Source organism: Marinicella sediminis (assembly GCF_002000055.1).
GTDB classification, from domain to species: domain Bacteria; phylum Pseudomonadota; class Gammaproteobacteria; order Xanthomonadales; family Marinicellaceae; genus Marinicella; species Marinicella sediminis.
The window spans coordinates 1-342,317 of record NZ_MVBD01000004.1 but is presented as its reverse complement, the minus strand read 5'-3'; the positions used below and the strand labels follow the sequence as shown (position 1 = coordinate 342,317).

The following is a 342,317-nucleotide window of genomic DNA, read 5'->3' as shown; positions in this document are numbered from 1 at the left end:
ATCATGAAAATCACCGGCCAGGGTTTCGTTGTTGAAGCCGTTTTCATGGTAAATGTCCAGATGACCATCATTGTTAAAATCAGCCAGGCAGGCACCCCAGCCCCAGTAGCCCTGACGGACGCCAGCGGCATCAGTGACATCGATGAAGTTGCCACTACCGGTGTTTTCATAGAGCCGGTTGCCGGTGATGCCCCAATTGCCTTCAGGGATGCCGTCGGGATCCCAGATGCTGGTGACAAACCAATCGAGGTCGCCGTCGTTGTCATAGTCAGCAACGGCACTGCCCATACCGTTTTCATCGGTAATGAACGGCGGTTGGCTGGCCAGGAAAGAAGGTTCTCCGGCAGGAAAGCCCTGATGGTAAAAAATGCGGGTGCGGCCAAAGTCTGATGCCACCAGGACATCTGGAAAGCCATCCTCATTGATGTCGGTGATGTGTGGCGTGAAGGTGAATTTGTCCAGGTTGATGTTTTGTGTGGTGCCCAGGTAATCCACGGTGACGTCGGTGAATTGTCCGGTCCCATCATTTTCCCAAAACAGTTGTTTACTGAACGTATCGTCCGAATTCCAGTGGGTCATGAATAAGTCGAGGTCACCATCCAGGTCCAGATCACCAAATGATCCGGCATAAGAGGGCATGCCGGAGGTGAATCCTGAGCTCTGTGCATTTTCGGTGAAGCTGCCGTCACCCTGGTTGATGAACAAGCGGGGTCGGTTTTCCAGCAGGTCAGGATCACTGCCCACTGGCTGTGCCCAGGATTGCAATGAAAACACCACCAGGTCAAGGTCGGTATCACCGTCTACATCGGCAAACACCGGACCGCTGCCGAGGATATCAAATAAATCAACCCCAGCCTGTTGGGCCACGTTGCTGAAGGTGCCATCGCCATTGTTTCTGAACAGGCCGTTGTGGTTCTGGCTGCCGCCGATGAGGTAAAAATCAGGAAATCCATCAAAGTCATAATCGCCTGTGGCGCCACCGGAAGCCACAAAAGTGGATTCCCTTAATTGTGGTGGGTTATTCACATGGCTGAAAATCAATTGGCTTTCAGTGGTGACTTCAGTGAACGATTGCGACAGGAGTTGGGCTGACCACAATGTCAGCAACGCGAACAATGAGGCTTTGATGATGTGACGGTTCATATCGGGTGGTTGATTCAGTGACTTTGGTCATTGTACCAAGCCACCCTTTTATTACCAGTGTTAAGCTTCGTTGTTTGTTTCGATGGTGCATTCGATGGCTGGTTGACGCAGGTTGTATTGAGAAGCCATCACTGCTCCATAAGCGCCGGTATTGGCGATCAGCACCACATCCCCCACCTGGGTTTTGGGCATCTTGCGGTCAATCCCCAGTACATCTCCGGTTTCACACATCGGCCCCACAATGTTGGCGGTGTATTCTGTGGGTGCATCCAGCTGGCTTAAATTGACAATGTTGTGCCAGGCACCGTACAGGGCCGGACGGATCAGCGAATTCATGCCGGTTTCAATGCCGATGTAGCCCTGATTGCCTTTCCATTTGGTTTGCGTTACCCGGGCCAGCAGTACGCCGCAATGAGCCACCAGATAACGACCGGGTTCCATCCACAGGCTGATGCCCGGATGACGCTTCTTAAACGCCCGTAATGCGTCATTGAGGGCGTTCATATCCAGCCCGGCGTCACCGGGGTTTTCGCGAATGCCCAGACCACCACCAATGTTGATGATGCGGGTGTCAGGGAAATGCTCCAGGCAGGCACCCAGATAATCCGCAATCCGCGCCCAGTTGTTGTGGTCAAGGATGCCACTGCCAGAATGGGCATGCAGCCCGGCGACCGTAACCTGGTGTTGTTGGCACCAGTTGGCAACGCGTTCAATGTCGCCTACCGGGATGCCGAATTTAGAATGTTCGCCGGCGGTCCTGACGTACCTGTGGTGGCCACTGCCGTGGCCTGGATCCAATCGCAGGATAACCCGTTGTCCGCTGAACACCTCAGGGTTATCAAACAACAGGGATGGGTTATCAATGGTGACGTGCACCCCGGCATCAAGGGCTTGCTGGTATTCTGCAACCGGGGCAAAGTTCGGTGTGAACAGGATCCGTTCAGCCGGAATATCCGGACAGCTTTGGCGAACCCGTTCAATTTCTGCCGGTGAAACGGTTTCCAGATTGATGCCGGCTGCATACAGGTGGCTGATCACTGCCGGGTGTGAATTGGCTTTGCTGGCATAAAAAATCTGATCCACGGCGGTGAGTGCCTGCAATGAGTTCACCTGGTGACTGATGGTCGGCAAGTGATAGACATAGCAAGGTGATTGTTCAGCCGCCATGGTGATGAGGTCAGCTGCGTGGTTTTGCCACCAGGCCCGGGAGATCTCAGGGACTTCGCTTTGATCTGCAATCAGCTCAGTCCAGGTGGGACCAAAATCATCAATTTCTTTGTCTTCAATGATCAGCACTTCATGCAGGGCCCTGACCAGTTTATCGGCCTGGTCTTCGTCGACCACGAAGGTTTGGTTTAAATCGTTGCTTGATTGGGTGGTGATGTACACCCGTTGATCAGCAAAAGTAGACATGACCGGGGCGATTTTATCAGACAGGGCACGGATCCGGTATCCAACCAAGGTCACCGCCGAGCAATTTTCAATGATCTCAACTTCGCAATAATCAGCCAGGGCTGTCTTCAGCTGTTCCAGGATGTTGTCGGTCAGGACGTTGTCCATGTTGTCCAGTGAAATGGTGATGTTGGTTTGGGCGGTGGATACCAAATCGATGGACAATCCCAGTTTTTTATAGATCCCAAACACATCACCCATGAAGCCAGCCTGATGCCACATGTTGATCGATTCCATGGATACCAGGGTCACCTGGTGGCGACTGTTGATGGCCGACACCCGGGGTTTTTTGGCGGCGTGTTCAGTGGCCAGTACCGTACCGGCGGCATCCGGGTGATTGGTGTTCTTGATCAGCAGTGGGATGTTGTGTTGTTCGACCGGCAGGATGCACCTGGGGTGGAGCACCTTGCCGCCACTGGCGGCAATTTCCCTGGCTTCCTGATACCCCAGGGATAACAGCAATCTGGCATTGGGAATGACATGCGGATTGGCACTGAAAATGCCGTGCACATCGGTCCATATTTCTAATTGTATGGCCTGCAGAATGACCGCCATGTAGGCAGCTGTGGTGTCTGACCCGCCGCGACCCAATAATACGGTGTTACCCTGGTGATCAGCGGCGTAAAAACCTGGCATCACACAGCAGTCAGACTGCAGTGTTTGGCTTTTTTCAGGGTTTGGTCTGACCAGACATTTGGCAGACAAAATCTGTGATTCGGCACTGCGCTGGTCTTCAGTGGTGCTGATTAACCAGGCTTTGGGATCTGCGCTTTCGGCTTTTGTGTGGCGAGACAGAAAAGCCATGATCAACTGGTGGGTGCTGCGCTCTCCCAGGGCAAGCCATTCGGCCTGCTGCCAGTTGTTCAGCTCGGGGTGTTGATGGAGCTCTTCCAATAAAGCCAGTTGTTTTGCGGCCAACTGAACATCTACCGACAATTCTGTAGCCAGTTCGGTCAGGCGACTGATGAAATCACTTCTGATGTCACGGCCCTGATGGATGCGCTCTGTCAGCAGGTTGGTCAGTCCGCTGGCGGCTGAATGGACCAATAAGACCCGGTGTCCCTGTTTGTTCTTGTGTTTAACGATGCCAACAATTTTTTGCCATTTCGCCAAACTGGAAACCGATGTTCCGCCAAACTTTAAGACCACCCATGAATTCAAGGTTTCACCTTTGTGTTGTGTTAAAAACAGCAAACTTTAGGGAAAAAAAATAATTCATGCAAGTAATATCGTTTAATATGTTTCTTTCTTATAAGTAACCCGGATTGGACGAGTTTAATGAGTGAGCAGACAAAACTGAATTGGCAACAGGTCAGGTGGCAATGTAAGGCCGGTGATCTGGGATTTGAAACCACTGATGACATCGAACCAATGGATGTCATTGTAGGCCAGGAGAATGCCCTGGAAGCCCTGCAGTTTGCCATTGAATGTGATGCCTATGGTCAAAATGTATATGTCAGAGGGCTCAGTGGTACCGGCCGGATGAGCATGGTGTCGAGGATCCTCAGAGATGTCAAACCAGCGGCCAATAACCGCAAAGAACACAGTTATGTGGCTAATTTTGATCAGCCTGACCGGCCGCGATTGATCAGCTTGCCGGCTGGCCAAGGCATTAAGTTCAAAGACATGATGGAGCAATTAAGCTCATTCATTGCCGATGATTTGCAAAAGTCCATGGAGTCAGAGCAGTTACTTAAGGCCCGTGATAAGGCGCAGAAAGCCCATCAGGATAAAGCTGAAAAGCTGACCAAGCCTTTTGAAAAGGATTTGGCTTCAGCTGGATTCGCCATGTTGAATGTCAATGGTCCACAAGGCCAGCAAACCATCATTGCTCCGGTGCTTGATGAACAAGTGATTGATCCGCCTACCTGGCAACAAAAAGTACAAGCCGGTGAGTTGGATGAAGCCCGGCAAAAGGAGATCATGGATCAGCAGCAGGCTTACAGCAAAAAACTGGAAGAGTTGGGGCGGAAAATTGCTGAGATCAATGAAGCAGGTTCGCAAGCCATCAAAGCCATCTATGAGTCTCATGTGTCGTCCAAAATTGACCAGAAGCTGGCGCAATTTGGTAAACAGTTTTCAGATGAGCAGGTGGCTGATTTTCTTGTGGATGTCAAAGGTGATGTTTTGGATCAGTACTTTTATCAGAATCAAAAAGGCTACGATCCACATGAACGCTATGCAGTCAATTTATTGGTGCATCATGAAGACCACAAAGAAACACCGGTGTTGGTTGAGCGGGTGCCATCCATGCAGAACCTGCTGGGCAGTATCGAAAGCAAATGGGGCGACAACGGTCCGGTCATGGCTGACCACATGAGTATAGTCGGTGGTTCTCTGTTGCGTGCTGATGGTGGGTTTTTGGTGCTGGATGCCAGGGATTTGCTGGCCGAGCCCGGCGCCTGGAAAACCCTGATCAGAACCATTAAAAACGAATTGCTGGAAATTGTTCCTGCTGAAATGAGCTGGCCTTTTGGTCAGCCGGCACTCAAACCTGAACCCATTCCTGTGAGTATTCGGGTGATTTTATTGGGTGACTCCGGGGTGTATTACTTTCTGGATAACCAGGATCCTGATTTCCCGGAATTATTTAAAGTGCTGGCTGATTTTGATTCGGTCATAGAGCGAAACAAACGGGGTTTTGCCAATTATGCTGGCATCATTGCCAAAATCATCAAAGAGGATGGCTTGTTGCCCTTTGATGCGGCTGGTGTGGCGCGATTGATTGAACATGGTGCCCGGGTCTGTTCACAGGGCGATAAGCTCACCGCCAAGTTTTCCAGGGTGGCAGACCTGGCCAGAGAGGCCAGTTACCTGGCTCATAAGGCAGGGAAAAAACTGGCGATTGGCAGCGATGTTAAGTCAGCGGTGATGCGGACCAAAAAACGAGCCGGATTATCATCCCGGAAATTTCAGGAGCGGCTGAATGATGGTACCATCAACCTGGATACCAGCGGTCACACGGTTGGTCAGATCAATGGTTTGGCGGTGATACATGCCGGTCCGATTGTTTATGGCTTCCCATCCAGAATAACCACCACCATAGGCCCGGGTCGTGCCGGAGTCATTGACATTGAAGGCATGGCTGGAAAATCAGGTTCCATTCACACCAAAGGCTTCCAGATTTTGGGTGGCTTGCTGCGGCACATGTTACCGCTTGATCATCCATTGACCTTTTCGGCCTCCATCGCTTTTGAACAAAGCTACGGAGGCATTGATGGTGATTCAGCTTCTGGCGCAGAATTTTGTTGTCTGATTTCTGCACTGACCAATTTACCCATTAATCAGGGTTTTTCCATGACCGGCGCCATTGATCAGCATGGCAGAGTGCAGGCCATTGGCGGGGTGAATGAGAAAATCGAAGGATTTTTTGATACCTGTCATCAACGCGGTCTGACTGGAGAGCAGGGCGTGATTATTCCCCAGGCCAATGCAGCAGAGCTCATGCTTCGCGATGATGTACAACTGGCCTGCAAAGAAGGGCTGTTTTCGATCCATGCAGTCAGTCACATCACGGAAGCCATGGAAGTGCTGATGGGGCAGCCTGCCGGGGTGTTGATTGATGGGGTTTATGCGGAAAATACCATCATGGATAAGGCCATGAGAATGGCTAAAAAATACTGGAAAAACACACAAGCCAAAGTGTAGAATTGTGACCGGGTTCACACTGGTTAACAATCATTTTAAGAAAAGTTCATATCTTTATGATATTGCTTGAATATTTTAAATGCCTTTGTTATAGTGATTATGGTACGAAACTATTTATAGAACCGGTTGTCTTAGTCAGTAACTTATTTCATCAGGAGCGGTTGTGAAACACAACACTTACAACATCACAAAAATATGTGCCCTTCTGGCATTTTGTGGCTTGGTGAATGCGCAACAGGACAAGTCCTTTCAGCCCTTTGAGATTGCCGTTGGTAAAATGGCAGTGAATACCATCGACCCGATCCAGATGCCTTCATCTGACTCCCCATTGACTTACCAGGGTTCGGTGCTTAATGGCACCAGTCAATTTGATTTTTTACAGGACCGAGACCGTGGTTACCAGGTCAGTAAGAATCAGCAGGGTTTGTTTGGTGAAGAATTGGTTATGGGCATGAAGTTTGCCGATTGGCTGACATTGCGATTGAGTGTGATTGATGAAGACCAGCCATTTAATCTGTTCAATGGACAGCCAGTGAATGCCAACCCTTCATCGGATGACTTGATGGGTTATCAGTTTGGGGTGAGTTCGGTTTTGAACCTCAGTCAGAACTGGCGATTTGGGATCGATCTTGGCATGGGTAAAGTCGGCGGAGATATCCTGGGTCTTTATGAAGATCAGGTAGAGACCACCCGATTGGGATTTGGAGTCAGAAATCAAAAATTCGGTGCCACCTTCCAGTCAGATTTCATGAACAGCAAATCATCCAATCAGATTGATCAGTCAACCATCGATCTGCAAGTTGATTGGCATTTCACCAAAGATGGCACCTTGTCATTTGGCGCCAGACGTAACATCACTGATTCGGCTACCAATGGAGCCAGCATTGATGAACTGACCGGTACCGTTCCTTACATTAAATTCAAACACAACCTCTGATCAGTATCCCCCGCGGCAGTTTATTCATGACTCGCATTGGCCATTTGTATCAAATTCGTACCGGCTTAATTGGTTTGGTGTTTTTGATGTTGGTCGCTTGTGTTAACAACCCTAAAATCCATACCGGAACTAAAAACTGGCAACCCCTGGCTGCTGGCACGTCATTTGTTTTGACTGGCAAAATGGCTTTTTCAGATGGTGATCAGGGTGGCAGTGGACAATTGGAGTGGGTCCAGAAGCAGGATTCATTACAAGTCACCCTGAAAGCACCTTTAAGCAAACGCAGCTGGCAGCTGACTGAACAATCTGATTATTCAATGATTCGCCAGGATGACGGCCAGACCAGTTATGCCGACAATACCGATGAATTGGTGGATGCTCAACTGGGTTGGGATGTCCCCTGGCAGGCACTCAGGCAATGGGTCAGGGGAGAGCACACGGCAAATGGCAGCAGATCAACTGATGAGCAGGGTGATGTAATGATCAACGACCAGGGATGGCAAATCGTGTATACCCGGTTTAAAGCCACGCCGGATGGTCAGTCCTACCCGTCACGGATTACCGCACGAAATGGATCCCATTCGATCAAATTGGTGATCAAATCATGGCAATGGTAACCAGCCACTGTTTGAGTCCTGCGAAAATCAACCTGATGTTGAGGATTCTGGGTCAGCGGGAAGATGGTTATCACAATCTACAGACCTTGTTTCAGATTCTGGACTGGGGTGATGACATGACCTTCCAACAGGTCAATCAGAATGGACAATGTCAAATCCGGATTACAGGTTTTAATGATGTCCCCGAAGAGCAAAATCTGATTCATCAGGCAGCCCAATTGCTCAGGCCGATGGCCCGTAAACAGTCGGATTGGCTGATCGATGTCAACAAAAGAATCCCTCAGGGAGCTGGTCTTGGTGGTGGCAGTTCCAATGCCGCCATGACCTTATTAATGATGAATGGGTATTGGGACTGTGGTTTGTGTCAGGAACGGTTATTGCAACTGGGTAATCAATTGGGGGCTGATGTGCCGCTGTTCATTCATGGCCGTGCGGCCTTGGCTGGTGGTACGGGTAATGAGTTGATCAGCTGTCAGTTTGATACCCCCTGGGTGTTGTTGCTTTTACCCGATATTCACATCAGCACCGCTAGACTGTTTCAACACAATGACCTGAGACGCAATCAGCAATGCATTGACACTGCATTGCTGCATCATCAGGATCTATGGATCAACGACTTTTTTCCCTTGCTGTTGTCCATTGATCAGTCATTGCGACAACTTTATCAGCAACTGCACCACCTGAATCCCGTCAGGTTGTCGGGTACCGGTTCTGCGATGTTTGTTTTGTGCAAATCGAGAGCAGAAGCGGAAGCTGCGCAAAGCCAGTTACCACAGGGCTTACGCAGTGTTGTGGTGCAAGCCAAAGCGGCACACAGCACAGGAGTTGAAAAAAACCAGTAATTTTTGAAAAATGGGCTTTGCATTCAAATTTTATCTGGTTATAATATGCCGCCTTTGAGACGCATTGTTGTGTTTCACAGAAAGAGTTAAACTCGCGAATTGGGATGTCGCCAAGTGGCTAAGGCACCAGGTTTTGATCCTGGCATTCGCAGGTTCGAGTCCTGCCATCCCAGCCATATTTATGATGCCTGCGCCCAGCGCGGGCATACTTATATCTGAGGCTAGAAAATGTTCGATCGTGGAATCAGGTTGTTTTCCGGCAATGCCAATCCGGCATTGGGACAAAAGATTGCCGACAATTTAGGCGTTCCACTGGGCCGTGCCAAGGTGGGTCGTTTCAGTGACGGTGAAGTCTCAGTAGAAATCAGGGATAATGTCCGCGGACAGGATATCTTTCTGATCCAACCGACATGTCGCCCGACAGCAGATAATTTCATGGAATTGGTGGTTATGGTGGATGCTTTAAAACGCGCTTCTGCCAAAACAGTTACGGCTGTGATTCCTTATTTTGGTTATGCCAGGCAAGACCGCAGACCCAGATCCTCAAGGGTGCCGATCACCGCCAAAGTGGCTGCTAAAATGATTGCTGCAGTGGGTGTGGACCGGGTGTTAACGGTTGATTTACACGCGGATCAGATTCAAGGGTTTTTTGACATACCCGTTGATAACGTGTATGCCTCGCCATTGACTTTGGCAGACATGTGGCAGCGTTTTGACAGCAAAGACGTGACCATCGTATCTCCTGACATTGGAGGTGTGGTCAGGGCGAGGGCCATCGCCAAAAGACTGGGTTGTGAACTGGCGATCATTGATAAGCGACGCCCCAAACCCAACATGGCCAAAGTCATGAACATCATTGGTGATGTCAAAGATCAGATTTGTATTCTGGTCGATGACATGATCGATACCGCAGGAACTTTATGTGCCGCTTCCACCGCATTAAAAGAATGGGGTGCTAAAGAAGTTCATGCTTATTGTGTGCATCCGGTATTGTCCGGTGATGCCATCAACAACATCGAAGCATCCGGACTGACTGAATTGGTGGTCACTGACACCATACCCCTTCGTCAGGAAGCCCTGGATTGCAAAAAAATTCGCCAGTTGTCTGTCGCAGAAATGCTGGGAGAGACCATCAGGCGTATAGCCAACAGAGAATCTGTTAGCTCAATGTACATCGATTGATTGATCGGTGATTAAGCCCTGGTCGCAAGGGCATTATTATTTTATAGGAATTTATTATGGCTATTTTTAAAGTAGACGCAGAAGTCCGTGAAGATGTAGGGAAAGGTGCGAGCCGCCGCTTACGTCATGCAGGATTGGTTCCAGTTGTGTTGTACGGTGGTGGCAGAGATCCACGTAACCTGACCCTTAATCACAACAAGGTTTTGCGTTTAATCGAAGACGAAGCATTCTTTTCAAGCATCATTGAATTTTCTGCTGATGGTGGTAAAAAACAAAAAGTTGTTTTGAAGGACGTGCAAAGACATCCTGCCAAACCTGTGATCATGCACATGGACTTCATGCGTGTTGATGACAAACATGAAATTGTGATGAACGTGCCTTTACATTTTGAAGGTGGCGAAGATTCACCAGCCGGTAAATCTTCACGGGTAATGATTGATTATCAAATGAATGAAGTTGAAATCACTTGTTTCCCTAAAGACTTACCAGAATTTATTTCTGTGGATGTTTCTGCATTCACAGCAGGTGACAACCTGCACCTGAGTGATCTGAAACTGCCTGAAGGTGTTACCCTGGTGGCATTTACCCATGGTGAAAATGAAACTCATGATGCGGTTGTGGTCTCTACATCTGCCATTGGACAGGCTGAAACTGAAGAAACTGCTGAATCTGAAGCAGCTACTGAAGAAGATTCCAAAGAATCAGAAGACTGATTTGTCTCAGGAGGGGTGAGTAGTTCACCCCTCCACACAGATTTTATGAAAGTGATCTTTGGCCTGGGGAATCCAGGCGAAAAATATCAACATACCCGCCACAATGCCGGATTCTGGTACGCCGATTTGTTGGCAGACAAATACCACGGTGTCTTCAAAACTGAAAAAAAATTCAAAGCTGAAGTTGCCACCATTGACATCCTCAACCACAAAGTTTTCCTGGTTAAACCACAAACCTTTATGAATTGCTCGGGTCAAAGTGTGATCCCCTTTGTCAATTTTTACCGCATCAAACCAGAAAACGTATTGGTGGCCTATGACGAATTGGACATTGCAGCCGGTACAGCCAAATTAAAAAAATCTGGTGGTCATGGAGGGCACAATGGACTGCGGGATATCATTCCTGGACTGGGTCCTGATTTTCGTCGCTTGCGCATTGGTATTGGTCACCCCGGAGACAAATCCAAAGTAACTCCATGGGTATTAGGCAGACCTTCATTGGATGACATTATCATGATTGAACGTTGTCTGGATCGTTGTGTGGCCATCACAGATGATCTGGTCACTGGTGCCTGGGACCGGGCGATGAAAAGCCTTCACACAGCAGACGCTGATAAATAATCACCCACCAATTGAGAGAACGTTTGTTGGTCAACCAGGAAGGCGTCATGCCCCTGGATTGAATCAGTGACGATGAGTTCACTGTCGACACCACTGTCCAGCAATAAATGATGTAACTCCCTTTGTAAATCCACCGGGAATAACAAATCAGTTTCTGCTCCAACCACCAATGCTGAGTGTAAACTGATGTCATTCAACGGATTGGCGCCCCGTGGAGTTCCGTACTGATGTCCGTTAAACCAATCCATGGCCCGTGACAGGTACAGGTAACTGATGGGGTCAAATTTGTGAATGAATTGGTTGGCGTGGTGTTCCAGATAGCTTTCAACCGGGAATTCAATCCCAAAGGGGTGCTGTGGTACTTTTTTCAGGCTGCGGGGAAACCGATCGTTCCATTCTTTGGCTGATCGGTAGCTGAGCATACCAATTTTTCTGGCAAACTTCATGCCTTCTTCAGGCCAGTTGGTGGCTGAGTAATAACCCTGATTGAAATTTTCGTCTTTAAGAATGGCTTCTCTTTGTAATGAGCGGATGGCCGTACTGAATGGTGGTGAAGCCATGCCGGATGCAATGTGCACCAGGTGCCTGGTGTAGTTTTTGTGGTTGAGTATCAGGGCCAAAGCTGACATGCCACCCATTGATGGGCCGATCACTGCCTGTAATTGTTCAATACCCAAAGACTGGCAAAGCAGTACTGAAGTGTTGGCAATGTCTTCAAGACACAGATCAGGAAAGTCAAAACGATAGGGTTGTCCCGTTTTCGGATTTGGGGAACAAGGCCCGGTTGATCCTTTGCAGCTGCCCAGAGAGCTGGCGCAAATAACAAACCATTGATCGGTATCAATGGCTTTGCCCGGTCCAATCATATAGTCCCACCAACCAGCGGTGTCATGCTCGCCGTGTCTGGCCGCATGTGAATCAGCGGATAAGCCAGTCAGGATCAGCAATGCATTGGATTGATCCTCATTGAGGGTGCCCCAGGTTTCATAAGCCAGCAAACCCTGGCTGATCTGACCGCCACGATGAAACCGGTAATCTTCAGGTATTGGATAGAGTTTTAAATAATTGGCCATAGTGTCCCCGAAAAACAAACGGCCCGGGATTTGTACCAGGCCGTTGTGTCGTGCACTTATTGTACCAAAGAGGCTTCACAAGAAGAAGCCTCTTTTTAAACCACCCATCAAGTGGTGTTTCTGAATCTCCTGACATAAACCGCCAGGGCAATGACCACTGCGGCAAACAACAGGCCGTAATAGATATTGCTGCTGGTCAAACCATTGAGCATGGTTCTGATCAGTTCCAGATTGGTTTGTTGCGTGGGATCAAAATCTACGTTTTCGAAGTCAAAGCCCAGTCCTGAGGTAAATGGAGTGGTGGCTTTAGCCATCAGAACCCCGATGGTTTTCAAGACCCCAATCTTTAACACATTGAATTCTACGATCGCGTTGTACCAGTACCAGACAAATCCAGCCAGTAAGGGGGCAAACACGGCCAACAGAAAGGGTCTTCGTTTTGAAAATGAAGAAGCAAAAAGTAACCAGCCATAAATTGGTAAGGCCCAGGCCGCCTGTGCCAGACAACCGATCAGAAAGGCACCCCAGTTATTGATGTAATCGATATTGGCCCACAGCAAGGTGAATGGGTTGACGCCATTGAATAACAGCAACACACTCAGCACCAGATAAAACGCCAGGTGACTGATGATCAGGCAGGCCGTGAACATCAGTGGCACCACTATGATTGCTGTGACCAGCTTCGACATCACGGTTTGCAGATCAGAGACTGGCAGGGATTTCCAGAACAGGATGCTGCCGTCTTTGCGGTCATCATACAAACTACCAAGCAAAAAGAAAAAGATCACTATGAACAACACAAAATGATACAAGGATCCGGTGGACAACATAAAGATATCCAGTGCTGAGGTGATTTTTTCAGGATCAATGTTTTCCAGTTGTTTGGCACCCAGTTCAATGGCTTGTCCGCTGTTGATCTTCAGATCAAATCGTTCAGTGGTGAAGTATGCCAATAACAAGATCACAATGGTGATGGCGCCGATGATCAAGGGTGTTTTCAGAAACGCACCCCGGTGTTCCCAATACTCGCGCATCAATAAAGCTTTGAATGTATTCATGCTGACTCCTCCTGCATCAAGGCCACAAATAAGTCAGAAACAGAAGGCCTCTGAACTTCTCCCAATAACTCGATTTCTTCCCGTGAATGGGCATGAAACAGCATGATGTGTTTACCAAACACTTTGCGCATGGTCAGTGGTTTGTGTGCCAACGCTGCTTCATAATTGTCCTGATTGACCATCACTTCAAAGTATGAACTGGTCAATTCATCCATGTTGGCATCGAGGACGATTTCACCCTCGCGGATGAACACCACATCGGTGAGGATGTGTTCGATTTCTTCCACCTGGTGGGTGGTGATGATGATGGTGCGTTCATTGTCAAAATAGTCATTGAGCAGGTTGTCATAGAATTGTTTTCTGAACAGGATGTCCAGTCCCAGGGTTGGTTCATCCAGTACCAGCAATTTGGCATTGATGGACATCACAATCGCCAAATGCAATTGTGCGGTCATGCCTTTGGATAATTCCTTGACTTTGTGGGTCATCTTGATTTTTGTCTTTGCCAGAAATTGTTTGGCCTGTTCCACGGAAAAATTAGGGTGGGTTTGTTCGGTGAAATGTAATAACTGCTCCACTTTGATCCATTTGGGTAACACAGCCACATCTGCAATGAAGCAGATTTCCTTCATCAGATCAGCCCTTTTCTTGAATGGGTCAATACCCAGAACTTTGAGGTCTCCTTCACATGAGTCCAGTCCCAGGACAGATTTCAACAGCGTGGTTTTGCCTGCGCCATTGGGACCGATCAAGCCCACAATTTTACCTTTATCAATATTGAGATTGACTGACTTTAAGGCCTGAAAGCTGCCAAATTTTTTATTGACGTTTTGCGCCGATAAGATATGACTCATTGATTTCTCCCGATCTCTTTTAGCGAGTTGATTAAGTAATTGGTATCTAAGTTTAAATGTTGAATCTTGGTCAGAATTCTTGGCCAGTCTTCATTGATGAATTGTTCATTTTCATTGACTTGCAATTTGTTCATTGCCCCGTCCTGAACAAACATTCCCAGGCCGCGTTTCTTTTCGACCAGTTGTTCATCGACCAGTATCTGGTAAGATTTTGATACGGTGATGGGGTTCACTTTGTATTCAATGGCAACTTGCCTGACTGAAGGCAATGCTTCACCTTCAGTGATGTCACCTGAGAGGATCATTTCTTTGATTTTATCCTTTAACTGCAGGTAAATGGGTTCTTTGTCGTTCCACTGGAAACTCATATCAGCTTACACCTTTGGAATTAATAAATTTAAAGAATCATTAAAATGGTTGCTGGTTTTTTTTTTGCTTATTTTCAACTTGGCTTCAATCTGTACCGGCTTGTTAACTGCTGGCTCTCCTGGTGAGATGGCATAACTCAATGCCACTGAAGTGATCATCGCGCCAAATAAGATGGCTGCTGCGATTAAATTTTTAATGAATTGATACATGATCTTACCCGCTTTGTCTTAGGTGTTATACTTTACTACAACACTACTAAAATAGTCAAGTATGCCAATGGTCATGCATCACAGTCATATGTTATCTATGTGTATGATATATATGATAATAAGTGATTTTTAGCAGTTGGAAAACGGTCGCTTATCAACGATAAGTACCATTATTTCCAGGTACAGGGTACAAACTGGCCCGGGTAATGACCTGTTCTTTTCTGAAGTTGCTGGAAAACAAAAAACAATCCAGCACGTAAGGTAACTCGTTGCCATCATCGTGATCCATGTTCAATGATGACAAGGGCAGTTGTGTGGTGATGGTTTCTGTGGCATAAGTGGTCAGATCAGGCAGGGTCATCGAATTGATTTGAATGGCCTGTTGGTCTTTGATGGCCAGTTGACAGCTGAGTTGGTTATCCATTCGGGTGGCCCGATTGCGGTGGGAAACCCGCAGACGAACTTCATTCTGCCGGAAGTCCAAGCTGATGATTTGAATCAGGCTGGGTAAGTTTGAAAGGTCTTTGCGCGGAGCCCTTTGTCCGCAAGCGGCCAACACAAGTGAGGTGGTGATGATGAGGGTTAAGATTTTTTTCATGATTTTCCAATTGATTTAGGGTCCAGGGCGTCCTGTAATGCGTCGGACAACAGATTAAAGCCCATCACCAGCAAGAATAATAAACCTGAAGCGGTGATGAAATTGGCAAAATGGCCAGCCTGAATGTCCTGGGTTGATTCGGCTATCATCAATCCCCAGCTGATTCCTTCTTTGATACCTAATCCGAGGAAGCTGAGGATGACTTCAGTTTTAATGGCTGAGACGAAGATCAATGTACCTTGGACCAGTAACAGATGTGTGGTGTTAGGGATGATGTGGTTGAGGACAATTTTGAAATGAGATAAGCCAATGGCTTCACCGGCTTCAACGTACTCCATGTTCTTGATGCGTATCACTTCACTGCGAATGACCCTCGCAATACTGGTCCAGAATACGGCAATCATAGCCAGGTGCATGGCAAACAGATGTTGTTTCAGCGCATAGGCAACTGCGGCAACAAATAAATAAAATGGGATTGAATCCAGGACACCCATGACCCATAAAATCAGGCTGTCGGTTTTGCTGTTGGCTTTAAAGCCAGATAAAGTGCCGGCGATCAGGCCCAGTAACAATGAGGCCAGGGTAACCAACAGACCCACTTCAAAAGCCACTTTGGTGGCATAGATACCTCGTGCTGCGATGTCCTGTCCGATGGCATTGGTACCAAACCAGTGGGATGTTGACGGGTGGGCATTGAATTGGGCGCTGGTATCACTCCAGCCATTGCCCCATAAACCAAGCCAGACCCCTGTCGAGATGAATAAAAATAACATCACAATCACCAGACCTGCTATGCCGGCGCGGTCTTTTTTTAATTGATGCCAGGCCATCGCCCATAAGCTGTTGGTTGAAGATGAATAGGACAGCATGTTCACGTGCCTGAGCCTCCATTGATTCTTGGGTCAGCCAGTTGGTACAGTATTTCAGCCACCATCAGCACCACCACAAATAACACCGCTGTCAGCCCGACAACGGCTTTGAGTACTGGTTGATCACCAGCCATGATCGCTTCGTAGGTGATCAAACCGATTCCGGGAATGCCGAAATAACTTTCAATCAACAAAGACCCACTGATGACAATCATTGGTATGGAGAACATGACCCTGGTGATGATGGGTATCAGTGCGTTCTTGAGCATGTATTTGTACATGATGGTGACAGGCTTGTGACCATAAGCTGTGGCGGTGGTGATGTGATCTTTGTGTAACTCCTCGACCAGCACAGCACGGTAGAATCGAGTGTTGTAACCCAATGAGACAAACACAGTGGCCAGGGTAGGAACTGTGACGTGGTTCAGATAGGCCATCGTGTTGAATTGACCTTGGGCATCCTGAACCTGCCAGCCGCGAACCGGAAACCAGTTGAGTCCGTAACTGGAAGCAAAAATTACCTGAAAGGCGATGATGATCACCAGAAAAGAAATACTCATGCCCAGAACGGCACCACTCATGATGGCCCGGTCTTGCCAAGCTCCGCGGTGTCTGGCGGCTGCCATGGCAAGCATCACTGCCAACAAATTTCCCAGCACAAATCCTGGCAACATCAACGCCAGTGATACCGGTATGGCCCGGCTTAACATGTCTGCCACAGGTTGGTCTTTAACCATTGACAAACCGAAATCAAAAGTCAGCAATTCCTGCAGATAAGCCAGATACCGCCACCAGAATGGTTGGTCGTAACCCAGCATCTGCCTTACTTCAATGATGTCACTTTCAGAGGGATTTTTGCCCAGTAATTCATAGGTCAGATCAGGACCAAAATAAACCATCAAAACAAAGGAAACCAGGGTGACGCCAAGAATCAGCGGTATGCCCTCAATCAGTTTGTGCAACACAAATCTGAGATAATGATTCATTTCACATCAACATACTTCAAATGATATCCACCCACAATTTCCCGGTCCGGATAGGTGATGACATTTTTGTGCCACAGGTTGATTTTTTTGCGGGACAAGCCTGAAATTACCACACAATCATCGATCACCATTTGATTCATTTGTTGATAAAGTGCGGTTCGCTCAGGTGAGGGCAGCATCACGCTGCTGGCTTCATAGAGTTGGTCAAACTCAGGGTTTTGGTAATTGAAGTTATTGGATCCAGGGGTTTGGTTTGGTCCGTAAAACAGCTGAAGGGTGTTCTCCGCATCCGGGTAATCCAATGTCCAGGCCATGAAAAAGAAAGGAGCCTGACGGTTTTTGACGGCTTTGTTGAAGTTACCAAAGCTGGGATACGGCTGGTATTTGATTTTATTGGTTGGGTAATTGATTTTATTGAGGAAGCCGCGCATTTGCTCAAAAAATTGTTTTTGTAGGACACTGCCGGTGACGTGGTATTCAAAATCAGGCAGGTTTTGATCATTCCAGTTATGTTCGGCCAATAAATCAAGGGCACCAGGAATGTCAAGTGAGACTGATTCCATTGATAATTCTGCATTAAATTCAGGGACGCTTGGGGGTATGATGCCAGGAAATACTGAACCCAGACCAAAGTAAAAGGCCCGGTTTTTTTGATCCCAGTTGTGGGCTTTTCTGATGGCGCAACGCAAAGCCTTACTGCGGGCATCATGTTGAGGATCACCGGTTTGTCCAAACACTGGATCAAGCATGTTAAATCCATGATAAACAAAGCCGGCTTCCATGCCATAACTGCTGTGGTAATTGTCTTCAATCAAAGGGTGTAGGGTGATCGGATCGGCACTGACCAGTACGGTGTTTTGTTTATCCTTGGGCACCGTGGTGTATTGGATTTCATTTCCTTTGGTGAATGAATTCCAGCGAGAGGCATTTTCTTTGATGAAATGAACCTCCAGCTGATCAATGAACGGTGGGGTTTTACCATGCAGGGATTCCAGGCCCAGGCCGGCATGCCGTTCGGGCAGGTAACCCTCGGCGTAAATATCCAGGGTTTCCTGGCGATATCCAGGATTTTTGCTGAGATAGGCCACATCGGCGTCAAAGGAGTCAAGCACGAATGGTCCTGAGCCAATTGGGCGTGAACCAAATTCTTGACCCAAAGTTTCAACCACTTCCCTGGGGGTGATACCTGAGAAGCCCATGGCCAGGGTATACACCAATTGCGGGTAGGGCTGTGTGAGGGTTATTCTGATGGTCAGATCATCAACAGCAAGCAGGCCGGATGGCGGTTGATCATAATTGGCACCATTGGTTTTCCATTCATCAATCCCAACGATTTTTCCTTGCCATAACCAGGCGCCTGTGCCGCCATTGAGGGGGTCAAAGGACCGCAGAATAGAATAAACAAAGTCACTGGCCGTTACATTTCTGCCTATGCCATCTTTGAAAGCCGGGTGGTCGGTAAAGCTGTTACCGGGTTTGAGTTGGATCGTGTATACCAATCCATCATCACTGACTTGTGGAAAATCAGCAGCCAGGTTGGGTTTTAATTCGTAAGGACGTTGCAGGTATTTATATGCATACAGTGTATCAAAGATGTTCACCGCCATCATGTTGCTGTAAACGGTGGACGCCTTGATGGGGTCCAGACTGGTGGGTTTGCCATCTTCGGAATGGCGGTAGATTTTTCGCCCATCAATGATCGAAGAAGTGGTTTCTCCAAGGGAATTGTCCTGTTGTTGACAGCCAGCCAGCATACCCAGGAAAAGCACCGGCCACAATAATTTAGATAACATCTGACGATACTGAACTGATTGTGTGGGTCAATAATTATAACCCCTGGCTCAGGTATGGTAAACTGAAGAGATGAATGAGCCACAACAATCTTTCCAAAGTTTCCGGGAGTTTTATCCTTATTACCTGTCTGAACACCGTCATCGAACCAGCCGTCGATTGCATGTGATCGGTTCTTTTCTGGTGTTGGTGGTACTGGTGGCAAGCATCTTCTCAGGTCGATGGGTCTTGTTGTGGTCTTTACCGGTGATTGGTTATGGATTTGCCTGGGTGGGTCATTTCTTTTTTGAGAAGAACAAGCCGGCAACATTCAAATACCCTTTATACAGTCTGGCAGGCGATTGGGTGATGTTCTGGCAGGTGCTGACCGGGAAACTTAAATTCTGATTACCCGGGCCAGCGGCCCATGGTGACGCGCAGATGCCCCTGAATATCAGCTGTGGAACTGATCTCTGTAAAGCCAGCCTGTTGTAATAATCCAGCCACCTGCTGATGTTGTTGCCAGCCATGCTCAAAGAACAGCCAGCCCATTTTCTGCAAATACCTGCCCGCATGCTGACAAATGTCCCGGTAGGCGTCCAGTCCGTCTTTCCCTGCCACCAGAGCGGTGATGGGTTCATGGATCAAGTCATTCAGGTGTGGATCATCGGCAGCGATGTAGGGGGGATTACTTACAATCAGGTCAAACAGCTGATTCGGAATGGCTTCAAACCAGTTTGATTGCTGCAATTCCAGGTTGCTTACTTGCAAAATATCACGGTTTTGCGCGGCCACTTCCAGTGCATGTGCTGAAACATCAGTGGCCAACACACTGGCTTTGGTAAACAATCGGGCCAAAACGATGGCCAGCGCACCGCTGCCGGTACCCAGATCGAGTATGTTGTCTGGCATGAGGTGTTTGTCCAAAATGGCTTCAATCAGTGTTTCCGTGTCCGGACGAGGTACTAGGGTGTGTTCATTGACTTTAAGCTCCACATCCCAAAAGGCCCTGGTTCCAGTCAGGTAGTTCAGGGGCCGGCCTTCACAGAGCTGGCTGGCAAGTTCTTCAAGACGGGTCAGTTCTGTTGGCGCCAGGCTGGTGTCCTGGTGGCCCATCAACCAGGCTGTATTGACAGACAGCACATGGCACAGCAGCTGATTCAGGTCGCTGGTGTTGATCGATTCATTGAATTTGGACTGGTGTTCAATCCAGTCAGATATGCGCATTCGGCCAGTTTCAGTGTTCAGCCAAACGAATGTTGAGATACCCGGTCTTTGGAGGATCTGTCAACCGGCTCAAAACCACCTGAATTCAACTGATCAGAAACTGGTGCATCGAAATGACCGCTGTTGATCATGTCATTGGCGACATTCTGATCTGTCAGGGGCAAACTTTGTTCAACAGATTGATTGAGTTGTGGTACTGCTACCATGGCCACAAATGCGAATGCAGCAGCAGTCATTCCCCATTTCATGGCAGAGCCATTCAGCAGGCGAATTACCCAGGACTGTTGTCTGTGCTGTACATCACTGGCCACGGCCTGTGCCCAGGGTTTGGCGGCCAAAGCGGCTTTCATGGCCTGCGCGGTGGTGTGGTTATCCAGTAGTTTTTCAGCCTGTCTGAGGCGTTCTGAAGAAGCAGGGCTGGCATCCAGACAATCACTGGCCTGTACCGCCTGCTGGTTGTTTTGAGTGCTTTTCTGGCTCATCAGCTGAGCCAATTGTTGTTCAGTTAATTTCATAATCTACGCCTGACTTTTTCAGTTGATCCCGCAGTGCCTTCATTGACCTTTTGGATAAGTTTTCCGCTTTGTAATACGGCCATCCGGTTAATTCAGACATTTCTGCGATGGTATAACCCTGTAATCTCATTTTGACCGCAATTCTGCGGCTTTCCGGTAATGATTCGATGGCTGCGGAAATGGTTTTATGTAATTCCTCTCCAGCCAGCTCATCAGCCGGGTTCTGGTCATCAAGTTGCCATTCGGAATGATCTTCCGTTGCATCAACAATCCACTCATGTTCCTGGTGCTTGTTGTTCTTTCTGGCCAGATCTACAATGACATTTGCCACCGTTCTGTATATATATGACGACATGTTATCGATTTGTCGGTCACTTTTTATGACATTAAATATTCTGATGGACGTTTCCTGAATCACATCATCGGCGGTGACCCCGGATATGCGGATGTTCTTGCTATTCACCGCCTGCTCAATGAGGTGTCGGTGTTGCAAAAAAATGGCTTGTAGCTGATGACGGTTCATCGGATTACCAGGCGTCAAGGACAGACAAAATCACTCCCTTGGTGTTCAGTAATCGATGCTTTTTGGCGTATTGCAGAGCAGTGAAACCCTGGTGATTGGTGGCTTTCGGGTTGGCTCCCAGTTTCAGTGCTTCATGAACAATGTTGGCCAGGTGGCTGTCATCATCCAAGTGATAACTGGTTTTATGTGCGCCACACAAAACATGCAGGCAGGTGTTGCCTTGTTGGTTTATTTGATTGATGTCCAGTTGGTTCTGGGCCAACAATCGCATTGTGCCTTTGGCTCGTGCAGTTTGTACATAATACTCTGCGGCAATGGCCACATGATGAAACAAGGACATGCCGTGGGCATCTGTGGTGTTGATTGAGGCTCCCGACTGCAGCAGTAAGCTGAGGCAATCTTCATTCCACTGTGCGGCTGCCAAGGAGGCATATGGGTAGCCCCCGGGTCCGGTTTTGCAGGGATCTGCACCATGATTCAATAGCAAACCGACCACTGCCCGAGAGTTACTGATGATGGCACTGGACAAAGCGGTGCTGCCATTTTTAGATCGGTGTTCGGGGCTCGCCCCGTTCTGTAATAAATATGAGGCCACAGCCCGCAAGCCTTTGCCGGCTGCATGAATCAGGGCGGTACACCCTTTGTCATCGGTGACATCGATTGGTGTCCCTTTCATGCGCAGTTGATTTAATTTGCCTAGGTTACCACCTGATACCGCAGAGAACCAGGCCTCTGTGGGGAATGCGCTGGCTTTGGGGGTGTTTTTGTCCTGAGGTACTGCTTTGGTGGGGCGGGGGTTTTCATCGATGGATTGTTTTTCACCGGTGTCAAACAACGGCAATTCCAGCTGTTTATCGGCCTCCAGTTTGGTGACAAATAATTTTTGAATGTGTGGGTGTTTTCTGGCAGCCACATCAAATGCCGTGCGGCCATGCTGGTTTTTATGGCAGCAGTCCACATCTTCTTCCAGCAACCGTTTGATGACTTTGATGTTGGGTGTCGGGGTCTGAATGGCAATCATCAGGGCATTGTCCCCTTCAAGATTGGTTTCGTGAACATCAACGCCTCGGGCAATGAGGGTCTCAACAATGCTGGGAGATTGGCTGATGATGGCATCAAGGAATGCACTCATACCCATTTCATCCCTGGCCTGAATGTTGTCGGTGTCCTGTAACAGAAACTTGACTTTCTTTTCATGTCCCAGCAGACAGGCCGTCATCAATGCCGTGCGGCCGTTTTTGTCGGTTACATCCAGGTTGCCAGTGTGTCTGAAGATCAATTCAATCCCGGTGGTCATGTCTTTGGGATACTGGGTGGCCGCGATCAGCGCGGGTTGGTCGGCATGTCCGGGTACGGCATTTTGTTGTAACAAATAACGGGCAATTTTCCAGCGGCCATGTTTCAGAGCTGTGTTCAATGGCACGAAATCGCCATGACTGACGTCATTGATGTCCACCCCGCTGTTGAGCAGTTTTTGTAACTGATCAACATCTCCCTGGCGGCAGCACTGTATGATTTTTCTGGCTGATTCAGAAAGTCTTTGGTTCACTTGATTCGTCCGTATAAGTCGTGTCTGCTGCATGCAATGGGCTAATCACCATGGCCAGGCCATACTGCCATTCAACGGAATGTGAGTTTGGCTGATAAACCAGTCGTGTTGTTGCGTTTGATTTCAATGTCCCAATTATACAGGTCGCATAACCTTTTGACGATAGCTAATCCAAGGCCCGATCCTTTGCTGTTGGACTTGCCGACCCGGTAATGCCGATCAAAAAGCTTGGGCAGCTCAGATTCATTGACCCCAATCCCCTCATCTTCCACAATGATGTGGTCTTTGTTCAAAATGATGTGCACAGTCCCTTCGGTGGTGTATTTGATGGCATTGCCGATCAGGTTGCTCAGCACAACAGAAACCACCGATTCTGGCGCCTTGACCTGTAACCAGTCATTCTCAGTGATTTTGGTTTTTACCGGTTTCAGTTTCAATGTGGGCTCAAACCCCTCCAGGATGCTACGGATGATCAGTCCCGGCTGGGTTCGTTCGTGCCCAGGATGTTCCTTGCGTTCCTCCCTGGCCAGTAGCAGCAGGGTTTCGGTCAGTTCAGATGATTGTTTGGCAGCCCGTTCAATGCGGTTGATGCGATCCAGTTCTTTGGTGGTGATTTTGGGGTTGGATTTGATCAATTCAACGGTACTGCGAATGACAGTCAGCGGGGTCCTCAGTTCATGACTGACGTCGGCATTGAATTCTTTGTCGCGAATAACGTAATCAGTGAGTTTCTGTGCATAGGCATCCAGTGCTTTGGCAATCTGACCGACTTCATCTTCATGAAAGTGGGGTGCCAATGGTTCAATGTGGATGTCATTGGACAGGTTTTCCAGTTTCGCGGCCAGTTTGCTCAAAGGTTTGAGCGCTTTTTTTGACACATAAATGGCGAGTAAATAAGCCAACAACAGAAACACCAGAAACATCAGCGCAAAAGCCATCAACAGTGGTTGGTTGTTCTGTCCCATGTGGCTGATGTCGTATTTGATGTAACCCCAGACTGGCTGGTCATCCACCTGGTGTCGTTTGTTCACCGCCACAATATAGGTTTTACTGTCTTCCTGAAGGACATGTGTCCCTTCATCCAGGTCGGCATAATGCAGTGGCAGGTCCAGGTGAAAATTATCCGGCGTGGTGATGATGCCCACCACATTGTTGGAAACCGGTTCTTCACTGATGACCTGTGGGTTGCCACTGACCCGCAGCATATATGCATCCAGGTCTTCCTGGATGGTTTGTGCAATCAGGTCAGTCTGCAAGCTTTGCCGGATGGTGATGGAACTGATGGCAAAGACCGTGGTGAGTAATGTACTGAAAGCCAGAAAACCAATGATGATCCGGCTTTTGATGCTACTCCGAAAGTTCATCCGGGTCCGATACGTGGTATCCAATGCCATGTCTGGTATGGATCAGGTTTTTGTCAAAAGGTTTGTCGATGGTGGTTCGCAAGCCGTGGATGTGTACCCGAAGTGAGTCAGAGTCAGGCATCTCTTCGCCCCAGACCTTAACCTCCAGTTCTTCACGGGGAACCACATATGGACTGGCCTCCATGAGGATTTGTAATAATTTCAATCCCGTGGGGTTCATTTTCAGCTGTTTGCCATCCCGTTTCACGGTGAGGCTGTTGAGGTTGTATTCCAGGTCTGCGACGGTGAGGATTCTGTTGAGGTTTTGTTTTTTCCTGTTGCCCAGTACGGTGACCCGAGCTTCGAGTTCCTGCAAAGCAAAGGGTTTGACCATATAATCATCGGCACCAAATTCAAAGCCTTCCAGTTTTTGTTCGAGGGTATCGCGGGCTGTCAGCATGATGATAGGGGTGTTTTTCTTGGCATCTTTGCGCAGTTTTTTGCACAAATCAAGGCCATCCATACCTGGTAACATCAGGTCCAGGATGATGACATCAAAATCATTGGTGATGGCCAGGTGCAGGCCAGTGATGCCATCACCAGCGTAATCAACGATGTGATCGCGGTCTTCAAAGTAATCAACGATGTTCGCTGCGATGTCCGTGTTGTCTTCAACTACCAGTATTTTCATAACATTTAGGTCTCATTTTTGGGTTGGGTTTTCTGTTGGGTTGGCAAAAAAAAACCCAAGGTGTTTGCTCAAACGCCTTGGGTATTCAAATGATGCCCAGATAAAGTCAAAATTATTTGGAGAACTCTGACGTTAAAAATAATTCTACTAACATTTCTGTTAAGAAGTCGTTAATTAAGGATTAATTGATTGTAAATCGCTGGCTCATATAATCTAGCCTGATGAAAGTTTTCAGGTTTTTGGTACAATGCTTTTTTTTGACCACTTTAACTGCCCATGCTGAGATTTTCATTGCTGTTCATGACCCTCATTGTCAGTCTGTTTATGCTGGAGATTTATGAGCCTGTCAGGCAGGCAGTGGTGTTACCATTTACCTCTTTGATTGCCACTTTTTGTAGTTGGCTGATTCAATTGTTTGACCCCAATGTGATTGCCGAAGGTGATGTGATCAGGGACGCAGTGACCAATCAAGGTATTCAAATTGCCCCCGGGTGTAATGGTGTTGAAGCCATGATCATCCTGTTTGCGGCTGTGGTCGCTTTCCCTTCCTCATTTTTCTACAAACTCAAAGGGTTGTTTTGGGGCTTTATTGCCATTCAGGCTTTGAATTCAGTGCGCATCATTTCATTGTTTTATCTGCTGCAATGGGATCGGGTGTGGTTTGACTGGTTTCACCTGTATTTGTGGCAGGCGCTGATCATTCTGGATGCGCTGGTGGTGTGGCTTATCTGGTTGCGTTATCTGCCCAAAAAGGATCAACCCAATCAATCCGATCCGGCTGATGACATGGAACAACAACCCGCCTGATTGCGGCTAATCAGTAGCAGGGTCGTCTGAGCGCTGGTTTGATTCATTGTTGCTTTCTGACAAGGTCTTTTGACAGCGTCCACAGGTGTGATATCAACTGTTCGTATGAGCAGTTTGTCCGGCAGTTTGTAATACCAGTCAATAAGTTGAAGCATGCATTCAGTTCAGCAAGATGCTCATCACGGGTTGTGAAAAGCATCTGCCTGGGTTGTTGAGTAACGGTATAGATGGGTTCCAATCGGATTTGATTGACTGCTGCATCAGCGGTTGATGCCTGTAACTGCTATCTGCGGAGGGTGTTCAGCCGGCGGTATCAACGTTTTTACTGCACAACTCTTTCATCATGGTAAGCAATGGTTCAAACAGTTCAACAAGCTGGTCATCATTGCAGTCATCAGACATCAACATCTCTTCGATCTGAGTGCAACGTGCTGATAAGGTTTCATAGCCATAGCTGCCACTGGAACCGGCCAATTGATGAACCTTTTGGATCAACACTTGCCGGTCATGACCGGCAAGTGCTTGTTCCATGAGTTCGATTTTGTCATTGAATGAAGCCAGGTATTTTTGTTGTAATGCTTCGTTCATTTGGTCAGTCCAGTACCTCCACAGTAACGGTGGCTGTGACCTGAACCCGGCCATCAGTGACGGTGTAAGTGAAGCTGTCCAGTCCACACCAGTCTGCTGGCGGTACATAGGTGATGGTGCCATCGGCATTGATATCAATCACTGAACCCAGAGCGCCATCGGTGTTGACTGAAACCAGTGTCAGCAGATCACCATCGGCATCAGTGTCATTGTCCAGCGGGTTGATGGTCAGTGAGATGTTCATGGGGGTGAAGTAGGCATCATCGTTGGCCACTGGTGCCGTATTGGGTGACAACACCGTAACATTGACCGTCGCCGTGGATTCACCGCCATCACCATCACTGATGGTGTAAGTGAAGCTGTCGCTGCCTTCAAAGCCAGTAGCTGAGAGGTAAGTGATGCTGCCATCATTGTTGATGGTAACCTGTCCATTGGCAGGTTGGGTAACACCCACCACACTGAGCACGCCTCCATCCTGGTCCACATCGTTGTCAAGTACGGTGATGTTCACGGCTTGACCGGATTCTGCATTGATGCTGTCATCAGCAGCGACCGGGGCAATGTTGATCACGGTGATGTTAACGGTGGCAGTGGCTGATCCACCTTCTCCGTCAACCACAGTGTAACTGAATGAGTCAGAACCAATGAAGCCATTGTTGGGCACGTATGTCAGTACGCTGCCGTTGTTAACCACGGTGCCGTTGCTGGCCTGAGTGGTAGATTCAATGGTCAGTACATCGCCTTCATCGCTGTCAGAGTCATTGGCCAGGACATCTATGATCACACCTGAGGAATTACGTTCAATGGTCAGCCCATCGTCATTGGCAACCGGGTCAGCGTTTAAAAAGATGACCTCACCAAGGGTGGTGTTGGTTTCTGTTTCCTGGTATTTATAAACATCCACAGTGCGTTTGTGTTGAGCTGGGTTACGCAATGCGCGGTTGATCCAGGCAGCAGGAGCATCAACTTTACGTTTAACCCATTTCATGGGCATGTCTTCATCAGCGATGTCAACCTCAATGTAATCGTTTTCAATGGTCAGGAAAGTGATTTCAACGCGACGGTTTTTGGGTTTATCAGGGCCATCGTTATCAAAAGCGGGTTGTGATTCGCCCATGCCGTTGGTCTGGATGATGTCAGCACTGATGCCATGTTCGACAAAAAAGTCTTTGGCGCTGTTGGCACGGCGTTTGGAAAGTTTAAGGTTGTAACTTTCTGACGCGATGTCACAGGTATGTCCAACGATGTTGATGCTGCTGGCCAGTTCGGTTTGCTTGATTTGCTCAACCAGGGACTTGAGTTCAGCGGCTGCATCACCTCGTATCACCGATTTATCCAGATCGAAAAAGGCCATGGATGATAAATCAACTTTGTTTTGTACCAGCTGACGATTGTCCAGCTGTAATTGTTTCAAGCGATCTTCATCAACCACCTGAACTTCTTCGTCCACAGTGGTCGGCAAGTAAGACTGGCCAAAATCATAGCGGTAAAGTAGGTTGGCGCGGGTATCGGATTTGTTGGTTTCAAAGTCTCCGGATTTTTCAATTTGTTCCACTGACAGTGCCAGGCTGTGTCCGGTGTTTTTGAAGTATTTTTCCAGGCTCAGGCTGCCGGTGAATTGATCTGAATCAAAGTCACCCTGTTCATAATCAAGTCCACCGGTTAAGCGAACCAGCGAGCCTTCAAAGAATTTGCCGAGCCGGCCACCCAGTCCCCAGTCATAGGGGTGCTCATAATTTCTGATGATGGTCTCAATGGTTTGTGCCTGGACAAAGTCCCGGCCGTCCAGTTGACCAAAAATATCTGTGGTCACTGAATTGCTTGATTGGTTAACCAAACGAGAACCGGTCACTGCTGAACTGAAATTGACGTTCCAAAACCGATCTTTGACTTCGGAACCAAAACCAATGGTGAATTTTTGGTCATCAAAGGTATTCTGGTCGATGGCTGCAAAGTACTTCCAGATGCGGATGTTGTCTTCATTGTTAATCAGGTCGCCTTTTTCATTGGCACCTGCGATGCGATGGTAGTCCAGCTTCAGGCCGCCGGCACCATCAGACAGCCAGATCTCTCCCATCCAGTTGCTTTGCCAGCTGGTGTTGAATGACTTGAGGAATTCACCAATGATTTCACCTTCATTGTCAATGCCAATTCCCAGACGGGTGTCGTCACCGGCATAGGCAAAATTGATCTGATCCTCTGATCCAGAAACGGTTGCTGGCTGTTGAGCGCCAGCCGAACAGGCCGCCATCATGGCAGCCACCAACAATGTGGTTTTGTGGTTTTTCATGGGTATCCCCTGTCGAAAAAAATGTACTGACAGCGATTTTAACAACGGGGGAATTCAAAGTCATGGCTTATTTGACTGATTTAACAAAAAGGCACAAAGCGTGGTTGAACCGCGGGATGGCTGAGGCGGGGATTCACAGACCGCGATGGAAACGGTCTGTGGTGGTTCAGTTGATCAATGGTTTAAGGCTATTGGTGAGACTGGCTTCAATTTGTGCAGTGTTTTCATGAGGTCTGGCAATGATGGCTGCAGACCCTTGTTCTAATGCGACAATTTTACCTTTGAAACCTGCCATCTCCATGTTGATGGCCTCTTCAACAGGAGAGTTGGGCATGTACAGCACGGTGATGGGCTGGTTCAGTTCGTTCATAACCACCATGCGGGCACCTTTTCCATTGAGGGTTGGGCACAACTTCATGAAATGGACTTCGCCGAGATCGCCATCCAGTGCTGTGTTGATGCTGGCAAACAGCGGAGCCAATTCAGCTTGGGGTATTTGTTGATCGGACATGTACACCGCAGGCTCCATCAGTAAGGCATCCTGGATAAATTGTTCCAACTCCGATGAGCGGTCATTGCTCAGATAAAACAGACTGGCGCCAAAAACCATGGTGACTGAGGCTGCCATGGCCAGCAACCGGGTTCTGAATTGGCGTTGTCTGTGTTCTGACTGGCGGAAGCGAATCTGTTCTATGTTGTGTTCTGGCACCGGAATCTTCAGTGCCTGATTGATCACTGCTTCCTGTTCCATGGCTTGCTGATAGGCTTTGCGGCATCTCAGGTCGCTGTTTTTGGCTGCCAGGAAATCCGGATTTTGTGAATATGGGTCGGCATCCAGTATTTTTTTAAATTCAAAATAATTCATCATGCTTTGTTTCCTATTTTACTCTCCCTGCTTAAATGTGCGGTCAGTTGTTTTCTGGCACGAAACAGTTGGGTCATCACTGCGCTGGAACTGATGTCCAGTTGTTCAGCGATTTCATCACAGCTGAATCCTCCGATGACTTGTAAGATCAACGGCTCGGCATATTTTGGCTCAAGGTTCATCATCGCCTGACGGGTGATGTTGATGTCCATTAATTCATCCGGTTGGGTGTGGTTTTTATCCTCCACATCAACGACCATGTCATCCAGGGAGTTGATCGGCGGAATCTTTTTTTCAAACTGACGGGCGAATTCTCTTCTGAGGATGGTAAAGATCCAGCTTTTCGCTGCTTTTTCATCTTTCAGTGAATCAATTGCCCGCCAGGCCCTCAGGTAAGCTTCCTGAACCAGGTCTCTGGCCATTTGCTCATCTTTACCGAGCCAATAAGCAAACCGATAAAGGTCCTCATAGTAAATGCCCAGCAGGGCGTCGAATTTTCGTTCTTTCGCACTCATGGCAATAAAGACCCTGGTTTTGTTTTTTCATTACAAAAAGTCATTACTTTAGTCATGTTTTTCATTCCGGCACCTGTATTCGGGGTTTAATCATTGTATGCTATGGCGATTTACCCAGAGAATAACATGAAAAAACCACTGCTTTGTCTGGCCGTTTTCAGCCTGCTGTCCTGTCAGCAGCAACCCGCCGAAGAGACCGACACGGCTGCAGAACAAGCTGCACCCACCACCAACCAGGAAACAGAAACTGTCATGAATTCACCGCAACCACCAATGGCCGAAAAAAGACCCCATGTGTTTGAAATCCATGGAGACCAACGCACAGATAATTACCACTGGCTCAGAGATGACACCCGGGAAGATCCGGATGTACTGGCCTACCTGAATGCCGAAAATGCGTATGCCGAAGGGCAGATGGCTGACTCAGAAGCGTTCACTGACCGGATATACAACGAAATTGTTAACCGCATTGTGCAGAATGATGAGTCGGTTCCTTATCAAATCGATGATTTTTGGTATTACCGTAAATACACCGAAGGTCAGGAATACCCCATCTATGCCCGTAAAAAAGGCAGCATGGATGCTGATGAGGAAATCCTCATTGATGTGAATAAATTGGCTGAAGGCCATGCTTACTATGCTTCTAACAGCCAAAGTGTCAGTCACGATCATAAAATCTATGCGTTTTCCGAAGACACCGTCAGTCGCCGGCAATATGACTTGCGGTTTAAAGATCTGGAAACCGGAGAAATGCTTGATGATGTGATCAAAAACACCACCGGATCGATCGCCTGGGCGAAAGACAACAAGACTGTGTTCTATACCCGAAAACACCCAACCACTTTGTTACCATACCAGGTGTTCCGCCATGAACTGGGCACAGCGACTGACGACGATGTGCTGGTGTATGAAGAACCAGATAACACCTTCTATATCGCTGCGTATACCTCTCGTTCCAAAGATTACATCATGATCTATGCCGGAGCGACCACCCTCACTGAAATTTTTTATCTTGCTGCAGATGATCCGCAAGGTGAATTTCAATCTGTTTTACCCAGAGAGCCAAAACATGAGTACACGGTTGAAGACTTTAATGGCCAGTGGGTCATTAAAACCAACTGGCAGGCATTGAATTCGCGGGTCATGAAAGCGCCCATTGGCGAGTCTGGTAACAAAGACCAATGGCAGGAAGTGGTGCCTCATGATGATGAGACCCTGATTTATGACCTGGAAACATTCAAGGACTGGCTGGTGGTTGAACAACGTAAAAACGGTATCAGACACCTCAAAGCGATGAATTGGGAAACCGGCGAGAGCAAACTGATTCAGTCTGAGGAGCCGGCCTATACCATGAGTGTGGCATACAACCCGCAGCAGGATCACAACACCATGCGGTACAACTATGACTCACTGACACAGCTGGGCAGTGTGCTGGAAATTGACCTCGACAGTGATGAGAAAACGTTGTTGAAGCAGGATAAAATCAATGGCGCATACGATCCCGAAGACTATCAGTCCAAACGACTGGAAATAGAAGCCCGTGATGGCGCCATGGTCCCGGTTTCCATGGTGTATAAAAAAGGCATGGGTGAACTGGATAAAAGGCCGTTGCTGGTTTATGCCTATGGCTCATACGGGTCTTCCATAGACCCACGGTTTTCACTCAGCCGCTTGTCATTGCTGGATCGTGGTTTCATCTATGCCATTCCCCACATCAGGGGTTCTCAGGCCAAAGGCCGCCAATGGTATGAAGACGGTAAGATGTTCAATAAAATGAATACCTTCACTGACTACATTGATGCCACCAAAGCACTGCTGGCACAAAACATTGGAGATGCCAAACGGGTTTATGCCTGGGGTGGCAGTGCCGGTGGCTTATTGATGGGTGTGGTGGCCAATCTGGATGGTATGTTGTATGACGGTATGATTGCTGCCGTTCCCTTTGTCGATGTGGTTACCACCATGCTGGATGAAGACATTCCTTTGACCACCGGTGAATTTGATGAATGGGGCAACCCAAAGAACAAAGATTCTTATGATTATATGTTGTCTTACTCGCCATATGATCAGGTCAAAGCACAGGATTATCCGAACATCCTGATCACCACTGGTTTACATGATTCCCAGGTACAATATTGGGAGCCGGCCAAATGGGCGGCCAAGCTCAGAGAAATGAAAACCAATGACAAGCTGGTCTTGCTCCGCACCAACATGGACACCGGTCATGGTGGTGCTTCAGGTCGATTCTCATATTTCAAAGAAACGGCCCAGGATTATACCTTTCTGCTGAAATTGGCAGGCATCAAGGAATAACTGCGGTTTCACTGTAAACCACAAACCCACCTGAATCATCTTCAGGTGGGTTTTTTTGTAGATTTATCTGGGCCGGGTGGCTGCGCTGGAGATTCTCACCAGTTCGGTCTGATCCAACAACCAGCTGCCCGGAATGGGATCAGGCCAGGTGATGTCGCTGTCCCAGTATGCCTGGTCTGATAAATCCAGCCCCATGGTTCCGGACAAGGTGATTTCAGGTGGCGTGTTGCCGGTACAGGAAGGACATAAACTGTCACTGAAGGATGTGCCCATGTTGAACACAAAAGGTTGTTTACCAGTGGCCACATCACTGATCGCCCAGCGGGGCTGACCATTGTCATCAAACACAAATGGAATGCTGACGGTTTTGTCACCATTGGTGGTCACTGCCAATCCCCAGCCAGGGGTGTCAGGGCGGCTCCACATGCCGGTCAGGTATTCCAGTTCGGGTTCCAGACTGAACTGAAACCACTCGAGGGGTTCTGAATCACTGAATGCCCCGATTTGCCAATCCACAGTGGCTTGTCGTTCATTGATAAATTCAATCTCAAGCTGGCCAACGATTTCAAATTCTGGTGTGCCATTGATCAGTTCAGACCTGAGCAATTCGGCACTGTAGTTGTGGCCGTCAAGCAGGCCTGCAGAAGTGTACCATACAGGTAAACCGTCTTCGTCAAAAGTGAACCACAGAACTTGTAAGCGGTTATTGAAAATGCCAATGTTGAAGCCACGCCCTGCAGTGGCGGGGTTGTACCAGTTGCCGGCGTTGGGTCTGAGGACTTTATCAGCGTCTTTATGAAACCGGTCCTTCAGTTGCGGAACTACCAGTAATTTATGGGGTTGGTTCAGACCAAAGCCTGCAACCAGTGTGCCGAGGAATTCACCGGTGTCCAGATCAAAAGACAAAATCGCATTTTGATCAGTGGCGGTGACCAGCACCCGACCATCGTTGGTCAGATCAATGCCTGTTGGGTTGGAATAGCCGAGGGGAACGAGGTCAGCAAAAATGCCGCCAAAACTGACATCACTGAGGTCGGTGATGACCACTTTGTTACGGCCCTGATCGGTGTGTAATAAACGATCATCATCAGTTATAACGAAGTCATAGGGGTCGACCAGCCAGGTTTTATCGGCAACGCCCAGTGAAGCGAATGTTCCACCGTTGACCTGACCCCGGTAAATTTCAGTTTCAAGACCCAGTAAATAGATGTGCTCTTGGTGTTGTTTGATGGCGATGATGTTTTCGCTGTTCACGCCATTCAAACCAGCATAAAAGAATTGGCTTGGCTTGTCGATGTTACTGTACGAGTATGCATCCAGTGAGGTGCCCCGCAACTTGGCGGTGATCAGGTTGCGGTCGTTGCTGACATGCAAAGCAGTCGGAAATCCGGTGCCCAGTTGAGCGCCTGTGTTGGCGTAGGGTGGGATCAAAACGCTGGGCGAACCATAAGGGTCTTGCAAGTCCATCAGTTGCACCGAACTGGCACTGGTGAAAAATAACTGGTTGGTGAAATCATCATAAGTCAGGTCTGACTGAAAGGTGAACAAGCCATCTTCAGGTAACACTTCAAGACCCTTTGAGAGCCCTGTTTGGGCGTCGAATCTGAGGATGCGGTTATTTCCCACACTGATCACCAGGATGTCCTGACCGACCAGGTCCAGGTCAGCCACACCATCATTGTCATCATCAATGTCATCGTTGTTACCGATGTTGTCGTTATCAGAATCAAGGTGTTCTGATGCTTCAAACACAAAGGCATCACTGATGTCTCCATAGCCGTCCTGGTCACTGTCGCTGACTTCATTGGGATTCAGCGGGAAGGCGTCATCGACATCCAGAATGCCATCGCCATCGTCGTCAAAATCACTGTTGTTGCCGATGCCATCACTGTCGGTGTCAATCTGTTCGCTTGCCAGGGCCGGGAAGACATCACTGATGTCACCCACACCGTCTCCATCGCTGTCGATGGATTCATTGGCATCAAAAGGGAATTCATCATCCCTGTCCAGCACACCATCTCCATCCTGGTCAATCAGCGCAGTGGTGAAATCTGGTGGCAGTGGTGCCGGTGAAACAGCAGCCTGATAAGCAGACACAGGTCCCTTCAGTTGATTGATGACGTTGACGTTGTTGAACTGACCTTCGATACCACAGGGGCCGCCACCACATTGTACTGCGGGATTAGAAAAGTAGTCCAGTTCCAAAAAACGATCAGGTTGGCCGGTACCAAATGAACCCATCACGGTACCGAATTGACCCAATTTGGCAAACCCTGCCGCATCTGGAATGTACCTGTTTTGTTGGCTCTCATTGTGGTGCCCGGCGCCAAGATTATGACCAATTTCATGAACCATCAACTGATCGGTGCAAACCGACCAACTGCTCATGCCATCGGCCATGATGTTGACTCCATAGCTGGGGTCAAAATTACTTTGGGCTGTTGAAACGGGAAAAAAAGCAATGCCACAATTGCCGCGGGTTTCGATGTTGTGGGTCCGCAAAAAGATCACCAGGTCGGCGCCACTGTCGGCATACAGTTGCGGCACATTTTGTAACCCATGAGATCCCACTCCCAGTGACAATGCGCTTTGCAACAGGTTTAAGAGGTTGATGTTGGCATCATCCAGGTCATAACCCACTTGTTCAAGACCAACCTGCCGAACCGCCAGGTCAAGCCCTGAATTGGCATAGGCTTGATTTGAGATGAAGAAATACTGGTCAACCCGGGCTTGCAGCAATGCGCCTGGATAACGATCAGCAATGGCCTGATCATAAAGCATCAGTACATCAATGATGGTGCCGGCGGCTTTGCTGTTGGTTGACTCAGCAGCGGCTGTCAGGTTGGTGTGCTCAGCCTGATGATCCAGACCACAGTCATTGTATTGGACACCATGATCAGGCAGTTCCACGGCCCAAATGCCAGATTGATTGGTGGTCAGGATGTAATGTGTGTTGTCCACATGCATGTCACCAAACAAGCTGTTGGTGCCTGCGGTGGCTTTGATCACACCACCTTTGATGTTTTGGATGAAGCTTTGATTCGCTGAGGTGGCCGATTTATTGAGTTGTGCTTCAGGTACTTCAATGAGGGTATTTTGCCACTGATAGCTGAGCCCACCTGTCTTATTGGCCACCAGAGTGATGGGGTGATATGCCTGTGGGTTAAGCCCGGCGTAGGCCTCAGGGTACACCACTTTGGCTGACGCCATAGGGCTGAGTACAGTCAGTAAAAACAGGGATAAAATGAATGTCAGGTTGGTTGCTTGCATGGTTCATTGGTCAGTATGAAGTCCAATTATTCTAACCAATAAAGTGGTGAGGGTTAAGTGAAATCAACAGTGATAGTGGATTGCAGGCGTATTCAATGGTACTGCAATTGGCAAAAGACTTGTCTGCAGTGGTTTGGTTTATATGCCGATGAACGCTGTCTTCAGGGGCTGCCTGGCAGCCCCTGATAACACGGTTTTATCGTGCTGTTATTTTTTCAGCGGTCGGTATTTGATCCGTTCTGGCTGCAGGGTTTTGCCATGGCGGTTTTTGTAATCCTGCTCATATTCAGTGTAATTGCCTTCAAAAAATTCCACATGTGAATTGTTCTCATAGGCCAGAATGTGGGTGGCGATGCGGTCAAGGAACCAACGGTCATGGGAAATTACCATCACCGATCCGGCATAATTCAGCAGCGCTTCTTCCAGTGCCCGCAGCGTTTCCACATCCAGGTCATTGGTTGGTTCATCCAGTAACAACACATTACCGCCCAGTTTCAACACTTTGGCCAGTTGTAACCGATTGCGTTCACCACCTGAGAGGTGTTTGACTTGTTTTTGTTGATCGGCACCGCGGAAATTGAAGCGGCTGAGCCAGGCCCTGGCGGGCAGGGTATAGTTCCCCACTTTGATCACTTCTTCGCCATCAGCGACTTCTTCCCAGAGGGGTTTGTCATGACCCAGGTCCTCCCGGCTTTGTGACACATAAGCCAATTCCACAGTCGGGCCGATGGCAATGCTGCCTTCATCCGGCTGTTCGGTTCCGGCGATCATGTTGAACAGGGTGGATTTACCTGCCCCATTGGGGCCGATGATCCCAACGATGGCACCTTGTGGCACTTTGAAAGACAAATCATCGATCAGGTATTTGTCACCAAATGCTTTGGAGACATGATCAAACTCGATCACACTTTCACCCAGTCTGGGTCCCGGCGGGATATAGATCTGTGATGTTTCGTTGCGTTTCTGGAACTCTTTGGATTGTAACTCTTCAAATTGTTTGAGTCGGGCCTTGGATTTTGTGCGGCGGCCTTTGGCATTCGAACGGACCCATTCCAGCTCATGCCTGATGGTTTTCATGTGAGCCTGTTCTTGCTTGGCTTCCTGTTCCAGGCGTTTTTCCTTCTGTTCCAGCCAGGACGAATAATTACCTTTCCAGGGGATTCCATGACCGCGGTCAAGTTCAAGAATCCATTCGGCGGCATTGTCCAGGAAATACCGATCATGCGTGACCGCCACAATGGTGCCGGTGAAGTCATGCAGGTAGCGTTCCAGCCAGGCCACGGTTTCGGCATCCAGGTGGTTGGTTGGTTCATCGAGCAGTAACATGTCTGGCGAAGATAACAACAGCTTGCACAAAGCCACGCGACGTTTTTCACCACCAGAGAGGTTTTTCACTTCGGCATCCCAGGGAGGCAGGCGCAGTGCTTCAGCAGCCATGTTCATCGTGCGGTCCATGTCCCAGCCGTTGGCGGTATCGATTTGTTCCTGAAGTTCAGCCTGCCTGGCCAACAGTTCATTCATCTCATCGTCGCTCATGGGTTCGGCAAATTTCATGTTGATCTCATCAAAATCTGCCAATAATTGTTTGACATCACCCATGCCAGCTTCGACGTTTTCACGCACTGACTGGTCATCATCCAATTGTGGTTCCTGAGGCAGGTAGCCAATTTTGATGCCTGGTTGGGGTCTGGCTTCACCACTGAATTCTTTGTCTATACCTGCCATGATTCGCAGTACGGTGGATTTACCGGCCCCGTTCAGGCCCAGCACACCGATTTTAGCGCCTGGAAAGAACGAAAGAGAAATGTCTTTGATGATTTCACGGTTGGGCGGCACGGTTTTGCTCACGCCCATCATGGTGTAGATGTATTCAGCCATATGACTCGTCTGGTAATTGAGATAACGGCATGATACTTGATGACCCCACCACTGTCTACATCAGCGTGCGGGTTCCTGCCAACTGCTATTGGCCAACCATTCGGCGTAATGATTGTCACCATGCAGCATGTCATACTGAAACAATTGAAAGTCATCGACCAGTTCCCTGAGCTGATCCGGGACATTCATTTGAAAAAGGCCAGCGTGGTTAACCACGATCGAAAATTCAGGCATTTGATTAAATAATTGGTGATTGAGCTGTTGAAATGGGCTTCTTTGTGCTGGTACAGCTTGGAGGATTCTCTGATGTAACAGGTTCATGCTGACATCAAGCTGCTCGGCATCATTGCTGAAGTTGGTCCACATCACATAAGGTACTTTGTGCAATGCGACATGAAACACTTCAGGATGGTGGGTTCTCATGTATTTATAGAAGTCCAGGTCGTTTAAATCATCAGGAACCTGTAATGGTCCATTGAGGTTTTTTTGGTGTTTCAGGTTATTGCTCAGGTATGGAATGATGTTTGGGTAATGGTCTCCAAGAATCAGCACGATGGTTTCACGATCAACCTGTGCGTAGTGGGTGATCAGCTTATGAATGGCCAGATCTGCTTTTTGCAGGGCGTTGATGTAGGTTTTGACGGCATCCCTGGCATGACCAAAATTGGGATCGATGACATCGAGATCAGATTCAAGGTATTGAGGGTAGTCCCAAAAACCGTGGGTTGAATTGGGGAATGCAAAGATGAAATGTGGTCCATTGTGTTGCTCGGTGGTGGCAATGATTCTGTTTACCAGAGAGTCCTCATCAGGAAACCTGCGAGCCACATCTAATTGACTGTCGGGATGATTTCTGATGGTTGAAATAAACTCAAAGCCAAGATTAGGATAGGCTGTCAGGTAATTAAAAAATGCCAGGCTGGCAACATGAATGGCATGTGTCTGGTAGCCCAGCCTACGAAACATTTGGGGTAAACCATCGATCGGGCGATTCAGGTGATCAATGTATGGAATTGAGAACCGATTGAGGAATCGCATACTCATGCCACTGAGTAACTCAAATTCTGAATTGGCTGAACGTCCGCCAATCACTGGTGCCAGGGTATGGCCTGATGCATGCATTGTGCTCAGGTGTCTGAAATGAGGAATTGGATCTTGGGTGGTTTTTAAGCCGGATTGAAGCGGGTCAGTGAAGGCTTCAATAAAAAATATGATCACATCAGGTTTGTTACCGTTGGTGGATTTAGAATGCCCGGAAGTGTATTTTTCGATCAGCGCATTCATGGTGCTGGCTGAATAACCGGGTGGCTCGATGGCCTTTTCGGGCAACAGCACATTCAGTACAAATACACTGAGAAAACCATTTTTCATGGCATGTCTGATCATGTGAGAATCGGTTTCCTTGAACTGATAAGAGCGCAGCTTCTTCTTGAGCTCATCGTCAAACACCCTGACTGTTACCAGCAACACACAACACATCGCCAGTAAAACCCAGCGGTGTTTGTTGCTGACTGAGAGCACAGATATTTTGGCGCAAAAATAGATCCACACAACCAGCAGCGTTGTAACGGCTGTCAATGGCAGCCAATATGACTTGAGGGCATCCCAGGCCAGAATGGCTTCAGTCATGTAAATGAAGTCAGCTGGCATGAATATGGTTTCGAAGACCATGACCTTTTCATTGTTGATCATGAGAAACAGACACAACAACAACAAACTGTATAACCAGGCTTTGAGCAAATTTCCGGTCAAAATCACCAGGCTGATAAAAACCAATGTCAGGGCCAGGGTTTCATGCACCCAGAATCTGGGAGCCAAGAAGCCCCTCGCATGGTCAAAAACATTGCCCATGAGTAACTCGTAAGATATGGCCACAAGCAAGGCCAGCGAGATCAAAGCCAGTATGCCGGTGACACTCAGTTGTCTGATTGTGAGTTTCATGATTCTTGGGTGGGTTATGTCAATAAAATCGGCTCAAGGTAATTGGTTATGGCGGTCCTTCGGAAGCCGATTCTTCAACCGCTTGTTTCGATACACCCGCGGTCATGGCAAAGCGCATGGCTTCCTCAAAAGTCATGTTGATCGGACGAACCAGATCACGCCTGATCAGAATGGTGTAGCCACCCACCATATAACTCATTGGCAGATACACCGCCACCAGGGGTGGCTCCTCACTGTTGACTGGTTTGAGGTCATTAAAAGCAGCCGGTAAATCATCGTTGGTGACCATACCCACCAAATGGCCCAGGCCGCTGTTGCTCATGTCCACCAGTACCACTTGCTGGCCTTTTTGCTGACTGTTGTCAAACATACCGGCCAGGTCCTTGACCGCAGAATAAACGGTTTTGACCAGGGGGAACTGCAGCAAAGACCCTTCAACCCGGCGGAACACCCAATTGATGAAGTTGAATTGAAACAACAGGCCCACCATCACCAGCAAAACCACCATGATCAACAGTCCACTGCCGGGAAACAACAGGTGATCCAACAGTATCGGTTCCAGGGCTTTTTTGCCCAGGCCATCAATCCATTTGACCAGGCTCCATATCACCCAAATGGTGACCAATACTGGAATGGTCACCAAGGCGCCCTTAAGCAATGGTTTTAAAAACCAGTTTTTCATTGTTCTTGCCCAGTTTGAAAACAATGATTGTGACACACATTGGCCCTTGAAACGAACCCCAGAGGTCATTTTTTTAATGGCCTGTCTCATGCTAAGATGCCTCATTCACTCACGGGCAAAGAGGTTTCGGTTATGAAGAAAATCTATTTATTGCTGATGGTATTGATTGGTCAGGCACAGGCGGACAAAGATGGACTGGTATCCCTGCATGTATTGGGCGTCGCTCAAGATGCCGGTTACCCGCAAATGAATTGCTACCAGCAACATTGCATGCCTGGCTGGCAAGAACCCAGACAACGCAAATTTGCCACTTCACTGGCGCTGGTCGATCATCAACACCGGCAAAAATTCCTGTTTGAAGCCACTCCCGATATCCGCGAACAAATGTATGCCCTGCACACCCTGGCACCTGATGGTGATTATGCGCTGACAGGGGTGTTGCTGACCCACGGTCACATGGGGCACTACACAGGCCTGATGCATTTCGGCCGTGAAGCAGCGGGTACCCGGGAAACACCTGTCTACGTCATGCCGCGCTTCAAACAATACCTGCAAAGCAATGGCCCATGGAGCCAGTTGGTCAATCTGAAAAACATCACCCTGAAAGACCTGACCGCCAATCAGCCAATTCATCTGACACCCAACATCACCGTCAGACCCCTGTTGGTCCCGCACCGGGATGAATTCACTGAGACCGTGGGGTTTGTCATCAGCGGGCCGAACCAGAAGGTGTTGTTCATCCCCGACATTGATAAATGGCATTTATGGGAACGTGAGATCACGGCTGAAATCAAGGCGGTAGATGTGGCTTTTCTGGATGCGACGTTTTATGCCAATGGTGAAATCCCTAACCGGGACATGAGTGAAATCCCACATCCGTTTGTCACCGAAAGCATGGCTTTGTTCAAAGACTTGCCTGCAGCGGAAAAAAGCAAGGTGTTCTTCATTCACTTTAATCACAGTAACCCCCTGATCAACCCACAGAGCGAGGCTGCTGAGCAGGTCAGGGCGGCAGGTTTCAAAGTGGCAGAGAAGGGGATAAAAATCCCGTTATGACGTTGTGATCATGGCATGCTAAAATGCCCGGCTTTTTCAAATCAAACAAAAGAGATCTGATTGTGGCCAACAGCAAACATGTGAACATCATTGCGGCAGAAATCAATGCCAAAACCCAGCAAATAGCCAGCGCCGTCGAGTTATTGGATGGTGGCGATACAGTCCCATTCATTGCCCGTTACCGCAAAGAAGTGACCGGTGGTCTGGATGACACCCAACTGCGACAGCTGGAAGAGCGATTGGGTTATTTGCGCGAGTTGGATGACCGTCGGGAGTCCATCATCAAAGCGATTGATGAGCAAGGTAAGCTGACCGAGGGATTGAAACAATCAATCATGGCAGCAGAGACCAAAACGCGCCTGGAGGACCTGTACCTGCCTTACAAGAAAAAACGTCAGACCAAGGCGCAAAAAGCCAGACAGGCCGGACTGGAACCTTTACTGGCTGCCATCATCGCAGACACCAAAGCCGATGAACAGCAGCTGGCCACAGATTATGTTGATGCTGAGAAAGAGGTGGCCGATGTGGCCGCTGCATTAGAAGGTGCCCGGCACATTGCCCTGGAAGATTTGGCAGAAGACGCCGATCTGATACAGGAGTTGCGGGAATGGTTATGGGAGCAGGGGGTGGTGATTGCTCAAGTGATCAAGGGGCAGGAAACAGAGAAAAAAGCCAGTCGCTTTACCGATTATTTTGACTTTTCAGAAGCGGTGAGCAAGATACCTTCGCATCGCATGCTGGCTTTGTTGCGTGGTCGCAATGAAGGCGTGCTCAGTGTCAACATTGATCATCGTGATGTATTGAACGAACACACAACCATTCATCCGGCCATCGGCCGATTGGTTAAACGCACCGGCTGGGACATTGAGTCTTCTGATTGGTTGAAGCGAACCACTGAGCTGGCCTGGAAAGCCAAATTGTTGCTCAAGTTGAATCTGCAATTGTTTAATGTGTTGCGCGAACAATCGGATGAAGCCGCCATTCAGATTTTTAACCGCAACCTCAAAGACCTGTTGTTGGCGGCTCCGGCCGGTGGGCAGGTGACTTTGGGACTGGATCCTGGATTCCGTACCGGGGTTAAAACCGTGGTGGTGGATGACAACGGCAAATTGCTGGATACCGCAGTGATTTATCCTCATGCACCTCAAAAACAATGGGAACAAGCCAAGCAAACCCTGATTAAAATGTGTGTAAAGCACGGGGTTAAACTGATCGCTATTGGCAATGGCACGGCCTCCAGAGAGACCGACCAGTTGGCTGCAGAATTGCTCAAACAAAACAGCGATATCAGGGCCCAGAAAATCATGGTTTCTGAAGCCGGTGCATCGGTGTATTCAGCCTCGGCATTGGCGGCTGCTGAGTTTCCTGATCTGGACGTATCCTATCGTGGGGCGGTGTCAATTGCCCGAAGGTTACAGGATCCTCTGGCAGAGTTGGTGAAAATTGATCCCAAGGCCATTGGAGTTGGTCAATACCAGCATGATGTTAACCAGGCCCAATTGAGCAAAGCGTTGGGAGATTGTGTCGAGGACTGTGTGAATAAAGTCGGGGTGGATGTCAACACCGCTTCCGCACCACTGTTGAAATACGTGGCTGGTGTCAGCGATTCTGTGGCTCAGGAAATCGTCAATTACCGCAATGCCAATGGCAGTTTCACCAACCGCAAACAGTTGCTGAAAGTCAGTCGCCTGGGCGAAAAAATGTTCGAGCAATGCGCGGGTTTTTTGCGCATTCGGGGTGGCGACCAACCACTGGATCAATCAGCCGTGCACCCGGAAGCCTATCCTTTGGTGAAGAGCATGCTGGAGCACATGGACAGCCAGATTGAACAAGTCATCGGGCAAATGGGGCCATTGAGTCAGCTCAATCCCCGTGATTTTGCCAATGACCAGTTTGGCGTGGCCACCATCAAAGACGTCATCGAGGAATTGAAAAAGCCGGGACGTGATCCGCGAGGTGAATTCAAAACTGCCCGGTTTGACGAACAGGTTCATGAGATCAAAGACCTGGCAGTGGGCATGCGCCTGGAAGGGGTGGTCACCAATGTCACCGCCTTTGGCGCCTTTGTGGATATTGGTGTTCACCAGGATGGTCTGGTACACATATCAGAACTGGCTGATCAGTACGTCAAAGATCCGGCAGATGTGGTCAAAGCCGGTCAGGTCATCAAGGTGCGGGTATTGGAGGTGGATGCGAACAGAAAGCGCATTTCCCTCAGTGCCAAATCAGGTGATGGTAAGGCAGCCAGGGGCGGTGACCGCAAGTCCACAGGCAAGCCTGCGAAGAATCATCGCCAACAACGGTCACCCCGGCGGCAAAGCAGTGCACCCCAGGGTGCCTTCGCAGGTGCCTTGGCCGATGCCTTTAAAAAAGCCAAAAAATGATCAGGTACAACCCAAAACAAGTGGAATGTGAACAAAATTTTAATGCGATAAATGCTATGTTATGAACTGTCACCCTGTGCAAAACATGGGTGACTTTGGTCGCAGGTCTTTGGGTCTGCTGACTTTGCATATCCATTGATTCAAACCAGTTTTGGTTTGCAGTTGACTCGATCAGTCAAGACAGGGAGTATCGTAATGAATAAAAACCTTTTAACAGTTGTTTTGTTGTTGTTGTCACTGCGGGTGATGGCTGTACATGTGAATGACCGGGGACTCGGTGAGGTCCTGATCTACCCATACTACACCGTGAACAACTACCTGAACACCATGTATACAGTGGTTAATACCACCGAACAGGCCAAAGCCATCAAAGTCAGTTTTCATGAGGGTGATGCGGGTTTGCATGTGCTGACATTTCATGTCTATCTGTCACCCTATGATGTATGGAGCGGTGCCCTCGTTCCCACTGAATCGACCATTGTCGGCCATTTGGATGAACCCACAGCTGTTCATGTCACACCGGATACTTCTTGTGCCCCATACCTGAACAAAGCTGGCCAGGAGTTTTTGCCTTATGTGATCGATGAGGATCTGAACCCGGCCAACCGCAGCCTGGCCAGGGCCACTGAAGGTTATATGCAAGTCATGGAACTGGGTGAATTGACCGGCAATGCTGTTGCTTTTGTGGATCATGGCGGCGTTGGCGTACCGGCAAACTGTACGGCCATCCAAGCTGCCTGGGACACCCTTGATTGGGCCCTGGAGGAACCAACTGAACCGCAGGGTGGCTTGCTTGGCAGTGCCTTTATCATCAATGTCGCTGAAGGGCTGTCGATGTCCTATGACGCCATTGCACTGAATGATTTCTGGGATGGTCAGGGGGTATTTACTGATCCAGGTAGTTTGTTGCCTGATTTATCCAGTGGCACCGCTGAATCAAAAGTATTATTGGCAGACGGCACCTTAGCGGTCAGCCAGTGGTCCAGCGGCATTGAGGCGGTATCGGCGGTGTTGATGAAAGCGGAGTTGTACAATGAATATGCGTACGATGCTTTCGTCAATGGTAAATCCGAATGGGTGGTGAGTTTTCCTACCAAAACGTTACACACCAACACCGAAGGTCCTGCTCTGGCACCATTCAGCCAGGCCTGGGATGGGGTGCAGTCCTGTGATGAATATACAGCAATGTTGTATGACCGGGAGACTGCAACATCACACCAATATCAATGTTGTGCTGATCCACCACCGCCACCGCCAGAGGATCCGCAACTGTGCCTGACCACTAATGTGATTGAGATGCTGCCGCCCTATACGGCAGCCAATGAAGTATCGGCCATTCTGGGATCTGATAATCTGTCTGAACCAGCCACATACTTTGATTCAAGGGTTACAGAAAATGGCTGGGGCGTGCTGAGTTTTCCGGCATCGCCAGGCATGGTGCCAGTCAATGGGACAGGCTTCAGGGGATTGCCTGCCACCGGATTTATGGTGCAACAATTCAGTAATGGAGGTGCTGGTGAGGGTTTGCTCGCTCAATATGCCAATCTGTTTATCCACAAAGGCCGGGTGGCTGTGATGGAGGCAGAGTAATGAAACAATTATTACAAGGTTCCCGTATTGGGAAAAGGCAGCACATTTACTGCCGTTCACTGATGGCTTGGATGCTGCTGTGGTCGATGGTTACTTCAGCCGTACAAATCAACCCAGAAGGTGAAGGAGAGGTATTGATTTATCCGTATTACACGGTGAACAATAACCTCAATACAGCATATTCGCTGGTCAACACCACCGCGCGTCCCAAAGTGGTGAAAGTGAGCTTCCGTGAGGGTCAGGCAGGTCTGATGATGCTGTCTTTTAATGTCTATTTGGCTGCCTATGATGTGTGGACCGGGGCCCTGGGCCCAACGGTTTCTTTCTTGCCAGGTCACAACGGTGAACCCAGTGTCATTCATGTATCGGGTGACTCCAGTTGCGTGCCGCGTGTGGATAAGACAGGAGAAAAGTTTGTGCCTTCTGCGCTCGATGGTGACCGCGTTGCCAGCAACAAAAGTCTGGAGCGGGCGCGGACTGGATATTTTGAAGCGCTCGAACTGGGCGAACTGACTGGGGAGGCCGCTGCACACATCAGCCACAATCAATCTGGTATACCCAACAATTGTAATGCCATCGGCGCGTCCTGGAATACCGGCAGCTGGCAGTTTGATGCGTTGAACCCACCCACTGGCGGGCTGATTGGTTCGGCTTTTATCGTAAACGTGGCCGAAGGGGTTTCGGTGTCATATGATGCCATCGCCCTACAGAATTTCTGGGAACAGGATGGCCAGCATACCGAGCCTGGATCTGCTTTACCGGACCTCAGTTCAGGGACCACGCAATCCCGGGTGTTATTGACAGACGGTACCCTGGCGGTTTCAGATTGGGGCACTGGCTACGAAGCGGTTTCTGCGTTGTTCATGAATACTGAAGTCATCAATGAATATGCCCTTGATACCATTGTCAACGGTCAAACCGAATGGTTGTTGTCGTTTCCCACCAAGCACCATCATGTGGTCACAAATTCAGGGCAGCCGAAACCACCGTTTACCCATCGCTGGAATGGTTTGACGTCCTGTGACGAATATACCCTGGACATGTTTGACAGGGAAGCCCAGCAAGAAACAGTCTCTACAGGTGGCGTTGGCATTCGCCCACCAGCGCCTCCGAATCCACAATTGTGTTTGGTCACCAATGTGTTGTCTTTCATTTTACCGGGAAGCGCTGCACAAGCCGGTTCCAGTCGGTTGCTGGGGGCAGATCCTTTTTATACTCTCATCACCCCATCAATAGCTCATGCCACAGAAAATGGCTGGGCAAGGCTGGACTTTATGGAAAGCAATCTGATGATTCCTGAATCTGGCATGGGCTTCAGAGGCCTGCCGGTGACAGGTTTTGCGATGCACCAATACACCAATGGCGGAGCCGGTGAAGGTTTGCTTGCCCAATATGGCAGCTTATTCATGCACAAAGGCCGGGTTGATGCCATTGCGACCCAAAACTGAATGTGTACGGCATGACGGTTGTATCGATACAGCCGTCATAGTCGGGACTGGACCGGAGGCCGAGGTTCCCAGATGATTCCCTCATTGAAGAGGAATCTGAACAAGTTTTTAATTGGGTTGGCCATAAAGTCAGCAAATGACAATCGTTGGATGGTGGGACTGAACGTCATTCCGGATGTCCGTAAAAACAGGGCTGGCCAGAGTTGGCAGGTGTTTACTTCTGGTGGTCCTGCCATCAATTTTATGAAAAGGAGTGTTGTTAATGAATAAACGAATCCCGATAATGACTGCGCTGATGCTGGCATGGTCACACCCTTCGACTGCTGTTCAGTTGAACCCCAATGGCCTGGGAGAGGTGTTGATTTTTCCGTATTACACAGTGAACAATGGCCTGAATACCCTGTACTCTGTGGTCAACACCACAGACCAGCCCAAAGCCATCAAAATCAGTTTTCATGAAGCAGATGTGGGTCTGGATGTGCTCACTTACCAGGTGTATTTGTCATCCTATGATGTGTGGAGTGCAGCCCTGGTTCCTTATGTATCAAGCATTCCCGGTCATGTGAATGAGCCCAGTGCCATTCATGTGTCAGCCGATACTTCATGTGCGCCATTCCTGAACAAAGCGGGCCAGGAATTTTTACCTTATGTGATTGATGAAGACCTGAACCCGGCCAACCGCAGCCTGGCCAGGGCCAGAGAGGGCTATTTTCTGGCCATAGAAATGGCAACGCTCACTGGTGATGCAGCGGGCTTTGTTGACCATGGACCGATCGGCGTCCCAGCCAATTGTGCGGCCATTCAAAACACCTGGAATGTTGGTGAATGGTTATTGGACCCATGGGCTGCTCCGGGTGGCGGTTTAACCGGGTCTGCTTTTCTGGTTAATGTGGGTGAGGGTTTGTCCTTGTCATACGATGCCCTGGCATTGCAGAACTTCTGGGCGCAGGCTGGTGATTTGACAGAACCCGGCTTGTTGACGCCGGATCTGAATAGTGGCTCAACCGAATCACGGGTGTTGCTGTCCGACGGTACCCTGGCGATTTCTGAGTGGGCCAATGGTTATGAGGCAGTCTCAGCGGTGTTGATGAAAGCTGAATTGGTCAATGAGTATTCCCGTGATGCCATCATTGATGGCAAAACCGACTGGGTGGTGAGCTTTCCGACCAAGTCATTTCATGTGAATCAGGTTGGTGAAGCAGTGGCTCCTTTTGGGACCATCTGGGATGGTGCACAGTCATGTGACGTTTATCAGGCCATGCTTTACGATCGTGCGGAGATGGCTTTTGTGAACAATTCCTGTTGTTTGGATCCACCGCCACCCAGACCGGCAGTACCTGAGTTTTGTTATTCAGGTAATGTGATTGAACTTTTATTACCCGGTGAACAGCCGGGTCCCACAACTCCGGTGTTGCAATCCGATAACTTGTCACTGGTGTTGGGTTATGACGATTTTCGCAAGACTGAAAATGGCTGGGGTAAGTTATCTTTCTATGGTGAGGGGATGCTTATGACGCCCTTGTCAGGAGTCGGATTCAGGGGCTTGCCTGCCACCGGATTTGCAGTGCAACAATTCACCAATGGCAGTGCTGCACAGGGATTATTGGCTCAGTATGGTAATTTATTTAAACACCAGGGACAGGTTGTGGTCACGGAGGAATTATGATGAAGAAATATTTAATCAATTGTGATGTTGTGTTATCAACAGGTCAATCAATATTTAGTCAGTCACTGCAGAGCCGTTTGAGCTTCAGGTATCTGCCTGCATTGTTATTTCTGCTGATGCTGTCTTCCCTGGTGTCTGCTGTCCAACTGAGCACCAATGACCGGGGTCAGGTGTTGATTTTTCCGTATTACACCGTGAACAATAACCTCAATACGGCTTATACTGTGGTTAACACCACGGACCAGCCGAAGGCCATCAAGCTGACTTTCAGGGAAGGGGACGCGGGTCTTCGGGTGTTGTCATTTGATGTCTATCTGTCAGCTTTTGACGTGTGGACCGGTATCATGGGGCCAACCACATCGACATTTCAGGGACATGTGGGAGAAGACAGCGGACTTCATGCGTCAGCTGATGCCAGTTGCGCACCTTATTTGCACAAATTCAGTCAGGAGTTTCTGCCTTTTGAAATCGAACAGGATCTGGTGTTCAGTAACAAATCAATGAGCCGGGCCCGTCACGGTTATTTTGAAGTGATCGAAATGGGTGTTTTAACCGGAGAGGCAGCAGCCCATGCAACACACAACAGTACGGGAGAACCAGCCGCTTGTTTTGCCCTGCAAGCCAGTTGGGATGATGATGAATGGGATTTTGATCCGCTCAGTGAACCCACCGGAGGCTTACAGGGTACGGCCTTTATTGTCAATGTGGCTGAAGGCTTGTCCATGTCCTATGATGCGATTGCCATTGATCATTTCTGGGATCAGCAGGGCATTCACTCATCACCTGGATCTGCACTACCGGACTTGGGTTCAGGCTCAACGGAATCCAGGGTCCTTTTGGACGACGGCCGATTGGCCATTTCTGAATGGGACTCTGGTTTTCAGGCCGTTTCGGCGGTGTTGATGCACACTGAAGTCATCAATGAATATGCCCTGGACAGTATTGTCGCAGGTAAGACTGAATGGGTGGTCACTTTTCCGACCAAGCACCACCACGTGAATGTCAATAATTCACAGAATCCGACACCCTTTACCCAGCGCTGGAACGGCTTGCAGTCCTGCGATGAATTCGAGCTTGGTATCTGGGACCGAGAAGCACAAAAAGATCCGCCGTTTACTTGTGGCGGAGTCACTTGTCCACCCCGGCCTCCCGCACCTGAATTGTGTTATGCCACCAACGTCTTGACCTTCAGGTTGCCACAACCAGGTACACCCAGTAGCATCAGTGACATTCTGGGGGCGGAAAAAAACATCCTGATGGGTGGTCCGTCATTGAGTCATGCCACTGAAAACGGCTGGGCCAGATTGACCTTTGATGTTGGGCATCATGTATTGAATCCCAGTTCTGGGACCGGGTACCTGGGCTTACCGGTCACCGGGTTTTCAGCACAGCAGTTCACCAATGCAGCCGCAGGAGAGGGATTACTTGCTCAGTATGGCAACATTCACAGACACAAAGGCCGGGTGACTTTGGCGGGTCAGAACTGAATAAATGGATATGAGATGGTTTCTGTTTTCATAGCAACTTACTTTTAAGTGTTAAATAATGTCCAGTTGAGCAAATTTCACTGCCAGCACTTTGGGGCCAACGTCGTTGAACTGTACCAGCACTTGCAGGTAATCGCCTTTGCCACTCATGTCAGTGATCACGCCTTCGCCAAAACTTTTGTGACGGACATTCATACCCAGTTGATAGGGTGAGTCACTTTGGGTGGTTTGTCGCTGATATGGGGTGGTGACCGATTGGCCAGATGAGTAGGCGGTACTGGGGTGGATGTTCCCACGCAGCTGACTGATCAGTTCTTTGGGTATTTCTCTGAGAAACTGTGAAGGTTGACAGGCATTGATTTTACCGCGCATGCGCCTGGAGGTGGCATAACTGAGGAACAGTTGTTTTTCTGCCCGGGTGATGCCCACATAGGCCAGGCGCCGTTCTTCCTGAAGTTTGTTGAAATCCTCCATGGAGTTCTGATGGGGAAACAAACCTTGTTCCAGACCCACAATGAAAACCACTGGGAACTCAAGGCCTTTGGCCGCATGCAAGGTCATCAGCTGCACATGTGGTTCATTGACCTGTGTGGTGTCGCCGGCATCCAGACTGACTTGTGCCAGAAAGGCCGCCAGTGGCGTCAATCCCAGGGCCAGGTCTTCATCGCTGATTTCAAACATTTCTGCCGCATTGATCAATTCATCAAGATTTTCCAGTCGGGTCTGGGCTTTTTCCGGTGGCTCTTTGAGGTAGTGGTCTTTCAGTGCGGTGCGTTCGATGATGTCAGCAAACAACTGGGCCAGTGACTGGTCCTGGTTGTTGCTTTCCAATTCGTCGATCAGATTGACAAATGAAGCCAATGATGTGGCTGCCCGGGTACTGAGCTTGTTGTCTTTGATCAATTGTTGACCCGCTTCCCACAGACTGGTTTGTTGCATTTGTGCATAGTTGCGAATCAGGTTGACTGTTTGCAGGCCAATGCCACGGGTCGGGGTATTGATCACCCGTTCAAAGCCAATGTCATCATGGCGGTTGTTGACCAGCCTGGAATATGCCAGTACGTCTTTGATCTCCAGTCGTTCAAAAAACCGCAGCCCACCATAGATCTGATATGGGATACTGCGTTTAAGCAAGGCTTCTTCAAGTAACCTGGACTGGGCATTGGAGCGATAGAGGATGGCAATGTCATCGGCACTGGTGGTTTCAGCCAACAGGCTGTCGATTTTTTCACCAACAAAAAAGGCTTCATCGAACTCTGAATGTGCGCCATACACACCCAGGGGTTCTCCCTTTTCCTGAGCTGACCACAGGTTTTTACCCAGGCGCTTTTTGTTGTTCGCAATTACCCCATTGGCGGCATCGAGGATGTTTTGCGTTGACCGGTAGTTTTGTTCCAGCTTATACATGGCGGTGTTGGCATACAAACTTTGGAAATCAAGGATGTGATCCACTTTGGCGCCGCGCCAGGCATAAATCGACTGGTCATCATCACCCACCACCAGCACTTTGTTGTGCTGTCCGGCCAACAATTGAATGAATGCAGACTGTATGGCATTGGTGTCCTGGAACTCATCAACCAGGATGTGGGAGAAGCGTTGCCGGTATTTTTTTAAAACATCCTCGTCGTTGAGTAACAATTCATGCGCCCGTAACAGCATTTCAGAAAAGTCCACCAGACCTGCACGTTGGCAATGATCGTCGTAATGGGCAAACACTTTAATCAGCGTCTGATTGTTGTAATCGCCGTAATCTTCAACTTCATGTGCCCGCAAACCATCATTTTTCTGGTCATTGATGAATGCCTGTACCGTGCGCGGTGGCCATTGTTTTTCATCCAGCTCCAAATCGCTGAGGCAACGGCGGATCAGGCGGTATTGATCGTCAGAGTCAATAATCTGAAAGTTTTTTGGCAAGCCGGCCGCTTCGGTGTTGATCTGCAACAACTTCAGAGCGATGCCATGAAAGGTACCAATCCACATGTCCCTGATTTCACGTTTGAGCATGAAGGCGATGCGGTTGCGCATTTCGGCAGCGGCTTTGTTGGTAAATGTGACCGCGAGGATGCTGTAAGGAGAAACAAATTCAGCGGAAATCAGCCAGGCGATCCGATGCACCAGAACCCGGGTTTTGCCGCTGCCGGCACCGGCCAGCACCAACGCATGCTGAGCGTCTGTGGTGACTGCTGCTGCTTGATTTTCATTGAGGTTTTTCAGGATGTCTTCGGTATTCAGTGTCATGCTATCCAGGATGCGCTGTGGCCCCAGTCACTGTTTTCAGTGGCCATTTTCCGGGCGGTTTGATTCGATAAATGAGCTTCAATGGCCTTGATGCCCAATGGTTTGATGGGGTAATAAACCCGTACAGTTTGTGGCTCGATCTGATGACTGATGGCCACCACGCCAGCTTGTGGATGTTGGTGGTAAACCACTGCAGCAGGGTGAGTGTCTTGTGTCGGCAGATCTTCAAACCACCAACTGTCACGGATGTGGCTTTGTTCGAAAGAGCCCAGGCAGATTTTTTGTGAGCTGATCGGCCATTGGCTGGCTTTGAACGGTCTGACGTCCAGGCCGTGGCTGGAAAATGCACCGATTGAGAGGCGTTGTGCCATCAACCAATTGATGTAAGATTCAGGGTCGCTTTCAGGTTTCAGTTGGTGCCATTGAGACCAGGAAAAGCTGGGAGTGAATAACAAATGATCAATCAGATAGAAGTGATTGCCAGTATCTGTGCTCACCGCGGTTTTGGGTTCGTTGTTGACCAGACTCATCTCAATGATTTCCCACAGGTGGCTCAATCCCAGTTGTTGAAAATGATTGTGCATCATGGCCACCAAATCAAGGTAGGTCATGTAGTTGGCATGACTGATCACCACCCCCGTTTGTCCACAAAGTAATTCATAAGTGGGCGGTGAAACCATGCCTTTGTGCATCAGCTGTTGTTCGAAAGTGGTGGCCAGTTGCTCATCATCGGTATACAGACAAAATGGCAGGTGATACAACTGCTGTTCGGCTGGTATGGGTTGCAAACCAGCTGGCATGTTGTCATCACTGGCGCCAACAGATAACACCTGATCGACCTGTGACTCGCCCTGAAAAGCCGCGCTGGCATAGCGGGTGAGGTTTTGTTGAATGGGAAAGCCCGGTTGTAACAATTGTTCTGAGGTGAAGGCGGCACCCAGAAAAACCAAAGCAGTCTGTCCTTTGATGCCCAACACCGCATGCAGGTCACGGGCCACCTGATGGGTCAGTTCACTGCTGTTATGTTTATTCCAGGTTTGTTTGATCGGGCTTTGGCATTCAAGGGTCAGCATGCCGTCACAACGGTGTTGGTAATTCATGACTGTTCTGTGAACCAGGGTGTGATGATGCCGGAGAGCTCTGCGGCACCGGTTTTACGTAAGGCTGAAAAGACCTGGCAGGTGGTTGAGGCGCTGATCTTGCTGATGGCTGCAGAGACTTTCATCAGGGTTTTTTTGGTGTCATTGTTGTTGAGTTTGTCGGCTTTATTCAACAACACGTGGGAATGCAGCCCGGACTCATGAGCCCAATGCAGCATTTGTTCATCAAACTGTTTCATCGGGTGCCTGATATCCATGATGATGACCACACCAATCAGGCTTTCGCGTTTCATCAGGTATTGGTCAATTTCTTTTTCCCAGTGTTTTTTCATTTTCACCGGTACTTTGGCATATCCATACCCCGGTAAATCGACCAACCGCTTATTCGGCATGAATTCAAAGCAGTTAAACAATTGAGTACGCCCTGGCGTTTTGCTGACTTTGGCCAGTCCTTTGTGGTTGGTTAAGGCATTGATGGTGGTTGATTTGCCAGCGTTTGAACGGCCGGCAAATGCAATTTCCATGCCTTCATCTGGAGGTAATTGATCGATTTTGTAAGCACTGATTAAAAACTCACAATGTTTGAACAGGTTTGACATGCAACAGTGGCCGGATAAAAAGCCTGTATTTTAAATGAGATGAGCAAAATTTGATATGTTAGACACAGGTGATTACGCTATAATACTGCGTTTTTGAAGAAACCAAACCATTAGGGGTTTTTATGAAACGAAATATGCTCAGAGTTCTTATTCCAGCCATGTTGCTGTTATCAGTCCAGGTTATCGCTGGAGACGCTGAAAAAGGCAAGGCTTTGTCTGGTACCTGCACCGCTTGCCATGGTGCTGATGGTAACAGCGTCAATCCCATCTGGCCATCACTGGCAGGTCAGCATGAAGATTACCTCGTGCGTCAATTACAATTATTCAAAAGTGGTGCCAGAGAAAATGCCTTGATGGCACCCATGTCTGCCAACCTGTCTGAGCAGGATATGGCCGATTTGGCAGCTTATTTTGCCAGTCAACCCCTGACCATGAAAGCTGCTGATCCAGCATTGGTGGAATTGGGTAAATCAATTTATCAGGGCGGCAATCAGGATCGTGCTATTCCTGCCTGCATGTCATGTCATGGTCCCACAGGTCAGGGCAATCCGGTTTCAGGTTATCCGGTTCTGGCTAATCAACATGCGGCTTACACAGCATTGCAACTGCGGGCCTATAAGGCCGGTCGCGTACTGGAAAATAAAGACGATGTCAACGGCCAGGTGATGGCAGGTGTGGCACAATACATGACTGAAGAGGAAATCGACGCTGTTTCCAGTTACATACAGGGTCTGAAAGGCTCTCAATAAGCAGAAACTTTTGAGTTCTTAATCAGTCCAATTACCCACGTTTACGAGGAGATATTATGAATAAAGTTTTATTGATTCTGTCAGTAGTACTGTTCTGGGGTTGTTCTCAGGCCAATGACCATGCAGATGTCAAAGAAGCCGTTAAGAAAGAAGCAGCCGCAGAAGTAGAGGCGGTTGTTGAGCAAGCAAGTGAAGTTGCAGAAGCCGTTGAGTCTTCAGTAGAATCAGTGGTTGAAGAAGTTGCTGAAGCTGTGGACTTTCAGCCAGGCATACATTACTCAGTGATTAATCCTGCCTGGGACACCAAAAGTGAAGATGAAGTACTGGTGTATGAGTTTTTCAGCTACATGTGTCAACATTGTGCCTCTTTTGAGCCATATATGAAGAAGCTGGAACATGACATGCCTGAACATGGCAAAGTGGTGCGAATTCCTGTGGTATTTTATCCGCAATGGAAACCGTTCGCTCAGGCCTATTACACTTTCGAAGCCATGGATTTGGTTGACCAGGCTCATGCAGCACTGTTTGCAGCCATTCATCAGCACCGCAAACAATTGCGCAGCATTGAAGACATTGCCAACTGGGTTTCCAGTTCGTTTGGCGTTGATAAAGATGAGTTTCTTTCTACAGCCAACTCTTTCATGATTGATGGACAGATCCGTAAAGGCATGCAAATGATGCAGGCGATGGGTGTCTCATCAACCCCAACCCTGGTAACTCACGGTAAATACAAACCCAACAATAAAGTATTCCGCACCCGTGACGAAGTGCTTGATGTGACTTTGTATCTGGTTGACATGGAAGCTGAGAACATGGGCATCAGGAAGTAAATTTGGCCCCAAGCGTTATCAAAAGCCGGGAATTCCCCGGCTTTTTTTTATCTATTTGTTGGCAACTTTTATGGCCGCCACAGGTCTATGTCTTTTTTGTACGGAGGAACACACTTATGAAATCATGGTCAATGGCTTTACTTATGATCACCGCAATGGGCTCTGTCATGGCGCAAGAGAACAGCAGCGCGCCAGCCAGCAAGTATCAGGCAGGCATTCATTATCAGATCATCAACCCAGCCTGGGAAACCGATCAGGATGAACCGGTGGTGTATGAATTCTTCAGTTACATGTGTCCGGGTTGTTTTGGTTTTGAGCCGGTGATGAATGAGTTGAAATCTGCACTCAATGAAGGTCAGAAGATCGTCCGTGTTCCAGTGGCGTTCTACCCGCAATGGGAGCCTCATGTGAAAACATTTTTTGCCCTGCAGGCGATGGGCAAAAGGGAGCAGGTTCATCAGTCATTGTTCAATGCCATTCATCAGCAAAAGAAACCGCTGCGTGATCTGCAGGCCATAGGCCAATGGCTGGCAGCTGCTCACGGCATTGATCAGCAGGTATTCCTGCAACAAGCCAATTCATTTCAAGTGGATACCCAAATCAGAAAAGCCAGGCAAATGATGACAGCCATGGGTGTGAGCCGGATACCCGCATTGGTGGTTAATGGTCAATACAAACCCAACTTTCAGCAGGTGGGTGAGGCCAATGAAATCATTGATTTGACGGTTGAGTTAAGTATGAAGTGACCGTTTGGTACAACCCAAAATACCGGCTTAGGCCGGTTTTTTTTGGTTAATTCATCGTGAAGAGCGGCTCCTTACCGACTCATTATTATCGTATTATGATTTACCTTTGAAACCAGATGGTGTGCCAGAACATGTCTGACAAACCTGGCCTGTGACAAATTGTCGCAGCGATTGGGTGGCGTCAACAAACAGGTTATACTGGCAGTTTTTAAACAGCCACATCTCCGGCATCCAATGTTCCAGTTCAGACTGATCATCCAATTTGCCCAGCTCATGGTGCTGATGATTAATCAATGGCAGGCATTCTGGCCCCAGGGTCATTTTATTCTGTGGTTGGTCTGTGCCACTTATTTGTTGCTCCAGCCTGTCATTTTGCTGATCAATGCCAGCTGGCAGCGCAGCCCCTGGTTATTGGTTACCGATTTATTGGTATGGGGATTGTTTTTCGCTGTGTTGGGGGGAGTTTCTAATCCGCTTATCTGGTGCTTGTTATTGCCTTCGGTGCTTTCTGCATTGAGCCAGACGCCTGGGTTTACCTGGTGCCTGACCGTGCTTGCCAATCTGGTGTATGGTGGATTGTGGAAGCTGGCAGCTCATCATTCAGTGAATCATCATCACGATACCATGATGGCCGAACACATCACTGGTATGTGGCTTGGTTTTGTGGGTGTTTCATTGTTGATGACATGGGTGACCACCACCCTGATGAGGCGGATCCATGAGAAAAATGCCGCTTTACTTGCTCTGGAAAAGCGGCAGCAAGCGGATGAAAATTTACTGAAAATGGCCACCCTTGCCACCGGTCTGGCGCATGAATTGGGCACCCCATTATCCAGCATCAGATTATTGGTAGAAACGATCCGCCAGGAAGGCGCTGCTTCAGGATTGGACAAAGACATGGCTTTGCTGGATACTCAGGTCAAACGTTGTAAGCAGGTATTGGAGCGGCTCACCTCAGTGGCGGATAAAACCGCTTTGGTTTCTGCTGAACAGGTGGCCGTTAAACCCTGGTTGGAAGACATGCTGGCTGAACAGCCCATGTCATCCCTGGATGTGATCATTGAAGTGGACAACAATGAGCCCATGTGGATCAAGGGTGATGATTTGCTGCAACTGGCCCTGAAGAACATCATACAAAATTCGGTGGCTGCGCATGCCCGTCATTTGAGTGTTGTTGTCAAACGTGGAGTGACTGACGTGACATTGACGTTCACTGATGATGGAGATGGACAGTCCTATCACAATACCGATGGCCTGGGCATGGGCCTGAAGTTATCTTCGAGAATCATCAGCGGAGTGGGTGGTTCCCTTGATTTTCAGGCCATGGATCAGGGAGCCTGTACTGTTGTTGTACTGCCATTGAGTGATGAATAAGTCTGTATTGATCATTGATGACGATGAGGTGATGCGCTATGCGCTGAACCGCTCACTCACGGGTATGGGATACCAGGTTGCAGAGGCCGCAAATTTGGAAGAAACCCAGGATCAGTTGGCCGCAAATGCGATTGATTGGGTGGTGCTTGATCTGCGCCTGGGTCATGAATCGGGGCTTGAGGTGGCCCGTTCTATTCTGGCCCATGATCCTGGCCTGATCGTTATCATCATCACAGGTTATGCCTCGGTCAGCACGGCAGTCGAAGCCATCAGACTGGGAGTGAAGGATTATTTAATAAAACCGGTCAGCGCAGAAGAAATTGTGCAGGCATTGAAAATGGACAGAGGGCTTGAGCAGGTACCAGTCAATACCACACCCATGTCGCCAAAACGGCTTGAATGGGAACACATTCAACGGGTGCTGCTGGATCATAATGGCAACATCACCCAGGCGGCCAAAGCACTGAAAATGCACCGCAGAACATTGCAAAGGAAATTAAACAAAAAGCCTGTCAGGGAATGATCAGGATGTGATGTTGCGTTGGATGTTGTTGATGTGTTCGAGTGCTGACAGCCTGCTCATGACCTCACTGAGGTGATCAAAATCTCTGATCTGGATGGATATGTTGATGTGTACCAGTCCGGCTTCATCATCTGGTTCGGCATGCAACGCCATGATGTCTACTTTCAGGTGCGCTAACAAGGCGCTGATGTCTTTGATCACGTGCTTGCGGTTATTGGCTGTGATCAACAGCGAAGTGATGGTGTATTCATCCAGGTCATCGCTCCAGCGTACATTGACCAAGCGGTTAGGCTCTTCTGAAATCATGTGCAGGTAATTGTCGCAATTGGCCTGATGCACGCTGATTCCCCGGGTGCGGGTGATGAAACCGCCCAGGGCGTCCCCTTGCACCGGATTACAGCAACTGGCAATGGTGGTTTTGATCGAATCAACACCTTCAACAATCAACCGCGCGGTGGATGTGGGCAGTCCCTGTAACTTTTTAGGCAACGGCTTGGGTGCAAACTTTTTCACCGGATGCAATTGTGCATCGGCACGACGAAGTACCTGATTAACGGTGATGTCGCCGGTGGCTATCATGGCGTAGAGCTTATCGGTGTGTTGCAGGTTAAAAGAGTCCAGTAACTTTTGCATATCTGCATCTTGCAGGGCGAACTTGCTTAACTCACTTTCCAGTAATTCCCTGCCGATTTGCAGGTTTTTGTCGAAATCATTCTCCCGGAACCAATGTCTGACCTTGGCCCTGGCGCGGGCGGTTTGCAGGTATCCAGACTGCTCATGAAGCCAGTCCCTGGACGGTTTGGGGTATTTGGCTGTCAGGATTTCTACCTGATCCCCGGTTGACAGTGGCCGGCTTAATGGCACAATTGAACCGTTCACCTTGGCACCACGACAGCGGTGCCCGACTTCGGTGTGCACCTGATAAGCAAAATCGACCGCGGTGGAGCCATGTGGCAAATCCACCACATCACCACTGGGGGTAAAGACATAAACGCGTTCTTCCTGGGTGTCGGCTTGAAAAGCCTGTAACAAATCATCAGAGCTGGGGTGCTCGGATAACAACTGTCGCATCCAGTTGACTTTGTTGTCATAACTCTGATCCTGTTTTGAACCATCTTTATAGCGCCAGTGAGCCGCTACGCCAAGTTCCGCATGTTCGTGCATTTGATGGGTGCGAATCTGCACTTCAAGGGTTTTACCATTGACCACCACCACGGTATGCAGTGATTGATACATGTTGCCTTTGGGTTGGGCAATGTAATCATCAAATTCTTTGGGAATGTGTTTCCAGGTGGCGTGCACAATTCCAAGGGTGGCATAACAATCAGCTACGCTGTCCACCAATACGCGGATGGCACGGATGTCAAACAAGCCCTCAAATTCGAGGTTTTTCTTTTGCATCTTTTTATAAATGCTGTAAATGTGTTTGGGTCGGCCAGCGATGTTGGCGGTGATGTTATTGCTGGCCAGCGCCGCAGTCAATTCAGCCGAACAGCGGCTGATGAACTGTTCGCGGTCATTGCGCTTTTCAGCCAGTTTTTGGGCAATGGTTTTGTATTGTGCCGGCTGTAAAAACCGGAATGACAAGTCTTCCAGTTCCCATTTGATTTGCCACACACCCAGACGGTTCGCCAGGGCGGCGTGATAGGTCATGGTCGACGTCGCCAGTTGCTGTTGCATCTGTGAACTGAATTTGACAGCTGCCCGCATCAGTACCACCTGCTCGGCCAGTAGGATCAACACCAAACGGACATCATTGATCATCGCAAACAACAGTCTGCGCAGTCCTTCTGCATTGTTGGATTTGGGTTTTAACAACCAGTCAGCCTGATGAATTCTGAGCAACTCTTTCAGCAGGGTTTGTTGCTTGGCAGTGACTTCATCAGGCAGGTCGCCGAACTCAAGTGAGCCATGGCGAAGTTCATGAAACCAAGCATAAATCTGCATGATTTCTTCATCGGCATGCAGTTTGTTTAAAACATCTTTGGTTTTTGTCCGGTGTGCTTCAGAACAGTGATTGTCATCCAACCACAAGTCGTTTGCTGCTGACTGTTCTGAGTGTTTCATGGTGTCATTCATTGTAAGGTAAATGAGTTGGTCTGTAAGCCGGGTTCTGTACGTGTTAACACGTGGCAATCATTCATCTGGATCTGACATTGCTGCCAGTCTCAAGCAATCTACCCGAAAACAGTGTGGGCCACACCTATGGTTTTCCTATTTGATCTTGCTCCAGGTGGGGTTTACCATGCCGTCTTTGTTACCAAAGCCGCGGTGCGCTCTTACCGCACCATTTCACCCTTACCATCGTCAGATGGCGGTATCTTTCTGTTGCACTGGCCGTAGGCTCGCGCCCCCCGGACGTTATCCGGCACCTTGCCCTGTGGAGCCCGGACTTTCCTCGAACTGCAAATGCATTCCGCGATTGCCCGACCAACTCAAGGGCGTATTATTGGGTGAGCTGCGGTGAAATTCAACTTGAAAGTGTGAATTAGGTGTTAATTACAACAATTTAATCCTGATATAATCAGATTACCTGAAGACTTGCAGCCAGAAGAGTGCTGTACCGACTTTAATAAACCGTAACATTTGATTGCCGCTGAATTGAATATTGACCCACAGAGACAAGACCCATGAATCCATCAAAAATCGCAGTCTGTAGCCTGCTTCTCATTTTCTCCTTCTCACTTCAGGCCACAGAGTCCTGGCTGAGAATCACCAATCCTGGTCCACAATTACGTGATTCACTGCCACCACAAGGCATTGAATACGAGCACTTCTTATGGGTGCCGGCTGAACAGAATGCTGAGTGGTCAGCCTTGTTAACGGCAGCTCAAACCACCACCATTGACCGACCATTTCATTTCCGGATTGACCAGCAGTGGCTGGACTTGAAAACGGCCCAATTGCCCGGCGATGCATGGTTTGCATCATCCCTGACCGAAGAGGCTGATTTTCATTTGTTGCAATTTGCCGGTCCGGTGAGGTCCGAATGGCTGGCGGCAGCCACAGCCGAAGGCATCGAATTGGTCAGGCCATTGGCACCATTTTCCTGGATAGTCTGGGCCCGACCTCAACAATTGAATGTCATTGAACAACAGTCATTTGTCAGGCAAACAGCGCATTTGCTTCCTGTATTCAGGGTACAGGCTGACAACAGAAACCTCAATGGCACGGCCTTGTACAGCATGGGTCTGGTTTATCAGGAGCGGCAAAATGCGGTGATGACGCAACTTGAAGCACAAGGTGCATCTGTACTGAGCGTCTTACCGTTCAATGATCATCTGGTGGTACTGAACTTCAGACTTGATGGCGACCAATACCTGAATGCCGCCAACATCCCCGGATTATTGACCATACAAAGGATTGATCCTTCAGCTGGCCCCCGGGGCGAAATGAGTCAGCAAACCATCGTCAACAATTACACTGGACAAAATCCGGCGACTCCCGGTTGGAGTAGCTGGTTATCCGCCACCGGACTTGATGGCAATGGTGTGACTGTGAGTGTGGTTGATGGTGGTATTTATCAGAATCATCCGGATCTGACCAATGTGATCCCATGTTCGGGTACCGGTGCCAGTTGTAATGACAGCTCGGATTCTCACGGCACCCACGTAGCAGGAGCGATTGGTGGCACTGGAATCAATGGCACCACCGATGGCAATGGCTTCAACCGGGGTCTTGGTGTGGCACCAGGAGTGCAAATCGTGGAGCAGCTTTATTCGCCGTTACTCGGTGGTGGTCCTGGTGGTATGGTGGCTGGTGGTATGTTGTCAATTTACAAGGATGCCCAAACCAGCGGTGCCTTGCTCAGTAATAATTCCTGGGGGCCAACCGGTAGCCCACAAGGTTATGACATTCCAACCATGGAAATTGACATGATCAGTCGAGATGCCAATCCTGACTTGCCAGGCAATCAGCCGGTATTGGCTGTGTGGTCTATCATGAATGGTGGTGGTGATGGTTTTGGCAGCTGTTCGCCCTCTTCATTGGGCTCACCTGATGAGGCCAAAAACCTGTTTGCGGTCGGTTCTACCAGTTTACAGTCCGGTAACCTGAACCAAGTGGCCAATGTCTTTAATGTTTCCTCCAACAGTGCCCATGGTCCGGCCTGTGACGGCAGGCAAGTCCCACATATTGTGGCCCCTGGATGTAACACCGACGCCCCTGACAGTCCATCCGGTTATGGTTTGAAGTGTGGGACTTCTATGGCATCACCGGTTATTTCTGGTGCGGTGTCATTGTTTTGGGAACAATATCGCAATAATAACGAGGGTGCAGACCCCAGTCCGGCACTGGTCAAATCAGTCTTCACCGCGGTGGCAGATGATTTGGAAGGTAACAATGATGCCGACGGTCAGACCATGGGGCATGCCCCGGACAGAAAGCAGGGTTGGGGCAGAGTTAATCTTGAAAAGGTGATTAATCCGGTCAACGATGTCTACCTGTTTGATCAGGCACATGTGTTTGATCAGACCGGACAACAATGGCAATTACAGCTGCGGCCGGATGATCCGCAACAACCCATGCGGCTGATGCTGGTATGGACCGATGCTCCGGGCTCCGGTCTGGGTGGAACCAACCCTGCCTGGGTCAATGATTTGGATTTGTCAGTCACTGCGGACCAGTTATACCTGGGTAACCAATTTGGTGCCGATGCTTTTTCGTCACCTGGTGGCAGTCCGGATGGTATCAACAACATGGAAGCGGTGTTTTTACGCGCTGACCAACACAATGGAAATCCAATCACAGTAAGCGTGCTGGCTGCCAACATCGTTGGGGATGCATTGAACCCTTATGTCAGCGGAACCCCGCAGCAGGATTTTGCGTTGGCCTGTTACAACTGTCGCGAGCAGGCTTTGCCTGATTTGATTTTTGCAGATGACTTTGGCCCCTTGCCAGGAGATCTGATCTTTTATAACGGATTTAATAACCCCTGATCTGCGGGTGTAGATTGAAAATAAAACGGCCCAAAGTGGGCCGTTTTTTGTTTTTATGATTCTGGTTTATTTGTTTTTGACGTATTTTTCCAGCCATTCATGTTGTTCCCAAATCACATGAAGGATGGATTCTTTGGCGCGGTAACCATGACTTTCTTTGGGTAACATCACCATTCTGGCAGTCGCACCAAGGCCTTTGAGTGCATTGAAATAACGTTCAGTCTGTAAGGGGTAGGTACCAGAATTGTTATCGGCTTCGCCATGAATCAGCAGCAGCGGATGCTTCATGCTGTCAGCATGCATGAACGGTGACATGCTGTAATAGATTTCCGGGGCTTCCCAGTATGTTCTTTCTTCGGCCTGAAAACCAAAGGGTGTCAGGGTCCGGTTGTAGGCGCCACTGCGGGCAATACCCGCCGCATAATCATCCGAATGGCTGAGTAGGTTGGCGGTCATGAAAGCGCCATAGGAATGCCCGGCGACTGCGACCCGCTGACGATCGATGTAACCCATGTCGTCCAGGGCGTCTATGGCTGCCCGTCCATTGGCCACCAGTTGTTTGATGAAGCTGTCGTTGGGTTCTTCGTCTCCTTCTCCGACAATCGGAAAAGAGGCGTCATCCAGAACAGCATACCCCTGAGTGACCCAGTAAATCATTGACCCATAATAAGGATAGGTGAATTCATTGGGATTGTTGGTGTTCTGAGAGGCGCTGTTTTTGTCTTTGAACTCAGTTGGGTATGCCCACATGATCATTGGCAATCTGGGCTTGGTGTCAAAATCATAATCGGCTGGCAAGTACAAAGTGCCGGACAATTCAAGGCCGTCTTCCCTGGGGTATTTAATGACCTCCTTATGGATGTCGGCGATGCTGGCAAAAGGGTTGGTAAAGTCAGTGATTTGTGTCAGGGTACCATTTTTGATGTCGCGGATGTAATAGTTGGGATATTCAGTTGGTGACTCAATCCTGACCAGTACTTGTCCATTTTGCAGGTCAATGGCGTCATTCAGATCTTCAATTCGGTCGGTGTATGCTGACTGGTATAAACGACTGGTTTCACCGCTGGATAAGTGATATTGGTCAATGAATGGAAACTGGCCTTCAGCGGTGTAACCATCGCCCATCAGATAAACTTGATTGTCATCTATCAGTAAGATGTCCTCCCCCCATTTATTTTGGGTGGTCACGTAGTTGCCAGGATCATTGTAGACATCCTGGTAATTGCGCTCATTGAGCACCTTGGGCGGTTGATCAAGATTTGATGGATCGAATAAACTGGTTCTTACCTGGCGGGTGTTCCACCAGTAATCATAAAAAATGGCATGTGATTCATCACCCCAGGTTACCTGAATAAACCGATCCACGGTTTTAAACAGTGATTCAGGTTGGCCATCAAATGGCGCCGGCAGTTGAAATACCTCATCACGATGTGACACCTGGTTCTCCGGATCTCCACCATCCAGTGCTTCAGCCCAGATCATGGTCGCTGGCTGGTCAGCCCGCCATTGCAAGTTGCGTTTGCCGGTTCTGACAGCCATAAAGCCTTTGGGGATTTCTTCAGTCAATGGCACTTGGTTGATGGTTGATACACGTTGACCATTGGCTTTGAACAAGTCGGTCTGTTGTGGGAAACGACGGTATGGCACCAGGTATGAAAAAGGCCTTTTGACTTGGGTAACCGCCACAAATTTACCATTCGGTGAGAAATCAATGCTGCTGTACATGGCTGTGGGTTGCCAGTCTTTGATTTTACCTTTCAGGCTGACTTCTTTCAGTTCTGAATGCGCCAGCTGTTCGAAATTAAATTCATCATTGGGGTTTTTGAGGAGGTCCTGATACGTCCGGTTCTGAGCTTTGGAACCATCGCTGTTGGAGACTGTGGGGCCAACCGGAACCGCATTGTCGGCATCAATCAGGGGTTTGCGGTTATCTGGCAGGAATTTAACCAGCAATGATTTGTCATTTTTGAACCAGCGGGCAACAGAGCCCATATTGGCATTGAGTACCGGATCAGTTAATCGGTGTGCCATCAATGAATCCAGGTTTGCATACCACAGTTCAACACCGCTGGATGTGGTGTGGGTGAAGGCCACTTTGCGTTCATCATTAGACCAGCGGAGGTTTGCAATTCTGGGGTTTTCGGGCAATCCTTTGATGTCAGACACCTGTTGGTCGGCAATGGTCAGCAGTCGGATGTTGTTGTAATAAGTGGTGCGGCTGCCGATGTTGGTTTTTGGGTTGATTCGCAATCCTGCCAGGCGCAATTCCTGCTCACTCAGTTCGGCGATTGATTTGTACTGATCCCGGTAGATCAGCAGCATATTTTGTTTTTTTGAGTCGGCAATCACCGATGGTGCCCGCTCGATATCAATCAATTCAAGGATCTCCTGAGGTGGCTTTTGGTAAGTGATCGGCTCCTGAGCCATTAACAGTTGGCTGAAAAACAGCCCGATGAGCATTGATTTTATGACATGCATGTGCATTCTCCCGATTCAAAAACAGAACATTCTATCAACTCAGCTGTGAAAAAGAATTGGGTCATCAGTCATTATTACTGGTGGTTTGTGGGCAAATTTGAAAATGTTCAGTTGACTGACGGTGAATCTGCAGAAAGTTCAGGGTTTGTTTCCTGTAGGGCTGGTGACTTGATTGAAGCGTGCTGGCGAATCAGTGCGTCGAGCACTTGATCACTCGACATGACCGTCGGGGCCGCTTTGACTTTTGTCAGCAACAAAAGTGAATGAAGTCCCAACATCATTCCTATATAATGCAGGGTTTTGCTACATCAACGAAACGTGCTATGCAAACGAATAACAATGGATGCCTGACTTTTCAGGAATTGATTCTGAAATTACAGTCATTTTGGGCAGCACATGGCTGTGTGATCATTCAGCCACTGGATCTGGAAGTGGGTGCGGGCACCTTTCATCCGGCAACGTTCCTCAGATCCATCGGCCCTGAGCCATGGAACAGTGCTTATGTACAACCTTGTCGCCGGCCAACCGACGGTCGTTATGGCGAGAATCCCAATCGTCTGCAGCATTATTACCAGTTTCAGGTGGTGCTTAAGCCTTCGCCAAAAAACATCCAGGAGCTGTATCTGAAATCGCTGGAAGCGATTGGCATTGATACCCTGGAGCATGACGTCAGATTCATTGAAGACAACTGGGAATCACCCACCTTGGGAGCTTGGGGTCTGGGCTGGGAAGTTTGGCTCAATGGCATGGAAGTAACACAATTTACTTATTTTCAACAAGTGGGTGGTCTGGAGTGCAAGCCGGTCATGGGTGAAATCACATATGGACTTGAGCGATTGGCCATGTACTTGCAAAACAAAGACAGCATCTTTGATCTGGTGTGGGCTGAAACCCCAAATGGGACCGTCACTTATGGTGATGTTTATCATCAAAATGAAGTCGAACAGTCGGCTTACAACTTTGAATGTGCCGATGTATCTGAGTTGTTCAGGTCGTTTACAGAGGCGGAAAAGGCTTGCCTCGAGTTGATTGAACGGGCATTGCCGTTGCCGGCTTATGAAAAGGCCCTGAAGGCCTCACACTTATTCAATTTGCTGGATGCCAGAAAGGCCATCAGTGTCACTGAGCGCCAGCAGTTTATTCTGAAGGTCAGAAACATGTCCAAAAAAGTGGCCGAAATGTATTATCAATCACGCGAAGCGCTGGGTTTCCCAGGTTGCAAAACCAGTAACCAACAGGAGGGACACTGATCATGGCAGATATATTATTTGAATTGGGTTGTGAAGAATTACCACCCAAAGCCTTGTATGGTTTGGCAGAAGCCCTGTATCAGGGAGTATGTCGGCAGATGGATGAAGCAGGCTTCAGCTATGCAGGTGATTCGAGGTGGTTTGCCTCGCCCCGTAGATTGGCTTTTCTGCTCAAAGGCGTGACTGAACAATTGGCTGACCAGCACATCGAAAAAAGGGGACCTGCGGTGGCTGCTGCTTTTGATGAAGACGGCAACCCCAAGCCCGCAGCCATGGGTTTTGCCCGTTCGCTGGGTGTGGATATTGCCGATCTGAGCCGGGTGGAAACCGAGAAAGGTGACTACTTGACTTACCAGGTAACCGAAGCTGGTCAGCACATCGCTGCAGTGATGCCGCAATACATCGCCAAAGCGATCAAACAATTACCGATACCCAAACCGATGCGTTGGGGTGACCATGAGTACAGTTTCATCAGGCCAGTTCACTGGATGGTGTTACTTAAAGATCAGGACGTCATACCAATGGAATTGTTTGGCGTCACCACTGGTCAGCAAAGCCTTGGACATCGTTTCCACCACAATGAATTTGTCAGTATAGATAAACCTGCTGATTATGTTTCGGTGATGCAACAAGCCGGAATCATGGTAGACCAGCAGCAGCGTGAACAATTAATTGCTGAGCAGGTGAAGGCTGCAGCGCACAGTGTAAATGGGGTGGCCCGTATTGAAGCCGGATTATTGTCCGAGGTGGCGAGCATCACAGAGAAACCATCGGCGGTACTTGGCGAGTTCAACAAAGATTTCCTTTCAGTGCCCAAGGAAGCACTGATATCTTCCATGGAAAAGCACCAGAAATATTTTCCGGTTGAAGATCAACAAGGTCAGTTGATGCCTTATTTTGTGGCCTTGGCCAACATCGATTCAAGTAACCCTGAAGCGGTGAAAAAAGGCTTTGAGAAAGTCATCACCCCCAGACTGGCGGATGCCCGTTTTTTCTGGGAAAAAGACAAGGCCCGTCCACTGGAAGACAACATCCCCTTGTTGGAGAAAATGGTTTTCGAACAATCGCTGGGCACCCTGGCTGATAAAACCAACCGCATCAGTCAATTATTGGTTTGGATGTCACCACAGCTTGGCTTTGAAGAAACCGATGCCAAACAGGTTGCCCGGTTAATGAAATGTGACCTGATGTCCGATATGGTTGATGAGTTTCCTGATTTACAAGGCCTGATGGGTGGATATTACGCTGCAGAACAACAAGAGTCTGAGGCTGTGTCAATGGCCATCAGGGATCAGTATTTACCACGATTTGTGGGTGATGACTTACCGGCGACCCGATTGGGACAGGCTGTTTCAATGGCCGATAAAATGGATACATTGTGTGGTATTTTTGCAGTAGGTAAAAAGCCCACTGGTTCAAAAGATCCATTTGCCCTCAGAAGAGCGACGTTGAGCATCATAAACATCCTGATCGAGCAACAGCTTACCATCAATCCAAGGGAATTGATGTGGACGGCTTTCGCCGCTTTACCGGTTACAGTTGATGAGGCCGTCAAACAGGAAGTGCTGGACTTTTTCAATGAGCGATTGCGCCATCAGTACCAGGGGCAAGGCATCAGTCATGATGTGGTTAATGCGGTACTGGCCAAACACCCGGATAATCTGGTGGACTTTGATCAGCGGGTAAGGGCAACGGAATTGTTTAAACAACAACCTTTTGCCAAATCCCTGATTGAGGCCAATAAACGAGCTTTGAATATCACCAAAAAATCCAATGTTGATTTGCCGGTTGATATCCATGCCCATCGAGTAGACGCCACATTATTTACCCAGGAGCAAGAACAACAGGTTTATGAACAGTTGGCAGCGATTGAGCCTCAGTTGGGTGAACTGGTCACCCGTTTTGCTTATGATCAGGCTTTTGAGGTGCTCAGTTCGCTGGCACAACCATTGGATGACTATTTTGAGCATGTCATGGTCAATGCCGATGATCAGCAAGTGAAGATCAACCGCCTGACTCAACTGGTTCAGGTCAGCCGGTTGACTGGTTCCATTGCTGACCTGTCTAAATTGGTAAAGAGCTGAATACCGTATTCAGCTGGAGCATACAACGGTGCTCTGGCGCCGTTTTTTTTTCTGAATGTGACTCAATGAACCAGTTGCCCAGCCACGATCTGAGTGGACTCCGTTGAGCAAAGATTGATAAATGCCGGTTAATCGGCTTACAATGCGCTGATGAGTTTTTTCCAGGAATTAAAACGACGAAATGTGTTTCGGGTCACTGCCGCTTATGTGGTGATTGGCTGGTTGTTGTTACAAGTTGGTGATGTGGTGTTTGAAGCCCTGGAACTGGAAGCCAGTGCCAATCGCTTACTGATGGCTTTGGTGTTGCTTGGATTAATTCCCACCATTCTGTTTGCCTGGGCCTTTGAAATGACCCCCGATGGCATCAAACGCGACCGGGATGTCATCAAAGATGAAGCCCATGAACAACGGACGGCGAAAAAACTCGATTATGTGACGCTTGGGGTGTTGGTCGTGGTTGGGGTGATGAGCCTTTGGCAGCATTGGAGTGATGACCCTCAAGATCAGGAAGTTGTGATTGATGAGCCGGTGACCGAAGAACCGTTGTCATTCATCGCCAATACCGACATCGATGAAAAATCCCTCGCTGTATTACCCTTTACCAATGTGGCCAACACCGCAGACAATGAACCATTCACGGTTGGCATTCATGATGACCTGATCACCTCATTGTCGAAAATATCTGCGTTGAAAGTGATTTCCAGAACTTCGGTGTTGAATTACCACAGCACAGACATGCCAATCGTTGACATAGCCGGGAGGCTTGGTGTGGCCCACATTGTTGAAGGCGGGGTCCAGCGGGTTGGCAATCAAGTGCGACTGAATGTCAAACTGGTTGATGCAATGACTGAAGAACCGTTGTGGGCTGAAACCTACAACCGGGAGCTGACCGCAAGTAATATTTTTCAGATTCAAACCGAAGTCTCACAGGAAATCGCAAATGCCCTCAAAGCTCGTCTGACAGACGCAGAAGTGCAGTCGTTGGGTAAGCAACAAACTGACAATCTCGATGCGTACAATGCCTATTTGGCAGGTCGGCAACGATTGCTGACCCGCAACAGTCAATCACTATATCAGGCATTGAGCCTGTTTCAAAAAGCCACAGAACTGGATGCTGAATATGCCCTGGCGTATGTGGGACAGGCAGACGCCTGGAGTTTGTTGAATGACTACAGTGATGTCACTCGGGCCGAAATGTTGGCCAATGCAGAACCTTTGATTGATCAGGCCCTGCAGCTTGATCCATCATTGGCTGAGGCACACACCAGTCGAGCCAATTACCTGGCTGAGCAAGGTGATCTTGAAGGAGCACAAAATGCCTTCCAACATGCCCTGGAACTCAATCCGAATTATCCAACTGCCTATCATTGGTATGGCAACTTGCTCAGTCGTCTTGGGAACAAAGAACAAGCCCTGGATATGTATCGTCAAGCGGTTAATCTGGACCCCATTTCGCCGGTGATACAATCAAACATTGCATCGATTCTGTCCGAACAGGGGCGGCATAAAGATGCCCTTGCACAGTATGACCGGATCATTGAGCTGGTGCCTGACTACCCCGGAGCTGCTGGCGGCAAAGCCGCGGTTTATTCCAATCAGGGGGAGTTGGATGAAGCCATCAGGTGGCAAAGAATCGCCATCAAAAAGGACCCCGGTAATGTTTCCAGGAAAGCCGAACTGGCTTCGATGTATGTGGACCTGGGGCTGACCGAACAGGCGCAATCCACCATCGATGAGATCAGGTTGCAATCACCAGGTTATGAGAAATTGATTTATGTTCAGGCCTCTCTTGATATGTACCAGGGACAATATCAAAACGCGGTGGATCGCTTTGCTGCGGCCTGGCAGCGAAACCCGGATAACAAAAACTACCTGGGGAACCTGGCTTTTAACCAGATGCTTCTGGGCCATAATGAGCAGGCCATCGAAAATTACCTGAAACTGTTTGCTGCCGGAGACCCAGACGACTTTCAGGTGAACAGGGATAATTTTGACAGCGCCATCAACATGGTTTGGTTGTGGCAGGTCACCGAGCAAGCTGAGGTGGCAGCCCGGGTATTGAATGAACTCAAAGCCATGATGGCTGAATTTCCCGATTTGAACAGCAACTTCAATCGCGCCATGGTAGCAGCAGCGGAAGGTCAATACATCGAATCTGCTCAGTTATTCTATAATGAATACAAGAAAGGAGGCAGTCGTGGGTATTGGCAGGGCAGTCATTTGCCGATGCTTAAAGAAGTCATCAATACCCCCTTTACTCAGGAGTTTGTGGGTCTTTATGAATATGAGCTGCAACAACAACGCCAGCGGGTGCTGGCGTTTAATTAATGACAGCTGATCAATCAGGATAACAGGTATTATCTGAACGCCTGAACAGCACTGATGTGGGCTTCTTTGACAGACTCAGGCAGGAAGCTGGCTCTGAAAGAGTTCTCCACCAGGGTAATGATTTCATCATTGTCTAACCCAACCGCAGCAGCCAGTTGCTGAAAATTGTCATTCACATAGCCGCCAAAGTAAGCCGGATCATCTGAATTCAGGGTGGCGATCAGGCCTTTGGCGAGCATGTCTTTGATGGGATGTTCTTGCAGGTCGCTGACCACTTTAAGCTTCAGATTTGATAATGGACAGACCGTTAATGCCAGTCCGCTTTCAGCAATCTGTCTGGTCAGCTCTCCGTCATCAAGACAACGGTTGCCATGGTCAATGCGGTCAACTTTCAGCAACTCAATGGCTTGTCTGACATAATCTGCAGGGCCCTCTTCACCGGCATGAGCCACCACTTTGAAACCATCTTTCTTTGCCTGAGAAAAGACCTGTTGGTATTTTTCGGGTGGGTGTCCCAGTTCTGAAGAATCCAGTCCTATGCCGATGATTTTATCTCGGTGTTTGACTATCTCAGGATACAGATCAAGCGCATCCTGCTCAGGCAGATGGCGCAGGAAACAGGCAATGACATGAAAACTGATTCCCAGCTCCTGCTGAGCGTCACTGAATGCCTGATGCAAACCATTGATCACCACATCAAAAGCAATGCCACGGTCGGTGTGTGACTGGGGGTCAAAGAAAATTTCGGTGTGCACCACATGATCGGCTTTGGCCCTTTCCAGATAGGCCCAGGCCAGGTCATAAAAATCCTGTTCGGTTTGCAACACACTGACACCAGCATAATAAATGTCGAGAAATTCCTGCAGGTTGTTAAAGTCGTATAAGGCTTTGAGGGCATCCACTGATTCATAGGGCAGGGTGATGCCATTGCGTTCGGCCAGGGCAAACATCAACTCAGGTTCGAGACTGCCTTCAATGTGCATGTGCAATTCGGCTTTGGGTAATTGATTGATCAAGGTTGTTTTCATGGTGGTTTCTGTACTCAATGAAGGGTATCAATGAAAAAAGGCACCCGAAGGTGCCTTTTGTATTCAGTTGTTATGGACTGAATCAGTTGTTTTTCAGGAATCTGCGGCCAAAGAAGCCCATTCCCAATAACAACAGTGCCATACCGTACCAATTGGCTGCAGGTACAGGCAATGCTGGTGTAGGAGCCAGGACCGATCCTGATACAGAGAACAGGAAGTCAGTGGTGCCACCGCCGCCTACGCCACAAACACTACCAGCTGGTTGGAATGTGGTACAACCTGAACCAAAACCGTCACCTGGGTTGATCCAATGGCCTTCAGCACCGGTTACAGTTTGGGTGTTTGAAAAGAAATGTTGTCCACCGGCACCGCCAGCAAAGTCCAAATCAGTTTGTTGTGCCATCCAGAAAGTACCTGCAGGCAGGTCGCAACCAGCTCCGAGATCAATCACAAAAGAACCTGTGGTGTCAGTTGTGGGAACCACACTTGGAAAACTACAACCTGCAACCGGAGTTGGGTCAGGTGAACCGCCAAGATCAGCATGGAAAGAAATACTCACGCCTGCGGCAGGACCAGCTACTGAATAAGTTCCCACAGAAGAAACCTGAGTAATGTTCCAGCCGTTGGGGTCAGTGACTACAAAATCATCTGCAACAATGGCGTCATAGGCGTCAAAGGCCGCTTCGAAATTTTGATCAGGGGCACCATTTCCAGATGGTGGTTGACCGGTTTGATCATAAAGTACGACAGGCCCGCCAAATGGTACATCAGCTGGGCTACCGCTAACGCCGGCCTGATCAACAAGCTGAGCTCCAGCCACTGCAGAAGCAGTTAACAGGAAAGGCGCCATGGCTTTTCTTAATTGATTGATTTTCATTTTTCCTCCAAACAGGGTTTTTATAATTTAAGGGTAGTATGACTACTCATTAAAGCATTGTATTTATCTAAACTGTGACATCAAGCATAATTTAACAATTTTTCAAGTTCTTTCATTGATTTTCCGTATTTTTTGTATCTTTGTACGCCCTCACGGTTGATTTTTTGTTTAACCTGAGTAGCACTGGCCGTTTTGATCATGCGTTCAGTTTGATGGAATTGCAAACAGGCATCCTCCCAATCAAGCCCCAGATAGCTCAGTAAAATTTCTATTTGTTTACGGGTATCTGCGACCACTTCTTCGTATCTGACCGTCAGAATTTGTGAAGGGTACAATTTTTTCCAATGCGCCATGATCTGCTCGTGATGACGGTGATAGGCGGCCAGTTCAGTCAGGTCATAACTGTATTCCTGTCCTGATGCAAACAACTGCTTGTAACAACTGAGGCAAACGTCCATGGGGTGTCTGACGCAATGGATGATTTTGCTCTTTGGCAGTACTTCAAGGATGCTGCCAACGTAATTAAAATTAATCAGGCTTTTATCTGTGACATAGGCATGCTCCAAACCGTAAGCATTGATTTTTTGTTGGTATGCCATGGCCACTTTATTCATGTCATCAGCACTGCATTGTTTCCATACCGCCGGATAATCGGTTTGGTGTTGTTGTTCCAGGCGTTTGATAAGGTCAGGAAAAGTGGTCAGTTCCGAGGCACCAAAAACCCGTGAGTGAGAAGCGAGGATTTGTTCTATCAGGGTTGACCCGGATCGTGGCAGTGAAACCACAAATAAAGGATTGGGTTCTGTGGCCGGACGAGTTGTGTCCTGTGCATGTGCAGATGGCGTGGAGAACGTACTGATGACCTGTTGAGTATAGCCTGGCCAGTCGAATGGGACCCTGTTCAGTGATTGGTATTTGGCTTGATTGGCTCTTTGCAACATGGCAAATGCCTCTTCGTAACGGCGTTGGTGTTCCAGGTTTTGTGCCTGTGCAAACAACAATTCTATGACCTCCGAATCCTGGTGTTGATCAATGATCTGGCTGATCATCCCGGCTTCGTTTGCTGAAAACTGATATTTTTTCAGGTTGGCCAGTGCCAGGTAAGACTGTTGATGGAAAGGATCAATGTTCAGTGCACGGTGCAGGTAATCAATGGACTGCTCAATATGCCCCAGGTTTTTGCTCATCACGCCCAGGGAATAGAGTGCATTGAGGTGATTGGGTTGACGATCAATGACCTGCTGATATGCAGAGGCGGCTTGATCCCATTGTTCAGATTCCCGGTAAACATTGGCCAGGTTGAACCAGGCTGAAACGTGATTGGGACTGATGTTGAGGGCCTCTTGCAGGCAGGATTCTGCCTGGGCAAACTGTTTGTTTAATTTATACAAACTGCCCAGGTTGATCCATACCGCCGCATTGCCTGGTGCCAACCGACGGGCTTTCAATAAATGCTTTTCCGCCAACGCCATATGGTTCAGCTGGATGTGCACCACACCCTGCAGGCGTTCCAGTTCTGCATTGGCTGGCATTTTACGAACCAGTGACTTGAGTTTTTTCAGCGCAACCGCTGGCTTGCCCTGGTTGATCAGGTCGGTGATTTTTTGGTGACTGTTTTGCATGCTGTGATCAGATCAGTGCGCTATTCAGATCATCGCACTGGCGAATGCCCAGACATTGGCAATGGCCAGAACAAGCAAACACAACCAGGTCAGTGCAGTGCCATAAAAACGACCAAAGCTGACGCCTTTTTTATTGACAAAGCCCGATGGATGCATCAATCGGGCAATCACCATGGCAATGCCAATGCCGTGTAACAGATAACTGTTGCCCTGGTTCATTTCGTAGGTAGCCATGAGTAACACCACGATGGGAATGTATTCAACGGCATTTTGTTGGGCGCGGATGTGGCGGATGCCTTTATCGTCACCGCCATCGCCGATCTCTATTTTCTTGACTCTTCTGAATACCACCACCCGGTAACATAACCACAGGATGATCAGGGCAAGCAGGGCGGCGTAAAAGCCGGTAATCAGTAACATATTTATAACTCCTCAGACAATTGTCTGGCTGGATGGGTGATTGAGTATCGGCCATCAGTACATTGCACCCCGGCCACCGGGAATTCTGGATCATGGGTAAAAAACAATCGTTGATCATGCTTCACTGCATTGCTCAGGAATATGGCTTTTTCATCGATCAATTGTTCTGGAAAACGGTCATAACCCATGGAAATGGGTACATGCACCCAGGCAGCACCAGGAATCAGGTCAGCGGCAAACACCAAATCTGCCACCTGGGCATGCATCAGCCCCGGCGTATGACCTTCGGTGAACGTGAACTTCACTGCTGTGCCCAGCGATTCATGATGTGGGCCGTGGACGAGCTGCAATCTGCCTGATGCTTGCAGCAGTTCATGCAACTCTGGTATGAATGAGGCGCGGTCTCTTGGGTGTGGTTTGAGCGCGCGCTGCCAATGTTCAGCGCCCACCAGGTATTCTGCCTGATCAAAAACCAGCTGGTAAGGCTGGTCTTCCTGCCACTCACTTAACATGCCACCGGCATGATCAAAGTGCAGATGGCTCAGTACCACGACATCGATGTCAGCAGGTTGTAAGCCCAAAGCAGCCAGTGATTTCAGCAAGACATGACCGGATTCATAAACCCCGAAACGGGCTTTCATTTTTGGGGGAAAAAAATTGCCAATGCCGGTTTCAAACAGCACATTCTTGCCATTGAGGCCGATGGCCAGCAATCCGCGACAAGCCAGTTCCATGCGGTTGTGTTCATCCACTTCAACCCAGCGGGACCACAGGGCTTTCGGAGCATTTCCAAACATCGCCCCGGCATCCAGTTTCTGACGGTTGCCTTCTACAGAATATAGTTTCATGCTGAGATTTTAACTCAATCAATATCAATGTGTTTAAATGAATCCACTGTACAAGCAAGTGAACACAATTGAGTGATCATGATGCATGAATGGCGGCACATCAGCGCGATGGGCATAACCGAATGCGGGTATGACGGTCTTGGCATTCAACCGGCTGGTGATTCAGTCATCAATTCTTTCAGAGCAAACCTGTTCAGTGGTTTTATTTCACCACAGCCGAGCCGGTGGTGGTCCTGGGGTCACTGGATGCAGTCACTTCACCGGTTTGTCTATTCCAGTAAGCGGCATGCATGTTGCCCCAGGTGCCTTTGGATGCCCGCACCTCGTGACCCTTGGCTTCCAACTGGCTGATCAGTTCAGGACTGAAGGCGTCTTTTTCTGTGTACAACCGATCTGGCAGGTATTGATGATGATACCTGGGTTTGCTGACCCATGAATCCACCGGATGGCCGTCGAAGAAATCCAGCAGGCCAAGCAGCACCATGGTGATGATGCGGCTGCCACCCGGGGTGCCCAGTACGGCCACCTGGTCATCAGAAAACACGAAAGTCGGTGACATGCTCGACAGCGGGCGTTTTTTGGGTTCAATTTTGTTCGCCTGATCACCGATCAGGCCAAAGGCATTGGGTTCGCCAGGCTTGGCTGAAAAGTCATCCATTTCATTGTTCAGCAGCACCCCGGTACCCGCTGCAATGAAGCCTGAGGCGAGGCCAGTGTTGACCGTCAATGTGGCAGACACCAGATTGCCCTCGGTGTCAATGATGGAAAAATGTGTGGTGTCTTCCCCCTTGGGGACATCACCGATACCTGGTAATAAGTCTGATGGTGTGGCTTTGTCCGGATTGATGCCGGCCCTCAGTCCTTCGGCATAATAAGGATGGGTCAACAATTGTGTGGGAATCTCCACAAAATCAGGGTCACCCAGATAGATGCTGCGGTCCCGGTAGGCACGACGCATGGCTTCAGTGACCAGGTGTATGCGCTGGGCACGGTCCATGTCTGTCAGGTCCCAGGCGGACAAGATGTTCAAGATGGTGGCGATGGCTATGCCTCCAGATGAGGGAGGGGCCGCAGTAATCAGTGTGTGGCCATGGTAGGTGGTGGTGATCGGCTGACGTTCTTTAACGGTATAGGATTTGAGGTCATCCAGAGTCCAGATGCCACCACTTTGTTGTACCGCATCAACCATCAGGCGGGCGATTTCTCCATCATAGAATCCGGCCTTGCCATGTTCGGCCACCGCACGAAGGGTTTTGGCCAGATCAGGCTGTACGATCAGGTCGCCAACTTCAGGGACTGTTCCCTGAGGTAGGTATACGGCCATGGAAGCCGGATAACGGCGCAGGATGTTTTGCTTGCGTTCGATGTGCCGAATCAGTCTGGGATAGGCTTTGAAACCTTGTTCAGCGGCTTCAATGGCTGGCTGCAAAGAAGCAGACAATGGCAACCGTCCGTAGTGGATGGCCAGGTGCTCGAAGCCGGCTATTTCGCCCGGTATGCCAGCTGCCAGTGGACCATTCAGAGCCAGATCCCGGTTGACTTCACCTGCTTCATTCAGGTACATGTCGGCATGGGCTTTGGCCGGGGCTTCCTCGCGACCATCGATCATCACGTTTTTACCGTCTTTGGCACGGTGCAGCAGCCAAAAGGCTCCTCCGCCGATGCCTGAGCTTTGTTGTTCAACCACCGCCAGGGTGGCGCTGACAGCGATCGCTGCGTCAAAGGCGTTGCCGCCCTGAGCCAGAATCCGGTGCCCGGCCTCAGTGGCCAATGGGTGGGCGCTGGCAATGGCAGCTTGTTCAGGGGTTTTGGCAAAACTGATCTGAGTGATCAGCAGAAGCAGGATGATGTGTTTCATAGTTGTTCCGTCAGTTTTTTGTATTTGAGCATCAGCTCATCGTGGGTTTCTTCGTTGTCGGGATCTTTCGGTATACATTCAACCGGACAAATTTCTGCACATTGCGGTTCATCAAAATGGCCCACACACTCGGTGCACAAGTCTGGATTGATTTCGAAAATTTCCGGTCCCATGTAGATCGCCTCATTGGGGCACACCGGTTCACACACATCACAATTGATGCATTCTTCAGTGATGATCAATGACATGGTCAGCTGCGCTCCGCAAACTTCTGGTTCAGGGCTTCCTGAACCAACGGGTGAGCAAACTTGGACACATCGCCTTCAAGCATGGCAATTTCTTTGATCAGTGACGAAGAAATGAAGCTGTACTGTTCGGTGGGTGTGAGGAACATGGTTTCGATCTTGGGTATCAGGTGGCGATTCATGCTGGCCAGCTGAAACTCATATTCAAAGTCAGATACCGCGCGCAGTCCACGGAGGATCACATTGGCACCGATTTCAGTGGCAAAGTCTGCCAGCAAGGTATCAAAACCCACCACCCTGACATTGGGAATGTGGGCCAGGATTTCAGATGACATGGCGATGCGTTCTTCCAGGCTGAATAGGGGGCCTTTGCGCCGGGAGTCGGCGATGGCCACCACCAGTTCATCAAATATGTTGGCGCCACGTTTTACCAGGTCAGCGTGGCCATTGGTGATGGGATCAAAGGTGCCCGGGTAAATGGCGATGTTGTGTTGGTGATTTGTGGTGTGTTGTGTCATTTTCTTTGCCAAAGTTCTGTTTTTACCTGACCCAACTGTTTCGACTTGATCAGGTTCCAGTGTGTCTCATCCATCGCTTCGGGATTCTGCGTGGTACCAAACTCGCGGTAGAGTAAAGTTCCTGCTTGAGTCAGCGGGTCAATTATAACACTGATTTGGCTCATTTCATCGCTGTCAAAAGGTGGATCAAGAAAGATCAGGTTGTATGTTTTGCCACTGTTGCGGACAAAGTTTCCTGCCGTGGTCTGATGAATGTCCACAGCGTCGAGGTTTAACAAAGCCACATGGTCAGTCAGGCGGCCGATGACCTGCCGGTTGTTGTCAACCAGAGTCACAGTAGCTGCGCCACGGGAAGCAGCCTCAAAACCCAGGATGCCTGATCCGGCATACAGGTCGAGCACCTGCCAGCCGGTCAGGTCATGTCCCAACCAATTGAACAGGACTTCACGCAAACGATCAGATGTGGGGCGCAGCCCGGGTTGATCGTCTACGGCTATTTTTCTCGAACGGTGAATGCCACCAGTGATGCGTACATGTCCCATGGTCAGATATGATTTATCAGTGTGCCTTGTATTTGGTAGAATATGCGCCATATTTTAACGGAATTCCTCATCAGATAACCCATGATTAAGTTTTTTAAGAAAAAAAACCAGCCCGAAAAACAACCTGCAGACACCGCATCGGTTGATTCAACGGCAGCAGAACAAGCCCATGACCAGTCAGCCGAAACAATGGCTGGGAGCCAGCCAGCACAGGACACAGAACAATTGAACGAAAAACTGGGTAAAACCCAGGCCAATTTTGGTCAGAAAATGAAACAGTTGTTTGCGTTGAAGAAGAAAATTGATGAAGACTTGTTTGAGGAACTGGAAACCACCTTGCTGATGGCTGACGTGGGCGCTGCTGCCACCATGGATGTGCTGGAAAAAGTCCGCAAATCGCTCAAGCGGCGCAACCTTTCAGACTCTGATGCAGTCCTGGCAGCGTTGCGTGAACAGCTCACCAATCTGGCACAGGTGGTTGAACAACCGTTGGTGATTGATGAGGCCAAAAAACCGTTTGTGATTCTGGTGGTTGGAGTCAATGGAGTGGGTAAGACCACCACCATTGCGAAACTGGCCAGGCAGTTTAAGTCACAAGGCAAGAAAGTCATGCTGGCCGCCGGAGACACTTTCCGGGCAGCGGCTGTTGAGCAATTGAAAACCTGGGGTGAGCGTGAAGGCATTCCAGTGATGGCACAAAACACCGGTGCTGATGCCGCTTCGGTGATATTCGATGCCATGAATTCAGCCACTGCCAGACAGATGGATGTACTGATTGCTGATACCGCTGGTCGTTTGCATACCCAGGCCAATCTGATGCAGGAATTGGAAAAGATTTCCCGCGTCATTCGTAAAAGTGATGAATCAGCGCCGCACGAAACCCTGATTGTGATTGATGGAGGAACCGGGCAAAATGCCATATCCCAGGTTCGTGAATTCAACAACGCCAATCAACTCACTGGTGTGGTGATCACCAAATTGGACGGAACCCCCAAAGGCGGGGTTTTGTTTAACCTGGCTCAGGAATTTGGTATTCCGGTTCGTTACATCGGCGTGGGGGAGAAATCCTCTGACCTGAAACCCTATCGTGCTGCAGAGTTTGTTGATGCGATCATTGAATAAGTCGTGTCATTGAAGGTTCACCTTTGAGCTCGTCATTCAGCCAGTCTGTGGTCAGCTGGTATGATCTGCACGGCCGCAAAAACCTGCCCTGGCAAGGTGGCAACCCATATCATGTTTGGTTGTCTGAAATCATGTTGCAACAAACCCAGGTGGTCAAAGTGCTGGATTATTTTCAGCGTTTTATCAAGTCCATCCCAAACCTGAAGGAGCTGGCCGCAGCGGATGAACAACAGGTGATGGCCTTGTGGTCAGGGCTGGGCTATTACAACCGGGCCCGGAACCTGCACCGCACTGCACAGATATGTGTCGAACAGCATCAGGGAGAATTACCTGCTGACCTGACAGCCTTGATGGCATTACCCGGGATTGGTCGATCTACCGCAGCAGCCATTCTCTCACTGGCCTATGAACAAGCTGAGCCAATCATGGATGGCAATGTCAAAAGGGTCTTCGCCAGACATTTTTTGGTGGCTGGTGAACCCAATAAAAGTGCCACCCTGAAACGGTTTTGGCAACTGGCCGAACAACACCGTGAAACCGCACGACCTGCTGCTTACACACAAGGTTTGATGGACCTGGGTGCCACGTTGTGTACCAAACACAAACCACAATGTGACCGTTGCCCGGTCAGCAATTCCTGTCAGGCACTGGCCAGTGATGTGGTGGCGGCCTATCCGCAAAAGAAAAAACCGGTCAGGGCCAGGGAGGTTGAGTTGCATTGTTTATTGTTTGAGCGAGGTGGACAATTGGCTTTGCTGCAAAGAACAAGCAAAGGGATCTGGGCCAGCATGTGGTTTTTACCAACTTTTGACTCACAACAGGCATTGAGTGAAGTAACCACTTCGGCTCGTAAAATATTCACCCTGACCCATCGGTTGACGCACCGGTTATTGCAAATCCACGTTTATTTGGCCAATGACTGGGAAGTTGATGAACCGGTTGATTGGGTTTCTCGTCAACAATTGGTAAAATGGCCTCACCCCAAAGCACTCAATCACATACTGGAACAACATGACAACCATTAATTGCCTGAAATATGGCGCAGATCAGGAACCCATTCCCTACACTCCGTATCCCGGAGAACTGGGACAACGCATCCAGCAACAGGTCAGTCTGAAGTTCTGGCAGGAATGGCTGGCATTGCAAACCATGATCATCAATGAAAATCACTTTTCGCCAATTGACCCTGATCATCGGAGCATCATTGAGGAGAAAATGGTGGCCTTCCTGTTTGATAATCAGGATGTCAGACCGCAAGGCTATGCACCCGAAGATGATGACTGAAGATTGGAAATTTAATAATCTTTGAATAAAGGTTTGACACATACAGAACGCGTTATTATAATTCGCGTTCTTTCTGAGACGACCCGTCTCAATCTGGTAAGCCCGGATAGCTCAGTCGGTAGAGCAGGGGATTGAAAATCCCCGTGTCGGTGGTTCGATTCCGCCTCCGGGCACCATTTTAAAGCCTTTAATATCAATCTCATCTGTCTTGATGACTCTGGCTTAATGTTGTCATTTTGTTGATTTGAGACTGTGATTAGCAACAGTCAACACCCCTTTCATATATCAATCCCGTTTCCTCACCGACAAACATCAGCCAAATTTTTTCGAACTGACCTCGCTCAAATCCGCCTTGGTCCAATAACTCATGTTTTGCGCCTGAAAAATTTAGATAAGATAATTGATCGGAGTATACAAGTAACTCGATTGGTAAATCAGGTGTATAAGTTTTACTCAGTTTTTGGGCAACAATTCTTTTTATATTGCCTGTCCCGCCGCCGGAAGGTATATCCTCACTGGAATAGGAATGCTTTTCAAGGTCATGCCTTGCGTTTTGATCCATACATTCTGTCAGCTCAAATCCTCTTATGGAACCGTCAGCAAATTCGCAGATAATATCTAGTTCGGATTTTAATGCTTCACCATTCTTAATGGATTTACATTGGGTACTTTGGCCCAGTTCTTTTAAAAATAACTTAAAGTATTTTTTTTCATTAAATTTCTTAATTTCTTCATTGTTCATGGCTGTTTATTCGAGTGGTTTTTGTGTCATTTTGAACATGCGATCTTCAGGGTATAAAGCAAAAAATAATGATTAACTGGTAAGGCCTGAGTTTCCTGGACACTCTTTTGGTTTTCAAAAAAATCTGTTCATAAACCGTTGTTGCAACTCGATCATTATTGGTGTGAAGGCGTTTTGGGTTATAGAACATTTCTATGTAGTTAAACACATCTGCCCGTGCCTGAGCACGGCTTTTGTACTTCTTTCTTCAGGTTGCTGAAGAAACTCTCAGCCACTGCATTGTCATGACAGTTACCTCGGCGTGACATGCTGGGCTCAATGTTCAAAATGTCAGTGCACATTCTGCTGCTGTATTGTGAGCCCTGGTCAGAATGGAGCATCACTTTGTCTTCCGGTTTCAGCTCTAATACGCCATGGTTAAAGCATCATGAACCAAGTCTGAAGTCATCCATGGAGCCCATGGCCCAGCCAACGAAGTTCCTGGCAAACAAATCCTTCATCAAAGCCAAAAAATAAAAAGTTTTCACGGGTGAATGTTTGTCATGTTACTGACCCACCATTGGTTTGGTTGGTCGACTGAGAACCGTCAATCCAGGTTGTTCAGCTCGTTTGAGTTCTCGCTTGAGTGTGGCAACTTGGGCCTTAAAATCTGCTTCTTGCTCCCTACTTTCTTGGGTTTACTTGAATTTCATGATCCAATCATAAAGACTCTTGGTTGAAATGCCAAGACGGCCACTGACATCGATCTCACTGTAGCCGTAGTTGGCCACTTGGTTGACTGCTTCTTGTTTGAATTCATCGGTATATCGGATACCTCTGATCATTGATTAAACTCGTATGGTTAAGTTACTATTTTTACCATAAAAAGTGTCTACAATTCTCAGGCCTTACCAGACATCATCAACCAATCAGCGGATCAGGTCGGTGGGTATGACTACAATCACGATCCAGGTTCGCCTGGACGGTCACTTGAATTGGGCTACGGCAGGATCAATGCGCCGGCTGCCTTGCAGTTGGCTGAGTCAGTCAGTCCGATTGCAGGGGTCATCTTCGAGAACGGTTTTGAATCAGATGTGATTTTTGCCCACGGGTTTGAATAATTCAGCTCAATGAGGAAGAAAAAAAGCGCCAGGAGGCGCTTTTTTTTGGTTCAATTTTATGGAGTGCTTACTGTCGCAGTTTCTTCCTGGACATGAAGACCACCAGTAACAACAAGGCCAGTAAACCAAAGATGCCCAATGTTGGTACAGGGATACTTGGTTGCGGAGGGCTGCCTGCAGCAATGACGTCGATGTCATCGATGAAAAAGTTCACATTGGCATCACCCTGGGTGATGGAATGAAACTCCAGATCTACGGTTTGCCCCTGGTAGGCTGTGAGGTCAACATTGATGGTTTGATAACCCAAAACACCGCAGGAAGGATCGGTCTGGTCAATGAAAAACACCTGGTCTGATGAGTTGATCAGTACTTCCATGAAACCTGTGCCGTCACAACTGGCAGATTCAAAAGCAAAACTCAGGGTCACTGTTCCGGCAGGGGGTATGGTGATGGATTGCGAAACGCTGCCTTCCTCAACCGCACCAGTGAGGCCCCCAAACCAGGTCCAGAAAGTTCCTGTGTTGGCTCCGGTACCGCCGCCAACGCCGCAACCGCCGGCATCACAAATAGGGGTGCCAAAATTTGAAGAAAACTCATTCCAAAAAGCGTTTGGCGTGCCAGCTTCGAAACTTGGGTCAGCCACAAGTCCGCCGCCACGGACACTCGGTCCCTGACCAACTTGTCCACCCGCTTTTTCGTTTTGTGCGCTGACAATGAATGAGCATGTAATAAGTAATATCAAAAAGAATGATTTGTTCATTTATATTTCACCGTATAAAGTTAAAGTTAACATTTCCCCATTACACAGTAATTAAAAACAACTGCGTTGGCAAGCTATACTTTAGTGGTGTCTGATGTTTTGACAGGTTAAAGCAGTTTTTTCTTCTCTGAAACCGGCTAAGGTAGCCCATTTATGGGTATTGTGGCCAAACTTGTCGCAGGTTTGGTTGTTTTAGTGCAGGTCGAGAGTGACTTGCTTCGGGCGAGGGCTTATGTCCGTTGGCTAATTGGTCTGGATTCGGGTTGCTCATTTGCTTGTTACTGCATTCTTACAGTCAGAGGCAGTTGTATTTCATTCAGAAGCTGTTGATTCATCCCCAATTGTTGGATGGTTAACACCGAGGATGGCCAGTCTACAAAAAGCACGCTGTAGGATTCGTCGGTGATCAACCTGCCCACTCGGTGGCTATTTTCTTCCCAGTTTCCGGAAAAAGAATGGGTTAACCCGCTTGAAGTGACATCGGTGATCAATTGGCCCTGCCATTTGATCTGAGATACCTCGGACAGGTGGCGATCACCACTGAGGATCAGGGGGGTATTGGCCTGGCTGCTCACCAATAAGTTGAGCAATCGTTTGCGTTCATTGGGAAAATTAGCCCACATTTCATACTTATGGTCTTCTGCAACGACTTGCAGGCTGGAAGCAACCACATTGATTTGTGCGCTTGATTGACGCAGTTCTTTTTCAAGCCATTGCCATTGTTCGTCACCCAATAAAGAACCGGAATGATTGGTCACATAGTTTCGCTGACTGCCTTTAGGCGTTTTGGCCAGCGGATCCTGGAATGTTCTGGTGTCCAGCAGAATGACTTTGATTTGATGGGGAGGCTGACCATACAAGCGACTGTGGTAAATACCGTCCCTGGCTGCCATGGGGTGATTGGAGGGGATGTTCATGAAATCCATGAAATGGGCTTTGGCAGCTGTTTTTTTCGCATAATCACGGTTGCCATCATTCATTCCGTAATCATGGTCATCCCAGGTGCCGATCACCGGTACTTCAGAAACGAATTGCTGGTAGTCAGGGTTGTTGCGCTGTTGTTGATATTTGTCTTGCATGACCTGCATGTCATGGGTGTCAGCATAAATGTTGTCACCCAACCAGATCCACAGGTCTGGATGGTGTGATTGAATGTGTTGCCAGTAGGTTTGTGCATGGTCTTGTTTGTTGCAGGAACCAAAGGCGATCACATCAAGTGGCTCACTGACAGGTTTGGTTTGGTAGCCACAACTGGCGAGCGTGCTCAACAAAAAGCCGCTGAAAAGAAGGGTTTTGTTCATGGGTTCAATGGATCATAATATGCCTCATATCCTACCATGCGATGGCGTCAAATTGATGACAATCGGTTACAATCATTGGGTCATAGCAAGCGAATAAAGAACGGAGAGACGCCATGAAATTACCCAACTCAGCCAGATTGACTTATGAATTGATGGGGCCGCAGGATGCTGAACTGTTGTATGAACTGGACCAGGACAAGGAGGTGATGCGCTACATCAATGGCGGCCACATGACCAGTCGGGAAGATGTAGAAGCCATTTTTTTACCACGCATGGCTCAATACACCAATGCCAGTAAAGGTTGGGGGTTGTGGAAAGTCACCAGGCAGGACAATCAGGTTTTCATCGGTTGGATACTGGTCAGGCCAATGGGTTTTTTCAGTGACAACCCTCAATGGCAGAATCTGGAACTTGGCTGGCGCTTCAAGCGGGAAGCCTGGGGGCTGGGTTTTGGCACCGAAGCTGCCAGGGCTGTGATGAACGCCCTGGCTGAAAGCGGCCACGCCGACTGTTTTTCAGCCCTGGCCATGCCAGATAACAATGCCTCAATTGCCATCATGAAAAAATTGGGCATGCAATACTTGAAAACAGATTTGTACAAAGATCCCCTGGGTGATGAGGTGGTGGTCTACTACGGTTGTCAGGCCAATCAGGCCTGATCATTCAACTCAATCTGGCTTGTGGTATGTTGAATGAAAATTGAGTGCCTTTTTCCAACTGGCTGATGACTTTGATTTTTAACTGGTGAAGGTCCATGATTTTTTTCACAATGGCCAGCCCCAGGCCGGTTGATGAATCAGCACGGCTGGCGGTGTTTTGGCCCTGATACAGGCGGTCAAAAATATAAGGCAGTTCGGCATTGCTGATGCCTCTTCCGGTGTCTTTGATGATGACTTTAAACTGTTGATCTGTGGTTACCAGGCGAAGCCAGATCTGTCCATCCTCAGGGGTATGACGGATGGCGTTACTGATCAGATTTTCCAATACCCGTTGCATCAGACCAATGTCGGCCCTGACCACACAGGGCCCGGCAAACAAGTCAACTTTGAGGGCGATGTTTTTTTGTCGCGCCAGCCATTTGAATTCAAGGCTGACATCCTGCATCAATTCTGACAGGGAAAATGCTTCAATCTGAGGTGTCACTGCCAGGGCATCCAGCTTTGACAATTCGAACAAATCATGGATCAGGGAGTTCAACCGCTGACAGTGTTTGCTGGCAGTGCTCAGGTGGCGGGCACGCTGCTCTTCATCAAATTCCCGGTCCTTAACCAGTAAAGTGTCAATGTATCCCTGAATGGCTGCCAATGGCGTGCGCAGGTCGTGTGAAACGTGGGTGATCAGATCGCGACGGTTTTGATCTGCAGCCTGGATACTTTTGACCTGTGACTGTATTTTATCCTGCATGTGGCCAAAAGCTGCATCCAGTGCCTGTATTTCATCCCCAATGTGTAGCTGGCTGACGGGTTTGCCGGTCATTTGTTGTTCAAATTGACGGACTTTGCGGGTCAATGCAGTCAATGGATTGGTCAGCTTGTTGACCACCAGCAATGCCACCAGATAACCCAGAATCCAAACGGCCAGCATACTGGCCAGGGCGACACTGAGGACAAAGTTTTTGCTGAGGTCATTGGCCAGTGTTTCATAGGCCTGGCCACCGAGAATGGCATACACATAGCCCTGATGTTGCCCGTTGTGGGTCACTTTTGCAGCAGAGAATGCTTTGGCAGTGGCAGGGCTGCGGGGATCCAGGTTCACCAGTGGCCGGTGGGATTCTGGTTGGAGGAACTCATTGATCTGTGCCAGAGGTATGTGCCCGGCCAAGGGTACATCAGCTGGCAGGTTATGGCTCAGTATGCGACCGGCTGTGTCCAGCAGGTAGACCTCAACGGTGGGGTTGATTACCATGGCCCGTTCAGCCAACCGCTGGATGGCTGCCTGATTTACCTGGCCATTGGCAATCAGTTGCTCTTCAGCAGCCACATACATGGCGATGGAGCCATTCAACCGTTGGGTCATCTCCAGGTTGAATTGCACCGACGCATGGCGGGTGATGTATGCAAGGATCAGGCCAATGACCAGAAACAATGACATCAGGGTCAGCGACAAACGCTGTTTCAGGGACTTCATGGTTGAGATCCGGCTGATTGACTGGCAATGAACTGATAGCCAACACCCCAAATGGTTTTGATATACCTGGGGTGAGCACTGTCACGCTCAATTTTGGTACGCAACCGGTTCATGTGTGAATTGACCGTGTGTTCGTAACCATCGTGGCCATATCCCCAAACCTGGTCCAACAGTTGATTGCGGTTGAATACTTTGTCAGGATGGCTGGCAAAAAACCACAATAAATCAAATTCTTTGGCGGTCAGACGCACTTCTTTGCCATGCACATGAACCTGGCGACGATCGGCATCAATGTCAAGTCCGGAAAAACTCAATGGTCGGTTTGCTGATGGTTGTTGATTACCCTGGCTGGCAGCGAAACGCCGCAACAGGGCTTTCACCCTGGCAGTGAGCTCAATCACACTGAAGGGTTTGGTCAGGTAATCATCAGCACCCAGTTCCAGGCCCAGCACCCGGTCCAGTTCAGTGGATTTGGCAGTCAGCATCAAGATGGGAACATATTGATTCTGATTGCGGATTTGCCGGCAAATTTCCAGTCCATCGATTTTGGGTAATCGCAGATCCAGAATGATCACATCCCAGTGTTTCTGTAATGCCATCTTCAGGCCTTGTTCGCCATCATGGACCAATTGCACCTGTTGGCAAACTTCAGATAAATGTATGTGAATCAATTGCGCGATGTCGACTTCGTCTTCAATCACCAAGATGTGTTTGGCTGGCACTTGACTGTCCTCCCCGGAACGATTGTTATCAGATGGCTGGTGTTGATGTATATGAAAGGAAAAAGTCATGATTGATCACAAAAAGATGGGGTGGCAGTTAAAAAAAACCGGCACCAGGACAACGGGGTCCTGATGCCAGTGGGTCAAATCAGAGTTGACAGGCGCCGGTGAAATCGGCCGGGCCGGCAGTCAGCCTGACCAGATCCTCATTGCCGGATCCATACCCCGGCAGTACTGAATCGTAAGACAATTCTGCGCTGGTACAAGAAGTGAAGCGGATGCGCACCTGACCCCAACGGGTTCGTTGCACATCAGCGGCATCAAAGGCATCGCCAAATTGAGCACCTTCAGTGACCATCAGTTCCACCACTGCGGTGTCATCAATCACTGGCCCAACACCTACCAGCCACAGCTGCTCACCTGATCCATCCGCCGTGTAGTGGTACCAGGAAACCATGGCCCGGATACCTGTGCCATCGGTGTCGGCGGTGATGTCCAGTACCAGCCCCTGACCATCTCGTGCAGGGTTGTACCATGAACCACTGTGACCGCCATCGACTGCTCTGGACACACGGATGCTTGCCACCTGGCTACCCGGAATGGAAAAATCGGCAGCGGTTTCATCAAACTCAATTCCTGGGCCATTGGTGCCACCAAGAAAGACCTGTGGGGTGCCAGTCGGATGGCCAAAAGAGCCATTGAATCCAGGGTGAGCTGTGATCAGCTCGACAGTCGCTTCGCCGGTATCAGGTGCGCTTTGGTCAAAAAAGGCTGCCTGACTTTCGGTATTGGCTTCGGTTCCGGCATCCCAGACATCATTGCCACTGATGTTGATGCTGACTGGTCCGGCGAATTCGCCCTGTTCATCAAACAAGGCATAGGCATCGGGGCGGTCATTGGCGATGAAAGCATCGTTTGAAGGCAACAACATGGCGGCATAAGAGAGGTATCGTTGCTGACTGGTGTCCAGGTACAGCATGGTCGTGGTACTAAAACCAGGGTCAAATAATGGTGCCCCGGGAAATCCTTCTGGATTGAAAATCACTTCGCCGATGCCTGCATTGGCAGCTGCAAAATCATTGGCAAGCTCAGAAAAATCGCCATCTTCAGCCATGCGTTCTATGCCTGAGGATGCTGTTTCGCCGACATCAAAACTGTCGAAGGAACCGTCATGAAACCCCAGCCAAACTGGTGTCAGATAAACCCCGCCGGCTGGTGCCTGGTTCTTGATGGAGACCCTCACTGGTGTCAGGCTGTTTTGAATAGTGACACGCATGATGGGAACCACACCACGGGTGAAATCACCCAATTCTTGGTCGATGGTGGTGCCTGGAGGAACCATCGCTCCGAGGATATTCACTGGTGTGCCCGATGGGTTTCCTACAGACCCATTGAATCCCGGGTGTAATTGAACCACATCAGTTGTGCTGACTCCCGTATCAGGTGCTGATTGATTCAAAAAAGCCGCATCAGTTTCGGTGTTGTCTTCTGTTCCGGCATCAAGCACATCGCTGCCATAGACCACAAAAGACACCGGCCCGGTGAAGTTGCCCTCATCATCGAACAAGCGATGAGCCATTGGATCACCATTGGCAACAAAGGCATCATTGGAGGGCAGGATCATGGCGCCATAGCTGAAGAACTGATGGCTTCCCGGATCCAGGTCAAAAGTTTCATAGCTGGCTTGGCCGGGATCAAAAACCGGAGCTCCGGCAAAGCCTTCAGGGTTCAGGATAACTGCATCCAAACCGCCGGTACCGGCAAACTCGGTCATCAGTGCGCCAAAATCACCATCTTCAGCAAACCGCTCAACACCTCCAGAAGCGGCGGCACCACGGTCATAAAGATCAAAAGAACCGTCGTGGAAACCAACCCACAATGGCGTAAAATACAAGCCGCCTTCAGGGCTGAGGTTTTCCACTTTGACCTGGACTTCCAGGGCCTGGGACTGAGCTGACAAGAACAGCGCTGCTGGCATCAGCAACGCCCGGATAGAACGAATGGGTTTCATGGTTGACTCCTCTGTTATTAATCATTGAGGCTCCATTGTGCTGATCAATTCTCACAAAAGTATCACGATTTCAAAACGGTTTATTCAATTCCGGTAACGTGTTCAATCAATCCCTTGCCTTTTGTCAGACCATTGTCAGGTGATGGTGTCTGTGGGTTGAATCATTTACAATACAAATACTTGATCCGGCCTTTCAGTCATGCAACGAACCACACGTGATTATCTGCGACACATATCCACAGCTGAAGCATCCGTCACCGCCATGAGTTTTCCAGCTGCCGCTTATCAGTCTGGTGTCGGTGATGCGGTGGATCAGACGGCGGTGTTTCACCGCAGTTGGCAATTGGTGGCTCACTTGAGTCAACTGCAACGGACCGGTGACCATGTGGTGCATGAAGTGGCCGGTCAGCCAGTCATTGTGGTCAATACGGGTGAAGGAATCAGGGCTTTTCACAATGTGTGCCGGCACCGCGCAGGACCACTGGCCTTTGAAAACGGCCATGCCAAAACCCTGATGTGCAAATACCATGGTTGGAATTATCACCTCAATGGCCAACTGAAAAGTGCTCCTGAAATGCACACCACTGCTGGTTTTGATGTGTGTGATCACCGCTTGCCGGAAGTCAGGCTGGACAGTTGGCAAGGCTTGGTATTCATTGCATTACAAGCCGATGTGCCGCCGATTTCTGAGCTGTTTACAGGCATCGAAGATCGCATTCAACCAATAGAGCTGAGCAACATGACGTTTCAACGCCGGGATGAATTCATCATCAATTGTAACTGGAAGGTGTATGTGGAAAATTACCTGGAAGGCTATCATTTGCCCCATGTACATCCCGGTCTGAACCAATTGCTGGACTACAAAAGCTACCAGACAGAACTCAGTCAATGGCATTCATACCAGTTCAGCCCATTGGATCAGGGTGGTGATTTTTATGGCGAAGGCCAGGCCCACTATTATTTCATTTACCCAAACACCATGCTCAACATCTTGCCCAATCGGTTGCAAACCAATCAGGTGTTGCCCATGAAAAACAACCAGACACGGGTCATCTTTGATTATTTCTATCCGGAATTTGATGGCCGAGAGGACTTCATCAAACAAGACCTGGCGTTCAGTGACGAGGTACAGGATGAGGACATCATGATCTGTGAAGCGGTACAAAAAGGCCTGGACTCAGGCAGTTACCACCAGGGCCAGTTGTGTTATAAAAGGGAACAGGCGGTGTGGCATTTTCAGGAATTGGTGCGCACGGCCTACCGGCAACTGCTCAATTCAAAGTGAACAGTCAAATCATGACCCGGCAACCCCCATTCAGTCATCAACACGCCACACACCATGAAACCTTGTGGAAGTTCATCGGTTTACTATCCTTGTTGATAGGCTATTTTTTCTACCTGAGTCATCAATATGGGGCGGCCGATGGACTTTGGGTGGCGCTGCTGACCTGGAGTTTTTTTGTGCTGTGTACCCCAGTGGCGGATGGCGGTTTTATTCTGGCATTCCCGGTGAGGTTGTTGTTTAAAGTCAAAATGCTGACCACGCAGATCATCACCTGGTTGTTGGCCATGGCATTGAATGTGCTGGCCCTTCATTACCTGCCAGAACACTATGAAAAGACCGCAGCGACGCACATTTTGAAAACCATATTACTGCACCCTTATCCCTATTGGGGACTGCTGGTGATCAGTGCAATGGGCACTTTTTTATCCATTTACTTTGGTGATGAAATGCTTGATGTAACTCACCACAAAGATCGTCACAAACACCATAAACATGGGCTTAAATATCGCCTGCTGCTGTTGATTGGTCTGGGCGCACTGACTGTGTTGCTCTACCAGCAGTTGTTAAGTGAGTTGCATCTGAACATCCCTGATTAATGAGGATGCTGTTGCTGTTGCTGGTATAATGGTCAATGATTCAAACGCGCGCACTTCAATGAACCGAACACCATTCTGTTTTGCCAAATTGCATGGAGACATGGGTCTGACAAAGACCTACTTTGGCTGCAAAATCATCATCAATACCCGCAATATTCATACCTATAACCTGATTGACAATGGGATCATTGAAGCTGCCATTTGTGCACTGTTTGAGGCACACATCAAACCGGGAGATGTGGTGGTTGATGCTGGTGCCAACATTGGCTTCCTGTCATTGTTGGCAGGTCATCTGACAGGCCCTCAGGGGAAAGTCATTGCCATAGAGGCCAATCCGGATGTTCATCGCACGCTGGAAGAAAACATTGTCATCAATGGTTTTGCCGGCCGTTTTGATACCCATCAAATGGCAGCTCACGATGAGGCCGCTGAATTGACCTTTACCTGGAACAGTCACCGCGATGGATCCGGGAGAATTGTCACAGCAGTGCAGTCAGGGCTGGCACAGAATCATTGTCAGGTGCAAGCCAATACCCTCGACCACTTGTGTGCTGGTCAGCGGGTGGATTTCATCAAAATTGACACCGAAGGAGCAGAGCCCTACGTGCTCAGAGGTGCTGAGCAATTGATTCGGCAAAACCCCGGGATTAAAGTCATCTTTGAATGGAATGGCCGGCACATCAGGCAGCGGGCTCAGGATCCACAGGTCTTTGCCGACTGGGTATTCACTCACTTTAAGCAGGTTGATCGCATCCTGAATAAGGAAACCCTGGTGCCTCTGACGGCTGCGGATTTAATGGCCCTGCCTCATTCCAACATTTTTTGCCGCAATCCATCGTCCGGCAAATGAAAGTCATTCACTTCATCAGGCATGCCAAATCCAGCTGGGATGATCCCCGGCTCAGTGACCTCAAGCGGCCTTTAAAAGGCAGGGGTCGAAGGGATTGTGCCTTGATGGCAGAGCCATTGTGGGATTTGGGTTGGCGGGGGCAACAGGTGTATTGCAGTGCGGCTACCCGGGCACAACAAACCATTGCTGGCATCAGTGAGGCCCTCAGTGGCCGCAGCATTGACTGGGTGATTGAACCAGAACTCTACACCTTCAGTTCATCTGCTGTTCTGAGTTTTCTGGAATCATTGGATGACTCATTGACTGCAGTCACCCTGGTAGGACACAACCCGGCTTTCACTGATGTGATTGATCACCTCACTGATGATTCGTTTGAGCACTTGCCCACCTGTGCCTATGCCCGTGTGGAAGCAGCCGTGCCCGAGTGGTCGTCACTGTCTGCCAATGGTGCCACCCTGAAACATTTTCTCAAACCCAAGATGCTGAAGTAACCGGCAGGTCTGCAGCATGCCATTGGGCTTGTTGTTGCATCAGCTCAGCAGTATACTGATGTTTTTTCTTGCAGAGGACGTCATGGCCCAGATTAACTTCAAAGGTAACCCCATCGATACAACCGGTCAATTCCCCACCGTTGGACAGGCCGCCCCTGATTTCAAACTGGTCAAAGCAGACTTGTCTGAAGTCAGTCTGTCAGACCTGGCAGGCAAGCAGGTGGTGTTCAATATTTTTCCCAGCATCGACACCGCAGTGTGTGCTTTACAACTGAAAACCTTCAGTCAGAAAGCCGCAGGCCGGGATGATGTGGTGATGCTATATGCTTCCATGGACCTGCCATTTGCCCTGAATCGTTTTTGTGCGGCAGAAGGGGTGGACAATGCCGTGACCGGTTCAGATTTCAGGCACCGCAGCCTGGCTGAACACTACGGAGTGCAAATGAACTCAGGGCCGCTGGCCGGTTTGTATGCCCGGGCAACACTGGTGCTGGACGCCAACCATCAGGTGGTCTACAGTGAGTTGGTGAGCGATGTGGTTAATGAACCGGATTATGATGCCGCCATGGCCGCATTGGCAGATTAACCGGTCAGACAAACCATTTATCCGGTAGCTGTGGTGGCTGATAGTTGAGCAAATAAGTCACCACATCTTCCGGCGTCTCACTGATGTGATACAGCTGGCGGTACTCCGCTTTGGCAAAGTTTTCGGCATAGATGTGTTCAAACATCTCAAACAAACGATCATAATAACCATCGGTATTGAGGAATACGATTGGCTTTTCATGATAGCCCAATTGTTTCAGGGTCATCACTTCCAGCATTTCTTCCAGGGTACCAAAGCCGCCTGCCAGACCGATAAAGCCATCGGCCAGGTCAATCATTTTTGCTTTGCGGGTGTGCATGTCCGGGGTGATGATGAGTTCATCATCGATGGTATTGACTACCCCATCGATGCGCAGTGCTTCGGGTACCACGCCAATGGTTCTGCCACTGTGGTGTTTGATTGATTTGGCCACCTGACCCATCAAGCCTACCATGCCTCCTCCATAAACCAGACCCCAGTCATGTCGGGCCATTAAGGCTCCCAGGCCATCGGCATGATCAAAAAATAATTTTTTAATCTGGTCAGAGGATGAGCAGTAGACGGCCAGTTGATCAAGCTTCATGAGGATTGATCCTGAATGTTTTGATGGTGATGGGCCAGTTGACTGTCAGGGTGTCGTCCTCACCCCAGGCAGCTTGCAGCTGATCCAGTATCTGAGTCCGGGGATCTTCATTGTGTTCTGCCATGTATTTTTGTGTGGCTGACCAGGTGCCCAGGTAACCATACAAATGTTTGAAGGTCCATTGTTTGCTCATGGTACATTTGGGTGCTTTGATGGGTTCAAACGGAAAGTCAATGTCGGCATAAGCCTGTTCTATATGCCGACGTTCCGCTGGCCAGTACTCACCAATGATGTTCTGGTAATAATGTTTAACCACCTCATCAACTGCAGGGGTGATCTGGTGCAGTTCATAGCACCACACGGCCAGCACTGCATTGTTCTTTGCCACCCTGTTGACTTCGGCAAAAAACAAATCGAAATCAAACCAATGCAGGGCCTGTGCCACAGTGATGAGATCCACGCTGTGATCTGCCAGTGGGCTTTCATGTGCCAGCGCCACTTCATATTCGACCCGCGGATAAATCATGGCACGGTAAATCTGTGATTCACTGGCATCGGTGCCGATGACGTATGAGAACTGGTTGGTCATGGCCACGGCAGCCTGACCATTGCCGGTGGCACAGTCCCAGACCAGTTTGGTTTCCGGACACAATGAGGCCAGCCATTCATACAATTCTGTCGGGTATTCCGGACGATACATGCTGTAGGCTTCTGCCTGAGTTGAAAAGTGGTCTTTAAAGGAAGCGGATGTGGTCATGATGGTTTTTTGAGTTGTCGATGGTTGAATCGGTTGGGGTGGATTATCTTACACAAATCAGCCTCAAGAGGCAAAGGTTGTCCGCTGATCATGGCATGCAGATAATCAGCCAGCAAGGGCGCTGAAGTGTAGCCCCTGGATCCCAGGCCAGTGAGCACATACAGGCCCGGTAAAGGTTGGGCAGGAGGATACACCTGCCAGTGTCTGCCATGATGCAGGTCGGCATAATCACGGGTAAAGCGCAGATGATCAATCAAGGGCCCACACACTGGCAGATGATCTGGTGTGGTGGCACGGATGGCAGTGTGGTCGGCCAGGCTGCTGGCTTGTGCCAGTTTGGCAAATTCAGGGTGTTCTTGCCAATGGGCCAGGTTGCGTTGTTGGTGGCTATTGCAGACTGGTTGATGATGGTATTGGCTTTCAGAATCCACGTGATCAAAAGTGGCACCCAATAAATAATGGTGACCTGCTGGCTCGCCGGGTAACGGAATCAGGTAACCCTGGTTGAGTAAGACCTGATCTATGGAGGTGGCCTGAGGGGTGATGAGGTGGTTGGTCTGACCCAGTCGGGCCATCAGTGGTAATGGTTGTGGACTGAGTTTTCTGCTGTTCATGCCGCCAGCAATGATCAGGGTTGTACAGTGGTGGACCTGACGACCGTTTGCCAGTAAATACCACTGCCCGTCGGCACCTTCTATGTCAGTGATTTCATGGCATTGCCAGTCATCCACACAGGTCAGCCAACGCTGTCGCAGGGCATTGGTGTCCACCCAGCCGGCAGTCGGATAATGCAGTTGATTTTTGGAACAGCGAAGCAGCTCATCTGGCAGCCCGGATTCGGCCAGTTGTTCCAGTCGACGTTGGCCGGCCCGGTCACTACCGGCATATTCCGTGATGCCAGAGTTGATGAAACATGCACCATAAATCCGGCGTGCATACTCAAAGGCACGCAAATAAAACAGAGCTTCTGGTGAAGTCCTGGCGGTCAATACCGGCATCATCATTGCTGCGGGGTTACCGGAAGCGGCCTGCAGTGGTTTGTTGAAAGCATCAATGATCGTGGTGTGATGGCCAGTCCGATGAAATGTACGGGCCAGGTTGAGACCGGCTATACCACCACCCAAAATGGTTACAGATGCCTCTTTGGCCGGTGATTTGGGGTATGGGTGCCAGGGTTGTTTGTTGCTGATCCTGACCTGTTTGGCGGCGTCATACCGGGCACAGATCATCTCCCGCTTTTGGCCAAAACCTGGTTTTTTGGTGACTGCAAAGCCAGCGGCCTGTAAACCGCGGCGAACCTTTCCGGCTGCGGTGTATGTGGCCAGAGTGGTTTGGTCCGTTGATAAGCCAGCGATCACCTCAAATAAATCGGCTGACCACAAATCAGGGTTATTACCAGGTGAGAATCCATCGAGGAACCAGGCGTTAACCTGGCCATTCAGTTGTTGCAGGCAAGCGGTGGCATCTCCGATCAGTAACAACAAACTGATGTCCGGGGTTATCTGCAATTGATGAAAACCAGCCCGGGCCGACGGGTATTGTTGTAACAGCAACTGGCTCAGTTCCTGAAGTTCGGGGAACAGCTGGTGAGTTTGACGCAGGTCTTCGGTGGACATGGGGTGCAGTTCTGTGCTGATAAAACACAAGCTGGCCGGTTTGAATTGGGCTTGCTGCCAGGCCAGGCAGGTGGCGAGGAAATTAAGGCCACTGCCAAAACCGGTTTCAGCCACACAAAAGGTTTTACCGGGATGTGACTGCCAACGTGATTCCAGTTGGTTGCCGCCAATGAACACGTAGCGGGTTTCCGCTAAACCATCTTCCGGGTTGAAATAGATGTCATCGAATTGAGCCGAGTACGGCCGGCCATTTTGGCGATCAATTTTCGCTGTTGATTGGTAGGCCAGGGTCAGTGGATGCATGCCGGGGTCAAGGCGTTGTTCATGAGGATTCAGGAATCCGGATTAACCATGTTTTGCATCAATCCCTGATTGCATTCGGTGCAGATAATGCGATTGGGTTCGAAGGGAGAATCATTGGCTTCGGCATTTTCAACCCGCAGGTAAATCACATTGAGGTGACACTTGTGACAAGTGACCTCTACGATGTTGTTATTTGGTGGCGAATTTTTGTTCATAACTTCATGATCCGCCTGTCATTATGCCCGAAATTAATCATCACTTCGAGTGATGATCAAAAATAGCCATTATTTCACCTTTTTAGGGGGCCATTTTAAAAAAGCATCAGTTAGAATAGTCACACCATGACAGAAATCAGCCACAAAGTATCCATACCTGGTTACCGCATCATCAGAAAAATTGGTGAGGGTGGCATGAGTGTGGTTTACCTGGCATACCAGGAATCGCTGAAAAGGGAAGTGGCTTTGAAGGTCATGCGGCCAATCATTACAGATGAAGAAAATGTGGTTAAACGATTTGAGCAAGAGGCTGAAATCATTGCCCGCCTCTACCATCCCAATATTGTCAGTATCTATGAAGTGGGACACATCGATGATGATGTGCTTTATTATTCAATGCCATACTTGCAACATGGTGACCTGACCACTTATGTGCATGACAATGATGAGGACCTCAAGCAGGTCATGACTGAGATTTGTGATGGTTTGTCCTATGCCCACAGTCAGGGGGTAATCCATCGTGACATCAAACCGGAAAACATCCTTTTTGATCAGTTCGGCCATGTGCAGATTGCAGATTTTGGCATCGCATTGAGCGCCGGCCGGAGAAGGTTCACCCGGGAAAACCGCATCATTGGCAGCATCCATTACATCAGTCCCGAACAGGCCCAGTCAAAAGATGCGGGAGCACAGTCAGATGTATACGGCCTGGGGGCCATTCTGTTTGAAATGTTGACCGGAGAACCGGTATTCAATGAAGAGGATGACTTGTCATTGATGATGGCACATGTGGAAAAACCAGTGCCCAGGCTGCCTGCTGAAGTGAGTCACTGGCAACCGGTCATTGACCGCTGTCTGGCAAAAGATCCGGCTGACCGATATGCTGATATGGAAGCCCTGAAACAAGCGGTGGCAAATGTTAATTCTGTACCGAAGTCCAACACATCATCCAGTGCCCGCTGGCTTTTGATGTCATTGTTGGTGCTGACAGGAGTTGCCACCTGGTGGTATTGGCCGTTGATCATTGGCGGCTCACCGATTGCTGAAGAGCGCCCGTCATTTGTCAGCGCAGAGCCCGACGATGACGCTGTTGAAACGGATTTGAATGAAGAGTTGTTGGTTGATGAATTGTTGGTTGATGATCCATTGGCAAATGAACCACAAACGGCAGCTCCTGTGGCAGATTCAGATGCTGATGAAACAGCAGTTGAAAAGGTGCCGGCAGTGCTCAATCTGTTGAGTGAGGAAGAGGTCAATCAGTTACTCAACCAGGCCAGAAAAAACATCCGGATTAAACAGCTGACAACGCCCAAGAGTGACAATGCAGTGGACCAGTTATTGAAGATTCTGGGCAACATTCCAGATCACCAGGAAGCCAGGAATATGTTGTCTGAAGTCATGGCGGCATACTATGAACTGTTGTATCTGGCGGTTCAGAAAAATGATTGGCAGCAGGCAGGGACTTTTGCTGCATCAGTGGCTGAAGTCAGACACCGAACCATCCTGGCTGAGGAACATCAGATGGTGCTGCTTGAACAAAACACCCAACTGGAAAGCAGTTTGTTGCTGGGTGCCATTGCAGAGAAAGTCAAATGGGCCAAATCCAAAGCCGATCATCAACTGGCCTCAGATCTGATCACCCTGATTGACGAGGTGATGCCGGGTCATGAGATCATTACGGAATTGAATCAGGAGATCAAAGGGATGTACCGGTCAGGTCAGCTACTGACGGACTCCATGGGTCTGACGGCTGTGGTGGTGATGCCCAATCAATCTGATCAGCAGGGCTTGGTCAACTATGCCCTGGCGGTAAGCCGTGAGGAAGTCAGCTACTTATTGTACGACCGTTTTGTCAGCGATACCGGGCATGAGGTGACCCGATGCAAGACGGCAGTTGGTTCAAACATGATATTCAGTCAGCGAAGTTACCTCAAGCCGGGGTTTGCCATGCATGATGACATGCCAGTGGTGTGTGTCACATGGCAGGATGCCAACCTGTTCATTGAATGGTATAACCGACAGACTGGTTTGAATTACCGGTTACCCAGCGAACGCGAGTGGCGGCATCTGCAAAAACTCAGCACCACCAAAAAGCCCCGTTGTGGCCAGGCCAATCTGGCTGGTCAGGAATTTCCTGAGGACAATGAAGATTTTTTAAAGTATACCTGTGATGATGGCTATTCATATGTATCGCCATATTCAGCCTTCAAGCGCAATAACCTGGGCTTGCGGGGCTTGCATGGCAATGTTTCTGAATGGCTGGCCGGATGTGTGGAGCTGGGCAAAATCAAAGCCATCTTCAATGCTGACGACCCTTGTGAAAGTAACCCAAGTGCGGGTTTATCCTGGGTTTCGGGCAGCGCAGATAAAGCCGTCATCGAACAAATAAAATTTGACCAGGCCTGGTCGCACATTGGCTTCAGGCTGGTCAGAAACATCAATTAACTCGCCATAAATCATGACTGAAAACCAATCAAACGCCATTTTAGATCCATTGGAAGCCAGGGTGCTGGCCTGCCTGATGGAGAAACAACTGACCACCCCCAACAACTATCCATTGAGCATGAATTCATTGTTGCTGGCCTGTAATCAGAAAACCAACCGTGTGCCAGTAATGAACCTCACCGAAGGCCAGCTGGGCCACACTGTGAATCAGCTGGAAGACCGCAAACTGGTAGGTGTTGATTACGGTGGCCGGGCCAACCACGTGACCCACCGGGTGTTGACCGATTGGCACATCGATCGCAAGCAGCAGGCCATTCTTGCGGTCTTGATGGTGCGAGAGCCAGTGACCCTCAATGACATCAAAACCAAAACCGGAAGAATGGAGGACTTTGATGGTATTGATGAGGTGCGCACTGTCCTGGAATCCTTGATTGACCGTGATGAACCTTTGGTGGTTCGCTTACCCAAAGCACCAGGCTCCAGGGAAGAGCGATACACCCACTTGTTGTGTGGAGAAGTGGATGCAGAGGAAGTGTTAACCCAGGTTAAAGCCGTCAGTACAGCCAAGGCAGATCGCATCGATGCCCTTGAACAACGGGTGGAACAGCTTGAGGAACAAGTGAAGCAATTGCTGACTTTGCTCGACTGATGATGCAGTCTCAGGCCCAACCAGTCACCAGGTGGGCCGTATTGACCATGTTGTTTGCCGCCCTGGTAATCAGTTCATCCAGTGTCTGGGTGAAGCTGGCCAATATGGGACCAACGGTCATCGGCTTTTATCGAATGCTCATTGGCGGCCTGATCCTGGTGGTTTGGTGCCTGATCCGGACACAACCTTTATGGCGCAATGCCCGTTATGCACTTTGGTTGTTGTTGGGTGCAGTGTTTTTTGCCGCAGATCTGTGGTTCTGGCATCGGGCCATTGAATTTGTGGGTCCCGGACTGGCCACTGTGCTGGGTAATGTGCAGGTGTTTTTCATGACCTTATTTGGTTACCTGTTTCTCAGTGAACGCATCAGCTGGCGATTTTTCCTCGGTTTGGTACTCACCTTTACCGGCTTGTTTTTGTTGGTCGGCTTACAATGGGGAACCCTGTCAAATGATTACCGGATGGGGGTCTTTTATGGGGTTTCAACGGCCCTGGCATACACCGGTTTCATGCTTTCATTGCGCCATGCCCAGTCACAAGCCAACACCTTGTCACCGATGGCCAATTTGGGTGTTTTATCCATGATTTGTGCCTTTATTCTGGCATTGGTGGTATGGCAGGAAGGCCAGTCCTTTGATATTCCTGATATTCAATCCTGGATTTCGGTGATTGCATTGGGGTTGTTTTGTCAGGTGGTGGGTTGGGTGCTGATCACCAAAACCATGCCCTCATTGCCTGCCTCCATTGTTGGCTTGTTGCTGTTGTTACAGCCAGCCATGTCGATGGTTTGGGATGTGCTGTTTTTTGACCGCCCCACCTCATTGGTGGATGTACTGGGACTGGCCTGCGTGTTATTGGGTATCTATCTGGCCACGCTGAAAAACAAATGAAAAAGCATGAAGGGCTGGTAATCTGGATCTGGCGGGGTTATCTGGTGGGTCTGTCGGTGGTGCTGGTAATGCTCTGGGTGGATGATTGGCGCACCACCAATCCCTATCTGGCCAATTTGAATTTGACATATATTGCCCTTATTATCGGCTGTTGCTGTGTCTCGGTGGCACGTCAAGCGGCAACAGCTCCGGTGATTAACCAGGTGATCCGGTGGTGCTGTGTGCTGATGTTGCACACGATGTTGCTCATCCAAATGTGGCCATGACTGCCAGGTTCATAGAGCCGTGTTAAACTATCGCCTTTTTCTGACTTTAATTAACCGTTGAATCATGTACGGAGTTGATATGAATAAAGTATCTGTAGTTGTGATGTTATCGATCATGGTTTTGATGATTAAGCCTGACCAGGTGCAGGCCGGTGAGTCATCTGAATACCTGTTGTACTCAAGCTTGTCCAGTCAATTTTTTGCCCTGACCAAAGAGCACAATGACCGTTGGCAGAAAGCGGTTGACAACCTGGAAGAGCAGCGCATCCTTCAGCTGTCTGAACTGAATTCTGCTGCTGCTTTTGATCGTCATGCAAAAGCATTGGCTGACTATGAACAGGCCACCCGAACGTACCATACATTTCTCAAAGAATTGCGGCAGCGAACCACTGCGCACCTCAGATCTGATGAGCTGACCGATGAGCAGTTAGAACCGGTTGTGGAAAGCCTGATGAAAAACCACCTGGCACTTAAATCAGCGCAAATGAAGGTGTTGGCAGCTCATCTGAGAAGGGTTAAAACCATGAATAACTACCTGACTTTTCTGGATGCCAACCAAGCAAACTGGGTCCTCCAAAATGGACAGGTTGAATTTGAGAACCTCGAGTTGAAAGAGCAAAACATTCAATTTGAAAGCCAATTGAGTTACCAGCAAAACAGCATAGAAAGTTTGCTCAAACGATTGCCTCCAGACTCAGTTTGAATCCATGCAGCGGCGATTAATTGTTTGCAATGATGAAGATCTGAGGCAGGTTTTCAAGTGGTTTACTGATGCCGGAGAAGTGCTCAAATGGGGCGGGCCTGATCTGACGTTTCCACTGGAATTGGACCGCTTTAAAAAAGAATCCAAGCACCACAAAAGTCAGTCATTCGTATTGTCTTCGGGCAGTGAATTGCTGGCATTCGGGCAGTTTTACAACCGCCTTGAACGCATTCATCTGGGCCGTTTGGTGGTGGCACCTGTTTTCCGGGGGCAGCGGCTGGGCGAACACTTGATCGAAGCCCTGATCGACAAGGGCAAGGTCACTTTGGGGTTGTCCGACGCTGCTTTGTTTGTGCTCAGTGATAACCTGCCGGCGATGAGGCTGTACCGGCGTCTGGGTTTTACTGAACAGCCTTACCCCAAACCCATTCCGCTGGCCAACTGTATATACATGATCAGGCCGCAAAAGCCGCAATAACGGTGGTCAGGATCGACTCAATTGATTAAACTGTTTGTCCCGCAATTCCCGGATGCTCATCAATGAGTCAATCAGCCAATAGCCAAATGTTCAAAGCCATCGCACTGATGCTGATGGCTGCATTGGGCTTCAGCTTCATGAACGTGCTGATTCGCTGGACCTCTGAAGAGTTGCATGCCTTTCAAATTGCTTTTTTCCGCAACCTGTTCGGATTGGTGTTTATGCTGCCCTGGCTGATCCGAAATGGATACCGTTCATTCAAAACCGAGCGGCTCAAATTGTTCATGGTGCGGGCCATTTTAGGCATCAGTGCGATGTATTGTTATTTCTGGGGCATCACTGTGTTGCCTTTGGCCAAAGCAGTGGCCTTGAGTTTCACGGTGCCATTGTTCGTTACCATTGGTGCCGCCGTGGTGCTCAAAGAAGAAGTTCACGCTCGACGCTGGATGGCTGTGCTGGTTGGATTCGCTGGGACCCTGATCATTCTCCGACCCAGTCTGGATGGTGATTTGTTTGCTTCAATGGTGGTGGTTGCCTCTTCCATGTTCATGGCGGCCTCGGTGCTGATCATCAAAAGCTTGTCGAGAACCGAAGATGCCAATGTGATTGTTATGTACATGGTGTTGCTGATGACTCCCATGTCATTGCCCGTTGCCATTTATGTCTGGGAATGGCCCTCACCAGGGATATGGCTGGGTGTCATTGTAATGGGTTTTCTCGGCAGCTTTGCCCACCTGATGTTTACTTCATCCCTGAAGAGATCAGACGTTTCCATCGTTATGCCGTTTGACTTTGCGCGATTGCCCTTTATCATTGTCATGGCCTGGGTGTTCTTTGATCAGACAGCTGATCAATGGACAGTGGTTGGCGCAGCCATCGTATTTGCCTCAGGTATCTACATCGCCCGTCGGGAAGCTGCGTTGAACAAGCGCCGGGCCAAAGAACACAAACTCAATGAACAACCATGAATGATTGGCAACAACAGGCACACATTAAAATCAGCTGTCGCGAATTGGCCACAGAAGCCACCTTCCTACAGGAACTTGGCTTTCGCACTGAACAGGTTTTTCCGGCCGACAACCCGCGTTACATGATTCTCACTGGTTGGGGCTTGGTGCTCAGGTTGGAACGTGGATTACCGGTCAATGACCTGACCCTGCTGCTACCCGAAAACGCGCCACAAACAGATGAATTTTGTGTCTCACCCAGCGGTGTGACTGTGGTCCGGCAATCCAAAGTGCAGCAACTTTCATCAAGCTGGTCAGAACCGGAATTTGTCGTGAATCGCCTCAGTGAAGAGGCCAGTTGGGTCACAGGCCGTGCTGGTATGCGCTACCGGGATCTGCTTCCCGGACGGCTCAATGGGTTGATGATTGCTTCCAATATCTGCATTCCTGATGGCGGACTGGTTGCCGACCAGGTGCATTTTCACGAAGTCGGATTTCAGTTAATTGCCTGTACCAAAGGTTGGGTAACAGTGGTTTATGAAGACCAGGGTGAACCTTTCAGGTTAACCGCTGGCGATTGTGTCACCCAGCCGCCAGGTATCAGACATCGGGTAATTGAATCCAGTGACGCAATGGAAGTCATCGAAATTGGTTTGCCAGCCGAACACCTGACGAGTATGGACCACCAAATGAAGCTACCCAATGAGCAGCTGTTTCGTGACCGCTTATACCATGGTCAGCGGTTTTCCCACCATAAACACCGTGAAGCTCAATGGGAAGACTGGCAGGGCGCACAGTGGCAACGCTGTGCCAGCGAAGTGGCGACTGACAGTGGTGGCTTGTTTGCGGTGAATTATTTTCGCACTGGTTCAGCTCAGACCCCAGCACTCAGCTGGTCACATCAGAATCCATTGCGTTGGTATTACCTGATCAGTGGTTGTTGTGAGTTGCAACAACATGATGGCCGTGTTTTGCCGTTGTCGGCTGGTGACAGCTTTTTACTGCCAGCCAATCAATCAGTCAGCTTCAGCCAGGCTGATGATGAATTCCAATGCCTTGAATTGGTGATGATGAAACAGCCAGATGAATTTCTCTGACAGCGACAAACAGGCTTTCCTCAAGGCCCTGGTGCAGGTCATGCCTTATGGGAAATACAAAGGCCGTCAACTGATGGATTTGCCTGCTCACTACCTGGGCTGGTTCAATACCCAGGGTTTTCCAGACAATGCGCTTGGACGCCAGCTGGCTTTGGTCTTCGAACTGGATCACAATGGCTTGTTGCCTGAATTACGCCGCCTGCTCAAAAAATCATCGTGAAACAACTGCTCAGTGACATCAGCCGGTGTGCCCTTTGCCGTCACGAATTGCCGCTGGGTCCCAGGCCGGTGGTACAGGCCAGTACCCACAGCAGGATCCTGATTATCGGCCAGGCCCCGGGCAGCAAAGTGCATGCAACCGGTGTGCCCTGGAATGACCCCAGCGGTGACCAGTTGAGGGAATGGCTGGGGGTGGATAAAGCCTGTTTTTATGATCCAAACTGGTTTGCTTTTATGCCGATGGGGTTTTGTTATCCGGGTAAAGGCCGCTCCGGCGATTTACCACCCATGAAGCGCTGTGCACCCACCTGGCATGAAACTTTGCGATCGGCTATGCCAGACATTCAGTTGACCTTGTTGGTGGGCCAATATGCCCAAAAACATTACCTCAAAGATCGCCTGAGCCTGACCGAACGGGTCAAAAACCGCCAGGATTACTTGCCTGAGTACATGCCTTTGCCTCACCCATCACCCCGGAATCGACTCTGGCAGCGCCGCAATCCGTGGTTCAGTGATCATGTAGTACCCCAGTTGCTGGATCAGGTGCAATCAATCCTGCAGGCCTGAAAACACCCGGGTCAATGATTTGTTTGACTGGTGCCATAACAGAGCGAATGCAACCGCCACCAAACCATAACAGATAGAACCTGTGACATATACGATGGTGGTGTTGAGGGGATTCAGTTGGGTGATCAGGTTGGTGGCCAAAATCATGCCATAGATCAATACCAGGATCGCAGCGACCGCACACAGCAATGCTTTGAGCAGTTGTTGTGTGCGTTCTTTGGCGCTCAGTTTGTTGTTCTTGGCTGATTGTTCCATGTCATTTCACCTTGCTGCTGTTCAGGGTGGTGTTGTGGGCTGCGAACCGGTTGCGCCGGTTCCTTCTTCTCATCAACCTGGCCAGTTTAAACTTTGCCGGTGTGGGCTTGAGCTTACGCTCTGCCACCATTTCTCTGGCAATCTGCCGATCCTTGACCATGAACAGGGATTTAATAAATAACCACATACGCCACTCCAATGTTGCTTATCAATTAAAATAGCACAGCGGACGCTGGTTTTTGAGTGCCGGAAGTTAGGTTTGCGTTGCTGGTGATGGCTTCATGAGACCAAATCACATGATCAACGACTGACCTGGGAAAGCGGCAAATTTGTCTTTTATACGGCCAGGTTGCAAGGGTGAACATTGTGGAGTGTTGGAACCCTAAGCTGCATTATCCACCACCGTCGTCCCGGCCTGAGCGGCGTGGTCCTGCGTCTTTATCAGTAAAATGTCATGAGCAGGGCTGGAGCCATCGAGATCGTTCCAGCCAGGCTGGCCATGATCAGTTCTTTACTTTGGTTGTCAGGTTGCAGTCCGGATTTCTCTTCAACGTCAGGCACCAGTTCCCGATTGAACACTGGCATCACCGCCTGATAACTGACCGCTGATTCAATCGGCCAGTAACCCGGCGGTCTGGGACTGGCCTGCTTAATCGATTCAGTTTGAACGACCCAGGTGAATAACTGCATAAATAATATCTTTTTCATGCAGTTTAAATGGGACTGGCCTGCCTGACTTCAAGATATTTATCCTTTGCAGTGAAGCGGATTGTCGATATAGTAGGCGGTTGTGATGAACACCCTGAAATTACAAGGCGATCTGGCCACCGATGTCGATACCGCTGCCCGGCTGTTACAGCAGGGTGAATTGGTGGCTGTACCCACGGAAACCGTTTATGGACTGGCTGCCAACGCTGCTGACCCCGAAGCTGTGAATGGTATTTTTGTCGCCAAAGGCCGGCCGGCTGATCATCCGCTGATTGTCCACCTGCCATCTGTTGATCAATTGCCACAGTGGGCCATTGACATTCCAGAAACCGCCAGACAACTGGCCCAAGCCTTTTGGCCCGGACCATTGACTTTGTTATTGCACAAGCATCCCGATGTCAGCCCGGTGATCACTGGTGGTTTGGACACCATTGGCCTGCGGGTACCGGCCCATCCCGTGTTGCTGGATTTGCTGCACACCGCCGGTATTGGTGTTGCTGCACCCTCGGCCAACCCGTATAAAAAACTCAGTCCCACGACCGCCATTCAGGTCTTTGAAACCCTGCAGGGTAAAATCGCTGCGGTGCTCGATGGCGGCCCCTGCGAGGTGGGTATCGAATCCACCATTGTTGACCTGACCGGTGTTCAGGTGCAGGTGCTGCGACCAGGTCCCATCTCTGCCCGGCAAATCGCCGACGTGCTGCAACAAACGGTCGCCACCCCTGAACAACACCAGGTGGTGGTGCCTGGTAACGTCGAAGAACATTACCAACCCGGCAAGCCGCTACAACTGTTCAGCAGTGTACACATGGAGCAGGCCCTGCAGCTCAGGCCAGACGGCATCGCCTGCGTGGTTCACAGCCCTGAGTACAGCGACTCACTGCGACCCGGAGACATCATGTTGTCTGCCGATCCCGAGGGTTATGCACAAGCCTTGTATCAAACCCTCTACCAACTGGATCAGGGACCGGCTGAGGAAATCTGGCTGGAATTGCCACCAATGACTGATGCCTGGCAGGCCGTGAATGACCGTTTGTTGCGGGCGGGGAAGGTGGTTGGTGACCGAGGATGAATCAGTAGGGTTTATTCGCTGTCCTTAAGATTTGATTATTTTAATCCTGATACCATGCCGGAGCCTTGCCTTTGATGCCAGCGAACAGAAACACCCAGCCGATATACCCACTGAAGCCGTTGAGTGGCAGCAATATAAAGTTGTATTCAGTGATGGCCACATAGCCAGAAAGCATAAACAAACACACAGCAAGTAGCCCAAACAGAAACAGGACTGATCTCGCTGGATAGGAATAGGTTCTGTTTAGGTTTTCCGCGCTCATGAGTGGTTATTTCACCACCTTCATGGCCACGGCCGGAGACTTATCTGGTGGTGTAAGGTCAGGATTGTCAGGTAAATGTTCACTCCATATGACAAACCTGTTGATGGAGATTCGTTCATTCAAGGTTTCGATTTGCTGATTCAATGCATCTAACACAGTGAAGGCTTCGTCAGTGATCAGGTGTTGCTCCAGCAATTCTCTGACATCACCAGGCTGTTGATGGGCCAGGTGCATGCACACTGACCTGGTGAAAGCAAGGAAATCTGAACTGCGTTCAGGTATGGAGGTTTCAACCGCAAATTCGGCCATGACGCCAATCTGGTGGCGGTGATTATACGTTTGGATGAAGCGTTTGGTTTCCATACCGATGTAAGTAAATTTGTATCACATGTCTTTGATCTTAACACAGCCTGGATAATAACTGCCCTTGGTCAAGGCAGATTGGCCATTTGTTGGCGACTACTTATCATCTCCAAAAACATTTCTGTCATTGAACCAGGATGGTGCCTGACCTTTATATGCGGTGTACAGCAGCAGATAGGACAAAAATCCAGAGCCTACCAAGGCCATCGAGAAAGACCCATCACCCATAAGCCAGTGGTGGCCTTCTGTGATGAAACCCCATAAAAACACAAAGCCAAACAGGGCAAAAAATAAGCAGGTAAACCAATGGTATTGATGCTTTTCTTTGGGTTGTTTTTTCATCGTTGTTCCTTTTTCCTGGTTATAGAATCATCTGATGACCTCGGTTCGTGAAGTCAAAAGTTAACTGTTTTTGTGCTTTGTCTTATCTGACTCAAAGGCTTCAGCATCTTGCAAAAAGTCACAACCACATTCCCGACAGGCGTCGTCAACGGTTCTGTATGTCAGATCCAGGTTCAACCAGCCCGGTTTGTGCTTACGCGCTGACTTTACAATCGATGCCTTGCATCGTGGGCAAGTGATCAGCATTTCCTGATACAACAAGGAAGCGAAAAAAACGAGCACACACAGCATGATCTCTGAGGAATATCCGGATGGGTTGATGTGCAGTAAGGCAAACATCACCATCCAGGCAATGAAGCCCACCAGTTTTCCGATCCTGATGTCTGCTTTGAGTTCTTGCTGTATGGTCATAATACCTCAATCCTTTTCAAATCACCATGTAATTACAGTAGCAAATACCTGTGTTGAATTGAAGTGACAAGAGTCATGGCTGCTGAGTATCTTCGAAGTGTTGTATGAAAAAAAGCCCTGAGCAATTCATGCTTCAGGGCCCTTCCAGTTTCACTGTTTCAATGCTCAATCAGAACACATAAATGAAGCCAATGCCCACCTCAGCTTCATAGTCACTGCGGGCAATCGGGCTGTCTTTGATGTCACTGCCGTAATGCTCATACACCGCTTCAGCATAGATCTGCCAGTGTTCATTCACATAGTGTCTGTAGTTGTAGTTGATGCCGATGGACCGGTAACCACCATCCAGTTCTGTCTCCGCCAGGCCAGAAGCCAATGCCTGTTCGGCAGTGATGCCGAATTCGCGGTTGGCATAATCGTCATCATGGAAGGTGATGCCCATCCCGAGTTCTGAGCCGCTGCCATCGTTCTGAGCGCCAAATCGCATACCACCACCAAGCAGCAGGAAGTTGCCTTCATCGCCAGCCAACAACCGGCCATCAAACCAATAGCGCCAATCATCAGTCAGTGACTTGCGAACTTCGAACACCAGTTCCGTGCTTTCATCGGTGTCGCCCAGGCCATCCAAGCGCCCGTCGTCTGAGTCGTTTTCTTCACGGCCCTCTTCAAATGCCAAAGTGGCCTGCAGCAACCAGGTGTCATTCCTCAGGCCACGCCAACCAATGGCTTCGCCGGCAAAGAAAAACAGGTTGTCCCCGGTTCGGTACTGAATGCCACCTGCCAGATCAGGTTCGACCTCGAATTCATCAGAGCCTTCATATGCGGTTTCATATTCAACGCCCAAACCCAAGCCAAAACCCCAACCATCACCATCGGTGAAATCATTGAGTGAAGGTAAAGGCACCAAGACGTCTCTGTCTGATTGTGCCAATGCACATTGACAGAAGCAGGCGATTAACAACACAGCCCATAGATGTTTAATTCTGTTCATCAGAAAATCTCCTAAAATATTTTGATCATTATTGGCTTCAACAAGTGAAAATCCTGTTCATTTTATGAACATGAATGTTCACACAATGATCATCTCATGAAGATTTGTGGACGCATTAAAGATCTGTTTTATTTGCGTTGGGTAGAGCTAGCTGTGCACTGTCAGTGTTGTAGGTTGGGCTGAAACTGGTGAAGCCCAACTTGATGGTGTTGGGGTGAGTGATGAGGTTTGTTTAGAATGGTGCCCGGGGCCGGACTCGAACCGGCACAGTGTTTCCACCGGGGGATTTTAAGTCCCCTGCGTCTACCAATTTCGCCACCCGGGCCCTTTTGATGCCTTATACTTCGATAGGCTCTCAAATGCTGCGTCAGTTGTCATTCGAGCACAGGTGTGCACTCATGACGCCTTCCTTGCCTTTGATAACCTCTCTGTGTATAAGGCTATCAAAAGATCCTTTATTGCTGTTGGTAGTCAGCAATTTATTTTACTCAAGCACAGGTGTGCATTCGTAAGTTGTCTCCTTGCTTTTGACAACCTCACTGTGAAAGAGGCTATCAAAAATCCTTTTTTCAGGTTGCTAAACTTACTTTGAAATAGCCTAGCAAAAAATACCTTTTTAGATGATCTTCTGTTTGATAACCTCTCTGTGTATAAGGCCATCAAAAGATCCTTTTTTGCTGCTGGTAGTCAGCAATTTATGATGAGGTTGCAAATGAAGGCAATCACATCAATCACCCATCAAATTTTTCAGCTCATAACTGGCAAGATAAGCTGAAACTCAGGTTGTGTTTGTTCAACACAACAGGCCTGATAACCTGGGGTGGGGAAGGTGATCAGGGTTGAAAATGGAGGCTGAACCCGGAATCGAACCGGGGTACACGGATTTGCAATCCGCTGCATCACCACTCTGCCATCCAGCCATTTTCAAGGCGAACCATTTTCGCTGTATACAGATTTTAAATCAAGTGCAAACTTTATCAATTTGCACAAAAAAGGGCTGATAAATCAGCCCTTCAGAATCTGGAGCGGGAAACGAGGTTCGAACTCGCGACCCCAACCTTGGCAAGGTTGTGCTCTACCACTGAGCTATTCCCGCTTAGAGGTGGCACATTTTATCGTTAATGCGCCTGTTGTCAAATAATTTTTAAGCAAAAAGTGAAATTTATTCCTTCATCATTGGCCAGGCGGCCCGCAGATAGACATACATGGAATACAGCGTGAGGCCGGCGGCCACATACAACAGCACCAATCCGATCTGATAGACCGGGATGAACCATAAATCAGCTTCATACAGCAAAAAGCCAATGGCCATCATCTGGAACACGGTTTTGACCTTACCCACCATGGCTACATTGACCGCGCTGCGTTCACCCAATTCTGCCATCCATTCACGCAACGCCGATATGGTGATCTCGCGGCCAATGATCACCGCTGTGGCGATCATCATCAGGATGGTTGGGTGGTCTTGCAGCAAGATGACCAATGCGGTGGTTACGGTGAGCTTGTCAGCTACCGGGTCCAGAAAAGCACCAAATTTGGAGAATGTCTTGTGCTTGCGGGCAAAATAGCCATCAAGAAAGTCTGTGATGCTGGCGGCTACAAACACCCAACAAGCCATGAATCTGGACCATTCGAATGGCAGGTAGAAGAACAATATCATCACAGGGATGAGGGCCACCCGGATCAGGGTCAGGATGTTCGGTAAATGTTTGGTCATGTGCATCAACGCTGAATTTTGTCTTATTTTAGCAACCCTGCGTGCTGGTGTTGTAACATTTTATGAATAATGTGATCAGCCGCTGGAAATCGATGTCAGGTATTTTGACGTATTTTCAACCATCTGTGATTTTCAAGACGTCTAAACCCCATGAATAAGCAAAACATCTACATTGAATGGCTGGTGCTCAAGGCTCAGACAGATGAGCCACAAGTCATCAACGAGTTGCTGGAACTGATCAGGCATAAGCTGTTGGCTTATGCCAGGCGGTTGTTACCCGAACGGGCAGATGCTGATGATTGTGTGCAGGATGCTTTGTGGGTGATCGCTAATAAGATCCACCAGCTGAAGGAGCCGAAGGCTTTTCATGGCTGGATATACCGCATCGTTCATTCCCGCTGTCAGGATTTGTGGCGTAAACAGCGTCCCACTGATCCCTTGCCAGATGAGACCATCGATCAGGGTGAATCAGCCAGCCGCACAGAAATGGCAATGGACCTCAGTCAGGCCATCAGCTGTTTATCGGTCAAAGAAGCGTCGGTGGTGCACTTATTCTATTTTGAGGGATTCACAGTGGTTGAAATTGGCCACATCCTTGAGACGCCCGCGGGCACCGTGAAATCTTTATTGTTTCAGGCCCGCGGTCACATTAAATCATGGTTAACCCAGGAGTCAGATTCATGAACATCGATCAACAAATCAAACAGGCTTTACAGGAAGAGTACCAGGAAATTGTCGAACAAAACCGACAAACCGATGCCAATCCATTCAAGCAAATGCGCGCCGGCTTCAAAACCGGCATGAAATGGGTGTATGCACAGGTGATTTTTTACAGTGTGTTGTTTTTTGGCATCAGTATGTACGGCATCTACCGTTTCTATCATGAACAGGACCCCAAGTCATTGCTGGGTTGGGGCATTGTCATCATTGTGTTCACTTTACTGACGCAGTTCGCCAAGTCATGGTATTGGTCTGAATTGGGCCGTAACAGGGTGATCAGGGAAGTGAAGCTGCTGGAGTTACAGGTGGCTCACCTGACCGAAAAGCTGGATCAGCGCAATTAAACAATCAGTGGTCCTGACAAGATGAAACAAACCCCGTCAGGATCACTGGTGTTATGCACACTGATGTCAGCCTGGTGGAAGTCGGCGATCAGTTTGACCAGAAACAGTCCCAATCCCAGGTGTGGCTGATCTGTTTTCTGGTCCCTGAATGAAGTCAGGGAATCAAACAACACTGGCAGGCGTTCTGCAGCGATGGTGGCACCACTGTTGGTGACACTTAACCGGAAGGTCTGCTGGTCTTCACGGATCCTAACTGCCAGCTTGATGAAGCCGTCCGGGGGGGTGAAGTCGATGGCATTCTGCACCAGTTTGTCTACCAACTGAGCAATCAATTCCGCAGAACCCTGCATCATCACAGGCTGATCAGCCAGTTGTGCCTCCAGGTGTTTGGTGTTCAGTTGATAACCAGCGGCCAGTTCCTGAATCAGTCCGTTCAGATCAAAACGTTCCACTTCGCTGTCGGCGATGGTTTGTTTCATTTTGCTCATGACACTGAGCTGATTGAGGATGAATTTCAGCCGGTGATTGGCCCCCAGTGCACGGTTGACATACTCGTTGTCAGGCTGCTCCATTTGCAGCAGTTCAAGAGAGGTGTGCACGATGCTGATAGGGGTTTTCATTTCATGCGACAGGCGTGATCCAAGTTGTTTCAGGTAAGCGGTGTATTCATCCAATTGAGCCAGCATGGCTGACATACCCCGGGACAGGTCGCCAATTTCATCCCTGGCTTTCGCCGACGGCAATGATTGATGAATCCTGCCTTTGTCATCAAGAACAAACTGCAGTGTTTTATTGAGTCTTCGTATTCGCCAGGCCAGGATCAGAGCATAAACAAAATAACCCAGTAACAAGATCAGGGCGATCAGAAAAATCCAGGTGATGGAGCGAATGAAGGTATTGATTAAGGCCATTTGTGCTTCGTTATGCCGCACCGTCAGTTCGATTGTTCCACCACTGAAAGAGGTGAACACCCGTTGTCCGAAAAAATGACTGCCATCATCCATGTCGGTGTCAAAAGCCAGCTCATAAATGACTTCTGTCAACCAGCTGGATGCAGGGGGACTGGCCACGGTGTTGGTGGTCTGGTAGAAAATCCGCCCCTGGGCATCGGTCAGTGTCAGCTGTCCATCCTCCGGGGTGATCTGCCCTAAAAACGATTGCCAGACGGGTTGTTGTTGAAACAGCGGAGTCAGTTGGATTTGCTCATTGACCAGGTGGCCGAAAGAGACCGATGAATCAGCCGTGGCATGATTAACTGCGGCCAGTCCCAGGCGATCTGCAGGCGGACCTGAGAATCGCATCTCCACCTGGTATCCCACTGCCACCTCATGCCACCAGGCAGTGAATTCCGCGCCGGCCAACTGATTGAAAACCGGCCCTTCTGCTTGTCTGTTCAGGGTGTGTTTCTGGATGCCGCGATCATCCCCCAGGGCAATGATCAGCCGGTCAGAAGGGTTATTGAGATCGATGTACCGACTGTTGTCCAGCACCTCAATCAGCACATGCAATTGTTGTTGATGTTGTCCGGTTTTGAAGCGCATGCGGTGGTTGATGCGATACCAGGGCAAAGCTTCCCATTCATTGCTGCTCCCATCAATCACCACCGGAGCAGTGAGTGGCTCAGCCACCCAGCCCTGTAAGTCTGTCGGCCGGTCACGGTGAAATTGTTCAACGCTGTTAACAATGACTCGGGCTTGTTTGTCGGCGGCAGCCAGCATGTTGGACTGAAAGGTCTGGTTGAGGGCGACAAAGGCCAGCCATACCACCAGGGGGAAACTCAGTGAGAGGAAGGCAATGATGCTGATTTGCCATTTCAGTTTCATGGCTTCCAGCGATAGCCCATACCGTGTACGGTGTCAATCTGATCGAATTCAGGATCGATTTTTTGGAATTTTTTACGGATGCGTTTGATGTGAGAGGTGATGGTGCTGTCATCGACATAAACATTGGCATCTTTCATCAGCTGTTCCCGGGTTTTGACCTGGCCGGGGTACCGTGCCAATGCCTGTACCATCCAGAATTCAGTCACAGTCAGGTCCAGTAACTGTTGCTGCCAGTATAATTGCAGGTTATCCACCAGAATTTTCAGATCACCTTGTTCTATGGGCTGGTCTGCCGGGCTGGATTGTACCGCGGACTGACGTCTGAACAGCCCGGCAACCCTGGCCAGCAGGTGGGGCATGGAAATGTCCTTGCTGAGGTAATCATCCGCGCCAAGACGCAATCCGGAGACCACATCAATTTCGTCATCACGGGCTGTGAGCATCAGAATGGGCAAAGTGGCTGAGCGTGCTCTGAGCAGTTGGCACAGGGCAAAACCGGCATCAGCATCATGTCCCAATCCGACGTCGAGGATCACCAGGTCGGCCATTTGGGCAGAGAAAAACTGTTCGGCTTGTTGTCTTGACCCAAGCCCGGTTACCCGGTAGCCGTGTTTTTCCAGAGTGGCCCGGTAATTGGCCAGCAGATCGGCCTCATCTTCAACGATGATGATGTGTTTTTGCGAATGTGTCATATAAAAGTAAATTAATTTTAACTTTGTTGGTCAAATGAGGGTTCTGACTGCTTTCATTGTATAATGTTCAGTCTTTAATTGAAATCAAAGCGCGTTGGATATTTGACATGAGGAAGTTCCTGAAATTTATGTGGTTCATGACCAAACTGGGTCTGTTTTTTGCGGTCCTTGGGGTGGTGTTGATTTATGCTTTGTACAAGCATTATGAACCAGAACTACCCTCTGTGGAATCAATCAAAGAGTACCGTCTGCAAGTACCTTTGCGGGTTTTTTCAGCTGATGGCAAGTTGATTTCAGTGTTCGGTACCAAACGTCGTATACCGGTGGCCATTGATGACATTCCTTTGCGGGTCAAGCAGGCATATATTGCCGCTGAGGATGCCAGTTTCTATTCACATCCCGGATTTGATATCAAAGGTATATTGCGTGCCGTCTGGCAAATAGTTACCACCGGCGAAAAACAGGGTGGTGGATCCACCATTACCCAGCAGTTGACCCGCAATGTGTTTTTGACCCTCGATCAGACCTGGACCCGCAAAATCAAGGAACTGTTTTTGGCCGTTAAACTGGAACGGACCATCAGTAAAGATGAAATTCTCGAGTTGTACCTGAACAAGATTGCCCTGGGTCACCGTTCTTATGGTGTGGCTGCCGCTGCAGAAGTTTATTACGGCAAAACCCTGGATGAACTGACGCTGGCTGAATCTGCCATGTTGGCCGCTCCACCCAAAGCGCCATCCAGAATCAACCCGGTTACCAACCCGGAGCGGGCCTTACAAAGAAGGAATTATGTATTGGGCCGTATGTTGGACCTGGATTTCATCAACCAGCAGGAGCATGATCAGGCGGTGGCGGAAGAAGATCAGGCTTATGTGCATCAGCCGGTGGTTGAATTGAATGCACCCTGGGTGGCGGAGATGGTACGTACCCGCATGATTGAGCAGTTTGGGGATGATGCCTACACCGATGGGTATGATGTGGTCACCACGGTACACTCAGATAAACAAAGGGCGGCGGAAGCGGCGCTGCAAAAGGGCTTACATGCCTATGACCGACGCCACGGTTACCGGGGTGCTATTCAGCAATATGACCTCAATGGCGATTTTGATCTGGAAAAAATCACTGAAGAACTCAGCGGTTTTCCTCAACCCGGAGGGTTGCAGGCGGCGTTGATCCTTGAAGTCGATGAAGCCGCATCACTGGCCAGATTGGGGGATGGTCAGGACATCGCCCTGAGTTTTGAAACCAGTCAGTGGGCAGTGCCGTATGTGGACAACCACCGGGTGGGTGACAAACCCAAAGACCTCACCGAAATCCTGGAAGTGGGCGATGTGGTGATGGTCAAACGTGGTGACAGTGGGGAATTTGAACTCAGCCAGATTCCTCAGGTTCAAGGGGCATTAACCAGCATGAATCCGGACACCGGTGGTTTGTATGCACTGGTTGGTGGATTTGATTATTACCTGAGCAAATTCAACCGGGCCACCCAAGCGAAAAGACAACCTGGTTCAGGGTTTAAACCCATCGTTTATTCAGGTGCTTTGGAGCATGGACTGAATGCCGCAAGCATCATCAATGATGCCCCAATCGTATTTGAAGATGATCAGTTGGAGCGCACCTGGCGCCCGGAAAACTACAGCGAAAAATTCTTTGGTCCCACTCGTCTGAGGGAGGGCATTGTCAGTTCCCGAAACCTGGTGTCCATACGGGTTTTGCGCCAAATTGGTATTCGCAATGGCCGCAACCACATCCTTAAATTTGGCTTTAATCCAGATGACGTACCCGCTGATTTATCGATTGCGCTGGGCAGTCCCAATGTACCAATCATTGACATGAGCCAGGCATTTTCTGTGTTTGCCAATGGTGGTTATTTGGTTAAACCCTATCTGATTGAAAGCATCACCAATCAAACTGGTGATCCGGTCTATGTTCACCAGGGTGAAGTGGTGTGCCCGGAATGTGATCCGGTGATGTCAGCCACCGGTGATGAGTCAGGTTCCGATGTTGGTCAGTTGGCCGGCGATTTGTCCTGGCAATCGGCTGATGTATTGGCTGAACCAGCGCCTGTGAAACCGGCACCAAGGGTGATTCCTGCTGAAAATCAATTCATCATTGAATCATTCATGCAAGACGTCATCAAACGCGGTACCGGTACCAAAGCGCAGGTGCTTAACCGCAATGACCTGGCCGGTAAGACCGGCACCACCAATGACCAGATGGATGCCTGGTTCAACGGTTATCAGCGGAATGTGGTCACCAATGTTTGGGTGGGTTTCGACACCCCGCAACCCATGGGTAGGGGTGAAGTCGGTGGCCGGGCAGCATTGCCAATCTGGATTGACTACATGGCTGTGGCGCTCAGTGATGAAGCTGAATATTCACGCCCGGTTCCCGCAGGAATTGTCAGTGCACGGGTGGATCGCGAAACCGGCAAATTATTGAAACCCGGACAACCCAATGGCATTCAGGAGTACTTCAAAGTGGGCGAGTTGCCGGAGGAGCAGGCTGGTGAAGACAGTGCCGATTACGATGATTTGTTCTGACCCATGATTCATGAACCCCAGTGTGACACTTCACTCAACAGGCTTTGAATGGTCATTTCTGACTGAATACCTGCTGATCACAGGTGGCTAACTGTGACACAAGTGGTGATTTTAAGCTTCGATGTTACCTATTACGGGGGGCTTTGCTAAAATGAAGTTTCAATTTATTGGCGGTGGCTCATCATGGGAATCAATGAAATCACGGTTTTACTCAATCAGGTCACGTTGGGGGACAAAGAAGTCCTCAATGAGGTGTTCGCCCGTTTGTATGGCGAAATCAGGGCCATAGCCGGATATCAGCTCAAGCAACTCAACCCAGGACAAACCATCACCCCCACAGTGCTGGCCAATGAGTGTTACCTGAAACTCTATCAGGCACAGCACATACCCATAGAAAGCAAACGGCATTTCCTCAATTGTTTGTCCAAAAGCATGCGTTTGTACCTGATTGATGTGTTACGGGCCAAGTCCAGCCAAAAACGCCAGGAATTGGGTATCAGCCATCAGCTCACTGACCTGGTTGGTGCCGAGGATGTGTCACTGAAATTGATTGAGTTGGATAAATGGTTGAATCAGATTGAACAAGTGGATGCGGTTTTGGCTGAAGTGCTGCACCATAAACTGATATTCAATCTCACATTCAGCGAAATGGCCTCGGCCATGGATAAATCCGAGCGTCAGGTGATGCGTCTTTGGAAGCAGGCCAAAGCCTTGTTACTGGCAATGAGCGAAGAAACCAGTGGAGCATAATTATGAATGACATCAACGTGACTCAGTGGAAACAAGCCAACGCGGTTTATCAGCAACTGATGGACCTGACAGTTTCCGCAGCACTGGATAAGCTCAATGGCATGACCGGTCTGGATGACGGCATCAAGAGCATGGTGCTGGCGCTGATCAGTTCAGGAAATCAGTCCAGTCAATACCTGCAACAATGGGCAACACCTGAGCTGACAGCCGGTTCAGATCAGGCTGACTACCAGGCTGACGATCAACTGGGGGACTACCGGCTTGAGGTGGCCCTGGGCGAAGGGGGGATGTCCAGGGTATTTCGCGCGGTTCGGTTGGATGGTGAAAGACAGAAACCAGTGGCCATCAAGGTTTTCAAAAAATCAGTGATGACGCCGGCGCTGATCAGTCGGTTTGCGGTTGAGCAGGACATCCTGGCGGAACTGACACACCCTAACATCATCAATATGCACCACGGGGGCACCAGTGAATCAGGTTCTCCTTACATTGTAATGGACCTGATCGAAGAAGCCAGGGACATTGATGTATATGCTGCTGAACACCAATTGAGCAGGCGACGGAAGTTGGCATTTATCATCACCGCCGGTCAGGCGATTGCCTTTGCTCATCATAATCTGATTGTGCACCGCGATATCAAACCGTCGAATCTGCTGGTCGATCAGCAAGGTCAGTTAAAAGTGGTGGATTTTGGGATTGCCAAACTGATGACCCGCGCTGAAGCGCCGCAAAAAACCACCATCATGGCTCTGACACCGACATTCGCAGCGCCTGAACAAATCAATTCCGGGCAGATTTCAGTGACCACCGATGTGTTCTCACTGGCGGTGGTGGCCTTGCAATTGCTGATTGGTGAATCGCCATTGCCTGCAGACCGGTTGCTGAAATCCTGCGCCGAGGATGAAGAACACGTCAGACAACTGCTTAAATCACGAATTGATGATGCGGACTTACGCAACATCCTGAATCAGGCTTTGCAGCAAGACCCCGAAAAGCGCTACCGCAACATGGATTCATTTGTTCAGGACCTGCAGGCCTGGATGGATAATAAACCAGTCATGGCCAGTCCTGATTCATGGTGGTACCGCAGTAAAAAGTTTGCGCAAAGACGCAGTGCCCTGTTTGCGACGTTGGTTACCCTGGTGGTGATGTCGTTGTTGGGCGTGACATTGCTGGCGCACCAGGTTGAAAAAACCAGGGGTGAAGCGTTGAAGGCCCTTGAGGTGAAAGATTTCATGCTGGGGGTGTTCAGTGTGGTTAATCCGGATCAGTCTCAGGGAGACCGCATCCTGGCCAGGGATTTGCTGGCCCAGGCTGTGGCTGAACTTAAGCAACAGGATTTTTCAGATCAGGCCACCCAGGTTGAATTGCTTTCTTCATTGGGTACAGCCCAGTCGCAATTGGGTTTGTACCCCGCGGCCAAAGACACTTTTGCCGCGGCTTTGAAACTCGATGCCCGGGCCATGAATGCCCGCTTGGGTGAAATTGATGTGCTGCTCACTGAGAATGAATTTGCAGCTGCAGAGAGCCGATTGGCTGAAGTTCGGCCATTGCTTGAGCAACCAGCTCATCAGGCTGAATGGTTGTTGTTACATGCCAAAATGCTGAGTTTCAATGGCGATTATGCTGCAGCACTTGATGAAGCACGGCAGGCCGTCAGTCAGTTTGCTGCTTTGCAATTGCACAAACAAAAATTGCAGGCCAGTCGTCAGGTAGCCAATGTGCTGTTTTTGCAGTCTGAATCCCCCCGCGCCGCAGAATTGTTGCAGCAGGAACTGACCTCCCTGACTCCCTTATTGGGGCCCACCAACACCATGGTGCTGGCTGCACAAAATGATTTGGTGGAATTGTTCAATGATGTGGGTGATTATGACCAGGCCATCAAATACAGTGAATCGCTGATCGATAACATCACAACGGTTTTGGGTGAAGAACACCCCTTTTTGGTGCAGGCTTACATCACCAGAGCGGGCACCAGCCGGGCCACCGGGGCCATTGAAGAAGCGGGTGAATTTGCCAAACGGGCGTTGAACTTATCCCAGACGGTCAACGGTGAAACCCATCAGGCCACGGCACGTGCAATGAATCTGATGGCTGTGATTTCCTATGTCCGTGGCGATCTTGAAAACGCCCTTGAGCGCATGCGGGAAGCCTCCCGCCTGTTTGATCAGGCGATGGGAGCAGACCACCCGGAATCATGGGATGTGAAAACCAACCTGGTCGCGCTGCTGAACATGAACGGACAGTATGATGAGGCCATCAGCACAGTTAAACCATTGTATGAGACCCAGCGGGAAGAATTGGGTGCTTCGCACCGATCAACCATCTATTCGCAAACCATTTTGGCGCGCTTGTATGGTGATGTGGGGCGTCTTGATGAAGCCCGTTTGCTGGGTGAAGATTTGCTGGTCAATGCCATGGCAGATCTGGGGCAAGGGCACCCGTTGACCATAGGAGGACATTTCACCCTGGCCAGGATTTATCAAAAGCAAGGTGAACTGGCTGCCGCCATCCAGTTAATGGAACGGGTGATCAACCATGAATCCTGGCAGGATGACAATGAACGGGTGATCACCGCATACAATTCATTGGCAGACCTGTATCTGGAAGATGCTCAATCAGAGCAGGCCCGTTTATACAAAGACAAAAGCTTGCAGGCAGCCAGAAACTTATTGGGTGAAGAGGCACCCAGAACGGTCGCACAGATGCTGAAATCGATCGCCTTTTATCAGCATGTTGATCAACCAGATCAGGCTGTTCAGTTGATTGACAGGGTTAAGCAATTACTGCTTGAAAATCAACAGTTGCCGGCCTCATTTGCTGAACAATTACAGGCGCTGGAAAAACCACAAGGATGAAGTGATGACATTGATTCTTGCTTCGGGGTCTCGATACCGGCAACAACAATTGACACAGCTGGGTTTGGAATTCATGGCCATTTCGCCAGATGTCGATGAACGGGTTCTGTGTGGTGAAAGTCCAGAGCAATTGGCCACCCGTCTGGCACGCAGCAAGGCCAATGCCATCAAAACCAAACATCCTGAAGCTTTGGTGATAGGTTCAGATCAGGTTTGTGCCTGTGATGGAGAAATCTTTGGCAAGCCGCACACAGTTGAACGGGCTTGTCAGATGTTATTGGGGTTTTCAAACAAAAAGGTGACTTTTTATACCGCCATGTGTGTGGCGACAGCAGATAATCAGTGGCTCGAATACCTGGATCAGACCCGGGTTGATTTTCGACAACTGACGCATGCAGAAGTTGAGCGATATGTGGTCGCTGATCAGCCTTTGGACTGTGCCGGAGGCTTCAAAGTGGAGTGCAAAGGCCTGACCTTGTTCAAGGCAGTACACACCACTGATCCCAGTGCTTTGATGGGCCTGCCGTTGATTCAATTGTGTGAATGGCTGCGACAGGCCGGATTAAACATACCCTGATCAATCTAAGCCATTGGCAAATATCAGGTCAGTACACTCAGCGATCTGAGCCGGATTCACATTGATATAGAAGGCACTGTTTTCAGGCATGTCAGAAATGTCCTGGTTATAGATGGTCCAGCTGTTGCCGGCAAACCACACACCGATGGGGGCATCGTTAAATACGCCCTCGGCCCCACTTTGGGTGACCTGGAGTTCTGCGCAAGCCACGCCATTTATCAATGGGTTGTTGAGGTAGGTAATGTGTCCTGATTTATTGGCTGCTGAGACCCGGTGAATCCAGGCACTTTTACTCGGCGGCTGACTGTGTATGTTGAAATTGGCACCCACCGGAATATTGACCAGGTCAAAATTATTGATCACCCAGCGAGTGCCAAAATAAAACGCACCTATGGGGTGGGGGTTGTAGGTGCCGGTCCAATGCTGGGTGACCTGGACGATGCGGTCTGGCTGATTGTTCAGGCTTGAGTGATCCAGGAGGGTGCTGCTTGAAGCGGCGTCAGTGGCGGTGTGTTCAATGGTGTTTGTGATGTTGCCGAATTGATGCACATTGAATGAAGCGCCTGCAGCGATGTCAGTGATTCCCTGATTGAAAATTCTCCACAATCCGCTGCTGTAATAGATGCCTTCATGGTCATTGTTATAAACCCCTGTTTCGCCGGGTGGGCTGTAATTTGATGTGATGTGTATGTCATCGAGGCTGCTGTTGCCGTTGATGTTGGGATGGTCTAAGTTGCTGATGTGGCTGGAACCGCTGCTGGCTTCATGTGAGAAATACACATCGCCAAACTCATAGGCACCAATGTCGATCAATTGAGCGCCGGGTGAGTCATTCCCTTTTTTAAACCGGTTGGTGCCATCGGCATCCACCAGCGGGGTGCCTCCTAAAGTCAACAAGGCCAGACCTTCGCCAGTTTCAATGGCAGGTGAGTCGGACCGAAGTCTGCCATTGTACAAACCCATGATCAATGGATTGCTGGTGATGTGTGCTGGCCCGGGTACAAAATCAGGATCGACAAAGCTGTTTGCGTGGAACAGGTTGTGGTCATTGGTCATTTGGGTTCCTGCATTCATGTTTACTGGAGTGCCACCGCGGGTGATGAGGTTGTTGTAAAAGTACACCCCGACTGTGGCGCCGGCAGATTCTCTGGCATACAAACCGTCATATACCCCGATCATAGAATTATTCACCACATCGGCATCAATTTCGCCACTTAATCCATTCAGGCGAACTCCTTTGTTCAGTGAGTGATCTGGTAATTGGTAAAATGCATTGTTACCGATGTTCACCGAGCTCGTGCCATTACCGGTGGGGCGTTCAATCAAAATTCCGCCATCAGCGCCACCGGTGATCTCATTCCCGGCGATGTTCAGGTTTGCTGTGGTGTCCGTGTAATTGAATATGCCGATTCCAACGGAGGCGGCACCTTTGGCTGACAGGGTGTTGCCATAGATCCGCCCATCGGTGGTGCCCAACGTGGTGCTGCTGGCAGAACCTGTTCTGATGTTGATGGCCCCCCTGGGTTCACTGGAACTGGTGGACCGTTCATAAGTGATGTGATTATAGTCAATGGTCAGGCTTACATGGTTGTTACTGCTGTTGATCACCCTGATGGCTTCACTTTCAAAATTGTTGTTAAGGATTTGGTTGTGCCGGATAACCAGGTTGACATCGGCCACTGAACCAGAGAAGTGGTGATAAGAGATGCGCCCACTGTTGAAAGTAAGGCCTTCTATTCTGATGGTTCGTTCGGTGTTGGCGGCGGCTGAAATTTCAATGCCATGTCCAATACCAAACTGGGGTTGGTAGCCATTACCGGCCACCAAAGAAACCTGATTAAATACCGTGATGGTTTCAAAAATGAGGTTGTTGGTATTGAGCCGGATGACTTCGCCCTCACTGACGCCATCCACACAGGCCTGTAATGTACCGTTGCAGGGTGCCGGTCCGGCAGGCCAGTCCGTCAATGCCTGGGATGAAATTGCCCAGCAGATAGTGATTAACAAAATTAAGTATTTCATGATGAGCCCGGAAATTTTAAAATGAAGTTATTCACATGATTCGTAACCTTTTCACAAAACATGACATGACGGCCGGTAAATACACAACTGAGAGCAGCGCTTCACAAGCAGTCATCCACTGGGTGATGGCCACCATGGTGTTTGTTGTTATGTGGTGCTTTTCCCAGGAGTATGTGGCAGGCAAACTGAATGAGCGGACCCTTAATGTGCAACAACAAATGGATCGCATCAATCATCACTTCAACTGGCCATTGAGCGGTACCAAAGATTTGGTCGGTGACATTGACAATGACTGGCAACAGGTGACATCGGGTTTTGTCAGTTTACACAGTGAGCCTGTTATGTCACTGGCGTTTGATTCCCGTGATTTTGATCCCACGTTATACCAACAGCTGAGTGTTGATGTGCAGCTCAATGGAGCTGGCGCCAAAGAAGCGACAGTCAGGCTGGAATTTTCGAATCAGGACCAGGGGAAATTCTATTATGCCCCACCGATGAATCTCAGCCAGCTGAAAAACCCATTGCAACTGACCGATTGGCAATGGTTTTTGCTGGATGAGCAGGGTAAAGCCATTGGTAAGCCGTTGCAATGGACTGGTCTTGGGGGGCTCAATGGCTTGGTGTTGCGGTTTTACCTGTCTGCAGAGTCAACGGTAGAAGTTCGCGGGGTGTCCTTACCGCAATACCAGCCACGCCAATGGCTGATGCCCAAAGTGATCAATTGTCAGGATGCATATAAAGACTGGCTCAGTTGCGCAGTGACCAATCGAATGAATCATCTGGATGAACAACACAACAATGGAATCAGTCATCAGTTCATGACTTTTTCTGTGTTCAACACGGTGTCTCCCATGCTGTGGCTGGCTGTCGGTTGGTTAGTGATGTTGTTTCTGATATGGCAGGTCAATCCACAGGCTCCCCTGGTGGTCTGGGTTCTGGTCAGTTCGGTGTTTGTGCTGATTTTTGTGTTACACCAGGTGATCACACTCACATTGGCCGCCCACTTACGCACGGCCGTGATGGGGTTGTCATTGGTGCTGTTGCTGGTTTATGCCGGACGTATCTGGCGTGTCGAAAAGGCCGGTTGGCCCCTTTGGTTGATGATAATTTTGGTGTTTTTGGCTGTCGTCTATGGCTTGTCCTTGCCGCTGTCTTTTGTGCAACAGTTGCCAGCTTACTTTTTATGGGCATTGATACAACAAACGCTGCTGGGTCCGGTATTCAGCGATGAATTGAAAACCCATTTAAAAACCTCTGACCTGACCACAGCCTGGTTGGTGGCGGTTTTGTTTGCCATCATTCACGCACCCAATCATTCCCTGATGCTGGCCACATTGCTCGGTGGCTTTATTTGGTCATGGAGCTGGCTGGTATACCGAAATATATATTTGAATGCCTTTTCTCATGCGCTTTTGGCTTTGTTGTTCTATGAGGTCAGCCCTGAAGCCTGGCTGGGTTCAGCCCGCATAGGATTATTCTTTTAACTGCTGAGCCATTTGTGCAATGCGCTTGCCCTGGGCGAGGCAAAGTTGTTTTTCATTCTGGTCTAAGCTTCGGTTCGATTCAAAATCAGCCCAATGGGTCGCACCGTATGGAGAGCCGCCTGACTGGGTATACAACAAGGATTTTTCTGAATAGGGCAGACCAACAATCACCATCCCAAAATGCAACAGCGGGATCATCATGTTGATCAATGTTGTTTCCTGGCCGCCGTGTAATGAGGATGCGGTGCAAAACACCCCGGCAGGTTTACCTTCCATGTCACCTGAAAACCACAGGTTGCCTGTGGTATCAATGAATTTCTTCAGTGGGGAGGCCATGTTGCCAAAGTAACTTGGACTGCCAATAATCAGTGCATCTGCGTCTTTCATGTCTTGTTCTGTGACCAGTGCTTCAGTTGGTTTTTCCGCACCTGGAAGGTCAGACTCGACTGTCCTCAGCATGGCTTCACAGCCCTCAACTGAGCCCACACCTCTGGCCATCAGTCGGGCCATTTTTTGGGTGTTGCCCCGTTTTGAATAATACAATACCAGAACTTTTGTCATGACAGCAAGGCCAGCACGTTTTCTGGAGGGCGGCCAATAACTGCCTGATTGCCGTTGGAGACAATCGGGCGTTCGAGTACCCTGGGGTGCTGGTGCATCAGCTCAAGCAGTTCTGAATCACTCAGTTTCAGGTCAGCCAATCCAGCTTCACGGTATTCTGCTTCTCCGGTGCGCAGAATTGACCGCAAAGGTAAATCAAGGGCCTGTACCAGTTCAGCAAGGGTGGTGACTGATGGTGGGTTTTCGAGGTATTTGATGATTTGCATATCGGCACCGTGATCGTTCAGTAGTTGCAATGTGGCTCTTGACTTGGAGCACCTTGGGTTGTGATATATGGTGTATTGAGGCATGTTCTGGTGGGTTTTTTTAAATCAAAGTTGGCTATTGTACGTTATAATGCGGGGCTTGTCATGCCAGTGTGAAACATGGAAAAACATCGTCAAACAGTCATTCAGATTGAACAAATATTGCAACAATGGGGGGCTGTGCATGTCGAAGTCACAGACAACAGTCATTTGCATGTGGGACATGCCGGCGCCAAGTCCGGGGGTGGCCACTTCGCGGTCAAAGTCGCAGCCAGTGAATTCAAAGACAAAACCCGTATTCAACGGCACCGGATGGTGTATCAGGCCCTGACAGCGTTGTTTGAAAATGGGGCCATTCATGCCCTGGAAGTAGAGGCAGTAACAGAAGAGGAATTATGAAAAACACATTGATACTTATGGTTGTGCTGTTAACCACAGCCTGTCAGCAAAACAACTTAATCACTGACGAATCGACTGTGCTGGCTCAGGTCGGTGAAGTCAATATCACCGAGCAAATGGTGCAGGCCTATCTGCTCAATAATGCAGTCAGAAGTCCCACCGAAGAGCAGCAGACCGAGGCGCTTGATGCATTGATCAAACAACAGGCTCTGGTAAACCTGGCCAACAAAGCTGGATTGCAGTTAGCCCCGGTGCAGCAACAGTCAATTGACTTGCTCAAAGACCAGGCCCTGGCTCAGTTAATGGTTCAGGACCACCTGAAAAATAACCCGGTGAGTGATGCCGATGTCAAAGCTGAATATGATCGGGTTACCAGTGAATTAAAAGGTGTGGAATATCATGTCCGTCACCTGTTGTTTCAGGATGAGTCGCAGGCCATTGCTGCACTGGATGAAATCAAAGCGGGCACCAGTTACCTGATCGCAGAGCAACAGTATTTGCAACAGGTGGGCCAGGCCAGGAATGTCGGAGACATTGGTTGGGTAAACATCAAGCAGGTACCAGAAGCCTTTCATCAGCCACTGGAAACTTTGTCAGCAGGACAGTTGTATGAACAGGTGATCATCAGCCGATATGGTGCACATGTGTTGTATTTGCAGGACAAGAGACAGGCGCAACCGCCTGCATATGATACCGTCAAAGCTGGCATCAGAAAAAGTCTGGAACAAAAAGTGGTAGAACGCTTTAAGCAACTGTCTCAGGTCAAAGCCAAAGCAGTGATTATCAAAGACAAAAACTAACTGCGTATCGGGTTCGGACATAAAAAAGGCCTCAATTGAGGCCTTTTTTATGTCTCACAATATGGTTGGCTGATCAATTCAGGTCCATAAAACTGCGTAACTGTTCTGAGCGACTTGGGTGGCGCAGTTTACGCAAGGCTTTTGCTTCAATCTGTCTGATTCGTTCCCGCGTCACATCAAATTGTTTGCCGACCTCTTCCAGGGTGTGATCGGTATTCATGTCAATTCCAAACCGCATACGTAAAACCTTGGCTTCTCTGGGAGTCAACCCGGAAAGCAGGTTGGTAACGGTGTTGGTCAGACCATTTGCAGTGGTTGATTCCAGTGGTGACAGGATGTTGCCATCTTCAATGAAATCACCCAGGCTTGAATCTTCATCATCACCAATCGGGGTTTCCATGGAAATTGGTTGTTTGGCGATCTTGATGACTTTCCTGACTTTACCAACAGGCATTTCCATGATTTCGGCAATTTCTTCCGGGGTAGCTTCACGGCCTTTTTCTTGCAGTAATTGTCTGGAAACCCGGTTGAGCTTATTGATGGTTTCGATCATGTGCACCGGAATCCGAATGGTTCTGGCCTGATCTGCGATGCTGCGGGTGATCGCTTGTCTGATCCACCAGGTGGCATAAGTTGAGAACTTATAACCCCGACGGTATTCAAATTTTTCTACGGCTTTCATTAAGCCGATGTTGCCTTCCTGAATGAGGTCCAAGAACTGCAGACCCCGATTGGTGTATTTTTTAGCGATCGAAATAACCAGTCTGAGGTTTGCCTCAATCATTTCTTTCTTGGCACGCCTCGATTTGGCTTCATTAACGGTGATGTTACGGTTGATGGCTTTGATTTCAGGAATCAGTAACGAATATGCTTTCTCAATGCGGGTCAGTTTGTTCTGCAGCCCAATGATTTCATCTTTGTAAATTTCCAGCATGGTCACGGAATCGCCGCCTTCTTTGATGCGGTCATCAACCCAGTTGAGATCAGTTTCCTTGTTCATGAAAGAGCGGATGAATTTTTGTCGGGACAATTTACATTGGCTGACCGCAATATCGAGAATTTTGCGTTCTATTTTGCGAATGGAATCCTGCACTTGCTTCACATCAAAAATGATGTCCTGCATGGTGATGGGAGAGAATTTGAATTCCACCAAAATGTCAGCAATTTGGCGCATGAAGTTTTTCTGATTGGTTTCACCCAGGCCATTTTTCTCAACAGAGGCGCTGAATTTTGCAAACAGTTTTTCCACCGCTTTGATGCGTTTGGTGACTTCGTCAAAGTCAAGTCCCTGTTCAACAACTTCTTCTTCCTCGTCTTCATCTTCGTCTACCGGATCGGTGGGTTTTTTGACTTTTGGTATGACCGCTTCGGTATGCGGGTCATAAATATCAGTGATGAACTGTTCAATCTTCAGGTCTTCATTCAATACATCCTGAAAATACTCCAGGATGGTTTTGATGGTTTGTGGAAACATGAAGGAGGACTCCATGATCAGATGATCACAGCGTTCGATGCGTTGGGCAATGGCAATTTCATCTTTGCGTTCTAGCAGTTCTACAGAACCCATCTCACGCATGTACATACGCACCGGATCTGTGGTCCGGCCGATACTGGGATCCACAGCGGAAAGCACAGCAACGGCTTCTTCTGTAGCGGTGTCATCATCTTCTTTGGCTGTTGAGTCATTCAGAATGATGCTGTCTTCATCTGGTGCCTCTTCCAGGACCTGGATGCCCATGTCGTTGATCATCTGAATGATGTCTTCCACTGAATCTGTTTCAATGATGTCATCAGGCAGGTGGTCGTTCACTTCTGCATAGGTCAGGTATCCTTGCTCTTTTCCCTTCAGGATCAAGAGTTTAATTTGAGATGTTTGTTTTTCTGTTGCCATAGGTTCAAGTTCTATTCATTTCTTTGGTGCAGCAATTGCACCAGTGCTTGTTTTTCTTCGCTACTGAGACCTTCCTGTAGCTGTTTTTCCCGCAAACGGGCTATTTTAACCTGATTGATTTGCTTGTTGAGGAAATTCATCAGGTCTTCAAATTCCAGGTTTTGCTGTTCGGCATTCAGATGGTCATACATGTTCATCAAAAATCCCAAAAACTGATTGTAATCAGTGTGTCTGAAGTGTTCCAACATTGCCGCTGATTTGATGTGGGGGTTAGCGCGGTGAATTTCAACGATTCTATCAATTATTTCAACACCTTTAAACGATAAAATGTGTAAGTTGAGGTCATCTGGTATTTTTTCGCACAGTGCCGGGTTATTCAACAGCAGGCTGATCATTTTTCGATTGGGGTTGTCATTCAGAAATTGTTGTTTCTGTGGACTGACCGCCGGCGGTTTTTTGCCCCTCAATGGCACGCCCGATTGTTCGGCAATGCGTTGTTCCATCATGCTTTTAAAGGTGCCTTTGGGCAGTTGGTCAATCACGGGTCTGGCTTTGTCGTATAACTGAGCTTTGCCATCCAAACTGCGGGTGTTGATGCCTTTGCTGATCACTTGCAGTAAGAATTCAGACAATGGTGTGGCCTGAGTGACCAGGTTTTTGAACGATTCAGCTCCCTGGTTCATGACATATGTATCCGGATCCTCACCACTGGGCAGGAACAGAAATTCAATGATGGTGTGATCCAGATACAGTGGTAGTGCGGTCATCAGGGCTTTTTCTGCAGCCTGGCGTCCGGCATTGTCACCATCAAAACAAAACACAATACGGTCCCATATTTTAAACAACTGAGCGATGTGGTGGCTGGATGTGGCGGTTCCCAGGGTGGCCACCGCATTGGCGATACCGTGTTGATGTAAGGCGATCACATCCATGTATCCTTCCACCACCAGAATGTGGTCATCCTGACTGTGTTTGCGGGCCAGGTGGAGGCCGTACAGTTCGTGGCTTTTATGGAACAGGTCAGTTTCCGGAGAATTCAGGTATTTGGGTTTTTGATCGGCCTCAATGGCCCGTCCGCCAAAGGCGATGACCCGCCCGCGTTTATCGTGGATGGGAAACATCAGGCGGTTTCTGAATTTGTCGTAAATCCGCCCCCGGTCATTGGCGGTGGTCAGGCCGGTTTTTTTCAACAGTTCGTGTTCATTCTGTGGAAAGCGTTTCATCAGGCCGTCCCACTCATTGCGCGCATATCCCAACTGAAAACGCTGACAAATGTCACCGGAAATGCCGCGGTTTTTGAGGTATTCGATGACGTTTTCTGCGGCTTTGAGCTGGTGCTGAAAAACCCGGGTGGCTTTTTCGGTGACCGCATAGAGATTTTGTCTCGCCTTCTGTGGTGCTGAGCCGGCCACCTGTGGCACGTCCACGCCGGCAAGTGATGCCAGATCTTTCACCGCATCCACAAAATCAAGGCCTTCAAATTCCATCAAAAAGCCAATGGCGCTGCCATTCTTGCCACAGCCAAAACAATGGTAGAACTGCTTTTGTTGACTGACGGTGAATGAAGGGGTGTTTTCAGAATGAAAGGGGCACAGCCCCGAATAGTCTTTGCCGGCTTTTTTCAGTGACACACGGGCGCCAACCACATCAACAATGTCGATGCGATCCAGCAAATTGTCAATGAAATCATTGGGAATGGATGCCACAGTCAGCCGGAAGACTCAAACTGTACAAGTTTACAACAGGGGCAGGTTAAGATAAAGCGGCCTTAACCAATTGGCTGACTTGACCCATGTCAGCCTGTCCGGCCACTTTGGTTTTGACACCGGCCATCACCTGACCCATGTCTTTCATGCCCGCTGCACCGGTTTCAGCAATCACAGCGGCGATCACTGCATTGACTTCATCAGCAGACAATTGCTCGGGCAGGTATTGCTCGAGCACAGTGATTTCAGTCAGTTCTTTTTCCTGCAGGTCCTGACGATCAGCCTGGGCGTATTGATCAGCCGCGTCTTTGCGTTGCTTGATCATTTTACTGACCACTGCCAGTATATCGGCATCATCCAATTCACGGCGTTCATCGACTTCCACTTGTTTAATGGCGGCCGTCAGCATGCGAGTGGTGCCAAGGGTTTCTTTGTCTTTGGCCTTCATCGCAGTTTTGATGTCATTCAATATCTGAGCTTTGAGCGTCATGATAAGATCCTTGCTGAATGTGTTTTGAATATGTCAGGTCGACAGAAAGAAATGTATCAATACATTCTTCTTGGAATACCTTCCTTGGCGACGCGTCTTTGCAGGCGCTTAACCGCAGCAGCTTTCTTGCGCTTTCTTTCCTGGGTTGGTTTCTCGTAGTATTGACGTTTACGTGATTCGGCTAAGATACCCGCTTTTTCGCAGGCGCGTTTGAAACGTCGCAATGCGAAATCAAACGGTTCGTTGTCTCTGACTTTTACACTTGGCATCAGTATGTGCTCTCCAATATGTACGCCACATGGCGTTGTTTTGTGTTTTTAGACAGCCAATAAGCTGCCCTGAAAAAGACCGCGTATTTTAATGGTTTTACCAGTAATTGCAAAGATAAAATGAACTTTTTTTGGGCTGTTGTACACCGTTGATGTGTGGGTCTTCGGTAAAACCGCTGAAAGCGTGAATGAATGGCCTGACCCTTGCTCATAGGCTTTATGTGTTGTTAAAAACCAGCTTCTCTTGTTCTGCCCTGCTGACAAGCTCTGTTTACAGGCTGGATTCACTCGCTTTCAGTGGTTGCAAATAGTCGATGAAGTCCTGTGGTCATTAAGATAAAATGGCCCCACTATACTTTGATAATAACAGCGCCGCAAATGAAGACTGACTTGAGTGGGTCGTTGCAGACCGTAATTGCCCGAATTGAACAGGCCGTACAGCAGGCCGCTGCGGCAACCACCCCGCGGTTGCTGGCGGTCAGCAAAAAACAACCGGTTGAGCGTTTGCAGTCCTTGTACGGGCTGGGGCAAAGGCATTTCGGCGAAAGTTATGTGCAGGAAGCATTGGCTAAAATGGCTCAGTTTGGCTCAGCAGAAATTGTCTGGCACTTCATTGGTCCGGTGCAATCCAATAAAACCAAACAGTTGGCGGCTCATTTTGATTGGGTGCAATCTGTCGACCGAATGAAAATACTGCGCCGGTTGAATGATCAGCGGCCGGCAGACTTACCGCCTTTGAATGTGTTGCTGCAATTAAAAGTCGGTGATGAAGACAGTAAGTCAGGTGCACAGGTTGCCGATGTGTTATCCATGGCCGACGCAGCGAAGGGCATGTCACGGATCAAACTGCGGGGGTTGATGTGCATTCCACCACCCAGTGACCAGTTGGCCACACAACGGGCCTATTTTAACCAGGCGCATCAATTGTTTGATTCAATGCGTCAAAAATATCCCGATATGGATACTTTATCTATGGGCATGAGTGGTGACCTGGAGGCTGCCATTATGGAAGGGTCGACCATGGTCAGGATTGGTACCGACTTAATGGGTCGGCGGGATTGAGTTCAGAATACCGTCCAGTTCATTTTCCACCAGTCCAGAAATTCATCAAAATCAATCTGCTCATTGTGATCGACATCAATGGTTTCAAAACCTCGTTTGGCGTTGTCTTCGCTGGCTTCGGGGGCCAGTACTTTCAATAATTGGCAAAACTCATCGAGGTCGATCAGTCCGCTGTTGTCCTTATCAAAAAAGTCAAAATGATCTTTGATTTCTGCAATCTCTTCTTGGCTCAGTTGTGTCATGGTGATCCTGTGTTTATTCGCAAACCTGCTACCCATTGGTCAATCTAAGTTATGGTCGGGCGATCAGTATTTGTTGAAGGTCAGCACCTGATGATCGATTGTCAGATATCTGGTGCCATGCGCTATAAGGCGCTATTATAGGGCTTTCGTTTATTCAAATAAACATTTTTTCAGGCTTGTGGTAAAATCCCGCCACTTTTTTACGAGAACTCATCATGGGCTTTAAATGTGGTATTGTCGGCTTACCAAATGTCGGTAAATCAACCTTATTCAATGCACTCACCAAAGCAGAAATTGCTGCCGAGAACTACCCTTTTTGTACCATCGATCCCAATGTGGGTATTGTGGAAGTGCCTGATCCGCGGTTGCAGGAGTTGGCCGCCATCGTACAACCCCAAAAAACAATTCCCACCACCATGGAGTTTGTTGACATTGCAGGGTTGGTGGCAGGGGCATCTAAAGGTGAGGGGCTTGGCAACCAGTTTTTGTCTCACATCAGGGAGACGGATGCCATTGCCCATGTGGCCAGGTGTTTTGAAAATGAAGACGTGATTCACGTTGACGGCCAGATCAACCCGTTGTCAGACATTGAAACAATCAACACCGAACTGGCGCTGGCTGATCTGGAGTCAGCAGAAAAGTCTTTACTCAGAACACAGAAAAAGACCCGTTCAGGTGATAAAGAGGCCGTCAAAAGGGCAGCCATTTTGCAGCAAGTGGTGGACCATCTGTCAGATGGCAATGCCCTGCGTACCCTGGAATTGGAAAAAGAAGACTGGCAGGTCATCAAAGAATTTAATTTCATCACAGCCAAACCCATGATGTACATTGCCAATGTCGATGAACAAGGCTTTGAAAACAACCCGCTGTTGGATCAATTGACAGGGTTTGCCGAACAAGAAGGAGCTCTTGTGGTGCCTGTGTGTGCTGCCATTGAAGCTGAAATTGCCTTATTGGATGAGGCTGATAAAGCCGATTTTTTGTCAGAAATGGGCCTGAGCGAAGCCGGTTTGAACCGGGTTATCAGGGCCGGTTATGAATTATTGGGCCTGCAAACTTACTTCACCGCCGGAGAAAAAGAAGTGCGTGCCTGGACAGTGGTCAAGGGTGCTTCAGCGCCTCAGGCCGCAGGGGTCATTCACACTGATTTTGAGAAAGGCTTCATTCGTGCCGAAACCATGGCATTCGATGATTTCATTGCCCATCAGGGTGAGTCAGGTTGTAAAGAAGCCGGTAAACTGCGCCTGGAAGGCAAGGAGTACATCGTGAAAGAAGGTGACGTTTTGCATTTCAGGTTCAACGTCTGAAAACACCGCGGCCAACCTGCTTTCAACAGAGAATGCCGCGGTATCGCTAAGCTGTTTAATGGTTTATCATTAATCGTCAAATGAAGTGATCAAGATGACGTCGTCGCTGATCTTAACCACAGAGCTGAAGCTGGTATAGTAGACATTGCCGGCTTCATCTTCACCAAATCCAGTGATGTTGGTGGGCAAGTCATCCAGTACTTCAAAGCCACTCCAGTTGCCGCCACCGGCGTCCACGCTCCAGAAAATTTCACCGGTACAAAAGTCACCATACAGATAGGTGCCCTGCCAACTGGCGTCAGGGCCTCGGTAAACATACCCGCCGATGACAGAACATCGCCCCGAACTGATGTAATCAATCACCGGATCAACCACTGCGGTGCCGATGGGGCAATCGTGATTGGTGGTGCCGGCTCCTGGTGTGGCAATGAACCCTTCACGGCACACCCAGCCATAATTTTCTCCACCGGTGGAATTGCCCGGTTGGTAATTGACTTCCTCACGGGCGCCCTGACCAACATCACCGGACAGCAAGTCTCCAGTGTCCCGGTCAAAACTCCAGCGGTAAGGGTTGCGTAAACCCCAGGCCCAAATTTCACCACAATCATTGTTTGCATCGCTGAATGGGTTGCTGGCCGGGATGCCGTAATTGGCACCTTCTCCGCAAGCATCTGAAACATTAACCCCAGGGTTGTCTATGTCAATCCTGAGCATGGCGCCGAGCAAAGCACGGGAGTCCGGGTTACCTCCCTGATTGAGGAATGCCTGATCGACTGCGCAGCTGGATGGGTTGGTACTGGCGATGTCGTCAGGGTCAATGGTCTGGCCCCGGTTGCATGGATCGTCGCCACTGCCGCCATCACCCAGTCCGATGTATAAAAAGCCATCAGCGGGGCCAAAGTGGATGTCTCCACCATTGTGGTTGCTGAAATCCTGATCGACGCTGATGATTTTTGACGCGCTGTTTTGATCAGCCACATCTGGATCAGAACTGACGTTGTACCTGGCCACAATCGAATCACCACTGGTGTTCGTATAGTAAACATAGAACAGTCCATTGAGGCTGTAATTTGGATGAAAGGCCAGGCCCAAAAGCCCCTGTTCATTACCGCCACTGACCAGGCTGCTGATGTTGAGAAACGGGGTAGGCAGTGTGCTGCCATCCTTGATGATTCTGATGAAGCCGTTTTGTTCCACCACAAACAGCCGGCCGGATCCATCACCAGCATGGCGAACTGCGACGGCGGCAGAAAATCCTGATTGGGTGGTTTCATAAACCACTTCAAGGGGTGGTAAGGGGTTCCCGGCCATTGCCGGATGATGCGTAAAGCTGCCAATCAGCAGCACGGTTGTTGTCAGAATTTTTGAGACAGCCTTCATAGGGTTACCTGTTTATTTGATGCGTTTTACTTTAACACTCCGGTTTCCGTCCCCCTTCAGTTGCCATGAGCCAAACATGGCAGGTTCAATGGTAATCACCTGCGGTCCGTCAGATTGTAAAAAGATCGACCCTGTAGACTGCCGCTTCCAAATCTGTCCGTTGTCTAATTCATAAAAAGTGTTGCCTAATTTGTCCTCATACATTTTTTCAAGCCGGGCTCTGATGGTTTTGCGATCACCTTCAGCCCGCCTGGCTTCAAACCCTGCGTTGCGCTGTCTGATTTCCCGGTCAATGGTGGTTTGTTGATTGTCGAACCATTGTTGCAGGGCTTCCAACTCAGAGGCCGAAAGCTTGTTGATACCAGTGACTTCTTTTTCTTCATCAGTCATGTCTTTCATGTTTGGTGACTTGGCCTGAACCATAAATACCAGTAACAACATCATCAATACAGACAGCTTTTTCATCATTGTTTTTCCGAAATTAGTAAAGCTGACAAATATACAACAATCTTGCCTGAAAAATGAGCCAAAATTGGTGTTCTTGTCACAAAAAAAAGCATTTTTTATTTAATTATTACCCCTCATAACAAAGTTTTAACACGACTAATTAAAAAACAAGTAAAATTCCATCAAAAGCCCCAAAACCCAAAAAAAACGTAACTCAATATCAGCTTAGGTACAACAGAAATGAATCAAATTTACCATAATGCAGGCAAAGCACTTTTATTCAGTGGTTTGTTAATGCTGACGCCACCGGTGTTTGCCGTCAGTCTATCCATGAATAATTCGGACCCTGTAGGGCTCTCAGATGACGTCAACCTGGATACCATAGGTGACACTTTTGAGCTCAAGATAGAGGAGCCGATCTTGTGTCATACCACCCTGTCTTCGTTGCCAACCAATGAAATCATTGCCAATGTGGTGAATCCCAACAACGGCGGTAAACAGGTCCCTTTGTTGAGTAATGTCAGATATGGCATCCTTTCGCAGTTACTCAGTGTGGAAATCAATAACCCCAAAAGCGCTTGTGTGACAGAATCAAAAATCAGCTACGGTGATGTGATCTGGCGTGATGATTTCACCAGTTTTGATTTATCCTACACCAACCTGCCCAGCCAAATAGTTCGCGGTCAGGATGTTGATTATTCAATCCATTATGAAAACAAATATGATTTCCCTGTCAAAGTAGAGCTGATTGAGTATGCTTCTGAAATTTCGCTGCAAAATGCGGCATTTTTTGAAGCCCCCAGTATCTGGGAGTGTGTGAATCACAATGGTTCAACGGTCATTTGTGATGAGGACAATGTGCCTAATGTGGTGTCCAATATGAATCTGGCGCAAGGTACCAGCGCGCAGATTGATGTGACCAGAACAGTGGATTCCCGTTCGGATTTTGGTGAAAATGTACAGCTGATGGCTGTGGCATTTGTGATCGATGAGTCCGATGACATCATTGATACCTATGTGGTGAATCACACGGCACAAGTTGTTGAAAATTCAGCGCCAAGCATCAATTGGCTGAATCAGCCATCGGTTAGTTTTACAGAAGATGAAACCCAACCACTTAGCCTGACCTTCATCATTGATGATCAGACCGGTGCAAGGGTTGATGTGCCTTATCTGCAACAGGCGATTTCTGCCGCCAATAACAAAGTACAGATCAGCAACATCGTGGTCTTTGAAAATCAATTTGATAATTATGAAGTGACTTTTGATGTGTTACCAGCACCAGATGCTTTCACCACTCAAGGTAACACTGAGCAAATCAATATCATCATCGAAGACCAGTTTGGTGAATTCTCAAATCCATTGTCAACTGATGTTGACATTACTCCGGTCAATGATGCACCCTCATTTTCAGTGACCTGTGATCACATTGTCCTTAACCCAACGCCAAGACAAGGTGAACAGGCCGTGAGCTGTGCTTCACAAATCAATTCAGGCAGAGCCAACTGGGAATACTCAGATTGGTTACAGAATCCAACGGCCGGACCTGGTGAAGATGATCAGTCAATGTTTTATTCATTTTTGAACGTCAGTGATCCAAATCAGATCCTTGACCAGCAATTCATTGTCAATATTTCACCCAATATGCTGTTGGATGATTTACTTATCCTGACCAACCCAGGTGCCTCAGGCCTGGCCACATTTGAGCTGCAAGCCATGGATAACGGCGGACTGCAGGGCAATGGTTGCAATGACACGCAAGTGGGTGATGGTTGTGATACGTTCCTCTACGGCCAAACACTGACCGTTGAATTACTGCCATCGACTTATCTGATCAGTGGTATGGTCAATGATTTGAACCCTCAGGATGCGATATTTGTACGCCTGTATGATAATTCCGGAGCCAGTCCGGTGTTCTTAAGAAATCTGCCTGTTAATGGCAATGCGCAGGGTGGCCCGGAGGGCTTCACTTTTGATCAGGACCCATTGTTGGACGGCTTTGAGTATCACCTGGAAACCCTCGGTGGAGATTGTGAGTTTGATGATGGTCAGGGTGTGAGAACGCTTGATTTTCAAGGCACGATCAATGGTGCTGATGTCAGTGACATACTGATTTTCTGTAATGTGCCGTAACTGACATTGAGCAATGCATGAAAAAAGCAGTCAATTTGGCTGCTTTTTTTTTCAGTTGAATATGCGTTTAAAGGCTGGGTGATTGAGTACCTGATCAATGGAATCGGGTGGTGATGGGATAAATAAGCAATCAGTCAGGGAATTGAAAAAGGGCTGAACATGGCTGATGAACCTTTGATGACGTTTTGAGTGGCTGTGTCCAACGGCTAATAAGCTCTTGGGTTGTGCACACGCCAGGCATTCATTCATCATGTTGATGCTGTCTGTTGTGACAAACAGTTTTTTTGCGGAACGAAGTAAATCAGTGTAAGGGTTTGTACCATCAGCCGGACTGAACCAGGCGGCATCACTGTTCTGCATTTGTCGCTTGATTGAGTCAACGTATTCAGCGGGCAGTCTGGGGGAGGCACAAAAGAACATGGGGGCATTGGGGTAGGCGTGCCTGATGTGTTGAATCTCGCTGGCAAATCCAGTATGCCAGTATGTCACACCCGGATCACCCAACAAGATGGCCAGGTACCGATTGAATTGATCGTCAGCAGCTGATTCTTTCTGATGCCAGCTTTGTGTGTAAGGGTGTATACTGCCTCTGAAAGAGATGACATTGTCGCCACTGTATTCATCGTGCTCAGGAACCAGCAGTAAGTCATACTGATCCGACTTGTCTTTGGGGTTAAGTATTTGGATGTGTTGGCAATGGTGGCCCCTGGAGCGCAACAGACGACTCATCCATTTTCCCACAGCCGCAGCCCTTCTGCCGGTGGTGATGATCAGCTCAGGTAGAGTGCTCTTGGTGTCAGGTGGCCGTTGGGACCACTGAATGCCATGCTCGAAGAATGGCAATACCCGTGGTGTCAGGGCCAGCCACGGTTGGTTGAGCTTGAAAGCATGGCAAACCACCTGGTGACTGACTGCTTGAGCCAGGGTCATGCTTTGAATTTCATGGCCCGTTCTGCCATCAGACAAGACCCAGCATAGATTTACTTTATTCAACAGGTTTCACGGTTTATAATATCTCCCCCATTATAGAGACCTGATGATGGTCTGCATAGGCCTGGTCACAGTGTGCTGGCGATTGCACCATACCGGAGATGGGTTCGAACGATCTGTCAGTCTATTTTATTGAACTAAGCATACAGGATTTAACATGAATGAAAAAGCGGCCAACACACAAAAAGTGTATCATGTGAAACAAAGTGACCTGCCCATCTCATGCCCAACCAAAGAGATGGCCATCTGGAACTCACACCCCAAGGTTTATTTGCCCATAGAGAAAACCGGTGAAGCGGTTTGTGAATACTGTGGTGCCAAATTCATTTTAGATACACCATAAACCACAACCTGCCAGATGAATGACCATGGTGTCTTCGCTGGTCATGTTGCATGAATCCTGCCAACCCTGATAGCAAGCCTCCCGTTGCCGGACTCACTGTGGTTCAGGTGGTGCCTCGCTTACATGTGGGTGGGGTCGAACGAGGCACGATTGAATTTGCCAACCATTTATTGCAAAACGGACATCGTCCGGTGGTCATTTCCGCTGGTGGTCAAATGGTTGAGCAATTGAACCTGGCTGGGATCGAACACATTCAAATGGATGTTGCCAGCAAATCTGTAATGATGTTCTTCAAATCAGCGAAGCTGCGTCAAATCCTGGAACAGTTAAAGCCCGATGTGGTACATGCCCGTTCCAGGGTGCCGGCATGGATGTGTCATCTGGCGATCAGGAAAATGACTCATAAACCCTTGTTCATAACCACCTTACATGGTCTGCACTCTGTCAACCGGTATTCGGCCATCATGGCTTCCAGTGATCAGGTCATCGCAGTGTCCGAAACAGCCCGCAGTTATTTACAGGAAAACTATCAGCGCCACCTCAAAGCAGATCCGGTGGTCATCTATCGGGGCATCAGCGAGGCCTTTAACCCAAACCATAAAATCCCTGCAGAATGGTTACGGCAATGGCAGCGCAAGCATCCGCACATTCAATCCTGCAGGAAAGTTCTCCTTCCAGGCCGGTTAACCAGGTTGAAAGGACTGGAAAACCTGTTGCCGTGGTTGCAGCAAGCGCCAGCTGATGTGGTTCTGTTGCTGACTGCTGAACCTGAAGATTCTGGTTATGCCGGTGAAATGATCAGGCGATTGGAACAATTGCAGTTAACTGAGCGGGTGTGTTGGCTGGGGGTGGAACGTGATATGCCCAGTCTTTATCAATGCGTTGATCTGGTGGTTTCGGTGAATAACAAGCCGGAAAGCTTTGGTCGCACCGTACTTGAAGCCCTCAGCATGGGTGTGCCGGTGGTTGGCTTTGCCATGGGCGGGGTGCAGGAAGTGATGGCTCAGTTGTTCCCTGAAGGATTGGTGCCGGCCGGTAACATCAGTGCCCTGACCGACAGCATCAATCAATTGCTTGATCAGCCTTCTGAGGTCAAGTCACACAGTCCATTTTCCAATCAACGCATGTTCACAGAAACCGTCAGTCTGTACCATCAGTTACTGGAACAAAGGTGTGAATAGAGCCACAGCAAACCAATGGCAGGAGCGTTGTTTGGTCACGCTTTATGTGTCCATTATTGCCTTGCTGCCGTTTGGCAGATTGGCTGAGTTGCCGCTGTTGGTCCTCGCCGGTTGGGGGCTGGTGATATTGGTCAGACAGGGCAGTGACATTTTCAAACCCCGGCACATCCGCTTATTCACCCAGGTGTTTGCCGGTATGATGTTGATGACCACGGTGGCATCGCTGGATTCACTGTGGCCCGAAAAAAGCTGGCTGATCACCCTGGGACAGGTGCGGTTTTATTTGGCAGGTTTGGTGTTGTTATCTCACCCCCGTTGTGTCGATTTATGCCGCCAAATCCTGAAGGTGATGGCTGTATTGATGTTGTGTTGGTGTGTGGATGCCGCAGTACAGGCCATCTGGGGGCGTAATCTATTGGGCCTGACATCTTATCCGGGTCGTTTGAGCGGGTTGTTTGGTCACAATGTCAAACTGGGGCCGGTACTGGCCTTGTTTTTGCCTCTGGTTTTGGTATGGGTAAAACCCAGGAATGCCTGGTTGAGATGGCTGGTGATTATTTGGTTACTCATCATTGTGGTGCTCAGTGGTACCCGCTCAGCCTGGTTGATGGCGGCATTTGTGATGTTGATATTCTGGTGGCATCATGTCAGGGGCAGGCGCTTGCTGCTATTGGGTAAGTCTTTGTTGTTGCTGGTTATTGGTGGCGTGTTATTGTGGCAGTTTTCCGCTGATTTTCAACAACGCATTGAACGCTCAATGCAACTCATGACCGGCGAGCGGCAGGCCATTGATTTTGCCCTTGCAGATCGCCTTCCCATCTGGCAAACAGCTGTGAATATGTACCTTGAACATCCACTCAACGGTGTTGGACCGCGGGCTTTCAGACAAGCCTATGAACGTCATGCGAGCGCAGATGACGTGTGGGTGGCTCAGCACGGCAAAGCCTTGCATGCCCATCATTGGGTGCTTGAAATCATGGCTGAAACAGGTACCATAGGGTTGTTGGTTATGGCCTGGATGGTGTGGTTATTGTTCAATGCCTGCCGGCAGCGGTTCCGGGACCCCTTGATCTGGCCATTTGGGGTGGCTTTGATGGCGGCATTACTGCCGGTGGTGTCACTGTACTCTTTGTTTTCTTCTTTTTGGTCAATTTGTTTGTGGTGGATGTTGATGATGCTGTGCGGCGGTTTAAAAAATGAATAAAGTCAGTGCGGTGGTGACGTGTTTTAATTCGGCGAAAACCATTGTTAAATGTCTGGAAAGTTTACAATGGGCTGAAGAAATCGTGGTACTGGATTCGTTCAGCGAAGATGATACCGTGGCATTGGTAAAACAGCATCCCAAGGTTAAATTCCACCAACAATCCTTCAAAGGTTTTTCTGAGCAAAAACAAGATGCCATCAACCTGGCAACGCATGATTGGGTGATGTTATTGGATGCTGATGAATGCCTGACTCCTGCTTCAGTTAAAAAAATGCAACGATGGAAAACCCGGGAACCAAAAGCCGATGGCTATAATTTGCCACGGATTGAATGGGTTTTCTGGCACTGGGCACATCCGTGGGTGAAGCGAAATGAGTTCATTCGCTTGTTTAACCGAACAAAAGCCCACATGAGCCGGGATTTGGTGCATGAATCCATTCAGGTTGATGGAGTGGTGCGCAAACTATATGCCCCATTCAAACATTACGGTGAAACTTCTATTCAGGTGAAACTGGAGAAAATCAATCGCTATTCTGCATTGGCAGCTCAGCAAAAATTTGATCGGGGAAAACGCTGCAGTCCGTTTCGACTGTTTCTCTATCCGGTGTTCTATTTTTTTCGTCAATACATCATCAAAAGACAAGTTTTTAATGGTGTGGCCGGGGTGATCAATGCCACCTTAAACAGCTATTATGCTTATCTGAAATATGCCAGGTTGTATGAGCTACAGCAGAAGAAAGACTGATTTACAGGTGGCCTTGGCGCGCTTTCTGGCCAAGCGGTCGACGGCTTTCAGGTGGCGCCTCGGAAAACTGATTGGTTGGTTGTTTTTTGTTCTGCCCAACAGCCGTAAACGCATTGCCAGGATTAATATCAAACTGTGTTTTCCACAACTAAGTGCCACTGAAAGGAAACAGTTGTTGAAGCGCAACCTGCAAAGCACGGGTCTTGGGGTGATGGAAATGGTTTCTGCCTTGTGGGCAGATCATAAAGCGGTGGAGAAAAGCTTCACAATCAGTGGTTTGGAGCAACTGGAAGCGACTTTGAACAAAGGCAGGGGCTGCTTGCTGCTCAGTTGTCACACCACCTCCATTGAGTGGGGGATCCGTGGGTTAAACGCTGTGTTGCACAACCAGGCTTTGCCGGTAGGACATATGCTGGCCCGGCAACACAATAACAAATTACTGGAAGCTCATCTGGAACAGGCCAGGTTGGCTTTTGTGGATAAACTGATCGATAAAAAGAACATCCGCAGTCTGTTGGCCTCAGTTCAATCCGGTCATCCAGTGTATTATGCCCCAGACCAGAATTTTTCCTACCAGGTGCGTTTCAGTGACTTTTTTGGAGTCCCTGCGGCCACCACCACAGGTACCCATAAACTGGCATCCAGGGGCGTGCCGGTGATTCCCTGGTTTTGTTTTAGAACAAGTGTTGGTCAATGGCACATTGAGGTGTTGCCCGAATGGGTCGAGCTGGGCCAGATGGATGAGCAAGTTGCGGCACAGGCAATCAACCAATTATTTGAACAACAAATCAACCGTTACCCAGATCAATACCTGTGGGTGCACCGCAGATTCAAAAATCAACCCAAGGGCCAGCATAGTCCCTATTGAATGGTCTGATTATTTCCAACTACAGGCGGCGATGACTCCGATCAATGCACAGTGAATCTTGGTGCCGTATTTGGTGGTGAAGGTTTTACTGATGGTGATTTTATCAAAAAACTTTTCAATGTGCCCTTCAATGCCATCTGGGTAAAAACGCATTTGGATGGTGGGTTGGTCAACGGATTCATCAAGGAAAGGGATGTCATTCAGCCAGTTTTCAATTTCTTGTTGAGGGATGTAAAAATTTTTAGCAGGGCCGCTGCGGGCCTGAAAATCAGCTGATATGGCCACTGATGTACGTTTGCTGGCCATCAGCAGGATGTCGCCACTGGTGAGTTTGTTGTGGGTGTTTGGTTCAGCAGCTTCAGGTTGTTTGGCTTCGGCCCGTTCAGCTGAGGGATTAGATGGCAGTGATGCTGAGGTGATCTGCGACTGAGGCTGAGGCTTTTGACGATTGGCTGGTGCAACTGATTGAGTTGGAGGTGGTTTGCTTGCAGTTTTGGGGGTGATTGATGGCTCAACAGGTTTAGGTTTTGGCTGTTCTGTGTCCTGAACCGGATTGCTGGTTTGTGGAGTGATTGTCAGTTCCAAAACAGGAAGCAGTGGCTCCTGGTATGCGATCCACGGCTTAGGTAAGGCAAGCAGTGACACCAGGATGACAACAGGTATCACCGCATGTTTTAACCAGTGAGTCAGGAATGGCTGGTGTTGCCAGAGGGTATTGGCAGGATTATGCTCCAATGAAGTGTCGGTCAAAGTCTGAGATAGCCCATTATATAAGTGGCTTGTTAAGGCAAAGTAAAGACGATGTTAGCAGGTCATGATTCAACATCATTTGTTGGCTGCCGAACCAGCCCAAAACACCAGTGGGTGTCGCCGCTTACAAACGGATGTTAAAAAATTTAAATACCACCCAGGCAGGTCCGATCAGCAAAAATTGCAAATCCTGGAAAAAAGATGGTTTTTTGCCTTCGATGTGGTGGCCGATGAATTGTCCAATCCAGGCCAAAACAAACACCACAACAGCTATCCAAAGCAAGGGTAAACCCATTGATTCCAACCCGTAATTGATGGCCAGGCAGGCAAGGGTAAACAGCAACATGGTGGCAAACACTTTGATGCTTTTGAGTAAGTAATACAACATCAGTAAACTGGTCATGACGATTGCAGCATTGATGACCAGTGGGAGTTTCAGGGTCCACAAGGCAGCCGAAATAGACCAGAAAATCAAAGGTACGCAGACATAGTGGATGAGCTGATTGGTGCGGTTGAGGTGAGATTTGTGGTACTCAGTCATCAACTGCTTCATGCTGTCAGAATGTCTGTCCGGTGATGCGTTTGTAGGCTTCATGGTATTTCTCCGCAGTTTTGGCGATCAACTCAGCCGGCACCTTGGGTCCCGGTGGTTGTTTATTCCAGTCCAGTGTTTCCAGGTAGTCGCGGATGAATTGTTTGTCATAACTTTCCGGACTGGTGCCTGTCTGATAAGTGGACGCATTCCAAAATCTGGAAGAATCGGGGGTTAATACCTCGTCCATCAGCACCAGTTGGTCATCTTCATCCAGACCAAACTCAAACTTGGTGTCAGCAATGATGATACCATTTTCCCGGGCATGCCGGCTGGCTTTTTCGTAGATCTCAATGGAAACTGCTTGCAATTGATCAGCCCGTTCGAGGCCAATGAGGTCGACCAGCTGGCTGAATGAAATGTTTTCATCATGATCACCAACCGCTGCCTTTGACGAAGGAGTGAAGATTGGTTTTTCCAGTTGATCGGCTTGTTTCAGGTTGGGCGGCAAGGCAATGCCGCAAACTGAACCGGTGGCCTGGTAATCTTTCCAGCCAGAGCCAATGATGTAGCCGCGAACGATGGCCTCGCAAGGCAGTGCTTTGAGTTTCTTGACCACCACTGCACGCCTTTGCAGATCCAGGTCTGCATCAGGAATGACTTGTGTCACTGGAATTTCAGTGAGGTGATTCTTTATAATGGGCGCCATCATATCAAACCAGAAATTTGAAATCTGCGTCAGCAATGCGCCTTTTTCAGGAATGCTGTCAGGTAACACCACATCGAATGCGCTGAGCCGGTCGCTGGCAACCATCAGCAAGTGTTTTTCATCGACCTCGTAGACATCCCTGACTTTGCCTTGATGAATTTTTGGTAATTGAATCTGCATGAGGTGCCCGCATATAGAAAACGGGTATTTTAACGATGGTCAGGAAGCGAAGCAATCATTAGTATGGGCATAATTATAGGAAGCATCATTGGATTTAAACTGGGTGGTTGGCTTGGCATGTTGGTTTGCGCCTGGTTGGGTCATTCCATTGAACAGCGAATCACTGGTAACAGCCCGGGTGAAAACAAGCGCATCACTCAACAGCGTTTTTTCAATGCCTTGTTCCTGAGCATGGGTAAACTGGCCAAAGTGGATGGCCGGGTTTCACCGGTTGAAATTGAACGCACCGAAGGCATCATGCAGCACATGCAACTGACCGCAGAAATGCGACAGCAGGCGATTAATCTCTTCAATAAAGGCAAACAGTCAGGGTACCGCATTGAGCAGGCGTTGAGCCAGTTCGGTAAGGCCGCCCGGCGTTCATTGTCACTGAAGCAGATATTTTTGGAAATGTTGATTGATGTGGCAGAAGCCGATGGTCAGATTTCTCAGCCTGAATATGATTTACTGGCGGAAGTTTGTCAGCAGATTGGTTATCCATTGCCCTTGTTACAGGCCATGTTGAAAATGCGCAGTGCCAGAACCACCGGCGGATATCAACACAACCCAAATAACAAACAAAACCAACAACAACGCCACTCCAGGAACCAACAGGCTCCTTATAACCCTTTTCAGGTGTTGGGGGTCTCCCAGGAAGACAATAAGACGACCATCAGACGGGCTTACAAACGACTCATGAGTCAACATCACCCAGATAAGCTGGTTTCCAAAGGGTTGCCACCTGAAATGATGAAAGTGGCGGAAGAAAAAGCCAAACAAGTTCAGCTAGCCTGGGAGCGGGTGAAGGAATTAAAAGGCTGGTGATGTTGACATCCTGAACACTCAATGACAAACTTTACTGCTTTAGATAACCCCCATTCACCCATGTCTCAGTTCATCATTGCACCATCCATTCTGTCTGCTGATTTCGCCCGCCTGGGTGAGGAAACCCTCAATGTTCTAAAGGCTGGTGCCGACTGGGTACACTTTGATGTGATGGATAACCACTACGTGCCCAATCTGACGATTGGTCCGTTGGTTCTGGAAGCTTTGAGGAATCATGGAATCACTGCCCCCATTGACGTCCATCTGATGGTCAAGCCGGTGGATCGGATCATAGGTGATTTCGTCAAAGCCGGGGCCAGTATCATCACTTTTCACCCGGAAGCTACTGAACACGTTGACCGTTCGCTTGCACTGATCAAAGAGTCAGGATGTCAGGCTGGACTGGTGCTGAATCCGGCGACTCCAGTGCATTGGCTTGAACATGTGATGGATAAACTTGATGTGGTATTGCTGATGAGTGTTAATCCAGGATTTGGGGGGCAAAAGTTCATACCTCAGACCCTGGAGAAAATCAAACAAGTCCGACAATTGATTGATCAATCAGGTCGTGATATCAGGTTGGAAGTGGATGGCGGAGTTAAAGTCAGCAACATCGCAGAAATTGCCAGGGCCGGTGCCGATACATTCGTGGCAGGCTCAGCGATCTTCAATACCGATGATTATCAGCATACCATCACAGAAATGCGGCAAATGATTCAGCAGGAATTCAGCGAAATGGTCTAAAATGGTGTAATGAGAACACTTTTAATCCTGATTGTAATGTTTGGAATGACCACCACTGCACTGGCCAAGGGCGAGGTCAGTCTCAATGATGCGGTGAATCAGGCCAAAGCTGATGGTCAGGTACTCACTGCCAAAACAATCAATGGACGTCATGAAATCAAAGTTTTGACACCATCCGGTAAAGTCAGGACCATCACCCGGGATGCCCTGCAGAACAGCAAAAATGATCGTCAAAGGACTGCGCGGTTATTGCCTGATTCACAACAAAACAACAGTGCCAGTGAACGCATGCGTCAATCGCGTTCTTCCCATGAGCGACGAATCAATCAACGCAGCAGTCAACGTACAGCTTCACGTCAGGTTGACCGGACGAATAGCAGCAGTGCCGGCAGAAACAAACAATCCAAATCAAAAAAAGATAAATAAAACATGCGCGTATTGTTAATCGAGGACGATGAGAACCTCAGAAACACCCTGATTAAAAGGTTTGAAGAAACAGGTTATGTGGTTGATGCAGCCGATAATGGAGAAGATGGTCTGTATAAGGGGCGTGAGTACCCGGCAGATGTGGCTGTCATCGATTTGGGTTTGCCACGAATATCTGGTATGGAAGTCATCCAGACCCTGCGTCAGGATGGTGTGGAATTTCCGATCATTGTTTTGACCGCCAGGGGGTCCTGGCAGGATAAAGTCATGGGTTTGGATGCCGGCGCCGATGACTACCTGGTTAAGCCATTTCATTTTCCTGAATTGCTTGCCAGGGTCAATGCATTGGTCAGGCGGGCCAGCGGTAACACCACGCCAGAAATTGCCTGTGGGGCCCTGAGTATGAACATGAGCACCCAGGAAGTCAGGTTAGATGGTCATGATCTTGATCTGACATCCTATGAATACAAAGTGCTCGAATACCTGTTGCATCATCAGAATGAAGTGATCTCTAAAACCACCCTGACTGAACACATCTATCATCAGGACTACGATCGGGACAGTAACGTCATTGAAGTTTTTGTCGGTCGTCTGAGAAAGAAACTGGCCACCATAGATCCTGACACCAAATACATCGAAACATTGCGGGGCAGAGGATACCGCATGAAGTCAAAAGACTGATTGATGACCACCGTGACCCAAAAAGTCTCACTGACTAAGCGGGTCATGATAACGTCAAGTGTGGCTTTATTGGTCGCATTGGCGGTCATAGGGCTGGTCATGGATCAGGCCTTTAAGGAAAAAACCCTGCATTTGGTCAAAGAGCGGCTGGAAAGTTATGTCATTGCCATTGTGTCAAACACCAGTATTGAGCAGGGTGAACTGGTATTTCCTGATAATTACCCAACCCCGCGAATGAACCAGCCCGGTTCAGGCATGTACGCCCAAATCACCACTGCAGAGCAACAATGGAACTCACCTTCGGTACTGGGCCAGGATCTGCCTGAAGTCATTCCTGTTGCCCTCAATGAACGCTTGTTCGATGCTCCCCTGGAATTTCAGGGAGAACGTTTGTTTCGCATGCGGCAAGGTTTTGAATTTGTGGGCGACAATGGCTCAACCAGACTGACCATCACCATCACTGAACACGCCGGTAACTTTTACAGAGAACTGGCTGAGTTTGAAGAAACCTTGCTGACCTGGTTGATTGCCATCAGTGCCGTTTTGGTCAGTATTCAATGGGTCATCATGTATTGGTCAACCAAGCCACTGAAAAGATTGATGGCTGATTTACTGAGATTAGAAAAAGGCGATGAGTTGATCTTTTCGGAGAACTACCCCTCAGAGCTTCGCGGCTTGACCACCAGTCTCAATCGGTTGATTGAAAATGAACGCAGTAATTTATCCAGACAACGCAGAACACTGGGAGATTTGGCCCATTCTCTGAAAACGCCCCTGGCGGTGATTCATGCCGAATTGGATAATTCACCAGTGGATCGTGAGATCATTCAACAACAAGTAATGAACATGAATGAAATTGTGGCTTATCAACTGAAAAGAGCAGCTGTGGCAGGTCATCGGACCTTTGTCACCGGAGTGCCTGTCATTGATGTGTTGGATAAGATTCTCAAATCCCTGGAAAAAGTACATCATCAGCGCCACATTCAGGTCACCACACAAATAGCTCCAGGAGCCGAATTCTATGGTGAACAAGGGGATTTGTTTGAAGTGTTGGGTAACCTGTTGGAAAATGCATTTAAATGGTGTGATCAACACATTGATGTGTTGATCAAGACCCTTTACATGGAAGGCAGAAAAAGGACCGGAATCACCATAGAAATAGGTGATGATGGACCTGGTATTCCAGCCGATAAGCGTGATGACCTGCTTAAACGGGGTGTCAGGGGGGATGAACAAGTCAAAGGACATGGCATCGGCCTGTCAATTGTGACAGACATCGTAGAATCTTATCAGGGTCAACTCGAGATCAGTCAACACCCTACATTGCAGGGTGCGTGTTTTAAAATCATTTTACCGCCTTAATTAACATGAAAAAATTATTGGATGTCATGCGTCAGCTGCGTGATCCTGAAACCGGTTGTCCCTGGGATATCAAGCAAACCTTTTCAACCATTGCACCATACACCATAGAAGAGGCCTATGAGGTCGCGGATGCCATCGATAACAATGACATGCATGACTTGCGTTCAGAATTGGGCGATTTGCTGTTCCAGGTGGTTTTTCATGCTCAGCTGGCTGATGAGGGCGGACATTTTAACTTTGCAGATGTGGCAGAGGCTGTTGCAGACAAAATGATAAACCGGCATCCTCATGTATTCAGCCCGAATGCGAAGAAGCTGACAGCCGAGCAACAAACCCAGGCCTGGGAAGCTGCAAAAAGCAAAGACAAGGACAGTGTACTGGATGGTATTGCAGGGAACCTGCCTGAATTGCTTAAAGCGGTTAAGTTAACCCGTTATGCGGCAGTGACCGGATTTGACTGGCCTGACATCAATCCGGTTTTTGAGAAGTTAAATGAAGAAACCAATGAATTACAGGAAGCCATTGAATTAGGAGATGAAGGTCACATCGAAGAGGAATTGGGAGATCTTTTGTTCGTCTGTGCTAACCTGGCCAGACACCTGAATGTCGATCCCTCGGCGGCGTTACGAAAAGCCAATAAGAAGTTTGAAAAAAGATTCAGATGGGTGGAACAAAGAGCCAAACAAACAGAACCGCAAAAAAAAACCTTTGACCTGAAAGTTCTGGACGAACTATGGAATCAGGCCAAAGGCGAACTAAAAAATCACGACGGTTAGTCACTCACCTAAAGTGTGTGCGTGTGTGTGTAAGGTAAGTTACCAACACAAAGTGATGTTCTTATAATGAGCTTACGTAAAATATCGTCGCTCTGTTTCGTTATTATTTACTCCCTCTTCACTGAACCGTCACAAGTTCATGACCTGTGACGTATTCATTAAAGCCAATAGTCAGGTGGCCGACGTTTTTAGTAAGTGTGTGTAGTGTGTGTCGTAAAAACATCAGCCAACTTGACATTCAGTTGTACCGCTTCATTGTGGTGTTTGTCCACAGTTCAGCACTTGTCCATTGAGGTAGACTTGTACAGTGTTAATGTCGATGGATTGCTGTCCATCATTTACTGTGCCTGAAGCCAGATTGCTGGAACAATCGAGGTTCAGAATCAGTTGCGTTGTTTGGTTGTCGCCCTGGTCAAACAATGTGTAACCACCGGTACCTTCGTCAGATGCCGGACGTCCACCGGTACCTTCGTCAGATGCCGGGCTACCGCCAGTGCCTTCGTCGGATGCCGGACGTCCGCCAGTACCCTCATCAGATGCCGGACTACCGCCGGTTCCTTCATCAGAAGCCAGCTTGCCTCCAGTGCCTTCATCAGAAGCTTCTTTGCCGCCGGTACCTTCATCAGAGGCTTCCGTTGAATCAATCAGTGAGCTCTGAGCAATCAGTTGAAGTTGATTACCAACAATCAAGCCTTCAACAAAAACCGCCTGAGTGCCTTCACTGTAAATACCTTTGACATATTCCTGGTCATGACTGAATAAGCGAAGCTCACCTGCCATCGCCATGGGCGCCATCAGCATCAGCATGAAGCCCATTGTCATCAGTCGTGTCAATGATCTGCTGATGCCAGTACCTTCCGTTTCTGCCCGTTGAGTGATGCCGGTGCCTTCAGTTTCTGCAAAATTCATGCGTGTGCTCCAAATATGTTTTTATAGTTGTTCGTCAAAATAGAAAAAGCCAAAGCCAATGCGGGTGGTGTTTTTGGGAACTGTGATTGACTCATAATTCCGTTCGATGGCTTCAAATTCAGGAATGAATGTATTGTGATAGTGATGTCGCATCATTTCGGTAATCTCAGCCCTGAACTGTGCTTTGTTTTCATTGGGGATCTTGATGGAAAACAGATTGCGTTGAAAGTTGGCATCTTCTTGATGTTCAAAATTATGCGCTATGGTGGTGGTCAGTCGTTTGATGGAATTGGCTGCCACTTCAATTTTGGTGGGGTTGGCTGCACTTTGTGGAGTGAATGATCGATTGATTAAATGCACTTTACCATCCATGATTTCAACACAGTTAGATTCCAGCAATGCTTCCAGTATGGGTCCATGACTGATGTTTTTACCAAACTTTTGGGTCAATGTTTCAAATGACAGGCCCTTGCCACTTCTTTTCAGCGGAACAGGTTTTCCTTTGGTGGTACAAAAAGGTGGGTGTGAATACCAGTGATCCAATATGTTTGACTCTCTGGAACGATTTTGTTCAACCCATTCAATTTCACTCGCCTGGCCTTTTAAAATGCGGGATACTTCCCGTCGGTCCAGACCTGTTTGATAAGCAATGGAAGAAATTTTCCCGCGGCTGTTCTCACTGGTTTCAAGAATGTATTTCTCGGCCTCTTCAACAAATAAACCACGCACCAGATTTTGAAATGAATTGAATTCCACTTTTTGTTTAATCAATATGCGTATCAGTGGTCGCAGACAGGTCTTGATAAAGCCCAGCCAGTAAACATCAAATGACAAGCTGGTAGATTTTGTTACTTCATTGCTCATATGGATTCCTCATTTACCTGAACAGCCATCCCTGGAAGTTTTGAAAACCCTGGGCTCTGCCGCATTGAAAGTCGGCAAATGTTTCCACGCCTTCCAGAACTGATTGGATGTTCATCGATTCTGCAAAGCGGGATAGCCCATAGGTAAACTGATTCACACCCTGGTGTTGCAAATTTTGATTGGCAACTTTAATGACGTCAATCAGCCCCATCTGTAACAATTCCCAGTGGGCAAAGCCAGAGCCAAAATCATCCAGTGCAATCCAGCCGCCCAGGGATCTGAATTTTTGCAGCAAATCAATGGCGCCAGAGCACAAAGGGGGCATGGAGTGGGTTTCTACAATTTCGATACAAATCCGTGAAGCGTCAATGATGTCATTTTCAAGTAAATGCCAAAACTGAGACCTGAATTGCGGGCTCAAGAGGCTGATGGGCATCAGGTTAACACTGAGTTTATGGGGATTTTGGGTTTGTAAGACGTGCTCAATTTCCTGAAATATTTTGATGTCCAGGTCTACTTTTTGTTGGGTGTTCAGGGCTTTGAAGTAATGTTCAACATCGGGGTGCCCCATCATATGAACTGGGCGGTACAGCATTTCAATCCAGTTCTGTGTTTGTTTATCAGCATTCACGATCTCCTGAAACTGAAAACTCAGTTTTTGGTCGATGGTCGTTTTGAAAGCTGCTAAATTCATAAACATGGTCAATAATGAACAGGTTTATTATAGGCTGATTAATTGGCCCATGTAAACAGAAATATGAAAATAATCTGAAATAATTTTGCACAAGGAAGAACAACTTGGGTTTGGATTCCCTTTGGCCGAAATATCCATGCGTTTATGGGCTGGATTTCAAGCTGTCAAATTAGCTGAAACAGGTGGTTTGATCCCTGGCTATCCGGCTGGTTTTTACTGGTGTATGATGATTGTTAAAGAAGTCACTATGGCCTTTCGATCGGCAGTATGTTCTTCAATCATGTCGGAACACATCGGGTAATGGGTCATGCTGTCTGTAGTCATGAATAAGTGCAATTGGGCCTCACCTTCATTCTTCAGATGCGGCCAGGTATTCCAGAACAGGTAAATTGGCAGGTGGGAGCTGGGTGTTGTGTAACTCTTTAAGGCTGACCCAGCGCATGGCTTGTTGTTCATTGGCGATCACTTTGGCAGAGGGGTCAAGTTGATGGTAAAAGTATAAGCTGACATGTTGTTCAGGATAGCTGTGATCGAGGTGCAGCAATAAACTTGGGTCATGGGGCTGATAGGCCAGTTCCTCCTGGCTTTCACGACGCAGTGCAGTGAGGAATGATTCGCCGGGTTCAACTTTTCCACCGGGAAATTCCCAGTATCCACCCAGGTGGGCGGTTTTCTTGCGTTGGGTGATCAGGTAGTTGCCTGACTGGTTTTCCAGAATCAGCACAACCACCTGAATGTGTTTGCTGTGGCTCAGGTCAGTTTGCCGTGGCACTGTTTATACTTCTTCCCGGAACCACAGGGACAAGGGTCATTGCGTCCCACTTTTTCGCCTTCTCTGACGAAAGTTTCCGGTTTGTCAGTTTGTGGATTGCTGGTTGAACTGCCCGGAGACTGGTGCTGAAAGGTGACGTTTTGCTCTTCTTTGGCTTCCATTGCCGCCACATCTTCTTCCTGGCGCAGATTAACCCTGGCGATGATGCGTGTGGTTTCATACTTGATTTTATCCAGCAGGTCTTTGAACATTTCAAAGGACTCGCGCTTGTATTCCTGTATCGGTTGTTTCTGGGCATGCGAACGCAGTCCAACGCCTTGTCTGAGGTGGTCCATTTGTGCCAGGTGTTCTTTCCACAACTGGTCAAGGGTATTCAGGTAGGCGGCTTTTTCAAAGTGACGCATCACTTCGGAGCCAGTCAAAGCTTCTTTTTCTTTGAAGTATCGCTCAATGTGGTCATGGATTTTGTCGGTCAGTCCATCGTCATCAAGGTCTTCATCGCGTTCCAGTATGCGGTTGATGTTGATGTCTATTCCAAATTCATGGGACAGCACACGTTCCAGCTGAGGGATTTGCCATTGCTCTTCAACGCTTTCCAGTGGAATGTGTTGTCTGATGATGTTATCAAACACTTCTTCACGGGTATCGGCAATGTACTCACCAATTTCTTCAGCTTCCAGTAAGTCAGCGCGTTGTTGGTAAACGACCATTCGCTGATCATTGGCCACATCATCGTATTCCAGCAAATGTTTACGGATGTCAAAGTTGTGAGACTCTACTTTACGTTGGGCATTTTCAATGATCCGGCTGATCCATTTGTGCTCAATGTATTCATCTTCTTTCATACCGAAGCGTTTCATGTTGTCCATCATGCGGCTTTGGCCGAAGACGCGCATCAGATTGTCTTCCAGAGAAATGTAGAAACGGGATGAACCCGGATCGCCCTGACGACCGGCACGGCCCCGTAATTGATTATCGATTCTTCTGGATTCATGTCGCTCGGTACCGATGATGCGTAATCCGCCATTATCCAGCACTTGCTGATGGCGTTTTTTCCAGTCAGCGATGAGTTGTTCTTTTTGGGTGTCTGTGATGTTTTCTTTCTCAGCGATCTCAACGTCAACGTTGCCACCCAGTACAATGTCGGTACCCCGGCCGGCCATGTTGGTGGCAATGGTCACCGCCCCTGGCAAGCCTGCTTCTGCGACGATCAGGGCTTCGCGTTCATGCTGTTTGGCATTCAGTACATTGTGTTTGATTTTCTTTTTCTTCAGTTCAGCGGACAACAATTCCGAGACTTCAATGGATGCAGTACCCACCAGGACCGGTTGTTTTCGTTCGCAACAGTCAATGATGTCTTCGATGATGGCTGCAAATTTGGCTTGTTGATTGAAATACACCAAATCACCCTGATCATCACGAATCATCGGTTTATGGGTTGGGATCACAATCACCTCAAGGCCATAAATGGTCTGAAATTCATAGGCTTCGGTATCAGCCGTGCCCGTCATGCCTGATAATTTGGGATACAGGCGGAAATAGTTCTGGAAGGTGATGGATGCCAGGGTTTGGTTTTCTTTCTGGATAGGTACATTTTCTTTGGCTTCTACCGCCTGATGCAGGCCATCTGACCATCGCCTGCCTTCCATGGTGCGCCCAGTGAATTCATCCACAATAACAATTTCACCTTGCTTGACGATGTAGTCGACGTCTTTTTCAAACAAATGATGGGCACGCAATGCGGCATTGACGTGATGCATCAGTGAGATGTGTTGTGTGTCATACAGTGAATCATCGGCATTCATCAATCCATTCTTTTTGAGCAGATCTTCGGTGTTTTGCATACCCTGTTCAGTAAGGAATATCTGTTTGGATTTTTCATCCACAGAAAAATCACCATCGGGTTCGGGCAGGGATTGTTTGTTAAGGATCGCTTTGCTGATCTCTTTCGGGTCAGGCTCCTCAGTGGCGCGCTCCAGTAGTGGTACAATTTTATTAACCCGGTTGTATACATCAGGTGATTCATCAACCTGTCCGGATATAATCAGTGGGGTTCTGGCTTCATCAATCAGAATGGAATCCACTTCGTCGACCACCGCGAAAAAGGGTTCGCGCTGTACTTTGGCATCCAGGCTGAAAGCCATGTTGTCACGCAGAAAATCGAATCCCAGTTCATTGTTGGTGGCATAAGTGATGTCACAAGCATAGGCGGCCCGCTTGGCTTCATGGGTGAGGTTGGGAACGACCACGCCTACGGTCATACCAAGGAAATTGTAAAGTGGCTCCATCCACTTGGCGTCCCGGCTTGCCAGGTAGTCATTGACGGTCACCACGTGTACGCCTTCACCGGCCAGTGCGTTCAGGTAGGCAGGTAAGGTACACATCAGGGTTTTACCTTCACCGGTTCTCATTTCGGCAATTTTGCCGCGGTGTATCACAATACCGCCAATCAGCTGGACATGGTAGTGTCGCATCCCAAGGGTTCTGACTGAAGCCTCTCTGACCAGCGCAAATGCTTCTGGCAGGATGTCGTCAAGGGATTCGCCAGCAGCCACCCGGTCTTTGAACTCCTGGGTTTTGTGGGTAAAATCCTCATCCTTGAGCGATTGAAATTCTGGTTCGAGTGCTTCAACGCGATCTGCGATTTTGTCCAGTTGTCTGATGTATCTTTGGTTTCTGCTGCCAAAGACTTTGGTGAAAAGTGAATTGAGTGCCATAGTTAACTAATTATTTGCCCACGCTTAATGGAACCTTAAGTGGAATCGTTCCATACATTATTCAAGTAAAAGGGGCAAATAAATCTGATTTATTTGCCCCCGTCCGGTTTTATTGATAGGTCAGGAATTCACAAACGGCAAGGGATTGACTTTGTGACCATTTTTGATGATTTCAAAGTGCAGATGCTCTGAAGTGGCCCGACCGGTTTTGCCCATGATGGCGATGAGTTCCCCAGCGGTGACTTTCTGCCCCAGCTCAACATGTATTTTGTCGGCATGGGCATAGCGGGTTACAAACCCGTTACCATGATCGATTTCGACCATGTTTCCATAGGTGCTGCGCTTACCCGCCCAGACCACCACGCCATCAGCGGCAGCAACAATTTCAGAATCATAACTGCCTGAATAGTCCATGCCTGGGTGGTTGGCCTGCTGGCCAGTGAATGGGTCAATGCGTTTGCCGTAGTAAGATGAAATCCAACCCTGTTTCAATGGCATCACATGTGGTGTGGCATTCTGCTCAAGAGATTGCTCGTTGAGCAGCTGCGCCAGTATGTTGAGGTTTTCCTGTTGCTGAGTGAAGGTGTCTTCCAGATTGAACAAATGCTCATAGAGACTTTGAGGGGTGTTGACTTCGCCTGTCAGCTCCGGCTCGGTGCCACCAATGCCTGGCTCTTCAGTCAGATTGAATTCTTCCTGGCTGATGTCAGCCACCACCGTGAGTCGATCACCAAGCGCGTTAAGCCGGGTCGAATGGGCCATCAGCTTACCGATTTGCAGGGACATCGAGTCGATGTCATTTTGTACGGACTTTTTATGTTGGATGAGTTCCTGTTGACGCAATTCCACCAGTGCCTGCAGGTCTTTGATTTTTTGTTGTTCGGCATTGGAATCATTCAGGACAAAAGCGCCAAACAGGGCGCCGGCGGCAAATAACAACAGGAACAAGCCCACGGCCACAACCAGTAATTTTTGACGTACTTTTTGATCGCTTAAATGGTATTGAACAATACCTGTTTTTTCGTGCTTTATCAGTGTTAAATTATTCATAAAAAAACTTGCCAATCACATTCATTAAGATTCAAATATCCCCATGCGAAAATCCCGCGGGTTCCACTCTATACAAGATTCATTGGCACAGGATCAATCTCTTTCCGGATTGATTCAGCGCGCCGGGCAACTGAAAAAGCTCAATGATGCCTTGCAGCTGTCAATGCCCGCTCAGGTCAGGGGCATGTGTCAACTGGCAAATCTCAAAGGTGAGACGGCGGTGTTCCTGTGTCGGACTCAGATGGAAGCCAGCAAAATCCGCATGTACAGCCGGAGCATTTTACAGACATTACAAACAGAATTCAAAATATCTGTCAAGAAACTACAGGTAAAAGTTGAATTAAATTCCTGACAAGCCGATTCATCAGCCTTGATTCCGGCAGACAATCCAACAGACCGGGGCTGACTTGCCCCTCAGGGCAGTTTATAATGCCGGGCTGTTAGCCATTGACTTAGACTTACCAACATGAATACAGAACAAATCATTGAACAAGCCTGGACAGACAGGCAAACGTTGAGCAGTGAAGAACTGTTTGCCACATACGCGGATGCCGTAGAGCATGCCCTGCATGGTCTGGAAACAGGCGCATTGCGTGTGGCCGAACCCAGCGGGGATGACTGGCAGGTCAATGAATGGCTGAAAAAAGCCGTCTTGCTGTACTTTGCCATGCATGACAATGCAGTGATGCCGGGTACCACCCACCAGTACTGGGATAAAGTGCCGTGTCGGTTTGCTGATGCCACGGCCGAAGATTTTCGCGCTGTGGGTGCGCGAATTGTGCCTCCTGCCACGGTGCGCAAGGGTGCTTTTCTGGGGCGGGGTGTGGTTTGTATGCCTTCCTATGTGAACATTGGAGCCTATGTGGATGCCGGCACCATGGTGGACACCTGGGCTACGGTTGGTAGTTGTGCACAGATTGGTAAAAATGTTCACCTGTCAGGTGGTGTGGGTATTGGCGGTGTGCTTGAACCTTTACAGGCAGCACCAACCATCATCGAAGACAATTGTTTTATTGGCGCCCGGAGTGAAGTGGTTGAAGGCTTTCGGGTAGGCCGGGGCAGCGTCATTTCCATGGGGGTTTATCTGGGACAAAGCACCAAGGTTTATGACCGTGAAACCGGTCAGGTGAGTTATGGTCATGTGCCGCCAGGATCGGTGGTGGTGCCTGGAAGCCTGCCTTCCGCAGATGGCTCATATGCCTTGAATTGTGCAGTGATCGTGAAAAAAGTGGATGATAAAACCCGCGCCAAAACATCCATCAATGAATTGCTCCGCTCATGATTATCTACGGCATTAAAAATTGTGACAAAGTCAGGGCGGCACTGAAGCGTTGTGCCAGTGAAGGCATGGATGCTCAGTTGCATGACTTCCGGGTCGATGGCATTGATCTGCCACTGGTTGAACGCATGTTGGCCGACATTGCGCTTGAGCAACTGGTCAATAAACGCAGCACCTCCTGGAGACAACTGGACCAGGCAGCCCGTGAAACCCTCTCCGCCAGCACCCTGGTTGCGCACCCCACATTGATTAAACGCCCGGTGGTGTATGCTGACGGGCATTTTAAAACAGGCTTGTAATCATGGAACCAGAAGTCATCACACTGGCCAGGCAGCTGATTGAAAAACCCTCCTATACCCCCGATGATGCGGGTTGTCAGCCGTTATTAATGAATCGCCTGGGTGGTCAGGGTTTTCAGGGCGAACACCAAAGGATTGGTGAGGTCGATAATGTGTTGATGTGGCATGGTGAACAACCTGGCCCTGCCTTGATGTTCCTGGGGCACACCGATGTGGTGCCGCCCGGTGAGTTGTCTGCCTGGAAACATCACCCCTTATCAGCCCATGTGGAAAGCGGGGTGTTGTACGGACGTGGCGTGGCCGACATGAAAGGTTCAGTCGCTGCCATGGTTCTGGCGATGGAAAAATTCGTTGCCCAAAACCCCAATCATCCCGGGAAAGTTGCCCTCATGTTGACCAGTGATGAAGAAGGCGAGGCGATCAACGGGGTACGGCAGTTCATGCCCGAAATGGCTCACAAGCATCATTTCGATTATTGTTTGGTGGGTGAGCCATCAAGCGGTCAAAAACTGGGTGATACGGTGCGGGTGGGTCGTCGCGGCTCATTGCATGTACACATCACTATCCAAGGCAAACAAGGGCACGTGGCATATCCACAGCTGGCTGCCAATCCGGTTTTTCTGGCAGCCTCAGCGTTGGACGAACTGGGTCGTTTTGCCTGGGATCAGGGTAACGCTGATTTTCCGCCCACCAGTTTTCAGGTTTCTGCTGTAGAGGCCGGAGCGGGGGCTCCGAACATCATCCCCGGAGAATTGAAAATCACTGCTAACTTTCGCTATGCGCCCACGTCATCACAGGATTCCCTGGCTGCACAGTTACAACAGATTCTTGATCGCCACCAGCTGAACTATGAGCTGAGCTGGCAATTGTCTGGCGAACCCTTTCATTGTCAGGATGAGGCTTATAAACAGGCCCTGGCAGCTTCGATTCGTCAAATCACCGGAACCGAACCTGAATTCAATACAGGCGGGGGCACATCTGATGGGCGGTTTGTCGCGCCACATGGCATCGCCACCATGGAATTGGGGCCGATTAACAAGACCATTCATCAGGTCAATGAGTGTGAAAAAATCAGTCATTTGGTACAGCTGGAAAACATTTACCTGGACTTGATACACCGTTTATTGTTGCAGCCATGAATGTTATTGATCGTCGCTTATCAGTGGCCCCCATGCTGGACTGGACTGACCGGCACTGTCGTTATTTTCATCGATTGATATCTGATCGGGTGTTGCTGTACACGGAAATGATCACCACCGGAGCGATTCTTTACGGACAAAAAGAACAATTGTTGGCATTCTCCGCGGCTGAATCGCCGGTTGCCATACAGCTTGGTGGCAGTGATCCTGCTGACTTGGCTCAATGTGCCCGACTGGCAGAAGACCTGGGTTATGCTGAAGTAAATTTGAATGTGGGTTGTCCCAGCGATCGCGTGCAGAAAGGCCGTTTTGGCGCCTGTCTGATGAGAGAGCCGGACACCGTGGCAGCCTGTTTCACTGCCATGCAGGAAGCGGTGGACATCCCGGTAACCATCAAGTCTCGAATTGGTGTGGATGATGAAGATTCTTATGAGGCCTTTGAGCGGTTCATCGAAACCGTGGCAGCGGCCGGCTGTGAGACTTTTATTGTGCATGCCAGGAAAGCGTTGCTCAAAGGCCTGAGCCCAAAGCAGAACCGGTCAGTGCCACCACTGAAATACCACTATGCCCATGACTTAAAAGCCGCCCATCCGGAACTGACTGTGGTGCTTAATGGCGGCATTGAAACCGTTGAACAATCCACCGAACAGTTGATTCATGTGGATGGGGTGATGGTCGGTCGGGCGTTCTGGAACGCGCCCTGGCTGATTCGTGACATGCACATTGCCATGGGCATGGGTGAATTGCAGCGCACCCGTGACGAGGTGTTGGAAGCCTACACCCGATACTGTGCACAAATGATTGAACAAGGTGTCAGTTTGCATTGGTTGATCAGACCCATCCTGGGGCTGTATCATGGTATGTCTGGCAACAAGAAGTGGAAGTCATATCTGGTGACTGAAGCGCCCCGCAGAAAAACCGATGTTTCGGTGATTTCAGAAGCAAGAGAAAAGGTGAAATATGCTCATTAAAACCGTTGAGGGCTTCATCGAAGCCACACAAAAACAGTCTTATCCCATCAAGCAGGCAGCCAGCATGAAAGCGGCTTTTATGGTCAGTCCGGTTGGTTTTCGCCTGGACCAGCAGACCGCGCAGGACAATGAGTACATGCTCATGGATCAACAGGTGGATGTCAAACTGGCCATGTATCAACATCAGCAACTGGCCAGAGCCATTACCGAAGTCGGGGTGCCAGTGGTGACCTTCCCGGGATCTCCGGAAACACCCGATGCGGTGTTTCCCAATAATGCCTTTGCGACCACACATCACCACCGCTATGTGATTGGTTCTATGAAGTATGAAAATCGACAAAAAGAAACTCAGCGAGCAGATATTCGCAAATTTTTTGGTGACATCCTGGGCTATGAAAAATACGAAATAGACCATGATACAGCCGTTGCTGAATTGACTGGTGTGTTGGTGCCTGACCGGGCGCGCAACATCGGATTTGTTGGCATGACCGAGCGGGTTGATGATGCCGGTGCCCGGGCCTTGGATGAGGCTTTTGGGACCGATTTGATGTTTCAGTTTGATCTGGCAGCAGGTGAATACCACACCAATGTGGTGATGGCTTGTCTGGCTGGTGAAGCCTGTGTGATGCACAAGGATTCATTTGCCGATCCGGCTGTGGTTGATGCCATCGCAAACTTTTACAAGGACCGTACTTTGTTCATCAGTGATGAAGAGAAATTGGCTTTCGCCGGCAATTGCATTTCCATTACGGCCAAAGATGTGTTTTTCAGTCAAACGGCTTATGATGCGTTGTCAGCCGAATCCCGCAGCACGCTGGAATCCTGGGGGTTTGTTTTGCACGGGGTTGAGGTTTCTGAGCTGGAAAAAGCAGGAGGATCACTGCGCTGCATGATCGGTGAAATCTTCTGAAGACAATTTTGGGCAGAACCTCTGTGTTGGACCTGGGTTTTAAGACGTTTACGCGCACGCATGTGCGATGGCCCGCATGGATGTAGGTCTGCCGCGAGAGCATGATGCGGTAGCGAAAGAGACTTTAAAACACGTCCGCCTTGATCTTTCCGTCCGAAATCGCCCTCAGGGCTTTACATGCTGTCATTGCGAGGCTGCTTTGCAGCCGTGGCAATCTTCCTAATCTGCCGCAATCTTTGTTTCGCTGTAGACCACCACCTGATTGCGGCCGGTGGTTTTGGCTTCATACAATGCTTTATCTGCCTGGTCAATGAGGGCGAAAATGTCTTTGGCGGACCTGATGGGTTGATTACCATCAGCGAAAGCCACTCCAATGGAAACGGTGGTTTTTTCGGGTTGATTTTCGGTGTGGCTGCGGATGTTTTCTGCCGCCATTAAAGTATGTTGTTGATCAGTTTGGGGAAGGATTATGAGGAATTCTTCGCCACCATACCGGGCTGCCAGGTCCTGTTTGCGTTTGATCCGGGTCAACAAAGACTGGCCAAATTTTTCCAGCAGTTGATCGCCGGCCAGGTGGCCTTTGTTGTCGTTATAGCGCTTGAAGTGATCCATATCCATCATGATCACTGAGAACCGGGAAATCTGGTTTTCAATCAGTTCATTGATGTACTGATCCAGAAACAATCGATTGGACAGACCAGTCAGGGGATCTTTGTGAGCTAAATCCTGCAAAGCTTCGTTGGCCAGTTTCAAGGCATGGGTTTTTTCATTGATGATGGCTTTCAAGGCTTTTTTCTGTTCCTCATGCTTGCGTTCGCGCCACATCAGAAACAATTTAAATACCGAGAATAACAGGGCCAGACCACACATCAACCAGGCCACTTTTGCCAGCGGTGTCAGATACCAAGGGGGTTCTATATTAAAAGTCAGCTGCGGACTGTTATGGGTGCTGCCATTGACGTCTTTGGCGGTCACTTCAAAGGCATAATTTCCAGCAGGCAGTTCCAGAAAATTGGCTTGGGTGTTTTGACTGAAAGGAGACCATTGGTCATTGTGTCCCAGCAGCCGGTATTTGTATTCTGTGGCACCGAGGTTTTTGATGTCGGTAAAAGTCCACTCAATGGTCAAACCACCCACGTCTGCACCCATGGTAAAAGGGGAGGTGTTCACCACCGGAAAGCCCACAGGATTGGAGCCATCTTTGGGCATCAACGATGCCGCGGTGATCATCATTTTGCCACTGACTTCCCCGGTGACTTGACGCTGGTTAAACAAGTAACTGAGAATGACACTGTTGGATGATATTTTGACCTGGTCAGCTAAAAATTCAACGTCGTAAATACCGCCTTGTAGGTAATCGGTCGCATCAATGACCTCCCACTGTTGTTTTTCATTCAATAAATACAGTTGGGTACTGCTGTGAGCCCAAACCTGACCATCAGGGCTGGTGCCCATGCCTGAGATGTCTTTGGGAGCCACCAGTTGTTGCAGGCCATTCAGGTCGTTGGGCTGCAGTTCGTTGTGAGCGAATTGGTAATACTTTTCCTGGGTTATGCCGATGACAGAATCATTGGGGCCGGGGTAGAGTTGCAGTTGACTGATTTCTTTAGCCGACATGCCTGCCTGGTGGTGCATCTCAACCGTGGCTTCCACAGCGTTAAGCTCGTCATTCAATACCACCTTGAAAAAACGTCCCTCTATCGTGGTGATTAACAAGGTATCAGGGCTCAATTCGATGACACTGTTTGGTTTGCCAGGTGCCACCACCCAGTCACGCCATTGCCCGCCTTCGCGCAACAGCAGACGTGTGTCCAGTTCGGTGAGCATATAAATATGATCGGGGTGGTATTTGGAAGCCAGAAAATCACGTGGGTAGATGATGTCAGTAAGCTGAGTGCGTTTGCCATCACGGGTCACCAGATAAGCATAGTGCGATTCCGCAAAAAGCATTTCCTCATCATTCAGCGGGTATACTTTCCAGGCTTCCTGGTTGGTCCAATCCAGGGTTGTGAAGTTTTTATCGGCACCTGCTTGTTGTTGGGGCAATTCCAGAAACACCCCAGCTCTGGAGGTGGCGTACAACTGGTCATTCCAGACAGCCAGATCAAAAATGTCGCTGCTTAATCCTGAATTCGGGCCTTGAATGCGCCATGGGCTGGGCCAAGTGAGGTGGTAAATGGTGAAGTTGGATAAGATCAACAATCCACCGTCATTGGCTTTGATGATGGATGAAATCCAGTCGTTTGAGAGCTGAAAAGATTGGGCCGTGAAGGTGTTGAAATCCAGGAAAGTCAAGCCACCGTTTTTGCTACCCATGATGATTTGGTTGTTTGCCAATGCCAGAGAGTTTGAAAAACTACCCAAAGGTGGCATATGGGCATCAAAATGGATGGCTTTTACTTCATGCCCATCAATCAGACGCCAGTTATCAGATTGTGAATGGATGAATATGTTTTGGTTGTCCAAAACCTGGAAATCATAAACCAGGCTGTTGTCTTCCAACTCGATGGGACTGTCGACCCACAGGCCATCGGCCAGGTATTTCAGACCTACGGAGCGGTCCTGTAAGAGCACCTGATCCTGATGGCATATCACATCACCCAGCTTTCCTTTGAAAGACCATGAAGAGATGTTACCGGTTTTGGGGTCGTACTGGTAGATGTGATTCAATGCCTTGAAATAAATCAGGTTCTGGCAGCTGGCGATGCTCCAAATACTGGCAAAATTGGTGGGATTTTGGGTTGGGGTTAAATCGATGAATTCATATGCACCCAGCTCATTGCGGTTGACATAACCGAAAAAATTAAAGCCACCCACATAGACCTTTCCTTGTTCATCAACAAATAATTTTCGGGTCAAAATGGTATTGGGGATAACCACGGTATCCCAGCGGTTGCCATCAAATATTTTCAGTCCTTTGTCATAAGTCAGGTAGATGACGTTGTTGTGGTCTTGAGCCATATCAAAGAAGGTGATGTAAGGCTCAGAGGGGATGTTGATTTTGGTCAGTGGTGGTGTACCAACGATGGTGGCATGGGCAGGTGACTGAATCAAATACAGACCCAGCAGTGCCCAAATGAATGGTTTGATCAACGCGTAATTCAGCACGATTCCCCTAAACTGTGAAATGAAATGACTTGCCGCCACCCCAATGTTTCAATACAGGATAACAGAATTTGAATTACCGTTGACCAATTTTTTATGGGTTGAAAAAATCAAAGTGCCTTGAGAGTCAGGCATGAGACTGCTGTAATCTCCCCAATTCCATCGCAGTCTTTGTTTTATTAACCGGATTGAAAAACTTTTTGAATTTGTATGATCATCAGGTTGTCACGGTGATTTTTCTCAAAATCAGAAATCAATGTCTTACAATAAACCGACTATAAAGTATGGGTGCGTCAATATCCACTTGTATGAGGAAAGGTGGCATTGATGTCCTCTGCATATACGATTGTGTCTAAGTACCCCACAGAAAGAGGTAAGTCATGAATGTAGATAAGTACATAGAGGAGTTGGATTCACCGATGAAAGAGATCGTGATGAAGCTGCGAAGAATTGTGACTGAATTTTCTAAAGGGTTAAAAGAAGAGTTAAAATGGAGGGTGCCAACCTATTCGCACAATAAGAACATTTGCTCCATCATGGCACATAGGTAGCATGTAAACTTTCAGTTAATGCAAGGAGCGCATATGGACGATGCCAAAGAGTTGGAAGGTACAGGGCGAGACATGAGACACATGAAGTTTTTTACACCCGAAGAAATAGACACGGTGAAAATTGAATATTACCTCCAAAGGGCAATGGATTTAGATAATGAATTGACATGATGAGCATGAGCTCAGTCAATTCATTCAATCACTGTTTCCTGCCAGGCTACATTCAATTGCTCAGCAAGTTGTACAGGTAACGGAATGGCCTATTGGTTCTTGTCATAATGATGAATTCTTTCGTGTTGATAACTTGATGGCGTCATGCCCATTTTCTGTTTGAAGAGGCGACGGAATACATTATCGTCAGAATAGCCTAATGAGTAAGCAATTTCTTTCACCGGTTTTTGGGTGGTGACCAATAAAGTACATGCATGGCTTATGCGTATACTGTCAATGAACGATTTAGGTGTTTCACCGGTTAACGCTTTCAGTTTACGATTCAATGTCCGTTCTGATATAGCCATCACTGCAGCTAAATCTTTGGTACTCATGGATTGGTAGTGCGCCTTGCGAATGGCATATTCAGCTTTTTCAAGGAATGGATGTTTAGCTGTTTGATAACCTTTGGGAACATATAAATTTTGGGACTTTGGTATGGCATCAACGACTGAAAAATCAGCCACTACTTGCGCGGTTTCGATACCAGCAAGTTTTTTAATGATGTGCAGTGTGATGGTTACCCAAGAAAGTGGCCCACCAGCTGTAATCAGGCCATTATCGTCAATCAGTTCGCTCGCCCATTGAGCGTTTGCATTGGGAAAACGGGTTTTTAGTTCATCATGTAACCACCAGGTTGTTGTGCATTGCCTGTTATTCAGAATACCTGCCTCCCCAAGTGCAAACACACCACTACAAGAGCCGCAAATCAGAGTGCCTTGTTGATGGCAATCTTGCAACCAAGACCTTGTGTTTAAATTGGTAACAGGATTGGGTGGACAACCGTGCCCATCTGGAACAAAACCAGGCACTAACAGGGCATCACAGTGACTGATGGCACTCAGATCTGAATCAACCTCGAAAGTCCGGCCATGTCCATCTGTAATTGGTTTTCCATCATGGTTAGCCAGGATGACGTTTGGGCTCCATTCAATTTCGTCAGGTGCTTCGTTTCCAGATTTCTGAACAAAGTGTAAGCCGCTTAATGACAGCACATCATGGATGCCCATTAAAGCTGAAGGCAGCACGTTGTTCATGGAAAGAATCACTATGGTCGGCATAAATCAGGTTTTTTCTCTGATTGGCAAATATTGCATGCATGTTGTCTTTTCTGCCACTAACTGTCAAGTGTTTTCCAAACTTAGAATAGCCATTCACTTATCTGAAGAGGTCTAAAAATGAAAACATCAAACGCAATCACTGACATCAGCCTATATCTAACCACAACGTTACTCGTTCTTATGAGCGCATCGGTATCCCACGCTCAAATCCAACCCAAACAGGAGACTATGATGAAAGAAGCCACTTACATTCCATTTACAGCGCAAACTGGCCAAAACAATAAGCTTGCAGATTTTCTGACTGAAGGGGCCAGGCTCGTCAGCGAAACTGAGCCCAATACCCTGTACTGGTATGCCCTCAAAAAAGCAGACGGTAGTTTTGGTATCTTTGATTTTTTTTCAAATGAAGCAGGCAGAGCCGAACACTTTGCTGGTCAGGTAGCGGCTGCTTTAAACGCCAATGCAGATACCCTGGTTGCGCAAGGGTGGGATGATGGGGTTGTTGCCAACATCACCAACGCCAGCGTGTTGTCCTACAAAGCGCCTGAAAAAAATTCAGCCAGTGCAACACAAGCGACCTATATTGTACTTAATGCACAGCCAGGAAAAGCACAGCCATTAGAGCAATTGTTGATAGGTGCAGCCACTGTAGTTAAACAAACTGAACCCAAAACCTTGCTGTGGACATCGCTTAAATTAAATGACCATAGCTACGCCATCTTTGATACCTTTACTGATGAAAGTGGCAGGGATGCTCATTTTTCCGGAAAAGTAGCGGCAGCACTTAAGCTGCATGCTGACGATCTTATTGTAGGGGGTTGGGAAAATGGTGTGCTAAAAAACGTTCATCATTTTGAGGTTATCGCAAAATCAGTGCCTGATTTATTCTACCAGCCCTGACCAACTGATCGTGGTTTTTGCGAACCCTGTGCCCGCATTGAGGTGTTGCTTTATAGCCCAAAAGGGGAATACCCTTTTGGGTTATCAGCAGAAAAAACCAGCAAGACAAGAATCAGGAATGATCTTGGGACTTCATTCAAAACTTTGGTCTTTCAGGTCGGTTGTCTGAGCAGTTGCTTCGCACTGCATATGTGTTCCTGACAAAAGTGAAAGCCGACTCTACGGATGGAGGAGTTAGGGTCTCGTCTGGAACAGAGACCGAGGCCTCGGCGATCATGTCGTGTGATCAAGCACGAACGACGTCATTCACACACGCTTTCTTTCGCAGAGCGAAAACCAGCAATCGTTCATTACCCATCCCATCACTCACGGCTTATCGATCATTCCATTATGGCTTCTTGACTTCGTCAAACCGCCATATCTGCATGATCTGCCTAACCAGGTCGGCGGGTCGAGCTGATCATCAGCTCTCCCAAGTACAAAAAAACGGGCCCATCAGGCCCGTTTTTTAACTCATCTCAATCAAAATCCTCAGGCTTCGCGGCTGGCGCGTTTACGTTCGTGTTCCAGTAAATGTCTTTTGCGAATACGGATCTCATCAGGAGTGACTTCCACCAACTCATCGTCTTCAATGAACTCCATGGATTGTTCCAGAGTCATTCGAATGGGGGGTACCAGATTCAGTGCATCGTCCTTACCGGAGGCACGGACGTTGGTCAGCTGTTTGCCTTTCAATGGATTGACCGTCAGGTCATTATCACGTGAATGAATGCCGATGACTTGCCCTTCATACACTTCAACATTGGCATCGATCAGCAGGCGACCACGATCCTGCAGGTTAAACAGGGCATAACCCAATGCTTTACCGGTACCATTGGCAATCAATACACCATTTTTTCGGCTTCTTTCAATGGTGTTCAGTTTGCGTCCATAGTGATCAAACACGTGGGTCAGGATACCGGAACCTGAGGTGGTGGTTTTGAATTCTGACTGATAGCCAATCAGGCCGCGGGCCGGAATGATGAAAGTCAGGCGAACACGACCTGTGTCATCCGGTACGATGTCTTTTACTTCTGCACGGCGACCCAGTAATTGCTCCATCACAGAGCCCTGATGTTCCTGCTCAATATCCACCACCAGGTCCTCATACGGCTCACACAATTCTCCGTCGATTTCACGGTAAATCACCTGTGGCCGTGAAATGGCCAGTTCAAAACCTTCACGACGCATGGTTTCAATCAGCACCGACAAATGCAGTTCGCCACGGCCTGATACTTTGAACTGATCAGAGTTTTCGGTTTCTTCAACCCGCAGGGCCACGTTATAGGTGGTTTCCCTTTCCAGACGGTCTTTGATTTGTCTGGAAGTCAGGAATTTTCCACTCTTACCGGCGAAAGGCGAATCATTGACACAGAACAACATCGAAATGGTTGGCTCATCCACAGTTAATGGAGGCAGAGCCTCCACATGATCTCGGTCACACATGGTGTCAGAAATGCCGATGTTGTCGATACCTGAGACGGCCACGATGTCACCCGCTGAGGCTTCTGAAACTTCAACGCGTTCCAGTCCTTTAAAGCCAAAAATTTTCAAGATCCGGCCATTGCGGGTTTTGCCATCTGAATCAATGACGGTCACTGGAGTATTGGTTTTGACAGTTCCTTTTTTGATGCGACCGATACCGATCAAGCCCAGAAAACTGTTGTAATCAAGGGTAGAAACCTGCATCTGGAACGGCGCTTCAATGTCCACATCCGGTGGACTCACTTTTTGTGTGATGGTTTCAAACAAGGGACGCATATCACCTTCACGGTTCTCATCGTCTTCTGAGGCATAACCATTGATGGCTGAGGCATAAATGATCGGAAAATCCAATTGTTCATCGGTAGCACCCAGTGAATCAAACAAATCAAAAGTCTGATCGATCACCCATTGAATTCGGGCGCCGTCACGATCAACCTTGTTGACCACAACCACAGGAGTGAAGCCCATTTCGAATGCTTTTTGGGTCACAAAGCGAGTTTGTGGCATGGGGCCATCGACGGCATCGACCAGTAACAAAACTGAATCAACCATACTCAATACTCGCTCCACCTCGCCACCAAAGTCGGCATGGCCCGGGGTGTCCACAATGTTGATTTTGTAACCTTCCCATTCAATCGATGTGTTTTTGGACAGGATGGTGATACCACGTTCTTTTTCCAGGTCGTTGGAATCCATCAGACGGTTTGGATCATCGGCCCGATCACCCAATGTGCCTGATTGTTTGAGGAGTTCATCAACCAGGGTGGTTTTGCCATGATCAACGTGGGCAATGATGGCGATGTTTCTGATTTTTTCTGTGGACATGTGAACGACCGGAGTTATAAAAGCCGCGCATTATAGCGTAATCATCTGAAATTATTGCTGTCTTTTGCCGTTTGCCGGGCTTTTTAACAGCAAATATCATCAATAATGACCAGTGGCAGGCTTGAGGTTGGTAAAATTGAACCTATTTTATCCGCTGGTATCTAATCTTACTGGTTGGATTTTTAAGTGAATTAACAGGTATATCAATGAAAAGAGTGCTTTTATTTATGGCCACCAACATCGCCATTCTGGCAGTGATCTCGGTGGTGATGCGGGTCTTCGGCTTTGACCATTACATGACTCAAAACGGTCTGGATTACCGTGCTTTGGCGGTGTTCTCGATTCTCTGGGGTTCGGTGGGGTCTTTCATCTCTCTGGCCATGTCCAAATGGATTGCCAAAAAATCGATGGGTGTTGAAATCATCGAACAACCCCGCAATGCCGATGAGCAGTGGTTGGTTGATACCGTCAGGCGACAGGCTGAAGCGGCCGGTATTGGAATGCCTGATGTTGGGGTGTTTCAGTCACCCAGTCCCAATGCCTTTGCCACCGGGATGAAAAAAAATGACGCCTTGGTGGCAGTCAGTACAGGTTTGTTACAAACCATGAAGCGCAATGAAGTAGAAGCCGTATTGGGTCATGAAGTGGCTCACGTAGCCAATGGTGACATGGTGACCATGGCTTTGTTGCAAGGTGTGTTGAACGCCTTTGTGATTTTCTTCTCGCGCATCATTGGTTATGCCATCGCTGCAGCCAGCCGTGATGAAAGGGGCGGTGGTTACACCATGGGCTCATTCATTGGAACCATCATCGCCCAAATTGTGCTTGGCTTTCTGGCGGCCATCATCATCAATTCATTCTCCAGGTGGCGTGAGTTTCATGCCGATGAAGGCGGCTCGCGTTTGGCTGGGAATCAGAACATGATTGATGCCCTCAAAGCTTTACAGCGCAGCACCCGCACTGAAAAACTGGAAGGCGAGTTTGCAGCCTTTGGAATTTCCGGTGGCAAAGCCACCCTGGCCAAACTGTTTTCTACCCATCCGCCTTTGGAAGACCGCATTGCGGCCCTGGAAAAGGCTCAATACAGCAGCAACCAGGTGATCAGCTGATCCACCATGTCATTGTTGTTGACTGGCCACACCAGTGAGCGCTTGAGGTTCAGAACAGTCAGGCAATCAGATTTTCCAATCTGGTTGCCTTTTTTTACTGATCCGGAAACCTCACGGCATTGGCAGATGCCGATCCAATCGCCGGATGAACAGTGTGCTCAATGGTATCGCTCGCAATTCCATCGCTACGACAACGGGCTTGGTGGCATGAATGCACTGCTGGAAAAAACAACCGGCCATATGGTTGGTCACTGTGGTTTGTTGGTGCAAAGGGTTGATGGACAAGATGAACTTGAAATCGGGTATTCCCTGTTGCCTCAATATTGGGGTCATGGATACGCCACTGAGGCTGCCAGGTGCTGTCGTGATTATGCGTTTTCTCAGCAATTGAGTGGGCATTTGATTGCCATCATTTCCACCACCAACCTGGCATCAGAACGGGTGGCCAGGGCCATTGGCATGCAGCCAGTCAGACAGACCATTTATCACGACAATCAGGTCAACATATTCCGCATCGACCGGGATACCTGGTGCTCGATACAGTCATGCACATGAGGGCAAAAAAATCTGATCTGGTTTCGTGATTGGGGGGTTGATCAGACAACAAGCCGGCCTCAGACCGGCTTGATTATTGTGCCCGCACACTTCAATTGCTGCCAGCTGATCCATCAAAGTTGTCAGCAAAAATGACATCCGGTATGGTGCGGTTAATGGTCACCATTTCACTGGGTGAAATGTTGGATCCGCCATTGTCGGTGTCGCCATTGTCTTGTAAATAAATCAGCAAACTGACCGAACCCGTTGCATCATCAGCCACCTCAAAATTCAGGTCTCCGGTTTGTACATCCACAGTCGGCGGGCTGATAAAAAAGCTGGCGTCACCAACGGTGTAGGTCACTCCGAAAGTCAGTTGTTGATTACTTTCATTGGCCGCACCGGGACTGATGTTGATGGCCCAGTTTTCATCGGTGATGGGTGGTGGGTCATTGCTGGAGATGTTGAACAATGTGGAGCCGTCAACTTCAAATGATGGCGGGTCATTGACCGGAACCACAGTGATGCCAAAGCTGACCTGGTCGCGATTCATGCGATCGGAAATGTGGTAAACCGAGAAGGCCTGACCATTTTCATCTGCCGGCGGAGTGTAGCTGAATGTGCCGTCCGCTTGCAGGTTGATCTGACCGGCATCATCCATGTCCAGGGTGTTGAGGTTTTGCAATCCGGCTGAGGTCACCCACAGCACGTCGTCGTCCAGGTCATTGGCCAGTAAACCGTCATCGGTACTGTCTGCCGGTGTTTGCTGACCATTCGCATCCAATGCATTCAGGGTATGGTCTTCCAACACTGAATAGAGGTCATTCACGGCCATCGGTTCAGGATCTATGCTGAGGGCATTCCGTTCGAAGGCACCTATGTCGCAGCTGCCTGCAAAATCGGTCACTGCAGGATCGTCCACTGCACGGGTCATTAACAGGTCTTCGTGATGACCTCTTTGATCACTGAGTTTGTTACCGCACTTGCCCTGATCAATCAATGGGGAATCAAATTCGATCGCCCGGGTCAGGGTTGGGCCTCCATTGTCTGCCAGTGGTTCCAGCCCCGGTGTGCCAACACCAGGTACCACAAAGTCATCATTGACATTGGGAGAGCCCATTGGAAAAGCCCCGGAAATACCCTGGTTGCCATTGATGAAATTATGACCAATGGAGTTGAATGACCCCGACAGGTTTGGTCGACTGGTGGTGGAATGATCGGTATTGCGGGCAATCACATTGTTAAAAATACCAATGGGTACCGATGAAGATGAATAGATGCCCCCTCCGGCATGACCGGTGTCAGAAAAATTGGCATCGGCCGTATTTCTGGTGAAAGTACTGTGTTTAATCGCCACTTCTGATACATCGGTTGGAAAACCCGGTCCGCCAATTGATATGGCTCCTCCGACACCATTCGCCGAATTGTCATCAAAGGTGCTTGAGTCTACCGCCAGGGTAGAGGTTGCTGTGGGCGAAGAAGACAGCATCCAAATGGCTCCGCCATAGGCATCACCACTGGGTAATGGAACGGCCTGGTTCAGGGCCCGGTTGGCAGTGAAGGTTGAGTTGATGACCTCGACCGTTTGAAAAGCACCAATGAATATGGCACCACCCCCGCCAGTGTTACCATTGGGCTGCAACACCGTTCCAATGGAGCTGTTGTCATCAAACGTACAGTGACTGATGGTGATGACATTGTTTACTGTACCGCCATAGCCAATCGCCAGCGCTCCACCGGCATATTCTGCGTAGTTGTTTTTGAACGTAACGCGTTCCAGTAACAGGTCGGAACTGGCCAATGAGACCAGCATGCCGCCACCCATGTTGTCAGGTGATGTACCGATACCAGCAAAACCGCCATTGATGGTCAGGTCGGAAACACTGAAGCTGGCAACCGCCAGGTTGTCAATGACCATCACCCGATCCAGGCCAATGCCTTGTAATGTCAGTAAGTCCTGATGAGGCCCCACAACAGCAACAGACTCTGTCAGTTCAAGTGCTGTTGGGACGATCACTGATGCGGGTAATATGTCTATGCTGAAATGAATTTCATCAATCACCGGAAAAGGTTCACCAGCCGCACATTCACCGCTGCTGACTCCGGATGCGAGGTTGCTGTTAGTGGCCTCGACGGCTTCCTGCAAAGTACAAAAGCCGTCTTCGGCCACCGGATTATTTGACTCAACACTGTTGACAGTGATGACTGCAGCCTGCAGGTCATCGCCAGGTTGTAAGCCCATCATAATACACAATAAGAACAACAAACGTTGCATGATAATCACCCTAGATAATGAACAGGGTTTCACTGTACCGGGGATTGGCAATCCAATCCTTTTCAGATCCTGATAACAACCTGATTTTGATGGATTCAGGATTAAATCAGCATTCAGAAAGCGGTTAATGGGTGTTTTTCTGCTTCAATGACGGTTGATGTCATTGAAACAATACAGGAGACAATCGAAATCATGAAGCTGATCGTAACTGCCTGTTCACCCGAACTGCTGCTGAATAAAACAGTTCGATTGTGGTGGCTGGTTCTGAGTGTCCTTGTCCTGTGTGTTGGGTGGTTCTGGACACGGATCGAGGATCGCCGATGGATACCTGTGATGGCACAAATCAGAGACCTGCGGGTCATTCATGCCGATCTGCGCAATGCGGATGTGGCTTCACAGGAGCTGCTTGTACAGTATGAGTTGAATTATGTGGTTGCAAGGAAAATCATCACCAGTCACCTGATAGTCAAACTGTCGCATTCACCGGTGGCAGGTATCATGACCAGCCTGGAAGCTGAATATTGGCTGATGCAAAAGGAAGCTGCAGTGATGTCTCCGGTCAGGGTATGGGTCAATGCCATCAATCCTCATCAGATACGTTGAATAACTGGTCTTTCAGGCCAGCTTTCAGGTTTCGGTTTCGGCCATTGAGGTATTGGCCTGGTTGGTAAGTTCATCGAGCAACCGACTGTCTTCTGTGGTCCACAGATCAGCTGCCTGCTGACGACACAGGTTCATGGTTTCCAGTGCTTTGATGGGTTCTCCCAGGCTCTGATAGGCCAGTGCGCGGAGCCGCAAATAGGGCAGCGCGAAGGGTTTGAATGCCGCTGCGTTGTCCAATTTTTGCAGAGCCAGTTCGGGCTGATTTTGTTGTAAGTGGATTTCAGCCAGGGTGTTGTTGATGTTGATGATTGATTCGCCATCTTCTGACTGTCTGGCCAGGGTCAGCGCCTGTTCTAGCGCTTGTCTGGCCTGTTCCAACCCTCCGGTCTGTAAGAGGACCCTCGCCTTAAGCCAATCCAGTCGTGGCTGCATGCGGGTTTCCTGTTGTTCATCAATGTGCTGCTGCAGGGCTGTGATTAACTCCGCTGTTCGTTGAATTTGTCCGGCATCGACCCATAAACTCAGCGCCAGCATCTGGTTTTTAATCAGTGCACGCTGATGACCGGTGGTTTCAGCCAGTTGGCGATGTTGTTCAAGGTGTCGCTCAGCAGCAGACCAATCACGCTGTTCTCTGGCCATGTCAAAAAACAATTGTCTGGCGGCCATCTGCATGGCCGGGTAATCAATTTCGGTGGCAATGGTCATCAACTGCTGGACTTGTTTGTGGGCGCGCTGGTGTTGTCCCTGAACCATCAGTACATAAGCCAGTTCATTCAGCGTGGCCCCTTCGCCCAGTTTGAAGCCCACTTCACGGGTTATGGCCAGTGACTCCTGCAAATGACTTTCTGCCAGTGCGTAGTTTGCCTGATGGCTGGCAATCCGGGCCAGTGAAGAGTGGGTTTTTGCTGCGCCCAGTGAATCCCGGTTGCGCTCAAACATGTCCAGAGCAAGTTGTAATTGTTCGCTGGCACCTTTCATTTCACCCTGTCTTTGTAATAATGAGCCTTTGAGGGCATGGACATCAGCCTGTAGCGCCGGTTGGGTGCGTTCATTCAGGTGTGATAGCACCCAATCAAGCTGTTGTTCGGCGGCGCTTGCCTGATTGCGATTCATCAGGGTGTAGGCGTATTCATACCTGGCTTTCAGCAAGGGCACAGAAACCTGATTTTGGTGGCGCTTAAATAAGTCTTCATATATTTGTTCGGCTTGCTCATATTCACCCATGGTATCCAGTATGTAGGCTGTGAGTGAGGTCACGGCAATACTCAATTCATTGTTCACCGGTAGCTGACTGAGGGTCTGCAGCGTGGCCAATGATCGATCCAACTTGTTTTGCAATTGCAGGACATGAGCCAGTTGAAAACGACCCAGTAAAAACCCAGGTGCTTCTTCAGTCACCAGTTCCAGTTGTTTCAACGCTTTGTCAAAGTCATTTTGACTGACGCTGTTCAGGGCCCGCAGATACAGTTCAGTGACATGTCCCTCAGACGGAATCAATGCAAGATGGTCATTGGCCAGCTTCATTCCGCCAATGTTTTCACTCAGCCATAGTGTGGCCTGATCCATCACCTTACTCAGGTTTGCCCCGGTAAAGCTTTTTTGTGCATTGATTTGTGGTCCATGCAAATCCAACTGCAATGTGTATGCTCCCTGTTGCTGAGAAATTGCCGTATTGGCTGTGATCAGCTGAGGATTGAATGACTGCTGACTGGTAATGTAACTCTGCTGATCAATAAACCGCGGGCGATCTGTTGCCGGCCTGACTGTGGCAGCCCCGCTGTAACTAAGCAGTTGTGAGATCATCTGTTCAGCACCGGATTGGGCCCAGTCGGCGTTGCTGGTGTCACTGATGATCATCACCTGAGGCCGTTCGGTTGGCTGAGTAGGACCTGACCTCTCAGAGAACTGCCAAAGCATGAGTCCCAGACATGTGATCACAATCACCAGCAATATGGGTTTTTGTTTGCCGGGCTGGGTGGTTTTTTCTGTGCAGGTGACTTCAGGAATGAATCTGATGCCTTGACCGTAAACCGTCTCAATATAGTCGCCTGATTGATATCCGTGCAACAATTTACGCAGTTTTGAAATGCTCTGATCTATGGTGTTGTCACTGACGATTCGACCTTTCCAGACATGCGCTATCAAATCGTCCTTGCTGTGAATTTGATCTGCGTGAGACAGCAGGTACACCAACAGGTGATAACCTTGCCTGGTCAGGGGTATCGGTTGAGAGCCGTGGTGTAATTCATTGGTTTTCAGATCCAGCTCAAAGCCTGCGAATCGATACTTCATGGGTCAAAGGCGCGTTTAAATATCACTATGATAACACCGACGATCGCTGATCAGACAGCCTTTAAAAAAAGTTGATCATCATGCAGCATCATTGCACAGACTGACGCTTTGCTATGACGCGTCTTAAGATCAGCTTTCAACACATTCTGTCAGCAGGCCTGGCATCGTTGCTGACGCAGCTGTCTGGCAACAAAAATACTGGGGATGAAGTCATCATGTGATGATGAACAAGGAGGGGATTTTGCCTGCACAACATATCGCAATCTGTCGGGTCTTACTGAAAATATTCAGACCTGGAGAAGCTCATTCATCATCGGTGTTCCATCGGCTGGATGCGAACCTTACGGGAAGCGGTTACACAATGAACTGGTTGAGGTGTTCAATCTCCGGTAAAGACTGGGGTTCTCTGACAGGTAAGGAACGGGCCTCCAGCTTTAGTTTTTCGGCTTCCTGGAGGAATTGTTGATACAAAGACTGACGAAGCATCGGTGACAAGGCTTGTTGGTTGTCCCGGTCCTGCTTGAACGCTTCATCCAGAGACAATTCGGGACACTTGCCATCATCATGGATGTGCTGCCAGCAGGCTTGTTTCAGGCAGAATTTATACCAGGGTAAAAATTCTGCGCCATTGTCGGCTATGAAGTTAACGCAATCGATGATGTACTGCACTTCAGGTTGATCCATGATGTAGTGGAAACCTATCCGGCACCAACCTGGCTTGATGCCATGGTAGCCTTTTTGGATCAACGCCCGGTATTGTTCCGAGGTGTCCTCATCAATGCCCAGCAATTGGTGGCCATATGGTCCGGCACAAGAACAGCCAGCCCTTGATTGAATGCCGAACAGGTCATTGAGCAGCACGGTGACAAATTTTGGGTGCAGGTATTTCCCTGAGGCTGTTTTGATGTTAAAGGACACAATGCCCACGCGGTTGGCAGGATTTTGATCTCCCAGGATTTCAATCCTTGGGTGTTTTTGCCAGGCGTCAAATGCCTGACGCAACCAGCCTTGTTCAATGTTGTGGATTTGTTCAACGCCAAATTTTTCTTTTACTTCGAAGCACAAAGCCGCCCGCATGATTTGCAGCACCCCCGGCGTTCCTGCCTTTTCCCGCTCCTCAATGTCATCAATAAAGTCATGGTCGTGCCGGGCCACATAACTGACTGTGCCCCCGCCGGAAACGGTGGGTTGAAGCGCTGATTGATAGAGTTTTTTGTTGAACACCAGAACTCCAGTTGAGCCTGGGCCACCAAGGAACTTATGGGGTGATATGAACACCGCATCATAAGATCCTTCCGGGTCATCAGCCGGGTGCATGTCGATGTCTACATAAGGTGCACTGGCAGCATAGTCAAAAAAGGCCAGGGCGCCATGTTGATGTAATAAGCGGGCAATGGTTCGGGTTTGAGAAACCAATCCGGTGACATTGGAAGCCGCAGAGAATGAACCAATTTTCAGGCGATCCTGGTATTCCGGCTTTTGCAATAATCCGCTCAATTGTGCCAGGTCAGCATGACCGTTGGCATCCAGGTCCAGTTCCACCACTTCACACAGGCCGTCCCGCCAGGAAATTTCATTGCTGTGATGCTCATAAGGGCCGACAAAAATGACCGGTGACTTGGCTTTGATTTTATCCAGGTCACAATCTGCTGAACGTTCAATCTGTGCCCGGGTTGCCGGTGGCAAATAAGTGCCCAGGATTTGCTGTATTTTGTTGATTGCACCAGTGGCACCTGTACCTGTACAGATGATGCGGTCATGTTCATTGGCGCCAACCGAATCTTTGATGCGTTGCTCCGCATCATGTAACAAGCGGGTCATAGATCGCCCTGTCATGTCATCTTCGGTGTGGGTGTTGGCATAGTGCCGCTGCAGTTTCATCAGATAATGTTCAATGAAATTCAGTGTGCGACCCGATGCGGTGTAGTCACAATAGGTCATCAAACGCTGGCCAAATGGCGTACAAAAAGGTGCGTCAACACCAATGATGGCTTGTCTTAAACAGTCAGGGCGCAGGTTGTTGTCAGTAACACTCATGTCAATTTGATGATGAAACAGCCCAGCATTTTAGGTCACTTTGCCCCTGATTGACAGTTGAATCACTAAATATTAGCAAGTTCTTATTCACTGGCAATCCACCTGACATGTAAATCAGAAAAAAACAGAGGATTGATCATAAACATCTGCAACCAACTGACTTATGATAGAGTCATGGATGTCAGAATTGCACACGTCATAGATCACATCAATGAGCACCTTGCTGAGCCCATGAACAACCGTGAACTGGCGCAGATCGCTTGTTTGTCAGAGGCGCAGTTTTATCCGTTGTTCAAACGGGAGGCAGGAATGCCTCCCGGTCAACTGATCACCCACCTCAGATTATCCAAAGCCCATGAGCAATTGTTGCTGGGGTCAGTGAACATACAACAATTATCTGAACAATGTGGATACCGCAATTATGAAACCTTCTCCAGGGCCTTTAAAGCCAAATTTGCCCTTGCTCCAGATGACCTGGCCAAGATTGTTGATCACATCAAAGAACTTCAGTCAGATCCGGATGGGGTATTTGTGCTGGCCGTCGATGCTGATGACCAGCCTCATATGGAATCGATGTTAAAAACCATAATTGAGCAGCACTGTATCAGTGATGAACAGCTAAAGGATGCGGTTTTTTTTAAAGTACAGGATCAACCTGCTGACCGCCATAACCATCAGGTCAGGATAAAAAATAAATTCACCGTTTCAGCCGCCACTGACTTGTCCGGGCTATTGGAGCATACATGACTTTGTTGTGGCTCTACCAAATGATGTTGCTGGTGGTCATTGGGGTTTTGTTGCCAGTCATGGCGGTGCGGAACAGCGCTGACACCCGGCACATATTGCAGCAGCGTCCTGGATTAAGGGCCACTTTTTATCAGCAAGGCGCCATCATGCAATGGTTTCTGGTGGCGCTGATTCTGGTGGCCCAATGGTGGCAGGGAGGTGGTTTGAGTGCCATTGGCTGGAGCACCGCCTTGTCATGGCATTTTTGGCTGTCCATGAGCGGTTTGGTCATGGTATCCATCCTGACATGGAAGCTATATTGTCCGGGACCAATGGTCGGTGCTTGGTTGGTGCGACTGTATTCGCATGTGGCGCATTATCTGCCTGTTGATACTCGATCATACAGCTGGGGTGTGGTTATGGCAGTTACTGCCGGCATATGTGAAGAGCTGATTTATCGCGGTCTGCTTTATCATCTGTTAATCCAGTGGATACCGGATTGGTCAGGCATGATATTGGCAAATGTGGTGTTCGCTGTGACACATTACAGCACTGGATGGGTCAATGCAGCAGGTGCTTTTGTCTTGGGCCTGCTGTTTTCCTGGTTGTACTGGTTGACTGGTGACCTGTGGTTATCCATGTGGCTGCATGCAGCGATTGATTTACTGGCCGTGACCCTGTACCCACTGGCGGTGAGAAACAAACCTTCATGAGGAATAATCCGGGAGCGTGATTCATGGGCAGCTCCGACTGCTTGCTGAGGGCATGATCAAATCACCTTGATTGTTCGTGATCTGAGCCATTGCTGCTCCTTGTTTTCCAGGAGAAGTTACATGTGCCCTCGTCAATCATATTCGCAGTGGAGCGCTGATGATCAGCTCGACCCGCCGACTTGGTTAGGCAGATCATGCAGGTATGGCGGTTTGACGAAGTCAAGAAGCCATCATGGAATGATCGATAAGCCGTGAGCGATAGCGAATCAGAGCGTCGGGCACTTGATCACACGACATGATCGCCGAGGCCTCGGTCTCTGTTCCAGACGAGACCCTAACTCCTCCATCCGTAGAGTCGGCTTTCACTTTTGTCAGGAACAATCGTGAATGAAGTCCCAAGGTCATTCCTATCAAACGTCCAAATGGCTGATTTGCTTTCGCACTCCAGTGTGCAGATGAATGAATCAAGACCAGGGCAACCTGACTCGATTGCCCTGACGGTTAAAACAGTCCTTTCAGGACAAAGCCTTGACCACATCTAATGTGGCTTTGGCGCGGTTCAGGGTGTAAAAGTGAATGCCCGGGACACCCTGTTCCAGTAACTGCTCACACAGGCGGATGGTGAAATCTGTGCCAAACTGTTGTATGGATTTGCGGTCATCGCCGAAACTCTGTAATTTGTATTGCAGCCAGCGGGGCATGTCGGTGCCACAAAATCCACAAAACCGTTTGATGTTGGCAAAATTGGTGATGGGCATGATGCCCGGTGTGATGGGGGTGTCGATCCCGGCTTTTTCACAGTGGTCAAGGAAGTTAAAATAAGCTTCCGGGTTGAAGAAAAACTGTGTAATGGCACGGTCCACGCCTGCATCCACCTTTTGTTTAAAATATTTGATTTCTGACTCAAAGGATTCCGTTTCCGGGTGTACTTCTGGGTAACAGCCCACCGTGACGTGGAAGGTGTCAGGATATTTTTCATGAATGAATTCAATCAATTCATTGGCATATCGGAAGTACCCCACCGAGCCCATTCCAGAAGGTACATCCCCACGCAAGGCCAGGATGTCAGTGATGCCATGATCCAGATATTGTTGCAGAAGGGTCTGTATTTCGTCGGGAGTACCTCCCATGCAAGACAGGTGTGGGATGACTTTCGGTGTGTCATGGGTTTTCAGTTCAAGGACGGTTTCAGCCGTGGCAGTGATGGTTGAGCCGCCGGCCCCAAAGGTCACTGAAAAGAAATCCGGGTTCAGTTTTCTTAATCGGGCCTGGGTGTCCAGCAGGATGACTTTTTGTTCATTGGTTTTGGGTGGAAAAAACTCAAAACTCAGACCGAAATTGTGCTTATTCATATTGGTTATACCCCAAGAAAAAAGCCAGACGTGAGCCTGGCTTTGTTTCTGATTCAACGATTGGAATGAATCCGTGCATCAGTATCTGTAGTGTTCAGGTTTGTAAGGACCTTCGACTTCTACACCGATGTATTTGGCTTGCTTGTCTGTCAGTGTGGTGAGTTTGGCACCAACACGCTCCAGATGCAATTTGGCCACTTTTTCATCGAGGTGCTTGGGCAATACATACACGTCGTTGTTGTAGTTATCGCCATTCTTGAATAACTCGATTTGCGCCAGAACCTGGTTGGTAAAGGAGTTAGACATCACAAAGCTTGGGTGACCGGTGCCACAGCCCAGATTCACCAGGCGACCTTTGGCAAGCAGGATGATGCGTTTGCCATCTTCAAAGATCACATGATCAACCTGGTCTTTGATGCCGTCCCATTCACAGTTTTTCTCCAGTGAGGCGACATCAATTTCGTTGTCGAAATGACCAATGTTACAGACGATGGCCTGATCTTTCATGGCTTTCATGTGCTCATAACTGATGATCTGATAGTTACCAGTGGCAGTCACGAAAATATCGGCATCTTTAACTGCGTCTTCGAGGGTTACCACCGGGTAGCCTTCCATCGAAGCCTGCAGTGCACAAATGGGATCGATTTCGGTGACCGAAACAATGGCACCCAATGCGCGGAGTGAAGCAGCGGAACCTTTGCCCACGTCTCCGAAACCACAAACCACGGCTTTTTTACCAGCAACCATTACGTCAGTGGCACGTTTAATGGCATCAACCAGCGATTCACGACAACCATACAAGTTGTCGAACTTGGATTTGGTTACTGAGTCATTGACGTTAATTGCCGGAAATGGCAGGTCACCGGATTTAGCCATGTCATACAGGCGTTTCACACCAGTGGTGGTCTCTTCAGTCACACCTTGAATTTCAGCCAGGGTTTTGCTGTACCAGCCTGGTTTGGTGGTCAGGCGTTTTTTGATCGATGCAAACAGGAAGGTTTCTTCTTCAGAACCAGGATTGTCAAGGATGCTGGCATCTTTCTCTGCTTTGCTGCCGAGAATCAGTAACATGGTGGCATCACCACCATCATCCAAAATCATATTGGGTGCACCACCGTCATGCCATTCCATGATGCGGTGAGTGTATTCCCAGTACTCTTCCAGGGTTTCGCCTTTAACCGCAAAAACAGGAATGTCCTGGTCAGCCATGGCTGCAGCAGCATGGTCCTGAGTGGAATATATGTTACAGGAAGCCCAGCGGACTTCAGCGCCCAAAGCACGCAGTGACTCAATCAATACGGCGGTCTGAATGGTCATGTGCAGGGAACCGGCAATGCGGGCCCCTTTCAAAGGCTGAGCCTCTTTGTATTCTTCACGGATCTGTACCAGACCAGGCATTTCGGTTTCCGCGATGCGAATTTCTTTGTGACCAAATTCTGCCAGGCCTATGTCGGCAATGACGTAATCAGGTTTGATGTTTTTAACAGTTTCGGTTGTCATAATGTTCTCTGTTTAATGTTTGTTTCAAAGGGTGGGTTAAGGTCACAGTCCGGCTTCTGAACGAAGGAGTTCAGCTTTGTCAGTCCGCTCCCAGGTAAAGTCAGCATCTTCACGGCCCATGTGGCCGTATGCTGCAGTCTTCTGATAAATGGGGCGAATCAGATCCAGGCTGGTGATGATGCCATATGGCCTCAGGTCAAAATGCGTTCTTACGAGTTTCTCAATGGTGGCTTCAGGCACTTTATTGGTGCCAAAAGTGGTCACACTGATTGAAGTGGGTTCGGCCACACCAATGGCATATGAAACCTGAATTTCGCAGCGCTCAGCCAAGCCGGCTGCAACAATGTTTTTAGCCACATAACGACAGGCATAGGCCGCAGAACGGTCTACTTTGGAAGGGTCTTTACCGGAAAATGCACCGCCGCCATGACGGGCCATGCCGCCATAGGTATCGACAATGATTTTACGACCAGTCAGTCCACAGTCGCCTACCGGACCGCCAATGACAAAATTACCGGTTGGGTTGATGTGGTACTGGGTGTTTTTATCCAGCCAGTTGGCAGGCAGCACCGGTTTAATGATTTCTTCCATCACGGCTTCGCGCAGATCAGTCAACGAAATGTCTGGATCATGTTGAGTGGACAGAACCACTGCGTCAATGGCCACTGGTTTATCGTTTTCATAACGGAAGGTCAGTTGGGATTTGGCATCCGGACGCAGCCATGGCAGCGTACCGGCTTTGCGAACTTCGGCCTGTTTTTTAACCAGCAGGTGAGAATAGGTGATGGGTGCAGGCATCAACACATCGGTTTCATTCGATGCATAACCGAACATCAGTCCCTGGTCTCCGGCACCTTGTTCTTCAGGGCTTTGGCGATCGACACCCATGTTGATGTCATGAGATTGTTTGCCGATCAGTGACATCACCGCACAGCTGTTGCCGTCAAAACCGACGTCTGAACTGTCATAGCCGATGTCAACGATGACTTTTCTGACCAGCTCATCCAGGTCAATCCACGTATTGGTGGTGATTTCACCTGACACAATGGCTGTTCCGGTTTTAACCATGGTCTCACAGGCCACCCGTGCTTTTGGGTCATCTTTAATGATCGCATCCAGTACCGCGTCAGAAATCTGATCGGCGACTTTATCCGGATGCCCTTCGGACACTGATTCCGAGGTGAATAAGTAGTTGCTCATGATGATATATATCTCTTAATTCGGATAAAGAGATATATTATCTATTTTTTTGTGAAAATGTCTACTTAAAAGCGAGAATATTCTGTGATAAAGCTTGTAATTTTGCGCTTCATTTCTTATCTTGCACCTGAAATCAAACTTTTGCCTGTTATGTTGCATACTTTAAAAGGAATACTGGCTGCACTGGTGTTTATCCTGAATACCGTCTTTATGGTGACTTTGCTGTTGATACTGGCATTGTTCAAATTCTTAATACCCATACCTGGCTTCAGGGTCTGGGTATCGCGATGGTTGGTGGGTGTGGCTGAATCCTGGGTTACCATAAACAGCCAGGGTCATCGGTTGTTGCATGGTGAAAAAATCATGATCGAACAGATGCCTGAATTGAACCGCGATGAGTGGTATCTGGTGGTGGCCAATCATCGGAGCATGGTCGATATCCCGGTGCTGCAGGCGGTGTTTAATAAGCAGATACCATTTTTGAAATTTTTTCTCAAACAACAACTGATCTGGGTGCCATTTTTAGGGCTGGCCTGGTGGGCACTGGATTTTCCCTTTATGAAACGATACAGCCGGGCGTTTGTCAAAAAACACCCTCATCTGAAAGGTAAGGACATGGAGCAAACCCAGAAGTCATGTGAAAAGTTCAAGCACTTTCCTACCACTGTGATCAATTTTGTGGAGGGTACCCGCTTCACTGTTGAGAAACATCAGGCTCAGCAATCACCTTATGAATATCTGCTGAAACCCAAAGCCGGGGGCATTGGTTTCGTACTTGGCAGTATGGGTGAGCAGATGAAACAACTGTTACTGGTTACGGTGGCTTACCCAGGTGGAGCTCCTTCTTTCTGGCAATACCTCAGTGGCCGTTTTGCGCCAGCGATGCTCAGTTGTGAAAAAATTGTTATCCCTGATACATTGTTGAACAAAAACTACCAGACCGACGAAAATTTCAAAAGGGAATTGTTTAAATGGAGTGAAAATTTATGGTATAAACAGGATAACAAACTTCAGGCAATTTATGAGCGAACAGACATTTAAAGTGGTTTTCAAGGGAAAAGCAGCCCGTGGAGTTGAGCTGGCCAAAGCCAAAGCCAACTTCGCCAAGTTGTTTAAACTTCCTGAGGCCAAAGTGGAAGTGATGTTTGATGGCAAGCAAAGGACTCTCAAAAAGGCCATGCCTATGGATAAAGCCAGCCACTTCAGAGAAGTGTTGAAAAAAGCCGGTATCCGGGTGAGCTTGGTGAAAAATGTCGTGGAAGAAGTACCCAAGGGGGCAGAAGAGTGGGAATTGAATGATCCGGGTACGGTAATTCTCAGGCCAGTAACAGCACCTGAAAGGCACATCGAAACCGCTCACATCAAAGTCGATGTTGATTTTGACAAACTGGAAGACAAGCCACAGGCCGATCCACCCGAAGTGGACATCGATCACATTGTGATTGATGACTCTGAAGAACCCATCATTCAAACCAAAGAGGTCGAAATTCCTGATTTTGACACCACTGGGTTGGATGTTGAAGAGGCCGGTGCCATCATTGTTAAACAAAAGAAAATTGAAACCCCACAGATTCCAATTGATGACCTGGATCTGGACGATTCGGGTGATGCTTTGGTGGAAAAGAAAAAAGTACCCGAGCCGGAAATCGATATTTCCAATATTTCACTCAATGTAGAATAAAAGTTTTTTTCACATCAAATCAGCCGGCCCTGAAATCTCAGTGCAAATCTTTATCACATGAGATTTTGTGACAGGTTCCAGAGTGTAGCCGGTGTCATTGCCCCAGGTAATCAAAAATCAGCTTGGTGATTCACAGTCGCCACCTCCAATAATAAGACAGTATCAATCATCAGCTGTGCAACTAAATACCCAGTGATCCGTTCAATATTCGACCAGGTTATGAAGTACCGGTATCTGGCAACACACAGCATTTTGCGCCTGAAAGTCAATCAACAAAAAAACCTCAGAACGATTGGTTATATAGACGTCTAAACGTCTTGACATCTGAAATGATCCAGGTAAGATATGGGCATTTAGACGGCCAAATAAACATGACTTTTCACCGCGACATCAGCTGTACCGTACCTTCCTTCTCCCTGGAAATGGGTGGAGACAGTGGTGTGGTGGAGGTCGGTTGTTGTCTCTGGGGTTCCCTGTCGAAGCCTTTACATGTGGTGATGGGAGGTATCTCTGCCGATCGCTGGGCCTTTGATGTGCCGGGTGAACGTCAAGGCTGGTGGCGAGTGGTGGCCCATGACCAGGCCGTGCTCAATACCCGGGATAGTGCATTCCTCACCTTTGATTATTTCTGTTTTCCTGAGCGGGTGACCAACCCGCCGGTGTTAACCCCTGCAGACCAGGCGCAACTGTTGCGCGGCATCCAGCACACTTTGCAATTACCTCAGTTTCATGCCGTCATTGGATCATCCTTTGGCGGCATGGTTTCTTTGGCTTTTGCGGCACGTTATCCGGATGCTTTACAACAGCTGATTTGTCTGGCGGCTGCTGATCAGAACAGCGTCAAAAGTCAGGCCATCCGTTACCTGCAAAGACAACTGGTTCAGCTGGGTGAGGCGTCATCAAGCCAGGGTGAACACCTGAAACTGGCCCGTGCCCTGGCCATGATAGGTTACCGGGGAGAACAGGAGTTCGAACACCGTTTTCAAAGCCAGCAACCAGGTGAGGCGCTGCAACAGGTGTCGGCTTACCTCAATCACCATGGTGAGCAGTTTGCCAGTCGGTTCCCGGCACACCGTTACCAGCAATTATCACGTGCCATTGATCATCATCAGGTCGATGTCAGTTACATATGTGTTCCCACCTTGCTGATTGGTTTTGACAGTGACCAAATGGTGCCTGTCAACTTTATCGAACAGCTGCACAGCAAACTGAACGCTCCGGCAGAGCTCCACATACTGGAGTCGCTGTACGGTCATGATGGGTTTTTGCTGGAAGCAGACACCATCAATTCAATCTTTCATTCCTTTTTATCAGAGTATCGCTATGACCTTATTGAACGAAACAGCCGCTGTGCGGGCGGGTATTGATTGTGACCGCCAACACGGCGCCGTGACCCCGCCGCTGTACTTGTCCAGCAACTACAGTTTTGCTGACCTGAATCAACCCCGTACTTATGACTACAGCCGCTCAGGCAACCCCACCCGTGACATCCTCGCTGATGCGCTGGCTGAATTGGAACAAGCTGCCGGTGGGGTGGTGACTTCAACCGGGATGTCGGCGGTATTACTGGTCTTACAGTTGCTGCCCAAGGGCGGTCGGGTGGTGGCACCGCATGACTGCTATGGTGGTACCTTTCGCTTATTGACCACCTGGCACGAGAAAGGCTTGATAGAAGTTGAATTCGTTGATCAGTCCGACACTGCCAGGATCAGGCAAACATTGGCCACCCCAACAAATTTGTTGTGGATTGAGACCCCAAGTAATCCGCTGTTGCGGGTGGTTGATGTACATGCCTTGTGTGAGTTGGCCGGACCTGAGGTGTTGAAAGTGGTGGACAACACCTTCCTGTCACCAGCGCTGCAGCAACCCATCACCCTGGGGGCTGATCTGGTGGTGCATTCAACCACCAAATACATCAACGGCCACAGCGATGTGGTCGGCGGTGCGGTGCTGGGTAAAACCGAAGAGCTGGCAGAGCAACTCAAATGGTGGGCTAACTGCATCGGGATCACAGCAGCACCGTTTGATTGCTTGCTGACCACCCGGGGATTGCGCACCCTGAATGTACGCATGAAACAGCACCTGGAAAACACCGAACAGATACTGGCATTTTTACAACAGCACCCGGCCATTGAGAACATTCATTATCCGGGGCTCAGCAACCACCCTGGGCATGAGATCGCCAAACGCCAACAGCATCATTTTGGCGCCATGTTGTCTTTCGAACTCAAAGGGGGACTCAGCGAGGTGAAAACCCTGGTCAACAACCTGCGCTACTTCACCCTGGCCGAATCATTGGGAGGGGTGGAGTCCTTAATCTGTCACCCGGCCACCATGACCCACGCGGCCATGGCGCCCCAGGCCCAACGGGCTGCCGGTATCACTGACAACCTGATCCGCTTATCGGTGGGCATTGAGCAGGCCGATGACCTGATTGCCGATCTGGAACAAGCGCTCAACCGGTGTTTATTAAAACCGCTGAAGGAACAGGTCAATGGCTGAAATTTATGGGCAACCAGTGGCCAGGGAAACGCCAGCAGTACATAAGTTTGGCGGCAGCAGTCTGAAAGATGTCACCGCCATCAGTTCGGTGATTCGAACCATCCGCAGCCATGTCAGGACTGAAGACGTGGTGGTGGTTTCTGCCAATGGCGGGGTCACCGATCAATTGATCCAGGTGTTCAATGACGGTACCCATCGACTGCCTGCACTGAGGGAGTCGGTACAACAGTTGGTCACCACGGTGTTGGATCAGCCTGATGCACTGCTTGTCTCTCTGCTGGAAGATCTGGAGCTGCTGTCCTCTGGTCTGAGCCAAACAACGCTCAGCGTGCATGATGTGCTGGCCTATGGTGAACTGTGGTCCGCTCAGTTGTTATCAGCCAGATTGCATGAGTTGGGCATACCCAATCATTGGCGGGATGCCAGAGACATCCTCACTGTGGATGCGCAAAACAATCCGGTGAATCCGGCCAAAGCGGTGCAAATACTGCTGGACAGCAAGGGTGAAGGCATTCAGATTCTCACCGGTTTTCTGGCTCGTAATGAAGCAGGTCAGGGCATTACCCTGGGACGCAATGGCAGTGATTACAGTGCCACCCTGGTGGCCTCATTGTTGCGTTCATCAGCGGTCTATCTGTGGACCGACGTGGATGGCGTGTACACCGCTGATCCACATGTGATCCCCGAAGCCAGGCGCATTCCCACCTTAACCCTGGGCGAGGCTCAGGCGCTGTCAGAACTGGGTTCTCATGTGCTGCACCACAAAACCATCAATCCCTTGTTGCAACATCCGGCCAGAATCATCATCAACACCTGCGACTCCGATACCCTCGGTACCGATGTGGTGGAGCAAAGCCGTGCCGGTGAGGGTCAGGTCAAGACCCTGGCCCACAAAAGCCAGTTGGTACAGCTGACCCTGGCGGGCATTCATGAATTGCGCACCCGTCAATTCCAGGCCGAATTGACCGCCGGACAAATCAATCAATACGCCTGTCATTACGACAAAACCCGACAGGTGCTGCAATTGTGTGTCGAGCAGGTGGACTTTTTCCGCACCAGTCAGCTGATCCGCCAGGCCGGACTGACCTTGGTGCAACAATTGTCCGGGGTCAGTCTGATCAGCGCCGTGGGGCACAACATCAGACAAAACCATCGGGTCATCAGTCAGTTACTGGGTCGCACCGCGCGTTTTGATGTGCTGAACATCCATTATCCGGGCAATGACCACACCCTGTGCGTGCTGCTGGCCGATGAACAGGCAGAGGCCTTGTTAGCTGATCTGCATGCGGCTTGTTTTGATCTGGCGCCCTCCATACCCATTGTGGTACTGGGTTATGGCAACATCGGTCAACAATTCATCCGCATCCTCAAAGACAACAAAGCCAGCATTGAACAGCGGGTCAAACAGTCACTTTCGCTGGTGGCGGTGGCCAACAGCCGTCATTACCAGTATGCCGGTGAGTGTTTGCTGGACGAGGTCATCGTTCCTGATCAGGACAACACGTCCGGAGAAATTTATCAGCGTTTAAGTGATTACATCAATAAGCCGCTGGTGCTGATTGACCTCACCGCCAGTGAAGCGGTGGCTGCCCGATATCCTGAGTTTGTGGCCAATGGCTGGCACCTGATTTCGGCCAATAAGCTGGTGGCAGCCGATGACATCCGCGCCAGCCATCTGGAAGCTGAATTGGAAAAACAACACCGCAGGTGGCTGACCAACACCACGGTGGGTGCCGCCTTGCCGATCCAAAGCAGTCTGAGGAAACTCATCGAAAGCGGTGATCAGGTGCAGGCGGTCAATGGGGTGTTTTCCGGTTCACTGTCGTGGATTTTTGGTCAATACGACGGTCAGCGACCCTTCATGGAGTGGGTGCGCCAAGCCCATGCCAATGCCTACACAGAACCCGATCCACGGGATGACCTGTCAGGCCAGGACGTCTACCGCAAAGCCCTGATCCTCGCCCGGCAGTTGGGCTTCAATGAGGCCCGTGTGGTATTCACGCCGGCCATACCTGATGAGTTGATGGCCGGTACCCTGGAACAGTTCTGGGCCAGATCAGCGGCGATTGATGAGCATGTGGCCGGTTTATGGAAAGCAGCGAACGAACAGGGTAAAAGCCTGTGTTACCTGGCCAGCATCAGCTCGCAAGAGATCAACGTCTCACTGCAGTTGATTGATCAGCAGCACCCGGCAGCCGGTTTACGGCCCGGTGACAACATCTTTGTCATCGACAGTGCCTGGTATGCCGGTAATCCGCTGGTCATCCAGGGCCCGGGTGCAGGCCGTGAAGTGACCGCTGCCGGGGTGCTCAATGACTTGATTGAGGTGCTTCAGTCGGCCTGATCAGGTGATTCAGCACGGTTGATGTTCAGCAATGCCTGACTGATCCAATGACTTTTGTTCATCAGTACCAGGCCCAGCACCAGTTGCCAGGCAGTACTGAGGTAGCTGGCTTTCATTTGATCCAGGTTGACAATTTCAATGGAAGGATCGGTCAGCATCCAGCTGAACAGGTAATTGCTTGCAGCCAGCAGGGCATGCAGAAAACAGACCAAACCAATGAAAATCACCAGCACCCTAAGCAGTGACATTGGGTTGAAAGGTTGAACCTGCTTATCCCAGGCTGGTTTCACAATCAATCTGGCTGTGCTCATCGGTAAAAACCAACAGCCCAGGCCGACGACCAGCAAGATGAGTATGCCAGCGACCCCGTACATGAATTGTTGCAGGGTTTGTGGGTCATTGCTGTAGACCATGACACTGATCCAAATCAGATGCCGGACTACGTGGAACAGGGTAATGATGGCCAGCAGGCGCAGCCCGATGGCGGTGATGTGTTGAATGCTCATAGTGTTCTCCTTGGCGTCGATGGCCATGTTCCTGTTAAGCGGCTGTTGCGTGTTCTGCCAATACTTCATAATAGGGCAAACAGGCATCGGCAATGGCCTGTTCTTCAAGGCTCAGCTGATTGGGTTTGGGGCGGTATTCGGCAAAGCCGGTGGATTCAATCACCCGGTTGTACCAGTGTTCGGCCCAGATGCCATCCGATTCCCGGTAGCCGGTCGGCCAGCTGAGCATGGCCTCATCAAAGGGCACGCCCAAGGCTTCACACAAGCTGGTGAGCATGGCTTTGGGGTTGAGCAGAATGTCCTTGGATGCCATCACCGGTGGTATTTGTCCGGTTTGTTCACGGATGCGATTGAACAGCGCCACCTGTTGCGGGTAACCAAGGTCCGCCGGGGTGGCGCGCGGGTGCTTGCGCAGGTAGGAGGCCAGCACATCATTCGGGTGACGGATCAGAAAGGCATTGCGCAATTGATCAGTGAATGACAGGTCCACGTCATCGGTGAGGTGATGACTCATGTGTTTCTGGTAATATATCGACACCGGCGCTGGTTCATCATGCAACAAACCATCAACGATCGGCCGCCAGTCGGCACCCTGATGGGCGATGATTTGCTGGTGCATGGCGTGTTTTTTGCCGGTGGTTGCCAGGTAAGGCCCATACAACGGCTCATCCACCACCACGGTGTCATTGCGGTTCTCCCAGGCGCGCATCATGGCGGTGGAAATGTTGCGTGGTCCTGACCACATGGCGATTCTGATCATGCCTTGACCTCTTGTTGAATCAAGTCCAGATAAGCGTCCTGCAGTCGCCGGATCATGTCGCGGGTCTGACCATTGCCGATCAGCCGGCCATCCACTTCATTGACCGGGGTGATGCCGGCAAAGGTACCTGTGACAAAGGCTTCATCAGCGCCGTACACATCAAACAGCGAAAAATTCTTTTGTCGGATGGGGATGCCCAGCTGTTCACACAACAGAATGATTTTCGAGCGGGTGATGCCGCCCAGACAATAATCCCCGGTAGAGGTCCACACTTCACCCTGGGTGACGATGAAAAAATGGGTTGAATTGCAGGTCGCCACAAAGCCATGTGGATCCAGCATCAGCGCTTCATCGGCACCGGCTTTGGCCGCCTGAATGCAACCCTGGATGCAGTTGATTTTGGAGTGCGAATTCATTTTCTGATCCTGCACGTCGGGATAACCCCGGCGCACATGGGTGGTGAACAGGCGAATGCCGCCTTCAATTTTTCTCGGTGACGGGGTTTTGTATTCAGCAATGATGACAATGGTGCTGCCGGGTATGGTGCAGCGCGGGTCCTGATATGGAGTGATTTTCACCCCGCGGGTGACCATCAGCCGGATGTGCACCCCATCGTGCATGTTATTGGCCTCAAGGGTGTCGATCAGGCGCTGGGTCAGTTCAGTGGGTGTCAGTCCAATGTCCAGGTCCAGGGCTTTGGCGCCCTGGTATAACCTGCGCAAGTGGTCTTTGAGGAACACCACAACGCCTTGATGCAAGCGCAGACCTTCCCAAACACCGTCGCCGAGGATAAAACCACTGTCAAACACCGAAACAGTGGCCTCTTCGCGGGGCAGTAGCTGACCATTGATGTTGATCAGGATGTCACGGTTGCGCTCATCTTCAATGTATTCATGTGTGCCTTTGCCCATGTGCTTATCTGTGTCTGTTTAATTGGCTTCAAATAGTAACAGAATTAATTCAATGAGTGATTGAAAAAAGACGCAGTTGATTACAAACTGGAAAAGCGCGCTGCACATAAAAGTAATGATCTTGGGACGTCATTCAAATTTGTTCCTGACAAAATTGAAAGTGGTCAACTGAGTTTAACCTAACGGGTCGAGCTGTTCGTCAGCTCTCCGGTGCATCAGGCGAATCATTGAGTTTTTTATAATCTGGGGGAAGACATATGGTAGATATCAACGAAGTGGCAGAAGCTTTCATAACTCCATTGCTGGAACAAGATCAGCTGAGCTTGTTCAGGCTTGATTTGCCAGCAGGCCACACTTTGGCAGATCATGAAACCACGCCCAGAATCATCATTTTATTGACGCCCCTGTCAGGACGCCGGGTTGCAGATGGCAGTCAGGTTAAGGCTGCAGCCGGGCAGGTCATGTACCTGGAAAACCGGTTTTCCGGAGCACTGACCAACACCGGTGAAGACCTGGCTTATCTGGTTTTGACTCTGCCAGGCCAGACCGTTACTGAGCGTTCTCCAGATCCCGTCTGGCATCCATCGCTGAGCTGCTTGTTTCAGGCAGCCGAACTGGTCATTTGGCAATTCAGGAAAAGCGCGCAGCTGTCGGTGCCATCAAACATGCTGCATTATGCCATTTCAAGCCAATCATTAACGGTACGAAAAACCCATGAATCAGCTGGGTTTAGTGAAGGTGATTTGTTGTTGGGTGGATTGATCTGAATTGAGCTGAAGTTCAGTCAACTCAGCGATGATTCATTTGTGTTATCATGAAGGATACACTTGGAATTAACCTGGAAAATGATTAATAATCCCTGGACTTCATTCAATTTTGTTCCTGACAAAAATTGAATGCGGCCAACTGAGTATAAGCAACCGGGTTTGGCTGATCATCAGCTCTCTGTTGCGTGGTGAAGGAGTATGAAGTGAAACTGGCTTGATTGATGGTTGGTGGGTTCTTTGATCAATCATCCGGATGTCCACATCAATGCACATGGTGCACATGAGCCAGGCATCGACATCGCGGAGAAAGCCATGGAAGAGGTGAACACAGTCTTTATGTATGCAACGTTGGGTCAACTCAAGCCGTGCTCATGGGCTGAGGATTTCCGGCAGCAAAAACCTGCAGTCAGTGGGACGAGCACCTCTGAGGATCAGGTGTTGTTCTGGTGGAGGACCTGCGAGAAAAACCGCAGTCATTGAGGCCAATTGTGAACTGAATAATGACCTGTTTGAGGAATCCTGTAGATGAACATATACGTCTTGCTTTGGGCGCTGATTTTTTTGTTGGTTGGTGTGGCTTCAGCCATTGAGCCACATGATTATTTCACCTGGTTTCTGGAATCCTTGCCGGCTTTGATTGGGGCGGGCATTTTGTGGTATTTCAGAAGGTCCTGGCCTTTGACCCCAATGCTGTATGTGCTGATATTATTGCATTGTGTGGTATTGTTGGTGGGAGCACACTATACCTATGCATTGGTGCCGTACTTCGATCAATTCATGACCTTTGTTTGGGATGGGCGCAATAATTACGATAAGTTGGGGCACTTTTTCCAGGGTTTCGTCCCGGCCATGATCTGTCGAGAAATCGTGGTACGGCATGGCATCATCGACAGTGTCGGCTGGCGACGGTTTTTTATCATCAGTTTTTGCCTCGGATTTTCGGCCTTTTATGAGCTCATTGAATGGTGGGTGGCGTTGCTCAGTGATGAGGCTGCTGAATCATTCTTGGGTACCCAGGGGTATGTCTGGGACACCCAATCAGACATGTTTCTGGCGCTCATTGGTTCAGTGGTGGCGTTGTTCACCCTGAGTCATTGGCATGACCGTCAAATACAACAACTTAATAACAGGAGTCACCTATGATAGAACTCATTCTTCCGGTATTTTTCCAGGTCATGCTGACCTTTGGTATTTTATTTACCCTGGGTATATTGCGTTACCGCAGCGTGTCGCAGCGCACGGTTCACCCCAAAGACTATGTGTTGATGACCGGACAGGATCAATGGCCGGTAATGATCCAGCGTATGGGCAGGTCTTTTCACAACCAGCTGGAAGTGCCTGTCTTGTTTTACCTGTTAGTGGTGTTGATGCTGATTACAGAAGTTCAGGATGCGTTGTTGTTGAATATGGCCTGGTTGTATGTTGGTTTGCGCTACCTCCATGCATTGGTACATATTTTGTATAACAAAGTCATTCATCGGTTCAGTATTTTCATTCTTTCATGTGGCGTTTTGCTGGCCATGTGGGTGTTGTTCTTGTTTGAAATCAACTCAAGGCTTTGATGTCAGGCTGTCAGGCATTGGTCACCGCCAGCCAGCTGTTGTGTTGAGGCATTCAGGACAGTAGCTGGTGTATCAGTGCCTGGCGAATCAATACGCCATTGGTGACCTGATTGAGGATCACTGATTGTGGACCATCGGCCACTGCATCGGTGATTTCCACACCACGGTTCATGGGACCGGGGTGCATCACGATGGCCTCTTTTTTGGCCCATTTAAGTCGTTCGCTATTTAAACCGTAATGGGCCGCCCAGGCCTCCACATCCAGGTTGCTTTGATCGCTCAATCGTTCCCGCTGAATGCGCAACATGACCACCACATCTGCTTCGCTGATGGCGCTTTGCAGGCTGTCTGCGAGGAAAGTTTTCTGATGGTCTGCTACAAATGTGTCTGGGGCAAACAGGCGGATGTCTTTTGTGCCCATAATTTGCAAACCGTCCAGCAGTGAATTGGCCACCCTGGAGTGTTTGGTGTCACCTATGATGGCCACCGACAATGGTTCGAACTGACCTTGGTGTTGGCGAATGGTGTAAAGATCCAGCAATCCTTGAGTGGGGTGTTGGTTGGTGCCGTCACCGGCATTGATGACACTGGCCCGATGATTGATCCACTCGGCCATATCCCGTTGCATATGATTGTCCTGATGTCTGACAATAAAAGCATCGGTCTGCATGGCATCCAGGGTCAGAATGGTGTCTCTCAGGGTTTCACCTTTTTGGGTGGATGAATGAGCGATGTTCAACGCAGTGAGGTCCACGCCTAAACGTTGGCAGGCGAGCTGAAAAGAGGTCAGCGTGCGGGTTGAGTTTTCAAAAAACAAAGCAATGGCAGAGCGGCCGGCCAGTGGTTTTTGTTCGCGCGGTTGGTGGTTTAAGCGGTCAGCCAGGTCAAACAAGAGTTCGATCTGATGTCTGTTGAGTTCTTTGATGTCCAGAAGGTGTTTCATGTGTTGTGTTGCTGGTCAAACCAGGATTGAAGAATGATTTGGGCCGCCATGGCATCCAGTTGACTTTTTTGCTTGGCTTTTGTCAAGCCAGCAGCACGACTTTGCTGGAATGTGCGTTCGGCTTCATATGAAGTGTAACGTTCGTCAACAAAGGTCACTGAAAGGGCGGTATTCTGACTGGCTTTGCGGGCAAAGTTTTTCACCCTGCGGGTTATTTCCTGTTCTTGACCACTGGCGTCCAGCGGCAAGCCGAACACCAGGGATGAAATGTGCCATTCATTGATGATGTTTTGTAGCTGTTGCCAAAAGCTGCCATCGTTGATCAGTGTGGTCAAAGCCTGGGCCTGACAGGTCATGGTCTGTCCGACCGCCAGGCCGATGCGTTTTTCGCCAAAATCAATGCCCAGCACATATTCAGGCATGGCCGATATCGCTGCTCAGTTGGTGGGCTTTGATGCCAATGATGTCCAGTGCGGTTTGCCACTTATCCTGTTCATCAGAGAAAATCAGATTTTTGTCAGATGGGCAAGTCAACCAGCTGTTGTCGGCGATCTCCTGTTCAAGTTGGCCGGCATCCCAGGTGGCGCAGCCAAGGGCCATCATCCACTTTGCGGTCAGTTGGTGGGCAGCAATCGCCTCAATGATGTCTTTGGAAGTGGTCAGCGATAACCCGGGGGTGATACGTACTGAGCTGGCGAAATCTTCTGGTGAGTCATGCAGGATGAAGCCGCATTGCGTGTTAACCGGGCCACCTTCGAAGATCAGTGCATCGTCGTTTACCTGAGTTTGCTCGATCGAAAGGCTTTCCAGAATTTCAGCAAATGTGACATCGCTGGGCATATTGATGTTGATGCCCAGTGCACCGTGTTCATTGTGTTCGCAAATCAGGATCACTGCCTTGAAAAAACGCTCATCTTGCATGTCTGGAGTGGCGATCAATAACTGGTTGGTCAAATTCATTATTTCTGTCTGAGTAGGTGCCCGGGTAAAAATTGCCAGGTACGTGTGATGTATAGGATATCAACTCGCTCCTCAGATTCAGGCAGCGGATCAAATGGTTGGGCTAATTTTACAATGTGTTTGGCTGCTTCATCCAGAAATTTGTGATCAGATGGTTTGATGATTTTGATCTCATGCAGGGTACCATCGCGTTTGATGCCGACGGTCAGCATCACATTACCAATGAAGTTTTTGTTCTTGGCCTGTTCAGGATAATTGAGATCGCCGGTGCGCTCAATTTTTTTGACCCAGTTATTAATGTAAGGGGCAAATTCATATGCCTTGGTGCTGCTGGAAACATATTTGCTGCGTGGTTTTTTGGCATAGCGCTCAATTTTTCTGGCAATCTCATCCTGCATTTTAGCCAGCCTTTGCTCACGGGTCAGCGTGGTGTCATTGGCTTGTTGGTCCCGCCGGTCTTTGGTGGGCTGGGTTTCCTGTGTTTGCTGTTCTGCCCGGGTGGTGGTGAGTAATTGGGTTTTATTCTGTCGGGTTTGCGCTCTGGTACGCTGTTGCGACTCTTGCTGGTCAACACCTTCATTGACCGGAGCAGTGGCGCTGAAAGGATTGGTGGGCCTGGCCTTTTTGTCCTGGTCACCACCACCCAGTTGGTTATTCTGAGCGAGGAACTCAGCATCATCTGGTGCTGTGAGATTGGCTTTTTTTGAAAGGATGACATCCATGCTGTGAATGACTTCTTCGGGTGGTCGTGTTGCGGTGAATGAGATGCCCAGAATGATCACAGATAAGGTCAGTGAAGCCAGGGTGAAGGTCATCACGTTTTTGTCTTTGACTGTGATTTTGGGTTTCATATAATGTCTTTTTCAATGCAGTCGAACAACTCGCCAGCGATGTTAAGATCAAAAATCTCATCCAGTTCGCGGATGCAGGTTGGGCTGGTGACATTGACTTCGGTCAGATAGTCACCAATCACATCAATGCCGGCGAACACAATACCCATTGATTTCAGTTTAGGTCCGACCAGGTCACAAATCTTTCTGTCAGCATCAGACAACTTCAGTCCTTTGCCGGTTCCCCCTTTGGCCAGGTTCCCACGAAAATCAGTGGCTGAGGGAATGCGGGCCAATGCATAAGGTACGGGTTGACCATTGATCAGCAAAATCCGTTTGTCCCCCGCACTGATGGCAGGGATGAATTTCTGAATCATGGTGGTTTTTGTGCCGTTTTGTGTCACTGTTTCCAGAATGACGTTCAGGTTCTTGTCATTTTTACTGGTTTTGAAAATCGATTGACCTCCCATGCCATCCATGGGTTTGATGATCACTTCGCCCAGTTCATTGACTGCAGATTTCAGCAGGTCAACATCCCTGCTGATGATGTTTTCCGGGGTGCACTCTGGAAAGGCTTCAGTGAAAAATTTTTCATTGGCGTCTCGCAATGCCTGTGGGGCATTGATGACGTGGGTGCTGGCCGAACCAATCTGATCAAGCATATAGGTGTCCATGATGTATTCCATGTCAAATGGCGGGTCTTTGCGCATCAGTACCACATCACAATCACTCAGTGGATGATCTTCAGGTGCTTCAGCGCTGAACCAGTCTTGAGGCCTGTCAAACACCTTGATGCGTTGGCTGACTGCGCGGGTCTGACTGTGTTTGCAGTACATGTTGTTGGCGGTCATGTAATACACTTCATGGCCCCTGCGTTGAGCTTCCAGCATCATCGCAAAACTGGAGTCTTTGTGTGGTTTAATGTGTTCAATGGGGTCCATGATAACGGCAATTTTCAACATGAGGTCACGCGTAAAGTTTGTTAATTAGGATGAATTATAATAAGCTAAAAGGAAGTGTGAAACCGTGTGTTGTAAAATAAAATCAAAATTATCCTGTTAAAGGGTGTGTACAACTGGTTGGCAACAGGTGCAAAAACCTGATTGGACAAGACTGATGAGGGGTGTTGTAGTCAGCCCGCCAATCGTTGAAGAAATCAAATTAATTGGTGTTTATTCCAAAATTGTTTTGTATTCAGTTGTAAAATGAGTTATTTTCTTGTTAATGACATACTTACGGGTATAACTTCATGAATGTTGTCAATTATAAAAAGAACAACACCAGTCAATAAAGTTTGGAGAGATTATGAATTTAGAAGGTTTAAAGGTAATGGTTATCGATGACAGTAAAACCATCCGCCGAACCGCTGAAACTTTACTCAAGAAAGAGGGTTGCGAAGTGATTACAGTAGACAATGGATATGAAGCCTTGTCTCAGATCTCTGATCTCGAACCCAATATCATTTTTGTGGACATCATGATGCCACGCCTTGATGGTTATAAAACCTGTGCGCTGATCAAGATGAACAGCGAACACAAAACAACACCGGTTATTATGCTGTCCAGCAAAGACGGTTTGTTCGACAAGGCCAAGGGCCGTGTGGTGGGTGCTGAAGAGTATCTGACCAAACCGTTTACCAAAGAGGAATTGATTGAAGCCATTGAGAAACATGTGAAACGGGACTGATCATGAGTAAACAAATCATCAAACCATTTGAGTTGCTTCTTGAATACGAGAAAAGAAGTGTGTCCCATGCCCTTGGCTCAGCTGTTGAAGAAAGTGAACTGGGTGACTGGTCAGGCATCGGGTTTAAAATCGGCGAGATGCACCTGGTGACTGAGGTGGATGATGTGAATGAAGTGGTCATCCTGCCTGAACTGGTGAAAATACCGGGCATTGATCAATGGGTTCTCGGTCTGGTCAACATCAGAAGTAATTTGATTCCGGCAATTGACCTCAGGTCGTACTTAACGGGGGAATCTTCCAAATTAACCAAGCACACACGGATGCTGGTCATCAACCAACCTGGCGGGCAGGCTGGACTGGTGGTCGATGAGGTGTTTGGTCAACGCCATTTCAGTAAAAGTGATTGGCACGACGTTGAAGGTGATGACGATTCAAGGGTGTATCGTTATTGCGATAAATTTTTCAGCCAAGACGATGTCAGGTGGGATGTGTTTGAAATGGACCAATTGGTTCAGGACACCAATTTCCAGAATGCATCGATTAAATAAAAGACAGAGGTAGAAATAGTATGAGCAGTTCAGCTGTAGATATGGATCAACGGACACGAACGTTGCCCTTGTGGCAATTGATGGTATTGGTTATTCTGGTATTGTCATTCTTTGGTCACTCCTATTGGTTAGCGACCATTGAAGCCAACCGGACAGCGCACTTGTCTGAAACTGATAAAGTCCAGATTAAAGCACAGCAGTTGGCTCAGTACGCCAGACAGGCTTCTTCGGGTGATATTGATGCCTTTGATGACCTGATCACCGATCGTCGGATTATTGATGACACCATGAATTCATTGACCAGCGGAAACTCAGATTACCCGGCATTACCGGCTGATCTCAGGCCGCGCCTGCAGTCAATGTCAGATGTATGGAATACCATGAATGACAATGCGTTGACCATCATTAATCAGCGTGATCGTATTGAAGAACTGAGTGATATCTCAGACAAATTTGCTTCAGAAATCCCCATTTTACAAGCCAGTTCAGATGCTGTGGTTAAGCGTTTGGTGGCGATCAATGAAGACCGGGGTCTGATTTACCTGGCTTCACAACAACTGGTATTGGCTGACCGGATGTTGCGTCGCATGAGTGAAATCCTGAAAGGTGGTGCAGCTTCGATTCAAGCCAGTGACAGTCTGGATCGTGACGCTCGTAAGTTCAATGAGGTCATGACCGGCATGTTCAATGGCAATGACACCATCAAAGCAGTGACAGATGATCAGGCCATCGAATCATTGGGCAGGGTGTTTTCCGCCTTTGACAGTGTGCAGGCTGACATCGCCACCGTAAGGGGCGCGATGGAATTGTTTGATGCCCAGATTGCAGCGGCAGACATTGAGGTCGATATCGACACATTCGTGAGCGATGCCGAACAATTACGTGAACAAATTGCCTCCAGAACCCAAACAGTACCATCCGATCAGATTGGCTGGGCAATTGCGGGTCTGTCATTTCTGTGGTTGTTGTGGATCTTCCGGACGCTGTCCAAAAACGATCGGATCCGGGCTGCAGTGGCACAAGATCAAAACGAACGAAACCAACAGGCGATTCTGCGACTGCTGGATGAGATGGGCTCATTGGCAGATGGTGACCTGACGGTGAATGCGACGGTTTCTGAAGACATCACGGGTGCAATTGCTGACTCGGTCAACTTTGCGATTGAAGCCTTGAGGTCGTTGGTGAAAACGATTAATGACGCCTCGGTGGGCGTGGCCTCTGCGGCCCAGGAAGCCCAGGCCACGGCGATGCACCTAGCTGAAGCTTCTGAGCATCAGGCCACACAGATCACCAATGCCTCAGCTGCCATTAATGAAATTGCGGTGTCGATTGATGAGGTATCTAAGAATTCCCTGGAGTCGGCCGACGTGGCACAAAGATCGGTACTCATTGCGCACAATGGTGCCGAAGTGGTGCGGGATACCATTAAAGGTATGAACAACATTCGAACCCAGATTCAGGATACTTCGAAAAGGATTAAACGATTGGGTGAAAGTTCACAGGAAATTGGAAACATCGTAGAACTGATTAATGACATTGCCGAACAAACAAACATTTTGGCTCTCAACGCAGCGATTCAGGCGGCTTCTTCCGGAGAATCCGGACGTGGTTTCGCAGTGGTTGCGGATGAGGTACAGCAGTTGGCGGAACGGGCTTCCAGTGCGACCCGGCAAATTGAGGGCATTGTGAAAACCATTCAAACCGATACCAACGAAGCGGTGCGATCAATGGAGCAAACCACTTCAGAGGTGGTGGGCGGAGCCCGAAAAGCCGAGGATGCCGGTGAAGCGTTGACCGAAATTGAAACGGTATCTAACGACTTGGCAGAATTGATTCAGAATATTTCTGAAGCAGCCCGTCAACAGTCGGTTGCAGCAACCAATATTTCCGGAACGATGAACGTGATTCAGGAAATTACCACCCAAACGTCAGCCGGTACGCAACAAACGGCTGAATCGATTGGTAACCTGGTGGAACTGGCCACCGAGTTGCGTAAATCTGTAGAGGACTTCAAGTTACCTGATGATGAGTTCATTTGATAACAGCTGAACCAGCTTAATAATGTACAAAATGTATAGTAACAAGCCTTTTCTTAAAATATCTCCGCTCACGGAAGATGAATACCTGCGCTGGTCAGGATTGTTGGCCGAACGCCTGGGCATCATTGTTCCAAAGGAACGGAAGATGTTCCTGCAATCGAAAATCTGGTCAAGGATGCGTGAAATTGGGTATCAGGAGTACGACAAATACTGGGATTACATCAATTCCGGCATAGAGGGGAACCTGGAATGGTCGCAGTTGGTTGATCGTTTGACTGTCCATGAAACCTCTTTTTTTCGCCATGGGCCGTCTTTTGACCTTGTTTACGAAGACATGCTGCGAAAGGTGCAGCTCAGCGATGATACTTTGCGATACAAAATCTGGAGTGTCAGTTGTGCCACTGGAGAAGAAGCATACTCATTGGGTTTGTTGGCTCACCAGGTCTGTCAGGAGTCAAGTGAAACAGGTATCAAAACATACTTTGGTGTCACTGCTACAGACGTCAGCAGCCCGGCAGTTTCCCTGGCAAAACAGGCCATATACTCGGTAGACAAGCTCAAAAACATCGATGAGATTTATCATAAAAATCTGGTTTTTTTGAATGATGAAATGTTTACCATCAAAGATAACATCAAAAAACGCATGGCGTTTGGTGTGTTCAATTTACTGGATGTGAACCGTCCCTCAAACATCAAATACGATGTGATTTATTGTCAAAACGTATTGATGTATTTTGAAAAGAAAGTCCGCGAACAGATTCTCAATGGCCTGGTGGCCTATCTGAATCACAACGGCTTGTTGGTTCTGGGTCAGACAGAGATCAATGCCTGGTCCCACCCGAAAATGAAGCGCGTTAATAAAAACAGAACTTTGGCATTCAGACTGAAATAACATGAGCAATATAGAACAAATAGATTTTTCAACTTTAACTTGGGTGAAGACCGAGCTTGATGAAACATTGAATCGGGCCAAAGATGCTTTGCGGACCTATGTCGAAGATTCCGATGACACCAATCAACTTCAGTTTTGCATCACATATCTGCATCAGATACAAGGCACCCTGAAAATGGTTGAACTGTACGGTGCCTCAATGGTGGCTGAAGAAATGGAGGCGGTGGCCAAAGACCTTTTGAATGGCAAAGTCAAAGACGAGGACTCTGCCTATGACGTGCTCATGCAAAGCATATTACAATTACCGGATTACCTCGAGCGAATCGAACTTGGACACAAAGACGTGCCGATTGTACTGCTGCCACTGGTCAACGACCTCAGGGCTGTGCGAAGCCAGAAACTGTTGTCTGAAAGTGCGTTGTTTAACCCCAATCTTGATTTGGGTGTGCCCGATTCAGTGGTGGCCAACGATGTATCACTGAAAGGCAATCAACTGAGAACGGCGTTGATGAAAATCCGTTCTGTTTATCAGATTTCCCTGTTGAATTGGATCAAGCAAAATGATCCGGCCAAAGCGTTGAATAACATCAAGCTGGTGGTTTCGAAACTACAGATGATTCTGTCACCGATGTATCTTAAGCAGTTGTTCTGGACGTTTTCAGGAGTGCTTGAAGGATTGGAAGAAGGGGACATTGAGGACAATGTATCGCTCAAACAAATTGCCGGTAAAATTGATTTGTTGATTAAAGACATGGTCGAGGCCAGCGCCCACATCAAGTCCAACAGCCGGTCAATCACCAGAAACTTACTGTATTACATTGCCATCAGTGAAGCCAGCGGCAGCAAAGCCAATGAAATCAAAGAATTCTTTAGCCTCAGTCAATTCATTCCTGACGAAGATGACATCAAACATGCAGAGGGCAGCCTCTCTGGTAAAAACAAAGAATTGCTGCAAACTGTTTCAGATGCGATCAAAGATGATGTGTTGGTTGTGCAGGAGTCCCTTGACTTGTTCATCCGAAACAAAACCGCCAAAGTTGATCAGTTGTCACCATTGTTAGATAACCTGCATAATATTTCTGATACCCTGGGGATATTGGGCCTGGGTGTGGCCAGAGATTCGGTCAGCGAACATCATGAAAGTCTGAAAGGCTTGATTGAAGCCAATGAGCGACCTTCAGATGAGCACCTGTTGGACGTGGCACAAACACTCTTAAAAATTGAGTCTCAATTGGGAGATCACATTCAATCACTGGGTATCTCAGATGAGTTGGGTGGAGAGGAAGAAGGAAATATTCCAAAATCAGAAAAAAGAGCCATTCTGCAACAACTGGCCAAAGAGTCGATCATTAATCTGCAGCAAGTCAAAGCTAATTTTGTTGCTTTCATTGAGTCCCCCTGGGACAAGCTTCAGGTTGAAGACAACCCCCGTTTATTGAAAGACATATCAGGTGCTTTAAAAATATTGAATTTGTCAGATGCAGGTAACCACCTGGATGCCATCATCCATTATGTGAACAAAGACATTTTGGCTTCTGATTCAAAACCCTCCGCAAAAGAGCTGGAACAACTGGCCACGGTGATTTCATCTTTGGAATACTATCTTGAAAATCTGGATCAGGGACAAAGAATCAGAGAGAGCCTGTTGTCAGAAGTTGAAAAACAAATTCAGGCATTACAACAGCATGATGATCGTGAACCTGTTGCAGCGCCCGCTGAACCAGTCACAGATGAAGCCAGTGATGCAAAACTGGAAGACATTGAAGGCTCAGCTGCGGAAGCAGATGAAAGCGGATCAGATCAAACTGGTGATGCAGCCGAAGCCGATGACGCTGATGATGAAAGTGCTGACGCCGATGCTGAAGCAGAGCAAGAACCGGAAACTGCTACAGAGACCAAGTCACAACCGGCAATCGCTGAACAAATTGTGGTTGAATTTGGTGATGATGTTGACGATGAAATCAAAGAGGTATTCCAGGAGGAGTTCGAAGAAGAACTGGCTAACATGCAACAGCGTCATGTCGAATGGGTTAAAGATCCTGAAGCCAGCACCGATGCATTAACCGAAATCAGACGTATTTTCCATACCCTCAAGGGCAGTGGACGTCTGGTAGGTGCAGAAGCAATTGGCGAATTTGGTTGGCAGCTGGAAAACATGTGTAACCGTAAGCTGGAAAGTGCCATCAAAGATGATGAAGCATTTGACATGGTACTTGGTCAGGGTGTGGAAATGGCGGCCGGCTTATATCAGGCATTGCAGGATGAAAGCACGGTGCCTCACGGCTACAGTCTGTTGCTGAGTAATGCGGAAAATGTATCCAATGGCCGTGACCTGGAGGCCCCTGCATTGGATGATGACCTGGCAGGAACCGGTGAATTGGAGATCGAAGAAGCCACGGATGAAGCGGTAGAAGTGGCCGTTGAAGAAACTGCTGAAGATTCAGTTGAAGACTCAGCTGAAGACTCAATTGAAGTCACCCCAATGGAAGCTGAGGTACCTGAATTAACCCTCGAAGATCTTGATTTGGGTGAAGCAGAAGAAGTCAATATTGAAGCAGTCACAGACGAAAGTGATCAGGCAGTTGAGTTTGAAGAAGACCTTGAACTCGATTTTGATATGCCAGATGATTCTGACGATGAAGCCAGTGAAGAACTGGACACCCAGGAAACCGAGCCTGTCTCAGAACTGACCATGGATGATTTGTCAGATGATGATGCCCTGGACCTGGAAAGTGAATTGGAAGATATGGATCTCAGCGATTTTGAAGAAGAGGCTGGGTCCGTTGAAGCGGAGACTGAAGAAGCCAGTGAAATCCTGGATCTGGAAGACGAATTAGAAGTTGTTGAACTGGCAGATTTTGAAGAGGATGTGCCAGCTGAATCTGCTGAAGCAGGTATTGATCTGAGTGTAGATGAAGACCTTGATTTATCAGATTTTGCCGGCGACCTGGCGGAAGATGAGGCCGCAGAGGACAGTGATGATGTACAAGCCGAACTGTCTTCTGATGATGAGTTGTCTCTGGAAGATGAGTTGTCTCTGGAAGATGAGTTGTCTCTGGAAGATGAGTTGTCTCTGGAAGATGAGTTATCTCTGGAAGATGAGTTGTCTATTGAGGATGAAACATCAGATGAAAGCCTGGAAGCAGAGATTGATGACGCGACTGAAGAATCACTGACAGCATCAGACATGCCTCACTCCGAAGAGCACGCCTTGACCACAGAACCGGTCGATGAAAAGGACAGTGATGGTTTGGATATTGATCCGGTATTCATCGAGATCTTGCAAAAAGAAGTGGGTGGACACTTATCAGAGATGGATCGGTTCATTGCAGACAATATGGACGCGGATAAACCAAGTGTCAATGATGACTTTATCAGGGTGGTTCATACCCTCAATGGTGCAGCCAGCATGGCTTCTGTTGATGGCATCACCAAAATGACCACGCCACTGGAAAAAATGTCGATCCTGATGATGGATAAAAAACAGAGTTTATCTGGTCAGGATATTGAATACATTGAGCAGGTGATTCACCATGCCAAAAGCCAATTGAACCTGTTAGGCACAGGAACCATGCCTGTTGATGAGAGCATTGGCGAGTATTTCAATACCCGTATTACTGAGCTCAAGCAAATGGAAGCGCCAGGCATGAGCAGTGTTGATGCGGATGAGTCACTGGAAGACAGTGTGATTTCTGCAGAGTTGGAGTCCATCGCTGAAGTTGACCAGGCTGATGATGGCTTGCTGTTGGATGAAGCCGAAGCAGCTGAAGCCGAAGAAGCTGAAGCTGAAGCCGAAGCAGCTGAAGCTGAAGCCGAAGCAGCTGAAGCCGAAGCAGCTGAAGCCGAAGCAGCTGAAGCCGAAGAAGCCGAAGCCGAAGCAGCTGAAGCCGAAGCCGAAGCTGAAGCCGGAGCTGAAGCCGAAGCTGAAGCCGAAGCCGAAGCCGAAGCCGAAGCCGAAGCCGAAGCCGAAGCCGAAGCCGAAGCCGAAGCCGAAGCCGAAGCCGAAGCCGAAGCAGCTGAAGCAGTTGAAGCCGAAGAAGTAGAACAAGTCAATGCCTTGGCTGATATTCCTCAGGAGGAGCCTACCGCTGAGGAAGAAGCATCATACGAAGCTGATCTGGATGAAGAGTTGCTGGAAATATTCAGTGAGGAAGCCACTGAAATTTTTGACCGGGCAGATCATATGCTAGCTGAATTGGAGGAAAAACCAGACAGCGCAGAGATTATTCAAGCCTTACAAAGGGATCTGCATACCCTGAAAGGGGGAGCCAGAATGGCGGGATTGAATCAGATTGGCGATCTGTCACATCAACTGGAATCACTGTTTGAGTCGATCGCTGAAAACAAATCCAAGGTCACGCCAAATCAGCAGGAGTTAATGTCACAAGTCATGCATAAATTACATGGCATGGTGAACTCTGATGACTATGGGCAATTATCCAGTATTGAAACAGAAACCGGTCAGCTGGAAAGCATTCTTTCTGACGAGGGTGGCGAGATCAAAGAAAAATCCAAGCTGGATGAAGAGTTTTTTGACCCCCTCGCACAACGTGATGATGCCACTGAAGATGTGCCAACAGAACAAGCCGAACAATTTGTTGCCAAGAAGAAAGCCAACGTGCTGTCTGGTGGCCAGATTAAAGTAAATTCAGAATTGCTCGACAAACTGGTGAACTTTGCTGGTGAGGTGAGTATTTACCGGTCACGAATGGAGCAGCAATCGGCAGAATTGAAGCTGAACATTGATGAGCTTGAAAATACGGTTGAAAGGGTGCGTCGACAGCTGCGCGAGCTTGAGCATGAAACAGAAGCACAGATTATTTCCAACTATCAGGCAGAAGGTGATGAGTTGGAAGAAGATTTCGATCCACTTGAGCTTGATCAATTCTCAACCATACAACAATTGTCCAGATCTTTGTCAGAGTCGGTATCGGATTTAACCAATATTCAAACCTATTTACAGGAGTCGGCGCGATCATCAGAGACTTTATTGATCCAACAATCAAGGGTAAACACAGAATTGCAGGAAGGGTTGATGGAGACCCGATTGGTTACCTTCAATTCGCTGGTCCCACGATTAAGAAGGGTTTTGAGAACAGCCTCACAAGAATTGGATAAAAATGCCAAGCTGGTGGTCAAAGGTGCGGAAGGAGAAATGGATAAAACCGTTCTTGAAGGTATTCAGGCACCGCTGGAACACATGATCAGGAATGCCATGGTGCATGGTTTGGAAGCAGACCGCAAAAAAGCCGGAAAACCTGATCAGGGACAGGTTGTGATTGAACTGAGCCGGGAAGCCACTGAGGTGGTTGTAACGGTTAAAGACGATGGTGCAGGTATCAATGCCGATGTGCTGCGGAGAAAAGCAATTGAGCGCGGTATCATCAGCGAAGCTGATAATTTATCGGATAAAGACGTTACACAACTGATCACCCATTCAGGGCTTTCTGCTGCTGACCAGGTCACAAAACTGGCCGGTAGGGGGGTTGGTATGGATGTGGTCAACAACGAGATTAAACGGTTGGGTGGTAGCATTGAAATCATCTCAGAACCTGGCGTAGGATCTACTTTTGTGATTCGTCTGCCATATACCCTGGCATTGACCCAAGCCATCATTGTTCAGGTTGCTGATCACCGGTATGCCATTCCGGCATCTGGTGTGGAAGGCCTGATCAGGATGAACATTGATGAATTCAGAAGACGTATGCTTGAAGGTGATACCAGTTATGATTACGCCGGAGAAGAATACCATGTTCAGGAATTGAACAAATTACTGAATGTGGACTCAGAAGCGTTGGTCGAAGGTAATCAGGTACCGTTGGTGATGATTAAGTCAGGTGATCAGGGTGTGGCTCTGCGGGTAGACCAAACGTATGGAGGCCGCGAGATCGTGGTCAAGTCCGTAGGTACGCAGGTGGCCTCTGTACCCGGTATTTTCGGCGCCACCATCCTTGGTGATGGTGCTGTGGTTTTGATTCTGGACATCATTCCGATGCACCGGGCCTACGTACAGCGTCTGGCTAAGATGGAATCTGAAGGTATCGAAACTGAAGTGGTTGTTGAGGAAGACACAGCTCCAGTGATTATGGTGGTGGATGATTCGATCACCATGAGACGTGCTGGTGAGCGGATGTTGAGCAGAAATGAATTTGAAGTGATGACCGCTAAAGATGGATTGGATGCCCTGAATAAACTACAGGAACAGGTTCCTGATTTGATGTTGCTGGATATTGAGATGCCCAGAATGGATGGTTTCGAGTTGGCCACCAACATGAAGCAGTCTGATAAATTCAAGGATATTCCAATCATTATGATTACGTCACGTACCGGTCAGAAGCACAAAGACCGGGCTAAAGAGATTGGTGTCGATCGGTATTTAGGTAAACCTTATCAGGAATTGGAACTGTTGGAAAACATCAACGAGTTGTTGCAACTAGAAGATGCCTGATCAGCCAGTGATAGGGCTGATTCACATTGGTGAATCTCAGCCCTCAGCACAATTTCTGATCAATCAGTTGACGCACTCCGGGTATCAGGTAAAGCAATACCACCAGGATGAGTGCGATCAACTGGATGTTGAAATCAATGCATTCATACTGAACTTGTATGACAACGATGTAAACATCGATGATCTGATACATCGGCTTTCAGATCAAAATGTAAAGATTATTTTCAATGATGCACGCATTTCCAATGAATTGGTTGGCTGGAACAAAAACCGCTGGCTCCGACACGTGCTGCACAAGATAGATCAGGCCCATGACATATTGCCTCAACAGGTGGCTCAAAACTCATCCAGTTCCGGTGTTGATCTGACTGAGTTAGGAATTGAATCGGTGTGGATTTTGGCGGCATCGATAGGCGGTCCGGAATCCCTGATTCGGTTTTTTAAAACCTTATCAGGTGATGAGCCGATACTGTTCCTTGTGGTGCAACACATGGACAGTGAATTCAGTCACATGATGGAAAAGCAGTTAAATAAAAATGGGGTAATACCCGTGAAACTCGCTGAAAGCGGGATGCAGGTTGCTCCCAGTCAAGCCATTTTGATTCCGGTGGATGAAGCCATCATCATACATGAAGATGGAAACCTGGGTGTTAAAGACGTCAATCCCGACCGCATGTCAACCCCCTGCATTGATGATGTGTGCTTTGACATGTTGGAAAACCTGAGTCAGGTTAATATGGCTATTTTCAGCGGCATGGCCAAAGACGGAGTGAAAGGTGCCACCAATGTGTTTGAAAACGGTGGAAAAGTGATCACTCAATCTGCTGATAGTTGCGTGGTCTCAGCCATTGCTGAGGAAGTAAGGCGCTTAAACATGTCATTGTTTGACGGTGATCCGGAAAGCATGGCACAATATATAACAGAATCAACAAGTAAATAATAGGTGAGCCAAAATGTCCAATGAAATCCGAGCAGTACTGATTCCCATAGAGGAAGATCGAAAATTGTTGCTTCCCAATGCCATGGTAGCCGAAGTATTGGGTATGAGGACCATTGAAGAGCTGGACACCAATGAGCCCTGGGTGCTGGGTACAGTTTCCTGGCGTGGTTGGGACATTCCGCTGATTGACTTTGCGCAGTTGACCAATTCAGAAGCCAAAACACAGGTAGACAGTTCTAATAACCTGGCCGTACTGAAAAGCATCAACCGACCTGAAGACATGCCTTATTTTGCTGTGTTGTCACGAGGCATTCCAAAATTACAACTGGTATCAAGGGGTGATATGCAACTTCATGAAGAAAAGCAAATCAACCACAATGCCATTGCTTCTCTGGTATCAATTCATGATGAAATGGCTGATATTCCCAACATGAACTTTTTGGAATCAAACCTGATTGCACTGACTCAGCCGGCAGCCTGATCATTAACTGAAATCGCCATATAATGTGTGCAAGGCGCTCAATATGACAGGCGCCACCGTTTCTGTTCTTAATACCCTTTGGCCCAAAACCACACCGGTATAGCCAGCATCTCTGAAACGGTCAAGTTCAGTCGGTGAAAACCCGCCTTCCGGGCCAACAAATATCACCATGTTTTGTCGCAGCGTGGCTGGTAATTGATTGATTTTTGTTGTTGCAGTCGGCTCCAGGTATATGGCCTCACGGTTGTTTTGTGTGATTGCTTCCAAAGTAGTTACCGGTTGTATATGAAGCAGATCACTTCGCCCGGTTTGTTCACATGCGCTGATTGCCACTGCTTGCCAATGTTGTTGTTTCTTTTCATATTTGTGCGGTGGAATTTTCTGTGAGCAAAATTCACTGAGTACCGGAATCAATTGCTGGCACCCAAGTTCCGCTGCTTTTTGTACGGTGTAATCCATTCGGTCTGAACTGCTGATTCCTTGTACCAACGTGACTTGAAGTGATGAAGGTTGTGGTTGGTTACTGGTTGTTTGAATGCCTGATAGGGTCACATGATGTTTGCCAAGATCTGAGATGGTCCCCTGGTATTGCTGACCGTCCGGAGTAAAAAATTCAATGATGTGATTGATTTTGAGGCGTAAAACATTACGTATGTAATGGGCTTTAACGCCATCAATGGTGATCTCTTGTTCAGCATTGATGGTGGTTTCAGGTAAATATATTCTGGAAATTCTCATTGGCGATAGGATTCAAGGCCTGCATCTATTAAAATCGAATATAATCTTAACCGAAATTTGCTGAGACTGAGTGATGAAAACAACAAGCCCATCAAAAGCCACCCTGCCAGGTCTGCAATCTGGTTTCACCCTGATGGAAGTGCTGATCGTGGTAGTGATCATCAGTATTCTGGCCATCACTGTGGTGCCCCAATTCCTCGATGCACCCGATCAGGCCAGGGTATCTGCCACCAAAGCGGATATCAAAAACATTGAGACCGCGTTGAACATGTATAAACTGGATAATTACCAATATCCATCCACTGCACAGGGTTTACAAGCCCTTGTGCAAAAACCATCAGGTACCCCGGAAGCCAAAAACTGGAAGCCTGGGGGTTACTTGCAAAAGCTCAGCAATGACCAGTGGGGTAACCCATATCAATACCTCAATCCGGGCAATCACGGTGCCATTGACGTGTATTCATTAGGTGCAGATGGTCAACCCGGAGGTGAAGGTGTGAATGCGGACATTGGAAACTGGTAAAACCCGGCACAACGAATCAGGCTTTACCCTGATAGAAATGCTGCTGGTGGTGGTGATCATTGGCATCACTGCCTACATGGGTGTCAATCTGATTAACAGTCAGTCTGCCGAGCGAAACATCATGTCTGCTGCCGCTCGATTTCAGGCAGGTATTGAATATGTATGTGACCAGGCCATTTTAGAAAACCGGGCCTACGGCATTGAATTTACCCATGATGGTCAGTTTGTCATGCAACATCAGCACAATCAATGGGCCTGGCTTGAGGGGCAACAGCTGTTAACTGATTTAGCACAATTTCCGCACGCCATTTATATCAACGGTAGACCCATCAGCCTTAAACCTGATGTGGAACAACAACCACACCTGATTTGTCAGAGCGATGGCAGCCTCAGTCCTTTTGAATTAAGGGTTTGGATACCTGCTGAAAACCCCAGTGAAAACCAAACTGGAAACAGTTATTACAAGCTAAAAAATGATTCACCGTGGATCATTACCGGGGCCTGGCATGAAGCGTGAGGTGGCAGGTTTTACTTTACTTGAAGTGATGATGGCTTTGGTGATTGTCAGCATTGCGCTGGTGGCATTGGTGCAATCCAGTCAGGGTGGTGCCAACACCCTGGCACAGGCCAAAGAGAAAACTGCGGCATTGTTTATCGCCAATCAGGTGCTGATGAACGCTTACCGACAACCTTCACCTGCTACCGGCCAGATGCAGGGTGAACGGGCCTATCAGGATCGGCTTTATTTTTGGAAAATTGAGTGGCAGTCAACTGACAACGCCCGCATTCAACGACTTGAAGTTGAAGTTTCATTGCAGCGTGATTTTGACTATTTACAGGCACAACTCACTGGTTTTAAATCATCATGAGGATTCAGCATCAATCCGGCATGACATTGATAGAGCTGTTGATCGCCACAGGTATTTTGGCAGTGCTCGCCGGATTGGCATTCATCAGTCTGGATAACCTCATCCGGTCCAAACAAACCATTGATCAGCACAGCAAGCAGCTCAATCAATACAGACGGGTACTGTACATGTTGCAAGATGACCTGCAATTGGCTGTAACCAGTCAGCAATCAGCTACTTCACAAGCAGAATTTTTGGGTGAGCCCCAGCGCATCACACTGAATAAATACCAGGTGCCTCAGGCCACATCAATCCATGCTGAGCAGGCCCTGGGGCAGTTTCGTCAGCAATTGAGAACCATCAACTGGCAATTCATCAATGGAGCGCTATACCGCACTGATTCGCCAGCCCACAGTGCCGCACAAGTCAATGCCTTCGACGGGCAGAAAATGCTTGAATTAAACCGCTTTTATTGCGAATACAATAATGACGTAGGGCTTGGTGTATCTCGTTGGCCTGCCAGTCCTGCGCAGAACAGCCGGTTACCCGGCACTGTAATCTGTCAACTTGAGTTCAAAGACGGTACTTCCACCGAGTTGCTCGTCACACCATGGCAAAGCATATGGTAAGGCCAGGCAAATCAAAAGGAGTGGCCATGATGATGGCATTGGTGATGCTGGCCATTGCCAGTGGCCTGGCTGTGATGATGTGGTATGACAATCAGTTAAACGGAGCTCGGGTCAACAACTTGCAACAAGCCTATCAGGCCAGACATTATGCCCAGGGAATGATGCTTTGGGCCAGTGACTTACTGCGTGAAGACTATGCCCAGGATCAAACACCGCATGATCATAATGAGGATTTATGGCATCAGGGTATCAGGGGAATGGTGGTTGAGCATGCCATTCTCAGTGGTGAATTAACCGGACTCAATGATCGCTTTAACATCAATAACGTGTTCATCAATGGCCAGGTTTCAGAACCTCATGTGGCATATTTGCAAAGACTGTTACTGATCCTTGAGCTTGACATCACCCTGGCGGATAAGATTGTTGATTGGATTGATCCTGATCAGATACCCCGGCCAGGAGGTGCTGAGGATTTTATTTACCTGGCCAAATCACCGGGTTACCGGACTACCGGCAGGTATTTTCAGCACACCAGTGAATTGGGCTTGCTTGAAGGGGTCAGCGAGAGCGATTATCAGCTGTTGAGCAGACACCTGGTGGCACTGCCGCTGAACGGCAGTGTCAGCAGTAAAATGAATGTTAACACCATGAAGCCTCCATTGCTCAAAGCATTGAGTCCACTCATTACCAATGAGGTGGCTGTGCGTCTTTATCAAAACGGGACTGCCCGATTCACTGACATGAATGCTTTTTTTCAACATGAAGCGGTTCGCTTTGTGTTCTTCAAGACCGACAGCCAGCAGCCAATCCGTTTGCTGGCAGATGTCAAAACCACTGAATTAGAAGGTCAGTCTACGATACGGATGGGCAACAGTGTTTACCAAATGTATGCTTTACTCAGGCGCAATAACAGTGGTGCTGCGCGGGTGATTTCGCGGGCTGTGTCACCTTTTGATCCATTAAATTTGCTAGAATGATGTCCATGAAATTAGCCTTTTTAGCCAGCCAGACCAGTAAATCACAAAACTCATTGAAAGAGCTGGTCAGTTTGTATGGCCAACATAAGCCGGAAAACGCCGATGTGATTGTGGTTTTGGGTGGTGATGGTTTCATGCTGCAGTGCTTGCATCAATACATGCATCAATCTACACCGGTGTTTGGCTTGCGTCGGGGAACAGTGGGCTTTTTGATGAATGATTACTGCGTGGCAGACTTGCCAGAGCGAATTGGTCAGGCTCAGGACACCGTACTGCACCCTTTGTCCATGCAGGCTCACAAGGAAAATGGTGAGGTGATTGATTCGCTGGCCATCAATGAAGTGTCCCTGTTAAGACAAACCAAACAGTCTGCACACATAGCCATTAAAATCAACGGGCAGACCAAAATTGAAAACCTGGTAGGTGATGGAGTGATGGTGGCAACACCAGCAGGCAGTACTGCTTATAATCTGTCCGCCCATGGTCCGGTGATTCCGTTGGGCAGTGAAATTCTGGCCCTCACCCCAATCAGTCCCTTCAGACCGCGGCGCTGGCGTGGGGCGATCATTCCGTCACACGCGGAAGTAAGCTTTGACATCAGCAGCCCGGTTAAGAGACCAGTTTCTGCCACTGCCGATAACACCGAGGTCAGAAATGTGTTAAAAGTGGTGGTCAAAGAAGCTCGGCATATCAACATCCATGCGCTATATGATGCCAAGCATAACCTTGAAGATCGCATCATCAATGAGCAATTTTCGTGAGTAGACAACTGCCATGCTGACCATTGCCATTTCTTCCAGAACATTGTTTGACCTCCATGAGTCCCATCAGATCTACCTCAATCAGGGCCTGGAGGCCTATCGTCAGTACCAACTGAATCATGAGGAAGAACCATTGGGACCTGGCGTGGCATTTGCTTTGGTAAAAAAACTGCTCGACATCACCCATCCCAAAACGGCTGAACCTTTGGTCGAGGTGGTGTTGGTCTCCCGTAACAATGGCGACACCGGGTTGCGGATATTCAATTCAATTGAACACCATAACCTGAATATATCCAGAGCGGTATTCAGCAATGGTGGTTCGCCATATGATTACTTGCCTGCATTGGGTGTTGAGCTTTTTCTTTCTGCCCATCATGCCGATGTCATTGGAGCCATAGATGCAGGCCATGCAGCGGCTCATTTGATGACCCGCCCTTCGACTGGTTTACTGGATGGTCAGGTGCGCATAGCTTTTGATGGCGATGCGGTGCTGTTTTCAGATGAGTCTGAACAGATTTATCAGGCAGCCGGACTGGAAGCTTTTCGGAAAAATGAACACAGCAAGCGAAATGAACCCCTCAATCCGGGACCATTCAGCGCTTTTCTGAAGAAATTGCACGACCTGCAAAGTGTTTACCCTGCCGGAGAGGCGCCCATACGCACCGCTTTGGTAACCGCCAGATCAGCCCCTTCACATAAACGGGTTATCCTGACTTTAAGGGAGTGGGGCATCCGCATTGATGAAGCGCTGTTTCTTGGTGGACAGGACAAAGCCGAGTTTTTGAAATCATTCAAAGCAGATATCTTTTTCGAAGATCAGCTGACTTATGTACAATCTGCCTCTGAGCACACAGCCACTGGGCATGTGCCATATGGTATAACCAATAAAAAATAATCAAACGGAGTAAAGACCATGAAAAAATCAACCCTCGCACTTTGGCTGTTGCTGTTTGCGTTTAACAGTCTGGCCACCACTGTTAGATTCGAAACCAATGTAGGTGTCATTGACATTGAATTATACGATGCCGATGCCCCCATTACGGTGCAGAATTTTCTCAACTATGTAAACAGCGGTCGTTATGATGGTACTGCCATACACCGATCAGAACCTGGATTTGTGATTCAGGGTGGCGGATACATTTATGACGGCGGTTCGCAATTCACCACCGTTACCACCGATGCGCCAATCACCAACGAATCGGGTATCAGCAATACACTGGGTACCATTGCCATGGCCAGAACGTCGGACCCCAATAGCGCCACCAACCAGTGGTTCATCAATCTGAGCAATAACCCGGAACTGAATCCTTCTGGCAGCGATGAGGGTTATGCGGTGTTTGGTGAAGTCGTTCGGGGACTGGATGTGGTGAAAAACATTGAGTCATACCTTCGCATTAATTTTTCATCAAGCAACCTCGGTCAGGCAGTTAATGCGTTTCCGGTCTATGGACCATTCTCCGGATCTGCGGTGACGTTAAATAATGTGGTTCAAGTCAACCGGGCTTATGAGCTATCAGATGTGTTTCAGATCAATGCCGGTTTGTCGGGAGCCTGGTTTAATCCTGATACCAATGGGCAGGGTTTTTACCTTGAAGTATTGCCTTCGCTTGATACCATCATCATGGCCTGGTTTACCTTTGACACCGAGCAACCAGACGGGGCCGTGCCATCAACCATTGGTGCATCAGGTAACCGCTGGCTGACCGTGGCCGGTCAATTTGACGGCAATCAGTTTGCCGGAGACATCATCAAAACCAGTGGGGGCCTGTTTGATGACCCCACTTCTGTGATGCTTGAATTGGCGGGCAGCATTGCTGTCAGATTCGATGACTGTGGTCATGCGCTCATGTCATATTCATTGAATGAATCCGGACTGGTTAATGAATTTCCTTTACAAAGGATTTCCGGGTCAAACATTGAGTTTTGTGAGGAATTGGCCATCATCAATGCCCCCGGAGCAACCGTGACTGAATAGATCAGCGCAATGCTTCAATTCCACGGAGCCGGTCAGCCCGCCAGTTTTTACTGGCAAATTCAAGTAAGGCTGACTGGCTTTTTTGTGCCAGCTGCGGAATGGGTTGCTGCAACAGCCTGAGGGCGTGGCATGTGGTTTGAAAGGGGTCTTCCAAGGCCACTGGGCGGGCGTGATTCTGTTTGCTCAACTTGCGGCCATCATGATCCATCAGCACCGGGATGTGGGTGTAAACCGGGTGATTGAAGCCTAACAATTGTTGTATATACATCTGTCTGCCAGTGGAATCCAGGATGTCAATGCCCCGCACCACCTCAGTGATGCCCTGGTCAGCATCATCGACCACCACTGCCAGTTGGTAGGCAAATAACCGATCTTTTCGGCGCACCACAAAGTCGCCACTTTGTTTGGCCGGATGCTGTAATTGCGGGCCTTGTATCAGGTCATTGAACGCTTGATTATGATCCACGGTTTTCAGGCGCAGTGAGTGTGGTAAGCTCTTTGAGGGTGGGTGATTGAGACAGGTTCCTGGATACCGGCTTAATCCTTTGAGTTGTTTGCGGGTGCAAACACAAGGGTAGATCAAGTCTTGTTCACGCAGTTGTTTGAGGGCCTGTTGATAGGCGAATTGACGAGCCGGATCTGATTGGCGGATGATGGGTAGATCTGAATGCATACCAAAGCGGGCAAGGGCGTCAATGATGGCTTGTTCAGCACCATCAACGGTACGGGTTTCGTCAACGTCCTCTATCCTGATCAGCCATTCACCCTGCTGGCTCCTGGCCTGGCAGTAACTGGCAATGGCTGCCAGTAATGAACCCAGGTGCAATTCGCCACTGGGTGATGGGGCAAATCGACCGCGACAGGCGACACCCATGTTCAACGGCTTTGCTTATTCAACCTGAGCCATCTGGTCGCTGGGTTCAGCGATGAAGTTACCCTGGACAAAATTGACAGACATTTTCCACATGATGCTCATGGTGGCGGCATCTTCAATGAATTCACAAATGACCTGTTTACCCAGGTTGTGGGCTTTATCGACAATGTCTTTGACTTTGGTCTGATTCTCTTCGTTGTTTCCCAGGTCCTTCATGAATCCAGAATCCACTTTAAGCATATCAGCAGGAAAATGTTTGAGTATGCTGAATGAATTAAGGCCAGAGCCAAATTTTTCCACCACAATGTTGCAGTGAGTGGCTTTGATGGATTTGATGATGGGTTTCATTTGTGACGCGTAGGTCACCAGTTCGCTCTCTCTGACTTCAAAAGCCAGTTTATCACCAGATACACCTGAGCTTTTCAGTAATTTAGCCAGGTGACTTGGGAACGCAGGATCTGTCAGTGTTTGATGGGACATTTTCACAAACAGCATCACCGGATTGGCACTGGATTTGATGGCCTGTACGGCTTTATTCAATACCCAATGATCGATGTCGGTGATGAAACCATATTTGGAAGCCACCGGAATGAACTGCTGTGGAAAGATCAGGTTGTCATCTTCAGCTTTGAGCCTGATCAGCACTTCATAATGCTCTTTCTCTTCACCGTTGATGTTGACCACAGGTTGATAGTGCAATACAAAACGGTCTTTTTCCAGGCCATCAGTGATGCGGTCTATCCAGGCTTTACTGGCGGCCCGGGCTTGTTTTTCTTCTTCAGCTGGATCAAATACTTTGATCTGATTGCCGCCGGATTCCATGGCCTGGCTCAGTTGTTCAGTCAGGGTCTTGACGACCTCACTGACAGAGCCTGATTGTGGTGTGATCTGGGTGACAGAGATACTGATTGAACAGTTCACTGAGGTATCACCGGCGCTGAAAATTTGCTCACCGCACAATGATTTGAGCTTTTCTGCCACTTGTTCGGCTTTTTCAATGGAGGTTTTGATCTTAAGGATAAATGTGGTGTCTGAATATCGACAGTAATCCACATCGGGGCCAAGTTTCTTCTCCAGAAATTCAGCCATGCTGACGATGAATAAATCCAGATTGCCAATGCCGAGCTCTTTTTCGTGACGACTGGCTTCATCTATCCCCAGCATCATCAGGCTGTCCCCAGGCTTTTTGCTGGCTTCATCCAGCGCGCCGGATAACAACTCGCTGAAATAACTGCGGTTGTAAAACTTGGTCAACAGATCTTTGTTTTTGATTTCAAACAATTCTTTTTCAACTTCCGGATCTACAGAAGGGATGTTGATGATGAACTGTACACACTGTTCACCATTGATGGTGGCTTTTGAAACATTGATGATGCCATCAAATTTGCTGCCATCTGAAGTGATCAGTTTAAACTCAAGGTCCTTTTCAGGGAGGATGTTTTTGTTAATGTCCCTAAGGGTTTTTTTGGCTTTGTCCAGGTCTTCCTTGGCGATCATGTTCAAAAATGGAGTCACTTCGAGCTCTTCAAAATCGTCGTATTTGAACAGTTCCTGATAAGACTGATTGGAATAGACATGCATGCCATCATGAATGTAGGCAATGGCCTGCTTTGATGAATCTAACAACAGGTTGCAGCGTTTTTCAGTGCTTTTCAACTCTACGGCTAATTGGGCATTGAGTCGGCGGTCATGCAAGGCCCGCATTTCCCGTTGAATGACATGTTTCATGTGATCAGGTAATAACGGGGTGGCATAAGAGCTGGCCCCAGCTTCAATGGCTTCCTGAATCAGGTCCGGGTCAAAGCTTTCTAACAGGGCAATCAGCGGCAGGCTCAATCCCATGCGCTTCAGGTGATCTACCACCACCTGGCAGGGCAGGTCATTTTGCAACTGCTGGCACAACACCATGTCTATGGGTTTTCTTTCCAGAATACCAGTCAGCTCATCTTCTTCAAGACAGCGGGTTGGCCGCACCGCAATCTGGTAATTTCTCAGCAATGACAGGATGCGTTCAGCTTCTTCTTCAGATTGGTGAATGATCAGTAAATTGATGGAATTTTCAGATGCCAATGGCTTGCTCCTTGTTTTCTTCAAATCTGAACTGAGCCCCGGCTCAGCTCTTTACACACTCAAATGTTCGGTGACACACGGGGTTATTATAATGGCTATTTCAGGCGGTGAACAGGATAACATGCCATTGGCCCTTATATTGGGTTGCCGGTCACACTTATCTGCCAGAGAATTCGCCCCCAAAAGCCTTGGTGTCTGGGTTTGTTTAGCGGTGATTGATGTGTTAACAATTGTGATCATTAACCACTCAGCGGGGTTTTGGCCAATTCTCCGGGGATCTCCTGAACCCATTTGGGTAACAAATAGCCGGGCAGCAGCTGCCTGAGTTGTTGATAAATGTCATGGGCCTGATTTTGTGGTACTTCAAAGTGGCCGGCATTACTGACCCGGTCAAACTGATGCAGGTAGTACGGCATGATGCGATGTCTGAACAGTGCATGTGACAGTTCAGCAAGGGCTTGGGCTGAATCATTGACGCCTTTAAGCAACACACTTTGATTCAACAGGGTAAAACCAGCTTGACGCAACTGAGCGATGGCGTGGCCGGCAGCAGGGCTCAGCTCACCGGCATGATTGATGTGCAGCACCATGACCTTATTGAGTGACAGTTTACGGGTCCATTGTTGCCATGACTGATCAATGCGCTCAGGCATGACCACCGGTATGCGGCTATGAAACCGCAGGGTTTTGATGTGATGAATGTCTTCCAGTTGTGTGGTCAGCCCCTGAAGTGTGTCGTCTTGCAGGGTCAGCGGATCACCGCCGCTGAGGATCACTTCATGAATGCTGTTGTCTCCAGCAAGGTAGTTGATTGCCGCCTGCCAATTATGGCGGGGCGCGTATTGCTGCCCATATGCAAAGTGTCTGCGAAAACAATAACGGCAATTGACTGCGCAGCTGCCACTGGCAATCAGCAGCACCCTGCCATGGTATTTGTGAATCACACCTGTGGCCTGAGTGGCTGCCACATCACCCACCGGGTCATGGCTCAGCGAAGTTGCATCGATGAGTTCGTCTTTTGCCGGGATGAATTGTCTGAGTAAAGGGTCGTTGTCATCTGTCCAGTCAATCTGCTGATCCATCTGGGGACTGATGACCGGAGCAAACAGCCGGGCGGCGTCAGGGTTGTACTGTGGGTGTTTGTCAAGTCGTTCGCTGCCCTTGCCGGAAAGTGCCGTTTTCAGGGATTGTTGCCAGGAGTTGCTTGCCATGTGATGCGGGTTATACAAAGCGCCGGATTTTACCACAGTCCGGGTTCGGGTCCGGGATCAGGGCGATTTAACCGCCCTAGCTGAGGTATTCATTATTGCCGGGAGGTGCTGAAATGCAGTGTGGCTGTGCTATAATTGCCGCTTTTTTCTGTCAGGAGACATCATGTCAACATACAGCACCAATCAGTTCAAAAACGGATTAAAAATTTTAATTGATGGCGACCCATTCAGCATCGTTGATAACCAAGTGGTCAAACCAGGTAAGGGGCAGGCTTTTAACCGCGTAAAAATGCGTAATCTGAAGACCGGTCGGGTGATAGACAAGACATTCAAATCCACTGAGAAAGTGGATGCGGCAGATGTGATGGAAAAAGAAATGCAGTACCTGTATTCTGATGGTGAATTCTATCACTTCATGGATCAGGAAACCTTTGAGCAGTTTGCTGCCAGTCAGGCCGCTGTCGGCGACAATGCCAAATGGCTGAAGGAAGAAGATGTGTGTATGATTACGTTGTGGAACAATGATCCGCTGCTGGTTGATCCACCCAATTTTGTCGAGCTGAAAATCACCGAAACTGATCCGGGTGTGCGCGGTGACACATCGGGTGGTGGCAGTAAACCGGCGACCCTTGAGACGGGTGCAGTGGTCAATGTACCCCTGTTTGTCCCAGAAGGAGAGGTGATCAAGGTGGACACCCGTTCCGGTGAATACGTGGGTCGTGTAAAACAATAATGAGCGACGCCTCTGGCTGGCGTTGTCTTGGCCCGTTGCAGCGATTGCGGCAACGGGCTTTTTTGTGCGCACAAATCCGTTCCTTTTTTGCCGCACGGTCAGTGACTGAAGTGGTCACCCCGGTGCTATCTGCAGCTGGTAATACCGATGTGCAGATTGAAGTGTTCAGCAGTGATGGCCTCCATGCAGAGCAATCAGGATCATACCTCAGAACCTCGCCTGAATTTTTTCATAAACGTCTGCTGGCCAGTGGCAGTGGCGATATTTTTGAAATTGCCCAGGTCTTTCGCAAGGCTGAACTGTCGCCATTGCACAATCCGGAATTCACCATGCTTGAGTGGTATCGTTTGGGTTTTCAGTGGTCTTCACTGGCGGCTGAAGTGACAGAACTGATCAACGTCCTGAGGGCCGCTTTTGAATTGCCTGTGATGCAAGTCTGCTCCCTCAGTTATCAGCAATTGTTTGTGAATCTGATTGGGCTGGACCCATTTGCCATTGATGAGGATGGGCTGAATGAGGTGGCCATTGCTCATGGTTATCATGGGGCAGCGATGGAACGGGTCACCGCTCTGGATTTTTTATTCGCCATTGCTGTAGAGCCCAGGCTGGAGCATGATCAGGGCTATCTGATTCATGATTTTCCGATTGAGCAGGCCGCACTGGCAGCCCCGCATCCTGAATACCCGGATCGCTGTTTGCGCTTTGAATTTCTTTGGGGTGGGGTGGAGCTGGCCAATGGCTATCAGGAACTGACAGATGCCACAGAACAGCGCCGGCGGTTCGAACGGGACAACCAATCCAGGCTGCAATCAGGCAAACCAACCTTGCCCGTGGATGAACATTTGCTGGCTGCCATCGATGCTGGATTGCCGGCTTGTTCAGGGGTGGCCCTGGGGGTGGATCGTTTGCTGATGTGTTTGCTTGACTGTGATTCCATCCACCAGGTCATGCCATTTAACGCAGGCAACAGCTGATCCTTTACAGCCACCAGGCAGAGACGCTGGCAATGATCACAGCGCCAGTCAGATTCAGGGTAAATCCCTGCTTGATCATGGCTTTGATTGGGACTTGTTCTGAACCATACACAATGGCATTAGGTGCAGTGGCAACGGGCAGCATGAATGCACAGCTGGCACTGATGGCCGCCGGAATCATGATCTTCATTGGGTCAATTTCCATGGCCTGAGCTGCGGAAAATAAAATGGGCATGATGATTGCCGTGGTGGCGGTGTTGCTGGTGATTTCGGTGAGAAAGGTGATGCTGAAACAGATCACCAGGATAACCCAAAAAATATGTGCTTGCTGCAAAAACATCAGTTGATCAGCCAGCAGGGCACTTAAACCAGTCGCCTTAAACCCCGCGGCAATGACCATACCACCTGAAAATAACAGCAAAACGCCCCAGGGTATGGTATTGGCGGTTTTCCAGGTCAGCAATTTGCCACCTTTACCATCAGGCACCATGAACATCAGTACCACGCCCAGCAACGCCACCGAGGCGTCGTTGGCATTGGGTAATTCCAGCCAGCTTTTCCAGCCGCCAAATGGTGCAGTCCGGGTTACCCACAATATGGCGGTGATCAAAAACACCAGCAGGGTGCGTTGTTGTGCTGTGGTGATCCGCTTTGCTGTCAAATCGAGGTCATGTGAAAACGGGGTGTTGGAACGGATTTGCCTGCTGAGTATCCATACCATCAGCGGGAAAAACAGCAGCACTGCCGGAGCCACCTGACTCATCCACTCAACAAATCCAATTTCTGTGCCGGTTCCAGCCTGATAGTTTTGAATCATGATCAGGTTGGGCGGGGTGCCGATGGGAGTCATGGTGCCACCGATGCTGGCTGAATAAGCGATACCTATCAGTAACATAATGGCAAATTGCCGATCCTGATTGAAACTGATCACCGCCATGGCGATGGGTAACAGCATCAGGGTGGTTGCGGTGTTGGAAATCCACATGCTGAGTAGAAAAGCGGTAACCATGAAGCCCAAAATGATCTTGGTCGGACTGTCGGTGCCAATGGCGGACAACACTTTATGGGCAAGCAACTGGTGGGTGTGGCTGTGAGCCATGGCAGTTGAGAGCAAGAAGCCACCCATCAGTAAAATGATCAGCGGACTGCCGTAAGCCTGAGCGACTTCAGTGGGGGTGATGATGCCCAGCAATGGAAACAGTGCGATGGGTAGCAAAGAGGCCACTGGTATGGGCAGCCATTCGGTGACCCAAAGTATGGCTGTGGTGCTGGTGATTAACAAGGTAATGTACTGTGGATAGTCAATCAGATCAAACAGATAAAGCAGGGTCAGCGAAGCCCACGCGGTGAAAAAAGTAACAATTTTTTTGGCAATCATTGATTCGATACTGTGGCGTATGTTTTTGGGGAAAATATTAATGTTTTTTTAATAATTCAGCTTGTAATTTTACCCGAATAAAATTTATGATGTTAGGGATTATTAATTTGGGGACACAAATGAAACTAAAACCAATCCTTCTCACTTTAACGTCCATTGTTTTGTTGCAGGCATGTAGCAGCAGCAGCAATTCACCACGTGCGGTTGATGCCGGTCCGGCAACCAATCCAGGCGGTGGTGTGGTTACAGGCGTTATAGAGGCCATTTTTAACCCGGCCTCAGGCGATCCGACCCAGGTGCCTGTGCCAACCAATCTGTTCCTTTCGGGAACCACTGATCTGACCATGAATATCCCGGTGGCTGACCCCACAGATTTCTCTGATCCGTTGGTGGCCATTAACGCCCTGGATGGATTCAGTACAGTGGCTCCCTGGTCGACCAATTTTTCAGTGCCAGTGGCTGCCGGTTCAGTTCAGGGCAGCGTCAAAGTTTATCAGGTGACCCTCAGTGGTCCTGGCGGTGGCGTGGTTGCTGTCAACAATGAATTGGTATTTGGCGTGGATTTTGTTGCTGCTGCGAATGGCAGCAGTGTGGCCATTGTCCCCATTAAACCGTTGCAGCAATTGACCTCTTACATGGCGGTCATCACCAATGGCATCACCGATGCCGACGGTAATGCGGCGACCCCATCCCAAACTTACTTTCTGTCAAAACGGACGTCGCCATTGGTTGATGCCGCCGGCAACAGTACTGACCCACTGGTTGATGATGCCACTGCACGAGCCCTTGAGCCTTTGCGCCAGTTGACCAACTCACAGGAAGCAGCAGCTGCTTCACAAGGCATCGATCCTGCCAACATTGTGTTGTCCTGGACCGTGACCACACAGTCCATTACTCCGGTACTCTCAGCCGTCAAAGCCATCTCAGGACCGGGTGCAACCACCCTGGCTCCATCTGGATTGACCACCGCTGCAGTGGGTGGATTCGGTTTGGCTGATATCTACATCGGCGTGATGGAATCACCTTATTACCTGTCAGCCCCCAGCGCAGCCAACCCAGTGGCTCCGTTGAATCAATTCTGGAAAGCGGCTCCTGGCGCCTACCAGCCGCCATTTGATGCACTGGGACTGGATCCTACTTCCACCAACCTGACCTTTGCTAATCCGATTCCTGTGCCAACACAGATGTTGAACCTGCCGGTTTTGATGACCGTCCCCAATGCAGCATCTGGCGTAAGCAAGCCTCCTGAAGGCTGGCCAATCATGATTTTCCAGCATGGCATCACACGAAACCGTTCAGACATGTTGGCGGTGGCTGATACCATGGCATCCATTGGCTTTGCAGTTGTGGCGATTGATTTGGCCATGCATGGCATCACAGATACCAGCAATCCGTTGTACATTGAGAATACGCCGTTCGCACCATTGGCCAGTGAGCGTACATTTGACGTTGATTACGTCAACAACGCCACCGGAGCCCCTGGCCCAGACGGTGTGATTGATGATTCAGCGGCACATTTCATCAACCTGGCTAACTTGTTGGTTTCCAGAGACAACACCAGACAAGGTATTGCAGATTTGTTCACCCTGACAGAATCCATTCCGTTTATGGACATTGATGGTGATTCAGCTGGTGACTTCAACGAAGCCAACATCACTTTTGCTGGCCAGTCACTGGGTGCCATCACTGGTACTGGTTTCCTGGCTTTTGGACCAAACGTACAAAGTGCTGTTTTATCAGCGCCAGGTGGCGGAATCGCCAACCTGCTGATTGGCTCACCCACCTTTGGTCCCCGCATTATTGGCGGTCTGGCCGCAGCAGGTGTTGAGCAAGGTACCACCGCATTCAACTTGTTTGTGCTGGCTACCCAGACGGCTGTAGATGCTGCTGATCCAATAAATCTCGCGGCCAATGCCACACTACTGAATAATGTACTGGTACATGAAATCCTGGGTGATCAGGTGGTTACCAACACCGTGCCAGGCGCACCTTTATCAGGAACAGAGCCATTGATGGCCGCCATGGGACTGACCTTTTATTCAGAATCAGCCTTCAATCCGGAAGGTCTCGATGCGGGTGTTCGGTTCACTGCCGGAGACCACGGCAGTTTGTTGAGTCCGGCTGCTTCTCCTGAAGCCACAGCTGAAATGCAGTCTCAGATGGCTGCCTTCCAGGCCACCGGTGGTACGACCTTGAATATCACCAACACCGATGTGGTTCAATAAGGAGATGACAATGAAAAAGTTAAATAAAAAGCGTGGAGTACAACAGATGTCTCAAAAAAGCACCGCATTGAAACACAACCGACTGAAAGCCGCGATCTTGGCCGTCACACTCGGTGTGTCCGGCTCTGGCATGGCTGCTGAGTTGTTCAACAATGGAGATTATTCATTCAGTATCGACACCACTGTGTCTTACGGTGCTGCCTGGCGGGTGGCTGACCGGGATGATCGACTGGTTGGTAAAGCCAACCTCAATCCATTTGTGGGTGTTGACTTGTCAACTGGTGGTGCATCAACCCTGGCACAGCGAATTGCTGCACCGGGTCGATGGTCGATCAATTCAGATGATGGTAATTTAAACTATGATCAGGGAGACCTGATATCCAACCCGTTGAAATTCACTTCGGACATTTCATTCAGTGCGCCTTCATGGGGTGCCTTTATGCGGGTCACTGGCTTTTACGATTTTGAAAATGCCGATAATGACAACCTGAGCCGAACCGCCAGAGAGTTTGTTGGTGAAGACTATCGTTTGCTGGATGCCTATGTATATAAAGATTTTGACATCGGTAACCAGTTTGCTTCGGTCCGTCTGGGTCGTCAAGTGGTCAGCTGGGGTGAATCAACCTTCATTCAACAAGGCATCAATATCATCAATCCGGTTGATGTTTCAAAAATCCGGGTGGCGGGTGCTGAGTTGAAAGAGGCCTTTCTGCCGATTGACATGATTTCATTCTCTACCAGCATCACCGATAACCTGTCAATGGAAGCGGTGTACATGTTTGAATTTGAACAAATAGACCCAGATCCGGCTGGTACCTATTTTTCAAACAACGATTTCGCCACACCAGGTGGTGAGTATGTGGCCCTGGGTTTTGGTATTGTTCCTGAGCTGTCGGATTTTGGTGCCATTGGTCAATTGCCATTGCCACCTTCATTGATTGCTGCTACACAGGGAAATATTTTGAACTTTTCAATTTCCCGTAAACCAACACCAGCCACTGATGACGATGGCCAGTATGGTATTGCATTCAGGTATTATGCTGAACAATTGAACAGCACTGAATTTGGCTTGTATTACCTGAATTACCATTCCAGACTGCCATTAATCAGTGGCTATGCTCTGGGACAACCAGGTGTAGGTCTTGGTGTGTCTTCACCCAGTTCAGGTTCATACTTCACAGAATATGCTGAAGACATTAATTTGTATGGTTTGAGCTTTAATACCACCATCAACTCGCTGGGCATGTCATTGCAGGGTGAATTGTCATACCGTGACAATGTGCCTTTGCAGATTGATGACGTTGAAGTGTTGTTTGCCGCCTTGTCTCCATTGAACCCCCTGATTGAAGCACCTTACAACCGTTTTGTGTCTCAACTGGGTAACTTTGGTCCGGGTGAATACATCAGAGGTTGGGAGCGACATGAAGTGTCACAATTGCAGTTTACTGCAACCAAATTATTCGGTCCCAACGAATTCTTTGGTACCGATCAGATCGTGTTATTGGGTGAAGTGGGTTTCACCAATGTCTGGGATTTGCCTGACCAAAGCGTGCTGCGCTACAACGGTCCAGGCACCGACACCGGTGGCGGACCCAGTTTGCAAACCGGCGGTACCAGTCGTAATCCAGTCACTGAAAGCTCTGATTTCTTTGCCACATCATTTTCATGGGGTTACCGGATCGTTACCCGATTTGATTACAATTCGGTGTTTGGTTCATCGTGGAATATTTCACCAAGACTGGCGTTTAATCATGACGTGAATGGTACCACGCCGGGACCAGGTGGAAACTTTATTGAAGGAAGGAAGTCATTTACTGTAGGGGTGAATGGTATCTACCTGGAAAAATGGAGTGCTGATGTCAGCTACACCGCTTTCTCCGGGGCAGGCATTCACAACCAGATTTTTGACCGCGATTTCGCTTCTATCAACATCAAATACTCGTTTTAAGAACGAGGGGGACACAAAACATGAAGTTATTTAAAAAAACCATGATTTCAACACTCATCGGTCTCACCGTGGTAGCAGGTTCAGCTCAGGCTGGACCTAAACCCAACGAGATCAACCGGTTGTCCACTGATCTGACCCCTGTGGGTGCTGTCAGGGCCGGAAACGATGAGGGTACCATCCCGCCATGGACCGGTGGCATCACAGAATCACCAGCTGGTTATCAGATCGGTGACCATCACCCTGATCCATTTGCTGCTGATCAGATTTCATTCACCATTGATTCCAGTAATTACCAGGAATATGCGAGTAAGTTATCTGCAGGTCAGATGGCGATGTTTGAACGCTATCCGGAAACATTCAAAATGAATGTCTACCCAACCCGCCGTTCAGCCTCATTCCCACAAAGAATCTATGAGAAGACTCGCGAAAACGGTCGCACCGGCACCCTGGTGGCAGATGGTGAAGGCGTGGCCAACGTGGCTGAGGGCTTTCCATTTCCTTTTCCGGAAAATGCGTATGAGTTGATTCTGAACCATAAATTGAAATTCAAAGGTTCAGGCGGCGTACGCTACAACAATCAGGTGGCACCCAATACCAGTGGAAAATACACCCTGGTTCGTTTGCGCGAAGAGCTCTATGGTAAATATTATGTACCAGGCAATACCATCGACGATATTGACAACATCCTGCTGTACTTTTATCAGGTGGTGGAATCTCCAGCCCGACTGGCCGGACGTGTGTTGTTGGTTCATGAAACCATGAATCAAAAGGAAACCCCCCGACAAGCATGGATTTACAACCCCGGTCAACGTCGTGTGCGCAGAGCGCCAAATGTGGCCTATGATAATCCAGGTACCGCATCAGATGGTTTGAGAACCAATGACATGACCGATATGTTTAATGGTGCCATGGATCGTTTCACCTGGGAGTGGACCGGTACCCGTGAAATGTATGTGCCTTACAACTCATACAAAGCGCACAGCTATGATTCGAAAGTTGAAGACATGGTTCAGCCAGGACATTTAGCTCCTGAATACATGCGTTATGAAATTCACCGGGTACATGTGATTGAAGCCCGGCTCAGAGATGGTTTCCGTCACATCAACAGTCGCCGGACTTTTTATCTGGATGAAGACAGTTACCAAATTCTGTTGACTGACCATTATGATCGTCGGGGTGAGTTGTGGCGTTTCTCCGAAGCTCACAGCATCAATTATTATGAAGTGCCGACTTTCTGGTCAACCATCGAAACCCATCACGACCTGCAATCAGGACGTTATGTGGCTGTGGGTCTGGATAACCAGGATCAGGTCAATACATTTAACACGCCTTTGAGTGAGAATAATTACACGCCAAGTGCGCTGCGTAAACGTGGCAGACGCTGATCAGTGATTATCAATTGATGTTTTAAAATTTAATGGCTGTGGACAAGTTGTTCATGGCCATTTTTTTTCCGGTGTAAATTTATGAAAACAGTGAACTTTAAAGTTATTATCAGTGCATTTGCCATGTGGTTTTCACAGCAATGCCTGGCTCAGCAGCCAGCCGAAGTGATGCCTTTGGCAGACCAAGCCCTGGTCTTGTCCATTGCCAAAGTCGGTACATCCCTGGTGATGGTGGGAGAGCGCGGCCATGTAATGAAAAGCAAAGATGAAGGGAAAACCTGGGTACAAATTCCCAATATTCCTGTCAACATCACCCTGACCAAAGTGATTGCCTATAACAACCATGTTTGGGCCATGGGACATGATGCGGCCATTATTCACAGTGATGATGGTGGTGAAACATGGGAGTTGCAGTTTTATGATGCAGATCGGGAAGTACCATTGTTGTCCGGGTATTTTGAAAATGAAGACAAGGGATTCATCATCGGTGCGTATGGAACACTGTTATCCACGGAAGATGGTGGGGAAACCTGGGACGATGGTTTGATTCACGATGAATTGGACTATCACCTCAATGACATCACCCGTGGTGATGATGGTAATTATTACATCGCCGGTGAAGCAGGTTATGGTTTCAAGAGCATGGATGGTGGCATGACCTGGACTGAATTTGAACTGCCTTATATGGGATCCATGTTTGGCGTTGTGACATTGGATGACGAAATCATCATGTATGGTTTGCGGGGTAATTTACTGCACTCCATGGATCAGGGTGAAACCTGGGATGAGGTATACACTGACATTGAAAACAATTTGTTTGGCTCAACCCGGCTCAGTGGTGATCAATTATTGCTGGTGGGTGCCAATGGTACACGGTTGGTCTACAACAAAGGCGGTGATGTCACCATCATGGATGGAGAGGATACCGGTGATGATTACGCTGATGCACTGGCCATCAGTGGTCAGGTGATACTGGTTGGAGAAACCGGTTTTAAAGCACAGACCATTAAGTAAACACGGGAGCAATGATGACAACTCAAAATAACAAAAGTAAGTTCGCTGCCATATGTGAAGGCATCCTGTTTTCCAACAAGAAATTGATTTTGTTGGTGTTGCTGGTGATCACCGGTGGCATGGCTTATTACGCCAGTCAGCTCAAGGTTGATGCAGGTTTTGAAAAACAGCTGCCATTGGATCATGAGTACATGAAAACCTTCATGGAACATGAGAAATTCAGAGGAGCCAACCGCATACTGGTTTCCGTGATGGATGACAGTGGCAACATGTTCAATGACCAGTTTTTTGAAAAGCTGGAAAAAGTGACTGATGCGGTGATCTTTATTCCTGGTGTTAACCGCGCCAGTGTTAAGTCCTTGTTTACCCCAAATGTTCGGTTTGTGGAAGTCGTGGAAGATGGTTTCGCCGGGGGCAATGTCATTCCGGCTGATTTCAGCCCCTCTCCTGAAGAATACGAAACCGTACGGGCTAATATTGTCAAAGCAGGAATTCTGGGCAGGTTGGTTGCTGAGGATTTCAATGGCGCCATGGTCTGGGCTGATCTGCAGGAAATAAATCCGCAAACCGGAGAAAAAATAGATTATCAAATAATTGCCAAGCAACTGGAAGCCATTCGAACAAACTTTGAAGGCGATGGACAAACCGTGCACATCATTGGTTTCGCCAAGATCGTAGGAGACATTGCTGAAGGAGCCAAGTCGGTACTGTATTTCTTTGCTTTGGCCATCCTCATTACGGCCATATTGCTGTTTTGGTATTCCAAGAACTGGAAACTCACTGTTTACCCCATCATTTGTTCGCTGGTGGCTGTTATCTGGCAAATGGGTTTGCTGAAACTGATGGGTATGGGTATAGACCCGATGAACATCCTGACCCCATTCCTGGTCTTTGCCATTGGTGTGAGTCATGGGGTACAGATGATTTCAGGGTGGACTGATCAGTTGATAAAACAACCAGCGGGGCAACGCAGTTCAGATCTGGCAGCCAGAGGGGCTTTTTGCGCATTGCTGGCCCCCGGAGTGATTGCCTTGTTGTCAGACACCATTGGTTTTGCCACCATCTATTTCATTAACATTGAAATCATTCAGGAGTTGGCCATCACAGCCACTGTTGGTGTGGCATTGATCATCATCACCAACCTGATCTTGTTGCCACTGTTGTTGTCAGGCATCAAGCTGAAAGACAGTGATAAATTCTGTGCCAAGTTTAAACAGGATCAACCTCATGGCGGTATCTGGAAGCTGATTGCCGGCTTTGCCAAAACTCCATTGGCCTCGGTGGCATTGTTGGTTACCATTGGTTTGTTTGCTTTTGGTTATATCAAAAGCCAGGATATGCAGATTGGCGATTCACAGGCCGGTGTTCCAGAATTGCGACCTGATTCCAGATACAATCAGGATGCGATGACCATCAGTACGGAATTTTCTCTGGGCGTGGATATGATCAATGTGATCGCTGAGACCACCCCCAATGCCTGTACCGAGAGTTACCGCGCCATGCACAACATTGACCGTTTTGCCTGGCACATGTCGAATGTAGAGGGAGTACAGCAAGTCATTACCTTGCCACAGTTTGCCAAGATCATCACCGCCGGTTGGAATGAAGGTAACATCAAGTGGCGGGAATTATCACGCAATAACTATGTGATGCGACAATCGTTATCGGGAATTGAAACTGACACCGGCTTGTTGAATCAGGATTGCAGTGTGATGCCAATTACCATTTTTACAGAGGACCACAAAGCATCTACCATCAATACAGTCATCGCAGCAGTGAAAGCCTACCAGAAACAAGTGCCACCTGCGCTGGATGACACAGGTGGATTGATCGAAGGTGAAGTCAGGTTCAGACTCGCCACCGGCAATGCTGGGGTTATGGCGTCAACCAATGATGTGGTGAAAGGCGCACAAATGCCCATGTTGATCATGGTTTATGGTGCGATCATTCTGCTTTGTCTGATCACGTTCAGATCTATCATGGGTACCATCAGTATCGTCTTGCCATTGGCTTTGGTTTCATTGTTGGCATATGCCTTGATGGCATTTTTGGGTATTGGTCTGAAAGTCAACACCCTGCCAGTGGTGGCATTGGGTGTCGGAATTGGTGTGGACTACGGTATCTATATCTTCAGCCGGTTACAATCGCTGATGAAATCCGGTGTTGCGCTGTATGATGCTTATAAAGAAACGTTGCGTCTGACCGGTAAAGCCGTGTTGTTCACTGCATTGACATTGGGCATTGGTGTGGGTACCTGGATATTCAGTGATCTGCAATTCCAGGCTGATATGGGTATCTTGCTGGCATTTATGTTTATTCTGAATATGGTTGGCGCATTGCTGTTGTTACCAGCACTGGCATACTGGTTGATGCCTAAGTTCAGAAAAGGTATATAATACGGAGTTTCAGACAACACCGACACATGGCAAAAAACCACATATTGCGCGTCAATGCGGAAGGACAGCCTGTAGGCTTATATCACTATGATGCACAATCCAACTCATGCCAGTCAACGCAGGTATCTCAATGGTCAGACCAGGTTTTAAAAAAGCCTGGTTTGACCGTTTTGGTGCCTGCTCAATGGGTTTACCAAACCCAGACGCAAGTGGCTTCAAAAAATGAGGAAATACTGAAAAAGTCAATTCCTTTCGCAGTTGAAGAAGAACTGAGCAATGAATTGGAGGATAATTTCTTTGCGTTCCGTCAGAATCAGGATGGCACCCAACAGGTGGTAGCCATTCACAAATCCCCACTGAAACAACTTCATCAGGACATCACTGATCAACAACTGGATATCAGACACATTTACAGTGAGCATGCGTGGATACCAGGGACTGAAGATACCACTCATGTTTGGCAGGAGGGTGATTCAAGCCTGGTTCGGTTCGGTTTAAATCAGGCCATGGTGGTGCCAACTGAACAGTTGGAGCAGTTGATCCCGGTGTTTGCCACTGAACACAAAAAAGTGATCACCAACCAGGCGATTGTGTTGCCTGGATACCAGGTTGAAGAATCACTGACGGAGACCATTTGTGCCCGTCATGTGGTTGATGTTGATCACCTGGGGTTATGGGTCGATGAATTGCAAAAGGAAAATACTGAAAACAAACAGTTTTCCTGGCGCCTGGTGGGGTGGCTTACATTGGCACTGTTGAGCAGTTGGTTGGGCATTCGCCTATATCAGCTTAATCAATTGCGAAACCAAATTGAAACCATCAAACAACAGCAACAGCGCATTTTAATTCAGGCATTTCCCGATGCGGCAGCTGTTGAACTCAATGATCCCTATGCGGCGCTCAATTCGAGGCTACAGCTGGCATCAGGTCAAAATAATCAATCATCAACCATCTTGCTGGATGCGGTGCATGGTATTGGCCAGGTTGTTCAGCAACAACAACAAATTCAACTCAAAGGCTTGCGCTTGAGCAATGGTGTTTTGGAAATACAAATAGCCGCACCCACGATGTCATCCATCAATCAGTTTCATCAGGCTCTACAGGCCACCACGCCTGCATACCGGGTCTTGATAGGGGTCAATGAGTTGGGTGATGACAATGTGTTTAAGTCCATTCTTACCATGGAGGCGCGATGAAAAACTGGTATCAGCAATTATCATCCAGTGAGCAACGACTGTTGTTGATTGGTGCCTTATTGATCCTGGCTGCGATTTCGTGGCGTCTGGTGATGGTGCCCATACAAAACCGCTTGGATGCGGCTGTTACCATGAAAGCAGGACTGTCCGGGCAACTTGACGAAATGCAACGCATTGACCTTCGGAGCGCCCAGGGCAAAGGGGTACAGCCATTACCGGTTGAAATGACATTTTCTTCATGGGTTGACCAACAGCTCAGTCAACAGGGGCTACAGGAAACAGTTAACCGGACCGAACCCCTGGACGAATCTACCATGACGGTTTGGTTGGTGAATGCTTCATTTGATCGGGTGATTGACTGGTTGCAGCGCATCAGCCAACAGCATGGTATCCAGGTGGATCAGTTTGACGTCACAGTAACGGACAATGCGCTGGGTTTAACGAACATCAGAATGAGGATAAATAAGTAATGGTTGGAGCAGGAGATCGGTTTTTCAAGTTAATCAAATGGTTGCTGGTGTTGGTCATCATTGGCGTGATAGCCCTGGCAGTTGCGCCCCTCAATTTGTATTATGACCAGGTCAGTAAGCACATAAGACCTGTCAGTCTGAATGACATCAGTGGCAGTATGGTCAAGGGGAGTGCCGGAGAACTCAAATACATGTCTTTGCCCATGGGTGAGGCTGAATGGCTGTTGTACCCTTCGTCTTATGATGCGGTTGGGGGTAAAGTCAAACTCAAAGATAACCATTATGACATGACATTTCAGCTGGGTCAGGTACGCGCTGCTTCAGCACTGATTAAACAAGTCAGGGGTTATCTCGATTGGCAGGTATTTGCGCCATTTGTACAAATTCGCTATGGTGAGCTGAGTGGCTATGCCAGTATTGATTTGCAAGATGTGGTTTTTGAACAAGACAGTGGGCTCCAGCGGATGTCTGGTGAAATCACCCTGAAGGACTTTAAGATGCTCAAGCCGGCCCCCAAGGACCTTGGTGAAATCAAACTCACATTCAATACTGAAAAGCAAGGTGTGATAGTGGGTCAGTTCAGCAGTGATTCCAATGTGCTGGCTGTCAGTGGAACACTCTATGTCCAGCCGCGCCGTTGGCAATTGAATGTAGATCTGGTGCCCAAGGCCGGACATTTTGAGTTAGATGCTGTCCTCAGCTCAGTGGGACAAGCCCGCCGAGGTGGTGGTCGCCGCTTAAACCTTGCTGGGTTTTACTGATCGGGATTGACTCAGCAGAATGTACATGCCAAAGGCCAGCAGTGGGATAGTCAGGATGTGACCCATGGTCATCCAGTCAAACAAGACATACCCTCTGTTGGCATCGGGTTCCCGGAAGAACTCAACGACAAAACGACTGACGCCGTAGCTCAATAAAAAAACCGCAGATACAGTGCCTTGCCGGGTGGCCCTGTTTGCCACCATCCAGACCACAATGAAAGTCACCAAACCTTCACCAAAGGCTTCATAGAGGGTTGAAGGGTGACGGGCAAAGACATCGAGTTCACCTTGTTGGTACAGTGATTGCCAGGCCTCTGAAGACATGTTGGCTGGTTGCAGATGGTGTGGCAATGAATCTGGAAAAATCATGCCCCAGGGTTGATCTGTGAGCCGGCCCCACAATTCTCCATTCATGAAATTCCCCAGTCTGACTGAGAGGATACCGGTGGGTATCAGTGGGGCAATAAAATCACTGACTTGAAAAAATGTTTTTTGGGTTTTGTTTTTGAAATACAGCATGGATAACAAGACCCCGGCCAGGCCGCCATGAAAGGACATGCCACCTTCCCAAACCCTGAATAACAGTGTCGGGTCTGCCATGATCGAGGTGTCATTGTAGAACAGGTACCAGCCTAGCCGGCCTCCGGCGATGACACCAATGGCACCATAAAACAAAAAATCTGATAACTGTTCTTTGTTCCAGCTGCCTGGGTTTTGTTTAAGACGGTAGCTTCCCAGCAAGTAGTAAAAGGCAAAACCAATGATGTAGGTGATGCCATACCAGTGTATGGCCAATGGGCCCACCTCACCAATCAGGGGCCAGTCAAATGGGCCAAAAGATAAAAATACCGGATCGAAATCGATCACCGGATGTTGTGTGAACATAGCAGTCAAATATGTAAGGGTGGCGATTCTGGCTGTGCGCTGTTTTGAATGACAGACAATGGCCAGGATAATGGATCATAATCCTGATTGCTTGTTGCACATCAGTCATGCCCAGGCAATCAAGGCCATTATAAGCAAAAGCAGGGGGGAAGTGGCGGCTTATTGTTGATCTGTTTATCTGTAACCAAATTCGATGAATTCGAAATCGCGACAGGCTGCGGTTGTGTTAAGATAAAAAGAGGGTGCCTGAGGGCATGTCTGACATAATAATCAAACAAAAAAAAGAGGAAATTATATGAATCAAGAGTTGATCCCATTGATCGTGGGAGGGTTGGGTTTGCTTATGGCATTCATCATCTTCATGATGGTGAACAGAATGCCGGCAGGCGAAGGAAAAGTCAAACACATCGCTGAGCAAATTCATGATGGAGCGATGGTGTTCATGCGTCGTGAATACAGTTTGTTGTTGGTATTTGTGGTGGTCATTGTCATCGGTTTGTATCTGGGTTTTGGTGATTGGCACACGCCATTTGCTTTTATCCTGGGGGCATTCTGTTCTGGTGTGGCTGGCTATTTTGGCATGTTTTCTGCCACCAAAGCCAACGTCAGAACCACTGTTGCTGCGAACGAACACGGTGCTGCCAAGGCGTTATCAGTGGCCTTTTATGGCGGGTCGATCATGGGTTTGACTGTGGCTGCAATGGGTCTGCTGGGTCTGGGCGTGCTGTACCTGATGTTTGGTGGTGATCCACACACCGTAGAAAGCATTCATGGCTTTGGTATGGGTGGCTCAGTGGTGGCTTTATTCTCTCGTGTTGGTGGAGGAATATTCACCAAATCAGCCGATGTGGGTGCTGACCTGGTTGGCAAAGTGGAAGCTGGTATACCAGAAGATGACCCACGAAACCCCGGAGTGATTGCTGACAATGTGGGCGACAACGTTGGCGATGTGGCAGGCATGGGTTCAGACATCTTTGAATCATACTGTGGTTCAATGATAGCCTGTATTGCCATCGCTTCTACCATGGCCGTTGGCCTGGTGAGTCAACTCGCCAATGAAGCCAGAGACCTGATGTTTTTGCCATTGGGCCTGGCATCAACCGGCTTGATCTGTTCAGTCATCGGAATTTTTCTGGTGAATGTTTTTTCTGGTAAGAAACCAGATGTGGCACTGCGCTTTGGTACCATAGGCGCGACCATTTTGTTCATTGCGGCGGCCTATTTTGTGATCCAGGCATTGGGTATCAGTGCCAAAGTCTGGCAATGTGTGTTGCTCGGTGCAGTGGGTGGTATGATCATTGGTCTGGTCACTGAATACTATACCGGTGGTAAACCGGTCAGGGAGATCGCCAAAGGCGGTGAAACCGGACCAGCCACTGTGATGATTTCCGGACTGGCTGTGGGCATGGAGTCAGTGGTGATTCCCGTTCTAACTTTGGCTGCAATTATATACGGTACTTCAGTGATTCTGCCTGAAGGTGCAGGAGTATATGGCGTTGGTATCGGTGCTGTTGGCATGTTGGCTACCGTGGGTATTACCATGGCCATTGATGCATACGGTCCGGTGGCAGACAATGCCGGTGGGATAGCCGAAATGGCTGAGCTGGGTCCTGAGACCCGGGCCATCACTGATGGCCTGGATGAAGTGGGTAATACCACAGCAGCCATTGGTAAAGGTTTTGCCATTGGTGCAGCCGGACTGGCCGCACTGGCCATCATTGCGGCATTCATTCAGGTGATATCTGCTCAGGTTCCCGGATTTGCGCTGGATATTGGTAATCCCAAAGTATTGATGGGGATGTTCCTGGGTGGAATTTTCCCGTTTCTGGTTTCTGCCATGACCATGCGTGCGGTGGGTGATGCGGCCTTTGACATGATCAAAGAAATACGCCGTCAATTCAAAGAAATCCCCGGGCTCATGGAGGGCAATGCAGAACCTGACAGTAAAAAATGTGTAGACATTGCCACCAAAGCGGCTTTGAAACGCATGATGGGGCCCGGAGCCCTTGCAGTGATTGCGCCTGTGGTGGTTGGTTTTGGATTAGGTGCCGCGGCACTGGGTGGCATGCTTGGTGGCGCATTGATTTCATGTGTGTTGCTGGCCCTGACCATGGCCAATGCCGGTGGTGCCTGGGACAATGCCAAGAAATACGTCGAAAAAGGCAACCTGGGTGGCAAAGGATCCGATGTACACAAAGCCGCTGTGGTTGGTGATACGGTGGGTGATCCATTCAAGGATACTTCTGGTCCGGCGATGAACATTTTGATCAATGTCATGGCCATTGTTTCCCTGGTGATAGCGCCCTTGCTGGCACAAATGCCGAATGGTTATTTCGGCTGATCACTGCGAAAACAGAACCTGCAAAAGCCCCGTTTCGGGGCTTTTGTTGTTTAGGGCAGTCAGTCAGTGCCTCTACAAAAGTGAGTCGTCAAGCCACTGATTCGGTGGATTTTTATATCGCCAAGAAAAAAAACATCGGTTATGATGATGGAGTGAGGAGGCGGTGATCTATGAGTTATCACATCAAACAATACAACAAAGGGGATATCATTTTTCATGGCGGTGACCGTTCTGACTGTGCTTACATCATAGAAAGTGGGCAGGTGGAAATCTTTGTTGAGTCCACCGGAGCGATCATTGATATCCTGAGTGAAGGTGAGTTATTTGGTGAGATGGGGGTGCTGGACCAGTCGCCCAGATCAACATCTGCCAAGGCCATCACGGCATTGACTTTATTGGAGGTCCGAACCGCCCAGATCACCAACCGCCTGGCGGAAAGTGATCCAATTGTCAAAGCCCTGGTTGGGGTATTGCTGAAACGGTTCCGCTCCATGTTGCCCAGTTCAAACACCAGCAACAACCTGTTGCTGGATCAGGTTGCTTCAGTCATCGAACAAGCCGGTTTGTCAAAGTTCAAACTGGAAAGTGAACTCCGTACAGCTATCAATCAGGGAGATGTGCAAACTGTGTTTCAGCCAATTCATGATATCCAGGATGATCGGATTGCAGGTTTTGAAGCCCTCAGTCGCTGGAGTCATCCTACCCGCGGGTTTATCTCGCCGGTTGAATTCATTGCATTGGCAGAAGAAACCGATTTAATCATTGAAGTTGGCGATCTGGTGTTTTCCCGGGCCATTGAGTTGTTGGCCAGATTGCCTGATCATGTGTTTATCAATATCAATGTATCTTCCAAGCAATTGGACGATGACCAATTCCTCAATCGCGTGTTACAAAAGATCAAATCGCATGGCATCAGCCCTAACCGGCTGAAGCTGGAAATCACTGAAACCATGGTGGTTGATTTTAACCTCGCGAGGAAGTGGTTGAAAAAGTGTCAGGACATTGGTTTTCCGGTTTGTGCTGATGATTTCGGTACTGGTCATTCGGGGATGGAACAGTTGGTGGAATTGTGTTTTGATGTGTTGAAAGTGGATCAGGTATTCATCCGCAACATGAACAAAAGTAAACGCCATCAAACCATCTTGCAAACCATTGCTATGATGGCCAAACAGTTACAGACACAACTCGTGGCAGAAGGGGTTGAGGTTGCAGAACAGCTGAAAACCCTGAAGGACCTGGGCTTTGATTATGGTCAGGGTTACCTGTTTGGTAAGCCAATGCTCGAAGCAGATGTGCTGCAACTGCAGTTTTAATCCCGTATTACTCATAAAAGAACTTCTCATTTTAAATTTTTTTGCTTACAATATTCACGTGGGTAAGAAGTCGCTACTTCTATAGGATATGGTCAAAGTCCTGGTAGCGACCATGGTTGATGCCGTTTTTATTAGAACGACATCACCTTTGTTGGCCGGGTTCTTACCCGGCCAACCTTTTACGCTTTCAATCCTTTCGTTGTTTACCTGAATCCAGAATTAACACATTTTTCTTATTCAGCCAAAATTCATTTCGTTCCTCCTATGATGGTCACAAATGACCCTGGAGAAGAACATGAATAAATTATTAACCTTTAGCAGTTTACTGTTGTTGCCCTTGATTGCTGTTGCAGGCAGGTACAACGAACAGGTGGTATATGCACCGGTGCTCGATGTACGTCCGGTGTATCGCACTGTTTCAGTCCCTGACCGTCGTGAAGTGTGTGATCATCGGGGATACCGTCACCATCGTTCTGAAGAACGCAGTCGATCGGGAGCCGTCATTGGTGGTTTACTCGGTGGGGCCATTGGCAACCGTTTTGGTAAAGGCAGCGGGCGTGATGTGTCTACAGCTGTGGGTATCATGATTGGGGCTTCGGTAGGGGCCAGGAAAAACAAGCACAGGCACACACCGGTACGCTGTCGCACCGAAACCCGCTATCATCAAGAAGAGCAACTGTCAGGTTATGATGTCACTTATGAATACCTGGGTGTCAGCCATCAGACCTGGATGAATAACTACCCAGGCGAGCATATCCGCATCAGAGTGGACCATCAGGTACTCGATTAATTGGCATGTTAATCAAAAAAATGGCGCTCAGGCGCCATTTTTTTTGGGATAGATTGATGCATGTCAAATCTGGCGAATAAATCTGCAATTAATTGACAGCAAGGACATGAACTGACGTTAGAATAAATGCAGGGACAAGGTGTTCTCTGTAACTCATATCAATGTATTTCAGTGGGTCGTAACCGCTGTCGGAGTGGTTTACTCTGCTGAAATCGCTAAAATCAAGTATCACATGAATGAAAAAACCACTATGAATTCTGAAGAAGCCAAAAGATTATTGGCTAAATACACTGATCACCGGTTCGTGATGAACCAGAAAAAAAACATCAAAAGTGCTGAGTTGATGAGTTTGTCACACCTCGCCGGTGAATATCCCTACGAAAAGAAAATAGAATTGCTGGATTATGAAACGGAAAAGCACTTGTTGCAGACGGAACTGCTGAAAGTGCAGAGTTGGGTCAAGGAGACTGGTCAGCGAATCGTTTGCTTGTTTGAGGGGCGTGATGCAGCTGGAAAAGGGGGAACCATTAAGCGCTTCATGGAACACCTAAACCCCCGTGCTGCCCATGTGGTGGCATTGGAAAAGCCCACTGAACGGGAGCGTGGCCAATGGTATTTTCAAAGATACATTGCACAATTGCCAACCAAAGGAGAAATGGTGTTTTTCGATCGTTCCTGGTATAACCGGGCAGGTGTTGAGCGAGTGATGGGTTTTTGTGAAGAGCAAGAGTATCTGGAGTTTATGCGGCAAGTGTTTCCATTCGAACAAATGCTGGTTAACTCTGGCATCATCCTGTTTAAATTCTGGTTTTCTGTGACCCGTCAGGAACAATTACGTCGATTTCACAGTCGCAAGAATGACCCGTTGAAACACTGGAAGCTCAGTCCGGTTGATGTGGAGTCTTTGGACAAGTGGGATGACTACACCAAGGCCAAGAAAGACATGTTCTTTCATACTGATAATCCCTTAACGCCCTGGACTGTGATCAAATCTGATGACAAAAAGAGGGCCAGGATCAATTGTATGCGGTTTTTCCTGAATCAGTTGGACTATCCTGGAAAAGACGACTCTATTGTTGGCGAGTATGATGAAAACATCGTGGGATCTGTCAATAAAATGTATCCATATGCATCACTCAAGGTAGCCAGCAATGACTGATGCCAAACGGTTAAAGGCCATTGAAAAACGCTGTGAAGAAGTCCTCGCTGAGGTGAAAAAACACGCTGAGCACATTGAGGGGCTGTACCAGAAAATGGAAAAACTGGCACGTCAGATGGAGCATCAGGCAGATGAAATCATCGGTGATAACCGGCGAGAGATAAAGAAAGAAATGCTCAAACTGGCCAAAAAGGCGGCAAAAAAAGCGGCCAAGAAAAGCCTGGCTATTTCACAAATTAAACAAAAAATGGGTTCAGAGGACTGAACCCATTTTATCATGAGCCATGCCGGCTATCCGAGCAGTTCTTCGGCCTGGTTGACAATGGCATCTGTGGTGAAGCCAAAATGCGCAAACAGTTGGTTGCCGGGGGCAGATTCGCCAAACGTGTTTTGTCCAATGACCCGGCCCTGTAAACCAACATATTTATACCAGTAGTCACCTTGTGCAGCCTCAATGGCGATCCGCTTGACACATGATGGCGGTAACACCTGATGGCGGTATTCTTCATCCTGGGCATCAAACAATTCAGCACAAGGCATTGAAACCAGGCGTACCTGATGGCCAGCTGATTGCAGTCTTCTGGTGGCCTCGGCAGCAATGCCTACTTCAGAGCCGGTACCAATGAGGATCAGTTCAGGGGTTTTAGCTGAGTCAATCAGGACATAACCACCGCGGTGAATGTTGTCAATTTGTTGGTCTGAACGTTCCTGGTGCTGAACATTTTGTCGGGTGAATAGCAAGCTGGTGGGGCCATTGGCGTTCTCAATGGCGTGTTGCCAGGCCACCACTGATTCTACGGCATCACAGGGTCGCCATACTGACATGTTTGGAATCATCCGCAATGTGGGGGTTTGTTCCACAGGCTGATGAGTTGGCCCGTCTTCGCCCACGCCGATGGAATCATGGGTGAACACAAAAATACTGCGGATTTTCATCAGCGCTGCCATCCTTAATGCGTTTCTGGCATAATCAGAAAACATCAGGAAAGTGGCTCCGTATGGCAACAAACCACCATGTAAAGTCATGCCATTCATGATGGCGCACATGGCAAATTCACGAACCCCATAAGACATGTAATTGCCTGAAAAATCACCGTCATTGATGGACTTGGAACCAGACCAGAACGTGTTGTTGGACGGTGTGAGATCGGCTGATCCACCAAAAAACTCGGGTAACATCGGACCAAGCCCTTCCAGTGCCAGTTTTGAAGCTTTTCTGGTGGCCATTTGTGGAGCATCTTCAGCCACCTGTTTGACATAAGCCGAGACTTTTTCTGACCAATTAGCTGGTAACTCGCCATTCATGCGACGTAAAAGCTCTGCAGCTTTGTCAGGGTATTGTTGTTGATAACGATCAAATAAAGACTGCCAGCTGGCTTCTTTTTGCTGGCCACTGTCTTTGGCGTCCCAGGCATCATAAACGGACTGAGGAATGTCAAAAGCATCCCATTGCCAATCAAGAGCCTCCCGGGTGGCTTGAATTTCTTCAACGCCCAATGGAGCACCGTGACAATCATGTGAGCCGGCTTTGTTGGGTGCGCCACTGCCGATCACGGTTTTGGCGCAAATGATGGAAGGGCGATCAGTTACTGAACGGGCTTCATTCAACGCGGCTTGAATGGCTTCCGGGTCGTGGCCATCAACATCAGCCACCACGTGCCAGCCGTATGCTGTAAAACGGCCAGGTGTGTCGTCAGTAAACCAGCCGTCAACTTCACCATCAATGGATATGTTGTTGTCGTCGTATACAGCGATCAGTTTGCCCAGCTTCAGGGTGCCAGCCAATGAGCAGGCTTCGTGTGAAATGCCTTCCATCAGGCAGCCATCTCCCAAGAACACGTATGTATGATGATCAATGACCGACAAGTCCTGTTCATTGAATTGGGTGGCGAGTAATTTTTCACTCAGGGCCATGCCTACGGCATTGGCGATGCCTTGTCCCAGTGGACCCGTGGTGGTTTCGATGCCAGGCGTATAACCGTACTCAGGATGTCCCGGAGTTTTGGCATGGAGCTGGCGAAAATTTTTCAGGTCGTCGATACTCAGGTCATAACCGGACAGGTGCAGTGCTGCATAAGGCAGCATGGACCCGTGTCCATTGGACATCACAAATCGGTCCCGGTTGATCCATTGAGGGTTGTTCGGGTTGTGGCTGAGGAAATCATTGAACAAGACCTCTGCAATATCGGCCATGCCCATGGGTGCCCCCGGGTGACCTGAGTTGGCTTGTTGTACGGCGTCCATGGCAAGGACTCTGATGGCATCGGCATTTAATTTTCTATCGGTCATGACTACACATTGATGTTGGGGGTTAAAATGAATGGAAAAAGTACATCCTCATGGGGCTGCTATTTTAGGGACTTAGCAGGTCAGGCACAATGAGTAATGGAACTAAAACCACAATTGTTGTCAGGTGCTGTGATCTATGGGCTGAATCGGTGTCTTTGGCATTCCTTGTTTAGTGTGTTTGCTCTATAATAATGAACATAATTATGAGCATTGAAACTTTGTGAGGACAATATGGCAAAAAAGAAAACATTGAAGAAATCGGCATCCACTGATAAGAAGTCAGGAAATCTGGCGGAATCCCTGGTGGGCTCGGCCAATGAAATCTGGTTGGCTGGCTTGGGTGCTTTTGCCAAAGCACAATCAGAAGGTAAAAAAATCTATGACAAATTGATTGATGAAGGTAAAGATTTTGAAAAGTTATTCAAATCTGTACCGCAAAAAGCCGTCAGTGATGTCAAAACAACAGTGACTTCAACAGTGAGTTCAGCTAAGAAGCGGGCTTCCGAGAGTTGGGATAAACTGGAAGATGTGTTTGAAAAACGCGTAGAAAAATCACTGAAAAGCCTGGGTGTGCCCACTGGTGATGAGTTGGGTGATTTGGTTGAGCGCATCGAAAGCCTGACCAAAGAAGTGTCCAAGTTGGTCAAGGACTCAGGTAAGTCAGCCGCTGCAGACATCAAAAAAGCAGGTTCTTCCATCAAACAGAATGCGGTAAAAACGGCCAAAGATGTGAAAAAAGCGGCCAGTAAAGCGTCCAAGCCTGCTGCAGCTCAAAAGAAAACGGCCAGTAAAACCACCAAAAAGAAAGTAACCAAAAAGAAAGTGGCGAAAAAACCAGTGGCGAAAAAGACTGCCAAGAAAGTCGCTAAGAAAACCACCAAAAAATAACTTGGCTGGTTACAGTTAGAAAAAACCACCCGTTGAGGGTGGTTTTTTTTTGCTCAGGAATTAGCAGCCCGGATGTTTCGCTCCAGGGCATCGAGGGACTGATTGAGGTTTTCGGTCCATTGAGCATGTTTGGTTTTTTGATCGAGGAAGGCATGAATGGTTCTGCCTTTCTCGTGCAGGTTTTTGTGATTCAGATAGATGCCATGGCGCTCCAGTACCGGGATAATCTGATCCTGCTGCGCGCGCAGGTGGTTACGGGTCAGCTGATAGGCATAATCACACAGTTGGTCACGTTTTGAATAACTGAATAAATTGGAGTTAAACAAAGTTTCATCATCGGCATCGGGCTCTGCCAAAATAATGTCAGCCTGCGGATAGAGGCTTTCATATTTATCCAGACCCGATTTCAATCGTGACTGTACAATGGAACGAAAGGTTTGTGACAGCACCAATGGCAGGCCGCCTTCGGTCAGGCCTTTTTCATTGATTTTGATGTCCCGCTCAAAAGGCACAATTGGATTAACAGCAAACAACAGTTGGGTGTCCTGTTTAAGTGCTGCTGAGGCATTCATGGTTCTGCGCAGGGCACCATCCACATAGTACTTGCCCTCAATTTTTACCGGAGAATATAAGCCGGGTAATGCAGATGAAGCCTGAACGGCTTTGGAAATGGGTATGTGGTTGTTGCTGTTGTTGCCAAAAGCGGCAATGCGCCCGCTGTTCAATTCGCAGGCCACCACATACAAATGCTTCTTCAGTTGTCGGAAATCATTGGTTTGACCATGGTCCTCTATGATGGTGCGCAGAAAGTTTTCCAGCTTTTCATTGTTGAACACGCCAGCGGGAAGGGCTTTGCCAGCCATTTCAAGCATATCGACCACACTGGTTTTAAGGGGGTGTTTAAGCCATTTAAGAATGGTTTTTGAAATCAGGTGAGGGGTTTTGGCCAGATTCAGCAAATAGTCTTTATATGCCGGTTGCAGAAAATGATCTGGATTAAATGGTGTTTCAGTGCGGTGACTGAAGACAAAAATCTTCGCCATGGTTCGCAGGTCAATGCCGTTGGCCAGCCCTGCAGCAATGAATGCACCGGCACTGACGCCCACATAAATGTCCATTTCTGTCATGTCCAGTGGCTCCAGACAATCCTCCAGTGCACACAAGGCGCCCAATTCGTAAAACCCGCCAAGTGGTCCACCCCCGGCCAGAGCCAGACCGAATTTCTGGTTGCTTTTGGTTGGGGTCTTTGCTGCTTTAACTGTTATCATGTGGCTATTATAGTCATCTGCATTGATTTCGCCATGACAGATTATTTTCTGTTCCTTGGTGCATATATTCAAACACAGGCTGTGGTTCAGTGATATGGGCTACACAACACCCAATCAGGTGACTGGTGTGTGCATCCAACCCTGCGATTTTGTGTGCGGATTATTTTGTTTGGTGTTGTATTTCTGACTTTGGTAGGAAAAAGTGACGGGTTCTGTCATCATATATTACTTGGTATTCAACGCGCCAAAGTCTTAGAATAAACGCTCACAAGGAACTGCAGGAGAGTCAGATGATAAAAGTTTTACTGGTTGATGATCATGACATTGTCAGAACAGGTATCAGGATGGTATTAGAGCAAATGTCTGGTATCAGCATAGTGGGTGAATGTCAGGATGGTTATGATGCCCTCGAGCAGGTTAAATCAAGCAAGCCTGATGTGGTGTTGTTGGACGTCAATATGCCCCGCATGAGTGGACTGGAGGCGACCCGGAAAATCACTGATTTAGATCCTTATGTGAGGATCATCATTCTCACCATTCATGCCGATAACCCATATCCCCGACAGCTGCTGGATGCCGGTGCTCAGGGTTACCTGACCAAAGGCTGTGCAGCTGAAGAACTGGAAGCCGCGATCAGGAAAGTGTATGCCGGTCAGAAATACGTGGGTGCTGACATTGCCCAGCAAATGGCATTGTCCATGTTGCCCGGAGGGGCCAAAGATTCTCCGTTTGATGCATTGACCAATCGCGAAATGGAAGTCATGATGCTGTTGGTAAGGGGTAAAAAGGCCAAGGAAATCGGTCATATGTTGGGGCTTAATGACAAGACGGTGGCCACTTACAAATACCGTATTCTGGAAAAATTGGATATACAGAATGAGGTAAAATTAACCCACATGGCCATCAGGCATGGCATTTTGGAAGGCGATGAAATTGGCCTGATGAAGTCCTGATGACCCGTTTAACAGTCTGATTGGTACCCTGCGGTGTCTTTCTGCCGATCCTGGGCGAAAAAACAGTAAAAAAGCCGAATTATTACTGTTATCTGAAGGTGTTTTCCTATAAAATTGCCCGTCTTTTTTAGCGCCCTGAGTTTTTAGAGGTAAATTATGGTTAAAGTTAAATTAGTCAGGCATGGCGCGAAGCGTTCGCCTTTCTATAAAGTTGTGGCGACTGATTCGCGCAATGCCGGTGATGGTAAAGCACTGGAAAGGTTGGGATTCTTCAACCCAATGGCACGAGGCCAGGAAGTCAGATTGAATTTGAACGTTGAGCGAATCAATCATTGGGTCAGCCAAGGTGCACAGTTGTCTGAGCGCGTTGGTAGTTTGATGAAGGAAGCTCAGAAAACAGCCTGAATCCAGTGACTGACGAATTGATCGCTGTTGGCAAGGTCACCGGTCATTTTGGTGTAAGGGGTTGGCTTAAGGTGTATTCTTTCACCCAGCCCATGGAAAACATTGCCAACTACCCGCAATGGTATGTGGGTGGGGAAGTCATCAAAGGAATTAAAGCCAAAAGACATGGTAAAACCATGGTTGCTTACTTCAAAGGGTGTGATAACCGGGCGAAGTCGCAGCCTTATATCGGTCAGGAAATCTGTATTTCTGCTGCTGATCTTGATCAGTTGCCTGATGGTGAATACTACTGGATGCAACTGATTGGTTTGCAAGTGATTGATCAACATGGTCAGCAACTGGGGACTGTACAGTCTTTGTTTGAAACCGGTGCCAACGATGTGTTGGTGGTGAAAGATGAAGCAGGTCAGGAACACTTACTGCCATATGAAATGGAAAATACGGTCAAAGAGATCAATCTTGAAGCCGGAACCATGATCGTCGACTGGCAGGCGGACAGTGCTTAATGCACTTCAATGTCATTACATTGTTTCCGCAAATGGTACAGCAAGCCCTCAGTTACGGGGTGATAGGGAAAGCCATTGAGGCTGGACTGCTGACATTGAGTTGTTATAATCCGCGCGATTATGCTGAGAACAAGCACAATCGGGTGGATGATAAGCCATTTGGTGGTGGCTCAGGAATGGTCATGATGTATGACCCTTTGTTGAGGGCCCTGGATTCAGTGAAACAAAGTGGCGAAGTGGGTCCGGTGGTTTTTATGTCACCACAGGGGCAGCCAATGAAGCAAGCCGATTGCAACCGCTGGGCTTCGAAGGGCACGTTGACGCTGTTGTGTGGCCGCTATGAGGGCGTAGATCAGCGTTTTATCGAGCGGCATGTTGACGAAGAAATGTCCATTGGTGATTATGTCATCAGTGGAGGAGAAATGGCCGCTTGTGTGGCCATCGACGCTGTTGGGCGTCAAGTTGAAGGAGTATTGGGTTCTGATGAATCTGCAACAACAGACTCTTTCATGGGAGGAGTGCTCGGATATCCGCAGTACACCCGCTCAGAAATTTTGGGACAAACAGGTGTCCCGGATGTTTTGTTAAGTGGTCATCATAAGGCCATACAACAGTGGCGTGAAGAACAGTCATTGTCTCTGACGAAGCGACGAAGACCTGATTTATTGGAAGGCACCTCTGAGGGCTGAAACAGCCACTCATGTACCCGGAAAGAATGAATGATTACAGAGAATAAATCATGAGTGACATTATTAAACAAATAGAAGCTGCTCAATTGCGCAGTGATTTGCCTGCTTTCAGCCCCGGTGATACCGTGGTTGTTGGTGTTAAAGTGATCGACGGAAGCCGTGAACGTGTACAGAATTTTGAAGGTGTGGTTATCGCCATCAAAAACCGCGGTCTGAATTCTGCCTTTACCGTACGTAAGATTTCTTATGGTGAAGGTGTTGAGCGTGTGTTTCAGACACACAGCCCAATGATCGACAGTGTGACAGTGAAGCGACGTGGTAAAGTCCGTCGTGCCAAGCTTTATTACCTGCGTGGCAGAGAAGGTAAAGCAGCACGTATCACTGAAAAACTGGATACCAAGAAATAATCACTGAATAAGAGAGAATAATTATGTCTAGAGTTTGCCAGGTAACTGGAAAGAAAACAGTGTTTGGGAATAATGTTTCACACGCTATGAACAAAACACGCAGAAGGTATTTGCCCAACTTGCAGTCTCACCGTTTTTGGGTTGAGAGCGAAAACAAATGGGTTAAATTAAGGGTCTCAGCCAAAGGCATGAGAATCATTGATAAAAAAGGCATTGATGCGGTATTGGCAGAAATGCGTCATCGTGGTGAGAAGGTGTAATCATGAGTAACAGCAAAAGAGATAAGATCAAGTTGGTTTCAAGTGCTGGCACCGGCCATTACTACACCACTGATAAAAACAAGAAAAACACGCCAGACAAAATGGAAATGAAAAAATACGATCCGGTTGTCAGAAAACACGTGATTTATAACGAGAAAAAGATCAAGTAAATTGGTCAATGTGGCATGACTGGCAATTGCTGGTTATGTAAATGTCAGTCAGGAACAGAGTTTACAACTGGGTGCTCGCCTCAAATCGGTGGGTTGTTGTGATTGTTTCTGGCTTTGAAATAACCCTAAATACAGGAAAATATAATGGCAAAAGTCAATATCAAACAGCTGCTGGAAGCTGGTGCTCACTTCGGGCACAATACCAGATACTGGAACCCCAAAATGGCCCCTTACATCTTTGGTGCCAAAAACAAGATCCACATCATCGACCTGCGTAAAACCGAAGAGTTGATGAATGATGCAATGAACTTCATGGGTAAAATCGCCTCTCGTCGTGGCAAAGTAATGTTTGTTGGTACCAAGCGTGCAGCTTCCAAAACTGTTAAGGAAGAAGCGCAACGTTGTGGCATGCCTTTTGTCTCACACCGTTGGTTGGGTGGCATGTTGACCAACTTCAAAACAGTTCGTGCATCCATCAGTCGTCTGAAGGACATCGAAGCGATGCAGGAAGACGGTCGCATTGAGCGCTTTGTTAAAAAAGAACAGTTGGAAATGGAACGTGAGCGTGTCAAATTGGAAAAAACCCTTGGCGGTATCAAGGACATGAAGGGTTTGCCGGATGCTTTGTTCATTCTCGACACCCGGTATGAGTCAATTGCCATTAATGAAGCCAAAAAATTGGGTATTCCGGTGGTTGCTGTGGTCGATACCAACAACAACTTCAATGACGTGGATTACGTGATCCCTGCCAACGATGATGCGATGAAAGCATTGCGTTTGTACACTGCCACTGCGGCTGACTCGATTCTGGAAGGTAAAGCTGCCATGCAAATCGAAGTCAAAGAAGAAAAGCCTGCCAAGGCCAAAAAAGCGGCACCTCCAAAAGAGGAAGTGACTGAAGAGCCTGTGGTTGAAGAAAAGGTGGCTGAAGAGAAAGTTGAAGCAGTGGTTGAGGAGCCTAAAGCTGAAGAGCAAGACGACGAGAAAAAGACCACCAAGAAAACCACCAAAAAGAAAACCACCAAAAAGAAAACCACCAAGAAAAAAACAACGAAGAAAAAAGTAGTTAAGAAAACCGAAGAATAAAATTTCGGTACATGTCAAAAACCAAAGTCCGGTCCTTGTAAAGGGGCCGGACTATTTTCACATATTGAACGAGGAAAAAACGATGAGCATTACAGCTTCTATGGTTAAAGAATTACGGGAAATCACCGGCGCCGGAATGATGGAATGTAAAAAAGCATTGGTTGAAACCGATGGCAATTTGGAAGTAGCAATTGAAAATCTGAGAAAATCAGGTGCTGCTAAAGCGGCCAAAAAATCAGGTCGAGTGGCTGCCGATGGCATCATCAAAATTGCAGTTTCAGATGACAACACAACTGCCGTAATGGTGGAAGTCAACTGTGAGACTGACTTTGTGGCCAAAGATGAAAACTTCCTGGCTTTTGCGGATCTGGTGCTGGCCACCACATTGCAACACAAAGCCTCTGATGTTGAGTCTGTCATGAATGCCGAAGTGGATGGTAAAACCCTCGAGCAATCAAGAACTGATCTGGTGGCCAAAATTGGTGAAAATGTTCAATTGCGACGTGTTCAGCTGATCACTGCTGCTGATGGTGGTCAAGTGGGTGCCTATTCTCATGGTAAAAACATTGGTGTGGTTGTGTCTGTTACCGGTGGTGATGATGAGTTGGTTAAAGACCTGGCTATGCATGTGGCTGCTGCCAATCCTGAATATGTTGCTGAAGAGCAGGTTCCTGCAGAGCAACTGGAAAAAGAAAAAGAAATCCTCATTGCCCAGGCGCAGGATTCTGGTAAACCAGCTGAAATCATTGAAAAAATGGTTGGTGGACGAATCAGAAAATACCTGGCTGAGATCACTTTGAAAGGTCAGCAGTTTGTCAAAGACCCTGACATGAGCGTAGAGAAATTATTAAGTGCCAAAAACGCAGATGTGGTAGAATTTGTGCGTTTTGAAGTTGGCGAAGGTATCGAAAAGAAAGAAGATAACTTTGTCGAGGAAGTAATGGCACAAGCTCGTGGAAATTGATTCACTGAAATATAAAAGAATACTGCTGAAACTCAGCGGTGAAGCATTGATGGGCTCTGAGGACTATGGAATAGATCCTCAGGTCATCAATCGCATATCACAAGAAATCGCCCAGGTTCATGCCCTGGGCGTTCAAATTGGCATCGTGATCGGAGGTGGTAACATTTTCCGCGGTGCCGGTTTGAGTAAATCCGGTATCGATCGGGTCACTGGCGATCATATGGGTATGCTGGCTACGGTGATGAACTCACTGGCATTACAAAACGCCCTGGAAAAACAAGGCATCAAAGTCAGGGTCATGTCAGCCATTGGCATCCACGAGGTTTGTGAAGATTACATCCGCAGACGTGCCATACGTCATTTACAAAAAGGCAACATCACCGTCTTTGCTGCTGGCATCGGCAATCCATTTTTCACCACCGATTCAGCCGCCAGCCTCCGGGCCATCGAAATCAATGCAGACATTGTTTTGAAGGCGACCAAAGTTGATGGCATTTATTCTGCTGATCCGGTGACTGATCCCAACGCTTTCAAATACGATCACCTCACATACGATGAAGTGATTGAAAAGAAACTAGCGGTGATGGATACCTCAGCTGTGGTGTTGTGCCGAGATCGGAAAATGCCGATTCAGATATTTAACATGAACCAGGAAGGCGCCCTGATGGACATCGTCAAGGGTAGCAACATTGGAACCATTGTCACTGCTTAATCAGGAGATACATGATGATAGAAGACATTATCAAAGAAGCCAATCAACGCATGAGTAAAACCATTGAAGCATTGCACAATGAGTTGAAAGGTGTCAGAACCGGTCGTGCCAACACCAGTCTGCTGGATGGCATTATGGTTGATTACTATGGTTCGCCTTCGGCATTGAACCAGGTGGCCAATGTGGCTGTACAGGATTCAAGGACATTGACTGTAACCCCATGGGAAAAAACCATGATTGCACCGATTGAAAAGGCCATCATGTCATCAAACCTTGGCCTGAATCCAGTCAGTGCTGGCATGGTGATCAGAATACCTCTGCCACCATTGACCGAAGAGCGCAGAAAAGATCTGGTGAAACTGGTTGGACAAATTGCAGAAAACAGCAAAATTGCCATCCGAAACATCAGGCGTGATGCCAATACACAATTGAAAAGCCTGCTCAATGACAAAGAAATCACTGAAGACGATTTGCATGGGTCAGAAAAGCGGGTGCAGGATGTCACCGATAAATTTGTCAATCAGGTCGATGACGTGATCGCTGACAAAGAAAAAGAACTGATGGAAATCTGAAAGCCGGCGCTCACTGATAATGACTTTAAAGCACATCGCCATAATCATGGATGGAAACGGGCGATGGGCAACCCGGCGTAAACGGCCGCGCACCTTTGGTCATCAGGCTGGGGTCAAGTCTGTCAGGGCAGTGATTGAAACCTGTGTTGAACAACAGGTACCTCACCTGACTTTGTTTGCCTTCAGCAGTGAAAACTGGTCAAGACCACCCAAAGAAGTACAGCGCCTGATGGAGTTGTTCATGCGTTCCCTGAAAAAGGAGACGCCCGAATTGCTGGCTCAGGGTGTGCAACAACAATTCATTGGCGATCTGTCAAAATTCTCCGATTCCTTACAAAATAAAATGCACGAGGTTGCTGCATTACAGCCTGCTGAGCAAAAGCTGACCCTCAACATTGCTGTCAATTACGGGGGCAAATGGGACATTTGCCAGGCCGCCAGGCAAATGTGTCTTGAAGTAGCCAATGGGGATATTCATCCGCATGACATCAGTGAAGTGCAATTCAATCATTACTTGAGCCTGGGTGATCAACCTGCTGTAGACTTGCTCATCAGAACCGGAGGTGAGCAGCGGATTTCCAATTTCCTGCTGTGGCAAATTGCCTATGCGGAATTGTTTTTCGTTGACACCCTGTGGCCCGATTTCAAACACGATGAATTGCGCAATCTGATCAGTCAATACAAATTAAGAGAACGCCGTTTCGGCCAAACCAGTGAACAAATCAATGCTTAAACAACGCATCATTACAGCCCTTTTATTGGCGCCGGTTTTATTGGCCATTGTGATTTATGGAACAGCCTTGTGGATGGCTGTATTGGTAGCCGTTATTCAGGTGGCTGCAACCTGGGAATGGCTGAAGATCAATCAACTGAAATCGCCACTGGCTTTTCTCAATGCAGTGATGATAACGATCCTGACATTATGGCTTTATCACCAGAATTTACTGGCTTTGCAACCCCTGATCATCACTTATGTGGTGATCTGGTTATTGGCTTTATTGTGGTTGCTTAATTACCGTTGGGGACAGGCCAACTCCACCGCGGATGTCTTGATTAAAGGCATTCTTGGAGTGATTGCCATCATGATCTTTGCCATCAGTTTACTGGCCTTGCATGCCCGTGAATCCGGTCAGTGGTGGACCCTGTCAGTTTTCATTCTTATTTGGGTTGCTGACATTGGAGCTTACGTCAGTGGTAAGACCCTGGGTAAACATAAGCTGGCGATCAACATCAGCCCGGGGAAAACCTGGGAAGGAGTCATCGGGGCTCAACTGTTTGTGGCCATCTATGCGTTGGTCTTGAGTCAACTGATGAATCTGCCCTGGTGGTCAACCATGCTGGCAATGATGGTGATTGCCCTGTTCTCAGTGGTAGGAGACCTCACTGCCAGTCTGGGTAAACGCCAGGCCGGGGTCAAAGACAGTTCAGGTTTATTGCCCGGTCATGGCGGATTCATTGATCGCTTTGACAGCCTGATAGCGGCTGCGCCTTTGTTTCATTATGCCCTGAGCTGGTTATGAAACAACTGGCGGTATTGGGTGCCACCGGTTCCATCGGTGATTCCACCCTGGCAATCATCAGAAAACACCCTGAAAAATTCAAGGTATTTGCCTTATCCGGGCACAACAATGCAACCAAATTGATCCGCCTGGCTTTGGAGTTCCGGCCAGCTGTGGTCTGTGTCACCAGTGAATCGGCGTACCCAGAAGTTCAGCAGGGGCTAACAGCCAGCGGAATTGAGGTCACGATGGGTCATGAGGCGCTGAACCAACTGGTTAATGAATCCGTGGTTGACATGGTGGTGGCCGGTATTGTCGGCAACGCTGGCATGTCCTCTGTCATGGCAGCTGTGGATGCAGGAAAAACCCTGTTGCTGGCAAACAAGGAGTCGATTGTCTCGGCAGGTGAACTGGTGATGCCAAGAGCCCGCGAAAAAGGCGCACGTATCATACCGCTTGACAGCGAACACAATGCCATATATCAGTGTCTTGGTACATCTTATCAGGTGGGCGAACGCCCTGTTGGTGTGGCCAGCATCACACTGACTGCCTCAGGTGGTCCATTCTGGGAAAAACCGTTAGCTGAATTTGCCAGCATCACTCCAGAACAGGCAGTGGCGCATCCACGTTGGGACATGGGCGCGAAAATTTCTGTTGATTCGGCCACATTGATGAATAAAGGGTTGGAAGTGATTGAGGCCCATTGGTTATTCAACATGCCGGAAACAGAGATCGGTGTTATGGTGCACCCACAAAGCATCATTCATTCGATGGTCAACTATCTGGATGGGTCGGTGTTGGCACAGTTGGGCGATCCGGACATGCAAATACCCATTTCATTTGGTCTGGGGCTTGGTCAGCGCATCACCAACAATGCCAGTTTTCTCGACTTACTCAGTGTTGGTCAGCTGCAGTTCACTGCTGCTGATGACCACAAGTTTCCATGCCTTGATCTGGCCAGACAAGCGATTCGTCATGGCGGCACTGCCGCTGCCATCCTGAATGCCGCCAATGAAGTGACGGTAAAAGCATTCTTGAATCACCAGATTGGCTTTCTGCAAATTCCTGAAATGAATGATAAAATACTGAATTCTTTACCCATAGAAGCGGTCGAATCCATGGCTCAGCTGAGTGAACTGGACCGCCGGGTCAGGGTACTGACACAACAACTCATTAAACAAGCGAATTAATTTCAATGGAAACCTTATTTGGCAGTATTTTCTGGCTCATCATCACCCTTGGGGTATTGGTCACTTTTCATGAACTGGGGCATTTCTGGATGGCCCGGCTGTTCAAAGTCAGGGTGTTGCGGTTCTGCGTCGGTTTTGGCAAACCCATTTGGTCACGTTATGATAAGCAAGGCACCGAAATTGCGGTGGCCCCCATCCCATTGGGTGGCTATGTCAAAATGCTTGATGTGCGTGATTGTGATGTGCCAGCTGAAGAGCTGGACCAAACTTTCAATCATAAGCCAATCTGGCAAAGATTCCTGATCATGGTTGCCGGGCCGGCATTTAATTTTATCCTGGCCTTTGCATTGTACTGGCTGATGTTTGTGGTTGGAAAAAATGAAATCCACCCGACCATAGATGAACCCACAGCTTTGATGGCTGAAGCTGGATTTGCCGGCAAAGACCAGTTGTTGAGTATTGATGGAGAAGACATCAGAACCTGGTCTGATGTGTCGTTACAGTTGATCACTGCTGGCATTGACCGGCGAGATGTAACGGTTGAAGTCAGGACTGCAACAGGTACTCAGTTGAACAGAACACTTTACTTGTCCAGAGTCCCTGAATGGGTTCCCGAAGAAAAGTTGATCGATCACATTGGATTGAAAGCTTACACCATTCCGGTTCCGGCCATCATGGATGAACTGGAAGCAGGGTTGCCGGCAGCCAAAGCGGGTTTACAACAGGGAGACGAGATCACCGCCATCAATGGACAAGCGGTGACCGACTGGTATGATGTGACAGACATCATAGGGGCCATCAAAACAGGGCCGATCAATGTGGAGTTTCTGAGAAACGGACTACCTCAGCAAGTGCAGGTGCCGGCATTGATGACCGACCCGGATGACAGCAGTCGTAAGATTCTGGGTGTCCGGTCGCAACCTCCGGCCGAAGCTGATCTGAATTACTACCGTGGTTTATTTTTTAACTTGTCCTATGGTCCGCTTGAGTCGGTGACACAGGCTTTTGGGCAGGTGGGGAAAATCACCAGCAAATCACTTGAAATGATGTGGAAGCTGGTAACCGGCAAGGCCTCATTGAAAAACCTGTCAGGCCCGATTACCATCGCTCAGGTGGCCAATGATTCGGCTTCACGGGGGTTTTCCTGGTACTTGTCATTTTTGGCTTTGGTTAGCTTGAGTCTGGGAATCATTAACCTGTTACCAATACCGATGCTGGATGGTGGTCAAATGTTGTTTCTGCTGTTTGAGAAAATCAAGGGTTCACCCCTCAGCGAACAATTCGAGATGAAGGCCCAATTCATTGGAATGTTTCTGCTATTTTCTTTGATGTCTTTAGCTTTTTATAACGACATTTTAAGGTCAGTGACTTAAAATACAAAAAAATATTAAAATCAAAACCTATGCGAAATATCATTTTACTTTTGCTGTTTTTATCGTTTCAGGTAAAGGCATTGGATCCATTTGCGGTCAGCGACATCAGAATTCTGGGTGCGGACAGAATTTCTCATGGCACCATATTTTCTTACCTGCCGATTGAACGCGGTGACACGGTTGATGCGGCCAGTATCCGCTCGGCGATTGAAAGTGTGTTTTCGACCGGCTATTTTCATGATGTAAAAATGTTGCGAGAAGGTGATGTGTTGATTGTCCAGGTCGATGAGCGGCCGGCCATTGCCACCATTCGCATTGATGGTAATAAAAGCATTAAAACCGAAGAGTTGATGCAGGGTTTGAACAGCATCGGATTGTCTGAAGGTGAAGTGTTTGATCAGTTGGAACTGGAGCGGGTTAAAAATGAGCTGGTTAATCAGTTTTTTTCGCGGGGCAAATACAACGTTGAAATTGATACCAATGTTCAGGAGCTGGACCGAAACAGGGTTTTGGTTAACATCAACATTGATGAGGGCAAGTCAGCCAAAATCAAACACATTAAAATCGTAGGCAACACGGTTTTTACTGACGAAGAATTGATAGAAGCATTTGAATCTGATACCACCAACTGGCTTTCATGGTATTCGCAGGATGATCAATATTCCAAAGAAAAACTCAATGGAGATCTGGAAAAACTGAAATCCTATTACATGGACCGTGGGTATGTGAACGCCGAAGTTGAGTCGGTCCAAGTCACCATCAGTAACGACAAGAAAGACATCTACATCACCGCCAACATTCAGGAGGGTGATCAGTTTAAATTTGGTAAACAGGAACTGACCGGGAACCTGATTTATGACAAATCGATCATGCAACAATACCTGCTGACCACCGAAGGTCAGGTGTTTGCTCAAAACTACATTGAAATGACCAACAACACCCTGAAGGCGGTGCTGGCCAATCGGGGTTATGCTTTTGCTGAAATTCAACCGGTGACACAGATCAATGAAGAAGAAAAAACAGTTGATGTGACTTTCTTTGTGTTACCAGGTAAAAAAGTGTATGTTCGCAGGATCAACTTCATAGGAAACACCAAAACCAAAGACGAAGTCCTGCGCAGGGAAATGCGCCAGTTTGAAGGCGCCTGGTTCTCGCAGGCATTGATCGACCGCTCCAAACTGCGGTTGCAACAAAAGCCATATTTTGAAGAAGTTGAAATCGAAACTGAACAGGTCCCCGGTACAGAGGATCAAATCGATGTCAACGTGACAGTCAAGGAACGAAATTCAGGACAGTTTACATTTGGTCTGGGTTATTCACAGCTCAGTGGTTTGAATTTCTCGACCAGTGTGTCACTGCAAAACCTGTTGGGCAGTGGTAACACCTTATCCGTGGCGGTGAATACATCGGACTTCTACAAACGATTGAATTTGTTGTATGAAAACCCTTACTTCACTGATGACGGGATTTCATTGGGTTACAGCATGAATTTCACCAACATTGATCAGGGAGATGCCAACATTGCGCAGTACAACTCAACCAATGGCGCACTGGGTGTACAGGCGAGCTTCCCGATCACAGAGTTTGACCGGATTTATACCAACTTTTCATATGAGCGCATTTCATTGCGTGCCAATGAAGGCTTCACAGCCGATGCCATTGTTGATGATCTGATTGCCCTGGGCGGTTATGCCTATTCGTGTCAGGCGATTGTCCGTCCCGAAGATGACACCACCTTACCAGACCTGACCGGACAATGTTATCCGGATGGCAGCATCCCACCAGCCACCGGGGTGGAAGGTGAACTGATCAACATTCCGTTCCAGTACCGCCGGGCGTTCACCCTGTACAAAGCCGAGGCCAGATGGGCAAGAGACAGTCGGAACCGCTATTTTAATCCAACCCGGGGTGCTTATCACTCGATTGGTTTTGAAGCCTCTTTACCCAGCAGTACAGCTGAGTTTTACAAGATTAACCTGAAAGAAAATATCCTCTTCCCTCTGACCGATAAACTGACTTTATCATTGCGTGGTGAAATTGGTTACGGCGATGGTTATGGCGACTCCTCCGGTTTACCGTTTTTTGAAAACTTCTTTGCCGGTGGGGTGAATTCAGTGCGTGGGTATGATGACAATACCCTGGGGCCCAAGTCACTGGTTGGTGGTGTTCGTGAGGAAGAAATTGATTTTCCAACCACGTCCCGCTCAGGTGATCCAATTGGTGGTTCACTGAAAGTGGTGGGCTCGGCTGAAGTCATCTTTCCTACGCCATTTGCCAAAGACAGCAGCAACGCTGCCAGGTTGGCCTGGTTTGTTGATGTGGGCAACGTGTTTGATGACATTGATTCTTTCGAAGCCAGAGAACTCAGGATGTCTACCGGTTTTGCCCTTAAATGGCAGGCTCCGGTTGGTCCCATTGTGATCTCTTATGCATTACCATTTAATAACGATCGCCTTGATCGCACAGAGCGGTTACAATTTACCTTTGGTAACACTTTTTAATCACTCATGATTGTGTTCAAAACACTGATCCGGTTTATGTTGGTGGCCTCACTTGGGGTTACCATGGCCCATGCACAGGGCAAAATCGGCTATGTGGATATGAACACCCTGATCAACAGTTCTCCGCAGATACTGGATGCCAACCGCACCATCACTGCAGAGTTTGAGGAACAGAATAACAAAATTGCCCAACAGGCATCGGACCTCAAGTTACTGGAGGACAGCATCAGCAAAGAGGGTAATTTCATGACCCCGGACAAGCTGGCTGAATTGCAGGAGCGTGCCAGAATCCTGGACCGTCAGGTAAGGCGGGCCAAAGAAGACCTGAAAGATGCCATCACCATCCGCAATTCCCAGTTGGTTGATGAGGTGCAAAATCAAATCAAAACAGTGGTGGCCAGGTATGCTGAGGACAATGGTTATGATGCGATATTGATCAATGCCATTTTGTATGCCAATGATGACATCGACATCACTGATGAGATTCTGCAGCAGCTCAGGTCTGATTATTCTTCCGGACAATGAGGGGTGGCCATGAAAACCCTCGCCGAACTCGCACAGTTATTGCAACTTAAATACCAGGGAGATGGTCAGGTCCGGTTACGGCGGGTGGGTACGCTGCATGGCGCAAAAGCCGATGAAATCAGCTTTCTGGCGAATTCAAATTACACCAAATACCTGGCCAGCACCCAAGCCGGAGCAGTGATCATCTCACCAGGTATGATTGATCAGTTTTCCGGCAACGCCTTGCTGGCGGATAACCCTTATGTGGTGTTTGCCAAAGTAGCCAATCTGTTCGCAGTAAATAATCAGCAGCCACATTGCCAACACCCCACAGCGGTGGTGGCAGCAACAGCACAAGTGTCCGAAGATGTCAGTCTTGGCCCATTGTCAGTGGTTGGTGAGCGTTCACAGATTGGTTCAGGTAGCCGATTGGCCGCACATGTGTCAATCGCAGAAGACGTGGTGATTGGAGCCGATTGTGAGATCAGGACCGGTGTTAAAATTGAAGCTGGCAGCCGGATCGGTGATCGCGTAATCATTCATCCTGGAGCAGTGATTGGAGCCGATGGCTTCGGCCTGGCCCGTGATAAAGATGGCTGGTTGAAAATTCCCCAGACCGGGGTGGTTGAAATTGGTGATGATTGTGAAATTGGCGCCAATACTACGATTGATTGCGGTGCCATAGAAAACACCATATTGGGTCAGGATGTGCGGCTGGATAATCAGATTCAAATTGGACACAATGTGGTCATAGGTGACCACACGGTGATTGCAGGCTGTACCGCCATAGCGGGCTCAGCTGTGATCGGAAAAAATTGTATGATCGGTGGTGGTGTTGGTGTTGTGGGACACATTAACATCTGTGACGGAGTTACCATTCAGGCCATGGCCCTGGTAACCCACTCAATCAAAGAACCCGGCTCATACAGTTCAGTATCGCCCTTACAAAAAACCAGTCAGTGGCGAAAAAATGCGGTTCGGACCAGGCAACTGGACAAACTGGCCCGCAAAATCAATCAACTGGAGAAAAAAATCAATGACTGAGCAAGCTCAAACCATCGGTGTGGAACAAATCATGGAATTGATACCTCACCGTTATCCGTTTTTACTGGTCGACAGGGTGGTGGCATATGAACCCGGTCAATGGATCAGGGCGATCAAAAATGTGACATTCAATGAGCCTCAGTTTCAGGGCCATTTCCCGGATCATCCAGTGATGCCTGGCGTGATGGTGATAGAAGCCATGGCGCAGGCAGCCGGGGTATTGACTCAACTGTCCCGGGAAGGGCTGGCCAATGATGCGTTGTTCTACCTGGTTAAAGTAGACAATGCCAAGTTCAGTCAGATTGTGGTGCCCGGTGACCAGGTTGAGTTTGAGTGTCACATCAAAAAAGTCATCAAAAATATGACCATGTATCAATGCAAAGCCAGGGTTGCCGGTAAAGTGGTGGCCAAAGCTGATTTATTGTGTGCAGAGAAGAGTAAATGATCCATCCAACAGCCATCATAGACCCCAGTGCCCGTATTGGCGAAAACGTCAGCATTGGCCCTTACTGTATCATTGAAGCAGATACCGTGATCGGTGATGACACGGTGTTGAAGTCTCATGTGGTGGTGGCCAACCACACCGAAATAGGCCGGGGCAATAAGATTTATCCGTTCGCCTCAATCGGTGAGGACCCTCAAGACAAGAAGTTTGCAAATGAGCCAACCCGACTGGTGATCGGTGACCACAACACCATCCGTGAATACGTGACCATTAACCGGGGAACGGTGGATGATGATGGCATCACCACAGTGGGCAGTCATAACTGGATTATGGCTTATGTTCACATTGCTCATGACTGCATTTTGGGTGATCACACCATTCTGGCCAATTGCAGTTCACTGGCCGGACATGTGCATGTCGGTGATCATGTGATCCTTGGCGGGTTCACAAAATTGCATCAGTTTTGCCGGGTGGGTGCCCATGCCTTCACAGCCATGGATTCTGGTTTTCAAAAAGACGTGCCACCGTTTGTCATGGCTCAGGGTAATCCGGCTAAGCCCAGGGCAATTAATTTTGAAGGATTGAAACGACGTGGCTTTGATGCCACCCGGATTGCGGCCATTAAAAAAGCCTATCGCATTATCTATAAATCAGATCTGAAACTGGAACAAGCCATGGATGAACTGACGGCTCTGGCCAGTGAGTCAGCAGATGTCCAGATGATGGTCGATTTCATCAAAGCATCCAGCCGCAGCATCATTCGTTGATGTCAACAGGTCCGGTCACAATTGCCGTGGTTGCCGGGGAAGCATCCAGCGATTTGATTGGCGCCGATCTGATCAGGGATTTACAACGCCTCAACCCAGGATGTCAATTTGTCGCTGTTGGGGGCCGGCACATCAAAGCCACTGGCGCTGAATTGATTCAGGATAATGAAGTATTTTCGGTGATGGGTCTGGCAGAAGTGTTGAAAGACCTGCCACGCCTGCTCAAAACCAAAAAACAAGTGGTTCGCACCATCCTGTCATCGAAGCCAGATCTGTTTATCGGGGTGGACTCACCAGATCTGAACTTTTCCATTGCCAAAGCCATGAAAAAACATGGCGTTCCGGTGATCCATTATGTCAGCCCATCCGTTTGGGCCTGGCGACCGGGCAGGGTACACAAAATGGCCCGCTTCATCGACGGTTTACTGACGCTGTTCCCTTTTGAAGTCGAATGTTATTCAGGGACGGGTATCGATGCCCGGTTTGTTGGTCACCCATTGGCCAAACAAATTCCGCTGCAGGTAGATAAACAACGGAGCAGAGCACAGTTGGGGTTGTCAGATAAAAAAATTCTGGCTCTGTTGCCTGGCAGCAGAAACCGTGAAATCAAAGAGCTCACCCCGGTGTTTGCTGAAACCGTCAGGAAACTGAACACCAGTGACGAGTGGCAAGTGGTTTCCAGCAATGTCAGTGAAGCCAAGCAAAAGCAGGTGGCGAAATTAGCAGCAGAACAGCAGTTGGAGCTGAACTTTGTTGATGACACCAGTGCCTTGCTGCAAGCCGCAGATTTTGCCTTACTTGGCTCTGGAACGGTGGCTCTGGAGGCTTTGCTGAGCAAAACCCCCATGGTGGTTGCCTATCGCATTTCACCAATCACCTGGTGGCTGGTCAAAACTTTTCGCATGATGCAATTACCATATTATTCATTGCCCAATGTACTTGCCGGTGACTTTTTGGTGCCAGAAGTGATGCAAAATGATCTGACCACTGATAACCTGCTGACTGCCTGTAGGGAAGTCATCAATGACCCGCAGGCTGAACAACGCATGATGCAGTTTCATCACATTCATCAATCGCTGCTGACTGCACAACCCGATCAGGCTGCCAGGGCCGTACTGAATCTGGCGGAGTCATTGTGTTAATTGCCGGTGTCGATGAGGCAGGCCGTGGGCCATTGGCTGGCCCGGTGACGGTGGCTGCGGTGATTTTGCGGGATGAAATTCCCGGTCTGGATGATTCCAAAAAACTCAGTGAAGCCAAACGGCTGACATTGGCACCACAGATCATGGAGCAGGCCTTGGCCTGGTCGGTGATTCATGTTGATGTGGCGGTCATTGACCAAATCAATATTTTGCAGGCCACCATGCAGGGCATGCAGCAAGCAGTGAAGGCGCTGAGTACGCAGCCGGATGAAGTGTTGGTCGATGGCAATAAATGCCCTGATTTTCAACTCCCCGCACAAGCCATTATCGGTGGTGATGGTAAGGTGGCGGCGATCAGTGCGGCGTCGATCCTGGCTAAAAGTGCGCGTGATGCTTTGATGACAGAACTGCATCAGGAATACCCTGCTTACGGCTTTGACCGTCACAAAGGTTATGGCACACAACAACACCTGGCTGTACTCAAAGCCCAGGGCCCTTCTCCCCATCACCGGAAAAGTTTCGCTCCGGTGAGAAACCTGTTACAAGCGGAGTGGTTGCGATGAACCAGGCTCAACCTTTTGTTCATCTGAATGTGCATACGGAATACGCCATTGTGGATTCCACCATTCGGATACCTCAGCTGATTCAAAAGATCAAGGAACTGGGTATGCCAGCGGTGGCGATCACCGACATGAACAATGTGTTTGCCACGGTTAAATTTTTCAATGCCGCCCTGAAAGCCGGCATCAAACCGATCATCGGAGCCGATATCTGGGTAGAAGACCCGGATGATCCGGAGTTGGTTTATGAGTTGACCTTGTTATGTCAGGATCGCACCGGGTTCCTGAACCTCAGTCAAATCATTTCTCACGCTCAATACAATCGCAATGCAGCTCATCAACCGCGGGTTAACCAGGAATTCATTTTTCAGCACCATGAAGGGCTGATCGTCTTGGCTGACAGCCTGCACAGTGATATAGGGCACCACATAGCCAATGATAAACTGGAAATGGCACTGGACGCCATGTTGGGCTGGAAAGCCGTGTTTGGTGATCGTTATTATGTGGCCATTGCCCGGATCGGCCGGGAACACGAAGAGGGCATTCATTCGGCCGCCATTTACATGGCTGCACATCAACAGGTCCCATTGGTGGCCACGGGGCGTTGCCGGTTTCTTGAAGCGGAAGATTTCAACGCCCATGAGGCGCGGATTTGTATCAATCGGGGTTACGTACTGGCCGACCCAAAACGGCCCAAAGAATACACCCAGCAACAATATGTTCAGTCGACTGCTGAGATGGCCGCTGAATTTGCTCAGTTTCCTCAGATGGTGGAAAACAGCCACCTGATTGCACAGCGTTGCAGCCTGGACTTTAATTTCAAAGATTATTACCTCCCGGATTTCCCGATACCGGAAGGTTTGACCATTGACAGTTATTTTGCTCAACTGTGTAAAGACAACCTCAATGAGTTTCTCGAGAAGCATGGCCCGGATCCTGATTACAGCGAACAGGATTACCATGATCGACTGGCACATGAAGTCAAAGTGATCCTCGATATGGGATTTCCGGGATACTTTTTGATTGTTTCTGACTTCATCCGCTGGTCGAAAAAAAATCAGATTCCTGTGGGTCCGGGACGTGGTTCAGGTGCGGGCTCGCTGGTGGCTTTTGTGCTGCGCATCACCAACCTTGATCCGCTGAAATATGAATTGCTGTTTGAGCGTTTTTTGAATCCAGAGCGGATTTCAATGCCGGATTTTGACGTCGATTTCTGCATGGATCGCCGTGATGAAGTGATTGGCTACGTGGCCGATAAATACGGCAAGGAAAAGGTCAGCCAGATCATCACTTATGGGTCGATGAATGCCAAAGCGGTGATCCGTGATGCTGGTCGGGTTTTGGGTTATCCTTACCCAGTGGTAGACGGTATTGCCAAACTGATTCCCAACGACCTGGGGATCACCCTCACCGAATCACTGAAAAAAGCACCGGAACTGGCACAACTGTATGATGAGGATGATGAAGCCCAGGAAGTGATTGATCTGTCGCTCAAGTTAGAGGGGCTTAAGCGCAACGTGGGTAAACATGCCGGTGGGGTGGTGATTGCACCCAGTGCCATCAGTGATTTTTGCCCGGTGTATGTGGAGGAAAGTTCGCAATCCGTGGTTTCTCAGTTTGACAAGGATGATGTGGAATCCATCGGTCTGGTTAAATTTGATTTCCTGGGGCTCCGAACACTGACCATCATAGATTGGGCTTTGCAATCCATCGAGCAGGAAACCGGTGACAAACCTGATATTGATCTGATCCCGCTGGATGATAAAAAAACCTTCAGGTTGCTCAGGTCTGCCAAAACCACCTCTGTGTTTCAGCTGGAATCAGCGGGCATGCAGGGACTCATCGGGCGCTTAAAGCCAGACAGTTTCGAAGACATCATTGCGTTGGTGGCGCTTTACCGGCCAGGCCCGCTGGATTCAGGCATGGTCGACACCTATGTCAAATGTAAACATGGCATGGAGACTCCGGATTACCTGCACGAATCACTGACCGACATCCTGAAACCGACTTACGGGGTGATTTTGTATCAGGAGCAGGTGATGCAGATCGCCCAGGTGTTGTCAGGTTTTACCCTGGGTGGGGCCGACATCCTGCGTAAAGCCATGGGTAAGAAAATTCATGAAGTGATGGCTCAACAGAAGCAAATCTTCATTGATGGGGCAGTGGAACGTGGGGTCAATGGTGATCTGGCAGCTGATATTTTTTCCAACATCGAAACATTTGCCGGATACGGTTTCAACAAGTCTCATTCGGCTGCTTATGCCCTGGTGTCCTATCAGACCGCGTTCCTGAAAGCGCACTATCCTGTGCACTTCATGGCTGCGGTGTTATCTGCGGATATGGATAACACCGAAAAAGTGGTCAATCAGCTGTATGACATACGCAGTTTTAAAATTCTGGTCAGGCCACCAGATGTGAACCAATCGGTGTATCGTTTTAAAGCCAGGGAAGGTGCCATCATTTATGGCATGGGAGCCATCAAAGGTGTTGGAGAGGGTGCCATTGAAGAAATCGTTGAGGCCCGGGAAAAGAATGGTCCTTTTGAATCTTTTCAAGACTTGTGTACCCGGGTAAATCTGCGCAAAGTCAATAAGCGAACCCTGGAGGCACTGATCAGATCAGGTGCATTTGATCAATTACATGACAACCGCAAACAATTATTGGTGGGTATGGAACAGGTGGTCAAAGCCGCTGATCAAATGTCCAAAGATCGTGATTCCGGCCAGTTTGATTTATTTGGGAATGCCACCGGCAACAGTTCTTATCAATCCATCCAATTACCTGAAGTGGCTGACGACCCCAGCCTGGAACGCTTGTTGGCCGAGAAAACCGTCACCGGAACCTTCCTCAGTGATCATCCTTTGCGACTGGCCAGTTCATGTCTGTCTCATGTGATGACTTTTGAATTGGCTCAATTCACAGAAATGAACATCAAAAACGCCAAGCCCAGGGATTTTCGGGTTCTGGGCTTGGTGGTCGGTGTGCGCCCGGGCTTCAAGGGTAAGATGAAAGTCAGGATCACTGATCAGTCGGGTGCATTTGAGTTCAGCCTGAGTGAGCAAGTCTATTATGAATACCAGGAGTTGCTGGAACCCAATGCCATGTTGTGGGTAGAAGGCACAGCCGGTATGAAAACATTCAAAGGTAAAGACGGCAAACCAGACAATGAGATTTTTGTGACTTCTGTCAGCCAGTTGTATGATGTTGAATCTGCAGTTGCTTTGTACTGTGAACGCATCTGCTTCGTCAGCAAAGCACACAGTGAGCGGTTGGCCAATGACATAGATGACTTGTTACAGCAACACGGCAAGGGTAAGGCGCAACTGTACGTACATTACAAAAAGGCCGGTCAAAAAGTTAACCTTAAACTCTCAGAGGATCACAAAATCAGGCCTTCTTATAGCTTATTTCTCGATGCATTGCGCCGCCCCTCGATACAGGGCATTCTCACCAAAGGCAATTGACGCATTGACACCTCATTGACGGATCAGACTATGTCCGTCATCGGTGATGATCAACCGGTAGGAGACATTCCGCCCCATTTTTTTGACTGTTTTGAGTAATCGCAGATTGGCCTGGTGCATGCCTGCTTGGTCATTGTGCCAGGTGATCACCGGATCCTGAGTCACCACCCCCAGTTGAACCCGAACAGGGGGGGACGCAGCGATCAACTGATGATTGTGTAATTGTGATTTGTTGATTTGGATTTGTAGTTCTGTGGACCTGGCTTTTCCTACATACTGGCACAATAACGAGACTTTGGGTTGGCTGTACTCATAGGCATGCTTGCCCAGCCATATCAGCAAGGAACCCTGAGGCAACAGCCGGCTGGCCAAGTCCAGTCCCCAATAGCGAATGACCAGCATCAGCAAAGCAAAACCAAAGGCCGTGAAAGAACACAACAGCAATATTCCGCGCAGCATGTCACTGAAGGAAAACTGGTCAGGCGTGCGGTCAGGAATGTATACCCAAAGCACCACCCAAAACAAAGCCACCAGGATGAAAAATGAAACTGATTTTCTGAACACAATGAAACTCTGGTACAAAAGCCGGCATTGTACCAGAGTTATTCATCAGATCAGGTGAAGCTTATTGATCACCGCCAACTGGTTCAAGCCCGGCTTCAAACTCCGAGAAGAATAAGCCAAAAACTGCATCACACTGTCCAGGTCCCAGGCATTGGGTCTGCCCGGGAGCTGGTTGAATCGTGCTGTCGGGACAACTCAGGCAATTGGGTTGACCGGCAAGGTCCTGAAAACTACCCGACGGGCACTGACTGCATTGGGCAGCGCCGCTGAATTCTGCAAAGGTCCCGGGCTGGCAATCAAAACAGGTGTTTTGCCCAACCCCGTCCTGATACTTCCCGGTTGCACACAAGGTGCAGGCACTGCTGCCGGTGTTTTCTGCAAAAGTACCCGGCCCACAGGCCTTACAGGACACCTGTCCGGCAATGTTTTGATAGGTTCCTTCATTACACGCGGTACAGCTCAGTTCGCCTGAAGTATTGGTGTAGGTGCCTGGCAGACAGGCCGGGCATGAATCAGCTCCTGTGACGTTGCTCGCAGTGCCTGGTTCACAAGCCTTGCAAAAAGCTTGTCCGGTGCTGTCTTGGAAAGTGCCCTGTGGGCATGCACTGCAACTGGCCAGGCCTTCAGTGGGGGCAAAAGTGCCTGCCGAACAGGAGTTGCAATTGATGGCTCCGGTGATGTCACTGAAAGTGCCGGCCGAACAGGCCTGACAACTGCTTTGACCTGGCTGATCCTGAAAGGTACCTACCGGACAATCTGTACAGGCATTCAATCCTTCGCTGCCGGCAAAACGGCCCACGGAACAGGCGCTGCAACTGGTGGCGCCGATCTGATCATTGAAAGTACCTAATGCGCAGTCGTTGCATTGTGCCTGGCCAGAGAGGTCCTGAAACCGGCCCTGCGGACAGGCATTGCATTGGGCTGAACCAGCCATGCTGGCAAATGATCCGGGCGCACAGGCAGTGCATTGAGTGGCCCCGGTAACTGCGCTGAAGGTGCCTGGTTCACAGATTTTACAGCTGTTTTGATCTGCCTGGTCCTGGAAGCGGCCCACGGCACAAGGCAGACATTGGCCATTGTTATTGAACGAGCCGGGGGCACAGGGTTGGTATGAAACGGCATTGGGCAGGCTGCCTGATTTTCCATTGGCCTGAATCACGGTGATGGGTTTATCTGGCCCGCGTCCGGGAGGAACAAGGCAGTCTATTGAGTTCTGTGTGAAGGCCAGAATTTGGCACGCAATGCCACCCACCAAAACCTGGCCAGCCGTGGTGCCAAAATTGGCCCCACCAATGCTGACCACAACCCCACCGGTTTGTGGGACTGAGATTGGATTGACTTGCGAAATCAACGGCGCATTGTAGGCAAAAATGTGTGAGTCACCATTGAAAATCTGAGTGGCATCACTGAACACCAGCACAGGTTGGTCACCGGTTCCGGCAGGCACGTTACAGATGACATCCACCGCAGAGATCTGCAAATTACCACATGATTGATCACCGACCAGCACTTGGGTAACTGATAATGGATTGGGTATGCCACTGATGACCAGCGGGTAGTTGCCAATGGTCTCTCCGCCTGATGGATTGATGTTGATGCTGAAATCGTTACCTGCCTGTACCGCAGCGCTCAGCAATAAACAGAACCAGAATGTCCACACACTTTTCATGATATCCCCGTTTTTGATGATTGATTCAAATGATTTTAGCACAGCAGATCAGTGTTGATTAATGACTAATTGACCATGGCCGGACTGGTTTTTATTGATAGAATCAATGACACCATAAATCTGGAATGAAATGATGACAATCAAGCGGATAATGATGTTTCTGTTGTTGGCGGTAAGCGTCAATGCTCAGGCGGCGACTTTTTATGTGCTGCGGCATGCTGAAAAGGCCAGTGATGGCAGCAAGGACCCGGCGTTGACTGAGCAAGGTTACCAGCGAGCGGCCAATCTGGCTGGCATGCTTGCCAATGCCGGGATTAAAAAGGTTTATGCCAGCGATTATCAGCGCACCCAATTAACTGCCGGACCATTGGCTGCACAGCTTGGTATTGAAGTCACCAGTTATGACCCCCGTGACTTGCCGGGTTTGAAAGAACAGTTGCTCAAAGAGGATGTGAATGCCATGATTGTTGGTCACTCCAACACCACACCGATGCTGGTTCATTTGTTGTCCGGGCAATCAGTGACCAATCTGGACGAAGCCAATTTCGATTTTTTGTTTCAGGTGGTACGTCAGGGTGAACACGTGGTGGTCAATACTTTGCGTTCAGCACCTACCCGTGCCCATGCAGGCCTGACCGACTGGCAGCCACTCAATGACCACTGGTTTTCTGGTTCACTGACGTTCAACATGCAACTCAATGGTGATGTGGTGGGCCAGTCGGTTCATGCGTTCAGTCAAACGGATGAGTACTATCAATTGCATGAAAAGACGACCATCGAAGCTTACAAGATTGAGGCTGACATCCGTGCCGAGGTCAGCCGGTCTAAGCTGGCGCCACTGAGTTTAACCATGACCGGAGCCATGGGGCAGCCGGTGAATATTGACCTGCATTGGCAAGGGCAAAAGGTTACCGGTCACAGTCAAATGGCACGTGAACCGTTCAAGCCACAGGGGACGGTCGATATTGATGCAACCCTGAAGCCAGGAACCACTGAACGGACCAGCCTGATCATGCTGGCTCACCTGTTGCCAGTGAGCGCTGAACAGCCGTTGCTGGTTAACTGGTTCAATGGCTATGATGCCGATCAGCGGCTGATTGATATCACCTACGAAGGCGAAGAACAGATTACCGTCCCGGCCGGCACCTTTGATACCTATAAAGTTCAGTACTCGGGAGGCGCGCCGTCACAATATTTCTGGATCGATAAGAAACAGCCCAAAGTGGTGAAAATCGAAGTGATCAAATCACCGTGGTCGTATGAACTGGTGGAAGCGATTCAGGAGTAAAATGACGCAAAGGCGTGGAGCCTTGAGGTCGCTCAGCTTATAATGGGATCATGTGCGGCGCGTATAATGTCATCAATGATCCATTCACCCACGCGGTGACTGAAGCTTTGGGGGTTTCACAAGTGGAAACCCGGGGTATCCGGGTGCCGGCTTCAACCATTCAAATTGTCACCGAAGACACCAATGACCGTTACCTGGAAGATGCCAAGTGGTGGTTGTTGCTGGGCAAGGATGGGAAACCCAACTACCAGTACGCCACCTTCAACAGCCGCTGGGACAAGCTGTACACTTCGCCGCTGACGAAAACCCTGTTCCGTACCTCGCGCTGTATCATGCCAGCCTCCGGGGTGATCGAAGGCCAGAACAAGCAGTATCACCACATCACCTCAGAGCGTGGCGCGCTGGCACTGGGGGGGATTTATAAACAATACCAGATCAATGACGAAACCCTGACCACCGCTTCGGTGATCACCTGTCCCGGTAACCCCAAATGGGAAGACATCCACCGCAAGTCAGTACCGCTGATGCTGGATTGGGAAGATGACAGTCTGATCGATATGTGGCTGGATCCGACGCTGACCGACAGTGAAGCGTTGCGTCATTTACTGACCCCCAAAATCAACATGAACCTGATCGCCACCCCGATAACCGGGGCCAGAGATCTGACCCCAAGGGCCGAACAGATAGAGGTAACCGCCGATGAGTAAAGTGACCCTGATCAAACCCCGCACCTCGCGGGTGGAAATACCGTTTTATGAACCCAAAGTGCCGGCCGGTTTTCCTTCGCCTGCCACCGAATACCTGGGCGACACGCTGGACTTGAATGAATACCTGATCCACAACAAAACCGCCACCTTTTTTGCCAAAGTGGAAGGTGATTCAATGACTGGTGCGGGGATCTTTGAAGGCGATCTTTTGGTCATCGATCGTTCCCGCAACCCCAGGCACAACAGCATCGTGGTGGCAGTGATTGACAACGAATTCACCGTTAAACGTCTGTGTACCCGTGACGGTATCGAGCTGCGTCCGGAAAACCCTGCTTACCAGCCCATCCGCATCAGTGGTGAGACGGAAATGCAAATCTGGGGGGTGGTTACCAGCATTGTGCGCAAACTGTGAAATCACTGCTGGTGTTCACCTCAGGCATCCTGTTATCAGGCTGTGTGTTGTTTGCTTCAACCCAAAGCATTAAGCATTCTGATGTGCAGACCGTGGCTGTGCGGCAGACAGCTTATGGCTGGCAGCTGATTCATCAGCGCATGGCCCTGGCTCATTCAGCCGAAGAAGCCACAGTCAGGCCCATACTGGAGCGATCAATGGACAAACGCATTGAAAAGCTGTGTGATGGTGATGTGCTCTTCACTGACCGGGTGTTCGAACGCCTGTATGTATTGGACCATGCCGATGGTGGCAGGCATCATTCATATAACCTGCTGGCCAGGGTGGTGTGTAAAGATGCGATGGAGCAGGACCCCAAAGTGTTTCTGGAGACGTTGAAGAACAACACCCATGTGTTCCAGGTCATTGGCACTGCTTATCACATTGAAGCCCCCGAGACAGCAGTGCTCACGGCACAGATCAAGGCGCAACTGGCAGAACCTGCCAACCAGGTGTGTCCGGGTTTGTTGTCTGTGCAGTCGGTTCAATACAAATCAACTCAGACAACAGAGCGGTTGTTTGATGGCGTATGGTGGCCGGTGGAAAAACTCAAGGTGGTGGTGACCGTCACCTGTCATTGATCTGGCTGGCTCAGACCGCCAATCAACCACACACCGGTCAAACTGAGTCAAATTTTCGTGAACCATTTCAACCCCCGGAAATCAAGTGGCTGTGAGCCAGGGAGTTGAGTGAGGGTGATTTGAAATGAGCACCGCAGAATCAATGACTTTGAACCCATTGGGTGTGATCATTGAATGCCAATCCGATTATTCATAAATCGCTTCTCAGAAAACGAGAACCGGGGTTAAGATAATGGCCCCATGATTGCGCTGTGTGATGTCAATAATTTCTATGTGTCCTGTGAACGGGTGTTCCACCCGCAGTTGCAGGGCAGGCCGGTGATTGTGCTGTCCAACAACGACGGCTGTGCGGTGGCCCGCTCCAATGAAGTGAAAAACCTGGGCATCAAGATGGGCGCCCCGCTGCATCAGATCCAGGACCTGGTCAGGCGGCACAACATTGCGGTGTTTTCTTCCAACTATGTGTTGTATGGTGACATGTCCAACCGGGTGGACGACATCATTGGGCTGTACAGTGATCAGGTGGAAAATTACAGCATCGATGAATCCTTCATTCGCTTTGATGGTTTTGAACACCTCAATCTGACCCGGCACTGCCAGCAGATGGTGCAACAAATCGACCAATGGCTCGGCTTGCCGGTGTGTGTTGGTCTGGCGCCATCGAAAACCCTGGCCAAGATCGCCAATCACTACGCGAAGAAACTCAAAGTTGATGGCAACGTACTGAATCTGTCCCATGAATACCACATCAAACAGGCATTGGAACATTTGCCGGTGGGGGAAATTTGGGGTGTGGGCCGGCGGCTGTCCGAACGGCTTAATCAGATGGGCATTGAAACCGCTTTGCAATTACGTGATGCCGACCGCAAAACCCTGCGTAAACGTTTCTCGGTCAACATGGAACGCACCATCATGGAACTGCGTGGGGTGGCCTGTGTTGAATTTGATGCCGATCCGGAGAAGAAAAAGGAAATCGTCTGTACCCGCTCCTTTGGTAACAAGTCTGATGATTATCAGTTGCTCAAAGAAGCGGTGGCCTACCACGTCAGTCGTGGCTGTGTGACCTTGCGTGAACAGGGTTCGGTGGCAGCCTGTCTGACGGTGGGGATCAAAACCAACCCGTTTTCCAAAAATGACCGCCAGTACAGCAATTCCATCACCTTGCAGCTGCCCCAGCCCAGTGACTACACAGGTCATTTCCTGGCAGCGGCCTCACATGGCCTCAGACGGATTTTTAAACGTGGCTTTCAGTATAAAAAAGTGGGTATCATGCTGGCTAACCTCAGTGACAAAGGTTCGGTACAGCAGGACCTGTTTAATCCGGAGCCGGTCAGTCGTAAAAACGATCAACTGATGCAGGTGATGGACCAGATCAATGACCGCTACGGCAAAGGCAAACTGCGCAGCGGCACCGAAGGCTTCAGCAAACAGTGGGTGATGCGCTCAGAGAAAAAATCCGCGGCTTTCACCACCCGCTGGGAAGACCTGATCAAAATCAAATCCTAGGAGGGTTGTTCAATTAAACCCGTCCTCGAAAATGATGTCATTGACCAGGCTTTCATCGGCTCCCAGATCAAATGGCCCCTGATTGTTGTTAAAGCCCGGGTCATCCCAGCCTCGGGATTCAAAATTGATGTCCGGATGCTGGATGTTCGCCTGGCTGTCATCACAGAAATCAATGGCCGGTGATGTCATTGGATTCAGGGAAAAATCGCCCATCGCCGGATTGACAAACTCCGGGTCATCCACTGCCACCTGGGTGCCGGAGAATGACAGGTCTTCATGGGCCATCAGGCAGTGAATGGTGGTGATGCCTGCTGCGGCATTCAGCACGTCACCGGAGCTGGCATCATCGACAATTGATGACTGCAGGTTCAGAGATGAATTCAGTGCCGGATCGACATTGAATACCGCCACTTCAGCGCGGTTATCAGTGAAGGTGTTGTGTACCAGTTCAGCGGTGGCACCGAGGCTGACACTGAGCACATGGTTGTCAGACCAGCCACCAGCACCGTCCTCACCATTTTCATTGAGGATGCTGCCTTCGATGCGGGTCACCGATTGTTCACCGGTGCCATAGACCACGGTACCAAAATCGGCCCGGTTTTCTGAGATGAAGGCGTTACTGATGTCGACCTGTGCATTGCGGTTGTACAACAAGCCACCAAGGCCCACAGCGGTGCCGGATTCGTTGCCGAACAAGGCATTGCAAAACACATCGCTCCAGCAGGATCTGTGGTCCCGGTAAACCACCAGTGAGGCCCCGTCATCGACCAGAAAAGCTCCTCCAGGGCCGCCGGAGTTATTGTTTTCAATGCGTGTCCCGTTGATGATGGCTTCATTGTCTGGATGCAACAGACTGATGGCTCCACCACCTTCGGCACCCATGGCGTCGGCATCGGCGGAATTGTTGATGACCAGCAAGGGCGTGGCATCATCACCCAGGCACTGGCCATCGGCACACATTTGCTGGCCGAACAGGAAAACTTTGGAATCATTGATGGAGTGAATGGCGCCACCCATGCGGTTGGCGCTGTTGTTGAACAGTGCTGCACCGCCCAAACCGGCCAGCTGTTCTGTTGTGTTTTCCAGCTGAACATCGGCAGGAGCGCCGCCTGAGTACATGGAAAAAGTACAGCCCTGAGCCAGAAAAACCCCGCCACCTGTGCCGGATGCGCTGCTGCCGGTGCCGGTGCCGATGGCCTGATTGTTATGGATGTTGCTGATACCTGTGAGGGTCACGGAGGCCTGGAACCCCTGGCAGCCAATGCCACCGCCAAACAGTGCGGTGTTGGAACTGATGAATAAATTATGGGCATACAGGTCGGTGTTGCCGGCGAATATCGAAATACCTCCGCCTTGATTGTTATTGCTGTTGTTGATGATATTGACCTGGAATAACTCGATCAGGGCGTCTGTTAAATTGGTTTCAATACCACCGGACTGACCATTTTCCAGGGTTAACCCGATCAGTCGCACGTTGTTGCGGGTGTTGTTGCCAGTGATGCTGATCACGGGTTCTGCGGACAAACTGCCATCAATGATGGCACTGCCACCGGAGATCAATCCGTTATCTGCGGCAGTGCAATTGGCATAACCGCCGCGGATGATGATGTTGGTGTCATCGATGACCAGGTTTTCAAAATAGCTGTCTTCTGTGCTTAATAGAATTTGCTGTGCCCCGGAGTCGATGGCATCCTGAATGCGGTTAGGGCCCATGTTGAAATCACAATCGGCGTCGCCGGCAGCACCGACACTCACCGTACCACCCGTACTGCGGTGATGGTTGTTGGTGAATGATTGTGCAGCGTTTATTTTTTTGAGGTCAGCACGCACTTGCTGCAACACGTTGTCCTGTCGGCTGTTGGCGTGCAGGGTGGTCAGATTGAGCATCAGACAGATGCCTGCGGTGAAGATTATGTTCATGGTTACTCCGGAGTTTCAATTGAGTCATCTGCCACTTACATGGCAGGGTACTTATCCGGAGTATCGATATATCCTGAAATTTATTTATCGCTTTGGTTGTATTCGTGCTGCAGGTAACGTTGTTCTGTCAATGCCTTATCGGGTTCAGTTTGTTCCAGCCAGGTTTGACTGTGTGCCATGATCAATTGACTGAGAAAGGCAACGTGATCCTCATCGGCATTCAGCGCCGGGATGTAACTGAATTGTTCTCCACCGGCCCCGGTGAAATAGCCTTTGTTCTCCACGGCGATTTCCTCCAGGGTTTCCAGACAGTCAGCGGCAAAGCCGGGACATATCACTTGTACATGTTTATGACCCTGGGCCGGCAATGATTTAAGTACTTCCATGGTATAGGGTTTGAGCCATTCCTCACGGCCAAAAATAGACTGAAAAGTGACCTGATACTGGTTTTTGTTCAGCCCCAGTTTTTCTGCCAGCAGGCGACCGGATTTGTGACATTCACAGTGATATGGGTCACCATTGTGCAGGTAGCGCTGGGGAACGCCGTGAAATGACATCACCAATTGATCAGGCTGACCATGTTGTTGCCAATGTTGTTGTACAGAACGGGCCAGGGCATTTATGTATCCACTGTGGTCATGGTAGTGGTTGATGAAGCGCACTTCCGGAATCAGTCGCCAGCTTTGCAGTTCCCTGGTTACGGCATCAAAAATCGAAGCGGTGGTGGAGGCTGAATACTGTGGATACAGGGGGAGTACCAGCAGGCGGTCAACGCGCTGTGATTTGAGTTCAGACAACCCATGGGCAATCGATGGATTGCCATAGCGCATGGCCAGAACCGGTATGATGTCCACCTGGTGTTCCTGGAAATAGGCCTGAACAGCCTGGTGCTGTTGTTTACTGATGGCCATCAATGGAGATCCTTCCCCCACTTCATTCCAAATGCTGGCATAGGCCTCGGCAGATCGTTTGGGCCTGATGTTCAGGATCACGCCATTGAGGATCAGCCACCAGATCCAGCGGGGAAAATTGGGTTCCACCACCCTGGGGTCCGATAGAAATTCTTTGAGGTAAATTTTCAAGGCTTTTTTGGTGGGCGCATCGGGGGTGCCCAGGTTGACCAGTAACACACCAATTCTGCTGCGTTTGCCGTGACGATCATTTGTGCTGTTGAGGTATTTCAATGCAATGTTCCCATTTGATTCAGTTGGCTATTTTAGCCTCAGTGGGTGATGATTGGGTGAAAGATGTGGTTGGAGTCAGCGATTCAGGATCAATCGGGGTTCACAGTAAATTGATTGTTGTTTACCTATACTTCGTGACTTATTATCTATTGTTCCGGATGAACACACACATACATTGAGTCAAATGAGCGTAATCAAACAACACAATCCTGCCAGCGCCTGGTGGGGACTGGCGATGATGGTACTGCTGGCTGGCTGTGACAGTCAGCAACAGGTAGCACATAACAACCAGGTCCAGGCGGCTGCACAGGATCAGGCGGCTGAACAACAGTCAGACACATTCACCATTCTGGCCCTCGGTGACTCCCTGACCGAAGGATTGGGCGTGGTTGCTGATGGCAATTACCCGGCGCTGCTTGAGCAGGCTTTGCACGATGCCGGCTATCCGTCTGTCAAGGTGGTCAATTCGGGGCTCAGTGGGGAAACCAGTTCTGGATTGAAAAGCCGCGTGGACTGGGTATTACAGTTGAAGCCACAACTGACCATTCTGACCATTGGCGCCAACGATGCCATGCGTGGTTTGCCTTTGGATCTGACCCGCAACAACATCAGCGAAATCATCAATCGGATTGAGGCCACTGGCTCTCAGGTGATCCTGGGTGGCATGGAAATCTATGACAACCTTGGCCGTGAATACGTCAAAGGCTTTAAAAACCTGTATCCTGAGCTGGCGAGCCGCCATGATGTGCCATTGATTCCATTCTTTCTTGCACACGTGGCCGGCGATCCACAATTGAACCAGGCCGACCTGATACACCCCACACGAGCAGGCTACGAGGTCATCGTTGAACGCAATATAATGCCAACGGTGTTGCCTGTCCTGCAGCAATTAATCAATAACACACCATAGAAGACAATGATGACTGAACACGTATTGACCGCCACCAATATCGACAAATCTTTTGCTCTGGATGACAGCAGCATCGACGTACTTAGAGACATCTCTTTACACGTCAACCCAGGCGAATTTGTCGCCATCATGGGGAAATCCGGCTCCGGAAAATCAACCCTGTTGAGTTTATTGGCAGGCCTGGATCAGCCAACCACCGGATCGGTAGTGCTCAATGGTGAAGACCTCACAGCAATGACAGAAGAAGACCTGGCCCTGAAGCGTCAATCAGACATTGGTTTTGTGTTTCAGTCCTTTCATTTGATTCCAACTTTGACGGTGCAGGAAAACGTTGAATTCCCGCTGAGCATAGCCCGTGAGCGACATCCTGAAAGGGTAGACCGGCTGATCAATGCAGTGGAGTTGGGTCACCGGCGCAACAGTTTTCCACATCAGTTGTCAGGTGGCGAAAAACAGCGCACCGCCATCGCCCGGGCATTGGTGGCGCAGCCAAAAATTTTGTTCGCAGATGAGCCCACCGGCAACCTGGATGAAAAGAATGCCAGTCAGGTCATGGACTTGCTGCTGGATTTGCAAAAGGTCTTCAATACCGCGCTGGTCATTGTTACCCACGATCCGGGATTGGCTAAAATGGCTGACCGCACCATCACCATAGTTGATGGCCGGTTGGTCTGAGGTGAGCATGGCACAAGTAAAGGCAGAGAAAGCCCCCCTGATGAATGGATTGATTGTGCGCCGGGAGTGGTTTGGTCACTGGGTTTATCCGGTTTTGTTTTGTTTCAGCCTGCTGGTTTCATTGGGTGCATACCTTACCCTGGACTCCTTGCAAACCGCGGTTGATGACTACATCAATGACAATCAAAAAGCCATGGTCGGTGGTGACATCGTAGCCAGCTCAAGATTACCATTCCCTCAGGCAGTGACTGATTGGATAGACACATTGCCTGATGAACAGGTGGTGTATGACCGTCAGTTCAACGCCATGACTTATGCCGGTGAAGCGTCCCTGCTGGTCAGGGTCAAGGCCGTGGATCCTGCATATCCACTGTATGGTGAGTTGCAGCTTGCAGCCGGTGGTTCACTGCGAAATCTGCAACCTGGTGAAGTGCTGGTAGAACGCCAGGTGTTAACCGGGTTGAATCTGCAGGTGGGTGATGAAATCACCCTGGGTGAAGCACGAATGACCATAGCCGATGAAATCATCGCTGAACCTGACCGGCCATTGACGGCCTTTGGCTTTGGTGCCCGGGTATTGATGCTCAATGCAGATCTGGAAAAAACCCAGCTCATGGGACAGCGCAGCCGAGTCAATCATCGTCTGGAAATCAAAGCGATCGGTGAGGCAAAAGCAAACCAAATCAGTACCTTAAAGGAACTCACTGCAAACAGCAAAATCAGAGTCACTCCAGTTGAGCAGGCACAGACCAGTATTTCAGCTTTGTCCGCCAATTTCCTGCAGTTCCTGAAACTGCTGGTGGTGGCAGTGATTGTGTTATCCGGTGTGGGCTTAATGAGTGTGGTCAAAGCTTTTGTCAACCGGCAACAGTCGACCAACGCCATTCGTCGAGCCATTGGTGAGCCGGTCAGCCACCTCAAGTCTGCTTATTACCGGTTATTTTTAGGCATGACCCTGATCGCAGTGTTGTTGGCTTATGGCATCAGTTTATTGGTGATGTATCTGGGCCATGATGCATTTGCTGCGATCATTCCGGCCAATGTGGAATTGGCGATCAGTCAGGTCAGTGTTCTCAAGGTGTTGTTGATCGCAGGTGCGCTGACTTTATTGATGACCCACAGCACCATCCAGGGGTTGTCTGGCATTAAACCCGTGGCCGTGCTGCAACAACAGGCACAGTCTGCACCACAATGGTATTTCTCACGTTATTGGTGGCTGTTGTCACTGTTGTGTTTGTATTTGTTGATGTCTTTGGAGCTCAAATCCTGGTGGCTGGGATTACAAGTGGCCGTTGGTTTATTGGTGATCAGTCTGGTGTTCTGGCTGTTGGCGCAATTGATTTTGCGCACCCTCAGGCGGAGCATTTCTGGTGGTTGGATAAAAAACTGGTTGTTCAGATTATCGATTCAGAATATTTTTCGCAAAGGTAACCAGTCGATGCTGTTCTTCACCACCATGTCGATGGCTGTGATGGTGATGTGGACAATTACCGCATTGAACCACACCATTGACCAGCAGCTGATCAGCACCTACCCCGAAGGTTCGCCCAACATGTTCATGCTGGATGTACAAAGTGAACAACACGAACAGTTGAATGCCATGGTTGCTGCCCCGGTCACTTATTACCCAGTGATCCGTGCACGAATTGAAACAGTCAATGGTATCAAGGCAGAGGTGTTGCGCGATCAATTGGGTAATTATGACAACATCACCCGTATTTTTAACCTCAGTTACGGTACTGAAGTGTTACCGACTGAGCAATTGATCAGCAGCCTCAAAGGAGCGCAGTTATTTGTTGAGAATCCGGCATTACAAGGGGTGCCCATTTCGATCCTGGATACCATTGCTGAGTTTTTACAGGTTTCGTTGAACGACCAAATCGTGTTTGATGTACAAGGTGTGCCGGTGACCACATACGTGTCGAGTATCAGAAGCCGGTTTCAACGTGGGCCAAGCCCGTTTTTCTATTTTATGTTTGAGCCTGCAGCGATGGATAAAGCACCGCAGATTCAGTTTGCCACCACCCGGGTTGAGGCCAAACGCATACCTCAGTTGCAAACTGACATCGCCAGGGCTTTTCCCGGAATCACCACCCTGGACGGGGCAAGCATCGCCAAACAGCTCAAGGGCTTTGTTGATCAATTGACTCAACTGGTGCAGATATTCACTGGCTTAAGCGTGGTGGCAGGGTTGATGATTTTATTGACTTCACTGGTTTCCACATCTCAGGACCGCCTGCAGGAAAGCGCTTATTTCAGGCTGATGGGTATGCTCACCAAAGATTTGTATGCGATTAACATCATTGAACTGACGGTGTTGGGGCTGTTGGCTTTTGTCGCCGGTGGTTTGTTGGGACTGGTCACCGCCTATGTGATTACGGTGTATTGGTTTGCCCTCCCATTCAGCTTTCCCTGGGGAGTGAGTTTATGGTCATTGGGCGCCTTGTTGTCCACCTTGTGGCTGGTTGGTTTGATTTACGGGCGGTTTGTGATCAAATCTAATGTCATGAATTTGGTCAGGCAATTGGTTTGATCAGGCGCAGGTCTTATCAATTGGTCTGAATCTGTGTCAATGAGCAAGATTACTGGTTGTTATTTGGGCAAAAAAAAAATAGGATATATATGTACCTACACGCATGATTATAAACAGGAAAACCGGTCCGAATGAACGATTTGTCGAATGATGACACTGCCAACGCAGGAAAAATGGCCTCAGGAAAAATGCACAGTGATGCACAATTCACCAGGCATTTGCATGAGGTTCATCGATTGTTTGTGCAATTCCTCAACCCCCGCCTGAAAAAATTTTATGATGGGTTGAACGATTTTTTCTTTGACCTGGCTGAAGCAGCCCGGAACAACGACCAACAAAATCAGTATTTTGCGGCCATTGGTGACACCCGCAAGAACAATGCTGAACTGATGCGCGTGTTTGCCAAAAACATCAACATCATCTTTCAGAAATTCAAAAATCACGATCATAAATATTTTGTTGAGCTGGCAGAACAGACGGATCATGACCGCAAAACCCTGACCCTGGTGAAAGAGGACGATCTTGACCAGAAACTGGCGATCAATAACGTCACCGGTAAAATCAGTCAGATATACCATGAAGAATTGTATCTTCTGAATCAGCGATTTGCTGAGCTGGCACAGATTGATGAGATCAATGACAGCAGCAATCCCATCGGTCCTGAGGCCATTGTCAATGCATTTGCCCTCTCACTCAGTGTGTTGAAATCAGAGAATAACATCAAGCTGATCATCATCAAGCTGTTTGAGAAAAACATGGTCGAGTCGTTGGGCCCGGCTTATAAGCTGGTGAATAAATACCTGAAGAAAAAAGGCATCCTGCCGGACATCAGGTTCGAAGTGAAACACCGAAGCACACCATCGAATCAGGTCAATAACTCCATCAATTATCTGGCACAGGCTTTGTCGGAAACCGATGAAAACTACAAGAAAATCGCTGACATCCTGCACACGGACCGGGAAGAGGTTCGCGAACAGCCGGGCGGTGAATACACACCTGCCAAAATCATTGAGTTTTCGCAGTTATCCAGTGCTCTGGATCAAATCAAAGTGGAATTGCTGAGTGATCAGGAACTGGAGAGTAAACAATCGATCAGTCCTTTGGAGCTCAAAGATGAGCTGCTGAAGAAGCTTAAATCACTCAAGGCCTTGTCTGGCAAAACCAAAATCAATCAAGCCGATGAACGCACCATAGATTTGATTGGAGAGTTGTTTCAATTCCTGGTTGAAGATCGCAACCTACCGGAAACCATCCAATTGGTTTTGTCGAAACTTCAACTGCCATACCTGCAAATTGCCCTCAAGGATGAAACTTTCTTTTCAGACAAAAAGAACAATGCGCGGCAACTGTTGAACATCATGGCACAGGCATCAATAGGGTGGACTCCAGAAACCGATGACAAGGGTTTGTTCCTGGGGAAAATCAAGGAAATTGTCGGTTTCATACTGAAGAATCACGAAAAAAGCATCAACTATGAAAAGCTGATCACTCGTTTCATTCAGTTTGATCAACAGGTCAAAAAGAAAACCATGATCGTTGAGCGTCGGCATTCTGAAAAAATGTCAGGTCGTGAGCGACTCAATAAGGCCAAGGTAGAAGCCGCCAAGGTCCTCAAAATGCAACTCAAAGAACGCAAAGTTCCGGACGGCATCAGGGCTTTGCTACTCAAGCCCTGGGCCAACGTACTGGTGTTATCTCAACTGCGTGCCAAAGAGTCTCCCAAGCTGCTGAAAAAGTATCAGAAGTTTGTTGCTGATCTGGTTAAAGCAGCCAATCCGGACAAAGAAAAAAAGACCAGTAAACTGGTGATTGAAAAAATGTGTGAGGTGATGAAGGAAGGTTTGAAATTGGTGGCTTTTCAGGAACAAGAACTGGAAGAAAAAAATCAAGAGATCAAACAGTTGTTACTGCAAATCAATGGATTGAGTAAAACCAATAAACACCTGGCTTACATTGATCCGCAGGAAGTACTGAAGTTATCCAAAGAATTCAATAAGCAATCCAGTGTGGCTGCATACATGACCACCGATGAAGACCCAACGGAAGCACCGGCAGAATTGGATGTGGTTGAGGATGAATTTCATCAGGCAGCCATGGATGTGAAGGTAGACGACTGGATAGAAGTGTATGGTAAAGACCGCATTCAACGCCTGAAAGTATCCTGGATCAGCCCGATCAGTGGTAAATTGTTGTTTGTGAACGGTAAAGGAGGCCGGGTAATGGACTTGTTCAGAGAACAATTGGCTGAAAAATTCCGCAATCAGGAATGCCGCTCATTACAACAGTTGCCATTGATGGATCGGGCCCTGAAGAGCATTGCCAAAAAAATGGAAGACGCAGTCTCTGACAGTTCTCAGGACGAAGAACAGGCGTCATCATAACCTGCTCTTCACCTGGCAACTGGTGTCAGTCAGCTGACTTCGGACGGGCTGTGGAAAACAAATCATCACTCACAGTTACATTGGCCTGGATTTCATCATACTCCAGCAACAGTTTGCCCATCATTGGGTTGGTGATGGTGGACTTGAATGGCATCCTCAATCCATGAACCTCACGATGGTCGCTGTATTCAATGGTCACCGGAACGCTCCCGGTTACCATATTCAATACACGGGTTCTGTAGCGCAGCAAGTCTCCGGTGTTGGCATCCAACATCACGGTGACAGAAGGCAAGTCCTGATCTTTCAGGCGCAGCACATGAACGTCACGACCATCCCGAACACGTTTGCCTACCACCTGTATGTGGTCGAAATGGTCTTGCACATTGAAGGCCACTGCCGGGTGTTCATTGTGCATCTGACGCAAGTATTTTCCATGCAGCTCGGTGTATGGGTTGATGCCCCAGGTGGCACCAGAATCACCATCAACCACCACAATAACGTCGCCAAAAGGCGCCAGATTGATGTGTTGCCTGAATTTGTTTCCGGCATCAAAAGTGGTGCTTACTGTACCAGTCACTCCTGAATTCAGCACCTTGATTGTACCCTTGAGGGTAAAGACTTTACCTGCTTCAAGGGCCGCTTTTCGCTGTTCAGGTTTACCAATGGCCAGTACATCGGCCACAGACAGTTTGGTCTGATCAGGTTCGTTGCCTGCAATTTTCGATGCCGTATCCAGCTTGCGTGTCCGGTCCCGGTACAGCTCCAGTGCGGTGATTTTTCCTGAATCATCCTCAATGAAACGGGCGCTCATGTCGTCTTTGATGCGAAATTGTCTGAGTCCTTCATCATCAGGTTGATGCAGTTCAAAAGCCATTTCATTGGGCACATCCAAGGTCAGTCGATGGTTTTGAATTTTGACCTCAATGGCACCGTTGAAAATGGTTGACTGATATTGGCCCAGATAGGGCTGTAACAATTGTGGATCAATCTCCGGCTTGATCAGCACGTCTTTTCTGGGCAATTCAAAATTCATCCTGTTCTGATGCATCCGCAGAGCCATGACTTGACCATTGTCGTCATGATCAAATGACACGGCTACGGTGTCGGTCAGGGTGAAATACCTTCGACCATCCACATCCGGAGCCTTCAGTTCATAAATCATTTGGCCAGGCACATCCACAGCCAGTGTGCCTTGTTCAGTGATCAGCACCTCAAAGACATCATCTTTGAAGGAAGCAAAATTGGCCAGATATTCACCCACAAACGGCTTGAAATCCTCAGTTGAGGTGGTTTTGCTGACTCCTTGTGCGGTAGAAGCCAGGTGTTCCCAGACGAGGTTCATGGAGCTTTGCTGCAGCGGTGTGGCGGTGACATTGGTCAGCAGTACAAATCCGAGATTGGATTCGGGTAACAATGCCACCTGAGCTGCATAGCCATCAATGCTGCCACCATGCTCAATCACCGATTGTCCCTGCCAACTTTGCAGGAACCACCCGAAGCCATAGTCCACACCTGCACCCACCCTGACCTGTGGTGACCAGGTGTTGTCCAGCTGTTCTTTTGATATGATTTGTTGACCATTGTATTGTCCCTGGTTCAGCAACATCCTGACCCATTGAGCCATGTCATTCACGTCCGCCCAGACACCTCCGGCAGGAGTCACATTGTTGAGGTTACGACGTGGCAGAGTGAGGTGTTGCTCAGTGGCATCATTCCACACATATCCGGTGGCGATGACTGGTCTGTTCATGGCCTGTTCAAAAACTGAAGTGGCTTGTTTCATACCCAGTGGTTTAAACAGTTCATTAGACAACCACTCATCCCAGTTCACACCTTTGGCATGGGCCGCTGCCTGCCCGGCGGCCAGATACATCACGTTGTTGTAGTGGAAAGATTCTCTGAACTTATCCCAGGGTTCAGCACCTGGAGCAGTGCGCAGTATCTGTTCGCGTGTTGCCTGTCCATTGGCCCACAGCAAGTCATTACGGCTGTATCCAGTGCGGTGTGACAGGCTGTCACGGAATGTAATTGGTACAGATTGATCCTCTTGACTAAATCGATATTCGGGCAGGTATTGGCTCAATTCATCATCCCAGCTGATGGTGCCTTCATCGACCAAGGTGCCAATCAGTGTGGCAGTCAGGGCTTTGCTGGTTGAACCTATGGCAAACAGTGTATCGGTGGTGACCGGCAGCTGTTGAGCGAGGTCACGATGGCCAAAGCCCCTGGCCATGATCAATTGTCCGTCTTGGATCACCGCAATGGCCATGCCGGGAATGTGGAGTTCCTGGCGTTTGGCCTCCAGAGCATCGGCCAACAGTTCAAGTTGAACTGCGGTTGACTCTGGGGTTTCTTTGGCTATCGCCCAGGCTGGCAGCATGAGCACGACCAATAAACAGGCATGCAACAGCATGCCTTGTATGGCAAGTTTTAATTTCATAGTGGTTTCCTGAAGTGGTAAAAAAGGGGAGGAAGAAGCCTCAGTGGGCTTCCTCCGCTTGGGTCTGGTAGACTGAAAAGTCAGTGGGTTGATAAGTGCTGGTCAGACTCATCAACAGGGTAATCAGGGTAAAGTACAGTGACTGAATCACGACATTCAAATCCCGCATGTCAAGTTTAGCCAACCACATGTTACTGGTCATGAACAGATTGGCCATCACCCAGCCAATGGCCAGTATTTGGCAAATCAGTCTTTGTTGCTGAATGCGATCGTGGTGGGTTTGATAAGGATCTGACTTTTTACCTTGAATCTGTGCCCGTATCATGAACACAAAGAACAAATTCAATAAAGACACATAAAGGATATTCCAGTATCCGGCAAAGCCTTCAAACGGGTCCTGAGCCACATAAATGACCGTTCCTATGTAAGCCAGATACAGCAAGGCAGCAGCTACCAACCAGGAAGCTGGCACATAGTCGCCCATATGCCTGGGTTGTAGCTTCGCACTGCGGTGTCTGCTGGTGTCCAGTTGGCGCATCAATTGATGATACCGAAATCCCTGGGTGCCTAAATACATGAATGGCATGTATTGCAACAGAAAGTAAACGATTAAAGCGCCCTGGTTATCCCAACCCAACAATTCTACCTGGGCACTGAAGAGGACATGGCCGAGGATGGCCAGGCCCATCAGTACCACCAGTGCGTTGAGCCAGCTGAAAGTGGTCAGTGTGGCTTCGATGCGATCCGCTGAAACCGGATACAATTTGGGGTAATCAACAGCCGGATGTTCGTTAAGCATGTTTTTCAGCCGCTTTTGAATCAACATTGGAATGACGACTGATATGATCAGGATCTGCAGCATATATGCGGTATAAAACATTGTTTTGTGTTCCATGATGAACTCCTTACAGGTTGTTGGAATGGGCTCGGTACACATCAAAGTTGATGTCTTCCAGGCGCAGATTATTAAGCATGTATCCCATTGAAATGAATACCAGAAATTGCAAAAACACACTCATCAGAATGGGCATGATGGCCTTCATACCATTGCTTTCAAAAGTCAGGGTCAGCGCCATAAAAATGGTGCAGGCGATCAGGGTGAAGCAGAAGGTGCGGATCACCAGGCCAACACTGCGTAGGCGGTCTTCATTGGCCTGATACGGATCGGCTTTCTTGCCATAGATCAGCCAGGCTGACAAAGCAAAGAACAAGCCAAAGCCGAGTAACAAAATCACACTCATCAAAAAACCGGCACTGTCGGTGGAGACGGTGAAGTCATCCAGATAAAATGCCAGGCTGACAAAGCCCAGGTAACTCAGGATCACCAAACCCATCAATCCGGGCGAAACATAATCCTGCCAACGCCGCGGTGTGAGTTGCGCTGTGCGGGTGGTGCGCTGATCCTGCTGTTTCATCAGTTTGGATAATTTGAAGCCATAAAACTCCAGGAACTGCGAGGGGATCATTTGGAGCATGAAATATCCCCAGGGCAACAAAGGATTAACCCGACCTTCATCGAGCAACTGACCGGTGTAGACCAAATAGAGGATCACCCAGCCAAGCACAAAATTCAGGCCATTGATGAGCTGATAAATGCGCATTGACCGATTAAAAAAACCAGCACCTTTGGGATACAGCTTGGGGTATTCCTCCGGTGTGTAGTTGGTCAGCAGATGGCTGGCGCGATTCAATACTCGTGAAGGGTAATAGGCCGACAGTAAAATGATCTGAGCCATAAAGACCAGCATAAATACCTCAAGTTCAGTCATGAGAACCTCCTGTGGATTGGTTAAGCACATCAGCAAAAGCGATGCGGATTTCTGAGTCAGTCACCCCGGCTTTGCGGAATGCTGAGATTGTTTCGTTCAGTTGTTTTTTTACCCAGGCATTCAGATCAACCGTACAGTTGGCCCGGGCATCTGGGTGGATGAATGTGCCCCGGTACCCCTTGGTCTCAATCACTGAGTCACGTTCCAGCAAGCGATAGGCCTTGGCGACTGTCTTATTGTTCATATCCAGGTCATTGGCCAGTTGTCGGATCGAGGGCAAAGGATCACCCGGCTGAATCAGCCCGCGCTCCACTGCTTGTTTGATCTGCATCACCAGCTGTGAAAACAGGGGGGTGGCGCTGTCTATGTCTATTGTTATTTGCATCGTATTAGATGTCCCATATGTACCGTGTGTACTAATGGTACAACTGGAACAATATAAAAGTCAAATATATTTTCACCCTGAGAGACCCCTTGGGACACCAACTAAACCTTTTTACATTTCGCCAACTAAACCCTTTGCATCCCAACTAAACCCTTTGTTTAGATTCCGCTCTAAATAAGTGTGGTACATTGAAATTATCAACAATGAAAAAGGTTTACATAAAAAATGAGTAATCTGAGGGACTTGGTTTTGGAATTAATATTTGTATGTTGTTTAGAATCTTGAAAAACGAGATGAGATGAACAAAAAGACAGATTAAAAATATTTTCAAATGATTTATGAATTGACAATTCTGTAATAACTACACTTAGTTCTGGTACAAACTATCAATGTAACAATGCCAATACGTTCAGGATATCAATTACAATGATGAGGATATAGGTTAGGTCAAACCGGTGCTGAAATAGGTGTATCGGCATTTGTATATGATTTAAAGCCAAAGTGATTATCTAGATTTAGAGATCTCATAAAACTTAATCAGATGAATATAAAATCAGTAAGTCAAGCGTATATAGCTTAATAAAGGAATCAACAAATGAAAACGCATAATAGGACATACTTCATTTTTCTCTCAACAGTCACATTTAGTGAACACGCACTGGCATCAAACATGGGAAATGGTCCAGGCATGATTATCACATGGATTATTGGAGGCATTATTTCATTGTTTATAGCGATGTGCGCAGCTGACATCGATTATGAGTCTGGTGACAAGATCGAGAGCAAATTCAGCTTTAAAAAGGTTTGAAAGTGTTTTTTATCTGCATGATTGTTGTATTCATCCTTGGATTTATCGTGGCCTTTTGGGGTATGTTTTGATTCTAAAATCAAATGTCGGTTTACACAGTTATGAAGTAACTGTGCCAATTAATTGAAATCTAGCAGGTGGCTGTAACTCCATTTTTAAAAATAGCCATTTAATAACATTAAGATAGGTTCTCATTTGGAAGATTTGTCAGGAATGATAGCCGACCCTCTATTTCAATGTCTGAAATTTAGTTTTGAAATTCAAAAGGCTTTCATCCACTCTTTCACAAATTTCATCAAAATACCTGCTTTTACTCTTTAAATCATCAAACGATATATTTGAATCAAATTCTTTCGCGTTTTTATCTGATGTCAAAAAATAAATTAACTCAGTAAGACTATCGACTAATTTACTACCATTTGCAACCAAGCATTTACCATCCAAGTAATCTCGTTCAATATCATTCAATTTAGAAGCCGTCATGATCAATTTAACGCCTTCAGAGTTAATCACAAAACAATTTGAGAATTCTCGCAACTCAAAAGGATATTTCCTGACAGTATCATATATGCCCTCAAGTTCGCTCAAAGACCACTCTAATTCGCTTATATAGGCCTTTTTTTTGTTGATTACTGATGGTCCATATAAACTTGTGAACATATCAAGAAGCCAGAAAACAGCAATAACCAGTAATATTGTTTCAAATATTGTCATCGTTTAATTATAGGGGTTTGAAGTCTAAAAAGCAGAACATCCACGCTAAGAGTATTTTCGAGAAAATTCAATATTCAGCCCATTATAAATTGTGACTTTTCTTGGAGTTTTTCGTTTTTTTGTTTTTCTTTTTTTCTAATATGGTCGCAATCAAAAGTGAAATAACAAATAAACCAAGCAGGCCCACAACAAAAACCATCAGCATTACTTGCATGAACCCATTTCCTGAGCCTGATGCAAGAACATTGGTCGAAAAGGACAGTATCAATAGGAAGAGAAGTGTTTTCAAAATAGAAACCTTGTCGTTGAGATTGCCAAACCATTATTTCCCAGGAAATTTGACCTACAAGAAAAAAATCTATCCATTCAGATCTAAATTTGATTCGGTGTCTTTATGATACCAATCATACACAGGCAAGCCGGTTTTTTTTATTCTTTTACAGTTAAATAAGAAATATTCAGGGTCTGGATTATTGTTCCTGTAAAAGAACCCTTTTCCATCTAAAAGATCAAAAGAAGCATAGCCATCATTTCCAAATCGACCGCTTCTTACTTCAATCTCTGTTGCAGATTCATCCCAACTATTAAACACATCCCCATTCCATACACCATTCTCTAAATTTCCAATAGGCTTAAAAACAATTAAGTCGTCACCGTTTTTAGTCACAACCACAAAGCCACTTGCCTTAAAAGATGTTTCACCCATTTTTGTGACTGCTCTTGCCCTTAATTCAAGCTTTAAACCAGGGACAGGGTTGTTTGAATACCAACCTTCTTTTTCCTCAATTTCTATTGCTTCGCCCATATCGCAAATCATACTGAATGAGTCCTTGAATTCACCAGTCTGTTTGTATGTTGATTTAATACCATCCAGAAGCGATTGTTTATACTCTTTTTTTATTGGTTCATGGATTTGTGCATACTCGCCTGAATATGAGTTGTTTGAAATCAACAAAAAAAGTGAAATCAATAAGTGATTTAATGTTCTCGAACGTTCATTCATTGTTCATGCTCTTTAGATTGTGCTGAGTTAAACTTCAAATTTGGCTAATCCATTGTATACATATCTGTTCAAAGTTATAAATCTTACCACACAAGACCCACAAGCTATTCGCTTCACTACGCAATGTGTGTTAATTGCTTCGCTTGATCATTTAATGTCATTTGAATTCAGAGATTCCTTCAATATTTTATATACTGTTGATCTACCAATCTGTAGTTTAGATGCTATTTCTGAAGCTTTAATTCCAGAGTTAAAAAGGTCAATAACTTTGGATCTATCTACGGATCGTTTTCGTCCAAATTTCACACCTCGTCTTTTTGCAGCTTCTCTTCCTTCATTAGTTCTTTCTAGAATCCTGGTTCTTTCAGCTTCTGCAATTGCAGATAAAATAGTTATTAAAAGCTTACCTGTCGCTCCTTCTGTCGATAGTCCGTCATCTAAGAAGCGAATGTGAACTCCCAGTTTCAGAAATTGGTTGACCAATTTAATCATGTCTAGGGTGTCTCTACCCAGTCGATCGAGTTTGGTAATTAAAATGAGGTCGCCTTTCTCTACTTTGACCAGGAGAGTATTCAAACCATCTCTATCAAACTGCTTCCCAGAGAGCTTATCAGTGAATATCCTGAAATCCTCAACACCTTCAGATTTCAGGCGACTCACCTGAATGTCGAGTGATTGCTGAGATGTTGATACCCTGGCATATCCAAACTTTCTCATTGTCTATTAAATCGATTTATAGAATAAATGTCTATTATATGCTTGTTTTAGGAAATAATAGACAAGATTGGATGGGTAAATCAAATGTCTATTAATTTATGAATAAATAGAATTCTATTTTTAATGTTACACGTTTAGTTTTAGATAATTTATAGTATCTAGAATAATGCTTAGCCTACCAGTTGACCCATAAAAGTCAGTTGGTCTGAATTCCCTATCAATTATGTCTTCAACTAAATCAGTTTCAGGGTTGATATCTGATGGAGATTTACTTTGCGAATCCACAAGAATTACGATTGAAACAATATCTATTCTAGTTGTAGTAGTGATTGATGCATTATTGGGTAATGTGTACTCATCAGCATTAATACCAATTAAATCTAATATTTCTTGAGGATCAAATTTCTCAAGTTCTATATGACTTGTTAACTTGGGTTTGAAGCAAAAAATGAAAGTGCCAAGTAAAGTCAACAATAAATCGCCAAGTCTCATGTTACCCAGATAGTGTGAAACTGTTTGGTGTATTTCTAAATGCCGAACTAAGGTTTCCACTTCTCTAAAGCTTAGATTGTTTTCTTCAAAGAGCCTTTGTATAAAATTATCGTATTTAGTTCTTAAGAGTTCTGAATTAGATAATATTGGGCTTTCACGTAACAGCTTAAAATAATGGTCAACTGCATAATGACCAATTTTTTCACCATTACTCACATTGGAAACTGGTAATGAAATACTATATTTTAAAAACTTATCTAGATATTGGTGTGAATTCACACTTAATCCATATGCGTGATTTATTGAATTTCTTAGTTGATTTTTGTTAGCTATAAGAACAAACTGAATTTTAGGAAGGTCAAATATATGTTTAATGTTTTCAAGTAATTTGATAGCAAAATCGGGCTTACATCTATCAAGCTCATCAATGAATATTATCAAAGGATTTTCTTTAGTCAGTTCCTTTAGAGTGTTGGTTAATAGCTCTATACTTTTTTTAGCTTCTTGATGATCTTTTATGAGTTTGTCAATTGCATCATTTCCAACTTCTTCAACAGTTTTTTCGAAATCTTGAACAACATCCGCGAAATCTTGCCTAAGAGTCCAGCCTAAAGCCGCTTTCATCAGTACTTTTGAACCATATTTGACTGCTGGTATAATGTTTTTTCTAACAGAGCCATCTTGGTCAGGAAATAAATTGAGTATTGAAGCAATGATTGTAAGGATAGGCTCATCACTATAGTCTGCTTTATATGCATCTATATAAATGACTTTGTGATTTCCTGGAGCCTTATTCAGGTGATTTATCAGTTTAATTGAAAACTCTGTTTTACCTGAGCCCCAGCCACCATCAATCACCATTGGAGAAATGTCTGTTTCTGACTTCAATAGCTTAATAATATTATTTGCTATTGGCAATCTTTTGAATTCATCTCTTTTTTCGAAAGTCAAACTTTCATCAAAATCGGTTAAAAATGACTCCATGACTATGATGCTCACAAATAAATTCTAGATAGTGTATACAGAGAATAATTTAATTGTGAAGCAAAATCTGTGCAAAAAAATATAAAAACATTAGTGGTTGCAATATTGTTATATTTGACGTTGAGCAACTGAAAGTCAAATTTAACTATGCCTTATAGGAATTTCACGGTTATTTTTGGGGTGAAAATCAACGATTTGAGCAATAAGTATTAATATAAACAATGTTATCCTTCTTAACTATATTGTCTAAAGCATCAAGGATTAGTTTTCTCGCAACTCTAAACTTAACACAATGAATCCAATTGTCCTCAAGGTCAATTTCAGATTCATTTTTTGCAATATACAAGCTTTTTGTATAAGCGTCATAAACCAGAGCACTATTGAGTAAAATTTGATTGGAAGACTTATGGCAGAAGTTAAACACCTCGGCCCAGTTGTGACCTTTCAAGTCTCGAACTTGAACTTGTTCAGCTCGAATCATTAAATTGAATACTGAATACATTAATATATCTCTACCAGTAAAAATATGTTTATCTTGTCGTGGGTCGAGATGATTTCTCCAATATCTTAACGTCTGATCACTGATTTTAAGTAATTCAATTAGAGCTCCAGGCTTTAAACAAGCCGCATCGCAATTTGTTTCTAAGTTTTTTTTCACCGAGACGGTAATTTAATAATTGCTTATATTGCAAATATGAGTTTGCGAATACCATGAGTTAGTAAACTAAGTTTATTAAAAGCATTGTTATGTAAACTTTATTTCTCAATATCCCAAATTAGTAAATTATATAAATATATCAATAATTTACATTGTACAACAGTTCTATCAGTTGTACGCAACCTATTCTGAAAATCTGGTGTAAATTAATGGAAAAGCAATTTTTTCAGATGGCTAAACAAGAAAGACAATTCGCTCAAAATTTTTTCAGTGATGTAAGGATTGAATCTGAATCACTAACTCCAATACAACAACATTCATCAGCCAAGAAACTGAATAGAGCTACAGATTATTATCTCCAGAGATTCATAAAATTTCCCCAGATAGCCATATTTCACTCTTACCCTGAGTATTTGCATGCTGCTTTGCTAGAAGGAAACCCATTGATTACTTCATTTGTTCCACAACCATTTCGTTTGCTGGTTCAAAACAGAAGATATGTTCCTGATTGTTTCTATGTATTCAGAACTAAAAGATATGTTATTGAGCTGAAGCCAGAAGGTAAGTTTGATACCAAGTTGAAGAAACCTCTAAAGGGCTACTTCAAGCAACAAGGATTTAACTTCAAAGTCCTGACTAATGAATCAATTTTGAAAAAAGAAACACTTGCACTGAATTGGCACCACATTGTTAAAACTCTTCTCAGTGCTGAAATGATCAATACTGATACAGAAGAGTTAAAGATCATGGACCAATTGTCAGTGGAAGGTGAAACTGAATTTGGACTTTTAATAAAGATTGGTGATCGCCTGGCTAATCAGAAATTAGAAATTGCTGTTTTTAGATTGGCGCATAGAGGACAGATTGCATTGGATTTGAAAGACAGGAAGATCAATTATTCAACTATGGTGGCACTATGTTCATGAGTTGGAAGAAAAGGTTGATGCAAAATCCTTCACTAAAAGACATCAATACATGGCCAGGTATTAACATCATTGATTTACCGCGTGATAAGAATAAGAAATTTATCAGAAATAAAATCATTGTTTCAAGAGTGATGTTGGGAGAAAAAATCAGCGATGTCAGCCGAGACGTCAATGTAACGCGCCAGTTTATTTCATATTTACTCAATAGGTGTTTAGCTGGCCTACCCTATGAGGAGCCGAGTCTAACCTCAGGATTGATTCCTCAACTCAAAATCTTGGGTGGAGAGAGGAAAACTCGACTGAGTGTAAACAATGATTCAGGAGCAAGAGGCGCTTTTCAATATATTCTGAAGAATCATGCTGATATAAAAGTACGATTAGATGCCATGATCAAAGCATTTGTATCAGATTCAGTTCATGGTCAAAACCTTTCGCCTGCAGTTGTTCATAAAAAGTTTCTAGAGCTGCTAATAGAAAAACATTGGCCTTCCAACCAATACCCATTTGATCAGCAAAACTTAGCAGTGGAAAGTTGTAGAAAATACTTCCATAAACAATCACAGTGCTACTTGTTAGCGAAAGCAAGAAAAAGAGCCATCATACCCCTAAACAAACCACAGCAAAGGTACTGCTTTGAAGAGGTGGAGATTGATTCACAGCTTATGGATATTAATTGTAACGTGGTTGTGGATGTTGACGGGGTTCAATCTACACTGAGGGTAGCACGACTTGCTCTGTTACTGGCCATAGATGTTGAGTCCAATTGTATATTGGCATATCACGTATGTCTCTCAAAAGAGCCCAATCAATATGATTTACTGTCATTGTTGGTGAAGATTCATTCAGAATGGAAACCAAGAGATATCTGTTTACCCAATACTCAGTATGAACCTGGGGCATGTCTGCCTGGAGCCATTTCAAATGAGATGAGAAGATTGGGTATTGGCAAGCTAAAACTTGATAATGCCATGGCTCATCACGCATATTCAATCATTGATTATGTGTGTGGTGAATTGGATTCAACTCTAAATTATGGACTGCCGGCAAATCCAAAGACGAGAAACTCAGTCGAGTATGCTTTCAACCGATTGAACAAATACTTGCACCGATTCAAATCAACTACTGGATCAAATCCCAAGGATCCAAAAAAAGAGTCACTTCGACATCATAAGAAACCACCAATGTTGAATATTAAAGAGCTTGAAGACTTTTTGAGCATTATTTTTACAGGACACAATATTCAACCTCAAAACGTCCTTGGTGGCAAAAATCCTCTTGAAGTACTACATGAACACTACCAACAATATCCGTTGCAGCTCAATTACAAGGCAGAGAGTCATTGTAGAAGCCCATTTGAGAGAATTGAAAAGGTCAAGGTGTATGGATACAAGCATGAGCGAAGAACACCCGTGGTGCAATTCTCAGGAATGAGGTACAGAGGCCCTGGAATCAATGATGTCCAACTTTATGGTGAAAAAGTAATCATCCTTGTTAACGTTAAAGACATAAGAACAGTCAAAGCATCTACTGAAAGTGGCAAATATCTGGGTGAATTATTTGCTTCAAAAAGCTGGCAAAAATATCCACTCAGTTTAAAGACATATCAAAAGATCAAAAGGGTTGTTAAAAGACAAAGGTTACTTACCAGGGACTATCAATCTGGATATTTTGAGAGTTTGCTCAATGAAAAACATGTTCCTAACAAAGCATTGGAAATCATCAGAGTAGCCAGAGAATTTCAGAGTGAAGCAGTAGGATTAAAGAACCAGAATCTTTACGTCAAACCATTAAGGAATAAGCCCTCAAAACTTACTCGTGACATCATTATTAAGCCCTGGGACGTCAGTATGTTCAACAACACTTCGGACCGTACTGATGAGCAGTGATATTTTTAATTCAAGTGGTTTCTTTATTGAGACACCAATGGTCAGCCAACTAAAGTCTAAGGTACAGAGCTGGTTATGGAATGGTTATTTGGGTGGGTACATTCTTGGAAATTCACGGGTAGGTAAATCTGCTGCCATGCGGGTCATCAAGAATGATTTGAAAAATAGATTGGGTGAAGTTGTTCCTGTTCACCTTTTCTCAGTTCCTGAAAGAGATGTCACAACCGTGGCTGGGATTTTAAAGAAGCTTTGTTATTCCCTTAGGATGAAAATCAAAACGCATGCAACAGCAGATGTCATGTCCAATGACCTGGTTCATTACTTTGCCGATCTGGCATGTACCAACAGTACAAAGCAGGTAGTGATCTTGGTAGATGAAATGCAACGGTTGAGCACTCATCAGATTGAAGTATTTAATGAGCTGCATGATGCCCTTGCTTACTTTCAATTAAATCTGAGTGTCATCTTCATTGGTAACCTTAAAACCTCTGAGCCTCTCTTGAGGAAGATAAAAACACCTGAATGTGATCATATTTGGGGAAGGTTTTTTAAAAATGAATATTTATTTCATGGTATTAGGAACCACGATGAATTATTCAAAGTTTTAGCTGAGATTGATAAATCCCAAACCGAAATATTCTTACCTGAACTTTTTAAAGATGGCTGGAGAATTCAATCCATCAGTCATTTGATTTGGGATGTTTACACCTCTGATTTCAAGTCAGACTTGAAAATCCACTCATGGGGTATGCAGTATTTTATTGCCATGATACGAATTCTATTGGCTGATTATTTACCCAGATATGGTGTACAAAGCGATGATGAAATTTGCATGATGATAAAAAACAGCATTGAAGCTTCGGGTTTGGTTGAAGAATTGGTCAGAGTTTAAAAATGATAATCACCGGCTTGGTATTTGCACTGCCAGGAGAAAGTTTTTACTCAAGACTTAAGCGAGTGTATGAGTCAAATCTGAGTCAAAAGAGTTTTGGTATGGATCAACTTTTTGAAAACTTCAATTGGGTAAATCTTGAGAATGGAAGAATCAAGAAAATGAGCCCTGCTGAGAAGGTTCACAGGTTGATTGTGGAATCTGAAAAACTGAGGGTTAAAAACACTGTATCTGGGTTTAGACAATTCGAAGTACTTAAGCACAGTTCAAAGTTCGTTAAAAGATACAGGCCTGTCAAACACTGTAAGTCCTGTGCATTTGAAGGATATCATTCATCTGTCTTTGACTTTTACTGGATCAAAGCATGTCCTATTCATAGGGAAAAATTGACCAGTGAGTGTCCATCTTGCGGTAAGTCATGGCCTACAGTTGGCCAGTTATCAAAAAGGAATTGTGGCCTATGTGGGTTAGCCCCTCATAGAACAAAGCTGAATAAAAACTATCCCAATGGTTTGAAGATATATAAACCGTTTCTACGACTGGAGTATTACTTAAATAAATTGATTCCGAAGAAAATTCCAAATGTCAAAATACATCGATTTTCTCCAAATCAAGATATTTCTGAAGATCGTATTAACAACTCAGCAGTTTTGGCTTTGTACTCGTTGGCTCATGAAGGCATCAAGTGTGATGAAACCCTAGAGCTTCTGTCCATGTTTTCTGTATCTGAAACAAGAATTGTAAAAAAAAATTCTGTTTAAAGCACTTTGATTACAGAGAGAGAAACAAAATAGACCGAGACTTCAGTAGAAGAAAATTCATGGTTCTTAATAGGTTGTGCGAGCAAATCAATGACCACACAAAACAGCCAGGACATAATCTTTTTTCTTGTGTCAATTCCAAAGGAGCATGCAGTTTGTGTTCTATGAAGATACTGATGAGCCTTATTTGTAGGGAGTCATACGATATCAATCAAAATGGTTATGATTCACTGAAATTAAACTCATCGAAAATTCTCAATAAATCATTCTTTAATAGAATGAAGAACAAGCCGATCGAGATCTATTTCAAATGCTTGACTCATCAAGTGGATGATCGCCACTACTTCATCTCTGACGAGTTTAGAATGTTTCTTTTCGAGATTGATTGTAGAAGGTTGCTTCAAGGATTGGTCAATCAATTTGAGGCCAGGAATACTGCAGATTTAATGATTCTCAGTTGGCAAGACATGTTTGAAATTCTTCAGGCAGGTTTAATTTATTTAAATACAAATTGTGATGAGTTGGTCATTACTCGAAAGTACAAAAAAGTAAGTGTTTTTTTCAGGAGTGATGAGACGGATGCAGTATGACACAGATTAATTGGTCACTGTTTTCTCATGCTTTGCTTTAGCCTCTAATAACTTTTGATTAGGCTCAGGGGGACAGTTAATGCTTTTAAGCATAGTGGTGGCCATTTCATCAGTGAGTATCAATGGCTGTGTATCACTATATTGATTAACTAGTTGCTTAGTCGAGTCCACAGATCTGTATTTAGATTTGTCACTCATGATGCTGTCCAAAAAAACTGAGTATTTTCCTTCATAGCTTTTACAACCCTGGGATGATTGAGGATCAGGTTTTTTTTATCTTCAGGAATAGATAGGGAGTTGATTATGTTTATAAAAGCCTCTGTTGAAATCTGATCTTGTTCCAGATACTTAATTAATCGAAGAGGAGATTTAAAACCAACAGGCCTGGTTGAACGCCTCATTATTTTACTTGATTCGGGTACGATTACAGACATGAGCTTACTCAATAAATATTAAGTGTATGAAACTTTTATCATTGAAGAATATGTATACCAATTGAGTTTGCCACAATTTGGCCAGGTTAAAAAGCAATTCATCATTTCTTTACCCTCCCTGGAAACGGGATCTAGCCCTTTAATGTAATAGTTAAATCAACTGCCCCAAAACATTATGTACATAATTGAAAAATAACTTGATGCATGGTAAGGCATGATATATGTTGTTAGTTGTGAGGGTGTTATTTGTATTTATTTGTTTTTCCATTTGTTTTACTGCTCAAAGCCATGGTGGTAGAACAAATTCTGATGGGTGCCACAACAATCGGAAAACAGGTGAGTATCACTGTCACAACTCTGGTAAAAAAACTAAAGCAAGACAGTCACAAGCTCGATCTTCGGTAAGAAGTCTATTAAATCCCAATAAAAACAACTTTACTTGCAGTGGAAAAACTGTTTGCAGAGAAATGAAAAGTTGTGATGAAGCTAAGTTTTATTTAGATGAATGTAAAGTGCACAGTCTTGATGGCGACAACGATGGGGTTCCTTGTGAGAGTATTTGTGGTGGATGACTAAGTCTAATCTCAACAACCTAAAAAGTGGGGAAAGGAATGATTGAATGGATTAAATTTATAGCTTTATTATCAATTCCAGTATTAATCTGGGTGTTTTCTTGTTTAATTATCCGATACCACAATTTTCAGCCTGACGGATCAAGGAAAAGGAGTAAACACCATGCTGAGAAAGATGATGACAGAACGATATTCATACAGGCTCATAACAGCTCAATTTATAGGTTGTTTGAGTTTTACATAAAGATTTCATTGGCTATATTTGGTGGTTTTATTTATGTAATAACCAGGGAAGTAAAAACAATTGATATTGAACAGATCAACAAGACTGTAGCCAATTCTATTGGGTGGTTACTTATTTTGATTGCGTCAATTTTTACTTTGATGATTATTTTTCATCAGAAATCAAAAATTGAAAGATGGAGAATAAGATTCTCATGGTGGGAGCCTATATTCTGGATTGAGTTTCCATTAATTCTGTTAATTAACACCGTTTCTATAGCTTTTAAAGTTATTGTGATCCCGTCAATTTTTTAATGAATTCTACTTGTAGCCCAACCATTGTGACAATCTAATGAATGAAGCTTTATCCTATTGCTGTATTACATGATATGAAAAAGAAAAAAAGGGAAAAAAAGCTACGGTTTTTAATATATGAAATATGGAATGGATTTTGGGTGGCTGGTGTTGCTACCTTAGTTTTTTCAATATATTTATCATACTTCACAAGCATTAACATAGCTAAGCTGTTCACTCTTGAATTATATCTTTTATTGCTTTGTTTATACCTCGTAGGTTATCAGTTAATTTTAGAGTATTTGAAAAGCTCTAAACCCACTCAAATAATTCTGGCATTTATGATTTTGGTTATTCATTTTCTGGCTTTTTCATTCATGAGTAACCTGGTAAAAACCGAACTATTCTATTCAGTAGGGCCATTGTATGAACCAAGTTTGGAGCTGGTGAATAGTTTGGTATTAATCAAGTATGTGACAATAAATTTATTGCTAATATCTGTAGCGGGAGTTGCCGTTACGATTAAGCATTATACTAAAAATCTAAAGGATTCTGTTAAAACATTTTCACTGTATCATTTAATATTCATTGGTCTAGCTGGAGGAGTAATCATGAAGTACAGCCTAGAATTATATAAGTTTGAGAGAGACGCTTATTTAGGCCGTAATCAATTTATTTCAAATTTTGATTTTCGTAATCAATATGTATGTTTGTCCAAAATAAAACTGAAGATAAATCCAGTAAATGAGGATAGCTTTTACTTTAATCAATTAACAACTAATGGTTCGAATAAAGTTGGTTTCCATGAATATTCATGCTCACAATTTATTGCCGCAACCAATGATTTTAGAAACTTGGCAGAAAACCTTTTGAGGTGGAAAAAAGAATGAAATTATTCACGGTGCTGCAGATTATTTCTTTACTATCCGAATTGGGGAGGTGCATTAACAAATGAACAATATTGATGAACTTGATTTGACCGTAGTTATGATTTCGCTGATGGCTTTGTTTGTCTCATGGCAATCATTGATCAGTAGAAAGCGAAGTTCTGAAGCTTCTTTGGTTGTAGAATTTTTAAAAGAGTATTCTTCCCCCGAGATGTCAAGATCTTTACGATTGTTGAGAGAGTACAGGGACTCCAATATAAATAATTTTGCTTCGAAGTGGCTCAAAGACCTAAGAGTTGGAAACGAAGAAGCAAAAGAAGTTGATCTTGCCAGAAGGAAAGTAAGTCATTATTTTTATAGAGGTTATAAATTGTACAAGTCAGGATATGTTAGTAAAAAATTTATTCGATCCGTAATGTTGGTTGATGGTATTGCTATATATCTAGAAATAAACAAGCAGTTAGAAATGGCTTTAGGAGCCCTCCCAACACAAGATGAATTTTCATTTTATGATGCAGAGAATCATAAAAATTACTATGTTCGTAGAGTTTTTAGATATTTAGATTAGAAAAATCTTCTCTAAATGGTCCGTGGAATCGAAGTAATACCTGAAATCGTCTCTGGAAACGAACTAAAACCCAATGGTGTGTGAGAATCAGTAGAGTGTTTAACAAACTCGATCTTTATCACAAAGATTTAGAATGGAGTACTGTCAAAACAACGAGCATTGATATTATGCAAATATCTTGTTAGATGGTATTCATGTAAAAAAATGTTAAGAATAGAGAGGAAACAAAATGCCTTCACAAGATTTTGAAACTGCAAATAGAAACTTCCGAGAGTGGTATGCTCAAAACTATCCACTCCTAAGGGCGGCTGAAAAAACATACAAAAATTTAATCCACCTATTACTTTCAGGTATAGAAGGTGTTCCTTTACCAAAAGTTCTCTCTCGCCTGAAAGACAGAAATGAATGCGTGAAGAAATTTCAACGAAAATATCAAACAGATCTAGAGCAAAAATCAACTGAATATGAAATAAAAAATTATTTAACTGATATCATCGGCATCAGGGTGGTATGTCTTTATGAGTCTAATATAGAAACTGTAGTAGGTAAGTTAAAATCCAACTTTTGTTTGATAGATGAAACAAATAAAACAAAAGAATTACATTCAGAAGATGATAAGTTTGGATATAAGGGGCAGCATCTTGATTTAAAACTGAATAATAAAAGGATTAACCTTCCTGAATATAAAAGCTTAAAGGATTTTCCTTTTGAAGTTCAAGTCAGAACTATTGCCCAGGATGCTTGGAGTGAAATTGATCATAAACTCAAGTACAAAAAAGATTTACCTAGTCCACTGAAGAGGCGTGTTTACAATCTTGCCGGATTATTTGAATTAGCCGATAGGGAATTCGATTCTTTGCGAGAGGAAACAGCGAAATTAGTAACTGCAGAGATTGAAAAAGACGAATATGGAAATCCAATAGAGCAGCCACTTAATCCTTTTAATTTTTTAAAGTTAGTACACGCTTACTATCCCAAATACAATTTTCATGAGGATAAAATTGAAGGTTTTGTAGATGATATCAGAGAAGTAAAACATGATGTCACAATTATTGAGGTAGAGGAAGCCATGAAAAATCATTATGAAAGAATTGAGGAATATAGAGAGTGGTGCATAAATCAAATAGGTAGAAACCTTAACCCATATACTCAAATAAGGCATATATTGTATCGCTCGAATAATGTGAACTTCGATGCTCTTATGTTTGATAGGGCAAAAACAAATTTAAATCGTTGGGATGTTGATGGAACGATTTTTAAAAATGATTAATCTTTGCAGAAGAAAATAGGTATCAGTTTATCTAAGCTCGAAGTTTTCTCTGATTTTTCGGATACATGTGAAAAATTTATTGTTATTCCTTACAAACGAAGTTTTTTTGAAGCTAGAGAGTGTCTAGGAAACTCAGGCCTTACCAGACAAAATAAATGTACATAAATGCGGTTATTGATATGAATTAAAGCAATTATTGGCTAATATAAATAGTTCAAATGTATCTGTAAAATTTTGTGTAGTCTTTATTAAGCCAAAATAATCATGAAGTCATTAATTAAAATAATTTTTATGTTTAGCCTGGCAGCTTGTTCTAATGTCAAACAATCTCCAATAAACAATAATTTTACTAATACTATTTCGCACAGATTAATTGATATTGAAGAAAAATGTTCTAGAAGAAACCCTATTGATTTTGAAAAAGCCCATGTAGGTATAAATGTGTTTTTACAAACAGTTGTAGACCGTATAAACAAGCTTGAAATTCCAAATTTGAAAAATGCAAATAAAAACGAAGCTATCCTAGTTCTTTCTGAGATTGATAGAACGTTAAGTGATTTGGGATATGTCTTTTGCATCAAAACAAACAGACTATCAGACACTTACTTAAACACTATCGTGACTTCTTCACCAGAATCAAGGCATTCAGTAGTCAATGAAAAAATTTGCTTAATAATTGATGAGCCAGAATATCGTTCTATAAATATTTCTAAATTCTGGAATGTTGGAATGAAGCCAATAGATTGTGATCTATCATCATTTTTATACTATTCTGTTGGGGAAATACTGGACTTGCCATTAACAATTGTTCAGGTCCCAAAACATAGTTTTATTCGATGGAATTTTGAAAATAGCTATCTAAATTGGGACACTAATGATGCTAGAGAGTACTCTGATAATGACTATAGATTAGCATATGGAATTAATACAAAGAGTGAGGAAACTAACAAGTATTTAGAAAATAGGACGACATTAGAAACACAAGTTTATTACCATAGCATAGTCATTGATGATGGTGCTTCTCATGAATGTTTTGATGAATTTAAAGCTTACTTGGATATAGATGATTTATATGTATCTGCGTTGGCATATAACAATTTTGCTTGGGAATTATCAACTCAAGAAAACGCTAGAGGAATTAACTACGTTAAAGATGCAGTTAGCTATTCTTTAAAATCTCTAGAAATGGAAAATGTCTGTATCTATCAAGATACTTTACCATGTGCGTTTGCAGCTAATGGATTATTTGAAGAAGCAATCCAAACAGAAATTAAATATTTTGGCCTAAATTCACCGAGAATAAAATTTTTTGAGAATAAGTTAAGTTGTTATGAGAAAGAGGTCGCAGACGTAGAAAGATGTTAACAAATATCTTTTTCCTACAATCATAGCAAATTGACAAGGATAATCATTCCATCCAAAAGTGTCTGCAATTCTCAGGACGCATCTAACTCCATGTTTTGAATTACTCGCAGTATTAATTGGTGATGTTTGCCAGTAGGATTACGCTCTTTGAAAAAATACGTAATTGATTTCAAGCAATGACCTTTCCCCCAATTTCAGCACCATGACAAGGATGAAATTTACTGATTAAATGCGTCTACAATTCACAGGTCTTACTATTCATATTTCTCACCATTGTAGTTGGTTAAATTGAATAATTCTGAGAAAAAAAAGCAAATGGTTTAGTTGCCATTGTGGCATGTTCAATCATGCTGTGGATTGAACAGAAAAAGCAAATGGTTTAGTTGGTGGTTGAGGTGAGGAAAGGTCTTTAGTTCAGTGATATAGGAAATTAGCCAAGCAAAGGGTTTACTTGGAGGCCCACCCCTTACATCCCTGTCAAAAGTCATGTAATTTGTGAAAAATAACAATAAATACAATGACATAAGATGCGCATGTAAGGATGGGTTTTTTTTCGATGATTTTTGATATTTACTGATGGAATGGATGGTTCAATCGAAGGAAAGGGGTACATGTACCCCACCTTGTACCCCTTGTTGTCCCCCTCTAAGGACACATCTTTGATGGACTTAATAACGGCTGAACACCAGAGCCAAATTGGTGTGATTCTGAATCCAGAACGGCAGATAAAACCGCTGATGTTTCACTGATCCCAATTGAATCAAAGTCCTGCCTTGGGTGTCGGCACCACCATGCCGGCCAGCGCGCCAATCGCGGTTGCCAGGGTGGTTTGTAGGAAGTTGGGTGTTTGTTCTGCCAGATAGATGCCGCCCAGTACGGTCATCACGGCCACCGCAGCGATCGAGCCGATGGCCAGTTTATAGACGAAGGTGTTGGGCACTTCGGCCGTCACCACAGTGGTATCATCGATGGCTTTTTGTACCGCCTTCTTCTGCTCAGCCGACAAATCAGGAATGGAATCTACCGATTGTTTGATGGCTTTGGAAGCCTGGTTCAGTGAGGCGGTGACCAGTTTGGATTTTGAGTTGATGTGCATGATGGGCTCCTAAAAATAATGCTGCTGATGATTGGTGACATCAGCAACAGTTTTCTCTCACTGATGCTTTGAAGTTTCTGTTTTCCACAGAAGCTGTTGATAAGTCTGTTGATAGTTGCACAGAAGTACCCGGAGATTTTGGCCAGACCAGATATTGGTTAATGGTTAACCAAATGGGGTTGAGGTTTTACTTGGATTGTCTGAAAATCAATCATACTGACAGGCAATGCCTCAGCGTTTGGGGACTTTTGTCATTCGGCCAGTGTTATCAACAGCCACACAAATGGAGTATAAGTTTTAGATTTAAACCAAAAGAACAGCCAGCTGTCCAATGAGTTTTAGCCGAAGACACAAGATGCGTTTATTGAATTGGTCACCATTCATGATTTTGGTGTTGAGCGGAGGTGCCATTGCTTGCGGCAATGTCGAAGAGCACTCCATGAAATTGTACTTTCAGCGGGAAGGTATCAAGTGGCAACCACCAGCACTGAAAGAAAAATGCCGGGAACTACCGCCGATTCCTGTGGTGGCATATTTTTTGCCCTCGGAATTGTTCGATGATAAGGTGCGTTATGCCATGGATGGTCTGGGCATTCCTGCAGATGCCATCATAATCCCAGAGGGCAAGGGGTACACGCTAACCACCCATTTTGGTTGTGGCAGGCAATCTGATACCAGTATGCGAATAAAGCCTGACAAGTCTGATGAAAGTCAAAGTGCATCGCAACCGCACCATGAGGACAACAAAGCTCGGGGCATCAAGTCTGCATTGTAGGAATAAACAGTGGAGCTCAATGTTCCATGCCATTGCTGGAGTAACTGAAGTATTCATTGACCAGTTTCAGTTTACTTTTGGCTATGACGATCTCATCACCGGTGGTCAGCTTGATGGAGCCTGAACCACCTGAGGTGTATTCTTCGACGGCATTCATGTTAACAATGGCGCTGCGGTGAACCCGCATAAAGTCCCCGGGTAAGACCTGCTCAAGCGCTTTCAGGCTGGTGCGCATGGTATACACGAAGCGGTTATTCCTGACATGCACATTGACGCAGTAATCATCGGCTTCAATCCAGTCAATGTCGTTGATGTTGATGATTTTGTGGCTGTTGCCGACTTTGATTTTCAGAACCGAAACCTGTTGGTCCACTGACTGATTGTTGTGTTCGCTGTAATAACTGGCTTTGTCTTTGGCTTCCAATTGGTTGAATTCGAGTATCTGAAAGGCCAGCAGGCGATTGAGCTGAAACAGATAGAATACCACTGCCAGAATGAGGTAACCCAACATGTAAATCGGGGTTTTCTGAAACACATAAAACCTGAAATAGGACCCATAGACAGCGGCACTGAACCGATCAGCGTTGAGCAGCACTTCAACCAGTGACATGACCAGTAAGACCAACAACAGGCATCCAGAGATCATCACAAACACCCGCAGCACATCCTTTACCCTGATGGTTTCCTGCCCGGCCAATCGTGACATGTAACGATACACCAGGGTCAGGCTGAGCAGCCAGATAAACCACTTTCTGCTCTGTGTGATGAACAGATCAAGAAAGGTCGCTTCCGCACTGAGGTCATAGGTTTTGACGTAAAAATACTGTTGGGCGGTTTCAAAAAACACCACCATCACACACAGCGAGATAACCCCTAACACAGTGGCGCGGTTGCTGATCTCAATACGGCTATTCATCATGGTAGGTTGTGATACATGTCAGGCTGTTTGGTCAGTTTAACCTGAATGCAGGTTGATTGTTCAGTCATCATCAGTTTTCTCCGTTCAGATCAATCACTGCGGTGATGTCTGAACCGGTGTGGTGCACGCCGGCCAGACTGGCAATGGTGCCGACTGCGGTTTGCACCACCCGGGTGGCGAAGGTGGTGTCCAGGGTATGCAGCCGGTCAGAAGTTTGGTGATAATGCGGAGTTCTGAAATTGGCACCATCGGTGAGGAACAAGGCATCCACCCCCAGGTCCCAGAACGGGGCATGATCACTGCGCCGGAAATTGGCATCACCGTCATCGGTGACGCTGGTGATTTTCAGACCAGGTACATGGTTTTGACCAATCTGTTGAAAGGTGTTGCCCATGCGGCTGGCAAAAGCACTCATGATGTTGTAGATCGAAGTATCTGCATTCGGGAAGTTGACACATTCAGGCTGAGCACTGCAGGTGTAGCCAATCATTTCAAAATTGATCAATCCGGTTATCTGTTCATCGGCTGGTTTAATCCTCGCGTAATGGCGGCTGCCCACCAAACCCAGTTCTTCTTTATCAAAGGCAATGAACCTGATGTTGGCCCTGGTGTTGAACTGGGAGAGCACCCGCATGGCTTCCAGCATGCCGGCGGTGCCTGAGGCGTTGTCATCCGCACCCGGGGTCCGTGACACGGTGTCGTAATGACCGTCAATGATAAAGGTGTCCTCAACCGGCAGGTCAGCAGCGAGAATGCCGATGATGTTCACCCCTTCGGAGCCCTGATGCATGAATGTTTGTTCCTCAAGTGTCAATGGATGGTTACTCATCTGCCCGATGATGTATTGCCGGGCTTGAGCCAGGCCCAGTGGGTTGGTCTGGTGATGGCGAATGCCCTCCAGGGCCTGGATATCACTGATGATGCGGGCTTCACTGACTGAATCAACAATTGATTGGGTGGTACTTGAATAGTGGTCATCGGCTATGATTTCGACCTGTAAAGCCGTCCAGCCCAGTTCCTGAAGTTGCAGGTCCCGGGAATAGGCCCAACTGACCCGTTGTTGTTGGCCACTGACCACTGGATGGCCTACATGGCCAATCAGATAGGGCAGGGCGATGTCGTGGGTTTGTCCATCAGGTCCATGCACCCTGAAGCGCAGTTCCAGTTGATCACGCTCGGGGTCGGTGGCATCAAACACCAAATGAATGTGTGTTTCATCCACCGTGGTGTTGGTCAGAGTAACCGTGGGTGGATAATTGAAAGGGCTGGTTTCAACTGGGTCATCCAGCTGCTCAGCGCAGTGAACATCTGGGGTGGCACGGGTCAGGTTAATGCTGCCGGATTTGCCCCCAGCAGACAACACATATTCATACAGCAGTTCGGTGCAACTCAGGGCCGTCAGGCTGGCATAACCCTGATCGGTGAAGCTGGTTTCGCTTGGGGTCACAAACACCCCTTGAGTTGTTTCAAGCAAAATGACTTGCGCCAGTGAACCACTGTAATGCCCGTGCAAACTCAGCCAGTGGGGTTGGTCGACAGGTTCACCAAATGGATTAAAGGTAAACCAGCCAGCAAACAGCTGTTGGTTGCGGGGGATGATTTCAATGATCAGACCTTGTCCGGGGACCAGTTCATCATGCCAGGTGCCGGTCAGGCCGCTGTTGAAACTGATCTCAGCCTCAGCGTTGAAGATCAGGTGCATGACAAGCCAGCTAATAATGAAGGTTTTTGTGTTCATGTGTTGTGTTCGATGATGCTGTATGATTGGATACCGGTCAGGCAACAGGCGGAGAACTATGGAACTTCAAAACACCGCTTGCCGTGCCTGACCGGGTGACATTATCAGCATACCGCAGGTCAGGGTGGGGGCCGCATTGTTGCAGTGGAATGGCATAATCATGCAGCCAACTCACTCAGGAGGGTCTGAATTTTGCCTCGGTTCGCACATCAAAAAGCCCGCTGAGGTTGACACGCCAGCGGGCTGAAGGCTTGTTTCAGTCTTGTGTCTTAGAACGACTGTCCGGTGTTTACCTGTCCATAGGTTTCAGCTTGTGGGGCATTCCAGACGAAGTCTGAGGAGGCCACACCCTGACCGGATTTTTGCAGCGAAAAACCCACTGGTGTGCTGGTGGTTTCTGCCACGCCGATGTTCACCGAAGTCATGTCCGCTGCCGGGCCATCGATGGCGCTCAAGGAGCCCTCATAAGACAAAAACTCCAGCACTTCACCGAGGTCATTGACCAGTGCCAATCCATCAGGGGCACCGTTCTGGATACCGGACACATCAAATGGCATGGTGCCAAAGTTGTTCTGCTGGTTGGGCAGGGTACCGGACAGGTTAACGGTTTTGTACACCGTGCCGTTGCTGCCATTGTAAAACACCAGCTGCCAGCCACTGAGGTTGGTACCGGCGGTACCGGCGATCTCGACAAATTCACCGGTGTCGGTGGACGCGTTGTCATAGTGCAGCTCGTTGATCCACACCTCGTCCATCAGGGCCGCCTGTGGGGTGGCACTGACCATTGCTGAAGGCGCTGACTCATTGCCCACAGCGTCTTCGGCGGTGATGCGGTATTGATAGGTCACCCCATTGCTGGCGGTGGTGTCGATATACATGATGTCATTCACCAGGCTGGCATTGAGGGTGCTCCAGGCACCGCCGGTGCTGCGCTGTACGTTGTAACCGGCCAGGTCTGATTCGCTGTTGGCGTTCCAGGACAACATCACCTGAGATTCACCGGCGATGGCATCCAGACCACTGGGCACTGCTGGTGGGGTGGTGTCGCTGCCACAGCCATCAAATGTCTGATTGCGGTTGACATTGTTTTTGGTGTGTCGCTGGGCATTTTGCCAGCTGAAATCAGCGGCAACTTGTCCTGTGCCACCCAATTGCAGTGAGCGATTTTTGCGGGTTGAGCTGGTTTCACTGACGCCCACATCTGTGGAAGTCATGCCGGCCGCTGAACCACTGGTGGCGGTCAGACTGCCTTCGTAACTGATGAAATCCAGTACCTGGCCAGTGCCTGTTACCAGGGCCAGACCATCTGGAGAGCCATTTTGCAGGCCCGGGAAGTTGACCGCCAGTACACCCATACAACCTTCGTCATCAGCGATGATCCCGGACAGTGGTTCGATGGCATACAAGGCACCATTGGAGCCGTTGTAGGCTTCGACCATCCAGCCTGACACATCGGTGCCGGCCGGGGCGGCGATTTCCACAAATTCATTGCTGTCGGTGCCGCTGTTGTCATAATGGAATTCATTGATGAAGGCGTCTAACGAACCGCCACCGCCGCCAGAAACTGTGGCATTGACCTGAGCGCTGTTGCCTGACTCATTGCCGGAGCTGTCACTGGCCGTCACCACATAGTAATAGGTGTTGCCTGCGCTCACCGAGGAATCCTGATAGTCGGAATTGATCAGCAACGCACCGTTCAGCGCGCTGTAGGGGCCGCCTGACTGGGTGCTGCGGTACACTGTGTAGCCAGCCAGGTCAGGCTCATTGTTGTTGGTCCAGTCCAGATCAACGGTGGTGCCATTAACGCTGGCAATCAAACCTGTAACTGGCACTGGTGCTGTGGTGTCGCCGCCGCCACCGCCGTTACAGACCAGTTCGAACACACATTCAACCCACTCCGGGTGATCGACGAAGGGGTTGCGGTTGCCCTGGAAACTGGCCACTGCCTCATTGTGCTGTCGTTCAATGTCATCCACCGGGTCTTGCTGGTGCCACAGAATCAATACTGACATCAGACCCATATAGGCAACCGATTCATTGTTACCGGTGTTGGAGTTTTCAATCAGGGTGCGGTTTTCGGTGAGGATCAGGTCAGGTTCGGCATGGCCGGTGATGCCATGGGTGCCCCCTTCATAACGCACATCCATGTAAAACATGGCCCGGGCAATGTCGCCCCGGCGGGAATCCCACACTTCCCAGGCACCCTGGGTGAAGGAACCGGCGGTCCAGTTGGAATGGCCGGGGCCACCGCGGCTGTTGTTGACCAGAGTGACTTTTTCAGCACAACCAGAGGTACAGACATCAAATGGTTTGTTGCTGCGTGATGAGTTGTAACCACTGTCGGCGATGAACAGGTGGTGCATATCGGTGTACGGGTAGTTGCTGCTGCCGTCATTGGGGAAGCCGTATGATTTGGGCCAGGAATGTTCGCGGTTGTAAAAGGTGTTGCCGCCGCCTTGTTTACCGTTGCTGTCGTTTTCGTAAACGGTGATCACCTGTGCGGCGTTGTCCATGTTCTCATCAGCGATTTCCAGCACGTCCCAGGTGTCCACTGCTGATGAGGTGTATGGATAGCGGGTGTGGTCATCAATCACCTGATGCAGGGTGTTGCGCAGGGTCGATGGGGATGAGGTATTCACTGAATCATAATAACCAGCCGGTGCCTGAGCCAGTGCCAGGGGGGTGATCATAATCAGCAACAGGTAGGACGGAATCCGTGCTTTTAGGCCGCACGAAGGCCTTGTGATGTGTTTGTTCACGCTTTTCTCCACTCTCTTTTTTATTTATTGTTATGACAGCCATAACAGTGGACAAGCATGAGCGACAATCATTGCAATTCAATGACATCAATCCTTGTAATGATTGTGTTTCCTGCCTTCCCCATCAGGCATGGTTAATTTTTAACCTGAATGGCGGACAAACTCAAGCATTCTGAGCTTTTCGGTGGGTTTTTTGTGGATATTCGGGTGTTTTTGTGAACTGCAGCGGATTTCAGCAGGTCAGGCAGCGTGATCAATGGGCATCTGCCTGCCGGTGGGTGTTGACAAAGCGCATCACCGTGATGGCCACCATGATGATCAGAAAAGGGATGCAGGTGTACAAAATACCCTGCCACTGAAAATTGAACAACACCCAGCCCGCCATCAGTGACGACAGTCCCTGGAAGGTGAAGATGCTGAAATCATTGATCGCCTGAACTTTGTGCCGTTCGTGGTTGTGGTAACTCAAAGGCAACAGCGTGGTGCCGGAGTAAAACAGGAAGTTCCAGCCGATGCCCAGCAGAATCAGTGCCCACCAGTAATGCAGTAATTCATGGCCTTGCGAAGCTATGATGACCACACCGATGAACATCAGTGTGCCGGTCAATAGAAAATATTTGGTTTTGATTTTTTTGCCCAGCCAGATGGTGATCAGTGAAGGCAGGTACATAGCAGCCACATGAGACTGGATCACCCACTTGGTGTGTTCCAATGAATGGGCATGCAGCTGATGCATGCTCAATGGTGTGGCAGTCATCACGAAACTCATCAGTCCAAATCCCAATGCGGCTGCCACGATGGCAACAATGAAAACCGGTTGTCGCACGATGTGTGTCAGCGGTCTGCCGGGCAGGTCTGATTCCAATGCGGTGAGTGGCGGGGCTTTGAACCGGGACACCACGGTGATGGCCAGAACTGACAACAAGCCAATACCCAGAAAAGTACCGGCATATCCATGTGGTGAATCCAGCCAGTCTTTGCTGACGAATGCCAGTTCGGGACCAATCATGGCGGCAAAAATGCCCGTAAGCATCAGCAGTGAGATGGCTTTAGGAATGTCAGCAGGATCGGCCAGGCTTTCAATCGCAGCAAAGCGCAGTTGTTGGGCAAAAGCACCGCTGAAGCCCATGATAAAGGCGGCCAGCACAAATCCACTGAACCAGCTGTTTTTAACGGCAAATATGCCCAGCAGACCGCCAGCAATGCCAGAACAAAATCCCAGCATTGTGGCCCGGCGACGGCCGAAACGCCGGGCCAGCATGGCTGCCGGCACAGTGGCTACTGCAGTACCGGCAATCATGAATGTCAGCGGCAGTGTGACCCAAGCCGGATCCGGTGCCAGGGAAGTGGAAATAATGCCACCAATAAAGACCATCATTGGTGCTGCTGCGGTCATCAATGGGACAGCAAGGAATAACAAACTGATGTTGCGGTGCAGTCCGGCAAAACGATCAATCAGCCAGGTCACAAGCAGTAAGGCAGAGATGATGAGCATTAAATTCAGCATGATGTCAGGCAGTCTATCAGGCTCTTATAATCAATGCCAGCGATACAGTTTTCATGGGTTAAAATAAGGGCCATGAAACCCACTGAACAAAAAAGCAAAGACCGTAAAGTCCAGCAAATCATCCTCATTGAGGGCTTGTATAACATCATTGTGTTGTTGATTAAACTGGTGGTCGGCCTGGCCACCAACTCCCTGGCCATCATCGGTGATGCCATCCATTCACTCACAGATGTGTTGAACAATGTAGTGATTTGGTTGGTGATGCGGGTGGCTGGCAAACCAGCGGATAAAGATCACCCCTATGGGCACCGGAAGTTTGAAACCATGGCGGTGTTCGGCCTGGCATCCTTGCTGGTGGTGCTGGCGGTGCAATTGATCCTGCATGCCTTTCAAAGTGAACCCGAGCCCATCGTCAGCGAACCCTGGGGCCTGGGCCTGATGGTGTTGGTGTTGTTGCTGAACCTGATGATTTCGCTGTGGGAACGACATTGGGGTAAAAAACTGGGTTCAGACATCTTGCTGGCAGATGCCCAACACACCTTGGTGGATGCCATCACCACCGTCCTGGTAATTGTCAGCTGGCAATTATCGGCGCTGGGTTATGTCTGGCTGGATCAGCTGTGCGCGATCGGAGTGGCCGGTCTGGTGTTGTATTTTGCCTATGGCTTGTTTCATCAGGTGGTGCCCATTCTGGTGGATGGTTTTGCCATTGACCCTGATGTGTTGAACAAAGCCGTGGCCCAGGTCGCTGGTGTCAGACAGGTCAGGCAAGTGCGGTCTCGTTGGATTGGTGATAACAAGGCGGTTGATTTGATCATTGCAGTGGATGATGATTTGAGTGTCATTGAATCACATGACATCGCTCATGCAGTGGAGGACATGCTGGTGGATCGGTTTTCAGTGGCTGATGCATCCATTCATGTGGAGCCTTGTTCAGTTGATTAATCCCCATAAGGGCATCAGCTGTAACATAAACAATGTGACCAGACTGATGGTGGCCATCATCATGGCCTGCAGAAAACGTCGCCTTTTGAGGTCCCTGAGGTACGAAACCTTCAGCAATTCATAAGACAGTTCTTGTTGGATGTCCATGTCTCTGATGCGGACCACATAATCGGTTACGGTTTCCTGATGGTTCATATAAAACAGCCCATGCACATCGGCCTTGTTTTTCAACACTTCCGGAGCCACCCGGCGGGTAGGATACAGTACAGAACCGAAAAACACCGCGGGAATGATGATCAGAATCCAGGTAGCCACTGTGGCCATGTGCTGCCAGTCTTGCGAGATGTTGGTCCAGGTGTTGAATTTAATGACCATACCGATGGTAAAAATGAAACCAATGCCCACAATCTGAGCTTTGGTGTCATATGTACGGATGTTATCTTGTGACTCTTTCAGTGCGGCGTACAAAAAAAGATGTGTCTGATCACTGGTGGGTTTTTGATGCTCGGTGTTCTGGGTGTTCATGACAGCAGGAAAGCAGGCTGTAAAAAGGCTGGATTGTAAACCCCATCATGATGATTGACCATTAATAAATGATGCCTGATAAGCATTATTTAATATGTCAGTATGCCGGCCTGTACTGATGGGGGAGAGGTCCAACGGGCTGGCATTGGTCAGCCCGTTGTTTGCAGCTCAGATTTTTTCAAACACCAGGATGAAACGATCAGTCTTGCCACGACTTTCAGGAGCAAAAACTGACGTTGTTTTGTCGTCTTCGGGATTGGCCAGCACAGCAGACTCAGCCACCAGTCTGAAGCCAATGGCTTCGATCCTTTGTACAGCAAAATCTTTCTCAATGCGGTGCAAAGATTGGGTGTCCATAGCCCCGCGACCCGGATTGGCCTGGTGATCAACAATCAGAAACCGACCTCCTTTTTTCAGCCCGCGGTGAATTTGGCGCATAAAATCCCCGTGATCAATTTGTGGCCAGCCATTGGCCGGATCATCATAAAAAAGATCGTGATAGGACATGATGATCATTGCGGCATCAACAGATTCTGGTGGCATATCAAGGTCTTCAACTTCACGGTCATGTTGAACCAGTTGTGGCATGCTGATGCCGGTCATGCGATCAGTCAGTTGTTGATTGACAAAATTCAGGTAGGCCTGGTTATTGTGCAAATATACTTTACCGTCTTCACCCACCACCCGGGCAATCAGTTCAGAATAGTATCCACCACCGCCAAATACATCAAATACCACATCACCAGGGCCAATGTCCAGCATGGCCAGGGTCACATCCGGCCGACTTCTGACATCCCGCTGTTTATCGGTTGAGCTGCGGTCATTGGCCGTCATGGCCTGCTCCAGGATGGCATCAGCTTGATTGGATTTGTTTTCAGCTGCACAGCCAGTCAATAGGATGAAGGACATTAATATCCACGTTTTATTCATTGTTCACCTCTTATCGGGCTTCTTAACTCTCTGTGATTATAACATCATGAAAGGCTTGTATTTTGACCTGCGTCAACTTCAGGATTGATAGCGGTCATGCAGATTTTTCATTGAACACAAACGCTGTCATATTTGTCAGGATAATTGCTTCTGGTTAAGCTGAAGCCGACGACACAGAACATCTTCGATATGTGTTACCCAAATGAATGGCTACTGGAAGGCCGGCATTGGAATGCGTGTTACTTCCTGTGACGGGCCTTTCTGACCACTAAGAACCAGAGGAAATGGCGTAATGGCTCATTACCTGCAGACCATGCATGATCAGTTGATGAAAAGGAATGGTTTTGTGACTTCGGCTTTTGACCCGGTCTCTGTTCTAACTCCTGTATCCTTACAGACGTCATTCAATTTTGTTACTGACAAAATTGACAGCGGCCACGGCGATCATGTCATTCAATCAAGCGCGAACGACGTTATCCGCACAAGCTTTCTTTTGCGCTGCAAAAACCAGCATGTGCTCCAAGACTGTTCCACCCCTCTGATTGATCACCATGCATAGTGGTCTGCCGCGCTGGTATGGAGCGGAAGCGGTCAACTGAGTTTAACGGCTGATCGATCACTTCATCATGGCTTCTTGGCGCACAACGACATTCAAGGCACGCTGCTTTATCTTCGATAAAACCGCATACCATTGTTTGCCTGTGCCAGGTCAAACCGCCATGACTGCTTAATCTGCCGAGCCGGGTCGGCGGGTCGAGCTGACCATCAGTCCTCCTATATGCCAAGTTGTCGCATCAATCAGGGGGCAGTCTGTAATTGCTTAAAAAATAAGCCGCTCAGTTGAGGTGGCATCAGGTAAAATCTGAAACTGCGATGAACTGGCTGGCACACACATTACTGTCCAAACAACACATTGATTACCAATTGGGTAATGTGCTGGCTGATCCGTTGAAAGGCAAAGCATGGCGCGGCGCCAGTCAATACCTGAAAGATGGCATGCGGATGCACAAAGCCATTGATCGGTTCACCGATGGTCATGAATTGCTCACGGTCAGTAAATCCAGACTGGGTGATGATGGCTTGCTTAAAGGGGTGGTTCTTGATTTATTGTATGATCACTTTTTATCCGCAGACTGGACAGGCTATGCAGTGATGCCACTGAGCGAATACCTGAAACGGTTCAATCAACAGGCCATGGCGGTGAAAAATTATTTTCCCGATCGGCCACAGACCATCGTTGGCCGGATAGCCGCCACCAATCTGTTGGGACAATATCGAGACATGGCTGGGTTTGAAGCAGCACTACAGCGTATTGATGGTCGACTGTCAGACCGATTGCGGGCCCGGGAAACTGCCAGCCAGTATTTGCCGCTGGTGGAAAAAAATTATGCTCAGCTACAGAATGATTTTGCTGAATTTTTCCCTCAACTCTCGGTGTTTTTTAAATCTCATCCATTGGGCAGTGCGGTTGATCATTTGCTGATCAGGTGACATCATGAATGTGTTTCATGAGCAATATATTCTGTGGTAATATTCACTCATGATTAAAGACCTCATAGTGATTTCAATATTGATCAGCGGTGGATATTTTGGCTACCAAAAGTTCAAAGCCATTCAGGCTGAAGAAGCTGTTGCCGAAGCCAATCAACCAGCGGTTCAGGGTTATTCCAGAGAACAGCAGATACAACAACACATAGACGCCTTTGAAAACATGAAAGTCAAAACACAGGATGCATCTTCAGTCTATGACCAACTTGAACAGAAAAATCAAAAGCCTGACCGCTTTGCTGATCAAGATCCTGTGTTCTGCAAAAAAGCAGAACGTGAAATGGAAAACTTAAACACAACCCTGGACTTCAATGATAAGCGGGCGGTAAACCGGTATTACGATAAGAAACAAAAAATTCAGCAAAGAATCAACAAATACTGTGGCTGTGCCATCCCAGGCTGCTGAACACAGCCAAACCTTTTAAATAAACGCCAATAGCCGTTGCCTTGGTCTGCAAAGCATTATTCAATGGCAAAACGGTCAGTCGCTTTCACCAGTTCGCTGGCAATGGCCGGTTCAAAGGCCGAATGGCCGGCATCTGGAACCACAATGAGTTCGGCTTCCGGGAACACTGCCTTCAAATCATAAGCCGTTTGCATCGGGCACACCACATCATAGCGGCCCTGGATGATGACTGTCGGAATGTGACGGATGCAGTCAATTTCGTCAAGCAACTGATTTTCATGAGTAAAAAAGCCACGATTCATGAAATAGTGATTTTCGATGCGGGCGAAGGCCAAGGCGAACTCAGGATCCGCGGTGTCTTCGATGTGCTTTAAGTCGGGATACAAGTGGCAGGTTGAGCCCTCCCAGACCGACCAGCGTTCAGCCGCTGCCAGTCTGACCTGTTCATTGTCGGACAGTAATCTTTTCTGGTAAGCACTCATCAGGTCATGTCGCTCATCTTCAGGGATGTGTTGCAAATAAGCTTGCCAGGCGTCCGGAAAAATCCGGCTGGCTCCTTCCTGATAAAACCACTGCAATTCCTGTTGGCGGAGTAGGAAAATGCCCCTGAGCACCAGTTCGGAGACCCGTTCAGGGTGTTTCTCGGCATAAGCCAGTGCCAGGGTGCTGCCCCAGGAACCACCAAACACCTGCCACTGTTCAATGTTCAGCAGCTCACGGATGGCTTCCATGTCGGCGATCAGGTCCCAGGTGGTGTTGTTCTCCAGATTGGCATGCGGGGTGGATTGTCCACAACCGCGTTGATCAAACTGGATGATGTGGTATTGATCGGGGTTGAAGAACTGTCGGGTTTGAGCAGAGGTACCGCCACCGGGGCCACCATGCACAAAAACCACAGGTTTGCCATTTGGGTTACCACAGCTTTCCCAGTACACCCGGTGAACGCTGTTGGTGCTGAGGAAACCGGAGTTCAGGACCTCCGCGGCCGGATACAATGATTTCAGTGCGTTTTTCATCAGTCATTAAAACCATCAGCAAAAATTAAATCAGGAATGATGTACTCAATGGTCAGCAGTGGTTGATTGCTGCTGGCATCTGCGCTGGCCACACTTCTGGCGTTACCGTTATTTTGTTCATCACCAAGTAAAACCCAGCCATGGTTGGCGGTGGCGTCCTGTATCCATAGATTGACATCTGTCAGCATGTCTGCAGATCCGGCATTGGCATCGTTGAAACTGATGGTTTCACCGTTCACATCGGTGAATCCGGCGGTGGCCGAAGCAGACGAGTCAAAATCACCACCGGCGGTGGTCCAGGTGGCGGTGTCATAAAACGTGTGTAACCAGGTGGCATCACCGGTCAATGCAACTCCACCGGCTCCTCCGGCACCAGGTGCCACTGAACCGGCTGCTCCCCACTCAGCCAAAGCCAGGTGTAAGGAGGCATTGGCGGCTTGGGCGGTAGGCGGAATGTTGCCCACCACCAGATCTAAATTGGCCGATATTGCCATGGCGTAAGGCGGAATGGCGCTGAAGTCAAATTCCATCAGTCCTCTTCTGATTTCACCGTTTTGTATCAATCCCATGAACAGCTTGTCTCCGGCACCGTTGCTCAATGAACCAGTGAGGTCCTGATACAAGGTGTTGTCTTTGGCCGGTGTGAGTTGTACCGATTCAATCACGCTGTAATCGATGATCAGTCTTGGGGGAGTAACCGCATTTTCCCGGCTGTTGAAGCGCACCGCGGCGTTGTCATCCACTTCATTTCCTCTGATGAACCAGCCGAAGTTAGCCGCTGGGTTGTCATGCCAGAACCGGACATCGTCAATCAATGCCGTGCTTTCAATGAACAGGGTTTCATTGGCGCTGTAGGGGGCGCTAAAAGTGGCCGCAGGTAAGAAATCTCCACCCACGCTGTTCCAGGGAATGCCAGCAGTGTTGTCGTCACCATGAAAGGCGTTGATCCAGGTGGCATCACCAAAAGTGGCGATGGCACCACCACCTTCCTGTCCGGGTGCATCGGAAGTGCCTTCTCCCCAGTCCGAGGTGGCACGGTGTATGGCGATGGAACCAGGCATCAATTGTCTAGACACAGTCAATTCCAGGGTCACGCTGTTGATCAGCACATTGGCTGGCAGGGCCGTCACATCAAAAGCCATCACAGTTCGTCGCAATGTGTAATCAGCGTTTTGTCCGGTTCTTCCGGCAAACAGATAGTCTCCGGCGCCGTTGCTCAATGGGTCGGCCTGCGATTCATACAGGGTGTTGTCCTGTGTGGGTGAGAGGATCAATTGTTCAGCAGAGGCCTGCATACCAGCACAGGTCAGGCCAATCAACAGCAATTTTTTCATGGGTGGGCTCCGGTCAGAAAGTAAAAGATTATAGCGTTCGGTGTCTTTGGATGACAAGTGTGACTCAGTCTGCACCGGCATTTTGTGAGCTGTTTAACAGCTGCCTGATGATTTCGCTATTTCTGTTCAAATCAGCTAGAATCATTGGCAACACATAATCAACGGGAATCCTCATGGCAAAACGTCAATTCTCACTGGGCCCGGCTACCCTGGTCGCAGCGGCCTTCATAGGCCCGGGCACCGTGACCACCTGCACCCTGGCAGGTGCCAACTTTGGTTATGCCCTGGTTTGGGCATTGGTGTTTTCGGTGGTGGCCTGTATTCTGTTACAGGAAATGTCCGCCAGACTCGGGGTGATCACCAGACAGGGACTTGGGGAGGTGCTCAGTCAGCAATTCCAGCAACCATTGGTCAGGATATTGGTGTTTGGCTTGGTCACGCTGGCTATTTTTATTGGCAATGCCGCTTACGAAGGTGGCAACATTGCCGGTGCGGCATTGGGCTTGAATGCCATCCTGCCGGAGGTTTCACTGCCCTGGCCCTGGATCATAGTAGCGGTGGCATTTGTGGTGTTGGTGCAAGGCAGTTACCGACGGCTGGAACGCGCATTGATGGCCTTGGTTCTGTTGATGAGCCTGGCCTTTCTCACCACGTTCTTCATTACCCGACCTGACTGGCTGGCCATGTTTTCAGGCATGGTGCCTCATGTGCCACAGGTGCCTGAAGGCGCCTGGTTGACCGTCATGGCCCTGGTAGGTACCACTGTGGTGCCTTACAATTTGTTTTTACATGCTTCGGCGGTGAGCAAAAAATGGTCTGGGGAGCACGATTTGCCACAAGCCAGAAAAGACACCCTGATTTCCATCGGCTTGGGTGGGCTGATTTCCCTGGCCATCATTTCTACCGCAGCTGCGGCTTTTTTTGGCCAGCAGATCAGCATCCAGTCGGCTGCTGATATGTCGGTACAATTAGAGCCTTTGCTGGGTTCCTGGGCTTCCATCAGCATGGGTGTGGGCTTGTTTGCAGCTGGCATCACGTCTTCAATCACAGCGCCTCTGGCCGCAGCTTATGCGGTCTGTGGCATGTTGGGTTGGTCTACCGATGGCAGCCACATTAAATTCAGGTTGGTCTGGATGATCATCCTTGGCTGTGGTCTGGCATTGTCGGTGTCGGGATACAAACCCATCACCATCATTTGGTTTGCACAGATTGCCAATGGTATTTTATTGCCAATGATGGCAATGTTCCTGTTGTACGTGATGAATCAAAGTCAATTGCTTGGCCGGTTCAAAAACACCTTGTGGCATAACCTGTTGGGTTTGCTGGTGATTGCCGTGGCTGTGTTGCTGGGCGGCAAGTCTCTTTATTTTGCTTTGTCATGATTGAGCCCACGCAGTTATCCGTTGATTTAAATTGTGACCTGGGTGAGTATGAAAACCTCAGAGATGACTTGAAAGATGCCGCCATAATGCCCTTCATCAGTTCCTGCAACATCGCCTGTGGCGGGCACGCTGGCAACCGCACAGTGATTGCACATACGGTACAGTTGGCAATGCAGTACGGGGTTAACATGGGAGCTCACCCAGGATTTCCGGACCGGGCCAATTTTGGCCGCTCCGTGATCGATATTTCCCGTGAGGAGCTGAAAAAAAGCCTGAACGAACAAATCCAACGAGTCAAACAGGCCATTGAATCGGTTGGGTCTCAGCTGCAGCATGTGAAACCTCATGGTGCCCTGTACAACCTGGCTGCAGATGACTATGGACTGGCCACATTACTGGTTGAAATGGTCAGGTCGATCGGACCAGAGATCAGGTTTTATGGGCTGGCAAACTCGGCCATGGCGATGGCCTGTGAACAATTGGATGTGCGGTTTGTGGCAGAAGCTTTCACCGACCGGGCTTATCAGGCTGATGGCAGATTACTGTCAAGGTCTGAAGTTGGTGCAGTGATAGAGGGAACCGGGCATATCACCCGGCGGGCTATTGCCCTTGTCAGGGAACAATGCGTGGTGGCCAGCACCGGTGAGCGCGTTGAATTACAGGCTGAAACCCTTTGTTTACATGGCGACCACCCCAATTCTGCCGGGCAGGCGCGGGCATTACATGAAGCCTTGTGTGAAGCCGGAATTGAGGTCAAAGCGCCCGCATGAAAGCTTTGAGAATTCAAAGCATCAGCCCCAATGGAGATTGCGGCCTGATTGTTAGTTTCTTTCCTGATGAAGACACCCTGAAAGGCATTCATGCGCTGGCCGAAGAGTGGCTGCGGTCACCCATGCCGCATATGATCAATGTGATACCAGCGACCGAAACCCTGGTGCTGGTATTTGACCGGCCCATTCAATACGAAGAAACCTGGCTGAGTCGCTTACGGGACATCATCATACAACCGCGAACATGGCATCGAGAAGCCACCATTCATGAAGTGCCGGTGTGTTATGAACCATCACTGGCGGCAGATCTTGACGTTGTGCTTGATACCCTTTCCTTGTCTCAAGAAGACTTAATAGAGCGGCACAGCAAGCCACTTTATGAGGTCATGCAGTTGGGTTTTTTGCCAGGCTTTGTCTATCTGGATGGTAACCTGCCTGATTTGGAGGTGCCCAGAAAAAGCACCCCTGTTTTGCAGGTGCCCAAAGGCAGTGTGGCGGTGGCAAACCGGATGACTGGTATTTATTCACTGGCAACGCCTGGTGGTTGGCACGTGATTGGTCGCACCCCCTGTACACTGTTGAATCTTGCATCTTTTTCACCCCAGCAGATCAGGCCATTGGACCAGGTTCGGTTTGTGCCCATTTCCCTCGATGATTTTTTTGCCATGGAGCAAACCGGATGCAATTGACCATCCTGCATGCCGGATTCATGACCACCATTCAGGATGCCGGCAGGTGGCATCAGGCCCATTTGGGTTTCCCGGTGTCTGGTTTCATGGATGGCCCAGCTGCTGAACTGGCCAACTGCATGGTGGGCAACTCACCAGGATCTGCTTTATTTGAAGTGACCTGGACGGGGATGACATTTACCGTTGATGAACCATGTTGTCTGGCCATTGCCGGGGCTGAATTCAATTGCACCCGAAATGGCCAACCGGTTGATACCGGCCAGGTGATTCAGTTGGCTGCAGGTGACACCTTTAAAATGGCACAGTTATTATCAGGGGTGCGGGCCTATGTGGCCATCGCAGGACTTCTTGAAGTGCCTGATGTGTTGGGGTCGAAAAGCACATTGACCCTGGCGGCCATCGGTGGCTTTCATGGTCGTCAGTTGACCGATGGTGACGTGATCCGGGTGACTTTGAACAAGGCTCCTGTGACGCGAATCAAACCAGACTGGAAAAAATGCCGGGCACAAACCATACATGTTCTGCGGGTGATGCCGGGGCCGGAGTTCACCGAGTTCTCGGATACGGCCATCCGACAGGCCTTTGCTCAACCTTATGGTTTGACCCATCAGGCCAGCCGACAGGGTTTTCGGCTGTCAGCCAGGCCGGTTGAAATGCCCGGTGGTGGCCGCATGCGTAGCAGTGGGCTGGTACCAGGTAGTTTGCAAGTGACTCCTGATGGGCAGACCATTTTGGCCATGCATGACGCGCAAACCACAGGTGGCTATCCGCGTATTTTGGTGGTCAATCAGGCTGAACTACATAAGCTGGCGCAAATCAGGCCTGGAGAACAAATTTACTTTTTTAGGTGAATGGCTCGATTAAAGCGTGATTTCATTTAAATTTCAGGTTTATTTCAAGTCTAAATCCACACCTTTCACTACCATCTGCCGCGACGATCATGGGTTGTCATTCTGGTAATCGAAAAGGAGCGAACGATGTTTAAGCAGTCATTGTTATTAACTGTATTGATGACCCTGATTGGGTCAATGATGGTTTTTCAGGTTGGTGCACAAACCACCATCATAGTGGATTGGGCATTGGATGAAGAGCCCGGTCACAACAACCACACCTGTGGTTACACTCAGGGTGGTTTATTTTTTCCGGATACCACTGGTTCTGGAGCAGGGAAATGTACTTTAAGGCGGGCTTTGAGAGAAGCCGGAGCAATTTCAGATGATGCGTTTTGTACCGGCTGTACGCCGGTCACCATTGTCTTTACTGGATTGAACGGCACCAATGGAGATGCAGACGATGGTCAGTTTTCTGGTGGACAATGGATCATTCCGATTGATGATGCTCCGAGCAACAGTGCGTTTGGTTTATATCCGCAAAGTGTCACGGATGTTGATGGGCCAGTGATCCTGAGTGGTCCTGCTGTTCAGGTTCAGCAAAACCAGGAGATGCCCCGGGTAATGATCGACGGAGGAACGACACTCGAAATTGAACTCAGTGATGTATTGGTCCAGAATCTGGGGTTTTTGGGAGGAATGAGCATTCATGCCAAAGAAGAATCCATTACGTTTACCAACAACACCTGGGGATTGACCCCGGATGGTCAAAACATGGCTTTCAGCGATCTGGCAAATGATGCCAATGACCTGGCTGGTAACCATGGCGTGTTGTCCACCAGCAAAGCCGATAATCTGACGGTGTCAGAAAACATCATCACCGGTGCCGGAACTTTTGCCGTGGAAGTGAATTCTTCAACCTCTGGGGTTGTGATCCGGGATAATTGGATCGGTACCAACATCAATGGGACGGTTCCTGTTGTGCCGCAAGCTCTTCAATGCCGCACATTTACTTCTCCATTTAATCCCGTTGTACCACCATTGGATGATGATGAATGGTTTGGTGGAGCTGGCATTTCTGCAGCTGGAACCGGATTGCTGGTCACCGGGAATGTGTTCGCAGGTCTGCAAAACATCCGCAGCACCAATGATACACCACCTGAGGCGCTGACTGTTTTTGGTGCTTTACATACCCTGGAACTGAATGTGATTGGTCAGGATATAAACGGCCAGTCAATTGGCGTGTGTGGACAAGGCATTAAGTTTTCTACACAGACCAATGTCACATCTCCACAGAACAATGGTCACCTGATCATCGAAAACATCATTGACTCATCACGCAATGGTTTTGAAAACACCAAAGGAGCCATGTTGTGGAGTGACACCAGTAATCAGGCCTTCAGAGATGGGGGTAATACGGTGCGTGGCAACATAGTCGTTGATGGCCCGGAAAAATATTTTGAATTGGGTCCCATGCTGGCGACTGACATCAGAACCTTTGAGCCGGCTGTGGTCACTCAGGTTGATGGGGTCAATGTGTCAGGTGGTTCGCACCTGAGCAATGTGTTTGGCGATCCGAGCCCATGTCCTGGCTGCCTGATTGATCTTTATCTGGATGATGGTGATGAGCATGAAGAGGCCTTACAGTACCTTGGTTCTGCGGTGGCCGATGGTGCTGGCGATTTTACTTTTGTTTTGGATGCGCCATTGCCTGAAGAGTTTGGTATCAGGACCACCAGCACGGCCATGTCGGATGACATCATACCCAACACCTGGGCTGGACAAACCAGTAAAATGTCGCAGGAGGTTTATGGGTTGATCTCTGATGTGACATTCGCCAGTGACTTTGATTAACCATCAGCTCTGATTGGCCATGAAGCCATCAGGCCAGTAACAATTCAGCCAATCTTGATGCGGCACGCTGGAATTCAAAAGCCAATTTGTTGCCCTGGTAAATCATTTTATAATGACAAGCCGCCTGAGCCACGACTTTGACGTTTTGTTCATACAACACATCAATCAACGTGATGAAACGACGGGCCTCGCTGTCATTATCAGCACTCATGGCTGGGATGTTCTGAAGCACCAGATTTTCAATGCGTTCAGCGATGGCGATGTAATCGGCAGCATTTCTCGGTTGTTCGCATAAGGCAGTGAAGTCACACCAAAGGGTGTTTTGTGAAAAACGGATGATGTCGAGTTTACGGTCATTGATCAGCCAGGGTACATCTGAAGCCGGTTCCCTGGCACTGAGTTCCAGGTAACGCTCACGGATGTGCAGGTTGCTGGATTCATTCACCGGATAATACCAGTCTTCATGGGATTGTTCCTGCTGCTGTCGATAGTCATGAGCGCCATCCAGATGCATGACTTTCATGTGTTGATTGATCCAGGCAATGGCAGGTAAAAACTTGGCCCGTTGCAAACCATCCTGATACAGGTCATCGGGTTTGACGTTGGAAGTGGTTACCAGGGCAATGCCATGCAGGCTGAACGCTTCCAGCATGCCGGCCAGCAACATGGCATTGGCGATGTCATTGACCAGGAATTCATCCAGGCACAGCACCCGGGTGGTTTTTGCCAGTTGTCTGCAGATATGCACCAAAGGGTTTTTGGTGTCGCCATGTTCCCTTAACTGCTGGTGAAGCCACAGCATGAATTCATGGTAATGTTGGCGTTGTTTGCCAACATGCTCAGGCAAACTGTCATAAAACAGATCCATCAAATGGGTTTTGCCTCGTCCCACTGAACCAAAAATATAGATGCCTTGTGGTGCAGGATCTGGTTTTTGAAAAAACCATTTATTGGTTTTGCTTTGTTGCAGTGCATCATGCAGGCGCTGAAATTCATCAACCACACCTTCCTGCAAGGCATCATGCCAGATAACACCGGCATCCAGCTCAGACTGATAGGTGGCTTTGGGCCCGGTCGTCATTTCAATCGGTATTGACTTGTCTGAGGATGCCATTTTTCACCGCACCTTTGAGGTCCAGCAAACGTCGGTGAAAGAAGTGTCCGGCTTTCATGGTGACCAACTGAGGTTTGGGGTTTTGTTGTTCAACATATTCATAAACGGCTCTGGGGCTGACCACATCATCTTCATCACCCTGAATCACCAACCACGGGCATTCTGGTGCGTCCAGTTCTGTGTAGTCATAACGCTCAACTGGCGGCGCTACTGTAATGAATTGCTCTGGATTGATGTCATGTACAGCGCGCAAGGCTACATAAGAGCCAAAAGAAAAACCGGCCAGCCAGAATTTACAGTGTGGCATGGTTTTTTTGGCCCATTGGTAGACCGCCATCAGGTCATCGGCTTCGCCCACACCATCATCAAAGACACCATCTGATTCACCCACGCCCCTGAAGTTGAAGCGTACGGTGTGTGCACCCATGTCCCGAAACGCTTTTTCCAGCATGTGGGTCACTTTGTTGCGCATGGTACCGCCATACAGTGGGTGAGGGTGGCAGATCAATGCCACACGGTTTTTGTCTACCGCATCGACTTCAGGTGGTGCGGTCAGGCATTCGATCTGGCCAGCAGGGCCGGGGATCATGATGACTTTGGATTCCTTGGGAAATTCGGTGATTTCTTCGCTCATGTTATTCACTCAATTGAATGCTGTTTTCTAATTGGTTAATGGCTTTCTTCATGGTTGTGACGTACTGATTATAGGACTCAGGAGACCCCTGATACCATTTATTTTCAGTCACAAAGAAAAGTTTGCCCTGTTGTTGGCTGATTGCCCATTCAGTTGCCTGGTGATCAGATGCATTGACCTCTGCCGGAGACAGCTGAATCCTGAAATCAGGAGACACTGATGTTGTGCTTTTGAACACAAATGGGGACCGGGTTTGATACCCTTCACTGCGGCCAGGGTTGTGGTTCATGTCGAGGTAATTTTTTTCCATGAAGAAAGGCAAATGCTTCAAACCCTGATCAGCGCTCAGCCGGGTTTTTAATTCCAGTATCAACGGTTCCTGATTGTTACCCAGGCCAAAATATTCGAATGAAACCAATTCCAGGTCTGAATAAGATTCTGCAATCCAGGACTGGACGTTTTGTTGTAATTCATTGCTGGCGTTGTTCTTCAGGGTGTAACGCATGCCGGATGCTTTGTAACCGGTCATCATGATGGTGTCGGTGATTTCAATGTGTTCAAGAGATCTTTTCAGCTCACGATCAACCACAATGGTGTTGTTTTGAGCCTGGCCTTTAGGGATTTCAGTCAGATAAGGTTTTTCGGGGTCCAGTACCAGAGCCGTGCTGCCTTGTAAGTTTTCAGGTGGGTAGGCAGGACCAATGGTTAACTCCTTGTCGGTGGTGTCAATGAACATCCCATTCTGGTAATCCGGCAGGTAAACCACGGCATGATTAAACTGATCGAGGGCAGGCATTTCCGGGTTAACCGTTCTGCGGGTTTCCACCAGTGCCAGATGAGCCGGGATTCCGGCTGAGTTAAGCAGATCAGCCAGTAAAACGGCATGATCCTTACAATCGCCGTAACCGTTTTGCAGTGTTTGGTCTGAAGTGTTTGGGATCATTGCCCTGGTACCAAACTCCAGAGCTTGGTAATTAATATTTTGTTGGATATACCGGGCGGCTTTAACAACTTTATCTCCGGTGGTTCTGGCATCACCAAAAATAGCCATGGTTCTGGCTTTGGACAGCGTTGTGTTGAGTTTTTTGTCAATCATCTGCAAGTAATCTATACCAATCGCTTCCCAGGATTTTTGCGCCGGGTTGATAATCAGCCAATTACTCATGTCCTCAAGCTGTGGCATCAGGTTTTGATAGACCAGCTCTTTGACTTGTGTTGTGCTCCACACCAGCAGGTTGGTTGACTGATGTTCAGACAAAGGCTGGCGGCTGATGTGGTTGATGCCTGTTGTTTCACCATGGATGAATACGGCTTTGAAAGACATTGGATATGTCGACACAAAAAAGTGTTTACTGTAAGGAATCTCGTCTGGCTTCGATTTGGAAACAGTGGTGATGCGGTATTCGATCTCAACACCGGGACGAATATTGGGCACTGGGATGTTGACCACCATGTCATCATCAGCAGTGATGCCATCTGGGTTGTTGGTAAGGAATATTGATTTTCGGTCTATTTCCTGTATGACCTTGCCTTGTTCGTCGAGGACTTTGAATTCGTTGAGGTAAACATGTTCATAACTTTGGTCAAAATCAAAAGTAATGGTCTTGAACTGTTCTACTCCGTTGGGGTTATTGATTTTTATTTTTCGTGCATAACTGGTCGTAAGTGGCTCACCTGGCTGGAAGCCATATCCCACTGTGTAATAAAGGTACTCCACGTCACTGTCCGGGTGTTGGTAGGTCTGCTGCTTGATTTTGTCAAGCAGTACTTTGGGTGGCTCAACTGCTTCAAGTGGTTGATTGACCAGCTGGTAATTGCCCAGTCCCATGTTCAGCTGAATGTTTTTCAGATAACTGCTGATCCGGTCATTATCAGGTGACAGCACGCTGGCTTTTTCCATGGCAGCCAAGGCCTGATCATATTCGCCATTGACAAAATGGATGTCGCCTTTATAAAACGTCAACCCAACATGATCCGGATACAGTATCAATTGATCATCCAAAACGGACATCAGGGTATCCATGAGTTTAACTTCGTACAACCCATCCAGGACGTCATAAATGTTGTCCAGGTCGATGCGCTGTTCTTCCTGCAACAGATTCAGTGTTTGTTTCACGGCTTCTGGTTGCTGGTTGTAACCGGCGTATTTGATCAATCGTCCAAGCCCTGTAGAGCGGCGGGTCATGTTGCCAATGTGCTGGTCAACTAACTGATGGGCGGCTTGCCAACGTTGTTTGTTCTCCAGCAGGTCCAGGTAGGTCAGCAAGTCTTCATCGGATTGATGATCTGTGGCAAACAGTGCCGCATACGTTTCGATGGCCGCTTCATAGGCTTCGGTTTTTTGTAAGAACCAGGCATGCCAGCTGAGGATAACCGGTTGCTGTCTGACATTTTGATCTGATTGCCTGATGATACTCAGGCCCCTGAGGTAATCTCCGGCGGAATTGATTTGGTTGAGCAACAAATTAAGGTGTTCGATGGAAGGGTCAAACTGATACGCTGCTGCATAAAACTCTGTGGCATCATAACCTTCCTCAGCCAGACGCTCTCCTATGGAGTAATAGTAACCGGCGTAACCCTGATCATACTGCCCATCCATCAATGAAACAGACTTTTGGCTTGCTGCTAATGGCTTTAAATGCGCATAGACCAAATTAAGGTTTTGGGCACTTTCCAAGGTATCGCTGGTGGCAATCATAATGGCATGATTACAGTCCCCGATTTGTTTGAAAGTTGCCTGCAGGCTGAGTTGTTTAATGTCTTCACTGATCCCATGTGCCTCGATATATGGTACTTGCACACCACCTGAATCGAACTGGCCATGCTCATAGGCGGCATCCAACCAGAATGAGGCGACGGTTTTCAGAGTGGCTTGCATGGTGGCTTGATCCATGGGGAAGCAATGTGGAATACTGAGGATAAAATCTCCATTTTTTTGATTAATCAGCATGAAGGTGTAGAAATGTTCATTGCTGCTTAACTCTAATTCCTTGTTATCTACCAGGATGTAACCTTCAAACTGACTGAGTTGTAAATTAAATTGCTGGTTAATCAGCGGTGATTTGCTGGGATCAAGCTGAACCAAACTGCTGACCAGAAAAGGGTTGGCCTGCTCATCGGTGAGAGAGATTTTTTTCGCCAGTTTGGTAAAATCAGCTTCTTCCCGATTCAGAAATCCAGGTGATACGTAATTGATTGCATATGCACCATTGCCTTGCCAGGCCATCCACATGTAAAACTTCATGGGCATTTGATTGATCTTGCCGACCATTGTAATCAGTGGGCCTTGCATGTCATTGATGCTCACATTGGCTTTCACTTTTGTCTCATCATTGAGCATGCCCGAAAGTAAGTTCATCTGCGATTGCAGGTAGTTTTCTTTGATATAGGTTTTGAATTCGGTGAGGTTCTGTGGCAGTTGATCTGCCTGATTGAAGGTAGACAGTGGCACCTTATGGATGACTATTGCTTCTGCAGTGGTGTTATTCATTAATGCCAGGTCAGCAACCGGATGTTCTTTGATCACCCAGTTGTCATCGAGTTGGATGGTCAGATTGAGGTGATTTATGCGCGTTTCTTTGGCAGCAACCGTGGGGATGTGCATCCAGCAGATCAACATGGTCAGTAAAACAGATTTGTACAACATGATTATTCCCTTAATTGTGATGGTTTATTCATTGAAAATAATTTTTATCTTCATTGATCCTGAGGTGCCAGTCAATGCTGCAAAGTCACGCCATGAGTTGACGGCATTGGATCAATAAAAAAGGCCGCATTATAACACCCAGTTTGGTGTCTGATGTATCAATGGGGACTTGTTTTCTGATCTGACTGCTGGTCAAATTCAAACACCTGGTTTTTACGCGCGTACAACAGCATCAGCACCACCGGGATGCCGATGACTGCAGTCATCAGATAAAAATTCGCGTAGCCCATCTGTTCAACCATGCCGCCGGAATAACCGCCAAGGATTTTGGGAAACAGTGTCATTACAGAGCTGAACATGGCATATTGCACTGCGGTGAACTGGCGGTTGACCAACAGAGACAGAAAGCCCACAAACGCTGTGAGCGCCATGCCCTGAGACAGGTTGTCAGCTGAAATCATGAAGGTCAGAAATACCAGGCTTTTCTCCATGTTGACCATCATCATGAACAACAAGTTGGTGGCGGCAGAAAGCACGGCGGCAATGATCATGATGCGCATGATGCCATAACGAACCACGAGAAATCCGCCCAGAATACCGCCACCGATGGTCATGAATAAGCCAAAGGTTTTAACGATGCTGGCAATCTCATCCAGATCAAAGCCTTTGAACTGATAAAATAAATTGGCCGTTACGCCCATCACGATGTCGGAAATCCGGTACAGGCAAATGATGCCAACCAAAAGCCAGATGTGTTGTCTGTGTCGCAGGAAGAGGTCCTTCACCGGCGACCAGTAAACGTCTTTGATCATGTCTGTATTGACCCAACGTGTGGTGGCAACCAACCTGGCGGTGATGGTGGCCAGGCACAATGCCAGCAACAATTGACTGGCAGTGGTCAGGGTTGCTGACAGAGGCCGGTTCTGACTCCACGCAAATAACTGGTTCCTGAATGACTGGAAAAAATCAGCAGTCAACTGATAACTCAGGATCAATACCGTTACACAAATGATAAACACCCCCACCACAGCCAGGTAATCACTGGTTTGGTGGACCAGGGCTGCTGCCTTTTTCGGTTCTTTGATCCACAAAGTGGTGCCGATACCAATCAGCATGGTGGCTGCCATGCTCAGGTAACTGATTTTCCAGGCAAAGTAATTGTATTGGTCCATGCTGGTGCCCAGGTAAGCGGCGATGTACAGGGCACCGGCTCCAGACGTCAGCATACCAAGACGATAGCCGACGGTATAGACAGATGACAACATGGCGATGTCCTTGTCAGTGGAAGCTTCGATTCGCCAGGCATCGATGAGGATGTCCTGAGTGGCGGCAGAAAAGCCCAGCAAGGTCACGGCCAGGGCCATTTGTGTCAGGGCGCTGACACTGCTGGCCGGATCAGTCATTGCCATCAGTGAAATGGCCACCATGATCAGCAATTGGATACATAAGAGCCAGGCGCGTCTTTGCCCCATTTTCCTGGTCAGGTAGGGAATGGGTAAGCGGTCAACCAGCGGAGACCAGAGGTATTTAAATGAATAACCCAGCGCAGCCCAACTGAAATAAGTAATGGCTGATTTTTCCACACCCACCTGATCCAGCCAGAGCGATAAGGATGAAAATATCAGGAAGTAGGGTATCCCGGCTGAAAAGCCAAACAACGTCATGTGTAAGAATTTGGGGTGCAACAGGTGTTTGAGCGTATCTGACATGGCTGAGACGGGCAAAAGGGGCAGTTTATCATGATTGGACAGCCATACCTGTTCAGAAACAAGGCGATGTGAGTTGTTCTGTCAGGGCAGGGCTTTATTTTTGTGTTATTTTTTTAAATCGGTTATGATTTATTCAAAAAGAGGATTATGGAAGGGTTGAATGATCAGAGCCGAAGATTTACAGCAATATTATCCGTTCAATAAAATCGATTTGAAGTTTTATCCTTTGTTGTTGAAGGAGCTGGAATTTTTTGACAAACAAAAAGGAGAAAAGCTCTATGCCATCAACCGCCGTGCGGAAAACACCAAATACCTGACCAAAGGTGTGGTCAAAGTGGTCACTGACAAAGGTCGTGAAAAAGTCATTAAGTCGACCTCCTTACAATCAAAATACCCGATTGGTGATGCCAATAAAAGCAACACCATGGATGCCATTGTCGATTCGGTACAAGCCTCTGGATTTCAGATCAGTTCCACATTGCTGGATCACTTCAAAGTCTGGAATGGCTGCTATGAGGCCGCGTCCCAGGATAGCCCCTTGCGCGGTCACAGTTCTTATGAATGGGTGGTTGGACTGTTGAAAAGCCAATCGGTGCAGATGCTGCCTCAAGGTAATGTGGGTGAGTTGTTTGATGAGCTGGAATCACGCCAGGTCAAAGCCGGTGAGGAAGTCATTTCCGAAGGTGATCCGGGTGATTATTGTTACATCATTGCCAACGGTGAAGCTGAAGTTTTTCAAGTGGTAGCTGAAGGTGAGCAAAAAGTCGCCGATCTGGGCAAAGGCACATTGTTCGGTGAATCGGCACTGGTCAGTAATGAACCCCGCAATGCCTCGATCAGAATGACCACCGATGGTTTGTTAATGAAATTGGCCGGGGAAAAGTTCTCCAAGTTACTTAAAGCCCATGTGGTCCGCTGGATCACCGCTCAGACAGCCCTCGAAAAAATTGCCAATGGAGCCACGTTACTTGATGTCAGGGAGGTGGAAGAATATTCTCATCAGGGTATTCAGGGTTCAATGAACATTCCGCTGACTCAACTGCGCAAAAAAATTTCCAGGATCGATCTCAGCCGGGAAATCATCACCTGCAGCAACATGGGGTCCCGTTGTGCCTCAGCCGCCTTTACGCTGGCCACTCTTGGATATGATGTGTATGCCCTTCAAGGGGGGATCGGTGGTCTGGTGCGTTCGTTGGATGTCTGAAATCGCACTTGCCGCAGCCATTCCGGCTGGCTAAAAAGGTACTCATCTGCTACAATATGGCCGCTTCAAATCAGCGGCCATTGTCCGACCATAAACCTGGGTCAAACTGAAATTGCTGACTGAACAATGAAGCCCGTGATGGCCTCGGATATTGCGCAGCCATTGGTTCAGATTCTGGTGTTTCATGACAGCTCATTGCCATGTAAAGACCCACAAAGCATTCACACGATATGACACAATCAAATTCCAGTGCCGGTTTGAAATTCAGACAGGCTGTTGAACAGCATCAACCACTTAAAGTAGTGGGCACCATCAATGCATACACTGCCAGAATGGCCAAAGCCATTGGTCATCAGGCCATCTATCTATCCGGCGGTGGTGTGGCTGCCAATTCATTGGGCATGCCTGATCTGGGTATATCATCCCTGGAAGATGTGCTGACTGATGTCAGGCGGATCACTGATGTTTGTGATTTACCGCTGCTGATTGACGTGGACACTGGTTGGGGTGGGGCTTTTAACATTGCCCGAACCACCCGTTCAGTGATCAAAGCAGGCGCCGCCGCCATGCACATTGAGGACCAGGTGGCACAAAAACGGTGTGGTCACAGACCAAATAAGGAAGTGGTTTCTCAGGGCGAGATGGTTGATCGCATCAAGGCTGCAGTGGATGCCAGAACAGATGAAAACTTTGTCATCATGGCCAGAACTGATGCCCTGGCGATTGAAGGTGAAGAGGCTGCCATTGAGCGGGCGGTGGCTTGTGTGGAAGCTGGGGCCGACATGATTTTTCCAGAGGCCATGAAAACCCTGGATCAGTATCAGCGTTTCAAAGCAGCGGTCAAGGTACCGATTCTGGCGAACATCACTGAATTTGGTCATACGCCATTGTTCACCAGTGATGAGTTGAGCGCGCAGGGGGTCGATATCGTGCTGTATTGTTGCAGTGCTTACCGGGCCATGAACAAAGCGGCTGAGACGGTTTATCAGTCCATTCTGAAAAACGGCCATCAAAAAGATGTGCTGAACATCATGCAAACCAGAGAGGAGCTGTATGGTTACCTGGATTACCACAGCTATGAACAAAAATTAGATCAATTATTTTCAGAGGATAAATAACATGGGAAATGCCAAGAAAGCCGGTGGAGCCGGCCTCAGGGGACAAAGTGCCGGAGAAACCAAATTATGCACCGTTGGTAAAATCGGTGCAGGCCTGACATACCGCGGATATGACGTTGATGACCTGGCCACCAATGCCTCATTTTATGAAACCGCGTATCTGATTTTGCACGGTAAATTGCCAAACCAGGCTGAACTGGACGCCTACAAAAAGAAAATCAACAGCTTACGTGAATTGCCAGAAGCAGTGAAAAAGACCCTGGAATTGATTCCGGCATCTGCCCATCCGATGGATGTGATGCGGACCGGTTGTTCTATTTTGGGTAATGTGGAAGGTGAAACTGACTTTGCTCAGCAATTGGATAAGGCCGATCGCCTGGTGGCGATTTTTCCTTCCATTATTTGTTACTGGTATAAGTTTGTTCATGAAGGCGTGCGGATTGAGACTGCTTCAGAGATTGATGGCGTGGGTGCCCATTTTCTGGAAATGCTGCATGGCAAAGCGCCCAGTGAGTTACATGCACGGGTGATGGATGTGTCATTGATTCTCTATGCTGAGCATGAGTTCAATGCATCGACCTTCACCGGACGGGTGGTGGCTTCAACACTGTCAGACATTCATTCTTGTGTAACGGCATCCATTGGCGCCCTGCGAGGCCCCTTGCATGGTGGTGCCAACGAAGCTGCCATGGACATGATTCAGCAATGGTCAACTCCTGAAGAAGCGACGGCGGCCATTGATGAGATGTTGGCCAACAAGACCCTGATCATGGGTTTTGGTCATGCGGTTTATACCGAACGTGACCCACGCAATGCCATCATCAAGCGCTGGTCTGAACAGTTGGCTGAAGAAGCCGGTGACACGGTGTTATACCCTGTCAGTTGCGCGGTTGAGAAGAAAATGTGGGATGAGAAAAAACTGTTCCCTAATGCCGACTTCTTTCACGCTTCTGCATATCACTTCATGGGTATTCCCACAGAGTTGTTCACCCCGATTTTTGTCATGTCACGGGTGACTGGCTGGACAGCACATGTCATGGAGCAGCGGGAAAACAACCGCATCATCAGGCCCAATGCCGATTACACCGGTCCGGATACCCGAAAAGTGGGACCGATCAGTGATCGAGACTGAATTGACAGATGTGATCTGTGAGTCAAAGCCCGTCTTCAGCGGGCTTTTTTTTGTCTGCTGGTTTAGTCCGCTTCACCAGGGTTTAATGCGTGATACCATGGTCTTATCATGTGAACCGCATGAGTCAAGAGACTGGTGTAATCAAAAATCACGTTATGATGGTCAGGATTAATATGTAATGACAAGAGGAAGGTTTGATGCATAAAACAATTGAAGACTGGTTCAATGCGGGCCACATTGATCACGCCAAGAAACATCAGGCCCTGGTGTTGGCAGGTGAGCGGGCAGACAGGCGAGGCTGGTTTGGCTTTATCAGCAGGGTGCTTGTGTTGCTGGGTTTGTTATCACTGGCGGTGGGTGTGGTGTTCTTTTTTGCTTACAACTGGAATGACATGGGCCACATGGTCAAGTTTGCTATGTTACAAAGCCTGTTGGTTGCAGTGGTATTGGTGTATGTCTGGAAACCAGGAAATGCCTGGGTGGCTCAGGCCCTGTTGCTGAGTGCTGTGTTGGTGCTGGGGGCTTTGCTTGCTCTGTTCGGGCAGACCTATCAAACAGGTGCCGACCCCTGGCAATTATTCGCCACCTGGGCGGTGTTGATTTTACCGGTCGTGCTGTTTGGCCGATCAGAGGCTTTGTGGCTATTTTGGCTGGCACTGATGAACACAGCACTCGCCCTGTATTTTGATGTGAATCGTAACCTGTTGGGCCTGATGTTTACTTCTCGGCATAAAATCTGGGCTTATCTGGTGCTCAATGGCTTGGTCTGGATAATGATTGATTGGTTGTGTCACGCACAAAAACAACCAAAGTGGCTGGGTTTGTCGCATCGCTGGGCAGCTCAGGTGAGTGGCCTGGTAGTGATTTACCTGCTGGTACTGGTGGGATTAGAGGGTATTTGGGGGTACCGGGTATCGCATGGTGTATTTACTTTGATATTTCTGATAATGATGGCAGCCGTTTACGGTTTTTTACGTTACCTTCGCAAAGACCTGTTGTTGCTCACTGCCTGGGCCTTTGGAGTCACTGTATATATATTATGTGCGCTGGGTGAAGCCATATTGGGCGATCTGGACGCTTCCGGGTTGTTGATATTGGCTTTGTTGTTGATTGCCATGACCACGGCCACTGTGTCCTGGATACGTAAACTCAGTCATACATTTAAGCAGGAGGCGTCTCATGAATGATCGGTTGCTGTGGGAGCGAATGAAAAAACATGGATTGGTCCAGGGTGCCATGCCTCCAGTTGCTGAACAACCGGATTCTTCACCCTGGTATATCCGGGTGCTGCAAGGCTTTGCAGGTTGGTTGGCAGCGTTGCTTTTGCTGGGTTTTCTGGGTTTTGGTGTGGCTGGGTTGTTTGATAATGGGCCGGTGCTGTTGTTTATGGGGTTGTTGCTGAATGGCTGTGCCTTTGTTTATTACCGGAAAAATCAGAACAATGACTTTTTTGATCAACTGGTGCTTGCCTTCAGTCTGACAGGTCAATTTTTGGTGGCATTCGGCCTGTATGAGACGTTTGAGTTTCGCAATCGGGACTGGTTGCTGTTATTGGCCGGATACCAATTCATTTTGGTGTTCATTATGCGCCAGTACCTGCACAGGTTTTTGAGTACCTGGTTCGGTGTGATTGCTTTGTTCTGGGGTTATGAGGGGTTGGTATACAGCGGCGTAGGCAGTGCCCTGGTGGCGGCATGCCTGGTATGGATATGGCTTGATCGGGTTGATCGCGAACCCGATGGGATATTTTATGAACCCATTGGTTATGCACTGGCACTGGCTTTATTACAGCTCAATGTGCACAGCCATTTGTGGCTGCTGGATTTGTTTTGGTATCGACGGGAAGGAGAAGGCCTCTTGCTTGAGCTGGCAGGTCCGCTGCGGACTGTGTTGCAGGTTGGTGTTTTGAGTTATTTCATTTGGCGCCTTTGTCAAGAGCAGGGTGTTAAGTTTAAGCAGCCTGCTGGCCGCCTGGCCTTTTTGGGCTTGCTGGTCATGTTGTTGCTGTCCTTTCCTATATTGGGCTTGAGCAGCGCGATGCTGTTGTTGTTGCTGGGTTATGCCAGACAAAAGCCGGTGCTAATGGTAATGGGCGGCTTGGCACTGCTGGGTTTCGTGGGCTGGTATTACCATAACCTGCAAACCACTTTGTTGGTCAAGTCGATGATTCTGATGGTCACTGGCTTGTCGATGTTGCTGGGCTGGTGGTTGTTACGGCGTTACCTGCGGGTGTTGCCAGCCACTGACGTGAACAACAACGATATACAGCCAACCAATGGGGTGTATAAAAGTGCTCGCTTGGCAGCTCTGTTGACCCTTGTGCTGGGATTGCTGGGAGTTAATCACGCCATCATAGACAAGCAGCATTTAATCACAGACGGGCGTTCGGTGTTGCTGGAGCTGGCGCCTGCGGATCCGCGTTCGATCATGCAGGGTGACTATATGCGGTTACGGTTTGCCATTGCCGCCGATATCAGGAGAGCGGTTTCGTCAACCAATACCCCAAATATGACAGGTTTGGTGTGGGTTCAGTTGGATGAGCACGGCGTAGGGCGATACCAGGGATTGACACCGCCTGAGGAGACCATTGAAGAGGTGGTGGGGATGCAATTCCGGGTGCGCAACAACCGGGTGCAATTTGCCACCAATGCGTTTTTCTTTCAGGAGGGTGATGCAAAAAAATTTGATCAGGCCAGGTATGGTGCATTCCGGGTTGCTGAAGACGGCACCTTGTTGCTCACTGCGATGTATGACAAAGATCATCAGCTGATTGGTGAAAATCGACTCGATTAGTTGGTTTGGATGGCTTTGCACAATTGTCTGATGGCCAGCAGAAGCCGCAGGGTAGGGCGGGTGAAATGATCTGCTTCCAGTTCGACCACTTGTTGCTTGCGAATGGCCTCAACCTGAGTCCATGAAGCCAAAGAGCTGTTTTGGTCAAATGGCATGGTGGTGACAATCACCTGAGGATTGTGTAACACGGCTGACTCCAGTGTAATGGCCACAGCCGGGGCGTCCAGGCTGTCATAAACGTTGAGTAGTCCACATGTGCTGATGGCTTCAGACATCCAGTGATCCCTGCCAACGGTATAAATGGGTTTGTCAGATATCTGAATCAAGGCAGTCTTCTGCCCGGTGGCCTGAGCTTTTAATGCAGTCAGTGCCTCTGCAAACTGGTCTGTTTCCGGTACCGGAGTGGTGCCCAGCATATTGGCGATTTTTCTGATGGCCTGAGGAATGTCAGCTAAAGTCCGGATGTCTACCCGAACCATGTTAAAGCCCATGTCTGAGAGTTGTCGCACCACCTGGGCAGCAGTGCCCTGGTGCCAGTAAAAGATGATTGATGGGTTGAGTAGTTTGATTTGTTCCAGATCCAGCCTGAAGGCATCACCGATGATGGGCAATTCTGTGGCTTCATCGGGATAGTCGCTGTAAGCGCTGACCCCGGCCAAAAGATCGCCGCCGCCGGCTGAATACACCAGTTCAGTGAGGTGGGGTGATAGGGTGATGCAACTCACCTGGGTATCATCAGCGGACACAATCATGACGTGAAACAATAAAATAAGGAGACTGGATTTCATGTTTGGCAGCTGGCGTAAAAGCTGTTCATTGTAACCGCAGAAGAATGCGATCCGGAATGGTTAATCAGCGTTAATTAAATAAGCCTGAAAAAAATGTTTGTAATTGACTGCATTATGTCTATAATTCGCATCCTGCTCGGACACATCGGAAGGCGTTTGAAAAGCGGTAAAAATTACTCGTATTTTCTGTTGACTTTCGGCTGATATTCTACGAAAATGCCGTGCTTTGCTCGTTGGAGGGATACCCAAGCGGCCAACGGGGGCAGACTGTAAATCTGCTGTTTTTAACTTCGGAGGTTCGAATCCTCCTCCCTCCACCAATTTAAAAGAGCCGTAACAATCAGGTTATGGTTGGGATGAGCGGGTGTAGTTCAATGGTAGAACATTAGCCTTCCAAGCTAAATACGTGGGTTCGATTCCCATCACCCGCTCCATTGTAATGCCCATATAGCTCAGTCGGTAGAGCACTTTCTTGGTAGGGAAGAGGTCACTGGTTCGACTCCAGTTATGGGCACCACTACTGTACTTATTTTTAACTACTTGTTTTTGGAGTAGCAACACATGTCAAAAGAAAAATTTGAACGCACGAAGCCCCATGTAAACGTGGGCACAATCGGTCACGTTGACCATGGTAAAACAACCTTGACTGCAGCGATCACAAAAGTTGCTGCTGAAAAACAAGGCGGTGAATTTAAGGATTACGACCAAATTGATAACGCGCCGGAAGAAAGAGAGCGTGGTATCACCATTTCTACGGCTCACGTTGAGTACGAAACTGATGGTCGTCACTACGCACACGTTGACTGTCCGGGCCATGCTGACTATGTGAAAAACATGATTACTGGTGCGGCACAAATGGACGGTGCTATTTTGGTTGTGTCAGCAGCTGATGGTCCGATGCCACAAACCCGTGAGCACATTCTGTTGGCTCGTCAGGTTGGCGTACCTTACATTGTTGTGTTCCTGAACAAATGTGATCAGGTTGATGACGAAGAGTTGTTGGAACTGGTTGAGATGGAAGTTCGTGAGTTGTTGAATGACTACGAGTTCCCTGGTGATGACACACCATTGGTTATGGGTTCTGCGCTGAAAGCACTGGAAGGTGATACTTCTGATATTGGTGTGCCAGCAGTTGCTAAATTGCTGGATGAGATGGATGCATACATTCCAACTCCTGAGCGTGAAACCGATAAGCCATTTTTGATGCCGATTGAAGACATTTTCTCAATTTCAGGTCGTGGTAC

General features: G+C 48.1%; 310 protein-coding genes, 8 tRNA genes, 1 other RNA gene and 4 pseudogenes. 184 read left to right on the top strand and 139 right to left on the bottom strand.

What is annotated here, in order from left to right; translation table 11 throughout:
• Both B0475_RS08010 and B0475_RS08005 read right to left on the bottom strand, forming a co-directional pair.
• Nucleotides 1–1,143: FG-GAP repeat domain-containing protein (locus B0475_RS08010; RefSeq protein ID WP_198538161.1), on the bottom strand; the 1,143-nt coding region annotated here is incomplete at its 3' end.
• A 60-nt stretch (nt 1,144–1,203) separates the two neighbouring features.
• Nucleotides 1,204–3,756 carry a bifunctional aspartate kinase/diaminopimelate decarboxylase gene (locus B0475_RS08005; RefSeq protein ID WP_157892795.1) on the bottom strand — a complete coding sequence of 851 codons (2,553 nt, stop codon included), beginning with the start codon at nt 3,754–3,756 and terminating at the stop codon, nt 1,204–1,206.
• A gap of 117 nt (nt 3,757–3,873) precedes the next feature.
• On the opposite strand from B0475_RS08005, the gene B0475_RS08000 reads away from it, so the two are divergent.
• From B0475_RS08000 to pth, 8 genes are all read left to right on the top strand, one after another.
• Nucleotides 3,874–6,243: a Lon protease family protein gene (locus B0475_RS08000; protein ID WP_077411277.1), complete on the top strand. Its 2,370-nt coding sequence runs from the start codon at nt 3,874–3,876 to the stop codon at nt 6,241–6,243.
• A gap of 163 nt (nt 6,244–6,406) precedes the next feature.
• Complete coding sequence (locus B0475_RS07995) at nt 6,407–7,180, top strand: hypothetical protein (RefSeq protein ID WP_077411276.1); 774 nt, start codon at nt 6,407–6,409, stop codon at nt 7,178–7,180.
• 26 nt (nt 7,181–7,206) lie between these two features.
• Nucleotides 7,207–7,797 (top strand): lipoprotein insertase outer membrane protein LolB, encoded by a 591-nt coding sequence (gene lolB / locus B0475_RS07990; protein WP_077411275.1) that lies wholly within the window; start codon nt 7,207–7,209, stop codon nt 7,795–7,797.
• The gene (ispE, locus tag B0475_RS07985; protein ID WP_077411274.1) at nt 7,785–8,639 is read left to right on the top strand and encodes a 4-(cytidine 5'-diphospho)-2-C-methyl-D-erythritol kinase; all 855 of its coding nucleotides are present in this window, start codon (nt 7,785–7,787) and stop codon (nt 8,637–8,639) included. The genes lolB and ispE overlap by 13 nt, the downstream gene beginning before the upstream one ends.
• Nucleotides 8,640–8,739: 100 nt before the next feature.
• A tRNA-Gln gene (locus tag B0475_RS07980) sits at nt 8,740–8,815 on the top strand.
• A 52-nt stretch (nt 8,816–8,867) separates the two neighbouring features.
• Entirely contained in the window at nt 8,868–9,821 is a 954-nt protein-coding gene (locus B0475_RS07975; protein WP_077411273.1) for a ribose-phosphate diphosphokinase, read from the top strand.
• A 56-nt stretch (nt 9,822–9,877) separates the two neighbouring features.
• Nucleotides 9,878–10,534, top strand: coding sequence for a 50S ribosomal protein L25/general stress protein Ctc (locus B0475_RS07970; RefSeq protein ID WP_077411272.1), 657 nt, complete (start codon nt 9,878–9,880; stop codon nt 10,532–10,534).
• A gap of 45 nt (nt 10,535–10,579) precedes the next feature.
• The gene (gene pth, locus B0475_RS07965; protein ID WP_077411271.1) at nt 10,580–11,155 is read left to right on the top strand and encodes an aminoacyl-tRNA hydrolase; all 576 of its coding nucleotides are present in this window, start codon (nt 10,580–10,582) and stop codon (nt 11,153–11,155) included.
• Here pth and metX read toward each other — a convergent pair.
• The 9 genes from metX to B0475_RS07925 form a co-directional block, all read right to left on the bottom strand.
• Entirely contained in the window at nt 11,131–12,228 is a 1,098-nt protein-coding gene (gene metX / locus B0475_RS07960) for a homoserine O-acetyltransferase MetX (RefSeq protein ID WP_077411270.1), read from the bottom strand. The two genes, pth and metX, sit on opposite strands and share 25 nt — an antisense overlap.
• Before the next feature lie 107 nt (nt 12,229–12,335).
• Nucleotides 12,336–13,286 carry a hypothetical protein gene (locus B0475_RS07955; protein WP_077411269.1) on the bottom strand — a complete coding sequence of 317 codons (951 nt, stop codon included), beginning with the start codon at nt 13,284–13,286 and terminating at the stop codon, nt 12,336–12,338.
• Nucleotides 13,283–14,140: an ABC transporter ATP-binding protein gene (locus B0475_RS07950; protein ID WP_077411268.1), complete on the bottom strand. Its 858-nt coding sequence runs from the start codon at nt 14,138–14,140 to the stop codon at nt 13,283–13,285. The genes B0475_RS07955 and B0475_RS07950 overlap by 4 nt, the downstream gene beginning before the upstream one ends.
• Complete coding sequence (locus B0475_RS07945) at nt 14,137–14,508, bottom strand: GntR family transcriptional regulator (RefSeq protein WP_077411267.1); 372 nt, start codon at nt 14,506–14,508, stop codon at nt 14,137–14,139. Before B0475_RS07945 ends, B0475_RS07950 begins: the two co-directional genes overlap by 4 nt.
• Before the next feature lie 6 nt (nt 14,509–14,514).
• Nucleotides 14,515–14,718, bottom strand: coding sequence for a hypothetical protein (locus B0475_RS17640; protein ID WP_157892793.1), 204 nt, complete (start codon nt 14,716–14,718; stop codon nt 14,515–14,517).
• Nucleotides 14,719–14,872: 154 nt separating this feature from the next.
• Nucleotides 14,873–15,316, bottom strand: coding sequence for a hypothetical protein (locus B0475_RS07940; protein ID WP_077411266.1), 444 nt, complete (start codon nt 15,314–15,316; stop codon nt 14,873–14,875).
• Nucleotides 15,313–16,185 carry an ABC transporter permease gene (locus B0475_RS07935; protein WP_077411265.1) on the bottom strand — a complete coding sequence of 291 codons (873 nt, stop codon included), beginning with the start codon at nt 16,183–16,185 and terminating at the stop codon, nt 15,313–15,315. Before B0475_RS07935 ends, B0475_RS07940 begins: the two co-directional genes overlap by 4 nt.
• Nucleotides 16,186–16,187: 2 nt before the next feature.
• A complete protein-coding gene (locus B0475_RS07930; RefSeq protein WP_077411264.1) occupies nt 16,188–17,171 on the bottom strand; it encodes an ABC transporter permease in 984 nt (327 codons plus the stop codon).
• Complete coding sequence (locus tag B0475_RS07925) at nt 17,168–18,964, bottom strand: ABC transporter substrate-binding protein (RefSeq protein WP_077411263.1); 1,797 nt, start codon at nt 18,962–18,964, stop codon at nt 17,168–17,170. Before B0475_RS07925 ends, B0475_RS07930 begins: the two co-directional genes overlap by 4 nt.
• A 70-nt stretch (nt 18,965–19,034) precedes the next feature.
• On the opposite strand from B0475_RS07925, the gene B0475_RS07920 reads away from it, so the two are divergent.
• Entirely contained in the window at nt 19,035–19,349 is a 315-nt protein-coding gene (locus tag B0475_RS07920; protein ID WP_077411262.1) for a DUF962 domain-containing protein, read from the top strand.
• Here the strand turns inward: B0475_RS07920 and prmC are convergent, their stop codons facing one another.
• The 6 genes from prmC to B0475_RS07890 form a co-directional block, all read right to left on the bottom strand.
• Complete coding sequence (gene prmC, locus B0475_RS07915; RefSeq protein ID WP_077411261.1) at nt 19,350–20,168, bottom strand: peptide chain release factor N(5)-glutamine methyltransferase; 819 nt, start codon at nt 20,166–20,168, stop codon at nt 19,350–19,352.
• Nucleotides 20,169–20,185: 17 nt separating this feature from the next.
• Nucleotides 20,186–20,683, bottom strand: a complete 498-nt coding sequence (locus B0475_RS07910; protein WP_077411260.1) for a hypothetical protein — start codon at nt 20,681–20,683, stop codon at nt 20,186–20,188.
• Complete coding sequence (locus B0475_RS07905; protein WP_077411259.1) at nt 20,670–21,206, bottom strand: RNA polymerase sigma factor; 537 nt, start codon at nt 21,204–21,206, stop codon at nt 20,670–20,672. The genes B0475_RS07910 and B0475_RS07905 overlap by 14 nt, the downstream gene beginning before the upstream one ends.
• 4 nt (nt 21,207–21,210) lie before the next feature.
• Nucleotides 21,211–22,755, bottom strand: coding sequence for an ankyrin repeat domain-containing protein (locus B0475_RS07900; protein ID WP_198538160.1), 1,545 nt, complete (start codon nt 22,753–22,755; stop codon nt 21,211–21,213).
• A gap of 71 nt (nt 22,756–22,826) precedes the next feature.
• A complete protein-coding gene (locus B0475_RS07895; RefSeq protein WP_198538159.1) occupies nt 22,827–24,119 on the bottom strand; it encodes a sensor histidine kinase in 1,293 nt (430 codons plus the stop codon).
• A complete protein-coding gene (locus B0475_RS07890) occupies nt 24,103–24,789 on the bottom strand; it encodes a response regulator transcription factor (protein WP_077411256.1) in 687 nt (228 codons plus the stop codon). The genes B0475_RS07895 and B0475_RS07890 overlap by 17 nt, the downstream gene beginning before the upstream one ends.
• Nucleotides 24,790–25,065: 276 nt before the next feature.
• Here B0475_RS07890 and xrtH point away from each other — a divergent pair, with 276 nt between their 5' ends.
• Nucleotides 25,066–25,596: an exosortase H gene (gene xrtH, locus B0475_RS07885; protein ID WP_077411255.1), complete on the top strand. Its 531-nt coding sequence runs from the start codon at nt 25,066–25,068 to the stop codon at nt 25,594–25,596.
• A 300-nt stretch (nt 25,597–25,896) separates the two neighbouring features.
• On the opposite strand, the gene B0475_RS07880 is transcribed toward xrtH, so the two are convergent.
• The 4 genes and pseudogenes from B0475_RS07880 to B0475_RS07865 form a co-directional block, all read right to left on the bottom strand.
• On the bottom strand, nt 25,897–26,184 hold the full coding sequence (locus tag B0475_RS07880) for an Hpt domain-containing protein (RefSeq protein WP_157892791.1): 288 nt from the start codon (nt 26,182–26,184) through the stop codon (nt 25,897–25,899).
• Nucleotides 26,185–26,188: 4 nt separating this feature from the next.
• The gene (locus B0475_RS07875) at nt 26,189–28,474 is read right to left on the bottom strand and encodes an Ig-like domain-containing protein (RefSeq protein WP_077411253.1); all 2,286 of its coding nucleotides are present in this window, start codon (nt 28,472–28,474) and stop codon (nt 26,189–26,191) included.
• Between the two features lie 166 nt (nt 28,475–28,640).
• Complete coding sequence (locus tag B0475_RS07870) at nt 28,641–29,342, bottom strand: DUF3379 family protein (RefSeq protein WP_077411252.1); 702 nt, start codon at nt 29,340–29,342, stop codon at nt 28,641–28,643.
• Nucleotides 29,339–29,866, bottom strand: a pseudogene (locus B0475_RS07865) (sigma-70 family RNA polymerase sigma factor); the annotation flags it as partial. The pseudogene B0475_RS07865 and the gene B0475_RS07870, both read right to left, overlap by 4 nt.
• 114 nt (nt 29,867–29,980) lie before the next feature.
• On the opposite strand from B0475_RS07865, the gene B0475_RS07860 reads away from it, so the two are divergent.
• Nucleotides 29,981–32,167, top strand: coding sequence for a S9 family peptidase (locus B0475_RS07860; RefSeq protein ID WP_077411250.1), 2,187 nt, complete (start codon nt 29,981–29,983; stop codon nt 32,165–32,167).
• A 63-nt stretch (nt 32,168–32,230) separates the two neighbouring features.
• Here B0475_RS07860 and B0475_RS07855 read toward each other — a convergent pair whose 3' ends face one another.
• The 4 genes from B0475_RS07855 to B0475_RS07840 form a co-directional block, all read right to left on the bottom strand.
• On the bottom strand, nt 32,231–35,437 hold the full coding sequence (locus B0475_RS07855) for a M12 family metallo-peptidase (RefSeq protein ID WP_077411249.1): 3,207 nt from the start codon (nt 35,435–35,437) through the stop codon (nt 32,231–32,233).
• A gap of 207 nt (nt 35,438–35,644) precedes the next feature.
• Nucleotides 35,645–37,315: an energy-dependent translational throttle protein EttA gene (ettA, locus tag B0475_RS07850; RefSeq protein WP_077411248.1), complete on the bottom strand. Its 1,671-nt coding sequence runs from the start codon at nt 37,313–37,315 to the stop codon at nt 35,645–35,647.
• A gap of 60 nt (nt 37,316–37,375) precedes the next feature.
• Complete coding sequence (locus tag B0475_RS07845; RefSeq protein ID WP_077411247.1) at nt 37,376–39,256, bottom strand: LTA synthase family protein; 1,881 nt, start codon at nt 39,254–39,256, stop codon at nt 37,376–37,378.
• 46 nt (nt 39,257–39,302) lie between these two features.
• Nucleotides 39,303–39,938: a DUF502 domain-containing protein gene (locus B0475_RS07840; RefSeq protein ID WP_157892790.1), complete on the bottom strand. Its 636-nt coding sequence runs from the start codon at nt 39,936–39,938 to the stop codon at nt 39,303–39,305.
• 132 nt (nt 39,939–40,070) lie between these two features.
• On the opposite strand from B0475_RS07840, the gene B0475_RS07835 reads away from it, so the two are divergent.
• From B0475_RS07835 to B0475_RS07805, 6 genes are all read left to right on the top strand, one after another.
• Nucleotides 40,071–40,994, top strand: a complete 924-nt coding sequence (locus B0475_RS07835; RefSeq protein ID WP_077411299.1) for an MBL fold metallo-hydrolase — start codon at nt 40,071–40,073, stop codon at nt 40,992–40,994.
• Nucleotides 40,995–41,056: 62 nt separating this feature from the next.
• The gene (locus B0475_RS07830; protein WP_232781859.1) at nt 41,057–43,378 is read left to right on the top strand and encodes a Tex family protein; all 2,322 of its coding nucleotides are present in this window, start codon (nt 41,057–41,059) and stop codon (nt 43,376–43,378) included.
• Nucleotides 43,379–43,573: 195 nt separating this feature from the next.
• Entirely contained in the window at nt 43,574–44,968 is a 1,395-nt protein-coding gene (locus B0475_RS07825) for a hypothetical protein (protein ID WP_077411244.1), read from the top strand.
• Complete coding sequence (locus B0475_RS07820) at nt 44,968–46,416, top strand: hypothetical protein (RefSeq protein WP_077411243.1); 1,449 nt, start codon at nt 44,968–44,970, stop codon at nt 46,414–46,416. The genes B0475_RS07825 and B0475_RS07820 overlap by 1 nt, the downstream gene beginning before the upstream one ends.
• 262 nt (nt 46,417–46,678) lie before the next feature.
• Nucleotides 46,679–48,082: a hypothetical protein gene (locus B0475_RS07810; protein ID WP_157892789.1), complete on the top strand. Its 1,404-nt coding sequence runs from the start codon at nt 46,679–46,681 to the stop codon at nt 48,080–48,082.
• Complete coding sequence (locus tag B0475_RS07805) at nt 48,079–49,569, top strand: hypothetical protein (RefSeq protein ID WP_077411240.1); 1,491 nt, start codon at nt 48,079–48,081, stop codon at nt 49,567–49,569. The genes B0475_RS07810 and B0475_RS07805 overlap by 4 nt, the downstream gene beginning before the upstream one ends.
• A 51-nt stretch (nt 49,570–49,620) precedes the next feature.
• On the opposite strand, the gene uvrD is transcribed toward B0475_RS07805, so the two are convergent.
• Genes uvrD through yihA form a run of 3 tightly spaced genes read right to left on the bottom strand, consistent with a single transcriptional unit; the run spans nt 49,621 to nt 53,506 of the window.
• On the bottom strand, nt 49,621–51,807 hold the full coding sequence (uvrD, locus tag B0475_RS07800) for a DNA helicase II (RefSeq protein WP_232781858.1): 2,187 nt from the start codon (nt 51,805–51,807) through the stop codon (nt 49,621–49,623).
• The gene (locus tag B0475_RS07795; protein ID WP_077411239.1) at nt 51,804–52,907 is read right to left on the bottom strand and encodes a hypothetical protein; all 1,104 of its coding nucleotides are present in this window, start codon (nt 52,905–52,907) and stop codon (nt 51,804–51,806) included. The genes uvrD and B0475_RS07795 overlap by 4 nt, the downstream gene beginning before the upstream one ends.
• Nucleotides 52,904–53,506 (bottom strand): ribosome biogenesis GTP-binding protein YihA/YsxC, encoded by a 603-nt coding sequence (gene yihA, locus B0475_RS07790; RefSeq protein ID WP_077411238.1) that lies wholly within the window; start codon nt 53,504–53,506, stop codon nt 52,904–52,906. Before yihA ends, B0475_RS07795 begins: the two co-directional genes overlap by 4 nt.
• A 134-nt stretch (nt 53,507–53,640) precedes the next feature.
• On the opposite strand from yihA, the gene B0475_RS07785 reads away from it, so the two are divergent.
• The 5 genes from B0475_RS07785 (at nt 53,641) to B0475_RS07765 (ending at nt 57,728) form a co-directional block, all read left to right on the top strand.
• Nucleotides 53,641–54,255: a c-type cytochrome gene (locus B0475_RS07785; protein WP_232781857.1), complete on the top strand. Its 615-nt coding sequence runs from the start codon at nt 53,641–53,643 to the stop codon at nt 54,253–54,255.
• Nucleotides 54,256–54,311: 56 nt separating this feature from the next.
• Nucleotides 54,312–55,085 carry a thiol:disulfide interchange protein DsbA/DsbL gene (locus B0475_RS07780; protein ID WP_077411236.1) on the top strand — a complete coding sequence of 258 codons (774 nt, stop codon included), beginning with the start codon at nt 54,312–54,314 and terminating at the stop codon, nt 55,083–55,085.
• 116 nt (nt 55,086–55,201) lie between these two features.
• The gene (locus B0475_RS07775) at nt 55,202–55,831 is read left to right on the top strand and encodes a thiol:disulfide interchange protein DsbA/DsbL (RefSeq protein WP_077411235.1); all 630 of its coding nucleotides are present in this window, start codon (nt 55,202–55,204) and stop codon (nt 55,829–55,831) included.
• Nucleotides 55,832–56,113: 282 nt separating this feature from the next.
• Complete coding sequence (locus B0475_RS07770; RefSeq protein ID WP_157892788.1) at nt 56,114–57,205, top strand: ATP-binding protein; 1,092 nt, start codon at nt 56,114–56,116, stop codon at nt 57,203–57,205.
• Nucleotides 57,198–57,728 (top strand): response regulator transcription factor, encoded by a 531-nt coding sequence (locus B0475_RS07765; RefSeq protein WP_077411233.1) that lies wholly within the window; start codon nt 57,198–57,200, stop codon nt 57,726–57,728. The genes B0475_RS07770 and B0475_RS07765 overlap by 8 nt, the downstream gene beginning before the upstream one ends.
• Here the strand turns inward: B0475_RS07765 and B0475_RS07760 are convergent, their stop codons facing one another.
• Nucleotides 57,729–59,795, bottom strand: coding sequence for a bifunctional (p)ppGpp synthetase/guanosine-3',5'-bis(diphosphate) 3'-pyrophosphohydrolase (locus B0475_RS07760; protein WP_157892787.1), 2,067 nt, complete (start codon nt 59,793–59,795; stop codon nt 57,729–57,731). It abuts the gene before it with no gap.
• Between the two features lie 19 nt (nt 59,796–59,814).
• Nucleotides 59,815–60,166, bottom strand: an RNA gene (rnpB, locus tag B0475_RS07755) — RNase P RNA component class A.
• Between the two features lie 192 nt (nt 60,167–60,358).
• Here rnpB and B0475_RS07750 point away from each other — a divergent pair.
• Entirely contained in the window at nt 60,359–62,665 is a 2,307-nt protein-coding gene (locus B0475_RS07750) for a S8 family serine peptidase (protein ID WP_077411231.1), read from the top strand.
• A 66-nt stretch (nt 62,666–62,731) separates the two neighbouring features.
• Here the strand turns inward: B0475_RS07750 and B0475_RS07745 are convergent, their stop codons facing one another.
• Nucleotides 62,732–65,143: an alpha/beta hydrolase family protein gene (locus tag B0475_RS07745; RefSeq protein ID WP_077411230.1), complete on the bottom strand. Its 2,412-nt coding sequence runs from the start codon at nt 65,141–65,143 to the stop codon at nt 62,732–62,734.
• A 323-nt stretch (nt 65,144–65,466) separates the two neighbouring features.
• Here B0475_RS07745 and glyQ point away from each other — a divergent pair, with 323 nt between their 5' ends.
• The 3 genes from glyQ to B0475_RS07725 all read left to right on the top strand — a co-directional run bounded on the left by glyQ (nt 65,467) and on the right by B0475_RS07725 (nt 70,805).
• Entirely contained in the window at nt 65,467–66,393 is a 927-nt protein-coding gene (gene glyQ, locus B0475_RS07735; RefSeq protein WP_077411228.1) for a glycine--tRNA ligase subunit alpha, read from the top strand.
• 2 nt (nt 66,394–66,395) lie between these two features.
• On the top strand, nt 66,396–68,477 hold the full coding sequence (gene glyS, locus B0475_RS07730) for a glycine--tRNA ligase subunit beta (RefSeq protein WP_077411227.1): 2,082 nt from the start codon (nt 66,396–66,398) through the stop codon (nt 68,475–68,477).
• A 150-nt stretch (nt 68,478–68,627) separates the two neighbouring features.
• A complete protein-coding gene (locus tag B0475_RS07725; RefSeq protein WP_077411226.1) occupies nt 68,628–70,805 on the top strand; it encodes a tetratricopeptide repeat protein in 2,178 nt (725 codons plus the stop codon).
• A gap of 29 nt (nt 70,806–70,834) precedes the next feature.
• Here B0475_RS07725 and B0475_RS07720 read toward each other — a convergent pair whose 3' ends face one another.
• The 9 genes from B0475_RS07720 to rsmD form a co-directional block, all read right to left on the bottom strand.
• Complete coding sequence (locus B0475_RS07720) at nt 70,835–71,833, bottom strand: adenosine deaminase (RefSeq protein ID WP_077411225.1); 999 nt, start codon at nt 71,831–71,833, stop codon at nt 70,835–70,837.
• Nucleotides 71,834–71,915: 82 nt separating this feature from the next.
• Nucleotides 71,916–72,710, bottom strand: a complete 795-nt coding sequence (locus B0475_RS07715; RefSeq protein ID WP_077411224.1) for a hypothetical protein — start codon at nt 72,708–72,710, stop codon at nt 71,916–71,918.
• A gap of 80 nt (nt 72,711–72,790) precedes the next feature.
• Nucleotides 72,791–74,332, bottom strand: a complete 1,542-nt coding sequence (locus B0475_RS07710) for a tetratricopeptide repeat-containing sulfotransferase family protein (protein ID WP_077411223.1) — start codon at nt 74,330–74,332, stop codon at nt 72,791–72,793.
• Between the two features lie 24 nt (nt 74,333–74,356).
• The gene (locus tag B0475_RS07705; RefSeq protein WP_077411222.1) at nt 74,357–74,752 is read right to left on the bottom strand and encodes an MAPEG family protein; all 396 of its coding nucleotides are present in this window, start codon (nt 74,750–74,752) and stop codon (nt 74,357–74,359) included.
• Nucleotides 74,753–74,754: 2 nt separating this feature from the next.
• The gene (locus B0475_RS07700; RefSeq protein WP_077411221.1) at nt 74,755–75,600 is read right to left on the bottom strand and encodes an MBL fold metallo-hydrolase; all 846 of its coding nucleotides are present in this window, start codon (nt 75,598–75,600) and stop codon (nt 74,755–74,757) included.
• Between the two features lie 202 nt (nt 75,601–75,802).
• The gene (ggt, locus tag B0475_RS07695; protein ID WP_077411220.1) at nt 75,803–77,458 is read right to left on the bottom strand and encodes a gamma-glutamyltransferase; all 1,656 of its coding nucleotides are present in this window, start codon (nt 77,456–77,458) and stop codon (nt 75,803–75,805) included.
• Nucleotides 77,455–77,706, bottom strand: coding sequence for a YfhL family 4Fe-4S dicluster ferredoxin (locus B0475_RS07690; RefSeq protein ID WP_077411219.1), 252 nt, complete (start codon nt 77,704–77,706; stop codon nt 77,455–77,457). Before B0475_RS07690 ends, ggt begins: the two co-directional genes overlap by 4 nt.
• Nucleotides 77,707–77,708: 2 nt before the next feature.
• The gene (gene coaD / locus B0475_RS07685; RefSeq protein WP_077411218.1) at nt 77,709–78,221 is read right to left on the bottom strand and encodes a pantetheine-phosphate adenylyltransferase; all 513 of its coding nucleotides are present in this window, start codon (nt 78,219–78,221) and stop codon (nt 77,709–77,711) included.
• Complete coding sequence (rsmD, locus tag B0475_RS07680; RefSeq protein ID WP_157892786.1) at nt 78,218–78,763, bottom strand: 16S rRNA (guanine(966)-N(2))-methyltransferase RsmD; 546 nt, start codon at nt 78,761–78,763, stop codon at nt 78,218–78,220. The genes coaD and rsmD overlap by 4 nt, the downstream gene beginning before the upstream one ends.
• A gap of 81 nt (nt 78,764–78,844) precedes the next feature.
• Between rsmD and ftsY the strand changes: the two genes are divergently transcribed.
• The 4 genes from ftsY (at nt 78,845) to B0475_RS07660 (ending at nt 81,345) form a co-directional block, all read left to right on the top strand.
• Nucleotides 78,845–79,885 carry a signal recognition particle-docking protein FtsY gene (gene ftsY, locus B0475_RS07675; RefSeq protein ID WP_077411216.1) on the top strand — a complete coding sequence of 347 codons (1,041 nt, stop codon included), beginning with the start codon at nt 78,845–78,847 and terminating at the stop codon, nt 79,883–79,885.
• A 23-nt stretch (nt 79,886–79,908) separates the two neighbouring features.
• A complete protein-coding gene (gene mutY / locus B0475_RS07670) occupies nt 79,909–80,910 on the top strand; it encodes an A/G-specific adenine glycosylase (protein ID WP_157892785.1) in 1,002 nt (333 codons plus the stop codon).
• Complete coding sequence (locus tag B0475_RS07665) at nt 80,897–81,169, top strand: oxidative damage protection protein (RefSeq protein WP_077411214.1); 273 nt, start codon at nt 80,897–80,899, stop codon at nt 81,167–81,169. The genes mutY and B0475_RS07665 overlap by 14 nt, the downstream gene beginning before the upstream one ends.
• Before the next feature lie 100 nt (nt 81,170–81,269).
• Nucleotides 81,270–81,345 (top strand) — tRNA-Phe (locus B0475_RS07660).
• Between the two features lie 80 nt (nt 81,346–81,425).
• Here the strand turns inward: B0475_RS07660 and B0475_RS07655 are convergent.
• The 5 genes and pseudogenes from B0475_RS07655 to B0475_RS07630 form a co-directional block, all read right to left on the bottom strand.
• Entirely contained in the window at nt 81,426–81,911 is a 486-nt protein-coding gene (locus B0475_RS07655; RefSeq protein ID WP_077411213.1) for a hypothetical protein, read from the bottom strand.
• 46 nt (nt 81,912–81,957) lie between these two features.
• Nucleotides 81,958–82,140 (bottom strand): annotated as a pseudogene (locus B0475_RS18040) (hypothetical protein); the annotation flags it as partial.
• Nucleotides 82,141–82,588: 448 nt separating this feature from the next.
• Nucleotides 82,589–82,735, bottom strand: coding sequence for a transposase (locus B0475_RS07640; RefSeq protein WP_077411210.1), 147 nt, complete (start codon nt 82,733–82,735; stop codon nt 82,589–82,591).
• A 343-nt stretch (nt 82,736–83,078) separates the two neighbouring features.
• Entirely contained in the window at nt 83,079–83,771 is a 693-nt protein-coding gene (locus B0475_RS07635) for a hypothetical protein (protein WP_077411209.1), read from the bottom strand.
• A 278-nt stretch (nt 83,772–84,049) separates the two neighbouring features.
• The gene (locus B0475_RS07630; protein ID WP_077411208.1) at nt 84,050–85,072 is read right to left on the bottom strand and encodes an alkaline phosphatase D family protein; all 1,023 of its coding nucleotides are present in this window, start codon (nt 85,070–85,072) and stop codon (nt 84,050–84,052) included.
• Between the two features lie 113 nt (nt 85,073–85,185).
• On the opposite strand from B0475_RS07630, the gene B0475_RS07625 reads away from it, so the two are divergent.
• Nucleotides 85,186–85,731, top strand: a complete 546-nt coding sequence (locus tag B0475_RS07625; protein ID WP_077411207.1) for a GNAT family N-acetyltransferase — start codon at nt 85,186–85,188, stop codon at nt 85,729–85,731.
• Between the two features lie 4 nt (nt 85,732–85,735).
• On the opposite strand, the gene B0475_RS07620 is transcribed toward B0475_RS07625, so the two are convergent.
• From B0475_RS07620 to B0475_RS07610, 3 genes are all read right to left on the bottom strand, one after another.
• On the bottom strand, nt 85,736–87,199 hold the full coding sequence (locus B0475_RS07620) for a sensor histidine kinase (protein ID WP_077411206.1): 1,464 nt from the start codon (nt 87,197–87,199) through the stop codon (nt 85,736–85,738).
• Nucleotides 87,196–87,990 carry a response regulator transcription factor gene (locus tag B0475_RS07615; protein WP_077411205.1) on the bottom strand — a complete coding sequence of 265 codons (795 nt, stop codon included), beginning with the start codon at nt 87,988–87,990 and terminating at the stop codon, nt 87,196–87,198. The genes B0475_RS07620 and B0475_RS07615 overlap by 4 nt, the downstream gene beginning before the upstream one ends.
• Nucleotides 87,991–88,069: 79 nt before the next feature.
• Nucleotides 88,070–89,932, bottom strand: coding sequence for a spondin domain-containing protein (locus B0475_RS07610; RefSeq protein ID WP_077411204.1), 1,863 nt, complete (start codon nt 89,930–89,932; stop codon nt 88,070–88,072).
• Nucleotides 89,933–90,131: 199 nt separating this feature from the next.
• On the opposite strand from B0475_RS07610, the gene B0475_RS07605 reads away from it, so the two are divergent.
• Genes B0475_RS07605 through tpx form a run of 5 tightly spaced genes read left to right on the top strand, consistent with a single transcriptional unit; the run spans nt 90,132 to nt 93,740 of the window.
• Nucleotides 90,132–91,217: an aromatic ring-hydroxylating oxygenase subunit alpha gene (locus B0475_RS07605; RefSeq protein ID WP_198538158.1), complete on the top strand. Its 1,086-nt coding sequence runs from the start codon at nt 90,132–90,134 to the stop codon at nt 91,215–91,217.
• A gap of 11 nt (nt 91,218–91,228) precedes the next feature.
• Nucleotides 91,229–91,813, top strand: coding sequence for a hypothetical protein (locus B0475_RS07600; RefSeq protein ID WP_077411296.1), 585 nt, complete (start codon nt 91,229–91,231; stop codon nt 91,811–91,813).
• A 58-nt stretch (nt 91,814–91,871) separates the two neighbouring features.
• Nucleotides 91,872–92,663, top strand: coding sequence for an FkbM family methyltransferase (locus tag B0475_RS07595; RefSeq protein WP_157892784.1), 792 nt, complete (start codon nt 91,872–91,874; stop codon nt 92,661–92,663).
• Nucleotides 92,660–93,154 (top strand): SixA phosphatase family protein, encoded by a 495-nt coding sequence (locus B0475_RS07590; RefSeq protein WP_077411202.1) that lies wholly within the window; start codon nt 92,660–92,662, stop codon nt 93,152–93,154. The genes B0475_RS07595 and B0475_RS07590 overlap by 4 nt, the downstream gene beginning before the upstream one ends.
• Nucleotides 93,155–93,170: 16 nt before the next feature.
• Complete coding sequence (gene tpx / locus B0475_RS07585; RefSeq protein ID WP_232781856.1) at nt 93,171–93,740, top strand: thiol peroxidase; 570 nt, start codon at nt 93,171–93,173, stop codon at nt 93,738–93,740.
• Nucleotides 93,741–93,744: 4 nt separating this feature from the next.
• On the opposite strand, the gene B0475_RS07580 is transcribed toward tpx, so the two are convergent.
• Genes B0475_RS07580 through B0475_RS17635 form a run of 4 tightly spaced genes read right to left on the bottom strand, consistent with a single transcriptional unit; the run spans nt 93,745 to nt 97,214 of the window.
• A complete protein-coding gene (locus B0475_RS07580; RefSeq protein WP_077411201.1) occupies nt 93,745–94,323 on the bottom strand; it encodes an LOG family protein in 579 nt (192 codons plus the stop codon).
• Entirely contained in the window at nt 94,313–95,080 is a 768-nt protein-coding gene (locus B0475_RS07575) for a class I SAM-dependent methyltransferase (protein ID WP_077411200.1), read from the bottom strand. The genes B0475_RS07580 and B0475_RS07575 overlap by 11 nt, the downstream gene beginning before the upstream one ends.
• The gene (gene mnmC, locus B0475_RS07570; RefSeq protein WP_077411199.1) at nt 95,077–96,999 is read right to left on the bottom strand and encodes a bifunctional tRNA (5-methylaminomethyl-2-thiouridine)(34)-methyltransferase MnmD/FAD-dependent 5-carboxymethylaminomethyl-2-thiouridine(34) oxidoreductase MnmC; all 1,923 of its coding nucleotides are present in this window, start codon (nt 96,997–96,999) and stop codon (nt 95,077–95,079) included. Before mnmC ends, B0475_RS07575 begins: the two co-directional genes overlap by 4 nt.
• A gap of 29 nt (nt 97,000–97,028) precedes the next feature.
• Nucleotides 97,029–97,214 (bottom strand): hypothetical protein, encoded by a 186-nt coding sequence (locus tag B0475_RS17635; RefSeq protein WP_157892782.1) that lies wholly within the window; start codon nt 97,212–97,214, stop codon nt 97,029–97,031.
• A 126-nt stretch (nt 97,215–97,340) separates the two neighbouring features.
• Between B0475_RS17635 and B0475_RS07560 the strand changes: the two genes are divergently transcribed.
• The 10 genes from B0475_RS07560 to B0475_RS07515 all read left to right on the top strand — a co-directional run bounded on the left by B0475_RS07560 (nt 97,341) and on the right by B0475_RS07515 (nt 105,475).
• Entirely contained in the window at nt 97,341–99,659 is a 2,319-nt protein-coding gene (locus tag B0475_RS07560; protein ID WP_077411197.1) for a bifunctional serine/threonine-protein kinase/formylglycine-generating enzyme family protein, read from the top strand.
• A gap of 13 nt (nt 99,660–99,672) precedes the next feature.
• Nucleotides 99,673–100,308, top strand: a complete 636-nt coding sequence (locus B0475_RS07555) for a YceH family protein (protein ID WP_077411196.1) — start codon at nt 99,673–99,675, stop codon at nt 100,306–100,308.
• Nucleotides 100,308–101,198, top strand: a complete 891-nt coding sequence (locus B0475_RS07550) for a DMT family transporter (RefSeq protein ID WP_077411195.1) — start codon at nt 100,308–100,310, stop codon at nt 101,196–101,198. Before B0475_RS07555 ends, B0475_RS07550 begins: the two co-directional genes overlap by 1 nt.
• On the top strand, nt 101,195–101,464 hold the full coding sequence (locus B0475_RS07545) for a hypothetical protein (RefSeq protein WP_077411194.1): 270 nt from the start codon (nt 101,195–101,197) through the stop codon (nt 101,462–101,464). The genes B0475_RS07550 and B0475_RS07545 overlap by 4 nt, the downstream gene beginning before the upstream one ends.
• Nucleotides 101,465–101,543: 79 nt before the next feature.
• On the top strand, nt 101,544–102,167 hold the full coding sequence (locus B0475_RS07540) for a hypothetical protein (protein ID WP_157892781.1): 624 nt from the start codon (nt 101,544–101,546) through the stop codon (nt 102,165–102,167).
• Between the two features lie 4 nt (nt 102,168–102,171).
• Nucleotides 102,172–102,645, top strand: a complete 474-nt coding sequence (locus tag B0475_RS07535) for a GNAT family N-acetyltransferase (RefSeq protein ID WP_077411192.1) — start codon at nt 102,172–102,174, stop codon at nt 102,643–102,645.
• Nucleotides 102,646–102,707: 62 nt separating this feature from the next.
• Entirely contained in the window at nt 102,708–103,613 is a 906-nt protein-coding gene (locus tag B0475_RS07530) for a DMT family transporter (RefSeq protein ID WP_077411191.1), read from the top strand.
• Nucleotides 103,610–104,689 (top strand): cupin domain-containing protein, encoded by a 1,080-nt coding sequence (locus B0475_RS07525; RefSeq protein WP_077411190.1) that lies wholly within the window; start codon nt 103,610–103,612, stop codon nt 104,687–104,689. The genes B0475_RS07530 and B0475_RS07525 overlap by 4 nt, the downstream gene beginning before the upstream one ends.
• Nucleotides 104,676–104,909 carry a DUF3820 family protein gene (locus B0475_RS07520; RefSeq protein WP_077411189.1) on the top strand — a complete coding sequence of 78 codons (234 nt, stop codon included), beginning with the start codon at nt 104,676–104,678 and terminating at the stop codon, nt 104,907–104,909. Before B0475_RS07525 ends, B0475_RS07520 begins: the two co-directional genes overlap by 14 nt.
• The gene (locus tag B0475_RS07515; protein ID WP_077411188.1) at nt 104,906–105,475 is read left to right on the top strand and encodes a uracil-DNA glycosylase family protein; all 570 of its coding nucleotides are present in this window, start codon (nt 104,906–104,908) and stop codon (nt 105,473–105,475) included. The genes B0475_RS07520 and B0475_RS07515 overlap by 4 nt, the downstream gene beginning before the upstream one ends.
• Here the strand turns inward: B0475_RS07515 and B0475_RS07510 are convergent.
• The 3 genes from B0475_RS07510 to B0475_RS07500 all read right to left on the bottom strand — a co-directional run bounded on the left by B0475_RS07510 (nt 105,458) and on the right by B0475_RS07500 (nt 106,420).
• On the bottom strand, nt 105,458–105,730 hold the full coding sequence (locus tag B0475_RS07510; RefSeq protein ID WP_077411187.1) for a hypothetical protein: 273 nt from the start codon (nt 105,728–105,730) through the stop codon (nt 105,458–105,460). The two genes, B0475_RS07515 and B0475_RS07510, sit on opposite strands and share 18 nt — an antisense overlap.
• 1 nt (nt 105,731) lies before the next feature.
• On the bottom strand, nt 105,732–105,917 hold the full coding sequence (locus B0475_RS07505; RefSeq protein ID WP_077411186.1) for a hypothetical protein: 186 nt from the start codon (nt 105,915–105,917) through the stop codon (nt 105,732–105,734).
• Between the two features lie 254 nt (nt 105,918–106,171).
• Entirely contained in the window at nt 106,172–106,420 is a 249-nt protein-coding gene (locus B0475_RS07500; RefSeq protein WP_077411185.1) for a hypothetical protein, read from the bottom strand.
• Between the two features lie 103 nt (nt 106,421–106,523).
• Here B0475_RS07500 and B0475_RS07495 point away from each other — a divergent pair, with 103 nt between their 5' ends.
• Nucleotides 106,524–107,510, top strand: coding sequence for an L-threonylcarbamoyladenylate synthase (locus B0475_RS07495; protein WP_077411184.1), 987 nt, complete (start codon nt 106,524–106,526; stop codon nt 107,508–107,510).
• A gap of 40 nt (nt 107,511–107,550) precedes the next feature.
• On the opposite strand, the gene B0475_RS17630 is transcribed toward B0475_RS07495, so the two are convergent.
• From B0475_RS17630 to pgsA, 9 genes are all read right to left on the bottom strand, one after another.
• The gene (locus B0475_RS17630; RefSeq protein ID WP_157892779.1) at nt 107,551–107,772 is read right to left on the bottom strand and encodes a hypothetical protein; all 222 of its coding nucleotides are present in this window, start codon (nt 107,770–107,772) and stop codon (nt 107,551–107,553) included.
• Nucleotides 107,773–107,778: 6 nt separating this feature from the next.
• Complete coding sequence (locus B0475_RS07490) at nt 107,779–108,135, bottom strand: hypothetical protein (protein ID WP_077411183.1); 357 nt, start codon at nt 108,133–108,135, stop codon at nt 107,779–107,781.
• Between the two features lie 96 nt (nt 108,136–108,231).
• Nucleotides 108,232–108,477 (bottom strand): hypothetical protein, encoded by a 246-nt coding sequence (locus B0475_RS07485; protein ID WP_077411182.1) that lies wholly within the window; start codon nt 108,475–108,477, stop codon nt 108,232–108,234.
• 60 nt (nt 108,478–108,537) lie between these two features.
• A complete protein-coding gene (locus B0475_RS07480) occupies nt 108,538–108,888 on the bottom strand; it encodes a hypothetical protein (RefSeq protein ID WP_077411181.1) in 351 nt (116 codons plus the stop codon).
• Nucleotides 108,889–109,057: 169 nt separating this feature from the next.
• Nucleotides 109,058–109,879 carry a MipA/OmpV family protein gene (locus B0475_RS07475; RefSeq protein WP_077411180.1) on the bottom strand — a complete coding sequence of 274 codons (822 nt, stop codon included), beginning with the start codon at nt 109,877–109,879 and terminating at the stop codon, nt 109,058–109,060.
• Between the two features lie 238 nt (nt 109,880–110,117).
• Nucleotides 110,118–110,204, bottom strand: a tRNA-Leu gene (locus B0475_RS07470).
• Between the two features lie 521 nt (nt 110,205–110,725).
• Nucleotides 110,726–110,799 (bottom strand) — tRNA-Cys (locus B0475_RS07465).
• A gap of 101 nt (nt 110,800–110,900) precedes the next feature.
• Nucleotides 110,901–110,975: transfer RNA gene (locus B0475_RS07460), tRNA-Gly, on the bottom strand.
• A gap of 66 nt (nt 110,976–111,041) precedes the next feature.
• Entirely contained in the window at nt 111,042–111,596 is a 555-nt protein-coding gene (pgsA, locus tag B0475_RS07455) for a CDP-diacylglycerol--glycerol-3-phosphate 3-phosphatidyltransferase (RefSeq protein WP_077411179.1), read from the bottom strand.
• Between the two features lie 150 nt (nt 111,597–111,746).
• On the opposite strand from pgsA, the gene B0475_RS07450 reads away from it, so the two are divergent.
• Nucleotides 111,747–112,280 carry an RNA polymerase sigma factor gene (locus B0475_RS07450; protein WP_077411178.1) on the top strand — a complete coding sequence of 178 codons (534 nt, stop codon included), beginning with the start codon at nt 111,747–111,749 and terminating at the stop codon, nt 112,278–112,280.
• Complete coding sequence (locus tag B0475_RS07445) at nt 112,277–112,660, top strand: DUF6768 family protein (RefSeq protein WP_077411177.1); 384 nt, start codon at nt 112,277–112,279, stop codon at nt 112,658–112,660. Before B0475_RS07450 ends, B0475_RS07445 begins: the two co-directional genes overlap by 4 nt.
• On the opposite strand, the gene B0475_RS07440 is transcribed toward B0475_RS07445, so the two are convergent.
• Together B0475_RS07440 and pdsR are read right to left on the bottom strand one after the other, a co-directional pair.
• Nucleotides 112,657–114,483 (bottom strand): ATP-binding protein, encoded by a 1,827-nt coding sequence (locus B0475_RS07440; protein ID WP_077411176.1) that lies wholly within the window; start codon nt 114,481–114,483, stop codon nt 112,657–112,659. The genes B0475_RS07445 and B0475_RS07440 overlap by 4 nt on opposite strands.
• Entirely contained in the window at nt 114,480–115,175 is a 696-nt protein-coding gene (gene pdsR / locus B0475_RS07435) for a proteobacterial dedicated sortase system response regulator (protein WP_077411175.1), read from the bottom strand. Before pdsR ends, B0475_RS07440 begins: the two co-directional genes overlap by 4 nt.
• Before the next feature lie 137 nt (nt 115,176–115,312).
• On the opposite strand from pdsR, the gene B0475_RS07430 reads away from it, so the two are divergent.
• From B0475_RS07430 to B0475_RS07415, 4 genes are all read left to right on the top strand, one after another.
• Entirely contained in the window at nt 115,313–117,718 is a 2,406-nt protein-coding gene (locus B0475_RS07430; RefSeq protein ID WP_157892777.1) for a penicillin-binding protein 1A, read from the top strand.
• A gap of 183 nt (nt 117,719–117,901) precedes the next feature.
• Nucleotides 117,902–118,468: an ECF-type sigma factor gene (locus B0475_RS07425; RefSeq protein ID WP_077411173.1), complete on the top strand. Its 567-nt coding sequence runs from the start codon at nt 117,902–117,904 to the stop codon at nt 118,466–118,468.
• 2 nt (nt 118,469–118,470) lie between these two features.
• Nucleotides 118,471–121,323, top strand: coding sequence for a serine/threonine-protein kinase (locus tag B0475_RS07420; RefSeq protein ID WP_077411172.1), 2,853 nt, complete (start codon nt 118,471–118,473; stop codon nt 121,321–121,323).
• Nucleotides 121,324–121,327: 4 nt separating this feature from the next.
• Nucleotides 121,328–121,900, top strand: a complete 573-nt coding sequence (locus B0475_RS07415) for a Maf family protein (RefSeq protein ID WP_077411294.1) — start codon at nt 121,328–121,330, stop codon at nt 121,898–121,900.
• Here B0475_RS07415 and B0475_RS07410 read toward each other — a convergent pair whose 3' ends face one another.
• Complete coding sequence (locus tag B0475_RS07410) at nt 121,901–123,922, bottom strand: DUF7452 domain-containing protein (protein WP_077411171.1); 2,022 nt, start codon at nt 123,920–123,922, stop codon at nt 121,901–121,903. It lies immediately after the preceding gene.
• A 35-nt stretch (nt 123,923–123,957) separates the two neighbouring features.
• On the opposite strand from B0475_RS07410, the gene B0475_RS07405 reads away from it, so the two are divergent.
• Nucleotides 123,958–125,406 carry a CPBP family intramembrane glutamic endopeptidase gene (locus B0475_RS07405; RefSeq protein ID WP_157892776.1) on the top strand — a complete coding sequence of 483 codons (1,449 nt, stop codon included), beginning with the start codon at nt 123,958–123,960 and terminating at the stop codon, nt 125,404–125,406.
• Here the strand turns inward: B0475_RS07405 and wrbA are convergent.
• Entirely contained in the window at nt 125,395–125,967 is a 573-nt protein-coding gene (wrbA, locus tag B0475_RS07400) for an NAD(P)H:quinone oxidoreductase (protein WP_077411169.1), read from the bottom strand. The genes B0475_RS07405 and wrbA overlap by 12 nt on opposite strands.
• Nucleotides 125,964–126,317 (bottom strand): arsenate reductase (glutaredoxin), encoded by a 354-nt coding sequence (gene arsC / locus B0475_RS07395; protein ID WP_077411168.1) that lies wholly within the window; start codon nt 126,315–126,317, stop codon nt 125,964–125,966. Before arsC ends, wrbA begins: the two co-directional genes overlap by 4 nt.
• 75 nt (nt 126,318–126,392) lie before the next feature.
• Here arsC and B0475_RS07390 point away from each other — a divergent pair, with 75 nt between their 5' ends.
• Complete coding sequence (locus B0475_RS07390) at nt 126,393–126,671, top strand: BolA family protein (RefSeq protein ID WP_077411167.1); 279 nt, start codon at nt 126,393–126,395, stop codon at nt 126,669–126,671.
• Nucleotides 126,668–127,471, top strand: coding sequence for a peptidylprolyl isomerase (locus B0475_RS07385; protein ID WP_077411166.1), 804 nt, complete (start codon nt 126,668–126,670; stop codon nt 127,469–127,471). The genes B0475_RS07390 and B0475_RS07385 overlap by 4 nt, the downstream gene beginning before the upstream one ends.
• A 73-nt stretch (nt 127,472–127,544) precedes the next feature.
• On the opposite strand, the gene rpoD is transcribed toward B0475_RS07385, so the two are convergent.
• Genes rpoD through rpsU form a run of 4 tightly spaced genes read right to left on the bottom strand, consistent with a single transcriptional unit; the run spans nt 127,545 to nt 131,827 of the window.
• On the bottom strand, nt 127,545–129,362 hold the full coding sequence (rpoD, locus tag B0475_RS07380; RefSeq protein ID WP_077411165.1) for an RNA polymerase sigma factor RpoD: 1,818 nt from the start codon (nt 129,360–129,362) through the stop codon (nt 127,545–127,547).
• Between the two features lie 11 nt (nt 129,363–129,373).
• Nucleotides 129,374–131,068: a DNA primase gene (dnaG, locus tag B0475_RS07375; RefSeq protein ID WP_157892775.1), complete on the bottom strand. Its 1,695-nt coding sequence runs from the start codon at nt 131,066–131,068 to the stop codon at nt 129,374–129,376.
• Between the two features lie 46 nt (nt 131,069–131,114).
• Entirely contained in the window at nt 131,115–131,558 is a 444-nt protein-coding gene (locus B0475_RS07370; protein ID WP_077411163.1) for a GatB/YqeY domain-containing protein, read from the bottom strand.
• Nucleotides 131,559–131,614: 56 nt separating this feature from the next.
• On the bottom strand, nt 131,615–131,827 hold the full coding sequence (gene rpsU, locus B0475_RS07365; RefSeq protein ID WP_077411162.1) for a 30S ribosomal protein S21: 213 nt from the start codon (nt 131,825–131,827) through the stop codon (nt 131,615–131,617).
• Between the two features lie 378 nt (nt 131,828–132,205).
• On the opposite strand from rpsU, the gene B0475_RS07355 reads away from it, so the two are divergent.
• Entirely contained in the window at nt 132,206–132,889 is a 684-nt protein-coding gene (locus B0475_RS07355) for a YggS family pyridoxal phosphate-dependent enzyme (RefSeq protein ID WP_077411160.1), read from the top strand.
• Between the two features lie 2 nt (nt 132,890–132,891).
• Here the strand turns inward: B0475_RS07355 and B0475_RS07350 are convergent, their stop codons facing one another.
• On the bottom strand, nt 132,892–133,131 hold the full coding sequence (locus B0475_RS07350; protein WP_077411293.1) for an EF-hand domain-containing protein: 240 nt from the start codon (nt 133,129–133,131) through the stop codon (nt 132,892–132,894).
• Nucleotides 133,132–133,346: 215 nt separating this feature from the next.
• Here B0475_RS07350 and ychF point away from each other — a divergent pair, with 215 nt between their 5' ends.
• Nucleotides 133,347–134,438, top strand: coding sequence for a redox-regulated ATPase YchF (gene ychF / locus B0475_RS07345; protein WP_077411159.1), 1,092 nt, complete (start codon nt 133,347–133,349; stop codon nt 134,436–134,438).
• 69 nt (nt 134,439–134,507) lie between these two features.
• Here the strand turns inward: ychF and B0475_RS07340 are convergent, their stop codons facing one another.
• Both B0475_RS07340 and B0475_RS07335 read right to left on the bottom strand, forming a co-directional pair.
• A complete protein-coding gene (locus B0475_RS07340) occupies nt 134,508–135,818 on the bottom strand; it encodes a PQQ-dependent sugar dehydrogenase (protein WP_157892774.1) in 1,311 nt (436 codons plus the stop codon).
• 12 nt (nt 135,819–135,830) lie between these two features.
• A complete protein-coding gene (locus B0475_RS07335) occupies nt 135,831–136,286 on the bottom strand; it encodes a hypothetical protein (RefSeq protein ID WP_077411158.1) in 456 nt (151 codons plus the stop codon).
• 219 nt (nt 136,287–136,505) lie between these two features.
• Between B0475_RS07335 and B0475_RS07330 the strand changes: the two genes are divergently transcribed.
• Entirely contained in the window at nt 136,506–138,398 is a 1,893-nt protein-coding gene (locus tag B0475_RS07330) for a hypothetical protein (RefSeq protein WP_077411157.1), read from the top strand.
• Nucleotides 138,399–138,449: 51 nt separating this feature from the next.
• Here B0475_RS07330 and B0475_RS07325 read toward each other — a convergent pair whose 3' ends face one another.
• On the bottom strand, nt 138,450–139,391 hold the full coding sequence (locus tag B0475_RS07325; protein ID WP_157892773.1) for an ELM1/GtrOC1 family putative glycosyltransferase: 942 nt from the start codon (nt 139,389–139,391) through the stop codon (nt 138,450–138,452).
• 154 nt (nt 139,392–139,545) lie between these two features.
• Here B0475_RS07325 and B0475_RS07320 point away from each other — a divergent pair, with 154 nt between their 5' ends.
• From B0475_RS07320 to B0475_RS07300, 5 genes are read left to right on the top strand one after another with little or no spacing between them, the layout of a single operon-like run.
• On the top strand, nt 139,546–139,731 hold the full coding sequence (locus B0475_RS07320; RefSeq protein ID WP_077411155.1) for a zinc-finger domain-containing protein: 186 nt from the start codon (nt 139,546–139,548) through the stop codon (nt 139,729–139,731).
• Nucleotides 139,732–139,781: 50 nt separating this feature from the next.
• Nucleotides 139,782–140,912 (top strand): glycosyltransferase, encoded by a 1,131-nt coding sequence (locus B0475_RS07315; protein WP_077411154.1) that lies wholly within the window; start codon nt 139,782–139,784, stop codon nt 140,910–140,912.
• Entirely contained in the window at nt 140,905–142,116 is a 1,212-nt protein-coding gene (locus B0475_RS07310; RefSeq protein ID WP_157892772.1) for an O-antigen ligase family protein, read from the top strand. The genes B0475_RS07315 and B0475_RS07310 overlap by 8 nt, the downstream gene beginning before the upstream one ends.
• Nucleotides 142,109–142,861, top strand: coding sequence for a glycosyltransferase family 2 protein (locus B0475_RS07305; RefSeq protein ID WP_077411152.1), 753 nt, complete (start codon nt 142,109–142,111; stop codon nt 142,859–142,861). Before B0475_RS07310 ends, B0475_RS07305 begins: the two co-directional genes overlap by 8 nt.
• A complete protein-coding gene (locus B0475_RS07300) occupies nt 142,836–143,729 on the top strand; it encodes a lysophospholipid acyltransferase family protein (RefSeq protein WP_157892771.1) in 894 nt (297 codons plus the stop codon). Before B0475_RS07305 ends, B0475_RS07300 begins: the two co-directional genes overlap by 26 nt.
• A 9-nt stretch (nt 143,730–143,738) precedes the next feature.
• On the opposite strand, the gene B0475_RS07295 is transcribed toward B0475_RS07300, so the two are convergent.
• The 3 genes from B0475_RS07295 to B0475_RS07285 all read right to left on the bottom strand — a co-directional run bounded on the left by B0475_RS07295 (nt 143,739) and on the right by B0475_RS07285 (nt 145,900).
• Nucleotides 143,739–144,464, bottom strand: a complete 726-nt coding sequence (locus B0475_RS07295) for a hypothetical protein (protein WP_157892770.1) — start codon at nt 144,462–144,464, stop codon at nt 143,739–143,741.
• Between the two features lie 139 nt (nt 144,465–144,603).
• Complete coding sequence (locus B0475_RS07290) at nt 144,604–145,032, bottom strand: Mpo1 family 2-hydroxy fatty acid dioxygenase (RefSeq protein WP_269799120.1); 429 nt, start codon at nt 145,030–145,032, stop codon at nt 144,604–144,606.
• A 4-nt stretch (nt 145,033–145,036) separates the two neighbouring features.
• Nucleotides 145,037–145,900, bottom strand: a complete 864-nt coding sequence (locus tag B0475_RS07285) for a phosphoribosylaminoimidazolesuccinocarboxamide synthase (protein WP_077411148.1) — start codon at nt 145,898–145,900, stop codon at nt 145,037–145,039.
• Nucleotides 145,901–145,963: 63 nt separating this feature from the next.
• Between B0475_RS07285 and djlA the strand changes: the two genes are divergently transcribed.
• The 6 genes from djlA to mazG are packed head-to-tail and all read left to right on the top strand — an operon-like array spanning nt 145,964 to nt 150,753.
• A complete protein-coding gene (gene djlA, locus B0475_RS07280; RefSeq protein ID WP_077411147.1) occupies nt 145,964–146,764 on the top strand; it encodes a co-chaperone DjlA in 801 nt (266 codons plus the stop codon).
• Between the two features lie 60 nt (nt 146,765–146,824).
• Nucleotides 146,825–147,508: a ribulose-phosphate 3-epimerase gene (gene rpe, locus B0475_RS07275; protein ID WP_077411146.1), complete on the top strand. Its 684-nt coding sequence runs from the start codon at nt 146,825–146,827 to the stop codon at nt 147,506–147,508.
• Between the two features lie 36 nt (nt 147,509–147,544).
• Nucleotides 147,545–147,934: a hypothetical protein gene (locus B0475_RS07270; protein WP_077411145.1), complete on the top strand. Its 390-nt coding sequence runs from the start codon at nt 147,545–147,547 to the stop codon at nt 147,932–147,934.
• Nucleotides 147,935–147,937: 3 nt separating this feature from the next.
• Complete coding sequence (locus B0475_RS07265; protein WP_077411144.1) at nt 147,938–148,615, top strand: response regulator transcription factor; 678 nt, start codon at nt 147,938–147,940, stop codon at nt 148,613–148,615.
• 3 nt (nt 148,616–148,618) lie between these two features.
• Nucleotides 148,619–149,977: an ATP-binding protein gene (locus B0475_RS07260; RefSeq protein ID WP_077411143.1), complete on the top strand. Its 1,359-nt coding sequence runs from the start codon at nt 148,619–148,621 to the stop codon at nt 149,975–149,977.
• A gap of 5 nt (nt 149,978–149,982) precedes the next feature.
• Nucleotides 149,983–150,753 carry a nucleoside triphosphate pyrophosphohydrolase gene (gene mazG, locus B0475_RS07255; protein ID WP_077411142.1) on the top strand — a complete coding sequence of 257 codons (771 nt, stop codon included), beginning with the start codon at nt 149,983–149,985 and terminating at the stop codon, nt 150,751–150,753.
• A 252-nt stretch (nt 150,754–151,005) separates the two neighbouring features.
• Here mazG and B0475_RS07250 read toward each other — a convergent pair whose 3' ends face one another.
• Genes B0475_RS07250 through B0475_RS07240 form a run of 3 tightly spaced genes read right to left on the bottom strand, consistent with a single transcriptional unit; the run spans nt 151,006 to nt 153,220 of the window.
• On the bottom strand, nt 151,006–151,662 hold the full coding sequence (locus tag B0475_RS07250; RefSeq protein ID WP_077411141.1) for a hypothetical protein: 657 nt from the start codon (nt 151,660–151,662) through the stop codon (nt 151,006–151,008).
• Between the two features lie 21 nt (nt 151,663–151,683).
• Nucleotides 151,684–152,526: a DUF6502 family protein gene (locus tag B0475_RS07245; RefSeq protein ID WP_077411140.1), complete on the bottom strand. Its 843-nt coding sequence runs from the start codon at nt 152,524–152,526 to the stop codon at nt 151,684–151,686.
• Between the two features lie 13 nt (nt 152,527–152,539).
• Complete coding sequence (locus B0475_RS07240; protein ID WP_157892768.1) at nt 152,540–153,220, bottom strand: EAL domain-containing protein; 681 nt, start codon at nt 153,218–153,220, stop codon at nt 152,540–152,542.
• 85 nt (nt 153,221–153,305) lie between these two features.
• Between B0475_RS07240 and B0475_RS17790 the strand changes: the two genes are divergently transcribed.
• Complete coding sequence (locus tag B0475_RS17790; RefSeq protein WP_077411138.1) at nt 153,306–153,521, top strand: hypothetical protein; 216 nt, start codon at nt 153,306–153,308, stop codon at nt 153,519–153,521.
• Nucleotides 153,522–153,569: 48 nt separating this feature from the next.
• Here B0475_RS17790 and mutT read toward each other — a convergent pair whose 3' ends face one another.
• From mutT to B0475_RS07220, 3 genes are all read right to left on the bottom strand, one after another.
• Nucleotides 153,570–153,992, bottom strand: coding sequence for an 8-oxo-dGTP diphosphatase MutT (gene mutT / locus B0475_RS07230; RefSeq protein ID WP_077411291.1), 423 nt, complete (start codon nt 153,990–153,992; stop codon nt 153,570–153,572).
• Nucleotides 153,971–156,709 carry a preprotein translocase subunit SecA gene (secA, locus tag B0475_RS07225; RefSeq protein WP_077411137.1) on the bottom strand — a complete coding sequence of 913 codons (2,739 nt, stop codon included), beginning with the start codon at nt 156,707–156,709 and terminating at the stop codon, nt 153,971–153,973. Before secA ends, mutT begins: the two co-directional genes overlap by 22 nt.
• 120 nt (nt 156,710–156,829) lie before the next feature.
• On the bottom strand, nt 156,830–157,759 hold the full coding sequence (locus B0475_RS07220; protein ID WP_077411136.1) for a M23 family metallopeptidase: 930 nt from the start codon (nt 157,757–157,759) through the stop codon (nt 156,830–156,832).
• 43 nt (nt 157,760–157,802) lie between these two features.
• Between B0475_RS07220 and B0475_RS07215 the strand changes: the two genes are divergently transcribed.
• From B0475_RS07215 to B0475_RS07190, 6 genes and pseudogenes are all read left to right on the top strand, one after another.
• The gene (locus B0475_RS07215; protein ID WP_077411135.1) at nt 157,803–158,111 is read left to right on the top strand and encodes a DciA family protein; all 309 of its coding nucleotides are present in this window, start codon (nt 157,803–157,805) and stop codon (nt 158,109–158,111) included.
• A gap of 132 nt (nt 158,112–158,243) precedes the next feature.
• Nucleotides 158,244–159,041, top strand: a pseudogene (gene dapD, locus B0475_RS07210) (2,3,4,5-tetrahydropyridine-2,6-dicarboxylate N-succinyltransferase); the annotation flags it as partial.
• A complete protein-coding gene (locus tag B0475_RS07205) occupies nt 159,038–159,337 on the top strand; it encodes an ArsC/Spx/MgsR family protein (protein ID WP_077411133.1) in 300 nt (99 codons plus the stop codon). The pseudogene dapD and the gene B0475_RS07205, both read left to right, overlap by 4 nt.
• A gap of 2 nt (nt 159,338–159,339) precedes the next feature.
• On the top strand, nt 159,340–160,476 hold the full coding sequence (gene dapE, locus B0475_RS07200; RefSeq protein WP_077411132.1) for a succinyl-diaminopimelate desuccinylase: 1,137 nt from the start codon (nt 159,340–159,342) through the stop codon (nt 160,474–160,476).
• Nucleotides 160,473–161,447 carry a tRNA dihydrouridine(20/20a) synthase DusA gene (gene dusA, locus B0475_RS07195; RefSeq protein ID WP_077411131.1) on the top strand — a complete coding sequence of 325 codons (975 nt, stop codon included), beginning with the start codon at nt 160,473–160,475 and terminating at the stop codon, nt 161,445–161,447. The genes dapE and dusA overlap by 4 nt, the downstream gene beginning before the upstream one ends.
• Complete coding sequence (locus B0475_RS07190) at nt 161,437–162,357, top strand: arginine deiminase-related protein (RefSeq protein ID WP_077411130.1); 921 nt, start codon at nt 161,437–161,439, stop codon at nt 162,355–162,357. The genes dusA and B0475_RS07190 overlap by 11 nt, the downstream gene beginning before the upstream one ends.
• A gap of 219 nt (nt 162,358–162,576) precedes the next feature.
• Here the strand turns inward: B0475_RS07190 and B0475_RS07185 are convergent, their stop codons facing one another.
• Nucleotides 162,577–165,465: a GGDEF domain-containing protein gene (locus tag B0475_RS07185; RefSeq protein ID WP_077411129.1), complete on the bottom strand. Its 2,889-nt coding sequence runs from the start codon at nt 165,463–165,465 to the stop codon at nt 162,577–162,579.
• A 377-nt stretch (nt 165,466–165,842) separates the two neighbouring features.
• Here B0475_RS07185 and B0475_RS18035 point away from each other — a divergent pair, with 377 nt between their 5' ends.
• Both B0475_RS18035 and B0475_RS17625 read left to right on the top strand, forming a co-directional pair.
• Nucleotides 165,843–166,013 carry a DUF1801 domain-containing protein gene (locus B0475_RS18035; protein ID WP_109862363.1) on the top strand — a complete coding sequence of 57 codons (171 nt, stop codon included), beginning with the start codon at nt 165,843–165,845 and terminating at the stop codon, nt 166,011–166,013.
• Between the two features lie 33 nt (nt 166,014–166,046).
• Entirely contained in the window at nt 166,047–166,184 is a 138-nt protein-coding gene (locus B0475_RS17625) for a hypothetical protein (RefSeq protein ID WP_157892767.1), read from the top strand.
• Between the two features lie 89 nt (nt 166,185–166,273).
• On the opposite strand, the gene B0475_RS07180 is transcribed toward B0475_RS17625, so the two are convergent.
• Nucleotides 166,274–167,260, bottom strand: coding sequence for a GlxA family transcriptional regulator (locus tag B0475_RS07180; protein ID WP_232781854.1), 987 nt, complete (start codon nt 167,258–167,260; stop codon nt 166,274–166,276).
• Between the two features lie 252 nt (nt 167,261–167,512).
• Between B0475_RS07180 and B0475_RS07175 the strand changes: the two genes are divergently transcribed.
• The gene (locus B0475_RS07175; protein ID WP_232781853.1) at nt 167,513–168,184 is read left to right on the top strand and encodes a hypothetical protein; all 672 of its coding nucleotides are present in this window, start codon (nt 167,513–167,515) and stop codon (nt 168,182–168,184) included.
• A gap of 531 nt (nt 168,185–168,715) precedes the next feature.
• On the opposite strand, the gene typA is transcribed toward B0475_RS07175, so the two are convergent.
• Nucleotides 168,716–170,533 (bottom strand): translational GTPase TypA, encoded by a 1,818-nt coding sequence (typA, locus tag B0475_RS07170; RefSeq protein ID WP_077411127.1) that lies wholly within the window; start codon nt 170,531–170,533, stop codon nt 168,716–168,718.
• A 206-nt stretch (nt 170,534–170,739) separates the two neighbouring features.
• Between typA and htpX the strand changes: the two genes are divergently transcribed.
• Both htpX and B0475_RS07160 read left to right on the top strand, forming a co-directional pair.
• The gene (gene htpX / locus B0475_RS07165; RefSeq protein WP_077411126.1) at nt 170,740–171,642 is read left to right on the top strand and encodes a protease HtpX; all 903 of its coding nucleotides are present in this window, start codon (nt 170,740–170,742) and stop codon (nt 171,640–171,642) included.
• A gap of 6 nt (nt 171,643–171,648) precedes the next feature.
• Entirely contained in the window at nt 171,649–172,197 is a 549-nt protein-coding gene (locus B0475_RS07160; RefSeq protein WP_077411125.1) for a GNAT family N-acetyltransferase, read from the top strand.
• Nucleotides 172,198–172,288: 91 nt separating this feature from the next.
• On the opposite strand, the gene B0475_RS07155 is transcribed toward B0475_RS07160, so the two are convergent.
• Nucleotides 172,289–174,451 carry a choice-of-anchor Q domain-containing protein gene (locus B0475_RS07155; protein ID WP_077411124.1) on the bottom strand — a complete coding sequence of 721 codons (2,163 nt, stop codon included), beginning with the start codon at nt 174,449–174,451 and terminating at the stop codon, nt 172,289–172,291.
• A 192-nt stretch (nt 174,452–174,643) separates the two neighbouring features.
• On the opposite strand from B0475_RS07155, the gene B0475_RS07150 reads away from it, so the two are divergent.
• Entirely contained in the window at nt 174,644–175,054 is a 411-nt protein-coding gene (locus B0475_RS07150) for a hypothetical protein (RefSeq protein ID WP_157892766.1), read from the top strand.
• A 24-nt stretch (nt 175,055–175,078) separates the two neighbouring features.
• Here B0475_RS07150 and B0475_RS07145 read toward each other — a convergent pair whose 3' ends face one another.
• Both B0475_RS07145 and B0475_RS07140 read right to left on the bottom strand, forming a co-directional pair.
• Nucleotides 175,079–177,346 carry a tetratricopeptide repeat protein gene (locus tag B0475_RS07145; RefSeq protein WP_077411122.1) on the bottom strand — a complete coding sequence of 756 codons (2,268 nt, stop codon included), beginning with the start codon at nt 177,344–177,346 and terminating at the stop codon, nt 175,079–175,081.
• 354 nt (nt 177,347–177,700) lie between these two features.
• A complete protein-coding gene (locus B0475_RS07140) occupies nt 177,701–179,383 on the bottom strand; it encodes an aminotransferase class V-fold PLP-dependent enzyme (RefSeq protein WP_077411121.1) in 1,683 nt (560 codons plus the stop codon).
• A gap of 174 nt (nt 179,384–179,557) precedes the next feature.
• Between B0475_RS07140 and B0475_RS07135 the strand changes: the two genes are divergently transcribed.
• Together B0475_RS07135 and B0475_RS07130 are read left to right on the top strand one after the other, a co-directional pair.
• Nucleotides 179,558–180,130, top strand: coding sequence for a helix-turn-helix domain-containing protein (locus B0475_RS07135; protein ID WP_077411120.1), 573 nt, complete (start codon nt 179,558–179,560; stop codon nt 180,128–180,130).
• Entirely contained in the window at nt 180,127–180,822 is a 696-nt protein-coding gene (locus B0475_RS07130; RefSeq protein ID WP_077411119.1) for a CPBP family intramembrane glutamic endopeptidase, read from the top strand. The genes B0475_RS07135 and B0475_RS07130 overlap by 4 nt, the downstream gene beginning before the upstream one ends.
• 515 nt (nt 180,823–181,337) lie before the next feature.
• On the opposite strand, the gene metF is transcribed toward B0475_RS07130, so the two are convergent.
• From metF to metK, 3 genes are all read right to left on the bottom strand, one after another.
• The gene (gene metF, locus B0475_RS07125) at nt 181,338–182,174 is read right to left on the bottom strand and encodes a methylenetetrahydrofolate reductase [NAD(P)H] (RefSeq protein ID WP_077411118.1); all 837 of its coding nucleotides are present in this window, start codon (nt 182,172–182,174) and stop codon (nt 181,338–181,340) included.
• A gap of 78 nt (nt 182,175–182,252) precedes the next feature.
• A complete protein-coding gene (gene ahcY / locus B0475_RS07120; RefSeq protein ID WP_077411117.1) occupies nt 182,253–183,674 on the bottom strand; it encodes an adenosylhomocysteinase in 1,422 nt (473 codons plus the stop codon).
• A 42-nt stretch (nt 183,675–183,716) separates the two neighbouring features.
• A complete protein-coding gene (gene metK / locus B0475_RS07115; protein ID WP_077411116.1) occupies nt 183,717–184,874 on the bottom strand; it encodes a methionine adenosyltransferase in 1,158 nt (385 codons plus the stop codon).
• A gap of 150 nt (nt 184,875–185,024) precedes the next feature.
• On the opposite strand from metK, the gene B0475_RS07110 reads away from it, so the two are divergent.
• The 5 genes from B0475_RS07110 (at nt 185,025) to metL (ending at nt 191,401) form a co-directional block, all read left to right on the top strand.
• Nucleotides 185,025–185,915, top strand: coding sequence for an acyltransferase (locus B0475_RS07110; protein ID WP_077411115.1), 891 nt, complete (start codon nt 185,025–185,027; stop codon nt 185,913–185,915).
• Complete coding sequence (locus B0475_RS07105) at nt 185,896–186,555, top strand: hypothetical protein (protein WP_077411114.1); 660 nt, start codon at nt 185,896–185,898, stop codon at nt 186,553–186,555. Before B0475_RS07110 ends, B0475_RS07105 begins: the two co-directional genes overlap by 20 nt.
• Before the next feature lie 371 nt (nt 186,556–186,926).
• Complete coding sequence (locus B0475_RS07100) at nt 186,927–187,922, top strand: alpha/beta fold hydrolase (RefSeq protein ID WP_157892765.1); 996 nt, start codon at nt 186,927–186,929, stop codon at nt 187,920–187,922.
• Nucleotides 187,879–189,057 (top strand): cystathionine gamma-synthase, encoded by a 1,179-nt coding sequence (metB, locus tag B0475_RS07095; RefSeq protein WP_077411112.1) that lies wholly within the window; start codon nt 187,879–187,881, stop codon nt 189,055–189,057. The genes B0475_RS07100 and metB overlap by 44 nt, the downstream gene beginning before the upstream one ends.
• Entirely contained in the window at nt 189,050–191,401 is a 2,352-nt protein-coding gene (gene metL, locus B0475_RS07090) for a bifunctional aspartate kinase/homoserine dehydrogenase II (protein WP_077411111.1), read from the top strand. The genes metB and metL overlap by 8 nt, the downstream gene beginning before the upstream one ends.
• Here the strand turns inward: metL and B0475_RS07085 are convergent.
• The 3 genes from B0475_RS07085 to B0475_RS07075 are packed head-to-tail and all read right to left on the bottom strand — an operon-like array spanning nt 191,389 to nt 193,578.
• Entirely contained in the window at nt 191,389–191,907 is a 519-nt protein-coding gene (locus B0475_RS07085) for a hypothetical protein (RefSeq protein WP_077411110.1), read from the bottom strand. The two genes, metL and B0475_RS07085, sit on opposite strands and share 13 nt — an antisense overlap.
• Nucleotides 191,908–191,941: 34 nt before the next feature.
• Complete coding sequence (locus B0475_RS07080) at nt 191,942–192,667, bottom strand: sulfotransferase-like domain-containing protein (RefSeq protein ID WP_077411109.1); 726 nt, start codon at nt 192,665–192,667, stop codon at nt 191,942–191,944.
• Nucleotides 192,664–193,578 (bottom strand): aminotransferase class IV, encoded by a 915-nt coding sequence (locus tag B0475_RS07075; protein ID WP_077411108.1) that lies wholly within the window; start codon nt 193,576–193,578, stop codon nt 192,664–192,666. The genes B0475_RS07080 and B0475_RS07075 overlap by 4 nt, the downstream gene beginning before the upstream one ends.
• A gap of 257 nt (nt 193,579–193,835) precedes the next feature.
• Here B0475_RS07075 and B0475_RS07070 point away from each other — a divergent pair, with 257 nt between their 5' ends.
• The 4 genes from B0475_RS07070 (at nt 193,836) to B0475_RS07055 (ending at nt 195,907) form a co-directional block, all read left to right on the top strand.
• Nucleotides 193,836–194,345 carry a hypothetical protein gene (locus B0475_RS07070; RefSeq protein ID WP_077411107.1) on the top strand — a complete coding sequence of 170 codons (510 nt, stop codon included), beginning with the start codon at nt 193,836–193,838 and terminating at the stop codon, nt 194,343–194,345.
• 228 nt (nt 194,346–194,573) lie between these two features.
• A complete protein-coding gene (locus B0475_RS07065) occupies nt 194,574–194,825 on the top strand; it encodes a hypothetical protein (protein WP_077411106.1) in 252 nt (83 codons plus the stop codon).
• Between the two features lie 45 nt (nt 194,826–194,870).
• The gene (locus tag B0475_RS07060; protein ID WP_077411105.1) at nt 194,871–195,488 is read left to right on the top strand and encodes a DUF2238 domain-containing protein; all 618 of its coding nucleotides are present in this window, start codon (nt 194,871–194,873) and stop codon (nt 195,486–195,488) included.
• Nucleotides 195,485–195,907, top strand: a complete 423-nt coding sequence (locus B0475_RS07055; RefSeq protein WP_077411104.1) for an MAPEG family protein — start codon at nt 195,485–195,487, stop codon at nt 195,905–195,907. The genes B0475_RS07060 and B0475_RS07055 overlap by 4 nt, the downstream gene beginning before the upstream one ends.
• Before the next feature lie 52 nt (nt 195,908–195,959).
• Here the strand turns inward: B0475_RS07055 and B0475_RS07050 are convergent, their stop codons facing one another.
• Genes B0475_RS07050 through gshB form a run of 5 tightly spaced genes read right to left on the bottom strand, consistent with a single transcriptional unit; the run spans nt 195,960 to nt 199,602 of the window.
• Complete coding sequence (locus B0475_RS07050; protein ID WP_077411103.1) at nt 195,960–196,850, bottom strand: aspartate carbamoyltransferase catalytic subunit; 891 nt, start codon at nt 196,848–196,850, stop codon at nt 195,960–195,962.
• Nucleotides 196,847–197,272 carry a Holliday junction resolvase RuvX gene (ruvX, locus tag B0475_RS07045; RefSeq protein WP_077411102.1) on the bottom strand — a complete coding sequence of 142 codons (426 nt, stop codon included), beginning with the start codon at nt 197,270–197,272 and terminating at the stop codon, nt 196,847–196,849. Before ruvX ends, B0475_RS07050 begins: the two co-directional genes overlap by 4 nt.
• On the bottom strand, nt 197,265–197,810 hold the full coding sequence (locus B0475_RS07040; RefSeq protein ID WP_077411101.1) for a YqgE/AlgH family protein: 546 nt from the start codon (nt 197,808–197,810) through the stop codon (nt 197,265–197,267). Before B0475_RS07040 ends, ruvX begins: the two co-directional genes overlap by 8 nt.
• Complete coding sequence (locus B0475_RS07035; protein ID WP_077411100.1) at nt 197,810–198,661, bottom strand: energy transducer TonB; 852 nt, start codon at nt 198,659–198,661, stop codon at nt 197,810–197,812. The genes B0475_RS07040 and B0475_RS07035 overlap by 1 nt, the downstream gene beginning before the upstream one ends.
• Nucleotides 198,658–199,602: a glutathione synthase gene (gene gshB, locus B0475_RS07030; protein WP_077411098.1), complete on the bottom strand. Its 945-nt coding sequence runs from the start codon at nt 199,600–199,602 to the stop codon at nt 198,658–198,660. The genes B0475_RS07035 and gshB overlap by 4 nt, the downstream gene beginning before the upstream one ends.
• 343 nt (nt 199,603–199,945) lie before the next feature.
• On the opposite strand from gshB, the gene pilG reads away from it, so the two are divergent.
• The 7 genes and pseudogenes from pilG to B0475_RS06995 all read left to right on the top strand — a co-directional run bounded on the left by pilG (nt 199,946) and on the right by B0475_RS06995 (nt 211,674).
• A complete protein-coding gene (gene pilG / locus B0475_RS07025; protein WP_077411097.1) occupies nt 199,946–200,326 on the top strand; it encodes a twitching motility response regulator PilG in 381 nt (126 codons plus the stop codon).
• A gap of 2 nt (nt 200,327–200,328) precedes the next feature.
• A complete protein-coding gene (locus B0475_RS07020) occupies nt 200,329–200,874 on the top strand; it encodes a chemotaxis protein CheW (protein WP_077411094.1) in 546 nt (181 codons plus the stop codon).
• Nucleotides 200,875–201,902: 1,028 nt separating this feature from the next.
• Nucleotides 201,903–202,913, top strand: a pseudogene (locus B0475_RS18030) (methyl-accepting chemotaxis protein); the annotation flags it as partial.
• 22 nt (nt 202,914–202,935) lie between these two features.
• Nucleotides 202,936–203,805, top strand: coding sequence for a CheR family methyltransferase (locus tag B0475_RS07010; RefSeq protein ID WP_077411091.1), 870 nt, complete (start codon nt 202,936–202,938; stop codon nt 203,803–203,805).
• Nucleotide 203,806: 1 nt separating this feature from the next.
• A complete protein-coding gene (locus B0475_RS07005; protein WP_077411088.1) occupies nt 203,807–210,253 on the top strand; it encodes an Hpt domain-containing protein in 6,447 nt (2,148 codons plus the stop codon).
• Entirely contained in the window at nt 210,246–211,193 is a 948-nt protein-coding gene (locus B0475_RS07000) for a chemotaxis protein CheB (RefSeq protein WP_077411085.1), read from the top strand. The genes B0475_RS07005 and B0475_RS07000 overlap by 8 nt, the downstream gene beginning before the upstream one ends.
• 13 nt (nt 211,194–211,206) lie before the next feature.
• Nucleotides 211,207–211,674 carry a chemotaxis protein CheW gene (locus B0475_RS06995; protein WP_077411083.1) on the top strand — a complete coding sequence of 156 codons (468 nt, stop codon included), beginning with the start codon at nt 211,207–211,209 and terminating at the stop codon, nt 211,672–211,674.
• A 3-nt stretch (nt 211,675–211,677) separates the two neighbouring features.
• Here B0475_RS06995 and B0475_RS06990 read toward each other — a convergent pair whose 3' ends face one another.
• Nucleotides 211,678–212,412: a 16S rRNA (uracil(1498)-N(3))-methyltransferase gene (locus tag B0475_RS06990; protein ID WP_077411081.1), complete on the bottom strand. Its 735-nt coding sequence runs from the start codon at nt 212,410–212,412 to the stop codon at nt 211,678–211,680.
• A gap of 73 nt (nt 212,413–212,485) precedes the next feature.
• On the opposite strand from B0475_RS06990, the gene gspG reads away from it, so the two are divergent.
• Genes gspG through B0475_RS06950 form a run of 8 tightly spaced genes read left to right on the top strand, consistent with a single transcriptional unit; the run spans nt 212,486 to nt 218,125 of the window.
• Entirely contained in the window at nt 212,486–212,935 is a 450-nt protein-coding gene (gene gspG, locus B0475_RS06985) for a type II secretion system major pseudopilin GspG (protein ID WP_077411080.1), read from the top strand.
• Entirely contained in the window at nt 212,913–213,452 is a 540-nt protein-coding gene (gspH, locus tag B0475_RS06980; RefSeq protein WP_077411079.1) for a type II secretion system minor pseudopilin GspH, read from the top strand. Before gspG ends, gspH begins: the two co-directional genes overlap by 23 nt.
• Nucleotides 213,442–213,804, top strand: coding sequence for a type II secretion system minor pseudopilin GspI (gspI, locus tag B0475_RS06975; protein ID WP_157892763.1), 363 nt, complete (start codon nt 213,442–213,444; stop codon nt 213,802–213,804). Before gspH ends, gspI begins: the two co-directional genes overlap by 11 nt.
• Complete coding sequence (locus B0475_RS06970) at nt 213,801–214,412, top strand: PulJ/GspJ family protein (protein WP_077411075.1); 612 nt, start codon at nt 213,801–213,803, stop codon at nt 214,410–214,412. The genes gspI and B0475_RS06970 overlap by 4 nt, the downstream gene beginning before the upstream one ends.
• A 26-nt stretch (nt 214,413–214,438) precedes the next feature.
• Nucleotides 214,439–215,389: a type II secretion system minor pseudopilin GspK gene (gene gspK / locus B0475_RS06965; protein ID WP_157892761.1), complete on the top strand. Its 951-nt coding sequence runs from the start codon at nt 214,439–214,441 to the stop codon at nt 215,387–215,389.
• A gap of 5 nt (nt 215,390–215,394) precedes the next feature.
• Complete coding sequence (locus tag B0475_RS06960; protein WP_198538157.1) at nt 215,395–216,150, top strand: NAD kinase; 756 nt, start codon at nt 215,395–215,397, stop codon at nt 216,148–216,150.
• Between the two features lie 13 nt (nt 216,151–216,163).
• Nucleotides 216,164–217,045 carry a 5'-nucleotidase gene (locus B0475_RS06955; RefSeq protein ID WP_077411066.1) on the top strand — a complete coding sequence of 294 codons (882 nt, stop codon included), beginning with the start codon at nt 216,164–216,166 and terminating at the stop codon, nt 217,043–217,045.
• An 18-nt stretch (nt 217,046–217,063) separates the two neighbouring features.
• Entirely contained in the window at nt 217,064–218,125 is a 1,062-nt protein-coding gene (locus B0475_RS06950) for a peptidylprolyl isomerase (RefSeq protein WP_077411065.1), read from the top strand.
• 1 nt (nt 218,126) lies between these two features.
• Here the strand turns inward: B0475_RS06950 and gluQRS are convergent, their stop codons facing one another.
• From gluQRS to epmB, 3 genes are all read right to left on the bottom strand, one after another.
• Nucleotides 218,127–218,999 carry a tRNA glutamyl-Q(34) synthetase GluQRS gene (gene gluQRS / locus B0475_RS06945; protein ID WP_077411064.1) on the bottom strand — a complete coding sequence of 291 codons (873 nt, stop codon included), beginning with the start codon at nt 218,997–218,999 and terminating at the stop codon, nt 218,127–218,129.
• A 15-nt stretch (nt 219,000–219,014) separates the two neighbouring features.
• Nucleotides 219,015–221,069, bottom strand: a complete 2,055-nt coding sequence (locus B0475_RS06940) for an EAL domain-containing protein (RefSeq protein ID WP_077411062.1) — start codon at nt 221,067–221,069, stop codon at nt 219,015–219,017.
• A gap of 239 nt (nt 221,070–221,308) precedes the next feature.
• A complete protein-coding gene (epmB, locus tag B0475_RS06935; protein ID WP_077411060.1) occupies nt 221,309–222,280 on the bottom strand; it encodes an EF-P beta-lysylation protein EpmB in 972 nt (323 codons plus the stop codon).
• 163 nt (nt 222,281–222,443) lie between these two features.
• Here epmB and efp point away from each other — a divergent pair, with 163 nt between their 5' ends.
• The gene (efp, locus tag B0475_RS06930) at nt 222,444–223,013 is read left to right on the top strand and encodes an elongation factor P (protein ID WP_077411058.1); all 570 of its coding nucleotides are present in this window, start codon (nt 222,444–222,446) and stop codon (nt 223,011–223,013) included.
• Entirely contained in the window at nt 223,013–223,987 is a 975-nt protein-coding gene (epmA, locus tag B0475_RS06925) for an EF-P lysine aminoacylase EpmA (protein WP_077411056.1), read from the top strand. The genes efp and epmA overlap by 1 nt, the downstream gene beginning before the upstream one ends.
• Nucleotides 223,988–223,991: 4 nt before the next feature.
• Here the strand turns inward: epmA and B0475_RS06920 are convergent, their stop codons facing one another.
• Complete coding sequence (locus B0475_RS06920; protein WP_077411055.1) at nt 223,992–225,365, bottom strand: SLC13 family permease; 1,374 nt, start codon at nt 225,363–225,365, stop codon at nt 223,992–223,994.
• 119 nt (nt 225,366–225,484) lie between these two features.
• Between B0475_RS06920 and B0475_RS06915 the strand changes: the two genes are divergently transcribed.
• From B0475_RS06915 to gspN, 8 genes are all read left to right on the top strand, one after another.
• Complete coding sequence (locus tag B0475_RS06915) at nt 225,485–227,590, top strand: Ig-like domain-containing protein (RefSeq protein ID WP_157892760.1); 2,106 nt, start codon at nt 225,485–225,487, stop codon at nt 227,588–227,590.
• A 10-nt stretch (nt 227,591–227,600) separates the two neighbouring features.
• Nucleotides 227,601–229,538 (top strand): DUF1302 domain-containing protein, encoded by a 1,938-nt coding sequence (locus B0475_RS06910; protein WP_157892759.1) that lies wholly within the window; start codon nt 227,601–227,603, stop codon nt 229,536–229,538.
• A gap of 20 nt (nt 229,539–229,558) precedes the next feature.
• On the top strand, nt 229,559–230,923 hold the full coding sequence (locus B0475_RS06905) for a DUF1329 domain-containing protein (RefSeq protein WP_109862361.1): 1,365 nt from the start codon (nt 229,559–229,561) through the stop codon (nt 230,921–230,923).
• Between the two features lie 81 nt (nt 230,924–231,004).
• Nucleotides 231,005–231,937 (top strand): WD40/YVTN/BNR-like repeat-containing protein, encoded by a 933-nt coding sequence (locus tag B0475_RS06900; protein WP_077411049.1) that lies wholly within the window; start codon nt 231,005–231,007, stop codon nt 231,935–231,937.
• Nucleotides 231,938–231,948: 11 nt separating this feature from the next.
• The gene (locus tag B0475_RS06895) at nt 231,949–234,333 is read left to right on the top strand and encodes an efflux RND transporter permease subunit (protein ID WP_198538156.1); all 2,385 of its coding nucleotides are present in this window, start codon (nt 231,949–231,951) and stop codon (nt 234,331–234,333) included.
• Between the two features lie 26 nt (nt 234,334–234,359).
• Complete coding sequence (gene gspL, locus B0475_RS06890; protein WP_077411048.1) at nt 234,360–235,529, top strand: type II secretion system protein GspL; 1,170 nt, start codon at nt 234,360–234,362, stop codon at nt 235,527–235,529.
• A complete protein-coding gene (gene gspM, locus B0475_RS06885; RefSeq protein ID WP_077411046.1) occupies nt 235,526–235,999 on the top strand; it encodes a type II secretion system protein GspM in 474 nt (157 codons plus the stop codon). Before gspL ends, gspM begins: the two co-directional genes overlap by 4 nt.
• Complete coding sequence (gene gspN, locus B0475_RS06880) at nt 235,999–236,760, top strand: type II secretion system protein N (RefSeq protein ID WP_077411044.1); 762 nt, start codon at nt 235,999–236,001, stop codon at nt 236,758–236,760. The genes gspM and gspN overlap by 1 nt, the downstream gene beginning before the upstream one ends.
• Here gspN and lgt read toward each other — a convergent pair.
• On the bottom strand, nt 236,737–237,645 hold the full coding sequence (gene lgt, locus B0475_RS06875) for a prolipoprotein diacylglyceryl transferase (protein ID WP_077411042.1): 909 nt from the start codon (nt 237,643–237,645) through the stop codon (nt 236,737–236,739). The genes gspN and lgt overlap by 24 nt on opposite strands.
• Nucleotides 237,646–237,940: 295 nt before the next feature.
• On the opposite strand from lgt, the gene B0475_RS06870 reads away from it, so the two are divergent.
• From B0475_RS06870 to B0475_RS06850, 5 genes are all read left to right on the top strand, one after another.
• Nucleotides 237,941–239,986, top strand: coding sequence for a sodium-translocating pyrophosphatase (locus B0475_RS06870; protein ID WP_077411040.1), 2,046 nt, complete (start codon nt 237,941–237,943; stop codon nt 239,984–239,986).
• 170 nt (nt 239,987–240,156) lie between these two features.
• Nucleotides 240,157–241,299 (top strand): EAL domain-containing protein, encoded by a 1,143-nt coding sequence (locus B0475_RS06865; RefSeq protein ID WP_077411038.1) that lies wholly within the window; start codon nt 240,157–240,159, stop codon nt 241,297–241,299.
• A 295-nt stretch (nt 241,300–241,594) separates the two neighbouring features.
• Nucleotides 241,595–242,089, top strand: coding sequence for a glycine zipper 2TM domain-containing protein (locus B0475_RS06860; protein ID WP_157892758.1), 495 nt, complete (start codon nt 241,595–241,597; stop codon nt 242,087–242,089).
• Between the two features lie 232 nt (nt 242,090–242,321).
• Nucleotides 242,322–243,248 (top strand): polyphosphate kinase 2, encoded by a 927-nt coding sequence (gene ppk2, locus B0475_RS06855; RefSeq protein WP_077411285.1) that lies wholly within the window; start codon nt 242,322–242,324, stop codon nt 243,246–243,248.
• Nucleotides 243,241–243,513, top strand: a complete 273-nt coding sequence (locus B0475_RS06850; protein WP_077411035.1) for a hypothetical protein — start codon at nt 243,241–243,243, stop codon at nt 243,511–243,513. Before ppk2 ends, B0475_RS06850 begins: the two co-directional genes overlap by 8 nt.
• A gap of 26 nt (nt 243,514–243,539) precedes the next feature.
• Here B0475_RS06850 and tkt read toward each other — a convergent pair whose 3' ends face one another.
• Nucleotides 243,540–245,537, bottom strand: a complete 1,998-nt coding sequence (gene tkt / locus B0475_RS06845) for a transketolase (RefSeq protein WP_077411034.1) — start codon at nt 245,535–245,537, stop codon at nt 243,540–243,542.
• A gap of 231 nt (nt 245,538–245,768) precedes the next feature.
• Here tkt and B0475_RS06840 point away from each other — a divergent pair, with 231 nt between their 5' ends.
• Nucleotides 245,769–246,425 (top strand): phasin family protein, encoded by a 657-nt coding sequence (locus tag B0475_RS06840; RefSeq protein ID WP_077411032.1) that lies wholly within the window; start codon nt 245,769–245,771, stop codon nt 246,423–246,425.
• Between the two features lie 53 nt (nt 246,426–246,478).
• Here the strand turns inward: B0475_RS06840 and B0475_RS06835 are convergent, their stop codons facing one another.
• Nucleotides 246,479–247,693, bottom strand: a complete 1,215-nt coding sequence (locus B0475_RS06835) for a patatin-like phospholipase family protein (protein WP_077411031.1) — start codon at nt 247,691–247,693, stop codon at nt 246,479–246,481.
• Between the two features lie 290 nt (nt 247,694–247,983).
• On the opposite strand from B0475_RS06835, the gene B0475_RS06830 reads away from it, so the two are divergent.
• From B0475_RS06830 to dnaE, 23 genes are all read left to right on the top strand, one after another.
• Nucleotides 247,984–248,646 carry a response regulator gene (locus B0475_RS06830; RefSeq protein ID WP_077411030.1) on the top strand — a complete coding sequence of 221 codons (663 nt, stop codon included), beginning with the start codon at nt 247,984–247,986 and terminating at the stop codon, nt 248,644–248,646.
• A 156-nt stretch (nt 248,647–248,802) separates the two neighbouring features.
• Nucleotides 248,803–249,051 (top strand): 30S ribosomal protein S16, encoded by a 249-nt coding sequence (rpsP, locus tag B0475_RS06825; RefSeq protein ID WP_077411026.1) that lies wholly within the window; start codon nt 248,803–248,805, stop codon nt 249,049–249,051.
• Nucleotides 249,052–249,056: 5 nt separating this feature from the next.
• A complete protein-coding gene (gene rimM / locus B0475_RS06820) occupies nt 249,057–249,557 on the top strand; it encodes a ribosome maturation factor RimM (protein ID WP_198538155.1) in 501 nt (166 codons plus the stop codon).
• Nucleotides 249,557–250,246 carry a tRNA (guanosine(37)-N1)-methyltransferase TrmD gene (gene trmD / locus B0475_RS06815; protein ID WP_077411024.1) on the top strand — a complete coding sequence of 230 codons (690 nt, stop codon included), beginning with the start codon at nt 249,557–249,559 and terminating at the stop codon, nt 250,244–250,246. The genes rimM and trmD overlap by 1 nt, the downstream gene beginning before the upstream one ends.
• 50 nt (nt 250,247–250,296) lie before the next feature.
• Nucleotides 250,297–250,653: a 50S ribosomal protein L19 gene (rplS, locus tag B0475_RS06810; RefSeq protein WP_077411023.1), complete on the top strand. Its 357-nt coding sequence runs from the start codon at nt 250,297–250,299 to the stop codon at nt 250,651–250,653.
• Between the two features lie 23 nt (nt 250,654–250,676).
• On the top strand, nt 250,677–250,913 hold the full coding sequence (rpmB, locus tag B0475_RS06805; protein WP_077411019.1) for a 50S ribosomal protein L28: 237 nt from the start codon (nt 250,677–250,679) through the stop codon (nt 250,911–250,913).
• Nucleotides 250,914–250,915: 2 nt separating this feature from the next.
• The gene (rpmG, locus tag B0475_RS06800; RefSeq protein WP_077411018.1) at nt 250,916–251,083 is read left to right on the top strand and encodes a 50S ribosomal protein L33; all 168 of its coding nucleotides are present in this window, start codon (nt 250,916–250,918) and stop codon (nt 251,081–251,083) included.
• A 144-nt stretch (nt 251,084–251,227) separates the two neighbouring features.
• Nucleotides 251,228–252,169 carry a 30S ribosomal protein S2 gene (rpsB, locus tag B0475_RS06795; RefSeq protein ID WP_077411017.1) on the top strand — a complete coding sequence of 314 codons (942 nt, stop codon included), beginning with the start codon at nt 251,228–251,230 and terminating at the stop codon, nt 252,167–252,169.
• An 82-nt stretch (nt 252,170–252,251) separates the two neighbouring features.
• Entirely contained in the window at nt 252,252–253,133 is an 882-nt protein-coding gene (tsf, locus tag B0475_RS06790) for a translation elongation factor Ts (RefSeq protein ID WP_077411016.1), read from the top strand.
• Nucleotides 253,129–253,845, top strand: coding sequence for a UMP kinase (pyrH, locus tag B0475_RS06785; RefSeq protein ID WP_077411284.1), 717 nt, complete (start codon nt 253,129–253,131; stop codon nt 253,843–253,845). The genes tsf and pyrH overlap by 5 nt, the downstream gene beginning before the upstream one ends.
• A 14-nt stretch (nt 253,846–253,859) precedes the next feature.
• A complete protein-coding gene (frr, locus tag B0475_RS06780; protein ID WP_077411283.1) occupies nt 253,860–254,417 on the top strand; it encodes a ribosome recycling factor in 558 nt (185 codons plus the stop codon).
• A gap of 19 nt (nt 254,418–254,436) precedes the next feature.
• Nucleotides 254,437–255,150, top strand: coding sequence for a polyprenyl diphosphate synthase (gene uppS / locus B0475_RS06775; RefSeq protein WP_077411014.1), 714 nt, complete (start codon nt 254,437–254,439; stop codon nt 255,148–255,150).
• Nucleotides 255,143–255,937 carry a phosphatidate cytidylyltransferase gene (locus tag B0475_RS06770; RefSeq protein ID WP_077411013.1) on the top strand — a complete coding sequence of 265 codons (795 nt, stop codon included), beginning with the start codon at nt 255,143–255,145 and terminating at the stop codon, nt 255,935–255,937. The genes uppS and B0475_RS06770 overlap by 8 nt, the downstream gene beginning before the upstream one ends.
• Nucleotides 255,934–257,106, top strand: a complete 1,173-nt coding sequence (gene dxr, locus B0475_RS06765) for a 1-deoxy-D-xylulose-5-phosphate reductoisomerase (RefSeq protein WP_077411012.1) — start codon at nt 255,934–255,936, stop codon at nt 257,104–257,106. Before B0475_RS06770 ends, dxr begins: the two co-directional genes overlap by 4 nt.
• A gap of 5 nt (nt 257,107–257,111) precedes the next feature.
• Nucleotides 257,112–258,479, top strand: a complete 1,368-nt coding sequence (gene rseP / locus B0475_RS06760) for an RIP metalloprotease RseP (RefSeq protein WP_077411011.1) — start codon at nt 257,112–257,114, stop codon at nt 258,477–258,479.
• A gap of 29 nt (nt 258,480–258,508) precedes the next feature.
• Complete coding sequence (gene bamA, locus B0475_RS06755) at nt 258,509–260,980, top strand: outer membrane protein assembly factor BamA (protein WP_077411010.1); 2,472 nt, start codon at nt 258,509–258,511, stop codon at nt 260,978–260,980.
• 6 nt (nt 260,981–260,986) lie between these two features.
• Nucleotides 260,987–261,505: an OmpH family outer membrane protein gene (locus B0475_RS06750; protein ID WP_077411009.1), complete on the top strand. Its 519-nt coding sequence runs from the start codon at nt 260,987–260,989 to the stop codon at nt 261,503–261,505.
• A 9-nt stretch (nt 261,506–261,514) separates the two neighbouring features.
• On the top strand, nt 261,515–262,528 hold the full coding sequence (lpxD, locus tag B0475_RS06745) for a UDP-3-O-(3-hydroxymyristoyl)glucosamine N-acyltransferase (RefSeq protein WP_077411008.1): 1,014 nt from the start codon (nt 261,515–261,517) through the stop codon (nt 262,526–262,528).
• Entirely contained in the window at nt 262,521–262,973 is a 453-nt protein-coding gene (fabZ, locus tag B0475_RS06740; RefSeq protein ID WP_077411007.1) for a 3-hydroxyacyl-ACP dehydratase FabZ, read from the top strand. The genes lpxD and fabZ overlap by 8 nt, the downstream gene beginning before the upstream one ends.
• Complete coding sequence (gene lpxA / locus B0475_RS06735; protein WP_077411006.1) at nt 262,970–263,740, top strand: acyl-ACP--UDP-N-acetylglucosamine O-acyltransferase; 771 nt, start codon at nt 262,970–262,972, stop codon at nt 263,738–263,740. The genes fabZ and lpxA overlap by 4 nt, the downstream gene beginning before the upstream one ends.
• Nucleotides 263,740–264,882 carry a lipid-A-disaccharide synthase gene (gene lpxB / locus B0475_RS06730; protein ID WP_077411005.1) on the top strand — a complete coding sequence of 381 codons (1,143 nt, stop codon included), beginning with the start codon at nt 263,740–263,742 and terminating at the stop codon, nt 264,880–264,882. The genes lpxA and lpxB overlap by 1 nt, the downstream gene beginning before the upstream one ends.
• Complete coding sequence (rnhB, locus tag B0475_RS06725) at nt 264,876–265,445, top strand: ribonuclease HII (RefSeq protein WP_232781851.1); 570 nt, start codon at nt 264,876–264,878, stop codon at nt 265,443–265,445. Before lpxB ends, rnhB begins: the two co-directional genes overlap by 7 nt.
• Nucleotides 265,442–268,906: a DNA polymerase III subunit alpha gene (gene dnaE / locus B0475_RS06720; RefSeq protein WP_077411003.1), complete on the top strand. Its 3,465-nt coding sequence runs from the start codon at nt 265,442–265,444 to the stop codon at nt 268,904–268,906. The genes rnhB and dnaE overlap by 4 nt, the downstream gene beginning before the upstream one ends.
• 12 nt (nt 268,907–268,918) lie before the next feature.
• Here the strand turns inward: dnaE and B0475_RS06715 are convergent, their stop codons facing one another.
• Together B0475_RS06715 and B0475_RS06710 are read right to left on the bottom strand one after the other, a co-directional pair.
• On the bottom strand, nt 268,919–269,470 hold the full coding sequence (locus B0475_RS06715; RefSeq protein WP_157892757.1) for a hypothetical protein: 552 nt from the start codon (nt 269,468–269,470) through the stop codon (nt 268,919–268,921).
• Between the two features lie 61 nt (nt 269,471–269,531).
• A complete protein-coding gene (locus B0475_RS06710) occupies nt 269,532–271,139 on the bottom strand; it encodes an IPT/TIG domain-containing protein (protein ID WP_157892756.1) in 1,608 nt (535 codons plus the stop codon).
• Nucleotides 271,140–271,269: 130 nt separating this feature from the next.
• On the opposite strand from B0475_RS06710, the gene B0475_RS06705 reads away from it, so the two are divergent.
• The 5 genes from B0475_RS06705 (at nt 271,270) to B0475_RS06685 (ending at nt 275,672) form a co-directional block, all read left to right on the top strand.
• Nucleotides 271,270–272,427: a histidine phosphatase family protein gene (locus tag B0475_RS06705; protein ID WP_077411000.1), complete on the top strand. Its 1,158-nt coding sequence runs from the start codon at nt 271,270–271,272 to the stop codon at nt 272,425–272,427.
• A 50-nt stretch (nt 272,428–272,477) separates the two neighbouring features.
• A complete protein-coding gene (locus tag B0475_RS06700) occupies nt 272,478–273,134 on the top strand; it encodes an SOS response-associated peptidase family protein (RefSeq protein ID WP_077410999.1) in 657 nt (218 codons plus the stop codon).
• A complete protein-coding gene (locus B0475_RS06695) occupies nt 273,127–273,546 on the top strand; it encodes a LexA family protein (protein WP_077410998.1) in 420 nt (139 codons plus the stop codon). Before B0475_RS06700 ends, B0475_RS06695 begins: the two co-directional genes overlap by 8 nt.
• A complete protein-coding gene (locus B0475_RS06690) occupies nt 273,543–274,166 on the top strand; it encodes a hypothetical protein (RefSeq protein WP_077410997.1) in 624 nt (207 codons plus the stop codon). The genes B0475_RS06695 and B0475_RS06690 overlap by 4 nt, the downstream gene beginning before the upstream one ends.
• Before the next feature lie 240 nt (nt 274,167–274,406).
• On the top strand, nt 274,407–275,672 hold the full coding sequence (locus B0475_RS06685; RefSeq protein WP_077410996.1) for a Y-family DNA polymerase: 1,266 nt from the start codon (nt 274,407–274,409) through the stop codon (nt 275,670–275,672).
• A gap of 9 nt (nt 275,673–275,681) precedes the next feature.
• Here the strand turns inward: B0475_RS06685 and B0475_RS06680 are convergent, their stop codons facing one another.
• Nucleotides 275,682–277,592: a hypothetical protein gene (locus B0475_RS06680; RefSeq protein ID WP_077410995.1), complete on the bottom strand. Its 1,911-nt coding sequence runs from the start codon at nt 277,590–277,592 to the stop codon at nt 275,682–275,684.
• Between the two features lie 80 nt (nt 277,593–277,672).
• The gene (gene hemH, locus B0475_RS06675; protein ID WP_077410994.1) at nt 277,673–278,776 is read right to left on the bottom strand and encodes a ferrochelatase; all 1,104 of its coding nucleotides are present in this window, start codon (nt 278,774–278,776) and stop codon (nt 277,673–277,675) included.
• A 184-nt stretch (nt 278,777–278,960) separates the two neighbouring features.
• Here hemH and B0475_RS06665 point away from each other — a divergent pair, with 184 nt between their 5' ends.
• The 4 genes from B0475_RS06665 (at nt 278,961) to B0475_RS06650 (ending at nt 285,275) form a co-directional block, all read left to right on the top strand.
• Nucleotides 278,961–279,686, top strand: a complete 726-nt coding sequence (locus tag B0475_RS06665) for an arylesterase (RefSeq protein ID WP_077410992.1) — start codon at nt 278,961–278,963, stop codon at nt 279,684–279,686.
• A gap of 6 nt (nt 279,687–279,692) precedes the next feature.
• Nucleotides 279,693–280,361 carry an ABC transporter ATP-binding protein gene (locus B0475_RS06660; RefSeq protein WP_198538154.1) on the top strand — a complete coding sequence of 223 codons (669 nt, stop codon included), beginning with the start codon at nt 279,693–279,695 and terminating at the stop codon, nt 280,359–280,361.
• Nucleotides 280,362–280,368: 7 nt separating this feature from the next.
• Nucleotides 280,369–282,894 carry an ABC transporter permease gene (locus tag B0475_RS06655; RefSeq protein WP_157892755.1) on the top strand — a complete coding sequence of 842 codons (2,526 nt, stop codon included), beginning with the start codon at nt 280,369–280,371 and terminating at the stop codon, nt 282,892–282,894.
• A 131-nt stretch (nt 282,895–283,025) separates the two neighbouring features.
• Nucleotides 283,026–285,275, top strand: coding sequence for a DUF1631 family protein (locus tag B0475_RS06650; protein WP_077410990.1), 2,250 nt, complete (start codon nt 283,026–283,028; stop codon nt 285,273–285,275).
• 25 nt (nt 285,276–285,300) lie between these two features.
• Here B0475_RS06650 and B0475_RS06645 read toward each other — a convergent pair whose 3' ends face one another.
• The 9 genes from B0475_RS06645 to B0475_RS06600 all read right to left on the bottom strand — a co-directional run bounded on the left by B0475_RS06645 (nt 285,301) and on the right by B0475_RS06600 (nt 295,245).
• Nucleotides 285,301–287,715 (bottom strand): serine hydrolase, encoded by a 2,415-nt coding sequence (locus B0475_RS06645; RefSeq protein WP_077410989.1) that lies wholly within the window; start codon nt 287,713–287,715, stop codon nt 285,301–285,303.
• 40 nt (nt 287,716–287,755) lie between these two features.
• Nucleotides 287,756–288,610 (bottom strand): hypothetical protein, encoded by an 855-nt coding sequence (locus B0475_RS06640; protein WP_157892754.1) that lies wholly within the window; start codon nt 288,608–288,610, stop codon nt 287,756–287,758.
• 10 nt (nt 288,611–288,620) lie between these two features.
• Nucleotides 288,621–289,484 (bottom strand): hypothetical protein, encoded by an 864-nt coding sequence (locus tag B0475_RS06635; RefSeq protein WP_077410987.1) that lies wholly within the window; start codon nt 289,482–289,484, stop codon nt 288,621–288,623.
• A complete protein-coding gene (locus B0475_RS06630; protein WP_077410986.1) occupies nt 289,477–289,869 on the bottom strand; it encodes a GntR family transcriptional regulator in 393 nt (130 codons plus the stop codon). The genes B0475_RS06635 and B0475_RS06630 overlap by 8 nt, the downstream gene beginning before the upstream one ends.
• Nucleotides 289,870–290,905: 1,036 nt before the next feature.
• On the bottom strand, nt 290,906–291,391 hold the full coding sequence (locus tag B0475_RS06620; protein WP_077410984.1) for a hypothetical protein: 486 nt from the start codon (nt 291,389–291,391) through the stop codon (nt 290,906–290,908).
• Between the two features lie 358 nt (nt 291,392–291,749).
• Nucleotides 291,750–292,394, bottom strand: coding sequence for a hypothetical protein (locus tag B0475_RS06615; protein ID WP_157892753.1), 645 nt, complete (start codon nt 292,392–292,394; stop codon nt 291,750–291,752).
• A 147-nt stretch (nt 292,395–292,541) separates the two neighbouring features.
• Nucleotides 292,542–293,111, bottom strand: a complete 570-nt coding sequence (locus B0475_RS06610; protein ID WP_077410982.1) for a recombinase family protein — start codon at nt 293,109–293,111, stop codon at nt 292,542–292,544.
• A 126-nt stretch (nt 293,112–293,237) separates the two neighbouring features.
• Entirely contained in the window at nt 293,238–294,587 is a 1,350-nt protein-coding gene (locus tag B0475_RS06605) for a KAP family P-loop NTPase fold protein (protein WP_077410981.1), read from the bottom strand.
• Between the two features lie 187 nt (nt 294,588–294,774).
• Entirely contained in the window at nt 294,775–295,245 is a 471-nt protein-coding gene (locus B0475_RS06600; protein ID WP_077410980.1) for a hypothetical protein, read from the bottom strand.
• Between the two features lie 209 nt (nt 295,246–295,454).
• Between B0475_RS06600 and B0475_RS06595 the strand changes: the two genes are divergently transcribed.
• Genes B0475_RS06595 through B0475_RS06580 form a run of 4 tightly spaced genes read left to right on the top strand, consistent with a single transcriptional unit; the run spans nt 295,455 to nt 299,710 of the window.
• The gene (locus tag B0475_RS06595; protein ID WP_077410979.1) at nt 295,455–296,171 is read left to right on the top strand and encodes a hypothetical protein; all 717 of its coding nucleotides are present in this window, start codon (nt 295,455–295,457) and stop codon (nt 296,169–296,171) included.
• On the top strand, nt 296,168–298,057 hold the full coding sequence (locus B0475_RS06590; protein ID WP_157892752.1) for a hypothetical protein: 1,890 nt from the start codon (nt 296,168–296,170) through the stop codon (nt 298,055–298,057). The genes B0475_RS06595 and B0475_RS06590 overlap by 4 nt, the downstream gene beginning before the upstream one ends.
• The gene (locus tag B0475_RS06585; protein ID WP_077410977.1) at nt 298,047–298,949 is read left to right on the top strand and encodes an ATP-binding protein; all 903 of its coding nucleotides are present in this window, start codon (nt 298,047–298,049) and stop codon (nt 298,947–298,949) included. Before B0475_RS06590 ends, B0475_RS06585 begins: the two co-directional genes overlap by 11 nt.
• Nucleotides 298,950–298,951: 2 nt before the next feature.
• Nucleotides 298,952–299,710 (top strand): hypothetical protein, encoded by a 759-nt coding sequence (locus tag B0475_RS06580; RefSeq protein WP_077410976.1) that lies wholly within the window; start codon nt 298,952–298,954, stop codon nt 299,708–299,710.
• A gap of 784 nt (nt 299,711–300,494) precedes the next feature.
• Here the strand turns inward: B0475_RS06580 and B0475_RS06565 are convergent.
• Complete coding sequence (locus B0475_RS06565; protein WP_077410973.1) at nt 300,495–300,734, bottom strand: hypothetical protein; 240 nt, start codon at nt 300,732–300,734, stop codon at nt 300,495–300,497.
• Nucleotides 300,735–300,955: 221 nt separating this feature from the next.
• Between B0475_RS06565 and B0475_RS17785 the strand changes: the two genes are divergently transcribed.
• The 5 genes from B0475_RS17785 to B0475_RS06535 all read left to right on the top strand — a co-directional run bounded on the left by B0475_RS17785 (nt 300,956) and on the right by B0475_RS06535 (nt 305,912).
• On the top strand, nt 300,956–301,306 hold the full coding sequence (locus B0475_RS17785; protein WP_198538153.1) for an excalibur calcium-binding domain-containing protein: 351 nt from the start codon (nt 300,956–300,958) through the stop codon (nt 301,304–301,306).
• A 611-nt stretch (nt 301,307–301,917) separates the two neighbouring features.
• On the top strand, nt 301,918–302,712 hold the full coding sequence (locus B0475_RS06550) for a hypothetical protein (protein ID WP_077410971.1): 795 nt from the start codon (nt 301,918–301,920) through the stop codon (nt 302,710–302,712).
• Nucleotides 302,713–302,773: 61 nt separating this feature from the next.
• On the top strand, nt 302,774–303,277 hold the full coding sequence (locus B0475_RS06545) for a hypothetical protein (protein WP_077410970.1): 504 nt from the start codon (nt 302,774–302,776) through the stop codon (nt 303,275–303,277).
• Nucleotides 303,278–303,506: 229 nt separating this feature from the next.
• Complete coding sequence (locus B0475_RS06540; RefSeq protein ID WP_077410969.1) at nt 303,507–304,547, top strand: GTP pyrophosphokinase; 1,041 nt, start codon at nt 303,507–303,509, stop codon at nt 304,545–304,547.
• Nucleotides 304,548–304,811: 264 nt separating this feature from the next.
• A complete protein-coding gene (locus B0475_RS06535; protein ID WP_077410968.1) occupies nt 304,812–305,912 on the top strand; it encodes a hypothetical protein in 1,101 nt (366 codons plus the stop codon).
• A 760-nt stretch (nt 305,913–306,672) separates the two neighbouring features.
• On the opposite strand, the gene B0475_RS06530 is transcribed toward B0475_RS06535, so the two are convergent.
• On the bottom strand, nt 306,673–307,008 hold the full coding sequence (locus B0475_RS06530; protein WP_077410967.1) for a hypothetical protein: 336 nt from the start codon (nt 307,006–307,008) through the stop codon (nt 306,673–306,675).
• A gap of 355 nt (nt 307,009–307,363) precedes the next feature.
• On the opposite strand from B0475_RS06530, the gene B0475_RS06525 reads away from it, so the two are divergent.
• A complete protein-coding gene (locus B0475_RS06525; protein WP_077410966.1) occupies nt 307,364–307,783 on the top strand; it encodes a hypothetical protein in 420 nt (139 codons plus the stop codon).
• A gap of 16 nt (nt 307,784–307,799) precedes the next feature.
• Here the strand turns inward: B0475_RS06525 and B0475_RS06520 are convergent, their stop codons facing one another.
• The 4 genes from B0475_RS06520 to B0475_RS06505 form a co-directional block, all read right to left on the bottom strand.
• Nucleotides 307,800–308,702, bottom strand: a complete 903-nt coding sequence (locus B0475_RS06520) for a LytR/AlgR family response regulator transcription factor (protein ID WP_077410965.1) — start codon at nt 308,700–308,702, stop codon at nt 307,800–307,802.
• A 70-nt stretch (nt 308,703–308,772) separates the two neighbouring features.
• On the bottom strand, nt 308,773–310,440 hold the full coding sequence (locus B0475_RS06515) for a M28 family metallopeptidase (RefSeq protein WP_077410964.1): 1,668 nt from the start codon (nt 310,438–310,440) through the stop codon (nt 308,773–308,775).
• Nucleotides 310,441–310,709: 269 nt separating this feature from the next.
• On the bottom strand, nt 310,710–313,130 hold the full coding sequence (locus B0475_RS17780; protein WP_198538152.1) for an endonuclease: 2,421 nt from the start codon (nt 313,128–313,130) through the stop codon (nt 310,710–310,712).
• A 322-nt stretch (nt 313,131–313,452) separates the two neighbouring features.
• The gene (locus B0475_RS06505) at nt 313,453–314,706 is read right to left on the bottom strand and encodes an MFS transporter (RefSeq protein WP_198538151.1); all 1,254 of its coding nucleotides are present in this window, start codon (nt 314,704–314,706) and stop codon (nt 313,453–313,455) included.
• 72 nt (nt 314,707–314,778) lie between these two features.
• Here B0475_RS06505 and B0475_RS06500 point away from each other — a divergent pair, with 72 nt between their 5' ends.
• Nucleotides 314,779–315,651 carry a cation diffusion facilitator family transporter gene (locus tag B0475_RS06500; protein ID WP_077411280.1) on the top strand — a complete coding sequence of 291 codons (873 nt, stop codon included), beginning with the start codon at nt 314,779–314,781 and terminating at the stop codon, nt 315,649–315,651.
• Here the strand turns inward: B0475_RS06500 and B0475_RS06495 are convergent.
• Nucleotides 315,640–316,176 carry a hypothetical protein gene (locus B0475_RS06495; protein WP_077410962.1) on the bottom strand — a complete coding sequence of 179 codons (537 nt, stop codon included), beginning with the start codon at nt 316,174–316,176 and terminating at the stop codon, nt 315,640–315,642. The two genes, B0475_RS06500 and B0475_RS06495, sit on opposite strands and share 12 nt — an antisense overlap.
• Nucleotides 316,177–316,344: 168 nt before the next feature.
• The gene (locus B0475_RS06490; protein WP_157892750.1) at nt 316,345–317,106 is read right to left on the bottom strand and encodes a class I SAM-dependent methyltransferase; all 762 of its coding nucleotides are present in this window, start codon (nt 317,104–317,106) and stop codon (nt 316,345–316,347) included.
• An 873-nt stretch (nt 317,107–317,979) separates the two neighbouring features.
• Here B0475_RS06490 and B0475_RS06480 point away from each other — a divergent pair.
• Together B0475_RS06480 and B0475_RS06475 are read left to right on the top strand one after the other, a co-directional pair.
• On the top strand, nt 317,980–318,597 hold the full coding sequence (locus tag B0475_RS06480) for an acyl carrier protein phosphodiesterase (protein WP_077410959.1): 618 nt from the start codon (nt 317,980–317,982) through the stop codon (nt 318,595–318,597).
• A gap of 49 nt (nt 318,598–318,646) precedes the next feature.
• Entirely contained in the window at nt 318,647–319,060 is a 414-nt protein-coding gene (locus B0475_RS06475; RefSeq protein WP_077410958.1) for a hypothetical protein, read from the top strand.
• Between the two features lie 56 nt (nt 319,061–319,116).
• On the opposite strand, the gene pip is transcribed toward B0475_RS06475, so the two are convergent.
• Nucleotides 319,117–320,076 carry a prolyl aminopeptidase gene (gene pip / locus B0475_RS06470; RefSeq protein ID WP_077410957.1) on the bottom strand — a complete coding sequence of 320 codons (960 nt, stop codon included), beginning with the start codon at nt 320,074–320,076 and terminating at the stop codon, nt 319,117–319,119.
• The gene (locus B0475_RS06465) at nt 320,076–321,410 is read right to left on the bottom strand and encodes a DNRLRE domain-containing protein (protein ID WP_157892749.1); all 1,335 of its coding nucleotides are present in this window, start codon (nt 321,408–321,410) and stop codon (nt 320,076–320,078) included. Before B0475_RS06465 ends, pip begins: the two co-directional genes overlap by 1 nt.
• A gap of 173 nt (nt 321,411–321,583) precedes the next feature.
• Here B0475_RS06465 and B0475_RS06460 point away from each other — a divergent pair, with 173 nt between their 5' ends.
• The 5 genes from B0475_RS06460 (at nt 321,584) to B0475_RS06440 (ending at nt 326,935) form a co-directional block, all read left to right on the top strand.
• Nucleotides 321,584–322,792, top strand: coding sequence for an Nramp family divalent metal transporter (locus tag B0475_RS06460; protein WP_077410955.1), 1,209 nt, complete (start codon nt 321,584–321,586; stop codon nt 322,790–322,792).
• Nucleotides 322,789–323,562, top strand: a complete 774-nt coding sequence (pxpA, locus tag B0475_RS06455; RefSeq protein WP_077410954.1) for a 5-oxoprolinase subunit PxpA — start codon at nt 322,789–322,791, stop codon at nt 323,560–323,562. The genes B0475_RS06460 and pxpA overlap by 4 nt, the downstream gene beginning before the upstream one ends.
• Nucleotides 323,559–324,251 carry a 5-oxoprolinase subunit B family protein gene (locus B0475_RS06450; protein ID WP_077410953.1) on the top strand — a complete coding sequence of 231 codons (693 nt, stop codon included), beginning with the start codon at nt 323,559–323,561 and terminating at the stop codon, nt 324,249–324,251. Before pxpA ends, B0475_RS06450 begins: the two co-directional genes overlap by 4 nt.
• Nucleotides 324,242–325,102, top strand: a complete 861-nt coding sequence (locus tag B0475_RS06445; RefSeq protein ID WP_077410952.1) for a 5-oxoprolinase subunit C family protein — start codon at nt 324,242–324,244, stop codon at nt 325,100–325,102. The genes B0475_RS06450 and B0475_RS06445 overlap by 10 nt, the downstream gene beginning before the upstream one ends.
• Before the next feature lie 126 nt (nt 325,103–325,228).
• On the top strand, nt 325,229–326,935 hold the full coding sequence (locus tag B0475_RS06440) for a hypothetical protein (RefSeq protein WP_077410951.1): 1,707 nt from the start codon (nt 325,229–325,231) through the stop codon (nt 326,933–326,935).
• Nucleotides 326,936–326,963: 28 nt separating this feature from the next.
• Here the strand turns inward: B0475_RS06440 and zapE are convergent, their stop codons facing one another.
• The 4 genes from zapE to B0475_RS06420 form a co-directional block, all read right to left on the bottom strand.
• Entirely contained in the window at nt 326,964–328,016 is a 1,053-nt protein-coding gene (gene zapE / locus B0475_RS06435; RefSeq protein ID WP_157892748.1) for a cell division protein ZapE, read from the bottom strand.
• Between the two features lies 1 nt (nt 328,017).
• Entirely contained in the window at nt 328,018–328,683 is a 666-nt protein-coding gene (locus B0475_RS06430) for an alpha/beta hydrolase (protein ID WP_077410949.1), read from the bottom strand.
• Nucleotide 328,684: 1 nt separating this feature from the next.
• Complete coding sequence (locus B0475_RS06425) at nt 328,685–332,329, bottom strand: DUF3857 domain-containing protein (protein ID WP_077410948.1); 3,645 nt, start codon at nt 332,327–332,329, stop codon at nt 328,685–328,687.
• A 158-nt stretch (nt 332,330–332,487) separates the two neighbouring features.
• Nucleotides 332,488–334,038 (bottom strand): AmpG family muropeptide MFS transporter, encoded by a 1,551-nt coding sequence (locus tag B0475_RS06420; RefSeq protein ID WP_198538150.1) that lies wholly within the window; start codon nt 334,036–334,038, stop codon nt 332,488–332,490.
• Between the two features lie 160 nt (nt 334,039–334,198).
• On the opposite strand from B0475_RS06420, the gene B0475_RS06415 reads away from it, so the two are divergent.
• The 5 genes from B0475_RS06415 (at nt 334,199) to B0475_RS06395 (ending at nt 340,285) form a co-directional block, all read left to right on the top strand.
• Complete coding sequence (locus tag B0475_RS06415; protein ID WP_077410947.1) at nt 334,199–335,242, top strand: cyclic nucleotide-binding domain-containing protein; 1,044 nt, start codon at nt 334,199–334,201, stop codon at nt 335,240–335,242.
• A 230-nt stretch (nt 335,243–335,472) separates the two neighbouring features.
• Complete coding sequence (prpB, locus tag B0475_RS06410; protein ID WP_077410946.1) at nt 335,473–336,360, top strand: methylisocitrate lyase; 888 nt, start codon at nt 335,473–335,475, stop codon at nt 336,358–336,360.
• A gap of 1 nt (nt 336,361) precedes the next feature.
• On the top strand, nt 336,362–337,492 hold the full coding sequence (gene prpC / locus B0475_RS06405) for a bifunctional 2-methylcitrate synthase/citrate synthase (RefSeq protein WP_077410945.1): 1,131 nt from the start codon (nt 336,362–336,364) through the stop codon (nt 337,490–337,492).
• 197 nt (nt 337,493–337,689) lie between these two features.
• Nucleotides 337,690–338,679: a DUF2157 domain-containing protein gene (locus B0475_RS06400; protein ID WP_077410944.1), complete on the top strand. Its 990-nt coding sequence runs from the start codon at nt 337,690–337,692 to the stop codon at nt 338,677–338,679.
• The gene (locus B0475_RS06395; protein WP_077410943.1) at nt 338,672–340,285 is read left to right on the top strand and encodes a GDYXXLXY domain-containing protein; all 1,614 of its coding nucleotides are present in this window, start codon (nt 338,672–338,674) and stop codon (nt 340,283–340,285) included. The genes B0475_RS06400 and B0475_RS06395 overlap by 8 nt, the downstream gene beginning before the upstream one ends.
• Here the strand turns inward: B0475_RS06395 and B0475_RS06390 are convergent.
• The gene (locus B0475_RS06390) at nt 340,282–341,073 is read right to left on the bottom strand and encodes a helical backbone metal receptor (RefSeq protein WP_109862359.1); all 792 of its coding nucleotides are present in this window, start codon (nt 341,071–341,073) and stop codon (nt 340,282–340,284) included. The two genes, B0475_RS06395 and B0475_RS06390, sit on opposite strands and share 4 nt — an antisense overlap.
• Nucleotides 341,074–341,308: 235 nt before the next feature.
• On the opposite strand from B0475_RS06390, the gene B0475_RS06385 reads away from it, so the two are divergent.
• The 4 genes from B0475_RS06385 to B0475_RS06370 form a co-directional block, all read left to right on the top strand.
• Nucleotides 341,309–341,393 (top strand) — tRNA-Tyr (locus B0475_RS06385).
• Nucleotides 341,394–341,433: 40 nt separating this feature from the next.
• Nucleotides 341,434–341,507: transfer RNA gene (locus B0475_RS06380), tRNA-Gly, on the top strand.
• Nucleotides 341,508–341,514: 7 nt separating this feature from the next.
• Nucleotides 341,515–341,590, top strand: a tRNA-Thr gene (locus B0475_RS06375).
• A 44-nt stretch (nt 341,591–341,634) separates the two neighbouring features.
• Nucleotides 341,635–342,317 (top strand): GTP-binding protein (locus B0475_RS06370; RefSeq protein ID WP_157892747.1); only part of this gene is annotated, 683 nt, incomplete at its 3' end.

What these genes read in the sequence shown, in the direction of transcription:
- uvrD (WP_232781858.1), bottom strand. Translation starts at nt 51,807, where the DNA reads ATGACACTGAATACCGAAGACATCCTGAAAAACCTCAATGAAAATCAA.
- yihA (WP_077411238.1), bottom strand. Translation starts at nt 53,506, where the DNA reads ATGTCAAACCTGTTCAAACATTGTGAGTTTTTAATCAGTGCTTACAAA.
- B0475_RS06895 (WP_198538156.1), top strand. Translation starts at nt 231,949, where the DNA reads ATGATGACAACTCAAAATAACAAAAGTAAGTTCGCTGCCATATGTGAA.
- B0475_RS07330 (WP_077411157.1), top strand. Translation starts at nt 136,506, where the DNA reads ATGAATCAAATTTACCATAATGCAGGCAAAGCACTTTTATTCAGTGGT.
- uppS (WP_077411014.1), top strand. Translation starts at nt 254,437, where the DNA reads ATGACTTTAAAGCACATCGCCATAATCATGGATGGAAACGGGCGATGG.
- B0475_RS07390 (WP_077411167.1), top strand. Translation starts at nt 126,393, where the DNA reads ATGGAAAAACATCGTCAAACAGTCATTCAGATTGAACAAATATTGCAA.
- lgt (WP_077411042.1), bottom strand. Translation starts at nt 237,645, where the DNA reads ATGTTCACACAACATCCGGTGATCGATTTCGATCCGGTATTTTTATCT.
- gspH (WP_077411079.1), top strand. Translation starts at nt 212,913, where the DNA reads ATGCGGACATTGGAAACTGGTAAAACCCGGCACAACGAATCAGGCTTT.
- B0475_RS06955 (WP_077411066.1), top strand. Translation starts at nt 216,164, where the DNA reads ATGCTGACCATTGCCATTTCTTCCAGAACATTGTTTGACCTCCATGAG.
- B0475_RS07240 (WP_157892768.1), bottom strand. Translation starts at nt 153,220, where the DNA reads ATGAATTTAGCAGCTTTCAAAACGACCATCGACCAAAAACTGAGTTTT.
- B0475_RS06595 (WP_077410979.1), top strand. Translation starts at nt 295,455, where the DNA reads ATGGAAAAGCAATTTTTTCAGATGGCTAAACAAGAAAGACAATTCGCT.
- B0475_RS07555 (WP_077411196.1), top strand. Translation starts at nt 99,673, where the DNA reads ATGACTGAAAACCAATCAAACGCCATTTTAGATCCATTGGAAGCCAGG.
- ftsY (WP_077411216.1), top strand. Translation starts at nt 78,845, where the DNA reads ATGATTAAGTTTTTTAAGAAAAAAAACCAGCCCGAAAAACAACCTGCA.
- metL (WP_077411111.1), top strand. Translation starts at nt 189,050, where the DNA reads ATGGCTGAAATTTATGGGCAACCAGTGGCCAGGGAAACGCCAGCAGTA.
- rpsB (WP_077411017.1), top strand. Translation starts at nt 251,228, where the DNA reads ATGGCAAAAGTCAATATCAAACAGCTGCTGGAAGCTGGTGCTCACTTC.
- B0475_RS06430 (WP_077410949.1), bottom strand. Translation starts at nt 328,683, where the DNA reads ATGAGCGAAGAAATCACCGAATTTCCCAAGGAATCCAAAGTCATCATG.
- B0475_RS06480 (WP_077410959.1), top strand. Translation starts at nt 317,980, where the DNA reads ATGAACTGGCTGGCACACACATTACTGTCCAAACAACACATTGATTAC.
- B0475_RS07425 (WP_077411173.1), top strand. Translation starts at nt 117,902, where the DNA reads ATGGGAATCAATGAAATCACGGTTTTACTCAATCAGGTCACGTTGGGG.
- B0475_RS17635 (WP_157892782.1), bottom strand. Translation starts at nt 97,214, where the DNA reads ATGAACAAAAATTCGCCACCAAATAACAACATCGTAGAGGTCACTTGT.
- B0475_RS07510 (WP_077411187.1), bottom strand. Translation starts at nt 105,730, where the DNA reads ATGGAACAATCAGCCAAGAACAACAAACTGAGCGCCAAAGAACGCACA.
- B0475_RS07785 (WP_232781857.1), top strand. Translation starts at nt 53,641, where the DNA reads ATGCTCAGAGTTCTTATTCCAGCCATGTTGCTGTTATCAGTCCAGGTT.
- B0475_RS07485 (WP_077411182.1), bottom strand. Translation starts at nt 108,477, where the DNA reads ATGAAAAAACAACCCAAAGAAAAGCATCAATACCATTGGTTTACCTGC.
- B0475_RS06865 (WP_077411038.1), top strand. Translation starts at nt 240,157, where the DNA reads ATGAGTTATCACATCAAACAATACAACAAAGGGGATATCATTTTTCAT.
- B0475_RS06450 (WP_077410953.1), top strand. Translation starts at nt 323,559, where the DNA reads ATGAAAGCTTTGAGAATTCAAAGCATCAGCCCCAATGGAGATTGCGGC.
- B0475_RS07930 (WP_077411264.1), bottom strand. Translation starts at nt 17,171, where the DNA reads ATGAATCATTATCTCAGATTTGTGTTGCACAAACTGATTGAGGGCATA.
- B0475_RS07290 (WP_269799120.1), bottom strand. Translation starts at nt 145,032, where the DNA reads ATGAAGCAGTTGATGACTGAGTACCACAAATCTCACCTCAACCGCACC.
- B0475_RS06840 (WP_077411032.1), top strand. Translation starts at nt 245,769, where the DNA reads ATGGCAAAAAAGAAAACATTGAAGAAATCGGCATCCACTGATAAGAAG.
- pdsR (WP_077411175.1), bottom strand. Translation starts at nt 115,175, where the DNA reads ATGACACATTCGCAAAAACACATCATCATCGTTGAAGATGAGGCCGAT.
- B0475_RS07160 (WP_077411125.1), top strand. Translation starts at nt 171,649, where the DNA reads ATGTCATTGTTGTTGACTGGCCACACCAGTGAGCGCTTGAGGTTCAGA.
- B0475_RS06400 (WP_077410944.1), top strand. Translation starts at nt 337,690, where the DNA reads ATGCATAAAACAATTGAAGACTGGTTCAATGCGGGCCACATTGATCAC.
- B0475_RS07315 (WP_077411154.1), top strand. Translation starts at nt 139,782, where the DNA reads ATGAATCCTGCCAACCCTGATAGCAAGCCTCCCGTTGCCGGACTCACT.
- B0475_RS07135 (WP_077411120.1), top strand. Translation starts at nt 179,558, where the DNA reads ATGGATGTCAGAATTGCACACGTCATAGATCACATCAATGAGCACCTT.
- B0475_RS07540 (WP_157892781.1), top strand. Translation starts at nt 101,544, where the DNA reads ATGAATAAAGTATCTGTAGTTGTGATGTTATCGATCATGGTTTTGATG.
- djlA (WP_077411147.1), top strand. Translation starts at nt 145,964, where the DNA reads ATGGGCATAATTATAGGAAGCATCATTGGATTTAAACTGGGTGGTTGG.
- rpe (WP_077411146.1), top strand. Translation starts at nt 146,825, where the DNA reads ATGTCTCAGTTCATCATTGCACCATCCATTCTGTCTGCTGATTTCGCC.
- B0475_RS07940 (WP_077411266.1), bottom strand. Translation starts at nt 15,316, where the DNA reads ATGAAAAAAATCTTAACCCTCATCATCACCACCTCACTTGTGTTGGCC.
- B0475_RS07935 (WP_077411265.1), bottom strand. Translation starts at nt 16,185, where the DNA reads ATGCTGTCCTATTCATCTTCAACCAACAGCTTATGGGCGATGGCCTGG.
- B0475_RS07480 (WP_077411181.1), bottom strand. Translation starts at nt 108,888, where the DNA reads ATGACCATACAGCAAGAACTCAAAGCAGACATCAGGATCGGAAAACTG.
- prmC (WP_077411261.1), bottom strand. Translation starts at nt 20,168, where the DNA reads ATGCGCATATCTGACTGGATTGAACACCAGTCCAAATTCAATGAATCG.
- B0475_RS17780 (WP_198538152.1), bottom strand. Translation starts at nt 313,130, where the DNA reads ATGATCACCCCCCTGGCACTGGCTCAGGCACCGGCTGGTTATTATGAT.
- B0475_RS06530 (WP_077410967.1), bottom strand. Translation starts at nt 307,008, where the DNA reads ATGCACATCAACTCAAAATCCAAACTGGTCACCGCCTCACTGAACCAG.
- htpX (WP_077411126.1), top strand. Translation starts at nt 170,740, where the DNA reads ATGAAAAGAGTGCTTTTATTTATGGCCACCAACATCGCCATTCTGGCA.
- B0475_RS07780 (WP_077411236.1), top strand. Translation starts at nt 54,312, where the DNA reads ATGAATAAAGTTTTATTGATTCTGTCAGTAGTACTGTTCTGGGGTTGT.
- B0475_RS07640 (WP_077411210.1), bottom strand. Translation starts at nt 82,735, where the DNA reads ATGATCAGAGGTATCCGATATACCGATGAATTCAAACAAGAAGCAGTC.
- B0475_RS07355 (WP_077411160.1), top strand. Translation starts at nt 132,206, where the DNA reads ATGAAGACTGACTTGAGTGGGTCGTTGCAGACCGTAATTGCCCGAATT.
- typA (WP_077411127.1), bottom strand. Translation starts at nt 170,533, where the DNA reads ATGTCCACAGAAAAAATCAGAAACATCGCCATCATTGCCCACGTTGAT.
- B0475_RS07385 (WP_077411166.1), top strand. Translation starts at nt 126,668, where the DNA reads ATGAAAAACACATTGATACTTATGGTTGTGCTGTTAACCACAGCCTGT.
- gluQRS (WP_077411064.1), bottom strand. Translation starts at nt 218,999, where the DNA reads ATGGGTGTCGCCTGTCGCGGTCGATTTGCCCCATCACCCAGTGGCGAA.
- metX (WP_077411270.1), bottom strand. Translation starts at nt 12,228, where the DNA reads ATGGCCAATTATTTAAAACTCTATCCAATACCTGAAGATTACCGGTTT.
- B0475_RS07625 (WP_077411207.1), top strand. Translation starts at nt 85,186, where the DNA reads ATGAAATTACCCAACTCAGCCAGATTGACTTATGAATTGATGGGGCCG.
- B0475_RS07350 (WP_077411293.1), bottom strand. Translation starts at nt 133,131, where the DNA reads ATGACACAACTGAGCCAAGAAGAGATTGCAGAAATCAAAGATCATTTT.
- B0475_RS06990 (WP_077411081.1), bottom strand. Translation starts at nt 212,412, where the DNA reads ATGAGAATTTCCAGAATATATTTACCTGAAACCACCATCAATGCTGAA.
- lpxB (WP_077411005.1), top strand. Translation starts at nt 263,740, where the DNA reads ATGTCAACAGGTCCGGTCACAATTGCCGTGGTTGCCGGGGAAGCATCC.
- B0475_RS07055 (WP_077411104.1), top strand. Translation starts at nt 195,485, where the DNA reads ATGATAGAACTCATTCTTCCGGTATTTTTCCAGGTCATGCTGACCTTT.
- B0475_RS06605 (WP_077410981.1), bottom strand. Translation starts at nt 294,587, where the DNA reads ATGGAGTCATTTTTAACCGATTTTGATGAAAGTTTGACTTTCGAAAAA.
- B0475_RS07520 (WP_077411189.1), top strand. Translation starts at nt 104,676, where the DNA reads ATGAATTTCTCTGACAGCGACAAACAGGCTTTCCTCAAGGCCCTGGTG.
- epmB (WP_077411060.1), bottom strand. Translation starts at nt 222,280, where the DNA reads ATGGCAAGCAACTCCTGGCAACAATCCCTGAAAACGGCACTTTCCGGC.
- bamA (WP_077411010.1), top strand. Translation starts at nt 258,509, where the DNA reads ATGCGAAATATCATTTTACTTTTGCTGTTTTTATCGTTTCAGGTAAAG.
- B0475_RS06770 (WP_077411013.1), top strand. Translation starts at nt 255,143, where the DNA reads ATGCTTAAACAACGCATCATTACAGCCCTTTTATTGGCGCCGGTTTTA.
- B0475_RS08000 (WP_077411277.1), top strand. Translation starts at nt 3,874, where the DNA reads ATGAGTGAGCAGACAAAACTGAATTGGCAACAGGTCAGGTGGCAATGT.
- pilG (WP_077411097.1), top strand. Translation starts at nt 199,946, where the DNA reads ATGAATTTAGAAGGTTTAAAGGTAATGGTTATCGATGACAGTAAAACC.
- wrbA (WP_077411169.1), bottom strand. Translation starts at nt 125,967, where the DNA reads ATGACAAAAGTTCTGGTATTGTATTATTCAAAACGGGGCAACACCCAA.
- B0475_RS07035 (WP_077411100.1), bottom strand. Translation starts at nt 198,661, where the DNA reads ATGAAACCCAAAATCACAGTCAAAGACAAAAACGTGATGACCTTCACC.
- B0475_RS07870 (WP_077411252.1), bottom strand. Translation starts at nt 29,342, where the DNA reads ATGATGAATTATTTTGAATTTAAAAAAATACTGGATGCCGACCCATAT.
- B0475_RS07450 (WP_077411178.1), top strand. Translation starts at nt 111,747, where the DNA reads ATGAATAAGCAAAACATCTACATTGAATGGCTGGTGCTCAAGGCTCAG.
- B0475_RS07075 (WP_077411108.1), bottom strand. Translation starts at nt 193,578, where the DNA reads ATGGGCAAAGGCACACATGAATACATTGAAGATGAGCGCAACCGTGAC.
- B0475_RS06635 (WP_077410987.1), bottom strand. Translation starts at nt 289,484, where the DNA reads ATGACTGAACTTGAGGTATTTATGCTGGTCTTTATGGCTCAGATCATT.
- B0475_RS07410 (WP_077411171.1), bottom strand. Translation starts at nt 123,922, where the DNA reads ATGAAATACTTAATTTTGTTAATCACTATCTGCTGGGCAATTTCATCC.
- metB (WP_077411112.1), top strand. Translation starts at nt 187,879, where the DNA reads ATGACCTTATTGAACGAAACAGCCGCTGTGCGGGCGGGTATTGATTGT.
- B0475_RS07845 (WP_077411247.1), bottom strand. Translation starts at nt 39,256, where the DNA reads ATGAAACTCACAATCAGACAACTGAGTGTCACCGGCATACTGGCTTTG.
- B0475_RS07010 (WP_077411091.1), top strand. Translation starts at nt 202,936, where the DNA reads ATGTACAAAATGTATAGTAACAAGCCTTTTCTTAAAATATCTCCGCTC.
- B0475_RS06915 (WP_157892760.1), top strand. Translation starts at nt 225,485, where the DNA reads ATGAAACTAAAACCAATCCTTCTCACTTTAACGTCCATTGTTTTGTTG.
- B0475_RS06390 (WP_109862359.1), bottom strand. Translation starts at nt 341,073, where the DNA reads ATGAAATCCAGTCTCCTTATTTTATTGTTTCACGTCATGATTGTGTCC.
- B0475_RS07405 (WP_157892776.1), top strand. Translation starts at nt 123,958, where the DNA reads ATGATTCGTAACCTTTTCACAAAACATGACATGACGGCCGGTAAATAC.
- B0475_RS06465 (WP_157892749.1), bottom strand. Translation starts at nt 321,410, where the DNA reads ATGAAAAAATTGCTGTTGATTGGCCTGACCTGTGCTGGTATGCAGGCC.
- B0475_RS06475 (WP_077410958.1), top strand. Translation starts at nt 318,647, where the DNA reads ATGATTAAAGACCTCATAGTGATTTCAATATTGATCAGCGGTGGATAT.
- B0475_RS07710 (WP_077411223.1), bottom strand. Translation starts at nt 74,332, where the DNA reads ATGCAAAACAGTCACCAAAAAATCACCGACCTGATCAACCAGGGCAAG.
- zapE (WP_157892748.1), bottom strand. Translation starts at nt 328,016, where the DNA reads ATGACGACCGGGCCCAAAGCCACCTATCAGTCTGAGCTGGATGCCGGT.
- B0475_RS07270 (WP_077411145.1), top strand. Translation starts at nt 147,545, where the DNA reads ATGTTTGGAATGACCACCACTGCACTGGCCAAGGGCGAGGTCAGTCTC.
- rsmD (WP_157892786.1), bottom strand. Translation starts at nt 78,763, where the DNA reads ATGGGACATGTACGCATCACTGGTGGCATTCACCGTTCGAGAAAAATA.
- B0475_RS17640 (WP_157892793.1), bottom strand. Translation starts at nt 14,718, where the DNA reads ATGTATCAATTCATTAAAAATTTAATCGCAGCAGCCATCTTATTTGGC.
- B0475_RS06860 (WP_157892758.1), top strand. Translation starts at nt 241,595, where the DNA reads ATGAATAAATTATTAACCTTTAGCAGTTTACTGTTGTTGCCCTTGATT.
- B0475_RS07370 (WP_077411163.1), bottom strand. Translation starts at nt 131,558, where the DNA reads ATGACGCTCAAAGCTCAGATATTGAATGACATCAAAACTGCGATGAAG.
- B0475_RS06920 (WP_077411055.1), bottom strand. Translation starts at nt 225,365, where the DNA reads ATGATTGCCAAAAAAATTGTTACTTTTTTCACCGCGTGGGCTTCGCTG.
- B0475_RS07855 (WP_077411249.1), bottom strand. Translation starts at nt 35,437, where the DNA reads ATGCAAGCAACCAACCTGACATTCATTTTATCCCTGTTTTTACTGACT.
- B0475_RS07600 (WP_077411296.1), top strand. Translation starts at nt 91,229, where the DNA reads ATGACCCGGCAACCCCCATTCAGTCATCAACACGCCACACACCATGAA.
- B0475_RS07955 (WP_077411269.1), bottom strand. Translation starts at nt 13,286, where the DNA reads ATGAATACATTCAAAGCTTTATTGATGCGCGAGTATTGGGAACACCGG.
- B0475_RS07950 (WP_077411268.1), bottom strand. Translation starts at nt 14,140, where the DNA reads ATGAGTCATATCTTATCGGCGCAAAACGTCAATAAAAAATTTGGCAGC.
- ahcY (WP_077411117.1), bottom strand. Translation starts at nt 183,674, where the DNA reads ATGACAACCGAAACTGTTAAAAACATCAAACCTGATTACGTCATTGCC.
- B0475_RS07715 (WP_077411224.1), bottom strand. Translation starts at nt 72,710, where the DNA reads ATGAAAATCAATCAATTAAGAAAAGCCATGGCGCCTTTCCTGTTAACT.
- B0475_RS07335 (WP_077411158.1), bottom strand. Translation starts at nt 136,286, where the DNA reads ATGATGAAAAAGCTGTCTGTATTGATGATGTTGTTACTGGTATTTATG.
- B0475_RS07145 (WP_077411122.1), bottom strand. Translation starts at nt 177,346, where the DNA reads ATGAAGTATCGATTCGCAGGCTTTGAGCTGGATCTGAAAACCAATGAA.
- B0475_RS07340 (WP_157892774.1), bottom strand. Translation starts at nt 135,818, where the DNA reads ATGAAGGCTGTCTCAAAAATTCTGACAACAACCGTGCTGCTGATTGGC.
- B0475_RS07080 (WP_077411109.1), bottom strand. Translation starts at nt 192,667, where the DNA reads ATGATCAGAATCGCCATGTGGTCAGGACCACGCAACATTTCCACCGCC.
- frr (WP_077411283.1), top strand. Translation starts at nt 253,860, where the DNA reads ATGATAGAAGACATTATCAAAGAAGCCAATCAACGCATGAGTAAAACC.
- B0475_RS07970 (WP_077411272.1), top strand. Translation starts at nt 9,878, where the DNA reads ATGGCTATTTTTAAAGTAGACGCAGAAGTCCGTGAAGATGTAGGGAAA.
- pgsA (WP_077411179.1), bottom strand. Translation starts at nt 111,596, where the DNA reads ATGACCAAACATTTACCGAACATCCTGACCCTGATCCGGGTGGCCCTC.
- B0475_RS06535 (WP_077410968.1), top strand. Translation starts at nt 304,812, where the DNA reads ATGAAGTCATTAATTAAAATAATTTTTATGTTTAGCCTGGCAGCTTGT.
- B0475_RS06870 (WP_077411040.1), top strand. Translation starts at nt 237,941, where the DNA reads ATGAATCAAGAGTTGATCCCATTGATCGTGGGAGGGTTGGGTTTGCTT.
- pxpA (WP_077410954.1), top strand. Translation starts at nt 322,789, where the DNA reads ATGATTGAGCCCACGCAGTTATCCGTTGATTTAAATTGTGACCTGGGT.
- B0475_RS07975 (WP_077411273.1), top strand. Translation starts at nt 8,868, where the DNA reads ATGTTCGATCGTGGAATCAGGTTGTTTTCCGGCAATGCCAATCCGGCA.
- B0475_RS06665 (WP_077410992.1), top strand. Translation starts at nt 278,961, where the DNA reads ATGAGCGTAATCAAACAACACAATCCTGCCAGCGCCTGGTGGGGACTG.
- epmA (WP_077411056.1), top strand. Translation starts at nt 223,013, where the DNA reads ATGAGCGACGCCTCTGGCTGGCGTTGTCTTGGCCCGTTGCAGCGATTG.
- B0475_RS17785 (WP_198538153.1), top strand. Translation starts at nt 300,956, where the DNA reads ATGTTGTTAGTTGTGAGGGTGTTATTTGTATTTATTTGTTTTTCCATT.
- B0475_RS06515 (WP_077410964.1), bottom strand. Translation starts at nt 310,440, where the DNA reads ATGAACACAAAAACCTTCATTATTAGCTGGCTTGTCATGCACCTGATC.
- dnaE (WP_077411003.1), top strand. Translation starts at nt 265,442, where the DNA reads ATGAACCAGGCTCAACCTTTTGTTCATCTGAATGTGCATACGGAATAC.
- B0475_RS06615 (WP_157892753.1), bottom strand. Translation starts at nt 292,394, where the DNA reads ATGAATGAACGTTCGAGAACATTAAATCACTTATTGATTTCACTTTTT.
- B0475_RS07945 (WP_077411267.1), bottom strand. Translation starts at nt 14,508, where the DNA reads ATGAGTTTCCAGTGGAACGACAAAGAACCCATTTACCTGCAGTTAAAG.
- lpxD (WP_077411008.1), top strand. Translation starts at nt 261,515, where the DNA reads ATGAAAACCCTCGCCGAACTCGCACAGTTATTGCAACTTAAATACCAG.
- B0475_RS06710 (WP_157892756.1), bottom strand. Translation starts at nt 271,139, where the DNA reads ATGAAAAGTGTGTGGACATTCTGGTTCTGTTTATTGCTGAGCGCTGCG.
- B0475_RS06910 (WP_157892759.1), top strand. Translation starts at nt 227,601, where the DNA reads ATGAAAAAGTTAAATAAAAAGCGTGGAGTACAACAGATGTCTCAAAAA.
- xrtH (WP_077411255.1), top strand. Translation starts at nt 25,066, where the DNA reads ATGCTGAGATTTTCATTGCTGTTCATGACCCTCATTGTCAGTCTGTTT.
- B0475_RS07420 (WP_077411172.1), top strand. Translation starts at nt 118,471, where the DNA reads ATGAATGACATCAACGTGACTCAGTGGAAACAAGCCAACGCGGTTTAT.
- B0475_RS07595 (WP_157892784.1), top strand. Translation starts at nt 91,872, where the DNA reads ATGAACCGAACACCATTCTGTTTTGCCAAATTGCATGGAGACATGGGT.
- rpoD (WP_077411165.1), bottom strand. Translation starts at nt 129,362, where the DNA reads ATGGCAACAGAAAAACAAACATCTCAAATTAAACTCTTGATCCTGAAG.
- B0475_RS06395 (WP_077410943.1), top strand. Translation starts at nt 338,672, where the DNA reads ATGAATGATCGGTTGCTGTGGGAGCGAATGAAAAAACATGGATTGGTC.
- dapE (WP_077411132.1), top strand. Translation starts at nt 159,340, where the DNA reads ATGGAACCAGAAGTCATCACACTGGCCAGGCAGCTGATTGAAAAACCC.
- B0475_RS06850 (WP_077411035.1), top strand. Translation starts at nt 243,241, where the DNA reads ATGACTGATGCCAAACGGTTAAAGGCCATTGAAAAACGCTGTGAAGAA.
- B0475_RS06830 (WP_077411030.1), top strand. Translation starts at nt 247,984, where the DNA reads ATGATAAAAGTTTTACTGGTTGATGATCATGACATTGTCAGAACAGGT.
- B0475_RS07020 (WP_077411094.1), top strand. Translation starts at nt 200,329, where the DNA reads ATGAGTAAACAAATCATCAAACCATTTGAGTTGCTTCTTGAATACGAG.
- tsf (WP_077411016.1), top strand. Translation starts at nt 252,252, where the DNA reads ATGAGCATTACAGCTTCTATGGTTAAAGAATTACGGGAAATCACCGGC.
- B0475_RS07500 (WP_077411185.1), bottom strand. Translation starts at nt 106,420, where the DNA reads ATGCAGTTATTCACCTGGGTCGTTCAAACTGAATCGATTAAGCAGGCC.
- B0475_RS07495 (WP_077411184.1), top strand. Translation starts at nt 106,524, where the DNA reads ATGAACACCCTGAAATTACAAGGCGATCTGGCCACCGATGTCGATACC.
- B0475_RS06650 (WP_077410990.1), top strand. Translation starts at nt 283,026, where the DNA reads ATGAACGATTTGTCGAATGATGACACTGCCAACGCAGGAAAAATGGCC.
- B0475_RS07180 (WP_232781854.1), bottom strand. Translation starts at nt 167,260, where the DNA reads ATGAACAACGTGCTGCCTTCAGCTTTAATGGGCATCCATGATGTGCTG.
- B0475_RS06705 (WP_077411000.1), top strand. Translation starts at nt 271,270, where the DNA reads ATGATGACAATCAAGCGGATAATGATGTTTCTGTTGTTGGCGGTAAGC.
- B0475_RS07820 (WP_077411243.1), top strand. Translation starts at nt 44,968, where the DNA reads ATGAAACAATTATTACAAGGTTCCCGTATTGGGAAAAGGCAGCACATT.
- B0475_RS07530 (WP_077411191.1), top strand. Translation starts at nt 102,708, where the DNA reads ATGAGTCAATCAGCCAATAGCCAAATGTTCAAAGCCATCGCACTGATG.
- lolB (WP_077411275.1), top strand. Translation starts at nt 7,207, where the DNA reads ATGACTCGCATTGGCCATTTGTATCAAATTCGTACCGGCTTAATTGGT.
- tkt (WP_077411034.1), bottom strand. Translation starts at nt 245,537, where the DNA reads ATGACCGATAGAAAATTAAATGCCGATGCCATCAGAGTCCTTGCCATG.
- gshB (WP_077411098.1), bottom strand. Translation starts at nt 199,602, where the DNA reads ATGTTGAAAATTGCCGTTATCATGGACCCCATTGAACACATTAAACCA.
- B0475_RS07775 (WP_077411235.1), top strand. Translation starts at nt 55,202, where the DNA reads ATGAAATCATGGTCAATGGCTTTACTTATGATCACCGCAATGGGCTCT.
- secA (WP_077411137.1), bottom strand. Translation starts at nt 156,709, where the DNA reads ATGGCACTCAATTCACTTTTCACCAAAGTCTTTGGCAGCAGAAACCAA.
- B0475_RS07765 (WP_077411233.1), top strand. Translation starts at nt 57,198, where the DNA reads ATGAATAAGTCTGTATTGATCATTGATGACGATGAGGTGATGCGCTAT.
- B0475_RS07260 (WP_077411143.1), top strand. Translation starts at nt 148,619, where the DNA reads ATGACCACCGTGACCCAAAAAGTCTCACTGACTAAGCGGGTCATGATA.
- B0475_RS07880 (WP_157892791.1), bottom strand. Translation starts at nt 26,184, where the DNA reads ATGAACGAAGCATTACAACAAAAATACCTGGCTTCATTCAATGACAAA.
- B0475_RS07300 (WP_157892771.1), top strand. Translation starts at nt 142,836, where the DNA reads ATGAGCTACAGCAGAAGAAAGACTGATTTACAGGTGGCCTTGGCGCGC.
- B0475_RS07750 (WP_077411231.1), top strand. Translation starts at nt 60,359, where the DNA reads ATGAATCCATCAAAAATCGCAGTCTGTAGCCTGCTTCTCATTTTCTCC.
- gspK (WP_157892761.1), top strand. Translation starts at nt 214,439, where the DNA reads ATGATGATGGCATTGGTGATGCTGGCCATTGCCAGTGGCCTGGCTGTG.
- B0475_RS07560 (WP_077411197.1), top strand. Translation starts at nt 97,341, where the DNA reads ATGACAGAAATCAGCCACAAAGTATCCATACCTGGTTACCGCATCATC.
- B0475_RS06645 (WP_077410989.1), bottom strand. Translation starts at nt 287,715, where the DNA reads ATGAAATTAAAACTTGCCATACAAGGCATGCTGTTGCATGCCTGTTTA.
- B0475_RS17630 (WP_157892779.1), bottom strand. Translation starts at nt 107,772, where the DNA reads ATGAGCGCGGAAAACCTAAACAGAACCTATTCCTATCCAGCGAGATCA.
- B0475_RS07910 (WP_077411260.1), bottom strand. Translation starts at nt 20,683, where the DNA reads ATGAAATTAACTGAACAACAATTGGCTCAGCTGATGAGCCAGAAAAGC.
- ychF (WP_077411159.1), top strand. Translation starts at nt 133,347, where the DNA reads ATGGGCTTTAAATGTGGTATTGTCGGCTTACCAAATGTCGGTAAATCA.
- B0475_RS07605 (WP_198538158.1), top strand. Translation starts at nt 90,132, where the DNA reads ATGCAACGAACCACACGTGATTATCTGCGACACATATCCACAGCTGAA.
- B0475_RS06525 (WP_077410966.1), top strand. Translation starts at nt 307,364, where the DNA reads ATGCGTTTATTGAATTGGTCACCATTCATGATTTTGGTGTTGAGCGGA.
- B0475_RS07805 (WP_077411240.1), top strand. Translation starts at nt 48,079, where the DNA reads ATGATGAAGAAATATTTAATCAATTGTGATGTTGTGTTATCAACAGGT.
- B0475_RS07110 (WP_077411115.1), top strand. Translation starts at nt 185,025, where the DNA reads ATGTTGCATACTTTAAAAGGAATACTGGCTGCACTGGTGTTTATCCTG.
- B0475_RS07245 (WP_077411140.1), bottom strand. Translation starts at nt 152,526, where the DNA reads ATGAGCAATGAAGTAACAAAATCTACCAGCTTGTCATTTGATGTTTAC.
- B0475_RS06995 (WP_077411083.1), top strand. Translation starts at nt 211,207, where the DNA reads ATGTCCAATGAAATCCGAGCAGTACTGATTCCCATAGAGGAAGATCGA.
- rpsP (WP_077411026.1), top strand. Translation starts at nt 248,803, where the DNA reads ATGGTTAAAGTTAAATTAGTCAGGCATGGCGCGAAGCGTTCGCCTTTC.
- B0475_RS06655 (WP_157892755.1), top strand. Translation starts at nt 280,369, where the DNA reads ATGGCACAAGTAAAGGCAGAGAAAGCCCCCCTGATGAATGGATTGATT.
- arsC (WP_077411168.1), bottom strand. Translation starts at nt 126,317, where the DNA reads ATGCCTCAATACACCATATATCACAACCCAAGGTGCTCCAAGTCAAGA.
- ppk2 (WP_077411285.1), top strand. Translation starts at nt 242,322, where the DNA reads ATGAATGAAAAAACCACTATGAATTCTGAAGAAGCCAAAAGATTATTG.
- B0475_RS07745 (WP_077411230.1), bottom strand. Translation starts at nt 65,143, where the DNA reads ATGCATGTCATAAAATCAATGCTCATCGGGCTGTTTTTCAGCCAACTG.
- rpsU (WP_077411162.1), bottom strand. Translation starts at nt 131,827, where the DNA reads ATGCCAAGTGTAAAAGTCAGAGACAACGAACCGTTTGATTTCGCATTG.
- B0475_RS06680 (WP_077410995.1), bottom strand. Translation starts at nt 277,592, where the DNA reads ATGAACATAATCTTCACCGCAGGCATCTGTCTGATGCTCAATCTGACC.
- efp (WP_077411058.1), top strand. Translation starts at nt 222,444, where the DNA reads ATGTCAACATACAGCACCAATCAGTTCAAAAACGGATTAAAAATTTTA.
- glyQ (WP_077411228.1), top strand. Translation starts at nt 65,467, where the DNA reads ATGCAAACGAATAACAATGGATGCCTGACTTTTCAGGAATTGATTCTG.
- B0475_RS06900 (WP_077411049.1), top strand. Translation starts at nt 231,005, where the DNA reads ATGAAAACAGTGAACTTTAAAGTTATTATCAGTGCATTTGCCATGTGG.
- lpxA (WP_077411006.1), top strand. Translation starts at nt 262,970, where the DNA reads ATGATCCATCCAACAGCCATCATAGACCCCAGTGCCCGTATTGGCGAA.
- ispE (WP_077411274.1), top strand. Translation starts at nt 7,785, where the DNA reads ATGGCAATGGTAACCAGCCACTGTTTGAGTCCTGCGAAAATCAACCTG.
- B0475_RS06545 (WP_077410970.1), top strand. Translation starts at nt 302,774, where the DNA reads ATGAACAATATTGATGAACTTGATTTGACCGTAGTTATGATTTCGCTG.
- B0475_RS06505 (WP_198538151.1), bottom strand. Translation starts at nt 314,706, where the DNA reads ATGCTGAATTTAATGCTCATCATCTCTGCCTTACTGCTTGTGACCTGG.
- B0475_RS07705 (WP_077411222.1), bottom strand. Translation starts at nt 74,752, where the DNA reads ATGTTACTGATTACCGGCTTTTACGCCGCCCTGCTTGCCCTGATCATC.
- B0475_RS07760 (WP_157892787.1), bottom strand. Translation starts at nt 59,795, where the DNA reads ATGAAACACTCAGAACAGTCAGCAGCAAACGACTTGTGGTTGGATGAC.
- B0475_RS07100 (WP_157892765.1), top strand. Translation starts at nt 186,927, where the DNA reads ATGACTTTTCACCGCGACATCAGCTGTACCGTACCTTCCTTCTCCCTG.
- B0475_RS07105 (WP_077411114.1), top strand. Translation starts at nt 185,896, where the DNA reads ATGAGCGAACAGACATTTAAAGTGGTTTTCAAGGGAAAAGCAGCCCGT.
- B0475_RS06460 (WP_077410955.1), top strand. Translation starts at nt 321,584, where the DNA reads ATGGCAAAACGTCAATTCTCACTGGGCCCGGCTACCCTGGTCGCAGCG.
- trmD (WP_077411024.1), top strand. Translation starts at nt 249,557, where the DNA reads ATGCACTTCAATGTCATTACATTGTTTCCGCAAATGGTACAGCAAGCC.
- B0475_RS07305 (WP_077411152.1), top strand. Translation starts at nt 142,109, where the DNA reads ATGAATAAAGTCAGTGCGGTGGTGACGTGTTTTAATTCGGCGAAAACC.
- B0475_RS07690 (WP_077411219.1), bottom strand. Translation starts at nt 77,706, where the DNA reads ATGTCATTGATCATCACTGAAGAATGCATCAATTGTGATGTGTGTGAA.
- B0475_RS07445 (WP_077411177.1), top strand. Translation starts at nt 112,277, where the DNA reads ATGAACATCGATCAACAAATCAAACAGGCTTTACAGGAAGAGTACCAG.
- B0475_RS07545 (WP_077411194.1), top strand. Translation starts at nt 101,195, where the DNA reads ATGAAAAAGCATGAAGGGCTGGTAATCTGGATCTGGCGGGGTTATCTG.
- B0475_RS07190 (WP_077411130.1), top strand. Translation starts at nt 161,437, where the DNA reads ATGCTCATTAAAACCGTTGAGGGCTTCATCGAAGCCACACAAAAACAG.
- B0475_RS07895 (WP_198538159.1), bottom strand. Translation starts at nt 24,119, where the DNA reads ATGAACTTTCGGAGTAGCATCAAAAGCCGGATCATCATTGGTTTTCTG.
- B0475_RS07635 (WP_077411209.1), bottom strand. Translation starts at nt 83,771, where the DNA reads ATGAACAAATCATTCTTTTTGATATTACTTATTACATGCTCATTCATT.
- B0475_RS07040 (WP_077411101.1), bottom strand. Translation starts at nt 197,810, where the DNA reads ATGAATTTGACCAACCAGTTATTGATCGCCACTCCAGACATGCAAGAT.
- rpmB (WP_077411019.1), top strand. Translation starts at nt 250,677, where the DNA reads ATGTCTAGAGTTTGCCAGGTAACTGGAAAGAAAACAGTGTTTGGGAAT.
- B0475_RS07525 (WP_077411190.1), top strand. Translation starts at nt 103,610, where the DNA reads ATGAATGATTGGCAACAACAGGCACACATTAAAATCAGCTGTCGCGAA.
- B0475_RS06835 (WP_077411031.1), bottom strand. Translation starts at nt 247,693, where the DNA reads ATGATAACAGTTAAAGCAGCAAAGACCCCAACCAAAAGCAACCAGAAA.
- B0475_RS06590 (WP_157892752.1), top strand. Translation starts at nt 296,168, where the DNA reads ATGAGTTGGAAGAAAAGGTTGATGCAAAATCCTTCACTAAAAGACATC.
- ruvX (WP_077411102.1), bottom strand. Translation starts at nt 197,272, where the DNA reads ATGCCTGAATATGTGCTGGGCATTGATTTTGGCGAAAAACGCATCGGC.
- pth (WP_077411271.1), top strand. Translation starts at nt 10,580, where the DNA reads ATGAAAGTGATCTTTGGCCTGGGGAATCCAGGCGAAAAATATCAACAT.
- B0475_RS06500 (WP_077411280.1), top strand. Translation starts at nt 314,779, where the DNA reads ATGAAACCCACTGAACAAAAAAGCAAAGACCGTAAAGTCCAGCAAATC.
- B0475_RS06750 (WP_077411009.1), top strand. Translation starts at nt 260,987, where the DNA reads ATGATTGTGTTCAAAACACTGATCCGGTTTATGTTGGTGGCCTCACTT.
- B0475_RS18035 (WP_109862363.1), top strand. Translation starts at nt 165,843, where the DNA reads ATGAATGTAGATAAGTACATAGAGGAGTTGGATTCACCGATGAAAGAG.
- ettA (WP_077411248.1), bottom strand. Translation starts at nt 37,315, where the DNA reads ATGGCTGAATACATCTACACCATGATGGGCGTGAGCAAAACCGTGCCG.
- B0475_RS07720 (WP_077411225.1), bottom strand. Translation starts at nt 71,833, where the DNA reads ATGAAAACAACCTTGATCAATCAATTACCCAAAGCCGAATTGCACATG.
- B0475_RS07220 (WP_077411136.1), bottom strand. Translation starts at nt 157,759, where the DNA reads ATGAATAATTTAACACTGATAAAGCACGAAAAAACAGGTATTGTTCAA.
- tpx (WP_232781856.1), top strand. Translation starts at nt 93,171, where the DNA reads ATGCCATTGGGCTTGTTGTTGCATCAGCTCAGCAGTATACTGATGTTT.
- B0475_RS06490 (WP_157892750.1), bottom strand. Translation starts at nt 317,106, where the DNA reads ATGAATAAAACGTGGATATTAATGTCCTTCATCCTATTGACTGGCTGT.
- B0475_RS06425 (WP_077410948.1), bottom strand. Translation starts at nt 332,329, where the DNA reads ATGTTGTACAAATCTGTTTTACTGACCATGTTGATCTGCTGGATGCAC.
- B0475_RS07440 (WP_077411176.1), bottom strand. Translation starts at nt 114,483, where the DNA reads ATGAAACTGAAATGGCAAATCAGCATCATTGCCTTCCTCTCACTGAGT.
- B0475_RS07285 (WP_077411148.1), bottom strand. Translation starts at nt 145,900, where the DNA reads ATGCAGATTCAATTACCAAAAATTCATCAAGGCAAAGTCAGGGATGTC.
- coaD (WP_077411218.1), bottom strand. Translation starts at nt 78,221, where the DNA reads ATGACACAACACACCACAAATCACCAACACAACATCGCCATTTACCCG.
- B0475_RS06905 (WP_109862361.1), top strand. Translation starts at nt 229,559, where the DNA reads ATGAAGTTATTTAAAAAAACCATGATTTCAACACTCATCGGTCTCACC.
- B0475_RS07890 (WP_077411256.1), bottom strand. Translation starts at nt 24,789, where the DNA reads ATGAAAATACTGGTAGTTGAAGACAACACGGACATCGCAGCGAACATC.
- B0475_RS06630 (WP_077410986.1), bottom strand. Translation starts at nt 289,869, where the DNA reads ATGCAAATAACAATAGACATAGACAGCGCCACCCCCCTGTTTTCACAG.
- B0475_RS07770 (WP_157892788.1), top strand. Translation starts at nt 56,114, where the DNA reads ATGATTAATCAATGGCAGGCATTCTGGCCCCAGGGTCATTTTATTCTG.
- B0475_RS17625 (WP_157892767.1), top strand. Translation starts at nt 166,047, where the DNA reads ATGGACGATGCCAAAGAGTTGGAAGGTACAGGGCGAGACATGAGACAC.
- dusA (WP_077411131.1), top strand. Translation starts at nt 160,473, where the DNA reads ATGAATGTTATTGATCGTCGCTTATCAGTGGCCCCCATGCTGGACTGG.
- B0475_RS07140 (WP_077411121.1), bottom strand. Translation starts at nt 179,383, where the DNA reads ATGAGTGTTACTGACAACAACCTGCGCCCTGACTGTTTAAGACAAGCC.
- B0475_RS06440 (WP_077410951.1), top strand. Translation starts at nt 325,229, where the DNA reads ATGTTTAAGCAGTCATTGTTATTAACTGTATTGATGACCCTGATTGGG.
- B0475_RS07150 (WP_157892766.1), top strand. Translation starts at nt 174,644, where the DNA reads ATGAAGCTGATCGTAACTGCCTGTTCACCCGAACTGCTGCTGAATAAA.
- metF (WP_077411118.1), bottom strand. Translation starts at nt 182,174, where the DNA reads ATGAATAAGCACAATTTCGGTCTGAGTTTTGAGTTTTTTCCACCCAAA.
- B0475_RS07085 (WP_077411110.1), bottom strand. Translation starts at nt 191,907, where the DNA reads ATGAGCATTCAACACATCACCGCCATCGGGCTGCGCCTGCTGGCCATC.
- rplS (WP_077411023.1), top strand. Translation starts at nt 250,297, where the DNA reads ATGAGTGACATTATTAAACAAATAGAAGCTGCTCAATTGCGCAGTGAT.
- B0475_RS06495 (WP_077410962.1), bottom strand. Translation starts at nt 316,176, where the DNA reads ATGAACACCCAGAACACCGAGCATCAAAAACCCACCAGTGATCAGACA.
- B0475_RS07415 (WP_077411294.1), top strand. Translation starts at nt 121,328, where the DNA reads ATGACATTGATTCTTGCTTCGGGGTCTCGATACCGGCAACAACAATTG.
- B0475_RS07490 (WP_077411183.1), bottom strand. Translation starts at nt 108,135, where the DNA reads ATGGAAACCAAACGCTTCATCCAAACGTATAATCACCGCCACCAGATT.
- B0475_RS06540 (WP_077410969.1), top strand. Translation starts at nt 303,507, where the DNA reads ATGCCTTCACAAGATTTTGAAACTGCAAATAGAAACTTCCGAGAGTGG.
- B0475_RS06580 (WP_077410976.1), top strand. Translation starts at nt 298,952, where the DNA reads ATGATAATCACCGGCTTGGTATTTGCACTGCCAGGAGAAAGTTTTTAC.
- B0475_RS06660 (WP_198538154.1), top strand. Translation starts at nt 279,693, where the DNA reads ATGATGACTGAACACGTATTGACCGCCACCAATATCGACAAATCTTTT.
- B0475_RS07590 (WP_077411202.1), top strand. Translation starts at nt 92,660, where the DNA reads ATGAAAGTCATTCACTTCATCAGGCATGCCAAATCCAGCTGGGATGAT.
- B0475_RS07835 (WP_077411299.1), top strand. Translation starts at nt 40,071, where the DNA reads ATGAAGAAAATCTATTTATTGCTGATGGTATTGATTGGTCAGGCACAG.
- B0475_RS07005 (WP_077411088.1), top strand. Translation starts at nt 203,807, where the DNA reads ATGAGCAATATAGAACAAATAGATTTTTCAACTTTAACTTGGGTGAAG.
- B0475_RS06445 (WP_077410952.1), top strand. Translation starts at nt 324,242, where the DNA reads ATGCAATTGACCATCCTGCATGCCGGATTCATGACCACCATTCAGGAT.
- gspG (WP_077411080.1), top strand. Translation starts at nt 212,486, where the DNA reads ATGAAAACAACAAGCCCATCAAAAGCCACCCTGCCAGGTCTGCAATCT.
- B0475_RS07925 (WP_077411263.1), bottom strand. Translation starts at nt 18,964, where the DNA reads ATGTTATCTAAATTATTGTGGCCGGTGCTTTTCCTGGGTATGCTGGCT.
- B0475_RS06620 (WP_077410984.1), bottom strand. Translation starts at nt 291,391, where the DNA reads ATGACAATATTTGAAACAATATTACTGGTTATTGCTGTTTTCTGGCTT.
- B0475_RS07810 (WP_157892789.1), top strand. Translation starts at nt 46,679, where the DNA reads ATGAATAAACGAATCCCGATAATGACTGCGCTGATGCTGGCATGGTCA.
- B0475_RS06960 (WP_198538157.1), top strand. Translation starts at nt 215,395, where the DNA reads ATGAAATTAGCCTTTTTAGCCAGCCAGACCAGTAAATCACAAAACTCA.
- B0475_RS07475 (WP_077411180.1), bottom strand. Translation starts at nt 109,879, where the DNA reads ATGAACAGAATTAAACATCTATGGGCTGTGTTGTTAATCGCCTGCTTC.
- prpB (WP_077410946.1), top strand. Translation starts at nt 335,473, where the DNA reads ATGACACAATCAAATTCCAGTGCCGGTTTGAAATTCAGACAGGCTGTT.
- B0475_RS07070 (WP_077411107.1), top strand. Translation starts at nt 193,836, where the DNA reads ATGGTAGATATCAACGAAGTGGCAGAAGCTTTCATAACTCCATTGCTG.
- B0475_RS07205 (WP_077411133.1), top strand. Translation starts at nt 159,038, where the DNA reads ATGATTATCTACGGCATTAAAAATTGTGACAAAGTCAGGGCGGCACTG.
- B0475_RS07920 (WP_077411262.1), top strand. Translation starts at nt 19,035, where the DNA reads ATGAATGAGCCACAACAATCTTTCCAAAGTTTCCGGGAGTTTTATCCT.
- B0475_RS07860 (WP_077411250.1), top strand. Translation starts at nt 29,981, where the DNA reads ATGAAAAAACCACTGCTTTGTCTGGCCGTTTTCAGCCTGCTGTCCTGT.
- B0475_RS07215 (WP_077411135.1), top strand. Translation starts at nt 157,803, where the DNA reads ATGCGAAAATCCCGCGGGTTCCACTCTATACAAGATTCATTGGCACAG.
- rseP (WP_077411011.1), top strand. Translation starts at nt 257,112, where the DNA reads ATGGAAACCTTATTTGGCAGTATTTTCTGGCTCATCATCACCCTTGGG.
- B0475_RS06550 (WP_077410971.1), top strand. Translation starts at nt 301,918, where the DNA reads ATGAAAAAGAAAAAAAGGGAAAAAAAGCTACGGTTTTTAATATATGAA.
- B0475_RS07060 (WP_077411105.1), top strand. Translation starts at nt 194,871, where the DNA reads ATGAACATATACGTCTTGCTTTGGGCGCTGATTTTTTTGTTGGTTGGT.
- prpC (WP_077410945.1), top strand. Translation starts at nt 336,362, where the DNA reads ATGGGAAATGCCAAGAAAGCCGGTGGAGCCGGCCTCAGGGGACAAAGT.
- gspM (WP_077411046.1), top strand. Translation starts at nt 235,526, where the DNA reads ATGAAAAACTGGTATCAGCAATTATCATCCAGTGAGCAACGACTGTTG.
- dxr (WP_077411012.1), top strand. Translation starts at nt 255,934, where the DNA reads ATGAAACAACTGGCGGTATTGGGTGCCACCGGTTCCATCGGTGATTCC.
- B0475_RS07505 (WP_077411186.1), bottom strand. Translation starts at nt 105,917, where the DNA reads ATGTGGTTATTTATTAAATCCCTGTTCATGGTCAAGGATCGGCAGATT.
- B0475_RS07615 (WP_077411205.1), bottom strand. Translation starts at nt 87,990, where the DNA reads ATGACTTTTTCCTTTCATATACATCAACACCAGCCATCTGATAACAAT.
- B0475_RS06950 (WP_077411065.1), top strand. Translation starts at nt 217,064, where the DNA reads ATGAAAAAATCAACCCTCGCACTTTGGCTGTTGCTGTTTGCGTTTAAC.
- B0475_RS07875 (WP_077411253.1), bottom strand. Translation starts at nt 28,474, where the DNA reads ATGAAAAACCACAAAACCACATTGTTGGTGGCTGCCATGATGGCGGCC.
- B0475_RS06415 (WP_077410947.1), top strand. Translation starts at nt 334,199, where the DNA reads ATGATCAGAGCCGAAGATTTACAGCAATATTATCCGTTCAATAAAATC.
- B0475_RS06640 (WP_157892754.1), bottom strand. Translation starts at nt 288,610, where the DNA reads ATGGAACACAAAACAATGTTTTATACCGCATATATGCTGCAGATCCTG.
- gspI (WP_157892763.1), top strand. Translation starts at nt 213,442, where the DNA reads ATGAAGCGTGAGGTGGCAGGTTTTACTTTACTTGAAGTGATGATGGCT.
- B0475_RS06685 (WP_077410996.1), top strand. Translation starts at nt 274,407, where the DNA reads ATGATTGCGCTGTGTGATGTCAATAATTTCTATGTGTCCTGTGAACGG.
- B0475_RS07130 (WP_077411119.1), top strand. Translation starts at nt 180,127, where the DNA reads ATGACTTTGTTGTGGCTCTACCAAATGATGTTGCTGGTGGTCATTGGG.
- B0475_RS07655 (WP_077411213.1), bottom strand. Translation starts at nt 81,911, where the DNA reads ATGAACAATGAAGAAATTAAGAAATTTAATGAAAAAAAATACTTTAAG.
- B0475_RS07535 (WP_077411192.1), top strand. Translation starts at nt 102,172, where the DNA reads ATGCAGCGGCGATTAATTGTTTGCAATGATGAAGATCTGAGGCAGGTT.
- gspL (WP_077411048.1), top strand. Translation starts at nt 234,360, where the DNA reads ATGGCAAAAAACCACATATTGCGCGTCAATGCGGAAGGACAGCCTGTA.
- B0475_RS07155 (WP_077411124.1), bottom strand. Translation starts at nt 174,451, where the DNA reads ATGCAACGTTTGTTGTTCTTATTGTGTATTATGATGGGCTTACAACCT.
- mazG (WP_077411142.1), top strand. Translation starts at nt 149,983, where the DNA reads ATGAAAAAATTATTGGATGTCATGCGTCAGCTGCGTGATCCTGAAACC.
- B0475_RS07265 (WP_077411144.1), top strand. Translation starts at nt 147,938, where the DNA reads ATGCGCGTATTGTTAATCGAGGACGATGAGAACCTCAGAAACACCCTG.
- mnmC (WP_077411199.1), bottom strand. Translation starts at nt 96,999, where the DNA reads ATGCATCCACTGACCCTGGCCTACCAATCAACAGCGAAAATTGATCGC.
- B0475_RS07050 (WP_077411103.1), bottom strand. Translation starts at nt 196,850, where the DNA reads ATGAAACACCTTCTGGACATCAAAGAACTCAACAGACATCAGATCGAA.
- B0475_RS06520 (WP_077410965.1), bottom strand. Translation starts at nt 308,702, where the DNA reads ATGATGAATAGCCGTATTGAGATCAGCAACCGCGCCACTGTGTTAGGG.
- B0475_RS07840 (WP_157892790.1), bottom strand. Translation starts at nt 39,938, where the DNA reads ATGAAAAACTGGTTTTTAAAACCATTGCTTAAGGGCGCCTTGGTGACC.
- B0475_RS07000 (WP_077411085.1), top strand. Translation starts at nt 210,246, where the DNA reads ATGCCTGATCAGCCAGTGATAGGGCTGATTCACATTGGTGAATCTCAG.
- metK (WP_077411116.1), bottom strand. Translation starts at nt 184,874, where the DNA reads ATGAGCAACTACTTATTCACCTCGGAATCAGTGTCCGAAGGGCATCCG.
- B0475_RS07175 (WP_232781853.1), top strand. Translation starts at nt 167,513, where the DNA reads ATGATGAAAGAAGCCACTTACATTCCATTTACAGCGCAAACTGGCCAA.
- pip (WP_077410957.1), bottom strand. Translation starts at nt 320,076, where the DNA reads ATGAAAAACGCACTGAAATCATTGTATCCGGCCGCGGAGGTCCTGAAC.
- B0475_RS07575 (WP_077411200.1), bottom strand. Translation starts at nt 95,080, where the DNA reads ATGACCACATCCGCTTCCTTTAAAGACCACTTTTCAACTCAGGCAGAA.
- B0475_RS06970 (WP_077411075.1), top strand. Translation starts at nt 213,801, where the DNA reads ATGAGGATTCAGCATCAATCCGGCATGACATTGATAGAGCTGTTGATC.
- B0475_RS06610 (WP_077410982.1), bottom strand. Translation starts at nt 293,111, where the DNA reads ATGAGAAAGTTTGGATATGCCAGGGTATCAACATCTCAGCAATCACTC.
- B0475_RS06565 (WP_077410973.1), bottom strand. Translation starts at nt 300,734, where the DNA reads ATGTCTGTAATCGTACCCGAATCAAGTAAAATAATGAGGCGTTCAACC.
- B0475_RS07550 (WP_077411195.1), top strand. Translation starts at nt 100,308, where the DNA reads ATGATGCAGTCTCAGGCCCAACCAGTCACCAGGTGGGCCGTATTGACC.
- B0475_RS07620 (WP_077411206.1), bottom strand. Translation starts at nt 87,199, where the DNA reads ATGAAGTCCCTGAAACAGCGTTTGTCGCTGACCCTGATGTCATTGTTT.
- B0475_RS07905 (WP_077411259.1), bottom strand. Translation starts at nt 21,206, where the DNA reads ATGAACCGTCATCAGCTACAAGCCATTTTTTTGCAACACCGACACCTC.
- B0475_RS06695 (WP_077410998.1), top strand. Translation starts at nt 273,127, where the DNA reads ATGAGTAAAGTGACCCTGATCAAACCCCGCACCTCGCGGGTGGAAATA.
- B0475_RS06585 (WP_077410977.1), top strand. Translation starts at nt 298,047, where the DNA reads ATGAGCAGTGATATTTTTAATTCAAGTGGTTTCTTTATTGAGACACCA.
- B0475_RS07630 (WP_077411208.1), bottom strand. Translation starts at nt 85,072, where the DNA reads ATGAACAAAACCCTTCTTTTCAGCGGCTTTTTGTTGAGCACGCTCGCC.
- ggt (WP_077411220.1), bottom strand. Translation starts at nt 77,458, where the DNA reads ATGAAACACATCATCCTGCTTCTGCTGATCACTCAGATCAGTTTTGCC.
- B0475_RS07430 (WP_157892777.1), top strand. Translation starts at nt 115,313, where the DNA reads ATGACCAAACTGGGTCTGTTTTTTGCGGTCCTTGGGGTGGTGTTGATT.
- B0475_RS07700 (WP_077411221.1), bottom strand. Translation starts at nt 75,600, where the DNA reads ATGAAACTATATTCTGTAGAAGGCAACCGTCAGAAACTGGATGCCGGG.
- B0475_RS07825 (WP_077411244.1), top strand. Translation starts at nt 43,574, where the DNA reads ATGAATAAAAACCTTTTAACAGTTGTTTTGTTGTTGTTGTCACTGCGG.
- glyS (WP_077411227.1), top strand. Translation starts at nt 66,396, where the DNA reads ATGGCAGATATATTATTTGAATTGGGTTGTGAAGAATTACCACCCAAA.
- B0475_RS07795 (WP_077411239.1), bottom strand. Translation starts at nt 52,907, where the DNA reads ATGAATTACCAACACCGTTGTGACGGCATGCTGACCCTTGAATGCCAA.
- gspN (WP_077411044.1), top strand. Translation starts at nt 235,999, where the DNA reads ATGGTTGGAGCAGGAGATCGGTTTTTCAAGTTAATCAAATGGTTGCTG.
- rpmG (WP_077411018.1), top strand. Translation starts at nt 250,916, where the DNA reads ATGAGTAACAGCAAAAGAGATAAGATCAAGTTGGTTTCAAGTGCTGGC.
- B0475_RS07665 (WP_077411214.1), top strand. Translation starts at nt 80,897, where the DNA reads ATGACAACCATTAATTGCCTGAAATATGGCGCAGATCAGGAACCCATT.
- B0475_RS07725 (WP_077411226.1), top strand. Translation starts at nt 68,628, where the DNA reads ATGAGTTTTTTCCAGGAATTAAAACGACGAAATGTGTTTCGGGTCACT.
- B0475_RS07320 (WP_077411155.1), top strand. Translation starts at nt 139,546, where the DNA reads ATGAATGAAAAAGCGGCCAACACACAAAAAGTGTATCATGTGAAACAA.
- B0475_RS07250 (WP_077411141.1), bottom strand. Translation starts at nt 151,662, where the DNA reads ATGAATTTTGCAGAAACTGAAGGCACCGGCATCACTCAACGGGCAGAA.
- fabZ (WP_077411007.1), top strand. Translation starts at nt 262,521, where the DNA reads ATGACTGAGCAAGCTCAAACCATCGGTGTGGAACAAATCATGGAATTG.
- B0475_RS07580 (WP_077411201.1), bottom strand. Translation starts at nt 94,323, where the DNA reads ATGAAGCTTGATCAACTGGCCGTCTACTGCTCATCCTCTGACCAGATT.
- B0475_RS06700 (WP_077410999.1), top strand. Translation starts at nt 272,478, where the DNA reads ATGTGCGGCGCGTATAATGTCATCAATGATCCATTCACCCACGCGGTG.
- B0475_RS06420 (WP_198538150.1), bottom strand. Translation starts at nt 334,038, where the DNA reads ATGTCAGATACGCTCAAACACCTGTTGCACCCCAAATTCTTACACATG.
- B0475_RS07610 (WP_077411204.1), bottom strand. Translation starts at nt 89,932, where the DNA reads ATGAAACCCATTCGTTCTATCCGGGCGTTGCTGATGCCAGCAGCGCTG.